At 59.3% G+C, this 460217-nt stretch carries 420 protein-coding genes, 3 tRNA genes and 1 other RNA gene (2 of these 424 cut by a window edge); 198 read left to right on the forward strand and 226 right to left on the reverse strand.

What is annotated here, in order from left to right:
* The 4 genes in view from soxG to HQN82_RS15745 are tightly spaced (at most 13 nt apart) and all read right to left on the reverse strand, a layout consistent with a single transcriptional unit that may run on beyond the window.
* A protein-coding gene (soxG, locus tag HQN82_RS15730; protein WP_022562850.1) for a sarcosine oxidase subunit gamma family protein crosses the window boundary here: on the reverse strand, positions 1–404 show its 5' portion. 151 nt of this gene lie to the left of the window's left edge; the window shows 404 of its 555 coding nt (coding positions 1–404); it begins with the start codon at positions 402–404; the stop codon falls past the left edge of the window.
* Between the two features lie 13 nt (positions 405–417).
* Positions 418–3408 carry a sarcosine oxidase subunit alpha gene (locus HQN82_RS15735; protein ID WP_064263445.1) on the reverse strand — a complete coding sequence of 997 codons (2991 nt, stop codon included), beginning with the start codon at positions 3406–3408 and terminating at the stop codon, positions 418–420.
* Entirely contained in the window at positions 3405–3725 is a 321-nt protein-coding gene (locus tag HQN82_RS15740) for a sarcosine oxidase subunit delta (protein WP_022562852.1), read from the reverse strand. The genes HQN82_RS15735 and HQN82_RS15740 overlap by 4 nt, the downstream gene beginning before the upstream one ends.
* A gap of 10 nt (positions 3726–3735) precedes the next feature.
* Positions 3736–4989 carry a sarcosine oxidase subunit beta family protein gene (locus HQN82_RS15745; RefSeq protein ID WP_022562853.1) on the reverse strand — a complete coding sequence of 418 codons (1254 nt, stop codon included), beginning with the start codon at positions 4987–4989 and terminating at the stop codon, positions 3736–3738.
* An 85-nt stretch (positions 4990–5074) separates the two neighbouring features.
* On the opposite strand from HQN82_RS15745, the gene HQN82_RS15750 reads away from it, so the two are divergent.
* Complete coding sequence (locus HQN82_RS15750; protein WP_022562854.1) at positions 5075–6121, forward strand: GlxA family transcriptional regulator; 1047 nt, start codon at positions 5075–5077, stop codon at positions 6119–6121.
* Positions 6122–6208: 87 nt separating this feature from the next.
* Here the strand turns inward: HQN82_RS15750 and HQN82_RS15755 are convergent, their stop codons facing one another.
* The 11 genes from HQN82_RS15755 to HQN82_RS15805 form a co-directional block, all read right to left on the reverse strand.
* Positions 6209–7024, reverse strand: a complete 816-nt coding sequence (locus tag HQN82_RS15755; RefSeq protein WP_064263446.1) for a DUF2189 domain-containing protein — start codon at positions 7022–7024, stop codon at positions 6209–6211.
* 185 nt (positions 7025–7209) lie between these two features.
* Positions 7210–8604 carry an FGGY family carbohydrate kinase gene (locus tag HQN82_RS15760; RefSeq protein WP_022562856.1) on the reverse strand — a complete coding sequence of 465 codons (1395 nt, stop codon included), beginning with the start codon at positions 8602–8604 and terminating at the stop codon, positions 7210–7212.
* Complete coding sequence (locus tag HQN82_RS15765; RefSeq protein WP_173615197.1) at positions 8604–9866, reverse strand: NAD(P)/FAD-dependent oxidoreductase; 1263 nt, start codon at positions 9864–9866, stop codon at positions 8604–8606. The genes HQN82_RS15760 and HQN82_RS15765 overlap by 1 nt, the downstream gene beginning before the upstream one ends.
* Positions 9863–11260 carry an NAD(P)/FAD-dependent oxidoreductase gene (locus HQN82_RS15770; RefSeq protein ID WP_064263541.1) on the reverse strand — a complete coding sequence of 466 codons (1398 nt, stop codon included), beginning with the start codon at positions 11258–11260 and terminating at the stop codon, positions 9863–9865. Before HQN82_RS15770 ends, HQN82_RS15765 begins: the two co-directional genes overlap by 4 nt.
* A gap of 145 nt (positions 11261–11405) precedes the next feature.
* Positions 11406–12200 (reverse strand): ABC transporter permease, encoded by a 795-nt coding sequence (locus tag HQN82_RS15775; RefSeq protein ID WP_037091359.1) that lies wholly within the window; start codon positions 12198–12200, stop codon positions 11406–11408.
* Positions 12201–12212: 12 nt separating this feature from the next.
* Positions 12213–13091, reverse strand: coding sequence for an ABC transporter permease (locus tag HQN82_RS15780; RefSeq protein ID WP_064263449.1), 879 nt, complete (start codon positions 13089–13091; stop codon positions 12213–12215).
* Positions 13088–14161 (reverse strand): ABC transporter ATP-binding protein, encoded by a 1074-nt coding sequence (locus HQN82_RS15785; RefSeq protein ID WP_064263543.1) that lies wholly within the window; start codon positions 14159–14161, stop codon positions 13088–13090. Before HQN82_RS15785 ends, HQN82_RS15780 begins: the two co-directional genes overlap by 4 nt.
* Before the next feature lie 214 nt (positions 14162–14375).
* The gene (locus HQN82_RS15790) at positions 14376–15416 is read right to left on the reverse strand and encodes an ABC transporter substrate-binding protein (RefSeq protein WP_064263450.1); all 1041 of its coding nucleotides are present in this window, start codon (positions 15414–15416) and stop codon (positions 14376–14378) included.
* A 62-nt stretch (positions 15417–15478) separates the two neighbouring features.
* Positions 15479–16144 carry an RraA family protein gene (locus HQN82_RS15795; protein WP_006698407.1) on the reverse strand — a complete coding sequence of 222 codons (666 nt, stop codon included), beginning with the start codon at positions 16142–16144 and terminating at the stop codon, positions 15479–15481.
* Positions 16145–16159: 15 nt separating this feature from the next.
* A complete protein-coding gene (locus HQN82_RS15800; protein ID WP_006698408.1) occupies positions 16160–16942 on the reverse strand; it encodes a carbon-nitrogen hydrolase family protein in 783 nt (260 codons plus the stop codon).
* 147 nt (positions 16943–17089) lie between these two features.
* Positions 17090–17998, reverse strand: a complete 909-nt coding sequence (locus HQN82_RS15805; protein WP_004445429.1) for a LysR family transcriptional regulator — start codon at positions 17996–17998, stop codon at positions 17090–17092.
* 314 nt (positions 17999–18312) lie between these two features.
* Here HQN82_RS15805 and HQN82_RS15810 point away from each other — a divergent pair, with 314 nt between their 5' ends.
* The 4 genes from HQN82_RS15810 to HQN82_RS15825 all read left to right on the forward strand — a co-directional run bounded on the left by HQN82_RS15810 (position 18313) and on the right by HQN82_RS15825 (position 20968).
* Complete coding sequence (locus HQN82_RS15810; RefSeq protein ID WP_044459216.1) at positions 18313–19812, forward strand: helix-turn-helix transcriptional regulator; 1500 nt, start codon at positions 18313–18315, stop codon at positions 19810–19812.
* Between the two features lie 118 nt (positions 19813–19930).
* Positions 19931–20110 (forward strand): CsbD family protein, encoded by a 180-nt coding sequence (locus HQN82_RS15815; protein ID WP_004445431.1) that lies wholly within the window; start codon positions 19931–19933, stop codon positions 20108–20110.
* 7 nt (positions 20111–20117) lie between these two features.
* Positions 20118–20465 carry a BON domain-containing protein gene (locus HQN82_RS15820; RefSeq protein WP_006698410.1) on the forward strand — a complete coding sequence of 116 codons (348 nt, stop codon included), beginning with the start codon at positions 20118–20120 and terminating at the stop codon, positions 20463–20465.
* Positions 20462–20968, forward strand: coding sequence for a DUF992 domain-containing protein (locus tag HQN82_RS15825; RefSeq protein ID WP_037091350.1), 507 nt, complete (start codon positions 20462–20464; stop codon positions 20966–20968). Before HQN82_RS15820 ends, HQN82_RS15825 begins: the two co-directional genes overlap by 4 nt.
* A gap of 64 nt (positions 20969–21032) precedes the next feature.
* Here HQN82_RS15825 and HQN82_RS15830 read toward each other — a convergent pair whose 3' ends face one another.
* The gene (locus HQN82_RS15830) at positions 21033–22307 is read right to left on the reverse strand and encodes an NAD(P)/FAD-dependent oxidoreductase (protein WP_064263451.1); all 1275 of its coding nucleotides are present in this window, start codon (positions 22305–22307) and stop codon (positions 21033–21035) included.
* Positions 22308–22322: 15 nt separating this feature from the next.
* Positions 22323–22991 (reverse strand): haloacid dehalogenase type II, encoded by a 669-nt coding sequence (locus tag HQN82_RS15835; protein ID WP_035206927.1) that lies wholly within the window; start codon positions 22989–22991, stop codon positions 22323–22325.
* 324 nt (positions 22992–23315) lie between these two features.
* On the opposite strand from HQN82_RS15835, the gene HQN82_RS15840 reads away from it, so the two are divergent.
* From HQN82_RS15840 to HQN82_RS15870, 7 genes are all read left to right on the forward strand, one after another.
* Positions 23316–24152, forward strand: a complete 837-nt coding sequence (locus HQN82_RS15840) for a GNAT family N-acetyltransferase (protein WP_064263545.1) — start codon at positions 23316–23318, stop codon at positions 24150–24152.
* A gap of 15 nt (positions 24153–24167) precedes the next feature.
* Positions 24168–25541, forward strand: a complete 1374-nt coding sequence (locus tag HQN82_RS15845) for an aspartate aminotransferase family protein (protein WP_064263452.1) — start codon at positions 24168–24170, stop codon at positions 25539–25541.
* Between the two features lie 259 nt (positions 25542–25800).
* A complete protein-coding gene (locus tag HQN82_RS15850) occupies positions 25801–26514 on the forward strand; it encodes an HAD-IA family hydrolase (protein ID WP_173615198.1) in 714 nt (237 codons plus the stop codon).
* Between the two features lie 93 nt (positions 26515–26607).
* On the forward strand, positions 26608–28218 hold the full coding sequence (locus HQN82_RS15855) for an ABC transporter substrate-binding protein (RefSeq protein WP_006698417.1): 1611 nt from the start codon (positions 26608–26610) through the stop codon (positions 28216–28218).
* A 93-nt stretch (positions 28219–28311) separates the two neighbouring features.
* Positions 28312–29262 (forward strand): ABC transporter permease, encoded by a 951-nt coding sequence (locus HQN82_RS15860; RefSeq protein WP_004445443.1) that lies wholly within the window; start codon positions 28312–28314, stop codon positions 29260–29262.
* Positions 29262–30116, forward strand: coding sequence for an ABC transporter permease (locus HQN82_RS15865; protein ID WP_004445444.1), 855 nt, complete (start codon positions 29262–29264; stop codon positions 30114–30116). The genes HQN82_RS15860 and HQN82_RS15865 overlap by 1 nt, the downstream gene beginning before the upstream one ends.
* Positions 30113–31768 (forward strand): ABC transporter ATP-binding protein, encoded by a 1656-nt coding sequence (locus HQN82_RS15870; RefSeq protein WP_064263455.1) that lies wholly within the window; start codon positions 30113–30115, stop codon positions 31766–31768. Before HQN82_RS15865 ends, HQN82_RS15870 begins: the two co-directional genes overlap by 4 nt.
* Positions 31769–32016: 248 nt before the next feature.
* On the opposite strand, the gene HQN82_RS15875 is transcribed toward HQN82_RS15870, so the two are convergent.
* Complete coding sequence (locus HQN82_RS15875) at positions 32017–32493, reverse strand: Lrp/AsnC family transcriptional regulator (protein ID WP_004445447.1); 477 nt, start codon at positions 32491–32493, stop codon at positions 32017–32019.
* A gap of 229 nt (positions 32494–32722) precedes the next feature.
* On the opposite strand from HQN82_RS15875, the gene HQN82_RS15880 reads away from it, so the two are divergent.
* Positions 32723–34048, forward strand: coding sequence for an NAD(P)/FAD-dependent oxidoreductase (locus tag HQN82_RS15880; RefSeq protein WP_064263456.1), 1326 nt, complete (start codon positions 32723–32725; stop codon positions 34046–34048).
* Positions 34049–34110: 62 nt separating this feature from the next.
* Here HQN82_RS15880 and HQN82_RS15885 read toward each other — a convergent pair whose 3' ends face one another.
* From HQN82_RS15885 to HQN82_RS15915, 7 genes are all read right to left on the reverse strand, one after another.
* Positions 34111–35046 (reverse strand): ABC transporter substrate-binding protein, encoded by a 936-nt coding sequence (locus HQN82_RS15885; RefSeq protein ID WP_004445449.1) that lies wholly within the window; start codon positions 35044–35046, stop codon positions 34111–34113.
* A gap of 128 nt (positions 35047–35174) precedes the next feature.
* Positions 35175–36113 carry an ABC transporter substrate-binding protein gene (locus HQN82_RS15890; RefSeq protein ID WP_004445450.1) on the reverse strand — a complete coding sequence of 313 codons (939 nt, stop codon included), beginning with the start codon at positions 36111–36113 and terminating at the stop codon, positions 35175–35177.
* 22 nt (positions 36114–36135) lie between these two features.
* Positions 36136–37941: an amino acid ABC transporter permease/ATP-binding protein gene (locus tag HQN82_RS25675; protein ID WP_077985899.1), complete on the reverse strand. Its 1806-nt coding sequence runs from the start codon at positions 37939–37941 to the stop codon at positions 36136–36138.
* A gap of 13 nt (positions 37942–37954) precedes the next feature.
* Positions 37955–38509, reverse strand: a complete 555-nt coding sequence (locus HQN82_RS15900; protein WP_064263457.1) for a GNAT family N-acetyltransferase — start codon at positions 38507–38509, stop codon at positions 37955–37957.
* 21 nt (positions 38510–38530) lie between these two features.
* Complete coding sequence (locus HQN82_RS15905) at positions 38531–39718, reverse strand: M20 aminoacylase family protein (RefSeq protein ID WP_064263459.1); 1188 nt, start codon at positions 39716–39718, stop codon at positions 38531–38533.
* A gap of 78 nt (positions 39719–39796) precedes the next feature.
* Positions 39797–41137 (reverse strand): LLM class flavin-dependent oxidoreductase, encoded by a 1341-nt coding sequence (locus tag HQN82_RS15910; protein ID WP_004445454.1) that lies wholly within the window; start codon positions 41135–41137, stop codon positions 39797–39799.
* Between the two features lie 23 nt (positions 41138–41160).
* Complete coding sequence (locus HQN82_RS15915; RefSeq protein WP_035206909.1) at positions 41161–42165, reverse strand: LLM class flavin-dependent oxidoreductase; 1005 nt, start codon at positions 42163–42165, stop codon at positions 41161–41163.
* A 302-nt stretch (positions 42166–42467) separates the two neighbouring features.
* On the opposite strand from HQN82_RS15915, the gene HQN82_RS15920 reads away from it, so the two are divergent.
* Complete coding sequence (locus tag HQN82_RS15920) at positions 42468–42917, forward strand: RrF2 family transcriptional regulator (protein WP_004445456.1); 450 nt, start codon at positions 42468–42470, stop codon at positions 42915–42917.
* A gap of 30 nt (positions 42918–42947) precedes the next feature.
* Here HQN82_RS15920 and HQN82_RS15925 read toward each other — a convergent pair whose 3' ends face one another.
* The 5 genes from HQN82_RS15925 to HQN82_RS15945 form a co-directional block, all read right to left on the reverse strand.
* Positions 42948–43892, reverse strand: a complete 945-nt coding sequence (locus HQN82_RS15925) for an acyl-CoA dehydrogenase family protein (protein ID WP_064263461.1) — start codon at positions 43890–43892, stop codon at positions 42948–42950.
* A gap of 48 nt (positions 43893–43940) precedes the next feature.
* On the reverse strand, positions 43941–44486 hold the full coding sequence (locus tag HQN82_RS15930) for a flavin reductase family protein (RefSeq protein WP_004445459.1): 546 nt from the start codon (positions 44484–44486) through the stop codon (positions 43941–43943).
* Positions 44487–44666: 180 nt separating this feature from the next.
* Positions 44667–45836 carry an FMNH2-dependent alkanesulfonate monooxygenase gene (ssuD, locus tag HQN82_RS15935; RefSeq protein ID WP_006698427.1) on the reverse strand — a complete coding sequence of 390 codons (1170 nt, stop codon included), beginning with the start codon at positions 45834–45836 and terminating at the stop codon, positions 44667–44669.
* Between the two features lie 168 nt (positions 45837–46004).
* The gene (locus HQN82_RS15940) at positions 46005–46202 is read right to left on the reverse strand and encodes a hypothetical protein (RefSeq protein ID WP_064263463.1); all 198 of its coding nucleotides are present in this window, start codon (positions 46200–46202) and stop codon (positions 46005–46007) included.
* A 188-nt stretch (positions 46203–46390) separates the two neighbouring features.
* Positions 46391–46993 (reverse strand): alpha/beta hydrolase, encoded by a 603-nt coding sequence (locus HQN82_RS15945; protein WP_064263464.1) that lies wholly within the window; start codon positions 46991–46993, stop codon positions 46391–46393.
* 396 nt (positions 46994–47389) lie between these two features.
* Between HQN82_RS15945 and HQN82_RS15950 the strand changes: the two genes are divergently transcribed.
* Complete coding sequence (locus HQN82_RS15950) at positions 47390–48460, forward strand: LLM class flavin-dependent oxidoreductase (RefSeq protein ID WP_060942336.1); 1071 nt, start codon at positions 47390–47392, stop codon at positions 48458–48460.
* A 57-nt stretch (positions 48461–48517) separates the two neighbouring features.
* Here HQN82_RS15950 and HQN82_RS15955 read toward each other — a convergent pair whose 3' ends face one another.
* The 3 genes from HQN82_RS15955 to HQN82_RS15965 form a co-directional block, all read right to left on the reverse strand.
* The gene (locus HQN82_RS15955; protein ID WP_064263465.1) at positions 48518–49696 is read right to left on the reverse strand and encodes an acyl-CoA dehydrogenase family protein; all 1179 of its coding nucleotides are present in this window, start codon (positions 49694–49696) and stop codon (positions 48518–48520) included.
* Complete coding sequence (locus tag HQN82_RS15960) at positions 49693–50724, reverse strand: ABC transporter substrate-binding protein (protein WP_064263466.1); 1032 nt, start codon at positions 50722–50724, stop codon at positions 49693–49695. Before HQN82_RS15960 ends, HQN82_RS15955 begins: the two co-directional genes overlap by 4 nt.
* A 109-nt stretch (positions 50725–50833) precedes the next feature.
* On the reverse strand, positions 50834–52441 hold the full coding sequence (locus HQN82_RS15965; protein WP_037091315.1) for an ABC transporter substrate-binding protein: 1608 nt from the start codon (positions 52439–52441) through the stop codon (positions 50834–50836).
* A 269-nt stretch (positions 52442–52710) separates the two neighbouring features.
* Here HQN82_RS15965 and HQN82_RS15970 point away from each other — a divergent pair, with 269 nt between their 5' ends.
* The 7 genes from HQN82_RS15970 to HQN82_RS16000 all read left to right on the forward strand — a co-directional run bounded on the left by HQN82_RS15970 (position 52711) and on the right by HQN82_RS16000 (position 59990).
* Positions 52711–53700 (forward strand): ABC transporter permease, encoded by a 990-nt coding sequence (locus tag HQN82_RS15970; RefSeq protein WP_004445474.1) that lies wholly within the window; start codon positions 52711–52713, stop codon positions 53698–53700.
* Complete coding sequence (locus HQN82_RS15975; RefSeq protein ID WP_004445477.1) at positions 53697–54692, forward strand: ABC transporter permease; 996 nt, start codon at positions 53697–53699, stop codon at positions 54690–54692. Before HQN82_RS15970 ends, HQN82_RS15975 begins: the two co-directional genes overlap by 4 nt.
* The gene (locus HQN82_RS15980; RefSeq protein ID WP_006698434.1) at positions 54689–55687 is read left to right on the forward strand and encodes an ABC transporter ATP-binding protein; all 999 of its coding nucleotides are present in this window, start codon (positions 54689–54691) and stop codon (positions 55685–55687) included. Before HQN82_RS15975 ends, HQN82_RS15980 begins: the two co-directional genes overlap by 4 nt.
* Positions 55665–56600 carry an ABC transporter ATP-binding protein gene (locus HQN82_RS15985; RefSeq protein ID WP_173615199.1) on the forward strand — a complete coding sequence of 312 codons (936 nt, stop codon included), beginning with the start codon at positions 55665–55667 and terminating at the stop codon, positions 56598–56600. Before HQN82_RS15980 ends, HQN82_RS15985 begins: the two co-directional genes overlap by 23 nt.
* Positions 56601–56618: 18 nt before the next feature.
* Positions 56619–57674 carry an aldo/keto reductase gene (locus HQN82_RS15990; protein WP_173615200.1) on the forward strand — a complete coding sequence of 352 codons (1056 nt, stop codon included), beginning with the start codon at positions 56619–56621 and terminating at the stop codon, positions 57672–57674.
* 68 nt (positions 57675–57742) lie between these two features.
* Positions 57743–58981: an acyl-CoA dehydrogenase family protein gene (locus tag HQN82_RS15995; protein WP_173615201.1), complete on the forward strand. Its 1239-nt coding sequence runs from the start codon at positions 57743–57745 to the stop codon at positions 58979–58981.
* Between the two features lie 37 nt (positions 58982–59018).
* The gene (locus HQN82_RS16000; RefSeq protein ID WP_173615202.1) at positions 59019–59990 is read left to right on the forward strand and encodes a LysR substrate-binding domain-containing protein; all 972 of its coding nucleotides are present in this window, start codon (positions 59019–59021) and stop codon (positions 59988–59990) included.
* Between the two features lie 16 nt (positions 59991–60006).
* Here HQN82_RS16000 and HQN82_RS16005 read toward each other — a convergent pair whose 3' ends face one another.
* From HQN82_RS16005 to HQN82_RS16015, 3 genes are read right to left on the reverse strand one after another with little or no spacing between them, the layout of a single operon-like run.
* Positions 60007–61359: an LLM class flavin-dependent oxidoreductase gene (locus HQN82_RS16005; protein ID WP_173615203.1), complete on the reverse strand. Its 1353-nt coding sequence runs from the start codon at positions 61357–61359 to the stop codon at positions 60007–60009.
* 39 nt (positions 61360–61398) lie between these two features.
* Positions 61399–62994, reverse strand: coding sequence for an ABC transporter substrate-binding protein (locus tag HQN82_RS16010; RefSeq protein ID WP_173615204.1), 1596 nt, complete (start codon positions 62992–62994; stop codon positions 61399–61401).
* Positions 62995–63033: 39 nt separating this feature from the next.
* On the reverse strand, positions 63034–63372 hold the full coding sequence (locus HQN82_RS16015; protein ID WP_173615205.1) for a DUF3088 domain-containing protein: 339 nt from the start codon (positions 63370–63372) through the stop codon (positions 63034–63036).
* 139 nt (positions 63373–63511) lie between these two features.
* Between HQN82_RS16015 and HQN82_RS16020 the strand changes: the two genes are divergently transcribed.
* On the forward strand, positions 63512–63670 hold the full coding sequence (locus tag HQN82_RS16020; RefSeq protein ID WP_173615206.1) for a hypothetical protein: 159 nt from the start codon (positions 63512–63514) through the stop codon (positions 63668–63670).
* A gap of 159 nt (positions 63671–63829) precedes the next feature.
* Here the strand turns inward: HQN82_RS16020 and HQN82_RS16025 are convergent, their stop codons facing one another.
* The 5 genes from HQN82_RS16025 to HQN82_RS16045 all read right to left on the reverse strand — a co-directional run bounded on the left by HQN82_RS16025 (position 63830) and on the right by HQN82_RS16045 (position 69887).
* Positions 63830–65419, reverse strand: coding sequence for an ABC transporter substrate-binding protein (locus HQN82_RS16025; RefSeq protein WP_035206882.1), 1590 nt, complete (start codon positions 65417–65419; stop codon positions 63830–63832).
* 34 nt (positions 65420–65453) lie between these two features.
* The gene (locus HQN82_RS16030) at positions 65454–66653 is read right to left on the reverse strand and encodes a M20 aminoacylase family protein (RefSeq protein WP_173615207.1); all 1200 of its coding nucleotides are present in this window, start codon (positions 66651–66653) and stop codon (positions 65454–65456) included.
* Positions 66654–66743: 90 nt separating this feature from the next.
* Positions 66744–67928, reverse strand: a complete 1185-nt coding sequence (locus HQN82_RS16035; RefSeq protein WP_173615208.1) for an LLM class flavin-dependent oxidoreductase — start codon at positions 67926–67928, stop codon at positions 66744–66746.
* A complete protein-coding gene (locus HQN82_RS16040) occupies positions 67919–68812 on the reverse strand; it encodes an NmrA family NAD(P)-binding protein (RefSeq protein ID WP_173615209.1) in 894 nt (297 codons plus the stop codon). Before HQN82_RS16040 ends, HQN82_RS16035 begins: the two co-directional genes overlap by 10 nt.
* A 7-nt stretch (positions 68813–68819) precedes the next feature.
* Positions 68820–69887, reverse strand: a complete 1068-nt coding sequence (locus tag HQN82_RS16045) for an ABC transporter substrate-binding protein (protein ID WP_173615210.1) — start codon at positions 69885–69887, stop codon at positions 68820–68822.
* 347 nt (positions 69888–70234) lie between these two features.
* On the opposite strand from HQN82_RS16045, the gene HQN82_RS16050 reads away from it, so the two are divergent.
* Positions 70235–71542, forward strand: coding sequence for an NtaA/DmoA family FMN-dependent monooxygenase (locus HQN82_RS16050; RefSeq protein ID WP_173615211.1), 1308 nt, complete (start codon positions 70235–70237; stop codon positions 71540–71542).
* Between the two features lie 77 nt (positions 71543–71619).
* On the opposite strand, the gene HQN82_RS16055 is transcribed toward HQN82_RS16050, so the two are convergent.
* The gene (locus HQN82_RS16055) at positions 71620–72648 is read right to left on the reverse strand and encodes an LLM class flavin-dependent oxidoreductase (protein ID WP_173615212.1); all 1029 of its coding nucleotides are present in this window, start codon (positions 72646–72648) and stop codon (positions 71620–71622) included.
* Between the two features lie 424 nt (positions 72649–73072).
* On the opposite strand from HQN82_RS16055, the gene HQN82_RS16060 reads away from it, so the two are divergent.
* From HQN82_RS16060 to HQN82_RS16070, 3 genes are all read left to right on the forward strand, one after another.
* Entirely contained in the window at positions 73073–74221 is a 1149-nt protein-coding gene (locus tag HQN82_RS16060; RefSeq protein ID WP_173615213.1) for a mandelate racemase family protein, read from the forward strand.
* A gap of 6 nt (positions 74222–74227) precedes the next feature.
* On the forward strand, positions 74228–74857 hold the full coding sequence (locus HQN82_RS16065) for an SGNH/GDSL hydrolase family protein (RefSeq protein WP_173615214.1): 630 nt from the start codon (positions 74228–74230) through the stop codon (positions 74855–74857).
* 80 nt (positions 74858–74937) lie between these two features.
* Positions 74938–76536 carry an ABC transporter substrate-binding protein gene (locus tag HQN82_RS16070; protein WP_004445506.1) on the forward strand — a complete coding sequence of 533 codons (1599 nt, stop codon included), beginning with the start codon at positions 74938–74940 and terminating at the stop codon, positions 76534–76536.
* Positions 76537–76923: 387 nt separating this feature from the next.
* Here HQN82_RS16070 and HQN82_RS16075 read toward each other — a convergent pair whose 3' ends face one another.
* Genes HQN82_RS16075 through HQN82_RS16090 form a run of 4 tightly spaced genes read right to left on the reverse strand, consistent with a single transcriptional unit; the run spans position 76924 to position 80432 of the window.
* The gene (locus HQN82_RS16075; RefSeq protein ID WP_006698450.1) at positions 76924–77682 is read right to left on the reverse strand and encodes an ABC transporter ATP-binding protein; all 759 of its coding nucleotides are present in this window, start codon (positions 77680–77682) and stop codon (positions 76924–76926) included.
* Positions 77682–78518: an ABC transporter ATP-binding protein gene (locus HQN82_RS16080; RefSeq protein ID WP_173615215.1), complete on the reverse strand. Its 837-nt coding sequence runs from the start codon at positions 78516–78518 to the stop codon at positions 77682–77684. Before HQN82_RS16080 ends, HQN82_RS16075 begins: the two co-directional genes overlap by 1 nt.
* Before the next feature lie 4 nt (positions 78519–78522).
* On the reverse strand, positions 78523–79410 hold the full coding sequence (locus HQN82_RS16085) for an ABC transporter permease (RefSeq protein WP_173615216.1): 888 nt from the start codon (positions 79408–79410) through the stop codon (positions 78523–78525).
* Positions 79410–80432, reverse strand: a complete 1023-nt coding sequence (locus HQN82_RS16090; RefSeq protein WP_004445514.1) for an ABC transporter permease — start codon at positions 80430–80432, stop codon at positions 79410–79412. Before HQN82_RS16090 ends, HQN82_RS16085 begins: the two co-directional genes overlap by 1 nt.
* A 296-nt stretch (positions 80433–80728) precedes the next feature.
* On the opposite strand from HQN82_RS16090, the gene HQN82_RS16095 reads away from it, so the two are divergent.
* A complete protein-coding gene (locus HQN82_RS16095; protein WP_173615217.1) occupies positions 80729–81364 on the forward strand; it encodes a LysE family translocator in 636 nt (211 codons plus the stop codon).
* 27 nt (positions 81365–81391) lie between these two features.
* On the opposite strand, the gene HQN82_RS16100 is transcribed toward HQN82_RS16095, so the two are convergent.
* A complete protein-coding gene (locus HQN82_RS16100; RefSeq protein WP_004445516.1) occupies positions 81392–82120 on the reverse strand; it encodes a FadR/GntR family transcriptional regulator in 729 nt (242 codons plus the stop codon).
* 91 nt (positions 82121–82211) lie between these two features.
* The gene (locus tag HQN82_RS16105) at positions 82212–83198 is read right to left on the reverse strand and encodes a GlxA family transcriptional regulator (RefSeq protein ID WP_173615218.1); all 987 of its coding nucleotides are present in this window, start codon (positions 83196–83198) and stop codon (positions 82212–82214) included.
* A 128-nt stretch (positions 83199–83326) separates the two neighbouring features.
* On the opposite strand from HQN82_RS16105, the gene HQN82_RS16110 reads away from it, so the two are divergent.
* From HQN82_RS16110 to HQN82_RS16140, 7 genes are all read left to right on the forward strand, one after another.
* Positions 83327–84154, forward strand: coding sequence for an alpha/beta fold hydrolase (locus HQN82_RS16110; protein ID WP_173615219.1), 828 nt, complete (start codon positions 83327–83329; stop codon positions 84152–84154).
* 26 nt (positions 84155–84180) lie between these two features.
* A complete protein-coding gene (locus HQN82_RS16115; protein ID WP_173615220.1) occupies positions 84181–84972 on the forward strand; it encodes an SDR family NAD(P)-dependent oxidoreductase in 792 nt (263 codons plus the stop codon).
* Positions 84973–84985: 13 nt separating this feature from the next.
* Positions 84986–85471, forward strand: coding sequence for a hypothetical protein (locus HQN82_RS16120; protein WP_173615221.1), 486 nt, complete (start codon positions 84986–84988; stop codon positions 85469–85471).
* 181 nt (positions 85472–85652) lie between these two features.
* On the forward strand, positions 85653–86948 hold the full coding sequence (blh, locus tag HQN82_RS16125; protein WP_135855605.1) for a bifunctional sulfur transferase/dioxygenase Blh: 1296 nt from the start codon (positions 85653–85655) through the stop codon (positions 86946–86948).
* 53 nt (positions 86949–87001) lie between these two features.
* Positions 87002–87298, forward strand: a complete 297-nt coding sequence (gene bigR, locus HQN82_RS16130) for a sulfite-sensing transcriptional repressor BigR (RefSeq protein ID WP_045531466.1) — start codon at positions 87002–87004, stop codon at positions 87296–87298.
* Entirely contained in the window at positions 87295–87702 is a 408-nt protein-coding gene (locus HQN82_RS16135) for a YeeE/YedE family protein (protein ID WP_035206858.1), read from the forward strand. The genes bigR and HQN82_RS16135 overlap by 4 nt, the downstream gene beginning before the upstream one ends.
* Entirely contained in the window at positions 87699–88136 is a 438-nt protein-coding gene (locus HQN82_RS16140) for a YeeE/YedE family protein (protein WP_035206857.1), read from the forward strand. The genes HQN82_RS16135 and HQN82_RS16140 overlap by 4 nt, the downstream gene beginning before the upstream one ends.
* 73 nt (positions 88137–88209) lie before the next feature.
* On the opposite strand, the gene gpmI is transcribed toward HQN82_RS16140, so the two are convergent.
* From gpmI to HQN82_RS16165, 5 genes are all read right to left on the reverse strand, one after another.
* Positions 88210–89727 carry a 2,3-bisphosphoglycerate-independent phosphoglycerate mutase gene (gene gpmI / locus HQN82_RS16145; protein WP_004445529.1) on the reverse strand — a complete coding sequence of 506 codons (1518 nt, stop codon included), beginning with the start codon at positions 89725–89727 and terminating at the stop codon, positions 88210–88212.
* A 344-nt stretch (positions 89728–90071) separates the two neighbouring features.
* On the reverse strand, positions 90072–91349 hold the full coding sequence (locus HQN82_RS16150) for a dihydrolipoamide acetyltransferase family protein (protein WP_173615222.1): 1278 nt from the start codon (positions 91347–91349) through the stop codon (positions 90072–90074).
* A gap of 2 nt (positions 91350–91351) precedes the next feature.
* Positions 91352–92365 carry an alpha-ketoacid dehydrogenase subunit beta gene (locus HQN82_RS16155; RefSeq protein ID WP_006698463.1) on the reverse strand — a complete coding sequence of 338 codons (1014 nt, stop codon included), beginning with the start codon at positions 92363–92365 and terminating at the stop codon, positions 91352–91354.
* A 3-nt stretch (positions 92366–92368) separates the two neighbouring features.
* Positions 92369–93607 (reverse strand): 3-methyl-2-oxobutanoate dehydrogenase (2-methylpropanoyl-transferring) subunit alpha, encoded by a 1239-nt coding sequence (locus HQN82_RS16160; RefSeq protein ID WP_173615223.1) that lies wholly within the window; start codon positions 93605–93607, stop codon positions 92369–92371.
* A 44-nt stretch (positions 93608–93651) separates the two neighbouring features.
* Positions 93652–94779, reverse strand: coding sequence for an acyl-CoA dehydrogenase family protein (locus HQN82_RS16165; protein ID WP_173615224.1), 1128 nt, complete (start codon positions 94777–94779; stop codon positions 93652–93654).
* Between the two features lie 302 nt (positions 94780–95081).
* Between HQN82_RS16165 and HQN82_RS16170 the strand changes: the two genes are divergently transcribed.
* The 8 genes from HQN82_RS16170 (at position 95082) to panB (ending at position 103963) form a co-directional block, all read left to right on the forward strand.
* Positions 95082–95555 carry an Lrp/AsnC family transcriptional regulator gene (locus HQN82_RS16170; protein WP_004445535.1) on the forward strand — a complete coding sequence of 158 codons (474 nt, stop codon included), beginning with the start codon at positions 95082–95084 and terminating at the stop codon, positions 95553–95555.
* Positions 95556–95630: 75 nt separating this feature from the next.
* Positions 95631–96803, forward strand: coding sequence for an isovaleryl-CoA dehydrogenase (locus HQN82_RS16175; RefSeq protein ID WP_173615225.1), 1173 nt, complete (start codon positions 95631–95633; stop codon positions 96801–96803).
* A 9-nt stretch (positions 96804–96812) separates the two neighbouring features.
* A complete protein-coding gene (locus HQN82_RS16180; protein ID WP_173615226.1) occupies positions 96813–98414 on the forward strand; it encodes a carboxyl transferase domain-containing protein in 1602 nt (533 codons plus the stop codon).
* Positions 98415–98421: 7 nt separating this feature from the next.
* Positions 98422–100413, forward strand: a complete 1992-nt coding sequence (locus HQN82_RS16185; RefSeq protein ID WP_173615227.1) for an acetyl/propionyl/methylcrotonyl-CoA carboxylase subunit alpha — start codon at positions 98422–98424, stop codon at positions 100411–100413.
* Between the two features lies 1 nt (position 100414).
* On the forward strand, positions 100415–101344 hold the full coding sequence (locus tag HQN82_RS16190; RefSeq protein WP_173615228.1) for a hydroxymethylglutaryl-CoA lyase: 930 nt from the start codon (positions 100415–100417) through the stop codon (positions 101342–101344).
* Complete coding sequence (locus HQN82_RS16195) at positions 101334–102110, forward strand: enoyl-CoA hydratase-related protein (RefSeq protein ID WP_173615229.1); 777 nt, start codon at positions 101334–101336, stop codon at positions 102108–102110. Before HQN82_RS16190 ends, HQN82_RS16195 begins: the two co-directional genes overlap by 11 nt.
* A 138-nt stretch (positions 102111–102248) precedes the next feature.
* Complete coding sequence (panC, locus tag HQN82_RS16200) at positions 102249–103127, forward strand: pantoate--beta-alanine ligase (protein WP_153775854.1); 879 nt, start codon at positions 102249–102251, stop codon at positions 103125–103127.
* Complete coding sequence (gene panB / locus HQN82_RS16205) at positions 103124–103963, forward strand: 3-methyl-2-oxobutanoate hydroxymethyltransferase (protein ID WP_173615230.1); 840 nt, start codon at positions 103124–103126, stop codon at positions 103961–103963. The genes panC and panB overlap by 4 nt, the downstream gene beginning before the upstream one ends.
* A gap of 197 nt (positions 103964–104160) precedes the next feature.
* On the opposite strand, the gene rhaI is transcribed toward panB, so the two are convergent.
* Positions 104161–105453, reverse strand: a complete 1293-nt coding sequence (rhaI, locus tag HQN82_RS16210; RefSeq protein ID WP_173615231.1) for an L-rhamnose catabolism isomerase — start codon at positions 105451–105453, stop codon at positions 104161–104163.
* 105 nt (positions 105454–105558) lie between these two features.
* Positions 105559–107655 (reverse strand): bifunctional rhamnulose-1-phosphate aldolase/short-chain dehydrogenase, encoded by a 2097-nt coding sequence (locus HQN82_RS16215; RefSeq protein WP_173615232.1) that lies wholly within the window; start codon positions 107653–107655, stop codon positions 105559–105561.
* A 197-nt stretch (positions 107656–107852) separates the two neighbouring features.
* Between HQN82_RS16215 and HQN82_RS16220 the strand changes: the two genes are divergently transcribed.
* From HQN82_RS16220 to HQN82_RS16250, 7 genes are all read left to right on the forward strand, one after another.
* A complete protein-coding gene (locus HQN82_RS16220) occupies positions 107853–108683 on the forward strand; it encodes a DeoR/GlpR family DNA-binding transcription regulator (RefSeq protein ID WP_173615233.1) in 831 nt (276 codons plus the stop codon).
* Between the two features lie 50 nt (positions 108684–108733).
* Entirely contained in the window at positions 108734–109744 is a 1011-nt protein-coding gene (gene rhaS / locus HQN82_RS16225; RefSeq protein ID WP_173615234.1) for a rhamnose ABC transporter substrate-binding protein, read from the forward strand.
* Positions 109745–109968: 224 nt separating this feature from the next.
* The gene (locus HQN82_RS16230; protein WP_173615235.1) at positions 109969–111504 is read left to right on the forward strand and encodes a sugar ABC transporter ATP-binding protein; all 1536 of its coding nucleotides are present in this window, start codon (positions 109969–109971) and stop codon (positions 111502–111504) included.
* A gap of 11 nt (positions 111505–111515) precedes the next feature.
* Entirely contained in the window at positions 111516–112517 is a 1002-nt protein-coding gene (locus HQN82_RS16235) for an ABC transporter permease (RefSeq protein ID WP_006698475.1), read from the forward strand.
* Positions 112514–113524, forward strand: coding sequence for an ABC transporter permease (locus HQN82_RS16240; RefSeq protein ID WP_173615236.1), 1011 nt, complete (start codon positions 112514–112516; stop codon positions 113522–113524). Before HQN82_RS16235 ends, HQN82_RS16240 begins: the two co-directional genes overlap by 4 nt.
* A gap of 3 nt (positions 113525–113527) precedes the next feature.
* Complete coding sequence (rhaM, locus tag HQN82_RS16245) at positions 113528–113851, forward strand: L-rhamnose mutarotase (protein WP_173615237.1); 324 nt, start codon at positions 113528–113530, stop codon at positions 113849–113851.
* Positions 113848–115230 carry an FGGY-family carbohydrate kinase gene (locus HQN82_RS16250; protein WP_173615238.1) on the forward strand — a complete coding sequence of 461 codons (1383 nt, stop codon included), beginning with the start codon at positions 113848–113850 and terminating at the stop codon, positions 115228–115230. Before rhaM ends, HQN82_RS16250 begins: the two co-directional genes overlap by 4 nt.
* Positions 115231–115285: 55 nt before the next feature.
* Here the strand turns inward: HQN82_RS16250 and HQN82_RS16255 are convergent, their stop codons facing one another.
* The 4 genes from HQN82_RS16255 to HQN82_RS16270 all read right to left on the reverse strand — a co-directional run bounded on the left by HQN82_RS16255 (position 115286) and on the right by HQN82_RS16270 (position 119674).
* Entirely contained in the window at positions 115286–116122 is an 837-nt protein-coding gene (locus HQN82_RS16255; RefSeq protein WP_173615239.1) for an alpha/beta fold hydrolase, read from the reverse strand.
* Positions 116123–116372: 250 nt separating this feature from the next.
* Positions 116373–117068 carry an FkbM family methyltransferase gene (locus HQN82_RS16260; RefSeq protein WP_173615240.1) on the reverse strand — a complete coding sequence of 232 codons (696 nt, stop codon included), beginning with the start codon at positions 117066–117068 and terminating at the stop codon, positions 116373–116375.
* 155 nt (positions 117069–117223) lie between these two features.
* Positions 117224–119146: a putative bifunctional diguanylate cyclase/phosphodiesterase gene (locus tag HQN82_RS16265; RefSeq protein WP_234904906.1), complete on the reverse strand. Its 1923-nt coding sequence runs from the start codon at positions 119144–119146 to the stop codon at positions 117224–117226.
* Positions 119147–119167: 21 nt separating this feature from the next.
* On the reverse strand, positions 119168–119674 hold the full coding sequence (locus tag HQN82_RS16270) for a putative pterin-binding protein (protein ID WP_003585660.1): 507 nt from the start codon (positions 119672–119674) through the stop codon (positions 119168–119170).
* A gap of 603 nt (positions 119675–120277) precedes the next feature.
* Here HQN82_RS16270 and HQN82_RS16275 point away from each other — a divergent pair.
* Both HQN82_RS16275 and HQN82_RS16280 read left to right on the forward strand, forming a co-directional pair.
* Positions 120278–121714 carry an NAD-dependent succinate-semialdehyde dehydrogenase gene (locus HQN82_RS16275; RefSeq protein ID WP_173615992.1) on the forward strand — a complete coding sequence of 479 codons (1437 nt, stop codon included), beginning with the start codon at positions 120278–120280 and terminating at the stop codon, positions 121712–121714.
* A gap of 245 nt (positions 121715–121959) precedes the next feature.
* The gene (locus HQN82_RS16280; RefSeq protein ID WP_173615242.1) at positions 121960–123057 is read left to right on the forward strand and encodes a DNA alkylation repair protein; all 1098 of its coding nucleotides are present in this window, start codon (positions 121960–121962) and stop codon (positions 123055–123057) included.
* A gap of 21 nt (positions 123058–123078) precedes the next feature.
* Here HQN82_RS16280 and HQN82_RS16285 read toward each other — a convergent pair whose 3' ends face one another.
* The 5 genes from HQN82_RS16285 to HQN82_RS16305 form a co-directional block, all read right to left on the reverse strand.
* Positions 123079–124104 carry a sulfate/molybdate ABC transporter ATP-binding protein gene (locus HQN82_RS16285; protein WP_037093249.1) on the reverse strand — a complete coding sequence of 342 codons (1026 nt, stop codon included), beginning with the start codon at positions 124102–124104 and terminating at the stop codon, positions 123079–123081.
* 5 nt (positions 124105–124109) lie between these two features.
* On the reverse strand, positions 124110–124997 hold the full coding sequence (gene cysW, locus HQN82_RS16290) for a sulfate ABC transporter permease subunit CysW (protein WP_173615243.1): 888 nt from the start codon (positions 124995–124997) through the stop codon (positions 124110–124112).
* A 4-nt stretch (positions 124998–125001) separates the two neighbouring features.
* Entirely contained in the window at positions 125002–125823 is an 822-nt protein-coding gene (cysT, locus tag HQN82_RS16295) for a sulfate ABC transporter permease subunit CysT (protein WP_003585655.1), read from the reverse strand.
* 73 nt (positions 125824–125896) lie between these two features.
* A complete protein-coding gene (gene cysP, locus HQN82_RS16300) occupies positions 125897–126883 on the reverse strand; it encodes a thiosulfate ABC transporter substrate-binding protein CysP (RefSeq protein WP_006698488.1) in 987 nt (328 codons plus the stop codon).
* A gap of 169 nt (positions 126884–127052) precedes the next feature.
* On the reverse strand, positions 127053–128111 hold the full coding sequence (locus HQN82_RS16305; protein ID WP_427832750.1) for an enoyl-CoA hydratase/isomerase family protein: 1059 nt from the start codon (positions 128109–128111) through the stop codon (positions 127053–127055).
* Between the two features lie 296 nt (positions 128112–128407).
* Between HQN82_RS16305 and HQN82_RS16310 the strand changes: the two genes are divergently transcribed.
* Positions 128408–128665, forward strand: coding sequence for a DUF2934 domain-containing protein (locus HQN82_RS16310; protein ID WP_173615245.1), 258 nt, complete (start codon positions 128408–128410; stop codon positions 128663–128665).
* A gap of 175 nt (positions 128666–128840) precedes the next feature.
* Here the strand turns inward: HQN82_RS16310 and HQN82_RS16315 are convergent, their stop codons facing one another.
* A complete protein-coding gene (locus HQN82_RS16315) occupies positions 128841–129686 on the reverse strand; it encodes an SH3 domain-containing protein (RefSeq protein WP_173615246.1) in 846 nt (281 codons plus the stop codon).
* 256 nt (positions 129687–129942) lie between these two features.
* Between HQN82_RS16315 and ubiG the strand changes: the two genes are divergently transcribed.
* Entirely contained in the window at positions 129943–130695 is a 753-nt protein-coding gene (ubiG, locus tag HQN82_RS16320) for a bifunctional 2-polyprenyl-6-hydroxyphenol methylase/3-demethylubiquinol 3-O-methyltransferase UbiG (RefSeq protein WP_173615247.1), read from the forward strand.
* Between the two features lie 33 nt (positions 130696–130728).
* Here the strand turns inward: ubiG and HQN82_RS16325 are convergent, their stop codons facing one another.
* From HQN82_RS16325 to HQN82_RS16340, 4 genes are read right to left on the reverse strand one after another with little or no spacing between them, the layout of a single operon-like run.
* Positions 130729–131157, reverse strand: coding sequence for a DUF1178 family protein (locus tag HQN82_RS16325; RefSeq protein WP_173615248.1), 429 nt, complete (start codon positions 131155–131157; stop codon positions 130729–130731).
* Positions 131154–132014 (reverse strand): carbon-nitrogen hydrolase family protein, encoded by an 861-nt coding sequence (locus tag HQN82_RS16330; protein WP_173615249.1) that lies wholly within the window; start codon positions 132012–132014, stop codon positions 131154–131156. Before HQN82_RS16330 ends, HQN82_RS16325 begins: the two co-directional genes overlap by 4 nt.
* Before the next feature lie 24 nt (positions 132015–132038).
* Positions 132039–132293: a glutaredoxin 3 gene (gene grxC, locus HQN82_RS16335; protein WP_003585640.1), complete on the reverse strand. Its 255-nt coding sequence runs from the start codon at positions 132291–132293 to the stop codon at positions 132039–132041.
* A 59-nt stretch (positions 132294–132352) separates the two neighbouring features.
* On the reverse strand, positions 132353–133144 hold the full coding sequence (locus tag HQN82_RS16340; protein ID WP_173615250.1) for a ComF family protein: 792 nt from the start codon (positions 133142–133144) through the stop codon (positions 132353–132355).
* A 140-nt stretch (positions 133145–133284) separates the two neighbouring features.
* Here HQN82_RS16340 and HQN82_RS16345 point away from each other — a divergent pair, with 140 nt between their 5' ends.
* Positions 133285–134166, forward strand: a complete 882-nt coding sequence (locus HQN82_RS16345; RefSeq protein WP_107339655.1) for a methyltransferase domain-containing protein — start codon at positions 133285–133287, stop codon at positions 134164–134166.
* A gap of 17 nt (positions 134167–134183) precedes the next feature.
* Here the strand turns inward: HQN82_RS16345 and HQN82_RS16350 are convergent, their stop codons facing one another.
* The 6 genes from HQN82_RS16350 to HQN82_RS16375 form a co-directional block, all read right to left on the reverse strand.
* On the reverse strand, positions 134184–134354 hold the full coding sequence (locus HQN82_RS16350; protein WP_077985725.1) for a Flp family type IVb pilin: 171 nt from the start codon (positions 134352–134354) through the stop codon (positions 134184–134186).
* Between the two features lie 98 nt (positions 134355–134452).
* Positions 134453–134767, reverse strand: coding sequence for a hypothetical protein (locus tag HQN82_RS16355; RefSeq protein WP_003585635.1), 315 nt, complete (start codon positions 134765–134767; stop codon positions 134453–134455).
* A gap of 171 nt (positions 134768–134938) precedes the next feature.
* Complete coding sequence (gene mutT / locus HQN82_RS16360) at positions 134939–135352, reverse strand: 8-oxo-dGTP diphosphatase MutT (RefSeq protein ID WP_003585633.1); 414 nt, start codon at positions 135350–135352, stop codon at positions 134939–134941.
* Positions 135349–136125, reverse strand: coding sequence for a GNAT family N-acetyltransferase (locus HQN82_RS16365; RefSeq protein ID WP_173615251.1), 777 nt, complete (start codon positions 136123–136125; stop codon positions 135349–135351). The genes mutT and HQN82_RS16365 overlap by 4 nt, the downstream gene beginning before the upstream one ends.
* An 18-nt stretch (positions 136126–136143) precedes the next feature.
* Positions 136144–137385 carry a bifunctional glutamate N-acetyltransferase/amino-acid acetyltransferase ArgJ gene (gene argJ / locus HQN82_RS16370; RefSeq protein WP_173615252.1) on the reverse strand — a complete coding sequence of 414 codons (1242 nt, stop codon included), beginning with the start codon at positions 137383–137385 and terminating at the stop codon, positions 136144–136146.
* Between the two features lie 88 nt (positions 137386–137473).
* Positions 137474–138337: a peptidylprolyl isomerase gene (locus tag HQN82_RS16375; protein ID WP_173615253.1), complete on the reverse strand. Its 864-nt coding sequence runs from the start codon at positions 138335–138337 to the stop codon at positions 137474–137476.
* 242 nt (positions 138338–138579) lie between these two features.
* On the opposite strand from HQN82_RS16375, the gene secA reads away from it, so the two are divergent.
* The 5 genes from secA to HQN82_RS16400 all read left to right on the forward strand — a co-directional run bounded on the left by secA (position 138580) and on the right by HQN82_RS16400 (position 146363).
* A complete protein-coding gene (gene secA / locus HQN82_RS16380; RefSeq protein ID WP_173615254.1) occupies positions 138580–141297 on the forward strand; it encodes a preprotein translocase subunit SecA in 2718 nt (905 codons plus the stop codon).
* A gap of 135 nt (positions 141298–141432) precedes the next feature.
* Positions 141433–142326, forward strand: a complete 894-nt coding sequence (locus tag HQN82_RS16385; protein WP_003585624.1) for a DMT family transporter — start codon at positions 141433–141435, stop codon at positions 142324–142326.
* Between the two features lie 81 nt (positions 142327–142407).
* Positions 142408–143610 carry an acyltransferase family protein gene (locus tag HQN82_RS16390; RefSeq protein WP_173615255.1) on the forward strand — a complete coding sequence of 401 codons (1203 nt, stop codon included), beginning with the start codon at positions 142408–142410 and terminating at the stop codon, positions 143608–143610.
* A 57-nt stretch (positions 143611–143667) separates the two neighbouring features.
* Positions 143668–145083: a Wzx-type polysaccharide biosynthesis protein UppV gene (gene uppV, locus HQN82_RS16395; protein ID WP_173615256.1), complete on the forward strand. Its 1416-nt coding sequence runs from the start codon at positions 143668–143670 to the stop codon at positions 145081–145083.
* Positions 145084–145091: 8 nt separating this feature from the next.
* On the forward strand, positions 145092–146363 hold the full coding sequence (locus HQN82_RS16400; protein ID WP_173615257.1) for a GNAT family N-acetyltransferase: 1272 nt from the start codon (positions 145092–145094) through the stop codon (positions 146361–146363).
* Between the two features lie 46 nt (positions 146364–146409).
* On the opposite strand, the gene uppQ is transcribed toward HQN82_RS16400, so the two are convergent.
* Both uppQ and HQN82_RS16410 read right to left on the reverse strand, forming a co-directional pair.
* Positions 146410–147069 (reverse strand): polysaccharide biosynthesis GNAT family N-acetyltransferase UppQ, encoded by a 660-nt coding sequence (gene uppQ, locus HQN82_RS16405; RefSeq protein WP_003585617.1) that lies wholly within the window; start codon positions 147067–147069, stop codon positions 146410–146412.
* A 184-nt stretch (positions 147070–147253) separates the two neighbouring features.
* Positions 147254–147958: a glutathione S-transferase family protein gene (locus HQN82_RS16410; protein ID WP_173615258.1), complete on the reverse strand. Its 705-nt coding sequence runs from the start codon at positions 147956–147958 to the stop codon at positions 147254–147256.
* Positions 147959–148059: 101 nt separating this feature from the next.
* Between HQN82_RS16410 and HQN82_RS16415 the strand changes: the two genes are divergently transcribed.
* From HQN82_RS16415 to HQN82_RS16425, 3 genes are all read left to right on the forward strand, one after another.
* Positions 148060–148434 carry a winged helix-turn-helix transcriptional regulator gene (locus HQN82_RS16415; protein ID WP_173615259.1) on the forward strand — a complete coding sequence of 125 codons (375 nt, stop codon included), beginning with the start codon at positions 148060–148062 and terminating at the stop codon, positions 148432–148434.
* Positions 148435–148567: 133 nt separating this feature from the next.
* Positions 148568–148652, forward strand: a tRNA-Leu gene (locus tag HQN82_RS16420).
* Positions 148653–148915: 263 nt separating this feature from the next.
* Positions 148916–149431: a disulfide bond formation protein B gene (locus HQN82_RS16425; RefSeq protein ID WP_003585612.1), complete on the forward strand. Its 516-nt coding sequence runs from the start codon at positions 148916–148918 to the stop codon at positions 149429–149431.
* A gap of 29 nt (positions 149432–149460) precedes the next feature.
* Here HQN82_RS16425 and HQN82_RS16430 read toward each other — a convergent pair whose 3' ends face one another.
* Positions 149461–150018: an HNH endonuclease gene (locus tag HQN82_RS16430; RefSeq protein WP_003585610.1), complete on the reverse strand. Its 558-nt coding sequence runs from the start codon at positions 150016–150018 to the stop codon at positions 149461–149463.
* A 312-nt stretch (positions 150019–150330) separates the two neighbouring features.
* On the opposite strand from HQN82_RS16430, the gene HQN82_RS16435 reads away from it, so the two are divergent.
* From HQN82_RS16435 to HQN82_RS16450, 4 genes are all read left to right on the forward strand, one after another.
* Positions 150331–150624: a hypothetical protein gene (locus HQN82_RS16435; protein ID WP_173615260.1), complete on the forward strand. Its 294-nt coding sequence runs from the start codon at positions 150331–150333 to the stop codon at positions 150622–150624.
* 120 nt (positions 150625–150744) lie between these two features.
* A complete protein-coding gene (locus HQN82_RS16440; RefSeq protein ID WP_173615261.1) occupies positions 150745–151350 on the forward strand; it encodes a transglutaminase-like cysteine peptidase in 606 nt (201 codons plus the stop codon).
* 209 nt (positions 151351–151559) lie between these two features.
* Complete coding sequence (locus tag HQN82_RS16445) at positions 151560–152351, forward strand: metallophosphoesterase family protein (protein ID WP_034497135.1); 792 nt, start codon at positions 151560–151562, stop codon at positions 152349–152351.
* 325 nt (positions 152352–152676) lie between these two features.
* Positions 152677–153639: a glycosyltransferase family 2 protein gene (locus HQN82_RS16450; RefSeq protein WP_173615262.1), complete on the forward strand. Its 963-nt coding sequence runs from the start codon at positions 152677–152679 to the stop codon at positions 153637–153639.
* 37 nt (positions 153640–153676) lie between these two features.
* Here HQN82_RS16450 and HQN82_RS16455 read toward each other — a convergent pair whose 3' ends face one another.
* Positions 153677–155149, reverse strand: coding sequence for a lipopolysaccharide biosynthesis protein (locus tag HQN82_RS16455; protein WP_137069498.1), 1473 nt, complete (start codon positions 155147–155149; stop codon positions 153677–153679).
* A gap of 73 nt (positions 155150–155222) precedes the next feature.
* Complete coding sequence (locus HQN82_RS16460) at positions 155223–156446, reverse strand: glycosyltransferase family 4 protein (RefSeq protein ID WP_003585598.1); 1224 nt, start codon at positions 156444–156446, stop codon at positions 155223–155225.
* Positions 156447–156762: 316 nt separating this feature from the next.
* On the opposite strand from HQN82_RS16460, the gene HQN82_RS16465 reads away from it, so the two are divergent.
* The 8 genes from HQN82_RS16465 to HQN82_RS16500 all read left to right on the forward strand — a co-directional run bounded on the left by HQN82_RS16465 (position 156763) and on the right by HQN82_RS16500 (position 167404).
* Entirely contained in the window at positions 156763–157884 is a 1122-nt protein-coding gene (locus HQN82_RS16465; RefSeq protein WP_173615263.1) for an acyltransferase family protein, read from the forward strand.
* Positions 157885–157930: 46 nt separating this feature from the next.
* A complete protein-coding gene (locus tag HQN82_RS16470) occupies positions 157931–159259 on the forward strand; it encodes a hypothetical protein (protein ID WP_173615264.1) in 1329 nt (442 codons plus the stop codon).
* Between the two features lie 182 nt (positions 159260–159441).
* The gene (locus tag HQN82_RS16475; protein WP_234904924.1) at positions 159442–160491 is read left to right on the forward strand and encodes an acyltransferase family protein; all 1050 of its coding nucleotides are present in this window, start codon (positions 159442–159444) and stop codon (positions 160489–160491) included.
* A 183-nt stretch (positions 160492–160674) separates the two neighbouring features.
* Positions 160675–161532 (forward strand): hypothetical protein, encoded by an 858-nt coding sequence (locus HQN82_RS16480; RefSeq protein ID WP_034497146.1) that lies wholly within the window; start codon positions 160675–160677, stop codon positions 161530–161532.
* 132 nt (positions 161533–161664) lie between these two features.
* Positions 161665–163923 carry a polysaccharide biosynthesis tyrosine autokinase gene (locus HQN82_RS16485; protein WP_173615266.1) on the forward strand — a complete coding sequence of 753 codons (2259 nt, stop codon included), beginning with the start codon at positions 161665–161667 and terminating at the stop codon, positions 163921–163923.
* On the forward strand, positions 163916–164593 hold the full coding sequence (locus HQN82_RS16490; RefSeq protein WP_173615267.1) for a hypothetical protein: 678 nt from the start codon (positions 163916–163918) through the stop codon (positions 164591–164593). Before HQN82_RS16485 ends, HQN82_RS16490 begins: the two co-directional genes overlap by 8 nt.
* Positions 164594–164666: 73 nt before the next feature.
* Positions 164667–166196 (forward strand): O-antigen ligase family protein, encoded by a 1530-nt coding sequence (locus HQN82_RS16495; protein ID WP_173615268.1) that lies wholly within the window; start codon positions 164667–164669, stop codon positions 166194–166196.
* A gap of 2 nt (positions 166197–166198) precedes the next feature.
* The gene (locus HQN82_RS16500) at positions 166199–167404 is read left to right on the forward strand and encodes a glycosyltransferase family 4 protein (RefSeq protein ID WP_173615269.1); all 1206 of its coding nucleotides are present in this window, start codon (positions 166199–166201) and stop codon (positions 167402–167404) included.
* On the opposite strand, the gene HQN82_RS16505 is transcribed toward HQN82_RS16500, so the two are convergent.
* Positions 167405–168499 carry a glycosyltransferase family 4 protein gene (locus HQN82_RS16505; RefSeq protein ID WP_173615270.1) on the reverse strand — a complete coding sequence of 365 codons (1095 nt, stop codon included), beginning with the start codon at positions 168497–168499 and terminating at the stop codon, positions 167405–167407. It abuts the gene before it with no gap.
* Between the two features lie 55 nt (positions 168500–168554).
* On the reverse strand, positions 168555–169703 hold the full coding sequence (locus HQN82_RS16510; RefSeq protein ID WP_173615271.1) for a glycosyltransferase family 4 protein: 1149 nt from the start codon (positions 169701–169703) through the stop codon (positions 168555–168557).
* Positions 169704–170119: 416 nt separating this feature from the next.
* Here HQN82_RS16510 and HQN82_RS16515 point away from each other — a divergent pair, with 416 nt between their 5' ends.
* Both HQN82_RS16515 and HQN82_RS16520 read left to right on the forward strand, forming a co-directional pair.
* A complete protein-coding gene (locus HQN82_RS16515; RefSeq protein WP_173615993.1) occupies positions 170120–171457 on the forward strand; it encodes an SGNH/GDSL hydrolase family protein in 1338 nt (445 codons plus the stop codon).
* Between the two features lie 126 nt (positions 171458–171583).
* Positions 171584–172969 (forward strand): O-antigen ligase family protein, encoded by a 1386-nt coding sequence (locus tag HQN82_RS16520; protein ID WP_173615272.1) that lies wholly within the window; start codon positions 171584–171586, stop codon positions 172967–172969.
* A gap of 29 nt (positions 172970–172998) precedes the next feature.
* Here HQN82_RS16520 and greA read toward each other — a convergent pair whose 3' ends face one another.
* Complete coding sequence (gene greA, locus HQN82_RS16525; protein WP_153775883.1) at positions 172999–173481, reverse strand: transcription elongation factor GreA; 483 nt, start codon at positions 173479–173481, stop codon at positions 172999–173001.
* Between the two features lie 272 nt (positions 173482–173753).
* Between greA and eglC the strand changes: the two genes are divergently transcribed.
* Positions 173754–175151: an endo-1,3-1,4-beta-glycanase EglC gene (eglC, locus tag HQN82_RS16530; protein WP_173615273.1), complete on the forward strand. Its 1398-nt coding sequence runs from the start codon at positions 173754–173756 to the stop codon at positions 175149–175151.
* A gap of 79 nt (positions 175152–175230) precedes the next feature.
* Here the strand turns inward: eglC and HQN82_RS16535 are convergent, their stop codons facing one another.
* The 3 genes from HQN82_RS16535 to HQN82_RS16545 all read right to left on the reverse strand — a co-directional run bounded on the left by HQN82_RS16535 (position 175231) and on the right by HQN82_RS16545 (position 177508).
* Entirely contained in the window at positions 175231–176145 is a 915-nt protein-coding gene (locus tag HQN82_RS16535) for a TIM barrel protein (RefSeq protein WP_072493435.1), read from the reverse strand.
* Positions 176146–176544: 399 nt separating this feature from the next.
* A complete protein-coding gene (locus tag HQN82_RS16540) occupies positions 176545–176919 on the reverse strand; it encodes a hypothetical protein (RefSeq protein ID WP_234904907.1) in 375 nt (124 codons plus the stop codon).
* Positions 176920–177016: 97 nt separating this feature from the next.
* On the reverse strand, positions 177017–177508 hold the full coding sequence (locus tag HQN82_RS16545; protein WP_004445587.1) for a hypothetical protein: 492 nt from the start codon (positions 177506–177508) through the stop codon (positions 177017–177019).
* A 132-nt stretch (positions 177509–177640) separates the two neighbouring features.
* On the opposite strand from HQN82_RS16545, the gene HQN82_RS16550 reads away from it, so the two are divergent.
* From HQN82_RS16550 to HQN82_RS16580, 7 genes are all read left to right on the forward strand, one after another.
* The gene (locus HQN82_RS16550) at positions 177641–179623 is read left to right on the forward strand and encodes an AfsR/SARP family transcriptional regulator (protein WP_173615274.1); all 1983 of its coding nucleotides are present in this window, start codon (positions 177641–177643) and stop codon (positions 179621–179623) included.
* An 8-nt stretch (positions 179624–179631) separates the two neighbouring features.
* Positions 179632–180060, forward strand: a complete 429-nt coding sequence (locus tag HQN82_RS16555) for a hypothetical protein (RefSeq protein WP_173615275.1) — start codon at positions 179632–179634, stop codon at positions 180058–180060.
* A 37-nt stretch (positions 180061–180097) separates the two neighbouring features.
* Positions 180098–181297, forward strand: a complete 1200-nt coding sequence (locus tag HQN82_RS16560; protein WP_173615276.1) for a YcaO-like family protein — start codon at positions 180098–180100, stop codon at positions 181295–181297.
* Positions 181294–182010, forward strand: coding sequence for a TfuA-like protein (locus HQN82_RS16565; protein ID WP_173615277.1), 717 nt, complete (start codon positions 181294–181296; stop codon positions 182008–182010). The genes HQN82_RS16560 and HQN82_RS16565 overlap by 4 nt, the downstream gene beginning before the upstream one ends.
* 16 nt (positions 182011–182026) lie before the next feature.
* On the forward strand, positions 182027–183136 hold the full coding sequence (locus tag HQN82_RS16570; RefSeq protein ID WP_173615278.1) for a hypothetical protein: 1110 nt from the start codon (positions 182027–182029) through the stop codon (positions 183134–183136).
* A 139-nt stretch (positions 183137–183275) separates the two neighbouring features.
* Entirely contained in the window at positions 183276–183713 is a 438-nt protein-coding gene (locus tag HQN82_RS16575; protein WP_006697702.1) for a helix-turn-helix domain-containing protein, read from the forward strand.
* Positions 183714–183806: 93 nt separating this feature from the next.
* Positions 183807–184040 carry a hypothetical protein gene (locus HQN82_RS16580; RefSeq protein WP_173615279.1) on the forward strand — a complete coding sequence of 78 codons (234 nt, stop codon included), beginning with the start codon at positions 183807–183809 and terminating at the stop codon, positions 184038–184040.
* A gap of 242 nt (positions 184041–184282) precedes the next feature.
* Here HQN82_RS16580 and HQN82_RS16585 read toward each other — a convergent pair whose 3' ends face one another.
* The 3 genes from HQN82_RS16585 to xylF all read right to left on the reverse strand — a co-directional run bounded on the left by HQN82_RS16585 (position 184283) and on the right by xylF (position 187517).
* On the reverse strand, positions 184283–185065 hold the full coding sequence (locus tag HQN82_RS16585) for an ATP-binding cassette domain-containing protein (protein WP_004445595.1): 783 nt from the start codon (positions 185063–185065) through the stop codon (positions 184283–184285).
* A gap of 18 nt (positions 185066–185083) precedes the next feature.
* Positions 185084–186397: a sugar ABC transporter permease gene (locus tag HQN82_RS16590; RefSeq protein ID WP_004445596.1), complete on the reverse strand. Its 1314-nt coding sequence runs from the start codon at positions 186395–186397 to the stop codon at positions 185084–185086.
* A 79-nt stretch (positions 186398–186476) separates the two neighbouring features.
* Entirely contained in the window at positions 186477–187517 is a 1041-nt protein-coding gene (gene xylF / locus HQN82_RS16595; protein WP_004445598.1) for a D-xylose ABC transporter substrate-binding protein, read from the reverse strand.
* Between the two features lie 241 nt (positions 187518–187758).
* Between xylF and HQN82_RS16600 the strand changes: the two genes are divergently transcribed.
* Complete coding sequence (locus HQN82_RS16600) at positions 187759–188991, forward strand: ROK family transcriptional regulator (RefSeq protein WP_035209109.1); 1233 nt, start codon at positions 187759–187761, stop codon at positions 188989–188991.
* A gap of 16 nt (positions 188992–189007) precedes the next feature.
* On the opposite strand, the gene HQN82_RS16605 is transcribed toward HQN82_RS16600, so the two are convergent.
* The 7 genes from HQN82_RS16605 to HQN82_RS16635 form a co-directional block, all read right to left on the reverse strand.
* Positions 189008–190552 (reverse strand): glycerol-3-phosphate dehydrogenase, encoded by a 1545-nt coding sequence (locus tag HQN82_RS16605; RefSeq protein ID WP_173615280.1) that lies wholly within the window; start codon positions 190550–190552, stop codon positions 189008–189010.
* 166 nt (positions 190553–190718) lie between these two features.
* A complete protein-coding gene (mce, locus tag HQN82_RS16610) occupies positions 190719–191135 on the reverse strand; it encodes a methylmalonyl-CoA epimerase (RefSeq protein WP_107340910.1) in 417 nt (138 codons plus the stop codon).
* Between the two features lie 12 nt (positions 191136–191147).
* Complete coding sequence (scpA, locus tag HQN82_RS16615) at positions 191148–193289, reverse strand: methylmalonyl-CoA mutase (protein WP_173615281.1); 2142 nt, start codon at positions 193287–193289, stop codon at positions 191148–191150.
* 134 nt (positions 193290–193423) lie between these two features.
* Positions 193424–195427: an acetyl-CoA carboxylase biotin carboxylase subunit gene (locus HQN82_RS16620; RefSeq protein WP_173615282.1), complete on the reverse strand. Its 2004-nt coding sequence runs from the start codon at positions 195425–195427 to the stop codon at positions 193424–193426.
* 43 nt (positions 195428–195470) lie between these two features.
* A complete protein-coding gene (locus tag HQN82_RS16625; RefSeq protein WP_004445608.1) occupies positions 195471–195848 on the reverse strand; it encodes a hypothetical protein in 378 nt (125 codons plus the stop codon).
* 21 nt (positions 195849–195869) lie between these two features.
* Complete coding sequence (gene yghU, locus HQN82_RS16630; RefSeq protein WP_173615283.1) at positions 195870–196766, reverse strand: glutathione-dependent disulfide-bond oxidoreductase; 897 nt, start codon at positions 196764–196766, stop codon at positions 195870–195872.
* Between the two features lie 102 nt (positions 196767–196868).
* Complete coding sequence (locus HQN82_RS16635; RefSeq protein WP_173615284.1) at positions 196869–198401, reverse strand: acyl-CoA carboxylase subunit beta; 1533 nt, start codon at positions 198399–198401, stop codon at positions 196869–196871.
* Between the two features lie 118 nt (positions 198402–198519).
* On the opposite strand from HQN82_RS16635, the gene HQN82_RS16640 reads away from it, so the two are divergent.
* Entirely contained in the window at positions 198520–199938 is a 1419-nt protein-coding gene (locus HQN82_RS16640; protein WP_173615285.1) for a helix-turn-helix domain-containing protein, read from the forward strand.
* Between the two features lie 6 nt (positions 199939–199944).
* On the opposite strand, the gene HQN82_RS16645 is transcribed toward HQN82_RS16640, so the two are convergent.
* A complete protein-coding gene (locus tag HQN82_RS16645) occupies positions 199945–200601 on the reverse strand; it encodes a DNA-3-methyladenine glycosylase family protein (protein ID WP_173615286.1) in 657 nt (218 codons plus the stop codon).
* Between the two features lie 39 nt (positions 200602–200640).
* Between HQN82_RS16645 and gluQRS the strand changes: the two genes are divergently transcribed.
* Positions 200641–201540, forward strand: a complete 900-nt coding sequence (gluQRS, locus tag HQN82_RS16650) for a tRNA glutamyl-Q(34) synthetase GluQRS (RefSeq protein ID WP_173615287.1) — start codon at positions 200641–200643, stop codon at positions 201538–201540.
* Here the strand turns inward: gluQRS and HQN82_RS16655 are convergent.
* On the reverse strand, positions 201508–202425 hold the full coding sequence (locus HQN82_RS16655) for a YihY/virulence factor BrkB family protein (protein WP_173615288.1): 918 nt from the start codon (positions 202423–202425) through the stop codon (positions 201508–201510). The genes gluQRS and HQN82_RS16655 overlap by 33 nt on opposite strands.
* A 176-nt stretch (positions 202426–202601) precedes the next feature.
* Between HQN82_RS16655 and HQN82_RS16660 the strand changes: the two genes are divergently transcribed.
* From HQN82_RS16660 to HQN82_RS16690, 7 genes are all read left to right on the forward strand, one after another.
* Positions 202602–203435 (forward strand): SDR family oxidoreductase, encoded by an 834-nt coding sequence (locus tag HQN82_RS16660; protein WP_173615289.1) that lies wholly within the window; start codon positions 202602–202604, stop codon positions 203433–203435.
* 16 nt (positions 203436–203451) lie between these two features.
* On the forward strand, positions 203452–203649 hold the full coding sequence (locus tag HQN82_RS16665) for a twin transmembrane helix small protein (RefSeq protein WP_004445622.1): 198 nt from the start codon (positions 203452–203454) through the stop codon (positions 203647–203649).
* Between the two features lies 1 nt (position 203650).
* Positions 203651–204229 (forward strand): cob(I)yrinic acid a,c-diamide adenosyltransferase, encoded by a 579-nt coding sequence (locus HQN82_RS16670; protein ID WP_035209117.1) that lies wholly within the window; start codon positions 203651–203653, stop codon positions 204227–204229.
* 32 nt (positions 204230–204261) lie between these two features.
* Positions 204262–205035: a rhomboid family intramembrane serine protease gene (locus HQN82_RS16675; RefSeq protein ID WP_004445626.1), complete on the forward strand. Its 774-nt coding sequence runs from the start codon at positions 204262–204264 to the stop codon at positions 205033–205035.
* A 176-nt stretch (positions 205036–205211) separates the two neighbouring features.
* Entirely contained in the window at positions 205212–205958 is a 747-nt protein-coding gene (locus tag HQN82_RS16680) for an electron transfer flavoprotein subunit beta/FixA family protein (RefSeq protein ID WP_022563006.1), read from the forward strand.
* A gap of 25 nt (positions 205959–205983) precedes the next feature.
* Positions 205984–206913 carry an electron transfer flavoprotein subunit alpha/FixB family protein gene (locus HQN82_RS16685; RefSeq protein ID WP_173615290.1) on the forward strand — a complete coding sequence of 310 codons (930 nt, stop codon included), beginning with the start codon at positions 205984–205986 and terminating at the stop codon, positions 206911–206913.
* Between the two features lie 114 nt (positions 206914–207027).
* Positions 207028–207909 carry a 3-hydroxybutyryl-CoA dehydrogenase gene (locus HQN82_RS16690; RefSeq protein ID WP_004445632.1) on the forward strand — a complete coding sequence of 294 codons (882 nt, stop codon included), beginning with the start codon at positions 207028–207030 and terminating at the stop codon, positions 207907–207909.
* A gap of 53 nt (positions 207910–207962) precedes the next feature.
* On the opposite strand, the gene tlpA is transcribed toward HQN82_RS16690, so the two are convergent.
* Positions 207963–208631, reverse strand: a complete 669-nt coding sequence (gene tlpA / locus HQN82_RS16695; protein ID WP_173615291.1) for a thiol:disulfide interchange protein TlpA — start codon at positions 208629–208631, stop codon at positions 207963–207965.
* A 22-nt stretch (positions 208632–208653) separates the two neighbouring features.
* On the opposite strand from tlpA, the gene argH reads away from it, so the two are divergent.
* The 4 genes from argH (at position 208654) to HQN82_RS16715 (ending at position 214497) form a co-directional block, all read left to right on the forward strand.
* Entirely contained in the window at positions 208654–210054 is a 1401-nt protein-coding gene (gene argH, locus HQN82_RS16700) for an argininosuccinate lyase (protein ID WP_173615292.1), read from the forward strand.
* Positions 210055–210148: 94 nt separating this feature from the next.
* Positions 210149–210352: an LPS translocon maturation chaperone LptM gene (gene lptM, locus HQN82_RS16705; protein ID WP_004445637.1), complete on the forward strand. Its 204-nt coding sequence runs from the start codon at positions 210149–210151 to the stop codon at positions 210350–210352.
* Positions 210353–210365: 13 nt separating this feature from the next.
* On the forward strand, positions 210366–211634 hold the full coding sequence (gene lysA / locus HQN82_RS16710; protein ID WP_035209120.1) for a diaminopimelate decarboxylase: 1269 nt from the start codon (positions 210366–210368) through the stop codon (positions 211632–211634).
* A 166-nt stretch (positions 211635–211800) separates the two neighbouring features.
* Positions 211801–214497, forward strand: coding sequence for a TIGR02302 family protein (locus HQN82_RS16715; protein WP_173615293.1), 2697 nt, complete (start codon positions 211801–211803; stop codon positions 214495–214497).
* A gap of 257 nt (positions 214498–214754) precedes the next feature.
* Here the strand turns inward: HQN82_RS16715 and HQN82_RS16720 are convergent, their stop codons facing one another.
* From HQN82_RS16720 to HQN82_RS16730, 3 genes are all read right to left on the reverse strand, one after another.
* Entirely contained in the window at positions 214755–215114 is a 360-nt protein-coding gene (locus HQN82_RS16720) for a response regulator (RefSeq protein WP_004445642.1), read from the reverse strand.
* A gap of 142 nt (positions 215115–215256) precedes the next feature.
* Positions 215257–215799, reverse strand: coding sequence for a hypoxanthine phosphoribosyltransferase (hpt, locus tag HQN82_RS16725; protein WP_173615294.1), 543 nt, complete (start codon positions 215797–215799; stop codon positions 215257–215259).
* Positions 215800–215867: 68 nt separating this feature from the next.
* Positions 215868–216539, reverse strand: coding sequence for a DUF3426 domain-containing protein (locus HQN82_RS16730; RefSeq protein ID WP_173615295.1), 672 nt, complete (start codon positions 216537–216539; stop codon positions 215868–215870).
* A 197-nt stretch (positions 216540–216736) separates the two neighbouring features.
* Between HQN82_RS16730 and ftsE the strand changes: the two genes are divergently transcribed.
* From ftsE to HQN82_RS16750, 4 genes are all read left to right on the forward strand, one after another.
* A complete protein-coding gene (ftsE, locus tag HQN82_RS16735) occupies positions 216737–217396 on the forward strand; it encodes a cell division ATP-binding protein FtsE (protein WP_173615296.1) in 660 nt (219 codons plus the stop codon).
* The gene (locus HQN82_RS16740) at positions 217389–218396 is read left to right on the forward strand and encodes a cell division protein FtsX (RefSeq protein WP_004445649.1); all 1008 of its coding nucleotides are present in this window, start codon (positions 217389–217391) and stop codon (positions 218394–218396) included. The genes ftsE and HQN82_RS16740 overlap by 8 nt, the downstream gene beginning before the upstream one ends.
* A 111-nt stretch (positions 218397–218507) precedes the next feature.
* Complete coding sequence (locus HQN82_RS16745; protein ID WP_035209126.1) at positions 218508–219239, forward strand: YdcF family protein; 732 nt, start codon at positions 218508–218510, stop codon at positions 219237–219239.
* A gap of 114 nt (positions 219240–219353) precedes the next feature.
* Positions 219354–220151: a lysophospholipid acyltransferase family protein gene (locus HQN82_RS16750; protein ID WP_173615297.1), complete on the forward strand. Its 798-nt coding sequence runs from the start codon at positions 219354–219356 to the stop codon at positions 220149–220151.
* Here the strand turns inward: HQN82_RS16750 and HQN82_RS16755 are convergent.
* A complete protein-coding gene (locus tag HQN82_RS16755; RefSeq protein ID WP_173615298.1) occupies positions 220124–220675 on the reverse strand; it encodes a gamma-glutamylcyclotransferase in 552 nt (183 codons plus the stop codon). The genes HQN82_RS16750 and HQN82_RS16755 overlap by 28 nt on opposite strands.
* 49 nt (positions 220676–220724) lie before the next feature.
* Here HQN82_RS16755 and HQN82_RS16760 point away from each other — a divergent pair, with 49 nt between their 5' ends.
* Positions 220725–221726: a DUF2125 domain-containing protein gene (locus tag HQN82_RS16760; protein ID WP_173615299.1), complete on the forward strand. Its 1002-nt coding sequence runs from the start codon at positions 220725–220727 to the stop codon at positions 221724–221726.
* 177 nt (positions 221727–221903) lie between these two features.
* On the opposite strand, the gene HQN82_RS16765 is transcribed toward HQN82_RS16760, so the two are convergent.
* The 3 genes from HQN82_RS16765 to HQN82_RS16775 form a co-directional block, all read right to left on the reverse strand.
* Complete coding sequence (locus HQN82_RS16765) at positions 221904–222833, reverse strand: prephenate/arogenate dehydrogenase family protein (RefSeq protein WP_173615300.1); 930 nt, start codon at positions 222831–222833, stop codon at positions 221904–221906.
* Positions 222833–223939: a histidinol-phosphate transaminase gene (hisC, locus tag HQN82_RS16770; RefSeq protein ID WP_173615301.1), complete on the reverse strand. Its 1107-nt coding sequence runs from the start codon at positions 223937–223939 to the stop codon at positions 222833–222835. Before hisC ends, HQN82_RS16765 begins: the two co-directional genes overlap by 1 nt.
* Before the next feature lie 83 nt (positions 223940–224022).
* Positions 224023–224784, reverse strand: coding sequence for a class I SAM-dependent methyltransferase (locus HQN82_RS16775; RefSeq protein ID WP_004445660.1), 762 nt, complete (start codon positions 224782–224784; stop codon positions 224023–224025).
* Between the two features lie 119 nt (positions 224785–224903).
* Between HQN82_RS16775 and gloB the strand changes: the two genes are divergently transcribed.
* Together gloB and HQN82_RS16785 are read left to right on the forward strand one after the other, a co-directional pair.
* Positions 224904–225674, forward strand: coding sequence for a hydroxyacylglutathione hydrolase (gene gloB / locus HQN82_RS16780; RefSeq protein ID WP_173615302.1), 771 nt, complete (start codon positions 224904–224906; stop codon positions 225672–225674).
* Positions 225674–226114 carry a cupin domain-containing protein gene (locus HQN82_RS16785; protein ID WP_173615303.1) on the forward strand — a complete coding sequence of 147 codons (441 nt, stop codon included), beginning with the start codon at positions 225674–225676 and terminating at the stop codon, positions 226112–226114. The genes gloB and HQN82_RS16785 overlap by 1 nt, the downstream gene beginning before the upstream one ends.
* 205 nt (positions 226115–226319) lie before the next feature.
* Here the strand turns inward: HQN82_RS16785 and HQN82_RS16790 are convergent, their stop codons facing one another.
* Positions 226320–227093, reverse strand: a complete 774-nt coding sequence (locus HQN82_RS16790) for a DUF3108 domain-containing protein (RefSeq protein ID WP_173615304.1) — start codon at positions 227091–227093, stop codon at positions 226320–226322.
* Positions 227094–227346: 253 nt separating this feature from the next.
* Between HQN82_RS16790 and rpmB the strand changes: the two genes are divergently transcribed.
* The 3 genes from rpmB (at position 227347) to HQN82_RS16805 (ending at position 228816) form a co-directional block, all read left to right on the forward strand.
* Entirely contained in the window at positions 227347–227637 is a 291-nt protein-coding gene (rpmB, locus tag HQN82_RS16795) for a 50S ribosomal protein L28 (protein ID WP_003509888.1), read from the forward strand.
* 109 nt (positions 227638–227746) lie between these two features.
* Positions 227747–228391 (forward strand): queuosine precursor transporter, encoded by a 645-nt coding sequence (locus tag HQN82_RS16800; RefSeq protein ID WP_173615305.1) that lies wholly within the window; start codon positions 227747–227749, stop codon positions 228389–228391.
* Between the two features lie 89 nt (positions 228392–228480).
* Positions 228481–228816 carry a pentapeptide repeat-containing protein gene (locus HQN82_RS16805; protein ID WP_006697146.1) on the forward strand — a complete coding sequence of 112 codons (336 nt, stop codon included), beginning with the start codon at positions 228481–228483 and terminating at the stop codon, positions 228814–228816.
* Between the two features lie 2 nt (positions 228817–228818).
* Here the strand turns inward: HQN82_RS16805 and HQN82_RS16810 are convergent, their stop codons facing one another.
* The 4 genes from HQN82_RS16810 to HQN82_RS16825 all read right to left on the reverse strand — a co-directional run bounded on the left by HQN82_RS16810 (position 228819) and on the right by HQN82_RS16825 (position 233539).
* Positions 228819–229796: an esterase-like activity of phytase family protein gene (locus tag HQN82_RS16810; RefSeq protein WP_173615995.1), complete on the reverse strand. Its 978-nt coding sequence runs from the start codon at positions 229794–229796 to the stop codon at positions 228819–228821.
* A gap of 37 nt (positions 229797–229833) precedes the next feature.
* Complete coding sequence (gene cobT, locus HQN82_RS16815; RefSeq protein WP_173615306.1) at positions 229834–231738, reverse strand: cobaltochelatase subunit CobT; 1905 nt, start codon at positions 231736–231738, stop codon at positions 229834–229836.
* Between the two features lie 107 nt (positions 231739–231845).
* Complete coding sequence (cobS, locus tag HQN82_RS16820; protein WP_004445672.1) at positions 231846–232835, reverse strand: cobaltochelatase subunit CobS; 990 nt, start codon at positions 232833–232835, stop codon at positions 231846–231848.
* 68 nt (positions 232836–232903) lie between these two features.
* Positions 232904–233539, reverse strand: coding sequence for a J domain-containing protein (locus tag HQN82_RS16825; RefSeq protein WP_004445673.1), 636 nt, complete (start codon positions 233537–233539; stop codon positions 232904–232906).
* A gap of 115 nt (positions 233540–233654) precedes the next feature.
* Between HQN82_RS16825 and HQN82_RS16830 the strand changes: the two genes are divergently transcribed.
* On the forward strand, positions 233655–233936 hold the full coding sequence (locus HQN82_RS16830) for a BolA family protein (protein ID WP_004445674.1): 282 nt from the start codon (positions 233655–233657) through the stop codon (positions 233934–233936).
* Between the two features lie 225 nt (positions 233937–234161).
* On the opposite strand, the gene aroB is transcribed toward HQN82_RS16830, so the two are convergent.
* Together aroB and HQN82_RS16840 are read right to left on the reverse strand one after the other, a co-directional pair.
* Positions 234162–235295: a 3-dehydroquinate synthase gene (gene aroB, locus HQN82_RS16835; RefSeq protein ID WP_004445676.1), complete on the reverse strand. Its 1134-nt coding sequence runs from the start codon at positions 235293–235295 to the stop codon at positions 234162–234164.
* A 5-nt stretch (positions 235296–235300) separates the two neighbouring features.
* On the reverse strand, positions 235301–235882 hold the full coding sequence (locus HQN82_RS16840) for a shikimate kinase (RefSeq protein WP_004445677.1): 582 nt from the start codon (positions 235880–235882) through the stop codon (positions 235301–235303).
* 188 nt (positions 235883–236070) lie between these two features.
* Here HQN82_RS16840 and HQN82_RS16845 point away from each other — a divergent pair, with 188 nt between their 5' ends.
* From HQN82_RS16845 to HQN82_RS16865, 5 genes are all read left to right on the forward strand, one after another.
* The gene (locus HQN82_RS16845; RefSeq protein WP_034497628.1) at positions 236071–236244 is read left to right on the forward strand and encodes a hypothetical protein; all 174 of its coding nucleotides are present in this window, start codon (positions 236071–236073) and stop codon (positions 236242–236244) included.
* Positions 236241–237227: a site-specific tyrosine recombinase XerD gene (gene xerD, locus HQN82_RS16850; RefSeq protein WP_173615307.1), complete on the forward strand. Its 987-nt coding sequence runs from the start codon at positions 236241–236243 to the stop codon at positions 237225–237227. Before HQN82_RS16845 ends, xerD begins: the two co-directional genes overlap by 4 nt.
* Before the next feature lie 62 nt (positions 237228–237289).
* Positions 237290–238243 carry an acetyl-CoA carboxylase carboxyltransferase subunit alpha gene (locus HQN82_RS16855; RefSeq protein WP_004445681.1) on the forward strand — a complete coding sequence of 318 codons (954 nt, stop codon included), beginning with the start codon at positions 237290–237292 and terminating at the stop codon, positions 238241–238243.
* Positions 238244–238434: 191 nt separating this feature from the next.
* Entirely contained in the window at positions 238435–239730 is a 1296-nt protein-coding gene (locus tag HQN82_RS16860) for a L,D-transpeptidase family protein (RefSeq protein ID WP_006697153.1), read from the forward strand.
* A complete protein-coding gene (locus tag HQN82_RS16865) occupies positions 239727–239963 on the forward strand; it encodes a sulfurtransferase TusA family protein (RefSeq protein ID WP_173615308.1) in 237 nt (78 codons plus the stop codon). Before HQN82_RS16860 ends, HQN82_RS16865 begins: the two co-directional genes overlap by 4 nt.
* A 219-nt stretch (positions 239964–240182) precedes the next feature.
* Here the strand turns inward: HQN82_RS16865 and HQN82_RS16870 are convergent, their stop codons facing one another.
* Both HQN82_RS16870 and HQN82_RS16875 read right to left on the reverse strand, forming a co-directional pair.
* A complete protein-coding gene (locus HQN82_RS16870; protein ID WP_173615309.1) occupies positions 240183–241328 on the reverse strand; it encodes a CobW family GTP-binding protein in 1146 nt (381 codons plus the stop codon).
* A 193-nt stretch (positions 241329–241521) separates the two neighbouring features.
* Positions 241522–242640, reverse strand: a complete 1119-nt coding sequence (locus HQN82_RS16875; RefSeq protein ID WP_173615310.1) for a D-alanyl-D-alanine carboxypeptidase family protein — start codon at positions 242638–242640, stop codon at positions 241522–241524.
* A 164-nt stretch (positions 242641–242804) separates the two neighbouring features.
* Here HQN82_RS16875 and HQN82_RS16880 point away from each other — a divergent pair, with 164 nt between their 5' ends.
* Positions 242805–243968, forward strand: coding sequence for a M20 aminoacylase family protein (locus HQN82_RS16880; protein ID WP_173615311.1), 1164 nt, complete (start codon positions 242805–242807; stop codon positions 243966–243968).
* Between the two features lie 679 nt (positions 243969–244647).
* Positions 244648–244947 carry a hypothetical protein gene (locus tag HQN82_RS16885; RefSeq protein WP_004445697.1) on the forward strand — a complete coding sequence of 100 codons (300 nt, stop codon included), beginning with the start codon at positions 244648–244650 and terminating at the stop codon, positions 244945–244947.
* 117 nt (positions 244948–245064) lie between these two features.
* Here HQN82_RS16885 and pbpC read toward each other — a convergent pair whose 3' ends face one another.
* From pbpC to HQN82_RS16915, 6 genes are all read right to left on the reverse strand, one after another.
* Positions 245065–247143, reverse strand: a complete 2079-nt coding sequence (gene pbpC / locus HQN82_RS16890) for a penicillin-binding protein 1C (RefSeq protein WP_173615312.1) — start codon at positions 247141–247143, stop codon at positions 245065–245067.
* The gene (locus HQN82_RS16895; protein WP_173615313.1) at positions 247140–252596 is read right to left on the reverse strand and encodes an alpha-2-macroglobulin family protein; all 5457 of its coding nucleotides are present in this window, start codon (positions 252594–252596) and stop codon (positions 247140–247142) included. Before HQN82_RS16895 ends, pbpC begins: the two co-directional genes overlap by 4 nt.
* 119 nt (positions 252597–252715) lie before the next feature.
* Complete coding sequence (locus tag HQN82_RS16900; RefSeq protein WP_004445702.1) at positions 252716–252904, reverse strand: Trm112 family protein; 189 nt, start codon at positions 252902–252904, stop codon at positions 252716–252718.
* Between the two features lie 10 nt (positions 252905–252914).
* Complete coding sequence (locus HQN82_RS16905) at positions 252915–253586, reverse strand: LON peptidase substrate-binding domain-containing protein (RefSeq protein ID WP_162696268.1); 672 nt, start codon at positions 253584–253586, stop codon at positions 252915–252917.
* 67 nt (positions 253587–253653) lie between these two features.
* The gene (gene trxA, locus HQN82_RS16910) at positions 253654–254622 is read right to left on the reverse strand and encodes a thioredoxin (RefSeq protein ID WP_173615314.1); all 969 of its coding nucleotides are present in this window, start codon (positions 254620–254622) and stop codon (positions 253654–253656) included.
* A 53-nt stretch (positions 254623–254675) separates the two neighbouring features.
* A complete protein-coding gene (locus HQN82_RS16915; protein ID WP_173615315.1) occupies positions 254676–255185 on the reverse strand; it encodes a prolyl-tRNA synthetase associated domain-containing protein in 510 nt (169 codons plus the stop codon).
* 254 nt (positions 255186–255439) lie between these two features.
* Here HQN82_RS16915 and HQN82_RS16920 point away from each other — a divergent pair.
* A tRNA-Gly gene (locus HQN82_RS16920) sits at positions 255440–255514 on the forward strand.
* Between the two features lie 28 nt (positions 255515–255542).
* On the opposite strand, the gene HQN82_RS16925 is transcribed toward HQN82_RS16920, so the two are convergent.
* The 25 genes from HQN82_RS16925 to ruvC form a co-directional block, all read right to left on the reverse strand.
* Positions 255543–255974 carry a hypothetical protein gene (locus HQN82_RS16925; protein ID WP_173615316.1) on the reverse strand — a complete coding sequence of 144 codons (432 nt, stop codon included), beginning with the start codon at positions 255972–255974 and terminating at the stop codon, positions 255543–255545.
* 75 nt (positions 255975–256049) lie between these two features.
* Positions 256050–256126: transfer RNA gene (locus HQN82_RS16930), tRNA-Met, on the reverse strand.
* A gap of 135 nt (positions 256127–256261) precedes the next feature.
* Positions 256262–257458 (reverse strand): tRNA 2-thiouridine(34) synthase MnmA, encoded by a 1197-nt coding sequence (gene mnmA / locus HQN82_RS16935; protein WP_035209137.1) that lies wholly within the window; start codon positions 257456–257458, stop codon positions 256262–256264.
* A 206-nt stretch (positions 257459–257664) separates the two neighbouring features.
* Positions 257665–258855 carry an OpgC family protein gene (locus HQN82_RS16940; protein WP_173615317.1) on the reverse strand — a complete coding sequence of 397 codons (1191 nt, stop codon included), beginning with the start codon at positions 258853–258855 and terminating at the stop codon, positions 257665–257667.
* A gap of 448 nt (positions 258856–259303) precedes the next feature.
* The gene (locus HQN82_RS16945; protein ID WP_173615318.1) at positions 259304–260377 is read right to left on the reverse strand and encodes a Tim44 domain-containing protein; all 1074 of its coding nucleotides are present in this window, start codon (positions 260375–260377) and stop codon (positions 259304–259306) included.
* Between the two features lie 221 nt (positions 260378–260598).
* Positions 260599–262194 carry a phosphoglycerate dehydrogenase gene (gene serA, locus HQN82_RS16950; protein ID WP_173615319.1) on the reverse strand — a complete coding sequence of 532 codons (1596 nt, stop codon included), beginning with the start codon at positions 262192–262194 and terminating at the stop codon, positions 260599–260601.
* A gap of 82 nt (positions 262195–262276) precedes the next feature.
* Complete coding sequence (locus tag HQN82_RS16955; protein WP_173615320.1) at positions 262277–263455, reverse strand: phosphoserine transaminase; 1179 nt, start codon at positions 263453–263455, stop codon at positions 262277–262279.
* Positions 263456–263667: 212 nt separating this feature from the next.
* Positions 263668–264507 (reverse strand): outer membrane protein, encoded by an 840-nt coding sequence (locus HQN82_RS16960; protein ID WP_173615321.1) that lies wholly within the window; start codon positions 264505–264507, stop codon positions 263668–263670.
* 186 nt (positions 264508–264693) lie between these two features.
* A complete protein-coding gene (gene glmM, locus HQN82_RS16965; protein WP_004445721.1) occupies positions 264694–266046 on the reverse strand; it encodes a phosphoglucosamine mutase in 1353 nt (450 codons plus the stop codon).
* Between the two features lie 189 nt (positions 266047–266235).
* On the reverse strand, positions 266236–268200 hold the full coding sequence (ftsH, locus tag HQN82_RS16970; protein WP_173615322.1) for an ATP-dependent zinc metalloprotease FtsH: 1965 nt from the start codon (positions 268198–268200) through the stop codon (positions 266236–266238).
* A gap of 154 nt (positions 268201–268354) precedes the next feature.
* On the reverse strand, positions 268355–269695 hold the full coding sequence (gene tilS, locus HQN82_RS16975; RefSeq protein ID WP_173615323.1) for a tRNA lysidine(34) synthetase TilS: 1341 nt from the start codon (positions 269693–269695) through the stop codon (positions 268355–268357).
* 31 nt (positions 269696–269726) lie between these two features.
* A complete protein-coding gene (ybgF, locus tag HQN82_RS16980) occupies positions 269727–270734 on the reverse strand; it encodes a tol-pal system protein YbgF (RefSeq protein ID WP_173615324.1) in 1008 nt (335 codons plus the stop codon).
* Positions 270735–270893: 159 nt separating this feature from the next.
* Positions 270894–271427 (reverse strand): peptidoglycan-associated lipoprotein Pal, encoded by a 534-nt coding sequence (gene pal, locus HQN82_RS16985; protein ID WP_004445728.1) that lies wholly within the window; start codon positions 271425–271427, stop codon positions 270894–270896.
* Positions 271428–271636: 209 nt separating this feature from the next.
* Entirely contained in the window at positions 271637–272944 is a 1308-nt protein-coding gene (gene tolB, locus HQN82_RS16990; RefSeq protein WP_004445729.1) for a Tol-Pal system beta propeller repeat protein TolB, read from the reverse strand.
* A 20-nt stretch (positions 272945–272964) separates the two neighbouring features.
* On the reverse strand, positions 272965–274134 hold the full coding sequence (locus HQN82_RS16995; protein WP_173615325.1) for a hypothetical protein: 1170 nt from the start codon (positions 274132–274134) through the stop codon (positions 272965–272967).
* A 9-nt stretch (positions 274135–274143) separates the two neighbouring features.
* Positions 274144–274605, reverse strand: coding sequence for a protein TolR (gene tolR / locus HQN82_RS17000; protein ID WP_004445732.1), 462 nt, complete (start codon positions 274603–274605; stop codon positions 274144–274146).
* Between the two features lie 57 nt (positions 274606–274662).
* Positions 274663–275382 carry a protein TolQ gene (gene tolQ, locus HQN82_RS17005; protein WP_003523238.1) on the reverse strand — a complete coding sequence of 240 codons (720 nt, stop codon included), beginning with the start codon at positions 275380–275382 and terminating at the stop codon, positions 274663–274665.
* 261 nt (positions 275383–275643) lie between these two features.
* Complete coding sequence (ybgC, locus tag HQN82_RS17010; protein WP_004445735.1) at positions 275644–276084, reverse strand: tol-pal system-associated acyl-CoA thioesterase; 441 nt, start codon at positions 276082–276084, stop codon at positions 275644–275646.
* Positions 276081–276617: an NUDIX hydrolase gene (locus tag HQN82_RS17015; RefSeq protein ID WP_173615326.1), complete on the reverse strand. Its 537-nt coding sequence runs from the start codon at positions 276615–276617 to the stop codon at positions 276081–276083. The genes ybgC and HQN82_RS17015 overlap by 4 nt, the downstream gene beginning before the upstream one ends.
* Complete coding sequence (locus HQN82_RS17020) at positions 276614–277138, reverse strand: NUDIX hydrolase (RefSeq protein ID WP_173615327.1); 525 nt, start codon at positions 277136–277138, stop codon at positions 276614–276616. Before HQN82_RS17020 ends, HQN82_RS17015 begins: the two co-directional genes overlap by 4 nt.
* Positions 277135–277716: a DinB family protein gene (locus tag HQN82_RS17025; protein ID WP_173615328.1), complete on the reverse strand. Its 582-nt coding sequence runs from the start codon at positions 277714–277716 to the stop codon at positions 277135–277137. The genes HQN82_RS17020 and HQN82_RS17025 overlap by 4 nt, the downstream gene beginning before the upstream one ends.
* A gap of 33 nt (positions 277717–277749) precedes the next feature.
* On the reverse strand, positions 277750–277968 hold the full coding sequence (locus HQN82_RS17030; protein WP_004445742.1) for a hypervirulence associated TUDOR domain-containing protein: 219 nt from the start codon (positions 277966–277968) through the stop codon (positions 277750–277752).
* A 53-nt stretch (positions 277969–278021) separates the two neighbouring features.
* Positions 278022–279062, reverse strand: coding sequence for a Holliday junction branch migration DNA helicase RuvB (gene ruvB / locus HQN82_RS17035; RefSeq protein ID WP_004445743.1), 1041 nt, complete (start codon positions 279060–279062; stop codon positions 278022–278024).
* Between the two features lie 122 nt (positions 279063–279184).
* A complete protein-coding gene (gene ruvA, locus HQN82_RS17040; RefSeq protein WP_004445745.1) occupies positions 279185–279802 on the reverse strand; it encodes a Holliday junction branch migration protein RuvA in 618 nt (205 codons plus the stop codon).
* Between the two features lie 29 nt (positions 279803–279831).
* Positions 279832–280344, reverse strand: coding sequence for a crossover junction endodeoxyribonuclease RuvC (gene ruvC, locus HQN82_RS17045; protein ID WP_004445748.1), 513 nt, complete (start codon positions 280342–280344; stop codon positions 279832–279834).
* 224 nt (positions 280345–280568) lie between these two features.
* Between ruvC and HQN82_RS17050 the strand changes: the two genes are divergently transcribed.
* Positions 280569–281570, forward strand: coding sequence for an LLM class flavin-dependent oxidoreductase (locus tag HQN82_RS17050; protein ID WP_004445749.1), 1002 nt, complete (start codon positions 280569–280571; stop codon positions 281568–281570).
* 56 nt (positions 281571–281626) lie between these two features.
* Here the strand turns inward: HQN82_RS17050 and HQN82_RS17055 are convergent, their stop codons facing one another.
* A complete protein-coding gene (locus HQN82_RS17055; RefSeq protein WP_004445751.1) occupies positions 281627–282373 on the reverse strand; it encodes a YebC/PmpR family DNA-binding transcriptional regulator in 747 nt (248 codons plus the stop codon).
* Between the two features lie 198 nt (positions 282374–282571).
* Between HQN82_RS17055 and HQN82_RS17060 the strand changes: the two genes are divergently transcribed.
* Positions 282572–283075, forward strand: a complete 504-nt coding sequence (locus HQN82_RS17060) for a pyridoxamine 5'-phosphate oxidase family protein (protein WP_173615329.1) — start codon at positions 282572–282574, stop codon at positions 283073–283075.
* Positions 283076–283112: 37 nt separating this feature from the next.
* On the opposite strand, the gene HQN82_RS17065 is transcribed toward HQN82_RS17060, so the two are convergent.
* The 7 genes from HQN82_RS17065 to HQN82_RS17095 form a co-directional block, all read right to left on the reverse strand.
* Positions 283113–283955 carry an MBL fold metallo-hydrolase gene (locus HQN82_RS17065; protein WP_173615330.1) on the reverse strand — a complete coding sequence of 281 codons (843 nt, stop codon included), beginning with the start codon at positions 283953–283955 and terminating at the stop codon, positions 283113–283115.
* Between the two features lie 112 nt (positions 283956–284067).
* The gene (locus HQN82_RS17070) at positions 284068–284892 is read right to left on the reverse strand and encodes a TIGR00282 family metallophosphoesterase (RefSeq protein ID WP_004445757.1); all 825 of its coding nucleotides are present in this window, start codon (positions 284890–284892) and stop codon (positions 284068–284070) included.
* 72 nt (positions 284893–284964) lie between these two features.
* Complete coding sequence (locus HQN82_RS17075) at positions 284965–285582, reverse strand: 5-formyltetrahydrofolate cyclo-ligase (RefSeq protein ID WP_173615331.1); 618 nt, start codon at positions 285580–285582, stop codon at positions 284965–284967.
* The gene (locus HQN82_RS17080; RefSeq protein WP_004445761.1) at positions 285582–286844 is read right to left on the reverse strand and encodes a hemolysin family protein; all 1263 of its coding nucleotides are present in this window, start codon (positions 286842–286844) and stop codon (positions 285582–285584) included. Before HQN82_RS17080 ends, HQN82_RS17075 begins: the two co-directional genes overlap by 1 nt.
* 229 nt (positions 286845–287073) lie before the next feature.
* Positions 287074–287232, reverse strand: a non-coding RNA gene (ssrS, locus tag HQN82_RS17085) — 6S RNA.
* Between the two features lie 76 nt (positions 287233–287308).
* Entirely contained in the window at positions 287309–287686 is a 378-nt protein-coding gene (locus HQN82_RS17090; protein WP_004445763.1) for a cell division protein ZapA, read from the reverse strand.
* 10 nt (positions 287687–287696) lie between these two features.
* Positions 287697–287969, reverse strand: coding sequence for a DUF4164 domain-containing protein (locus HQN82_RS17095; RefSeq protein WP_004445765.1), 273 nt, complete (start codon positions 287967–287969; stop codon positions 287697–287699).
* Positions 287970–288293: 324 nt separating this feature from the next.
* Here HQN82_RS17095 and tkt point away from each other — a divergent pair, with 324 nt between their 5' ends.
* The 5 genes from tkt to HQN82_RS17120 all read left to right on the forward strand — a co-directional run bounded on the left by tkt (position 288294) and on the right by HQN82_RS17120 (position 296015).
* On the forward strand, positions 288294–290276 hold the full coding sequence (gene tkt, locus HQN82_RS17100) for a transketolase (RefSeq protein ID WP_004445766.1): 1983 nt from the start codon (positions 288294–288296) through the stop codon (positions 290274–290276).
* A 62-nt stretch (positions 290277–290338) separates the two neighbouring features.
* Positions 290339–291349, forward strand: coding sequence for a type I glyceraldehyde-3-phosphate dehydrogenase (gap, locus tag HQN82_RS17105; RefSeq protein WP_173615332.1), 1011 nt, complete (start codon positions 290339–290341; stop codon positions 291347–291349).
* 313 nt (positions 291350–291662) lie between these two features.
* The gene (locus HQN82_RS17110; protein ID WP_173615333.1) at positions 291663–293528 is read left to right on the forward strand and encodes a potassium/proton antiporter; all 1866 of its coding nucleotides are present in this window, start codon (positions 291663–291665) and stop codon (positions 293526–293528) included.
* A gap of 67 nt (positions 293529–293595) precedes the next feature.
* The gene (locus HQN82_RS17115) at positions 293596–294798 is read left to right on the forward strand and encodes a phosphoglycerate kinase (protein ID WP_004445771.1); all 1203 of its coding nucleotides are present in this window, start codon (positions 293596–293598) and stop codon (positions 294796–294798) included.
* Positions 294799–294989: 191 nt separating this feature from the next.
* Positions 294990–296015, forward strand: a complete 1026-nt coding sequence (locus tag HQN82_RS17120) for a class I fructose-bisphosphate aldolase (RefSeq protein ID WP_004445772.1) — start codon at positions 294990–294992, stop codon at positions 296013–296015.
* A gap of 54 nt (positions 296016–296069) precedes the next feature.
* On the opposite strand, the gene HQN82_RS17125 is transcribed toward HQN82_RS17120, so the two are convergent.
* Positions 296070–296225, reverse strand: coding sequence for a hypothetical protein (locus HQN82_RS17125; protein WP_004445774.1), 156 nt, complete (start codon positions 296223–296225; stop codon positions 296070–296072).
* A 137-nt stretch (positions 296226–296362) separates the two neighbouring features.
* Between HQN82_RS17125 and HQN82_RS17130 the strand changes: the two genes are divergently transcribed.
* The 3 genes from HQN82_RS17130 (at position 296363) to rcdA (ending at position 298757) form a co-directional block, all read left to right on the forward strand.
* Positions 296363–297652: an MFS transporter gene (locus tag HQN82_RS17130; protein WP_173615334.1), complete on the forward strand. Its 1290-nt coding sequence runs from the start codon at positions 296363–296365 to the stop codon at positions 297650–297652.
* Positions 297649–297840 carry a DUF1192 domain-containing protein gene (locus HQN82_RS17135; protein ID WP_004445779.1) on the forward strand — a complete coding sequence of 64 codons (192 nt, stop codon included), beginning with the start codon at positions 297649–297651 and terminating at the stop codon, positions 297838–297840. The genes HQN82_RS17130 and HQN82_RS17135 overlap by 4 nt, the downstream gene beginning before the upstream one ends.
* A gap of 401 nt (positions 297841–298241) precedes the next feature.
* Positions 298242–298757, forward strand: a complete 516-nt coding sequence (rcdA, locus tag HQN82_RS17140) for a protease adaptor protein RcdA (RefSeq protein ID WP_003506184.1) — start codon at positions 298242–298244, stop codon at positions 298755–298757.
* 150 nt (positions 298758–298907) lie between these two features.
* Here the strand turns inward: rcdA and rpmE are convergent, their stop codons facing one another.
* The gene (rpmE, locus tag HQN82_RS17145; RefSeq protein ID WP_003497640.1) at positions 298908–299129 is read right to left on the reverse strand and encodes a 50S ribosomal protein L31; all 222 of its coding nucleotides are present in this window, start codon (positions 299127–299129) and stop codon (positions 298908–298910) included.
* 260 nt (positions 299130–299389) lie between these two features.
* Between rpmE and HQN82_RS17150 the strand changes: the two genes are divergently transcribed.
* On the forward strand, positions 299390–301189 hold the full coding sequence (locus HQN82_RS17150; RefSeq protein ID WP_173615335.1) for an ABC transporter transmembrane domain-containing protein: 1800 nt from the start codon (positions 299390–299392) through the stop codon (positions 301187–301189).
* A 1-nt stretch (position 301190) separates the two neighbouring features.
* Here HQN82_RS17150 and HQN82_RS17155 read toward each other — a convergent pair whose 3' ends face one another.
* From HQN82_RS17155 to HQN82_RS17180, 6 genes are all read right to left on the reverse strand, one after another.
* Complete coding sequence (locus tag HQN82_RS17155; RefSeq protein ID WP_173615336.1) at positions 301191–302837, reverse strand: FAD-binding dehydrogenase; 1647 nt, start codon at positions 302835–302837, stop codon at positions 301191–301193.
* Between the two features lie 89 nt (positions 302838–302926).
* Complete coding sequence (locus tag HQN82_RS17160) at positions 302927–303958, reverse strand: peptidoglycan -binding protein (protein ID WP_173615337.1); 1032 nt, start codon at positions 303956–303958, stop codon at positions 302927–302929.
* A 2-nt stretch (positions 303959–303960) separates the two neighbouring features.
* Positions 303961–304977 (reverse strand): flagellar motor protein MotA, encoded by a 1017-nt coding sequence (locus HQN82_RS17165; protein WP_173615338.1) that lies wholly within the window; start codon positions 304975–304977, stop codon positions 303961–303963.
* Positions 304978–305179: 202 nt separating this feature from the next.
* Positions 305180–305980, reverse strand: coding sequence for an inositol monophosphatase family protein (locus tag HQN82_RS17170; protein WP_004445792.1), 801 nt, complete (start codon positions 305978–305980; stop codon positions 305180–305182).
* A gap of 164 nt (positions 305981–306144) precedes the next feature.
* Positions 306145–307245, reverse strand: coding sequence for a tetratricopeptide repeat protein (locus HQN82_RS17175; RefSeq protein WP_173615339.1), 1101 nt, complete (start codon positions 307243–307245; stop codon positions 306145–306147).
* Between the two features lie 8 nt (positions 307246–307253).
* Positions 307254–307907 carry a thiamine phosphate synthase gene (locus HQN82_RS17180; RefSeq protein WP_034497636.1) on the reverse strand — a complete coding sequence of 218 codons (654 nt, stop codon included), beginning with the start codon at positions 307905–307907 and terminating at the stop codon, positions 307254–307256.
* Positions 307908–308011: 104 nt separating this feature from the next.
* Here HQN82_RS17180 and HQN82_RS17185 point away from each other — a divergent pair, with 104 nt between their 5' ends.
* Positions 308012–308776 (forward strand): sulfite exporter TauE/SafE family protein, encoded by a 765-nt coding sequence (locus HQN82_RS17185; protein WP_173615340.1) that lies wholly within the window; start codon positions 308012–308014, stop codon positions 308774–308776.
* A 102-nt stretch (positions 308777–308878) separates the two neighbouring features.
* On the opposite strand, the gene HQN82_RS17190 is transcribed toward HQN82_RS17185, so the two are convergent.
* Positions 308879–309055 (reverse strand): YdcH family protein, encoded by a 177-nt coding sequence (locus tag HQN82_RS17190; protein ID WP_003506164.1) that lies wholly within the window; start codon positions 309053–309055, stop codon positions 308879–308881.
* Between the two features lie 234 nt (positions 309056–309289).
* Between HQN82_RS17190 and HQN82_RS17195 the strand changes: the two genes are divergently transcribed.
* The 5 genes from HQN82_RS17195 to HQN82_RS17215 all read left to right on the forward strand — a co-directional run bounded on the left by HQN82_RS17195 (position 309290) and on the right by HQN82_RS17215 (position 312090).
* Positions 309290–309493 carry a YdcH family protein gene (locus HQN82_RS17195; RefSeq protein ID WP_003497661.1) on the forward strand — a complete coding sequence of 68 codons (204 nt, stop codon included), beginning with the start codon at positions 309290–309292 and terminating at the stop codon, positions 309491–309493.
* A gap of 48 nt (positions 309494–309541) precedes the next feature.
* Positions 309542–310009, forward strand: coding sequence for a 5-(carboxyamino)imidazole ribonucleotide mutase (gene purE, locus HQN82_RS17200; RefSeq protein WP_034497641.1), 468 nt, complete (start codon positions 309542–309544; stop codon positions 310007–310009).
* An 11-nt stretch (positions 310010–310020) separates the two neighbouring features.
* Positions 310021–311097 (forward strand): 5-(carboxyamino)imidazole ribonucleotide synthase, encoded by a 1077-nt coding sequence (locus HQN82_RS17205; RefSeq protein WP_173615341.1) that lies wholly within the window; start codon positions 310021–310023, stop codon positions 311095–311097.
* A gap of 146 nt (positions 311098–311243) precedes the next feature.
* Positions 311244–311369: a type B 50S ribosomal protein L36 gene (ykgO, locus tag HQN82_RS17210; RefSeq protein WP_003497670.1), complete on the forward strand. Its 126-nt coding sequence runs from the start codon at positions 311244–311246 to the stop codon at positions 311367–311369.
* Positions 311370–311469: 100 nt separating this feature from the next.
* Positions 311470–312090 carry a tetratricopeptide repeat protein gene (locus HQN82_RS17215; RefSeq protein WP_173615342.1) on the forward strand — a complete coding sequence of 207 codons (621 nt, stop codon included), beginning with the start codon at positions 311470–311472 and terminating at the stop codon, positions 312088–312090.
* Between the two features lie 67 nt (positions 312091–312157).
* On the opposite strand, the gene HQN82_RS17220 is transcribed toward HQN82_RS17215, so the two are convergent.
* The 3 genes from HQN82_RS17220 to HQN82_RS17230 form a co-directional block, all read right to left on the reverse strand.
* The gene (locus HQN82_RS17220) at positions 312158–312415 is read right to left on the reverse strand and encodes a DUF2312 domain-containing protein (RefSeq protein ID WP_173615343.1); all 258 of its coding nucleotides are present in this window, start codon (positions 312413–312415) and stop codon (positions 312158–312160) included.
* A gap of 147 nt (positions 312416–312562) precedes the next feature.
* The gene (locus HQN82_RS17225; protein ID WP_006697181.1) at positions 312563–312868 is read right to left on the reverse strand and encodes a DUF1244 domain-containing protein; all 306 of its coding nucleotides are present in this window, start codon (positions 312866–312868) and stop codon (positions 312563–312565) included.
* 15 nt (positions 312869–312883) lie between these two features.
* The gene (locus HQN82_RS17230) at positions 312884–313672 is read right to left on the reverse strand and encodes an N-formylglutamate amidohydrolase (protein WP_173615344.1); all 789 of its coding nucleotides are present in this window, start codon (positions 313670–313672) and stop codon (positions 312884–312886) included.
* A gap of 292 nt (positions 313673–313964) precedes the next feature.
* On the opposite strand from HQN82_RS17230, the gene HQN82_RS17235 reads away from it, so the two are divergent.
* Both HQN82_RS17235 and pyk read left to right on the forward strand, forming a co-directional pair.
* Positions 313965–314351: a DUF1036 domain-containing protein gene (locus HQN82_RS17235; RefSeq protein WP_318252556.1), complete on the forward strand. Its 387-nt coding sequence runs from the start codon at positions 313965–313967 to the stop codon at positions 314349–314351.
* Complete coding sequence (gene pyk, locus HQN82_RS17240; RefSeq protein WP_004445813.1) at positions 314351–315790, forward strand: pyruvate kinase; 1440 nt, start codon at positions 314351–314353, stop codon at positions 315788–315790. Before HQN82_RS17235 ends, pyk begins: the two co-directional genes overlap by 1 nt.
* Positions 315791–315872: 82 nt before the next feature.
* Here pyk and HQN82_RS17245 read toward each other — a convergent pair whose 3' ends face one another.
* Positions 315873–317777 carry a peptidoglycan L,D-endopeptidase MepK gene (locus HQN82_RS17245; RefSeq protein WP_173615345.1) on the reverse strand — a complete coding sequence of 635 codons (1905 nt, stop codon included), beginning with the start codon at positions 317775–317777 and terminating at the stop codon, positions 315873–315875.
* 176 nt (positions 317778–317953) lie between these two features.
* Positions 317954–319498 (reverse strand): sigma-54-dependent transcriptional regulator, encoded by a 1545-nt coding sequence (locus HQN82_RS17250; RefSeq protein WP_173615346.1) that lies wholly within the window; start codon positions 319496–319498, stop codon positions 317954–317956.
* A 170-nt stretch (positions 319499–319668) separates the two neighbouring features.
* Between HQN82_RS17250 and HQN82_RS17255 the strand changes: the two genes are divergently transcribed.
* Both HQN82_RS17255 and HQN82_RS17260 read left to right on the forward strand, forming a co-directional pair.
* Complete coding sequence (locus HQN82_RS17255) at positions 319669–321519, forward strand: M3 family oligoendopeptidase (RefSeq protein WP_173615347.1); 1851 nt, start codon at positions 319669–319671, stop codon at positions 321517–321519.
* A 101-nt stretch (positions 321520–321620) separates the two neighbouring features.
* Positions 321621–322256 carry an aminotransferase class IV family protein gene (locus HQN82_RS17260; RefSeq protein ID WP_173615348.1) on the forward strand — a complete coding sequence of 212 codons (636 nt, stop codon included), beginning with the start codon at positions 321621–321623 and terminating at the stop codon, positions 322254–322256.
* On the opposite strand, the gene HQN82_RS17265 is transcribed toward HQN82_RS17260, so the two are convergent.
* The gene (locus HQN82_RS17265) at positions 322253–323161 is read right to left on the reverse strand and encodes a sensor domain-containing diguanylate cyclase (protein WP_006697187.1); all 909 of its coding nucleotides are present in this window, start codon (positions 323159–323161) and stop codon (positions 322253–322255) included. The two genes, HQN82_RS17260 and HQN82_RS17265, sit on opposite strands and share 4 nt — an antisense overlap.
* 251 nt (positions 323162–323412) lie before the next feature.
* On the opposite strand from HQN82_RS17265, the gene HQN82_RS17270 reads away from it, so the two are divergent.
* From HQN82_RS17270 to HQN82_RS17295, 6 genes are all read left to right on the forward strand, one after another.
* Positions 323413–324858: a homospermidine synthase gene (locus HQN82_RS17270; protein WP_173615349.1), complete on the forward strand. Its 1446-nt coding sequence runs from the start codon at positions 323413–323415 to the stop codon at positions 324856–324858.
* A gap of 146 nt (positions 324859–325004) precedes the next feature.
* Positions 325005–325379 (forward strand): outer membrane lipoprotein Omp10, encoded by a 375-nt coding sequence (gene omp10, locus HQN82_RS17275; protein ID WP_003506132.1) that lies wholly within the window; start codon positions 325005–325007, stop codon positions 325377–325379.
* A gap of 218 nt (positions 325380–325597) precedes the next feature.
* Positions 325598–327514 carry a 5'-nucleotidase C-terminal domain-containing protein gene (locus HQN82_RS17280; RefSeq protein ID WP_173615350.1) on the forward strand — a complete coding sequence of 639 codons (1917 nt, stop codon included), beginning with the start codon at positions 325598–325600 and terminating at the stop codon, positions 327512–327514.
* Between the two features lie 353 nt (positions 327515–327867).
* Positions 327868–328902: a ferrochelatase gene (gene hemH / locus HQN82_RS17285; RefSeq protein ID WP_173615351.1), complete on the forward strand. Its 1035-nt coding sequence runs from the start codon at positions 327868–327870 to the stop codon at positions 328900–328902.
* Between the two features lie 58 nt (positions 328903–328960).
* Positions 328961–330010: an SPFH domain-containing protein gene (locus HQN82_RS17290; protein WP_077985797.1), complete on the forward strand. Its 1050-nt coding sequence runs from the start codon at positions 328961–328963 to the stop codon at positions 330008–330010.
* A 2-nt stretch (positions 330011–330012) separates the two neighbouring features.
* Positions 330013–330477: an NfeD family protein gene (locus HQN82_RS17295; protein ID WP_004445832.1), complete on the forward strand. Its 465-nt coding sequence runs from the start codon at positions 330013–330015 to the stop codon at positions 330475–330477.
* 35 nt (positions 330478–330512) lie between these two features.
* Here the strand turns inward: HQN82_RS17295 and HQN82_RS17300 are convergent, their stop codons facing one another.
* Both HQN82_RS17300 and HQN82_RS17305 read right to left on the reverse strand, forming a co-directional pair.
* Positions 330513–331508 carry a KpsF/GutQ family sugar-phosphate isomerase gene (locus tag HQN82_RS17300; protein WP_004445833.1) on the reverse strand — a complete coding sequence of 332 codons (996 nt, stop codon included), beginning with the start codon at positions 331506–331508 and terminating at the stop codon, positions 330513–330515.
* 57 nt (positions 331509–331565) lie between these two features.
* On the reverse strand, positions 331566–331931 hold the full coding sequence (locus tag HQN82_RS17305; protein WP_173615352.1) for a PAS domain-containing protein: 366 nt from the start codon (positions 331929–331931) through the stop codon (positions 331566–331568).
* Positions 331932–332344: 413 nt separating this feature from the next.
* On the opposite strand from HQN82_RS17305, the gene uppP reads away from it, so the two are divergent.
* Complete coding sequence (gene uppP, locus HQN82_RS17310) at positions 332345–333838, forward strand: polysaccharide biosynthesis protein UppP (protein ID WP_173615353.1); 1494 nt, start codon at positions 332345–332347, stop codon at positions 333836–333838.
* A 58-nt stretch (positions 333839–333896) separates the two neighbouring features.
* Here uppP and galU read toward each other — a convergent pair whose 3' ends face one another.
* On the reverse strand, positions 333897–334784 hold the full coding sequence (galU, locus tag HQN82_RS17315) for a UTP--glucose-1-phosphate uridylyltransferase GalU (protein WP_004445838.1): 888 nt from the start codon (positions 334782–334784) through the stop codon (positions 333897–333899).
* 195 nt (positions 334785–334979) lie between these two features.
* Here galU and HQN82_RS17320 point away from each other — a divergent pair, with 195 nt between their 5' ends.
* The 4 genes from HQN82_RS17320 (at position 334980) to HQN82_RS17335 (ending at position 339777) form a co-directional block, all read left to right on the forward strand.
* Entirely contained in the window at positions 334980–336203 is a 1224-nt protein-coding gene (locus HQN82_RS17320; protein ID WP_034497647.1) for a lytic murein transglycosylase, read from the forward strand.
* 65 nt (positions 336204–336268) lie between these two features.
* Positions 336269–337504, forward strand: a complete 1236-nt coding sequence (locus HQN82_RS17325) for an SGNH/GDSL hydrolase family protein (RefSeq protein ID WP_173615354.1) — start codon at positions 336269–336271, stop codon at positions 337502–337504.
* 246 nt (positions 337505–337750) lie between these two features.
* A complete protein-coding gene (locus tag HQN82_RS17330; RefSeq protein ID WP_004445841.1) occupies positions 337751–338425 on the forward strand; it encodes a response regulator transcription factor in 675 nt (224 codons plus the stop codon).
* Entirely contained in the window at positions 338422–339777 is a 1356-nt protein-coding gene (locus HQN82_RS17335; RefSeq protein WP_173615355.1) for a sensor histidine kinase, read from the forward strand. The genes HQN82_RS17330 and HQN82_RS17335 overlap by 4 nt, the downstream gene beginning before the upstream one ends.
* Positions 339778–339861: 84 nt before the next feature.
* Here HQN82_RS17335 and HQN82_RS17340 read toward each other — a convergent pair whose 3' ends face one another.
* Together HQN82_RS17340 and gltB are read right to left on the reverse strand one after the other, a co-directional pair.
* Positions 339862–341316 carry a glutamate synthase subunit beta gene (locus HQN82_RS17340; RefSeq protein WP_173615356.1) on the reverse strand — a complete coding sequence of 485 codons (1455 nt, stop codon included), beginning with the start codon at positions 341314–341316 and terminating at the stop codon, positions 339862–339864.
* A gap of 180 nt (positions 341317–341496) precedes the next feature.
* A complete protein-coding gene (gltB, locus tag HQN82_RS17345) occupies positions 341497–346242 on the reverse strand; it encodes a glutamate synthase large subunit (RefSeq protein WP_173615357.1) in 4746 nt (1581 codons plus the stop codon).
* 369 nt (positions 346243–346611) lie between these two features.
* Between gltB and HQN82_RS17350 the strand changes: the two genes are divergently transcribed.
* Positions 346612–347664, forward strand: coding sequence for a threonine aldolase family protein (locus HQN82_RS17350; RefSeq protein ID WP_173615358.1), 1053 nt, complete (start codon positions 346612–346614; stop codon positions 347662–347664).
* A 30-nt stretch (positions 347665–347694) separates the two neighbouring features.
* On the opposite strand, the gene HQN82_RS17355 is transcribed toward HQN82_RS17350, so the two are convergent.
* From HQN82_RS17355 to HQN82_RS17395, 9 genes are all read right to left on the reverse strand, one after another.
* A complete protein-coding gene (locus tag HQN82_RS17355) occupies positions 347695–348384 on the reverse strand; it encodes a response regulator transcription factor (RefSeq protein ID WP_006697199.1) in 690 nt (229 codons plus the stop codon).
* 48 nt (positions 348385–348432) lie between these two features.
* Entirely contained in the window at positions 348433–351147 is a 2715-nt protein-coding gene (locus HQN82_RS17360) for a sensor histidine kinase (RefSeq protein ID WP_173615359.1), read from the reverse strand.
* Between the two features lie 54 nt (positions 351148–351201).
* Complete coding sequence (gene kdpC, locus HQN82_RS17365) at positions 351202–351768, reverse strand: potassium-transporting ATPase subunit KdpC (protein ID WP_173615360.1); 567 nt, start codon at positions 351766–351768, stop codon at positions 351202–351204.
* A gap of 12 nt (positions 351769–351780) precedes the next feature.
* Positions 351781–353865: a potassium-transporting ATPase subunit KdpB gene (gene kdpB / locus HQN82_RS17370; RefSeq protein WP_173615361.1), complete on the reverse strand. Its 2085-nt coding sequence runs from the start codon at positions 353863–353865 to the stop codon at positions 351781–351783.
* A gap of 43 nt (positions 353866–353908) precedes the next feature.
* Entirely contained in the window at positions 353909–354073 is a 165-nt protein-coding gene (locus HQN82_RS17375) for a hypothetical protein (protein WP_173615362.1), read from the reverse strand.
* 9 nt (positions 354074–354082) lie between these two features.
* Entirely contained in the window at positions 354083–355786 is a 1704-nt protein-coding gene (gene kdpA / locus HQN82_RS17380) for a potassium-transporting ATPase subunit KdpA (protein WP_173615363.1), read from the reverse strand.
* Between the two features lie 33 nt (positions 355787–355819).
* Positions 355820–355909, reverse strand: a complete 90-nt coding sequence (kdpF, locus tag HQN82_RS17385) for a K(+)-transporting ATPase subunit F (RefSeq protein ID WP_003506089.1) — start codon at positions 355907–355909, stop codon at positions 355820–355822.
* A 319-nt stretch (positions 355910–356228) separates the two neighbouring features.
* On the reverse strand, positions 356229–357176 hold the full coding sequence (locus tag HQN82_RS17390) for an asparaginase (RefSeq protein WP_173615364.1): 948 nt from the start codon (positions 357174–357176) through the stop codon (positions 356229–356231).
* On the reverse strand, positions 357173–358624 hold the full coding sequence (locus HQN82_RS17395) for an amino acid permease (RefSeq protein ID WP_173615365.1): 1452 nt from the start codon (positions 358622–358624) through the stop codon (positions 357173–357175). Before HQN82_RS17395 ends, HQN82_RS17390 begins: the two co-directional genes overlap by 4 nt.
* A gap of 270 nt (positions 358625–358894) precedes the next feature.
* Between HQN82_RS17395 and HQN82_RS17400 the strand changes: the two genes are divergently transcribed.
* Positions 358895–360322, forward strand: coding sequence for an aspartate ammonia-lyase (locus HQN82_RS17400; RefSeq protein ID WP_234904908.1), 1428 nt, complete (start codon positions 358895–358897; stop codon positions 360320–360322).
* Here HQN82_RS17400 and HQN82_RS17405 read toward each other — a convergent pair.
* The 4 genes from HQN82_RS17405 to HQN82_RS17420 all read right to left on the reverse strand — a co-directional run bounded on the left by HQN82_RS17405 (position 360291) and on the right by HQN82_RS17420 (position 366425).
* Positions 360291–361007, reverse strand: coding sequence for a FadR/GntR family transcriptional regulator (locus HQN82_RS17405; protein ID WP_022563084.1), 717 nt, complete (start codon positions 361005–361007; stop codon positions 360291–360293). The genes HQN82_RS17400 and HQN82_RS17405 overlap by 32 nt on opposite strands.
* Positions 361008–361195: 188 nt before the next feature.
* Positions 361196–364267, reverse strand: coding sequence for an efflux RND transporter permease subunit (locus HQN82_RS17410; RefSeq protein WP_173615367.1), 3072 nt, complete (start codon positions 364265–364267; stop codon positions 361196–361198).
* Complete coding sequence (locus HQN82_RS17415; RefSeq protein ID WP_077985806.1) at positions 364264–365349, reverse strand: efflux RND transporter periplasmic adaptor subunit; 1086 nt, start codon at positions 365347–365349, stop codon at positions 364264–364266. The genes HQN82_RS17410 and HQN82_RS17415 overlap by 4 nt, the downstream gene beginning before the upstream one ends.
* A complete protein-coding gene (locus tag HQN82_RS17420; RefSeq protein WP_173615368.1) occupies positions 365349–366425 on the reverse strand; it encodes an efflux RND transporter periplasmic adaptor subunit in 1077 nt (358 codons plus the stop codon). The genes HQN82_RS17415 and HQN82_RS17420 overlap by 1 nt, the downstream gene beginning before the upstream one ends.
* A gap of 301 nt (positions 366426–366726) precedes the next feature.
* Here HQN82_RS17420 and HQN82_RS17425 point away from each other — a divergent pair, with 301 nt between their 5' ends.
* Complete coding sequence (locus HQN82_RS17425; RefSeq protein WP_173615369.1) at positions 366727–367341, forward strand: TetR/AcrR family transcriptional regulator; 615 nt, start codon at positions 366727–366729, stop codon at positions 367339–367341.
* A gap of 53 nt (positions 367342–367394) precedes the next feature.
* Here the strand turns inward: HQN82_RS17425 and HQN82_RS17430 are convergent, their stop codons facing one another.
* The gene (locus HQN82_RS17430) at positions 367395–368429 is read right to left on the reverse strand and encodes a LacI family DNA-binding transcriptional regulator (protein ID WP_004445871.1); all 1035 of its coding nucleotides are present in this window, start codon (positions 368427–368429) and stop codon (positions 367395–367397) included.
* Between the two features lie 139 nt (positions 368430–368568).
* Here HQN82_RS17430 and HQN82_RS17435 point away from each other — a divergent pair, with 139 nt between their 5' ends.
* From HQN82_RS17435 to HQN82_RS17460, 6 genes are all read left to right on the forward strand, one after another.
* The gene (locus HQN82_RS17435) at positions 368569–369603 is read left to right on the forward strand and encodes a Gfo/Idh/MocA family protein (protein WP_173615370.1); all 1035 of its coding nucleotides are present in this window, start codon (positions 368569–368571) and stop codon (positions 369601–369603) included.
* A gap of 12 nt (positions 369604–369615) precedes the next feature.
* Complete coding sequence (locus tag HQN82_RS17440; RefSeq protein ID WP_173615371.1) at positions 369616–370518, forward strand: sugar phosphate isomerase/epimerase family protein; 903 nt, start codon at positions 369616–369618, stop codon at positions 370516–370518.
* A 61-nt stretch (positions 370519–370579) separates the two neighbouring features.
* Complete coding sequence (locus HQN82_RS17445; protein WP_113381468.1) at positions 370580–371812, forward strand: ABC transporter substrate-binding protein; 1233 nt, start codon at positions 370580–370582, stop codon at positions 371810–371812.
* 108 nt (positions 371813–371920) lie between these two features.
* A complete protein-coding gene (locus HQN82_RS17450; protein ID WP_006697215.1) occupies positions 371921–372823 on the forward strand; it encodes a carbohydrate ABC transporter permease in 903 nt (300 codons plus the stop codon).
* Positions 372820–373647, forward strand: a complete 828-nt coding sequence (locus HQN82_RS17455; RefSeq protein ID WP_004445880.1) for a carbohydrate ABC transporter permease — start codon at positions 372820–372822, stop codon at positions 373645–373647. Before HQN82_RS17450 ends, HQN82_RS17455 begins: the two co-directional genes overlap by 4 nt.
* Positions 373644–374729 carry an ABC transporter ATP-binding protein gene (locus tag HQN82_RS17460; RefSeq protein WP_173615372.1) on the forward strand — a complete coding sequence of 362 codons (1086 nt, stop codon included), beginning with the start codon at positions 373644–373646 and terminating at the stop codon, positions 374727–374729. Before HQN82_RS17455 ends, HQN82_RS17460 begins: the two co-directional genes overlap by 4 nt.
* A 173-nt stretch (positions 374730–374902) precedes the next feature.
* On the opposite strand, the gene HQN82_RS17465 is transcribed toward HQN82_RS17460, so the two are convergent.
* From HQN82_RS17465 to HQN82_RS17480, 4 genes are read right to left on the reverse strand one after another with little or no spacing between them, the layout of a single operon-like run.
* Complete coding sequence (locus HQN82_RS17465) at positions 374903–375679, reverse strand: ABC transporter permease (protein WP_004445883.1); 777 nt, start codon at positions 375677–375679, stop codon at positions 374903–374905.
* Complete coding sequence (locus tag HQN82_RS17470) at positions 375666–376487, reverse strand: ABC transporter ATP-binding protein (protein ID WP_077985811.1); 822 nt, start codon at positions 376485–376487, stop codon at positions 375666–375668. The genes HQN82_RS17465 and HQN82_RS17470 overlap by 14 nt, the downstream gene beginning before the upstream one ends.
* Positions 376488–376496: 9 nt before the next feature.
* On the reverse strand, positions 376497–377498 hold the full coding sequence (locus HQN82_RS17475) for an ABC transporter substrate-binding protein (RefSeq protein ID WP_022563095.1): 1002 nt from the start codon (positions 377496–377498) through the stop codon (positions 376497–376499).
* Between the two features lie 46 nt (positions 377499–377544).
* Complete coding sequence (locus tag HQN82_RS17480) at positions 377545–378627, reverse strand: 4-oxalomesaconate tautomerase (protein WP_173615373.1); 1083 nt, start codon at positions 378625–378627, stop codon at positions 377545–377547.
* A gap of 105 nt (positions 378628–378732) precedes the next feature.
* Here HQN82_RS17480 and HQN82_RS17485 point away from each other — a divergent pair, with 105 nt between their 5' ends.
* A complete protein-coding gene (locus HQN82_RS17485) occupies positions 378733–379629 on the forward strand; it encodes a LysR family transcriptional regulator (RefSeq protein WP_173615374.1) in 897 nt (298 codons plus the stop codon).
* 83 nt (positions 379630–379712) lie between these two features.
* Here HQN82_RS17485 and HQN82_RS17490 read toward each other — a convergent pair whose 3' ends face one another.
* Both HQN82_RS17490 and HQN82_RS17495 read right to left on the reverse strand, forming a co-directional pair.
* Positions 379713–380423 carry a DUF2161 domain-containing phosphodiesterase gene (locus tag HQN82_RS17490; protein WP_072493329.1) on the reverse strand — a complete coding sequence of 237 codons (711 nt, stop codon included), beginning with the start codon at positions 380421–380423 and terminating at the stop codon, positions 379713–379715.
* A gap of 85 nt (positions 380424–380508) precedes the next feature.
* Positions 380509–381792 (reverse strand): cystathionine gamma-synthase family protein, encoded by a 1284-nt coding sequence (locus tag HQN82_RS17495; RefSeq protein WP_004445895.1) that lies wholly within the window; start codon positions 381790–381792, stop codon positions 380509–380511.
* A gap of 123 nt (positions 381793–381915) precedes the next feature.
* On the opposite strand from HQN82_RS17495, the gene HQN82_RS17500 reads away from it, so the two are divergent.
* From HQN82_RS17500 to HQN82_RS17520, 5 genes are all read left to right on the forward strand, one after another.
* Complete coding sequence (locus tag HQN82_RS17500; protein WP_044459110.1) at positions 381916–382383, forward strand: Lrp/AsnC family transcriptional regulator; 468 nt, start codon at positions 381916–381918, stop codon at positions 382381–382383.
* Between the two features lie 159 nt (positions 382384–382542).
* Positions 382543–383508: an MYG1 family protein gene (locus HQN82_RS17505; protein WP_173615375.1), complete on the forward strand. Its 966-nt coding sequence runs from the start codon at positions 382543–382545 to the stop codon at positions 383506–383508.
* Between the two features lie 152 nt (positions 383509–383660).
* Positions 383661–384929, forward strand: a complete 1269-nt coding sequence (locus tag HQN82_RS17510) for a sugar ABC transporter substrate-binding protein (RefSeq protein ID WP_173615376.1) — start codon at positions 383661–383663, stop codon at positions 384927–384929.
* Positions 384930–384940: 11 nt separating this feature from the next.
* Positions 384941–386029: a carbohydrate ABC transporter permease gene (locus tag HQN82_RS17515; protein ID WP_034497375.1), complete on the forward strand. Its 1089-nt coding sequence runs from the start codon at positions 384941–384943 to the stop codon at positions 386027–386029.
* Positions 386026–386907, forward strand: a complete 882-nt coding sequence (locus HQN82_RS17520; RefSeq protein WP_173615377.1) for a carbohydrate ABC transporter permease — start codon at positions 386026–386028, stop codon at positions 386905–386907. Before HQN82_RS17515 ends, HQN82_RS17520 begins: the two co-directional genes overlap by 4 nt.
* An 84-nt stretch (positions 386908–386991) precedes the next feature.
* On the opposite strand, the gene HQN82_RS17525 is transcribed toward HQN82_RS17520, so the two are convergent.
* The 6 genes from HQN82_RS17525 to HQN82_RS17550 form a co-directional block, all read right to left on the reverse strand.
* Positions 386992–388293 carry a hypothetical protein gene (locus HQN82_RS17525; RefSeq protein WP_173615378.1) on the reverse strand — a complete coding sequence of 434 codons (1302 nt, stop codon included), beginning with the start codon at positions 388291–388293 and terminating at the stop codon, positions 386992–386994.
* Between the two features lie 96 nt (positions 388294–388389).
* Positions 388390–390354: a glycosyltransferase family 2 protein gene (locus HQN82_RS17530; RefSeq protein WP_173615379.1), complete on the reverse strand. Its 1965-nt coding sequence runs from the start codon at positions 390352–390354 to the stop codon at positions 388390–388392.
* 148 nt (positions 390355–390502) lie between these two features.
* Positions 390503–391957 carry an HlyD family secretion protein gene (locus HQN82_RS17535; RefSeq protein WP_173615380.1) on the reverse strand — a complete coding sequence of 485 codons (1455 nt, stop codon included), beginning with the start codon at positions 391955–391957 and terminating at the stop codon, positions 390503–390505.
* Positions 391958–392460: 503 nt separating this feature from the next.
* Positions 392461–393498: a sensor histidine kinase gene (locus HQN82_RS17540; protein WP_173615381.1), complete on the reverse strand. Its 1038-nt coding sequence runs from the start codon at positions 393496–393498 to the stop codon at positions 392461–392463.
* Positions 393499–393502: 4 nt separating this feature from the next.
* The gene (locus HQN82_RS17545; RefSeq protein ID WP_004445914.1) at positions 393503–393940 is read right to left on the reverse strand and encodes a response regulator; all 438 of its coding nucleotides are present in this window, start codon (positions 393938–393940) and stop codon (positions 393503–393505) included.
* A complete protein-coding gene (locus HQN82_RS17550) occupies positions 393937–395391 on the reverse strand; it encodes a sensor histidine kinase (protein WP_173615382.1) in 1455 nt (484 codons plus the stop codon). Before HQN82_RS17550 ends, HQN82_RS17545 begins: the two co-directional genes overlap by 4 nt.
* Before the next feature lie 210 nt (positions 395392–395601).
* Here HQN82_RS17550 and HQN82_RS17555 point away from each other — a divergent pair, with 210 nt between their 5' ends.
* Positions 395602–395976: a response regulator gene (locus HQN82_RS17555; protein WP_006699868.1), complete on the forward strand. Its 375-nt coding sequence runs from the start codon at positions 395602–395604 to the stop codon at positions 395974–395976.
* Positions 395977–396020: 44 nt separating this feature from the next.
* Here the strand turns inward: HQN82_RS17555 and HQN82_RS17560 are convergent, their stop codons facing one another.
* The 5 genes from HQN82_RS17560 to HQN82_RS17580 form a co-directional block, all read right to left on the reverse strand.
* Entirely contained in the window at positions 396021–397013 is a 993-nt protein-coding gene (locus HQN82_RS17560; RefSeq protein ID WP_173615383.1) for a sensor histidine kinase, read from the reverse strand.
* A gap of 13 nt (positions 397014–397026) precedes the next feature.
* Positions 397027–397482, reverse strand: a complete 456-nt coding sequence (locus tag HQN82_RS17565) for a response regulator (protein WP_037092067.1) — start codon at positions 397480–397482, stop codon at positions 397027–397029.
* Positions 397475–399685: an ATP-binding protein gene (locus HQN82_RS17570; RefSeq protein WP_173615384.1), complete on the reverse strand. Its 2211-nt coding sequence runs from the start codon at positions 399683–399685 to the stop codon at positions 397475–397477. Before HQN82_RS17570 ends, HQN82_RS17565 begins: the two co-directional genes overlap by 8 nt.
* 119 nt (positions 399686–399804) lie before the next feature.
* A complete protein-coding gene (locus HQN82_RS17575; RefSeq protein ID WP_173615385.1) occupies positions 399805–400845 on the reverse strand; it encodes an SAM-dependent methyltransferase in 1041 nt (346 codons plus the stop codon).
* On the reverse strand, positions 400842–401630 hold the full coding sequence (locus HQN82_RS17580; RefSeq protein WP_044459100.1) for a DUF1295 domain-containing protein: 789 nt from the start codon (positions 401628–401630) through the stop codon (positions 400842–400844). Before HQN82_RS17580 ends, HQN82_RS17575 begins: the two co-directional genes overlap by 4 nt.
* Before the next feature lie 189 nt (positions 401631–401819).
* Between HQN82_RS17580 and HQN82_RS17585 the strand changes: the two genes are divergently transcribed.
* The 7 genes from HQN82_RS17585 to HQN82_RS17615 all read left to right on the forward strand — a co-directional run bounded on the left by HQN82_RS17585 (position 401820) and on the right by HQN82_RS17615 (position 407513).
* Entirely contained in the window at positions 401820–403193 is a 1374-nt protein-coding gene (locus tag HQN82_RS17585) for an NAD(P)/FAD-dependent oxidoreductase (RefSeq protein ID WP_173615386.1), read from the forward strand.
* Positions 403190–404008 carry a DUF1365 domain-containing protein gene (locus HQN82_RS17590; RefSeq protein WP_173615387.1) on the forward strand — a complete coding sequence of 273 codons (819 nt, stop codon included), beginning with the start codon at positions 403190–403192 and terminating at the stop codon, positions 404006–404008. The genes HQN82_RS17585 and HQN82_RS17590 overlap by 4 nt, the downstream gene beginning before the upstream one ends.
* Positions 403995–405227 (forward strand): SAM-dependent methyltransferase, encoded by a 1233-nt coding sequence (locus HQN82_RS17595; protein WP_173615388.1) that lies wholly within the window; start codon positions 403995–403997, stop codon positions 405225–405227. The genes HQN82_RS17590 and HQN82_RS17595 overlap by 14 nt, the downstream gene beginning before the upstream one ends.
* A 27-nt stretch (positions 405228–405254) precedes the next feature.
* Positions 405255–405632, forward strand: coding sequence for a DUF2147 domain-containing protein (locus HQN82_RS17600; protein ID WP_173615389.1), 378 nt, complete (start codon positions 405255–405257; stop codon positions 405630–405632).
* Positions 405633–405706: 74 nt separating this feature from the next.
* Complete coding sequence (locus tag HQN82_RS17605) at positions 405707–406138, forward strand: DUF2177 family protein (protein WP_173615390.1); 432 nt, start codon at positions 405707–405709, stop codon at positions 406136–406138.
* A gap of 125 nt (positions 406139–406263) precedes the next feature.
* A complete protein-coding gene (locus HQN82_RS17610; protein WP_006699861.1) occupies positions 406264–406806 on the forward strand; it encodes a sigma-70 family RNA polymerase sigma factor in 543 nt (180 codons plus the stop codon).
* Positions 406803–407513, forward strand: a complete 711-nt coding sequence (locus HQN82_RS17615) for an anti-sigma factor (RefSeq protein ID WP_004445932.1) — start codon at positions 406803–406805, stop codon at positions 407511–407513. Before HQN82_RS17610 ends, HQN82_RS17615 begins: the two co-directional genes overlap by 4 nt.
* Before the next feature lie 157 nt (positions 407514–407670).
* Here the strand turns inward: HQN82_RS17615 and HQN82_RS17620 are convergent, their stop codons facing one another.
* On the reverse strand, positions 407671–408066 hold the full coding sequence (locus HQN82_RS17620) for a hypothetical protein (protein ID WP_173615391.1): 396 nt from the start codon (positions 408064–408066) through the stop codon (positions 407671–407673).
* A 454-nt stretch (positions 408067–408520) separates the two neighbouring features.
* On the opposite strand from HQN82_RS17620, the gene HQN82_RS17625 reads away from it, so the two are divergent.
* The gene (locus HQN82_RS17625) at positions 408521–409603 is read left to right on the forward strand and encodes an ATP synthase subunit B family protein (RefSeq protein WP_173615996.1); all 1083 of its coding nucleotides are present in this window, start codon (positions 408521–408523) and stop codon (positions 409601–409603) included.
* Positions 409604–409681: 78 nt separating this feature from the next.
* Here HQN82_RS17625 and HQN82_RS17630 read toward each other — a convergent pair whose 3' ends face one another.
* Entirely contained in the window at positions 409682–411511 is a 1830-nt protein-coding gene (locus tag HQN82_RS17630; protein ID WP_173615392.1) for a PAS domain-containing sensor histidine kinase, read from the reverse strand.
* Positions 411512–411620: 109 nt separating this feature from the next.
* On the opposite strand from HQN82_RS17630, the gene HQN82_RS17635 reads away from it, so the two are divergent.
* A complete protein-coding gene (locus HQN82_RS17635) occupies positions 411621–411800 on the forward strand; it encodes a hypothetical protein (RefSeq protein ID WP_173615393.1) in 180 nt (59 codons plus the stop codon).
* A 98-nt stretch (positions 411801–411898) separates the two neighbouring features.
* On the opposite strand, the gene HQN82_RS17640 is transcribed toward HQN82_RS17635, so the two are convergent.
* Positions 411899–412171 (reverse strand): hypothetical protein, encoded by a 273-nt coding sequence (locus HQN82_RS17640; RefSeq protein WP_173615394.1) that lies wholly within the window; start codon positions 412169–412171, stop codon positions 411899–411901.
* Positions 412172–412229: 58 nt separating this feature from the next.
* On the reverse strand, positions 412230–413003 hold the full coding sequence (locus tag HQN82_RS17645; protein ID WP_173615395.1) for an SDR family oxidoreductase: 774 nt from the start codon (positions 413001–413003) through the stop codon (positions 412230–412232).
* Between the two features lie 134 nt (positions 413004–413137).
* On the opposite strand from HQN82_RS17645, the gene HQN82_RS17650 reads away from it, so the two are divergent.
* Entirely contained in the window at positions 413138–414061 is a 924-nt protein-coding gene (locus tag HQN82_RS17650; protein WP_173615396.1) for a LysR family transcriptional regulator, read from the forward strand.
* A 362-nt stretch (positions 414062–414423) separates the two neighbouring features.
* Positions 414424–416181 (forward strand): gamma-glutamyltransferase, encoded by a 1758-nt coding sequence (gene ggt, locus HQN82_RS17655; RefSeq protein ID WP_173615397.1) that lies wholly within the window; start codon positions 414424–414426, stop codon positions 416179–416181.
* 98 nt (positions 416182–416279) lie between these two features.
* On the opposite strand, the gene HQN82_RS17660 is transcribed toward ggt, so the two are convergent.
* On the reverse strand, positions 416280–416861 hold the full coding sequence (locus tag HQN82_RS17660; RefSeq protein WP_004445942.1) for a TetR/AcrR family transcriptional regulator: 582 nt from the start codon (positions 416859–416861) through the stop codon (positions 416280–416282).
* Between the two features lie 228 nt (positions 416862–417089).
* Between HQN82_RS17660 and HQN82_RS17665 the strand changes: the two genes are divergently transcribed.
* The 5 genes from HQN82_RS17665 to HQN82_RS17685 all read left to right on the forward strand — a co-directional run bounded on the left by HQN82_RS17665 (position 417090) and on the right by HQN82_RS17685 (position 423033).
* Complete coding sequence (locus tag HQN82_RS17665) at positions 417090–418079, forward strand: XdhC family protein (protein WP_173615398.1); 990 nt, start codon at positions 417090–417092, stop codon at positions 418077–418079.
* Positions 418080–418197: 118 nt separating this feature from the next.
* Positions 418198–418731 carry a 2Fe-2S iron-sulfur cluster-binding protein gene (locus HQN82_RS17670; protein WP_113381447.1) on the forward strand — a complete coding sequence of 178 codons (534 nt, stop codon included), beginning with the start codon at positions 418198–418200 and terminating at the stop codon, positions 418729–418731.
* On the forward strand, positions 418728–419717 hold the full coding sequence (locus tag HQN82_RS17675) for an FAD binding domain-containing protein (protein ID WP_173615399.1): 990 nt from the start codon (positions 418728–418730) through the stop codon (positions 419715–419717). The genes HQN82_RS17670 and HQN82_RS17675 overlap by 4 nt, the downstream gene beginning before the upstream one ends.
* Positions 419714–422017: a xanthine dehydrogenase family protein molybdopterin-binding subunit gene (locus HQN82_RS17680; protein ID WP_173615400.1), complete on the forward strand. Its 2304-nt coding sequence runs from the start codon at positions 419714–419716 to the stop codon at positions 422015–422017. The genes HQN82_RS17675 and HQN82_RS17680 overlap by 4 nt, the downstream gene beginning before the upstream one ends.
* A gap of 359 nt (positions 422018–422376) precedes the next feature.
* Positions 422377–423033: a nucleotidyltransferase family protein gene (locus HQN82_RS17685; protein WP_173615401.1), complete on the forward strand. Its 657-nt coding sequence runs from the start codon at positions 422377–422379 to the stop codon at positions 423031–423033.
* A gap of 15 nt (positions 423034–423048) precedes the next feature.
* Here HQN82_RS17685 and HQN82_RS17690 read toward each other — a convergent pair whose 3' ends face one another.
* Positions 423049–424005 (reverse strand): LysR family transcriptional regulator, encoded by a 957-nt coding sequence (locus tag HQN82_RS17690; protein WP_173615402.1) that lies wholly within the window; start codon positions 424003–424005, stop codon positions 423049–423051.
* A 158-nt stretch (positions 424006–424163) separates the two neighbouring features.
* On the opposite strand from HQN82_RS17690, the gene HQN82_RS17695 reads away from it, so the two are divergent.
* Together HQN82_RS17695 and HQN82_RS17700 are read left to right on the forward strand one after the other, a co-directional pair.
* Positions 424164–425156: an MBL fold metallo-hydrolase gene (locus HQN82_RS17695; protein WP_173615403.1), complete on the forward strand. Its 993-nt coding sequence runs from the start codon at positions 424164–424166 to the stop codon at positions 425154–425156.
* 30 nt (positions 425157–425186) lie between these two features.
* Complete coding sequence (locus HQN82_RS17700) at positions 425187–426269, forward strand: aldo/keto reductase (protein WP_173615404.1); 1083 nt, start codon at positions 425187–425189, stop codon at positions 426267–426269.
* A 148-nt stretch (positions 426270–426417) separates the two neighbouring features.
* Here HQN82_RS17700 and HQN82_RS17705 read toward each other — a convergent pair whose 3' ends face one another.
* Positions 426418–428292, reverse strand: coding sequence for a methyl-accepting chemotaxis protein (locus tag HQN82_RS17705; protein ID WP_173615405.1), 1875 nt, complete (start codon positions 428290–428292; stop codon positions 426418–426420).
* A gap of 326 nt (positions 428293–428618) precedes the next feature.
* Positions 428619–431330, reverse strand: a complete 2712-nt coding sequence (locus HQN82_RS17710; RefSeq protein WP_173615406.1) for an autotransporter family protein — start codon at positions 431328–431330, stop codon at positions 428619–428621.
* Positions 431331–431974: 644 nt separating this feature from the next.
* On the opposite strand from HQN82_RS17710, the gene aspT reads away from it, so the two are divergent.
* The 5 genes from aspT to HQN82_RS17735 all read left to right on the forward strand — a co-directional run bounded on the left by aspT (position 431975) and on the right by HQN82_RS17735 (position 439359).
* Positions 431975–433660 (forward strand): aspartate-alanine antiporter, encoded by a 1686-nt coding sequence (gene aspT / locus HQN82_RS17715; protein ID WP_173615407.1) that lies wholly within the window; start codon positions 431975–431977, stop codon positions 433658–433660.
* Positions 433661–433678: 18 nt separating this feature from the next.
* Positions 433679–435268: a bifunctional aspartate transaminase/aspartate 4-decarboxylase gene (locus tag HQN82_RS17720; RefSeq protein WP_173615408.1), complete on the forward strand. Its 1590-nt coding sequence runs from the start codon at positions 433679–433681 to the stop codon at positions 435266–435268.
* 307 nt (positions 435269–435575) lie between these two features.
* A complete protein-coding gene (dinB, locus tag HQN82_RS17725; protein ID WP_173615409.1) occupies positions 435576–436673 on the forward strand; it encodes a DNA polymerase IV in 1098 nt (365 codons plus the stop codon).
* A 357-nt stretch (positions 436674–437030) separates the two neighbouring features.
* Positions 437031–438020 (forward strand): phosphotransferase enzyme family protein, encoded by a 990-nt coding sequence (locus HQN82_RS17730; protein ID WP_022563141.1) that lies wholly within the window; start codon positions 437031–437033, stop codon positions 438018–438020.
* A gap of 10 nt (positions 438021–438030) precedes the next feature.
* A complete protein-coding gene (locus tag HQN82_RS17735; RefSeq protein ID WP_173615410.1) occupies positions 438031–439359 on the forward strand; it encodes an aspartate aminotransferase family protein in 1329 nt (442 codons plus the stop codon).
* 57 nt (positions 439360–439416) lie between these two features.
* Here HQN82_RS17735 and fabG read toward each other — a convergent pair whose 3' ends face one another.
* Positions 439417–440190: a 3-oxoacyl-ACP reductase FabG gene (fabG, locus tag HQN82_RS17740; protein WP_173615411.1), complete on the reverse strand. Its 774-nt coding sequence runs from the start codon at positions 440188–440190 to the stop codon at positions 439417–439419.
* A 305-nt stretch (positions 440191–440495) separates the two neighbouring features.
* Here fabG and HQN82_RS17745 point away from each other — a divergent pair, with 305 nt between their 5' ends.
* From HQN82_RS17745 to HQN82_RS17775, 7 genes are all read left to right on the forward strand, one after another.
* Entirely contained in the window at positions 440496–441638 is a 1143-nt protein-coding gene (locus tag HQN82_RS17745; protein WP_173615412.1) for an ABC transporter substrate-binding protein, read from the forward strand.
* Positions 441639–441667: 29 nt separating this feature from the next.
* Positions 441668–442798, forward strand: coding sequence for an ABC transporter ATP-binding protein (locus HQN82_RS17750; protein ID WP_173615413.1), 1131 nt, complete (start codon positions 441668–441670; stop codon positions 442796–442798).
* 1 nt (position 442799) lies between these two features.
* Complete coding sequence (locus tag HQN82_RS17755) at positions 442800–443696, forward strand: ABC transporter permease (protein ID WP_173615414.1); 897 nt, start codon at positions 442800–442802, stop codon at positions 443694–443696.
* A 3-nt stretch (positions 443697–443699) separates the two neighbouring features.
* A complete protein-coding gene (locus HQN82_RS17760) occupies positions 443700–444506 on the forward strand; it encodes an ABC transporter permease (RefSeq protein WP_173615415.1) in 807 nt (268 codons plus the stop codon).
* Positions 444507–444516: 10 nt separating this feature from the next.
* On the forward strand, positions 444517–445269 hold the full coding sequence (locus HQN82_RS17765; protein ID WP_173615416.1) for a cysteine hydrolase family protein: 753 nt from the start codon (positions 444517–444519) through the stop codon (positions 445267–445269).
* 141 nt (positions 445270–445410) lie between these two features.
* On the forward strand, positions 445411–446172 hold the full coding sequence (locus tag HQN82_RS17770; RefSeq protein WP_004445980.1) for a DeoR/GlpR family DNA-binding transcription regulator: 762 nt from the start codon (positions 445411–445413) through the stop codon (positions 446170–446172).
* A 26-nt stretch (positions 446173–446198) separates the two neighbouring features.
* Positions 446199–447320, forward strand: a complete 1122-nt coding sequence (locus HQN82_RS17775; protein ID WP_173615417.1) for a DmpA family aminopeptidase — start codon at positions 446199–446201, stop codon at positions 447318–447320.
* Positions 447321–447723: 403 nt separating this feature from the next.
* Here the strand turns inward: HQN82_RS17775 and ctaD are convergent, their stop codons facing one another.
* Both ctaD and coxB read right to left on the reverse strand, forming a co-directional pair.
* Positions 447724–450222 (reverse strand): cytochrome c oxidase subunit I, encoded by a 2499-nt coding sequence (gene ctaD / locus HQN82_RS17780; RefSeq protein WP_173615418.1) that lies wholly within the window; start codon positions 450220–450222, stop codon positions 447724–447726.
* On the reverse strand, positions 450222–450866 hold the full coding sequence (gene coxB / locus HQN82_RS17785) for a cytochrome c oxidase subunit II (protein ID WP_210259564.1): 645 nt from the start codon (positions 450864–450866) through the stop codon (positions 450222–450224). The genes ctaD and coxB overlap by 1 nt, the downstream gene beginning before the upstream one ends.
* A 75-nt stretch (positions 450867–450941) precedes the next feature.
* Here coxB and HQN82_RS17790 point away from each other — a divergent pair, with 75 nt between their 5' ends.
* The gene (locus tag HQN82_RS17790) at positions 450942–451439 is read left to right on the forward strand and encodes a DUF2231 domain-containing protein (RefSeq protein ID WP_173615419.1); all 498 of its coding nucleotides are present in this window, start codon (positions 450942–450944) and stop codon (positions 451437–451439) included.
* On the opposite strand, the gene HQN82_RS17795 is transcribed toward HQN82_RS17790, so the two are convergent.
* The gene (locus HQN82_RS17795; protein WP_034497460.1) at positions 451417–451917 is read right to left on the reverse strand and encodes a CopD family protein; all 501 of its coding nucleotides are present in this window, start codon (positions 451915–451917) and stop codon (positions 451417–451419) included. The two genes, HQN82_RS17790 and HQN82_RS17795, sit on opposite strands and share 23 nt — an antisense overlap.
* Positions 451914–452663 (reverse strand): cytochrome c oxidase assembly protein, encoded by a 750-nt coding sequence (locus HQN82_RS17800; RefSeq protein WP_223215995.1) that lies wholly within the window; start codon positions 452661–452663, stop codon positions 451914–451916. The genes HQN82_RS17795 and HQN82_RS17800 overlap by 4 nt, the downstream gene beginning before the upstream one ends.
* A 164-nt stretch (positions 452664–452827) precedes the next feature.
* On the opposite strand from HQN82_RS17800, the gene HQN82_RS17805 reads away from it, so the two are divergent.
* Positions 452828–453091 carry a hypothetical protein gene (locus HQN82_RS17805; RefSeq protein ID WP_173615420.1) on the forward strand — a complete coding sequence of 88 codons (264 nt, stop codon included), beginning with the start codon at positions 452828–452830 and terminating at the stop codon, positions 453089–453091.
* A 41-nt stretch (positions 453092–453132) separates the two neighbouring features.
* Here the strand turns inward: HQN82_RS17805 and HQN82_RS17810 are convergent, their stop codons facing one another.
* The 8 genes in view from HQN82_RS17810 to HQN82_RS17845 are tightly spaced (at most 53 nt apart) and all read right to left on the reverse strand, a layout consistent with a single transcriptional unit that may run on beyond the window.
* The gene (locus HQN82_RS17810; protein ID WP_173615421.1) at positions 453133–454470 is read right to left on the reverse strand and encodes an MATE family efflux transporter; all 1338 of its coding nucleotides are present in this window, start codon (positions 454468–454470) and stop codon (positions 453133–453135) included.
* A complete protein-coding gene (locus HQN82_RS17815; RefSeq protein WP_004445999.1) occupies positions 454471–455049 on the reverse strand; it encodes a peroxidase-related enzyme in 579 nt (192 codons plus the stop codon).
* Position 455050: 1 nt separating this feature from the next.
* Positions 455051–455557, reverse strand: coding sequence for a CMD domain protein (locus HQN82_RS17820; protein WP_173615422.1), 507 nt, complete (start codon positions 455555–455557; stop codon positions 455051–455053).
* A gap of 7 nt (positions 455558–455564) precedes the next feature.
* Positions 455565–456158 (reverse strand): 2-hydroxychromene-2-carboxylate isomerase, encoded by a 594-nt coding sequence (locus tag HQN82_RS17825; RefSeq protein WP_173615423.1) that lies wholly within the window; start codon positions 456156–456158, stop codon positions 455565–455567.
* 10 nt (positions 456159–456168) lie between these two features.
* Positions 456169–457650, reverse strand: a complete 1482-nt coding sequence (locus tag HQN82_RS17830) for an NAD(P)-binding domain-containing protein (protein WP_173615424.1) — start codon at positions 457648–457650, stop codon at positions 456169–456171.
* Positions 457651–457703: 53 nt separating this feature from the next.
* Positions 457704–458774 carry an ABC transporter ATP-binding protein gene (locus tag HQN82_RS17835; RefSeq protein WP_173615425.1) on the reverse strand — a complete coding sequence of 357 codons (1071 nt, stop codon included), beginning with the start codon at positions 458772–458774 and terminating at the stop codon, positions 457704–457706.
* A gap of 3 nt (positions 458775–458777) precedes the next feature.
* Complete coding sequence (locus HQN82_RS17840) at positions 458778–459569, reverse strand: ABC transporter permease (protein WP_173615426.1); 792 nt, start codon at positions 459567–459569, stop codon at positions 458778–458780.
* Positions 459570–459578: 9 nt separating this feature from the next.
* Positions 459579–460217: the 3' portion of an ABC transporter permease gene (locus tag HQN82_RS17845; protein WP_173615427.1), read on the reverse strand. 345 nt of this gene lie beyond the right edge of the window; the window shows 639 of its 984 coding nt (coding positions 346–984); the start codon falls outside the window, past its right edge; it ends in the stop codon at positions 459579–459581.

Here is a 460217-nt window from a genome sequence, read left to right on the forward strand (position 1 = left end):
TCGCCAACGGCAATGGTGTCAATGTCCCGGGCGCAGCCCAGCGTCAGCAGTTCGGCGGCTTGCGGACCTTCGATCAACATCGTCACTTCACGGCCAGAAATGTCGACAAGGCTATGGGGATGGCCAGCATAAACGCCCGCACATGCGGCAATCGGCCGATCGATTTCGTCCATCGGCGCCACGATGGTCCACTCGTCGGGACCGAGGCGTAGAGCTTCAACGTGACCGGAAGCGGCACGGGCGCCGATCCGCTCAGGCAGGCTCAGGCCGAGGGCGGCATTGAGCGGCGCCAGATCGCCGCGCGCGCGCAGCGAAAACCGGGCTTGTGCGGCCGAGATGCTGACCCGTGCCGCTTTGCTTTCGGCAAGCACGCCGGAAACGGAGGAGGAAACGCGCATGTTCATTGTCGGCTCCGGGTCAGATTTTAAGGCGGGTGTTTTCGGGATCGACAAAGACCATCCCGGTGATTTTCGCGGCGATGGTACGGTCCAGCATCGGGATGTAGACGGTCTCGCCCATCCGCTCATGACCGCCCTCCACCAGCGCCAGCGCGATCGGCTGGCCAACGGCATCCGAATGGTAGGATGATGTAACGTGGCCGACCATTTTCATCGGGATAGGCTGTTTCGGGTCGAAGACGATCTGTGCGCCCTCTTCCAGCTTCGAGCGGTCTTCCGTCAGAAGGCCGACGAGATGGCGGCGGCCCTTGGCGACGAGATCGGGTCGCGCAAGACCCCGCTTGCCGACGAAATCGGGCTTGTTCTTGCCCACGGCCCAGCCCATTGCCGCGTCATAGGGCGTGACGGTGCCATCGGTGTCCTGACCGACGATGATGTAGCCCTTTTCCGCACGCAGCACATGCATCGTCTCGGTGCCGTAAGGCGTGATGCCATATTGCTGACCGGATTCCCACAGGATTTCCCAGAGCTTGCGACCGAGCGGTGCAGGCACATTGACCTCGAAGCCGATCTCGCCGGTGAAGCTGACCCGGAACAGCCGCGCCGGCATGCCGGCCACGGTGCATTCCGCGCAGGACATATGCGGGAAGGCCTCTTCCGTGAGCTCCACACCTTCCACCAGCGGCGCGAGCAGCTTCGCCGCATTTGGCCCGTTCAGCGCAATGGTCGACCATTGCTCCGTGGTCGAGGTCAGCCAGACATTGAGATCGGGCCATTCCGTCTGGAGGTAATCCTCCATCATGTTCAGCACCCGGGCGGCACCGCCAGTCGTGGTGGTGACGTGGAAACGGTCGTCGGTCATGCGGCCGATAACGCCATCGTCGCGGATGAAACCGTCATCGCCGAGCAGCAGGCCATAACGGCAGCGACCGGCAGCCAGCTTTGTCCAGGGATTGGTATACATGCGGTTCATGAACTCGACCGCATCGGGACCGACAACCTCGATCTTGCCGAGCGTCGAGGCATCAAAAATACCCACACTCTGGCGCACCGCCCGGCATTCGCGGCGAACGGCGGCATCCATGTCCTCGCCCGGCTTTGGAAAATACCAGGCGCGACGCCATTGCCCGACCGGCTCGTAGACCGCGCCATGGGCCTCGGACCAGCTGTCGATCTGCGTCTTGCGCGTCACTTCGAAATGCGCGCCGCGGTGATAACCGGCGAAGGCCCCAAAGGTTGTCGGCGTATAGGGCGGACGGAAGGTGGTGAGCCCCACTTCCGGCTGGCGTTTGCCCAGAGCTTCCGCAGCGATGTTGAGGCCGTTGATGTTGGACATCTTGCCTTGATCGGTGGCCATGCCATTGGTGGTGTAGCGTTTGACATGCTCGATGGAGCGCATGCCCTCGCGCACGGCAAGCCGCAGATCCTTGGCGGTCACATCATTCTGGTAATCGACGAAAGCCTTTGCCTTGCCGGCATCGCGGTCGCTCGGCAGTTCCGTGTGGGATACACCGCTGCCAATGCGGTCATGATCGACGGCATGACTGGAAACATTGGCGGTCTTGCCAAGGGCTGCAACGACTTCACGCCCCCGTTCCGCACCGTCCTTCAGTGCGGCCTCGATGCCCCAGAGCCCGCGACCGGCGCCTGCAATCACACAATCCTCATTGGTGAGCGCTGGCAGGAAGGTCGTCCGCTCGTCATCCCAGGCGATCTTACCCTGTGTGTGGGAGAAGAGATGCAGCGACGGCGTCCAGCCGCCCGACATCAGCACGGCATCGCAGGCAATGTCCTGACCTGCGCCGACCGTGGAACCATTCACCGGATTGACGTGAACCGATTTGACGCGCAACCGCCCCGACGTCGCCGTGACCGTATGTGAGAGCTTGACCGGAATGCCGAGCGCACGCGCCTCGTTTACCAGCTCCTCGCGCACCTTGGCGCGGGTATCGACGATGGCCTGAACAGGTGCGCCAGCACCGTGAAGATCGAAAGCGGCATACCAGGCGCTGTCATGGCTCGTCACCACCACTGGCCGGTTACCGACCTTGACGCCATAGCGGTTGAGATAGGTCTGGGCGGAACCTGCGAGCATCACGCCCGGCCGGTCATTGCCGTGGAAAACCAGCGGCTTTTCCAGTGCGCCCTGCGCCAGCACCACCTGCCGGGCTCTTACCCGCCAGAGGCGTTCGCGCGGCACATCCTTCGGTACGGTTTCGAGATGGTCGGTCAGCTTTTCGCAAAGGCCGATCATGTTCTGGTGGTAATAGGCAATCGCCGTGGTACGCGTCATCACCTTGACGCCCCGATCCTTCAGCGCCTCCACTTCGTCAGCAAGCCAGACCCAAGCGGGCTTGCCATCAATCTTCGCCTGCGGTTCCGAGAGCAGCGTGCCGCCGGCTTCGGCATTTTCATCGACCAGCACGACCTTGAGACCCTCGACCGCCGCCGCGCGCGCGGCTGCGAGACCGGCGGGACCGGCACCGACAATCAGCACATCGCAATGCAGGTTGCGCGAGGCATAGGTGTCAGGATCTTCTTCCGTCGGCGAAACGCCGAGACCCGCGGCCGCGCGGATGAAGGGCTCATAGACCTTGTTCCAGAAGCTCTTCGGCCACATAAAGGTCTTGTAGTAAAAACCGGCCGAAAACAGCATATAGGCCATGTCGTTGACAGCGCCGATATCGAATTTCAGGCTCGGATATTTGTTCTGCGAGGTGGTTTCCAGCCCGTCCCAGATTTCCTGCACCGTGGCGCGGGTATTCGGCTCGAACCGGCCGGCGCTACGGCGGGTGCCGATCAGCGCATTCGGCTCCTCGGAACCCGCCGCCACCGGGCCGCGCGGGCGGTGGTATTTGAACGAGCGGCCCATGAGATGCACGCCATTGGCGAGAAGCGCGGAGGCGACGGTATCGCCCTTGACGCCGCGATAGGTCTTGCCGTCGAAGGTGAAGCTGACCGAACGGGAAGCATCCACCCGGCCCCGGCCGGAAACGCGATAGGAGTTCATTTCGACACCTCGGAGCTTGCGGTCAAGCGTGTCAGGGAGGATAGTTCAGGGCGCGGCTCACCCGCACGATAGGTCGTCAGGAAACGGTCGCTCACCGTGTCGCGCACGGCGTTGAAGAAGCGGCCGCAGCCATGCAGGTGCCGCCAGCGTTCGAAATGCGGACCTTTGACGTTTTCGCGGATGAACAGGAATTCTTCCCATTGCTCATCTGTCTGCGACGACGGGTCGGCGGCGCGAACGACATGGGCCTGCCCGGCATAGGTGAATTCGGCTTCGGGCAGCGTTTCGTTGCAATAGGGGCAGCGGATCAAAAGCATCGTTATGTCCTCAGTGCGCCACGGCAGCGGCAGCGGCCTCGTCGATCAGGCGGCCGGATCGGAAGCGTTCCAGCGTGAACGGCGCGTTGATCGGGTGCGGTTCGTTTTTGGCGATGGTCCAGGCGAAGGTGTGGGCAGCACCCGGCGTGGCCTTGAACCCGCCAGTACCCCAGCCGCAATTCACATAAAGACCGGCAACGGGGGTCTTGCCGAGGATGGCCGAGCGATCCGGCGTGACATCAACGATACCGCCCCATTTGCGCAGCATCCGCATGCGGTTGAAGATCGGGAAGATTTCGACGATGGCCGCGATCGTATGCTCGATCAACGGCAGGCCACCGCGCTGCGAATAGGATGTATACTGGTCCGTGCCCGAACCGATCACCAGCTCGCCCTTGTCCGACTGGCTGATATAGGCGTGCACGGCGTTCGACATGACAACACAGGGGAAAATCGGCTTGATCGGCTCCGATACCAGCGCCTGCAGCGGATAGCTTTCGAGCGGCAGGCGGACACCGGCCGTATCCATGACGACAGAGGTGTGGCCGGCGGCCGAAACTGCAACCTTCTTCGCCTTGATGAAGCCCCTCGCCGTCTCGACACCGGCAACGGAACCGTCGGCGTTGCGGCGAATAGCGGTGACCGGGCAGTTCTGGATGATATCCACACCGCGCGCGGCAGCACCGCGCGCATAACCCCAGGCGACCGCATCGTGGCGCGCCGTGCCCGCACGCTCCTGCAATGCGCCGCCCATGACAGGGTAACGGGCGTCAGGCGAAAGGCTTAAGGGCGGGCAATATTCCTTGCATTCCTCAGGCGTGAGCCAGCGATTGTCGACACCGTTCAGGCGATTGGAATGGATATGACGCTTGAAGCTCTGCACGTCGTGCACATTATGGGCCAGCATCAGCACGCCGCGCCGCGAATACATGACGTTGTAGTTCAGTTCCTGGCTGAGATTTTCCCAGAGATCGACGGCGTGATCGTAAAGACGGGCGCTTTCGTCATAGAGATAGTTGGAGCGGATGATCGTGGTGTTACGGCCGGTATTGCCGCCGCCAAGCCAGCCCTTGTCGATAACCGCAACATTGGTGATGCCATGCTGGCTGGCCAGATAATAGGCCGCCCCAAGCCCATGGCCGCCGGCACCGACGATGATCACGTCATATTCGGCCTTCGGCTGGCTGTCGGGCCATTGTTCTTCCCAGTTTTTATTGCCCGTCAGGGCATTCTTCAAAAGACTGAAAGCATTAAAACGCGTCATGATCGGACCCGACGGTTGGAAAATCTGTTGTCGTAAAAGCTAGGATCATTTGCCATCGCCCGGCTGGACAATCGCGTCTGTTTGCATGAATATTTGCGTCATGAAATCGCACGTCGCCAAAAAACGCCTTAGCGTCGCCTTCCTGCTTGCCGACCGCTTCACGCTGTCAGCCTTTGCGAATTTCGTCGACGTGTTGCGCCTTGCCGCCGATGAGGCGGACCGCTCCCGACCCATCCTCTGCGAATGGTCGGTGCTCTCCGCAACGCTCGGCAGCGTGCAGTCGAGCTGCGGCGTGAAAGTGCAGCCGGATACGCGGCTGAGCGATGCCGGTCACTACGACTACATCGTCGTGGTCGGCGGATTGATCAGCGATCATAGCGCCCTGCCGCCGGAAGCACTGCGCTTCCTGAAAGACCGCGCAACGGCAGGCGTTCCGATTGTTGGCCTCTGCACCGGCGTCTTCATCCTCCACGAAGCGGGGCTGCTCGATGGCTATCGCTGTTGCGTAAGCTGGTTCCACCACCAGGATTTTCTCGACCGTTTCGATACGGTTCAGATGATCTCCGACCAGATCTTCGTCATCGACCGCGACCGGCTGACCTGTTCGGGCGGCCATGGTGCCGCGCATCTGGCGGCTTTCCTCGTCGAGCGCCATGTCGGCCAATCCGCCGCCATCAAGAGCCTAAACATCATGATGATCGACAGCGCGCTGAGCGGTGAGAAACCCCAGCCGGGCCAGCAGAGCACACGTAAGGCCAGCGATCCCCTTGTCAAAAAAGCGATCCTGCGGATGCAGCAGAATATCGAGGTTCCCAAGACCGTGCTGGAACTGGCAAGCGACCTCGGCCTTGGCCGCCGCAGCCTCGAGCGGCGTTTCCTCAATGATCTGAAGGCCACACCATCCAAGGTCTATCTGGAGCTCCGTCTCGACCGGGCGCTCTCGCTCCTGCGCACCACGCACGACCCCATCACCCAGATCTCGCTTGCCACCGGCTTTTGCGACGCACCCCATCTTTCCCGTACGCTTCGAACCGAGCGCGGTTTTACGCCCAGCGAATACCGCAAGACGCAGGCCGGCCACACGGCAACTGAGGAAGAATTTGCCGTTGGCGTGCTGCTTCCAAAATCCTGAATGTGGTGCGCCGATCTCACGAACCGCCGCTTTCGAAGGTTGCCCGTCATTGCCGCAAGAACGGCACGACAGGGTTACTTGATAAATTCAAGACACACGGCTGGAATAATCGGGGACGATCATTTTCCGATAAAGGTGCCAAGTAGAATGGCCGAGAACGGGCACGACAACCGCTAAACCGACGAATGCCGGGATCGTCCCGAGAACGAGCAGCGCAGCGACAATCAAGCCCCATAGCGCCACCGGAACCGGGTTGACAAGCGTGGCACGGATGCTTGCATCCACCGCCGCGACCGCGCCGACATCCCGATCAAGCAGCAGAGGAAACGTCACCACCGTTGTCGCCAGCACGATGACGGCAAAAACGAAACCAGCCAGATTGCCCCAGATGACGAGAGAGAGCCCCTGCGGCGTTATCAATACATCGGAGAGAAAGGCGGAGAGCGAAACCGGAGCGGCCGCCTCGAAATTCACGGTGTAGATGTGCTGCGCAACAATCAGCCAGACAGCGAAAAGCGCAAGCAGCATGACGGCGACCGCGATGATCGACGGCAGTGCCGGAGAGTGACGAACCTCCAGCGCGTGCCGCCACGAACTATCCAACCCCTGTTCGCGCCTTCGACTGATTTCATAGAGGCCGATCGCCGCGACTGGGCCAATCAGTGCAAAACCCGACATCAGGGGATAGATCAGCGGCAGCATATTAGCGCCGGCACTCCACATCACCATGAAAACACCGGCGATCGGATACATGAGACAGAGAAAAAAATAATGGGACGGCTTTTCCTTAAAGTCCTCCAGTCCCAGCCTTAACGCGTCGGCTATATCTGCAATACCAATCTTGCGGACTTCCGGGCGGGCAAATTCGCCACTCGCACCGGCCATGACATGGAATGCCGTCATAGCACTTCTCCTCCTGCGCCATGATCCGGCTTGCAGTATGGGAACGCCCGGCGACTTTCACCCGTGCGTCAAACAGCAACCGGCCGACTTGTAATTTATCAAATTTCGTCGCCTTTGTCGCCTGTTCAATCCACCCACTGCTCCCTCTACGCCAAGGGAAGCGTGACAGCGGTTGCCAAGGCGCCTTATCGCCCCCAGCAGCGGGCATTGTCTATGGCGCGTGCGAACCGGGCGTGATCTTCGGCGCCGACCGATCCATCGGGCGCGAATATCTCGGTCTCGCGCCGCATGGCGGCGACATCAATGCCGCACAGTTCGGCCAGCCCTAGCGCCGTCAACTCGCGCATGGCCGGCACGCAAATGGTCCGGCCGCTGGCTGCTGCCAGAAAGCGGACAAAATAGCGGCTGTTCGACAGGCCGCCATCGATGGAGATCGTGTCGCCTATGGGAGCAACAGCCGATGCAGCTTCGATCAGCCGCGCCGTCAGCAGGGCAATACCTTCCAGCACCGCGCGCACCATGTCACTCCGCTCGGTGGCGTGGTTCATACCAATGAACAGCGGCACCGCGTGTCTGTCCCAATAAGGCGCGGCAAGGCCCGAAAACGCGGGTACGAACGCGAGACCACGGCGAATGGCCGATGGCCCCTCAAACCAATCGAGTTCGGCATTTTCAGCGTAGAGGCCAATCTTTTTCGCCCATTCGACCGCCGCGCCGGCATCATAGACGCCGCCTTCAATGGCGAAAACGGCGGGCGCGCCCTGCATCTGCCAGGCAATTGTTGGCAGAAGCTCTCCCGTCGATGGGCGCCCGTTACCGGCAACGGACAACAGAAACGCCCCCGTTCCGAAAGTTATCTTGCAATCGCCTGCCGTGCGGCAGCCGTGGCCATAAAGTGCGGCCTGCTGATCAACGATGGAAACGCGGATGGGCGTTCCCTCGATCGAACCGAAACCGCCGTCGACAGGGCCGACCTTGGGCAGGCAATCCATCGTCACGCCATGCAGCGCGCAGAGCTCCGGACTCCAGTCTCCGGTTGAAAGATCCAGCAGCCCCGTGCGCGACGCCGTCGCAAGGTCGGTGCGGAAACTGCTCGTCAGCCGGTCCAGAAAGAACGCGTCGGTGGTGCCCAGCCGCAAACGCCCGGCTGCCTTCGCCTCTGCCACTGCCGGATTGTGCCTGACCAGCCAGGCCAGTTTGCTGGCCGAAAAATACGGATCAAGCGGCAGCCCGCAAATCTCTTTCGAAAGATGTGTTGCCGAGGGCGGCAGGGCGGCCAGCGTTTGGGCGGTGCGGGCATCCTGCCAGACGATGACCGGCGACAGCGCCTCACCGCTGACGGCATCCCACGCCAGACAACTTTCGCCCTGATTGGCGATGGCGATGGCGTCCACCGGCCCGGCGGCGGCGAGCACCGCGCGGATATTAACAAGCAGTTCTTCCGGATCATGCTCAACATGATTGGCGGCGGGGTAAAATTGTGTGTGACGCCGGCTGGCCACAACCTCCGCCGTGCCGCCATCGATCACCACAAGGCACCGGGTTGACGTCGTCCCCTGGTCGATCGCCGCAATGCGCATCAACTGGTCTCCTGAAAATGAAAGGAAATCTGAGCCGCTTCAAACGCCGCAGCGGGAATGGGCACAAGCACACGGCGTTCAGGGAACCACTGGCCGGTCTTGCTCCACACTTTCTTTCCATCGAGACGAAGCGAAAGCATGCCTCGAACGCGTCTGGTGAAACGAAGCTGGAAGTCGCGAAAAGCCGGTCGTTCAAGCCCGCCAGGCCGCAGCATGGCGGGGACTACCAGCTTGAGCGGTTCAGCGAACGTGACGAGAACGCCCGGCGCGCTGCAGGGTGCCCGGGCGAGATCGTCGGCCACCGCCACGCCAACCCGACGGCCTTCGCGAAACGCCCAGCCGCCCGTTTCCACGGCCCGCAAGACATTTCCGCCGGCGAAGAAGATCGGATTGGCCATTCGCCCGTCCTGGTCGATCAACGGCCCGGCACTGCCTGCCGCCACCTCCACCGGGGATGCATCGAGAAGCGCCGCCTCCGGCGTGAACCGCCCGGTGAGCAGAACACCATCGCATTGAACTGTCAGGATACGACCATCCACCAGACGGATATCCGCCTCCTCGACCCGGCCGCGTCCGCGGATATCCGTGAGTGCGGCGCCACAATGAAAGGGCACCCCAACAACCGGCGGGAAGCATCGAAAAGGCCACCGCGCGAGTGGATAAGGCTCCGGCTCGATCATCGCTACCGGCCGGGCATGATGCGTTAGGCAGGTCAAAAGCGCAGAAAAGGAAACCAGTTCCGAACCGACGATCAGCGGCCGGCGAAATGGCATGATGCCGTGAAAGGCGACATAGGCTTGCAGCGTGCCGGTAGTGAGGACGCCCACCGGCCTGTCACCGGGCAGAAGCCGCGCGGAGCGTGGTTTTTCCCGCGCGCCCGTGGCCAGCACGATACGCCGGGCCTTCAGTGTCTCGACGCCGCGTGCCGATGTCACCAGCAGCGTCCCATCCTGCCCCAGTTCGACGACGGAATGACCGGTGCGGATATCGATACCCGCTTCCTGCGCCTGCCACTGCAGGCGTTGCGCATAAGCCGGGCCGAAATAGACACGTCCGAATTCGCGCATGCCAAAGGGAGAATGCACGCAATGCCGGGTCGCGCCGCCAAGAGCGGGTTCACGGTCGAGGATCATCACGGGGGCAATACCGCGCGCTTTCAGTTCCAGCGCCGCAGCCACGCCCGCCGGACCGCCGCCGACCACGATGACATCTGCATTCTCAAGGTTTTGATGCACGCGCTGAAACGGCTCCCCGGCGCTCATAGGTCCGCTCCCTCGCGGACGGAAAGCGGCGTTGCCAGACGGTCGCCGCTCATCGCGGCCAACCGCGCGTTACAATAAAAGCCCTGACAGCGCCCCATGCCGGCGCGGGTACGCCGCCGCAAGCCTCCGAAATCGCCGGGTGGCACCGCGCTCAAAAATGTCGCCTCGATTTCCCGGCGGGTGACGAGTTCGCAATGACAGACGATTTCGCCGTGATCGGCACGCTGCCAGTCCCGCCCGCAGGTTTCGGTCAGATTGGGCATCGTCACTTCAGGGATTGAGGATGGCGGGTTAAAACGCGTACCGAAACCTTCGTGAAGCCTCAGCGCATGCTGCGCCAGTCCGAGCGCGGCACTGAGGCCCGTGGAGCGAATGCCGCCGAGCGTGATCGCCCGCCGGTCTGGCCGGGTGGAAATACGGTAGTGCTTCTTTTCAGAGGCCGGGCGCAGGCCGGCATAAACAGCGGTCACGGAAACGGAGGCCAGCGCGGGAACGATCTCCGCACCGCGTTCCAGCAGTCCTTCCAGCGTCGCCGTCTCGACCGTCGCGCGTTCGCGATCTTCCTGCTCTTCCGCCGTCGGACCGACAAGAACGTTGCCGAAGGCGGTCGGGCACACCACGATGCCCTTGGTAATTTCGGTCGGAACGGGCAGAACAATGCGCGGCACATGCCGGCGGGCAGCCTTATCAAGCACCACGAACTGCCCCTTGCGGGGCTTGATGGTGAAGTCGGGCGGAAATCCCAGACGTGCGTCGATGATATCTCCGAACAGCCCGGCGGCATTGACGACGCTGGCGGCAAATAGAGTGCCTGCCGTCGTCTCTATCTGCCACACGCCGTCGAATGCACCGGACAGGACCTCCGCGTTGCGCAGCAGCTGGGCACCCAGCGCCACCGCCTGCGTGAGATAGCCGAGCGGCGCGGACCAGGGATCGATGATATGTTCGCCCGGAACGTCAAGTGCGGCGACAAGGCGGCCGGACAGGCCCGGCATGGCTTCACGGGCCTTTTCGGCCGTGCGTAACTCAAGCCCGGCAATGCCATTGCGCCGCCCCTGTTCGGCGATCGCCTGCAGTTTTTCCGCTTCGCCCGGGTTCCAGGCGCAGACCAGTGCGCCCGTTTCGACGATGCTGAGGCCCATCCGGCCATGAATGGAGAGATATTCCGCCCGGCCTGCCTTCACCAGTTCCAGCTCCAGGCTGCCTTCCGGCGCATCGAAACCGGTATGGAGGATGGCGCTATTGGCCTTGGAGGCGCCGGACAGGATGTCGGGGCCTTTTTCGATCACCACCACCTTCGCACCGGAAAGTGCGAAACGGCGGGCGACCGCGCAACCGACGACACCGGCGCCAATGACGGCGACATCAAATTCCGTGGAGGGGGTCTCGGCCATGGGCTTACCTTTGCCTTCGTCGTTCAAAGCGAGATCAACAGGCGTGACGAGTCGCACCGATGCAGCAGCGGTGTTGATAAACGGGAATGAAATCTTCGCTTTTGCCAATCAGGGGCAGCCGGCACCGGCCGGCGACCCCGCAACTTTATTTCACAAAAGTCTTTGTCAGGCCCGCCGTGCGGTCAACGATGAAGACGACGGCAAGTGTGAGCACGATCAAGAGAACGGAAATGGCCGCAACAAGCGGATCCGCCTGGGTCTCCACATGCTGATACATGGCGACCGGAAGCGTGGTGATGCGCGGACCCGTGAGAAACAGCGAAATCACGGCTTCATCGAACGACACCAAAAAGGAAAGCGCCGCCGTCGCCACGACACCCGGCGCAATCATCGGCATGGTCACGCGGCGGAAAACCGTGAGCGGCGATGCGCCCAGGGTGGAGGCGGCCTCTTCGAAGATCAGCGGCAGGCCGGCAAGCGAGGTGGTAAGCACACGCAGCGCATAAGGCAGCACGATGATGAGATGCGCGATCACCAGACCGGTGAAGGTGCCGAGCAGACCGGCACCGGCAAAGACGATGAGGATCGCAAGGCCGAGAACGATTGTCGGCAGCAGCAGCGGCGCGGTGAAGAAGGCGAGAAGCGCGTCCGCGCCGATGACCCGCATGCGAACGATGGCATACGAGGCCGGCAGGGCGATCAGCATGGACAGCACGGTGACGATGATGGCGAGAAGGGTGCTGGTGCCCAGCGCTCCCATCATCTTCGAATTATGCATGAGATCCACATACCAGCGCAGGCTCCAGCCCGAAGGCGGGAAAGCCATGTAGCTATCGGCCGAAAACGAGATCGGCACCACGAGCACCACGGGCGCCAGCAGAAAAAGGAACATGATGAAGGCGACGATTTTCAGCGCCAGTGGAACGGGACGTTCTTCCATCTTCGATCTCCCCTAAAGAATGGCCCGCAGAAGCCGGGAATAAAGCACCAGAGCTGCACCGAAGATCACGAGAATGATCATCGACAACGTCGCAGCGAGCGGCCAGTTGAGCGTCACGATGGCCTGATCGTAAATTTCCGTCGCCAGAAGGAAGACACGCCCGCCGCCAAGCAGCTTGGGGGTGATGAACGAACTGACGGCGAGGACAAAAGAGAGCAGGCAACCGAGCGCGACACCAGGCATGGTGAGCGGCACGATGATGCGCCAGAACACCTTCCAGGGCGATGCGCCGAGTGTTTCGGCCGCCTCCTCGACACGCGGATCGAGCCTGCCAAAACCGGCAAGCAGCGCCAGGATCATATAGGGCATCAAGATTTCGGTGAGACCGATGACAACGCCGACCTTGTTGAACAGCAGCCGCACACCGCTTTCCGCACCGAATGCGAAGAGGATATTGTTGATGAGGCCGTCATCGGCAAGGATCGCGATCCAGCCATAGGTACGCACCACGGCCGAGGTCAAAAGCGGCGAGATGACCAGTACCAGCAGCAGCGTCTTCCAGCGACCCTGCGCCCGGTGAAGATAGAGCGCGATGGGATAGGAAGCGATGAGCGTGAGGACGGTGATCAAGAGGCTGGTCAGAATGCTCTCGCCGATCAGTTCGATATAAAAACCGTCGGTCAGCGTCGATGTCCAGTTGTCGAGTGTGTGGGCTTCGCCAAGACCGCCGCCGCCGATGCTTTCGCGGAAAGAAAGCAGGAGCAGGTTGAAGACCGGCATCACAAAGGCAAGGCCGTTGACCGCAATGATCGGCCCGAGAAGAAGCGTTGCGAGAAACACCATGGAGGATGTACGGCTGCCGGGAGCCGTGATCATGACCGCCGCTGTCATTGGTTTGCTCCGAAGACCAGCGTGTCCTCCACGCGCCAGACGAGGCTGACCGCGCTGCCCGCCGCCACCGGCGTTTCGCCGCCTGATGTGGCACGCTCTACGGACAGCGTCTGGCCGCCCGCGGCGATCTCGTAATGGAGGATGTCACCGGCATAATAGACATCGCGGACTTCACCGGTGATACGATTGACCGGTGCTCCCTCGAAATCGGGCGCGACGTCACCGGCCACCGTCATGGCCATGCGATGCGGCCGGACCATAAGGTCGATCTTGCCGTTGTGCGAACCGGGCGCCCGCAATACCGCATCACCGACCGTGATGTGATCGCCGACCGCGTTTCCGACCAGGCGGTTGGTGCGGCCGACGAAAGAGGCGACGAATGCCGTCGCCGGGCGCTCGTAGAGGTCGTGCGGCGTGCCGAGCTGTTCCAGACGCCCGCCATTGAGAACGGCGACCTTGTCGCACATGCTGAGCGCCTCCACCTGATCATGGGTGACGAAGATCGAAGTGATGCCGAGCTGTTTCTGGATACGGCGTATTTCAGAGCGCATCTCGTCGCGCAGCTTGGCGTCGAGATTGGAAAGAGGCTCGTCGAACAGGAGAATGGAGGGCTGGATGACGAGAGCACGTGCCAGTGCGACACGCTGCTGCTGGCCGCCGGAAAGCTGGGCCGGTCGGCGGTCCTCGCGCCCTTCCAGACGCACCATGGCGATTGCCTCACGGGCACGCCGTTCCGCTTCCGCAGCCGGCACCTTGCGCATTTCAAGACCGAACATGACGTTCTTGAGAACCGTCATATGCGGGAACAGCGCATAGCTCTGAAAAACAAGGCCAATATCACGCTTGTAGGGCGCAAGCCGGGTTACGTCCTTGCCATCGATCAGGATCGAACCCGACGTCACCGGGGCAAGCCCGGCAATCATGCGCAGCGACGTCGACTTGCCGCAGCCGGACGGACCGAGAAAGGCGACCAGTTCGCCCTTGGGTATCTCGAGATTGAGATTATCCACGGCGACCATGGTTTCATAGCGCTTGGTCAGCGAACGAATTGAGAGAAATCCTGGCTGCATGATGTCTGAAGTTCCCATTCTGGCTTTTTGCCTTTCTCCAGAGCATGTCAGACACTTGGCGTCTTGAACATGTCCTGTCCCTTGCGCGCCGACCCACCTCGGCACCGATCCGAGCGTCGATGGGGAAGATGAGCCGAAAGGTTTGGTATGCTGCTTCCGCAGCCGACAAGGGGTGCGGAAGTCTTGCCATTGCTCGCGCCAGGCGCGAAAAGCCTCAGCGGCTGAGCGGAATGACCTTGCGACGCCAGTCCTGCGTGATCTGGTCACGAACCTTCGAGAGGCCGATCCAGTCAACCGGAATGACCTTGTCCATCGCCTTGACGACCGTGCGATCGCTGACATCGGCAGCCACCGTGGCCTTGGCATTGGTCGGCGCATAATACATGGCGGCGGTGAAGGCGGCCTGGGCTTCCGGGCTCAATGCATAATCGACGAACTTGCGGGCCGCCTCGGACGAAGGGCCTCCTTTGACGAGGTTGAGCGTATTGATCTGGAGGATCGTACCTTCCTTCGGAAGAACGACCTTCATCTTACCCTTGGAACCATCGGCGTTCACCTGGCTGCGGGCGTTCCAGCCCACGCCCAGCGATACCTGGCCATTGACGACATTCGGATAGACTTCCGGTTTCGGTTCCCAGGTCTGAACGTTCGGCGCCACTTCCGCCATGGCCTTGATGCCGGCATCGATGTTCTTGATGAAATCAGTGCCGCCATTCATGTGATCCATGATGATCGTGGTGCCGATGCCGACGATGTCAGGGGCGCTCAGCATGGCGACCTTGCCCTTGAATGCGCTGTCCTTCAGGGCATTCCAGCTATCCGGGGCGGTCTTGACCGCATCGGTATTGTAGATGAGAACCAGATTGTCGAAAGTCACGCCAACACCGGCCACACCTTCGAAGCGGGCGTTCGGATAAAGGTCGGCGACATTCTTCGTCACGCTTTCATCGATCTTGTCAAACAGGCCTTCATCCGTGCCGGTTTTGGCAACAGAGACATCCATCAGCGCGATATCGGATTGTGGAGCAGCTTTCTGGGCGCGCAGCGCGCCGAGCATGGCGGCAGAACCCTGCTGCGGGAAATATTCGACCTTGATGTCAGGGTTGGCGGCCATGAAAGGCTCGATGACGGCCTTCGTGTAACGCTCCTGGAAAAGGCCGCTATAGCCGAGGAACGTCACGGTCTGCTGGGCCTGCGCCGGCAGGGCAGCCGCACCGAGCATGAGAATCCCACTCAGAAGTATCGTTTTCTTCATTGTCCTGTTCTCCTCTATTGTTATTGGGAGTGGCGAACGGATCCGCCACCCGTAAGCCTGTGTCAGGCGCTGAGCTTGGCCTGGACGAATTTGTTGGCGCCCGAAATATCCGGCAGCTTCTCGCCGTTGCGCAGGCGCTCCAGAAGCACGATCTCGGCTTCCTGCATGCCGATGGCGCGCTCCGCCATGGCGCGAGCCTGGCTCGGATGAAGGGCGACCACGCCGCTCTCATCGCACAGGATCGCATCACCCGGATTGATCACCTGGCCGCCAACGCTGATCGGAATATTGATCGCGCCTTCCAGACCGAGGATCTTCGTGGTGATCGGCGACGGGCCGCGGCACCACATGGGCATGTCCACCTTGGTGAACTCCGAAAAATCGGTCGCCGGACCATCGACGACACCGGCTTTGACACCGGCCATCTTCATGGTGTTGGTGATGACGCCGCCCCAGCAGGCGTGGCGGGTATCACCGCAACGGTCGATGAGAACGATATCGCCCGGACGCACGAGTTGCGTCAGGTAGTGCAGCATGGTCGAATCCGCATTCGGGATGCGAAGCGTGACGGCGGTGCCCGCCACGCGCTTGCCCGGAAGGACCGCCCGGATTTCAGGATCGACGAAACCGGAATGGAGCACATGGCCGATCGTGGCCACTTCGACCTTTTCAAGAAGTTCGATGATGTCGGGGCCGATCTGTTCCGGCATGGGGTTGACGATAAACATTGGGTCTTTCTCCGATCAGAGAACGTGGTGGTTCGCCACCGGCACGTTGGCGCGCACCTTGGCCGAATAGTCGAAGTCGAGAGCAGCGCCGGCTGTCCCGACAGTGTCGGAGCATTGCGCGACGATGTGACCCCACGGATCGATGACCATGGAATGTCCCCAGCAGGCTTTCTTTCCACCCGCATGGGTGCCGATCTGTCCGACGGCAAGGAAATAGGTCTGCGTCTCGACGGCGCGGGCGCGGGCCAGCACTTCCCAATGGTCCTTCCCCGTCATCAGCGTGAATGCAGCCGGCAGAACGATGACGTCCGCGCCCTTGTCCCGCAGCGCACGAAACAGTTCCGGGAAGCGGATATCGTAGCAGATGCCGCAACCGACCGTCTTGTCGCCAACCTTATAGGTTACGACCTCTTCGCCGCGGGCGACGGAATCGGATTCGCGGTAGCTGATGCCGTTCGGCGTATCGACGTCGAACAGGTGAATCTTGCGATAACGGGCGATCTGCTTGCCATCAGGGCCGAAAACGAGGGTCGAATTATAGAAGCGGTTGCCTTCCTTCTCGACGATGGAGCCGGCATGGAGCGTTATGGCATGCTTCTTCGCGAGCCCCGAAAGCAGCGTATAGATTTCACCGCCAGGAAATTCCTCGCCGCTTTCATGCATCTCCCGAGGATTATCTCCAAGAAATGCGAAGTATTCAGGAAGAACAACAAGGTCAGGATTGTCCGCCTTGACTGCCTTCTCAATCAAATCGGCAGCAACCTTCAGGTTCTCTGCCTTGTCATTCTGGGTATTCATTTGAACAAGTGAGACTTTCACGTTGCTCTCCTCTCATGTTGCGAGGAGAATTAAGAACGGGAACTGTTTTCGTGACAAACGGAAAAACTCTATCGAAACCCATAAGATAAGCTTATAGATTAATCATCTTGCAATGCAGCATAAAAATTAAGCTGCGGCGGTCATCCATTGAATCGTGGTTTCACTGACGATCTCCGTCGCCATGTCGGCGATCGCGCGGGCGAGCGCATTGTCGCCTCGCTCCTGGTAAACCGTGTGAAAGGTCAGGGGCGGCACCGATGGCGTGATGTCGAGAATACGCGCTTCGCCAGATTTGATGATGCCGTCCACCAAGACACGCGGCAGCGCACCGACGCCGACGGCCGTGGCCACGAGGCGTGTCATGATCGACAGTGAATTCGAATTATAAATGCGGCTGTCGGACAGGCCGTGCGAATCCAGAAGCGCCCGCAACGCCTGATGCGGCTGCGAGCCGGTGGAGAAGGTAAGCAACGGAAAATGCGCGATATCTTCAAGCGTCACGCCGGTTTCCGGCAGCGGCAGTTCGACCGCGCCCACCCAGCAGGATTCGAAGGTGCAAAGCGGTGAGTTATAGATGTCAGCAGCCATGATCGGCCCCATGATGAAGCCGACATCCACCTCGCCGTTCTGGATACGCTGGGAGAGTTTCAGGCTGGTATCGATTGTCAGATCCAGACTGACGCCGGGATATTGCTCGTTCATGCGGCGGATGAGAAGCGGCAGCCAGGCATACACGATCGTATCGGCAGCACCGATCCTCACCGTCCCCCTCAGCGCTTCCCGATTGCTGACGATTTGCCGGAATTCGCCGGTGAGATTGACGATCTTTTCGGCATGTTGCAGCGCCAGACGACCGGCGGGAGTCAGGTTGACGCAGCGCACATCACGCGTGAACAGGACGACGCCAAGCTCCCGCTCCAGCGCGGCGATGCGGTTTGAAACAGATGCCTGGGTCGTGTGCAAGCGTTCCGCGGCTGCCGAAAAGCTGCTCAATCGGGCAGCCCAGAGAAAGGTTTCGAGGAATCGGGTATTCATGGCTCAATCTTCTCGGATGGCTGCGCGATCCAGCTTCAAGTCTCTGGCGTCGTCTCGCCCTTGGCATCTGTGGTTCAAGAGGCAGTATGTCCGATGCGCGCGCCCATAAGCAAGTGATCACCGCCGCGTTTGCAGGGGGCGAAAATGAACCTTGAGGTGACGGGATGACGGACAGCCAACAAATCCGCACCATCCGATTCCGGCGCGCTTATCGCGGTCAAGCGGCGCGTTATCGTGTCGTCTATCCGTGCCTTGCAACACTTGGCGGAACTTGGCGTTATAAAGGCATAAAGTTTCTAGATGCCAGGGGCGACATGGACGACAGCGTGACCATTCCCAAGATCAACCGGCTCGTATTGCAAAATCTCGTAACCGGGCTGAGCGACGGGCTGATCCTTCTCGAAAACGACGGAACAATCGCCTGGGCCAACAGGGCGGCGCTTGTGATGCACCGCATAGAATCGGTATCCGAACTCGGCGACGATACCGAAAGCTACCGGCGGAATTTCACGCTTCGGTATCGCAATAATCATCTTCTAGAAGCAGGGCAGTATCCGCTTGAGCGGCTTCTTGCCGGCGAAACCTTTGAAGACGTCACGGTGGAAATATCGCCGAGTGACGATGAAACCGAATGCTGGGTGCACACCGTGCGTGGCCTTATCCTGGAAGATGCCGGCGCGAAACCGGATGTGCTGGTGCTGATCATTCGTGACGAGACGCCGCGCTACGAAGCGGAGGCACGTTTCGAGAGTGCTTTTAACGCAAATCCCGCACCTGGTCTCATCTGCAGGCTTGAAGACCAGCGCTTCATTCGTGTCAACCAGGGCTTTCTGGAAATGACCGGCTTCAGCCGGGAGGATATTATCGGCATCAGCGTCGAGGAACTCGGCCTGTTTTCCGAATGCGATACCGGCGAGGATGCGCTGAAACGCCTGCATGAAGGACGTGTCATACGCCAGCGTGAGGCGCTCATCCCCATTCCCGGCGGCGACCGGCTGGTGATCGTGGCGGGAGAAACCATCGCCGTTGCCGAAGAGCCGTGCATGCTTTTTACCTTCGCCGATCTCGACGGCCGCCGGAAAGCACAAAATGCACTTCGCCAGAGCGAGGAGCGCTTTTTCAAATCCTTCCGACTCTCGCCCGCACCGGCTGCGATTTCGAGGCTTGAAGATTTCGTGCTGACAGAAGTCAACGATGCATTTCTGACGCTGTGCGGACGCAAGGAAGCCGAGGTGGTGGGCAAGACGGCGAGCGAACTGAAATTGTGGGACGATGTGGCAGCACGGCGCGATGTCGAAAAGCGGCTGAAGGACAATATCCCGATCCGCAACGAGAACCTGCGCATGAACCTTGCCGATGGCAGCGCGGCCGAATGTATCGTTTCTGCAGAACGCGCCGAGATCAATGACCAGCTCTGTGTCATCTGGGCGATACAGGATGTGACGGAGCGACGCCGCTCCGAGAACGAACTGATCGAGGCGATCGAGAGCGTCATGGCCGATACATCATGGTTCAGTCGCACCGTGGTGGAACGGCTGGCAGGGCTCAGGCAGAATTCCCGCGGGGCGTCATCCTCCGCTTCGCTCAAGGATCTCACCGAGCGTGAAGAGCAGATATTGTCTCTGATCTGCGACGGATGCAGCGACAAGGAAATGAGCGACCGGTTGAACCTGTCCAGACATACCATCCGCAATCATATCGCGTCGCTATACGGCAAGATCGGCGTCAACCGCCGCACGGCGGCGGTCATCTGGGCTAGGGAGCGCGGTTTTGCCGGCCGCCGGGAAAAACAACATTCGCCACCCGCAAAATAGGTCAATTTGTACCAGTTGAACTAGTAGCTAATGCTCTGCAAGGAGCACTATTCCAGGGCTACCTTTCCATCATGCCGTTACCAACCGCGGCACGCTCAAACGATGGAAGGAGTTCGTCATGGACAATAACCGTATCGAAGGTATCGCCCGTCAGGCAAAGGGCACGATCAAGGAAGCAGCCGGCAAGATCACCGGCAATGACAAGCTTCAGGCTGAAGGCAAGGCCGAAAAACTGGCCGGCCAGGCGCAGGAAAAGCTGGGCCAGACGAAGGATACCGTCAAAAAAGCATTCAAGTGAACCGTCCATGTTCAAGGCAGGAGGTTTCACCATGATGCTTGCGTGCGAAGCAAACCCGGCGGCAAGCTGCCTTCCGCAGGAGGTCAGCCTCTGCGCCGCCCTGCAGGCCGTAATCGCCTATGCTGACGGACAGGAGAAAAGCTCAATCTCCGTCACGTCGGTCGAGGGCCGTATTGTGCTCTCGGGCGAGGTTGAAACGCTCTCTGCCTTCGAACGTGCGGTGATCATCGCGGAATGTTTCGCATCGCGGCCGATCATTGCGGATCTCGCGATCCGGCAGCCGCCCTATCCCTATCTGGATGCCTCTTCCCCACGCATCCGCCTCGTGAATGATAACAGGAGTGACAGACAATGAAAAAACTCGTTCTCGCAACTGCAATTGCAACGCTGGCCATTGCCCCACTCGCTTCCGCCGAGACGAAGCACAACGGCAAGCGCGCTACGGAAACCGCGCAGAAGGAGCGTGTCGGCACGCTGTCGTGTGAAATCGCCGGCGGCGTCGGCCTCGTCGTCGGATCCAGCAAGGCGGTGAACTGCGAATTCCGCCAGCGCTCAGGAAAGACTGAGCGCTACACGGGAAAGATCGGCAAGCTCGGTCTCGACATCGGCGTGACCGGCAAGACCTATATGAGCTGGATCGTGCTGAACACGGCGGCAAGCCGTGTGGGTGACGGCGCGCTGAGCGGTGATTATGTCGGCGCTTCCGCAGGAGCGTCGGTCGGGGTCGGTGTCGGCGCCAATGCGCTGATCGGCGGCAATGCCAAAAACTTTGCCCTGCAGCCGATCAGCGCCGAAGTGGGAACCGGCGTGAATGTTGCAGCGGGTGTATCCCACCTTCAACTGAAGCGCGCGGGTTGACCGTTCATCCGGGGCATTCAAGGAGTGGCCGCGCCTGGCTGGCGCGGCCACAAATTGCGGCCGGCTACTGTATCTTGTCCAGCATCTTGTAATATAAACCCACGAGCGGCAGGAACCAGGGCTTGCCGAAATGACCTGGCACCGCCGGCCACTCAAGCCCCTTTAGCGGGTTGTTGTCCGGCCGCCCCAGAATGGCGTCCGCCACCACCATGCCGAGATGTGTGGAAAGCTGCGCCCCGTGACCGGAATAGCCCATGGCATACCAGACGCCATCGTGATAGCCGGCCCGCGGATAGCGGTCCTTGGTCATGTCCACCAGTCCGCCCCAGCAATAGTCTATCGGCACATGCGAAAGCTGGGGAAAAATGCGATGGAGGCTTTCCGTCAGGATCGCTCCGCTCTTGGCGTCAGAACGCTGGTCCGACGTGGCGGAGAAGCGTGCACGGCCGCCAAAGATCAGCCGGTTATCCGGAGCCAGCCGGAAGTAGTTGCCGATGTTCATGGAATTGACATAGGTTCGATTACCCGGAACCGACGCCTTCACTTCTGCATCCGTCAGCGGCCGCGTGGCGATGATGAAACTGCCGACGGCGATAATGCGCCGGCGAAAATAACCGAAACCGGAGGGCGTGTAAGCGCCCGTCGCAACGAAAACATTGTCCGCGGTCACCTTGCCGCGCGCGGTTTCAAGTTCGTGAAGCCCGCCGTTCTGAATGTGTTTCGTCACCGACGCATTTTCGAAGATCACCGCGCCATGACGGCTGGCAGCTTCGGCGAGCCCTGCCACATAACGGCCCATATGCATCATGGCGCTCTTCTTCGAGAGCATGGCGCCATGAAAGGGCGAACCTATTTCCGTCGTAAGATCGGCGGCGGACAGAAGCGCCGTATCGGGATCGACCTCGGCGTATACAGCTTCGAAATTCCTCGCCAGCCCTTCGAAATGCTGCGGCTTCGAGGCCATTTTCAGTTTGCCCGCCCGGCGGAAATTACAGTCGATACCTTCCTCGGCGATCAGGCTCTCCAGCGTGTCGATTGACGCGTCCAGTGCTTTGTACAGCGCAATGGCTCGTTCCTTGCCAAGCTCCGCCTTGGCGGAAAGATAGGAATGGGCAAGGCCGTTATTGAGGTGCCCGCCATTGCGGCCGGAAGCACCCCAGCCGACCCGCTGCCCTTCCAGAACAACGACGCGCGCGCCCGCTTTCGCGAGCTGGCGCGCGGCACCAAGACCGGTAAAGCCGCCGCCGATGACGGCCACATCATAGTGACCCTCTACAGGACCTTCCGCCGCCCCCGCGAAAGAGGGGGCAGTATCGTGCCAGTAGGAGACGAGCTTCATGGCCTGGTCCTTTCCTTACAGTCCGACAACACCCGCGAGACCGGAAATATCGGCGATCTCGACATAACCATAATAAGGGTTTGCCGGTTCGTGCCCGCGATTGACCCAGACCTTGTTCTTGATGCCGAGATCATGGGCCGACATCAGGTCGTAACGGAATGAGGACGAGACGTGGAGAATGTCTTCCGGACCACAGCCGAGCATGTCGAACAAATATTCGAAAGCCTTGAAATGCGGTTTGTAGGCCTGCGCCTGCTCGGCCGTATAGACGGCATGGAACGGCGCACCGAGCTTTGCGACATTCGACATGATCTGCGAATCCATGGCGTTGGACAGGATGACGAGCGGAATTTCGTTTGCGACCTTCGCCAGACCAGCGGGGACATCCGCGTGCGGACCCCAGGTCGGAACGCGCTCATAGGTCATGATGGCATCGTCGTCCTTGAAGGATACGCCGTTGCGCTTGCATGTCCGTGACAGCGCGTTGTGAACGACTTCAGCGTAGGGCTTCCAGTCATGCATGACCTCGTCCAGACGATAAGCAGAGAAATTCTTGATGAATTCCTGCATCTGCGCTTCATCCAGGCGGTCGCCGTAAAGATCGCGGGCTGCCTCGGCCATCTGAAAGTTAATCAACGTACCGTAGCAATCGAAAGTGATGTATTTCGGGCGGAAGATGGTCATGTCGTCGTCATCCTTGATTGGGGATCGAGTGTGGCCGGAATAATGAGATCATAGAAAGCCTTTGTCCCGTCGGCGCACCGCAATTGCCCGTCGCGAAAGCAGATTGTTGCGTATGTAGCTGCCAGTTTGGCAGAGAGTTGCGCGCGGAGAAACCCGGATCTCCTCGCCCGGCCCGGTTTGCCGCCAGGCGCGCACGACAGGCGGCATAAGATGCGGCAACGGATAAAAGCAACAGCGAAACATATCGAACCTTCCCATTTGTCGGGACAATCTTCTTCAAACCTCAGTCTATCAATGAACCAGCAGAGCAAACGGAGTTTCGGCATGCACGCCAGCCCCATCGACATCCAGTCCTTTCAACCTGACCATCTTGACGCCGCCGTCGAACTCTCGCGCCAGGCCGGTTGGCCGCATCGCAAGGAAGACTGGGCGCTTGTCCTTTCAATCAGCAATGGCTTCGTCGCGCTCGAAAACGGCCGTGTCGTCGGAACCGCAATGGCGACGTTGCTGGGAGATGGCTGCGCCACCGTCAATATGGTGATCGTGGATGAGGCAATGCGCGGGCGCGGTCTTGGCCGCCGTCTGATGGATGCGGCGATCGGCGCCACCGAAAAGCGCGAATGCCGCCTGGTCGCCACGGCCGATGGCCTTCCCCTCTATGAAAAAATGGGCTTCGTCGCCTCGGGGGAAGTGCTCCAGCATCAGGGTGTTCCTGTTCCTGGCGAAAAGCCGGCGGGTGTCGCCTGGCTCGAGACCGTCGTTCCAGGGGAGCTTGCGGTGCTCGATGCGCAGGCGTTCGGCGCGGACCGCACCCCGCTCTTTGCAGCGCTTGTCGCGAGAGCGCGTTTTGCCGAAGTCCGGCAGGAGGGCGTCCTCAAGGGCTTTGCAGCCCTGCGCGCCTTCGGGCGCGGTGAGGTCATAGGCCCGGTCGTGGCAGAAAATGCTGAAACTGCAAAGGCCCTCATCGCTTTCGTCATTGCCGAGCGCCCCGGCATGTTCCTGCGGGTGGACACCACCGCCGATACGGGTCTCGCCCCATGGCTCGTCGAAAATGGTCTTGCCCATGTCGGCGGCGGCATCGCCATGCGCCGACCGAAGACCGACATCGCCCCCGGCAGAAAATTCAGAACATTTGCATTGACCAGCCAGGCACTCGGCTGAATCCGGAGAGAGACCATGTTAAGCAATTCCCTGATCGAACTGGACCGCGCCCATCTGGTGCACCCCGTCTCCTCCTTCCGCGGCCATGAGAAGCTGGGCGTGCGGGTGCTGAAATCGGCAAGCGGCGCCACCGTCACCGACATCACCGGCCACCAGCTCATCGATGGCTTTGCCGGTCTGTGGTGCGTGAATGCCGGTTATGGTCATGACAGCATCGTTGAGGCCGCGGCCAGACAGATGCGGGAATTGCCCTATGCCACAGCCTATTTCGACATTGGCAGCGAGCCGGCCATCCGGCTTGCGTCGGAACTCGCCGACCGAGCGCCCGGCGACCTGAACCATGTCTATTTCACGCTTGGCGGCTCCGATGCCGTGGACAGCACCATCCGTTTCATCCGCTATTACTGGCACGCCAGGGGTGAGCCGCAGCGTGACCAGTTCATCTCCATCGAACAGGGTTATCACGGCTCCACCACCGCCGGTTCGGGCCTCACCGCCCTGCCCGCGTTCCATGCTGGTTTCGGCGTGCCTTACGACTGGCAGCACAAAATCCCGTCGCACTACGCCTATCGCAACCCGGCCGGAAGCGATCCCGCCGCCATCATTGCCTCCTCCCTGCAAATTCTGAAGGACAAGATCGAGACGATCGGTCCGGAGCGCGTCGCCGCCTTTTATGCGGAGCCCATTCAGGGTTCCGGCGGGGTGCTCGTACCGCCGCCCGGCTGGATCAAGGCCATGCGGGACCTCTGCAAGTCATACGGCATCCTTTTCGTCGCCGACGAAGTCATCACCGGCTTCGGGCGTACCGGCCCGCTTTTTGCCTGCGCCGACGAAGATATCGTGCCCGACTTCATCACCGCGGCGAAGGGCCTCACGTCCGGCTACGTGCCGATGGGCGCGGTATTCATGGCTGATCATGTCTACGACACGATTGCCGATTTCGCAGGCGAAGCGGCGGTCGGCCATGGCTATACCTATTCCGCTCATCCGGTCAGCGCAGCCGTGGGTCTGGAAGTGCTGAAGCTCTACGAAGGCGGGCTGCTGGAGAATGGCCGCCGCGCCGGCGCGCGCCTCATGGCGGGGCTGGAAGGGCTGAGAAGCCATCCGCTGGTCGGCGATGTGCGCGGCCGCGGCATGCTTGCCGCCGTCGAGCTTGTGACCGACAAGGAGAAAAAAACCCCGCTTCCGGCAGCGGCCATACCGGCCCGCAGGGTTTTTGACCGCGCCTGGGAGAACGGCCTCATCGTGCGCGCCTTCGCGAGCGGCATCCTCGGCTACGCGCCGCCGCTCTGCTGTACGGATGGCGAGATCGATGCGATAATCGAACGAACGCTTAAAACCCTCGATCAGACGTTAGAGGACCCGGCCGTGCGGGCGGCCATGGCCTGAAGCGGCGACCGGCTCTTTCCCGGCACCTTCGCGAAATGTCGCCACACAGCGCATATTCGCAATATTCTGCCGAAGAGCCGATCCATTTCGGAGAATCCGGCGCGCCGGAACTGCCAAACTATCCCTAAGAAAAAGCACAAAACGCTACTAAAACAGGCGTTTTCAAAAATGGGAACGGGACAAGGATCCCGTCCGGGAACGAAATAAAATGCCGCAACCCTCCCCTAAAAAGGACGTGGCGGCAGAGCGGAGACCGACATTGCCCAAAAAACTGAGCGACTTCAAATATATGAGCTTCGACGTGGTGGGAACCCTCATCGATTTCGAACGGGGTCTGACATCGACGCTGGCCGCAATCGGTGCGGAAAACGGTGTTGAGGTCGATGGTGAAAAGGCGCTCGCGCTCTACCGTGCGGCCCGCTACTCCGACGCGACCGACCTTTTTCCCGATGATCTCGTGCGCGTCTACCTCATCATTGCCCCTGAGCTCGGCCTGCCGGTGGAGCGCGCCTATGGTGAGCGTCTGCGCGACGCGGCAAAGGACTGGAAAGGCTTTGCCGACAGCCGCGCCGCGATGGCCGAACTTTCAAAGACCCACCGCCTGATCGCCATGACCAACGCCCGACGCTGGGCCTTCGACTGTTTCTCGAAGGAACTCGGCAACCCCTTCCACGCCGCTTTCACCGCGGATGACACCGGCACTGAAAAGCCCGACCCTGCCTTCTTCGAGAAGGTCTTTTCCTTCGTGGAAAGCGAAGGAGCGTCGAAGGAGGACATTCTGCACGTGGCGCAGAGCCAGTACCACGATATCGGCATTTCCCGAAAACTCGGCATGACCAATTGCTGGATAGAGCGTCGCCATGCCCAGAAGGGATATGGCGGCACGATCGAGCCGGAAAACTTCACCGAACCGGATTATCACTTCACGTCCATGGCCGGCCTTGCCGAAGCCGCCAGACAAACGGGCGGCTGAGCCGCCCCTGCTGTCGGCGTGGCGCACACCGGTGCGCAGCCGCAGGTAATTTCTACAGACGCATTTCAAGAAATCATACAAAAGGGGAAGACCATGAGTGACAGGATTTCAAACTGGACCCGCTCCGATGATGCTGCCGTTGAACAGGCAATCCGCCGCGGCGCCACACGGCGCGAACTGCTTCACATGATGCTGGCGGGCGGCGTAGCCCTTTCCGCCGGTTCGGCGATCCTCGGCCGCGCGTCGCAAGCCGTGGCGGCTACCCCGGTTTCCGGCGGCACGCTGAAGGCGGCGGGCTGGTCGGCCTCCACTGCCGATACGCTGGATCCGGCCAAAGCCTCGCTCTCGACGGATTATGTCCGCTGCTGCGCGCTCTACAACCGCCTGAGCTTTCTCGACATTTCCGGCACGCCGCAGATGGAGCTGGCCGAATCGATCGAATCCAAGGACGCCAAGACCTGGACCGTAAAACTCCGCTCAGGAGTGACCTTCCACGACGGCAAGGCGCTGACCGCCGACGACGTGGTCTATTCGCTGAAGCGCCATCTCGATCCAGCCGTCGGCTCCAAGGTTGCCAAGATCGCGGCACAGATGACCGGCTTCAAGGCCGTCGACAAGAGCACCGTCGAGATTACGCTGGCCAGTGCCAATGCCGACCTGCCGACGATCCTTGCCATGCACCACTTCATGATCGTGGCGGACGGCACCACCGATTTCTCCAAGGGCAATGGCACCGGTGCCTTCAAGCTCGAAAAATTCGAGCCGGGGGTACGCTCGATCATGGCGAAGAATACCAATTACTGGAAATCCGGTGGACCGCACGTCGACAGCTTCGAGTTCTTCGCGATCTCGGACGATAATGCCCGTGTCAACGCGCTTCTCTCCGGTGATATCCAGCTCGCCGCCGCCATCAACCCGCGCGCGCTCCGTCTGCTCGACAAGCAGGAGGGCGTTGTCCTGTCGAAGGGAACGTCCGGCAACTACACCAATCTCAACATCCGTCTTGATCAGGCACCCGGTAACAAGGCCGATTTCATTGCCGGCATGAAGTCGATCGTCAATCGCGAGCAGATCGTCAAGGCGGCCCTGCGCGGACTTGGGGAAGTGGGGAACGACCAGCCGGTGCCGCCCATGAGCCCCTATCACAATCCGGATCTGAAGCCGAAAGCCTTCGATCCCGAGAAGGCGAAGTTCCACTTCGAAAAAGCCGGCGTCATTGGCCAGTCCATCCCGGTCATTACCTCCGACGCGGCGAACTCGGCCATCGACATGGCGATGATCATCCAGGCTTCGGCTGCGGAAATCGGCGTCAAGCTGGACGTGCAGCGCGTTCCCGCCGACGGCTACTGGAGCAATTACTGGCTGAAGGCCCCGATCCATTTCGGCAACATCAACCCGCGTCCGACGCCCGACATCCTGTTCTCGCTGCTTTATGCATCGGACGCGCCGTGGAACGAAAGCCAGTACAAGTCGGAAAAATTCGACAAGTTGATGCTGGAGGCGCGCGGCCTGCTCGACATGGAGAAGCGCAAGCAGATCTACTTCGAGATGCAGACGATGATCGCCGACGAAGCAGGCACCATCATTCCCGCCTATCTCACCAATGTGGACGCAATCTCCTCCAAGCTGAAGGGGCTGGAAGCCAATCCACTCGGCGGCATGATGGGTTACGCCTTCGCGGAATACGTCTGGCTCGAAGCCTGATAAACCATGGTGCCGGGCGTGAAACAGCGCCCGGCAAGCTTTCCGCAAGATGCGGGAAGCCTCCACCATCAGGCAGGTTGCAGGAGCATGTGAATGAACAGCCGGATATTATCCCTTGTCGCCAGGCGGCTGGTCGTCATGCTGACGACGCTGCTTATCGTCTCATTTATCGTCTTTTCAGCCACCAGCCTGTTACCCGGCGACACCGCGACGATCCTCCTCGGCCAGGCGGCGACGCCTGAAGCCGTTGCGGGCCTGCGTACCGCCATGCATCTCGACGATCCCGCCCTGCTGCGTTTCATCCGTTGGCTTTTCGGCCTGGTGCAGGGAGATCTCGGCACGTCCTATGCCAATAACATGGCGATTGCCGATCTCATCGGCCCGCGTTTCATCAACTCCATGAAGCTGGCTGGCATCACGACCATCATCGCCGTGCCGCTGGCGCTGACGCTCGGCATCAGTTCCGCAATGCTGCGCGGAACGCTTTATGACCGGGCCGTCACCGTGCTGACCATCGGCGTCATTTCGGTGCCGGAATTCATGATCGCGACGCTCGCGGTGCTGCTTTTTGCCGTTTACCTGAAATGGCTGCCGGCGCTATCGCTCGTCAGCGAAGTGCACACGCTTTTCGATGTGCTGCGTGTTTACGCCATGCCCGTCATCACCCTGACCTTCGTTGTCTCCGCCCAAATGATCCGCATGAGCCGCGCCGCCGTTATCGAGACACTCGACACGCCGTATGTCGAAATGGCGCTGCTGAAGGGTGCGCCGCGCATGCGCATCGTGCTGCGCCACGCGCTGCCAAACGCGCTTGGCCCCATTGTCAACGCGGTGGCGCTCTCGCTCTCCTATCTTGTCGGCGGTGTTATCATCGTCGAGACGATCTTCAATTATCCCGGCATCGCCAAGCTGATGGTCGATGGCGTCGCCACCCGCGACCTGCCGCTGATCCAGACCTGCGCAATGATCTTCTGCGTCGGTTATCTCCTCCTCATCACGACCGCAGACATCATCGCCATCATGTCCAATCCGAGGCTGCGCTGATGGCCGATCATGTCAAAACAACTTCGGGGACCTCGCGTTTGGGTTACAAGATCAACGCAGTCGGCGTTTTCGGCTTTCTCGTCATCTTTCTCTGGGCCATGGTTGCGATCTTCGCGCCATATCTCATTCCGCATCCGGTCGGTGAAATCGTCGATTTCGATTATTTCGGGCCGATGACATCAGAGCTCTGGCTCGGTTCGGACTATCTCGGTCGTGACGTGCTTTCCCGTATTCTCATGGGCGCACGTTTCACGGTCGGCATTTCGCTGGCAGCGGTCGCCATCGCCTGCACCTGCGGCGTTGTGCTCGGCATGTGCGCCGCCGTCATCGGCGGCTGGTTCGACGCCGCGCTCAGCCGGTTTCTCGATGCGGTGAATTCCATTCCAAGCAAGCTTTTCGGCCTCGTGGTCGTCGCCGCTGTCGGTTCGTCCATTCCGGTATTAATCGTCACGCTCTCGGTCATCTACACGCCCGGCGCCTATCGTTTTGCCCGCGCGCTTGCAGTCAATGTCAACACAATGGATTTCGTCACAGTGGCGCGTGTTCGCGGTGAGAGCCTCTTTTATCTCATCGGCTCCGAAATTCTGCCGAACATCATCCGGCCCGTGCTTGCCGATCTCGGCGTACGGTTCGTGTTTATCGTCCTGCTTCTTTCTGGCCTTTCCTTCCTTGGCCTCGGCCTGCAGCCACCCAATGCCGATTGGGGTGCGCTGGTGCGCGAAAACATCGGCGGCCTGCCTTTCGCGGCCCCCGCGGTCATTTTTCCGTCACTGGCCATTGCAAGCCTGACGATCAGCGTGAACCTGCTGATCGACAATCTGCCGCAGAAAATTCGCGACAGGAGCGAAGCATGAACAATCTCGTTGAAATCCGCGGATTGAAGGTCGAGGCAACCACCGATTCAGGCCGTCGCATCGATATCATCAAGGGCGTCGACATCGATATCGCCGATGGCGAAATCGTCGCACTGATCGGCGAAAGCGGCTCCGGCAAGACCACCATCGCCCTGACGCTGATGGGTTACGCCCGCCCCGGTTGCCGCATTTCCGGCGGCAGCGTCAAGGTGGCGGGTCAGGATATGGTGCAGCTTTCCGAAACAGAGCGCGAAAGGGTCCGCGGCACACAAGTCACTTATGTCCCGCAAAGCGCTGCTGCCGCCTTCAACCCGGCACAGAAGATCATCGATCAGGTCATCGAAGTCACCCGCATCCATCACCTCATGCCGCCGCAGGAAGCCCGTGCACGCGCGGTTGAGCTCTTCAAGGCGCTCTCATTGCCCAACCCGGAAACCATCGGTGACCGTTATCCGCATCAGGTCTCCGGCGGTCAGCTTCAGCGCCTCTCCGCGGCCATGGCGCTGATCGGCAATCCAAAGCTGGTGATCTTCGACGAACCGACCACCGCACTCGACGTCACGACCCAGATCGAGGTCCTGCGCGCCTTCAAATCGGCAATGCGTAAGGGCGGCATCGGAGGTGTCTATGTGTCACACGATCTCGCCGTCGTTGCCCAGATCGCCGACCAGATCGTGGTGCTGAAAGGCGGCGAGGTACAGGAAACCGGCACCACCAGGGATATTCTCGAAAATGCGCAGCATCCTTACACAAAGGAATTGCTGACGGCATTTCATGACAAGGTCCGCGCGGTCGCCCCGCCAACGCAGGAGCGGGCAGCACCGTTGCTGGATATTGAAAATCTGATCGCTGGATATGGCACCAAGGGCGACGACAGGATGCCGCTCGTGCGCGCCGTGGATTCCGTCAGCCTTTCGGTCTATCCCGGTCGCAATCTTGGTATCATCGGCGAATCCGGCTGCGGAAAATCGACACTGGCACGCGCCATTGCCGGCATTCTTCCGGCGGCAGGCGGCCATGTCATTTTCGAAGGCAAGGAGCTGGATGCCGATGCCCGCCATCGGACAAGCGACCAGCTGCGCCGCATGCAGATCGTTTTCCAATATGCCGATACCGCGCTCAACCCTTCGAAACCGATCGAGGATATTCTCGGCCGGCCGTTGACCTTTTATCACGGCATGAAGGGCAAGGCCCGGGATGCGCGGGTCGATCAGCTTCTCGACATGGTGAAGCTGCCGCGCTCGGTGCGCCACCGTCATCCCTCAGGCCTGTCAGGCGGGCAGAAGCAGCGCGTCAATTTCGCCCGGGCGCTGGCCGCCGAACCATCACTCATCATCTGCGACGAAATAACCTCGGCGCTGGACACCGTGGTTGCCGCCGCCATCATCGATCTTCTCGGCGAATTGCAGCGGGAGCTGAAGCTCTCTTACATCTTCATCAGCCACGATCTCTCGGTGGTGGAGACCATCTGCGACGAAATCGTGGTGATGTACGCCGGCAAGAAGGTGGAGCATCTGGAGACGGAAGCCATCAAATCGCCGACGCATCCCTATTCAAAGCTGCTCTTCTCTTCGGTACCCAAACTCGACCCGACATGGCTCGACAATCTTCAGCAGGATGCGGAGCTGGTGCGGGCGTTTTCCAAGCGGTGAGCTGCTGAAAAACAGTAAGGCGTTGCAAAAACCTGGGTGATTACCAAAGAGGATTGAGACGCTGTCCTCCGTCATGCCGAACTTGATCCGGCATCCAGCCACGGCGCGTCTGCCCCGTGAGAAGAGTCTTTTGCAATCAAGGACTTGATCGCGCTGGATCCCGGATCAAGTCCGGGGTGACGGAGTGTAAGTGCAACCCCCTGTCAAACCCATCGGTTCTGCGGACGTCTGATGTACTACCTCTCACTTCAAAGCGGAAACAGGCTGGTCAGCGGCATATGCGATTTGATAATCGGCGATTTCAGCACCACGAAGCTGAAATATTTGTCGATGCCCACGTCCATATCGGTCAGCCTTTCCATGATCGACTGATATTCGACAATGCCCGACGTGACGAATTTCAGGAGGTAGTCGTAACCGCCGGAAACGAGATGGCATTCCACCACCTGGTCGATTTTTTCAACGACCCCGAGGAAGCGGGCGAAATCGATCTGGCGATGATTCTTGAGTGTGATCTCGGTGAAGACCGTCAGCGTCTGGCCGAGTTTGTTGATGTTGATCTGCGCCGAATACCCCTCGATATAACCTTCCGACTGGAGCTTCTTCACCCGCATCAGGCAGGGGCTTGGCGAAAGATTGACAAGTTCCGCCAGCTCGACATTGGTGATGCGACCGTTTTTCTGAAGTTCATAGAGAATCTTGATATCGATCCGGTCAAGTTTCATCACGTGCGGAACCCCTTTTGTTTTTTCAGACACGCGGCATAAAATTCTGGCGCGGCAATTGAAATCTTACCACATGGACGCGCGCTGTCGACGCAACGATGTTTTTTTCATTCAGCAGAAAGAGTTGCAGAGAGGTCTGCGAACAGCAGAAAATTCCGTCAGAGAGCCCAGTCTGGCAACGTTTGCGCGTCGGCCAAGGTAAATTAGGACGACTATAAGGAGTCAGACCATGCCCGCCCCGCTGCAACAGATAACGACATCGCCGGACCTGCCGAAAGCGGCTGACGCGGTCATCATCGGCGGCGGCATCGTCGGCGTATTCGCTGCTTATTACCTCGCGCAGCGCGGCCTGAAAGTCGCCCTTGTCGAAAAAGGCCTTATCGGCGCGGAGCAATCCAGCCGGAACTGGGGCTGGTGCCGGCAGCAGAACCGCGACGCAAGGGAATTGCCGATTTCGACGCAGAGCCTTACGCTCTGGGAACGATTTGCGGCCGAAAGCGGCGAGAACACCGGCTTTCGCCGCTGCGGGCTGCTTTACCTGAGCGACAACGAGGCCGAGCTTGCTGGATGGGCGCGCTGGCGCGACTTTGCCCTTACTGCCGGCGTGACGACCCATATGTTGAGCGCAGATGAAGCGAGCGAGCGTGGGCATGCGACCGGAAAACGCTGGAGGGGGGGCGTTTTTTCACCGACCGACGGAACAGCCGATCCTTCCATGGCGGCCCCCGCCGTAGCGCGTGCCATCATGAAGCTGGGCGGCACGGTGCATCAGAACTGCGCCGCGCGGGGCCTCGAGACGGAAAATGGTCGCGTCAGCGCCGTCGTTACCGAAAAAGGAACCATCCGCACGAAAACGGCGATCATGTCCGGCGGCGCCTGGGCCTCTTCATTCTGCCGCCAGCTGGGCATCCGTTTTCCGCAGGCTTCGGTTCGGTCCTCTATTCTCGCCGTTACGCCCGGCGCGGAGGGTCTGCCGGATGCGCTGCACACTGCCGCCGTCTCGGTAACGAAGCGGAATAATGGGGGCTATACGCTCGCCATCAGCGGGCTTGGACGCATTGACCCGACGGCGCAGCAGGCGCGGTTTGCGCGTGAGTTCGTGCCGATGTTCCTCAAGCGCTGGCGCAGTCTCAGGCCAGGCGGCCTGGAAGGCGTTCGCGGTGGCCACGAGTCGCTGAAAAACTGGCGCCTCGATGCGCCGACCCCCATGGAACGGGTTCGCATTCTGGATCCGAAACCGAATGCGGCAGCGATACGCGAAACCCATGAAAGAGCTTTGCAGCTCCTGCCTGCTCTACGCAAAACGCAGGTTTCGACCACATGGGCCGGCTTTATCGACAGCACGCCGGATGGCGTACCTGCCATTGGTGAAACCAGCGAATTGCCCGGCTTCATCCTCGCCGCGGGCTTCAGCGGCCATGGTTTCGGCATAGGTCCGGGAGCGGGCCACCTCATTGCCGATATCGTCACTGGCGCCAGCCCGATCGTCGATCCCGCGCCTTATCATCCCAGCCGTTTTAACAGCTCGGCCTGGGGCAAGGTCGCGGATTTCTGACGGACAAATACCCGCGGGGATGACCCAGCGGGTATTGCAGTCCGCCGCATCTCATCTGCAGGTCAGCTTTTCGGCAGTCCGGGAGGATTGGTCCGCGATTCCGGCAGGGCCTCTTCGGAAAGTTGCCAGCGGTCGAGAATTTTTGCATAGGCACCACTCTTGATCAGATCGTTGGTGGCGAGTGTCAATGCATCGGCCAGTCCCGAACCCTTGCGGGTGGTGATTGCAACGTCGGAACGTTCCGGCCATCCGGCGGAAAGGGTCCCGACACGCTTGATTGTCTTGTCTCGCGCTGCGATGAAAACCAGCTGGGCATGCGGCTGAACGATTACATCCGCCCGCCCTGCCGAAAGGGCTACAAGCCGCGTTGCTTCATCGTCGTAATATTGCAGCTCGATCGGCTTCAAACCGGCGGCAACGTTCTCGTCGCTCCATTTCAGCAGGATACGCTCCTGATTGGTGCCGGCGCCGACGATGATACGCAGCCCCGCCGCATCCTTCGGCTCCCTGATAGCGCTTATGCCACTGTCGGACTTGACGAAGAAGCCGTGGAGACCCTGCCGGTAGGTGGAGAAGTCGAATTTTTCCTTGCGCTGCTCCGTGACACCTACATTCGAGATCACCGCATCGTATTTGCCCGACGCGAGCCCCAGCGGCCAGTCCGCCCAGGCGACCGCCACCAGTTCCAGCTCAAGCCCGAGACTGTCGGCAACGGCGAGCGCATAATCGGGATCGGCCCCTACGACAGTCTTCGCGTCGGTTGCGTAAGTGGCCAGCGGCGGGCCGCCCGGTGAAACGGCCACGGTGAATTTGCCTGGTGAGACGAACCGGAAATCCTTCGGGATGGCGGCAATGGCGCCGGCATCCTTCTCGACCCTGACACGCCCAGGCTGATCCGGCGACAGATCGAATACATCATCTGCGAAAGCAGACGCGAAGCCGGCAAAGGAAAGAAAGGCGCCGAGCGTGACGGAGGTCAGGCGAAAGGTGAAAGTCATTGGTGTTTCCCGATATTGATCGCGGGACGGAGGTAGCGCGGGCGGGAGGAGGCCCGCGCTACCGGCTGAGTGATGTCCCACCTTCAACTCAGCTTTTTCGGCAACTTGGCTGTCAGCGATATGCCTTCTCAGCTCTTGGGCAGACCGGGCGGGTTTGTGCGGGATTCGGTGATGGCCTCCGAGCCCAGATTCCAGCGGGCGAGAACCTTGCCGTAGTTGCCGTTCTTGATTTGGGCATTCAGTGCGGCAGTGATGGCTTCGGCAATACCGGCGTCCTTTTTCGAAGCGACGGCGATTTCCGCCGCTTCGGGCCAGCCGCCGGAGAAGGTGCCGACGAGCTTCGTCTTCTTCTGGCTTGCCGCCTGGAAGGCAGAGGTGGCATTGGGGCCAAGATAGGCATCCGCGCGGCCGGATTGCAGGGCGACATCAAGCACCGCCTGGTCGTCGTAATATTGTACCTCGGTGTCGGCCAGGCCCTTGGCTTTGTTGTCCTTGATCCACTTCAAGAGTATCTGCTCCTGATTGGTGGCCGCGCCGACAATCACCTTCAGCCCGGCGACATCCTCGGGCTTGCCGATTGACGTGACCTTGCTGTTGTTGCCCACGTAAAAGCCCAGCAGGTCATTGCGATAGCTGGAGAAATCGAACTTTTCCTTGCGGGCCTCCGTCACCGTTATATTAGACGTCACGGCGTCATATTTGCCTGATGTGAGACCGAGCGGCCAGTCGGCCCAGGCGATGGGGACAAGCTGAAGTTCAAGTCCAAGGCTGTCGGCGACGAGCTGGGCAATATCCGGCTCCACGCCGATCGGCGTCTTCGTGTCGCTCGCATAATCCACCAGCGGCAGCCGGAAAGGTACGGTCGCAACCGTCAGCTTTCCATCGGCAACGAACTTGTGGCCGGCAGGCAGGAGCTTGATCGCCTCCTCCACCTTTTCTGCGCGAACGCGACCCTTCTGCTCCGGCGACAGGTCAACCTCCTGCGCATGCGCTGCCGGGATGAGCGCGGCAGTGGCCGTGAAAAGACCACCGGCGAGAAGGGATAATAATTTCGATGAAAAAGCCATGTGAGTGTTTCCTTGTTGTTGATTAGAGAACTTTGGCGAGGAATTCAGCTGTGCGCGGATGCTCGGGATTATTGAACACCTTGTCAGGCGTACCCGTTTCGAGAATTCGCCCCTGCTCCATGAAGATCACCCTGTCGGAAACTTCACGGGCAAAACCGATCTCGTGCGTGACGATGATGAGGGTGACGCCGGACCGGGACAGTTCCTTGATGACGTCAAGCACCTCGTTGACGAGTTCGGGATCAAGCGCCGAGGTCGGCTCATCGAACAACAGCACCTTTGGCCGTAGGGCAAGCGCCCGCGCAATCGCCACGCGCTGCTGCTGGCCGCCTGAAAGCTGACGCGGATAGGCTCCGGACTTTTCGGCAAGACCGACGCGAGCCAGAAGATCCCTCGCCTCCGCCTCGGCCTGCTCCTTCTTGATGCCGCGAACCACGACCGGCGCTTCGGCTATATTTTCCAGTGCGGTAAGATGGGGGAAGAGGTTGAAGCTCTGAAAAACCATACCCACTTCAACGCGTCGCTTGAGGATCTCCCGCTCCTTCAGCTCGTAGAGCGTGTCGCCTTGCTGGCGATATCCGACCAGTTCGCCGTCGATGGCAATGAAGCCATCATCCACGCGTTCCAGGTGATTGATGGAGCGCAGCAGGGTGGACTTGCCGGACCCGGACTGGCCGAGAATGGTGGTGACACTGCCCGCCGGAATGGAAACGGTGACATCATCAAGGACTTTCAGCGAGCCGAAAGACTTCGAAACACCGTGAATATTGACCGAACCACCGCGATTTCCGAGCTGGAAACTACCGGTCCTGACGGCGGCCGGCCGTTCGGCTCTAGCGTCCGCAGGCGCTGGTGCCTCCACCGCTTCAGGCAAGGGCCGGCGCGGCCGGATTGTGCGGTAGAGCGTTGCAAATAGTGAGGGCGGAGGGTTGCGCAGCGCGCCACGCGAAAAGTGCCGCTCGATGTGATGCTGGACGATGGAAAGCGCGGTCAGGATCACCAGATACCAGACGGTGGCAACCATCAGCAGCGGGATCACTTCCAGATTGCGGCGATAGATGATCTGGATCGTATAGAATAGCTCGGGCAGCGCGAGGATATAGACCTGCGACGTTCCCTTTGCGAGGAGAATGATCTCGTTGAAACCATTGGGCAGAATGGTTCTCATCGCCTGCGGTAGCACGATGCGCGAAAACTGCCGGCGGCGCGGCAGGCCAAGCGAGGCCGCCGCTTCGAGCTGACCTTGTTCGACTGATAGGATGCCGCCGCGCACGATCTCCGATGAGAAAGCCGCAGCATGTAGCGTCAGTCCGAGCACCGCAGCCGCAAAGGGCGTCATGAGCTGCGTCGTGTTCCAGCTGAAGAAGTTGATACCGGTATAGGGAACGCCGATCGTGACGGTCTCGTAGAGATAACCGAGATTATTGAGGATCAGCAGCAGCACAATCAGCGGAATGGAACGGAATATCCAGATATAGGTCCAGGAGATCGCGACAAGCAGGGGAGACCCCGAAACGCGGGCAAGGGCGAGAACGGTGCCGAGCACGAAACCCAGAAAAGCCCCAAGCGCCGTCAGCAGCAGCGTCCGGCCTAGCCCCACAAGCACCGGTTCGGCGAAAAACCATTCCGCAAATACATTCCAGCCCCAGCGTGGGTTACCGAAGACGGAATGCAGGACGGCCGCGATGATGAGAACCGCAAGAACGGTGCCCGCCGTACGCAGTGGATAGCGGGCAGGAACGACGCGGAAATGCGCGTAACCGTCCCTGACCGGCTCGCCCTTGTGTTCACTCACCGAGACATTCGGAAAATCGGAAGCTATCGTCATCGGAAAAGGCCTTTCACGGATGAACTGGAGAGAGTTGCGGCCGCGCGGCCGAAAGCGATGCGCCATCCCTGATGGGCGCAGAAGCTTCAGACAGCCATTTTTCAAAAGGCAGGGACTTGATCGTCTCGGGATCGGCCGCGGTGTCGAACAGGGCGCGGTAGCCGTTGGTCAGATAAAGACCGACCGCTTCTGGCTGACGGAAGCCGGTGGTCAGATAAACGCGGGCGTAGCCCTGACGGATCGCCTGCAGCTCCAGTTCCCGCAGCACAAGTTTCGCGAGCCCCTGCCTGCGATGGGCGGAGTGTGTCCAGACGCGCTTGAATTCTGCCGTCTCGTCGTCGTAGCGCATGAAAGCCCCACCGGCGATCGCCTTGCCGTCACGCAGGAGCAGCAGGAAGTTGCCAGATGGCGGGCTGAAGGCCTCAGGCGGATATTTGTTGAGCTCCGCCTTGGCCCCTTCCGCATTGAAAAATGTGCCGTAGCGGCTGTCATATTCGAACAGCAACTCCTCAAGAAGCGGCGTCGCGAGCGGATCCTTGACCGATGTGTAGAAAAAAGTGTCGCTCATGTCCTTGTCCCAAATTTTGCGTCAGGAGAGGTAGTCTTCCGCCAGACGCACCCAGAAGCGCGCCGCAGGCGCGATGATCGTATCGTTGAAATCGTAGTGAGGGCTGTGCAGCGGCGCGCTGTCGCCATTGCCGACGAAGAGATAGGAACCAGGCCGCTCCTGCAGCATGAAGGCGAAATCCTCGCTCGCCGTTCTCGGCTGAAAGCTCTCGGCGATCTGTCCTGGCGGGAAGTGCCGTCTGGCGACATCTTGGGCGCAAGCCGTCTGCACGGCATGATTGATGACGGGCGGAAAACCCCGTGCATAAGCAACCTCGGCCTTTGCGCCAAAGCTTTCCGCCTGCGCCTTTGCCAGCGCCGGAAGCCGCTCCTCCAGCCTGTCGCGCACGACCGGCGAGAAGGCGCGCGCAGTGATCTGCAGTTCGACGCTCTCGGGAATGACATTCGAAGCCGTCCCGCCATGAATGGAGCCAACCGTCAGCACCGCCATCTCGCGCGGATCGACATTGCGTGAAACGATGCTTTGCAGCGCGGTGACGAAGCTTGCCGAGGCGAGAACCGGGTCGACCGTTTCGTGCGGCGCTGCCCCGTGTCCGCCCCTGCCGACAATCCGCACCTTCGCCTTGTCGACGGAGGCCATTGCAGGACCTTCAACGAAACCGAACTGGCCCGCCTCGACACCCGGCCAGTTATGCAGGCCAAAGACGGCGTCGACCGGAAAGCGTTCGAACAGCCGGTCCTTTATCATCGCCCTCGCGCCGGCGCCGATTTCCTCGGCGGGCTGGAAGATCAGTGTCAACGTGCCGGAAAAACTCGAGGTTTCGGCAAGATAACGGGCTGCTGCGAGCAGGATGGTCGTATGGCCGTCGTGACCGCAGGCATGCATGACACCCGGCGTGTCGCTGGCATAGGCAAGGCCGGTTTCCTCGGCAATGGGCAGCGCGTCGATATCGGCGCGAATACCGAGGCGTTTTTCGCCATGGCCGCGCTTGAGGGTCGCCACAACGCCATGGCCGCCGACGCCCTCCGTCACCTCATATCCGAAAGACAGAAGATAACGGGCGATGAGAGCGGCCGTGCGTTTCTCCTTCAGCGAGAGCTCCGGATGCCGGTGGAGATCGCGCCGGATGGCGATGCTCTCCTCGATGAAGGCAAGGATTCCCCGTTCGGCGTCGTCCTGCGGACGCGCGCCGTCAATGTGGATGTTCATGGTTCTATCTCCTGCACGACCCTTTACGCGCCGCGTCCTGAAAGTCTGCGCTGGCCGGGTCGCCCTCCGGCCGCGATCTTATGCGATGGCCTTGTCCGAACCGCTTTCGCCCCGGGTGTAGACGCTTTCCCGGAAAGGCAGCCCGAGATGGTCGCGCAGCGTCGCCCCGTCCAGATGCGGATCGAAATAACCCCGCCGCTGCAGCACAGGAATGACAAGGCGGATAAAATCATCCAGCCCTTCGGCGATCACGGGAAAACCGAGAATGAAGCCGTCCGCAGCGTCGTGCTCCACCCAGCGGATGATTTCGTCAGCCACCTTGTCCGGTGTGCCGATGAAACCCTCACGCGGGGTCGCCGCCTCCAGTGCCGCCTCGCGCAGCGTCTGGTTCTTTTCCTTGGCGCGACGCTTGATGCGGTCGGTCGTTGAACGGAAACTGTTCTTGCCGATATCGCCCAGGTCAGGGAAAGGCTCATCCAGCGGATAGACGCTGAAATCATGATGATCGAAGAAGCGGCCGAGATAGGCGAGCGCCTCCTCGATTGTGATGAGGTTGCGGATAACGTCGTATTTCGCCTCCGCTTCTTCCTGGGTCTCGCCGACAATCGGACCGATGCCTGGGAAGATCTTCACATCGGCAGCGGACCTGCCCTGCGCGACGGCACTCTGCTTGACTCGCTTCAGGAAGGTCTGGTTTTCCTCAAGTGAAGCGGAATTGGTGAAGACCGCATCAGCGTGCTTGCCCGCAAGACCGATGCCGGCATCGGATGAGCCGGCCTGAAACACTACCGGCTGCCCCTGCGGCGAACGCTGGATGTTCAAGGGGCCTTCCACCTGGAAAAAGCGGCCCTTATGGCCGAGGGTGTGAAGTTTGGTGCGGTCGAAAAATTGTCCCGTCTCACGGTTGCGCACAAAGGCATCATCGTCCCAGCTGTCCCACAGACCCTTGATGACTTCGAGATATTCGTCGGCAATCTCATAACGCAGCGCATGTTCAGGATGATTGCGGCTGTAGTTCTTCGCCGTGCCTTCGAGAGGTGTCGTCACCGCATTCCATCCGGCGCGGCCACCGCTCAGGAGATCGAGCGAAGCAAACTGGCGGGCGATGGTGAAGGGGTCGCTATAGGAGGTCGAAACGGTTCCGGCGAGACCGATCTTCGAGGTCACCGCGGCCAGCGCTGAAAGGATCGTCAGCGGCTCGAACCGGTTGAGGAAATGAGGGATCGACTTTTCGTTGATGTAAAGCCCGTCCGCCACGAAAGCGAAGGCGATACCGGCCGCCTCCGCCTTCAACGCATTCTTCCTGAAAAACTCGAAATTGACGCTGGCGTCAACTGGGCTTTTGGGATGCCGCCAAGCGTTCATATGCCCGCCGGGACCCTGAAGCATGATGCCGAAACGGATTTTCTTTCTCGTCATGTCATTTCCTCCTGAGGACTAAATCACGCCGCCCGGGAAAGGCGGTGCGTGGCCAAGAGTTCGATCGAGGCAAGCCGCTGATCGGCCCCGACATGCGGCGGCTCGATGATGAATTCCTCGATGCCGTGCTCTTCGGAAAGCGCGCGAAGCGCCTTGTGAATATCCTCCGGCCCGCCATGCAGGACATTGGGCTTGCGCTCCTCGATGCGGTAATCGGCATCGCCGGACTGGCGGGCAAATTCCTCCGCCTGTTCACGCCGGCCCAGATTGAAGGCCCTGCCATCACTGAGGAACACCCGGTAAATGCGCTGACCTTCGACCTGCCGCGCGGCATGAGCGGGGTCGCTGGCAGCAAACGCGGACAGGGCAAGGACCGGGGCAACTCCGCCGCTTTCTTCACGGAAAGCCGAAAGGCTGCGGCGGAGAACCTCCACGTCGCCATTGAGATGGCCGGCAAAAACGAAATTCCATCCGCGTGAAGCGGCAAGCCTCGCGCTTTCCGGGCTGGCGCCGAGCAGGAATCGTTCCGCAGCGACCGGCGGTACGGGAGTTGCCCGCAATCCGGCCTGCGCGTGTTCGTGCGGCGCGGCGCCGGACAGGAATGTGGTAAGCTCGCCGAAGGCCGCTTCAAAATCCGGTTTGCGGGCAGGATCATAGGCCTGCTGCAAGGCTGACGTCGCGAGCGGCAGCCCGCCCGGTGTCTTACCGATGCCGAGATCAACCCGGCCAGGCGCGAGCGACGACAAAACGTTGAAAACCTCGGCAACCTTGTAAGGGCTGTAGTGCTGCAGCATGACGCCGCCTGAGCCGACGCGGATGTGGGAGGTCTTCGCCAATATCCACGCAACCAGCGCTTCCGGCGCGGACCCGGCTAGTTCCGGCGAATTGTGATGCTCGGCCACCCAGAAACGGCGGTAGCCCAGCTCTTCGGCACGTCTGGCGAGATTGATAGTGTCGCGGAATGCACTCGCCGCGTCCTCACCCGTGGGAACAGGGCTCTTGTCCAGCAAACTGAGCGTATACATCATCACCTCGCGTGTCTTTGATGCATACTTTGTCTACGGATTTTATATACTAATAAAGGATGATCGTTCCACGTTGCGGCGCGATGAGAGAAAATATTGTTTTCAATGGTGTCGCGGAAAGCCGGCGCAGGCGGGAGCCATCCGCAACGCGGAGGGTCACCTTAAAATAACGTTGCAACTGGCCGCTTTCAGCACCAACGAAGGCGAAACGGGCTTGCGCCGAAATTCGGTAAAAACTACTTAGTAACTCAGGAATAATATGGCGAGGCGCTGTAAAACGTGCCGTTTCTCTTTCGGATCATGTGATGTTGACCAAAAAAGGCAAATACGGACTAAAAGCACTTGTCGATCTGGCGCGGTTGCCCCAGGGCGAAACCGCCTTCGTGACAGAGATTGCGAGCCGTAACAACATCCCGAAAAAATTTCTCGACACCATTCTTCTGGAACTGCGCAATAGCGGGATCCTGCGCTCTAAGAAGGGGCCCAATGGCGGTTATTCACTGTCGAAAATGCCGTCGGAAATCATGATCGGCCAAGTTATCCGCACGCTGGACGGTCCTCTGGCGCCCATCCGCTGCGCAAGTCGCACAGCCTTTGAAGCCTGTGACGACTGCGATGATCCGGAGACCTGTCAGGTCAGACTTTCGATGACGGACGTCCGTGACGCCATCGCAACGATTCTGGACAATATGACGCTTGCGCAATTCGTGGAGAAGGACGGGCAGGACGCCCACGCCATTCCGGCCGGTCAATAGATTTCGAACGGTCGGCCATTCGCGATCTACTCATTGCCTGCGCAGATCGTCCTCCAGCGAAGCGATCAATCCGTCTTCGCTGACGCCTTCGACAAGACCGAGGCGTGCCATCAGGATTTCAAGCGTGATGGCATTGTTGCGAACCGAGCGAAAGGTGACGTTTTCTGCACCAACCTGTGCCGCATCGATATTGGCCGCAAGGCCTGCTATCTGCGCCCTCAGGAGTTCGATGGCGAGAAATACTTCCCCTATGACGGGTCGCGCCGCACTCTTATCCGCCAGCCTGTCGATCAGCAGGGACGAAAGCTCACCCTGCTTTTGTCCCAACGCCACTGCGGCCCTCAAAAGTGTTGAAACGGAAGTGGCCAGATTTCCGGCGCCCTGAGCCAGGAACACAACCTGATCGGCACGCACCAGACCCTCCCACGACGTATTGGGGCGATTGCGCAAGACGATAAGCAAGGGCTGCCCGGACGTATTGACCGCTGGCACGACGATCCAGTCCGCGTCGCCCCTCACCGACCCAACAACGTCGTCGGGAAGCCGCAGGGCATAGTCGTCTTCCGTCACCGTAACCGCTTGGTCCAGATTCGCGGCAGACGTTGCCAGTCCGAATGTCTCGCCAAGATCGAGACGGGCGAAAAGCGCCCTGCGCTGCTCTTCGCTGCCCGCATTCCTGATGAACTCAAGGGCAGTGAAATGTTCAACGAGGCCCTGCGCCGCCTCGGCATCGGCTGCTGAAATAATGGCAAGCGCCTGTGACAGAATGTCATTGGTGATATCCGCTCCACCGAGCTCCGTTGGAACGGAAAGAGCGAGAAGGCCGGAACGGGCAATCCGAGCGTGGATGTGTCCTGGACTTTCAACGCCGCAGTTCGCGGCGATTGCCCGTGCGACGGTCAGCACATCAATATCCGCGCCAAGGCGTGGAGGAACGAAACGAAGTCTTTCGCCGAGAGGCGTGACGGATCCCATGCTCAACTCCCTCAAACAATGACAAAGTAACGCGCCGGCGGCCGACGCTTAACCCAGCGAATGATAACGCCCGTTCTGATAGACCAGCGAGTAGCCGGAGCCGACGCGGATCGCCTCCACCTTGCCGATCACGATGACATGGCTATGCCGTTCGATCGCTTCCTCAATGGTGCAGTCGATCGCCGCGACAGCATCCTCAAGAATAGGCGCGCCGCTCGCCAGCCGGGTCCATTCAGCACCGCGATAACGATCCGCACCCTTCAGGCCGCCGATGCCGGCGAACTGGTTGGCGATGAACTGATGGTTGGGGCCGATAATGTTCACGGCGAGATGGCCGAAACGCTGCACGACCGGCCATGTGGACGAGGAGCGATTGAGCGCGACAAGAATTCTGGGGGGATCGACCGACAGCGCCGTGGCCGAGGTTACGGTCGCACCCGTTCGGGCCTCCCCTTCCCCCGCCGTGATCACGCTGACGCCGCCGCCCAGTGTTCTCAGCGCCGCCTTGAGGCTGTCGGCATCCGGAGCCTTGCCGGCAACGGGGTCACGGAGATTGATGAATTGTTGATCCTTGGCCGCATATTGCAATGTCATCGGTGGCTCCTGAAAAAGCTGATTTGTTCAATAGCTAACAGCGGCGATGGGGTGGGAAACAGGCACCTTTTTCCATAATGACAAAATTCTATAGAAATAATGTTTTATATGCTTCTGCGCCGTTGCAGCCTGCCGCAGGATACGAGGCGTAAGAAGAATGGCCTGCCTTTCGCAGGCCATTCAGGACCCGGATACAAGTTTGACGTTGCCGCCATGGCCACCGCCGCCAAAGACCTGCTTTGTTCCGAATGACGAGCGGATCTGATCGCGCGGTCCGCCGAGCCCGATTTCCGGGAACAACAGTTCGGAAACGCGATAGGCTTCCTCGAGATGAGGATAACCGGACGCAATGACGGTATCGATGCCGAGCGCCTGATATTCCCGCAGTCTCGCCGCAACCGTCTTCGGCGAACCGACCAGCGCCGTGCCGGCGCCCGAACGGACGAGCCCGATGCCCGCCCACAGGTTCGGGGAAACCTCGAGCCGGTCGCGTCGGCCGTTGTGCAACGCCTGCATCCGCGCTTGCCCGACGGAATCCGACGCTTTGGAGAATACTTCCTGAGCAGACGCAATGGTCTCGTCGGAGAGCTTCGAAATCAGCCTGTCGGCATCGGCCCAGGCCTCCTCGTCGGTTTCACGCACGATGAAATGCAGGCGAATGCCGAAGGTTACCTCGCGGCCCTTTTTGGCGGCGGCCGCACGTACCTTGGCGATTTTTTCAGCGACCTGTGCCGGCGGCTCGCCCCAGGTGAGATATTTGTCGGTGATACCAGCCGAAAACTCGATGCCGGCATCGGAAGAGCCGCCGAAATAAAGCGGCGGGCGCGGCTCCTGTACCGGCGGCAGGCCGAGCCTTGCGTCCACCGCCTTGATATATTTGCCGTCCAGGCTCCCTTTGCCGGTTTCGATCAGTGAATTGAAAACCTGGAAGAACTCGTCGGCATGGTCGTAACGTTCGTCATGCGGCAGGAAAATGCCGTCGCCGCCCAGTTCCTGCGCGCTGCCGCCAACCACGATGTTGAGAAGCAGCCGTCCATGGGAAACACGATCAAGCGTGGAGGCCAGCCGGGCATAATAGGCGGGTGACGCAACGCCCGGACGGATGGCAACGAGGAATTTCAGCTTCTCGGTATAAGCCGCAAGATTGGCCGCGAGAATGAAGGATTCCTCGCAGGCGACGCCGGTTGGAATGAGCACGCCGGAATAACCCAGCCGATCGGCAGCCTGCGCGATTTCGCGAAAATAGCCGGGATCGGCAGGACGCGCGAGATCGTCGGAGCCCAGATAACTACCGTCGCCCGACGAGGGAATGAACCAAAGAAAATCGAGGGGTTTGTCGGCTGTGCTCATCGGCTGGTCCTTTGCAATCCGCCCTTCGGGCAATGCGTTCTGATGATAAAGGGTAGCCAATTCCCCGGCGCGTTTAAGAAATTTTGTTCCAATTTCCATTCGGCATGGAGAGTTTCTCTCCCGGATAACCCGCCCTGCGAAGCGAAACGAAGCCTTCGCCAATAGCCGTCAGAAGACCGGGTAAAGGCCGAGCATTGCAAAATTCATTTCGCAGATTTCTTCCCGCTCGAGTTCGAGATCGCTTTTTTCTCGCCTGATACGTCCGGAATGGTCCAAGGGATGAAGGCTGACCCGTTCCTCGTCATGCGGCTGACGCCGGGTCAAACCGAACAGATCGAAAGTAAACGCATGAAGTCCCTGCGGCATGTGCGCCTCCTTTGCTCTACTCGCTCCATCCTCAGGCGATCATCCAAAATCGTCAATATTTCGATAAAATTACTATTCTATAATTAGAGGATCATCGGCAAATGTGGACCAAGCTTGCGGCGTGAGGGAAAAAATCCGTTTCCGACGGCCAATGGCAGTACATGGACCGCAAACGACCACTCTTCTCTTCAAAAATACGCATCACTGAGCGCACTCAGTGTGTTCGACCTCGATCGGGTCCCCGCCTTTGCGGGTGCGTTACCCATCTTCAGCCGTTCGAGCAGAGCATAACCCTCGGGCCATCGTCCGTAGCCGCTGGCAATATTGATATGCCCGACGGCGCCGAGATTGATGAGATCGCTCCCCCACAGGCTGGCACTGCGCGAAAGCTCTTCGGCATCCATGTAGGGATCGTTCATACTGCCCACGACGAGGCTCGGAAAAGCAAGCGGCTGCTGCGGAAATGCGCCGAACCGCACAATACAGGGATGCATCGCCTCCACGCGGTCGAGATGAGCGGGTGCAACCAGAAGCGCGCCCCTGATCTTTGCGGCGGAGGGTCGAGACGCCATATTCGCCACCAACAGGCAACCGAGGCTGTGGGCGACGATATAAGCACTTTCGACGGTCGCCAGCGCTGCCTCCAGACGGTCAAGCCAGTCGTCGAGAACCGGGCATTGCCAATTGTCCTGATCGACCAGTTGGGCATCGGGATCATCCAGCAACCAATGTCGCTGCCAGTGCCCTTCATCCGAACCATTCAGGCCAGGAACAATCAAGGTGGTACACATGCCTGCTCCGTAGGTTGTGTGCGAGTGCACCAAGCATGGTGAATTTTATGATTCCAGTCGACTATCGCCTTGCTCACCTTTTGGATGCACGAGAAAAAACGATCCAGACAAATCCGATAGTTCAGAAAATACGTTCTCGGTTCCCAAGATAATGTCCGTCAGAGGAAATCATTTCCTCAAATTTTTTATATAGAAAATATGTGCAATTTAGGCTTCCCAGACGGAAAGCTTTTCCTCTGCCGGACAACAAAAGAAACGTCGCTGCTTCGCCGGGCCGTCGCCGCTTTGCCATTCTCGCACGTGGGTAGGCTTGCGCTTCCCGTAGCCCAAGTGGCAGAGGCCGGGCTTTCGCAGAGCCGCTCCGCCGCACCACAAACGAAAATTCAGGCGGATAATGTGAGCAGCACGAGCGAATTTCTCTGGTACATCCCCAATGACGTCAAACCCGGTCACCGTGGCGATGCCGTCAGCGATAATCACAACAGTCTCGACACGTTGACGGGCCATGCCAGGGCGCTTGAAACCCATGGCTGGAAAGGCGCGCTGGTCGGCACGGGTTGGGGAAGACCCGACACTTTCACGGTGGCGGCGGCGCTTACTGCGCGCACCACCACATTCGAACCGCTGATCGCCATCCGCCCCGGCTACTGGAAACCGGCCAACCTCGCATCGGCAGCCGCCACCCTCGACCAGCTTTCGGGTGGCAGGGTCAGGATCAACATCGTCTCCGGCAGGGATGAGCTTGCGGCCTATGGCGACGAAGAAGGCGATCAGGCGCAGCGTTATGCCCGCACGAAAGAATTCATGCGGCTGGTGCGGCGGCTCTGGACGGAGGAAAACGTCTCGTTCGAAGGTGAGCATTTCCGGGTGAAGAACTCCACTGTCCTGCCGCGCATCGCGCCGCGCGAAGGCAGGCCGCATCCCAAACTCTATTTCGGCGGCGCTTCCGAAGCAGCCGAGCAGGTTGCCGCAACCGAGGCCGACGTGCAGCTTTTCTGGGGAGAGCCGCTCGCCGGTGTGCGTGAGCGGATAGAACGGCTCAGGTACCTCAGTGAAACGCTCGGCCGCGATCTGCCGCCGCTGCAATTCGGCCTGCGGATCACCACGCTGGTGCGCGAAACGACCGCCGAGGCGTGGCGCGATGCGGAAGCAAAGGTTGCCGAGATGGCCGCAAACAATGGCGTGCGCTGGAACGACCATCTTCAGGCAGTCGCAGTCGGCCAGCGCCGCCTTCTGGACTTGCACCGGCAGAGCGACGTGCTGGACGACAATCTTTACACCGCTCCGGGCAAATTCGGTGGCGGCGGCGCCGGGACGACCTGGCTTGTAGGATCAGCGGAAGATGTCGCAACGTCGCTCAAGAAGTATCGTGAGTTGGGAATCACCCATTTCGTGCTGTCCGATACGCCCTATCTGAAAGAAATTGAGCGACAGGGCGACAGGCTGCTGCCGCTGCTGCGGGATTGATGCGGTGACGCTGCCGGGCGACCCTGCTGAAACAGGGCCGCCCAATGCCTTCTCCGGTCAGCCACCGGCTGCCTTGATGCTCTGGCGGCCAAGGATCGTGCGGATCATATGGCTCTGCGGCGCGTGCGCCCGTGCCGTGATGGCATCGCGGTGATGGCGCTCAAGATGGTAGTCCCGGCGCAGGCCGCGATTGCCGCCCAGTTCCAGAGCCAGATCCGTCACCGCCACCGCATTGTCAATCACGACATGGCGAACGGCCAGTGCATCGGTTCCCACTCTCTCCCCCACATCGATATCCCGGGCGACGGACGCAAGCAGGCGTCTGTTCGCCGCCAGCAATACTTCGATCTGACCGAGACCTTCCTGAATGCGGGGGATGGAGGACAGCGGTGCCCCGAGACTCGCCGGAACATGGCCATTAAGATGGCGCAGCAGATCGTCCCGCGCCGAGAGCGCGACGCCGTGATAGACGGAAGCCAGCAGCACGAAGAAATTGTAACCGTCCACTTCATCGCGCCGCAGCGGCTCATCCGCCGGTTGCTCGGCCACGATATCGGCAAGTGGCACCCTGACGTCCTCCAACACCAGATCGTGACTGGCGGTGGCGTACATGCCGGTCGCTTCCCATGCCTTTTCCTGGGTGATTCCAGTCGCGTCGAGAGGAACCAGAAGCTGGATGAGGCGCGGCGACTCTTCCGTCGTCACGGCAAGCACGATCGCCCATTTCAGGCCCGGCAGGCCAGTCACGAAGCTCTTGCGGCCGTTGACGACCCAGACATCGCCCTCAATTCGCGCCGTTGTTTCCGGCAGGCCGCCATGGGCCGGCGAACCGACACCCGGCTCTGCCTGCGCGTTGTTGAGGAGTGCCAATTCCCGGCCATTGGCGGCCAGCACCCTTGCGGCCAGTACCGCTGGCCACTTGCCGCGCCGGATCGCGGCATGGACGCTATAATGCATGGCGAGGATGAGAGCGGTCGATGGATCGCCCTTGGCGATGGTTGTGATGACGGCATGGGTCGTTTCCATGCCCTCGCCCCAGCCGCCATCCTTCTCAGCCGTGACAAGACCGAGCAGGCCTGATTTGAAAAGCGCCTCGAAATTACCCGCAGCGAATTCACCGCTTTTGTCATGGTCCGCAGCCGTCAGGCTGAAATCTTCGGCCAGCGCGGTTGCCACTGCCACGGGATCCGCTCGCTGCGCCGGCGCCTTCGGAACGGCGGAAAGTGCAACACTCATGCCACCGCCCTTTCGTTCGCCGTAACGAAACGATCATCGATCCAGGCGCCAAGATTGAAGTCGTTTTCAAGGAAGCCCCACTGGTGCAGGAAGTCCTTGTAATGGCCCACGGCACCGACAAGGTCGGCATCAAGACCAAGGCCAAGATGGCGGTGAACCTCCGCGCCGTTGGCGGCCAGAACCTGTTCCTCCGTCGCGCCAGCCTCACGCGCGATGAAACGACGCGTCTCCTCGGGGTGCTGCTCCGCCCAGAGCGAGGCTTTGCCGATGGCAGCAACCAGCCGCTCGACCAGATCGGGACGCTCATCGGCAAGCCGCCCATCCACCGTCAACACCCGGGGCGAACCGGAATTGATGCGTATCTTCGGATCGGGGTGAAAACCGAACTCCGCAACCTGCACCGCACCGATCAGGTTCGCGGCGGCAATGCCAGCCGTTCCCTTGACAAAAATCGCATCGACCTCGCCGCGCAGGAGCGCGATGACCTCCTCGCCGAAGGATTGCCGGCGCTTCAGGCCGAACAGCGACGGCCCTTCCTGCGAGGCGAGCACCGAATCCTTGATGACAATATCCTTGAGTTCGATATCCTCGACCTTCAGCCCTTCCAGCGAGAGCGCCGAAACGATGCCCTTCAGCGCCGTCGCCCGCATGAAATCGACGATGCCCTCCGGCCGGCGCGGCACGCCGAAACGGCGACCGACCAGATCGGCAAGCGAACGGATACCGGTTTCCGGCAGGGTGATGATCGCCTGAAACTCATCCGTCCACGTCACCCCGATGAGACGCGTATAACGCCCTTCCGAGCGGGCACGGATAGGCGGCACATTGCCGCCATGGCGGAACGACCATTCCAGCGTGTGGTTGAAATGGCTCTGGCGAACGGAACGGTCAGGAGAGTCGATGATGGATTTCAGCGCTATGCCGGCCTCTTTGAAGGTCTGCTCGAGATAACCCAGCTGCGCCGCGAGCCCCACTGGCGTGGGCACCGGGCAGCGTGTGTACCAGATTTCAGAAAGTGACGTGCTCATGGAATGGCCTCAATGAAACGATGGCACCGGAAAGCGAAGCTGCGGCGCCCGTCGGCTGAAGGGAGACATCCCGGCCCGCCGCAGGGGCGAGCCGGGTCTGGTGAGACGATCAGGATGCGGCGATATGCGCGAAGGCGAGGCTTCCCGCCACACCTTCGGCACCGATGGTGTGATCGGCGATACGCTTGTTGTAGATGGTGATTTCAGGTGCTGCGACGATGTCGATGGCCGGCACATCCTCGACGAGGATCTGCTGGATCTCCTTCCATTGCGCAACGCGCTTGTCGGGATCGATCTCGATGGCGGCCGCTTCAAGAAGTGCATCCACCTTGGGATTGCTGTAAGCCGCGCCATTGGAGAAAGGCACGCCCTTCTTGAAGTTCTTTGACCAATAAAGCCGCTGCACACCCACGGTCGGATCGAAGAGATTGCTCATGCCCTCATAGGCAAAATCGAAGTCGCGATCCGTGTAGATACGCTTGGTGTAGGTGGCGAAGTCCTGCGTGCGCACTGTCACATCAACGCCGACTTTCGCCAGCGCCTGGCGAATATAATCTGCGCCGCGCGGATAGGCCTCGGTGCTCGGCACGTAATCCAGATTGAGCTTGAAACGGATGCCATCGGCACCACGCTTGTATCCGGCCTCATCGAGCAGCGCTTCGGCGGCCTTCAGATCGATCGGATAGGTCTTCAGATCATCCACGAACCATTTCGTGAGCTTCGGATTGATCGGCCCGGTGATCGTCGCGCCGTAACCATAGTTGACGGTGTTGAAGATGACGTTGCGGTCGATGACATGCGCGAAAGCGCGGCGCACGCGAACGTCCTTGAAGACATCCTTTTCAAGGTTGAACTCCACGCGGCTGATCGAGTTGGTATATTGATAGCCATTGGTCTCGAAGCCGAGGCTCGGAAGCTCCTTCAAACGGTCGAGATCGCTATAGGCAACCGGGGTGCTGGGCGCGAGATCGATTTCGCCTGTTTCAATGGCAATCGCGCGGGCGGAAGCATCAGGAATGAAGCGTACGATGAGCTTGTCGAGATAAGGGCGCGGCGCATCCCAATAATCGGCATTGCGCTCGAAAACGATATGGCTGCCGCGTACCCATTCCTTGAACTTGAACGGGCCGGTGCCAACGGGTGCGAGATTGACCGGGTTTTCGGTCACTTTCGTCCCTTCATAGAGGTGTTTCGGCACGATCGGCGTTTCAGCGGCGGCGAGCGCCGTAATGAGGTAGGGCGCGGGCTTGGAAAGCACCAGCACCGCCGTCAGCTCGTCCGGCGTCTCGACGGCAGTCAGATTGAGGAATGTGTTGCGGCCGCGCGGATGCACTTCCTTGATGGCGTTGATGGAGAACGCCACATCGGCGGATGTGAAGGGCTTGCCGTCATGCCATTTAACGCCGGGTCTCAGCTTGAAGGTGTAACGCAGGCCATCCGCGCTCACATCCCATGATTTTGCCAGCAGCGGCTTGGGATTGAGATCGAAATCATAGGTCAGCAGACCCTCGGTGACCTTCGGTGATATATAGACGGAATTATAGGCCGTGTGCGCAATCGTCGTCAGCACCGGCGGTTCCGACGAGATAAGCAACGTGGCTGTTCCGCCACTGGCAGGCTCTGCCGCGCGAAGCTTCAGCCCAGGCAAAGACACCACGCCAAGGGCGACCGACGCCAGCAGAAATCCCCGCCGCGTCGTCTGGTTGAAAACAGTCATGCGATACCCTCTCCTTGATTGAACCGGCAAAAAACCGGCGAAACTGAACTCTTGCGCTTGGGAAGAAGTTTGTTCCTCGGACGAGAACGAGATTGGGATAGTGAACCAACCATTCTCAATAATGGGAATTATCTTTTCTTTATGGCGCTATTTTCCGTAAATTTCAGAAAATAATTCTATTACTCTTTGACAAATTCCATAAAATTAGTCAACTAATGTCGGTGCCTTCACCAGCGGATTTATGTTTTAACGATTGCGGACTGGAGCCGATGTCAAATTCGAAAAGGATTTTATCGCAGGCGAAACGGGTGGCCATTCAGGCCGTCCCGACGGTTCTCGGTATCGTCATTCTGAACTTCTTCCTGCTGCAGTTAGCGCCGGGCGATGCCGCAGATGTGCTGGCTGCGGAAGCGGGTTCGGCGACCGTCGAAACGATGGCGGAAATCCGCAATCGTTTCGGGCTGGACCTGCCGGTCCTGCACCAGCTGATGAATTATCTCGGCAATCTCGCCCAGTTCAGCCTCGGATTTTCGCCGCGCTACGGCATGCCGGTGGCTGATCTCATCGGTCAGCGCCTGCCGGGCACGCTTGCCTTGATGGGCGCCGCGCTCGGCATTGCGATTTTCGTCGGCGTGTTTCTCGGCTCCATCATGGCGCTTTTCTCCGGCAAGCTGCCTGATCGGATCATTTCCATCGGCTCGTTGATCTTTTATTCCGTACCGGGTTTCTGGATCGGGTTGATGCTGATCCTTACCTTTTCGGTGAAGCTCGGCTGGCTTCCCTCGGGTGGCGACAGCACCATTGGCAGCAGCCTCACCGGGTTTTCCGCCCTGCTGGACCGGCTGCGCTATATTGTCCTCCCCGCCCTGTCGCTGGCACTTTATTTTCTGGCGATCTACGCCCGCCTCACTCGCGCGGCGATGCTGGAGGTGAAGTCGCAGGACTATGTGCGCACCGCTCGTGCCAAGGGCGTTTCACCGATCAGGCTGACCACACGCCACATTCTGCGCAATGCGCTGATCCCCATCACAACCATGGCCGGCATGCATATTGGCGGCCTGCTTGGTGGTGCTGTCGTGGTCGAAACCGTATTCAGCTGGCCCGGCCTTGGCCGCCTTGCTTTCGAAGCCGTCATGGCGCGGGATTTCAGCGTTCTGCTCGGCATTCTGCTTCTCTCCTCCCTCGTCGTTATCATCGTCAATGCAGCCGTGGACCTGTTGCAGGCATGGCTTGACCCCCGCATTGGAGAAAGCCGATGAATTCCTCCCATACATCAGCGGTTCTCGACACGGCCGAACTCGGCGCTGAAGAAACCAGCCCCAAACCGAAGAAGCCCGAAGAAAAGACCTGGCCCTATATCCATGCGCCGGATGCGCTCTCGGCCCGCTCCGTTTCCGTGCCCCGGCGCGGCCTGCGGCGGGAACTGAAAATCTTCCTCACCAATCCCAACGCCATCGTAGGGCTGCTGTTTCTCGCGACCGTCATCGTTACCGCGCTGATCGCCCCCTTGATCTATCCCGGCGATCCCCTGGAAATGGTGGCCCGCCCGTTCCTGTGGCCCGGCCAGAACGCGGCCTATCCGCTTGGCACAGATTCCATGGGCCGGGATGTTCTGGCAGGCATCGTGCATGGTGCGCGCATCTCACTCACCGTCGGTGTCGTGGCGACACTGATCGGGCTCACCATCGGCATCGCGGTTGGCGCTTTCGCCGGTTATTTCGGCGGCATCATTGACGATATCCTCGTCAAGCTCATCGAAATCTTCCAGACCTTGCCGAATTTCGTGCTGCTGGTCGTGCTCGTCGCCATCGCCCAGCCTTCAGTCACCACGGTCACCTCGGCGATCGGCATCATCACCTGGCCACTGGTGGCACGCCTCACCCGCGCGGAATTCCGCGCCATCCGCGAGAAGGACTACGTGCTTGCCGCGCGCAGCCTCGGTTACGGCCATGCGCGCATCGTGTTTCAGGAAATCCTGCCCAACGCGCTGCCGCCGATCATCGTCACCTCCTCGGTCATGGTGGCGGGCGCAATCCTCATGGAAGCAGCACTTTCCTTCATGGGCCTTGGTGACCCCAACCGCGTTTCATGGGGTTCGATGATCGGGTCCGGCCGCGATGTCATCCGTACCGCCTGGTATCTGACCGCCCTTCCCGGCCTCGCCATCGTCTTCACCGTCATTTCGCTGAACCTCATCAGCGATGGCCTCAACGATGCGCTCAACCCCCGTTTTTCGGAGGAACGCCGATGAGCAAACTGATTGAAGTCCATGATCTCTCCGTCAGCTTCGGCTCTGCCCAGCCCGTCAAAGGCGTCAGTTTCGATGTCAGCCCCGGTGAAATGCTCGCGATCGTCGGAGAGAGCGGCTCGGGCAAATCCCTGACGGCGCTCGGCCTGATCGGCCTCCTGCCCTCCCACGCCAAGACGGGCGGGCGGGTTCTGCTCGAAGGGCGCGATCTGCTGCCGCTTTCGGAAAAACAATGGCGCGGCATTCGCGGTCGCGATATCGGCATGATCTTTCAGGAGCCTATGACCTCGCTGAACCCGGTTCTGACCGTTGGCGAACAGATCATCGAGGTGCTGCGCATCCATGAGAAGATCGATCGGCATCAGGCCCGCAAACGGGCCATTGAGCTCCTCGACCTCGTCAATATTCCCGATGCCAGCCGTAGAGTGGATGATTATCCGCACCAGCTGTCCGGCGGTATGCGTCAGCGCGTGATGATCGCCATCGGCGTTGCCTGCAATCCGAAACTGCTGATTGCCGACGAGGCAACGACGGCGCTCGACGTGACGATACAGGCGCAGATACTCCAGCTGCTCGACAATCTGCGCCGCGATCTCAACATGGCCGTCATCCTCATCACCCACGATCTCGGCATCGTGGCGCAATGGGCGGACCGGGTGATGGTGATGTATGCCGGACGCAAGGTGGAAGAGGGATTGCCGGAACCGGTTTTCTCCAATCCCTACCACCCCTATACGCGCGGCCTGCTTGCCGCCTCGCCGCGCGCCGAAGACGGCCAGCACTATCGCGATGGGCCGCTCATCGAGATTCCCGGCTCCATCGTTTCCGCCACGGGGGAACGCGGTTGCGCCTTCCGGCCGCGCTGTCCGAGCGCCCGCGGCTTCTGCGGGCAATATGTACCACCGCTGAGGCAGATTTCAGACGGCCGTTATGCCGCCTGCCCCTTCGTTGCTCCAACATCTCAGGAGATACCCAATGGCGCTCTTGTCGGTGCATAGTCTTTCCACCCATTACACGGGCGGACGCGGCACGGTGCGTGCCGTCGATGACGTGTCGCTCGATATCGAGGCGGGTGAAACCGTTGGCCTGGTGGGCGAATCCGGTTGCGGCAAGTCTTCGCTCGGCAAGTCCCTGATGCGACTGGTCGAACCGTCTTCCGGCAGGATCACCTTCAAGGGTGCGGATGTGACCGCAATGACATCGTCCGAACTGCGCGGTATTCGCCGCCGCATCCAGATGATCTTTCAGGACCCCTTTGCCTCGCTCAACCCGCGCCAGACGGTGCGCACCATCCTTACCGGGCCGTTGAAGGTGCATGGCATAGGAGACCGGGTGCGCCAGCGGGAGATCGTTGAAGCCATCGTCGCGCAGGTGGGGCTGCCGGCGGATTCACTCGACCGTTATCCGCATGAATTCTCGGGCGGCCAGCGCCAGCGTATCGGCATTGCCCGCGCACTTGTTCTGGAACCGGAACTGGTCGTCTGCGACGAGCCGGTCTCGGCGCTTGATCTTTCGATACAGGCGCAGATTCTCAATCTTCTGGTGGAAATGAAGAAGCGGCTTTCGCTGTCCTATCTCTTCGTCTCGCACGACCTTTCCGTGGTGCGTTATTTCTCGGATCGCGTGCTGGTCATGTATCTCGGCAAGATCGTCGAAAGCGCGCCGACCGCAGAACTCTGGGCATCCCCAAAACACCCCTATACCCGCGCGCTTCTCGCCGCCGTTCCGGACCCCGCCCGCCGCAAGCAGGCAGCGCCCATTTCCGGCGATCTGCCGAGCCCCCACAATCCGCCATCCGGCTGCCGGTTCCATACACGCTGCCCGCTCGCCACCGATCTCTGTCGCGAAAAAGCACCTGACTATACCCTTTTCGGCAAGAACCACGCCGTGGCCTGCCACCATGCCCAATAAACTGAAGGAGCAACCATAATGGTCGACTATCGCTATCTCGGACGCAGCGCGCTGAAAGTTTCACCGCTGAGCCTCGGCACAATGATGTTTGGGGGCCCGACGCCGGATGACGTGGCCTTCCGCATCATCGACAAGGCTCGCGAACAGGGCATCAACTTCGTCGACACGGCGGATGTCTATCATGACGGAAAGTCGGAAGAAGTCGTGGGCCGCGGCATCAAGGCCACGCGCGATCATTGGGTTCTGGCCACGAAATTCGTCAATTCCCATACCAAGGGCCCGAACCTTGGCGGCCATTCGCGCAAATGGGTGATCGAAACGGTCGAAAATTCGCTGCGCCGCCTCAACACCGATTACATTGACATCCTCTATTTCCACCGCGCCGTGTTCGATGCGCCGCTGGAAGAGCCGGTGCGCGCCATTGCCGACCTCATCCGCGCCGGCAAGCTGCGTTATTTCGGCGTGTCGAATTTCCGCGGCTGGCGCATCGCCGAAATTTCGCATCTGGCCGACCAGCTCGGCATCGACCGGCCGGTTGCCAGCCAGCCGCTCTATAACATCGTCAACCGTACGGCCGAAGCCGAACAGTTGCCGGCGGCCAATCATTATGGCCTCGGCGTGGTCTCCTATTCGCCGCTCGCCCGCGGCGTGCTGACGGGCAAATACCAGCCTGGCGAACAGCCCGGCGCCGATACCCGCGTCGGCCGCGGCGACAAGCGCGTTTTGGAAACCGAATGGCGTCCGGAATCGGTCGAGATCGCCCAGAAGGTCGCGGCCCATGCCGCTTCGAAGGGTGTTTCGGCGGCGGATTTTGCACTCGCCTGGGTGCTGAACAACAAGTTCGTTACAGCCGCCATCACTGGCCCGCGCACCGAAGAGCATTGGGACGGCTATATTCGCGCACTCGATGTGAAGATCGACGCGGAAGATGAAGCGCTGGTCGATAGCCTCGTCACGACAGGCCATCCCTCAACACCCGGTTTCAACGATCCGAGCCACCCCGTTGAAGGCCGTGTGCCGCGCAATCTTGAAGCCGCGCACCGCCCGGCGCTCAAGCCGCGCGCGGTCGCCTGATCGTCCAGAAGACCATGCCTGCGGCGCGCCGTGCCGCAGGCCCTCACATCCGCTCAGGGAAAACCGCAATGTCCAATCCGAAACTGCAGACAACCACCACCGACAATTCCGGCGTGCCGAGCCGGGAGCAAATTCTGGCCCGGGCCAAGGACATTGCGGCTGTTGCGGCAAAGGATGCCGCCCGCCGCGAACGCCAGCGGGAACTTCCTTTCGATATCTTCGCCCTCATCAAGGAGGCGAAGATCGGTACGTTGCGTATTCCCGAAGCCAAGGGCGGACCGGGCGGCTCGATTGCGGACTATATCGAGGTGCTGATGATCCTCGGCGAAGCCGACAGCAATATTCCGCACGCGCTTCGCAGCCATTTCAATTTTACCGAAAACCTCGCTCTCGCCCCCATCGAGCTGGAAGACCGGCGCCATCTCGAACATGTGCTTGCCGGCAAGCTTTTCGCCGGCGCCAGCACCGAACAGGGCACCAAGCGCCCCGGCGAAATCACCACGCGGCTCAGCGTCGATGGCGACCGTTATCGGCTGAACGGCCGCAAATGGTATGCAACCGGCACCGCCTTTGCCGATTTCGGCACCTTCAGCGCCATTGGCGATGACGAGCAACCGATCGGCGTGCTCATTCCGCTTGATCGCCAGGGCATCACCATCCTCGATGACTGGGACAGCATGGGCCAGCGCATGACGGCGAGCGGTGGTGTCCTGCTTGAGAATGTCGAGGTTCTGCCGCATGAATTGACGACCCGCAAGCTCGGCAGCCAGATTGGCCGGCACAGTTCGGCCATGCGGCAGCTGCACCTCGCGGCTTCGGCCGCCGGCGCCGTTCAGGGAGCGCTGAATGATGGCGTGGAGTATGTTCTACGCCAGGCGCGCACCACGCTCCACAGCACCGCCGAAACCGCCAATCAGGACCCCTTCGTGCAGAAGATGCTCGGCGAAATCAGTGCAGGCGCCTTCGCGGTCAAAACCCTTATCCGCGAAGCAGCCCGAACGCTCGACCGTACCGCGGCCGCTTTTGCCACCGGCGATGAAGAGGCGATCGAGGCGGCCTTGCTGGAAGGCTCGCTCGCCACCGCCCGCACCCAGATCATTGCCTCACAGCTGTCGCTGAGCGTTGCCACCAACCTTTATGAATTGGGTGGCGGCTCGGCGACATCCAGCGACCGGAATTTCGACCGCCACTGGCGCAATATCCGTACGGTCTACAACCACAATCCGCTTGCCCATAAGGCGCGGGTGATCGGTGATTATTACCTCAACGGCACCACGACACATCTCAGGGAAGGCCGAGTGTTCTGAGCATGTGGAAGATGCAGGCGACAAAGGAGAAGCAGCAATGAGAACGGAGTTTATCGCTCCGGCCGGGGGCCGGACGGCTTTTCGCCTGCCCACGCTTTCCCGGCTGCCGCCGCTGACGGCCTTGCGCGCCTTTGTCGTGGCTGCGCGACACGCCAGTTTCTCACGGGCAGCGGAGGAACTGCATGTCTCGACCGCTGCTATCGGACAGCAGGTGCGCATTCTCGAAACCCATCTCGGCCAGCCGCTTTTCAGCCGCCAGCGCGGTGAATTGGTGCTGACCGATGCCGGCAGCGCGCTTTATCCCGGTCTGGCGGATGCTTTCGAGACCATGATCGGCAGTCTTTCCGACCTGATGGTTTCGAATGCGCGGCCGCAGTTGAAAATTCTGGCGGAAGGTTGCTTTGCCGCCCGCTGGCTTGCGCCGCGGCTGGGAAGCATCGTTCCGGCTCTCGGAGACGTCGAGCTTTCGATCGAATCCATCGAGGGCGATACCGTCGATCTCACCCATTTTGATGCCGATTGCGCCATCGTGGCCACCGCCGCCCAAATTCCCGGCTTCATTCATGAACCGCTATTTCCCGACACCGTCAGCGCCGTCTGCACCCCGGATTTTGCAGCCCGCCATGGCCTTGCAGACGAACCGGAGCGGTTGCGTGATATCGGCTTTGCGCTGCTGCGTGGTAATGGCCTTGACCCGGCATTTGAGTGGGCGAACTGGCTTCGCGCCTGCCGCATTCCGCTCAGGCTTTCCGCAACTGGTCCGCGTTTTTCACGCCAGACCGCGCTGATAGAAGCGATCTCATCCGGGCACGGCATAGGCCTGGTGCGTCATTCGCTGATTTCGGAAGAACTGAAAAGCGGCCGCCTGATCGCTCCTTTTGGTTCGCCGCAGCCGACCGCCAGCCGCTATCACCTCCTGACCAGTCCTGACAGGCGGCGGCTGCCGGAGGTCGCATCTCTACTCGCTCTGTTGCGCGAGGATATGCGCGCTCTTGAGGCCGCCGCCTGAACACGCCCGTCCCACCTCAGGCGCGTTCCTTTTGCGGCTCTTTCGCCACGTAAATATTGTCAGGTCGTGGCAGGCCGTAGTGATCACGCAACGTGTCGCCCTCATAATCCTCACGGAAGAGGCCTCGTTGTTTGAGGATCGGCACCACCTCGTCCACGAAGAGATCAAACCCGCCATTCAGCCATGGCGGCATGATATTGAAGCCGTCGGCAGCACCCTCGCGGAACCAGGTCTCAATCCAGTCCGCCACCTGTTCCGGTGTGCCTGATATGACCTTGTGGCCACGCCCGCCGGCGAGCCGGTGCAGCAATTGCCGGATCGTCGGGTTTTCCCGATCGATCACGTCAAGAACCAGTTGATGGCGGCTGCTATTCGCCTGCGCGCGCGTCGCTTCCACGGCCTCCTGCGGCAGCGGCCGGTCGAGATCGGCCGATGACAGGTCTATGCCGGTGATGCGCTGCAATTGCCCAAGCGAAAATGCCGGCTGGATGAGATCGTTGAAGGAGGCCTCAAGGTTTCGCGCCTCCGCTTCGGTTGATGCGATGAAGGGGCTGATGCCGGGTAATATTTTCACATGGGCGGGATTGCGCCCCGTGGCCGCGACGCGCCGCTTGATGTCGGAATAAAAAGACCGCGCACTCTCCAGAGTCTGATGCGCGGTAAAGATTGCCTCAGCATAATGGGCGGCAAAGCCGCGCCCTTCTTCCGAGGAGCCTGCCTGAACATAGACTGGCCGTCCCTGCGGTGAACGAGGCACATTCAATGCGCCCCGCACCCGATAAAATTCGCCATCGTGATTGGCGGGATGGATGCGATCTGTTTCGGCAAACAGTCCGCTTTCCTTGTCGGCGACGATGGCATCATCCTCCCAGCTGTCCCAGAGCTTCGTCACCACATCGACGAACTCGATGGCCTGACGGTACCGATCGGCATGCGGCGGGTGCTTCTGAAGATTGAAGTTGCCGGCCGCGGCATCGGCCGAGGTCGTTACGATGTTCCAGCCCACACGACCGCCGCTGATGTGATCAACAGAGGCAAACAGCCGGGCGAGATTGTAAGGCTCGTAATAGGTGGTCGACGCCGTGGCGATGAAGCCGATTTTTTCGGTGACGGCGGCGAGCGCCGCCAGCATGGTAATCGGCTCCAGCCGGTGGCGGGCGGCGTAGCGGATATTGGCATCCAGCACCGGCGCATCGGCAAAGAAGATCGCATCCAGCTTCGCCGCCTCGGCCTTGCGGGCGATATCCTGATAAAGCCTGATATCGGTGACGCGGTGCGGCTCCGAATCCGGATGCCGCCAGGCCGCTTCGTGATGTCCGCCCGGATAGATGAAGGCGTTGAGAACCAGCTTTTCGGATTTTCTGCTCATGGAAATGACCTCACTGCTCTAAGAACCAACTGCGGCGGCTCACGCCTCCTTCGTCAGCCATGCCCTGGCCAGATTGCCGCCGAGACCTTCGGCCCCCGTCGCATAATCCTTGATGCGCACGCTGCCGACGACCGGCTGGATGGGTGCGACGAGATTGATGACGGGAAGATCTTTCGCGACAACGGCCTGAAACTCCTTGAAGAAGGCAGCGCGTTTCTCGATATCAGGCTCCACCGCCGCCGCTTCCAGCAGCCGGTCCACCTCCGGATTGGCGTAGTGGCTGGCATTGGAGAACGGCAGACCGATCTTGAAGTTCTTGCTCCAGTAGACGCGCTGGACGCCGGCCGTCGGATCGAAAGTGTTGGACAGGGATTCCACCGAAAGGTCCCAGGCGCGGTCAGTGTAGACCACCTTCACATAGGTGCCGAAATCGAATTTCTGGATATCGGCCTCAATCCCGATCTTCGACAGCGCCTGCGCGATGAAATCCGAATAGGTCTGCGGATTGAACGGGTTGGTGGTGACGCGGAGCTTGAAACGCTTGCCGCCATCCTTGCGCGGGAAACCGGCCTCATCCAGCAATTTTTCCGCCTGCGCGACGTCGAACTTGGCAAAACCGATATCCGGATTGTGGAACTTCGCAAGGCCGGGGCTGATCGGCGTCGGCGATGGCACGGCGTAACCGTAAAGCACGGTATCGATGAGCGCCGGAACATCGATGGCGTGGGCAATGGCCTGCCTGACCTTCAGTTCCTTCAGATATTCGTTCTCAAGATTGATGACCAGCTGGTTCTGCTGGCCGGCATAGGCATAGATGCGGTCATCCACCTTCAACGTCGGGATTGCTTTCAGCCGCTCCAGATCGGCGAGCGCCACAGGGTTGGGGCCAATATCCCCTTCCCCGGTTTCCAGCGCCGCCGCGCGGGCGCCCGCATCGTTGATGAGGCGAATGATGACGCGCTCCAGATAGGGGCGCGGCGCATCCCAGTAGTCGGCATTTTTCTCCAGCAGGATATGGCTGCCGGGCACCCATTCCTTGAGCACGAAGGGGCCGCTGCCGATGATCTGGGCAGGCTTGGGATTGTCGGTCGGTTTGAAGGTTTCGAAGATGTGCTTCGGCACGATTGGCGATTCAGACGACGCGAGCGCGGTGATCAGGCCCGGCGCCGGCTTGGAGAGCTTCACCTTCGCGACCAGCGGATCGGAAGTATCGACGCTCTCGACATTCGCAAACGTCGCCCGACCGCGCGGATGGGCCTCTTTCAGCCGCAGGATGGAAAATTCCACATCCGCCGATGTTACCGGTTTGCCGTCATGGAATTTGGCCGTGGGCTGGAGGTGGAAAACATATTCCAGCCCGTCCGCCGAAACGCTCCATTCCCTGGCAAGGCTCGGCTTGGGCGAAAGCTCATAGTCATAGGTCAGAAGTCCGTCATAAATCTTCGAGCCGATGAACTGCGGTCCGCCCGCGCTGGTATTGATGGCCACGAGTTGGGTCGGCTCAGGAAAATAGACAATCTTGAGCGTGCCGCCCGAAACCGGCTCTTCGGCCGCGGCGAAAGACCCGCCCGGAAGTGCCACGAATGCGCCGGCAGCAAGTGCGATCTTATGAAACTGGCGTCTGGAAATGGTCATGTCTGTCTCCGAAAAATCCGATATGCGGGGTGCGGCAACTCAATGCAGCTGCGGGAACCCGTGACGCTCGGCGAGGATGTGCAAAATGCGTTTGGTGTCCTGAATGAAATGCGCCTCGCCCTTGACCGTCGCGTCGGCAGGCGCGTCGCCGGCGAAGATGAACAGCGGCAGCGACTGATTTTCCTCCCCCACGGCGGCGATAACCGCCTCACGCGGGCGCTGGAACCCGACGCGGTGGACGTCGATCCCGGCGGCAAGGTCAGGAAGCGCGGCAAGCAGACCCTCGATCTGGTTACAATGCGGGCAGACGAACCGGACACCGGGGTGCTTGGGGTCCTCGAAACCGGGAGCGATCAAAAAAAGCGTATCCTTGGCCATGGCATCCATCGTGTGAGGGTGAGATTTCCAGCTCACAGTGCAGGCGGCCATAGCGCGGGTCCAGAAAGCAATTCTTGCTTGGAAACGAAGAAAAGCTTCTCGCTAAATTATTGATGAAATTGATTTTTTCGAAATTTTCGTGGATGGCATCGCTGTTTCAACCGATCTGTCTCATGCGCAAAGTTTTTCCCTGAAACGGGCGTGCCGCGCGAAGGTGCAAACAGGATGGAGGGTGGGTTTCGGCAATAAAAAAAACCCGGCAGAATTGCCGGGTTCTGGTGAGATGCTGTTGGCGTAAAACCTCTCCTTCGTCATGCTCGGGCCTGTCCCGAGCATCTGCGAGCCTACAAGGCGTAGGATGCCGTGGCAGATCCTCTGTGCAAGACCGAGGATGACGTTGAATGCGGAGAAAAGTTCGTCATAAATCTCGCGCCGCAGGGTGATCGGATTTCTGTCCTCACTCGCTTTTCCAGGCCGTCGCCAGATCGCCATAGGCAATGTCGATGGTCGTCACGAGCGATTTCAGGCTGGTGTTGCGTAGAATGACGGTCGGCAAAGCAACGATCGAGAAATTCGGCAGGTCATCGCCGACGACTTTCTGGATCTCATGGAACTGCCCGGCCCGCTTCGTTTCATCAACCTCGATGGCGGCCGCCCGGAAAAGATTGTCCACCGTAGGATTGTTATAGTGGGCGGCGTTGACATAAGGCGCGGGGTTCTTGATGCCATCGGACCAGTAAAGACGCTGCACGCCCGCCGTCGGATCGAACAACCGGCTGATGCCGTTCACCGTCAGGTCGAAACCGCGCTCGGTATAAACGCGCTTGATGAAGGTGGCGAGATCGCCTTCGACGATATCCACCTTCACGCCGAGTTTGCCGAAGGATGAGCGGAGATATTCGGACGTTTTACGGAAGACGTCGGACGGCAGAAAAGCGAGCCGCAGCGAAAAGCGGGTGCCATCCGCGCCCTTCGGGTAACCGGCCTTGTCCAGCAACTCGTTAGCCTTGGCGAGATCGAAGGGATAAGTGAAAGGCTTTTCGTCGTTATAGGCGGTGAAGACTGCCGGGATGTTGGAACCGGCAGGTTTCGCCGTCCCGAAGAAGATGGCGTCATTGATGAAATCGCGGTCGATGGCGTGGGCCAGCGCGTGACGCACCTCCTTCTTCGCCAGAATTGGGTTCTCCAGATTGAACTCGAACACGGCCGCATTGTTGAGATAAGCGTCGGTATAGACCTCCACAGCCAGTTTCGGATTTTGCCGCAGGCGCTCAAGATCGCTGTAGGAGACATCGGCGGTGTAATCCGCCTCACCCGTCTCCACGGAAATGGTGGTGGAAGCCGCATCGGCGACGAACCGTGCCACGAAACCATCAAGGTAGGGCAGATCGGCCTGCCAGTAATCCGGGTTCTTCTTCAGCTTCACATAGCTGCCGCGTTTCCATTCCTCGAACACGAAGGGGCCTGTGCCAATTGGCGCATTGCCGTTCGGGCTTTCATTGTAGTTTTCCGAAGCATAGGCATGGGCCGGCAATATGGGCGTCTCGCCGCCCGTCAGCGCGCGCAGAAGATAAGGCGCGGGTTTGGAAAGCACCACCACGGCCGTCAGCGGATCAGGCGTTTCGATATCGGCAACATTGGCGAAGGTGATGCGCCCCCGTGGCCCGACCTTCTTGAAGGCAAGCAACGAAAATTTGACGTCCTGCGACGTGAAATCCTTGCCATCATGCCATTTGACACCCTTGCGCAGCTTGAAAGTATAGCGCAGCCCGTCGGCCGATGTTTCCCAGCTTTCGGCCAGAACCGGATGCGGTTTGAACTCGCTGTCGAACCGCACCAGACCCTCGAGGATTTTCGTGGAAATGGCGCGGGTGCGCGTATTGGAATCGGAAAGCGGCACTAGCGTCGTTGGCTCGCCGAGACCTGCAAAAGTGACGATCCCGCCCTTTTTCGGCGTTTCCGCCGCCAGCGTCGGCAGGGATGGCAGCAATGTGGCTCCGGCCAGGGCGGCACTCAGAAGCAATGTCTTACGTCTTGTAATATCCATGGATGTTTCCTCTTACAGACTTGTTTTTTAAACTTCAGGCAGGTTTCAGCCGGGTTTCCACCAGCCGCGCGAACAGGGTCGCACCGACGGGCAGGATGTCGTCGTCAACGATGAAACCGGGATTGTGGGCAGGCACCGTGCCGGAATGGCCAAGGGTGAAAAACGCACCCGGTGCGTGTTTCAAAAGATCGGCGAAATCCTCGCTGCCCATGAAGCGGCCGGGCTCGGTGGAAACGCGCTCGTCTCCCAGAACCTCGCGCGCCACGCCGGCAACGATTCCCACTGACACGTCATCATTGGTGAGGACCGAGAATATGTCGCGAATATCCACCTCAGCAGTCAGGCCATAGGCAGCAGCGATGTGATCCGAGATGGTGCGGATCCGGCCCCTTATGGTTTCGCGCACGCTGTCCGAGAAGGCCCGCACCGTTCCGGCAATCGCGGCCGTTTCGGGAATGACGTTATAGGCTGATCCAGCTTCGATGCGCGTGATCGACAGCACGGCGGGATCGGTGGGCGATACGTTGCGGCTGACGATGGTCTGCAGAGCCTGGATCAGCTCACCCGTTGCCGGCACCGGGTCGCGGGAGACATCGGGATGCGCGGCGTGAGCACCGCGGCCCTTGAGCCGGATGTCAAAGAAATCCGCACCAGCCAGAATGGTGCCCGGCGAAACCTTGAGGTGATTGGGCGCGGCATGGGTGGAATTGTGCAGCCCGTAAATCTCGTCGACCGGAAAATCCTTGAACAGCCCATCGGCAATCATGGCGCGCGCGCCGCCCAGCCCCTCTTCGGCAGGCTGGAAAATGAACACCACCGTGCCGGCAAAGTCGCGGGTTTCCGCCAGATAACGGGCGGTGCCGAGCAGGATGGTGGTGTGCACATCATGCCCGCAGCCATGGAACTTTCCGGGATAGACGGACGCATAGGGCAGACCGGTTTCCTCCGGCATCGGCAGGGCATCCATATCGGCCCGGAGCCCGATGGAGCGATTGCCCGCATGACGGCCGCGCAGCACGCCAACCACGCCGGTCTTGCCATAACCGCGATGAACCTCGATGCCCCAGGACGCGAGCTTTTCAGCGACGATGCCTGACGTGCGCACCTCCTCGAAGCCGATTTCGGGATGCTGGTGCAGGTCGTGGCGGATGGAGACGAGCTCGGGAACAAAGGTCCCGATCCGGTCGATGATTTTAGGGGCGGGTGTCTTAACGGGATCGACGGCGATATTCACGGTATCTCCTCAGGACAAAAAATATCGTTTTCGCAATCGGACGATTGCGAAGGATTGGCTTCGGATAGGAAAATCAGGGCTGGAAAGGCGTCAGAGCCTCAGGCCCGCCTCCTTCATCAAGGGCAGAATACGCTCGGCGAAATAATCGAGGTCTTCGCGGAAATCGTAGAAATTCAGCTGAACGCCATCGATCCCCGCCTTCTTCAGGCCGACAAGCTGCTCGACCACCTGTTCGGGCGAGCCGATGATTTCGATATTGCCACCGAGATTGCGGCCCTGCTTGTGGCGTGCATCGCCGCGTCCGCGCCAGGCATGGGCATCACTGTCGTAATTGTTGGTGGCGAAAGCACGCGTGCCGGGCTGCGGCTTTCCGGCCTCGATGGCATCGGCATAGGCGATCGCCTCCTTCTCCGTATCGCGACTGACAATGATCGGATTGATGATCGTCTTCACCTGCCGGCCATAGGCTTTGGCGCGGTTCTTGATGGTGGCGACATGATCGGGAAGCGTTTCGAGCGCACTGTCTATATGCGCACCGCCCGGCGAAGTGACAAAAACCAGATCGGAATGACGGGCGGCGAAATCGATGCCTGCGGGAGAACCGGTCGCCGTCACCAGTGGCGGGCGACCGAAGGCGGGCTTCGGCGTGATCCAGCCATTGTTGATCGCCCACGGGTTAAGCTTGCCTTCATAAGAGAAGTTTTCGGTTTCTCCCCAAAGGCGGTGGAGCACATCGAACAATTCCCCCGCCATGTCATAACGCTTGTCATGATCGATCCGCTGCCAGCCGAACATTTCATGTTCGATGGCACGGTGGCCGGTGACAATGTTGATGCCCCAGCGCCCTTTGGCGATATGATCCAGCGTCGCGCCATATTTGGCGAGATGCAGCGGATGCAGGGGCCCGTAAAGAACGTGGATGGTGGAGATCAGCAAAATGCTCTTCGTCACCGCCGCCATGGCGCCGAGCGCAATAAAACTGTCAAGCGAGGATTCCCCGTCATAACCACCCTTCGGCAGCCATTGCGTGCGACTGAAGGCGATTTCGAAACCGAGCTCTTCGGCACGCTTCACCAGTTCGACATTGTAATCGAAGGTCCAGCTGTTGCTGGTCGGCAAGCTGGAGAAATTGATATCCTGCAGATTGAGGAACAGGCCGAGCATCAGGGGCTGCTTTATGGAGCGACTGAGCGGGCTGTCGTCGAAATCGGCCGGGCCTTTCAGCTCAAGACCCTTTAGCTCAGAATCTTCGGGCAATGGAACAGTCAGCGCCATGTCTTTTCTCCCTCGGAATGATCGCCCTGTGGGGCAGTCGTCAGCCGCGCGCGCAGATAATCTTCGACACTGCGGGGCTGGCGGCCGGTGATATGGTAGACGAAGTCGGTGATAGATGCGGCGAAACCTTCGCGGATGAGTTCTCCGAATTCACCGATCGCCGTCTGTTCGAAAGCGCCGATATGCGGCGGAAAGACGGGGGCAGCATGGTGCGAAACGCCAACGGGCCGATGCAGGATACGGGCCGCAATGCGGGCAATTTCCAGCGCCGTCAGCGCTTCGCGTCCGGTCAGCACCAATGGGCCGACGAGCGGTGCGCTTGAAGCCATAGCCTGTACAGCGACATCGGCAATATCGTCGGCATCGATGAAGGAGACCGCCGCATCGCCGAAACGGGCGGGCACGTCCTCGCCTTTGCGAAGCGCGGCGACAACAGGCTCCAGCGCAACCTGCATCCAGGCGTTCGGCCGCAACACCGTATGCGCGATGCCGCTTGCCGCCAGATATTGTTCCACCTCGCCATGCGCCGCTCCCGAAATCGAGCGTGCAGCATTTCCAATAGTCCAGTCGGAACCGGATATTTTCACGATCCGCGATATGCCGGCGGAGAGAGCGGCATCGATGACCGTCTTCTGGTCTGCCGCCAGCGTCTCCCCGATGGGCGAAAGCAGAAACACCCTGTCGGTCCCCCGCGCCGCCGCCTTCAGGCTGGCCCGATCGGAAAAATTACCCTCCGCAATCTCGACCCTGTCGCCCCACAGCTTCAGCGCGTCTTCGCGCCGGCGGGTCAGGACCCGAACCTCCGCCTGACGTTGCAAAAGACGGCTGACGACCCTTTGCCCGAGCTTGCCCGTTGCACCCGTTACAAGAATGATGGCTGCCATGACGTTATCATCTCCCAACAATATGGTGCGCGGTATCCTGCGGTGCACGGAGGGCGCGTGGATCGGCCCAGTCCTGCACATCGAAATCTTCGGGAATGAATTTCCATTGCAGCAGGAAATCCTTGAAGTGACTGAGCGCATCCAGCTCAGCCGGATCGAGATCGAGTCTCAGATTGCGATATACGTCCGGGCCATTCGCAGCGAGAACCGCCTCCTCGCTGACGCCGATCTCGCGAGCGATGAAACGCACGGCCTCCCCCGGATTGTCATTTGCCCAATCCGCAACGCGCTGAACCGTGGCCACCAGTTCCGCTACCAGATCCGGCCGCTCATCGGCAAAAGTGGCGTCCACGGTCAGGGGACGCGGCGTACCGTTATTGATGCGGATCTTCGGATCAGGGTGAAAACCCGTCGATACCACGACCTGCGCGGCGATGAGATTGGCGACAGTGACGCCTTCCGCGCCCTTGACGAAAAATGCATCGATTTGGCCCCGGTGTAATGCTGCGATTTCCTCGCCATAGGGAAGCCGCCGGCGCAGGCCGTGGAACCGTTCCTCCGTCGGGCCGAGCAGCACGGGTTCTTTGGCGGCAAGCTCGACAAGCTCGACATCTGCGATGGAAAGCCCCGAGACCGTCAACGCCGACACGATCCCCTTGAGCGACGTGGCGCGCTGGAAATCGATGATCTCGTCCGGGCGCTTCGGCAGACCGATGCGCCGCCCCTTCAGGTCGCTTCCCTTGCTTATGCCACTTGCGGGCAAGGCAATGACGGCCTGGAACTCGTCGGTTCTTGTCAGCCCCACCAGCCGTGTTTTCCGGCCACCGGATTTCGCCCAGATCGGTGGGATGTTGCCGCCCTGACGGAATGACCAGTCCAGGCGATGATCAAAATGACTCTGGCGAATGGCTGGATCGGCCGCATCGCGAATGGACGAAACGGAGATGCCGTGGTTGGCAAAACTCTGCTCAATCCAGCCCAGTTGCGTTGCGATGGAAAGCGGCGTGGGTGCCGGGCAGCGTGTATACCACACCGTTACGGGTTGGGTTCCCTGGCGAAGAGCGGCGTTGGCCATGGCGTTCGTCCTCGAAATTGCGATCTGGACGGCACGCTACACGCCATAAAACATTTTCTATAGAAAAAGTGTACTATTTCAAACGCGATTGAGGAAATTCGTTTCCATCTTACCAGCTCATGCGCCGCATGGCGGAATATCCTTTCGATAAAAGCAGGATTTCGCTGGGATTTTTGTCGGGCATCGATCAGATCGACCACGCGCGGGTGAAACTGGAGACGAAAGTTTTTCTTCTCCGCACAGCAAGGATTTTTAACTCGCGACCGGCCCCCCGGCTGTTACGCTTCCCGCAATTGCGCGGCCATACAGGCCGATAATCCAACAGACCCGAAAGAAAAAGTGGCAGCATGAGCAAGACCAAACGCCGGCTCAATCTCAACGTCGGCATCAACACGACAGGATATCTCGCCAGTGCCTGGAAATATCGGAGCGGAGACCGGCACGATATAAACGATATCGGATATTACCGACGACTGACGGAACTGGCGCATAAGGGCCGGTTCGACGCCGTTTTCCTTTCCGACCACCCGGCACTGCTGACCGACCCGGCAAGCCGGCCGTTCCACACCATTGATCCGCTCATCCTCTCGACATCGCTTGCCGCACAGGTGCCGGATATCGGCTTTGTGGCAACCGTGTCCTCCACCTACAATTCGCCCTATAATTTCGCCAGACGAACTCAATCCATCGATCTCGTCACCGGCGGCCGGCTGATCGTCAATATCGTTTCTTCCTTTAATCCCAATGTTGCCGCCAATTTTGGCAATGACCCGCTGCCGCCGCGCAGCGAACGTTATGCCAAGGCTACCGAATTTCTGGATGTCGCAAAAAAGCTCTGGTCTAGCTGGGACCCCCGCCGCGAGAGCGACGTGCCGGAGAACCGCTTCTGGGATGCGGCGACAGCCGAAACCATCGATCATGAGGGGCAATATTTCCATGTCAAAGGCCCCCTCAACGTTCCGCGCGGGCCGCAGGGGCATCCCGTTATCGCGCAGGCCGGCGCCTCCGAAGGCGGCATTGATCTCGCGGCACGCCATGGCGAGATCATCTATTGCAATATTCTGTCACGTCCCGCAGGGCAGGCCTTTGGCAAGAAGGTCCGCGACCGCGCCGTCTCCCTCGGGCGCGATCCCTCTGGCATCCGCATCGTTCCCGGCCTCGTCGTCATTCTCGGCGAAACCCGGCAGGAAGCCTTGCGTAAACACGAACTCTACAGCGGCGCCGGTTCGGAAGACGGTCTCCTGGCACGTTTCGCCAGAGAAAACGGCATAGAGCCTCGCGATTTCGACCCCGACGCAAAACTCGATGCCGAGCGTTTCATCCCCGATCAGAACCGGCAATGGGCGGTAGGCATGGGCCTTGGCCTTTCCGATCTTCTGACCCATGAAAAACTGACTGCCCGCGAGGCCGTACGCCGCTCGGAAGGGCACCACCGGCTGCTGCTCGGCACGGCGGAAGAGGTAGCGGACGGCATTATCGACCTCTGGCAGGATGGCACAGTGGACGGCTACACATTACAGCCGCCACGGGCGCCCGATGATATCGCTGAATTCGTCGAACAAGTTGTTCCGGTACTGCAGGATCGCGGGGTTTACCCGCGCGAATATGAAGCCACGACGATCCGCGACCGCTATGGCCTGCCGTACCCCGATTGAAGGACGGATGCGGCAATGTCGCTCAGTCGACCTCCCGCCGGCTTCCATTGAAAGTCGAATGGCGGGAGGTGACGACGTTATTGCCCCGTCGCCACTTTCAAAACCGGCCTTTCGCCGGAAAGCTGCGGCAGGACAGAGGCGAAATCCGCCACGATCTGGCGATAATCGTCCGGCTGGAATTCATAGGGAAGTTCGAGGCGGAATTCCGAGACAAACGGCAGAACGGGGTCGCGAGACAATCTTTCCAGAATCTCATGCGTCGTCCCGACGATATCCGGCAGGAAAAGCGTGCGGCGCGCCCCATGCGGCGAGGTCGTGCGCTTGTCCCGCTCGGCAACGAATTCCTGGTAACGGCGGCGCGTGGCGGGGCTTGCGCTATCGGTTGGCAGGATCACGCGGCCAAGAGCGACACGCGGTTCGCGCTCATGCGCCCATTCCTGCCGGAAGCGAGCAACGAGAGCCGCCTGAGCGGTCAGAAAATCATCGGTATTCTCGCCGCTGACAATATTGCCCGTCAGAAGGTTGAACCCTGCCCTGCCAGCCCAGCGCGCAGAGTTCTGCGATCCACCGCCATACCATAACCGGTCCGTCAGCCCCTTGGCGACTGGCCGAAGCCGCGGCACCTGCGCACCGGCCGCATTGCCCGCCTCCGTCTCGTTCGACAGCGGCTCCGATCGCAGCGCCCTCGCCAGCTTCTCAGCGCGCGCGTGGCTGTAGTCCGCGTCGACAACCGTATCGACATAGTCGGAAATAAGATGGGCGAAGGGCGGTGCGCCCACCGAAACCCCCACATTCAGCCGTCCGCGCGACAGGACATCCACGGTGGCCAGATCCTCCGCCAGCCTGAATGGGTTCTCGTAACCGAGTTGAATAACGGCGGTGCCTAACCCGATCCGTCTGGTTCGTTGCGAAGCCGCAGCGAGGAAAGTCGCCGCAGAGGAAACACCCCGCTCCAGATGGCGCTGGCGGACCCAGGCGCTATGATAACCCAGCGCCTCTCCTGCTTCGAAAAGCTGCAGGGTTTCTTCCAGCCCCTGTCCCGGATCATCGTCATGATAGTTGCCCGGGACAAGAAAGGCGAAATGGGAGATATGGGAAAGGGGCATGGGCGTGCATCCGGAAACGAGTTGAAACTCAGCGACGCAAACGCAGCCATCCTGGTTTGGAACGACCGCCCGATGCGACGCATGCTCACACAGCATGCATGATGACGGCGGCAACTGGCGCGGCATGTTCGTTTATAGTCCCGGCCATTGTTGAAAGATCATTGCGCGATTCAATAATACACTAAAATTGTGGACTATCCCTCCACACAGGCCGCCCTCACGCTTCCTCGGGTCTTTTTTTGGGATGAGGCAAATCCGCCAGTGGCTGTACCTCACCGTCGACCTGCGCACCGTCAAGCACAAATGACCTTGATTTCTCCCTCCAACATGTAATACAAATTATCATACATGTTGACAAATATTGCATACATGTATGACATTGCGGCGACCAACAACGCCGAGACACCTGCATGAGGGAGGAATTATGATCATTACCGACGTCGAGGTCCGTGTTTTCCGCACGACGACCCGTCGGCACTCGGACAGTGCCGGCCACGCGCATCCGGGTCCGGCGCATCAGGTGGAACAGGCCATGCTGACGATCCGGACAGAGGACGGCCACGAGGGCCATTCTTTTACCGCGCAAGAGATAGTTCGCCCGCATGTCATCGAAAAATTCGTCAAGAAAGTCCTGATCGGTGAGGACCATCGAGACCGCGAACGGCTGTGGCAGGACCTTGCCCACTGGCAGCGCGGTTCGGCCGCCCAACTGACTGACCGCACGCTGGCGGTGGTTGACTGCGCGCTATGGGACCTTGCCGGCCGCTCCCTCAATCAACCTGTATACAAGTTGATCGGCGGTTATCGCGACAAGGTACTCGCCTATGGCTCCATCATGTGCGGTGACGAACTGGAAGGCGGGCTGGCGAAACCGGACGACTACGGCCGCTTTGCCGAGGCACTGGTGAAGCGCGGCTACAAGGGCATCAAGCTGCACACGTGGATGCCGCCCGTCAGCTGGGCGCCGGATGTGAAGATGGACCTCAAGGCCTGCGCGGCCGTGCGCGAGGCGGTCGGCCCCGATATCCGCCTGATGATTGACGCCTTCCACTGGTACTCCCGCACCGATGCGCTGGCGCTGGGCCGTGGCCTCGAAAAACTCGGTTTTGACTGGATCGAGGAGCCGATGGATGAGCAGTCGCTGTCCTCCTACAGGTGGCTTTCCGACAATCTCGATATTCCGGTCGTCGGCCCGGAAAGTGCGGCCGGCAAACACTGGCACCGTGCCGAATGGATCAAGGCCGGCGCCTGCGACATTCTGCGCACCGGCGTCAACGATGTCGGGGGCATCACACCGGCGCTGAAGACCATGCATCTGGCCGAAGCCTTCGGTATGGAGTGCGAAGTGCATGGAAATACCGCCATGAACCTGCATGTGGTTGCCGCCACCAAGAATTGCCGCTGGTATGAGCGTGGCCTGCTACATCCCTTCCTCGAATATGATGACGGCCACGACTATCTGAAGTCTCTGTCCGATCCGATGGACCGGGATGGCTTTGTCCACGTTCCCGACCGGCCGGGCCTTGGCGAGGACATCGATTTTACCTTCATCGACAACAACCGGGTGAGGTAACGGGCGATGAAAACGGTGCTCGCCTTCGGAGACAGCCTCACCTGGGGCGCGGACCCGGCAACGGGCCTCAGGCACCCCGCCGCATATCGCTGGCCGGAGGTTCTGGAAATCGAGCTTGCCGGCATGGTGAAAGTTTACCCCGAAGGTCTTGGCGGACGAACCACCTGCTACGACGACCACGCCGGTCCGGCCTGCCGCAACGGCGCGCGGGCGCTGGAAATAGCGCTCTCGTGCCATATGCCGCTTGACCTCGTCATAATCATGCTCGGCACTAATGACATCAAACCGGTGCATGGCGGACGCGCGGAAGCCGCCGTTTCCGGCATGCGCCGGTTAGCGCAGATCGTCGAGACCTTCATCTACAAGCCGCGAGAAGCGGTACCGAAACTGCTGATCGTTGCCCCACCGCCCTGCGTTGCAGGCCCGGGTGGAGAACCGGCGGGAGGGCGGGATGTCGGGCAATCGCTCAGGCTTGCACCGCTTTACCAAAAACTCGCTACCGAACTCGGACATCACTTCTTCGACGCCGGTTCGGTCGCCAGTGCTTCGCCGGTGGACGGCGTGCATCTGGACGCGCCGGCGACAGCGGCGATCGGCCGGGCCCTGGCCACGCCAGTCAAAGATATTCTTGGTTGATCACACGCCGCCCGAGGAGGAACCGGGCACGTGGATCGAAACGTGGAAGGCCGTATGAAGCGGCCGTATTGGGAGGAAAGATGAAACATTTTCTAGCAACAGCAGCACTTGGCGCCCTGCTGATCGGCGCCATGCCGCTCAGCACTTTTGCCGAAACGCCAAAGGACCAGCTCATTGTCGCCACGACCATGAGCAATATCCTCACACTCGACCCCGCCGCCATCACCGGCCGCGAGACCGTGCAGGTTCTGAACAATATCTATGACACCCTGATCGTGCTTTCGCCTGAGGACCGCAGCGTCCAGCCGCGCCTTGCCGAACGCTGGGAAATAGCCGAAGACCGGAAGTCGATCCGTTTCCATCTGCGTGCCGATGCCAAGTTCGCTTCCGGCAATGCCGTGACGGCAAAGGATGTGGCATGGAGCCTCAAACGGCTGCTCGCCCGCAACCTGGCGCAATCATCCTTTCTGAAAACCCGCGGTTTCAAACTCGAAGAGGCCGACAAGCTTTTCGTTGCCGAAAGCGATCAGATCTTCGTGCTGAATATCCCCAAACCCGACGATCCCAACCTTCTGCTGATGATCCTTGCCCAGAACGGTCCCGGCTCGATCATCGACAGCCAGACCGCGCTTGAGAATGAGAAGGATGGCGATCTCGGCGGCGCATGGCTGACGCTGAATTCCGCCGGCTCCGGCCCCTTCAAGCTGACCCAGTGGAAATCCAACGAATATATCATCCTCACCCGCAACGACGATTATTGGGGTGAAAAGGCCAAGATGAAGCGCATCCTGATGCGTCATCTGCCGGAATCGCAGTCGCAGCGGCTCATGCTGGAAAAGGGCGATATCGACGTTGCCTATTCCCTGCAGGCTCCGGATCTGAAATCACTTGAGGCCGACAAGGCCGTCACCATCGAATCCACACCGGGCTCCGGTTTCTATTACCTCAGCGTTTCGATGAAGGATGAGAAATTCGCGAACAAGAAGGTGCGCGAGGCCTTGCGTTACCTGATTGATTACGATGGTCTCGACAAGGCGGTCATGCCCTATTACGGCAAGCTGCATCAGCGCTCCCTCAGCACCGGCGTCATGGGTGCGCTGCCGGATCAGGGCTACAAGCTCGATATTGAAAAAGCCAAGGCGCTTCTGGCCGAGGCCGGTTATCCTGATGGGTTCAAGACAACGCTGCGCGTGCTTTCGGAAGACCCGTTCATGAAAGCCGCAACGGCGATCCAGAACACGCTCGCCCAGGCAGGCATTCAGGCCGAGCTGATCAGCGGCTCCGGCGACCAGATCTATGGTGCGATGCGCGAGCGCAACTTCGAATTGCTGCTCGGCCGCGGTGGCGGCGGCCAGCAGCCGCACCCGGACAACAACCTGCGCTCGATTGCCTACAACCCCAATAATGCCGATGACGCCAAGCTCACCAATTACCAGAGCTGGCGCACCAGCTTCTTCGACGAAAAGCTGAACAAGATGATCGAGGAAGCGCTTGTCGAGCGCGATGCGGCAAAACAGACGAAGCTTTATGAAGACCTGCAGGGTTATATGGATGAAATCGTCATGTCCATTCAGCCCTTCTCCGAAGTGGTCGACACCGCAGCCTTCCGCAGCGACGTCAAGGGCATGATCGTCAGTCCCTGGCTCTCGAGGTTTGAAGTGGTGAGCAAGGAGCGATAATCGGCGCCATATCTGCGAGTAAGAAAAGGCGCGGCTAACCCCGCGCTTTTTTGCTGCCAACGAGGCCTTACAAAGCCGAAATATTCCCCAAAAGTGAGGCATCCGCACTCCGTCACCCCGGACTAGATCCGGGGTCCAGCCCGATCAAGTCCTTGATCGCGTAAGACTCCTCTTATGGCGCAGACACCCCGTAGCTGGATGCCGGATCTAGTCCGGCATGACGGCGGAGAGGCCCCGTTTGTCAGCAGCCCAAGGCCCGATTACCACCGGTCTTTTCTATCTTCGGCCTGCCTCCCAAAAAAAATGCCCGGCGGGGAGGCCGGGCAAGGAAGGGGGCTGTTATTATCCGTGGCGCCCCGGAGGAGGACGGTCACGTTCTTGGAGCCGTCACGCGCCTTCATATTCCAGTGAGGCGCCGATCAGTTCGCGCGCATAAGGATGCGTTGCATCGTTGCCAGCAATGGCCTCGCGCGGCAGGATTTCGGTTATTTCGCCACGCAGCATCACGGCGAAGCGATCGCACATGTGATCGACCACGGCGAGATCATGGGTCACCATGATATAGGTGAAACCGCGCTCTTCCCGCAGCCGCTGCAAGAGGTTGAGGATTTCCGCCTGGACCGAGACATCGAGCGCCGAGGTCGGCTCATCGAGCAGCAGCAGCGACGGTTCCAGGATCAGCGCCCTCGCAATCGCCACGCGCTGCCGTTGGCCGCCGGAGAGTTGGTGCGGGAAACGGTCGAGGAAAGACACCGGCAGGCCGACATCAGTGATGACCTTGCGCATGCGCTCCTCGCGGTCGCCGAGCTTGTGGATCGCAAGCGATTCACCAAGCACGGTGCGCACCGACTGGCGGGGATGCAGAGAGCCATAGGGGTCCTGAAACACCATCTGCAACATGCGGCAGCGCTCGATCAGCGGCACGTCTCGCACCGATCTGCCGTCGATGAGGATGTCGCCTGTCCAGAAATCGTTGAGCATTGAGACGCAGCGCAACACGGTGGACTTGCCCGAACCGCTTTCACCGACCAGCCCGAAACATTCGCCGGGCTCGACACGGAACGACACCGAAGGCAGCACTTTCAGTGCAGTATTGCCGCTGCCGAAAGTGATGGAAAGATCGCGGGTTTCGACAGAAACGGCCATTATGCATTCTCCTCCAGCCATTCAGGGCGGCGGTCCAGCACCGCGAGCGGTGCGCGCGCACCGCCGATACGCGGCTGTGCCGCCAGAAGGCCGCGCGTATAGGGATGCTGCGCCTGATCGAGATCGCGGGCGGCCAGCGTTTCCACCACGCGGCCTGAATACATGATCAGCACCCGGTCGCAGAAATTGCGCACAAGGTTGAGATCGTGGCTGATCATGATGAGGCCGATGCCGCGATCGCGCACCAGACCGTCGAGAATGTTCAGCACCTGCAACCGCACCGTCACATCAAGCGCCGAAGTTGGTTCGTCAGCGATGACGAGATCGGGATCGGCAAGCAGCATCATGGCGATCATCACGCGCTGACCCATGCCACCGGAGATTTCGTGCGGGTATTGCTCGTAGACACGTGAGGCATCGCGGATCTTCACCGCATCCAGCATCGCCAGCGCCTTTTCCCGTGCCTCGGCTTTTGATGCCCTGAAGTGGCGCAGATAGGTCTCCGTCACCTGATCGCCGACCCGACGGATGGGGTTGAGGGAGAATTTCGGATCCTGAAGGATCATCGACATGCGCCGGCCACGAACCTTCAGCATCTCCTTCTCATCGAGGGAGAGAAGATCGAGCCGGTCGAAAGCCAGCCTGTCAGCGGTGATCGTTGCCGAAGGCAGGAGGCGCAACAGAGCGCGTCCGACTGTGGATTTTCCCGAACCGCTTTCACCGACAATGCCGAGCCGCTCCCGACCGAGCGTGAAGGAGATGCCGCGCACCGCCTCGGTGGGTGAGCCACCATAACGGATACGGAGATTTTCAACATCAAGGATTGGTTTTTCCATGTTCCTATCTCCGGTTCATCTGCTTCGGATCGAGCGCATCCCGCAGCCCATCACCGAGGAGGTTGAAAGCGAGACTGACAGACAGGATCGCAATGCCGGGAAAGGTCACCAGCCACCAGCTATCCAGCATGTAACGTCGGCCGGTGGCGATCATCGCTCCCCATTCCGGCAGCGGCGGCTGCGCGCCGAGGCCAAGAAAGCCCAGACCTGCAGCGGTCAGAATGACGGTCGCCATGTTCAGCGTCAGTCTGATGAGAACCGAGGGGAGACACATGGGCATGATCGACTTGACGATGATGCGCAGCGGCGACGCGCCCTGAAGCCTTGCAGCGGCAATGTAATCCGCCTTGCGAAAGGTCATGGCTTCAGCGCGGGCAAGACGCGCAATCGGCGGCCATGAGGTGAGCGCAATTGCAATGATCGCGTTATTAAGGCTCGGACCCAGTGCTGCGACGAAGGCGAGCGACAGGATGAGGCTAGGGAAAGACAGGAAGATATCCGTTATGCGCATCATCACCGTATCGAACTTGCCGCCGAGATAACCGGATGCCGTACCGACCAGAAGGCCGACGGGACCGACGATGATCGATACCAGCGTGATGATGGTGAGCGTGATGCGAGCGCCCCAGAGAAGACGGCTATAGATATCGCGCCCCAGCTCATCCGTCCCGAAGACATGGCCGTTGCCCGGGGGCTGCAGCGTGTTGGCGAGATTCTGTGCGTAAGGATCATGCGTCGCGAGCCAGGGCGCAAAAATCGCCGAGATGACGAGCAGCAGCAAGATCAGCAGGCCGAAAGCCGATGTCGGGCTTTTGAGGAGGAAGATGATAATGTTCTTCAGCGCGTTCAGCGGCACCGGAAGACGGAAGGAAGTTTCAGCACGGGCCGTCATCAGCGGGTCCTCGGATCGAAAAAGCGGTAGAGAATGTCGGACAGGAGATTGAGCCCGATAAAGATGACGCCGACGATCAGTACACAGGTCATCACGGCATTCATGTCGCCGATGATAAGATTGCTGGTGAGATATTGCCCGAAACCCGGCCAGGCGAAGACGGTCTCAATGAGGACCGCTCCTTCCAGCAGCGAACCGTAAGCCAGCGCGATGATGGTGACCAGCTGCACGCGAATATTGCCAAAAGCATGCAGCCACACCGTCTGCCGCTGCGACAGGCCTTTGACACGCGCGGTCGTCACATATTCCTGCCCCAGCTGATCCAGCATGAAGCTGCGCGTCATGCGGGTGATATAGGCAGAGGAGGAATAGCCCAGCAGGGCAGCTGGCAGGATGAGGTGGTTGATGGCCGACCGGAAGACCTCCATGTCACCCGCAAGCAGGCTGTCGATCAGCAGAAAGCCCGTCCGCTCCTCCACCAGTCCGATATAGAACTGGTCCATGCGGCCACCACCGCCAACGAGGCCGAGATGGGCGTAAAAAACGATCAGCGCGATCATGCCGGTCCAGAAGATCGGCATGGAATGGCCGAACAGGCTGAGAACGCGCACAAGATGATCCTGCCAGCGGTCTTTCTTCACGGCGGCGTAAACGCCCATGGGGATGCCGAGTCCGGCACCGATCAGGATGGCGAAGGTCGCAAGCTCGATCGTCGCCGGCATCACGCTTATGATGTCCTCGATGACGGGGCGGCCCGTGCGGATCGACGTTCCGAAATTGCCGGTGAAGACATCTCCGAGATAATAGACGAACTGCTGCCACAGCGGGCGGTCAAAGCCGAGCGCGTGATAGACCTGTTCATAGGTTTCACGGGTCGCATCCTCACCGACAATGGCCCGCACTGGGTCGGCGGGCATCAGGCGGCCAATGAAAAAGGTCAGCAGCAGCAATCCAAGCAGCGTGACCGCAATACTTCCGATCTGGCCGGACAAGCCATAAAGCGAAAGGCGTCTTTTTGACATGATTCCTCCCTTGCCAGTCACCGAACGTGCAAGGAGCACATCCTGTCTGACAACTACGGTAAAGTTGTCACAGGTGTTGCAGGCTGTCAAGCATCCGACGCCAAAATCGATATCGGCAAGCGCGGGGGTATACAGGCACAGCGTTGCCCAGGCGGCGGTTGCGGCGTTCTTCTTTCCCTAAAGAAGCCCACATTGCCACAACCGCAAAACGCTGTATTCTCCCTGCCCACAGAAGGCTGACATGGAAATTCGTGGCGATTTGACCGCTCGTGTCTGCTGCCTCGGGGGAGGAAAATATGATCGACGTGACGCTCCTGGCCTTTGCCATGGTCGCCTTTATCGGCATTGCAACACCCGGCCCCACCGTCTTGCTGGCGCTTGCCAATGGTTCGAAATTCGGCGTGCGTCGCGCGATGATCGGCGTGGCTGGTGCCGTCCTTTCGGATTTCGTCCTGATCGGCGCGGTTGCACTGGGACTGGGGGCTCTTATGGCCGCCTCGGAGTTCTGGTTCGGTGTCGTCAAGTGGGCCGGGGTCTGCTACCTTGTTTACCTTGGCATCATGCTTCTGCGTTCAAGAGGGACGCTTGACGGCGCTCTCGGCTCTGCAGAGGCAAACAGGGCCGCATCGGCGCGCTCGATCTTCCTGAAGAGCTTTCTCGTCGCCGTGACCAATCCCAAGGGATACCTGTTTTTTTCGGCCTTCCTGCCGCAATTCATCGATGCCGCCGCGCCGCAGATTCAGCAATATACCGTACTTGCGCTGATCTTCGCTGGCATCGATTTCATCGTGATGTTCGCATACGCCCTGTTCGGCGCGCAGGCAGTCAGGATATTGCGCAAGTCCGGAGCATTATGGCTCGACCGCATCTGCGGCGGCGCGCTGTTGACGCTTGCTGCTTCCCTGGCCTTTTACCGACGGGCCAACGCATAATTTACTGCCATATCAGCTATTTCTGCCTTACTCAGCCACGGTGCGGGACCGCAAGAGCACCTTGTATCGCTCGAGACTGCCGCGCAGATGCGAGGCCATATATTGGCGCGCGGCATCGGCGTCTCCCTCGATAATGGCATCGACGATCTTGCCGTGCTCCTCTTGAAGGTGGAGGTTGTAATCCTTGGGGCGCGACCCCGGCGCGGCACCCTGTAATTCGCCGCGGGGAATGATACCGGACCGAATGAGTTGAAGAAACTCCGGAAACCGCCTGTTCTGCGTGGCCTGCGCGATGGCGAGATGGAATTCGAAATCGGCGTCCCGCGTTGGTAGCCCGGCGGCGAGACAGTCACCGACACGCCGATGCGCATCCACGATCGATTCCACCTGCACGGCGGAACGGCGCGAGGCCGCCAGCCCGGCGGATTCCACTTCGAACACGGTCCGCAGTTCCAGCAGTTCGATGACCGAGGAAATGCGACCCACGGCGAGATCGTTAAAAGGCAGTTCCTTTGCCGGCTTGGCTTCGACAGCAAAGACCCCTGCGCCCTTGCGTGCTTCAACGAGGCCATCGGCACGAAGAATGGCGATGGCCTCGCGCACGACCGTTCGGCTGACTGAATATTCCCGCGTCAATTCGCTTTCGCTCGGAAGCCGGTCACCCGGGCGGAATACCCCTTCCGCCAGATCCCGTCGCAAGGCCGAACTGATTTTCGCCGCAAGCGATACTTGCTTGGTGCTGCTCTCGACGTCCATTCCGGCCCACCTGTTTTAAACTTGTCTGGCATGTTAGCAAACACCGGCCACATTGCAAGTGCCGGGTACCACCACCCCCATCGGATCAACCTCAGGCAGCAACCATGGCCGAACCGCTGGAAAAGCGGCTTCTATACTCTCCCGGTGAGAGGCCGAGAATGCGGTGAAACACCCGACGAAAGGCGGCAGCATCCTCATAACCCACCGACCAAGCGATCTGGTCGACCGAACGGCGGGTGAATTCCAGCAATTCACGCGCCTTGCCGACCCGCAGGTGCTGGACATATTCGATGGGCTTCATGCCGGTCGCCACCTTGAAGCGGCGCAGGAAGGTTCGCTCCTCCAGCCCGGCATGGCCGGCCATGTCGGTAACGCTTGTCGCCCGCCCGGCACGGGCCTGCAACCAGTGCTGCACTTTGAGGATCGGCTCATCGCCATGTGTCAGCCTTGGGGCGAAACTACTATAATGACGCTGTTCCCGTCCTGACGGGTCGATCAGCAGAAACTTGCCGGTCTCGATCATCACGGAAGGGCCGAGCAGCCGGTCGACGATGCGCAGGCCAAGATCGGTCCACGCCATCAACCCGCCGGCCGTGATGATATCGCCGTCCTCGATGACGATCTTGTCTATCTCCAGCCGGACATCGGGAAATCGGTTCCGAAAACGTTCCGCAAACAACCAGTGGGTCGTCGCCGGCCGGCCAGCCAGAAGCCCGGTGGCCGCGAGCATGAACGACCCGCCGCAACTGGCAGCCAGCGTCGCGCCCTGGGCGTGCCGGTTCAGCAGCCAGCGGGCGTAAGGCTCGGCTTCCTCGATTTCAGCCGGCCCGGTCAACCGGCCGGGCACAACGAAGATATCGGGATGCCCCGGCCCGCCGGGGTCCGTGTCATAGGAGCGGGAAAATTCACCGCCTTCGCCCATGCTCCAATGGCTGACCCGCAATTTAGGCCCGCCGCGATCCTGTGAAAATACCGACGCGATGGCGAAAAGATCGGTGATGCCATGCACCATGGCGATCTGGCAGTCCCGATAGAGGACCAGCCCCACTTCCAGCGCGCTTCCCGTTACACCCGCCATGCCCAACCCCCGTTTTTGTCAGTTTCGGCTCGCTTTCTGTCAGAAGCGCCAATCCAGCCCCGGCTGCGTCAAGAGTATCTCTATTCCCACGGGACGCAAGCAAGCTCCCTGCAACAGGAGAGAGAGCCATGACAACGATCACCACCAGAGACGGAACGCACATCTTCTACAAGGACTGGGGCCCGAAAGACGGCCAGCCCATCATCTTCTCCCACGGCTGGCCGCTCAGCGCCGACGCCTGGGACGCACAGATGGTGTTCTTCGCCAATAACGGTTTCCGCACCATCGCCCATGACCGCCGCAGCCACGGCCGCTCCGATCAGGTCTGGCATGACAACACCATGGATCAATATGCCGACGATCTGGCCGAGTTGATCGAACAACTCGATCTTCACGACTTCATTCTGGTTGGCCATTCCACCGGCGGCGGCGAGGTGACACGTTATATCGGCCGCCACGGCACCGCCCGCGTTGCCAAGATCGCTCTCATCGGCGCGGTGCCGCCCCTGATGCTGAAGACGGAAAGCAACGCCATCGGTCTGCCAATCGATGTTTTCGACGGCATCCGTAAGGGCACCTATGACAATCGCAGCCAGTTCTTCAAGGATCTGACCATTCCCTTCTACGGCTACAACCGCGAAGGCGCCGTCATATCCGAAGGTATCCGTGATGAGTTCTGGCGGCAGGGCATGATGGGCGGCCTGAAAGGTCAGCTCGACAGTATCCGCGCCTTTTCGGAAAGCGATTTCCATCAGGACCTGAAAGCTTTCGACAAGCCGACGCTGGTTCTGCACGGCGATGACGACCAGATCGTGCCGGTCGGCGCTTCCGCGCTTTCCACGGTCAAGATCGTCAAACATGCGGTGCTCAAAATCTATCAGGGAGCCGATCATGGCCTGACACAGACCCATCAGGACCGGTTCAACGCCGACCTGCTCGCCTTCGTCAAGGGCTGAAACCACCGGATACAGGAGATACGGACATGACACAGAATACATTTCTCATCACCGGCGCATCCGACGGCATCGGCGCGGTTTATGCCGAACGTCTGGCAAAACGCGGCCACGATCTCATTCTGGTGGCGCGACGCGCCGAGAAGCTGAAGGCATTGGCCGCGCAGCTGGAAAAGGATCATCATATCACCGTCGAGGTTCTCTCCGCCGATCTTTCCAGGGCGGAAGATCTCGAAAAGGTCGAGGCGCGGCTGCGTGAGGACGGGCGGATCACCGGCCTCGTCAACAATGCCGGTATCGCTGGCGACGGCGCGATCACGGCGCTGGACCCGGCCTATGTGACGACGATGATCAACCTCAACGTTCTCGCCGTCACGCGGCTTGCGGCGGCCATCGCGCCGCGCCTTGCCGCCGATGGAAAGGGTACGATCATCAACATTACATCAGTTACAGCACTGATGCCGGCAGCGTTCACCGCAGTTTACCCGGCCACCAAGGCTTTCGTACTCGCTTTCACCGAGGCGCTGCAGGCACAGCTTTCACCCTCTGGCGTGCGGGTTCAGGCCGTTCTTCCAGGTATAACCCGCACGGCCATCTGGGAGGAAGAACGGCTCGATGCCATTCCGGCCGCGATGGTCATGGATGTCCATGACATGGTGGATGCTGCCCTTGCCGGTCTCGACCTTGGCGAAGCGCTGACCATTCCCTCCCTGCCGGACACTGCCGATCTTGAAAATTTCCTTGCTGCGCGTGCAGCGCTGCGGCCCAATCTCTCCCATGCACTTGCCGCCAGCCGGTATCGTGCAGCCAAACCCGAATAGAGGGACACGTATCATGATCCTCGGACTGACCATTCCCCAATTCACTGCACTGCATGTGGGCTTGAGCTTCATCGGCATTGCTACCGGACTGATCGCCCTGCCCGCTTATGCGGCAGGGCGATGGATGCCCCGCGTGATGGCGCTATTCCTCGTCACCACGCTTGCCACCACGCTCACCGGCTTCCTGTTCCCAATCGGAAATTTCACGCCGGCACTCGGTGTCGGCGTCATATCGACCCTCGTTCTGGCAATCGCACTTGTCGCGCTTTACGGATACGGTCTGAATGGCAGGGCGCGCATCATTTACACGATCACCGCCACGATGAGCCTCTATCTCAACATGTTCGTCCTGATCGTGCAGGCCTTTCTCAAGGTCGAAACGCTCAACAAGCTGGCGCCGAACGGCAATGACCCACCGTTCCTGATCGCCCAGACGGTCCTGCTTGTAGGAGCCATCTGTCTCGGCTGGAAGGCGACGCGCCGCAGGCTTGCCGTCTGAGGCCAGTGTGAATTCTAATCGATGCCGCACACATGCCTTGCGCCCTGCCACTCGGGCGCAGGGGATGTTCCGCTAACACGCCACAAGCCGCAGATAGCTGCGAAGGCACCTCGCACTCTTGCCATCGATCAATATACATTATACAATAATATATATTGATTTGTTGCCACAGGAGATGTCGATGAAAGTCGTTAAGATCAACGAGCGCTTGACCGTTGCGGGGCAGCCGATGACCGCCGATTTCCAATCGCTCTCCGCGCAGGGTTATAAAAGCGTCATCAATGCCCGGCCGGATGGCGAAGAGCCGAGCCAACCGGGCAATGAGCAGGAAAGAGGCGCCGCCGGGGCGGCAGGCATGGACTATGGCTTCATCCCGGTCAGCGGCCCTGCCATCACTGAGGCCGATATCCGCGCCTTTCAACAGAAAATGGCGGAAGCGGCAGGCCCCGTTTTTGCCCATTGCAAGGGTGGCACCCGTGCGCTCACGCTTCATGTGCTCGGGGAAGCGCTCGACGGACGCATGGAACGCGGCGACATCGAGGCGTTTGGCAAGGCGCATGGCTTTGATCTTTCCGGCGCCACCCGCTGGCTGGAGCGACGTGCGGCAGCGGTTCCGCACGTCAAGGCATTCTTTGATCCGCGCACCTGGAGCGTGCAATATGTCGTTTCCGATCCAGTGACCAAACGCTGCGCCATTATCGATCCGGTCTATGATTTCGATGAGAAATCCGGCGCAACCGGAACGATGAATGCCGACGCCATTCTGAACCATGTGGAAAGCGAAGGCCTGTCGGTGGAATGGATTCTCGATACCCATCCGCATGCCGACCATTTCTCCGCCGCCCATTACCTGAAGCAGAAGACCGGTGCGCAGACCGCCATCGGCGCGAAGATCACCGGCGTACAGCGGCTCTGGCAGGAAAAATACAATTGGCCTGACTTTGAAACCGATGGTTCGCAGTGGGACAGGCTGTTCGAGGCGGGCGACAGGTTCAATATCGGTTCGCTTGAAGCGCGCGTGCTGTTTTCGCCCGGCCACACGCTCGCTTCCGTAACCTATGTGGTGGGAGATGCCGCCTTCGTGCACGATACGCTTTTCATGCCGGATTCAGGCACAGCGCGGGCTGATTTTCCCGGTGGCAGCGCCAGAGAACTCTGGGCGTCCATTCAGGACATTCTCGCCCTTCCGGACGAAACACGGCTGTTCACCGGCCATGATTATCAGCCCGGCGGCCGCGCGCCGAAATGGGAAAGTACGGTGGGCGAACAGAAACGCAGCAATCCACATCTGGTCGGCATGACGGAGGAAAGCTTCATCCACCTCAGGGAAACGCGGGATCGGACCTTGCCGATGCCAAAGCTCATCCTCCATGCCCTGCAGGTCAATATTCGCGGCGGACGCCTGCCGGAGCCGGAGGCAAATGGCAGGCGTTACCTGAAATTCCCTCTTGATGTGCTGGAGGGAAGCACGTGGTAAAGGGAAAGACGCCCGGAAAGCCCCTTCATACTCCTGACATTCCCCTTCCCGCCATGGAGGAACGGGCCGTGGAAGTCGCGCTGCTTTTGAAGACCCTTGCCCACCCTGCGCGGCTGATGCTGGCCTGCACGCTGGCGCAGGGAGAATTCTCCGTGGGAGAGCTGGAAGCCAGGCTGGATATTCGCCAGCCTACACTCTCCCAGCAGCTGGGCGTCCTGCGGGAAGCCGGTGTGGTTGAAACCCGGCGTGACGCCAAGCAAATTTTCTACCAGCTTAGCGAAGCGAAAGCGGCGCAGCTGATCGAGGCGCTTTACACCATATTCTGCGCGCCGGAGGAGGAGACCGCGTGAGCCCCTACTGGTCTTCTCTTTTCGGCGGCATGTTGCTCGGCCTCGCCTGCGTTCTCCTGTTTGTCTTTAACGGCCGCATTGCCGGTATCAGCGGGATCATCGGCAGAACTCTTGGCAGGCAGCGGCGTCTTGCCGATCTCGCCTTCATCGCCGGCCTGCTGGCGGGACCTTATATCCATGCCGCAGCATTCGGCCGGCTGCCCGCAATCACCGTCGCTGCCCCTTGGCCCCTCATCCTGATTGCCGGTCTGCTGGTAGGTTTTGGCACACGCATGGGCTCCGGCTGCACCTCCGGCCATGGCATCATGGGGCTGGCGCGGTTTTCCCGGCGCTCGATCGCCGCAACCGCCACCTTCCTGATCGCCGGCATCTTTACTGCGACGATAGCGGGAGCCCTGTCATGAAAAATCCGGCCGTAGCGCGTATTGCACTTGCATTGCTTGCAGGAGCGTTGTTCGGATTCGGCCTTTCGCTGTCGAGCATGGTCGATCCGGCGCGTGTTTCCGGCTTTCTCGACATCGCAAGCGGCCATTGGGACCCGAGCCTGATGTTCGTTCTTGGCGGTGCCGTTATGGTCGCGGCGCCGGGCGTGCTGCTCAGCAGACGTCTCGCCAAGCCCGTTCTCGCCGACGATTTCCGCCTTCCAGCAAAGACCCGCATCGACGGGCCGCTGATAACCGGCTCGGCAATTTTCGGCATCGGTTGGGGGCTTGCCGGTTTCTGCCCCGGCCCGGCACTCTCCGCTGTCGGCCTTGGGCTGATGCCAGTCGTTCTTTTCGTCTGCGCCATGATTGCCGGCATGCTGGCGCACGACCGCCTCTACGCGAAGCAGTCATAGCTTAAAACGCTCGTTCGGAACCTGAAACAGACGGTCGCGCGGGGGTGAAATGCTGCCGCGCGACGACGTTTGATTAAAGGTCGATCAGGCTCTTGCCCGTCATTTCCGGCGGCAAGGGCACATTCATCAGCTGCAGCAGAGTGGGCGCGACATCGGCGAGAATACCGTCATGCAGCTTCGCACCTTCAGGGCCACCGAAAAGGATCACCGGAACCGGATTTGTGGTGTGCGCCGTATGCGGGCCGCCGGTCACCGGGTCGACCATGGTTTCGCAATTGCCGTGGTCGGCAATCACAAGCATTGCGCCTCCCACTTTTTCGAGTGCGGCAACCACCGCACCGAGGCCACGATCCACGGCTTCACAGGCCTTGATTGCGGCCTGCAGATCACCGGTATGGCCGACCATATCAGGGTTGGCGTAATTGGTGACGATGAGATCGTAACCCTTGCCGATCGCCTCGACAAATTTTTCCGTTACCTCGGGCGCGCTCATTTCCGGCTGCAGGTCGTAGGTCGCGACCTTCGGGGATTTCGGCATGAAGCGATCTTCACCGACTTCCGGCTCTTCCTTGCCGCCGTTCAGGAAGAACGTCACATGCGGATATTTTTCCGTTTCGGCGAGGCGGAACTGCGTAAGTCCCTGCTTCGCCACCCAGGCGCCAAGCGTGTTGACGATATCGCGCTTCGGGTAAGCCGTGGTCATGAAATCATTGTGCCGGGTAGAATATTCCACCATGCCAAGCAGCGCCGAGAGCACTGGCTTTTCGCGCGCAAAACCGTCGAAATCATCGGCACCGATGGCAAGCAGGATTTCACGCGCGCGGTCAGCACGGAAGTTCAGGCAGAACAGGCCATCGCCGGCCTTGAAGCCTTCATAACCGTCGATCACGGTCGGCAGGATGAACTCGTCCGTGACTTTATTCGCGTAGCTCTGTGCAACGGCGCTCACCGCATCCCGGGCGTGCTCGCCTTTGGCCAGGACCATCGCGTCATAGGCCTTTTCGACACGCTCCCAGCGGTTGTCGCGGTCCATCGCATAATAACGGCCGATCACGGTGCCGATGCTGGCGCCTTCCGGCAGGCTTGCCACAAGCGCAGCCACAAAATCTTCAGCGGATTGCGGCGCGACGTCACGACCATCGGTGATGGCATGCACCACGACCTTCAGGCCGTGGCTGACCATCAGCTTCACCGCCGCCTGGCCGTGGAGGATATGGCCATGAACGCCGCCATCGGAAACGACGCACATCAGATGCGCCACACCGCCTGCGGCCTTCACCTTGGCGGCGAAATCAAGCATCGCCGCATTGCGGAAAAAGCTGCCATCCTCGATTGCAAGATCGATCTGGCCGAGATCCATGGCGACGATGCGGCCCGCACCGATATTGGTATGACCGACTTCGGAATTGCCCATTTGTCCGGTAGGCAGCCCCACCTTAGGACCAAACGTGGTGAGCCTCGCATTCGGGCAGGTGGCGAAAAGCCGGTCCATGGTGGGCGTGTTCGCCAGAACAGGCGCGTTGCTGGATGTATCCTCACTCAGCCCCCAGCCATCGAGAATAGTCAGGACAACGGGTTTGGGAGTTTGCATGGGAGGACCTTTTTCGTTCTGTTGCCGGCGGAGAGCGGACCGCCGGGCACCGGAGCGCCCTCGTCCGCCACTGTGATCGTGATGAGAAAACATGCTTCTCGTTCTTCTCTTCTATACCCGAAGATGACGAACGCAAGCCTATACCGATAGCGAAACAGTTCCGTGAAGGCTGAAAACGCGGGCTAAGAAATGCGGTCATGACACCCATACGCCCTTATCCCTGTGCTCGTCACAGGAATCCAGCCGACGCGCGTCTGCGCGACGGGACGAGTCCTTTCAGCCCAAAGACTTGGGCTGGCTGGGTCCCTGTGACGAGCACAGGGAGGAGGGAGCACGGATCGCCTTCAATCGATGAAGATCAGCGCGGGCTTTTCCAGAAGCGCCTTGACGGCCTGTATGAAGACTGCCGCATCCCAGCCGTCCACGACACGATGATCGAAGCTCGAAGACAGGTTCATCAGCCTGCGCGGCACAAAGCGAATTCCGTCCCAGACCGGCCGCGTCACGATCTTGTTGACGCCGATGATCGCCACTTCGGGGTAATTGATGATGGGCGTCGAAACGATACCACCCAGCGCCCCAAGCGAGCTGATGGTGATGGTGGAGCCCATCAGTTCTTCCCGATGCGCCGTCCCGGTGCGAGCGGCTTCGGCAACGCGTGCGACCTCGTCTGCGCACTCCCAAAGGCCGAGCGCTTCCGCGTGGCGCACAACCGGAACAGTGAGGCCTGACGGTGTCTGCGTGGCAATGCCGATATGAACCGCCTCATAGTGGCTGACGACACCTTTTTCATCGTCGAAAATCGCATTCATACCAGGATGATCGGCAACGGCTTTGACAAGCGCGCGCATCAAAAATGGCAGGACCGTTAGTTTCGGCTGCCCGGAGCGGCGTTTGCCGTTCATCGTAGCGCGCAGATCTTCCAGATCGGTCACGTCGACTTCTTCGACATAGGTGATGTGGGGAATGCGGGAGGCGGAAAGCACCATCTTCTCGGCAATCTTGCGCCTGAGCCCGGTCACCTTCACCTCTTCGACAGCGCTATCGTGGAGTGCCATCGGTTCAGTGCGTTCCGGCCGCCCCCGCACGGTTAAGAACGCGTCGAGATCGGCATGGGTAATATGCCCGTCGGGACCCGTTCCCTTGACCTGTGCAAGATCGATATCGAGATCGTCAGCACGCTGGCGAACGGCCGGAGATGCCAGCGGCTTATGGTGCAGTTCGACCGCAGGCGCCGTGTTGGCCTCCCCGGCTTCGCGTGGCACCGGCTGGGTTTCAACGGGTGGCGGCGTGTCCGTCATGTCGGCGGGCGCTTCCTCTTCCGTCATGCGGGTCGGCGCCTCCCCTTCCGGCGCGCTACCATTGGCAGCGACGGCAGCGACATCGGTTTCGATGCGCAGGAGCGGTGCTTTCACCGGCACCGTATTTCCCACCGTTACCGCGAGCCAGGTGACGACGCCCGCCACCGGCGAAGGGATTTCCACCGTCGCCTTGTCGGTCATCACCGCGGCCAGCACCATGTCCTCTTGGACAAGATCGCCCGGTTTGACGTTCCATTCCACGAGTTCGGCTTCCGCCACACCTTCACCGACATCGGGCATGGTTAGAATAAATTCTGCCATGATCAGGCCTCCATGACTTCGACAAGAGCCCGCCCGACGCGGGCTGGCCCCGGAAAATAGTCCCACTCCTGCGCATGGGGATAAGGCGTATCCCAACCTGCGACGCGCACGACGGGAGCCTCAAGGTGATAAAAACAATGTTCCTGCACCAGCGACACGACTTCTGCCCCGAAGCCGGAGGTCAACGTCGCCTCATGCACCATGACGCAGCGGCCGGTCTTGGAAACCGACTTCACGACGGTATCGAGGTCGAGCGGCAGCAGGCTGCGCAGATCGATGATCTCGGCGTCCACTCCCGTCTCTTCCGCCGCTGCCAGCGCCACATGCACCATGGTGCCATAAGCGATGACCGTGACATCGGTTCCGGGGCGGCGGATTTCGGCCTTGCCGATAGGAATGGTGTAGTGCCCTTCCGGCACCTCCCCCTTCTCGTGTTTGGACCATGGCGTTACGGGTCGGTCATGGTGGCCGTCAAAGGGGCCGTTATAAAGCCGCTTCGGCTCCAGAAACATTACGGGGTCGGGATCTTCGATGGACGCTATCAGTAGTCCCTTGGCGTCATAAGGATTGGAAGGAACCACCACTTTCAGCCCGCAAACATGGGTGAAAAGCGCCTCCGGGCTCTGGCTATGCGTCTGGCCTCCGAAAATGCCGCCGCCGGTCGGCATGCGAAGAACGATCGGGCAGGTAAAATCCCCGTTTGAGCGATAACGGATACGCGCTGCCTCCTGCGTGATCTGGTCATAGGCGGGATACATGTAATCGGCGAACTGGATTTCGACACAGGGCCGCAATCCATAAGCGGCCATGCCGATGGCGGTGCCGACAATGCCGGATTCGCTGATCGGCGCATCGAAACAGCGGGTTTTACCGTATTTCTGCTGCAGCCCCTGTGTGGCGCGGAAAACGCCGCCGAAATAACCCACATCCTCACCAAAAACCACGACATCGTCGCTGCGTTCCATGGATACATCCATGGCGCTGCGGACGGCTTCAATCATCGTCATTCTTGCCATGTCTTACCATCCTGCCTTCTGGCGCTGGCGGACGAGATGCGCCGGCATCTCGGCGTAAACACCTTCGAAAATATCCTTCTTCGGCGGTTTTTTGCCCTCGTGCAGCGTGCCGTGGCTTTCCGCCTCGCGCTGGGCTTCCAGCACCTCATCGGCGATCTCCGCCTCCGCCTGCCGGTGCCGCTCTTCCGACCAGACGCCACGCAGGATGAGGTGTTTCTTCAACCTCAGGACAGGGTCGCCCAGAGGCCATGCTTCGGACTCGGTCTTCGGGCGGTAGGCGCTCGGATCGTCAGAGGTGGAATGCGCGCCGACACGATAGGTGACGTATTCGATGAGCGTCGGGCCGAGATTGCGGCGCGCCCGCTCCACGGCCCAACGGGCCACGGCATAAACGGCCAGATAATCATTACCGTCGACCCGCAGTGCGGGAATACCGAAACCCAGCCCGCGTGACGCGAAGGTCCCGGAGCCCCCGCGTGCAATGCCCTGAAAGGTGGAAATGGCCCATTGGTTGTTGACGATGTTGAGAACGACCGGCGCCTTGTAGGTCGATGCAAAAACCATCGCCGAATGAAAGTCCGACTCCGCCGTCGAGCCATCGCCAATCCAGGCGGCCGCAATCTTTGTATCACCCTTGATGGCCGACGCCATCGCCCATCCCACCGCCTGCACATATTGCGTGGCGAGATTGCCGGATACGGTGAAGAAACCGTGTTCTTTGGAAGAGTAGAGGACCGGCAGTTGCCGCCCGTGCAGCGGGTCGAGTTCGTTCGAATAGATCTGGTTCATCATGGTGACGAGCGGATAGTCGTCGGCGATCAGCAGACCTGCCTGCCGATAGGTCGGGAAGTTCATGTCGCCCTTGGAAAGCGCCTTGCGGAAGGCGCAACTCACTGCCTCCTCCCCGAGATGCTGCATATAAAAAGAGGTCTTGCCTTGCCGCTGCGCCATCAGCATGCGCGCATCGAAAGCCCGAAGCCTCATCATGTTTTTGAGGCCCACCAGCAGGTCGTCATCCGAAAGCAGCCCGGCCCAAGGTCCGACGGCCTCACCCTGATGATTAAGGACGCGAATGATCGAATAGGCGAGATCACGCATGCTCTCGGGCGCGGCATCCACCTCCGGGCGCGGCACGGAACCGGCCTTGGGTATCTTTACATTGGAGAAATCCGGCTCCCCGCCGGGCCGCACGGCGGGTTCCGGAACATGCAGGCTGAGATGTGGCGTTTCTGATATGTCCATTCTACTCCTCCCGTCGCGGTCTCCTCCAGACCGTGAAAAAACTCTCAAAGGTTTCTTGCGATCACCATCCGCTGGACATCGCTTGTCCCCTCGTAAATCTGGCAGATGCGCACATCGCGATAGATCCGCTCCACCGGATAATCCGCTATGTAGCCATAACCGCCGTGAATCTGGATGGCGTCCGAGCAAACGCGTTCGGCCATTTCCGACGCGAAGAGCTTGGCCATCGAGGCCTCCGAAAGACAGGGTTCACCCGCTTCCTTCAGCGCCGCCGCGTGCAGCACCAGCTGCCGCGCCGCCTGAATGCGTGTCGCCATATCCGCGAGACGAAACGCCACCGCCTGATGTTCGATGATCGCCTGCCCGAAGGCCTTGCGCTCACGGGCGTAATCCCGCGCCGCCTCAAACGCCGACTGCGCCATGCCCACCGCCTGCGCCGCGATGCCGATGCGGCCGCCTTCCAGATTGGCGAGCGCAATGCGGTAACCCTGCCCTTCCTCACCGAGCCGTAAATCGGCAGGAATGGCCATGTCGGTGAAAGCGATCTGGCAGGTATCGGACGAGTGAAGGCCGAGCTTTTCCTCCACCCGGATAACCTCATAGCCCGGCGTATCGGTGGGCACTATGAAGGCGCTGATACCCTTCTTGCCAGCCGCTGCATCCGTAACGGCAAAAACAATGACGACATCGCCGTTCTTACCCGAGGTGATGAACTGCTTTGCGCCATCAAGAATATAACGATCGCCATCGCGACGCGCCCTGGTCTTGAGATTTGAGGCATCGGAGCCAGCCTGTGGTTCGGTCAGCGCAAAGCCACCGATCCATTCGCCGGTGGCAAGCTTCGGCAGAAAACGCTGCTTCTGGTCCTCGGTCCCGAATTTTAGGATCGGCACGCAGCCGACCGAATTATGGACGCTCATGATGGTGGAACAGGCACCGTCCCCCGCAGCGATTTCTTCCAGCGCCAGCGCATAAGCGACAGCACCGGTTTCCGCCCCGCCATACTCTTCGGACACCAGCATGCCGAGGAAGCCGAGCTCGCCCATCGCTTTCAATTCTTCCTTGGGGAAACGGCTTTCCCGGTCACGCGACGCGGCGCCAGGGGCAAGCCTTTCCCGCGCGAAGTCGCGGGCCATATCTCTGATCTGCTGCTGGGATTCAGTGAGCACCATCGCCGCCTCCCGCCAAAAAGCAGAAGCGTATCAGGCGCGTCGCCAGCTGGAATTGGTCGCGAGGGCTGCCCTTGAAAGCACGGGCGGCCCCATCGATCACGACAGGGTCATGCACAGCCAAATTCACCTCCCTTGGCCAGCCCTGACGTGAGGAACCGGCCCGCCGCAAATCTCCTCCAGACCGCGACTGACGTGAACGCTATCACTATCTCGAATTCATTTCAAAGCTATTTTGATTGACAGTTTTTTGATTGGCGATATCTTTGATCCAACAAATAGTCATATCATAGAGCAAATGATCCATGATTGAGCTCGATAGTTTCGACCAGAAGATTCTGCATGTTCTCGGCGATGACGGGCGGGTCAGTTGGCGGGATCTTGCGGCTCGGATAGGCCTTTCCTTCACGCCAACGTTGCGCCGCGTGCGCAAGCTGGAAGAGGAAGGCATCATTCGCGGCTATACCGCCGTGTTCGATGAGAACCGGCTGCTCGGCAATATGGGTGTCTTCATCTCCGTCACGCTGGAGCGGCAGATCAAGGAAGCGCTGACGACATTCGAACATCATGTGGCCTCCATTCCCGAGGTGGTGGGTGGTTACCAGACGAGCGGCAGTTCCGATTACCTGATCCACGCCATGGTGCGGGATTTGCCGCATTACCAGCAGCTGCTGGATTTCCTGACCACCGTTCCCGGCGTGTCGCGCATCCAGTCCAACTTTGCCATCAAGACATTTGTGCGCCGTTCCGCCGCCTTCACCGGGGGTGACACGCCGTAAATAAGGGCTGCCGGCGCGGAGGAGGTGCCGGCTGCTGACAAAAGGGACGGCCTGCCGTCCGGAGGAGGAGACGCGATGAGTTTGAACCTCGCCGCCATTTTCGATGCCGAACTCGGCCCGGAAATCGCAGCATTGCGCGGCAGCGCAAGTGCATTCGCAGATGATAAAATCGCCCCGCTGGCGGCCGAGATCGACAGGGACGACCGCTTCCCGCGTCAGCTCTGGCCTGAAATGGGCGAGCTTGGCCTGCACGGCATCACCGTTTCGGAAGAATTCGGCGGTGCCGACATGGGCTATCTCGCCCATTGCGTGGCGATGGAGGAAATAAGCCGGGCTTCGGCTTCCATCGGGCTTTCCTATGGCGCCCATTCCAACCTCTGTATCAACCAGATTCACCGCTGGGGAACGCAACAGCAGAAGCAGAGATATCTCCCGAAACTCGTCTCCGGCGAACATGTCGGTTCGCTTGCCATGAGCGAGACGGAGGCCGGTTCGGATGTCGTCTCAATGCGGCTGAAGGCGGAACGCAGGGGCGACCGCTATGTGCTCAACGGCGCGAAAATGTGGATCACCAACGGCCACGAGGCCGATACGCTGGTCGTTTACGCCAAGACCGACATGTCCGCCGGCCCCCGCGGCATCACCGCCTTCCTCATTGAAAAAGGCTTCAAAGGGTTTCGTCCGGCCCAGAAACTCGACAAGCTCGGCATGCGCGGTTCCCCCACCTCGGAACTCGTGTTTCAGGATTGCGAGGTGCCGGAGGAAAACATCCTCGGGCGGTTGAATGACGGCGTGGCGGTGCTGATGAGCGGGCTGGATTACGAGCGTGCCGTGCTGGCCGCCGGCCCTGTTGGTATCATGCAGGCGGCCATCGATCTGGTGCTGCCTTATGCCCGCGAGCGCAAGCAATTCGGCAAGCCGATCGGTGAATTCCAGCTCGTGCAGGGTAAGCTCGCCGACATCTATTCGGCGATGAACGCATCGCGCGCTTATGTCTATTCCGTGGCCCGGGCCTGCGACAATGGCCGCATCACGAGGCAGGATGCAGCGGGGGCTATCCTGTTCGCCGCCGAGCGGGCGACGCAGGTGGCGCTGGATGCAATCCAGCTTCTCGGCGGCTCCGGTTACGTGAATGACAGTCCGGCCGGGCGGCTGCTGCGCGATGCCAAGCTTTACGAAATCGGCGCTGGCACCAGCGAAATCCGCCGGATGCTGATCGGCCGCGAACTGGTGAAGGGCAACGGGTGAGGACACGCAATGAAGCTACCATCCAGTCTGAACCGCGACCCCACCTTCGCCGCCAATGTCGATTTCATGTCGGGTTTGGTGGATGACCTTCGCCAACACGTCGAAAAAATCTCCAGAGGCGGCGGCGACAAGGCCCGCGAACGGCATCTCTCCCGCGGCAAATTGCTGGCGCGCGACCGCATCGAAACACTTCTCGATCCCGGCAGTCCATTCCTCGAATTCTCGCAATTTGCAGCTTACGAGGTTTATGACGAACCTGTTCCGGCCGCCGGCATTGTCACCGGCATCGGCCGGGTCTCGGGCCGCGAATGTGTGATCGTCGCCAATGATGCGACGGTAAAGGGCGGCACCTATTATCCGCTGACGGTGAAGAAACATCTGCGCGCGCAGGAGATTGCCGCCGAAAACCGCCTGCCCTGCATTTACCTCGTGGATTCCGGCGGCGCGAACCTGCCCAATCAGGACGAAGTGTTTCCCGACCGCGATCATTTCGGCCGCATCTTCTACAATCAGGCCAATATGTCAGCCGCCGGAATTGCCCAGATCGCGGTGGTGATGGGCAGCTGCACGGCGGGCGGGGCCTATGTGCCTGCCATGAGCGACCAGTCCGTGATCGTTAAAAATCAGGGCACCATCTTCCTTGGCGGCCCGCCGCTGGTGAAGGCGGCAACCGGTGAGGTGGTGAGTGCGGAAGATCTGGGCGGCGCGGACGTGCACTCCCGGCAATCCGGCGTCACCGATCATTTTGCCCATGACGACCGCCACGCGCTGGCGCTGACCCGGCGGATTGTCTCAACCCTCAACCGCCGCAAGCAGGTGGAGTTGGATATTCGCGAACCGCTGGAGCCGCTTTATCCGGCAGACGAGCTTTACGGCATCGTGCCCGCAGATACGCGCAAACCCTTCGAGATACGCGAGATCATCGCCCGTCTGGTGGACGGTTCCGAATTCGATGAATTCAAGGCGGTTTACGGCACGACGCTGGTCTGCGGTTTCGCCCATATCCATGGCTATCCCGTCGGCATCATCGCCAATAACGGCATCCTGTTTTCGGAATCGGCGCTCAAGGGCGCGCATTTCATCGAGCTCTGCTGCCAGCGTGGCATCCCGCTGGTTTTCCTGCAGAACATCACCGGCTTCATGGTCGGCAAGGCCTATGAGGCTGGCGGCATCGCCAAGGACGGCGCCAAGCTCGTCACCGCTGTTGCGTCGGCGAAAGTGCCGAAATTCACCGTCATTATCGGCGGCTCCTTCGGGGCCGGGAATTACGGCATGTGCGGCCGCGCCTATTCGCCCCGCTTCCTCTGGATGTGGCCGAATGCCCGCATTTCCGTGATGGGCGGCGAGCAGGCGGCCTCCGTTCTGGCACAAATCCGCCGCGACGGCATCGAGGCCGATGGCCGGCACTGGTCGAAGGACGGCGAAGAAGCGTTCAAGCAGCCGATCCGCGAAAAATACGAGCGGGAGGGCCATCCCTATTATGCCAGCGCGCGGCTTTGGGACGACGGTATCATCGACCCAAAGGATACCCGCCTCGTCCTCGGCCTCGGTCTGTCCGCCGCGCTCAACGCACCCATTGAACCCACCCGTTTTGGCATATTCAGGATGTGAGGCGACGATGTTTTCGAAAATACTCATCGCCAACAGGGGCGAGATCGCCTGCCGCATCATCCGTACCGCCCGCAAAATGGGCATTCGTACCGTCGCCGTTTATTCCGATGCCGATCGTGACGCCATGCATATGGCGCTTGCCGACGAAGCGATCGCCATCGGCGCTGCACCCGCGCGTGCCTCCTATCTCGATGGCGAAAAGATCATCGCCGCGGCGAAGACAAGCGGCGCGGAAGCCATTCATCCGGGTTACGGTTTTCTTTCGGAAAATGCCGGTTTCGCCGAAGCCTGTGCCGCCGCCGGGCTGGTGTTCATCGGCCCACCGGCCGCGGCGATCCGCGCCATGGGCGGCAAAAGCGAAGCAAAGGGACTGATGGCCAAGGCTGGCGTGCCCGTGGTTCCCGGTTATCACGGTAAGGACCAGGCGGAGGAACGGCTGGGGAATGAGGCGGAAGCCATGGGCTATCCCGTCCTGCTCAAGGCTTCGGCCGGCGGCGGCGGCAAGGGCATGCGCATCGTCAGGCAAAAACGTGAATTTGCGGCGGAACTTGCCGGGGCAAAACGCGAGGCGTCGGCCGCCTTCGGTGATGACCGCATGCTGATCGAAAAATATCTCGAACGGCCGCGCCATGTGGAGGTGCAGATCTTTGCCGATAGCCACGGCAATTGTTTTTCCCTTTTCGAACGTGACTGTTCGATCCAGCGCAGACATCAGAAGGTCATGGAAGAAGCCCCTGCCCCCGGCCTGCCGGATGCGCTCAGGCAACGTATGTATGAAGCGGCAACAGCCGCCGCCCGCGCGATCGACTATCGCGGTGCGGGAACCGTGGAATTCCTGCTCGATCCTTCCGGCGCATTCTATTTCATGGAAATGAATACGAGGCTTCAGGTCGAACACCCCGTGACCGAGTATATTACCGGTCTCGATCTGGTCGAATGGCAGATCCGTGTTGCGGATGGTGAAACGTTACCGCAGGACTGGGCCGATCTCAGCATGAATGGTCATGCAATCGAGTCCCGTATCTATGCCGAAGACCCGGCGCATGATTTCCTGCCGTCGGTCGGCACCATCAGCCATCTCGTTTTCCCCGATCAGGGCCCTCACGTCAGGATCGACAGCGGCATCCGCGCCGGCGACGCCATCACCGTGCATTACGATCCGATGATCGCCAAGCTTATCGTTTGGGATCGGGACCGAGCCTCAGCCGTGCGGCGTCTGTCGCTGGCGCTGGAAAAGCTGGCGATCTGGGGCGTCACTAGCAACGCCGCCTTTCTGACACGGCTTGCCGGATTGGAAGCTTTCGCCTCAGCCGACCTCGATACGGGTTTCATCACCCGCAACGAGGCTTCGCTCTTTGCTCCAGCCTCGAATGAAGGAAGTGTCATCGCCCTCGCCGCGCTTGGCCTGCTGCTCTCCCGCCGGACAAACGGAATGTCGCAATCAGAGGTGGATCCCCATAGCCCGTGGAACGCGAAGGCCGCATTCCGCCTCAACGCACCGGCGCGGGAAACGCTGAATTTCATGTTTGAGAACCAGCCGTTAAGCGTCGGTGTCACGCATGAGGGTGATGACTTCACGCTCGCAATCGAGGGGCGGACGATCCGGGCCTACGGCAGCCTTTCCGGTGACGGCCAGCTCCTTGCAACCTTGGACGGCCGGAAAAGCCAGGGCTATTTCTTCGCCGAGACCGGCACCTATGCGCTTTTCCTGCATGGCGAGACTTACCACATCAGCCAGCCAGATCCCGTCGAAATCGCGGATTCTTCCGTTCACACCGGTGGCCTGGAAGCTCCCATGCCGGGCGTGATCCGCGCGGTGCTCAGCCGGAACGGTGCTGTCGTGGAGGCCGGCGACGCGCTTGTGGTGATGGAAGCGATGAAGATGGAGCATACGATCCGTGCGCCGGCGAAGGGCATCGTCACGGCCATCAATTGCAATGAGGGCGATATGGTCGCGGCCGGCGCGGTGCTGGTGGATTTCCAGTCGGAAGGAGCATGAGATGAGCTTGCCCCGAACCGTCAGGATCGTTGAGGTCGGCGCACGCGACGGCTTGCAGAACGAGATCACCGAGGTTCCGACCGCGACAAAAATCGAGCTGATCGAGCGGCTGGCTGCAGCAGGACTGAGAACGGTGGAAGCGGGCGCTTTCGTCTCACCCAAAAAAGTGCCGCAGATGGCGGGTTCGAAAGAGGTCTTTAGAGGCCTCGAAAGGCGAGCGGGAACGGCCTATCCGGCGCTTGTTCCCAACATGAGAGGTTTCGAAGCCGCCATTGAAGCCGGTGTGACGGAAATCGCGGTTTTCGTGTCCGCCTCCGAAGGTTTCAGCCAGCACAATATCGGCTGTTCGCGCGCCGAAAGCCTCGACCGTCTGCGCGATGTCGCGGATGCCGCTGCCGTGCGAAATATCCGCATGCGCGGTTACCTTTCCTGCATTGCCGGTTGCCCCTATGACGGAGCAGTTGCGCCCGATGAAGTGGCGGCGATGGCCGATGCCCTTGTTGCGCTCGGCTGCCATGAAATCTCGCTGGGTGATACGATCGGCATCGGCACGGCGGGCCAGATCCGCAAGGTCATTGAGCGGGTGGCGACCGGCATTTCGCGTGAAAAAATCGCCATGCATTTTCATGATACCTATGGGCAGGGCGTCGCCAATGTGCTTGCCTCGCTTCAGGAAGGCATCGTCGTTTTCGACAGTTCCGTTGCCGGGCTGGGTGGCTGCCCCTTTGCGCCGGGGGCGAGCGGCAATGTCGCAACGGAAGATGTCGTTTATCTGCTGGCGGGACTTGGCATAGAGACCGGCGTCGACCTGCTGGCCGTGGCGACAACCGGTGACTGGATAAGCAGGCATCTGGGCAGGTCCAATGCAGCGCGTGCCGGCAAGGCACTTCTCGCCGCCGCGAAACAGAAGGGTGAAGCCCATGGCAAATGAGGTGTTGAGCGAGAAACGCAAGGATGTTCTGTGGCTGACGCTCAACCGACCGGAGGTGCATAATGCCCTGAATGCCGCGATGACCGATGCGCTCACCCATGCGATCCGCGCAGCCTCCGGCGACCATGGCCTGCGCGCCGTTGTGATAACGGCAGCGGGAGAACGCAGTTTCTGTTCGGGTGCAGATCTGAAGGAAAGTGCGGGCGGCATGTTCCTGTCCCGGGACGGCACGAACCCTATAGCCGACGTCATGCGCGCCATAGAAGGCTGCGACAGGCCCGTCATCGCCCGCATCAATGGCCGGGTTCTGGCGGGCGGGCTTGGCCTCGTTGCCGCCTGCGATCTCGTCTATGCAGCCGATCATGCCGAATTCGGCCTGCCGGAGGTGAAGGTCGGTGTTTTCCCCGCCATGGTCGCAGCGAAACTTCTGGCAAAAATCCCATTGGGCGGGCTTCAGGAAATGGCTTATCTCGGCCACACGGTCAGCGCCAGTGAGGCGACACGTCTCGGGCTCATAAACCGCGCCGTTCCCCTCGCCAGCCTCGACGGCCTGATCGAAGAGGTTCTTGCAACACTGCGGCACAATGCACCGGGTGCCATCGCGGCCGGAAAGGCGACGCTGCTCGCCATGCGCGACATGCCATCGGCGGAACGGCTCGTCTTCGCCGAACGCATCATCGCCGTCGTCAGCGGCAGTGATGAGGCGCAGGAGGGACGTCTGGCCTTTGCGGAAAAACGTCCCCCGCGCTGGACCGGCAAGCCCTGAGGCCAGACAGGCAGGGTGTGTCGATCGCCAACTCCGTTAATCGATATAATGGGTTTGACCGCGTTGACCCCGTTTCACAAATCGCGTTCTATCCAGCACCTTTCGCCGGAGGGTGATCGAGAAGCCGGAGGAGACCTTATGCGCCTTGTAAAAACTGTCGCCGAATTGCGCGATGCGATCGCCGTCTTTCGCCGCGCCGGCAAAACCGTCGGCTTCGTACCGACGATGGGTTTCCTCCATATCGGTCATCTCACGCTGGTTTCCAGGGCGAAGGCAGAAAACGACGTGACGGTGGTTTCCATCTTTGTCAATCCGCTGCAATTCGGCGCCAATGAGGATCTGGCCCGCTATCCGCGCGACCTCGCCCGCGACAGCGCGCTTCTGGAGGAAGCTAGCGTCGACATTCTTTTCGCGCCCGAAGTCTCGGAGATGTATCCGCGTCCAATGGCAACCGTCGTTGACGTGCCGGAACTCGGCAGCCAGCTGGAAGGCGCGGTTCGGCCGGGGCATTTCGCCGGTGTCGCAACCGTGGTGACGAAGCTTTTTAATCTCGTTCAGCCAGATTCGGCCTATTTCGGTGAGAAGGACTATCAGCAGGTAACGTTGATCCGCCGCATGGTCGAGGACCTCGCCCAGCCGGTCAGGGTCGTTCCCGTCACAACCGTGCGGGAGCCGGATGGGCTCGCCTGCTCCTCACGCAACGTCTATCTGAGCGCCGAGGAACGCGCCGCCGCCGTAATCGTCCCGCGGGCGCTGAACGAGGCGGAACGGCTTTATGACCTGGGATTGGATGACCCCGCCGCGTTCGAAGCGGCTCTCGAAACATTTATCGCCGCCGAGCCTTTGGCATGTCCCGACGTCGTTGCGGTACGCGATCCCGATACGCTGGCACCCGTTGCTTCCGTGCAGGCAGGGCCAATATTGGTGGCGCTGTTCGTGCGCCTCGGCAGCACAAGGCTTCTCGACAACCGCGTCATCGGCCGCGAGAGAACAGAGAAAAGGGAGGCCGCCCAATGAGCGCCCATGGAAAACAAAAACGGCTGACGACGGCCTCCATCCGGCAGATGAAGGGCGAGGCGCGCATCGTTTGCCTGACCGCCTATACCACACCGATCGCCCGCCTGCTTGACCCGCATTGCGACCTGCTGCTGGTAGGCGATTCCCTCGGCATGGTGCTCTACGGCATGGATACCACAGTCGGCGTGACGCTGGACATGATGATCGCCCATGGCCGCGCCGTCATGCGCGGCGTCGAACATGCCTGCGTCATCGTTGATCTGCCCTTCGGAACCTATCAGGAATCCAAGGAACAGGCCTTCCGCAACGCGGCACGGCTGATGCAGGAAACCGGCTGCGACGGCGTGAAGCTCGAGGGAGGCGAGGAAATGGCAGAAACCATCGCCTTCCTGGTAGCCCGCGGCATTCCCGTCTTCGGCCATGTCGGTCTGATGCCACAGCTTGTTCACACGGCCGGCGGCTTCCGCTCGCTGGGGCATTCTGATGCGGAAACGCAAAAGATCTGGCGTGACGCGATTGCGGTGGATCAGGCGGGCGCCTTCGCCATCGTCGTAGAAGGCACAGTCGAGCCGCTGGCACGCGAGTTGACGGAAAAACTTGCCGCGCCCACCGTCGGTATCGGCGCATCGCCAGCCTGTGACGGGCAGGTGCTGGTTTCCGACGACATGCTCGGCCTCTTCACCGACTTCAAACCAAAATTCGTCAAGCGTTTCGCCGATCTGGGCCCGACGATCTCCGAAGCGGCGGCGGCCTATGCCGATGAGGTTCGCGCAGGGGCGTTTCCCGGGCCCGAACATACGTTTCAGGTGCGCCGACAATCGCCTTCTGGGACGTAATGAAGGCGCGCAGCGGGCGGGGGCGCTTCGTGACCAACACTTCACCTTCGTCATGCTCGGGCCTCTCCCGAGCATCTATTACCGATCGATTTTATGCGACGAAGGCAGATCCTCGGCAAAAGGCCGAGGATGACGTCGAGATAGAGGCAAGGTGTGTAGTCAGCCTTGGCTCCCCCCCTGTTCCAACGACACCGAATTTACACAATCCCGCCGCTGCCGCCGACCGAAGCGGGCCGTTGCGCCGCAACCTGCTTGCGATAGCCGCTTGCCCGATAGGCCGCAATCGGATCGATCGCGCCGCCTGCCAGTTGCCGCGCCTGGGCGAGAATCGGTTCGACATCGGTGCGGTAGGCCCGCTTCAGCGCATCTGAAGCCATCAATGCATCATTGTCCTGCTGGTAGCCGTCAAGAGCCACACGATCCACCAGCAGCGCCTGCGCATAGGCGCGACGGATTTCATTGGCGCTGGAGATCAGGCTTTCGATCGGGTCCGTCACATTATGCGACTGATCGATCATGTGGGCGGGATGGAAACCCTTCACCCCGCGATGTTCGGCGTCCACAAGTTCGTTGAAAACCAGGAACAGGCGGTAAGGGTCGATTGAGCCGGCATCCAGATCGTCATCGCCATATTTGCTGTCGTTGAAGTGGAAACCGCCGAGCTTGCCGAACTGTATCAGCCGGGCGACGATCATTTCGATATTGGTGTTGGGCGCATGGTGACCAAGATCAACGAGGCAGAAGGCCTTGTCGCCGAGCGCGTTGGCGATAAGATAATTGGTGCCCCAGTCCTGCACGACGGTGGAATAAAAGGCCGGCTCATACATCTTGTGTTCGGAAAAGATGCGCCAGTCATCCGGCAACGCCTTGTAGATATCCGCCATGGCTGCGAGATAACGCTCGAAACTTCTGGTGAAATTGCTCTGGCCGGGGAAGTTGGAGCCATCACCCACCCACACCGTCAGCGCCTTGGAACCGATGGCGTTACCGATTTCGATACATTCGATATTATGCTCCACGGCCTGCCGGCGCGTCGCGGCATCCGTATGGCTGAGGGAGCCGTATTTATAGGAGTGGCCCTGGCCCGGCGCATCTGAAAACGTGTTGGAGTTCATGGCGTCGAAGCCGAGACCGAGCGCATCGGCATGGGCCTTCAATCGCTTCGGGTCTTCCTTGTCCCAAGGAATATGCAACGAGACATTCGGCGTGGCGCGCGTCAGCTGGTTGATGACGGCGCAATCATCGAGCTTGTCGAAAATGCCGCGTGGCTCGCCCGCGCCGGGAAAACGGGCAAAACGGGTTCCGCCGGTGCCGACGCCCCAGGAGGGCACGGCAACGAAAAATTCGGCGACCCTGGTTGTGACGGCCTCGATATCGATATTGCGGCGCGCGAGCTGGTTGCCCAGCGCCTCATAGTCGTCTTTCTGTGCGCCGGCGCGCTTTTCGTTTTCAGCCGCGATCACATCAGCGGCGATTTTCGTCTCGGTCATTTTTTCCTCCCGAACGATGAACACAACAGGTGCTTCGACCCGCGACACCGCCACCCCGTCATTCCGGCCTTGAGCCGGAATGACGGGGTGGGACCTGCCGGACGTCTACCGGGTAAAGCTCTGCGCATTGCCCGCATCGACATTGATGATGTTGCCGGTGGACTTTGCGGAGGCGTCGGACGCCAGGAAGTAGATCGCCTCGGCGATATCTTCCGGAAAGACATTGAGTTTTAGCATGGAGCGCTTGCGGTAATGTTCCTCCAGATCGGTCACTTCGATCTTGGAAGAGGCCGCGCGCTGCTCGCGCCATTCGCCGCTCCAGATCTTCGAACCGCGCAGCACGGCATCGGGATTGACGGTGTTGACGCGAATACCGGCCTCCGCCCCCTCAAGCGCAAGGCAACGGGCGAGATGAATTTCTGCCGCCTTCGCGGTGCAATAGGCCGAGGCATTGGGCGAAGAGGCAAGGCCGTTCTTGGAAGCGACAAAAACGACGTTGCCGCCGAGATTCTGGCGCCGCAGCAGCCGGAATGCTTCTCGCGAAACGAGGAAATAGCCTGTCGCGAGAATGTCGATATTCTTGTTCCACATGGCAAGCGTCGTCTCTTCCACCGGAGCGGAAGAAGCGATACCGGCATTGGAAACGAGGATGTCCACGCCCCCGAATTCCACACTCGCTTCCGCGAAGGCGGAAATCACTGCATTCTCCTGCGTCACGTCAAGCTTGACGGTACGCACCGCATCCGCGCTGTACCGCTTGACGAAATCGCCCTTCGCAGCCTCCAGCGCCGCTTCGTCAATATCGGCCAGCACCACACAGGCACCCTCGCCCGCCAGCCGCTCCGCCGTCGCCCGGCCGATGCCGCCGGCGCCGCCCGTAACGAAGGCCACGCGGCCCGCAAGGCTCTTCGGCTTCGGCATGCGCTGCAGCTTCGCTTCTTCCAGCAGCCAATATTCGATATCGAAGGCTTCCTGCTCGGGAAGACCCTGGTATTCCGACACGGTGGACGCGCCACGCATAACATTAATGGCGTTGACATAAAATTCGCCAGCGATGCGGGCCGTCGCCTTGTCTTTAGCGAAAGACAACATGCCGACGCCGGGGATGAGGAATATCACCGGGTTCGGATCACGCATTTTTGGCGAATTATCGTGGCGGCAAGCTTCATAATAGCGCGTGTAATCCGCGCGATAGTCCTCCAGCGCCTTGTCTAGGCTGGCCGTCAGCGCATCCACATCTGGATTTGCGGTATCGAGATCAAGGATCAGCGGACGAATTTTCGTGCGCAGGAAATGGTCAGGGCAGGATGTGCCCAGCGCACCGAGCGGTTTCAAATCCTTCGAATTGACGAATTCCAGAACGGCATCCTGATCGTCAAAATGGCCGAGCTTGCGTTCTTGACGGCCGATGCGGCCACGGATTTCCGGCATCAACCGGGCGGCGATGGCCCGACGTTCGGCAACCGGCAGGCTTTTGGTCACCGCCCCGCCGAAGATCACCTTGCCTTCGGTCTTTCCCGCAAACCATTCGATCGCCTTGTTGATGATGGCGAGCGTCAGTTCGTAACACGCCTTGGCGTCGTTATCCCAGGTGAAGAGGCCGTGGCTTTCCAGCACGACGCCCTTGGCTTTCGGATTGGCCTTGACGAAAGCTTCCAGATCGAGGCCCAGCTGAAAACCGGGGCGACGCCAGGGCAGCCAACCGATGTCGTCGCCGAAAATCTGCTGCGTCAATTCCTTCGAGTTTTTCGAGGCGGCGATAGCGATGATCGCATCGGGATGCATATGGTCGACATGATCATAAGGCACGAAACCGTGCAGCGGCGTATCGATGGAGGCCGCGCGCGGATTGAGGTTGAAGGTGCAATGCGGCAGGAAGCCGACCATGCGGTCCTCATCCTGAACACCCTTGTAAATGCCCTTCAGCGCTTCCAGCTTGTCGAGATAAAGCGTTGCAAAACCATCGAGCTTGATGGTGCCGACATCGCCGCCGGAGCCCTTCACCCACATGACGCGGACCTTCTCGCCCGTCAGGGGATCGGTTTCAAGCACCTTTGCTGATGTGTTCCCGCCGCCGTAATTGGTGATGCGCTTGTCGGCACCGAGCAGGTTGGAGCGATAAAGAAGCTTTCCCGGCTCATCGAGCGTTCTGGCATAAGCGTCGTCCCAACGGCTTTCGAGAAGGCGGGATGTTCCCGTCATATCTTCCTCCCACATGGTCTTCATTCGCGAACCGACACCGGCCCGCCTCCTTTGACGGCAGGTATCGCGCATCCAAAAGCATAATGTCAATCAAAAACGATCATAAATTTTCATTTTGCAGCGCGATATTGATTAATTTGATCGTTGTTGATTGACAACGTAAAGAGATTGCGAATAATCACGATCAGGAGGACCAAATGCACGAACGCGAACGCCATCGCATCATCTTGAGCGCCATACAGGAGAAACCTGTGGTGACGGTGCAGGACATTGCGGAATTGACGGACGCGTCGGAAGCGACCATTCGGCGGGACATTGCGTCTCTGCACGTGCAGGGCAAGTTGCGGCGCGTGCGCGGCGGTGCGGAAGCGGTGCATCCGCCGCAGCTCGGCAATCTGGCCGCGCGGCCTTTCCGCGTGTCCGAATCAGTCAATATCGATAAGAAACGCGCAATTGCGCGCAAGGCGGTCGATCTCTGCAATGACGGCGATGCGATCATCCTGAATGGCGGCACCACGACATTCCAGATGGTGCATTATATGGCGGCGCGCCGCCTGCAGGTGATGACCAATTCCTTCGCCATCGCCGAGCATCTGGTCAAGCATTCCAAATGCAATGTCAGCGTGCCGGGTGGCGCGATCTATCGTGACCAGAGCCTGATCCTGTCGCCCTTCGAGAATGACGCAATCCGCAACTTCTATGCACGTCGGATTTTTCTCGGGGCGCAGGGCGTGGGTGCGCTCGGCATCATGGAATCCGACGCGCTGGTCATACAGAGCGAGCAGAAGCTGATGCGGCAGGCGGAAGAGCTGATCGTGATGGTCGATTCCTCGAAATTCAGGAAACGGTCCAGCCTCATTCTCTGCCCGCTCGAGAACGTCTCGACCATCATCACCGATGACGGGATTTCTGACGAGGCGGCAAGGATGGTGGAAGGTGCCGGGGTAGAGCTGCTGATCGCCGGCGCAGTGGCGGAAGCGAAAACGGCCGGTCCGCCGGATGAGGAGAATTCTTCGTCGGTCGCTTGAGGAGCGCCGGCAGGGAAGTTGCAAGGTTCAAAAACGGGAGGAAAAGGGACATGAAACTTACACGCAGAACATTGACGAGCGTACTCGCGCTCGGCGCGGCACTCTCCGTCGCCGGCCTCGGCGGCGTTGCACAGGCCGCCGACGTGAAGATCGCGCTGGTGGTGAAATCGCTTGGCAACGGCTTTTTCGAAGCCGCCAACAAGGGCGCACAGGAAGCCGCAAAGGACCTCGGCGGAGTCGAGATCATCTATACCGGCCCGACCAGCACAACGGCGGAAGGCCAGATCGAAGTCATCAATTCGCTGATCGCGCAGGGCGTCGAAGCCATTGCCATTTCCGCCAACGATCCCGACGCCGTGGTTCCAGCGCTGAAAAAGGCGGCCCAGCGCGGCATCAAGGTCATCTCCTGGGATTCCGGTGTTGCGCCGGAAGGCCGCATACTCCAGCTCAACCCCTCGTCCAACGCGCTGATCGGCAAGATGTGCCTGCAGCTCGCCGCATCGCATCTGGAAGGCGGCAAGGGCGATTTCGCCATTCTTTCGGCCACCACCACGTCCACGAACCAGAACATCTGGATCGACGAGATGAAGAAGCAGCTGAAGGACTTCCCCGGCCTCAACCTTGTCACCACGGTTTACGGTGACGATCTGGCCGACAAGAGCTACCGCGAAGCGCAGGGCCTTCTCTCCTCGCAGCCGAATGTGAAGGTCATCGTCGCGCCAACCACGGTTGGCGTTCTCGCCGCTTCGCAGGCCGTGAAGGATGCCGGCAAGATCGGTCAGGTCTATGTCACCGGTCTTGGCCTGCCTTCCGAAATGGCCGGCGCCATCAAGTCGGGCGCGACCAAGGAATTCGCGATCTGGAACCCCATCGACCTCGGCTATTCCGCCACCCAGATCGCCTATCGCCTCGTGAAGGGCGAAACCGACGGCAAGCCGGGTTCGGAAATTGAAGCCGGCCGTATGGGCAAGATCAAGGTTGGCGAAAACAGCGAAGCGGCGATGGCTGATCCGTTTGTTTATGACGCGAAGAATATCGATCAGTTTTCGAAGATTTTTTGATCGGAGAAATTGCTGACGGCGGGTGGAGGGTTACCCCCCTCTGCCCTGCCGGGCATCTCCCCCACAAGGGGGGAGATCAGCCAGACTATAACACTCGCTCACTCTCAACTTTAGTGATGGCCTCAACGGTGCCGCATATCGATCTCCCCCCTTGAGGGGGAGATGCCCGGCAGGGCAGAGGGGGGTGCCCTTCACCGCTTCAATTAAACTGACCGGTAAGATGGATGATGCGTATCGAAACGAAAATTTTAGATGTCGTCGAGGCTTCAAATTCAACGCCCATTCTCGAAATGCGCGGCATCAGCCAGATATTCCCGGGCGTCAAGGCGCTGGATGGCGTCGATATTGCGCTTTACCCCGGCAAGGTCACCGCGTTGATTGGCGAAAACGGCGCGGGCAAATCCACGCTCGTCAAGATCCTCACCGGCATTTACCGCCCGAACGAGGGCGAAATCCTTCTCGACGGCCAGCCCGTCAATTTTCACGGCGCACAGGATGCCATCGATGCCGGCGTGACGGCCATTCATCAGGAAACCGTGCTGTTCGATGAGCTTTCGGTCGGTGAAAACATCTTTCTCGGCCATGCCCCGAAGGGCCGTTTCGGCCTGATCGACTGGAAGACCATCAATACGCGTGCCAGAATTCTGCTGGAACAACTCGAAAGCGCCATCGATCCGACGATCCGCCTGAAAGACCTGTCGATCGCGCAGCGCCACCTCGTCGCCATTGCCCGCGCCCTGTCGGTCGAGGCGCGCATCGTCATCATGGACGAACCGACCGCCGCCCTTTCGCGCAAGGAAATCGATGATCTCTTCCGCATCGTCGAAAACCTGAAGCGGCAGGGCAAGGCTATCCTCTTCATCAGCCACAAATTCGATGAGGTCTATGAGATTGCAGAAAACTATGCCGTGTTCCGGGACGGCAGGATGGTGGGCGCCGGCACGCTCACGACCACCCCGCAGGATGAAATCGTTCGGCTGATGGTTGGCCGTGATGTAACGAATGCCTTTCCAAAGCAAGCTGTTACGCTGGGTCCCACGGTTCTTTCAGTCCGCGATTACTCTCATCAGACCGAGTTTCGCGATATTTCGCTCGAGTTACGCAAGGGCGAAATTCTTGGCCTTTACGGGCTGATTGGCGCCGGGCGTTCGGAGCTTTGCCAGTCGCTGTTCGGCATCACCCGCCCGGCTTCGGGTGAAGTGATGTTGAACGGCCAACCCATCACAATCCGCTCGCCGGAAGATGCCATCCGCGCCGGTATCGTCTACGTCCCGGAGGAACGCGGCCGCCACGGTCTGGCGCTCGACATGCCCATCTACCAGAACATGTCGCTACCTTCACTCACACGCACCTCGCGCAAGGGCTTTCTGGCCGCCGCCAACGAATTCGCGCTGGCGCGCAAATATGCCTCGCGGCTCGATCTGCGCGCCGCCGCCCTTTCGGTGCCGGTCGGTACGCTTTCAGGCGGCAACCAGCAGAAGGTGGTGATCGGCAAATGGCTCGCCACCCAGCCAAAGGTCATCATCCTCGATGAGCCGACAAAGGGCATCGATATCGGCTCCAAGGCAGCGGTGCACGGCTTCATCAGCGAGCTCGCGGCCGAAGGCCTGTCGATCATCATGATCTCGTCCGAACTTCCCGAAATCCTCGGCATGTCCGACCGCGCCATCGTCATGCGCGAAGGCCTGATGGCGGGCCAGTTCGAACGCGCCGATTTTTCCCCGGAAAAGCTGGTGCGCGCCGCCACCGGCAATGCCTGAGAGGGGCTAACATGCAACGTCTACTCAAAAACCGCGAATGGCTGCTGGCGGGTATCATCATCGTCATGATCGCCGGTTTTGCGATGCGCGCCCCCGGCTTCGGCCGGCCCGGCAATCTCGTCAACATCTTCAACGATACCTCCATTCTCATCATTCTGGCGCTGGGCCAGATGGCGGTCATCCTTACAAAATCCATCGACCTCTCGGTCGCAGCCAATCTTGCCTTTACCGGCATGGCGGTGGCGATGACCAACGCTGCCTTTCCGGGCATTCCGCTGCCGCTTCTTATCGTCATGGCTGTCGGCATCGGCGCGTTTCTCGGCTCGCTCAACGGCGTTCTGGTCTGGTGGCTCGGCATTCCGCCCATCGTCGTCACGCTTGGTACACTCACCATCTATCGCGGCATGGCCTTCGTGCTTTCGGGCGGCGGCTGGGTGAATGCGCACCAGCTATCCCCCACTTTCCTCAACGTGCCGCGCACCATGATTCTCGGCATGCCGGTCCTTTCCTGGGTGGCGATCCTCATCATCGCCGGCGCCTGGCTGGTGCTCGGCCGGACTTCCTTCGGCCGCTCCGCTTATGCCTCGGGCGGTAATCCGAGTGCAGCCGTTTATGCGGGCATCGATGTCGGCCGCACGCGCTTCTTCGCCTTCGTGCTCTCGGGCGCGCTCGCCGGTCTCGCCAGCTATCTCTGGGTGTCGCGTTACGCGGTTGCCTATGTCGACATCGCCGCCGGCTTCGAACTGGACAGCGTGGCGGCAAATGTGATCGGCGGCATCTCGATTGCGGGCGGCATCGGTTCGGTGGCGGGTGCCGTGCTCGGCGCGCTGTTCCTCGGCGTCATCAAGAACGCGCTCCCCGTCATTGGCATCTCGCCCTTCGCGCAGATGGCGATATCAGGCGTCGTCATCGTGCTCGCCGTCGTCTTCAACGCCCGCGCCGAAGCCAGGAAAGGCCGCATCATCCTGCGGGACCGCGCCGCAGGTGATCAGCCCACGGAGGCCGCTACATGAGCACGCCATCCCATTCAACACAAAGCCCGCGCATCATTCCCGACAAGCTGGGAACACCTCTACGGCGCATCATGGGCAGCTGGGAAGTGCTGCTGCTCGGCGTCGCGATCCTGATCTTCATCGCCAATTCGCTGGCCTCGCCCTATTTCCTCAATGCCTGGAACCTGTCTGATGCGACCTTCAATTTCACGGAAAAGGCCATCATCGCATTTGCCATGGCGCTGCTGATCATCGCCGGTGAGATCGATCTCTCGGTCGCCGCCATCATCGCGCTCGCGTCCACCGCCATGGGCGCTGCGGCGCAGATGGGCGTCGGCACACCGGGCCTTGTTGCGATCGGCATCGGCACCGGGCTTTTGTGCGGCTCCTTCAACGGGTTCCTGGTCGCCGGGCTGAAACTGCCGTCCATCGTCGTCACCATCGGCACCATGAGCCTGTTTCGCGGCATTTCCTATATGGTGCTGGGTGATCAGGCCTATGGCAAATACCCCGCCGATTTCGCCTATTTCGGTCAGGGTTACGTCTTCTGGGTGATTTCGTTCGAATTCGTCCTGTTTATCGCCATGGCCATTCTCTTCGCCATTCTGCTGCATGCCACCAATTTTGGCCGGCAGGTCTATGTGATCGGCAACAACCCGTTCGCCGCCCGTTTCTCCGGCATCCCCGTCGAGCGGGTGAAGTTCATCCTCTTCCTGCTCACGGGCCTGATGAGCGGCATTGCCGCCGTCTGCCTCACCTCGCGGCTCGGTTCGACGCGGCCGTCGATTGCTCAGGGCTGGGAGCTGGAGGTCGTGACGATGGTTGTGCTGGGCGGCGTGTCGATCCTTGGCGGCTCCGGCACCATCGCAGGCGTCGTCATCGCAGCCTTCGTCATGGGCCTCGTTACCTTCGGGCTTGGTCTTTTGAATGTGCCCGGCATCGTCATGTCGATCTTCGTCGGCCTGCTGCTGATCATCACCATCGCCATCCCCATCGTTGTCCGCCGCCTTCGGTCCATGAGAAGCTGAGCCATGACGGAACTCGAAAAATACGCCTTCAAGATGAAACTCTTTCCTGGAAAAGAGGCCGAATATAAAAAGCGCCATGACGAGATATGGCCGGAACTGGCGACGCTGCTGCACGAGGCAGGGGTGAGTGACTATTCCATTCATCTCGACACGGAAACCAACATCCTTTTCGGCGTGCTGACGCGCCCGAAGACCCATCGCATGGCTGCTCTGCCAGAGCATCCCGTGATGAAAAAGTGGTGGGCCCACATGGCCGATATCATGGAGAGCAATCCCGATAATTCGCCGGTCGCAAAAGACCTGGTGACGGTGTTCCATCTGCCATGAGCAAGAGCACCAGACCGGACCGCGTCGCGGTCATCGATATCGGCAAGACCAACGCCAAGGTCGTCGTCATCGACACCGGCAGCGGCGAGGAGATTGCCAGCAAAAAACAGGCGAACCCTGTCCTCCGCGATGGAATTTATCCGCATTACGATGTGGAGATGCTCTGGCGCTTCATTCTCTCCACGCTTCAGCGTTTCGGCCAGAAGCCCGGCTTCGATGCGATTTCCATCACGACCCATGGCGCTTCGGCAGCACTTCTCGATGGGAACGGCGACCTCGCCATGCCTGTGCTCGATTATGAACACAGCTATCCCGCAGCCATTGAGGAAGCCTATCGCAACATCCGGCCCGATTTTGCCGAGACCGGTTCACCACAGCTTCCCGCCGGGCTGAACCTTGGCGCGCAAATCCATTTCCAGAAGACGGCCTTTCCGAACGATTTCGCCAGGGTGCGCAGCATTGTTACCTATCCACAATATTGGGCGGGACGTCTGACCGGCATTCGGGCCACGGAAACGACCTCGCTCGGCTGTCATACCGATCTCTGGAACCCGCGCCGGAAGAGCTTCTCCTCGCTCGTCGAGCGTCTCGGTATCGAGACGTTGATGGCGCCGGTTCGCTCCGCTTTCGATGTCCTGGGTACAATCCACCAATCACTGGCAATCGAAACCGGCCTTTCGCCGCATATGCCGGTCTATTGTGGAATCCACGATTCCAACGCCTCGCTCCTGCCGCATCTTCTGCGCCGCGACGGTGATTTTTCGGTCGTCTCCACAGGCACCTGGGTGGTGAATTTCGCCATTGGCGGCGCGGCGGGTGCGCTCGATCCCATCCGCGACACACTCCTGAATGTCGATGCTTTCGGCCGTCCCGTTCCCTCCTCCCGCTTCATGGGCGGCAGGGAATATGAAATGCTGGCACAGCAATTCGGAGAAGCGAAAGACGAAGCAATAGAAGCAGCTCTCGGCGGCGTTGTTGCCAGGGGCATGATGCTGCTGCCGAGTGTTGTCAGCGGCTCCGGCCCGTTTCCCGACAAGACGGCGCAGTGGCTCGGCGATAAAAACGCCACGGCTGCAGAGCGGCACGCGGCGACATCGCTTTACCTGGCGTTGATGACGGAATTCAGCCTTTCGCTCATCGGGCGGAAAGGTCCCATCCTTGTCGAAGGCCCCTTCGCCAGCAACGCCCTTTATCTGAAGGCGCTGGCCGGCTTTGCAGAGACGGACGTAACGGCGGTCGAAGGATCAACCGGCACCAGCGCGGGCGCGGCCCTGCTCACCGGCATCAAACCGCTTACCGGTCGAGAGCGCCATTTCACGCCGGACGACATTCCAGGTCTCACCTCTTACCGCAATGTCTGGCGAGGCCACCTCGCCTGATGCGAAACGCAAAATGCGGCCGAATGATCGGCCGCATTCTGATGTCGCAAAAGTATCAGCCCTTGATAAAGGCCAGGAGATCGGCGTTCAGCACATCGGCATTGACGGTGAGCATGCCATGCGAGAAGCCGGGATAGGTCTTCAGTGTGCCGTTTTTCAACAGCTTGACCGACTTGTGAGCGGAGTCGGCGATCGGAACGATCTGGTCGTCTTCACCGTGCAGAACAAGCGTCGGAACGCTGATATTCTTCAGGTCCTCGGTCTGGTCGGTTTCAGAGAACGCCTTGATGCCGTCGTAATGGGCCTTTGCGCTGCCCATCATGCCCTGACGCCACCAGTTCTGGATCACGCCTTCATGCACGGTCGCGCCATCGCGGTTGAAGCCATAGAACGGGCCGGCCGGTACGTCGCGGAAGAACTGCGCACGGTTTGCGGCAAGCGATGAGCGGAAGCCGTCAAAAACCTCCATCGGCAGGCCTTCCGGATTGGCTTCGGTCTTGACCATGATCGGCGGCACGGCGGAAACGAGAACCGCCTTGGCGACACGGCCGGCGGGTTCGCCATGCTTGGCGACATAACGGGCAACTTCGCCGCCGCCGGTGGAATGGCCGATATGCACGGCATTCTTCAGATCGAGCGCTTCAACGACGGCAAAGGCGTCGGCGGCGTAGTGGTCCATGTCGTGACCATCGGCAACCTGGGCGGAACGGCCATGACCACGGCGGTCATGGGCGACAACACGAAAACCCTTGGAAACGAAGAACAGCATCTGCGCATCCCAGTCATCGGACGAGAGCGGCCAGCCGTGGTGGAAAACGATCGGCTGGGCATCCTTCGGGCCCCAGTCCTTATAGAAGATTTCGGTTCCGTCTGTCGTCTTAACAAAGCCCATGATCGTTTCTCCTTTGGTTGCGTTGGCATTTCCGGCGCGTCCTGTTGTGCGCCGGTTTGATGGAGGGATGATGACGCAGGATAACGGTTGCGACAATTGCAACAATAATTGAGAATGAATTGCTGTTTATGAAATTATCCTCGACTGCATGCCGCTTCTGGCACACGCAGCGAGCCGACCCACGCCCCTCACGCCCTGGTGAGAACGAGATCAAGGGCGGCCGGTTCCGTAAATTCGACGTATACTGGCCTCAGTCTACCTCGGGATCGTATTCTCTCGGGCCGTCGTCCTTCGAAAACAGCACGCAGGGTCCGCGTGAGCCCCGGGGATCATAGGCATATCCCTTGGCGGTCAGGGCCTGTATGATATCGCGAACGCCAGCGAGACCGTAGAGGTGGTCATGCAGCTCCACGAAAATCCGCTCCACGCCGCTCAGGTCGGCCCTGCCAAGCAGATCGCGTTCCGCACCCTCGATATCCATGACGAGCGCCGTGATGCCGCGGCTCGCGATGAATTCATCGATGTTGGCGGAGGAAATTTCGATGCGTTTTTCATAGGGACCCTGATTTTCGTCCATGGACGACATCCAGAGATCCCTGCGAACATAAAAAGAATAGGAGCTCGGCTCGTCGGCGGTGAGAAGCCCCTGGGAAAACACGACGTTGCCCCGGCAATTGGCCTTGATCACCCGCTCGGCCAGCGTCGCAGTCGCGGGGTTGGCCTCGAAAGCCCATACGGAAACGTCCTTGATGCCTGCAATGATCGACGTGATGATCCCGATACCGGAACCCAGCTCCAGCACCCGATCACCGGGCTTGATGGCTTTCAGGACGCTGCGGGCCTCCTTCGCCTCGTAGCTACCGTCGGTCAGCGCCTGCCAGATGACGGGCGACACCTCATCGGAAGAAAGAGGCAGGGCAACTCCATGCACGTCCAGTATTTCCATGTCTCAAGCCTTTTCGCAAAATCCGGTCGTCTCGCCGCAACGATCCCGTATCAACCGAAAATGCTCTACAGCATCGTTGCGGTAACCGGTATCGGTTTTCGCGCGCGACAGTATCACTTGGTAAAAATTCCAATGGCCGCCAGGACAGGCGCGTCTCAGGCAGAGCTCCAGGCGACGAGTTCCTTGGCCGGCAGCGGCCTGCTGATCAGATATCCCTGAACCTGGTCGCATCCCAGACGCCTGACGCATTCATATTGCTCTTCCGTCTCGATACCTTCCGCAATCGTCGTCATTCGCAAACTGCGGCCGACGCCGACCACGAATTCCACGATCGCCAGCGCATCCCGGTCGCTGGTGATATCGCGCAGAAAGGATCGGTCGATCTTGATCTTGTCGAAGGGGACGCCGCGCAGATTGGCGAGCGATGAATAGCCGGTGCCGAAATCATCCATGGCGATCTTGATGCCGACAGCCTTCAATCGCGACAGCGTGTTGATCGTCTGATCGCTCTTGTTGAGCAGGATCGATTCGGTGATCTCAAGTTCGAGCCGGCTTGGTTCCAGTCCGCTTTTCTCAAGCGCGCCCATGACGTTTTGAATAAGGTTGGCACTGTGGAACTGAACGGGTGACAGATTGACGGCCACCTTCATGTCCTCGTCCCAGCCCATCGCCTCGCGGCAGGCGGTTTCCATCACCCACTTTCCGAGCGAATGGATGAGACCGGTTCTTTCCGCGACGGGAATGAACACGCTGGGAGGTACATCGCCGCGCACCGGATGTTTCCAGCGCAGCAAAGCCTCGAAACCGCAGAGCTTGCGCGTCTGCGTCGCCACCTGCGGCTGGTAATAAACCTCCATCTCGTCGTTCTGCAGTGCCGTCTGCAGATCGGCTTCGAAGGATTTCTTCTCGGTCAGCTGCTTCTGCATCCGAACCTTGAAAACGCTCGCACGGCCTGGACCGATGGCTTTCGCCTCGTAGAGCGCCAGATCCGCCCGCTTGAACAATTCATCCGCATCCACTGCACCGTGCGATATGGCGATGCCGATGCAGGTGCCGATTTTGACCTCCTGCTCACCCAGCTGATAGGTGCGGCTGATCTGATCGATGAGCTTGGTGGCAAGACGGCGCGCGGCGTCCTCATTCAGATCGTCGGAGACAACCGCGAACTCATCGCCTCCAAGGCGGCAAACCATGTCATAATCGCCGCCGATAGCCGAGAGGCGCTGCGCCACGGCCTGAAGCAGCGCATCGCCTGCATCGTGGCCGAGCGTGTCGTTGACATCCTTGAACCCGTCGAGATCGAGCAACAATATGGCTGTCGTACCGGTGCCCCCGAAGGATCGGCGCAGCCGCTCGATCAGTTCCTGCCGGAACAGCGCCCGGTTCGGCAGGCCCGTCAGCGCATCGTGATAGGCATCATGCTCCAGGCGGACATTCTTTGCCTGCAACTCCAGCGTCGCGGCGCGCAGATCGTCCGTCAGCCCGCGCATGCTTTTCTGCGCGCGATTCAGGAGATCGTTCTGGCGAAGCAGCAATATGACAAGCGCGATGCCACACAGGATGAGACCGCCGGCCAGCGCCGTATAGACGATGTGGAGCTTGCGGACATCCTCATGGGCGGTATCAATCAGATTCACATCATACGCAACGGAAGACGAGGCGAGCGTCGTCATCGGCGCATCCAGCGCGCTCATCGCGGCAAGAAGATCCGGCACGTCGCTCGAATTCAAGCTGTTTATCTGCTGTTCGAGACGCGCCAGAACGGCGTCAAGGCGGGTCACCAGATCCCGCCATTGCTGCTTTTCATTGATGAAAGCGCCGAGGTTGCCCTGCTTCAACAGCTCCAGGCGACTGAGCATGATATCCAGACGCAGCTGCAATTCATCCCGGTCAACCCTGCCGGGATTAAGCGCGAACACAGCGAGTTTATTCTGGAGGCGCAGATATTCGGCTACGGTCTGGCTGACGGCCCATGAGTCATTATAGCGGGCGAACTTCTGCAGAGCGGTCTGCCGCTCGGCAATGACGAAAGCGATATAGCCCGTTGCCAGGACGAAGCAACAGATGATCACCGCCACAAGTTTTCGCAAACGGCACCTTTATTCCACTATCAGTTTGGCAACTTGCCATGCGGACCGCGAATAATAAGTCTGCTTCTGCAGTTCCGGGTCGCTGTCATAGGGATAGATGACAAACAACGGGCCCTTTTCGCGTACTGTCATATAATTGCCGTCCAGTTTGATGGCGAGGATAACATTGAATTTCTTAAAGTCTTCAACTGGTATCGTGCTCACATAATCGTTGAGAGCCACCGCAGTGACACTGGTGCCCTTTGCACCGACGACATCCATCAGCTTGGCAAGCGACACACCGTCAAAGCGGACACGGCCGTCGTGCCACGGCGTCGTCGTCTCCACGGTGTCCATGCCGAGCGCTTCCAGCATGTCGCGGTCAAATTCCGCAGCTCCATCGGTATTAGTGTTGGTGATGTTGCCGGATATGGTTAATATCGGCTTGCCCTGCGGCTTGGCTATGTCTCCCGCCTCGGCACAGGAAAGCCACACGAGCGACATGAACGCACTGAGAAGTACCCGGGCGAAATTCATAATTTTTCTCCATCGATAACGTTCAGGTCGAGGGTTTTCGCCAACCCTGGAAGGTCAAGGGAACCGCCAACAGCATATATATCAGGAACCGATGTTATATCCTCACTGAGATTTTATCCGTATTTTCTCTAGGTATTGAGTAAACCCTTTGGATAATTTTTCCGTCTTATTGTACTTTTTGACGTTGCGCGCCCTGTTATGACGCAACCGGCAACGCCGCGCACCGCCCGCCCCTGATCCGTCCAGCGTGGCCACGGCCGAATTTCCACCGTTTCCTTACGGAGCAACGTGATTCGCGCCCGCCGTTGCGGCCGGAAAACGGCATCGACTTCCATGGCGGCACAAACGGCGAATGATGGTTCCGCGTCACATAAAAATCATGGCATTACCTCGGGCAAGCGGTTGAAACATACCGCCCGGAACTTAATATAAGCACTGTCGTTTCCGTTTCCGGCAGTCCACGACCTCCACCGGAAAAGCCCAGACACCTGTTCCACGCTGCGAAAGCTGCGGCGCCGGATTTCGTCCGGCCAGGAAAATTCTGTTCACCTCTCCGGGCCGGGCGGCATGCGCCGCATCGGCCGCATCATGAAGGTAGCCCCTATGCACACCTATCCCGACATCAAACTTCTCATTGGTGGCGAATGGCGCGATGCCGTTTCCGGCAAGACAATCGCCGTCTCCGATCCGGCGACGGACGAAATCATCGGCGCGATTGCGCATGCCGAGAAGGAAGACCTCGATCTGGCGCTCGCCGCCGCCGAGCGGGGTTTCAAGGTGTGGCGTGACACCTCGCCCTTTGAGCGCTCCAAGATCATGCGCAGGGCGGCCGACATATTGCGCGAGCGCAAGGACAAGATCGCCTACATCATGACCCGCGAACAGGGCAAGCCGCTGGCGCAGTCCGCCACTGAAATCATGGGTGCAGCCGACACCACCGACTGGTTCGCAGAAGAGGCGCGCCGCACCTATGGGCAGGTCATCCCGGCGCGGGCAACCGGTGTCTCACAGCTTGCCATCAAGCTGCCGGTCGGACCCGTTGCAGCGTTTACGCCATGGAATTTCCCGATCAACCAGATCGTCCGCAAGCTTTCCGCCGCGCTTGCAACCGGCTGCTCCATCATCGTCAAGGCGCCGGAAGAGACGCCGGCGTCGCCTGCCGAACTCATCCGCGCCTTTGTTGATGCCGGCGTTCCGGCGGGCGTCGTCGGCCTCGTTTATGGCGTACCGTCAGAGATTTCGGAATATCTCATTCCGCATCCGGTCATTCGCAAGATATCCTTCACAGGCTCCACGCCCGTTGGCAAGCATCTGGCTGCACTGGCCGGCAGGCACATGAAGCGCGCAACGATGGAACTGGGCGGCCATGCGCCTGTCATGATCTTCGACGACGCCGATATCGACAAGGCCATCGAAGTCACCTCGCTTGCCAAGTTCCGCAATGCCGGCCAGGTCTGTGTCGCCCCTACCCGCTTCCTTGTGCAGGACGGTGTGGCCGATCGGTTCCTTGAAGGTTTTGTGGAAGCAACCAAGGCGATCAAGGTGGGCAATGGCCTGGAAGATGGTGTCGTGATGGGCCCGCTCGCCAATGAGCGTCGCATCCCGGCGCTGGAAGGCCTCATCAACGACGCCGTTTCGCATGGCGGCGAATTGAAGACCGGCGGCCGCCGCATCGGTAACAAGGGCAATTTCTTCGAGCCGACGGTTCTCGCCAATGTGCCGACATCAGCCAAGATCATGAATGACGAGCCCTTCGGCCCGGTCGCCATTATCAACCGGTTCTCAAGCTTCGATGACGCCATCACCGAGGCGAACCGCCTGCCCTTCGGCCTTGCATCTTATGCCTTCACCGGTTCGGTCAAGACCGCGCACGCGCTTGGCCAACAGGTCGAGGCCGGGATGCTGACCATCAACCACAACGGCCTTTCTCTTCCCGAAGTCCCCTTTGGCGGCATCAAGGACTCCGGTTATGGCACGGAAGGCGGCTCCGAAGCGGTCCAGGCCTATCTGGAGACGAAGTTCGTCAGCCAGATGAGCTGATTTTCCCAGAAAATTCTTCTCCCGCCGCGGAGAAGGTGGCCCGAAGTGCCGGATGAGGGGCAAGCTCGCGACTTTTCGCTGACCTTGCCCTCTTCATCCCGCTACCGCGAACTTCTCCCCGGACGGGGAGAAGACGTTTGTGGCACGCGCTCGGTCCGTCAGCAGTATTCGAAAGCGACTCAGTCTTCCCTTGCCTCGCCTCTCCTCCTGCCCTAAAAGAACAAAGAGTGAACCTTGAGGACATTATGAGCGACACGGCGGCACCGGCACTGAAGGAAATCTTCAACCACGAGAAACTGCAGCATATCGCCGATCAGACCAGGGCCGTCCATCCGCCCTTCGACGCTTCCGCCTTCATGGCGCTCGCCACCGAAAACCTTGAAGCGCTGGGCATCATGCAGCGCATGCGGCAGGTGGCAACAAGCCTGCATGCGACGCTTCCCGGCGACTATGCCCGCAATATCGAAATCCTCACCGCCGCAGCGCCCGGCATCGGCAACGGTTTCGCTTCGATTTCGCTTCCGGAGTATGTCGCGCTTTACGGCCTTGATGATTTCGATCTTTCCATGGACGCGCTGCAATATTTCACCCGCTTCGGCTCCTCGGAATTCGCCATCCGGCATTTTCTGCAAAAGGACCTGACCGCCACCCTTGCCGTGATGGAAACCTGGTCACGGCACGAAAATGAGCATGTGCGGCGGCTTGCCAGCGAAGGCTGCCGGCCTCGCCTGCCATGGTCATTCCAGCTCAAGCCCCTGATCGATGATCCCTCGCCGGTTACCGCGATCCTCGACACCATGAAAGCAGACCAGGCGCTGTATGTGCGCAAATCCGTCGCCAACCACCTGAACGACATCACCAAGGACAATCCCGCTTTTGTGCTGGCGCTCATCGATGAATGGCCGAAGGACAACCCCCATACACGCTGGATCATGCGGCAGGCCTTGCGCACGCTGATCAAGAAGGGCGACGCCGCAGCGCTTGCCCATCTCGGGGCGCATGAGGAGGCGCAAATTACACTTGCAGCGTTCGAGGTGTTGCCGGCGAAAGTCGCTCTCGGTAATCCGGTGCGGATTTCCGCCTCTTTCAGTTCGACGGCGAAGAGCCGGCAAAAGCTGGTGATCGATTACGCCGTGCATTATGTGAAGAAGAGCGGCGATGCCTCCGCGAAGGTCTTCAAGTGGAAGGAAGTCGAGCTTCCGCCCGGCGAGACATGTACATTGTCAATCAGCCGCGCCATACGTGATTTTACGACCCGCAAACACTATCCCGGTGTCCACCGGGTCGACCTTGTGATCAACGGCAGGCTGATAGCCGAAAGCGCATTCGAACTTCTGTTTTAAGCGGGCGAAGGCCCCGGCGCCTTACGACGCCGGGAAAATCTTCGCCCGGCGAATGATGACGGAACCACGATCTCCGGCGGCGACGTCGTTTTCGGGCGGCACGTCGAATTCCAGAATATCGCCGCCGTCGGTACTGGCGATCACCCGGCGCTCGCCGGCGCGGTCAAGGACGCGCTCCACGGAGGCCGGTATGCCGTCATGCAGGTCTTCCCACTCCAGATCGCCGGGACGCGCGTAAATATCAACCGCGCCATCGCCCTGAGCATAGGAGAAGGGCAGTTCATTCTCACCCACATACACCTTTCCGCCGCGCGCCACACCGGCAACACGGTTGGCGTCTCCCAGAAAGCGCATGACGAAGGCACTGTTCGGCTGGCGGCAGACCTCCTTCGGCGTGCCCTGCTGCACGATTTCGCCCTGATTGAGAATGACGACCCGGTCGGCCAGATCGAGCGCCTCTTCCTGGTCATGCGTCACGAAAATCGTCGTGATGCCGAGCGAATCGTGGATCTCCCGCAGCCAGCGGCGCAGGTCGCGACGCACATTGGCGTCCAGCGCTCCGAAAGGTTCATCCAGCAATAGCACCTTGGGATCGACCGAAAGCGCCCGCGCCAACGCCACGCGCTGCCGTTGGCCGCCGGAAATCTGCGCGGGAAAACGGTCGCCCAGGCCATCGAGCTTCACCAGTCGCAGCAATTCTTCGACGCGCGCGGCGATAGCGGCCCTGTCCCGGTTCACCTTCGAGACCTTCATGCCGAAGGCGATGTTTTCGTTGAGCGTCATATGCGGAAACAGCGCATAATGCTGGAACACAAATCCAACACCGCGGTCACGCACCGGAATATTGGTGGCATCCTCCTCCCCGAAGAAAATCTGGCCGCCATCGCTATATTCGAGGCCGGCGACCATGCGCAAAATCGTGGTCTTGCCGGAGCCTGAAGGACCGAGCAGCGCCAGAAGCTCGCCGCTTTCGATATCAAGAGAAACATCGCGCACGGCACGGAACGTATCGAAGGTCTTCACCACATTTTCGAGGCGGATTTTCATGGGAATCAGGTCTCCGTGACGATGGCGGCATCGCCGTTGGTCTTTTTACGCCCGCGCCCTGCGCCGCGCCGTTCCAGCGCTACCTTTGCGATGATGGTGACGACGGCGAGGGTCGCGAGGATCGACGCCGCGGCGAAAGCACCAGCCGTCTGGTAATCGTGATAAAGCAGCTCGATATGCAGCGGCAGCGTATTGGTCTGACCGCGAATATTGCCTGACACGACCGATACGGCGCCAAATTCCCCCATTACGCGGGCGTTGCACAGCACGACACCGTAAAGCAGCGCCCATTTGATGTTCGGCAACGTCACCGAAAAGAAGGTTCGCCAGCCGGATGCGCCAAGCGAGGTCGCCGCCTCCTCGAGATCACGACCCTGGGCCTGCATGAGCGGAATGAGTTCACGCGCCACGAAAGGTGCAGTCACGAACATTGAGGCGATAACGATGCCGGGAAGCGCAAACAATATCTTGATATCATGCGCGTCGAGGAACGGCCCGAACAGGCCCTGCAAACCATATACGAAGAGATATGCGACACCGGCAACGATCGGTGAAATCGAGAAAGGTATCTCGATCAGCACCAGCAGGAAGCGCCGGCCTGGGAAATCGAACTTGGTGATGGACCATGCCGCTGCAACACCGAAGGCCGTATTCACCGGCACGGCGATCAGTGCGGTCAGCACCGTCAGCATGATGGCGTGACGAGTATCCGGATGGGTAATGGTGGCCGAATAGGCCTTCCAGCCCTGCGAGAACGCTTCGACACCGATGATGACGAGCGGTGCCACAACGAGAAGCGTGCCGATGATGAGCACGAAGGCGATCAGGCAACGGCGCACAAGAGGTGCATCGCCGACACGGGGCGGTTTGCGGTGTGAGGAAACGCCGCTCATCTTCTCAGCCCCTCGCCGTATATCGAAGCGCGCGCGCCTGCAGATAATTGGTCACCGCCAGCATTACGAAGGCGGTGATAAGCAACACGGAGGCGATGGCCGCTGCCGCCTGATAATCATATTCCTCGAGCCGGATGAAGATCAGCAGGGCCGTGATTTCCGTCGAGAACGGCTGATTGCCGGCGATGAAGATGATTGCCCCGAATTCACCCAGGCTGCGGGCGAAAGAGAGTGAAAGACCGGCGAGCAGAGCCGGAGTCAGGAGCGGCAGGATGATCTTGCGGAAAATTTCAAGATCGGAACCACCGAGCGACTGCGCCGCTTCTTCCAGCGCCGGATCGAGGTCTTCCAACACCGGCTGCACGGTGCGCACGATGAAGGGCAGGCTGGTAAAAGCCATCGCCACCATGATGCCAAGCGGCGTATAGGCCACCTTGATGCCGAATTGCGCCAGCACCGAGCCGAACCAGCCATTGCCGGCAAACAGCGTCGTGAGGGCGATGCCGGCGACGGCGGTGGGAAGCGCGAAGGGAAGATCGACGATCGCATCAACAAAACGCCAGCCGGGAAAGCGGTAGCGCGTCAACACCCAGGCGAGCGCAAGTCCGAAGATCACATTGAACAGGGTTGCGGCCAGTGCGCAGAGCACGGTGACACGGTAACTGGCGACGGCCCGCGGCGAGGAAATGATGGACCAATACTCGGCGGGCCCGAGGCTTGCCGCCTTGAACACAAGCGCCGAGAGCGGCAAAAGCACAATGATGGCGACGTAAGTGAGGGTAACGCCAAGGGACAATTTCAGCCCCGGCAGAACATTCCGCTTCAAACCCCGCCCCCATCAATCAAAAAGCGACCCGGCAGTTTCCCGCCGGGTCATTCAAATGTTGCTGTCGCTGTGATTAGCGGCTGCCGTAAAGCGTATCAAGCGTCGCGCCGGATGCAAAATGCTCTTTCTGGATTTTAGTCCAGCCACCGAAAACGTCATTGACGTTGACGAGGCGGATGGCCGGAAACTTGTCCTTGAACTCACCGACAACCTTTTCATTATGGACACGGTGGCCGAATTCAGCGGCGATGCGCTGCCCCTCTTCGGTATAGAGGAAGTCGAGATAGCTTTTCGCCAGATCGCGAGAGCCACGCTTGTCGACGACCTTGTCCACCACGGCAACCGGGAATTCGGCCAGCAGACTGACGGAGGGCACGACGCCTTCCACCTTCTGGGCGCCATATTGCTTGGCGATGCCGCGGGTCTCTGCTTCAAAGGTAATCAAGACGTCACCGATTTCACGCTCCACGAAAGTGGTGGTGGCAGCGCGGCCTCCGGTGTCGAAAACAGGCGTATTGTCGAAGATTTTCTTGACGAATTCCTGGACCTTCGCGTCGTCGCCCTTGAACTTTTCCTTGGCGTAGGCCGTGGCGGCGAGATAGGTGTAACGGGCGTTACCGGAGGTCTTCGGATTGGGGAAAACGACCTTCACGTCGTCGCGGACAAGATCGTCCCAGTCTTTGATTCCCTTGGGGTTGCCAGCGCGGACAAGGAAGGAGGGGAAGGAATAGAAAGGCGATGCGTCATTCGGGAAATCCTTCTGCCAGTCAGCGGAAACGAAACCCTGCTTCACCAGAAAATCGACATCGGTCACCTGGTTGAAAGTGACGACATCGGCTTCAAGACCCTCGACGATGGCACGCGCCTGTTTGGAGGTGCCGGCATGCGACTGATCGACGGTTACGCCCGGATGCTGCTTGATGAAAGCCTCGTTCTCGGCCGCGAAGACCTCGCGGGCGACATCATAGGACGCGTTGAGAATGGTAGTCGGAGACTGCGCCTGCGCCGCAACTGAAAAAAGAGCGGCGATGGCAGTTCCGATAATGAGAAGACGTTTCATCAATACCCCCGGCAATTCGAACGGTGCTCAACATAGCGGGCGGCAGCAACGCCCGCGAGAAACAACTATGCCTTGCCGGAGGACGGATTGGAAATTTCGCCCAAATAATATTCAATTGGAAGGCGAGGATTTCATATAGGCCCCGAACCCGGATTTCTTTTGCGCCTCACTAAAGGCGATGATCGGGAAACAGGTTGCCGGAATGCTTGGCGAGATAGGGCGCAAGGTCCTCCTCCCGCACCTCTTCCAGCCGCGCCGGGGACCAGCGGGGATTGCGATCCTTGTCGACGAGGGCAGCGCGCACGCCCTCATAAAAATCACGTTGGCGCAATGTCTCCGTGCCGGCAGCAAATTCCCGCTCAAGGCATTCGATGAGGCTCGCGCTTTCCCGGCCCAGGCGCAGCAGCTTCAGGGTCAGCTTCAGGCTGGTGGGAGAGCGCTTTTGCAGAACCTCGAGGGTCTCGCGTGAAAATGCATCTTGGCGCGCCGAAAGCGCGGCAAAAATCTCCTCGACCGTGTCAAAACGGAATGTCGCGTCGATGATCTCCCGATTGAGGGATAAGATACCTTCGCCGGCCTCAATGGCGTGCGCCGTGATGGCCGTCTCAACACTGTCCGTATCCGCCGATCGCGATAGATCCTGAACCAGCCTGCCAAGGCGATCCGAAGGAACAAGATAATCGGCAAAGCCCGCATAGATGGCGTCGGCGGCAGTAACGGCGTTGCCCGTCAGCCCCAGCCAGGTGCCGCATTCGCCCGGCGCCCGTGGCAAAAGCCAGGACCCGCCAACGTCAGGAAAATAGCCGATGCCCGTCTCCGGCATGGCGAGTTTTGTGCGCTCCGTGACGACACGATGGCTGCCATGGGCTGAAATGCCAACGCCGCCGCCCATGACAATGCCATCCATCAGCGCCACGTAGGGCTTGCCGAAGTGGGCGATACGATAATTCAGCGGAAATTCTTCCCGCCAGAAATCAAGGACCTGTGGGTCGCCCGCCTTGCCGAGATCGTGAATGATGCGGACATCGCCCCCGGCGCAAAGCCCCCTGTCCCCTTCTCCGGTCAACACCACGCAGGCAACGCCGGGTTCCTCCTCGAAACGCTGAAGCGCATGGAACAGGTCGCGCACCATCGGCAAGGTCAGGCTGTTGATGGCCTTCGGCCGGTTGAGGCGAATGATGCCCGCCCCTCCCTGTTTTTCGACGATGATCTGCGCATCCGTTTCCATTCTCCGCTCCAAGACCGCCTCCTCCGCTGCCCGTTCGTTCGGCCATCTTGGCGGCCTTGGCGCAATCACGCAACGTTGATCTTGCGTGGCAGGAACGTCTTTCGCTCAAACCGCTTTAGCAGGCAGAAAATGCCAGAAATCGGTTTTCGCAATGCAGCATGTTTGCTTGACGCCCGGAAAATCATGGCATGTAATGGCCTCTGGAAATGCCGGCATTGATTCCTGTCGAGCGTGTGCCGGACCAAAGCGGAATGTAGCCTTCTCATAGGCGCTGTAGACAGCAACGGGAGACGAGCATGCAGGTTTCGGAACACGAATGGATCAGTAAACGCGCATATACACTCTGGGAAAAGGAAGGCCACCCGCACGGGCGCGATGGGCACCATTGGGAACAGGCCAAACATGAATTTTCGCTGCTGAAGACGTCGGAAGCGACGAAGCCCGCAACGCGCAAGAAGGCCGCTCCCAAGGCCGCTGCGGCAGAGGCGGCACCGGATGCGCAAGCTTCCGCAAAACCCAAGGCCCGTGCCCGCAAGGCTGCCACCACGACGTAGCAAACACCTACGCATCGATCAAAAGTATGGAAGAAACCAAGTAGTGCGCGGGTGTGCAGCATCGCCAGATGCGTTTTACGGAGGCATACTGGAAGCGCTTCCCACACGTGTAATGTCCCCGGCGACAAACCGGGGACATTTTTTCACAAATCACGTATTCCCGCCAGTCCAAGCTTTATTGTCTCGACAGGCATTCCGTATCCGCCGGATCACAAGCTCGATAGCTCCGGGGTGCCTGCTCGGGCGGACGAACCTGCTCCTGTGACGGAGCGCGGCCTTCGGGACGTCGTTGTTCTTCAGGTTGAACACGACGCTCGGGGCGACGCTGACCATCATCCTGATTGAACTGACGGTCGCGGTCGCGATTTTCATCTTCCCAACGGCGGCGGTCGTCGTCGCGACGCGGCCTGTCCTGATTTCTGTCGCCCTGGTTCCAGTCGCCGTAGCGACGTTCCCAACGACCATCGTTCGGACCACCGCCCTGGCGGGGATCACGCCACTCATCGCGGCGACCATCACGCCAGTCGTCCCGGCGGCCATCGCGCCAGTCGTCACGCGGACGTGGGCGATCCCATCCACCACTCGGGGGCGGGGCGTTCCAGTAGCCGCCTGATGGCGGCGGGCGACGCCACCGGTCACGTTCGCGGTAAAAGTCGCGATCGCGATAATAACGGTCCCAATAACGGCCAGCTTCGAAGGTGATTATGGGAACGCCGAGATCGCGATAATAACGGGGCTCGACGTAGACCCGGTTTTGCCGGAATGTCGTCTGGATATAGCGGCCGGCCACCCAGCCTCGACCGTTCACGAAAGACACGTCACACCACGGCGTATCGGAAAGGCAGCCGTGTACCGTCAATGGTGCGCCGACGGGGATCACGACAACAGCCGGATAGGCCGTGCTGGGACCGGAGCGCATATTCACATTCGCGGTGGCGAATCCTCGCGTCGCAGCTTCGGCAAGGGCCGGCGCGGCGAGCATGGCCACCAGCGCAATTGCGCCAAACAGTTTTTTCTTCACTTCTTTCTCCTCAAGCAAAGGCCCGCTTTGCCCTTGTCGGCATCCATCCTGTTCGATGGACGAGTATGCGTTCCGCATACTGCCACGATCGGAAAATACGCGTTCTTCCATGAACGCAGCATGAAACAAATAAGCGGCCGCATCAGTTCCCCTGCGGCAATGAGCGCCCGATAAATCGCTGCCGGTGAAAGCCTCCGGTCTTGACTTCGGGGGGCAATCGTCCGACTTCAATGCAACAGCAATATGGAGCAGAACCATGAGCGAGACCGCACAGACGACCGTCGACCAGAGCGAAGTGGATCGCTTCTCCGCGATGGCCGCAGAGTGGTGGAGCCCGACCGGCAAGTTCCGCCCGCTGCACAAATTTAACCCGGTGCGTCTCGAATATATCCGCAACCGCATCTGCGACAATTTCGGTCGGGACCCGAAGGCGCACCGCCCATTGGAAGGGCTGCGCGTTCTCGATATCGGCTGCGGCGGCGGTCTTCTCTCCGAACCCGTCGCCCGCATGGGCGCCGATGTGGTAGGCGCGGATCCCTCGGAAAAGAACATCGGCATCGCCTCCACCCACGCCCGTGAAAGCGGGATCAGCGTCGACTACCGCGCAGTGACGGCCGAACAGCTGCAGGAAGCCGGCGAAACCTTCGACGTCATCCTCAACATGGAGGTGGTCGAACACGTGGCCAATGTCGATCTCTTCGTCACCACCTGCGCGAAAATGGTACGCCCCGGCGGCCTGATGTTCGCGGCCACCATCAACCGCACGCTGAAAGCCCGGGCATTGGCGATCTTTGCCGCCGAAAATGTTTTGCGCTGGCTGCCGCGCGGCACACATCAATATGAAAAGCTGGTTCGCCCGGAAGAGCTTGAGCGGCCGCTGGTTGCAAGCGGAATGGATATCATCCACCGGACCGGCGTCTTCTACAACGTGCTGCAGGATCGCTGGAACCTCTCGCCGGATATGGACGTCAACTACATGATGCTGGCAAAGCGCCCGGCGCAGGGGTAACGCCGGGCGCTCCGTTAGCGATGTCCCTGAAATTCAGTTGACGTCGTCAGGCAGCACCGGCAGCGGTGCGATCTCTATGCCCTCTTCCAGCAAGGCCCTGGCGTCCTGCACCGAGGCATTGCCGATGATGCCCCGCTCGTCGGCTTCGCCATAATGGATCTTGCGGGCCTCCTCGGGAAACCTGTCGCCGACATCCTCGGCATTGGCGCGAATATTGGCGACGGCCTCGCGGATTTTTGCAAGCGCCTCTTTTCTGGCGGCATCCATGGCGAGCGTCTGGCGTTCGTCCTTCTTGCGGGCGGTGGAAACCGACGGCGCCATCAAAAGCTTGGAGACCTGCACGGAATTGCAAACCGGGCAGGACAGGAAACCGCGCTGCAACTGATCATCGAAATCGTCGCTGCCGGCAAACCAGCCTTCGAACTCGTGGCCCTTTTCACAGGCTAGCGCATACCGGATCACGCTGCCTCACCTCCCACAGGTTTGAGTGGAATGACCGTATCCAGCCCGAACTCCCGGGCATTGCGCAAATTGGGAATCTTTCCACGGGCGGTCGCCACCAGCGATGTATCGATCTCGGCGAAGATGATCTCCTCGCCAGCGCCGCCGGCGACTGCCAGAACCTTGCCCCAGGGATCGATGATGATGGAATGGCCGAAGGTTTCACGCCCGTCCTCATGTACGCCAGCCTGAGCGGCGGCGATGACGAACGCGCCGTTTTCAATGGCGCGGGCGCGCAGCAGAATTTCCCAATGGGCTTCCCCGGTCTGGCGCGTGAAGGCAGCGGGAACCGTCAGAATCTCAGCGCCGGCAAGAGCTTCCGCCCGGAAAAGCTGCGGAAAACGGACGTCGTAGCAGATTGCGAAGCCGAATTTACCCAGCGGCAGTTCAACGATGCGCGCCACCTCGCCGGGCTCGTAAGCCGCGCTTTCGCGCCAGCTCTCGCCATTGTCGAGATCGACATCGAACATGTGGATCTTGTCATAGCTGCAGATGCGCGAGCCGTCCGGCGCGAAGAGGAAGCCGCGATTGGCGATCTTGCCGTCCGGGCGGGCAATAGCCGTAGAGCCCACATGGACGTGAATACCGAGCTCGCGGGCAAGGCGTGCAGCGGTCGCGACGATGATATCGCCGTCATCGTCGCGCAGCTGGGCGCGCAGCGCCTGCCTGTCTTTCTGGATTGCGCCCGTCATTTCCGGGGTCTGAACATAAACAGCCCCTTCTGCCGCGGCGGCGCGCACAAGCCGATCCATATCGGCGGCATTCCTCACCGTATCGACACCGGAGCGCATCTGAATGGCGGCAGCCTTGAAACTCATGATTTCCTCCGTCGGTCGGGCAGATCAAGCCGCCAGCATCGCGTCCAGCTTGCCGGCGCGGTCCAGCGCATGCAGATCATCGCAGCCGCCCACGTGCTGGCCATTGATAAATATCTGCGGGAAGGTCGTCCCGCCCGATTTCTCGATCATCTCCTGCCGGTATTCGGGCGTCGTCGTGGCGTTATATTCGGCATAATCCACGCCCTTGCTATCCAGCAGCGCCTTGGCGCGCGCGCAATAACCACAAAAATCCCGCGTATAGATTGTCACCGGTGCCATGTTTTCAAAGCCTCGCAAACGTGCGGTCAAGCGCACGGTTTCCTCATGTCATTACGGCTTCATATAGGACCGGAAATGGCCATTGCAAAGGTCAAAACTGTCACTTCCGCAGCACCCGCTTTTCGGAGGGCCCGGCTTGCCGCACGCACCGTCGCGCCGGTGGTGTAAACGTCATCCACCAGCACCACGTGCTTGCCTGAAACATCCGCTTCCCGACCAGGGGCGAGAGCGAAAGCGCCCCGCAAATTGTCACGCCTGGCGATTGCCGAGAGCCCAACCTGCCGCTCCGTCGATTTCACCCGCAGCAGGGTGGCGGCGAGCAAAGGCTTGTCAGCCGCCCGGGCCAGATGCCGCGCAAGCTCGGCGGACTGGTTGAAACGGCGGCGCAGGAAGCGGTAACGATGCAGAGGAACGGGCACGATGCAATCGCAGGCGCTGACCGCTCCGTCGTCTGCGCGCAGCATCCACAACGCCATCAACCGCGCAAGCTCTGTCCGGTCCTGATATTTCAGACGGTGCACCAGCTTGCGGGCGACGCCCTGATGGCTGGCGGCGGCACGCAGACGGTCAAAAGGCGGCGGGTCGGCAATGGCCTCGGCGCTGACAATGTTTTCGCCATGGTCGCGGACAAAGGGAATGCCGAGAACTTCGCAATAAGGACGCTCGATAAAAACAATGTCCCGCCAGCACTCGGGGCACAACGCTCCTTCTGCGCCGATCATGCGGGTGCAGCCGGCACAGGTCGGCGGGTAAATCATGCGGAAGACCGAACGAAACATGTCTCGTGCGACCCGCGGTACGACCGCAGATTTCGACAGCATCCCCGAAAACAGACCTTCACCAGCACCCATGAGGTTGACTTTAGCGCCGAACGGGTGCCTTTGCGAGACAGATCATTCCGGCCGGTGCCGGAAAAGCAATGCCTGAAACGGCATGACACAGAATGCGGCCCGCCGTACCCGATGGCGCCAGAGGCCGAGCAGGCAAGACGATGGACATTCTTTTTGACCAGGCCGTGATCGAACAAAACCGTCGCCGGGCGTGGAACCGGCGCGACGACAAGGCCCTTTTTCTTCTCGACATGGCGGCTGAAGAACTGGCAGACAGGCTTGCCATTGTCGAACGCCAGTTCGAGACCGCCATCGAGCTGCATGGCGGCACCGGCGTTGCCGCCCGGCGGCTGGCACAGACGGGAAAGGTGAATTCCATTCGCCGCATAGAGACGGAAAGCCGTTTCACCACGGATGAAAATATTCCGGAGGCGGCATCCATGGAGCATCTTCCACTGGAAGAGGCCTCCGCCAATCTCATCGTTTCACCGCTTGCCCTGCATTTGACCAACGACACGCCCGGCGCGCTGATCCAGATTCGGCGGGCATTAAAGCCGGACGGCCTGTTTCTCGGCGCGATTCCCGGCAGCGGGACGCTGCAGGAACTGCGCGACGTGTTGTTGACGGCAGAGGCGGAACTGACCGGCGGGGCAAGCCCGCGCGTCATTCCCTTCGCCGATGTGCGCGATGTCGGCGCGCTTCTGCAACGCGCCGGTTTTGCGCTTCCCGTCACCGACGCGGAAACCTACACGGTGCGTTACGATTCGATTTTCCCGCTGATGCGCGACCTGCGTGCGATGGGCATGGCCAATCCGCTGGCAGGCCGTAGCAGACGACCGCTCACCCGTGCCTTTTTCATGCGCGCGGCAGAGCTTTATGCCGAACGTTATGCCGACCCGGATGGGCGCATAAGGGCGACATTCTCCGTCATCTATGTCTCGGGCTGGGCGCCGCATGAGAGCCAGCAGAAACCGCTGAAGCCCGGCTCCGCCAAAGTGCGCCTGGCGGACGCCCTGAAGACCAGGGAAGTCAAGCTATCCTGAACGCAAGAATGGCCGTTTCAGACACTGGCGAAAGTGTCGGCGATGAACTGAAACAGGGCATTGATGTTGCTGCTGATGGCGCTCGCGCCGCCGACAAGGGCGACGGAAATCACGGCCACGATCAGGCCATACTCAACGGCGCTGGCGCCGTCTTCATTCCTGCAGAAATCGATAAATGAACGCAGCACAGAATATGCCCAATCCGCCAGCCGGCAATATGACCTATTGAAGTCGGCTTATTCTAGACGGGCTATGTGAGAGATCGGTTACCGACAATGGTAAACGATCAGCAACCGCTCTCATTGCTGTAGCCCGTCACCACGCAGGGCATTTCCGGCATCGGCTGTGTTATGCTACGGCGGATGGAGTATGTCTTGCCCACATCTGTCTTCTTGATGGAGCCGGTGCTGATCATGTCGTAATTGTCGGGGAACTGCGCCACACGGGTGGAAGACTTTCCGGCGAGCATGGGCGTGATGATCAACGACAGGGCGATGACGGCCGTGCCGAAAAGCAATGCGACGTTTAGAACGCCGGTGCGACTGGATTTATCGGAATAAGAGTGACGACCTTCCACCGTCTTCCAGAAATCCTCGTTCATGACCAACCTCGTAACGCGCAGTTTACCGCTTCTTTAGCTTAACAATCTGCCAGAGGGTGCTGAACGATCTCTTAACACAGACCCGTTTTGGCACGGCAAAGCGCTGGCAACCGGGCATTTTCACGAAGCTGTGACGGGATCATAAGCGAGGGACGCCGGCGATTGCCTGTTCTAAAGCAGATCCTGCAGGAAGGGGATCAGCGGCTCATCGGCCGGCGGCATGGGATAATCGCGCAACGCTTGCGGTTTTACCCATTTCAGCGCCTGTCCTTCCCGGCCATGCGCAATGCCCTCGTAACGACGGCACACGTAAAGCGGCATCAGAAGGTGGAATGTCTCATAAGTGTGGCTGGCAAATGTCAACGGCGCAAGGCAGGCGATCTTGGTTTTGATACCCAGCTCCTCGTCCAGTTCGCGCACGAGGGTTTCCTCGGGCGTCTCGCCCTGCTCCACCTTGCCGCCCGGAAACTCCCACAGGCCCGCGAGCGACTTGCCTTCCGGACGTTGCGCCAGAAGAATGCGGCCATCCTGATCGAGAAGGGCGCAGGCGGCGACCAGCAGGATTTTTTTGCCAGCCTCGCTCATTCTCCTGAACCCTTGCGCCAATAGCGATAGCGATAGGCCTCGGAGAAGCCGAATTTCTCATAAAGTGCGATTGCCGGCGCATTGGCGGCTTCAACCTGCAGCCACGCGCTTTTTGCGCCGCTGATCCTGGCCCAGCGCAGTGCGGATGCCAGGATTTGCGTACCGAGGCCCTTCTTACGCTGCGACTTTTCGACATCGAGGGAAAGGATGCCGGCAAGATCGTTGTCCTGCACGCAGATGACGGTTGCGAGCGGATTGCCTTCCACTTCCTCATTGATGAAGAGACCGAGCGTCGGCTTGATGGAACTGACGATTTCGGCAATTGCCGGGCGCAGCGCCGGATCGCCGTCGCTCACCTTGATGCTCGCCTCTACAAAACGGCCGATATCGTGGCTTGGAAGGCTGACCAGCGTTTCCGGCAACTCCATGTCGGAAAGATCGGCCGTCATGACCACAACCTCTTCGAACATCGACCAGCCGTCATTGACCAGAAATTCCACAAGCTGCGGCGGCATCAGCGTCGTTTCGCGCACCACCAGCGGCCGGCCGAAATCATCGAAACGCTTGCGCGCCTTTTCCAGCCGCACCGCGCTGTTTCCGTAATCGGACGGATCGAGCGGCACTACGCAGTTGATACGCTTGGAGGGATGCGAACCCGTGAGACGGATTTGCCAGCTGCCGTCATAAATAACCGACGAGGCTGGCCACGCCCGGAAGCTGACGGCTTCCAGACGGCGAACCAGCGGCAGATTGACGGCCTTGTTGTCCTGCATTCTCTTCGGCTCCAACGGTCAGCTCCGGTAGTCGCCGTTGATCGCAACATATTCTTTCGTCAGGTCACAGGTCCAGACGGTAGCCGTTCCCTGACCGAGGCCAATATCGACCGTTACCGTGATGTCTTCCAGTTTCATGACGGCACTGGTTTCCGCTTCGGAATAGTTCGGGTCGCGTTCGCCGTTGACGGCCACACGCACGCCGCCGAACCAGATGGCAAGACGGTCGCGGTCCGCCATTTCGCCTGATTTGCCGACCGCCATGACGACGCGGCCCCAATTCGCGTCCTCACCGGCAACCGCGGTCTTGACCAGCGGCGAATTGGCGATGGAAAGGGCAATCTTCTTGGCGGCGGCATCGTTTTCCGCGCCGGTTACAGTGACCTCCACCATCTTGCGCGCGCCTTCGCCATCACGAACCACCTGCAACGCGAGATCTTTCAGGAGATCGTTGAGCGCGGCGCGGAAGGAAGCAAGACGCTCGTCATCGGCGCTCGTCACCTTCACCTGGCCATCTTCCGCTGCTGCACCCGTGGCGAACAGCATCAGCGTATCGGACGTGGAGGTATCGCTATCAACCGTCACGGAATTGAAGGTCGGGCCAACACCGGCAGATAGCAGGGATTGCAGGGCCGCGGGCTCGATATCGGCATCCGTCACCACAAAGGAGAGCATTGTCGCCATATCGGGGGCAATCATGCCGGCGCCCTTGGAAATGCCGTTGATCGTGACCATCACGCCACCAATCTCGGCGGTGCGGGTCGCGACCTTCGGATAGGTATCGGTCGTCATGATCGCCTTGGCGGCTTCCTGCCAGAAATCGGCTTCTGCCCTGACGTTCATATCGCTGAGAACGCCGGCAAATTTCGAGGCATCCAGCGGTTCGCCGATCACGCCTGTCGATGCCAGGAAAACCTCGCCTTCGGAGCAGCCGACGGCCGCGGCAGCGGATTTCGCCGTCAGCTCGGTCGCGGCCTTGCCCTTGAGGCCCGTAAAGGCATTGGCATTGCCGGAATTGACCACTACGGCGCGCGCCGCGCCGCCGCCGAGATTGGCGCGGCAGAAATCAACGGGAGCCGAGGGGCATTTCGACTTGGTGAAAACGCCCGCCACACTGGCCGGCTTGTCGAACACCATCAGGAGAACGTCCGTGCGGTTCTTGTACTTGATGCCGGCAGCGGCCGTCGCCATGCGAACGCCGCGGAGCGCAGGCATGTCAGGATAGGATTTCGGAGCGAGCGGAGAAACGGCAACGGACATGGGAAGCGCCTGAAATTCTGGAATGGATGTCTGGAGATGGCCTGAGATGAAACGGGGCGGCCGTTAAGCCGCCCCGTAATCCGAAATTTTACTGCTGCGGCTGTGCCTGCTGTTCCTTCGTGGCTTCGTCATAGCCCTTCTTCAGCGTCTCATCCATGATTTCGATCTTCTGGTCAGCCTTGGCCTTCTCGATGAGGGCAACGTACTTGTCGCGCATGACAAGCTGACGAACCTGCGGCTCGACCTGCTCGAAAGCCGGCGGTGGCGCGATGCGCTTGTCTTCCAGCTTGATGACGTGGAAGCCGAACTGGGTCTTCACAGGCGTTTTGGTGTAGGCGCCCTTTTCGAGGCCGAAGGCGGCTTCTTCGAATTCCGGCACCATGCGGCCCTTGCCGAACCAGCCGAGATCGCCACCGTCATCCTTGTTGGAATCGGTGGATTTTTCCTTGGCGAGCGCTGCGAAATCCTTGCCCGAATCAAGCTGCTTGATGATGTCCTTGGCTTCGTCCTCGCTGGCGACGAGGATGTGAGCTGCCTTGATCTCTTCTTCCTTCGGCAGGGCTGCGACTTCCTTGTCGTAGCGGGCCTTTATTTCGTCATTGGTGACGGCGTCGACCACGTGCTTGCGGAAATACGCGTTATGCAGCTCACGGTCCTGGATGAATTCCATGCGCTTCTTGAAATCTTCAGTCTTTTCGAGACCTTCGGCGCTGGCGTTCTTCACGAGAAGCTTGACATCGATCGCGCCGGAAAGGGCTGCGACCTTCTTCTGCTCGTCGGGAAGCTGCGCGAGTTGCGGATCGAGGTTGCTCATGGCGAGGTCGAGTTCGGACTGGTGGATTTCCAGATCGCCGACCTTGGCGACGACCTTGTCTTCCTGTGCGAAAGCCGGAAGCTGGAGGCCGAGCGTGGCCACAATCACCGCAGCCGCAATTTTATTATAGCGCAACATTTTGAACCTTTCGGGGACAATGCCGGCTCCAGACATGGTTTCCGGCTCTGAAAAAACTTCCAAACACCGGAATGTGGCCATTCTGTAACGGGCAGAACCGTTGACATCATTTGCCCCCCCTCTTATCTGTCACGCAACCTCGCGTCCAGATACGTTGAAGGGCGAAGTCCGTCATTTGTGCTGAAAACAGCGTGACGGAGCAAAGCGCCCGGTAAAACGGAATTTCAGAAAGGGCCAGTAAGATGGTCAGTCTCGGCGGAATAGCCCGCAAGTTGTTCGGTTCGGCAAATGATCGCCGCGTCCGCTCTTATAAAAGCAAGATCGCAGCCATCAATGCGCTGGAAGAAGCCACCAAGGCGCTTTCCGACGAAGCGCTGGCAGCCAAGACCGCCGAGTTCCGCCAGCAGCTGGCAGACGGCAAGACACTCGACGACCTGCTGATCCCGGCCTTTGCCGTGGCCCGCGAAGCATCGCGCCGCGTTCTCGGCATGCGTCCCTTCGACGTGCAGCTGACAGGCGGCATGATCCTGCACGGCGGCGCCATCGCCGAGATGAAAACGGGTGAAGGCAAGACGCTGGTGGCCACTCTTGCGGTGTACCTCAACGCGCTCGCCGGCAAGGGCGTGCACGTCGTCACCGTCAACGACTACCTCGCCCAGCGCGACGCCGCCACGATGAGCCGGCTTTATCGCTTCCTCGGACTCACCACCGGCGTCATCGTTCATGGCCTTGACGACGACCAGCGCCGCGAGGCCTATGCCTGCGACATCACCTACGCGACGAATAACGAGCTCGGCTTCGATTACCTGCGCGACAACATGAAATATGAACGCGCCCAGATGGTTCAGCGCGGCCACAACTACGCGATCGTCGACGAAGTCGACTCGATCCTGGTCGATGAGGCGCGCACGCCGCTCATCATTTCCGGGCCGCTGGACGACCGCTCCGATCTCTACAATACCATCGACGCCTTCATTCCGCTCTTGACGCCGGAAGATTACGAAATCGATGAGAAGCAGCGCTCGGCCAACTTCTCCGAAGAAGGCACCGAGAAGCTCGAAAACCTGCTGCGGCAGGCGGGGCTGCTCAAGGGCGAATCGCTTTACGACGTCGAGAACGTCGCGATCGTCCACCACATCAACAATGCGCTGAAGGCCCACAAGCTCTTCACCCGCGACAAGGACTACATCGTCCGCAACGACGAAATCGTCATCATTGACGAATTTACCGGTCGCATGATGCCGGGCCGTCGTTATTCCGAAGGTCAGCACCAGGCTCTCGAAGCCAAGGAAAAGGTACAGATCCAGCCGGAAAACCAGACGCTGTCCTCCGTCACCTTCCAGAATTATTTCCGCATGTATGAAAAGCTGGCCGGCATGACGGGTACGGCAGCGACGGAAGCGGAAGAATTCGGCAACATCTACGGCCTCGATGTCATCGAGGTGCCGACCAACCTGCCGATCCAGCGTATCGACGAGGACGACGAGGTTTATCGCACCGGCGAAGAGAAATTCCAGGCGATCATTACCGAGATCAAGGCAGCGCATGAGCGCGGCCAGCCGGTTCTGGTGGGCACGACGTCGATTGAAAAATCCGAGCTTCTGGCACATCTCCTGCGCCAGTCCGGTTTCTCCGACTTCCAGGTCCTGAACGCCCGTTACCACGAGCAGGAAGCTTATATCGTCTCGCAGGCCGGTGTGCCGGGCGCTGTCACCATCGCCACCAACATGGCGGGCCGCGGTACCGACATCCAGCTTGGCGGCAATGTCGAGATGCGTCTGGAGCGCGAGCTGGAAGGCATGGAGCCTGGTCCGGAGCGCGATGCGAAGGAACAGGCGATTCGCGCCGAAATCAAGGTGCTCAAGGAAAAGGCGCTGGCCGCCGGCGGCCTCTACGTCATCGCTACCGAACGCCATGAAAGCCGCCGTATCGACAACCAGCTGCGTGGCCGTTCCGGCCGTCAGGGCGACCCGGGCCGCTCGAAATTCTACCTGTCGCTTCAGGATGACCTGATGCGCATCTTCGGTTCCGAGCGCATGGACTCGATGCTGCAGAAGCTGGGCCTCAAGGAAGGCGAAGCCATCGTCCATCCGTGGATCAACAAGGCGCTGGAACGCGCCCAGAAGAAGGTCGAAGCCCGCAACTTCGAGACGCGCAAGAACCTTCTGAAATATGACGACGTGCTGAACGATCAGCGCAAGGTGATCTTCGATCAGCGCCTTGAGTTGATGGAAGCCGATAATATCGGCGAAACCGCAGCCGATATGCGTCATGAAGTCATCGAAATGCTCGTCACCAAGCATATTCCCGAAAATGCCTATGCCGAACAGTGGGATATTGCAGGCCTGAAGGCGGGCATCGCCCAGTTCCTCAACCTCGACCTGCCGGTGGAAGAGTGGGCCAAGGAAGAAGGCATCGCCGAAGACGATATTCTCCAGCGCGTCACCGAAGCCGCCGACAAATACGCCGCCGAGCGTGCGGAACGTTTCGGCCCTGAGATCATGACCTATGTCGAACGCTCTGTCATCCTTCAGACGATCGACCATCTGTGGCGCGAGCATATCGTCAACCTCGATCATCTCCGCTCCGTCGTCGGTTTCCGCGGTTATGCCCAGCGCGACCCGCTGCAGGAGTACAAGGCGGAAGCCTTCGAACTCTTCCAGGCGCTGCTCGCCAATCTGCGCGAAGCCGTGACCGCCCAGCTGATGCGTGTGGAACTGGTTCAGCAGGAGCCGCAGCAGCCGGAACTGCCGGAAATGACTGCCCATCACCTTGACCCGAACACGGGCGAGGATGAAATGGCTCAAGGCTTGCAGGCGGCCCCTGCCGCCTTCGTGCCGGCCGAGGAGCGCGATCCGAACAACCCCGCCACCTGGGGCCGTATCGGCCGCAATGAAATGTGCCCCTGCGGATCCGGCAAGAAATACAAGCACTGCCACGGCGTTTACGAACAGGCCTGAACGCCGCGCATATCCGATGAAGACCATCGCCCGTAACCCAGGTTGCGGGCGATTTTCTTTGCGCAATTCATTGTTATTGACGGGCATGATCGGTTTCCAATATGGGAGCTGGATCATCCTCCGGAAAATGCAGCCATGGCCCCTCGCGATCTTGCCGCCTATGTTTTTCTCGCACTCGCATGGGGCGCGTCCTTCCTCCTGCTTCTACAGGTTGTGGATGCATTCGGCTGGATCGGCGCAGTGACGTTGCGGTCACTGGTGACCGCCACCACTCTTTTCCTGATCGCGAGAACTGCGCGACGCAAACTGGCGTTTTCGGCAAGCTGGCAAGCCTTTGCCATTGTGGGCGCAACCACCGTTGCCGGCCAGTTGATCGGGCTTTCTTATGGCACGCCGCTTGTCGGGACCGCCATGGCCGCAATATTGGTCGCGACCATCCCGCTTTTTTCCATGCTCATCTCGCAGGTCTGGGGGCTGGAGCGACTGACGAGGCAAGGTGTCGTGGGGCTGGTTTTGGGCTTTGGCGGCATTGTGCTGCTCGTGGGTTTTCCCGCCGTACCCGTCACGACCGGTTTTGTCATCGGCTGCATCGCCTGTGTCGCCGCCTGCATCTGCGCGGCCTTCGGCAGCAATTATGCCAGCCGGTATCTCAAAGGCGTGGGTTCATGGGAAATTACCATCGGCTCATTCATGACCGGCGGCATCATGACGCTGCCACTGCTGCTGGCAGTTCCGATTCCCCGCATTCCCGCGCCGATCGACTACCTATACCTGCTCATCCAGGCCATCGTCATGAGCGGCCTCACCTACATAACCTATTTCCGCCTCGTCTCCGTTATCGGCGCGACAAAGGCCATCAGTGTGGAGTTTGCGGTGACCGTTGTGGCGGTGCTTATCGGCGCCCTCGTGCTGGATGAGCCGCTGTCGCTGCCTCAGCTCTTCGGCGCGGGCATCATTATCCTCGGCTGCGCGCTGGTGCTCGATCTTCTACCCAAAAAGAAGGCTCCGCCCACACCGGCCGGCGCATGAAGGGTTTGTTAGCGTTTTCCACCAATAGTCGTGTCGGCTACAGCAGATCACGCGTGATCGCATGTGCGACGCGAGGAGAAAATGCAACCGAGCAGTTCAGATTATGAACATTACTGGGACCCGTTGCGAGCGCTTCTGATGCTGCTCGGCATTCCCTATCATGCCTCGCTGCTCTATAGCTACGCCCTGCCCTGGGACATCAAGGATTTTGAGACCAGCACGCTCCTGACCGCGCTCGGTGCCGGGCTCGTCACCTTCCGAATGCCGGCTTTTTTTCTGATAGCCGGGTACTTTTCCACTATGGTCATCGGCAAAAAAGGCAAAATGCCTTGGCTCAGACAACGTTTCCTCCGCCTCGGCGTGCCCTTCGTCGTGACGCTCGTTCTGCTCGGGCCGCTGCAGCTTTTACTGCTGCGACTGGCCGGTATCGCCAAAGGCGAGCTTTCAGCCGAAGGACTGATTGAGAGCCTGCCGGGCTTGCTGCGTCCGAGTGAACAATGGATCATGCATCTGTGGTTCCTGCCCGCTCTCATCGCCTATTCCGTGGTGATTGCCGCTCTCCTGTATCTTCTGAAACGTCCGCCATTTGCGCGCGCAGTAGACAGGCTCGACAGGCTGCGGCGGCGACATGCCGGGGTGTTTTTCGCCGCACTCTGCATCCTGCCCGTTTTATGGGAGCTGGCGATATATGGTTCCAGCCTGATTGCGGCAGAAACCGAAAGCAGCCTGCTTTCTTTCTATGAGCGCGCTTCCGACCCCTATGGGCGCTACCTGCCCTTCTTCCTTGTCGGAGCCCTGCTCCACCGAGACCGGACCCTCTTTCACCGCTTTCGCCAGACCGGTATTCTCACGGCAATCGTAGCGACGGCCGCCATTGCGGCGGCAGTGACAATCAGGCTGCAAAGCCCGTTTTCAAATTCAGCCCTGCTGGTGCTGGTGTCGGCAATTGCCGCAGTAACGGTGAGCCGCCTGCTGATCGACCTCGCCTGCCGGTATTTCGACCGGCCAAGCCGGTTTGCCAGACGGATGACGGATGCGTCCTTCACTATCTATCTGTTTCACCACCCGCTGATTTACACTCTGGGTACGCTTTTTATTCTCATCTCCCTGCCGCCACTCGTTGAATTCACCTTCATCATCGCAGCTACGACCATCACGGCTTATTCTCTGCATCAGGCGCTACGCCGCAGCCCGTTAGCTCTGTTTCTCTTCAACGGCATCCGCAAGCCGCGGGAAGCGGGTGGCATCAGGACAGGCGCAGCCGCCTCCCAAACGCTTCGTTAAGGATGAAGGGCTTACAATCGGCCTGCCCATTCAACTGGAAATAATGGCGTGTGGATCATGGCTATCCTCAGCACGGCGGAAAAAGCCTTACCCGCAGGCCTGCGCGCGAAGATTTCGCCGCTGGGCGATAAAATCGCCCTCATTGTCTCCGCGAGGGACGAGGTTGCACGGGCACAGCGCATGGCGCTCGTCGCATTCGCGGTGCGCATCGTCAGCGCCGGCATCGCCTTCATATCGCAGATCATCCTTGCCCGCCTGATGGGCGAGTTCGAATATGGCCTCTTCGCCTTCGTGTGGGTTCTGGTAATCCTGTTTGGCAATCTTTCCTGTCTCGGCTTTCACACCACCGTCATCCGCTTCCTGCCCGGCTATCGTCTGGAAGATGCCCATGACAAGATCATGGGGCTGACCTCGACGGCCCGCGTGTTCGCCATGCTGTCTGCCAGCACGCTGGCGCTTTGCGGTTTCATATTTCTGTATTTCTTTGGCGAGCGCATCGCCGCCTATTATCTCATTCCTGTCTCGCTAGCGCTTTTCACCCTGCCGATGGTGGCGCTGGGCGATGTGTTGAACGGCACGGCGAGGGCCAATGGCTGGGCCATCTCTGCCCTTAGCCCCACTTATATCGTACGTCCCGTGCTGATCCTCCTGTTCATGCTGGTGGCCATTGCCCTGGGAGCCGAAAAGACTGCGACGACGGCCATGCTGACGGCGCTTCTCGCAACTTATGTCACCACCATTTTTCACTTCGTCTTCCTGAACCGCCGGCTCAACCGACATTTCCGCAGCGCCGCCCGAAGGGTTCATTTTCGTCACTGGATCAGATTTGCCTTTCCGGTCTTTCTGATCGACGGCATCGGTTTTCTGATGACCAATTCCGATGTGGTGATCGTCGGCCTTTATCTGCCGCCGGATCAGGTCGGCATCTATTTCGCCGCGGCGAAAACCATCGTGTTGATGCAGTTCGTGTTTTTCTCCGTCCAGGCGGCGGCCGCACCACGTCTCGCGGCGCTGATTTCGGCCAATGACAGGCCGGGGCTTGCAAGCTTCGCCAGCCAGGCCGCACGTTGGGCCTTCTGGCCGTCTCTCGCCGTTGGCAGCGTGGTGCTTCTGGCCGGGCCATTCCTGCTGTCGCTGTTCGGTCCCGGCTTCGTAGAGGGTTACGAGCTGATGTTCTTCCTGTTTGCGGGGTTCCTGGCAAAAGCGCTCATCGGCCCCGGAGAGACGCTGCTGAATATGGCCGGCAAACAAAAATTGTGCGTGATGCTTTATATTATCATCTTCGGTTGCAACATTGCACTCAACATGGCGCTCATTCCGGTCTATGGTCTGACAGGCGCCGCGGTAGCGGTGGCGATAGCCATGTCCATAGAGGCTGTGCTATTGCATGTTGCCATACGCCGTACACTCGGGATCGTCCTTTTTGCCTTCAACGACCCCCGGGCGAGTCAAAACACTGGTAAGGCGGTGTAACGATAAGCATGTCCAGCGATCCAAAGAATCCGGATTTTCAGGACCCGCGCATCGCGGCGCTCATGGCGTCTGCGGAGCGTGATCGCCCGGTGGCGGACAGCAGCCGGCGTGTGGGCCGGGAAGGCCGTGAATTCTGCATCTATCCGGGCCAGCTCGGTTACGACATGCAGGAGGAACTCGACTTCCTCTCCAACCGCGTCATGGAGGCAAACGTCTTTTTCACCGGCCGGCTTCTTGCTCCGGCCATGCCGCGTATCGACGACAAGACCGTGCGCTTCGCCCTCATTCGCGATGAGAACGGCGCCCGAAGCCGCATGCGGTTTCTGATGCCTTTTACCGTTGAAAAGCCGGGTTTTTCCATCGGTCCTTCCATTATTCGCGTCTGGGCCAATCCTTTCGGGCCACTCGGGACGCCGCTGGTGGATACCGAAGGGGCGGCCGAGACCCTCGATAACCTTTTCGACGCCCTTTCCGACCGGGACATGCGGCTGCCGAATGTTCTGGTTCTGCCGGATGTGCGGCTGGAGGGGCCTTTTGCCCGCATGTTCCGAGCCATCGCGCTCAGCCGCAACCTGCCGGTGACGACGACGGGCCATTATCACCGGCCGATGCTGGAAAGCCTGCTCGATGGCCAGGCTTATCTGCAAAAAGCCCTTGCCCCGCATCATTTGCGGGAAATGCGCCGGCAGTGGCGACAGCTCGAGCGGTTGGGCGCGTTATCCTACACTGTCGCCCGCCAGCCGAAGGATATACGCTACCGCATGGAGGAGTTTCTGGCGCTGGAAGCAAGCGGCTGGAAGGGCCGCAAACGCACCGCGCTGGTCAACGACCGGTATCGCGCGGCCTTCGCCCGTGAGGCGATCACCAACCTGGCCGAAGCCGATGCCGTGCGTATCCACACCATCGATCTCAACGGAAGCGCCATTGCCTCCATGATCGTCTTCATCACCGCCGGCGAGGCCTATACGTGGAAAACCGCCTTCGACGAGAGTTACGCGCAATTCTCGCCCGGCAAGCTGCTGGTACAGAAACTGACCGACTGGCATCTGGACGACGCCAATATTCTCCGCAGTGACAGCTGCGCCGTGCCCGATCATCCTGTCATGAGCCGCTTCTGGCAGGAACGGCAGGAAATGGGCACGCTTGTCGTGGGCCTCACCCAGAACAGTGACAGGGACGTTCGACAGGTTTCCACGCAGGTGGACATGTATCGCAACACCCGTAACCTCGCCCGCAGCCTGCGGCAGAAAATCCTGTCCTTTGGTCGCAAGGGCAACTGAGGCCGGAGGACGCCAACGGCATCCTCCGGATTGTTCGGGTCCAGTTTCAGCGCGAGGCCGTCCGGATCATCTTGCACAATTGCGTCAAAGCTGCATCGTATCCGCCACCCAGAATATCGATGCAACGCCGGGCAAGCCTGATCTGCTCGGTGCGCGACATGTCGTTATAAGCCTGGATGGCATTACGCATGGCGCCAGGCGTTACCGGCCCCGATTTGCCGGGATTGTTCGGATTTCCCGGACTGCCCGGGTTTCCAGGATTGCCCGGATTACCGGGATTGCCCGTGGAACCTGAACCGCCAATGCCGAGACCGACATCAACGCCCAGGCCGCTGGATCCGCCGACATTGGCGCCGACATTGGCATTGACGCCGTTGGAGCCGCCAACGGAGGCGTTCACGCCCGCATTGACCCCGCTGGAACCGCCGACGGATGCGTTGACATCCGCATTGACCCCATTGCTGCCACCAACCGAAGCGTTGACATCCGCGCCCAATCCGCCGCCGCTTCTGCCGCCGACATCGGCACTGGCGTTGACGCCGCCGCTGCCACCAACGGAAGCATCGACACCGAGCCCACCGCTGCCATTACCACCCACGCTCGCATTAACCCCATTCTCTCCACCGATCCCTATATCCAGCGCATGGGCGTTGACCGGCAGGATCAGGCAGGCAGACAATAATAAATTGCGAGAAAAAGCCCTCATAATTTCCTCCCTATGAGTTGGCTACTCCCGCCCCGCGTGGAAACTCCACCCGGCCATTATAAATTCAATTAGCAATTGCGTACATACTAATTTATTAGAACTATCTAAAATTATCATGAAAACGCAACCGCGGATGTATCATTTCGAGACAGCGTGGGCGGTAAAATCGTCCACGCTGCCCTCGTCAGTTTCCGAACCGTTCGACAAGCGTTGCGAGATCAACATGGCCCCGGCAGCTTCCATTGCCTTTAGCCGGTTCTCCACGTTCCAGACCACTCGCATAGACAACAGCGGGATCAGCCTCGAGACGCCTGCGCAACGCGGCAAGCTTTGGCCACCGGCCCGGGTCAGCCACATCGTGAATCTCCAGCCAGCGGGCGACACCGACCAGGATTCCATCCGCGAGGCTCGGCCTGTCGCCGATTGCAAAGGGGGTCACGCCAATCATCTCCTCCAGCAGGTCGTGCCGTCTGATGACGGCGTCCGTTCCATACTGCCGAAGAGCCGATTGCAGGGCCGGGTTCGGCGGCTCCATCTCAAGCGCAACCCACAGCGGGGTGAAAGCGCCGGTGAAGCCGGTGTTGATGAACGCCATAAGCTGGTGCATCAGCTCGGCCTCCCGTGAATGGAGATCGAAACTGATACGCCGCTCGGTGTCGCGTGTTTCCAGCCATGCAGCGATCGCCATCGTCTCGGTCAGTATCTCGCCCCTGTCCGTGATAAGGACGGGCGTTTCGACGCGTCGATTGATACGCTTATAGGCTGCCTGCCGCATTTCACCGAGCATATCCACCCGACAAAGCCTGTACGGCTTGCCAAGCCACTCAAGCGCCGCGACAAGCCCCATCGAACTTCCCGCCGGGAAGCCATAAAGTAAAATCGGTTCCATTTTTCCATACTCTCAGTTTCGAGGGCGCTGCGCAGCGGGTTGAACTTAGCGCCGGGCAGCGCCAAGTAAATTACGAACCTTTTTGTAACCACGAGGCATTGATGAAGGACCTTGTATCCCGTTGCCCCATCGAGGAGGTCATGCAGGTGCTGAGCGGGCGCTGGCCGACGCTCCTGATCTACTACCTGAAGGATGGCACAAAACGCTTCAGCGATCTGCGCAGGGACAACGCGACGATCTCGCATAAGATGCTCGCACTGGAATTGCGCAAACTGGAAGACGCCGGCATCGTTCAACGGACAGAGTTTCAGGGTTATCCGTTGCGCGTCGAATACGACCTGACCCCCGCGGGCAACACGCTTGTACCGCTGATCGACTCTCTCGGCCAATGGTGGGAAACGACGAGCGCCATACCAGAAGCCAGCGGCCCGCCCGGCCACGCCCTACCTGGTGCCAAGGCACAGCGAAACGCTTAAAATTCCAGGGAATGGCAACGATGAGCTGCCATTTGAAAGGCGCGAAGTTACACGCTCAAACGCGCAAATTTCCAGCTTTTGGGGTTGCACGCAGGGTCTCGCCCGTGATAGACGCCGTGACATTACCACCGTTGCCCCAATGGCGGAATTGGTAGACGCGCCGCACTCAAAATGCGGTTCCGAAAGGAGTGCTGGTTCGATCCCGGCTTGGGGTACCATTACCTACACATCTCAATTTTCCCTGCTCCAGATGCTTTTTTCATAGCGGCTTCGATGGGTAGCGTAGAGGCTGGTGTCCTCACGAAAGCTTGCTCATCCGCCTCCGTTTCTTACCAGGCTTTCATTTGCCAGTTGCAGAGGACTGGATTAGACGAATCCCGTAACATTCATCGAGATCGGCGACTTAATTTCGCCATCACGCCCGCCTTTTTGAAAGCCCATTCGGGATATCTGCTTCTTCGCGAAGTTTGGGGAAAATTACATGGCCAATGCGACATCCGCCGATAACAGCCGCACACTCGCCGCTCTCGGCGTCACGGCGGGAATGATCTTTACCGTCGGCTCAGCCCTCGGTTTCCAGCATATTGGCGGTTACACGCCCTGCGCGCTGTGCCTGCTGCAGCGCGATCCCTATTATTACGCCATTCCGCTTGGCATCTTGGCCATTGCATCCAGCATTTTCAAATTGCCGGTTCAAATAACACGGCTGCTTCTTGCCCTTATCGGCGTGGCCATGCTGATTGGGGCCGGCCTCGGCGTCTATCATGCGGGTGTGGAATGGGGTTTCTGGGCGGGGCCGATTACCTGCGCCACCGGGGCGCCTTCCATCACGACCAATGCCGGCGACCTGTTGGGTAACCTCAACGCCATCAAGGCGCCTTCCTGCAATGATGCGGCACTTCGTGTCCTCGGCCTGTCGTTCGCCGGATGGAACGTCATCGCAAGTCTGGCACTTGCGGCAGTCGCCTTTTTCGGCGCAAGCCGTAAAAGCCGCTAAGCGGAAAACCGCGTCGCAGTCCTGAAAGCTCAGGGCTGCAGCTCGGTATCCCAGTAAAGATAGTCCATCCAGCTTTCATGCAGATAATTGGGCGGAAACAGACGCCCATTATTGTGCAGGTCCTGAACCGTCGGCTGGAAAGGCTTCTGCGCCGGGAACATGCCCGCCTGTTTGGGAAGCTTGCTGCCTTTTTTAAGGTTGCAGGGAGAGCACGCCGCCACGACATTGTGCCAGGTGGTTTCGCCGCCATGCGCGCGGGGAATCACATGGTCGAAGGTCAATTCGTCCCGTGTCCCGCAATACTGGCATTCAAACTTGTCCCGCAGGAAGACGTTGAAGCGTGTGAAAGCGGGGTTGCGGGTGGGCTGCACATAGGTCTTGAGGCTGACGACGCTCGGCAGCCGCATGGAAAAGCTGGGTGACGACACCGCATGATCATATTCTGCAATGATGTTCACACGGTCTAGAAAGACGGCCTTGATCGCGTCCTGCCAGGACCATAACGACAAGGGATAATAACTCAGCGGCCTATAGTCTGCGTTCAGAACGAGCGCCGGCAGGGCCTGTGGTGAAACTGCAATCGTCAAGGGCTTCTCCTGAGCGATTCGGCATCTGCACTTGTATATTAGGTCCGTTGTTACAGGATTGTGAAGCCTATAAATGCAGCGGAGAAGAGCTTAATTTTTCAGCGGGAAAAAGGCCCTTTTATGTTCCGGTGAGGCAGGCAGAGGCCGATGGAGCAGCCGGTCGCACGACGAGACAGCGGCGGGCGATTCCATGCGCCGGAACCGTCAAATCCTTCTCACGATAGCTGCAGCATCAATGATATGATCAGCGATACGGCGAGATGAAAACGGCGCTGCCGGCGACGACCATTCGCGCGCCCCGGAGGAAACGGAATGACCGCGCATCGGCATCCAACAGCAGCATTTCGGACGGCGAGCGGCGCATGGATCTTTGCCATTTGCCTGGCGGGTTCGGCACCCGCCCAGCAATATCAGAATTTCGAGATCGCGCCGGATGGCCGCGGCGGTGCGCAGGGAACGATAGGCGGGCGAAATTTCGAAGTGCCCCGCAGTTACGACAGGCCGCCCGCCGGCCGCGTCTCCCCGGACACGCGGCGCGACCGGAGAACCAGCGTGCCGCAGCAGACATGTATCGTCGACGCCGAAGGCCGAACACGCTGCAACTGATGGCATTGCCGCGAGAAAAATGGGATTTCACTAAAAAGCAATCTATCGACTTAAATGGCCTGCAAGAAAGCATCGCTATGTTCCCGGGCATAAGGAAAACAACTGTGCAGGGGCAAGAACATGGCGAAGAAAACAACCCGTGTGGCGGCAAGTCTGGCCATTGCCATCGGCGTGGCGGCAGGCGTGGCGACGACGGCACCGGCCGTTCAGCTCGGCGGCCTCGCGAAAAACCCGGCGGCGTCGCGGCCCGGCCTATTCATGACGACAAGCCGTCCCACGATCGCGCCGATCGCCTTTGCCAAATTCTGCGACAATGCCGCCGACCAATGCGTGCGCATTGGTGATCGTGACACGATCGAACTGACCAAACAGAAACGCGTGGAGCTTCAGCGCATCAACTCCGAGATCAACACCGCAATAACCTATGTTGGCGAACTGGAGGGCGAAGACGAATGGAAGCTGAACCCGACAAGCGGTGATTGCGATGACTATGCGGTGAGCAAGCGGCAGCGCCTGCTGCGTGCCGGCTGGCCTTCCGGCGCCCTGCGCATCGCCACCGCGCGCACCCCCAGCGGTGTCGGCCACGCGGTTCTGGTGGTCAGCACCACCCAAGGGGATTTGGTGCTGGACAATCGTACCAATGTCGTCAAACCGTGGAAGTCCGTGGATCTGAAATGGATCAAGATCCAGTCGCACGAAGACCCGCGTGTCTGGCTGAAACTCTAGGTCTGAAGCAGACATAGTCTTTGCAGGCGAAAAAGAGTATCCTGCCGCTCGCCGATCGAGGCCCCGCCGCGCAAAAACCGCTTCTGGCGAAGCCTTCCGGCAGGGGCCGGGAGCGAGATTCTGAGCGGGCACGACCTGTCTCGGGCGGGTGACGTGGCATCAGCTTCCAACGCTCTTGACCTCGTGTAAGGGAGACAGTATCGGCAGCTATGCCCAAGGTGCTCAACTGGATTCGCGGTCGTAAACAACCAGCCCCCCGCGAGGCGCGGAGACGGCGCAGAGTTGAGCTTGGCGACAGGCTGACATCCTTTCCGATCTATGCTATCGGCGATGTGCACGGCAGTCTCGACCTGCTTTTGCAGGCAGAACAAAAAATCATTGCGGATCTGGCCGGCGACCGCTCTCCCGCCCTTGTCGTGCTGCTCGGCGATTATGTCGATCGCGGACGCGATTCCTGTGGGGTTCTCGAGCATCTGCTGCGGCCGCCGCCTGCGCCACTGCGCCGCATCGCGCTGTGCGGCAATCACGAGCAGCTGTTCAGCGACTTTCTCGAAAACCCGCACGAAAACATGCATTGGCTGGATTTCGGCGGTCGCCAGACGCTTCTGTCCTATGGTGTGGATATTGATTATTTCATTGAAAAGGGCCGCCTGAGGGTTCAACCCTTCAAGGATGCCCTGCTGGGCGCCATTCCCCAGACTCACCGCCAGCTTTTGGCCAATTTGCCGATCTACGCCCGCATCGGGCCCTATATTTTTGTGCATGCCGGCCTGCGTCCGGGTCTGCCGCTCGAAGCGCAGACCGATGAGGACATGCTGTGGATCAGGGAACCTTTTCTGTCCCAGGGCGCGGGACTGGACCTCCTTGTCATCCACGGCCACACGCCGGTGACGGAACCGGAAACCGGGCCGCAACGGGTAGGCATCGATACCGGTGCTTTCACAACCGGCAGGCTGACAGTGCTGAAGATCGTGGAATCGGGTCTTTCGATTATCGTGTAACCCCGTCGCTGTCACCGCCATACAACATGTCGTTTGAATATCCGTTTATTGTTTTGACGAGAGAAATTTCACTTTATTCCTGAAGAAAATTGCCTTTAAAAAAGATGGATACTTAAAATGACTGCAGCATATTTCCGGGAAAAACCGGCCAAAATTTAAACATTCAGGACGCCCCGCCAGCGCCGATACAAACAGGAACACTTTCCCTGATCCCCGATGAAGCTCCGCGGGCGTTTCCCACAAGCCTCGCACGCGAAACCGCAGCGGCAGATAACCCGCTCGGTCGTCGCTTCAGGTCCAGGGCCAGCCAACTGCAAGAGGCTTCATGCGTTATTCCATTCTCGTTCCGGCCTTCAACTCCGAAAAAACCCTGGCGCGCGCACTAGACAGCCTCAGCCAACAGAGCTTCGGTGACTGGGAAGCCCTGATCATCGACGACGCTTCCACCGACGGTACGGCGGAGATGGCAGAAGTCCATGCTGCGCGCGACCCGCGCTTCCGGGTCTTGCGCCAGCCGAAAAATGCCGGCCCGGCCGCATCCCGCAACGCCGGCATCGAGTATGCACGGGGAGAATGGATCGCGCTTCTCGATGCCGATGACACCTACCTTCCCGATCGCCTGAAAAGGCTGGCGGAAATATCCGACCGTGTCGGCCTCGATATGATCGCTGACAATCTCCTGCTTTACGACCTCGGGGCCGATACCATCGTCGGTCCGGCCTTTGCGATGGAGAACGCGCTTTCGAAATGGACGATCCGGACCCTCTGCGAAAACGATGGCCCCGGCCGACACAGCCACGCGGGATGGCTGAAGCCTGTTTTTCGCAGGCAATTGCTTACGGAGAATAATCTTCGCTACCACGACACATTTCGCGTCGGCGAGGATTTTCTTCTTTATGCCGAATTGATTCTCACCGGCTGCAGGGCAGCCATTCTTGATGAGGCGCTCTATCTATACACCACGCCCACCGGCGCAGTATCGGGTCAGCGTTCGACATCGCAGACAATCGTCAATAATGCGCACTTACTCGCCTCGAGTGACATGCTCATCGAGCGGCTGCAGCAGGGGGACGGCGGGCGCAACGCTCTTCTTGAGCGAAAGGCGCGTCTTAATCTGTCGCAACGCCGGGAACCGGTGAAAGCCGAGATGGTAAAGCTCTATAAAAACAGGCAATTGCTGGCTCTTGCCCTAAAAACCATCCGTCACCCGGCCGCATTCCGGGATATTCTGCGCCCGCGACCCGTCTTCCCCGGTCCTGAAAAATTGCGGGCGCTGCCCTTTTCCTGATGGGAGACGACGGCGAAATAGTCTGCAATGCCCCGCTTCAGCGGCGCGACAGAATTTTGCGCAACTCTACCACCGAGGTTTTCGCGACCGCGGGCATGGCCGCGAAAATCAGCGCCGCGTAGATGCAGGCGCCCACCACGACCAGACATGCGAGAGAGATGATCGGAGGCAATCTACCCTCGATGACCTGCTCCAATCCAAATACGGACGCTCCCATGACGATCGATGCACCGAGCGGGATGGCAATGACCCTCATGATTTTCTGGAATTCTACGCCGCCGTAACGCTGGGTATAAAAAACACCCACTGGCCAGACGCCGTATACTTTCGCGACATGCGCCCAGGCGACAGGATAAAGACCGAAAGGGGCGGCAAGGAAACTCAGTCCGATACCGGCGAGCAATTGCAGGACCGAAATTTTGAGATTGAGCCCTGGCCTTTTGATCGCCGCCAGAACACCCCAGGTGAAGGATTCCACCACAAAGGGTATGGCAATGAGGCAGAGAATTTGCAGCACCGGCACCGCGGGTTTCCAGTTTTCGCCAAACAATACTGGAATGAATATAGGCGCAACCGCTGCCATGCCGGCAAAACAGGGAAATGCGAGAAGGCCCGAAAAGCGGATGAAACCGAGACAGGCCTCTTCCACCGAGCCTTTCTGTGCATGGGCCTGCGAGTAGGTCGCCATGGCCACCGAACCGAAAGGAATAACGGCGAACTGGCTGACAAGATCGATACAGCGCCAGGAAAGCCTGATGTAACCCACGGCAGCCGGCGTCAGGAACATGGCCGCGATCAGTTCCTGAAGTCTGAGGTTCATGGCGAGCAGGAAGCTGGCCGAGAAAATTCTGGACCCGAAACTCCATTGGTCAGCCGCGTAATGCCTGACGAAACGGCGGCGCGGCACCCAGCCTGATGCGAGCCAGTTCATGATCGTCGTTGCGATACTGGCCAGCAGGCGCTGGGCCACCATGGCCCATATCCCCCATCCCTGGAGGGCAAGAACTATGGCAATGGCCCCGGCGAGCATGTTGGAAAAAATCGCCCGCATTGCCAGCTTTCGAAACGCGAACGCCCGCTGCAGCCGGGCCTCATGGATACTGCCGGCACCCATGATCAGGAGCACCGCGGAAAGCGCCATCAACACGGGGCCGAGTTCCGCGAGCCCGAACAGGCCGGCGAGGAACGGTGCCGCCACGGACAGCGCAACGCATAAGGCAGCGCCCCAGCCAAGGGAGAACCAGAAGGCTGTATCCGCATAGTCTTCTTCAAGTTGAGGCCGCTGCACCACCGCCTCCGGCAATCCGCCGCGCGCGATGACGAGAATGATATCGACAAAAACCGTGGCGATGGCGACGAGGCCAAACTCATCCGGCGTCAGCAGACGCGCGAGGATAAGAAAAACTGCAAATGAGAGGAAGACATTGCCGTAACCGCCGACGGCGCTCCACAGGGCGCTCGTGACCGACCGCCTCTCAAGGCCCGGGGTATCGTCCTTCGTTTTCAACATGGCCGGCTCCAGTGCGGCCTGTTCAACCCTTCACCCACGGCATCGGGAGCAGGCTCGCGCCGTCGGCGGCCCGTCATGCCGCCGCGGCCCTGCTTTTTGCCAGGACGTCCTCATAGAGTTTCACATAATTCTCGCCTACCCGACGCGAAGTGGATTCCTCGACAATATTTCCGAAGTCGGCTTCCGTCGGCAATTGCTCGCGTGACAGTGTCAGCACCCGACGGATACGGGCAGCCAGATCGGCAGCATTGCCGGGTTCGAACAGCCAGTCATGATTGGTCTCGCCGATCAGTTCCGGAATGCCGCCGGAGGCGGCGCCGATGACCGGCACGCCCATCGCATAGGCCTCATAGATCGTGCGTGGTGAGGGTTCTGCCCAGAACGAGGGAACGATGAGAACATCGATCTGTTCGAAAAACTCCTTCGGTTTCGCCCAGCCGATGAATTCGATCGGCAGATCGCCGGCCTGCGCCTTGAAGCGCTCAATGGAATCGTCCATCGCGTGGCCCGCCACCAGACAGCGCCAGTTGCCATGACCGATTTCCCTGAAAGCATCGACCATGTTGCCGACGCCTTTCTCCGTATTGATGCGGCCTATGTAACCGAAGGTCATGGGCTGGCCGCTGCGGTCGATCTGTCGTCGCGCCACGGGGTCGCCTTCCGGTACGGTGCAGGAATAAAATATGACGCGCCGCAGGCTTTCCGGAATATGATGGAAAAGCCCGTGATTGACATGCGTCCTGAGGATTTCCGTACCGACGCTCGCGACCGCGCCGATATAACGCTGTGTGAATTTCTTTGTGAAATTCACCACCTGACAGCCCAGATGAATATGGTCGCACGGTTTGCCACCCTTGAACATGGCGGCGTTGCCGCATAGCAGGTCATATTCGCAAATCGTATGCACGATCGGAATGCGGCGCTTATGCGCCGCCCGCCACACCAGCGTGGTAACATCGAGCAACGAATGCGTGTTGAGGACATCGGGCCTGAAATCGTCAAGAACCGCCTCGAATTGCTTCTCGACGTTGAAATTCCATTGTTGCCTGATCTTCTGCATCCGCCTTTGCTGCGGCGTATATTGCGGCCAGTCTTCCAGCCAGAAATCATTGTTGTGGAACATGCGGTAGACGCTGACGCCATTGCGCACCGACTTCGCCTCGGCCTGGCGCTCTATGCAGGCGGCACCCACCGTATGCCCCATGGCAACCAGTTCCTCTGCCAGATGCTCGACCGAGCGTTCGCATCCACCGACGATATGCGGCGGGTAAAGACTGCTGAGATGGAGGATTCGCATGGGGCTACGCTCAATATCCTTTAAAATTTATATTTCCGCACCGGTACCGCTGAACCGACCAAAAGGAACGGTCGTGAAAGGGCGGCGACCAGGCCGAAGGAAGTAACAATTTAAAAATCAACATCAGAATATCGGGCTTAAAGAGCACCGAAAACACCGCCGTTTCAAGTGATTTTTTGCGGCGCCGCGGAATTCATGCCGTATTGCAAAAAAGAATCTCAGTTGCTAATTATATTCGAATATAAAACCTAACAATATGCAGCCCCGCCGCTGCACCATTGATATTATTATTTTATTTTAGAAAATTTCGATTCCCATGTCTTCTCAAAGTAGCGGAAAGCTTCCGAGAAACTATAATCTCGACATGTTGCGCGGTCTTGCCGCAGTTTGCGTTGCTTATTCTCATTTGGCCCTGAAGATGCACAATCGCGGCGATACTGATGGAGTGACCCGGGCCCTTTTCGATGTCACCAAGGTTTTTCTCGATGTCGGCAAATTCGGCGTGATCGTGCTGTTCGCGCTCGGCGGTTACTTCATTCTCTCATCGCTGCAAAATGCCGCCATGCGGTATCGGAAACCGCTTACCGCCTTTGTACTGCATCGGTTTTTCCATCTTTATCCCGCCTACTGGCTGTCACTTTTTTTCGGCGTGCTGCTGCCCTGGGATGACCCGGGCAAGATATTCCCGGCCCATGTCGTCGCCATCAACGCCACGATGCTGCAGGGCTTTTTCATGACGGAAAATGTCATGGGACTCTACTGGACCCTGCAGATCAACCTGACTTTTTACGCGCTGTGCGTGCTGCTGTTACTGATGGGACGAGCAGCCGATTTGCGGGTGGTGACGGCTGCAACAGTTGCGCTTTTTGGTTTTGCGGCAATTCTTTCCCTCGTAAGATACAAGCTCGGCATCAAGATGCCGGTTGCCCTGCCGCTGATGGTGGGTGTGTGCTTTCTGGCATCGCTGTGGAAGGCGTCAGATGCCGGGCGCAACCGTGACAGTCGATATTGTGCCTGGATTGCGGTCGGCACTTTCTACGCAACGCTTCTCCCCATCTGCCTCCTGGCCTATTCGCATGACTACGGCTTCGAGGAGACCTGGTATCGCTACGCCATCAGCTACGGCACAGGCATGACGGTTTTCCTTGTGGTTTCGGCGATGAAGAGGCCTGTCCTCAATCGGCTGGCGCCCCTCGGCGGTGCAAGCTACGCCATTTTTCTGTGTCATCCGTCCGTCTATGCGGCTCTCGACAGGATCGGGTTTACGCCAGCCAATACATCGCTGTCCCCATCCATCGTTATGGCTATTTCTGTCCTCTTGGCCATCACATGCGGCCTGGCCGCCAATCGTTTTGTTTTAGCACCCGTGCTCGCCTGGGGAGAGAATGTCGTCAATTCGGCATCACGCAGACATTTAAGTGCAACCTTGGCCCGTTAAATTGAGATAGGAACATAGTCAGCACGAATAACGGCAGGAGATGTTGATGAAAGAAAACAGGCCTGTCGGTGCTCGCTCCATGACGCGACGCACATTGCTGTCTGCAGCCTCTTTCGCCTTCGCCGCAGCCGGTGGTCTGCGTGCCGCACCGGCGCAGGTCAAAGCCGATTTTTCTGCCAATACCGAGGCATTTCTGGACAGCGTCGGAGTGTGCGGCCATTTCACCCGCACACGTGGTGTCTATCCGGAACAATTCGACCGCATCCTTCCGGAACTCAAGGCTCTCGGAGTGCGCCATTTACGCGACGAAGGCATCATCTTTCCTGAAGACCGCCGGGAAAGCGCCTCCTTTAAGCGGCTGCGCCAGATCGTTGCGTCAGGCCTGCGCCTCACCGTCATCTGTTTTGACGATCTCAACCCCTATCTGAGCACGCCATTGGACAGGCTCGTGGATTTCTACGACTGGTGCGATGGCGGCATCGAGGTTTTCGAAGGCAGCAACGAACCCGTGCTTACGTCCGATCCGCAAAATGCGCCGCGCCTTTCGGCGCAACATCAGACGGCATTGCACGACGCGATCCGCGCAAACCCCGCGCTCAGGGATCTTCCCCTCGCCGCGCCAAGCTACGTCCTCAGCAACCGTGCGCTGGCGTTTGATCTCGCCAAGGTTTGCCAATATGGCAATATTCATCCCTATGCGGGCATGGAACACCCCGAAACGACCGGGCCGGGCGCCCTCTCGAAGTCTCTTGCCGCTTCTGCGCACATAGCAGCAGGCAGGCCGACGCTCGCCACCGAAATCGGCTACCATAGCGCCCTGAAGACCCAGAGCTTTCATTTTCCTGTCACCGAAGGAATAAGGGCGCGCTACATGCCGCGCACGCTCCTGTGGTGCTTCATCAATGGTATCCGCCGGACATATATCTATGAAATGGTGTCAAGCTTCGCCCGGGATGACACCAATCCCGAGTCCTCCTTCGGCCTGCTGCGCCACGATCTGAGCCGCACCGCCGCCTATGAGGCGGTGCGCGCCCTGCTCTCGCTCCTGACGGCAAGACGCCAGACCGCGCCCACGCAATGCCAGCTCGAATTCGTCGAAAGCGCCTCCGAAAGTGTTTCCCTGAGACTGTCGCGACCGGATGGCGCGCTGCTTGTGCCGGTGTGGCTTGCAATATCGGGCTGGCAATGGCCGGCGCAGATCGAAAACCCGCCAGCCGAACGTGCAGCAAGCTTTATCGTTACCGGTCCACACAGCCAGGTGATTGCCCACCGGTTTCAGGACGACGGCTCCGTTATCCAGCGCATTATTCCGCAGGAAGGCGGGCAATATCGGCTTGCCGTCAGCGACCAGCTGACGGTGCTGGAAGTTTTTTGAACGAAAATGTTGTAACGCCGGATTTTGTGCATTGCATGAAACTGCTATTTGGCATGATAGTAGCTCCATGTTTTTTACTCTTATGAGCGTCATGTTTTTTATAAATTTGTAGAAAGATGAGAACACAAATATCTCAAACCTCTTTTGTAGGCGGATCAAGACGCCTCGATACCCTTCAGTTGATGCGCGCGGTGGCGGCCACGATGGTCGTTGCGCTGCATGCCCATGCCAACTGGAAATTTTCTCTTTTTCCGCTGCCAACGGAGAAGTTGGGCGCCGGCGTCGACTTGTTTTTCGTCATCTCCGGTTTTGTAATCGTCTATGCTTCCCAGTCCAATTTCACGAAATCAGGGGGCAGATTGGCCTTTCTGCTCCGTAGACTTATACGCATTGTCCCCCTTTACTGGTTCGCTCTTACCTTGCGCCTTGTAGCACTGGGAGCAGCGGCCATTCTCGGTATTAAGTCCTTCCCGTCACTCGAGTCTATCCTCACGTCTTATTTCTTCATTCCCTATGACAGCATGGGATATGGCGATAGGTATCCGTTCCCAATACTCGATCTTGGGTGGACACTGAACTACGAGATGTTTTTTTACGCAATATTCGCACTGTTCATCGTTCTACCAATGGAACGTGCCGTCTTATATGTGGCGGCGGCCTTGGTCAGTGGCGTCCTAGTGGGCTTGTTCTTCAATGTGGCGTTGCCGTTCAGCTTTTGGCTTCAACCCATCGTTCTCGAATTTGTTGGCGGGATGTTCCTGGCCGTCGCCTACCTTAGAGGGGTCAGGCTCAACCCGGTAATCGGCGCTGCGGTCGGCCTTTGCGGGCTGGCCGTCTGGAGCCTCATAGATCTGCGCATTTTCGAATCCTATGGTAACCCTGGTTTCTATTCCTTTCCTCGCCTTTCCGTTCTCGGCGGCGGTGCCTTTCTTTTGATGGCTGCAGCCACGTTGACACGAGAGATCGGTCTGCCTCGTTTCGCGCGGCCCATTTCGGCGCTCGGAGACTCCTCTTATGCGCTTTATTTGCTTCACCCGTTTATTTTTCTAGTTTTAAAGGGGATTCTCAACGTCGTGGAGATTCAACAGCAATGGAGTAGCGCCATCTATATTTCCGTTATCGGAATAACGGTCACCACCGCACACCTCTTTCACCTCTTCGTAGAGAAGCCTACAACAGAATGGCTCAGAAGCCAGTTTAAAACGCGGCGGGCAAAAACGGTCACGTCTTGATGGTGAACGTGGGAGTCGGTGAAGGCAGCCGTTAATTGTATTCAGAGTTACTGCGCCCATAGTATTTTAGCACTTGATCCGCCGCCTAGCCTATGCGATCTAAGAAGAACATTTTAAGTGCTGAATAACCATATCGGCATTGCGCGTAATTAAAGTCGTATTTTAAAAATTTGGAGAGTTGTGATGTCTCGCCTTCTTAATGGCTCGGCGCTCACCGGTGCGATATTGATTATCGGCACGGTTATAGTTTCCGCCTCAGCCCATGCACAGAATGTCGAACCTGCGCCAGGCGCGCCGCAGCAGCAGGCCGCGCCCGCCCAGAGCGTGGCGACAGGCGCACCGGTCAAATCCCCCGATGAAAGCACCGCCGCCTTTCTGGGGCGGGTGAACACAACCAGTCCGGACATGGTTCCCCTTGCCGCCGCTGAAGCGTTCAAGCAGTCTCCGACGTCGCCAACGGTCAGGGACCTGATCGCCGTCGCTTCCAGCACCGATGCCGCCACGGCCGAGCTGGCGGCGAAGGTGACGGGCGGATTTCCGATCATCGCCGTCTCCACCAGTGCCGCACAGTTTTCCGAGCAGATTTCCGCACTTGTACTGAGCGACTCCAGCCAGTTGCCCGCCGTCGTCGCATTGGCACAGAAGGTCGGCAACAAGGATTTCTCGGAAGTGGTGGGCGAAGGTCTGGCGCTTGCCTATTCCGCGGCGATGCAGAACAACAACACGATCCTTGCGGCCGCCATTCAGCTGCAGACGAAGGGCGCGGGCGTGCCTTCCGATCTGCTGATCGCCTTCAGCGAAAACATTGAAGGAACCGCGGCCGGCCCGGCGGCGGCAGCAGCACCCGCGGCCGCAGCAGCCGCCTCGCCGATCGGCGGCGCAGGCTCCACGCCTGCGAGCGGCAACAGCGTCGGTGGTTCGGCGGGCGGCCAGACCGGGGCGGGTACCGCGCAGTCCGGTGGAACAGGCGCGCCTGCCGGCCGTGGCAGATCGCTTTCCACCGGCAGCACCAGTACGCCGGTCAGCACCAGCCCCGTTTAACAAAGCCCGGCCTTGCCGATCCCTACGGGAGCGGCGATCGCCCGAAACGTGATGCAACCGGGACTTTGGCAGGCCCTGTGCCTGCCTAAAAAGCGAGGCTGACAGTTGTTGCAAAGGCACGATCCACTGACAATGGCCGATTTCGATAAAAACGGCTTTACGGCTGACTTTATCGATATAGATGCCGCACTTGCGACGGTTCGCCGTCAGTGGCGCATCGTGCTGGCGGCCGTCGCGGTTGCCGGGGCAATCGGCCTTGCTTTCGCAGCCACAGCCGTTCCGATCTATTCGGCTACTGCAACCCTTTTGATAGACCGCAACAACAGCCAGGTTGTCGAACAGCTTTCGACGATCGGGGGCGTGATCGAGGACGAGGCGTCCATTCTCAGCCAGGTCGAGGTGCTGCAATCGGAAACCATCGGCCTCGCCGTGGTCGACAGCCTCAACCTGACGGAAAACCAGGAATTCAGGGCGACACGCGCCTCGTTCCTAAGCTCCGTGCTGGGCACCATCCGCTCACTTGTCAACGTATCGCAATGGTTCGCGCCGGCGACAAAAGAGGCGGTAGTGGATGACGGAACCCTGAAAAGGGGTCTTTCGGACCGGTTGCTGCAGGGTCTCAGCGTCAAGCGTATCGGCCGGACCTATGCGCTGGAACTCACCTATAATTCGACGTCGCCGGTCCTTGCAGCGCAGATCGTCAACGCGGTCGCCGCAGCCTATCTGGTGGACAAGCTGAATTCCAAATATGAGGCAACGAGGCGGGCGAGCGACTGGCTGTCCGATCGCATTGCCGAACTGCGCCAGAGGGCGCTCGACACCGACCTCGCCGTCCAGAAATTCCGTGCTGAGCATAACCTGATCTCGACCGGCAATAACGGGCTGCTTTCCGACCAGCAGCTGGCGGAGTCGAACAGCGCGCTTATCCTGGCGCAATCGGAAACCGCCAGGGCGCGGGCAAGAGTGCAACGTATCGAACACATCCTCGCTACCGACGATGTCGATGCGGTCGTGACGGATATTCTCGACAGTTCGGTCGCAAATGACCTGCGGAAGAAATATCTCGAATCCTCGAAGATCGAAGCCGAGATCACCGGTCGGCTGGGCGCCAACCATGTGCAGGCGGTGCGTCTGCGCAACGAGATGCAGGAATATCGCAGGCTGATGTTCCAGGAAATCAGCCGTATCGCGCAAAGTTATAAGAGCGATCTGGAAGTTTCCGAAGCAAGGGAGAAATCCCTGGCCGAAACCGTCGCCAAGGCCACCAATATCAGCAACTCCGCCGGCGAGACGCAGGTTCAGCTTCGCGAACTGCAGCGCGAGGCGGAAACCTACAAGAACATGTATCAGACATTCCTGCAGCGTTATCAGGAGGCCATGCAGCAGCAGTCCTTCCCGGTGACGGAAGCGCGCGTGATCTCCAAGGCCGTACCGCCGAGAACGCCGAGCAAGCCGAACAAGGCGCTCATTCTGGCGCTGTTCATGATCATGGGCGCGGCCGCGGGGGGCGGCGTCGCCATGTTCCGCGAATTCCGCGATCGCTTTTTTCGCACGGGGGAGCAGGTCCGCGACGTGCTTGGCCTGGAATTTCTGGGCAATACACCGCTTGTGCCGAACAAGCTGGCCGCAGACACGGAACCGAGAGGGCAAGATGGCGGCCCAACCGTCACGCGCCCCTCCGGCGTTGCCCGTTATGCCGTAGACCACCCGCTCTCCTCCTTCGCCGAAACACTGCGCAGCACGCGGCTGGCGATCGATCTCGGCATAGCGGCAAAAAACGGCGCCAGGGTCGTCGGCGTCGTCTCCGCCCTGCCGAGTGAGGGAAAATCGACAATTTCCATCAATCTCGCGCAGCTTCTGGCCGCACAGGGCGCAAGGGTGCTGCTGCTCGATGCGGATATTCGCAACCCGGGCGCCACCCGCGCCCTTGCCCGCCACGCGACAGCAGGCCTGCTTGAAGTGCTGCTGGAAGGTCGCTCCATCCGCGAGGCGCTTGTGCATGATGAAAAGACTCGGCTTGCTTTCCTGCCCACGGTCGTCAAGCAGCGTGTCCCGCACTCCTCGGAACTCCTGACTTCCGCGCAGATGCACCGCCTGCTGGCCGAGGCAAGCGGTGCCTTCGATTACATCATCGTCGACCTGCCGCCACTTGGCCCCGTTGTTGATGCGCGGGCGATGGCCGGCCGGATCGACGGCTTCGTTTTCATCACGGAATGGGGCAAAACCGCACGGCGGGCGGTTCGCAACACCATCGAAAACGAAGTTCAAATCCGCAAGAAATGTCTGGGCGTCATTCTCAACAAGGTCGACACGGAGAAGCTCAAGCTTTACCGGGCTTACGGTTCAAGCGAATATTATCATTCCCGCTACACGCGATATTATCATGACTAGGACCGCTGGCGTGCCGAGCCTGCGCAGGGTCCTGACGGTCACGCCGGTATTGATCGTTTCGCTATTTGTGTTGTTGCTCGCGGCCCAGGCTTTTTCCGAAACACGACGGTTTTCCGATATCATCGCTTTGGCGCGCATTGCCGACGAGGACAATGGTCTCTCTCCCGATCTGCTGACGAAAACCGTCGAGGGTCTGCAGCCCGTCATTGCCGAAAAAATCTGCCGTTCGGATATCATCAAGGCCGGGATGCGGCTCGTGCTTGCCGATATCGACGCCCATGCCGGGGATGCATCGCCAGAAGCGGATGCCATGCGCCTCGGTTTTGCCGAAACCTATATGCGCCACGCCCTGTCGTGTCTTCCCGCCAATGGCGATGTCTGGCTGCGCCTCGCCATGGTTCGCTCGTTGCGCAACGCATCTGCCATGGAAATCGCCGTGCTGACGAATTTCTCCCAGCTTTATGGCCCCGCCGATGCCAATCTGATCCGCGGGCGCTTCGTCATCTGGCAACAATTTACCAAAAGCGCCCTACCGCAGGCTGAGGCGGCCCGTGAAGCCGATACCGCGATTGTCTGCGGCAGGCAGGGCGAAATATTGCGATGGTCGTTGCGGCATGTCTGCTCCCAGGAGCTTCAGACCGGCATGCAAAGCGCCAAACCACGGCCCTGAGATACACGGAAGCGCCAAGTACTTTCTTTAGTTCATCGTCACCACAACAAGCAGATCTCAAAAGCCGAACATCATGCAGATCCTCGACGCTCCACCGGAATTGCTGTCATCCTCGCCGCCCCGGCCGGCATTTGTTCTGCATCGCGCCCAGGCAATCGTCACGATCGCTTTCTGGACCATATTCCTGCTTGCCTTGCTCAATCGCGGCGCAACCGACATCGAAAGCCGGATCGTCATCACATTCGCCGCCTATCTGCTGCTCCTTGCCGCCCTGCCTCTCTTCGGCCCGCCCCAGCCCGCCATAGGGAAGGCCCTGGCAGCGGCCTGTCTTCTGCTCGGCGCACTGATGCTTCAGGTCTTGCTTCAGACATCCGCCAGGCAGGGCGTACTGCCGTCCAACCCCGCCTGGTCCGCCGCCGCGATGTTTACGCAGGTGGCGCCCGCAGCCACGATCTCGCTCACGCCGGCAGATGACTGGCTGGGCCTGCTGAGCGCCGCCTTGCCCTTTGGCGCCTTCATGACCGGGCTCGTGATCTTTAATACGGACGAGCGTGCAGCAAAAGCACTGCGATGGTTCGCAATCGCCGGCGGCTGGCTGTCGCTGGGCGCGATCCTGCAATTTCTCCTGTTTCCCGATATGCTCGGCCTTATTCAAAAGCGTTTTTATCTCAGCAGCCTGACGGGGCTCTTCGTCAACCGCAATACGGCAGCGACTTTCTTCGGGCTTATCCTGCTCACGCTTGTGGTGCTGCTGAGTAACAAGCTGGCGGCTCCGGATTGGGGAAGGGTGAGAGCGCTTGTGGCAAACCGCCTGACGGTGCCGGGCGATCAAAAACGCCTCATCCGCCACGCCGCCTTCATCGGCCTTCTGACCGGGTTCTGTTTCATCGCCCTGATGCTGACGGGATCACGCGCGGGCATCATGTCCAGTTTCGCGGCGCTGCTTTTGCTCATCCCTCTCATCGTTTTCAACTCACCCGGGCCCGGCCGGAATGTCGCGCCCTCACGGCGCAGAAGACGCGGCTCCAGACGACGCGCAGCAATCCTGCTCGCCATCGCCATCGGCCTCTTCGCCCTTTTTGCAAATCGTGTAGCGCTGCGTATGGAAACACGTCTCGAAGACGACATGCGCTTCTGCTATATGCCCGGTATTGCACGCGCGATAACGGATAACTGGCCCCTGGGCGCGGGGCTGGCCAGCTTTTCAGAAACCTACGCTCCCTATCATTCCGCGCAATGCGGCGTCGATGCCGTCGTCACCCATGCCCATAATGTGTATGCCGAGGGCTTGCTGACCCTCGGAGCCGCTTTCCCGTTTTATGCGGCATTTTTCCTGTTCGGCCAGTTGCTTATTTTCATTCGCGGGGCCCGCAGGCGCAAAACTTATCGTTATGCCTCGCATCTCGGCCTCGCCGGGCTGCTGCTGGTGGCGCTGCACTCGTCCCTCGATTTTTCACTGCAAGTGCCGGGCTTCGCCATGGCTTACGCCGTTTTCCTCGCACCCATCGTCACCCTTTGCCTGCACCCACCAGGAGCAGATCGGCGCAGACAAACTTCGGCCAATGCCGCTTCCTCCGTCTCGGCCGCCGGCACAGGAACTTAAACATGCGTATCTTGCAGGTGACATCACTGTTTTCTCCCGACCGCGTAGGAGGCGCGGAGATATTCGTCGAAGACCTTGCCCGGGGTTTGGCTGGGAAAGGACATACAATCGAGGTTGCCGCCATTTCCCGGGAGCGCCAGACCGCAGAATTGCGAGACGGTTTCGCCATTCATCGGCTTGGACATACCACGCCCTTTTTCATTGGGGATTGGGAGCGGCAATCAGAATGGAAACGCAAATATTACAAGGTCGCCGTCCAGATCGATCCCCGGCTGGTGCAGCGGCTGGCGCGCGTCATTGAGGATTTTCGCCCGGATGTGGTCAATACCCATTCCCTCTCGGAACTGACGCCGCTGATCTGGCCGATGATTGGCAGACGCGGTATTCCGCTTGTGCACTCCCTGCATGATTTCACCAGCATGTGCACCAATGGCTCCCTGTTTCACGAAGGGCATATCTGCGATGGCAGGAGCAAAAAATGCCGGGCCTTCTCCTGTCTGCACCGGCGCTGCCAAGGCGCGGTGGATGCTGTCACCGGCGTTGGCAGCGACATTCTGAAACGCCATCTGGAGGCCGGTTTTTTCACGCACGTTCCTGAAAATCGCCGCGCGATAATCTGGAACGCCATCGCACAACCAGAATCGTTGAACCCCCGCAAGGCCCGTGTTGCAGGAGAACCGCTGGTTTTCGGTTATCTCGGACGTATCGAAGAACCCAAGGGCGCCGATCTCCTTATCGGGGCCATGCGGCTCCTGCCCCCGCAAGGTTGGCGAATGACCATGGCCGGTCGAGCGCCCGGCGGCATCGAAACCTATAAGCGAAAGGCATCAGGCCTGCCCGTCGACTTTCCCGGATATGTCGAGGCCGACAGTTTTTTTGCTGGCATAGATTGCCTCGTCGTGCCGCCTTTGTGGCCGGAGGCTTTCGGCAGAACGGTAGCGGAGGCCATTTTGCGCGGCGTCCCTGTCATTGGAGCCAATCTCGCCGGAGTTGCCGAACAGATTGGCCGCGGCAGGCCGGACCGCCTTTTTGCGCCAGGTAATGCCAACGAACTTGCCGCCCGTATGATCGAGGCCATGAAAAATCCTGCCGTTCTCACAGAGTTGCCGCAAACCAGAGAGCGGATTTCTCAAGGCGTCGCGCCGGAACGGGTGATTTCCGCGTATGAAAAACTTTATGCTGATCTGCGGCGGCCGATCACGGCATAGTCAGGCCGTCTCGTGGAAAAGCTGCGCATATGTCTCCGCCGCCTTTTCCCAGGAATAAAGGCTGCGGTTTTCGTAACCCGCCTGGCGCAGCGTCTCCGCAAGCGCCGGCTCGCGAATGAGCCGCTCCAGAGTTGCGACGAGACTATCGGTGTCCGAGGGATCGAAGGTCAGCGCGCCCATACCGGCAATTTCTGGTGTCGCAGAACGATTGGAGCAGACGACCGGGCATCCCAGTTGCTGCGCCTCCAGCACCGGCAGGCAGAAGCCCTCATAAGTGGAAGGCACGCAAAGGCAGGCTGCATGACGATAAAGTTCCGCCAGTTCCCGGTCATCTATGCCTGAAAGCCGGATAAGCCGGGCCTTCAATCCCAGATCGTCAAGCGTGTTGGCGATTTCTTCCGCCTCGTCGCGGCCCACATGGACAATACGCAGGTCCGGCATCGTCGGGCCCAATCGCGCAAAAGCCTTGCCCAGGAGGGCAAAATTCTTGTTCGAGGTCGCGTTTCCAACCGCCAGTATATAACGCCCCGCAATCGGCGGCGGCGCGGCCGTGGCCCCTGCATCCAGCTTCAACGTGCTGTCGGAATGAATGGTCACGCTCTTGCGGGCAGCCCCGGGATAAAAACGCGCAAGATCCATTCGCGTCGCGTCGGATACACAGGCGATCCGGTGCGAACCGGCCAGTATGAGGCGAAAAATGAAATCGGTGGTCAAGGCCGCCCGCCAGCCGATCTGCTCAGGTATGGTCTTGAAATAGAGATCGTGAACAAGGGTGATCCGACGCCTGCCGCCCAGCGGGCTGCCAAAAGGATCGGCATTAAAAAGCACGTCAATGCCTTCCCGGCGGCAAAGCACCGGCAGCGTTATGGCCTGCCGCAGCACGTCAAGCACCATGATGTGCGGCCGAGCCGTCTCTATCAGCCGCAGGCGGCTGTCACGTAATTCCGCGGGCAATTGCACCCGCGTCCAGGGCGAGCGCAGTATATAATCATCATCAGTCTGCTCCAGAAGCCGCTCCAGCAGGCTGAAGGTTACGCGGGCAACGCCGGAAGCTTTCCCGCCATACTGGCTCGGCATGTTCACGAGAATGCGCATTCCAACCTTCCACCCGTTTGGGATTGCCGCCTGTGAGCAGTGGCAGACCGCAACGTCACGCTACTTCAGACAAAAGCGCGGAGATCGTCCTGCAGGTTTCCTCGAGCGAAAAACGCCGCATCACATCTTCCCGCCCCTTCTTCGCCAGTTTTTCAGCCAACGTCGGGTCCGCCAGGATGCGGCCCAGCGCCGCGGCCAGTGCCGGCGCATCCGCAGGCGGCACAAGCAAGCCGGTTTCACCATCACGGATGATCTCGGTGACCCCACCGCCGCGAGTGGCGACAACCGGTCTTCCGCACATCATGGCCTCCACCACCACACGACCAAACGGTTCGGCAACAACTGAGGTATGGGCAACCGCGTCCATCGCCGCCATCAACTCCGTTACATCCGGGCGAAAACCGAGAAATCGGACACGGGAATCAAGACCGAGACTGGATGCCAGCGTGCGGATGCGGGCTTCGTAAGCCTCCTGCCCGAAAAGAGCGCTGCCGACGATCACGGCCTGGACCCCCTCCATTGCAGCAATCGCCTCCAGGAAAACATGCTGCCCCTTCCATTCGCTCAACCGGCCGAACAATCCGATCAGTGGCTGTGGGCCAAGGCCGAGCTCCCTGCGCAATTGCTGAGCCCTTGCGGGGTCATAAACCGACGCTTTGGCTGGGTCGAAACCGTTATAGACGATGCGGACCTTGTCCTCCTCGCCTCCCGCCTTCACAAAAGCCCTGCCCGTCTCTTGCGAATTGACGGCAACCAGCCTTGCGAAAAGACGCGAGAATGTCAGCGAAGCGCGGCGGTTTGCAGCGCTGAAGGCGGGATCGGTGACGATATCATGCAGGATCCAGATCAACGGCCGACGACTGAGCTTCGCCGCCAACGCGCAGACAAAAAGCGCCTTTTGCGAATTGGCGCAGATCACGTCATGGTTTTTTGCCTGACGGCTGAGCTGCCAGGCAACGGCCAAAACATCGACGGCCCCTCGCAGCATCGCACCGAACGACGAATCCCGCCGGATCGACAGCATTTTTTCTCCCGCAGACAGCAGAAGAGGCGGCCTGCCGCATTCCGCCAGATCGTCTGCTGCCCCACCGCCACTGAGGAAGCAGGCTCGCCAGGAGCGCGGCCCGGCCTTGACGATATCCGCCAGAAAAAGTTCGGCACCGCCCTTTTCCCCCGTGTGGCTGACGAAAAGCGCCGATGTCATGCCTTGAGCTCCACGGCATGCAGACACCAGGGATAGCACCACTCCGTCTTGCGGGCATCACCGGGGTCGGGGTCAGAACGACCGCCCCCTCCGTCAGTGGCGGCGGGATATTCGGCGGAGACAGCAATTGAGAAATAACAATACTTGATCGCGCGGAAAAAAAGTGACATTCAAACCTTCGTGCGGATCACAAATCCGACCCAGATAAAATAAAAAATCTATTTTATTTATATGATTTAGTTGAAATCGAAGAAAATTCGTGACGTGCAGTTTTATTGCGATTCAGCGTCCGGCTCCCTGTGTTTTCCCCGGGCCTCACCGCGAGGTTATTCTCAAGGGGCAGACAAGGAGACCGAAATGATGCTGCTCGAAGACAAGATATGCATATATATGACCGGAACGGAAGAGGTGCCGGTATGATCGGCGTATCGCTCGGCATTTCCCAACAAAACCGCACGGCGATGGCGGGATCAGTCGATGCGTTCTCCCCCCTGCGGGCCCGTCTTGTTGCGGGCAAGAACGCCACGATCTTTGTGAATGGCGACAGCACCGCCCACGCGGACGACGGGCCATTCCAGCAATTCGCCATCATGCTTGGCGGCCTGCATGATATCAAGGTCGTGCTTTACCACTGGGCGGAATGGCAGACCCATGCCGCGACCGGTCCCAAGGCCTATGCCGAACCAGTTATACTGCGCGCCGGCACGGGCGCGACGCTGACTGTCTATCTTGCCACGCTGCCGGTTGGCAGGCCGGGCTACATGCTTGCCGAACAGCGCATCGCGGCGCTGCAAATTCCACGCCCCGACCTTTGCATCGTGCATCACGGATATAATATGCAGAGCTTCGAAACGCCGGGCGGCATCCGAAGCCCCGGAAGGGCTGCCCTGCTTGGGCCGCTGGGCATGACCGAATGGCATTGGCCGGGCGCTGCACAGCTCATCACCACCCAAAACCCCTGGAAGGATGGAACGGGCTACGACAAGGTCTATCACACCATACTGGACGTCGCCCGGGCGCACCCGAACCTGACGCTGGTGGACACCCATGCGGCATTTATCGCAAACGGCAAGGACGCCACGCTTTACAACGACAATATTCATCCCAGCAGCACAGGTTCGGCGCTCATCGCCAGAACCTTGTTCGCCGCCTATCTGGCGTCAGCGCCGAATAGCGGCTTCGAAACTCCATGCTGGCCAAAACTATCCGCCACCAACCTGATCGCCAACGGCGATTTCACCGAATGGTCCGGGCCCGCTCCTTCAGGCTGGTCCCTTGCAGAGTCAGCCTCCGCCACCAAAAGCACGGAGGTCACCTTCTCCCCCTCGTTCGCCTATAGCCTCGCGTTGCGAGCGAATGGCAGCGAGTTCAGCGGGCTTTTCCATTATTTCCGCAACGAAGAAGCGGCCGCGATGATCGGCAAGACTCTCTCCTTTGCGGTGCTCTATAAGAACAGCGCAGGACAACGCAGCCCGTTCGTGGAGTTGGTTGCAAAAAGTGGCGGCGACCTCAGGACAATTATTTGCGCCGCCTTGCAATTTGGAGGCTCGGGCATTCTGGACGATAGCGGATGGATGTGGGCCACAGCTAACGGAATTACGGTGGATGCCGATGTCGATCCAAACGAATACAGTCTTTATCTGCGAATCCTTCCGGCCTTTGGCTATAGTGTCCCGACGTCCAATGCACCGCTTTACCTTCAAAGGATAATTGCGGTGGAAGGAGATTTGCCGAAAGGTAATCTCACCGGCTGAAGAATAAAGGAAAGGACTTGCACGCCGACGTCATCAGGATCACTATCCAACGCCTCACCACATGGTCGCGGCGCCCAACAACCTCAGGACAATTTCATTGTCTGCAGCGAAGAATAAAGGCCGCGAATGACAAGTCATGCAAATAACGGGGCTGCTTATCGATCATCGATACCAGGTTTCGTCGTGGCGATGCCGTTTTATCCTTCCAAAATCATCGGTGTGCCTGGCGTGATCCTAGCGATCTTCGTTTTTTCCATTGGCTTTTTTATTCAATGCAACATCGTGACGAGCAATATCGGACTGCGCTTCCTGAACATTAGCGACATGCTGGTGTTGGTAACGCTTCCTGTTATCGCCATTCTCTATATTCGCTGCCTCACCCCCTCAATCATTCTTCTCTATCTCGTTCCGCTGACCGTTTTTTTTCTACTTTCTACTTTCTTCGCGGATGATCGTGGCGAAGGCGAATTTTATACGACAGCGTTGACATATTTTTACGCGATTTATTTCCTCTTTTTCGCCTATATGCTTTTCAAGGAGAACCTTCTCGAATTATTCTCTTGGGGCATGTTCATCGGTTTCATCGCGGTGACTATCCTGTTGTTCCTGGATGTCGTCATTCATGACAGGCTCGCCTCGCTTGGCCTATCCTTCATGTTCGATGAGGCGTCGGTGCTGGAGTCCGCGGCTCGAGGTGAAATAAGCCCGCTATTATTACGTTTGGAGAAGGCGGGGGGAATATGGCCGGTGGGCAATACGGCCGGGCCGGCTTTCGCTCTAGCCGGTGCGGCAGCCGCTCATCTTGCGGAGCGCTACAAGCGCCCAATGCTCTTTGCTATATTTATACTGGTATATTTGGCCAGCTTCACGCTGACGCTCAATCGATCGGGCCTATTTGCCGTAATCGCGATCGGACTCTATTTTTACTTTAGAAATTTTTCGATACGAATGCTGTTCAGCACCTATTTCGGTTTCGCTCTATCTGCGCTCGTCATCGCTGCCGTTTTGCCCTTCGGAATTCTCGATTTCGCAGAACAGGCGTTCTCGAAACGCTTTGTGGAGGACAGCCACAGTACCGACAACGTGCAGGAACGATGGACAACCATCGCAGGCGGCTTCCAAGTGATGCTCGATCACCCTTTCGGCGTCGGTTTCACGGCACGAATTCAGGAGCTTACGCAGGTCGCGGGTATCGGCACGCCGCATAACGGCTTTCTGGCTACTGCCTACGCCTCCGGCATCCCGTTTTGCCTTCTAGCTGCCTTCGCACTCGTCTATACGATCCTTAGGAAACGCAAAGTCGGTTTTTTCGCCTATTCCGCGATAGCGGTCATTATCGGTTACCAATTTGAAGAACTGAATTTTAATCCCGTCTTCATGGCGCATGTGGGACTAGCACTGGCGTACGCCTCTATCGACCTCGATTTCAGGTTTTTCCTGAAGAACGCCATGATGCGGCTGACGGCAATGGCCAGCGGTGGAGGCAGCTCGGCAGTGCCATTTTCCCGGTGATAATGTTGGTGCCAATGCCAAGGAGCCGGTCACGAAATGTCGACAATTTCAATCTCCCTGTCAGCCAGTCCGACAAAGTCTCCGACCGCTCGTCCCATCAAGGCCCGCGCCACAGGAGAAACATAGGACATCGAGCCCGTGGCGGGATTGGCCTCATCCTCGCCAACGATCCGCAACCGCTGCGTGCGGCCATCGTCGCGGCGGAAGGTTACCAGATTGCCGAATGCCACAACGGCATTTGTGGGCGGATCTGGCATCACCTGAGCCGTACGGACTCGCTCCGCAAAATAACGCATGTCTCGCAATGGGCCGGCGGAAGCGCGCCGCCTTTCATTTACATCCTCGATCGCGCCAGCGGCTTCACAGGCTTCACGGGCCAATTGTAACTGCCCTTCCAGAGCTTTCAGCCCTGTCTTGGTCACCAGATTGGGATGAGGTGAAATCACCCGATCCGGCAGAACCGTTTCGGCTGCGGTCTCCGCACTGTCTTCCTTGGTAAAGGCTACACTCAATCCTGCAACTCCATTGCGACGGAATGCTGACAACAACCCCCAATCCGGAGCGATTTTGCCACTGCCGGCAGCAACGCAGCAAGAGCACAAATCCAAGAAACGATCTTTCGATGTCGATCGAACAGGAACAAGCCATCTCTCTGCGTAATATCTCCCGTCCGTCCGGAACGGAACATACCCCTCATTTCTGGCTCTAACAGGAAGCTTTTCGCGCTGTTAGGCTGTTGTTCAGGAGGAGGAAGGAAGCGACGCGAACGGACAGGAGAAGGTTTATGGCCAGAACAGTTGTGAATGCGCTTGGAGACACACTCTATTACAGCGGCAGTTCCACCGGATTTTTCTCCGCCACGGGCTCCGGCCCGCTGCTTGCCGGCACAGCCGGCAATGATTCCATGTGGGGCGACAGCTCCGTCAATGTGACAATGGCGGGCGGCACAGGGGACGATATTTATTATCTTTATTCCAGCATCAATCGCGCCGTCGAAAATGCCGGAGAGGGTATCGATACGATCGACACCTGGATGAGCTATACACTTCCCGAAAATTTTGAGAACTTGCGGGTCACCGGCGATGGCCGTTATGCCTTCGGCAATTCGCTCGACAATATCATCACCGGCGGATCTGGCAGCCAGACGATTGACGGCGGTGCCGGCAATGATGTGCTGATTGGCGGCGGCGGTGCGGATACGTTCGTATTCACGAGCGGCAATGGCACCGATCTCATCATGGATTTCAGCGCCAATGACACGATCCGCCTCAATGGCTACGGCATTACCTCCTTCGATCAGCTTGCGAGCAATGCCACGCAGCAGGGCAATGATCTGTGGCTGAATTTCTCGAATGGCGAAGCCGTCGTTTTGGCCGGAACGACCATAGACGATATCCAGTCCGATCAGTTCGAGCTCAGCCTCGACCGGTCATCCCTGACACAAACCTTTGCAGACGAGTTCGATACGCTGTCACTGCGCAACGGCGATCAGGGAACCTGGGATGCCAAATATTGGTGGGCACCGGAGAAGGGCAGTTCCCTGACGACGAATGGTGAGGAGCAGTGGTATATAAACCCGGCATATACCGGTACGTCGGAGGTAGACCCGTTCAGCGTCAGAAACGGCGTCCTGACCATAACGGCTGCCGAGACCCCGCAATCGATCGCCCACGAGGTCGAGGGATATGATTACACCTCCGGGATGCTGAACACCTATTCCTCCTTCAGCCAGACCTATGGATATTTTGAAATTCGCGCCGATATGCCGACCGATCGCGGTGCCTGGCCGGCCTTCTGGCTTTTGCCGGAAGACGGGTCGTGGCCGCCGGAACTGGACGTCATCGAAATGCGCGGCCAAAATCCCAATACGCTCATCATGTCCACACATTCGAACGCGACCGGCGAACAGACTTCTGTCATCAACAATGTCAGCGTGCCGAGCACGGAGGGGTTTCACACATACGGCGTGTTGTGGGATGCCGAACACATCACCTGGTATTTCGATGATGTCGCCGTTGCGCAAACGGATACACCTGACGATATGCATGATCCGATGTACATGGTCGTCAATCTTGCCGTCGGCGGCATGGCGGGAACACCCTCGGCAGGTGATTTCAGCGACGGTTCGCAAATGATGATCGACTACATCAGGGCCTATTCGCTCTCCGACTGGGCAGCGTGAACAGAATGCCGGCAGCCGCGTCCGCAACTGCCGGCGTCTCCGGCGTCAGCCGATCGCGGCCGTGCGCAATTCGGTTACCTCACTCTGCTGCGAGCAGTGTCCGTTCGGCGTTAAGCGTCATCAGACGCCGCGCCGTTTCGAGGCTTGCGGGCTGCTCGGCCCGATAACGACGGCCGATTTCCATCATCAGAACGGTGTCAGGCAGGAAGGTCAGTTCAGAGAAGATGCTCTCCCATTCAATGTCGCCCCAGCCGAGCGGCATATGCAGATCGCCGATGCCGAGCGCTGTGTTTTCCTGCGGAAAATAGGGCTGGTAGAAACCCTGCGGCCGGCCGAAGGAATCGTGGACATGGAGATGGCCGGCGACCGGCGCCATCGCACGAAGCTGTTCACGGAAGTCCAGGCCACGATAAGTGGATTCGAGATATGCATGGCTGAAGTCGATCAGCGCCACGACATTGTCGTGGCCGACAGCCTTAACGGTCGCTGCCACCTCAGCCGGTGTCTGGCGGTATTGGCCGGGTTCGGTGGTGAAGATATTTTCGAGCGCAATCCGCACACCATAGGGCCGGCAGAATTCCGCGAGTTCGAAAAGCGCGTCGCGTTCACGATGATCGGCTTCTGCCCGCTCGGCGATCTGGTCAGCGCGCAGCGCGCCGCCGTGCTGGACAAGAATACCCGCGCCGATGCGGTCACAGAGAACGGCAAGCGCCTTCGCGGCATCGATCTGGTAACGGCAGGTCACCGGATCCATGAAGTTGGATGAAACCAGGCCGTGCACCGTGTAACGGAAATCAAACTGCCTTGCGAGTGACACGAGACGGTCCGCGCGCTCCTCGATGATACGGCCGCCGGCAATCACGTCGAGGCTGGTGGCGGCGATTTCGACTGTGTCGCAGCCAATATCGGCAAGGGCCCGCAAATCGTTTTCAAGCGTGGCGAACTCGCCATCGTCCGAGCCGGCGTTAAAACCGGTACCAATAAGATTGCTCACTTCGTCATCTCCAGAGCTAAGAAAGTCATGCGAATTCGCGCGACCGCGCAGCGCGTCATGCCGCATCGAAAGATCAGGCCGGCCAGCACAGACATGGTCTGTCGCGGCCGAAGCGACGTGATAAGAAAAGCCCTCGCCCGCCGGCGAGGCCAACGGGTGGACCGTGGTGATGCGTCTCCATCGAGACCGATCACTCAATTAGGTTTGTTCATTTACAGCTTTATGACATTCCGCTGTGCGAAGTCCGCAAATCGACGTGGCGGAAGCGGCGCTACAGGGCTGCGGAGGAGCCGGACTGGATGTCCACCCAGTTTCGGGGGTGCGACACTCTCCAAGTTCCGATGCCCGAATTAGTGGCGGACGATATCGGCGGTTGAAGCCCGTTTTGGGCAGGAGGAGTCAACCGAGATTACGCACCATGAAATAGATCAGCAGACAATGCCCAATCGCAAGCACTGCCCATGCCCATTTCGCGACCCTGATATCGGCGTCGACGACCATGTTGCTGATTTCCGCCCGGCGTCCCGCTTCTTCCCCCTCGCGCACTTCCAACGGGCGCGGCGGGAACGCCACCCTGGCCTCCGCCTCCTCCACGACATGAAGCCTGTCTTTATGAGCTTGCGGACGTGGTTCCCCCTCGGCGCGCTCCGTCGAAAACGCACGGCTGTCGGAAGCGCTATTCACCGCCAGAAGTTGCGATGACACTCGCCTGTTGCGCATGTTACCTTGATTGGGCATCATAATTTTCCACACAATAAAAATAAAAATATGCACCGGTATTCCCCGACCAAGCCTGAGCTCTGCCAGGTGAACTACCGAACCCCCTCTGCCCGCGCGCCGCGTTCTCCCCTGAACGCGAAGCACCCCGCAATCAGCGCGCCGCGCCCGCGGGAAAACTCCGCCCGCCCGGGTGAGGTTTCGCCTCCCGCTGGATCAGGAAAACTGATTTCTCCACCGGCAGCGGCTCCACCGTCCGGTAACGCTGAAAACGTCTGGAATATTCGAACCGGATGAGCCTGTCGTCGAATTTACCCGCCAGAACGCGATAGCCGTTGACCACCTCGTTCAGGATTTCCAGTTCCTCTCCCCACAGCCAGCCGCCATAGAAAGTGCCTTCGTTCGAACGCAGCACGATCTCGAAGAAGTGTCCGCCCGCCACGGCCGGCATGCGGAAGAGAATGTCGAGATTGTCCTCATCCTGATCATCGCACTTTTCCGCCGACAGCCTTGCATGCGCGACCTTCGCGTGAACCAGCGCCGAGACCGGATAAAACGGGCGGCCCTTGAACCACATGAATTCACTAACCGCGTATCCGACGTCATCAGCACGCTGGTAAGGCTCAATACGCGGCTCGAATGCCATGTAGCTTCCGTTGAACGCTATCACTTTCGATGATCCCCGATACCTGTCGCCTGCCGGTTCCGCCCGTCATTCACGCTTCTGTTTGCGACAATAGGCAGGCGGCGTCACACCAGCGTCAAATCGAATGCTATGATGACTTTCAATTTCCCGGGCACGTTGTTAGATGGTGATTCAAGGGGGACGAAAGTGGCTGGGAACGATGAACTGATAGCGATCCGGCTTTTTGGCACCCCGCGCTGTGAAGCGGTGCGGGAGGCATTTTTTCCGTCCAAGGGTTTTGCCCTCACGGCCGCCCTGATCCTTGCTCCCAACCAGTCCCTGTCGCGCCAGCACCTCGCATCGCTGCTGTGGGAAGATGTCGAGCAAAAAAGGGCGCTGGGCAATTTGCGGCAGCTCATTCTGCGCCTTCAGAAACTCTTCAGCAACGACGAGGCCATTCTGCTGACGGAAGGGAATGATCTGAAGGCCGGAAAGCTGGCGCAGCGCACGGACCTGGCGCTTTTTCTCGCCGATGCGAGAGCCGAAGACCCGATGCGGCGGCTGAAGGCCCTTCTGGAGTTCGGCGGCGACCTTCTGGAGGGACTGGATGCCGGCCAGGACCATCTCTACCTTTGGCTGCTTTCAGAGCGTCGCCGTCTCAAGGACCTGTTTTTTTCGAGCTACACGCAGCTTCTGGAGGAGCTGACCCGCTTCGGTCGCGCCAGCTCGAATGATATCGCCAGACTTTCCGAGCGCGCGCGCAATATTGAGCCGGAGCGCGAAGAAACCTATCGTGCCGCCATGGCCTCCTATGCGCGGATCGGCAATATCAGCGGTTGCGAGAGCATGTACCAGCTGTTGCTGGAACAGCTCCGCCAGGAGGGACGCCCGCCGGAAGCCGAAACCGTCGCGCTGAGGCGGCGAATACAAAGCCTTACCGCGACAATCGCGACCCCCGCCGAGCCGGAGGAAAGCAGTCGCCGGCAATCGCTGGCAAAACCGCGCGTGGCTTTCGGCCGGCCGGCGCGGGTGGACGGGCTATCCGTTTCACCGGTGATGCAGGCCTTTGTCGAAGACGTCGCAAACAGCCTTGTGCGGTATCGGACCTTCACCGTCCTTTCACCACACAGTACCTTTGCGCTCTCGCATGACCGGGCGGATGACGGATATGCCATGTTGCGGGCCGATTATCGCATCATGTCGACAGTTTTTGACGATGCCCGCATGTCCGTGGCGCTGATTGAGGAAACGACCGGTGAAATCGTCTGGTCGCTGGAGGCGGTGCTGACCGAAAGGCACATCCACGCGGCCTTCCGGCTGCTGTCCAAACAGGTGGCTGCTGCGCTTGCGCGGGAGATCGAGCGGCTTCAGGTGGAACCGGATCGCAACCACAGTGGCGAGGCTTACCGACAATTGCTGGAGGGCCAGCAGCTTCTGCGCGGCAAATGCGACCTGCCGCTCCTGCGCAGGGCCCGCTCGATGTTCCGCAAGGCTGTCGATCTCGATCACGGAATGGCCGTCGCCCGCGCCCGCGTTGCGCAAAGTCTGCAACTGGAGTGGCTCATGCTGGGCGGTAATGACCCTCACCTGCTGCACCGCGCCAAGGCCGAGGCTGACGCCTCTGTGGAGATTGATCCGGCCCTCGGCGTCGGCCACTGGATGTGCGCGGTGGTGGCGCTTTATCAGCGGGACTTCGACATGTCCGCCGAGAAATTCTTCGAGGCGGAAGCGCTCGCCCCAAACTCAGCCGACCTGCTTCTCCAGCATGCCGATGCGCTCGCCCATTTCGGTGAGGCGGAAGTCGCGTGGGAAAAATTTCAGCAGGCTATCGACCTCAACCCGCTCGCTCCCGATATTTACTGGTGGGCTGGCGCCAGCATCGCATTCAAGCGCGAGGATTATGGGGCCGCGGTGGAACTCTGCGGTCGCATGGAAAACGATGAGCCCGCGCTGCGTGTTCTGACCGCAAGTCACGCGCTCCACGGTGATCTGGCCGCCGCCCGGGAAGCCGGCAGCAGGCTACAGGAAAACTATCCGGGCATGACGGCAAGGGAGATCAGCAGCCTGTCTCCGGACCGCGACCCGGTAGCAAACGAGAAATTTTATCAAGCGCTTCGTTTAGCCGGGATCAAATAGGAGAGAATATGTCGTCGCATTTCTTTATCGTCGGGAAAAAGGGTTTTGGCGTTCTGTTCATTCGCACCACGCCGCTCAGGGTTGCTTCGGTATCGCACGAAACGATCAACGCCTATGAGGCGAGCCACCCCGGTGTGGATGGTTACGCCCGCGTGGCTGCAGCAGCCAAGGCCATGCTTGTCCGCCAGGACGGCCAACCTGAAGCCGAGCTGGACCAGGTCCAGATTCAAGGAATCGAGGCGCTAGTCTCAGGCGGCGCCGTCGTGTCCGAAGCCGATTTCGCCTTCATCGGTGAAGTGATCGATGCCGGCTGGGATTTCAACCGCATGGTGCTGACGCCGATCGAAGCGGCACTGAAGGCAGTCGGGCCCGCGGGTTCGATCACCGGCGAATTGTTCGACGCGATCCTTGCCGACGACCCGAACGCCGCGCCCTGACGGCGATTGTGAAGCCTTGACCGCTCAAGGTCCTTCCATGTCAGCGACAACGGCCAAAGGTGATGCAGACGCTTCCATCTTCGATCCCGAGCTGCTCCGGCGGTTCGGGATTACCCGTGTCGGCGACGTGACCGGCCTCGATATTGTCGGCATACCCGTCTGGTTTGCGGTTCGCCCCAATTCGCGCGGTTTATCGGTGTCACAGGGCAAGGGACTGGTTCCGGCGCAGGCGAGGCTCTCTGCCGTGATGGAGGCGATCGAAGGCGCGGTTGCCGAGGATACCCGCAGACACACGGCCGCTTTCGGCTCAATCCAGGATATGCGCGACAGGGGTTTTCCCATAATCCCCTTCGAGAGCGTTGGCAGGGTCGATATGGACATGCTCAACCCCCAGCGTGAACGCGCGTGGGTGAAGGGAACATCGGTTCGTCGGCAGCAGGAGATCTACGCTCCCTATGAGCTGATCGGCATGGATTTTCGAGCGGATTTCCCCTGGGACCGGCAAGCCTTCCTCATGAGTTCGCAGGGCCTCGCAGCCGGTTTCAATCATGACCACGCCGTCCTCCATGCACTGCAGGAATTGATCGAAAACGACGCCTCCTTTCTCGTGGACGCTTTCGAAACCCGCGCCGTCAGCCCCAGACCTATCCTGTTCGCGACAGGCGTCGAAACATCATTCGACAGGCTTGTCCGGCATCTTTCGGACATCGGTCTGCCGCCCTCCTTCTTTGACATGACAAATGCGCTCGGCGTGCCGGTGGTGATGGCAAGCCTGCCGCGGTCGCTTCATGCGCAGGATGGACCGGCGACCCGCAGTGCTGCCGGCGCGGCCTGCCGTCCCGACGTTTACGACGCCGCGCTTGCTGCGCTACTGGAGGCGGTCCAGTCGCGGTTGACGGATATAAGCGGCGCCCGCGACGATCTCTCCCCGCTTCGTTATCGGCGTGACGGGGTTGCTTCCAGGCCCGTGGCCCACGCAGCAAATCAGGCAGAACAGGCACCGGGCAGTCTCGACTTATCGCGTTTCGAAACCTCTTTGCCGCCATGGCGCCAGCTTGCGGAACACCTTTTTGCGCGTGACATCGACGATATTCATGTTTTTACGCTGGAAACGGGCCTCTCCGGGCTGCACGTCGTGCGCGTCCTGGCAAGCGGGCTGGCCCCGCTCAGCCGCGGAGTGCAACGCCTATCGCAACGAACGCTCGAGGGTTTTCTGAAGGCCGGGGGAACGACATGAAACCGGTGGTTTTCGCGGGCCCATCCATCCACGGCATTGCCGGCCAGTTCGCCGGCCTCGATCTTCGCGGTCCGGCGGCATGCGGCGATATTCTCGATGCGGTCCGTCAAGGCATCAAGGCCATTGGGCTGATCGATGGGCTTTATGGCGATTGCGCCGCCGTCTGGCACAAGGAAATCCTTTACGCGCTTTCATCAGGCGTCACGGTTTTCGGTGCTGCCAGCATGGGCGCGCTGCGCGCGGCGGAATGCGCCGCCTTTGGCATGATCGGCATTGGTCACGTCTTCGAAGACTATCTGGATGGACGGCGTTTTTCCGATGCCGATGTGGCCGTGAACCACGCCCCAAGAGAGCTCGGTTACAGCCCGCTCACTGTCGCGCTGGTTGACGCCGAAGCAACGCTCGCGGCGTGCGGAACCTCTTTCGAGCCCGCAGAGCGGAACGCCCTGCTGCATGCCGCCCGCTCTCTGCATTTCACCCGCAGGACCTGGCGCTCCGTCACCACGGAGGCCGGTCTCGAAGCCGAAGCGACAATTCTTCTCGCCGCTCATGCTGTTTCCGTCAAACGGAACGACGCCGCCCTGCTTCTGGCCATGCTGAACGGCAGCGCGTTACCGACCCCGCCACCGCCAGGCTGGAAATTCCAGAATACTCTCTTCTTCCAACAATTGACGACCGGACGGACCGCGGGAGGACCACGCGGTGACCACTGATCGGCCTTCGCCTCTGATGGCCGATTGTGGTGGCCTCATTGAGACGATCGCGCTCTCGCTGCCCGCCGCTTGGTTTGCCGACGCCGGGATGGGCTTTACCGTTTCACCTCTTGTTCCCATCGGTAACCTGCTTTTGACCCTGCCGCGAGATGTCGCGGTTTCTCTGCTGGTTGATCGTCCGTGCCTCGCAGCCGCGCGGTGCTGGCTCGATCGTCTCGCTGTCACGTGCCAGGTGGACTTGGTGACGCTTGATGAACCCGCCACCGTTCCGCACCCGTGGATACAGGATATGTTCCATGTCCGGCTGCGCACAGACGCCCTGACACCGGAATTGGTCTCAAGCGAGGAGAGCGCTATAAGCCAGGCGCTTGCAGCTCGTTTAGGGTTCGCGACCGCAATCTCCGATGTCATCTTGCCCGGCGGCAACCAACTTGTCGGCCCGGATTACCGGCTGGTCGGCCACGCCAGCCTGCGGGGCGGCGCAGAAAGCGCGCGAAGCGCGCCGGCCACCCTTTCACGTCGTTGGCTGCAAATCGAGGCTCTTGACCCACGGGCCGTCTTCAGCTTCGGCTATAGGCCAGAAGACCTCGGCGAAACAGTCCAACCCGACCTTTCGCAGACGGGGTCCGGACCGGCAATGGCCGCCCGGAACATCCACCAGTGCGGTTTCCACGTTGATCAGTTCGTTTCGATAACCGGACTTCGGCGCGACGGGCGGCCGCTTCTGCTCGTCGCCGATCCGGAAGCCGGTGACATGCGCTACCCCCGTGCGGCCGAGGAGCTGAAACGGAAGCTGGACGCGTCTGCTCTTTCACTCGCGCGCCAGGGTTTCGCCATCCTGCGAAATCCCGTGCCGGTTTTGCCTACCATGGACACCAACAAATGCCTGCCGAGGCTCTACAACAACGTCCTCCTTGAAAACGTGACGCGCAACGGCGAGACCCAGCCGTTGGTCTGGGTTCCGCATTTTGACGATCTGGAACTGCTCGCGGACTTCGATGCGGAAAATCGGCGGATATGGGAAAGCCTTGGCTTTCGTGCGATCGGTGTTTCGGGTTTCAGTCATCTTGCAAGCCGCAACGGGGCGTTGCGGTGCGCTACAAAGGTTATAATGCGGGGCCTCTGACAATCGATTCCAGATGAAATACCCTGTTCTTTTGGCAATAAAGGTTCATAATACCCGTGGAAATTGTGTTGAATGTATACCTTCGACAATATTAATTGACGATCATCGAATTTAGCCCTCACAGCCGGAGGAATTTGTAATGCAAGCGAAACTACCCAGCCCGATCGATGTGCATGTGGGCGCGCAAATCAGAATGCGCCGCAAGTCGCTCGGCATGAGCCAGAGCGCGCTGGCCGGGCGATTGGGCATCACCTTTCAGCAGGTGCAGAAATACGAAAAAGGCGCCAATCGCGTCGGCGCATCACGCCTGCAGGCCATAGCATCCATCCTCGGTGTAGAGGTCAGTTCGCTATTCGCCAATGCCACGCCCGACGGCGGAGAAGCCAATCCGGCCCTCGGCTCGATCAACGCCATGCAGACATTTGTCGCCTCCAACGAAGGTTTTTCGCTCAACCAGGCCTTTTCGCGCATCAGGAGCGCCGCCGTGCGCAAGAGTATTGTTGCCCTCGTCACATCATTGGCAGCTTCCGAAGCCATTGAAAATGCTGGCACCGCGGAAACCAAAAACGACGATTGACGCAGGTGTGACGCTCGCGTGACGCTCGATGTGGTCGAAAATGAACAACGCGGTTTCACGCGTTCTCATACTGTCGACTGTCGAGAGGGAATCATGGTCACGCCTACCACAGCAGTACTTGAACAGGACGATGCAGACGAGATTCTGGCGCTTGGGCGGATGGTTTCCTACTTATGCCAGCGGTCGAAATCTCTGGAACTCGGCATGTCGACCTATTTCCTGGAAATGGCCTTGTTATCGCTCGCCCAGGACATCGATCAGCACGGCCTGCCGCTCACAGCCGCCGAGGCGAATGGGGGTGGTTTCGCTCCGGCCGACCTGCATTGAACAGGCGGCTGGCGTAATCTGCAGGATTGAGCGCCTCCATCTCGATCTCCGGTCACGAGACGTCGGTCCGCTTTTTTCCTGCTGCTCCGGCGCGGCCGGTCCGTCGGTAGCGCTTCCGGTTTTCTGCAAATCCAATGACAAAGGCCCGGCTTACCACCGGGCCTTTGTCATCAACAAGCGCTGCGAAAGGAAGCCCGAAGCCGCTTCGGATTTTGCGCGTCTTCGGCCGGAATATTCGACAGTCAGGATACGACCGCGCCGGGGCCTGCCACGGCACCCGCAGGCACCTTGCCCAGAATGATCATCCCGAGCACTTCGTCCTTGGTCACATCCTGGGTGCGGGCATGGCCCACCACCTTGCCGTTTTTCATCACGAACACACGATCGGCGAGATCGAAAACGTCGTGAATATCGTGGCTGATGAGAAAGATGCCGATGCCCTGCCGTTTCAGCTCCTTGACGAGATCGCCGACCTGCGCGGTCTCCTGCGGACCGAGCGCCGCCGTCGGTTCGTCCATGATAAGGATGCGGGCGTCAAAGAGAATGGCACGGGCAATGGCAACGGACTGCCGCTGGCCGCCGGACAGCGCCTTTACCGGCTCCTTGAACCGCCGAAAATTCGGGTTGAGACGCCCCATGACCTCACGCGCGGAGGCTTCCATGGCGACATCGTCCAGCGTGCCCCATTTCGTCTTCAGCTCGCGGCCGAGATAAAGATTGGCTGCCGCATCGACATTGTCGGCCACGGCAAGCGTCTGGTAGATGGTCTCGATGCCATATTTCTTGGCGTCACGGGGATTGCGGATATCCGCCTCTTCCCCATTGATGAGGATATCGCCGCTATCGCGCCGATAGGCGCCTGAGAGTATCTTGATCAGGGTCGATTTGCCTGCGCCGTTATGGCCGAGAAGGGCGACAACCTCGCCGGGGAAAAGATCGACAGAGGCGTTTTCCACCGCGTGGATGCCGCCGAAGGAAATGGAAATATTGCGCATTTCCACGAGGGGCGTGACTTGGTCCGTCATAGGAGTTCTCCTCGGTTCTTACTTGGCGCGGGCGCGGTAGATGGTGTCGAGCCAGACGGCGACGACCAGAACCACACCGACGACGATGCGCTGGAAGGGCGTATCGATGCCCACCAGCACCATGCCGGATTGCAGCGACTGCATGACGAGCGCGCCGAGCATCGCACCCGCTATGGTTCCGACGCCGCCGGCAAGCGAGGTGCCGCCGATGACGGCTGCCGCGATGGTGTAGAGCTCATCGAGCTCACCCTGGGCATTGGTAGCCGCATTGAGGCGAGCGGTTGAAATCGCCGCGGCGATGGCGCACAGAACCCCCATCAGCGTGAAGATCTTCACCGTGACCCAGCGGGTCTTGATGCCGGCAAGTTCGGCAGCTTCCGGGTTGCCGCCGATGGCGAAGACATACCGTCCGAAACGAAGCCGTGTAGCGATGAAGGTCATGACCGCACCGACGGCAAGCGCCATCAAAACAGGAATGGCGATGCCGTGCGGAATGAACAGGCCGCCATCCGGCCACGCGATGCCGTTGGCATCGGCATAGTTGCGGGCAATGTTGACCGGCCATGGGTAGCTGTTGACGACGGCCACGAAACCGATGACGACAAGGCATCCGAGCGCAGCCAGAAAATACTCCGCCCAGACGGGCCGTAGCGGAAAGCCGAAACGTCGGCGCTGATGACGTGAATTCAGGATTGCCGCCACAATGGCGACACAGGCGACGGCCGCGGCTATCCAGCTCCATGTCGCACCAATCGATCCGCTGGTGCCGCCCCCCATCAGGCGGAAGGTGGAATCCATCGGCGCCACCGTGCGGCCGCTGGTGATGAACCACGTGCCGCCGCGCCAGACGAGAAGGCCACCCAGCGTGACGATGAAGGAGGGTACGTTGAGGAAGGCGATGATGGAGCCCTGCAACATGCCGATCGCGCCGCCGACGAGAATGCCGACCGCAAGCGTGACAATCCATGTGGCCCAATGTTCGAAGCCAAGGATCTGCGGCAGGATTTCCGCCTGCATGACACCCATGATCATACCCGAAAAACCGAGGATGGAACCCACCGAGAGATCGATGTTGCGGGTGACGATGACGAGGACCATGCCGGTTGCCATAACGGCCACGGACGCGGTCTGCACGGAAAGGTTCCAGAGGTTTCGCGGAGTCAGGAACAGGCCGCCGGACAGGATATGAAATCCGATCCAGATCAGAAGAAGTGCGCCGACCATACCGAGCAGGCGGGTATCGAGTTCCGTGGCGCTGATGAAGCGCGCAATCGAGCCGGTCTTTTCCGTCTTGGCGGACGCTGTGGAATTGGATTGGGTCATATCGGCCATGAACTGCCGGTGCTCCTCACATCTTAAAGGGCGCCGCGCCATGAACCATGGCGCGGCGCCCGAACCGGGACATATTCGATCAGTCGCAGGCCTTGACGGACCCGGCCTTCACACCCTGGCAGGCGGTTTCCTTCTTGATCCAGCCCGCATCGATAACGACGTTCAGATTGTCCTTGGTGATGGCGATCGGCTTGAGGAACACCGACTGCATCGTCACCTTCTTCGGACCTCCGTCAAAAGCGGTGACGCCCTTGATCTCCGTCATCTTCTTGCCACCGGCCAGTTCCAGCGCGATGCCGGCTGCTTCCTTGCCGAGTTCGCGGCTGTCCTTCCAGACTGAGACGGTCTGTGTGCCGAGCGCGACGCGGTTCAGCGCGGCGAAATCGGCATCCTGCCCGGAAACCGGGACCGACCCCGCCAAGCCCTGCGCGGCGAGCGCGGCGATTGCGCCACCGGCCGTGCCGTCATTCGAGGCGACGACCGCATCGACCTTGTTGTTGTTCTTGGTCAGGAACTGTTCCATGTTCTTTTGGGCATTTTCCGGCTTCCAGCCATCGGTATAGGCTTCGCCGACATTCTTGATCTTGCCGCCGTCGATGGCCGCCTTCAGCACTTCCTGCTGGCCCGCAAAGAGGAAATCCGCGTTCGGATCGGAAGATGAGCCCTTGATGAAAACATAGTTGCCTTCTGGCTTCACCTTGAAGACTTCGGCTGCCTGCAGACGACCGACTTCCTTGTTGTCGAAGGTGATGTAGAAGGCGTTCTTGTTTTCGATCAGGCGGTCATAACCGACAACCGGAATACCCTCGGCAACTGCCTTTTCAACAGCCGGGCCGATGGCGTCGCTGTCCTGCGCCAGGATGATCAGCGCGTTGGCGCCCTGGGAAATCAACGATTCCACATCAGTCAGCTGCTTGGCCGCGGATGACTGCGCATCGGCGGAGATATACTTTGCGCCTGCCTTGTCGAGGGCTGCCTTGATGGCCGCCTCATCGGTCTTCCAGCGCTCTTCCTGGAAATTCGACCAGGATACGCCGACGACGAGGTCAGCCGCAATAGCGGCCGTATGCAGGGAAACGAGTACGGCTGTACCCGCCAGAAGCTTGGCAAATGAATTCATGATGTCCTCCCGGTAAGAGCGCTGCCCCACACCTCCATGCGGGGAAAACGCCTGAAAAAGCTGCCGGTCGCTGTGGTTTCACAATTTTCTCGACAGTCGAGAAAATTAATGTCAGAGATTCCCCATGCTGTCAACAACGGCTGCGGGCAGCATCCGGGTGCCTTGATCTTGTCCAGCACATGCGCCATGGACAGGTCTAGCACGACAGGAAAAAGGCCGTTCAGGGAGCATGCCCCAGCCCATGTCCGCCATTGCAAGCACGGAACTGGTGCGCCAGAAAAACAGCCTGTCGGTGATGGCCGCACTGCGCCTGCACGGCAGTCTCTCCCATACGGACATGTCGACTTTCACCGGGCTTGCTTCAGCAACCGTTTCCGCCATCACCACCGAGCTTGAGCGGGCGGGCCTCATATTACGGAAAGAACAGCTCGCAACCGCCGGTCGGGGCCGGCCGCGCATTCTCTTCGGGCCACGCGGGGCTTTCTGTCACGTCGCCATCGTCATCATTTCTTCCGATAGCGTGCAATATTCGCTGGTCGATTATGCCGGCAAGCTGGTGGACCGCTTCACCGAACAGAGGATCGCCGCTGAAAAAGGCACGTTCGGCGGCGCGATCCTTGGCGGCCTTGCACGGCTTGCCGACCGCTCACGCATCGACAGTCATGATATTCTCCAGGTCTCGATCAGCAGCAAGGGGCTGGTGGATGCGGGTGCGGCAACGCTTCTCTGGTCTCCGGTTCTCGGCGACGAAAAGATAGATTTCCAGCAGCTTGTTTCGCAAGACGGGCGCACCCGCGTGACGTTGAACAACGAGACGCTGCTGGCCGCAAAAGCCATCTGGATGGGAGAGCATGCGAAGGGCAATCCCGCGCCGGATGCCCTCGTTACCCTGTCGCTCGGCCATAGTATTGGCCTTGGCGTCGCCCGCGCAACGGGCGGCACGATCGAGGTCAGCGCCCCCAACTTCGGACATATGCTGCATCTGGCCGACGGCGCCTTGTGCCGCTGCGGCACCAAGGGCTGCATCGAGGCTTATTCCGGCTTCTACGCCATCCTGCGCTCGGCTTTCGAGGCCCCACCTCAGGCAGAACCTGCGAAGTTCGTGCCGATAGCCGAGGTTGACAAGATCGCCGCTTCAGCCCGCGCCGGGGGACGCATGGCGCGGTTTGCGTTCCGCACTGCTGGGCTGGCGCTCGGCAACGGCCTTTCACGCCTCTTCAGCCTGCATGGCCATATGCCGGTTTTCATCACCGGCCCCGGCACACGTTATTTCGACCTCCTGGAAAGCGGCCTGCGCGACGGGCTGGCGCAATCGCAAGCGGTGCGTTTCGGCGGCATGCCGGAAATTGCGATAGCACCGAACGAACCGGAACTGGTGTTCGAAGGGCATATGGAACACGCCCTTTCCGCCGCCGATGACTATATATTGAGTGCAGAAAGCTTTCCGAAACCGGCGAGGAACTCCACAGCCTGACACTAGCGGAAGACGTTCAGGCTCGCTCCACCGCAGCTTCAGCCTTTTCCCTTCCGCCCGTCAGCTTGGATACGAAGTCATCCAGCTCGGCGGCCTCGGCCTTGCTCAGGCGAAGGCCCTGTTTCGTGCGCCGCCAGAGAATGTCCTCGGCCGTGCAGGCCCATTCCTGCTCAACCAGCCAGCGCACCTCGCATTCATAGAGCGTGCCGCCGAAATGCCGGCCGAGCCCGGCGGCATCGGTAACGCTGCCCAACAATTCCGCAGCCTTCGTACCGTAGTTTCTGACGAGCCGCTCGGCATGGTGTCCATCGAGGAAAGGATATCGGGAGACAAGCGCCCGCACCTGCGTCTCATATCTCTCCGCGCCGAAATCTCCGCCCGGCAGGTGTGAGCCCGCCGTCCATGGCTTGCCCTTTTCGCCGATCGCCGCGCCGATCTTTTCCAGCGCATGTTCCGCCAGCCGTCGATAGGTGGTGAGCTTGCCGCCGAAAATATTGAGGAGTGGAGCTTGCCCGTTGCCCTCCTCAACCTTCAGCACGTAATCGCGTGTGGCTTCCTGCGCTTTCGAAGCACCATCATCAAAGAGCGGCCGCACGCCGGAATAGGTCCAGACGATGTCTTCCGGCCGAACCGGCTCGCTGAAATAGTCGCTGGCGGCGTTGCAGAGATAGGAAATCTCTTCTTCGGAAATGCGAACCTTGGCCGGATCGCCCTTGTAGTCGCGGTCCGTGGTGCCGATCAGCGTGAAATCCCGCTCATAGGGAATGGCGAAGATGATGCGGTTGTCAGGGTTCTGGAAGAAATAGGCGCGCGGATCGGAAAACTTCCGGCGCACGATAACATGGCTGCCCTGCACGAGCCGGACATTGTGGACGTCGTTGCGCCCGAAGACGCCGGAAAGCACCGTATCCACCCAGGGACCAGCGGCGTTCACCAGCATACGTGCCTTGTGCACGCCCGCACGGCCGGTTTTTTTGTCCAGAGTTTCGATGAGCCAGAGCCCACCTTCGCGTCGTGCGGAAACGACCCGCGTGCGGTTCATGATCATCGCGCCGCGATTAGCGGCATCGCGCGCATTGAGAACCACGAAACGGGCATCATCCACCCAACCGTCGGAATATTCGAACGCCCTGGCAAAAGCCGGCTTCAGAGGCTTTCCAGCCGGGTCCTTCCGCAGATCGAGCGTTCGGGTGGCTGGCAAAAGTTTCCGGCCGCCGAGATTGTCATAAAGAAACAGGCCAAGCCGGACCATCCAGGCCGGGCGCACCCCGCCCTTCTGAATGGGCAGGACGAAACGCATGGGCCAGATGACATGCGGTGCCATGACCCAGAGAATTTCCCGCTCCATCAGCGCTTCGCGCACCAGACGAAACTCGTAATGTTCGAGATACCGCAGGCCGCCATGGATGAGCTTTGTGGCGGCGGAAGACGTGCCGGAAGCGAAATCGCCTTTTTCCGCAAGCGCCACGGAATAACCCCTGCCCACCGCATCACGGGCAATGCCGCAGCCATTGATGCCGCCGCCGATGACAAAAAGATCAAAAATGTTTTCGCTGGACATGAAGCCTCCGCGTCAATGCAAGGGAGAAACCCTTCATGGAAAGACAATTACATAAAAACGAAAACAAAACGAATGTCAAAAGAAAACAAACGAACCACGAAAGCACGTGTGAAAGCGCCGCCGTGAGCATTGCCTCACAGGGTCAGCCTCCTAGGAGATTTATGTTTCAGCCGTGTGTCTGAGAAACCTGCTCGAGCTCGTAAAGCACCCCGCCCATATCCTTCGGATGCAGGAAAAGAACGGGATTGCCGTGCGCGCCGATCTTTGGCGTGCCATCGCCGAGAATACGGACGCCTTTTTGAATGAGGTCGTCGCGCGCCGCCAGTATATCCGGCACCTCGAAGCAGAGATGATGTGTGCCGCCGCCCGGATTGCGTTCAAGAAAAGTGGCAATCGGCGAGTTTTCCCCGAGCGGGTGAAGAAGTTCGATCTTGGTGTTATCAGCCTGAATGAAAACAACCGTCACGCCATGTTCAGGCAGGGCTTGTGGTTCCGAAACCGCCGCGCCAAGCGCCCTGTAACGGGCAATGGCGGCATCGAGGTCGGGTACCGCGATGGCGACGTGATTCAATCTTCCGAACATGGCCGCCTTCCCTCACACGTTCCGCCTGATGCCTTCGAGCAGGTCGAGCACCTTGTTGGCCGCATCCATGACATTGGTACCGGGGCCGAAGATGGCCGATACTCCGTGGTCGAGCAGGAACTGATAATCCTGGCGCGGAATGACCCCACCGACAACAACGATGACGTCTTGCGCGCCTTTCTGTTTCAGCGCCTCGACCAGCTGCGGCGCAAGCGTCTTGTGCCCTGCGGCGAGCGACGACATGCCGACCACATGCACCTTGTTCTCAACGGCAAGCTCGGCCGCCTCCGCCGGTGTCTGGAACAGGGGACCGGCCAACACGTCGAAACCAATATCGCCGAAGGCAGACGCAATAACCTTTGCGCCACGATCATGCCCATCCTGCCCCAGCTTGGCGACCATGATTCGCGGTTTTGTGCCGATCCGTTCAGCCACACCTGAAAGGCGGGCGGCAAGCGTAGCGAGTTCCGGCTCATCCTTATAAGCCTCGCCGTAGATATCGCTCACCACCTCGGGCACCGCAGCGTGGTCTCCGAAGGCCGCGCGCAGCGCATCGGAAATCTCTCCCACCGTGGCGCGTGCACGGGCCGCGACGACGGCGGCTTCGAGAATATTGCCCCTGCCGCTGCGGGCCACCTCCGAGAGCGCCTGCAAAGCGGCGGTCACGTCCTTGCCATCGCGGCGCCGGCGCGTGTCTTCGATGCGGCGGATTTGCGCGGCCCGCACGGCGGCGTTATCGATATCGAGAACATCGATATCCTCTTCATTCTCGAGACGATAGCGGTTGACGCCGACGATCACCTCCTCGCCCTTGTCCACCGCCGCCTGCCGGCGTGTCGCGGCCTCCTCAATCAGCCGTTTCGGCAGGCCTTCCGCCACGGCCTTTGTCATGCCGCCAAGCGCCTCGACCTCCTCGATCAGCGCCCAGGCCTTCTCGGCCAGCTCATTCGTCAGGCTTTCGACATAATAGGAACCGGCCAGCGGATCGACGACCCTGGTGACGCCGGTCTCATGCTGGAGGATCAGCTGGGTATTGCGGGCAATGCGGGCGGAGAATTCCGTCGGCAGCGCAATCGCCTCATCGAAGGAATTGGTGTGCAGTGATTGCGTGCCGCCGAGCACGGCGGACATGGCCTCGAAGGCAGTGCGGACGATGTTGTTATAGGGGTCCTGCTCCTGGAGCGACACGCCCGATGTCTGGCAATGGGTGCGCAGCATCAGCGACGACGCCTTTTGCGGCTTGAATTCCTCCATGATGCGTGACCAGAGCAGGCGCGCGGCGCGCAGCTTGGCCGCCTCCATGAAGAAATTCATGCCGATGGCGAAAAAGAAAGACAGGCGGCCGGCAAAATCGTCAACATTCAGCCCCTTGGCCAGCGCTGCCCGCACATATTCACGGCCATCCGCGAGTGTGAAGGCAAGTTCCTGCACCAGCGTCGCCCCGGCCTCCTGCATGTGATAGCCGGAAATGGAGATGGAGTTGAATTTCGGCATCTCTCTCGCCGTATATTCGATGATGTCGGCGATGATCCGCATCGAGGGTTCGGGCGGATAGATATAGGTGTTGCGGACCATGAACTCCTTGAGGATGTCGTTCTGGATGGTGCCTGAAAGCGCTGCACGCGGAACACCCTGTTCCTCCCCCGCGACGATGAAACTGGCAAGGACGGGGATGACCGCGCCATTCATCGTCATGGACACCGAGACCTTGTCGAGCGGGATGCCGTCGAACAGGATTTTCATGTCCTCGACGCTATCGATCGCCACACCCGCCTTGCCGACATCGCCCTCCACGCGCGGATGGTCGCTGTCATAACCGCGATGGGTAGCGAGATCGAAAGCCACGGAAACGCCCTGCTGACCGGCGGCCAGCGCCTTACGGTAAAAGGCATTCGAGGCTTCCGCGGTGGAGAAACCGGCATATTGGCGGATGGTCCAGGGCCGTCCCGCATACATGGTGGCGCGCGGGCCGCGGGTGAAAGGCGCAAATCCCGGCAGGCTGTTCAGATGGGAAACATGTTGCAGGTCGTCGGCCGTATAGAGCGGCTTGACCTCGATACCCTCGGGCGTGTGCCAGACGAGTGTGTCCGGTGAGCGCTTCAGCTCCTTTTCAGCAAGGTGAAGCCAATCCCGCACCGTTTTTTCACCCGACATGCATCTCTCCCCGTTTGCATTTCGCTCTAGCATTCTGGCGGGAGATCAAGGCAAGATTCGCCCGGCCCGCCCGCAGGTCCGACCCCGTAAACCGCCCCGGCCGGTATCCGTTCCGGAAAAACCGGCAGCGACCTTCACTCGAACTCGAGAATAACCTCATCCACAGCGAGACTATCGCCGGGTTTCGCCGCCACTCTCGCAACACGACCGCGTTTTTCGGCACGCAGGATGTTTTCCATCTTCATGGCTTCCACCGTCGCCAGTGCCTGCCCGGCCTCTACCTCGTCACCCTCACCCACCGAAATACCGGTGATGACCCCCGGCATGGGGCAGAGCAGCAGTTTCGACGTATCCGGCGGCAGTTTTTCCGGCATCAGCAGCGCCAGTTCCGCCACGCGCGGGCTGCGCACGCGGGCGAGAACATCCATGCCACCCCAGCGCAGACGAGCCGCTGCGCCTGCAAGATCGACCTTGACGGCAATGACCTCGCCCGCCACCGTAAACAGGCCAAGGCTTTGACCGGGAAGCCAGCCGGTATCGATGGTGAGCGCTGTCCCGTCTTCAAAACGGACCGCCGCGCCATCCGCACCGGTTTCAATGCTGAGCCGGTGGCGAAACGCACCAAACGAAACCATCCAGTCTTGCCCGATAATGCGGCGATGATTGCCGATGGTACCGGAAATTTCCACCGCTCGGTTCTGCACACGCTGATTGACGATAGCGGCAATGGCAGAAAGCTTGCGTGCTGCGGCTTCATCCGGCTCGACGCCGGAGAAGCCTTCCGGAAACTCTTCCGCGATGAAGCCCGTCGTGAGCCTGCCAGAGCGAAAGCGCTCATGCTGCATGACGGCGGAGAGAAACGGCAGATTGTGGCCAATGCCTTCAACCTCAAAACGATCCAATGCCTCTCCCATGGCATGGATGGCGGTCGTCCGATCCTTGCCCCAGCTGCACAGCTTGGCGATCATCGGATCGTAATACATCGAAATTTCGCCGCCTTCGAAAACACCGGTATCGTTGCGGATGACCGTTCCGTTCTCCTGCGCACCTTCCTGCGGCAGACGATAACGCGTCAGCCGGCCAATGGAGGGCAGGAAGTTGCGATAGGGGTCTTCGGCATAAAGCCGGCTTTCGATCGCCCAACCGTTGAGCTTCACATCCGCCTGTCCGAAGGACAGTTTTTCACCCGAGGCCACACGGATCATCTGTTCCACCAGATCGATGCCCGTGACCAGTTCCGTCACCGGATGTTCCACCTGCAAACGGGTGTTCATTTCAAGGAAATAGAAGTTACGATCGCCATCGACGATGAATTCCACCGTGCCAGCTGAATGGTAACCGACGGCTCTCGCCAGCGCCACGGCCTGCTCGCCCATGGCATGCCGAGTCGCTTCATCCAGAAAGGGCGACGGCGCTTCCTCGATGACCTTCTGGTTGCGCCGCTGGATCGAGCATTCGCGCTCCCCGAGATAAAGGATATTGCCGTGCTTGTCGCCTAGCACCTGAATTTCGATATGCCGCGGCTGGGTGACGAATTTTTCGATGAAGATGCGATCGTCACCAAAGGAGGATTTCGCCTCGTTTTTCGAGGACTGGAAACCCTCGCGCGCTTCGGCATCGTTGAAGGCGATGCGCATGCCCTTGCCACCGCCGCCGGCAGACGCCTTGATCATGACGGGATAACCGATCTGGGACGCGATCTTCACCGCCTCATCCGCATCCTCGATCAGCCCCATATGGCCGGGAACGGTGGAAACGCCGGCTTTCGCAGCCAGTTTCTTCGACGTGATCTTGTCACCCATGGCCTCTATCGCGCCGACGGGCGGACCGATAAAAACGACACCCGCCTTTTCCAGCGCCTGCGCAAAGGCGGCGTTTTCCGACAGGAATCCGTAGCCCGGATGGACAGCATCCGCTCCGGTCTTCTTGATCGCCTCAAGGATCCTGTCGATGACGATATAGGACTGTGACGAGGGTGCCGGGCCGATATGAACGGCTTCATCTGCCTGTCTCACATGCAGCGCATTGGCATCGGCGTCCGAATAAACCGCAACGGTGGCGATGCCCATCTTCTTCGCCGTCTTGATGACCCGGCAGGCAATCTCGCCGCGATTGGCGATAAGGATTTTCTTGATCATGCGGTTGTTGCCCTCTCCCTCAGCACAAACCCTTAAACAGCCCTCAAATCTCGAAAAAATTCTCGAAGGATTCCGGGAAATTCTGCCGGGCGACGCGTTCGTCTATGACGAGCATTGCCTGATAGGAAACAGGGTCGAAATTTTTCTCCGCAGGTACGACCTCGCGGCCGAAAAGCAGGTTGAGGCGGGCGGCGTCGAGATTGCCGCGCTCGAAGGGCTCGGCACCGAAATGGTGCCAGAGCGAGTGCAGAAAGGCGGCATCGATGCGATGCTCCTTGGTGTCGTTGCGCGCCCGGCGGGGTATCATCTTGATCGGTGTTACCCCTTTGGGATTGGCGCGGCGGATGGTGAACTGGACGCCCGTGCTCGGCATACCGGAGGGAAATCCCTTGTGTTTGGTCATTTCGGGCAGGTTCGCCATCTTTAGTCCTTCTCGTATCTGTTACGCCTTGCCGATCTTGTCCTGCGTCTTCGTGTCGAAGTCGGAGGCATCGTGGCGTTCATGCAATTGTTCGGACGGATCGCCGGAGGTCTTGTTGACGATCACGCCGCGTTTTACAGCAGGGCGTTCGCCGATTTCCAGCGTCCAGCGCATGACGTTCTTATAACCGTCTGCTTCAAGGAAAGCACCCGCATCGCCATATGCCTGGCCAAGCGCGATCTTGCCATACCACGGCCACACCGCCATGTCGGCAATCGTGTATTCCGAACCGGCGAGATAACGGTTTTCGGCGAGATGGCGATCCAGCACGTCGAGCTGGCGTTTGACTTCCATGGCGTAACGATCGATGGCGTATTTGATCTTGATCGGCGCATAGGCATAAAAATGGCCGAAACCGCCGCCGAGGAAGGGTGCGGAGCCCATCTGCCAGAACAGCCAGTTCAGCGCCTGCGTGCGGGCATTGCCCTCCTTCGGCAGGAAAGCGCCGAATTTTTCCGCGAGATAAACGAGAATGGAGCCGCTTTCAAAGACCCGCGTTGGTTCTGGGGTCGAGCGATCCAACAACGCCGGAATCTTGGAGTTCGGATTGACCTCGACAAAACCGGAACCGAACTGGTCGCCCTCGCCGATCTTAATCAGCCAGGCATCGTATTCGGCGCCCTTGTGGCCGGCAGCCAGCAATTCTTCCAGCATGATGGTGACCTTCTGGCCATTCGGCGTCGCCAGCGAATAAAGCTGCAGCGGATGCTTGCCGACGGGAAGTTCCTTTTCGTGGGTCGGGCCGGCGATAGGCCGGTTGATATTGGCGAACTGGCCGCCATTGCCCTTTTCCCAGGTCCAGACCTTAGGTGGCTCATACCCGGCGGGGAAATTATCTGCTGAGGATTTTTCGGCCATGAAAATGTGTCCTTGTGCGTTTCGGGAGGACATCCGGACATCCGGGCGCCTGAACATCCATATAGTAAGGTGGCCAAAGCATTTTTCCAGCCCTTCAGCAGATCAGAGCGGAATGGTGTCGTGTTTCTTCCAGCGGGTTTCCACGTTCTTGTTGCGCAGCGACGCAAACGCGCGGGCGATGCGGCGGCGCGAGGAATGCGGCATGATGACCTCGTCGATAAATCCGCGCTCCGCCGCGACGAAGGGATTGGCGAAACGCTCCTCATATTCTCTTGTGCGCGCAGCGATCTTTTCTGGATCGGAAAGCTCCGAGCGATAGAGGATTTCCGCCGCGCCCTTGGCACCCATCACGGCAATTTCGGCCGTTGGCCAAGCGTAGTTGACGTCCGCCCCGATATGTTTGGAGGCCATCACGTCGTAAGCCCCGCCATAGGCCTTGCGGGTAATCAGCGTCACCATCGGCACGGTTGCCTCCGAATAGGCGAAGAGAAGTTTCGCGCCGTGCTTGATGACGCCGCCATATTCCTGGGCCGTGCCGGGCAGGAAACCTGGCACGTCCACCAGCGTCAGCAGCGGAATATTGAAGGCGTCACAGAAGCGCACGAAACGTGCCGCCTTGCGCGAACTGTCGATATCGAGGCAGCCGGCGAGCACCATCGGCTGGTTGGCGACGACGCCGACCGTCTGGCCTTCGAGACGGATGAAGCCGGTGATGATGTTTCGGGCAAAGGCCTCCTGCAACTCGAAGAAATCGCCCTCGTCGGCCAGCGCGTGGATCAGCTCCTTCATGTCATAGGGCTTGTTGGAACTGTCAGGGATCAGCGTATCGAGCCGCGACTCCAGCCGCGCCGGGTCGTCGTGAAACGGCCGCACCGGCGGCTTTTCGCGATTGTTGAGCGGCAGGAAATCGAACAGCAGCCGCACATGTTCCAGCGTCTCGATGTCGTTTTCGTAAGCGCCATCGGCGACGGAAGATTTTTTGGTATGGGTCGAGGCCCCGCCCAGTTCTTCGGCCGTGACGATCTCGTTCGTCACCGTCTTCACTACATCCGGCCCTGTCACGAACATGTAGGAGGTGTCACGCACCATGAAGATGAAATCGGTCATGGCCGGCGAATAAACCGCACCACCCGCACATGGCCCCATGATGACGGAGATTTGCGGCACGACGCCGGAGGCGACGACATTGCGCTTGAAGACATCGGCATAACCGCCAAGCGAGGCCACGCCCTCCTGAATGCGCGCGCCGCCGCTGTCGTTGAGGCCGATAACAGGCGCGCCGTTACGCACCGCCATATCCATGATCTTGCAGATTTTCTGCGCGTGGGTTTCCGAGAGCGAGCCGCCTAGAACGGTAAAATCCTGCGAAAACACATAGACCTGCCGGCCATTGATGGTGCCCCAGCCGGTCACGACGCCGTCGCCCGCCACCTTCTGCTCCGCCATGCCGAAATCCACCGCCCGGTGGGTGACATACATGTCGTATTCTTCGAAAGAACCTTCATCCAGGAGCACGTCGATGCGCTCGCGCGCCGTCAGCTTGCCCTTTGCGTGCTGCGCCTCGATGCGCTTGACGCCGCCACCGAGCCGAGCCTCTTCCCGCCGCGTTTCCAACTGCTCCAGAATGCCGGGCATGTATCCTCCATGCGTTATGCCACGATCAATAACCCAGAAAATACTCTGCCAGAAGCCTTGATCGTGCGCGTATGCATGCCATAAATATTTGCAATATTTAATTTTGCAAAGTTGCAACATGGCGACGGAAAAACTCTTTATCGGCCGCAAGGTGCGCGGCCTTCGCGAAAATGCCCGCGCCACGCAGGCGCAATTTGCCGAACGGCTGGGCATCTCCGCGAGTTACCTGAACCAGATCGAAAACAACCAGCGCCCCGTTTCGGCCAGCGTTCTGGTGACGCTGGTGGAAAAATTCCAGCTCGACATGGCGGAACTGGCGACAGGCGAAAGCGACCGGCTGGTTTCCGCCGTGCGCGAGGCGCTGAAGGACCCGCTGTTCATGAATTATGAACCGGGGCTTCAGGAGTTGAAGCTGATTGCCCAGAACGCACCTGGTTTTGCCCATGCGCTGCTGCGGGCCCATCAGGCCTATCGCCAGAACAGCGAACAGCTGGTGCAACTGGATGACCGGCTGGGTCGCGGCACCGCGCAGGTGGAAAGAACCCCCTATGAGGAGGTGCGAGACTTCTTCCACTTCGTCGACAACTATGTTGCCGAGATCGATCTTCTGGCCGAGGAGCTGGCGCAGGAGCTGGAGATCGAGGGAGGCGAGACCGACGGCATTCTGTCAGCGCATCTCAGGAACCGTTACGGCATCCATATCACAAGAACCGCGTCGGCAGGCGGGCTGATCCGGCATTTCGATCCTGTGAGCAAAACACTCGCCCTCAGTTCCTACATGGCCGCATCCACCCGTTGTTTTCAGCTTGCGTTGCAGATCGCCCAGCTTCACGCCGGCCCGACGGTGGACAGGGTGCTGGCCGGCGCCGGTTTCCGCAACACGGAAGCGGCCGAAATCTGTCGTATCGGACTGCACAATTATTTTGCCGCAGCGCTCATCCTGCCCTATGGGCAATTTCACCGGGCGGCACAGGAACTGCGCCATGATCTCGAACTTCTCGCCGTGCGTTTTGGCGCGAGCCTTGAGCAGGTGGCCCACCGGCTGAGCACCCTGCAGCGGCCGGGTATGAAGGGCGTGCCGATCTTTTTCGCCAAGATCGACCGCGCCGGCAACATCACCAAACGCCACAGCGCCACGCGGCTGCAATTTGCCCGGTTTGGCGCGGCCTGTCCGCTGTGGAATATCCATCAGGCTTTCGAAAGCTCCGACAGGATCGTGCGGCAGCTGGCGGAAACACCTGACGGCGTGCGCTATCTTTCCATCGCCACCCAGATCGAAAAGGCCGGCGCCGGATTCAATACGGAAAGACCGCGTTACGCCATCGCACTCGGCTGCGAAATTTCCCATGCGCAGAATTTCGTCTATGCCGACACGCTCGATCTCGGCAATGCGGCGTCCTTCAAGCCGATCGGTATTTCCTGTCGGGTTTGCGAAAGAGTGGATTGCGTGCAGCGCGCCGTACCGCCGCTGAAACGCAAGCTGCATTTCGATCATCTTTCACGCGGCGCCCTGCCCTATCGGATTGCCGATTTTTGACCCCGCTCAGGGCAGTGGCACCATCGCGCGCCGCATGATGTTGGCATAATAACCCCAGAAAAGCCGGGCGGCGACGGAGCGCCATGGCGACCAGAGTGTCGCGCGTTCCGCGAGCCATTTCGCTTCCGGCCTTATCGCCAGATCGAGCGCATGTGCCACCGCTGATCTCAGCGCCACATCGCCAACGGGAAAAATATCCGGATGCCCGCCGCAGAACATCAGATAGACCTCGGCCGTCCATGGGCCTATGCCACGAAGCGCCACCAGTTCAGAAAGGGCTGCACTCCCCTCCTTGCGCACCACGCCGTCAAGGTCGATCTGCCCTTCGGTAACGGCGCGAGCCAGTCCTTCCAGCGTCGTCGCCTTGGCGCGCGAAAGGCCGAAAGTAGCCCGCAATTCCTCCGGTGCGCCGAGATAATTTTCCGCCGTGACCGCGCCGCCGGTGCCGGTGAGAATACGCGCCCAGATGGCATTGGCACTGGCGCGCGACACCATCTGCGAGACGACGATATGAGCAAGGCCGGCAAAGCCCGGCTCGTGGATGCGCAGTTCCAGCGGACCGGCTATTTCAATGACAGGGGCAAGTGCGGGGTCGAGGCGGGCGAGATGCTCCAGCCCTTCGCTGATGTCATCCGTCCCGGTGATGATTTTCATGTCGGTCATTCCATATGCCGCCAGCCCGCTGGCGGGGTGCATTAAAACATGGCAGAAGAAACCATGCCTTCATCCATCCGTCAAAAACCGGTTTACCGTTTCGCGCCAAGCCCCAACGGCCCGCTGCATCTCGGCCATGCGCTTTCCGCATTCCTGAACTATGACATGGCGCTGGACAATGGCGGCCGCTTTCTGCTGCGTATAGAGGATATAGACCAGACGCGCTGCACGCCGCAGCTGGAGCAGGCGATCTATGATGATCTCGGCTGGCTGGAACTCTCTTGGGAAGAGCCAGTGCGGCGACAATCGGAGCATTTCGATGAGTACCGGATGGCGCTGCACAGGCTGATCGAGGCGGATCTTGCCTATCCCGCCTTTCTCAGCCGTGGCGAAACCAGGGCCATTGTCGGTGCCTTCGAAGCGGAAGGCGGGATATGGCCGCGCGATCCTGACGGAGCGCCGCTCTATCCGTCCGTCGACCATAAGAGGCCGAAGGCGGAACGGGCGGCCCTGCTCGCGTCCGGCCGGCAACACGCGTGGCGGCTCGACATGGACAAGGCGATCCGCGCCGCCCGCACCCCCCTGTTCTGGCAAGAGAGCGGCGACGGGGCAACGGGGCAGATCGAGGCCCTGCCCGCGCTCTGGGGCGATGTGGTGCTGTCGCGTTCCGACGCACCTTCGAGCTATCATCTTTCCGTTGTGGTTGACGATGCACTGCAGGGGATCACCCATGTGGTGCGCGGCATGGATCTCTTCCATGCCACCGCCATCCACCGGCTGCTGCAGCAGCTGCTGGACCTGCCGCAGCCCGTCTATCATCATCACCGGCTGATTTTGGGCACGGACGGGCGCAAGCTTTCGAAAAGCGAAGGCAGTACCGGGCTTTCCGCCCTTCGCGCCGAAGGAGCGACGCCCTCAGATATCCGCCGGCTTGTCGGCCTCCTCTAGAGCCTGCCCGCGGCGCGTGCCATTGCCGCCGATGTTGCGGCGGATGATCTGCCGGACCTTGTATTTCATCAACGCGGCATTCACCTCCGCGCCGAGCATGAAGATGACTCCGACCATATAAAGGAACACCAGAACCACCATGACGGAGGCGAGACCGGCATAGGTGGCTGCATAATTGGCGAATGTGGAGAGATAATAGGCGAAGATTGCCGCGCCGATGACCCAGAATATCATCGTCAGCAAAATACCCGGCCAGACATCCCAGATGCGGCGCTTGCCTGCGGGTAACCACAGATGCGCCGCCACCAGCCCCGCCGTCAGCACCACGATGGTGCCATAAAGGCCGAGGCTGGAGACAGTGTTCAATATATCGGTCAACCACGGAAAGCGCTGCTCGGCAAAGGAAGTAGCGACCGGCACTGCAACCAGCACAATGCTGATGCCGGTGAAGACCACCACCGCAATCAGCACATAAAGCAGGCTCAGCAGACGGGTGACATACCACCAGCGCGTTTCGGTGACACGATAGGCGCGGTTCAGCGAAATGCGCAGCGCCTCGACGCCATTCGAGGCGAAGTATGCGGCCGCCAGCACCGAAATCGTCAGCAGGCCGCCGCGGGGGATGGTGAGAACCTGCTGCACCTGCGCTGCCAGCGGCCCAGCAATCGCCGCTGGCCAGGTGTCGAAAATCAGATGCACCGCCGTTTCTGAGAACTGGTCGGCGCCCAGAAAACCGGCCAGCGCCGTGCCAAAGATCAGGAACGGAAACAGCGCCAGCAGGATGGACAGCGCCATATGGCTCGCCATCGCCCAGCCGTCATCCTCGGCGAAATGGGAATAGGCATCGAAGGCAACCTTGCCTGCCAGGCGCACTGCGGCAACCATGTCGCCTCCATTCATCGGCATTTCATTTGTAACTTCGCCCCGAATATGGGAAATCAGCTTCGCTTTGTACAGCGCGCAAAGCCGGCTTTCGGTTCCATGACCGAAAAGGATTTCGCGCAATTTAATTTTGTGAATCTGAGTGCACCTTGGCGCAAAGACCATTGGCGGGGCGGAACATGTCTGAAAGACCGGTCATCATCATCACCGGCTGCTCCTCGGGCATCGGCGCCTATTGCGCCGGCGCTCTCCATCGGGACGGCTGGCGGGTCTTCGCCACCGTGCGGCGCATCGCTGACATGGCAGCCCTCGAAAATCAGGGCATAGAAACCCTGATCATGGATTACACAAAGCCCGAAACCATCGCCGCGCTGGTGGACACCGTCGCCGCCCGCACCGGCGGCCGCATCGATGCGCTTTTCAACAATGGCGCCTATGGCCAGCCGGGCGCGGTGGAGGACCTGCCGGTCGAAGCGCTGAGAGCCCAGTTCGAAACCAATGTCTTCGGCTGGCACGATCTGACGCGGCGGGTCATTCCCTTTATGCGGGCGCGTGGTGCGGGCCGCATCGTGCATTGCTCGTCCATTCTCGGGCTCGTGCCCTATCGCTATCGCGGTGCCTACACCGCTTCGAAATTCGCGCTTGAGGGGCTGGGGGTCACCCTGCGCATGGAGCTTCAGGACAGCGGTATCCATGTCAGCCTGATCGAACCCGGCCCGATCACGTCCAAATTCACCGCGACGGCGCTTGCTCATATCAATGAGCATATCGATCTCGAAAACTCGGCCCATGCGGCAGAATATAAACGCCAGCTGGCGCGTATGGATGGTTCCGGCCCCGTCAACCGTCACAAGCTCGGCCCGGATGCCGTTTATGCCGTGCTGAAACACGCCCTGACGGCTGCAAGGCCGAAACCACATTATCCCGTTACGGTTCCGGCCAAACAGGGGCTTATGCTGAAACGGCTCTTGCCTGCCAGACTTTTCTATCGTCTGCTGCGCAGATTCGATTGAGGAGGAGTAATACCGCATGTCCGGCTTCACCACTGTTCTGGCCCTTATCGTCATGGGGCTTGTCGTCATCGTGTTGATACGCGGCCTCTTCAACATGCTGAAGGGACAGGACGCCAACCGGTCCAACAAGCTGATGCAGCTTCGCCTGCTTCTGCAGGCCATTGCCATCGCTCTGATCATGCTCACCCTCTGGCTCACCGGAGGCGGCCGCTGACATGGTGAAACTGAACAAGATCTACACCCGCACCGGCGACAAGGGCACGACGGCGCTGGTTTCCGGTCCGCGCCGACCGAAGCACGATCTGCGCGTCGAAGCCTATGGCACGGTGGACGAGACCAATTCGGCCATCGGTGTCGCGCGGCTTCACACGGCTGGGCTGGAAAAGCTGGATGCCATGCTTTTCCGCATCCAGAACGATCTTTTCGACCTCGGCGCCGATCTTGCCACGCCTGACGATGGCGAACCGCTGCCTTACGAACCGTTGCGTATAGTCGAAAGCCAGGTCACACGGCTGGAAAGCGAAATCGACGACCTCAACGCCACCCTCGAACCGTTGACGTCCTTCGTGCTGCCGGGAGGCAGCGCCGCGGCGGCGAATCTGCATTTGGCACGCACGGTTTGCCGGCGCGCAGAAAGGCTGATGGTGGAGCTTTCCGTCACCGGGAATGAGATCGTCAGCCCGGCCGCCATCAAATATGCCAATCGCCTCTCCGACTTCCTGTTTGTCGCGGCCCGTTTCGCCAATGATGCCGGCAAGGCCGACATATTGTGGGTTCCGGGCAAGAACCGCTAAGGCGTTTCAACGACGCAACCAAAGGGCGTTCGATGTTCATACCGCTGCACGATGCGAATTCCCTCAAGCATATCCGGCTGCAATATGTCACCATCGGCCTGATCGTGGTCAACGTGCTGGTCTGGCTATTTACCGGCGTGCTGGCCAGCGACACCGAAGCCAATGCCGCTGCCCTCGGCCTCGGCTTCATTCCCGCCGTGGTGTTCGATTACGCCTATCTGGAACCCGCCCTGCAGGTCGTGCCTGATGACCTCACCGCCATCACCTATGCCTTTCTTCATCTCGATTTCTGGCATCTGGCCGGCAACATGCTGTTTCTCTGGGTCTTCGGCGACAATGTCGAGGATGCGCTCGGCCATTTTCGTTTCCTGATCTTCTATCTCGCCTGTGCCATCGCCGGCGCGCTGTTTCACGGTTTCGTCGCACCCACCTCGGAAGGACCGCTGATCGGTGCCTCGGGTGCGGTTTCCGGCGTCGTCGCGGCCTATTTCCTGCTGCATCCGAAAGTGCGCGTCTGGGTGCTTGTCCTCATGCGCATTCCGCTTCCCCTGCCCGCCTTCATTCCCCTGGCGCTGTGGATCGGCCAGCAGTTCCTGATGCTGGCGCTCGGGCTGGAAGAGAATGTCTCCTGGGGCGCGCATGTCGGTGGCATCTTGGCGGGCGCCATCATGGTAATTTTCATGCGCAGACGGGGCGTTCCCCTGTTTGATCGCACCATTGTCCCGCCGAGGGCGGCGCAGTTCAAAAATACGTCGCAAACGGCGGGGTTGTCGCAAATCGAACGCGGCTATGACGGGGGTAGATGAGACGTCACGTCAGAGATAGACTATTTACGTTAACGTCAACGTAAGATATGCCTTGTGTGCATGCGATAATGAAGATTGCTCCGTTGTAATTGCGGGAAAAATGCTTATCCATGTCGCCAACCTGTTTTTGGAGGTCCGCTCGGCATTGCCAAGCGGACATTTGAGGAAAGCCGCCGATGAAAATCCTTGTCCCCGTTAAACGAGTCGTCGATTACAACGTGAAGATCCGCGTGAAGGCGGATGGTTCTGGCGTTGAGCTTGCCAATGTGAAGATGTCGATGAACCCGTTCGACGAAATCTCGGTGGAAGAGGCCCTTCGCCTGAAGGAAGCTGGCAAGGCTGAAGAAGTCGTCGTCGTCTCCATCGGACCTGCCAAGGCGGAAGAAACGCTGCGCACCGCGCTTGCGATGGGTGCCGATCGCGCCATCCTGATCGAGACCGATGAAACGGTCGAGCCGCTCGCTGTCGCCAAGCTCCTGAAGGGCGTGGCCGAGGCTGAGCAGCCCGGTCTCGTCATTGTCGGCAAGCAGGCGATCGACGACGATTCGAACCAGACCGGCCAGATGCTGGCAGCCCTCCTCGGCTGGGGCCAGGGCACCTTCGCCTCGAAGGTCGTGCCTGCCGACGGCAAGGTTGCGGTGACCCGCGAAGTCGATGGCGGCCTGCAGACGGTGGAACTGAAGCTTCCCGCTGTCGTCACCACCGATCTTCGTTTGAACGAGCCGCGTTATGCCTCGCTGCCGAACATCATGAAGGCGAAAAAGAAGCCGCTCGACAAGAAGGCTCCGGCCGATTTCGGCGTCGATGTTTCGCCGCGCCTGAAGGTGTTGAAGACTGAAGAGCCCGCGGGCCGCAAGGCCGGCATCAAGGTTGGCTCAGTCGCCGAGCTGGTCGAAAAGCTCAAAGCCGACGGCGTCCTCTAAGGTTTCGGAAAAGGGAGATATTCTCATGGCCATTCTTCTTCTGGCAGAACACGACAACGCAACCCTTTCCGACCTGACGGCAAAGACCCTGACGGCGGCAACCCAGATTGGCGGCGACGTCCATGTGCTGGTCGCCGGCTCCGGCGCCAGGGGCGCTGCCGACGCCGCAGCAAAACTCTCCGGCGTTTCCAAGGTGCTGCTTGCCGACGACGCATCCTATGCAAACCAGCTGGCGGAACCGCTGGCGGCGTTGATCGTTTCGCTTGCCCCGTCCTATGACGTCATCATCGCTCCTGCGACCGCCTCGGCAAAGAACGTCACGCCGCGTGTTGCTGCGCTTCTCGACGTGGCTCAGGTCTCGGAAATCATCGAAGTTGTCAGCCCGGATACCTTCAAGCGCCCGATCTATGCCGGCAATGCCATCCAGACCGTTCAGGCAACCGATGGCAAGAAGGTCATCACCGTGCGCCCGACCGCCTTTGCGGCAGCGGCAGAAGGCGGTTCGGCTGCGGTCGAGACGATCACGGCCGCTGAAAACCCCGGCGTCTCCTCTTTCGTTTCCGATGCGCTTGCCTCGTCCGACCGTCCGGAACTGACCTCCGCCAAGATCATCATCTCGGGTGGCCGTGCTCTCGGTTCTTCAGAAAAATTCAAGGAAGTCATCCTTCCTGTTGCTGACAAGCTGGGTGCGGCCGTTGGTGCATCGCGCGCTGCCGTCGATGCCGGCTATGCGCCGAATGACTGGCAGGTGGGCCAGACCGGCAAGGTCGTTGCCCCACAGCTTTACATCGCGGCGGGAATTTCCGGTGCCATCCAGCATCTGGCCGGCATGAAGGACAGCAAGGTTATCGTCGCCATCAACAAGGACGAAGAAGCGCCGATCTTCCAGGTTGCCGATTACGGCCTTGTGGCGGACCTCTTCGAGGCCTTGCCGGAACTGCAAAAGGCCCTCTGATTTCAAATAGATGATGAAGGCGGCGCGTTTTTTGAACGCGCCGCCTTCTCTTTTTCGGCGATATGCGTAACATCGCCAGCGAATTTGCACATGCAGCACATGGGAGAACAGCATATGACCGCCCCCTTTAAGAACATCGGTGTCATCGGAGCCGGTCAGATGGGGTGCGGCATCGCACATGTCTCTGCGGTTGCCGGCTACAGGGTTCATATCTACGATCTTTCCAAAGACGGCATCGAGGCCGGCCTTGCCACCATCAACGGCAATCTCGCGCGCCAGGTCACCAACGGCAAGCTTTCCGACGAGGCCCGCAAGCAGGCCCTGGCGCTCATCAGCGGTTCGACCGATGTCAACGATCTCGCACCCATGGACCTCGTCATCGAGGCTGCCACCGAGAACGAAGAGATCAAGCGCAAGATCTATGCGCAGATCTGCCCGGTCCTGAAGCCGGAGGCACTTCTCGCCACCAACACGTCTTCACTTTCCATCACCCGGCTTGCCTCTGCCACCGACCGTCCGGAACAGTTCATGGGCATCCACTTCATGAACCCGGTGCCGGTCATGAAACTGGTGGAACTGGTGCGCGGCATCGCCACCAATGAAAAGACCTTCGATGCGGCCAAGGACTATGTGCGGACGCTCGAAAAGGCGATCACCGTCGCCGAAGATTTCCCGGCCTTCATCGTCAACCGCATCCTGTTGCCGATGATCAACGAAGCGATCTATACGCTTTACGAGGGCGTCGGCTCCGTGGAAGCCATCGACACCGCCATGCGCCTCGGCGCGAACCACCCGATGGGTCCGCTGCAGCTCGCCGATTTCATCGGCCTCGATACCTGTTTGTCGATCATGCAGGTGCTGCATGACGGCCTGTCCGACAGCAAATACCGCCCCTGCCCGCTGCTGGTCAAATATGTCGAAGCCGGCTGGCTCGGCCGCAAGTCCGGCCGCGGTTTTTATGATTATCGGGGTGAGACGCCGGTTCCGACGCGATAAAGGTCGACTTCGTGCTGAGGGAGAGTATCTCTCCCCAAGCCGGAAGCTCAAAACTACCTGGATGTTGCGGCCGATATCAGCGCCTTCGCATCTTCGCTATCCCACGCCGCCGGGCCGTTCATGGCGCCGAGCAGGCAACCGTTTTCGTCCAGCAGCAGGGTTGCCGGCAGGCCAAAGGCGAGGCCTTCCTTTTTGAGAACGTTGAAAACGCCCATGGAACTGTCGCGATAGTGCTTCAGGGAATCGATCTTGTATTCGTCCATGAAGGCTTTCGGCTTGTCATCCCCGCCCGTATCGATGTTAACAGCCACGACTTCAAAGCCGTTACCGCCCTTTTCCTTCTCCAGCGCGTTGAGCGCCGGCATTTCTTCCCGGCAGGGCACGCACCACGTCGCCCAGAGATTGAGCAGCACCGCTTTACCCTTGAGATCGGCAAGGCTCATATCTTTCCCCTCCGGCCCTTTGAAGGAGAGCGGAATAACGCGCGGGGTGTCTGCCGCCGACATAGCCGCCACCTGGCCCTTCAGAAAGGGTTTCAGCGTCGCAATGCGGTTCGCCGCACCTTCACATAAACCGGCGTCGGCCACCGCTGCCCCTTGAACCGGGCTCTCAGACCCAATATGCCTGAACCAGACCGCGCCTGCACCGGCGAGCACACCGGCAACGGCAGCAATTGCAACCAATTTGGCGGAAGGAAGCCTGAACGGCCTTTTCTCTGTCATCGAATACTCCAGGGCATCACACATGGCTGACGGCACAGATCAGAAATCCTCCAACCAGATGTGGGGCGGGCGTTTCGCTTCCGGGCCATCTGCCATCATGGAAGAGATAAATGCCTCCATCGGCTTCGACAAGAAACTTTACGCCCAGGATATCCGCGGCTCTATGGCGCATGCCGCCATGCTGGCATCTAAAGGCATTATTTCGCCTGAAGATAAAGACAAGATCACCGAAGGCCTGAACACGATCCTGTCAGAGATCGAATCCGGCAGCTTCGAATTCTCCCGCAAGCTCGAAGATATTCACATGAATATCGAGGCGCGGCTTGCCACCCTCATCGGCCCGGCCGCCGGCCGTCTGCACACCGCCCGCTCGCGCAACGACCAGGTGGCGCTCGATTTCCGCCTGTGGGTCAAGGAAGAATTGCAGAAGACCGAAGGCATGCTGACGGCACTCATCGCTGCCTTCCTCGACCGCGCCGAGGAAAACGCCGATACGGTCATGCCCGGCTTCACGCATTTGCAGACGGCGCAGCCTGTCACCTTCGGCCATCATTGCATGGCCTATGTGGAAATGTTCGGCCGTGACCGCGCCCGCGTACGCCACGCCATCGAGCACATGGACGAAAGCCCGATTGGTGCGGCTGCCCTTGCCGGCACCGGCTATCCGATCGATCGCCACATGACGGCCAAGGCGCTCGGTTTCCGCGAGCCGACCCGCAACTCCATCGACACCGTGTCCGACCGCGATTTCGCACTGGAGTTCCTGTCGATCGCCTCCATCTGCGCCACGCATCTGTCGCGTCTTGCCGAAGAGATCGTCATCTGGTCGACGCCGCAATTTGGTTTCATCCGGCTGTCGGACGCCTTTTCCACAGGCTCGTCGATCATGCCGCAGAAGAAGAACCCTGATGCCGCTGAGCTGGTGCGCGCCAAGACCGGCCGCATCAACGGCTCGCTGATCGCTCTCCTCACCGTGATGAAGGGTCTGCCGCTCGCCTATTCCAAGGACATGCAGGAAGACAAGGAACAGGTTTTCGACTCCGCCGAAAGCCTGGAACTGGCTATCGCCGCCATGACCGGCATGATCCGCGACCTCGAAGTACGCAAGGACCGCATGCGCGCAGCGGCGGGTTCAGGTTATTCCACCGCGACAGATCTTGCCGACTGGCTGGTGCGCGAAGCGGGACTGCCCTTCCGCGATGCTCACCATGTGACCGGCAATGCCGTGGCGCTGGCGGAAAAGAAGGGCTGCGATCTCGCCGATCTTTCGCTGGAGGAATTGCAGGCCATCCACCGCGGCATCACCGATAGCGTTTTCGATGTTCTTTCGGTGGAAGCATCGGTCGCTAGTCGCACAAGCTTCGGCGGCACGGCTCCTTCGGAGGTACGCAAGCAGATCGCCTGGTGGCGCGGACGCAACTGATAAATCTGCGTTAAGCCGCGATCACAAGAAACAGGGTGCACAAGCGCCCTGTTTTTCGTTATCAGAGAAGCAAATATTTCCTTTGGACAGGCCCATGCTTTCAAAATCCGTGCGCAAACTCATCGTTCCCATCGGCATGACGCTTGCCGTAAGCCTCGCTCTCAGCGCCTGCGGGCGCAAGGGCGACATCGATCCGCCGAGCACGCCGGTCGAAATGCGCAACAAGCGCGCCGCCGATGGCAGTGAGCCGAAGCCGGCAACGGCGGAACGGCCCTTCATTCTCGACAAGCTTCTCTGACGGGTAAAAAGCCGTGAACCATTTTGGCTATATCGACGGCGTGCTGCACGCCGAAAACGTGCCCGTGCCCGAGATCGCCAAGGCGGTCGGCACGCCCTTCTACGTCTATTCGACCGCAACCCTGGAACGCCACTACAAGGTGTTCTCAGGTGCGTTTGCCGATGTGGACGCCATGGTCTGTTATGCCATGAAGGCCAATTCCAACCAGGCCGTGCTGAAGACGCTGGCAAAGCTCGGCGCTGGCATCGACGTCGTCTCCGGCGGTGAATTGCGTCGCGCTCTGGCTGCTGGCGTGCCGGCAAACCGCATCATGTTCTCCGGCGTCGGCAAGACGGTTGCGGAAATGGATTATGCGCTGGATGTGGGCATTTATTGTTTCAACATCGAATCCGAGCCGGAGCTGGAAGTCCTCAATCTGCGCGCCATCAAGGCGGGCAAGCGGGCGCATGTCTCCTTTCGCATCAACCCTGATGTGGATGCGCGCACCCACGCCAAGATTTCCACCGGCAAGAAAGAAAACAAGTTCGGCATTTCCTATGAGCGGGCGCGCGCCGTCTATGCCCATGCTGCAACCCTGCCCGGCATCGAAGTCACGGGCATCGACATGCATATCGGCAGCCAGATCACCGAGTTGCAGCCTTTCGAGGACGCCTTCCGGCTGCTGCGCGAACTGGTGGAAGCGCTTCGCGGCGATGGCCATGCGATCAGCCACGTCGATATCGGCGGCGGCCTCGGCATTCCCTACCGCGACGACAACAATCCGCCGCCGCTGCCGGATGCCTATGCGCATATCGTCAAGAACGAGTTGAAAAGCCTCGACTGCAAGATCGTCACCGAGCCCGGCCGTCTGATCGTCGGTAATGCCGGCATTCTGGTAACGGAAGTCATCTATGTGAAGGATGGCGGCGAAAAGACCTTTGTAATCGTTGACGGCGCGATGAACGACCTCATCCGTCCGACACTGTATGAGGCCTATCACGGCATCCGCCCGGTGGTGCAACCGGCAGAGGATACGCCGCGCATCAAGGCCGATATCGTCGGCCCGGTCTGCGAAACCGGCGATTATCTGGCGCTGGACCGTGAGATGGCCGCACCGCAACCGGGCGACCTCATCGCCGTCAGTTCCGCTGGCGCCTATGGTGCGGTGCAGGCAGGAACCTATAATTCCCGCCTGCTGGTGCCGGAAGTGCTGGTCAAGGGTGACAAATTCCACGTCATCCGCCCCCGCGGCACTTATGAAGAGCTGATCGCCCTCGATTCCGTGCCCGCCTGGCTCGACTGATCCGCTTGCAGCCGATCACAATTGAGCGAAGCTGCCTAAAAAATGGGGGTGAGGGCTTGGCTGCCCTCGTCTTCGCCACAAAGAATGTTATCCTTGCCTCTGTGATATGGAGAACTCGCCGTTCCGGGAATGGCGTTGACGTGGCCAGAACCGGGAGAACGGATTGATGACCACAGCCGGAGAGGACAGGACAGGCAGAAAGCGCTCCACTGGCGCATTCGTGCAGCGGCCGGACCTTGCCCGCCGGGTTGCCGCCAAGCGTTTCTTCGCAAAAATCGTTCTGCTTTCGGAGAAGATCGCCCCTAAAACGCTATGGCCGCTCTCTATTGCCGCTCTGTTTCTGGCGCTTGCCTGGTTCGGCCTTTACCGGCACATGCCGGATTTTCTGCGGCTCGGCGTCGTTTTCGTGCTCGTGTTCGCCTTCATTGCCACTCTCCTGCCGATCGCGCGGCTGAAATGGCCGACTGACAACGACGCTTCCCGCCTGCTCGAAGATCGCAACGGTCTTGCACACCAACCTGTTGGAGTACAGGAAGACGAACCGGCCTTCGACACGCCTTTTTCCAGAACGCTCTGGAAGGAACACCAGATCCGCATGGCGGAGCGTATCGCCGCACTGAATGCCGGTCTGCCGAAGCCCGATATCGCCCGTTATGACCGTCTCGCCCTACGCGCCGTTCCCGCCCTTCTTCTGGCCGCTGCCTTCGGTTTTTCCTTTTCCAACGGCGCAGGCACGATTGCCGATGCCTTCCGCAGCCAACCGACCGTGGGTCCGCTCAATCCCGATATTCGACTGGATGCCTGGGTTACGCCGCCCTCTTATACCGGCCGCGCACCGATTTTCCTGACTGGGCGTGACGCGACCAACCGCGACGCGGTTTCCGTGCCGCAGTCCTCCAGGCTGACGATCCGCATGACCGGTGGTGATGGCGGCGAAGAAGTGACCTTCGAACCGGAAATGGCGGGCGCCCTGCAAAAGCTCGCTCCCGAGACAACCCGGGCCGACAGCGCGAGCGGTGATGTCGCGGTTCCGGCGCAGGCTCCTTTGGCGGATCAGCCCTTGGCACCGCGCACCTTCGCGATGGATGTCACCGAAAGCGGCATGATAACCGCCAATGGTGAGCAATGGTTGTTCAATGTCATCCCGGACCAGCCGCCCAGCATCGCCTTCGACAACATGCCGCGCCGCGCCGTCAACGGCGCGCTGGAAATCGGCTTCACCGCCAAGGATGATTACGGGTTGAAGGAAGCTCACGCAATTATTGAGCCTATCGGCGTTGCCGAAGGCGCGACAGCGCTTTACCCGTCACCGGAATTCAAGCTCGATCTGCCGCGGCAGAACAATCGCGAGATCAAGGGGCTGACCAGCCGCAACCTGACTGAACATCCGATGGCCGGGAAACGCGTGCGTATTACACTGGTGGCGACTGACGGTGCAGGCCAGACCGGCCGCAGCCCTCCGCATGAAATGGTGCTGCCGGGCCGCAATTTCTCCGAACCGCTGGCTGCTTCCATTGCCGAACAGCGGCAGATTTTTTCGCTCGACACACGCCAGATGCCGAAGGCGATCGCCTATAACGAGGCGGTTGGAATGCGTCCGGAAGAGACCATTCCCAACACGACGCATTATCTCCTGCTGCAATCGGCGCAGACCCGCATGCGGCTCGCCTATAATGAGGAAATGCTGAAGGACACGGCGGATTACCTCTGGGAGATCGCACTGGGCATCGAGGATGGTGATCTTTCGCAGGCGGAAAGGCGCCTGCGCGATGCACAGACCGCCCTTTCCGAGGCGCTTCAGCGCAATGCCTCCGATGAAGAAGTGGCCAAGCTCATGCAGGAGCTGCGCGAGGCGATGCAGCAGTTCATGAGCGAGCTTGCGCAACGCATGCAGAATGCGCCGCAAGCCAACATGAACCAACAGGCACAGAACGTGCTGCGCCAACGCGATCTGGAAAACATGATGAACCAGATCGAGAATCTCGCCCGTTCCGGAAACCGCGATGCCGCGCAGGAAATGCTCTCGCAATTGCAGCGCATGATGAACAATCTGCAAGCCGGCCGACCGCAGCGTCAGGGGCAGCAAGGCCAGCAGCAGAGCAGCAAGATGCGCCAGCAGATCGACAAGCTTGGCGAAATCCTGCAGCAGCAACAGAAGCTGATGGACGAAACCTTCAAGCTGGATCAGGCATTGCGCGACCGGATGCAGCGCGGTGATCCGCAGCAGGGCGGCGAAAGCGACGACCAGCAGATGGGCGAAAACGGCCAGCAACCGCCTCAGGGCCAGCAAGGCCAACAGGGTGAGAATGGCCAACAGGGCGGACAGCAGCAGACTGACCAGATGACCGCCGAGCAATTGCGCGAAGCGCTGAAAAACCTGCGAGCCCAGCAGGATGCCCTCGGCAAGCAGCTCGGCGAATTGCAGCAGGGACTTCGCGATCTCGGCATGGAGCCGGGCGAAAATTTCGGCAAGGCGCAGCAGGAAATGCAGGGCGCCGGTGAGGCGTTGGGCAAGAGCCAGGGTGAACAGGCTGTCGAGGGCCAGGGCAATGCGCTGAATGCGCTGCGCCAGGGCGCACAGGACATGATGGGCCAGATCATGCAGGCCATGCGCCAGCAGGGCCAGCAGCCTGGTCAGGGGCAGGAGGGCATGGCCGGTCAAGGCGGCCAGAACGGCCGCGATCCGCTCGGCCGTCCGCGCAGCACCACCGGCCCTGACTTTGGCGATCAGGTGAAGGTGCCTGACGAAATAGACGTGCAACGCGCCCGCGAGATTCTTGACGCCATCCGCGAAAAGCTCGGCAACAATCCGCCGGGTGAGGTGGAACGGCGTTATCTCGAGCGGTTGCTGGATATCAGGTGAGGGTCCGCACAGGTAATGGTGCGCCTCGTTACATCCTTTTTCAGAAGCTAAAGTTTCCGTCATGCCGGACTTGATCCGGCATCCAGTTGACGCGCGTCTGCGCGGCGGAAAGAGTTCTTTCAGCCCAAGGACTTGGGCTGGCTGGATTCCGGCTCAAGGCCGGAATGACGGAGGTAGGGAACTGCGCTGAGCCAGGGGGCTGACCAACAAAAAAGGCGGCCCGACGGCCGCCCTTTAAATCTCTGCGCCCTTACCACTCAGGCCGCAAGCGCCCGTGCCACAGCCTTGCGAATATCCGGAAGTGCAAAGGGTTTGGAAACCACGTCCACGATCTTTGTCGCCAGATCATCCGCCCGTTCGCGCTGCTCGGCGTAACCGGTCATCAACAAAATACGCATGGCCGGGAAGCTTTCGGCGGCGCGGTGCGCCAGCTCGATGCCATCCATGACCGGCATGCGGATATCCGAAAGAAGAAGATCGAAACTGGTTTCCTGAAGCTTTTCTAGGCCCTGCTCGCCGTCTGCCGCCTCATGGGTCTCGTGACCGTCGAGACGGAGCGCCCGCGCCACGAAAGAACGCAGCGCATCCTCGTCTTCGGTAATCAGAATCTTCGCCATTACTCATTGCTCCTGGGCATCATTTCCAGCCGTGAGCAACATCGCAGGCTCCTCTTTTCAATAGGTAAACACCCAGGCTTTGGCTGGGTGAATGGTTAATGAGGCGTCTCTTCGCTGTGCCGTTCCGGCACGGGAAAACTGCTCAGGCGTCGCCGGTGACGACGCCGACGAAGGGCAGCTCGCGGAAGGCATAGGCCACATCCATACCGTAACCCACAACGAAATAGTCAGGGCATTCGAAACCGACATAATCGGCTTCCAGATCTTCCTTGCGCTTGACTTTCTTGTCGAGAAGCACGGCGATGGTGACGTTGCGAGCGCCACGTTCGTAAAGCAGTTCCTTGGCGAAGCGCAGCGTGCGGCCAGATTCGAGAATGTCGTCAATCAGCAGGACGTCGCGGTCTTTAACATCGCTGTCGATATCCTTGACGATCCTCACGCCCTGCGAAACCGTGCCGGTGCCATAGCTCGACAACGTAATGAATTCGACTTCGGGGGCAAGACCACTGTCATGCAGCGCGCGGATAAGGTCGGCCGCGAAAATGAACGATCCCTTGAGCACGGCAATGACGAGCAGATCCTTGGTCGGGCCGCTGGCAATGTGCTTGGCCATGTCGCGATTGCGATCTGCAATCTGCTCGGCGGTATAAAGCGGCTCGATATTTTTTCCACGGACGACGGGCATTCTTACTCCTGTGCTGCGCCTTGCCGATTTTACCTTTCAGTAAAAATAGAAGACAGGCGTTAGCACAGTCAGCGTCCGGACGCACCCGCCTCAACGAAGGAAAGCTTGATCTCGGGCGTTTTTCCACCGGGATGGCGCAGTTTTGCCGAAAAACCGTGGCTGAAACCGGGCTGCATCTGTTTAACTGGCGGTTCAATGACCATGCTGGCCACCAGTTGTCCCTGGGCGGCAAAAAGGTCGGCGCGAAGGGCCGGCACCTCTTCAAGCTTGCCGCCGTTGTTCTCCACGATGCCATTGATAAGCAGGATATCCATACCGCCCGCCTCCTGCGGCGTCACGGTGACATGGGAAATGGCGAGGGGACTGACCGACGCTGCTACAGCGGTCTTTTCCGGAACCACCACCGAGAGGCCGCCTGAACAGACAAAAACAAGAATGGCGAGCCCCGCCACCAGCGCGGAATAAGCGTCCGCCGAAAGGAGGGATAATCTGCGATCCAGCCAGCCGATGAAGGCGAGGCCGAGCACACCGATGGTGACAGGTGGCTTTGCACCGTCCAGGGGCCTCGCGCCGCGATTGTCGTTTCCGGGCTGGCGCGGACGGTTTTCCTTGATGGTGACAAATTCCGCGTCTACCACGTCAACTGTCGGGTTTGCCCCCCGCGCCGTGCGGCGCAGCGGCGTCTCCGGCATCAGGAGGTCAAAATCGAATGCCGCTTGCCGGCGAGATGAACGGAACATAGCCATAGAATTCCTTGGGTGAGGTTTTCCGGCCCGCAAAACTGGGCATTGCAACGAATCCTGCCAAGTTTTAAATTTAAATGGTTAATGCTTCGCAAAAACCGCTCGCCGGGCGTCCCGAACCGGGGTAGACCGCGCCCTCCGGCTTCATCCCAGCGGCTTGCGAACCACCACGAAACGAAGAGACTGGAAGTCCGTTGATCCATTTCGAAAATGTCGGGTTGCGTTACGGCATGGGACCCGAAATCCTGAGGGACATGACCTTCGATATTCCCAAAGGGTCGTTCCAGTTTCTGACCGGCCCCTCGGGTGCCGGCAAGACGACGCTGTTGCGCCTGCTACTGATGTCGCTGCAGCCGACCCGCGGCAATATCCGCATGTTCAATCGCGATGTGTCACGCATTCCGCGCGGCGAGCTGCCGATGTTGCGCCGACGCGTCGGCATCGTGTTTCAAGATTTCCGGCTGCTTGATCATCTGACGACCTATGAGAATGTCGCCCTGCCGCTGCGCGTGCGTGGCAAGGAGGAAAGCGCCTATCGCAATGACGTGATCGAGCTTCTGAAATGGGTTGGGCTCGGCGAGCGCGTCAACGTGCTGCCAGCGATCCTTTCCGGCGGCGAGAAGCAGCGCGCCGCCATTGCCCGCGCGCTGATGGACCAGCCGGAAATATTGCTGGCCGACGAGCCGACCGGCAATGTTGATCCGCCGATGGCCAAGCGCCTTCTCAACCTGTTTCTGGAACTCAACCGGCTGGGCACCGCCGTCGTTATTGCCACCCATGACTTCGGCCTGATGGACCAGATCGATGCGCGCCGGATGATCCTGACCGAAGGGCGGCTTGACATCTATGAATGAGATCACCCGCAAACCGTTGAAGCCGGAAGCGGCGCAGCCGAAGCGTCCGCCCATGCGCATCCGCCCGATGGCACCCATTCTGCCGCCGTCAAACATTCAGGGCAATGCGCTGATGGTGGTCATCGCCATCATGGCTTTTCTCGCCTGCCTCACGCTCGGCGCCGTTTCCATGGTGCGCGCCACCGCCGCCACGTGGCAGAGCCAGATTTCCCGTGAGATCACCATCCAGATCAAACCCGAGGACGGGCTGGACATGAATGCAGCGCTGAACAAGGCGCGCAATCTGGCGCTCACCTTCGTCGGCACCCGCGATGGCACCATTCTTGACGATGCGGCGACATCGCGCCTGCTGGAGCCGTGGCTCGGCAGCGGGCTCGATCTCTCCGAACTTCCCATACCGCGTCTCGTCGTCATCACCATCGACGAAAACAATCCGCCCGATTTCCAGGCGATGCGGGACATGCTGAAGGCCGAGATTCCACAGGCATTTCTGGACGACCATCGCACCTGGGTCGACCGGCTCGTTTCCATGGCAAGAACCACTGTCATGATCGGCGTTGGCGTCCTCATTCTCGTGTTCACCGCTATGGTACTGACCGTCGTATTTGCCACCCGCGGCGCGCTTTCCGGCAACCGGCACATTGTTGAGGTGCTGCATTTTGTCGGCGCGGAGAGCAGCTTCGTGGCGCGGGAATTCCAGAAACACTTCCTGAAGATCAGCCTCAAGGGCGCGGCGGCGGGCAGTGCGCTGGCGGCCGCCGTGTTCCTCGTCGCCGGTTTCTGGCAGTCGAGCACGGTCGCCACCCCCCAGAGCGACCAGGCAAGTGCGCTTTTTGGCTCCTTTTCCGTCGGCCTTGGCGGTTATTTCGGCATTGCGATGACGATGATCATCATCGCACTTCTCACCACCATCACCGCACGCGTCACCGTCATCCGTACCATCGACGATATCGATCGTGTCCGGTCCGATCCGTCGAAAAGCGACGGCCTGGCGTCGTGATGATACGATGAATCTAGCGGAAAAACTGAAACCGTCACGAACGGGATGTAACCTGCGGACGGTGGACAAAAATGCCTGTTCCTTGCCTTAATCGGCGAGTAATCAGGAGGAATGTTTGTGAGTCGGACGGACCAGGATCAGGCAGCGACGCGACCGGCCCGAAAGGGGCTTTTGGCGCGGCGTGGTCCCTTGCGCCGTTTTATCCGCGGCCTCATCCTGCTCTGCGTCATCGCGCTCGGCGCATTTTCCGGTGGTTTCCTGTGGTTTGCCGATTCTGTCGCCTCGATGCGCCCGCCCGAGGGTGCCAGAGGTGATGCCATCATCGTGCTCACTGGCGGTTATCAGCGCATCGAACAGGCGGTCGGTCTTCTGAGAGACGGCGTGGGCAAACGGCTTTTGATTTCAGGCGTCAACCCCGCCACAACCCGCTCGCAGATACGCAAGATGACGCAAGGGTCGTCCGACATGTTCACCTGCTGCGTGGACATGGGCTACAAGGCGATAGATACGATCGGTAACGCCAATGAGGCGGCGAGCTGGATACGCGATCACAACTACTCGTCCATCGTGGTCGTCACAAATAATTATCACATGCATCGCAGCCTTCATGAATTGCGCAGCGCCAGCCCACACACGCAATTCATCGCCTATCCCGTCATCAGCGCCGATCTTGCCCGCACGAACTGGTTCGTGGAACCGGATGTGGTGAGAACCATGCTTTATGAATATCTGAAATTCGTGGCGGCGGCCGGGCGTGACCTGACGGGCTTCGGCAAGGGCGATGGCCTGCGCAAGGCCACTGCCGATCACACTGCACCTAAAGTCACTGCAGCTTCCTCATAAGCATCCAGAAACACGCTTGCTGCCGCCCCTTGTTTTCGTGTAGGCGTCTGACATCGGCATCCGGCATCGAAACGCTAAAGACTTCGAAACGGCTGCGTCCCGGGAAGGCTGTTGATGCTCAAGCTGCGCTCTTTTCTTTTCAATACGCTGTTTTATCTCAACCTGATTGTCCGCATGATCGTGCTGACGCCGATTTATTTTATCCTGCCACGCAAGATCGCCTACGAAATCCCGAAGAACTGGGCGCGCTCCAATCACTGGCTGATGAAAACCATCGTCGGCACCACCTTCGAGATCGAAGGGCTGGAAAACATTCCAGAGACTGGCTGCATCTTCGCGCCGAAGCACCAGTCCTTCTGGGACACCTATGCGCTGCTGCCCAACCTTCCGGATCCGGTCTATATTCTCAAGCGCGAACTTTTGTGGATCCCGCTGTTCGGCTGGTACGCGATGAAACAGAGGATGATCCCGGTCAACCGCGCCGCACGCGGCAAGGTGATGCTGAAGGTGATGGAGCGCGCGAAAGAGGAGATGGCCGCGGGCCGCGAACTCATCATCTATCCCGAAGGGACACGCCGGCCGCCGGGTGCGGAGCCTGAATATCGTTACGGCATCGCGAGGCTGTACCGTGACCTTCAGGTTCCGGTCATTCCCGTCGCCATGCATCCGGGCCTGTTCTGGCCGCGCCGTTCCACCATGCGTTATCCCGGCCATTTCAAGGTGCGTATCCTGCCCGCCATCGAACCGGGGCTCGACCCCGATGTGTTCTTCAAACGCCTGATCGATGTCACGGAAAACGCGAGCGACGAATTGCTGCTGGAAACCGTGCGCAACAATCCGCATTTGCCCTTGCCGCCGACTGCGGTGAAGCGGATTGCCGAACTTCAGGGCAAGGAATCAACGGCTGGCTGAGCGACAAGCGCGCCGACATTGGCAGCGATGCTCTCCAGCAAGGAATCGCGTATGCCCATGTCCTGCAGATGCTGCACGGTGTTGAAGACGTAATCCGTGTTCGGACCGGAGCGTCCCGTTGCAGCCGCAATGATGGTGGCCGATTCAGCGACACCGAGACCGCCGATATATTGCTCATGTGCGGGATCTGCCACGTAGGTCACGGCGCTGCCGCGCCGGCCGTCGGAAAGCGCGATCGAAACCACGCGCTCCTTGTAGACGTTCGTCACCAGTTCGCGCTCGCGCAGATAGGCCATGACGGGATCATGATCCTTGCCCCGCACGCGAAAAGCGACGCCATGACATGAGCCACCACGTTCCAGCCCGAGAACGAGGCCGGGCTTTTCTTCCGTGCCTCTGTAAAAATTGGAGCTGATGCAGAGCGAGCGCCGATAACCGTGCAATCGTGCCTGCTGCCTCTCTTCAAAGGCGAAGCCAGGGTTCCACATCAACGAACCGTAGCCAAAGACCCAAAAATCGTCCATATCCCAAGCCAAATCAAAATTCCCTGAAGTCTGTTCATCGGAGATCAATATGGCAGCGTCAAGCCAATCCGGCACGGCCAAAAAATTCCTCTGGCTCGCCATCGCCATCCTCGTGGTTATCGGACTTTATACCGCCGGGTGGTTTTACGCCGCCGACAGGCTGAAGCAGACTGTCCTGAACGTAATTTCCCCCTCGCAGGCCCGCAGCGTCAGCGGCGAATGCAGCGATATCGCCTTCAAGGGTTATCCCTTCCGCATCGGCCTCTTCTGCTCGAAGGTGACGGTGGATGACAGCCAGAACGGCGTCTCCGCCTCCTTTGGCGAATTGCGCTCGGCGGCACAGGTCTACAATCCCGGCCATATCGTCTGGGAACTCGATTCGCCTGCGGAAATCCGCTCGGCCCACGGCCTGACCATTTCGGCAGAATGGAAGAACATGCAGTCCAGCATCGTCACCAGGCTGAAGGGCATTGACCGCAGCTCACTCATCATCGACGGGCTGAAGGCGCAGGCGGTTTCCTCGGTCACCGGCCAGACCATCGACTTCGATGCCGTCAAGACGGAGATGCACCTGCGCCAGAACGGCGCCGACCTCGATGGCGCGATCACGCTCACGGACTCCACGACCGTCATCAAGGACTGGCCGCAGATTCTTCCACGCCTCAACGCCATTGCCGATGTCACGCTCGCCGGCAAAGCGGGCATGGTGGATGGCAGCGATACAGCTGGCCTTTATGGCGCAAGCGGCGAGCTTCGCCGGCTGGTCGCCGATATCGGTGAAGGCCGTGTCATGCGCATCAGCGGCCCCTTCTCCTTCGATAACGAGGGTTATCTCTCCGGCAAGTTCAAGCTGGAGATCGAAAAGCTCGGCGCGTGGTCTGACAATGCCAAGCAGGCGTTTCCACAGCTGCAATCCACCATCGACACGGCGCGCAAGCTGCTCGGCGCACTCGCCGGCGGTGGTGACAGGGCCTCCGTCGATCTCGTAGTGGACCGCGGCCGCGCCACGATCAGCGGCTTTATCCCGCTGGGCAAGATTCCGCCGATCTGAGGGTTAGCCCGTAATCGACGTCACCCTCGGCTTGTCCCGAGGGTCTGCAACCGATCGATTGTGTTGATGTGCTGAGATCCTTGGACAAGCCCAAGGATGACGAAAGCAAGGCTTTGACACTTTACCAGCGGTTTGACGGCCGGATCAAATCCGGCCTAGACTATCGCCAGCGGCGCCCTACTTCTTCTGATCCAGCGCGTGACGACCGAAGTCGGGCGCATCGACGTCCTGACCTGCCTGCACGATGGAGCGACGAATAGCGCGGGTGCGCGAGAACAGCTCGAACAGCTTGTCGCCCTCTCCCCAGCGAATCGCCCTTTGCAGGGAGGCGAGGTCCTCGGAAAACCGGGCCAGCATCTCAAGGATGGCGTCCTTGTTGTGCAGGCAGACGTCGCGCCACATGGTAGGATCGGAGGCGGCCAGACGTGTGAAGTCGCGGAAGCCGGAGGCAGAATATTTGATGACTTCCGATTCGGTCACCGTCTCCAGATCATCCGCCGTGCCGACGATGTTATAGGCGATGATGTGGGGCAGATGCGAAACAATGGCCAGAACCTTGTCGTGGTGCTCGGCATCCATTTCATCCACGCGCGAACCGAGCGCCCGCCAGAAATCCTTCAGCTTCTCCAGCGCTGCCGCGTCCGTGCCCGGCAGCGGCGTGAAGATGCACCAGCGGTCGCGGAAGAGGCCGGCAAAACCCGCATCCGGGCCGGATTTTTCCGTACCTGCCAGCGGGTGGCCGGGAATGAAATGCACGTTGTCAGGCATATGCGGCGCCATCTGTGCGATGACCGAAGCCTTGGTGGAACCCACATCGGTAACGATGGCGCCCGGCCTCAGATACGGTGCGATCTGCCGCGCCACGCTTTCAGACGCGCCGACAGGCACGGAAACGATGACGAGATCGGCATCCTTCACCGCTTCCGCCGCCGAGACGGTATAATCCGTGCCAAGCGCCAGTTCTTCCGCCCGTTTCAGCGTATCTTCGCTGCGGGTGGAAATAGTCACATGGCGGGCAAGCCCCAGTTCTTTGATATCACGGGCAATTGACGAGCCGATCAGGCCGATGCCGATCAGCGCGATGCGTTCAAACATGATCTCAGTCATCACGCCTGCCCCATGAACTCGGTGAGAGCAGCGATGACGCCAAGATTGGCCTCTTCCGAACCGATGGTCATTCTGAGCGCATTGGGGAAACCGTAACCACGTACCGCACGCAGAATGTAGCCGCGGCGGCTCAGGAACTCGTCCGCATCCGTTGCCCGCTTGCCGTCCTGATCCGGGAAATGGATGAGGATGAAGTTGGTGACTGACGGCGTGACGGTGAGGCCGAGGCCGGTAAAGGTCGTGACCAGCTTTTCCATCCACACCGCGTTGTGCGCCACGGCCTTTTCGACGAAAGCCTGATCACGGATGGCAGCGGCACCCGCTGCGATGGCCGGCGCGCTCATGTTGAACGGCCCGCGCACACGGTTCAGCGCGTCGACGATGGCGGCCGGACCATACATCCAGCCAACCCGCAGAGCAGCGAGGCCATAGACCTTCGAGAAGGTGCGGGTCATCACCACGTTGCGGTTGCCGGAAACCAGCTCCAGCCCGGCCTCGTAGTCGTTCTTGCGCACATATTCGGCATAGGCCGCATCCAGCACCAGCAGAACATGTTTCGGCAGGGCGGCCTGCAGGCGGCGAATTTCCGCAACCGGAACATAGGTGCCGGTGGGATTGCCGGGATTGGCGATGAACACCATCTTCGTCTTCAGCGTCACGGCGGCGAGGATCGCATCCACATCGACAGCGCAATCCTTTTCCTTCACCGTCACCGGTGTCGCGCCCGCGCCCATGATCTGGATCTTGTAGACGAGAAAACCGTGTTCAGTGATGATCGCCTCATCGCCCGCACCCAGATAGACGTGGCAAAGCAGGCCGAGAAGCTCGTCCGAGCCATTGCCGCACAGGATATTTGCGATGTTAAGGCCATGTACGTCGGCAATGGCCTGCCGCAGCGCAATCGCCTGCCCGTCCGGATAGATTTCCAGATGGCTGGCCGCCGTACCGAAAGCCTCGATGGCTTTCGGGCTCGGCCCAAGCGGCGTTTCATTGGAGGAGAGCTTATAAACCTTCGCAACGCCATCCACATGTTCCTTGCCCGGAACATAAGCGGCGATATCCAGAATACCCGGACGCGGAACAGGTTGGCTAAGCTCTGCACTCATTTGATCGACCTTTGGAAAGCGCCGGAGAACCCGGCAACAGCAATGCCGGAGGCATTAGACCGGAATGGCCGCTTTGTCGAGGGTCAGCGCGGCTTTCCCTGGCTTGCGGCCGCGCGGGTGGTGGGCACACCCTGTGGCGCGAGTACCGGAACGAAAACCCGGCGCGAGGCACGTTGGGTTACCGGCAACCCTTGATAGAGGCGCTTCTGCGCTTCCACCACGATGACGCCGGAAAACAGCGGCCAAAGACGACGACCGGTATGTTCGAGGTAACGGCGGAATTTTAGCACCGGCCGGCTTGTAGTGGGCGGAAAGAACAGCGCCTCGGCGGTGGCGCCCGGCGTGAAATTGGTTTCGCGCAACAGCGCCGTCAGCTGCCCGCGCGAATAGGGCCGGCCGGAACCGAAAGGCGTGTGTTCCATGCGCGCCCAGACGCCGCGGCGGTTCGGCACCACGATGACCAGGCGGCCGCCTGGCGCCAGTACCCGCCATAGTTCCTTGAGGCTTTCCCGCGGATTTTCGGCAAATTCCAGCGCATGCACCATGAGAACCCGGTCTATCGACGAATCGGGCAGCGGCAATTCCTCATCGAACACCAGCGCGGTGGAGGAAAGCTCTCCCGCCGGCCAGTTCACCGCCCCCTGCCCGGCCGGCATGAAGGCGAAGGTGCGCTCCGTATCGCGGCGGAACCGGTCCAGAAACGGCACGGCATAACCGAGGCCCACCAGCCGCTCTTCCGGCAAGGGAGGCCACAGCGTCGAAAGCGCCATGGTGATCGCCTGCTCGGCCGAGCGGCCAAGCGGAGAATGATAGAATTCGCGCAGATCGACGATATCGGTATTCATGGGTGAGAATGTAGCATCAGGCGGTTGGACTTCAAGGCGTCTGCCCTTACATTGGAAGTCAGTTGGGAAAGTCAGGCAGGCGAATGCGCCGGTTTGGGCCGGCAAATGGAGAGGATACGATGAAACCTTTGGAAATAGACGTCTTTCTTTGCCGCAGCGACAATTTCGGGGTTCTGTTGCACGACCCCGAAAGCGGGGCGACTGCCGCCATCGACGCGCCGGAAGAAGGCCCTATCCTGCACGCTCTCGACGGCCACGGCTGGAAGCTCACCCATATTTTCACCACGCATCACCATCAGGACCATGTGGAAGCCAATCTTGCGCTGAAAGACAAGTTTCAGTGCGAAATTTACGGCCCTTACGATGAGGCCGTGGCCATACCGGGGCTCGACCGCTCGCAGGCCGACGGTGACGAATTCGAATTCGCCGGCCGCCGCGTTCAGATCATCGCCACACCCGGCCATACGGCGGGGCATATCTGTTATTATATGCCGGATGACGGGCTGCTGTTTGCCGCTGATACGCTTTTTGCCATGGGCTGCGGCCGCCTTTTCGAACGCCCGGCGGCGGATATGTGGCATTCCTTCCAGAAGCTGATGGCTTTGCCGGATGAGACCAAGGTCTATTTCGGCCATGAATACACGCTGAGCAATGCCCGCTTTGCCCTCACCGTCGACCCCGACAATGCCGCGCTGCGTGACCGCGCGGAAAAGGTGGAAAAGGCACGGCAGGCGAATGAATTCACCATTCCCACCACCATCGGGCTCGAAAAACAGACCAACCCTTATATGCGGGTGGCGGATACCGGCATTCGCAAAAATCTTGGTCTAGAAAGCGCCACCGATGCCGACGTCTTCGCGGAAATCCGCGCGCGCAAGGATAATTTCTGATGGGAACGGATATATCTGCGCAGGCGATCATTCGTGAACTGGGGCTGGAGCCGCATCCCGAGGGCGGTTTTTACCACCAGACTTTCCGTGACAAGGCCGGCGGCGATCGCGGTCATTCGACGGCCATCTATTATCTCCTGGAAAAAGGCGATCGCTCGCACTGGCATCGGGTAACCGATGCGGTGGAAGTCTGGCACCATTATGCCGGCGCGCCGATCGCGCTGCATCTTTCGCAGGATGGTCGGGAAGTGCAGACCTTCACGCTCGGCCCTGCCATTCTGGAAGGCGAGCGACCGCAGGTCATCGTTCCCGCCAATTGCTGGCAGTCGGCCGAAAGCCTGGGTGATTATACCCTCGTCGGCTGCACCGTCTCGCCGGGCTTTGCCTTTTCGAGCTTCGTTATGGCAGACCCCGGCTGGTCGCCGGGTGATGCGCCGTAACTCCCTGAGTTATGTCGGTGGGGTGAGCGGATGCCACTTGTTTCTTCTCCCCGCCGGGGAGAAGTCCGCGGCAGCGGGATGAGGGGGCAAGTTCTCCGCATATTACTGGCATTGCCCCCTCATCCGACCCTTCGGGCCACCTTCTCCGGCGGGGAGAAGAAATACGCCGCAACTTCTGCTTTTCTTACACTACCATCGGCCTTAGTCAGCCGCCGTATTTCGTGGCGGTGATGTAGACCTGTCCCACCCGCGTCGGGATGATCGCATAAACAGGCGCATAGACATCCATGTTGTTCGACTTGGCGAACCAGATCTCCATCGAAATGGATTTCAGATATTCGATATCCTTGCGCCCCTGCCGGTAACCCGACTTCGGCACATAACGCGCCTTGCAGACGATGGCATCGCCATTAAAACCATTGGTCTTGAACGGCTTGGTGCCGCTGGAGCTCAAAACCAGATCGAGTCGCGACTCGCCATCATAGATTGGCAGACGAGTCGGGCAGATGCGGCCGCCCGCGGGAATGATGAGACCGGAAATCGGATCGAGAACCGAGCGCAGGTCGCGGTCCTTCACATCCACCCAGTTGTCCGGCCGGGCTTTCGGCTCAGGCTTCACCGTCGTCGATGTGACATTACCGTTGCGATAGACAACGTCATAGGTGCGCACGCGTTTGCCGTCCTTATAGACCAGCGAATACTCGTTGGCCTGCAGCCGGTGGCCACGTCGGGCGCCGGAAACGGTCGTCTTGCCGGAAATATCCTTGAGAATGCTGGCAAGACCGGCTGCACTGAAGGACCCGGAGATCGAATAATTTGGTCCATCCATGCGAGTCGAAAAACTCGCTTTGGCAATCGGCAAAATGCCGAGATTGATGCTGTATTCGCTTGTGTGGCGCGCTTCGGCAGCCAGCGAGGGGGAGACGCCCGCTAACGCCATTGTCGCGGCCATGAAAATGCTTTTTCCTCTGGCAATCATTTCGATATCACCTTAAAAGAGGCGCGGAAGCGGCCTTATCGGGCGATGATATACGCCGACTTGTGGCAATAAAAAAGCGGATGCCGGTTGAAAACACCGGAATTTCCTTTCATTTGCTCGCGAGCGGCTTGACTGTTAAGTCTCGTCTGACTATAGAACCGCAACTTTCCAATCATGGCCAGTTGGATTGCCACCCCGGTTTTTGCCGGTGGCGAGCCAGTGGTGAAACAGACGAAACGAAATAGGTGTACCCATGTCCCGTGTATGCGAATTGACCGGCAAGGGCGTCCAGACGGGCAACAACGTCAGCCACGCCAACAACAAGACCAAGCGCCGGTTCCTTCCGAACCTTTGCCAGGTCACGTTGATCTCCGATGCTCTCGGCCAGCGTTTCCGCCTGCGTGTTTCCGCAGCCGCTCTGCGCTCGGTTGAACACCGTGGCGGCCTCGATGCCTTCCTTCTGAAGTCCGGCGAAAACGAACTGAGCATGCGCGCTCGTCTCCTGCGCCGCCAGATCGCCAAGAAGACGGCTGAAGCTGCTTAATAGCGGTTTCAACATCATCGGCATTCGGAAGGCTTGACTGGCTTTGGCCGCTCAAGCCTTTTGCTTGTTTAATCCGGTTCCAACTGGTGGCATCACCCAGGATAAAAAAATGCTCTACCTGCGCTATACGCTTATCTACGTCGTGCTGATGACCCTCGTGGTCGTTGCGTCCAATATTCTGGTGCAATATCCGCTTTCCGGTTCGCTGTTCGGCATCAATCTCGGCGACCTACTGACCTGGGGTGCCTTCACCTATCCAATCGCCTTCCTTGTCACGGACCTGACGAACCGACAGTTTGGCCCATCCATCGCGCGCCGCGTCGTGCTTGCTGGCTTCGTCGTCGGGGTCACGCTGTCTTTCTGGACGTCCATTCCACGCATTGCGGTCGCTTCCGGCACCGCCTATCTGATTGGCCAGCTGCTGGATATTTCCGTGTTCAACCGCCTGCGCCGCCAGCGCTGGTGGCATGCGCCGCTGGCCGGCTCCATGCTGGGTTCGGTGCTGGATACGGCCCTCTTCTTCTCCATCGCCTTTGCGGCAAGCTTCTCCTTCCTTGGCCCCAACGATGCCTTCGCCATCGAAAACGCTCCCATCCTCGGTGTCTTCGCCGTGGAAGCGCCCCGTTGGATTTCCTGGGCACTGGGTGATCTTTCGGTGAAGGTTCTCGTCGGCCTTGTCATGCTCCTGCCTTACGGCGCGCTGATGAACACGCTGAAGCCCATGCCGGGCGCCGTCAAAACCGGCCGCGTTTAAGAACGTCAAGCGCGGATCAAATCGCGCTTGCAAGCCAGCCATCAGCATTGCAGTCTGTCGTCCGTGGCACAGCGCGGAGGCAGCTAGACATGCAGATCAAGGACGTTATCGACATTGTAGAGGCTGCCAGCGCTACGCTTTCGGGCTCAACCTTCAATGACGTCAATCTATCCGGCACGGTCTTCGACAACGTCAATCTTTCCGGTGCGAGCTTCAACAATATTAATTTGTCAGGTGCGTCGTTCACGGATAACAACATGTCCGGCTGGTCGATCGATGACGTCAATTTTTCCGGTCTGAAACTGAGCAACTCCAACCTGTCCGGTGCGCAGATAACGTCATGCCGGATGACCGGCATGAAGATCGACGGCATTCCCGTCGAGGATCTGATGGCTGCCTACAAGGCGGCACAACAGCAGACTTGATTTTACTCCACTAGTCTGAATTCCAGCATCAGGTTGCGCTGGAGGAACGAGTGATTGTCATCGGAAACGATGACGAGCCGCGTCGAACCATCCGGCCCCTTCACTACATCCATGCCTTCCATATTGTCGATCTGGTAGGCCATGCCGGCTTCCATGAGGATTTCACCATCCACCACCGCGCCCGGCCGGATATCAGCACCATGTATGCGGCGGATGCGCATGCCGACGCCTTCGGCAAAATTGAAGCGGCGCTCGAGCAGCAACAGGTCGCCATTGGGCAGGAATGCGCCATCAGTCACGTCGAACGAGGGATGGTGGGTAACCGCAAATGTGCCTTTCAGCGGCCCCTCAAGGATCGCGGCGAGAAGATTGCCGTCCGCATCAATGCTTTTCTCCGCAACGACGACGAGAGCACCGGCGAGCGGCGAATCGGCTGGCGAGACCGCGAGCGCCTCCATGCCGCCATTGTGGCGCAGCTCATTATTGGGAATGAGATGCGGCAGACGGCCAAGTGGCTTTGAGGTGGCAAAGCCCGGATCGGGATAGACACCGATCCTGTGGCGTTGCTCGTAACTGACGTAAACCCTGCCGCCGCGCAGCGACAGCCCTTCCGCATCCATCTCCATCTTACGCGGCGGTTCGAGGCCGTTCATGTCCAGCATCGGGGTAATACGGACTTCAGCAAGACCAGACAGCGCCCCGACAGCGTCACGTGTGACCCTACCGGTCAGCCAGTGGCCGGTATCCAGCACCGCAACGAAGTCTTCCCCGTTGGGGCGGAACCGAATGGAGGAGATAGCGCCGAACAACTTTTCCGGCGCACTCATCACCATGCCGCCAATGAATTCCAGCTTGCCGAAACGTTTTTCGCTGGTGCCGACCTCGAAACCGGAGAGCTGACGGACGCTGACCGGCACATCGATGGCGGACGCGCCAATGGAAACCGGACAAAGCGATACGGCCGCCAGAATGGCGGCCATCAAGAGCGTTTTGCGGGCGGAGGACGCCCCGCCCTGCTTATCCCGCACGACGGACCCTGCGGGACGAACCGGCAGCGCCGCTCGTATCTTCAAAGAGCGCCGCGAGCTGTTCGGTCATTGCGCCAGCCAGCTCGTCCGCATCCACAATGGTGACCGCGCGGCGGTAATAACGTGTCACGTCATGACCGATACCGATTGCCAGCAGCTCCACCGGCGAACGCGTTTCGATCTGCTCGATAACGGCGCGCAGGTGCCGCTCCAGATAGTTGCCCGGATTGACCGACAGGGTTGAATCGTCCACCGGCGCACCATCAGAGATCATCATCATGATCTTGCGCTGCTCGGGGCGGCCGATCAGGCGATTATGCGCCCACATCAGCGCCTCGCCGTCGATGTTTTCCTTGAGCAAGCCTTCGCGCATCATCAGGCCGAGATTGCGGCGTGCGCGCCGCCACGGCGCATCCGCCGACTTGTAGATGATATGGCGCAGATCGTTAAGGCGGCCCGGCGAAGCCGGCTTGCCGCTGGCGAGCCATTGCTCACGCGATTGCCCGCCCTTCCATGCCTTGGTGGTGAAGCCCAGAATTTCCACCTTTACACCGGAGCGCTCCAGGGTACGCGCCAGAATATCGGCGCAGGTGGCGGCAACCGTGATCGGACGGCCGCGCATCGAACCGGAATTGTCGATGACCAGCGAAACCACGGTATCGCGGAATTTGGTGTCGCGTTCCTTCTTGAAGGAGAGCGGCTGCATGGGATCGATGATGAGCCTGACGAGGCGGGCCGGATCGAGATAACCCTCTTCCAGATCGAAATCCCAGGAACGGTTCTGCTGCGCCATCAGGCGGCGCTGCAGACGGTTCGCCAAGCGCCCCACAGCGCCCTGCAGATGAGCAAGCTGCTTGTCGAGGAAGGCGCGCAGACGGTCAAGCTCGGCCTCGTCGCACAGTTCCTCGGCGTGGATTTCCTCGTCGAATTCCTGCGTGAAGATGCGGTAATCGACTTTCTCGTTGAAATCATCGAAGGGGCTGTTGGGACGGCGGGTCTCGCCGGGCGTTTCGGAATCCTCGTCGAGATCGTCGGACATTTCCTCGTCCGACATCTCGGCGCCGTCCATCTCGCCTTCTTCCATTTCCTCCTGCGAGGCCTCGTTCTCATCGGCGGGCGTCGCGTCGGAGCCGGCCTCTTCCTCGACCTGCTCTTCTTCGGTCTCGTTGGTGCGCGGCTGGTCCTCGTTGGATTCCGCTTCCTGACTTTCCGGCTCGTTATCCTCGTCGCCGAAATCCTCCGCCATCTGCATGGAGGTCAGCATCTTGCGCACCAGACGCGAAAACGCCTTCTGGTCGCCGATCACCTTGGAAAGATCGTTCAGGTCGCCGGCAGCCTTGTCCTCGATGAAGTCGCGCCAGAGGTCGAGAACCTTGCCGGCACTTTCCGGCGGCTTTTCGCCTGTCAGCTTCTCGCGCACCAACAGCGAAACGGCTTCGGCAAGAGGAGCATCATCCTGTTTTGTAATACCGGCAAAATTCGCCTTGGCGTATTTTTCCGTGTTCATGGCATGGATATTGGAAGCCATGCCCGGCATGCGCAGCGCACCGATCGATTCAACGCGCGCCTGCTCCACCGCATCGAAGATCAACCGCGCTTCAGCGCCCTGCGGAGACATCACCGCATGGGTATCCGCATCGTGACAGGCGAGACGCAGCGCCATGGAATCGCCGAGGCCGCGGGTTATCGCGATTTCCTGCGCGGTGGGCTTCTTGGAAATTTCCGGCAGGCGCATGCGCTCGCCGGCAAGACCCGGCCGTTCATTGGCGAAAACGACTTCGACTTCGGCATCGCCAGCGACGGATCGCACGCATCCGGCAATCGCCTGACGCAACGGTTCCGTATCGACCGCCGTACCCGATTTCGCTCTGGAATTGTCGCCGCGCGCTGCCATTGTCTTTCCTGTCGATTGTCGACGCCTACGGCCCACGCATCTCTGGATGCGCGATCCGCCGGCGTCCTCAAGTCATGGATGATCTTTTCCGGGCAAGCCGGGAACGATCAGGCGCTGAGAACGATGTTCGCAGCGCTTTCCTTCAGCTCGACACCAAAGGCCCGCTGATACTGTTCGGCCACCAGCGTGCGCTCCAGCTCGTCGCACTTGTTGAGGAAGGTCACGCGGAAGGCAAAGGCGAGATCGCCGAAGATTTCCGCATTTTCCGCCCAGGTGATGACGGTACGCGGGCTCATGACGGTGGAGAGATCGCCATTGATGAAAGCCGAACGGGTAAGATCCGCCACGCGCACCATCTTCGAGACGGTTTCGCGTCCCTTCGGATTGTCGAAGCTCTTCACCTTGGCGGCGATGATGTTCACTTCCTGCTCATGCGGCAGATAGTTCAGCGTGGTGACGATGGACCAGCGGTCCATCTGCGCCTGGTTGATCTGCTGCGTGCCGTGGTAAAGCCCCGTCGTATCACCAAGGCCGATGGTGTTGGCGGTCGCGAAAATGCGGAAGGCCGGATGAGGACGGATAACGCGGCTCTGGTCGAGCAGGGTCAGGCGGCCAGACGATTCCAGCACGCGCTGGATCACGAACATCACATCCGGGCGACCGGCATCATATTCATCGAAGACAAGCGCGACATTGTGCTGGTAGGCCCAGGGCAGGATGCCGTCCTTGAATTCGGTAACCTGTTTGCCGTCTTTGAGCACGATAGCGTCCTTGCCGACGAGATCGATACGGCTGACATGGCTGTCGAGGTTGACGCGCACGCAGGGCCAGTTGAGACGGGCAGCCACCTGCTCGATATGGGTGGATTTACCCGTGCCGTGGAAACCGGAGACCATGACACGTCGGTTGTGAGCAAAACCGGCAAGGATCGCGAGCGTCGTGTCGCGGTCGAAAAGATAGTCGGGATCGAGATCAGGCACATAGGCGTCGCCCTGGGAATAGGCGGGAACCCGCAGATCCGTATCAATGCCGAAAACCTCCCGCACGGACACCGTCGTGTCGGGCAGGTTGGAAATATCAAGGTCGATTTTGCTCATCACGTCTCCAAGGCGGGCGGCAGCCACCCGGCCACATCATCAATCAGGCGGTAAACACAGAAGTTGGCTTAGCAGAAACCTGACTGCTTTAACAATTGATATGCTTGAACAACAGCCCGAAAACGTTCTTCCGAACCACGATCGCCACCATTAGCATCAGGATGGTGCTTTTTGACAAGCTCCTTATAGCGCCTTTTTATGTCTTCCTGCTTTGCACTGGAAGAAAGTCCGAGCGTATCGAAGGCTTTTGCCTCCAGCGTCTTCAATTTTCGGTCCTGCTGCATGCGGGTGCCGCCTGCCTTCGAGCCACCCGCGAAACCGCCGGCAAAGCCGAAAGGATCACGGATACGGGCATTGCCGCTCGCCGTGCCGGAGCGCAGCGTGGAATGCAGCGGGCTGTCGCGGGCGGTCTTGTTGACGCCAACCGTCCAGGTGGGGCGATGGCCGGTGATCGCTTCCTTCTGGTAACGGGCGATCTCGCTGTCGGACAGGCCGGAAAAATAATTATAGCCTTTATTATATTCCTTCACGTGCTCAAAACAGAACAGGAAGAATTGCCCCTCGGCATTGCGGCCGACGGGTGCCCGGTGAATGCCCGGCTTGTCGCATCCGTCCCACTGGCAGGTTGGGGCCTGAACCTCAGGTTCCCGCTCCCTTTTCCGGCGCGTGCGGATGCGGTCGAAATATTTCGAATCCAGTTTCATGATGCCCTGATTATGGGGTGCGAAAAGCCGCACAACAAGAATTGACAAAGCGGAATGTTACAGGCTTTTAGGGAGCCCCCTTCAAAGACCGGCAAACAGAATTGGAGCCCTTCGAATGTCTCTGCGAGAGCGCATAGAAACCAAGCTTCGGGAAAGCTTTTCACCGGAGCGCCTGAGGGTCGTCGATGAAAGCCAGATGCATGCGGGCCACCAGCCGGATATCACAGGTACCGGCGAAACGCATATGCGTGTTCAGATAGTGTCGGAGAGCTTTTCCGGCAAGTCCCGCATCGAACGGCACCGGGCAATCAACGCGCTTTTGAAGCCCGAACTCGATGCCGGGCTGCATGCTCTGGCGATAGAGGCCGCGGCACCGGGGGAAGCGGTGCGGTTTTAAGTAAAGGTTGTCATCAGAACCGAGAGCAAGCCCCCTTACCCGGCCCTTCGGCTACCTTCTCACCGGCGGAGAGAAGAAACCGGGCGGCAACGCCTTGCTCAACGCGCCAGCAACTTTTCCCCGTAGAGCATTGCCAAAACAGCTTGTTCTTTTCCCCGCCGGGGAGAAGTGCCGGAGCGAAGCGAGGCGATGAGAGGGCCCCTCACCGTACCTCTCAGCGCCAGTTCACCCCGGATGCTTCTCCGACAGGAAGGACTGCACCTCGGATGCCGCAACGTCATCCGCCACGAAGGACTGGCCAATGCCGTGGGTGAGGATGAAGGTGAGCTTGCCGCCCTTGACTTTCTTGTCCTGCGCAATTGCCGTCATCAGCGTTTCGACGGGCGGCAATTCTCCAGGAATATCTTTCATCGTGGTCGGCAGGCCGACTGCCTTCAGGTGCGCTTCGACGCGCGCGGCATCGTCAGGACTTGCGAGGTTCAGGCGGGCAGAGAACTGGTGCGCCAGCACCATGCCGATGGCGACACCTTCACCATGCACCAGCCGCTTGCTGTCGTAATTGGTCGCCGCCTCCAGTGCGTGACCGAAGGTGTGGCCGAGGTTCAAAAGGGCGCGTACGCCGTTTTCCTTCTCGTCCGCCACCACCACGTCTGCCTTGGCCTGGCAGCTGGTCGCAATCGCCTGGATGCGGGCAGGGCCGCCGGTGCGGATGTCGTCCCAGTTCTTTTCCAGCCAGAAGAAAAAATCCGGCTTGTCGATCAGGCCGTATTTCACCACTTCGGCGTAGCCGGCGCGGAACTCGCGCGGACTGAGCGTATCGAGCACTGCCGTATCCGCCAGCACCAGATCAGGCTGGTGGAAGACGCCAATGAGGTTCTTGCCGTGGCGGGTGTTGATGCCGGTCTTGCCGCCGACGGAGGAATCGACCTGCGCCAGAAGCGAGGTCGGTATCTGCACGAAACGGACGCCGCGGCGGACAATACCGGCTGCAAAACCGGCGAGATCGCCGATCACGCCGCCGCCAAGCGCGATCACCGCATCATTGCGCTCCACCCTTGCGGCTAGAACCGCATCGCAGACAGTGACGAGATGCTCGAAGCTCTTGGTCTTTTCACCGGCCGGCAGGGTCAGGGAAACAGCCTCGATGCCGTCCGTCTGCAGTCCATCCATCAAGCCTTCAAGGTAGAGCGGCGCGACATGCTCATCAGTAATGATCGCCGCACGCCGGCCCCTCAGCCGCGCCGAGATTTCGCCGCCAGCCCGGCCGATGAGGCCAGGCCCGATCAGAATGTCATAGGCGCGCTCACCGAGCGGCACATGGACGAGACGTTCATCGGCGTGGATTTCAGAAGGCGTCATGGGAATCAGTCTTTCTGTTCGATGCCGGCAATGGCGGCCAGCACTTCGGTCACGATGATTTCCTTGCGGACATCACGGGATTCGATGGTGAGATCTGCTTCCGAATAGATCGGATAGCGCTTCTCCATCAGGGCCGCCAGCGTGGCCCTGGGGTTTTCGGTCTTGAGAAGCGGGCGGTGATCACGCTTGTTCACCCTCTCCCACAACACCTCCAGATCCGCCTTCAGCCACAGCGAAATCCCACCACGGCTGATGTGCCGGCGCGTATTGTCGTTTATGAAGGCGCCGCCGCCAGTTGAGATGACCTTGGGCCCGCCGCGCAGCAGCCGCTTGATGACCCGCGTTTCCAGCGCCCGGAATTCTTCTTCACCATAGGTGGCAAAAAGTTCTGATATCGTCATGCGCGAAACCCGTTCGATTTCGACATCCGTATCGATGAAGGGAACCCTGAGCTGCTGGGCAACCATGCGGCCTATTGCCGACTTTCCGGCGCCCATCAGTCCGACAAAGACGATATTGCGCCGTCCGAGCTTTGCCCGCGCTTGCTCCCCGAGTGTGGCCGGGACGGATAAATTCGTTTCACTCATAAATTTGAAAGCCCGTTTGGCATGGATATCTGCAAATGTTTACGAAGCGTCAAGCCAAATTGCTGACTGAATTGCGGTGAATCACAATGATCGCCGCATGCGGCGGTGACAGTGGCAGGCTTTTTCAGCTTGCCGCCGGTTTCGCCGCACCGCATATACGTTTCGACCGCCACCTTCACGGAGCCGCCATGCCCACCCTCTTCCGCTTCACGATGATACTGGCGACCATCGCGGGGCTGGTCTATGGCGGCATGGTGCTGCTTGTCATGGTCGTTCAGCCCCGCGACCGCGAAGTAACGGTGCGCATTCCCTCGGAAAGGCTGAACCCACCGGGGGCAGAACCGGCAAGGCGCACCCCATGAGCGGTCAACCGGCGGCGGGGCGCGATAGCGCGCGGCTGGAGAGTTTTCTGGAGATGATGAGCGCCGAGCGGGGTGCAGCCGCCAACACGCTCGCATCTTACGAGCGTGATCTGACGGATCTGCGCGAATTCCTTGGGAGCCGCGGCCAGTCTCTGACAGAAGCCGCAACATCGGACCTTTCCGCCTATCTGACCCATCTTTCCGCGCAAGGCTTCGCTGCGACCTCGCAGGCGAGACGCCTCTCATCCATGCGGCAGTTTTATCGCTTTCTTTATTCGGAAGGCCTGCGCAGTGACGACCCGACCGGCATCATCGATGCGCCCAAGAAGGGCCTTGCCCTGCCGAAAACGATGAGCGTCGCCGATGTAAACCGTCTCCTTGGGCTCGCGGCGCAGGAAGCGGCAACCGAAGGTCCCGGCCAGCTCGCGCGCATGCGCATGCATCTGCTGCTCGAGCTTCTTTATGCCACCGGCATGCGTGTCAGCGAACTCGTCTCGCTTCCGGTCAAAGTGCTGCGTCAGGAAGGACGTTTCCTGATGATCCGCGGCAAGGGTAACAAGGACCGGATGGTTCTCCTTTCCCGAGCGGCCATCGAGGCCATGGAAAAATATGAAGCCGCCCGAAAGGCGCTTGTCTCAGAAAAAGGCAAGGCAGCGAAAAAGGCCGAAACGACGGATAGCCCGTGGCTGTTCCCATCCAACAGCAAGGAAGGCTATCTGCCCCGTCAGGTCTTCGCCCGTGACCTCAAGGACATCGCCATTCGGGCCGGGCTGCACCCATCGGCAGTGTCACCGCATGTGCTGCGCCATGCCTTTGCCAGCCACCTCTTGCAGAACGGTGCGGATTTGCGCGCGGTGCAGGAACTGCTCGGCCACTCCGACATTTCCACGACACAAATCTATACACATGTGCTGGAAGAACGCTTGCAAGAGCTGGTACAAACACATCACCCCCTTGCCAAACAGGGCAAAAACCTTGATTAGAGCGACCGGAACCGCCGGATAATCCGGTCAAACCTTGCGCAAAACGATCGGAAACGGATCTCATGCACAATTATCTCGACTTCGAAAAACCTATCTCGGACCTTGAGGGCAAGATCATCGAGCTGAAGAAGCTTGCCGATGAAGACGAGAGCATAGACACCTCGGAGGAGATCAACCGCCTGGAATCGCGCGTCAACGATGCGATGCAGGACATCTATTCCAAGCTGAACGCCTGGCAGAAAACGCAGGTCGCGCGTCATCCGCAGCGTCCGCATTTCGTCGATTACGCCAAGGCGCTGTTTACGGATTTCACGCCGCTTGCCGGCGACCGCAAGTTCTCCGAAGACGCCGCCATTCAGGCCGGCCTTGCCCGTTTCAACGGACAGCCCGTCGCAATTATCGGCCAGGAAAAGGGCAACGACACCAAGAGCCGCCTGAAGCACAATTTCGGCAGCCCGCGCCCGGAAGGTTATCGCAAGGCTATCCGCGTGCTGGAATTGGCCGACCGCTTCTCGCTGCCGGTCGTCACCCTGATCGACACCGCAGGTGCCTACCCCGGCGTCGGTGCGGAAGAGCGCGGCCAGGCCGAGGCCATCGCCCGCTCGACGGAAATGTGCCTGAACGTGAAGGTGCCGATCGTCTCCGTCGTCATCGGCGAAGGCGGCTCGGGCGGAGCCATCGCGATTGCCACCGGCAACCGCGTCTACATGCTGGAACATGCAATCTACTCTGTAATCTCGCCGGAAGGTGCGGCCTCCATTCTCTGGCGCGATTCGACCCGCGCCAAGGAAGCCGCGACCAACATGAAGATCACCTCGGAAGACCTGAAGTCGCTCGGCGTCATCGATGGTATCATTCCCGAGCCGATCGGTGGCGCGCATCGCGCCCCGGAAACCGTGATCAGCGCGACAGGCGACGTTATCGCCAAGGCGCTGGCCGATCTTTCCCAGCGCTCGGGCACGCAGCTTAGGGCCGAACGCCGCCAGAAGTTCCTGGATATCGGCCGTAATCTCTGAGGCGGCCTTAATTTCCGCCGCTATCGCCCCAACTCGGCCATAGTCCGGTCACATCAAAAGATGGATCGGCGGCCGCGGGGGCGGATCCGATTTGAGTTAAGAAGATGTAAACGGTTAATACCGTATTTAAATTGCACACGGAACGGTATAGAACTGCCGCCACCTCGTGCCATCGTCTTTCGGATCAGATCATGCGTTTGACACATTTTGCACTTCTTGCCTGTACCGCGCTCGTTCTCGCCGGTTGTAACGATACACTCGAAACCGTCGAACGTGATGTGTCGCACATCAAGAACAAGGTTGATTACCCGCTGTCTCCGTCCATTCTGGCCGAGATCGACAAGAAGGGCATGGACCGCACGTCGCCGATCATGATCCGTATCTTCAAGGAAGAAGGTGCGCTGGAAATCTGGAAGGCCAAGCGTGATAACCGTTTCGACAAGATTGCCGAATATCAAATCTGCGCATGGTCGGGAAAACTCGGCCCCAAGGTCAAGGAAGGCGACCGGCAGGCGCCGGAAGGTTTCTACAACCTGACGCCAGCCCATCTCAATCCGAATTCGAAATATTACCTCGCCATCAATACCGGCTTCCCGAACCGCTACGATGCTGCCAATGGCCGCAACGGCACCAACCTGATGATCCATGGCGCCTGCTCATCATCAGGCTGTTACTCGATGACGGATGCGCAGATTCTTGAAATCTACGGTTTTGCCCGCGATGCCTTCAAGGGCGGCCAGAAGACAGTTCAGCTGCAGGCATTTCCTTTCCGCATGACGGCGGAAAACATGGCCCGTCATCGCAAGAGCGAGCACCTCGAATTCTGGAAGATGCTGAAGGTTGGTTACGACAATTTCGAAGTCACCAAACGTCCGCCGGAAGTGAATGTCTGCGAGAAGAAATATGTCTTCAACCAGCAGGCGGAAGGCGGCAGCTTCAACGCGTCGGCTCAGTGCCCGCCCATGAGCACGCCGCCTGCACTCGTCAGCGCGCTTTCGAGCTATGAGAAGACCTACGATCTCGCCTATGAAAAGGCGATGAAGAAATATGAAGGCATGGCCTGGTACGACCCGAGCGAAGCCGAGCGCAAGGCGCTGGTGGCCGAAAAGCGCAAGGGCCGCGAACCCGCCTATGCCCCGACGGGCTCGGCGCTGAAGGCCGGCAAGCTGATGAAGGAAACGGAATATGCCGCGCTGATGGAGAAGAAGGCGCAGCAGGTGACATCGTCTTCGCCAGCGACCACCGCAACCGCCTCGGCGCTGCGTGGCCCTCGCCCTTCGGCTAACCAGCCGGCCACGGCGCCGCAATCGAACCCGGCACCAGCTGCCCCGACAATGGTTGCCTCGGCTACGCCTGCAGCAGGCCAGACTGGCGCTGCTGCCCAGAGCGTTCCGGTGCCAGCCATGAACCCGCTTGCCTATTCCGCAGCCCCGGCGCCGGAAGCACCGGAGAAGAAGCCATTCTGGAAGTTCTGGGCCAAGGAATGACCGCAACAAGCGATATCGTCTATGATTTGAGGGGGCTTAAATGCCCCCTTCCGGTTTTGAGAAGCCGCAAGAAACTTGCAACGCTGAAGACGGGGGCTGTTCTCACCGTCGAGACGACCGATCCTTTGGCGGTGATCGATATTGCACATATGTGCAATGAGGATGGGCATCGTCTGGTGGAGACGACGGCGCTGGATAAGGGCCATCGGTTTCGGATTGTGAAGGGCGGGTAAGAGCGACTCGCAATGACGTTGCCCGTGGTTTACCCCCTCTGCCCTGCCGGGCATATCCCCCTCAAGGGGGAGATCGGCGAGAAGGTCTCCCGTCGCTTCGTTCTCAAATGTTGAGATGGCCGAAACCTCGCCTCGATTCAATCTCCCCCCTTGAGGGGGAGATGCCTGGCAGGGCAGAGGGGGTCACTCCAAGCGCCGATCTCAACGGCGTCGCGCGACCTAAAACCGCAACCCAGAAACCGCCAAAGGATTATCCGTCAGCGCCTGCCGGTCAGGTCGATCGATACCCGGCGCGCTGGTGAAGGCAGCGAAGAGGTCCTTCACGAAAGCCTCCGGCAAATCCTTCGTAATCAGCACCATGCGCGTGCGCTGATCCGCCGGGTCCGGCCAGGCCGAGAGGCGTTCGGGCCGGTGGAAAATGCTCTGTACCCCATGCAGCACCAAAGGCCGGCCCGGATTATCCGACAGCTTGACGATGGCCTTCATGCGAAGAAGCTTTTCACCATGCGCCGAGCGCAGCAAATCCACAAACATGTCGATGGCCATTGGGCTTATCGGCTCGTCGTGTATGATCGAAAAGGAACGAATGGATGCATCGTGGCGGTTCACGTCGTGGTCATGATGGTGGTGGTGGTGATCATCGTGGTCGCCATGATGGTGATCATGTGCATGATCATGGTGGTGGTGATCGTGCAGCGCCTCTTCGCCTAACCAACGGCTGACATCGGCAGTTTTATTGCCGGCATCGTAAAGGCCGTTATTGAGAAGCCCCGCAGCACTCCAGTCGGTTTTGTCACCGTCTTCGATGATCGCGCGCGGATTGAGCGCCTCTAGGCGGGCAGTCAATGCCGCAATCGTGGCGTCATCGGCGAGCGCTCGTTTCGTCACCACAAGACGATCGGCCACAGCCACCTGTTTCACAGCTTCCTGATGATTGTCGAGTGTGGAGAGGCCGTTCACGGCATCCACCACAGTGACCATGCCAACCAGCACGAAATTCTGCGCAATGACGGGGTTACCCATGACCGACTGCATGACGGGAGCGGGATCGGCAAGGCCGGTCGTTTCGATGACCACGCGCTTCACCGGCTTCAGCTTGCCGGTCTGGATACCGTCCATCAGTTCCGCCAGCGTGTCCACCAGTTCGCCGCGCACGGTGCAGCAAAGGCACCCTTCCGCCAGTTCTATAATGCCCTCGCCCGCGCTTTCGACCAGCATGTGATCGATGCTGACATCGCCGAATTCATTGATGATGATCGCCGCGTCGCTCATGTCAGGATCCTTGAGGAGCCGATTGAGCAGAGTCGATTTTCCGGCGCCGAGAAATCCGGTGATAATGGAAACCGGGATACGATCGCGAGACATGTCTGGCCTGTATGTTGATTGCCGCTTTGGGGAAGTCAGTTCAGGACGTAAAACCCGCAACGGCATGAAGCTAAAACAAATCGCCCGAGGCTGGAAGCCGCGAGCGACATTGTAATATCATAACATGATCGATCTGCGAATAGCCAAATGGCAGGGCGGCCGGGAGACCTGTCCCAGCACCTTCGCCTGTCCGTCAGAATGTGGGGCGCGGGATCGGGATCGGCACATTCGCCAATTGGCCCTTTGCGGCTGCGCCCTTGGGCGCATTAACCGCGACCGTCTCGCTGCCCGGTATAAGACCGGCGAAGGAATATTCCGGCGGACGGGTCATTTCCTGCACATAGGGCGAATGGATGACCATGCGGCCGGCATCGTCGCGTCCCTCACTGCGGATTTTCGCCGCCTTCGGGTTGCATATTTCGGCGCTGATATCGTTGACCTCTGCGGTATCGCCATAAGGGGCAAGCGAGGCGAGCGAGACACCCTGACCGGAAGGAGACGTCAGGCCCATCTGCAGAAGATCGGCCGACTGGTCGGTTCGACCCGCGAGACTATCGGCACCCAGCACCACAGTGATGATCGAGCGGCCATTGCGCACGGCCGATGCCACCTGGTTGAACCCGGAAGCGCAGATAAAGCCGGTCTTCATGCCATCCGCGCCATCGAAGCGGCCAACCAGCATATTGAAATTGGCGTAATTCTTTTTGCCCGTGGTGACGCCCTCAAGCGAGAAATAATGCGCATATTCGGGAAATTCCCGCTTGATGATCAGCGCCAGCAGCGCGAGGTCGCGGGCCGTCGTGTATTGGCCCTTCCCCGGCAGACCGTTGGGGTTCACGTAGTGCGTGGAATTCATGCCGAGGCGCTGCGCCTGCGCATTCATCTGCGCCACGAAATTATCCGTGGTGCCGCCGATGGTCTCCGCAATCGCGACTGCAATATCGTTGGCGGACTTGATCAGCAGCAGCTTCAGCGCGCTGTCCATCGTCAGTTTCTGGCCGGGCTTGAAATACATCTTGGAGGCGGGCTGGTCGGCGGCCTTCTTGCTCATCACCACTTCGGTCTGCGGGCTGATCTTGCCAGCCTTCATCTGCGAAAAGGCGATATAGGCGGTCATCAGCTTGGTCAGCGAGGCCGGATACCATTTGCGGAAGGCTTCCTGGTGCGAGATCACCTTGCCGGTTTTGACATCGACCACCATTTTCGGATTGGCATTGGCCACCGGGGCCGCGGCGACGACACCTGCGGTGATGATGGCAATGGCTGCGGAAAGCCGGCGGGCGGCGTTTGGCGATTTGAAAGTCTGTGGCAAGGCTAGTCCTCGAATTCCCGTCTTCAGTCGGGGAATGGCAATATTCACCATATATGTCCTAGCAATGGCAAAGTACATTGATTACGTCAATTATGCGGCGCACTATCCACCACGGAGGATGGAGTTTTACGACACGCCGTACCGATGAACCCAGGAATGAACGAATGCCGATTTTGAACAGAGCCGCCGAACTCCAGCAGGAAGTCAGCGAATGGCGGCATCACCTGCATGAAAATCCAGAGATTTTGTATGATGTCGACAACACCGCGGCCTTCGTCGCGGAGAAGCTGAAAACTTTCGGCGTTGACGAAATCGTGACCGGTCTCGGCCGCACCGGCGTCGTCGGCATCATCAGGGGCAATCTTCCAGGCAATCGCACCATCGGCTTCCGCGCGGATATGGACGCGCTGCCCATAGTCGAGGAAACCGGCAAAGCCTGGGCATCGAAAACGCCCGGCGCCATGCACGCCTGCGGCCATGACGGCCACACCGCGATGCTTCTCGGCGCGGCGAAGTACCTCACCGAGACCCGAAATTTCGCGGGCTCGATCGCTGTCATTTTCCAGCCAGCGGAAGAAGGCGGCGCCGGCGCGCTCGCCATGGTCGAAGACGGCCTGATGGAGCGTTTCGGCATCGACGAAGTTTACGGAATGCACAATATGCCGGGCATTCCGCTTGGCGCCTTCGCCATCCGCAAGGGCGGCATCATGGCGGCACCGGACAAGTTCTCAATCACGGTCAAGGGCCGAGGCGGCCATGCGGCCCAGCCGCATCGCACGATCGACCCCATCACCATCGGCGCGCAGATCGTTGGCAACCTGCAGATGATCGCCTCACGCAATGCCGATCCGATCCGCTCCGTTGTCGTCTCGGTCACGCGCTTTCATGCGGGTTCCAGTCACAACATCATTCCCAACGAGGCGCTGATCGCCGGCACCGTGCGCAGCCTCGATGAGACGGTGCGCGATCTCGCCCAGGAACGCATCAAGCAGATGGCGGAAGGCATTGCGCTTGCCAATGGCGCGGAAGCCGAAGTCGTCTATGAGCGCTATTGCCCGGTGACCTTCAACCACGCCGCTGAAACCGACCACGCTATCCGTGTGGCCCGCGATGTGGTTGGCGAACCGAATGTAGACCCCGATGTCGATCCCTCCATGGCAGGAGAGGATTTCTCCTTCATGCTGAAGGAAAGGCCCGGCTGCTTCATCTTCATTGGCAATGGCGATTCGGCCGGGCTCCACAATCCTGGTTATGACTTCAACGACGAAGCCATCGCCTACGGCATCTCCTATTGGGTGAAACTTGCAGAACAGCGCCTAACGAGCTGATGTCAGGCCAACGCGAAGAAAGCGGAGGACGAGATCAACCGCTATGAAGAACGCGGTTGATCCGCCGGCTGGGTCAGGTTAAAGAGCAATTCAGTGTCCACGTAGCTCAGCAGGATAGAGCACAGGATTCCTAAGACAAATTGGGGGTTGCGCCCGGAAACGACGCAATCGATCTGCTCAAAGTCGGGGAAAGCTTCGCTGGTCTTCCAGCATGCCAATCCCGAGCCAAGCTCCGGAGAAATCCGGTGAAGGTGTAGAGACTGGATGGGCAGCACCTAAAGGCCTCACGGCCCATGGTGAAGGGACAGTCCAGACCACGAACGCCCTTCCCGACAAGGCAGGGCGGCGGCGAAAGCCGAAGCGGTATGAATCCTGGGGTCGGAGGTTCGAATCCTCTCGTGGACACCATTTCCTGAAAATTATTTAAAATCAATGACATAATCGGATAACGACCAGCAGACAGCTGGTCCGGGCGCGAGAAGTGGTGCGTATTCTTTGCCAGCCTGGCCGCCTGCAATTGGCAAATATCAGATCGACCGACATAATAGCGTTTCCTCCTAGAACACAGAAAGTTCAAAGCTTCGTAAGGGAACGTTGAAAGCCCGCGATCGCTTCCTATTTCCTATCAGTGACGATGAGGCGCCTGTCGAAGTGGGTCGCGCGAGACGAGGGAGATTTGATGATCGACGAATATGGTCCATATGTGCAGATGTCCACGCTTGGAGAACAGATGGCTGCCTGCTACCAGACGGATGCAAATCTCGCGCTGGAACCGCATCTGGCGCATTACATGGACGAGGTGGAGGTGAATATAGCCGCCGACAGCTTCAACCATGTTGGCTTCCTGAACAGGATCAGCAGCCGGTTGCAGGTGACGCTGGCGGCAACGACCAATCAAAGACGCCGGGAGTTTCTGCAAGCGGTTGTGGCTTCGCTTCAGGAGCGGATCGACCGCCATTCGTTCGATGTGGCTCAATAGGATTGGACTGGTCATCTCCCCGCGGTTGACCGGCTTGCCGCACTTGGTTGACGAGACGGTCACAAGGCCTGTCTTACAGGAGCCCTCGGCAGCGTTGTTGACTTGGACGCGCCGTCGTCATTCGACGAAAATCCGGACACTCGACGCACGGCCATCGGCGTCAATCACCGTGAGTGTGGAAAACCCCTGTCCTTCCGGGCGCCATTCACTGCTGCGACGGTGGGATGCATCCGGCAGAGGCAAACCGTTGGCGAGCCAGCGGAAGGGTGCGCGCCCGCCCTGAAGCTTCAGCACCAGTGGCGAGATGCCCGACTGGCCGGAAAGCTCCACCCGCGCGCCCTCGGGCGGATAAACGATGCGCGGGGCGCTTTCACGTCTTGAAGCCGAAAGCAGGCCGTTTGCGGTCGTCGTAAAACGCCGCTGGTTTGCCGGAAGGTCGGCCACGCTCACGCGCGCCACGCCGGAGGGTGCTGCCGGCATTGGCGTGATCGCTACGCCCGATTTTTCAAAGGCGTCGAAGAGGATGGGAGCCGCCGTCGCGTAACCGGCAATACCCGGCACGGCGCCGTTATCGGCGCGGCCGACCCAGACGCCGACCACGTGCCGCCCGTCATACCCGATCGACCAGGCGTCGCGGTAACCGTAGCTGGTGCCGGTCTTGTAGGCGATGCCGCGCTGTTTCATGCCGAGTGGCGGCAGCACGCCGGACAGGATGTCCGAAACGTTCCAGATTGCGGCATCGGAAAACAATCGGTCGCCTTCCAGCCGTTCCGGGGCGGAGCGGACGCCATCACCGAGGCGTACGGGACCGTCGCCACCTGTTAGCCCGGCATAAAGCTGGACAAGATCGACAAGCGAAATACCGGCGCCTCCGAGAGCAATGGCGAGCCCGGGTGCTTCGTTGGCGGGCAACGCGAGTGTGACACCAGACCGCCGGAACCGCACCATCAACGCCGATGGGCTCACCGCGTCGAGCAATTTCACGGCGGGCACGTTGAGCGACAGTTGCAGCGCCTGCCTGATGCTGACATCGCCCTGATAATGCATGTCGAAATTGCGCGGCCGGTAACCGGAAAAATCAGCCGGGCGATCCTCGATGATGGTCTCCTGGCCGATCAGGCCATCCTCAAAGGCGAGGCCATAAATCAATGGCTTGAGGGTCGATCCGGGCGAGCGCACCGCGCGGCTCATCTCCACGAAACCCCTCCTCGCGGTATCGAGATAATCCGCCGAGCCGACCTCCGCCAGAATACCCCCGCTCTCTGCATCGGCCATGACGATGGCGACGGATACCTTATCGCCGATTTTTCCTGCTGCATGGCGCGCCACGCCTTCCAGTTCCCGCTGGATCGACAGCTTCAGCGTCGAGCGTATTTCTACAGCATTGGGGAATTTCGCACGCGCGGCAGCAGCCATGTGCGGTGCTAACGCCGGCAGATCGCGCCGGCTGGTCGGAACGCCCGCAAGCGTTGCCCGTTCCGCTTCGCCCTCACCCACGACACGTTCGACGGCAAGCCTCTGCAAGACCCGTTCCCTTGCCTGTCTCGCCGCCTCGGGATACCTGTCCGGGCGACGCCTTTCTGGCAATTGCGGCAGGGCGACCAGAAGGGCCGCCTCGGCCGTGTCGAGCCTTCCCGGCTCCTTGCCGAACCAGGCAAGGCTGGCCGCGCGTATTCCTTCGAGATTGCCGCCATAGGGCGCGATATTCAGATAAAGATCGAGGATATCCGCCTTGCTGAGCCGCCGTTCGATTTGAATAGCCCGCAGAGCCTGAAGAAGCTTTGCCGAGAAGGAGCGATCGGCGCGCGGCTCGACCAGCCTCGCCACCTGCATGGAAAGCGTCGAGGCGCCGGATACGATCCGGCCGTTGCTCACCAGTTGCCACGCGGAACGCAGCAAGGCCCAGGGATCGATACCGTGATGGTCGTAAAAGCGTTGGTCCTCATAGGCGACCAGCATCCGCAGGAACTGCGGATCGACCTCGGCCGCCCTGGTGTCGAGCCGCCAGCGGCCATCCGCTGTTGCGAAGGCACGCAGCAACTTGCCGTCGCGGTCCAACACCTCGAAGGATCGCTGCCGCGCTGTCTCGAGCGGCGGCGGGTAGGCCTTGTCCAGCGCATCCAGACCGAAGGCCGCACCGCTGATAAGCAATGCGGCCATAACGAAGCCGACGATGACAGCTTTTTTCCGCCTCATGGGGTCGCCGAACGCACCTCCATGCGGCCGGTTGCGGTGCGGGCGGCAAATTGCGGCCGGTACATATCCTCAACAGACGCCGCCGGATGATCATAAGTACCGGGAGTGACCGCGCGGACGACATAGGCCAGCGCAATTTCCGAACTGTCCCCTGCCGAGCGATCGAAGGCCGCGACAAAACGGTCGTAGCGAAATTCGGTATGCGCAGCCTCCGTTTCCGGCAACCAGTCGAAATTCGACAGTTCGGCCGAATTGACGAGGCTCGGATTGTCGATCTCGAAACCGGAAGGCAGTAGATCCGTCACCAGAATGCGCGACTGCCAGTTATTCTGCGGCACCACGTTCAGAACCACGACATAACGTTCGTTCTGTGTGACGTCGCTCGGGTTCACCTCTTCACCGTCCATGGAGTAATAGGTGCGGGTGATGGTGAAGCCTTCGCCGCCGGCAGCGAGCGGCTGAGCCGGCGGGGCCACCGTAGTGACAACGGCCGTGACCGGATCAGCCGAGGCATTGGCGATCTTCAGCGGTGCGGCCAGCAACTCGTCGCCGCTCATCCGCTTCCCGAAACCGCCGGTCTGCAGATCACCGTTCACATCGAGACGGATATCCTTGTCCTCGCCTTTCACGGCCCGGGCGGCCAGCAGCATCCATGCCTGCTCCTGTGTGCTGGTATAGGGCTTCTTTTCCCATTCCTTTGCCACGGCACCGGCAAGCTGCGGCACGACGGCCGGAACCGGACGGCTTTCCGCCGCCAGCGCCAGCGCCGCCGCGCCATCGCGAAGGGCGGAGCCGTAATCGGCGCGGGCGAAGCTGACATTGGTGGCGCGGCTGGCCATGTCGAGCGAGGCACCGAACACGGTCTTCGAACGGGTTTGGTCGCCGTAAAGCGAAAGGGCTGCGGCAACCTGCGCCTTGGCAAGCGGCGTCGGGAAATCGGCAAGCGCAGTATCGGCGTAATAACGCAGATCGTTGATCGCCGCCTTGCGGTTGCGCGCCAGCACATAAAGCGAATAGGCGATCTCGTTTCCGCGATCCTTGACATTGCTGTCATAGGACAGGCCGTTCTGCAGGTTGTTCAACGCCTGCACCATGGCCGCTTCGGGGACATCGTACTTCTGCTCGCGCGCGCGGGTCAGGAAGTCGGTAATATAGGCATCGAGCCACAGATCGCCGTAACCCGGCGACCAGAGGCCGAAGCTGCCGGAACTCGACTGGAAGGACAGCACGCGGTAGACCGCTTCCTGAACCCTCTTACGGGTGTCGGGATCTTCAGCCATGCCGCTGTCCTTCGTCAGTTCCGAGACGTAAAGCAGCGGCAGCGCGCGGCTCGTCGTCTGTTCGGCGCAGCCGTAAGGATATTTGTCCAGCATCATCACCAGCGCCGGGATATCGAAAGCGGGCGAGCGCGTGACATTAACGGCGACGGAGGAGCCGAGGAGCATGCTATCGGCCAGAAGATCGCCATTGATCGTCAGGCTGCTGTTCGGCGCAATCTTAATTTCGCGCCGCGTCGTGACTGGAAGAACGGCCGGGCGAACCGGAACATTCAGAACCTGCTCAAGCGAGACACCTGCCGCATTGGAGACCTTGATTGTGATCGCCCCATTGCCGGGCTGTTCGCCCGTCAGCGGAACGGTCAAAGACGACTTGCCGCCCTTTTGCAGCGCAAGTGTCTGCGACACTTCACCCTGATCGACCGTCAGAGCCGTATTGCTAGTCACATCCAGCCGGTAATCGCCGGCGTCGCCATCCGTATTGGCGATATCAAGCCGCAATTGCGAGATATCGCCGGGGGCGAGGAATTTCGGCGCGCTGGCCGTTACCACGACGGGATCGCGAATGATGGCATCGGAAACCGCATGTCCCACGCCGGTCTTCGTCCAGGCAACCGCCATGATGCGGGCCGTCCCGTTGAACTGCGGAATCTCGAAGCTCACCGTCGCCTTGCCGTTAGCGTCAAGTTCGACCGGACCGGCAAAGAAGGCCACAAGCTTTTCCGTGGGCGGGCTGCCCTGAAGGGCCGCCCCGCCGCCATCACCACCGGTGCGCAGCCGGCCGGTGGCGCCAAGCGAGCCGTCAATCAGGCGGCCATAGAGGTCGCGGATTTCCAGTCCCAGCCGGCGCTGGCCGAAATACCATTCATCCGGCTTCGGCGGCTCATAGCGGGTGAGGTTCAAGATGCCGACATCGACCGCCGCAACGATGGCGTAGGCCTTTTCGCCCACACCAGCCCCCGCAACCGTGATCGGAATTTCGAGCGGCTGGCGCGGCAGCGTCTTCTGCGGCGCGCCGAGTGTGACGGCAAGCTTGCGCTCGGCCGGATCGACGGCAAGCCACTTGATGCCGATGGCGCGCATCGGCATACGGCTTTCCTGCGCGTCGCCGGGGCGGAACAGCGTCGCCGTCACATAAGCGCCAGCGCCCCATTCCTCGGTGACCGGAATGTCGATCTCGCCGCCCTCTTCGCCGATCTCGGCATTCTGTACCGCAATCAGCTTTTCCGAACCGGACGTTATCAGCAATTCACCGGCGAAACGTGAGGAGACCTTGAGTTTGGCCGTATCGCCGATCTTGTAGCTCTGTTTGTCCAGCGCGATTTCCAGCGCATCCGGCGTTTCCGTCGAGCTTGCCTCGACATAGAAACCGGCATCGAATTCGACACTGGAAACCGGTGCGCCATTACCCGCACCCTCCACTTCAAGCCGGTAGCGGCCCCAGGTGACCGGCACGGAAATTTCGCCGCCATTGGCGTCGACCGAAAGCGTGCCGGTTTCCTGCTGCTTGGTGTATTCCACGGGCTCATAACGCCAGGAATTACCCTGGCGATACCATTGATAGTTACGCTCTACCTTGATGAGCTTCCAGGTCAGGCCATTCATCGCCTGTTTGGCACCATCGGCACTGACACCGATGATATGGAAACGTCCAACGGAGTTCTGGGCGAGATCGCCGGAAAACTGCGGCTTGATGCCAATGACGGATGCTTCCGCCTTGATGGGCAGCGCCAGCGAGCGTTCCACGGCGCGGCCGCCGGCTTCGCGCATGCGCACGGTGATGTTGGCGGAGAGAAGCTGCGTTGTGGATGGCAGATCGGTGAGATCAACGTTGAATCTCGCTTTGCCCTCTTCATCCAGGACCGGCAGATCGGCAAGCGTCGTGCGGTTTTCCTCTTCGCTTTCCTCATCGGCCAGGCCGAAGAAATAACCTTCGAAATCGGCGCTGGTGCGCGTCGGCTTGATCGCGACCTCTCCTTCCAGCGTCAGGCCGGCAGCGGGCGCGCCATAGAGATAACGGCCATCAACGTCGATTGCCGTTTCTGCGCCCGGATCGATCTGTTTTGCCTTGCTCGAGAGGTCAAACTCGGTGCGGTCAGGCACAAAATCATCGACAAGGAAGCTCTTTTCGCTGATCGCAGCCGTTTTCGGGTCGGTATGGATGCGCAATGTCCAGGTGCCGCGCATGGCATTTGCCTGCAACGGCAGATCCACCGCATGACCGCCAAGCGCCTTGCCGTCGCTGACAAAGCGCCGGTCTTCCACCCCGTCAGGGCGTGAGAAAATGAAAGTGAGCGGCAGGTCCTCGATTGCCTTGCCGTCAACGTCACGGGCCAGGGCTGCGGCATGCACGGTCTCGCCGGCACGGTAGATGCCACGTTCGGTCCAGCTGAACACGTCGATAGCACCGGGTGCTGCACGTCCCGTCACGCCGCGATCCGAGAGATCGAAGCCTGCACGGGTCATATCGAGGAACACGTAATCCTCATCGCCGTTGCGCGCGGTCAGGATGGCAGGCGCCTGAGCCGCCGTGCCGCGCATCAGGCCGGCAGAGAACACCGCGCGTCCGTCCGCATCGGTTTTCGCGGTGCCCAGCACCTCGTTGTTCTTGGCCAGGAGCTGCAGATCCACGTCCGCAAGCGGTTTGGCGCTGCCGAGTGCACGGACAAATACATTCAAACCGTCCGTTCCGGCATAGGTGGTGATGCCGGTATCCGACACGAGGAACCATTGGGTGGCGCGCGAATCCCAAGTTTCCGGCGCTGTGCCCGGCGGCACGGCAGTCAGCACATAGATGCCCGGCTTGCGCTCCGGCAAGGCCTCATCCACTGGAAAACTCGTCACCACGTCCTTGTTGAGATCGGGCTGGATATCAATCGAGCCCTGCCAGACAAGCTCGCCGATTTCGTTTTCGATACGCTCGGCATTGTAACCGTCCATCTGCGTCAGAAACTGCGAATTTGCGAGCAGCGCGGTGATATTGCGGTCACCGACGCGATAAAGCTTCAGGTCGGCCTTGTCGGCATTCACAGAGACAATTGGAATGCCACGGCGCGCACTGCCCGGCAGCACGAAATTCTCGCCGGTGAAGCGCACGCTGGCCGTGCGGTCACGCACGTAAATATCGAGATTGACCTGTTTTTCCAGCGGCTCTTCCACGGAAGACGGCAGGCCGGCGCGCAGTGCGATCTTGTAGCGCTGGCCATGGGTCAGGCCTTCGACGCAAATTTCGCTGCCCTTCGCCTCGATGGCCTTGGGAGCTGCCCCATCCAGCGTGATGAAGGAAGAATAATCGACGCCATTCTTCACCAGCGGTTCGGAAAACTGCACGCAGGCGCGCGGGCTTACGCTGTCCGTATCCACCGTATTGTTGATGACGCGAAAACCCTGGCGCGTGCGCAGGTCGGCATAGGCCGCCTTTGTCTGTGCATCGTCGGTAAGCGCAAGGCTTTCTTTATAGGCATTGAGGGCTGCGCGATAATTCTGAGTTCTTTCAAATGCCTTCGCCAGCCGGTTCAAGGCTTCGGTGCGGGCGCTGACTGTTCGGCTCAGCTGATAGGCATTGATGGCGGCAGACGCCGCTTGCCCTGCGATCGAATAATTATCGGTGACCTGCGCCGCCTTTTCGGAAAGCTCCGCCCAGAGCGCGCCGTCGTCTGGCGTGATCGCAAGGGCCTGCTTATAGGTCGTAACCGCATCGGGAACATTGCCCGCGGCCGCCTGCTGCCGCGCCATCTGTACGAGGGCTTCCACGCCTTGCCCGCCCTCACCGTCATTCGCCGCAAGGCCGGATTTCATTCGGCGCGCTTCCTGCTGCAGACTGTCAGTGACGAAGGACAGGCGCTGCGGCGCGCCGATATCGGCTTCCGTCGCCACTTCGACAATCTTGCCGGCAACCGCACCGGGGAAGGCGTTCAGCTGATTGAAATCAGATTTGAGGAAGCACCATTTCACCTTTGGATTGTAGGTAAAGGCCTTGCAGGATGTGTCCCCGGCGCAAATCTCGCCACATTGCTCCAACGAGACGTTTTGCTCCGTCCTGAGATCGAAGCCGAAATAATCGCCATTTTGGGTGGTCACGACCTTGCGGGAGGGTTCCGCCGCCATGGCTGGCGCAAAAATCATGGCGGCTGAGACCGCAACCAGCGAAATCCGGACGAGCGCGCGCAACGACATCAGTTTTCTCCCCGCAACAGACATGTCGGGCGGGACTCTGGTCAAATCCACGCATGGTTGTCAACGCATCTTCGTCAATTCGCCTCATGACAATCTGTGGAGAGGAAAAGAAGCTGCGTTTAGTCCTCTATTTTACGCGCTTCCGAGATGAGCATGATCGGCACACCGTCACGAATTGGATAAGCAAGCCGCGCATTTTCGGAGATGAGTTCATTGCGGGCGCGGTCATAGGAAAGGCGGCCCTTCGTCAAAGGGCAGACAAGCAATTCGAGAAGCTTCGGATCGACGTTGTTCATCCTGTCGTCCATGGCGGCGATCCTACTGCAGCACGTTGCCGCCCTCACCCGATCCCTGGGCAAGAACGATCTCGGTGATTGCGATCAATGTTTCGGCCCGCGTCTTGAGATCGGGCGCTTCCAGCAGCGCCTGTTTTTCGGCGGGTCCAAAGGGAGACATCATGGAAAGCGAATTGACCAGAACACGGTTGCCGGCCCTTTCCACACTCTCCCAATCCGCTTCCAGCTGGTTGGCCTCCAGAAACGAGCGGAACACCCGCAGCAGGTTTTCACGGTCCACGGCCTCCTCATCGTATTCGCCGGAGAGATCGGCGATGAAGGGCGCGTGACGGAAACTGCGATAGGGCTTGCCGGCCTCCACCTCCTCCAGCAGACGGAAACGGCACACACCGGTGAGCGAGATGATGTAACGGCCATCGCCGGTTTCGGAAAAGGAGGTGATGCGGCCAAGGCACCCAACCGCACTCAACGGCCCGCCTTCCAGGCCCGATTCAATGACATGAAGGGCTGGCTGCACCATGCCGATGAGACGGTGACCCGCCAACGCCGTGTCGATCATGGCAAGATATCTTGGCTCGAAGATATTGAGTGGAAGATGGCCTTCCGGCAACAGAAGAGCACCGGGAAGGGGAAAAACCGGCACGGTTTCCGGCAGGTCGTCGCTCTTCACATATCTTGCATTTCCGACATGCATGGGAATCAAGCCCCCTGTTCACTGCTGCCGGCCGGCGGATCAACCGCCTGGCCGGGATATGCCCGCATCACGAAAACAGTATCGACGAAAGCTTCCGGCGGCCGGCGACGGTCGCCGGATCCTTAAAGCCCCAGGCCTCGAAAAATTCGAGAAGCTGGCGGCGCGCGCCGTCGTCATCGAAGGTCCGATCCTTACGCATAACGTAGAGCAGATGATCCGCCGCCTCGTCGCGCCGACCCTGCGCATTCAGCACCTTTGCAAGCTTAACCCGTGCCTCGTGTCGATCCGGGTCGGCTGCCAGTTCGCTTTCCAGCGCCACTGGATCGCCGATCTTGCGGGCTTCCTCATATTGAGCGATCTTTTTCGAAACGAGCTGAATGCCCGCATCCTCATTGAGTTCCGCCGGCAGTGACGACAGCAATTCACTGGCCCGCTCATATTGTCCGGCGGCGATCATGCATTCGGCAATGCCGGCAATCGCTGCGGGGTTTTCCGGATCCGCCTGCATGACAGCGCCAAAGAGCTGTGCTGCGCCGTTAAAATCGCCATCGGCCAGAAGCTGTTTCGCTTCGGTCAGAACGGCCTCGATCTCCGCCCTGGGATCGCCCGCATCAGGGCCGGCAATCTTTTCGATGAATTGCTTGATCTGGCTTTCCGGCACCGCACCCATGAAGCCGTCGACCGGCCGGCCATCCGCAAAAGCCACGATTGCCGGAATGGACTGGATGCCGAGCTGGCCGGGAATGGACGGGTGGTCGTCAATGTTCAGCTTCACGAGCTTCACGCGGCCATTCGCTTCGTTGACGACTTTCTCGAGCACGGGCGTCAGCTGTTTGCACGGGCCGCACCAGGGTGCCCAGAAATCCACGAGAACTGGCTGACGACGTGACTCTTCGAGAACGTCCTTGGAGAAACCAGCCGTCGTTGTGTCCTTGATGTGTCCGGAGGACGCACCATTCAGCTCGCCACTATAGTGCGCGCTTGCGGACATCTGCCCGCCGTAGGAACCGCCGTAAGGATTATTCGTGTCGCTCATGCCGGTCTCCCGTAACCTCTGTCATATGTCTTGATTGAAGCAAAGATCGTATCTCACTCGCTGACTTTCAAGACAAGCGGCGTATGTCCGGTCGCCTCGAGAAAGCGAATGAGATCCGCGGATGCGATTGTCGTCGTCTGCTCGTTGGAGAGCGGGTGGCCATTGACAAGTTCGTTTTCCAGAAGCGCGCTATCCAACACAAAAGTGACCTGCCGGTCCGTGTCGTTGATTGCGCCGAACACCGTGACCGAACCCGGCACCACACCCAGATATTCGAGCATTTTTTCCGGCCGGCCGAAGGACACGCGGCTTGCCGCACCGATGGTCTTATGGACGCTTTTCAGATCCACGACCGCGTTTTCTTCCACGGTCAGAACGAAGTACTGGTCCTTCTTGTCCTTTACAAAGAGGTTCTTTGTGTGGCCGCCGGGGATGAGGTCGCGCAATGACTGCGATTCCGCGACGGTAAAGACAGGCTCGTGCTGTTTCGTGGTGTGCGAAATTCCGAGCCCATCGAGAAATTCGAACAGCTCCGCTGCCGTCTTGCGAGAATTCTCCGCCATATGCTGCCGCCTGCCTCTGCCGATTCCATTGTCGTTGCCTCATGATTAAGGGGGCAGCCGCCGATTGGCAACGCGGGAAAAATCGGCTGCAGGAAAAATTATCAATCTTTTCCGCCGCTTGTCGCATTTCTCAAAGAAATTTTCGCGTTTTCGTCATTTCCCTGTTGCATTCCAAAATCGATTGAGCGATATAGCGCCCGTCGCCGCTTCGGCGGCCCACGGTTCAGCATACTACCCCGGACCGGTGGATTTGAGCGGGTGTAGCTCAGGGGTAGAGCACAACCTTGCCAAGGTTGGGGTCGAGGGTTCAAATCCCTTCGCCCGCTCCAGTTTCCCAAGTCATGATCTTCCGGATGTTTATTTTTTCGCAGCGGCGGTTTTCGTTCCGGCGTCATCGGCTTCATATTGTCTGTGTGCGAGCGGTACAAAAATTGTCCCCCGGGCGGAACCTATATCGAGGATGGCCGTTTGAACGCTGAGGCTCCTAACCTCAGTTCCCTCTGACTGCCCGCTGCCAGCGGGCATTTTTTTACCCTCTTTAAAGTCGCCTCCTGCGCCCGCCCCTTTAAAACTACGGGTGAGAGCTCCGTCATACGCGGCTGAATGGCAGAACAACCCTGTCAGCAGCAACAATATGATGCCTTGATCTTGCCATATTTCATTCAGTGTGCTTTTGTGCAGCCGCCCTTGTGGGAGGGGGTAGAGGTCGAGGCCCGCTGGCTGCATTTTAGCAGTAAGCGGGTTTCCCTTTTTTTGGGCGAAACTCGCCGGCAACGCCGCCTTATCCATTGCTATTTTCCGCTGAGACAAGCAACGAACTCCCGCGCTACACGGTAAGGTATGGTTTTTTCGTATGAAGGAAAGTGGTAGCGGGAGAGGGACTTGAACCCCCGACACGCGGATTATGATTCCGCTGCTCTAACCACCTGAGCTACCCCGCCACAGGGGAAACGTGACAGTCATGTGACCGGCCGTTCCATCAGGATGAGCGGCTTATAAGGTGCCGCTCCCCAAAGTGTCAAGCGCAAGATGCGCAAAAAATTCGCTTTCCGCATCGCTGCAAAAAGCGAGTGGTTTCAGGCGGCAACCGGCTTTTCCAAGAGCGCCTTGAGCGACGCCTCGGCCTCCGCCGAGCGCTCGGACCGTTCAATGAAACCACCACCGTACACGCGGGCATCCGCGCCCGGCGCGGAATAAAGCACGCAGGCCTGACCGGGCGCGACACCCGCTTCTCCGGTCATCAGGTCCACATAGATGCCATTCTCATCCGCATGCAGCACTGCCTCCGTCGGAGGACGGGTGGAACGCACCTTGGCGAAGCAGGCGAAGCCCTGCCCGGCGTCGACGGCCAAGTCGCCATCACCCAACCAGTTCATGTCACGCAGATAGACGCGGCGGGTTTCCAGCGCCTCACGTGGGCCAACGATGACCCGGCGGCCACGCGCATCGAGATGCACGACGTAAAGCGGCTCGCCCGTCGCAACGCCGATACCGCGGCGCTGGCCGATCGTATAATGCACGATGCCATCGTGGCGGCCGAGCACACGCCCGTCGAGATGCACGATATCACCCGCCAGAGCCGCATTCGGCTTCAGCTTGTTGATGATATCGGTATATTTTCCCTGCGGTACGAAACAGATATCCTGGCTGTCGGCCTTCTTGGCAACGACAAGCCCCATTTCTTCCGCCAAAGCCCGCGTTTCGGCCTTGGAGAGGCCACCGAGTGGAAAGCGCAGATAATCGATCTGTTCCTGCGTGGTTGCGAACAGGAACCAGCTCTGGTCGCGGTCGCTGTCGATCGGCCGATAGAGCGCGCGGCGGCCCGGCTGGCCGGGAACGGGGTTGGGCCGCGAACGGATGTAGTGGCCCGTGGCCAGCGCATCGGCACCCAGTTCCTGCGCAGTCGCTAGAAGATCGGCGAATTTTACCGTCTGGTTGCAGGCAACACAGGGAATGGGCGTCTCACCCATCGCATAAGCTTCCGCAAAGGGGTTGATGACGGTTTCACGGAAACGCGCTTCATAATCCAGCACGTAATGGGGGATACCCAGCGTTTCGCAGACCCGGCGCGCATCGTCGATATCCTGGCCGGCGCAACAGGAGCCGGCGCGGTGCACGGCGGCGCCATGGTCATACAGCTGGAGGGTGATGCCGAGGACATCATAGCCCTCGCGCTTGAGGATACCGGCCACAACAGAAGAATCGACGCCACCGGACATGGCGACAACGATCCGGGTATCTTCCGGCCTCTTGTCAAAATCGAGCGTATTCACGTTTTTTCCCATCGTCAGTCATAACGGGGGTAAAGGCCCCGCCGCCTGTCGGTCATCCGCCGCGAGAAACCCTGCCCACAAAACGGGGCCGTCCTGTCTCGCATACTGCGGATTTAAGGGCTGCATATAGAAAGGAATGGCTTCACACGCAAGTACGGGGCGGAAAACCGCCCCGTAAAGCCGTCTGATTCCCTCTGTGGAGGACTTCAGGCGCCAGCTGTCTTCTGGCCGCTGCTGCCGAACCACTTGTCGCGCTCCCGCCACAGGGCGGGCATGGCCAGCAATCCGATGGCCGTGAAGGCGATCAGCGTCTTGTTCAGCTGCGACAGTTCCGCCGTGCGGCCATCGAGATAATAAACGCCGTAGACGATCGCCACGTGCCAGACATAGACCTGCAGCGAGTGGCGGCCGAGCAATTGCAGGAACTTCAGCGACAGCACCCAGATAACGCCTTCGGCGATGGAGCGCACGAGCGGGCGGTGGTGATGCGGTCCAGCAATCACGAGCCAGGTGAGGCCAACGCCGACGGCGAGGAAGTTGATGAGATAGACCGGGCCGAAATCGGCGCGGATTTCCATCGTCGAAAACTTGCCCATCATGAATTCCGGCATCAGACCCCACGCGGTAGCGATGCGGAGCGGCATGAAGAACAGGCAGATAACAAGCGCGGCCTTCGGCAGCCAAGTGTGCTCCGGGGAGAAAATCTTCTTCCACGGAATGCGGTTCTGCGCCGTCATAGCACCCATCACCAGCGCCGAGTAGAACACCAGCTGCCAGCCGAGCAGGTTGAAGCTAACGCGAATACCCTGTTCGTCCGCGCCCTTCACAAGTTCATTGAGAGGCGTCGTCAAGATCTGCTGTAGGCCAAGCTGTCCCGCCATCCACAACAGCAGCGAGCCGGCCATGACATAGGCCCACTTGCCATCGAGGCAGAGCTTCACCAGGACAGGCGCAAAAATCATGTAGACAATATATTGCGGCAGAATGTCCATGAAGGTCGGCTGGAAGAGAAATGTCGCAATTGCCGCCAGACGCAGCGGATCGTCGAAAGACGTCATGCCGAGCCAATTGTACCAGATATAGGGCGCATGCGGGATGATCATACGGAAGAACAAAACGGCAATGACGAGACCCATCGCATAACGATAGAGTTCCAGCGCGCGGTTCCAGATCATCTGTTTACCGGCGTCATAGCCATATTTCATCATCTTGCGCGCGTATACCATGCCGATCAGCAGGCCGGACAGGAATACGAAGCCCTGCGCGTCCTCGACAAAAGCGAACTGGCGATGATTGATTTCCACCAGCCAGAAGCCGCCGGCAAACACCAGATGGTTGATCAGCATGAAGACGAGGAAGTAACCACGCATCCCGTCGATCAGGTCAAAGCGTTTCATTTCGATAGCTCTCCGTTCTCGCGGGCCGTGCATTGCCCGGCCACCCAGCCCGGCCTGCGAGATGCCGGGAATTGGATTGTCAACGCGTTTTTGCGGCTGAGGTTCCGCTCCCAAAGCGGTTTAGAACCGGCACGAAAAGTCACATTGACGTGTACGCCCTGTGGTTAGGACGCGGGGACTGAATGACGGATGAATGAAAAAAGGCAATTCCGTGAAGCGGATGAGCCATGCGCCCGGGACATACCGAGGCAAACAAGCCTCAAGGCCTTGCATGGCAGGGGAAAGCCGAATCCGCCGCGCGTGGTTGGCGGATATATCACCCGTAAGATCTCCCAATCTTTTTTGGCGGCATCCCGCCATGCTTTTTAGGAAGCTTATCGAACGAAACGGATAAGGCCCGGCGGTGAAGCGACCGCCGGGCCTTATCCGTTTAAGAGGCTCTGATTCGTCAGGCGGCGGCCTGGATGGCGGCGACCTGCCAGTTGTCGTTGCCGGGGCGGCGGACAAAGGTCCACATTTCCACCGACTCGGACGGATGTTGCTCGTCACCTTCGATCACCTTGCCGGAGGTGCGGTCGCGCATCACGTCGATGGCAGAGTAACGCATTGCGACTGTCGCGTAGTCCTGCCCTTCTTCGTGCCATGCTTCGGCGACATCGCCCTGCAGCAGCGTCACCTCGCGCACGTCGTTTTTCACGCCGCTTGTCGCGTTATCGCTGAGTTCTTCAGCGAGATAAGACATGGCTTCTGGCGTCGTCAGTTTGCGCAATGTGCCATAATCTTCGGCGGCGTAGGCAGCCTGCACGTCTTCCAGCATTTTCTGGAACGTCTCGAGGTCGCCCTGCGTGATGCCGATTTCGTCGCCTTCCGAGATGGCGTTGGCGTGGGCTGTGGGCTTTGCCGTTGCGGCAGCAGCAGCCGCTCCGCCCGCAGCGCCGGCCATCGCGCCGATCTTCGGGATCTTGAACGAGGATGCGGCCGGACCCGCCTGCGAACCGCTATTATAGGAGGAGCCGGAGTGATCCGTGCGGGGCGAGCCGTTGGCCGATCCATAAGCGGGCTGGCCCTGACGGCGCGACGCGAAGAAACGCATGGCCAGCATGACCAGAAGGCCGATCAGCGCAACCTGCAGCAACATGCCGAAGAAACCGGCCATGCCGCCGAAACCACCACCCAGAAGCATGCCGAACAGACCGCCCATCAGCAGCCCGCCCATCAGACCGCCCATCATGCCGCCAAACAGACCGCGATTCTGCTGCGGCGCCTGCGCGCCGGGACGAGCTGGCTGAGCAGCGCTCGGCGCTGCCTGATTGGTGTTGGGCGTCATGCTGCGGTTAATCGGCGCGGTCTGGCCGGGCGCAGTGCTGGTCGAAGGGGGAGCGGAGTAAGTCCGCGTGCCACGGCTGCCAAAACCGCCGCTGGCGCGACGTGCTTCTGCCATATCAACCGCCACAAAAGACACCGCGATACCAAGCGCGGCGACTGCGAACAAACCCTTGAAGCGCCGAAAGGCAGCAAACATCGTTATCTCCTGTTGGCCGCCCTCCCATGAGCGGCATCTCAACAGGCGATATAGCAACTCATGATCATCATTTTTAGACCGCTCGGCTTAAATTTTTTGTGATATGCAACCAAGGCGTGAGGCGCGTGAAATCTGCCGCAATTCGAAAGCTGGAAAAACAAAAACCGGCACAGGGTTTCCCCTGCACCGGTTCCTATTGTCCCCTTGGGAGGAACGATAGATCAGTCGACGTTGAACGTCAGCGGCTTGACGTGGCGGATGGCCGGGTTGGCGCGCAGCTTGTCCAGCACCTCTTCGGAAACCGGACCGTCGACATAAAGCAGGGCGATGGCGTCGCCGCCTTCCTTTTCACGTCCAAGCTGGAAGTTGGCGATGTTGACGCCAGCCTCGCCGAGCGTGGTGCCCATGAAGCCGATCATGCCGGGAACGTCGGTATTGGTGATGTAGATCATGTGCGATCCGACATCGGCATCCATGTTGATGTTCTTGATCTGGATGAAACGTGGCTTGCCATCCGAGAACACCGTGCCGGCAACCGAGCGGATCTGGTTTTCCGTCTTCACCGTCAGCTTGATGTAACCGTCGTAAACGCCGGTCTTGTCGCGCTTGACCTCGGAAAGGATGATGCCTTTCTCCTTGATCATGACGGGGGCCGAAACCATGTTCACGTCGGCAACCTGACTGCGGATGAGGCCAGCCAGCAATGCACTGGTCAACGCCTTCGTGTTCATGTTGGCGGTTGCACCGTCGTAAAGGATTTCGATTTCTTTCGTGGCGCTTTCCTGGACCTGACCAACGAAAGAACCGAGAACATCCGCCAGACGAATGAAGGGCTTCAGGCGCGGTGCTTCATCAGCCGTGATCGACGGCATGTTGATGGCGTTGGAGACGGCACCCTTGACGAGATAATCCGACATCTGCTCGGCAACCTGCAGGGCAACGTTTTCCTGTGCTTCCGTGGTCGAAGCGCCAAGATGCGGCGTGCAGACGACGTTCGGAAGGCCGAAAAGCGGGCTCTCGGTGGCGGGCTCGACTTCGAACACGTCAAAACCGGCACCGGCGACGTGGCCGGACTTGATGGCTTCCGCAAGGGCAGCTTCATCCACAAGACCACCACGGGCGCAGTTGACGATACGCACGCCCTTCTTGGTCTTGGCAAGGTTCTCGGCGTTCAGGATGCCGCGCGTCTTGTCGGTCATCGGAACATGCAGGGTGATGAAATCGGCCTGGGCTAGCAACTCGTCCAGTTCAACCTTAGTGACGCCCATTTCCTGCGCGCGCTCCGGCGACAGGAAGGGGTCATAGGCGAGAACGTGCATCTTGAGGCCAAGTGCACGCGAGCAGACGATGGAGCCGATGTTACCCGCACCGATGACGCCGAGCGTCTTGCCGGTGATCTCGACACCCATGAACTTGGATTTTTCCCACTTGCCGGCCTGCGTGGAGCTATCGGCTGCCGGAAGCTGGCGGGCGACGGCAAACATCAGCGCAATCGCGTGTTCCGCCGTTGTGATGGAGTTGCCGAAAGGCGTGTTCATGACGATGATACCGCGGCGCGAGGCGGCCGGGATGTCAACATTGTCGACGCCAATGCCGGCGCGGCCGATGACCTTGAGGTTGGTCGCGGCTTCGATCAGCTTTTCGGTTGCCTTGGTGGCAGAGCGGATAGCCAGGCCATCGTAATTGCCGATGATTTCGGCAAGCTTGTCCTTGTCCTTGCCGAGCTTCGGCTGGAAATCAACTTCGACGCCACGATCACGGAAAATCTGGACGGCGGTTTCCGACAGTTCGTCGGATACGAGTACGCGAGGTGCCATGGTTCACGGGCTCCTTGAAAAACGGTGCAGTTTTGAAAGCGGGAACTATGCGGCCCTGCATCAGCGCAGGGCCGGTATCAAATCAGGCGGCAGCCTTGGAAAGTGCTGCCTTCTGCGTCTGGTAAGCCCAGATGAGCCAGGGCATGACGGCTTCCATATCGGCCGTCTCAATGGTGGCGCCGGCCCAGATGCGCAGACCGGACGGGGCGTCACGGTAAGCGCCGATATCGAGGGCGACATTTTCCTTTTCGAGCAGGGCGACGACGCCTTTGGCGAAATCGGCCTGTGCCGCGGCATCCAGCGCCTGGACCTCGGGATCGACGATCTTGAGGCAAACAGACGTGTTGGAGCGGGTTTCCGGCTTCACGGCTAGGTTGGCGATCCAGTCGTTCTTCTCGATGAAATCGTAAATCACCTTGGCATTGGCATCAGCGCGGCCGATCAGCGCCTTCAGGCCACCGAGGTTCTTTGCCCAGAGCAGCGCGTCGATATAATCTTCAACGCAGAGCATGGACGGCGTGTTGATGGTTTCACCGCTGAAGATGCCTTCGATCAGCTTGCCGCCGGAAACCATGCGGAAGATTTTTGGCAGCGGCCATGCCGGTGCGTAGCTCAAGAGACGCTCAACGGCGCGCGGCGACAGGATGATGACGCCATGGCCGCCCTCGCCGCCCAGAACCTTCTGCCAGGAGAAGGTGACGACGTCGAGTTTCGTAAAGTCCATATCCTGCGCGAAAGCCGCCGAGGTGGCGTCGCAGATGGTCAGGCCCTTGCGGTCGGCGGGAATGAAATCGGCATTGGGAACGCGAACGCCGGAGGTCGTGCCGTTCCAGGTGAAGACCACGTCGCGGTCGAAATCGACTTCGGCAAAGTTCGGCAGCAGACCGTAATCGGCCTCGAACTTGCGAACGTCCTTCAGCTTCAGCTGCTTGACGACGTCGGTGACCCAGCCGGCGCCGAAGCTTTCCCAGGCGAGCATATCGACGCCACGTTCGCCGAGCAGCGACCAGAGCGCCATTTCAACGGCGCCGGTGTCGGATGCGGGAACGATACCGATGCGATAATCGGCAGGAACATCAAGAACTTCACGGGTGAGATCGATTGCCTGCTTCAGCTTGGCTTTGCCAACCTTGGCGCGATGCGAGCGACCGAGCGACGCATCGGAGAGAGCATCTAGCGACCAACCGGGACGCTTCGAGCAGGGACCAGAGGAAAAATGCGTATTGCCCGGACGGACGTCCGGCTTCACGATATCTGTCATTTGACTACCCTTCCAGATAGGCGCTCCACGTTAGGGTGGAGTGTCCTGACGCCGTTGCTATTCCTGTCGCCGATCCCAGTCAAGCGGAATATGTCGCTACGCAGAAGATTCTTGGTCCATATGCGTCATGTCCCTTGCCACATGCCGATAAAACAAAACCGCCCGCACCCGGAGGATGCGGACGGCCCGAAACTATCAGGTTGGCGTGACGTTTATTTATAAACGGCAGGCTGCAGAGGAATATCGGCGGGCGGCATGTATTGTGCGGTATCGCAGCCGTTGAAGACATAACGGCCACCGACGCGCACTTCATGCGAATAGAGGCCCTTGTCACGGCCGGGGCCGCCGCCATTCTCATAAGCGAACATGTCGCCCTTGTTGATGTGACGGAAACGGTAACCGATATCGGCCTTCAGATTACAGGTGACATCAATGGATGCGCCGGCCATAAGGGCGTAAGCGAAACGCCACTTGCCCCTGCCGCCGTGTTCGGTGGTCGGGTCGCAGCCAAGACCATTGACACTGCAGGATGTGTTACGCAGCTTGTCCCACTTGACGTAGGAGCCGCCGATACCACCGCCGACATACGGTGTCACGCGTCCGTAAGTGCCGAGATCGACGTAGGCATTTGCCATCAGAGTATAGGCGCGAACCGAGCTAAGGTCCTCCGAGACGCAGCGGCCGGGAACGGAACCGCAGAAACCGCTCGTGGAGCCACGAAAATCCGACTTACCCATATAGTCAAAGGTCACGTCACTGCGGAAATAGTTGTTGAACTGATAACCGACGCCGGCGCCAATGACATAGCTATCGTCGATCTTCGCAGTATCGAAATCAGCGAGATAGCCACCAGGGCCACCCTGATAATAATTGGCACCACGCAGCTTATTGAAAGAATAACCGACGTCGCCACGCAGATACCAGCCGCTTGCCTGGGTGATCTCCACTTCGGGAGCATAGGTCGGCGCAGGCTCAGCTTGATAAAGATCGGCGGCAATGGTGCTGGTGCCGGTCAGCAGGACGGCCAGAAATCCGGCCAGGGCGTTTTTCATGACTTCCACTCCAGAAGAGGCACGTGCGTTTGCGGCAGCAGATGCCAGTGAACTGTTCAGTCATGGAGATTGACGTAAAATGGTTAAGTCCCGATTAACCACGCTCATTCACTATATTTATTAGTAAATACTCAAAGAAAAAGCCGGCGGAAGGCCGGCTTTTTGCTGATTTATTGTTGCTATGCCTCACGCGGCAGAGCGTGCATTCGCGATGATGCCGACAAGATCATTGACGATACGCTCCACCTTCGCGCTATCGTCGCCTTCCGCCATCACGCGGATCAGCGGTTCGGTGCCGGAAGGGCGGATGACGAGACGGCCATTATCGGCAAGCGCACTTTCCGCATCCGCAATTGCCTGTTGCACGACCGGGTTTTCCAGCGGTTTGCCACCGGAGATACGGACATTCTTCAAAAGCTGCGGCACGGGCTCGAACTTGCGGCAAACCTCGCTCACCGTGCGGCCGGAGCGCTTGACCTTGGCGAGAACCTGCAATGCCGCAACGAGGCCATCCCCCGTCGTGCCGTAATCCGACAGCACGATATGGCCGGACTGCTCACCGCCAACATTGAAATTGTGGTTGCGCATGTGTTCGACCACATAGCGGTCGCCCACCTTGGTGCGGGCAAGGGTGAGGCCCTTGTCACCAAGAAAACGCTCAAGACCGAGATTGGACATGACAGTTGCGACGATGCCACCGCCGCGGAGCGTGTTGTCTTCGGCCCAGCTGTCGGCGATGACGGCCATCAGCTGGTCGCCATCGACGATCTCACCGCGTTCATCAACGATGATGACGCGGTCCGCATCACCATCCAGCGCAATGCCGATATCGGCTCGCACCTCGTGGACCTTTTTCTGAAGGGCTTCGGGGTGCGTGGAACCACATTCGAGGTTAATGTTGATGCCGTTCGGCTCGTTGCCGATGGTGACGACTTCCGCGCCCAGTTCCCAGAGCGCCGCGGGCGCCACCTTATAAGCCGCGCCATTGGCACAGTCGATGGCGATTCGCAGGCCGCTCAATGTCACGTCGCGCGGCAGGGTGCGCTTCACGAACTCGATATAACGATAGATGTCGCCATCGACGCGCTTCGCCCGGCCGATTTCGGCAGGTTTCGCCAGTTGGGCGTAGATATCCTTGTCGAGGAGGTCTTCGATCTCCAGCTCCAGCTCATCGGAAAGCTTGTAACCGTCAGGCCCGAAAAGCTTGATGCCGTTGTCGGAGAAGGGATTGTGCGAGGCCGAGATCATCACGCCGATATCGGCGCGCAGCGAGCGGGTCAGCATGGCGACGGCCGGCGTCGGGATCGGGCCAAGCAGGAAGACGTCGAGACCGGCGGCGGTGAAGCCGGCAACCAGGGCGTTTTCCAGCATATAGCCGGAAAGGCGCGTATCCTTGCCGATGACGACACGATGGCGATGATGGCCACGGCGGAAGATCGTCCCGACGGCAATGCCCACCCGCATCGCCAGATCAGGCGTCATGGGGAAGACGTTCGATTGTCCGCGGATACCATCGGTTCCGAAATAACGGCGTGCCATTTGAACTCCAAATCTTTTCCAGCATTCCGGCATAAACTGAAAACAGCCGGAAGCGTTTTTGGCTAGATGCCACAAACCACGATAAACAGCACGTAAATTACCGCAAAAATGGCTTATATCTTGTTACCAAAATGAAAAGGCCACCCGGAACCCGGATGGCCTTTTACAATTTCTAACAGGCGCGGTCGATCAATGTGGCTGCGGCTCCATGCCGCCTTCGGCCTCGCCGTCGCCCTTTGCTTCGCCGTCACCCTTCACTTCGCTAGGGCCGTCCTTCTTGGTGCCGGCTTTTGGCACTGCGGAACCACGGCTGCCCGGAGAATCGTCTCCCAGGTCGCGGGCGGGTTTTTCGCCCTTCAGCAGGGCCTTGATCTCGTCACCCGTCAGGGTTTCGTATTCGAGCAGACCTTCGGCAATCGCAACGAAACCATCGTGATTTTCCGTCAGAATGCGGCGGGCCTCGGCATAAGCCTCGTCGATCAGGCGGCGAACTTCCGTGTCGATCGTCTGGGCTGTGGCTTCGGAGACGTTCTTCGATTGCGAGACTGAATGGCCGAGGAACACTTCCTGCTGGTTTTCACCATAGGAGACCTGGCCGAGCGCATCGGAAAAGCCCCATTGCGTCACCATGGCGCGGGCAAGCTTGGTTGCCTGCTCGATATCTGAGGAAGCGCCCGAGGTAATGTTTTCCTTACCGAAGGTCAGTTCTTCGGCAACGCGGCCACCCATCATGATGACGAGGCGCGACACCATCCACTTGTAGCTCATGGAATAGCGGTCGCCTTCCGGCAGCTGCATGACCATGCCAAGTGCGCGGCCGCGCGGGATGATCGTTGCCTTGTGCAACGGATCGGCCACGGCAACCTTCAGAGCGGTGATGGCATGACCGGCTTCGTGATAGGCGGTCAGCTTCTTTTCGGCCTCGGTCATGGCGGAAGAGCGGCGCTCCGCACCCATCATGATCTTGTCCTTGGCGTCTTCGAATTCCTGCATGGTGACCACACGCTTGTTGCGGCGGGCGGCCATGAGGGCGGCTTCGTTGACGAGGTTCATCAGGTCCGCACCCGAAAAACCGGGGGTGCCGCGGGCGAGAACCTTGAGATCGACATTCGGAGCCAGCGGCACGTTGCGGATATGCACCTTGAGGATACGCTCGCGGCCGACAATGTCCGGGTTCGGCACAACGACCTGACGGTCGAAACGGCCGGGACGCAGAAGTGCTGGGTCGAGAACGTCGGGACGGTTGGTGGCGGCGATAAGGATGATGCCTTCATTCGCCTCGAAACCGTCCATTTCGACCAGGAGCTGGTTCAGCGTCTGCTCGCGCTCGTCGTTACCGCCGCCGAGGCCGGCGCCACGATGACGACCGACGGCATCGATTTCATCGATGAAGATGATGCAAGGCGCATTCTTCTTCGCCTGCTCAAACATGTCACGCACACGGCTGGCACCGACGCCAACGAACATTTCCACGAAATCCGAACCGGAAATCGTGAAGAACGGCACGTTTGCCTCACCTGCGACGGAACGCGCAAGAAGCGTCTTACCGGTGCCCGGAGGACCAACAAGCAGAACGCCGCGCGGAATCTTGCCGCCGAGGCGCTGGAACTTCTGCGGGTCACGCAGGAATTCCACGATTTCCTCAAGATCCTGCTTGGCTTCGTCCACACCGGCAACGTCGTCAAACGTTACGCGGCCATGCGCTTCCGTCAGAAGCTTGGCCTTGGACTTGCCAAAGCCCATCGCGCCACGCGAACCACCCTGCATCTGCCGCATGAAGAACAGCCAGACGCCAAGAATGAGAAACATCGGCAGAAGCGTGCCGAGATAGCTCAGGAAACCGGAGGATCCATCGCTTTCGGGACGCGCCACGATGGTGACGTTCTTGCTCTGCAAGCGCTCCATCAAGCTGTCGTCGATAACGGGGGAATAGGTCTGAAAGGCCGTGCCGTTTTCGGTATAGGTTCCAAGAACCCGGTTACCGGTGACGGTCACGTCGCGAACTCGCCCGGAATCCACGTCGCGAATAAACTGGGAATACGGAATCTCCCGCGAACCCGTTTGCGTCGGCGACGTCTGGAACATGCTGAACAGCGCGATCAGCAAGAGGGCGATCACGGCCCACAAGGCGAAATTTCTGAAATTTGGGTTCATCGAACTCCCCGAACTCACACGGGCACAACTACTGCCCGCTATTACGTGCCCTTAACATAAGGACGACATCTGCCCTTGCCAAGGCAAAGCGCATTATCTGATGCGTTTTGGTGTAAAAACTGTTCCAAGGCAATTCACGAAAATGAGGCCCGATTTAAACCGGGGGCTGTGGGTAAGCGGCGCGCAGGAGGCGCGTGGCAATCACATTGGCCAACTCAAGGTCGAAACGCGGCAGAAAAAGATCATAAGGCGCAAGCAGCGGGCGGATCGCCGCCACGCCTGACCCCGGAAATGCGAGATCGTGATTTTCGCGCACGAAGACGGGCATCGTCTGTTTGGAGCGCTTCAATATCCCCGGAGGAATGAAACCGGAAGGCTTGATAGGAATACCCGTTGGGTCTCCGGCGCCAAAAGCGCGGACGACTATCTCTGCATCGGAATGGTTGAACACCTCGAAGCGCTCGTCCCAAACCATCCTCGCGCCCGGCGGCATTTGCAGTGATGGAATGTTTCTGTTTTCCCGCATCAGGTAGAGGGCATCCTTGCGGTAATCAAACACGACGCGATTCGCCGTTGTCCTCCCCGGTTCGCGCTTCGCGACAAGCGCCATCACTCTGTCCATCGTGTCGGAAGCCATTGGATATCGTCGACCGCCGACAACGCCTGATAGCGCCGACAGCGCATACCGGATGATGGTAGGGTCTTCGCCAAGGCTCTCAGCATTGATCCTGATTAAACCAAGGAGAAAGAAGTGAGAGTTAAGCTGTATAAACCGCGCTGCGCGTGCGGATAATTTCGACCTTATGTCGGATGTCACATTCTGAAAAAGACATGGCGTATCCGCCAGCGCCTGCCGCACCCGCACCCGCTCATTTTTGCGATTTTCGTTGCTTGGATCATCGATCCAGCCTTGCGCCCTTTCGAGAAGATAATCGCGAATGGCTTGGCGGTCGCAGTGAAGAAATGGCCGCACGACCCAGTGACGCCCACCATAGAGCACGGCGTCTGCCATACCTGATAAGCCGAGATTATCAGCCCGATTGCCGCGGGCGGCGCGCATCGCAACCGTTTCCCGTTGGTCCCCCTTTGTATGTCCTGTCACGATGACATCTGCGCCGATCGTATCCGCGACATCTGCGATCAGCCGGTAACGCGCCTGCCGCGAGGCATCGGACAAACCAGATGCTGGTTTTGGATCATCCCAACGGCGGATTGCGTGAGAGACTCCAAGCCCGGCACACAACGAGGCGACTTTGTTTGCCTCGTGGGATGACTCGGGCCTAAGCGCATGATCGACCGTGACGGCCGACAATCGCACTTCATCCCTTGAACACATGGAGGCTTCTTGCAATGCGAGCAACAAACCGGTGGAATCGCTGCCGCCGGAAATTGCCACGAGAATATGCGCGGGCTTGTGCAATTTTGCGACGAATAGTCGCGCAGCCTCAAGCGGGACAAGCCCGGTTTCGTCTGGAATGCTGGTCGTGGCAGGCATGGACAGACCGCACCATCAACGAGAAAAGGGATCAGCAGCTCAGCCGCTTCTGCTCACTGGCGACTTTGTTCAGCACGGTCTTCGAAGCATTGGGGTAACGCTTCGGCACCTCGCGCAGCGTGGCGCAGGCCGTTTCGGTATTATCGAGAGCGGCAAGGGACATGCCAAGCTTCATCAGCATTTCCGGAGCCTTCGGAGACTTGCCATAGGCCTGGTGGCCGTTGAGAAAGGTCTTCGCGGCTTCGTTGAACTTGCCTTGGGAATATTGCGCTTCACCCAGCCAGAAGCTCGCATCCGCGGCTTTCGTGCCCTTGGGGTAACCCTGCAGATATTGCTGGAACCCCTGCTCCGCCAGCTTGTAATCACCGGAAAGGACATGACCGTAAGCGGCCTGATAGATATCGCCTTCGCTGGTCAGCGCCGCTGTATTGACGGGATCGGTCTTGCGCGTGCTGTTGCCTGTCGTCACGCCGGGAAGGCTGCCTGAAGAATTGTTGGCGCCTGAATTGAGCGTGCCGCCAATAGGCATCCCCTTGGAATCAAGTTCGATCGAACCGAGCGTGGTCTCACCCGGCGCGCCTGTCGGAGCACTGGAGGGAGCAGACGGTGAAACGGAAGCGCCACCCTCGGGTGGCGTTTCGATGATCGTTGCAACGTCGTCGGTCGGGAGCGTCGCCGGACTGACCGGACTTGCCTCCGCCTTCTTTTTCGGCGTTGCTGCAGGACTTCCGCCCTTTCCGCCTTCCAGTTCCTGGAAGCGGAACTCATTGTCTTCCTGCGCCTTGCGGATCGTTTCCTGCATCTGCAAAAGCTGGAAGCTCATTTCCTCGATACGGCCGTTGAGTTGCCGGATCTGTTCTTCAAGCTGCTGAACCCGATAGGCTTCATTGGCCTGAACCCGGACGACCGGGGGCTGCTGCTGAGAATTGATCGTGCCGAAGCTACCCCCCGCACCGAACAGCGGACCCGAAACGGCTGTGCCGCTCAAGCCGGTGCAGGCTGCAAGCCCCAGCATTCCCGCCACGACAAGTTTCTTCATCTCATTCGTCCTGCCTTAACTGATTTGCACCGGAATAGTGCAAGCCGGAATTTTTTCCATATCGACCGAAAAAGCAACTTAACTTCGGCCAAACTATGAAAAAAACAAAAGGCGGCCCGAAGACCGCCCTTTATTTACGTTCACAAAAACGTCAGGCGATTACATGCCTGCGCCGCCGAGAACCGTGACCGCGCGACGGTTCTGCGACCAGCAGGAAATGTCGTCGCAAACCGCGACCGGACGTTCCTTGCCGTAGGAGATCGTCTTCATGCGGCTTGCCGGAACACCCTGGGAGGCCAGGAAGTCGCGGGTTGCTGCCGCACGGCGGGCGCCGAGCGCCAGGTTGTATTCACGCGTGCCGCGCTCGTCGGCATGGCCTTCGACCGTGATGGCGTAGTTCGGGTAACGGGCAAGCCACTGTGCCTGGCGCTGCAGGGTCTGCTGGGCGTCGGCGCGGATCGAGGTGGAGTCCGTGTCGAAGAAGATGCGGTCGCCGACATTGACCGTGAAGTCCTGCTGGGAGCCCGGCGTTGCAGAGCCTGCGCCACCAAGGCCGAGTTCACCGGCGCTGTTCGGCATGTTCTTCTTGTTCGCGCAGCCTGCGAGAGCAAGCGCGAGCGTCATGGCGATGACAGCCGGGTTACGGGCCAGTTTCTGCATGGGGCTGAGTGCCGAAATATGTGTACGGCTCATCGCCGGTCTCTCCTTAGGATTTCAATAACGTTGCCGGACACTAACTGATCGCGGTTAATAGCCGGCAAACGCTTATGGTTAACAGAAAGGAAATGTCCCGGTTTTTTGCTCCCACACAACACTTTGCGGCAAGAAAGAGGCACATTTCCCTGTGGTATGCGTAAAACATCACGGCACCGGTTTAAGCCGGCGCCGTGATGGCAGTCATATCAGTCCAGAAGCGGCGACCAGGCCGGGTCTGAAGCGAAGGTCGGTGTCTTGATGAGCTGTTCATTGTAGCCCGTCAGATCGATCGAATAGAGCTGCGGACCGCCGGCACCCGCGTTCTGGCGGAAGAACATCAGTACGCGGCCATTCGGTGCCCAGGTTGGCCCTTCATTGTGGAAGCCGCTGGTCAGGATGCGTTCGCCCGAACCATCCGTCTTCATCACACCGATCGAGAACTTGCCGCCGGACTGCTTGGTGAAGGCAATCAGATCGCCGCGCGGGGACCAGACCGGCGTGGAATACGAACCATCGCCGAAGGAAATGCGCTGCTGGCCGGAACCATCGGCATTCATGACGTAGATCTGCTGGCGGCCGCCACGGTCACTTTCAAAGGCAACACGCTGACCGTCAGGCGAATAGGAAGGGGCCGTATCGATCGCCGACGTGTTGGTCAGGCGTGTCGTGGTACGAGAGCGCAGATCCATGGTGTAGATATTGGCGTTGCCATCCTGCTGAAGGCTCATGATGACCTTCTGCCCGTCAGGCGAAAAGCGCGGCGAGAACGTCATGCCTGGGAAGTTGCCGACGACTTCACGCTGTCCGGTTTCCAGCTGCAGCAGATAAACGCGTGGCTGCTGACCTTCAAACGACATGTAGGTGACTTCCTGGCGGCTCGGCGAAAAACGCGGTGTCAGGACGATGTCGTTCGAGTTGGTGAGGTTTCGGACGTTGAAACCGTCCTGGTCCATGATCGACAGCTGGCGCTTGCGGGCGGTCTTCGGGCCGCTCTCGGAGACGAAAACGACGCGGGTATCGAAGTAGCCCTTTTCACCGGTGACGCGCTCGTAGATGGCATCCGCAATGATGTGAGCGACACGGCGCCAGTTTTCAGGCTGGGTGAAGAACTGCTGGCCCGTCATCTGCTGATTGGCGAACGTATCCCACAGGCGGAATTCGGCGCGCAGGCGGCCGTCGCTTTCGCGCGTCACGCGACCGGTAACGAGCGCCTGCGCGTTGATGACCTTCCAGTCTTCGAAACGCGGCTGCTGATCCGGATTGCTGATCTTTTCGATGAAGGCGTTCTTGTTGACCGGCGCAAAAAGACCGGACCGCTGCAGGTCGGCGGCGATGACCGCGGAGACCTGCGCGCCGATGCCGTCGCTCGACATGAAGTCGGTGATGGCAATCGGCAGCGGCTCGACATTACCCTTGTTGATATTGATTTCCACCCGTGCAAAAGCCGGTGCGGAGAAAACCGACATGAGGGCCGCGACAGCGAGCACCAGCCGGATCGGCGAAAATATCTTCATGTTGCCAGGCCTTTCAGCATTCATAGCAATTCACTGGGATCGAAGTTCACGACGACTTCGTTCCATGCATCGTATTTGTCGGCAGGAAGGTTCGTGAACGGAGCAGAACGCATGATGGCGCGATAAGCTCCGCCGGAAAGGGCACGGCGCGTCCCTTCGGAACCGCCCGTCGCCTCGATCTCGGGCCGACCGATGATGGAGCCATCACGGTCGAGCTTCATGGTCACCCGGACGCGAACGTCCGAGGCATCCGCCATGCCGGGAATGATCTGCCAGTTCTTCTGGATCGCGCCGCGTAGCGCATCCATTTCCGTCTGGCTGAGCGTCGAGCCGCCCGTTGATTTCTTGCCGCCAAGGGCTGCCGTCTGCGTCGAGCGCTTTGCGCCGCCGCCGGAAGGCGCCTGCTTGTTCAACAGCGCGGCAATATCGTCGGCGTTGAAATCGCTTTCCTTCGAGGAAGCGGACTTCGCAGTCTCCTGCTTCTTCTCGCCGGGCTTCTTATCGGAAGGCTTGTCCGTCGACTTTGCCTGATCCGGCTTTTTCTCAGCTGGCTTTTCGGCCGGTTTCTGCTCCGCTGGCTTTGTCTCGGCCTGTTTCGGCTCTTCCGGCTTCGGCGGCTCGGGCCTCGAATTCGGACGGGGAACGTTCTGCGGCACCGGTATTTCTGCCGGCTCCTGCGTGGCAGGCGGCGGTTCTTCCGCCTTGGTTTCCTGCGGCGGCGGCTCGGTCTTGGGCTGCGGTGCGACGTCAGGCTTGGTCTGCGGCAAGGCGGCCATTTCCTGCGGCTTGGGAGCCGAGGTTTCCTCCTTGACGATTTCCTTCACCTCGTTCGCTTTGGTATCAACGACGGGCTGCGGCTTCTCCTGCTTTGGCGGTGCGGCCGCGGCGATATTGTCGTTTGGCTTGGCGGTCGGCGTCGGCGGCGCCTCGATATCCGCGGTGTTATTGCCAATATTCTGCGCGTTCTCGATGATATCGGGACGGGTTGTCGGAACCGGCGCGGATTTTTCCGCCTTGGGCGCATTTTTATCGCCCTGCTGTATCTGGGTCAGTTCCTCGATGGGCACCAGCTCCACCGGCAGTGCCTCAGCCTGAGACACGTCGAGCGGTTCCGGCGAGCCCAGGGAGACAAGGGCGAAAGCCAGAAGCGACGCATGCACGATCGCGGATGTGGTAAGGCTGCCCTTCATCGCTTTACGTCAATTGTCCTGTTTCTGCTGGGTCACAAGGCCGATATTTTTGAAACCGGCCGCCTGGATACGCGCCATCACATCCGCAACGACACCATAGGCGGCAACGGAATCCGCGCGCACGAAAATGCGTTCGTTATAGCCGGTCGTGGCGATTGCCTGCAGCTTGTCCGCCACTTCAGCCGCCTGGATTTCCGTTTCCTGCAAATGGATCTGGCCATTGGCATTGACGGAAATGGTGATCGGTTGCGTGTCCGAATTCAACGCGTTGGCGGAGGTCTGCGGCAGGTCGATCGGCACGCCGACAGTCATCATCGGCGCTGCCACCATGAAGATGATGAGCAGCACGAGCATGACGTCGACCAGCGGCGTCACGTTGATTTCGCTGATCGCGCCGCCTCTGCGCCGTCCGCCGCGTCCACCCCGGCGTCCGCCGGAACCGCCGCCGCTGCCACCTGCTGACATACCCATATCATCTACTCCGTTTTGCCTTGCGGCAAATCACTCGACGGCATTGCAGTCGGCCGCTTACTGGGCGGCCTGCCGTGTCTGAAGTTTTTCATCGATCTGTCGCGACAGGATTGCCGAAAATTCGTCGGCGAAACCTTCCATTCGGGCGGAAAGCTTGTGCGCGTCAGCCGTGAACTTGTTGTAGGCGATAACCGCGGGAATAGCCGCGACAAGGCCGATCGCGGTTGCAAGAAGCGCTTCCGCGATACCGGGAGCCACGACCGCGAGGTTGGTGGACTTCGAACCGGCAATCGCCTGGAACGAGGTCATGATACCGACAACCGTGCCGAAGAGACCGATAAAGGGGCCGGCCGAACCGATGGTGGCAAGCGAGCCGAGGCGCGCCTCATATTGTTCGCTTTCCCGCGCCATGGTCACGTCCATTGCGCGGTCGATACGCATCTGCAGGCCGATCGGCGAACGTGCGCCGCGCTCGAAGGATTTTTTCCATTCGCGCATGGCGGAAACAAAAATTGCGGCCAGACCGCCATTCTGGCGCTCCGCCAGCGTGCGATAGAGCTCTTCAAGAGACTGGCCCGACCAGAACACCTGTTCGAACTGGTCGAACTGGCGCCTCGCCTTGCCGAAGCTCACATATTTGTCGAAGACGATTGCCCACGTCCAGACCGAGGCGGCGATAAGCCCGATCATCACGAGCTTAACGATGAGGCCCGCCTGCATAAACAGCGCCCAGAGACTTACATCATGCGTCGCCGCTGCCAAACCTGCCTGTTCCATAAATATCCAATCCCCGAATCCAAACGCCCGGCACGGGACCGGGCGATTCAAACGCGTGTTAACGCTCGAAGTCCTGCGGCAACAGCCGCCAACCCCTTAGCCATACCCCGATACTTGCCAGTAAGCCTTACTTGCCAATAAATTTGGTGAAAGGAAGGCGTGCGCTGCACAAATGCCAGTTGCTAAAGTAAGACACCATTATGGTTAAAGGAGTGTTACGACCCGGCCACGCCCGGCGGATTTACTGATCCGGCCCGTCAATTACTTCAGAAATTTTTCCGCCACCGTCTCGGGAAGACGCCTTGGCCGGCCATTGGCATTGATGACGGCTATGATGACCTTGGCGGCGACGAGCAGCGTTTCACCGCGCCTGATTTCCTGATTGAGCACCATTTTTGCGCCCCCGGCCTTCTCGGTGATGGTGGTCACCGTCAGCACGTCGTCCATCCGGGCGGGGCTTTTAAAATCGATCTCCATGCGATGCACGACGAAGACCAGACCTTCTTCATCAGCGGTCAGAAGCGCACTTTGTTCGCAGCCGAGGCAACGCAGGTAATCGGTACGGCCGCGCTCAAGAAAATGCAGGTACCGCGCATGATAAACCAGGCCGGAAAAATCGGTGTCCTCGTAATAGACGCGTTGCATCAGGCGGTGACCGTGTTCGATCAGTTCACCCGACAGCGAAACCAAAAGCTCGCTCATAATGTCTCCTTGGGATTTTCAGTAGCGTCGGAGCGGCCCTCGCGGACAATCAGATGCTCGTGCCGCAGGGGCAACGCCTCGATGCGCTCTGCGATGAAGCGCGGGCGCAGATCGTTCCTGATCAGCGCGGAAGTTCGTGAAGGCAGCCAGCGGAATTCGACCTCGATGCCATCCATCACCCTGTGGACGATGTGGTTTTCATGGAATGGCAGGGGATGGCCCAGCGAAACGAGATAATAAAATCCCAATTCATGGGCCGAATAACCGTCATAGGCGAAAAAGTTTTCGGCCGACCATAAAAGGCGCTCCACCGAACACGTCCGATCAAACTCCTCACCGATCTCCCGAACAATGGTCTGCTCGGAGCTTTCACCGATTTCAGCCCGACCGCCAGGCAAGGCCCAGTAGTCATCCCCTGCGCCACGCTGCACCAGAAGATGATCACTCTGAAAAATGAGGGCTGCCACGCGCATGCTGAAAAGCTGCGGTCTGCGATCCAACCGGATCATGTGACGTTGGGGCGGAGAGGTCATTTATCGTCCAGATCGCCGTCGTGCCAGACAAGGTGTCGCGTGGCCCTGGGCAGGTTCTCTATTTCGTCGGCGATGAAATAGGGGGGAATATCGAGCTCCGTCAATGCCTGCCGGGTTGCCGCGACCCAGCGAAACTCAAGCTCGTTATCGCCATCCTGAACACGGTGAATAATGTCGGTGGGATGAAAGGCAAGCGTTTGCGGCAGGTCCATCAGGTAATAAAAGCCGAGCTCGTGCCAGTCCTTGCCTTCGTAATGGAAGAAATTCTCGACCGCCCAGAGAAGCCGCCCGATCTTGGCTTCCACACCGAGCTCCTCGACCATTTCCCGCGCCAGCGTTTCTTCTGAGCGCTCACCCATTTCGGCACGCCCGCCTGGAAAGGTCCAGAATTTTTCATGCGTTGCCCGGTGCACCAGGACGTGGCCATCGCGGAAGGCCAGCCCCGCGACCCGCATCTGGAAAATGCGCTTCGGCTTGAACTTGATGCGGATGCGGGTGTCCTGCTTGGTATCGTCTGTCATTGGGCGGGCCTGTGGGCTGGAAACATCAAATCGGTTTCCGTCCACCCTAATGCATCCATCTCGTCTTTTCTCGCCTTTGCATCATCTCCCACAATGAATTCATCCAGTTGCGGCGGCTTGACCGGGGTCCCGGACAGCATCGCATGCGCCTGCCCGCGATGATGCGTCTGGTGCTGGAAGAGATGCGACAGAACGTCGTCGCAGCGATCCTGCTGGGCACGCCTGCCACGGTGGATATTGACAGTAGCGGCGAGGCGATCTTCATCGAGCCCCTCGACAAGAGCGATCAACACCTCGTCAAGCTCTGCCTGGGCGCCTTGCAACGCCGGCATGTTGGCAAAGGGTTCCTCTACTGCAAAGGCGGCCAGTCCCAGTGTGCCGCCCTGCAACGCATCGATATAAAAGCGGTCGACAGTGTAGATATGATTGAGCGTCGCACGCAGCGTCGGGAAGAAACTGATGCGGCGGGCAACGAATGCCTCCTGCGAAAGCTGGAGACAGGCTTGATGCAGCCGGTAATTGGCGAGCCGGTTGTTGCGCGCAAGTTTGCGGAAAACCCGCAGCGGATCACAAGGCATCGGCATCCCTCCCGTAAAACCTAACGGCGTCGTTCAATCGGTGCGTTCGAGCTCTGATCTGCTTTTCAGAACCTTGCCGCCATCTTCCTGTTCGATGAGATAAGCGGGTTCGTCTTTGCTGGCCTTACGCTTTATCGTGGAACCGGAAATCGTTCTTTCGACATCTTCGGTGAAGACTTCAAGGATTTTCCCTTCACCTGTACCCGTGCCCCAGTTCCAGCGGACCTTCGTACCCTTGCGATATCCAGACATGACCATCTCCGTGCCAAAGACGATCAAAGCCGGCAAAGGCGGGTTTGTTCCCCTCAATCGTCCTCAAGCGTGAGCCGGAACTGTGCTGCCTCGAGATCCTTCGGCGGCTGCATGCCCAGATGTTTCCAGGCCGTGGCGGTCAGGATACGCCCGCGCGGCGTGCGCTGGATGAAACCCTGCTGGATCATATAGGGCTCGATGATATCCTCGATCGCGTCGCGCGGCTCCGACAGTCCGGCGGCAATGGTCTCGATGCCGACCGGGCCTCCGCCAAAATTGACGGCGATCATGGTCAGATACCGCATGTCCAGCTGGTCAAGACCCATATTGTCGACCAGGAGCCGCGTCAAAGCCTCGTCGGCGATATCCCGGGTAACGGCTTCCGCCCGCGCCACCTCGGCAAAGTCGCGCACCCGGCGCAGAAGCCGTCCGGCAATGCGGGGCGTGCCACGCGCCCGCCTCGCCACTTCACGGGCACCCTCATCCGTCATGTTGAGACCCATCAACCGCGCACCGCGACGGACTATAAGTTCCAGTTCATCAACCGTATAAAAGGACAAACGCACGGGAATGCCGAAACGGTCGCGCAGCGGTGTCGTCAAGAGGCCGAGGCGGGTGGTGGCGGCGACAAGCGTGAATTTGGAAAGATCGATCTTCACCGAACGCGCCGCCGGGCCTTCCCCGATGATCAGATCGAGCTGGAAATCCTCCATCGCCGGATAGAGGATTTCTTCCACGGCCGGGTTAAGGCGATGAATTTCATCGATGAAGAGAACATCGCGCTCTTCAAGATTGGTCAGGAGCGCGGCGAGATCGCCCGCCTTGGCGATCACCGGCCCTGAGGTGGACTTGAAGTTCACTCCAAGCTCCTTGGCCATGATCTGCGCCAGTGTGGTCTTGCCGAGTCCGGGCGGACCGACGAACAACACGTGATCCAACGCCTCGCCACGATTCTTGGCGGCCTCGATGAAGACCTTGAGATTGGCGCGCGCCTCCGCCTGCCCGGTAAAGTCGTCCAGCGACTGCGGGCGCAGGGTGGTGTCGATGTCCTCACCGCGCTTTTCCGGGGTGATCAGTCTGTCCGCATCGCTCATTCAGGGCATTCCATTATTTCTAGAATTCATGAGGTCGTCATCGCCGCTATAACATGGCTGTCGCGCCAGGGCGCGTCACGAAATTCAACACCGCATCCGGACGCTTGTGTAACGCGCTCACCTTACCGTGAAAGCTCCTTCAGCCCCAGCCGGATCAGCTTGGCGCTATCCGCGCCCTCACCGCCATTTTTCAGCGCCGCGGCGACCGCATTGGCGGCCTGGTCACGCGAATAGCCGAGATTGGTGAGTGCAGATACGGCGTCCGCCACCGGCGCAGAGGCTACACCCTCCCCGAGTTCCTGCTTCAGTCCGATAGCCCCGGACGCCTCGCCCGCGAAAGCCGGGGCCTTGTTGCGCAATTCGGTCACGAGGCGCACGGCCACTTTGGGCCCAACCCCCGGCGCACGCGATATCGACGCCTTGTCCTGCAGCGCTATGGCATTCGCAAGCTCGGTGGGCGACAGGGTGGAAAGCACCGCAAGAGCGACTTTCGATCCGACACCCTGCACGCTCTGCAAAAGGTTGAACCATTCCCGCTCCAGCGCCGAAAGAAAGCCGAAAAGCTTGAGCTGGTCCTCTCGTACATAGGTTTCGATGAAGAGGATCACGGCCTCTCCGACGGAGCCAATTTTTGACAGCGTGCGCGCCGAACAATAGGCGACGTAACAGACGCCATGCACATCCACCAACACGTAATCCGTGCCGATTTCCTCGATGCTGCCCTTCAGTTTTCCGATCATGATCGCGCCCGCTGCAATGAGACTTAAAATTAACCGGCCGCCAGCAGCCGACGCATCCTGTCACCGCCGCGATTATGGGCGTGGCAGATTGCGATCGCGAGGGCGTCCGCCGCATCGTTACCCTTGAACTCGGCCTTCGGCATCAGGATTTTCAGCATCATGTGAATTTGCTGCTTTTCACCATGCCCCACGCCGATGACAGCTTTTTTCACCGCGTTCGGCGCATATTCAAACACCGGCAAACCGGCACGCGCCGGAACAAGCATGGCAATGCCGCGCGCCTGTCCGAGTTTCAGCGTGGCCACCGCGTCCTTGTTGACGAAAGTCTGCTCCACAGCCGCCTCATCGGGCTGATGGCTGTGCACGATTTCCGCCAGGCCGTCATGAAGCTGGCAAAGCCGGGAGGCGAGATCCATGTCGCCATCTGAAGTCACCGTGCCGGAAGCGACGAAACGCAGGCTGTTTCCCAATGTGTCGATCACGCCCCAGCCGGTGCGCCGCAGTCCGGGGTCGATGCCGATGATCCGAATCGTCTTTTGCATGAGGTACCTTATCTTTCCGGCCGCGAGACTGCCAGCGATAAGTGAACAAAACGACAACATTCCCGGGTGCAGACGTTAAATAGGGGCCAAAGTCGTGGTCAGTGTCGACCTTTGGCAGAGACCAATTTTTTTGATCCATCCTTCAATTCTGCGCGACTTGTCTGGTAAATCCGGAGACGCGCCTTACATCCGCTGCAAAGACCCAGATTACGCAGGAGCGTCGGATGATCCCCTTTTCCCTTCTCGATCTTTCGCCCATCGGCGAGGGCGAGAGCGTCAGCGCGGCGCTCGAAAACTCCCGCCGGATGGCAATCAAGGCTGAAGAACAAGGTTATAACCGCATATGGCTGGCCGAACATCACGGCATGCCGGGCATCGCAAGCGCCGCGACGTCGCTCGTTATCGCCCATGTGGGTGCGGCTACGAAACATATCCGCGTCGGCTCCGGCGGTATCATGCTTCCCAACCACTCCCCGCTCGTCATTGCCGAACAGTTCGGGACGCTTGCAGCACTTCTGCCCGGCCGGGTCGATCTTGGCCTGGGCCGCGCGCCCGGAACGGATATGCGCACCGCACGGGCGCTGCGCCGTAATCTCGACGCCGGTGCGGAGAATTTCCCGCACGACATCGTCGAATTGCAAAGATATCTCGGCCCGCCCCAGCAGGATCAGGCGATCCTCGCCGTACCCGGCATGAATTCGAACGTGCCTCTCTGGCTGCTCGGTTCCAGCACCTATAGTGCCCATCTGGCCGCAGCCCTTGGCCTGCCCTATTCCTTCGCATCCCATTTTGCCCCTGACATGCTGATGGAAGCGATCCATATCTATCGCGAGCGCTTCCAGCCCTCCGAGGTGCTGGACAAGCCCTATGTGATGGTGGGCGTGATGGGTGTCGGCGCCGATACCGACGAGGAGGCGCAGCATCTCTTTACCTCGTCACAGCAGCAATTCGTCAATCTGCGGCGCAATGTGCGGACGCAGTTCCCGAAGCCCGTGCACAGCATGGAAGGCTACTGGAACGAGATGGAGCGCTTCTCCGTGGAGCACACGTTGCGTTTTGCCGCCGTTGGCGCGCCTGAAACGATCCAGCGTCATCTCGACGGTTTTCTGGCTGAAACACAGGCGGATGAATTGATTGTCTCGATGCCGATCCACGACATCGAAAAGCGGCTGCGATCGGTCGAGATTTTCGCCGACGTGCGGACATCCATCAAAAAGGCCGCCTAAACAAAAAGCCCCGGAGCGGATCGCTGCCGGGGCTTTTTTTTAAGAACGTGAAAATATCAGGCGGAAAGCTTGGCGAGAATTTCTTCCGACACTTCGAAGTTCGAATAGACGTTCTGCACGTCGTCATCGTCTTCGAGGTTGTCGATGAGTTTCATCAGCGACTGTGCCTTTTCTTCATCTACCGGTACCGTGTTCTGCGGCTTCCAGATGGCCTTGACGCTTTCGGCTTCGCCCAGCACGCCTTCCAGCGCCTTGGACACCTCGTTCATCGCTTCGAAACCGCAGATGATGATGTGGCCGTCTTCGGAAGATTCAACATCGTCCGCACCGGCCTCGATGGCCGCTTCCATCACCTTGTCTGCATCGCCGACTTCCGCCTTGTAGGAAATCTCGCCGACACGGTCGAAGGAGAAGGAGACCGATCCGGTTTCACCCAGCGCACCACCAGCCTTGGTAAAGATGGATCGTACATTGGAGGCAGTGCGGTTACGGTTGTCGGTAAGCGCCTCGACGATGACGGCGACGCCGCCAGGGCCGTAGCCTTCGTAGCGGACCTCATCATAGTTCTCGCCTTCGGCACCCGCAGCCTTCTTGATGGCACGCTCGATATTGTCTTTCGGCATGGACTGGGCCTTGGCGTTCTGGATGGCCAGACGCAGGCGCGGGTTCATGTTCGGGTCGGGCATGCCCGTCTTGGCCGCAACGGTGATTTCGCGCGCAAGCTTGGAAAACATTTTGGACCGCACGGAGTCCTGCTTGCCCTTGCGGTGCATGATGTTCTTGAACTGTGAATGACCAGCCATGGAAAACCTGATTTATCGTAATTTGGAGATTGCGGGCCTTATAAGTGCGATAGGCTCATCGTTCAAGCCCACAGGCGCTTTCTCTTGCCGCAACAACAGAAGGAACTGATTTATCCGCTCTTCGTTCTGATCATGAACGCGACGGAGAAGGCCATCTTTTCCACTCCGCCGCAGCCCCAAACCGGAAGGAGAAGACATATGGTCAGCCTGACTGAAGCAAGAGAAGCCCCGGCCCGCCAGCTCTGGGACGAGATCAATTCCGTCCATGCCGGCATGCTCGGCCTTGAGGGCCTGCACAGTCACATGCAGCCTATGGCGCCCCACGCTGACCCCAAGACCAACACGATCTGGTTTTTTTCCAAAAAAGACACGGATCTGGTAAAATCGCTCAAATCCGGATCCCGCGCGCATTTTTGCCTCGTGGGCAAGGATCATGATTATCACGCCTGCCTTTCGGGCGTCCTCGAAGCGCGCGATGACAAATCAAAGATCGACGAATACTGGAATTCAGTCACCGCCGCCTGGTACGAGCACGGCAAGAGCGATCCGCAACTGACCATGCTGGCGTTGCATATCGATGATGCCGATATCTGGGCTTCAACGGACAGTACGCTGAAATTCGGCTGGGAAATCGCCAAGGCAAACATGTCGGATGACAAGACGCCCGACGTCGGCGTTCGCCAGCACCTCACTTTCGCCTGAGAACCCGCTCCCCGAGCCTTTCCCCGCCCGTCGCCATTTACATGCCTTTCGGCACCAGTATCTGGGGCTGGCGGGAAAGGTTTCTCATCGACACCCGGATGACCGGATCGCTCGCATAGGCAATAGCGAAATTTTCGCCAAACATGGTCAGAAACTGCTCCAGCGGCGGGCCGGTGCGATGCATCGGCAGGATCAGCGCAGAGCGCAGGCGCTTGACCACCCTGCTCATGCTGTCGGCCCCCATGGTCAAACCACCATCGACAGGCACCATCAACACATCCAGGCGGCCGATCTCGGCGTAATGCGTGTCCGTCAACTCATGATGCAGATGGCCGAGATGGCCGATACACAGCCCGGCAACCTCGAAGATGAAGATGGAATTGCCGTTTTCCTGAAAAGACTCATAATCTCCCCAGCGGTTGCGGATGTCGGTTGAGACATTGCGGATGTAAACGTCGCCCACGAGCACATTGTGCTCGGCTTTTTCTCCCGGCGTATCGCTCCAGCCATGCAGCACATGTTGAATGGCCGGGTCCGGATTGAGGGTGAAATGTGTTGAATGCGCCCGGTTCATGGTCACCACCGTTGGCATGACCGGAGGGCGATAGACGCCGTTATAATCCGTGGCAATCGTTACCCCGCCGGGACTTTCGATCAGATAGGTGGAGTGGCCAATGAAGCTGATTTTCACCTCTTCCTTCGCCGTGGCCTGAGCCAGCTGAACACTGCGCGCATCGAAGCGCGCGAACATCACGCCCGGAATGGCGCTGGCGATCGCCTGGCACTGGCTGACGGGAGGACGGCTCGCCGACTGGGAGAGGGCCGCTCCCGAACAGGCGATCAGTCCTGTTATTGCAAGCATTAGCACGCGCAGCATCATGCCACTCCCCTGAACTTGCGAAGCTGAGAGGATGGGACAGGTTTTGCCGAGCGTCCAGTTACATCAGCAACTGAAGGCTGGCACTCTCGTCATTGTGAACGCTTCGGCGGGATCAAACCCAGAAGGAAGGCAGCGTTTCCGAAAGTCGCGGCCCAATGCGCAGTGGCGCAATTTTTTCCGCAAGCCCAGTCCGGTCGGAAATCTCCACCCCGACACCGCAGATCGTGGCAGGCCCGCTCGCTGCCTCAAAGCGGCCCTTCGGCATCTTGGAGATAAAGCGGTTAATCGGCTCTTCCTTGTCCATTCCGAGGGAACTGTCATAGTCGCCGCACATGCCGGCATCCGACATGTAGGCGGTTCCGCCGTTCAATATCTGTGCGTCAGCTGTCGGAACATGGGTGTGGGTGCCGACGACGAAGCTTGCACGGCCATCCACGAAATGTCCGAAGCACTGTTTCTCGCTGGTCGCCTCGGCGTGAAAATCGAAGATGATGGCATCCGCCTGTTCCTTCAGCGGGCAGGCCGCAAGAATGCTTTCCGCCGACTTGAAGGGGTCGTCCAACTCCGGATGCATGAAGACCCGTCCCATGATATTGGCGACCAATATGCGTGCGCCGTTGCGGGCATAAAAAATGCCCGAGCCCTTGCCCGGCGTACCCTCGGGGTAATTGGCGGGCCGCAGGAACTGGTCATGGCGCTCGCAGAAGGAAACCGCCTCTTTCTGATCCCAGACGTGATTGCCGGTGGTGACAACATCGGCACCGGCATTGATGGTCTCGAGATAGATATCCTCGGTGATACCGAAACCACCAGCAGCATTCTCACCGTTGACGATGACGAAATCCAGCTTCAGATCGGAAATCAGCCCCGGCAATCGCTCCCAGACAGCCGTGCGTCCGGTCTTGCCAACCATGTCTCCGAGAAAAAGAAGCCTCATTCACCCGCCCCGATCTTGCGCATGTTTCGATATTTCGTCCCCTCTAACGGGTAATCCATCTTTTAAAAAGTGCTAAAGCGCCTTTTGCCCACTATCGGAGATCGACAACGGGGCGGAAAACCAGCGCAGACCGCTTTCCGTCAGAATGGCGTGAAGCGAGACATCGTGCGGCTCCGCGGGGATGTCTGCCACTTCCTGGCAGTCAAAGGCGACACCGATGAGAACGGGCTGTTTGCCCTTGGCGTGCAACCGCGCGATGGCGCGGTCATAATGGCCTGCGCCATAACCAACCCGTTGCCCGTGTCCGTCGAAGACGGACAGAGGTACGAGCATTATATCGGGATCGAGAAGCTCCGCATCCTCACCCGGACCGGTCGTGCCGAAGCCGGTCTTCACCAGCGGCGTGTCCCTCTCGAAAGCCCGGAAGACAATGGTTTCACGATCCAGCACAACGGGCAGGACGATACGTCCACCCCTTGCCCGCAACGCTTCCATCAGAGGACGGGTATCCGCCTCCGAGCGGATCGGCATGAAGCCGGAGATGACGGTCCCCGGCACAAGGGGAATATCCGCGACACCGTGGGCGGTAATGAACTGGCTCTTCTCGTGCCGTTCCGCCAGTGTCAGCGCATCGCGCGCGGCGAGCCGTTCGCCGCGCAACCTTGCTTTTTCGGCAACGTCACCGGGCATCAGGCGGCCCGGCTCACGAGAACCTTGTCGATGCGGTGACCATCAAGGTCGATGACCTCGAAACGCCAGCCGTTGCGGGTTACATGTTCACCCAGTTCCGGCAGGCGACGGAACTCGTCCAGGACAAGTCCGGCGACGGTCTCGAACTCGGCGTCCTCATTGATCTGGAAGCCCATGCGATAAGCGAACTCATCGGCAGGCATCCAGCCGGCAACGAGGAACGAACCGTCCTCGCGCTCGACCATGGCCGGCTCTTCGTCGTCATCTTCCTGAAAGGCACCGGTAATGGCCTCCAACACGTCGCCGGAGCTGATGATACCTTCGAAATGGCCGTACTCGTCATAAACAAGGACCATGTGCACGGTGGAGCGGCGCAGCGACTGGATAACGTCGACGGCGCTCGTCAGGTCGGACACGACGGGCACCTCGCGCAGAAGCTCACGAATGTTGAGCTCCTTGCCGGAGGCCAGCGCATCGAAGGCGTCCTTGGCGAAAAGCACGCCTAGAATTTCGTCGGACGCGCCGTTGCGCACCGGCAGACGCGAACGCTGCGTCCCGCGAAGCTGCTCGCGGATTTCCTCGGCGCTGTCTTCGATATCGACCACTTCCACGTCGCGACGCGGCGTCATCAGGCCGCGCGCGTTGCGGTCAGCAAGGCGCATGACGCTGGTGATCATCGCCGATTCCTCGGTCTCGATCACGCCGGCGCTATGGGCTTCGGCCAGGACGGTGCGAATTTCATCGTCGGTGACCGACGCGTTGGACTCGCCACTATGGCCGAGAAGCGCCAGAATGGCCTTACCCGATCGGTCGAGCAGCCACACCAGCGGCGCGCCGACCTTGGACAGAAGCATCATGGTAGGCGCAACACGCGCGGCAATCTTTTCAGGATCGCGCAACGCAATCTGCTTTGGCACCAGTTCGCCGACGATCAGTGACAAATAGGTAATGGCGACGACGACCGAGCCGACGCCAATTGCATCGGCCGCACGGTCAGGAACACCCTGCTCCAGAAGCCACGCCGTAAAGCGGGCACCGAGCGTGGCGCCGGAAAATGCGCCCGAGAGGACGCCGACCAGCGTGATGCCGATCTGCACTGTAGAAAGAAAGCGTCCGGGGTTTTCGGAAAGGCTGAGCGCCTGTGTGGCGCCCTTGCTGCCTTGCGTGGCAAGCACCTTTAGCCTCGCCGGTCTGGAGGAGACAACGGCAAGCTCGGACATGGCAAGCACACCGTTCAATACGGTGAGCAGGACCACGATCATAATTTCAGTAAACAAGTTTAGCTCTTTGGGCTGTTGAACGGCACGTCGCGGTTTTGGCCGCAGCGCCCCTTTTTAAAGGGCATGACAGACATACCAATCCGGATAATAGGGAATTGTTCCGCCATTGCAATGACAGGAATATAAAAAAGCCGTGCCCGGCAGTTATGAAAAATGACTGTCGACTATATCGAGGGTACAGGGAAGCATCGGAATTGACCCGAAACTTCAAGCGCGTTCCACGGCGACCGATGGAGATTTACGATCCTGGGTGCCTACAAAAGTAGGTGGGCACCGTGTGTCCAGCCCCACGGGACTGGCCAGGGACAGCTCCCTTTGGATCGAGTATGGCCCCAGGGATTGTGGTTCCTGTCGAGAAGCGCAGAACGCATTCAAGATATAGGACGGATCGGGAAAAACCGCCAGAGGCGCAGAGCGAAATTTTATCGCTTCGCAATTCCGGATGATCAGTGTGCCGCCGGTTTTGGGCGGTCCAGCAATTTTTCCGTAATGCCGTTCAGCCGGTCGGCCAGATCGCCGATGGCAAGCGCCACCATCTCATCCGACTTCGCCTTGTGCTCGGCCATGCCGTCGCGATTGCGGGAGAGGGATGCGACCTCACCTTCTAGCTTCTCGATCTTGCGGTTGAGCTCGGAAAGCTCGTCCATCACCATGATACCGGCCATCACCGTTAGCCTCAGGTCGCCGATTTCTCCGAACTGGCTCTTGAGATGCCCGACATACCGGTCGAAACGGGTGGCGAGGTCGGTCAGGTGGTCTTCCTGGCCTGCCTCGCACGCCATGCGATAGGCCTTTCCATCGATCATAACAGTAACTTGCGCCATGATACCGCTCCTATCGATCCAGCACCGCGCGGATCGTCTCCATGGCCGTCACCAGCCGGCGCGAAACCTCGCGATTGACTTCTTCAAGACGGTTAGCGCGAAACTCGGCCTGGTCCAGTTCCTGCGCCAGTCTGGCGCGGTCGACATGGACGCGCTTCACCTCGTTATCGATCTCGCCGGTCTCTCTCTGCCGCTCGATACGCATATCGATGGCATTTTCGAGATTTGTGATGGCAGCATTCAGCTCCGTCAGCGCAGATTGTAAGGTCTTCTCAGCCGACATCGTTTTTTCCAACTCGCACGCCACCGGCCGAATCGTCCGGTTTCAGGCCATTTAAACGCTCACGAGGTTATTACCCGATTTACCATCCCGTCAATCAAACCAGTGCATTGTGGCGTTTTGCTCTGTGGATGAACGAAGAAACCGGGCCGGGCGGGACACGAAATCCGTTTCAGCCCCCGCTTTGCGAAACGATTTTTATCGACCGCAGAACCGCAATTGGCCGTCGATTTATTGACTTGCCTGCCTCACCTGCTATGGATCAACCCGCTTTTTGGATAGTTGCGTAAAACTATCTCCTTTCACCCGGAAACAGACGGAAAAGCCATGATTTCTCGCGACAAACACAACCGGATGGCAAATGCGATCCGCTTTCTTGCCATGGATGCAGTGGAGAAGGCCAATTCAGGCCATCCCGGTCTGCCGATGGGCGCCGCTGATGTCGCCACCGTTCTCTTCACCCGTTATCTGAAATTCGATCCCAAGGCGCCGCTCTGGCCGGATCGCGACCGTTTCGTGCTGTCGGCAGGTCATGGTTCGATGCTTCTTTACTCGCTGCTCTATCTGACGGGTTACGAGGACATGACGATCGACGAGATCAAGCGTTTCCGTCAATTCGGTTCCAAGACCGCCGGCCATCCTGAATATGGCCACGCCACCGGCATCGAAACGACCACCGGTCCGCTCGGCCAGGGCATCGCCAACGCCGTGGGCATGGCAATCGCCGAACGCAAGCTGGAAGAGGAGTTCGGCTCCGACCTGCAGAGCCACTTCACCTATGTACTGTGCGGCGACGGCTGCCTCATGGAAGGCATCAGCCACGAAGCCATCGCGCTTGCCGGCCATTTGAAGCTTAACAAGCTCGTTCTATTCTGGGATGACAACAACATCACCATCGACGGCGAAGTTGGCCTCTCCGACAGCACCGATCAGATTGCCCGTTTCCAGGCGGTTCACTGGAACACCATCCGTGTTGACGGCCATGATCCGGATGCGATCGCCGCTGCCATCGAAGCCGCGCAGAAATCGGACCGCCCGACCTTCATCGCCTGCAAGACCGTCATCGGTTTCGGCGCGCCCAACAAGCAGGGCACCCATAAGGTTCACGGCAACCCGCTCGGCGCAGAAGAAATCGCTGCGGCCCGCAAGAGCCTGAACTGGGAAGCCGAAGCTTTCGTCATTCCGGAAGACGTGCTGGATGCATGGCGTCTTGCCGGTCTGCGCTCCACCAAGACGCGTCAGGACTGGGAAGCCCGCCTCGAAGCCGCTGAGGCCGGCAAGAAAGCCGAGTTCAAGCGCCGCTTCGCCGGCGACCTGACGGGCAATTTCGATAGCTCGATCGATGCTTTCAAGAAGAAGATCATCGAGAACAACCCGACCGTTGCGACCCGCAAGGCCTCGGAAGACTCGCTCGAAGTCATCAACGGCGTGCTGCCGGAAATGATCGGCGGTTCTGCCGACCTGACGCCGTCCAACAACACCAAGACCAGCCAGATGAAGTCCATCACCCCGACGGACTTCTCCGGCCGTTACCTGCACTACGGCATCCGCGAGCACGGCATGGCTGCTGCCATGAACGGCATCGCACTGCATGGCGGTCTCATTCCCTATGCCGGCGGCTTCCTGATCTTCTCGGACTACTGCCGTCCGTCGATCCGTCTTGCCGCGCTCATGGGCATCCGTGTCGTCCACGTTCTGACGCATGATTCCATCGGCGTTGGTGAAGACGGCCCGACCCACCAGCCGGTGGAGCAGATCGCTGCCCTTCGCGCCATTCCGAACCTGCTCGTCTTCCGCCCGGCGGATGAGACGGAGACGGCGGAATGCTGGCAGCTGGCGCTGGAACAGAAGCATCGTCCGTCTGCCCTGGCCCTCACCCGCCAGAATCTCGCTCCTTCGCGCAAGGAATATGAAGAGAAGAACCTGTCTGCTTATGGCGCCTACGAACTCGTCTCCGCCAGCGACGCCAAGGTTTCGATCTTCGCTTCCGGTTCGGAAGTCGAAGTGGCTCTGAAAGCGGCCGCAACGCTGAAGGACAAGGGCGTATCCGCCCGCGTCGTTTCCGTTCCCTGCTTCGAACTCTTCAAGGAACAGCCGGAAACCTATCGCAACGCCATCATCGGCAAGGCTCCGGTCAAGATCGCGGTGGAAGCCGCCATCCGCCAGGGCTGGGATTATTTCATCGGTAACGATGGCGCTTTCGTCGGCATGCACTCCTTTGGAGCGTCCGCCCCGGCGAAGGATCTCTTCAAGCACTTCGGTATCACGGCAGAAGCTGTCGTCGCCGCAGTCGAGGCAAAACTTGCGTAAGGGCTTCCCAAGCCCTCACCATTCAGCAAAGACCACGCCCATTTTTGTTCGGGAGACTGTAAATGACTGTTAAAGTTGCCATTAACGGCTTCGGCCGCATCGGCCGCAATGTTTTGCGCGCCATCGTCGAATCCGGCCGCACCGATATCGAAGTCGTCGCCATCAACGACCTCGGCCCGGTTGAAACCAACGCTCACCTGCTGCGCTACGATTCGATCCACGGCAAGTTCCCGGCCGACGTCAAGGTCGAAGGCGACACCATCATCGTTGGTGGTGGCAAGCCAATCAAGGTGACGGCCGTTCGCGACCCGGCAACGCTGCCGCACAAGGAACTGGGCGTCGATATCGCGCTCGAGTGCACCGGCATCTTCACGGCCCGCGACAAGGCTGCTGCCCATCTGACGGCTGGCGCAAAGCGCGTCATCGTTTCGGCCCCCGCTGACGGCGCCGACCTCACCGTCGTCTTCGGTGTCAACCATGACCAGCTGACGAAGGATCACCTCGTCATCTCCAACGCATCCTGCACCACCAACTGCCTCGTGCCGGTCGTGAAGGTTCTCGATGACGCCGTTGGCATCGATCATGGCTTCATGACCACGATCCACTCCTACACCGGCGACCAGCCGACGCTGGACACCATGCACAAGGATCTGTACCGCGCCCGCGCCGCAGCCCTGTCCATGATCCCGACCTCGACAGGCGCCGCAAAGGCTGTTGGCCTCGTCCTGCCACACCTCAAGGGCAAGCTTGACGGCACGTCGATCCGCGTTCCGACCCCGAACGTATCGGTCGTCGACTTCAAGTTCGTGGCCAAGAAGAGCACGACGGCTGCCGAAATCAACGCAGCCATCAAGGCGGCTTCCGACGGCCAGCTGAAGGGCATACTCGGCTATACCGACGAGCCGCTGGTTTCCCGCGATTTCAACCACGACAGCCACTCGTCGATCTTCGCCAATGACCAGACCAAGGTCATGGAAGGCAACTTCGTGCGCGTCCTGTCCTGGTACGACAACGAGTGGGGCTTCTCCAACCGCATGTCGGATACGGCTGTCGCCTTCGCGAAGACCATCTAACGAATACTCATCAGTCGATGCATTCCGGCGGGAGCGATCCCGCCGGATTTTTTATTCCCGGTTTCCTCTACAGTGCCGCCATGTTTTCAATTTCCTGCCTTTGTCTGGTCCATTTTGAAACGGACAAGGGACGCAGGGATAACGGTCGTGCGCAATGCACTTCGGCCCTGCCGTATCTTTCGATACACCCCGCCTTGCGTTACCTTTCAACGCCGCCGACCGAGCGTGACAGACCGCAACCCGTGGCGCATTGACTGCGAACGTGCAGAGCAATCATTGCGGTGGCCAGCGCGGCGTGAAAGAGGCGGTGGACGTGGAATCATTTTATCTGTTGTTGCTGGTGGCAACTGTTCTTGTCCTCGTCGCCGCCTTCTCGAGCCTCATCGCCTACCGATTCGGCGCGCCGCTGCTGCTGCTTTTCCTTGTGATTGGACTTGCGGCGGGTGTGGACGGACTCGGTATCGAATTCACCAACAACCCTCTCGCCTATATGCTCGGTTCGCTGGTACTTGCTGTCATCCTGTTCGACTCCGGGTTTGGCACGTCGATCCAGTCTTTCCGGCTTTCCGCGGCACCGGCAATGGCGCTTGCCACGGTCGGCGTTATTCTCACATCCGTCTTTTTCGCGGGCGCAGCCGCCCTCCTGCTCGGGCTCTCCTGGCTAGAGGGCCTGCTGCTCGGTGCCATTGTCGCCTCCACCGATGCGGCAGCGGTGTTTTTCCTGCTGCGCATCGGCGGCATCCACATCCGCGATCAGGTGCGCTCCACGCTGGAGGTCGAATCAGGCACCAACGATCCAATGGCCATCTTCCTCACAGTCGCCCTGGTCGAGATCATCGCCAAAGGACAGGGCCTGGCCGGTATCGACAGCGGTTTTCTGCTGCTTTTTGTTGAGGAAATGGGCCTCGGTGTGATCGTCGGCGTGCTGGGCGGTCTCATGATCGCCGCCGTGGTTAACCGTTTTGCCGCCGATCGCGGGCTGGCGCCGATCTTTGTGCTTGCGCTGGCGCTGCTCGTGTTTTCCTTCACCGGCACGATTGGCGGCAGCGGCTTTCTGGCGGTCTATGTCGCCGGCATTGTTGCCGGCAATCGCAGGATCTTCGCCAAGGAAACGATCCGTCGCTTCCACGAAGGGCTGACGTGGCTGGCACAGATCATCATGTTCCTGATGCTCGGCCTGCTTGCCACGCCGTCACAGTTTCCTGCAATCGCAATTCCAGCCATCCTGCTGGCGCTGTTCCTGATCTTCGTCGCCCGTCCGCTCGCGGTCTGGCTCAGCCTCATGCCGTTTAACTACACCCAACAGGAAACCTCTTTCGTCGCCTGGGTGGGCCTGCGCGGCGCCGTCTCCATCCTGCTTGCCATCATGCCCATCCTCGGCGGACTTGATGACGCCCAGATCTATTTCAATGCCGCCTTCATCATCGTGCTGGTATCGCTCCTCGTGCAGGGCTGGACCATCAAACCGGTGGCAACAAGGCTGGGGCTGATCGTGCCGCCACGCATGGGCGAGGTGGACAAGCTGGAGGTTGACCTTCCCGGCACGGCCAATCACGAACTGATTTCCTACCGCGTGGCAAAGGGCAGCGCCATCCTGCAGGGCGAGCGCATTCCCCGCTGGGCGATGCCTTCGCTGGTGGTGCGTGACGGTAAATCGATTCGCTACCAATATGCCGGGCGACTGCGTGAAAATGATCTTGTCTATCTCTTCATCGCCCCCGGTTATTCCCGCCTGATCGACCGGCTCTTCGCGAGCGCCCTGCCCGTCGCCGATGACGACGCCGATTTCTTCGGCACCTTCGCGATCTCTCCCGCCCGGCCGGCGAAGGAGCTTGATGCCGCCTATGGTCCCGGCCTGCTTGCGCCAGCAGAACAGGCAATGAGCATCGCAGAACTCATCGAGACACGTCTTGCCGGACGGGCCGATTATGCCGACCGCGTGCGCCTCGGCTCCATCGTCCTGATCGTGCGAACTTTGGACGAACATGAGGCGATAGCTGGTGTCGGAATTTCGCTGGAGCCGGTCGAACCGGCTACCACCCTGCCGATCTTCATCAGCTTCTCGGAAATTTTCAAACGGGTGCGCGACTATCTGGCGCAGCGGCGTCAGTCGCGTTCCACCGCTACCGCACAAGACATGGTCGCACCTTCAAACACCGTGAGAGAAAATGAAGCCTGACCGGCTTGCGTCGGCAATCAGGCATAGTATGGTCCCTGCCGAACTCGCAACAAATCAGGATCGACCTATGCCCGCTTTCAAGACCATCGATGACCTCAACGACATTGCCGGAAAGCGCGTTCTCGTCCGCGTTGATCTCAACGTGCCGGTCGCGGATGGCAAAGTTACGGACAAGACCCGTATCGAGCGGGTCGCGCCGACCATTCTGGAACTTTCCAAGAAGGGCGCAAAGGTTATTCTGCTTGCCCATTTTGGCCGTCCGAAGGGCGAACCCGTGGCTGACATGTCGCTTTCCCAGATCGTACCAGCAGTTGAGGAGGTGCTGGACCATGCCGTCTCCTTCGCGTCCGACTGCATCGGCGCGCCGGCGGCGGAGGCCGTTGCGAAACTGAATGACGGCGACATCCTGCTTCTGGAAAACACACGGTTCCACAAGGGCGAAGAAAAGAACGATCCCACCTTCGTCGAGGCTCTGGCGGCCAATGGCGATATCTATGTCAACGACGCCTTCTCCGCCGCGCATCGCGCCCACGCCTCCACCGAGGGCCTCGCCCGCCACCTGCCCGCCTATGCCGGGCGCACCATGCAGGCCGAACTTGAGGCGCTGGAAAAGGGCCTCGGCCAGCCGGTGCGTCCCGTCGTCGCCATCGTTGGCGGCGCGAAGGTTTCAAGCAAGATCGATCTTCTGATGAACCTCGTTAAGAAGGTCGATGCCCTCGTCATTGGCGGCGGCATGGCCAACACCTTCCTCGCCGCCCGTGGCGCCCAGGTTGGAAAATCGCTCTGCGAGCATGATCTGGCCGAGACCGCAAAGCAGATCATGATCGAGGCCGCGACTTCCGGCTGTGCCATCGTGCTGCCGGAAGACGGCGTCGTTGCCCGCGAATTCAAGGCCGGTGCGGCCAGTGAAACGGTCGACATCAATGCCATTCCCGCTGACGCCATGGTGCTCGATGTCGGCCCGAAATCGGTTGAAAGCATCAAGGCCTGGATTTCACGCGCGGAGACGCTGGTCTGGAACGGGCCGCTCGGCGCCTTCGAAATCGAACCCTTCGATGCAGCCACCGTGGCTGCCGCAAAACATGCCGCGGAATGCACAAAGGCCGGCAAGCTCGTCTCCGTCGCAGGCGGCGGCGATACCGTGGCCGCGCTCAACCATGCCGGCGTTTCCGAGGATTTCTCCTATGTTTCGACCGCCGGCGGCGCCTTCCTTGAATGGATGGAAGGCAAGGAACTGCCGGGCGTTGCCATCCTGACCGCCGCCAAGTAAACTTATCTCACTTGCCTGACACAAGGCCGGACAAGCGATGCTTGTCCGGCCTTGTCTTTTGGTAAGTGCACGCGGGAGGAAAAGTTTCAAACGATTGAAATCATTTCAATCGTTTCAATGAGTTAGCGTGCCATTTCCCTGCCCTGGAACTTCTGTTATCGGAAATTTATTGTGCCTTGGGAGAATAGCAAATGACCGAACGTCTCGAAGACATCGCAATCAAAATGGTCGCCGACGGCAAGGGCCTGCTCGCCGCCGACGAATCCACGGGAACGATCAAAAAGCGTTTCGACAGCATCAATCTGGAGTCCACCGAGACCGCCCGCCGCGACTATCGCGAGATGCTGTTCCGTTCCGACGACGCCATGAAGAAATATATCTCCGGCGTCATTCTCTATGAAGAGACCCTGTTCCAGAAGGCTGCCGACGGCACACCTTTCGTTGATATCATCAAGGCGGCTGGCAGCCTGCCGGGCATCAAGGTGGATATCGGCGCCAAGCCGATGGCCTTCCACCCGCATGAATTCATTACCGAAGGCCTCGACGGTCTTTATGAGCGCCTGCGCAAGTACCACGAAGCCGGTGCGCGCTTCGCCAAGTGGCGTGGCGTCATCACCATCGGTGAACAGCGCCCGAGCTGGGGTTCGATCAAGGCAAATTCCCAGTCGCTCGCCCGCTATGCCGCTCTCTGCCAGCAGGCGGATATCGTGCCGATCGTTGAGCCTGAAGTCCTGATGGACGGCGAGCCGGGCACGCATGACATCGACCGCTGCGCGGAAGTCACGCAATGGGTTCTGCAGACCGTCTTCGCGGACCTGTTCGACGCCCGCGTGAACCTCGAAGGCATGATCCTCAAGCCGAACATGATCATCGACGGCAAGAAGGCCCGCAAGGCTTCCGTCGAGGAAGTGGCGGAAAAGACCGTGAAGGTCCTGAAGGCGACCGTACCTTCCGCCGTTCCGGGCATTGCCTTCCTTTCCGGCGGCCAGTCCTCCGAAGAAGCAACGGCACATCTCTCAGCCATGAATTCCGGCTATGACCTGCCCTGGTCTCTCACCTACTCCTACGGCCGCGCGCTTCAGGATACGGCCCTCAAGACCTGGGGCGGCAAGCAGGAGAATGTCGCTGCCGGCCAGCGCGCCTTCACGCACCGCGCCGCCATGAACAGTCTGGCGGCCAAGGGTAACTGGAAGCAGGAACTCGAAAAGGCAGCCTGAGGCTTCGCTCCAGAGCTTTAGTGAATGAAAGCCGCCTCCCGGGGCGGCTTTTTCTTATGGGCGCAGAAGCAGCGTTACCGACCAGATGACAAAGGCGGCAACCGCTATCTTCCAGCAATCGCCCCGTTTCTTCAGCCCCGGCAGGCCGAGCGGCCGGATAATCTGGACGGCCATGGCCAGCAGTAAAAAAAGGCCGATCGCCTTCGTCATTTATTGAGCCTTTTCTTTATTTCTGCATCGTCACAGGCTGGACATTTTTACCGTTCACCAGAAGAGTGCAACTCATTCGGGTAACTCCCGTTGTATGACCTGTCCGACCGTCCGTCCGAACGCATGAGAGTGTTGTCATGAGCAGAAATCTTCTACCCGTATTCGCTCTTTTATCCAGCACTCTGTTTCTCTTTCTCGGCAACGGTCTTCAGGGCCTCGTGCTGCCAGTGCGCGGCTCGGCGGAAGGTTACTCCAACGAGATCCTCGGTTTCCTTGGCACCTCCTGGGCTGCGGGCTTCGTTGTCGGTTGTTTTGTCGCGCCGGCCATCGTGCGCCGTGCCGGCCATGTGCGGGCTTTTGCGTCTTTCGTCGCACTGGTATGCCTGACCGTGCTCATGACCGGTCTCATCGTTGATGACGTCTGGTGGATTACGCTACGTGCGCTTACCGGCTTCTGCACTGCCGGCACCTCAATGATCATCGAAAGCTGGCTGAACGAGCGTGCCACGAACGAAAGCCGCGGCATGATCTTTTCACTCTATATCGCCATCACGCTTCTGGGCGTCGTGGCGGGACAGATGATCGTGCCGATGGGAGATATCAGCAATACCTCGCTGTTCATGATCTGCGGCATCATTTATTGCATCGCCATTCTGCCGGCAACGCTTTCAAAGGCGGCCAGTCCACAGCCCTTGCAGAAGGTGAAACTGGATTTGCCGGCGCTCTATCGCAACTCTCCGGTCTCATTCGTCGGCATTTTGATGATCGGCATCGCCAACGGTGCTTACGGTACGCTCGGCGCCGTCTTCGGTGCCCGAGCAGGCCTGGATCCGACCATGATCGCCATCATGGTGTCCGTCACAATTTTCGTCGGCGCATTGGCGCAGTTCCCGGCGGGTCGCCTTTCGGACAGGATAGACCGTCGTTACGTGCTGGCCGGCCTCGCGGGGCTTGGCGCCATCGCGGGACTTGCGGTCGCAGCCGTGCAGCCGCATCACGTCTACGTTCTGATTCCGATGATCGCCGTTTACGGTGCAGCCGCCAATGCGCTCTATCCCATCGCCGTGGCGCACGCCAACGACTTTGCGGCGTCCGAGGATTTCGTCAAGGTTTCAGGCGGGTTGCTGTTGCTTTACGGCGTCGGCACCATTATCGGACCGACGCTCGGCGGCGCTGTCATGACCTATTCCGGGCCCTATGCACTGTTTCTGGTCACAGCCGTCGCCCATATTTTGATTACTGCCTATGCCATTATCAGAAGCCGCAGGCGCGCCGCGCTTTCAACCGACGAGAAGGACAATTTCTCGACGATGATGCCGACGACGCCTTCGCCGCTGGTGACACCGGAGAGTATTGCGCTTGACCCGCGCGCGCCGCAATATCCCGGCGAGGATGGGGACTACGTGGAAAAAGGAGCAGGCATATGAGCCTCTTTGACGACGACCGCCCGCAAAAACCCGCTGCACACCAGATTGGCAGCGATCTCAGCCTCCTCTCCGTGGACGAACTGGACAGCCGGATCGAGCTTCTCCAGGCCGAAATCACCCGACTCGAAGAGGAAAGAAAGCGGAAGTCCGCGGGAAGACAGGCGGCGGAGAATCTTTTCCGATCCTGATGCGCGGTGACCAATAAACCCGGCCCGCACGTGCCTAACGGCAGAATCGGTTCAACGTGCGTTCCAAAATAGGAGGTTTTGGGTCAGTCTTTCGTTTACCATTAACCAAAAATTAAGCTTTCTGAGAGATTACTATACATGTCCAGTTCTTCTGGATTTCAGGCATCTTCTCCATTCGGCGAATTGGTCTGATTTTTCTCCCTGTTTTACCTTGAGAGCCGCTTTCGCGGCTCTTTTTTTGCCGCCGCCGGCTTCGGTAAAACTGTGGGTATTAACCCTTCTTTAATAATTGCCTTGCGCATTTCAGGTAAAGATACCATCCTGAAAACACTAAAGGCCGGAACAAAATATCCGGATCGTCGTTGCCTGACAGTGTGGTGCGTGAGCAGGGATTTAAAGAAATGTCGGAACAGGTTTTAAATACCATAAGCTTTGCGGGGCGCGCGGCTGCTTCCAACCAGTTCAAGACCCTCTATACCGAAGGCATGACCCTGGTCGAGGAAACCGCAAGCTATCTCGACGGCGCCGGCCGCGCTGCCTCGAAAGTTTTGCCGCGCATGGCCTCAGTGCTTTATGCCGCGGAATCGATGCGCCTCACGACTCGCCTGATGCAGATGGCCTCCTGGCTGCTGCTCCAGCGCGCCGTCAACAACGGTGAAATGACCCGCGATCAGGTTTTGAGCGAGAAGAATAAGGTTCGCCTCGACAGCTTTAACGTCGACCGCAACGCGCCCGGCTGGAACGACCTGCCGGAGTCCTTCCGCGATCTTATCGAGCGGTCGCTCCGTCTCCAGAACCGCATCGCCCTGCTCGACCGCGAAATCTATCGCCCTTCCGAAGCTGCGAAGGTGCCAGACAATGAGAACAGCGTCCAGGCGCAGCTCAACCTTCTGCGCACGGCTTTCTCGATCAACTGAGAAAGACCACATTGACAGGACAAATTGAAAGCAGGCCCACCGGCCTGCTTTTTTGTTTCAGCGGTCATGCGGGTAGATGCCGTCGCCAAAACAGCGCAACAAAAAAGCCCGGCAAAACCGGGCTTTTTTAACAATCCGTCCGCAAGGGAATTAGAGGCCGAGGCCGCCAAAACGCTTGTTGAACTTGGAAACGCGACCACCGCGGTCCATAAGCTGCTGGTTGCCGCCCGTCCATGCCGGATGGGACTTGGGGTCGATTTCAAGGTTCATGACGGCGCCTTCCGAACCCCAGGTAGAGCGGGTTTCGTATTCGGTGCCATCGGTCATGACCACCTTGATCGTGTGATAATCGGGATGGATATCAGCCTTCATGACAATCTTCCTGGTTAAGTGACGTGCGGTCCATTTGCCGCAATTGCGTCAACTGAGCCAATTCAATAAATGAAGCCATAGTCCAGATGGGCTATGGCTTCCCAATTCGATGCGGAGCCTATACATGAAGGTCGCCGAGATAACAAGAGCCTGCTATCCCCTTGTGAAGGGAGATGGCTGCCGGGCAGGAATTTTACCGCAGACCGGAAATTCGCCCGCAAAAGGCCGAAAAATGGCGAAGAACGAGGAGCATAGAGGACGTGGCAGACATCGAACAGCATAAAGCGGTGAAACAGAGAAGCCTGAAACCGCTTCTTGGCCTGTTTCCTTATCTCAGGCGTTATCGTGGCTTGATGGCTGCGGCTCTTTTTGCACTTGTTCTGTCTTCTGCCACGACTCTCGCCTTGCCGCTCGCCGTTCGCCGCATCATCGATCACGGTTTCCAGACGCCTGATGGCGGCATGATCAACAGCTACTTCGCCATGCTTTTGGCCATTGCGGTTGTTCTCGCACTCGCCAGCGCCATGCGTTATTATTATGTCATGACAATCGGCGAGAGGGTCGTTGCCGATCTGCGCCGCGATGTGTTCGCCCACCTCACCACGCTGTCACAGCAATTCTTCGATGCCAACCGCTCAGGCGAGCTCACCTCGCGACTGACGGCCGACACGGTGCAGATCCGCTCTGCATTCGGCTCATCTGCGTCGGTGGCGTTGCGCAACATCATCATGTGCTGCGGCGCCGTGGCGATGATGATCTATACCAGCCCCGGTCTTTCCGGCCTCGCGCTGCTGGCCATTCCCTTTATCGTTTTTCCCCTGATTGCCTTCGGGCGCTCGGTTCGCGCCCGCTCCCGTACGACACAAGACACATTGGCCAATTCCGCCGCTTATGCTTCCGAGACGATTGCGGCGAGCCGCACCGTACAGTCCTTCAATACCGAGACGCTGGCGAATGCCCGTTATGGCGCTTCGGTGGAAGCGGCCTATCAGGGCGCACGCGCCGCCATCGGCGCACGCTCCATCCTCACCGCCGTCGCCATCACGCTCGTCTTTGGCAGCGTTGTCGGCATTCTCTGGTATGGGGCGCAAAGCGTCCTGTCCGGTAGCATGACCGCGGGAACGCTCGGTCAGTTCGTGCTTTATTCGGTCATCGCGGCCAGCGGCCTTGGTCAGCTCTCGGAAGTCTGGGGAGAACTGGCGCAGGCCGGCGGCGCGGCAGAACGGCTGTCCGAACTGCTGGACGAGCGCTCGCCGGTTCTCGATCCCGCCGCGCCCGTCACTCTGCCCCAGCCACCGCGTGGCGAAGCCGCATTCGAGAATGTCGATTTTGTCTACCCGCTCGCGGCAGGACGGCCGATCGTCTCCGGCCTCTCCTTCAAAGTCAGTGCCGGCGAAACCGTCGCCATCGTCGGACCCTCCGGTGCGGGCAAGAGCACGGTCTTTTCGCTGCTGATGCGCTTTTACGATCCGCAGCAGGGCCGTATCACCATTGACGGCGCTGATATCCGCGACGTCAAGCTCGCCGATCTGCGGGCGCGCCTGTCCATCGTCCCGCAGGATGTGGCGATATTCGCCTCCTCCATCCATGACAATATCGCCTTTGGACGGCCTGACGCGACACGGGAAGAAGTGCGCGCCGCCGCCATCGCCGCGCAGGCCGACAGCTTCATCGAACGCCTTCCCGACGGATATGACACCCAGGTGGGAGAGCGCGGCGTGACGCTTTCCGGCGGGCAGCGCCAGCGCGTCGCCATTGCCCGCGCCATCCTGCGCAACGCACCTATCCTGCTTTTGGACGAGGCCACCTCGGCGCTCGACGCGGAAAGCGAGACACTGGTACAGAAGGCGCTCGATGAGCTCATGAGCAGCCGCACCACGATTGTCATCGCCCACCGCCTTGCCACCGTTCTCAAAGCCGACCGCATTCTGGTGATGGATGAAGGCCGCATCATCGAGGATGGCACGCATCAGAGTCTCATTCGCCAGAACGGTCTCTATGCCCGGCTCGCCCGCCTGCAATTCCAGACCGGGCCCGAAGAACTGCGCGCACAGGCCTGAGTTACGTCAGCACGCAGCGCCCCGCAACGCGCCCGGAAAACAGGCATCCTCCAAGGAAAGTGCCTTCAAGCGCGTTATATCCATGCATGCCGCCCCCGCCGAAACCGGCCACCTCGCCAGCGGCATAAAGCCCCGGCACCGGCTCGCCGCCGGCGTCCAGCACCCTCGCCTCAAGGTCGGTGTGCAGGCCACCCAGGGTCTTGCGCGTCAGCAGATGCAGACGCACGGCAATCAACGGCCCCATGGCGGGATCGAGCAGGCGATGCGGTTTTGCCGTTCTCATCAGCCGGTCACCGAGGTAACGGCGCGCACCGTGGATGGCCGTTACCTGCGTATCCTTGCTAAAGCCGTTTTCAATCTCGCGGTCGCGCGCTTCGATCTGCCGGCGGATGTGATTGCTGTCCAGACGATCATTTCCGGCGATGGCGTTCATCGCAGGCACCAATTCTTCCAGCGTATCACGAACGGCGAAATCCTCGCCCCGTTCCATGAAAGCCCGCACCGGTCCAGGCGGCTCCTTTCCCAACCTTTTCAGCAACAGGCGCATATTCTTGCCCGTCAGATCAGGATTCTGCTCCGAACCTGAAAGCGCGAACTCCTTCTTGATGATCGCTTTGGTCAGAATGAACCAGCTGTAACCGCTGCCACGTTCACCCAGCATCTTCAGTGTGCCAAGCGTATCAAAGCCAGGCATGGCCGGCGCATGAAGCCGGTCACCATTTGCGTCGCACCAGAAGGACGAAGGACCGGGCAGAATGCGGATGCCGTGGCCTGGCCAGATCGGGTCGTGGTTTTTGACACCCTCGGTGTAATGCCACATGCGGTCACGGTTGATGACCCCGCCACCCGCCGCCTCGGTGATGGCGATCATGCGGCCGTCCACATGCGCCGGCACGCCGCAAACCATGTTTTGCGGCGGCTGGCCCAGCCGTTCCACGGGCCAGTTGCGCCGCACCAGCTCCTGATTACCGCCGATGCCGCCGGAACTGACAATGACCGCAGCAGCGGAAAGACCGAATTCGCCCTGCTCTTCCCGGCTGCTCTCCTCTCCGCGTTGCACCGGATCGCTTGCAAGAACCGCACCGGAAACGCCGGTCACCCGGCCATCGGCGATATCCAGTCGATCGACCCGGTGGCGGAAGCGGAAGGATAGCCGCCCATCTGCCGCGATTAGCTTTGCCTTTTTAACGAAGGGAGAAAGCACTCCGGGGCCTGTGCCCCAGGTGACGTGGAAGCGTGGAACAGAATTGCCATGACCATCAGCCAAACCGCCGCCACGCTCGGCCCAGCCGACCACGGGAAACCAGCGCATACCCATGCGGTGCAGCCATTCCCGCTTCTCACCGGCAGCAAAATCGAGATAGGCCTCTGCCCAGCGACGCGGCCAGTGATCTTCCGGGCGATCAAAACCGGCCGAACCGAACCAGTCCTGCCTCGCAAGGTCGAGACTGTCTCGCACGCGCATCCGACGTTGTTCTGGACTATCGATGAAAAACAGGCCGCCAAGCGACCAGAAGGCCTGCCCGCCCAGGTTCTGCTCACCCTCCTGGTCAAGCACGCAGACGCTGAGACCTCGCTCGGCAGCCTCCGTCGCCGCAACCAGCCCGGCAAGCCCCGCCCCGACAACGATCACATCATAGCGTTCCATCAGCCCCTCCCAGATATGACGGAATTACTTTTACGCGAACGTAAGTTTACTTTCGTCGGAAGGCAACCGCCCAGATGCGGTCCGCGATTTCAGCGCTCGGTCAGCTTGAGTTCGATACGGCGGTTCTGCTGCCGTGCCTCCGGTGAGTCACCTTCTGCAATCGGCTGATATTCTCCAAAGCCGGCGGCGACCAGACGGTTTGCCGGCACGCCCTTGGAGATCAGGAACTTCACAACCGAAGTGGCACGGGCCGAGGAGAGTTCCCAATTGTCCCGGTAGCGTCCGGAGCCGGACAGCTGGACATTATCCGTATGGCCATCGACGCGCAGGACCCAGTTGATCTCCGCCGGGATTTCCTTTGCGAGATCAAGCAGCGCAGTTGCGAGCTTCGCCATTTCCGCTTGCCCTTCCGGATTGAGTTCATTGCCGCCGGAAGGGAAGAGCACTTCGGATTGGAAGACAAAGCGGTCGCCGACGATACGGATGTTTTCACGATCGGACAGAATTTCGCGCAACCGCCCGAAGAAGTCGGATCGATAGCGGTTCAGTTCCTGCACCCGCTGCGCCAGCGCGACATTGAGGCGGCGGCCGAGATCGGCGATCTTGACCTGAGAAGAGGCATCCTTGGCTTCGGAGGCCTGCAGCGCGGCTTCGACCGAGGCAATCTGCGCCCTCAGCGCCGCAATCTGCTGGTTGAGCAACTCGATCTGCGCGGAGGCGCGGGAATTGGCCTGCCGCTGCTCGTCCAGTTCACCAGTGAGACTGCCGATACGGGCGTTGGCGTTGGCATTGTTGCCCGAGCCGGCGTCGAGCAGTGCCTGCAGCCGCGACCGTTCATTCTCAGACGCGGCAAGAGTGGATTGCAGGCTCGCCAAGGCGTCCTCAACATCCTGCTTGTTGCCCTTTTCCATGGCCAGAAGTTCGGTCAATTCGGCAATCTGGCTGTTGAGACGCGTCAGCACCTCGTCCTTGCCGGTAATCTCACGCGACAGCACAAATTGCGCGAGCACGAAGACCGTCAGCAGAAACATGATGGCCATCAGCAGCGTCGACAGAGCATCGACGAAGCCCGGCCAATAATCCACACCCCTGTCGCGGCGGCGGTTGCGCGCAAGCGCCATGGCTATTCGCTCCCGTTATCGTGCCGGGTGCGTCCGGAAGACTTCGTATCGCTGTCAATTCGCGCCGAAAGCCGGTCGAGCGTGCGGCGGAGCGATTTGGATTCCTCCTGCTGCGCCTCGATCCAGTCGCGCAACATCTGCTGTTCGCTGCGCATGTTCTTGACCAGACCCTGAATGCCTTCGGCAAGACTGGTCATGGCCGCCAGCGAACGCTCGGTGCTCACCACGGCCCCTGCTTCGCCCATGGACTCCCTTGGGGCGTCCGTCGTATCCGTTACCGAGGACAGCCAGTTTTCAAGCTGGGTGTAAAAACGGTTCTGGGCGCGGCCGGCCTGAAGATCGAGAAAACCGAGAATCAGCGAACCGGAAAGACCAAGCAGTGACGAGGAAAAGGCCGTTCCCATACCCGCCAGCGGCGCGGTGAGACCGGCCTTGAGCGAACCGAGAATATCATTGCTGTCACCGGCGCTTGGGTCGAGAGACTGGATGACGTTGCTGATGGCGCCAATGGTGCCGATAAGGCCCCAGAAGGTGCCGAGCAGGCCAAGAAATACCAGTAAGCCGACGAGATAACGTGATGTGTCACGCGTCTCGTCGAGGCGCGTTGCGATGGAATCGAGGATCGTGCGTTGCGTAACGGCAGAAAGGCGGACTTCACCACGCTTGCCGATCAGCGTGCTCATCGGCGCAAGCAGTTTGGGCGCGCGACCGACCTTTTCGACGCTGCCGGCGGCACGAAAGGCGTTGAACCAGCGGACTTCCGAACGCAGGCTCATCGTCTGCGTAAACACCAGAATGATGCCGATGGCGAGCACGCCGAGAATGAAGCCGTTGAGCCCCGGATTGGTCATGAAGGCGGTGTGCGCCTGCCGATAGAGAATCGCTGCCAGAAAGCCGACGAGGATCAGAAACAGAACCATCGTCCAGAGAAACGGTGTGGGGCTGGACAGCTTGTGGCTGTATTGCCGTGTGGTCACCGGTTTCTCGACGCCAAGATCGAGCAGCTCCGAATCCGCCATAACGTTCGCATTCCCTTTGGTCAGCTATCCAGCGGAAGCTATTTGAAAATTGCGACGATTTGAAGCGAAAAGCCGGTCTTTCGTCACAGGCCTTTCACGAAAAAAGGCACGGAGCCGGGCGAGGGAAAACAAAAATGCCCGGCGAACATTCGCCGGGCATCGAAAACTTGTGAAAAACGGCAGGTTTTCTGCTGAAAACCAATCAGCGGCCCGGAATAGGGCGGTTGGCCACCTCAACGAGCGCCTTGTGGATATATTCGTTGCCTGCAGCAACGGAACTGCTGCCGAAGATATCCGTGCCGCCCTTGATGTCGGAGGCGAAACCACCGGCTTCCCGAATCAGCACGAGGCCGGCCGCCATGTCCCATGGCGAAAGATCGGCTTCCCAGTAACCGTCGAGACGGCCAGCGGCGACATAGGCGAGATCGAGCGACGCCGCACCCATGCGACGGATGCCTGCAGCCTCCCCCATGACGTGACGGAGCTCGACCAGGAACTTGCCGTGGTTGCCGCGGCCGAGATGCGGCACGCCGCAGCCGATGACGCAATCCGTCAGCGCCTTGCGCGCGGCAACGCGGATGCGGCGGTCGTTGAGGAACGCGCCGCCGCCACGCTCGGCGGTGTAGAGTTCGTCGGTGGCAGGATTGAAGATCACACCGGCGACGACTTCGCCGTTACGCTCAAGCGCGATGGAAACCGCAAAATGCGGAATGCCGTGCAGGAAGTTGGTTGTGCCATCAAGCGGATCGACGATCCAGCGATGAGCACCATCGGTTCCCTTTTCCTCGCCGCCTTCTTCACCCAGGAAATCATAGGTCGGGCGCGCCTTCATCAGCTCCTCGCGCACGATCTTCTCGGCCTTCAGATCCGCCTGCGAAACGAAGTCGCTCGGTCCCTTGACCGAGACCTGCAGGTTCTGCACTTCACCGAAGTCACGCGACAAAGACTTACCCGCCTTGATGGCGGCCTGAACCATGACATTGAGAAGGGCTGAACGGGCCATCGATGTTTTTTCCTGGAAAGCTTGCGAACCGCCCGGAAGCTCACCGGGCAGGCACGTCATTATTTTCTTGAATTGAAAGTTTGCGGTTCAAGACCACAAAACGCGCGGAAATTCAAGGTAAAAAGCCCATGGGTCAACCCCGGTCAGGGAACGCAACCCTTCCATCAGGTCGGACGGAAACGATTTGCGGCCTCGATCGCCTTCTTCTGCTGCTCGTCATTGATGCCGAGATAGAAGTCCTCGAGAGACGGATCCTTCAATCCGGCTCGGCGGGAAAGCACGTACCATTTGGCTGCCTCAACCGGATCAGGCCGGGTACCGAGTGCCTGAATATAGAGATGTGCAACCTTGTTCTGCGCCACGACATTACCGCGCTGTGCTGCGCCATAGAGCCAGCGGAAGCCTTCGTCGAGATTACGCTCGCCACCAAATCCGTTGATCAGCCAGATACCGAGATCGACCTGTGCAGTGTCGTAGCCGGCCTTTGCAGCGCGCATCAACCAGTCGCGCGCCTTTGCCTTTTTCTCGGCCGGCACATCCTTCACCGACCAGTAAATTTGCGATACCGCATATTGCGCATCGGCAATGCCCTGTTCGGCGGATTTTTCATAGAAGGGTAAAGCCATCAGCAGACCCTTGGCGCCCGGATTTTCCGAAACCAATATCTGGCCCCAGTTGAACTGGGCAGAGGCGTTGCCGGCTTCCGCTGCACGACGCATGAAATCATCGGCCTTCGCCTTGTCGCGCGTAACGAATTTCCCTTCCATCAGGATAAGGGCAAATTTGAACATGGCGACGGGATCGCCGCCCTGTGCGGCCTGCTGATACCAGAACGCGGCTGTTTTCTCGTCACGCGCAATGCCAAGTCCGCGCGACATCATTTCCGCCACCAGCGTCTGGGCGGGTGCATCACCGTTCTGCGCGCGGTTCAGCGCCTTATCAAGCGCCTGCACGTACTCGCCGCGCTGGAAATGGCCATAGGCCTCATCCACCCGGCCCTTGAATTCCTTCTCAGGCGGCAGTGCCGGCAGATCCGCACCCATGCGCTGATAGACGTTCACGCCGGCTGAAGGCTGCAAGTCCTTCTGCTCTTCGGATTGCACTCTGCCCTGACGGGTCGGCTGAGCCTCATTTTCCAGCTGTCGGGAAAGCGCATTGTTTTCACTTTGCGGCCCGGATTGAGCAAGAGCGACACCCGCTGGCGCGCCGAAAGCAAACGCCAGCAGCGAAACAGAGAGGCCGAAATGAAGCGAGCGCATGATCATCGCCTGTATCAACCGTCAAACCGTGGCGCTTTTTCGTCAAGCAAAGCGTTGATTTCAGAAACGGCCTGGGCGGCGCCACCGACATTGTCGAAAACGCCGCTGCGCATAGCCACGAACTCCACGCCCGTCTCCGCCACGGCAACCACGGACGAGAGGTCCGTGCCGCCCATGACGATGGCGGGGATTTCGATCATCGACGCCCACCACTCACCGAGCGCCAGGTTCTTGGGATGCGCCTCGGGCTTGATGTCGCCTTCGAGCTTCCCGAAAAACACGTAATCCGGGTTGGCCTCGCCCTGCTCCAGAGCCTTGTGGCGGTCATCGGCATTTCCGCCGCCGACGATCAGTTTCGGGGTGAATTTTTCCACAGCCTCCGAAAGCGCCTCGGCGTTACCGACCACATGCAGCCCGTCCGCCTTCACCCGGCCGGCAACACGGCTGTCACCGGCAATGAGCGCCGCGGCACCCGACGCCTGGACGAGGGGTACGATCAGTTCGGCGCGTTTCTGGAAAGCGGCGTCATCCAGACCGTATTGCGGAATGATGACCGAAGCGACATCGCCTCCCCGCAGCGCGGCTTCCACATCTGCGGCCTGCTTTTGCGCATCGTCCGATTGCGGGACGATCAGGACAAGGCGGCAACGGTCTTCAACAATGCTCATCGTTTCGTCCATTTCAGGCAGACGACGCTTCCGACGCGATCTGCACTCGTTTTCATATGACAAATCCGATAAACCGGACCGGCGAAAGGATCAACCATACATCCATGCTGACCGATTTTCATTTTTATCTCGCCGCCATTCCCGCAGTGGTTCTCGTCGGCCTTTCCAAAGGGGGACTGGGCGGCGCGCTGGCGCTGATGGGCGTGCCACTGATGGCGCTTGCCGTATCGCCCGTGCAGGCGGCAGCGATATTCCTGCCGATCCTGATCGTCATGGATATTGTCGCGCTTTTCGCCTGGCGGCACTACAACCATCGCCAGACGCTCCTTGTCATGCTGCCAGGGGCAATCGCCGGCATTGCGCTCGGCTGGGCAACTTCGAGCATGATCTCCGCAGATGCCATGCGTCTCGTCGTCGCCTCGGTCACGATCCTGTTCGTGTTGCGTTACTTTTATGAGAGTTTCAAAAGCCGCAACGGTCAGGAAATTCCGGCAAAACCGCAAAGGCCGGCCGCGGCCACGCTCTGGTCCAGCCTGTCCGGTTATGCGAGTTTCGTGGCCCATGCGGGTGGACCGCCCTTCCAGATCTACGTTCTGCCGCTGAAACTCGACCCGAAGACCTATACCGGCATGAGCGTGCGCTTCTTCGCCATCATGAATGCGATCAAGCTCATACCCTATTTCGCGCTTGGCGCGCTCGACGCCACCAACCTCAAGACATCGGCAAGTCTGCTGCCCGTCGCGATGCTGGCGACGCTGGCCGGTGCAAGAGTAGTGAAATACCTTAAACCATCCGTGTTTTACCCGCTGATGTATGCGATGGCGCTGATTGCGGCACTGAAACTGCTGTGGGACGGACTACCGTTCTAAATACGGCAATAAAAAAGCTCTGGCAGCAGGTTTCGCCGCCAGAGCTCGAAAGGGTCAGACCGCCGGCCCCTCATTCATCGAGGGCCAGCGATCTGCCATAAATCAATGTCTTGTGGAGGCCTTGAGCCTCTGGAGTTCATCCTTCAGGCGCAGTTTACGACGTTTAAGGTCCGCGATCTCTCTATCGTCAGACGACGGGGAAGCAAGAATACTTTCGAGCTCCTCCTCCAGAGCACCGTGTTTCTTTTCGAGCGATGCAATATGAGCCTGAATGGTCATGCGGCACGTCCTTCCTTTTTGAACCTACCTCCAGCTCTCCATCGCTGGAGTTTCAGGTTTGCGACGACAATGTGACACGGATCGATCGGCTTGTCGAAGGCGAAATGAAGGCAATAAGTGGGCAATTTGGTCGCAAGGGATAACTTCCCGTTACTGCGATTTGATGATAGAGGCTCGTGAACGATCACATACGCGCCGGAGGCTATCCGGCTGGCATAAAATGGGGATGACAAGATGCCCGATCAGGACCAGGCGGACATCAGGCTCACGCTGGCGCGGCTGCGCCAGGAGCATGAGGATTATGACGCGGCGATCAATGCGATGATCCAGACCAGCTGCGACGCGCTGCGGATACAACGCATGAAAAAGAAGAAGCTGGCCGTCAAGGACAAGATGACCCAGCTGGAAGATCAGGTCATTCCCGATATCATCGCCTGAGCCCGGAGACATTACGTGACAGCAGAAACGCCCCCCGTCGCCATCATCATGGGCAGCCAGTCCGACTGGGAGACCATGAAGAACGCCGCCGACACGCTGGATGCGCTCGACATCGAATACGAAGCCCGCATCATTTCCGCCCATCGCACTCCTGACCGGCTTTACGATTTCGCCAATGGCGCGAAAGACGAAGGCTTCAAGGTCATTATTGCGGGCGCCGGCGGCGCTGCCCATCTGCCGGGCATGACAGCTGCCATGACGCCGCTTCCGGTCTTCGGCGTTCCGGTCCAATCGAAGACCATGTCCGGTCAGGACAGCCTCTATTCCATCGTGCAGATGCCCGCCGGCATCCCTGTCGGCACGCTCGCTATCGGCAAGGCCGGCGCGATCAATGCGGCCCTTCTCGCGGCCGCGGTGCTGGCGCTTGGCGATGAAGACCTTGCCGATCGCCTGGACGCCTGGCGTGCGCGCCAGTCGGCGGCTGTCGCGGAATACCCCATGGACAGCGCCCAGTGACGACACACGACATGGAAAAGACAACCAACCTCACCATCGGTATCATCGGTGGCGGGCAACTCGGCCGCATGCTGGCGATGGCCGCGGCGCGTCTCAACCACCGTACCATCGTGCTGGAGCCGCAGGCGGATTGTCCCGCGGCACAGGCCTGCAACGACCAGATTGTGGCAGCATATGATGACGAAAAAGCACTTGCGCAACTCGCAAGCCGCTGTGATGTCGTGACCTACGAATTCGAGAACGTGCCCGTCGCCGCGGCAGAAAAACTCAGCGCCTCGGTTCCCGTTTACCCGCCGGCACAGGCGCTCAGCGCCTCACAGGATCGCTTGACGGAAAAACGCTTCCTCAACGATTGCGGCATTCCAACCGCCGATTTCCGCGCCGTGGATAGCCAGGAAGAGCTGGAAGCCGCGCTGGCCGCCTTTGGCGGCAAAGGTGTGCTGAAAACCCGTCGCATGGGTTATGACGGCAAGGGCCAGCGCCTCTTCCGGGGTGGCGAAGACCTCGCGGGCGCGTTTGCAGCGCTTGGCGGCGTGCCGCTGATTCTTGAAAGCTTCATCGCCTTCGAACGCGAAATTTCGATCATCGCCGCCCGTTTCCGGGACGGGACCGTGACCTGTTACGATCCGGCCGAGAACGTTCATCTGAACGGCATCCTGCACACATCCACCGTGCCGGCCGCACTTTCGGATGCCGCCAGGGGTATTGCCGTGCAATCGGCGGAAAAACTCCTGGCCGCTCTGGATTACGTCGGCGTTATCGGCATCGAGTTTTTCGTCCTGCCGGATGGATCGCTGGTCGCCAATGAAATGGCGCCCCGCGTGCACAATACTGGCCACTGGACGGAGGCGGCCTGTGTGATCTCGCAATTCGAACAGCATATCCGTGCCGTATCGGGCCTTAACCCTGGCAACACGAATCGCCATTCCGACTGCATCATGACCAATCTGATCGGCGATGACATCAACGACGTACCGGCATGGCTGTCGAAAAAGGATAGTCTCGTACACCTCTACGGCAAGACGGAAGCACGGCCGGGCCGCAAGATGGGCCACGTGACGCAGCTTCTGCACACAGGAAAAGCCTAGTCTTTTAAGGCAAAGACGCGGGCAAGTGTTGACAGGCAGGGCTCAAACAGGTATCTGCCTGCCAACCGAAAAGAGCGCGCCCCGTTGCGCGCTTTTGATTGTTTGAATAGCACGGCACAAACCGTGCAAAACTGCGGACCAGTAAAATGAAGATCAAGAATTCGCTTAAAGCGCTTAAGGCCCGTCATCGCGATAACCGCCTGGTTCGCCGCAAGGGCCGCGTCTACATCATCAACAAGCAGAACCCGCGCTTCAAGGCTCGTCAGGGCTGATTGACTGCGACTGCGGTTCGCGATCAGATCGCGGATCACTTTGTTGACAGACCAGAAGTTTGCATTTGATATTGGGCGCAGTCGGGTTAAGCTTTAACCCATGCGCCCAAATCGTTTTTGCACCGCTCTCATTATTGCTCAGGGCTTCATGGTCTCAAGCCTCGCGTTTGCGGGAACGGCTGCTGTTGCCCAAGCGGCAGACGGAAAGCCAGCTGTTGCTGTCGAATCGGCGCCATCACCCGCCAAGACAATCGACACGCTTTTCGCTTCGCTGAAAAAGGAACGGAATGCGGTCAAGGCGCGCAGCATCGCCAACCAGATCGCCTCCGAATGGAATGATTCCGGCAGCGCAACGATCAATCTCCTGATGCAATGGGCAGGCGAAGCTGCCGACGAAAAGCGCAACGCCGCCGCTTACGATTTTCTCGACCAGGTTGTTTTGCTCGATCCCGACTATGTGCAGGCGCCCTATCGCCGCGCCATGGTCCATTTCGCCGATGGCGACACCCGCAAGGCAATGGCAGACATCAACCTGACGCTGGAAATAGAGCCGCGCTATTTCCCTGCCCTCGCAAGCCTGGCCAACATCCTCGAAGCCTCCGGCCGCGACGAGCTGGCGCTGAAAGCCTGGGAGCGTTATCTGGCGCTTTATCCTGCAGACAAGGACGCCCGCAAGGAAGCCATCGACCTTTCAGAAAAGCTGGCTGGCACGCGCGGCTGATGTCGAGGGCAGTCAAACAAAAATCGCCGCAGAAGCGGCGATTTTTCATTGAGGCATTTTCAGCCGATCATTCCATGCCGAGCGCGGCCATATAAGTCTGAAGAATCGTTTCTTCCTCGATGCGTTCGTTGGCATCCTTCTTGCGCAGGCGGATGATGGTACGGATCGCCTTGGTATCGTACCCACGCCCCTTCGCTTCGCCCATGACATCCTTGATATCACCCTGAATAGCAGCCTTTTCTTCTTCGAGGCGCTCGACGCGCTCGATGAACTGACGCAGTTCGGCGGCGGCGACGGTTTCGGTGGTGCTGCTTTCGTCCATCATATCATCCTTCATTGGCGGCCCGCATGTGGGCCTTGTTCATTCAAACTGGCAAGGCGTTCGCCGGTCGCTGCCAGCAGGCAGCAAAATTCAGGCCTGTGAACTGCCCACTGAAAGGCGTCCCGTCAAGTCGATTCCGTCGGTGAAGACTTATTCCTTGGGCCGGTTCTGCTCGAAAGCGGCTTTCTGGTCGCCACTCGCTTCGCCCTGGTATTTCTCTTTCCAATCCTCATAGGGCATGCCGTAGACAATTTCCCGGGATTTTTCCTTGCTGAGCGGAACACCCGCTTCCTCGGCCGCTTCACGGTACCAGTTGGAAAGGCAGTTGCGGCAGAAGCCCGCGAGATTCATCAGGTCGATGTTCTGCACATCATGGCGTTCACGAAGATGTTTGACGAGACGCCGGAATGCGGCCGCCTCAAACTCGATCTGCCCGTTGTCGTTCTCATTTGTCATGGCGAAACTCCAGGCTCAATAGGGGCCGGTGCGGGAAGCGAACAGCTGATATTCATGTAGAACCGGATCGTCATTCATTGCGGCGAAAATGGGAGCGAGCCGGTCCGACCATTCGGCGATCCCCTCCTCGTTGCCGATCAGATCCTGCCTGACCTCCAGAAGTGCGTGCGGTATACCCTTCGCCATACAATGGCGATACATGGTATCGCCCTTGAGTGCTCCATCATAGGGTTCGTTGTCGCCGACGAGAATGTCGCCGGTGGCGCGCAAATGCGCCAGCAGCGGATCGACCGCACGATGATCCGTATCCCACAGAACCGCCGCATGCCATGGCCTCGGCGTTTCCTTCCAGAACGGGGTATAGGAATGCAGTGACAGGACGAGCGGCGCTTCTTCCGAGGCCTCGGCCACACGGGTCAGCACGCTGTCCACGGCATTGTGATAAGGCCGGTGAAAAGTCTCGATCCGCCTTTGCCATTCCTCGTCGGAAATCGGATAGTTTCCAGGGATGATCGCTCCGTCCGAGATTTTCATGATGAGAGTTGGATCGTCCTCACCACGATTCGGATCGATCAGCAGCCGCGAGAAACGCCCGAGCACCGCCGGCACGTCAAGGCGCGCAGCCAGCGAGCGCGTTAGCCCCTCTATACCGATATCAAATGCGATGTGGCGGTGAAAAGCGGTTTGCGGAAGACCAAGATTGCCGTAGTGTGCCGGCAGAAGGTTCATGGCGTGGTCTGCCAGCAGAACCATGCCTTTGTCATAATCGCCTTCTATGATTTCATAGGGTATGAAGTCGTTCATCGATGATTTTTCTGGGGCAGCATTGAGGAGAGAAACTTGATGGCATGGCTTGAGGCCGGGCGCAAGTTACGGCGGAAGAACAGCCATCTACCTTATCGCACTCACGATCCCACGAACAATATAATCGATTAAACTCGCGTTGACTTTCTTGGGCGGCCACGCCAAGAAGTGTGTTCATTATAACCATGGAATCCGGATGGAAGCCGTGACTCAGTCATCTCTCGCTCGTCCCCGCCACATCAGGCACCTCGCCCGTCTTTTTTCCATAGCGGCATTGTTTCTGACCCCTTTCATGATCGCGGCGCCCGCGTATGCGGATTTTCGCGTCTGCAATAGCACGCAGAATCTCGTGGGGGTCGCAATTGGCTATCGGGCACAGGAGGGCTGGGTCAGCGAAGGCTGGTGGCAGGTCCCCGCCTCGACCTGCGCGACGCTGATCGAAGGTGAACTGCAGTCACGTTATTATTATCTCTATGCCGAGGATGCCGCTCATGGCGGCCGCTGGACCGGTGACGTCAACATGTGCGTGGCGGAAAACGAGTTCAAGATCACCGGTGTGGATGATTGTTATGCCCGCAGCTTCCAGAGAATGGGTTTCAAGGAATATGACACGGGCAGACAGGGCAGCTGGATGGTCCAGCTTTCCGATACGCCAGGCACACAGGGAAATCAAAACTGATGAAGCGTAACCGCAAAGTCAAAATTCTTGCAACTCTCGGCCCTGCCTCCTCTGATGAGGCCATGATCGAAAAGCTGCATCTCGCCGGCGCGGATCTTTTCCGGATCAACATGAGCCATGCGAGCCACGACCTGATGCGGACGCTCATTCAGCGCATCCGTTCGGTCGAGAGCCGCAACGGCCGCCCCATCGGCATTCTGGCCGACCTGCAGGGTCCCAAGCTGCGCGTCGGAAAATTTGCGGAAGGCAAGGTCGAGCTCGTACCTGGCCAGACCTTCACCCTTGATAACAACGACGCACCCGGCGACAACACCCGCGTTTTCCTGCCGCACCCCGAAATTCTCGAGGCGGTCAAACCGGGCCATCGCCTGCTGATCGATGACGGCAAGCTGCATCTGCGCGCTGAAAAGAGCGACGGCAAGAGCATCGTCACCACGGTCATTTCCGGCACGCGCATTTCCGACCGCAAGGGTATCAGCCTGCCCGACACTCTGCTCGGCGTCGGCGTTCTCACCGACAAGGACCGCGTCGACCTCGATGCCGTGCTGGAAACCAACGAGGTAGACTGGGTCGCGCTTTCCTTCGTCCAGCGTCCTGAGGACCTGGCTGAAGTGCGCAAGATCGCACGCGGCCGCGTCGGCCTTATGTCCAAGATCGAAAAGCCGCAGGCGGTCGAGCGCATCGAAGAAATCATCGAGCTTTCTGACGCCCTGATGGTTGCCCGTGGCGACCTTGGCGTCGAAATGCCGCTGGAAGCCGTTCCGGGCATTCAGAAGCAGCTGACGCGCGCCTGCCGCCGCGCAGGCAAGCCGGTCGTGGTTGCCACGCAGATGCTCGAATCGATGATAACAGCGCCTGTACCGACCCGCGCTGAAGTGTCCGACGTCGCCACCGCCGTCTTCGAAGGCGCTGACGCGATCATGCTCTCTGCCGAGTCTGCCTCTGGCGATTATCCGGTAGAAGCCGTTTCCACCATGGCCTCCATCGCAAGCACCGTGGAACAGGATCCGCATTATTCCAACATCATCTACGCGCAGCGCGCCCAGCCGGAACCGACAGGCGCCGATGCGATTTCGCTGGCCGCCCGCCAGATTGCCGAAACCCTGAAGCTTGCGGCAATCGTCACCTACACATCTTCGGGCACGACAGGTCTGCGCGCGTCGCGTGAGCGGCCGCAGGTTCCGATCATCGCCCTCTCGCCGATCATCCAGACCGCACGCCGACTGTCGGTTGTCTGGGGTCTGCACTGCGTCGTCACCGGCGACGCCAGCGATCTGGACGACATGGTGAACCGCGCGTGTCGCATCGTCGTTTCCGAAGGCTTCGGCAAACCGGGTGACCGTATCATCATCTCCGCCGGCGTTCCGCTCGGCACACCCGGCGCGACCAACATGGTGCGTATTGCCTATATCGGCTCGGACGGCCAGAGCGGCGTCTGACGGACAGATGTCAGGAACAAAAAAACCCGCCGTCACCGGCGGGTTTTTTATTGGCCTCTCGGGCCGCATTGGCAATGAAGGCTCAGTGCATCTTGACCGGCGTGCTGAAGCGGCTCGATTCGATGGCGACCGCGCCCGGCTTGAAGCTTGCCGACGTCGCGGAAGCCGACATATCGTGGCTCAGCATGCGGTTGGCGACAACCCGCGGCGCCTTGACCGAGCGCCCGGTCGTGCCCTTGTTCTGATTGAGCGCCCAATCCGAAATCAGGTCCTGTGTCAGACGCCCGCCGCCGACCATAGCCTGGTGGGAAACCGCAGCATCCTGCTTGCTCGGGCGTGCACCCTTGGTCGGCAGGCCGGCAGTGAGACCACTATTGATGGCAGGTTTCAGATCGAAAGCGTCACCGAAGCCGGGCTGTGGTTCTGCCTTGGCCGTTTCAGCAGGTGCAACCGTGACCTTGTGATTGACGGCGGCCGGGAACGGAGCGGCTGTCGGCGTGACGGCTGACTGAACCTGCGACCGGGCAGCCTGACCGCTCTGTTCCAGAGCTGCGACCACCGTTGGTGAAAGCGTATCCTGTTGCGTCTCGGCGAGGTCGTCTTCACCCTCCGGATCGGCATTCGCGGCCGCCAGCAGGGCTTCCGCAACAGCCGGACGGTTGGCGGGGACCGGGACAGAGGCCAGTTCGCCCGCTGCTGCGGGCGTTGCGCCGTCAGCGGAAGCGGTGAGAACAGAACCCTCGGCATCCCCCTTCATGGCGCGCGGGCCGAGAAGCGTCGGCACCGGAACTGAAACCTCGGCGAGATCGGCAAATTGCTGACGCTCGGCAGGCGCGGATGTGGGTGTTGGTGTGGTCGCTGCCTGCAGCGCATCCTGGGCTGCGTTACGCGCCGGCGAATAAAGCGCGGTGGCAAGGCCGGTATTGGCAGGCGGCTGGTTGCCGAATGCGGGACGGGCCGTGGGCAGCGGAGCATCGGTCACACCCGGAAGTGCCTGGGCCGAAGCAACGGCGATTGTCGGTTCGGGCTCAGGAGCCGCCTGCTGCGGAGCTGCCGGGCGAGCAACCGCCGGGCGTTCGGCGGGCTCGGGCGCTGCGATGCTATCGGGATCTTCATCCTCGTCACCGCCGCCAAACAGGGCCTGCAACAGGGTCTTGCGCTTGCCGCCGCCCGAAGAGGCCGGGCCGGCACCGGCACTGGAAGCAACCTGAATGGAAGAGGAACTGACGCGCTTCTTGTAATCGGCAAGCGCCTGCTCATAACCGGGAAGCGGCTTGCCATCGGAAGGAAGATGCAGCGTATTGCCATTAGGGAAGATGCGGACGAGTTCCTGGCGGCTCATGCGCGGCCAGGCACGAACGCCGCCGACATCCATATGGACGAAAGGAGATCCCGATGTCGGATAGAAACCGACGCCGCCGATCTGCATCTGCATGCCGATCTCGCGAAGACGGGAAAGTTTCACGCCGGGGATATAAAAGTCCATGGCCTTGCCCAGCATGTGCTGGCTCTTTTCTGCGACACCCTTGGTGCGCGTGCGCAGAAGACCATTGGTTTCAGGCGAGCGGAAAGCCGACACGACGTTGATATAATCGGTGGCGCCGCTGCGGCGATAGACTTCCCAGACGAGATCGAAAAGGCGCGGGTCCATGCGCGTCGGCTGGTTGCGACGCCAGTCGCGCAGGAATCGGTTCAGCTCCTGCAGACCCTTCTGGTCATATTTTCCATTGCGCTTGAAGGTGATGACCGCCTTCTCGCGTGTGTGGATATAATACAGCTTGAGACTGCGCGTTTCGGCGGCGGCTTCCGTCGCCGAAACACCAACGAAAGGCATTGCGGCGAGCATCAGGCAGGCAAAGGTGACAGCGCGTGCCGACAGCTTCGTGCATATATCCTTGATCAAGCCGCGCGCCATCTTGCCTGAAAGCGCGTTATTCCGATGCAGATATGGCAATTCGATCCCCGCCTGGAAGACAATTTCTGTCACATTGCCTCAAATGAACGTCAAATACGGTGACACGATGGCAAAATTGCCACACACATACAACCTTCCTCTATATAGTGAATCAGCCACTAACAAGAGGTTTATAGACGGTAAGCGGATATCCTTGCTCAGAAGTTAACGAATTTTGCGATCTGCCCTCGAATAAGTGCCTTGCGCGATCATGCGACGTCTCGAAGCGGATCATCGGGATCGATGCCGTAATCCTTCAGCTTGCGATAAAGTGTCGAGCGGCCGATGCCGAGCTTTCTGGCGACCTGACTCATCTGCCCGCGATAGAAACGCAGGGCGAAACGAATAAGCTCCTCTTCGATCTCCGCCAGCTTTCGGATGTTGCCTGTCTCATCCGTGCTGGAGATCAGGCTTCCTCCCCTGTAGATGGTGGTGGAAACGTCCGCCGGTTCATCCGTGACGACATGGCTTTCGACGGCTGTTGCCGGTGGCGAATAGGCTGCGAGCTTCAGTGACGATCCGGATGGCGAGCGTATGACATCCTCTGCGTCATCGCCTGTCGAGAATTCCGGCAGTTGCAGCGCGATCTGCGGAAAATCGGAATCCGACAGTTCCCCGCCCTGCGACAGCACAACGGCGCGGAAGACGGCATTTTCAAGCTGGCGAATATTGCCGGGCCAGTCATAGGCGGTCAGCAGCGCCAGCGCGCTGGCATCCAGGCCGACGGGATTGGGCAGCTTTTGCTCCGCGGAAAACCGTTCGGCAAACACCCGTGCGAGGTGGGGGATATCTTCCTTCCGGCGACGCAAGGCGGGGATGGTAATCGGAAAGACGTTGAGGCGATAATAAAGATCCTCGCGGAAGCGGCCTTCCTTGACCTCCTCGATGAGATTCTTGTTGGTGGCCGAGATCAGCCGCACATTTACTTTCTGCACCCGAGCGGAACCGACGGTTTCTATTTCGCCTTGCTGGACGGCGCGCAGCAGCTTGACCTGCACGTCCAGCGGCAGATCGCCGATCTCGTCCAGGAACAGCGTGCCACCATCCGCTTCCATGAATTTGCCGACGTGCTTTTCCGTCGCGCCGGTGAAGGCGCCCTTCTCGTGACCGAACAGAATGCTTTCCACCAGATTATGGGGAATAGCGCCGCAATTGACTGTAATAAAGGGCTTGTTCGCCCGGTCGCCGGCGGACTGGATGGCCCGGGCGACCATTTCCTTGCCCACGCCCGACTCACCCTCAAGCACCACGGGAATGCTGGACTGCGCGGCGCGCTGCGCCAGTTCGATCACCCTCAGCATTGCGGGGCTTGCGGAAACGATATCGGTAAAATTCACTGCATTGCTCCGTCCGCGCCTGCCCGTGCGGGCCTTTGCCTCTCTTCTGTCGAGCTTGAGCGCATTGGAGATGGCGGCGCCGATCCTTTCCGGTGAGACCGGCTTGACGACGAAATCGAAGGCGCCGGCGCGCATTGCCTGCACCACCGTGTCGATGCCGCCCTGCCCCGTCTGGACGATGACCGGAACGTCGACGCCCAGTTCACCGACGGCTTTCAGAAAACCGAGACCATCCATCTCCGGCATCATGAGATCGAGGACGACGACATTTATTTCACCGCTATATTGCTTGAGGAGCTCCAGGCCGGCCTTGCCGTTCTCGGCAAGCAGGGCCAAGTGCCCATAACGTTCCACCGCATTTTTGAGCAGGCGGCGCTGGACGGGATCGTCGTCTATCACAAGAACATGCGCGGTCATTTTTAGCTCCGGTTTCCGGTTTATGGACCTGCGTCATGCGGTCCCTTGTGCCGCACTCTGGCACGGGAGACTTGAACATCCAGTTTTGAGAATTGCTTGCATTTTATCCATTGCCGCGGGAAACAAAGGCCCCATATGCTGCGCAAAGCATAATCAGAAGGACATATCCGATGACCCTCAACCAACCCGTTCCGCAGCCTGTCTTCGCCCTCGCCGAAACAGCCGCCCCACTGCTCGGCGACCTGCCCGGCTGGAAGCTTTCGGACCTCTATCCGTCGGGAGATTCGGCCGAATACAGGGGTGACCTGGAGAAAGCGGCGTCGATGGCGGCTGCTTTCGAGCAGAAATGGAAGGGCAAGCTTGAGGCCGCCGCAAAGGCGACAGGCGAAAAGGGCATTGGCGCGGCGCTGAAGGAATATGAAGCGCTGGACGATCTTATCGGCCGCATCGGCTCTTTTGCCGGGCTCACCTATTTTTCCGACACATCCAATCCGGCAAACGGCAAACTCTACGGCGACGCCCAGGCGGAACTGACGGATATTTCCTCCCACCTCCTGTTCTTCACGCTCGAACTCAACCGCATCGACGACGCCACGATGGACGCCTGCATGGCGAATGATGCAGCTGCAGGGCATTACCGCCCCTGGCTCGTGGATTTGCGCAAGGACAAGCCGCACCAGCTCGATGATCAGCTCGAACAGCTTTTCCTTGAAAAATCGATGACCAGCGCGGCGGCGTTCAACCGCCTCTTCGACGAGACGATGGCAGATCTGCGTTTCGACATAGACGGCGCAAGCCTGCCGCTGGAAGTGACGCTCAACATGCTTCAGGAGCCGGAACCGGAAACCCGAAAGAAGGCGGCGGAAGCGCTGAGCGCCACCTTCAAGGCCAATCTGCGGGTCTTCACGCTCATCACCAACACGCTCGCCAAGGACAAGGATATTTCCGACCGCTGGCGCAAATTCGAGGATATTGCCGATAGCCGCCACCTGGCGAACCGCGTCGAGCGCGAGGTTGTCGATGCGCTGGCGGCGGCAGTCAAAAAAGCCTATCCGCGCCTTTCACATCGCTATTACGCCATGAAGGCGAAGTGGCTGGGCATGGAGCAGATGAATTATTGGGACCGTAACGCGCCCCTTCCCGATACGTCGAACACGATCATTTCGTGGGATGAGGCAAAGGATACCGTACTTTCCGCCTATGGCGACTTCGCGCCGGAAATGGCCGATATTGCCCGCCGCTTCTTCGATGAAGAATGGATCGACGCCCCTGCCCGCCCCGGCAAGGCGCCGGGTGCCTTTGCACATCCCACCGTGCCCTCGGCCCATCCCTATGTGCTGGTCAACTATCTCGGCAAACCACGCGACGTGATGACGCTTGCCCATGAGCTTGGCCATGGTGTGCATCAGGTTCTGGCCGGCGAACAGGGCGCCCTGATGTGCGCGACGCCTCTCACTCTGGCTGAAACGGCCTCGGTGTTCGGGGAAATGCTGACCTTCCGCAAACTGCTCGATGACACGAAGGATGTTCGGGAACGCAAGGCCATGCTCGCCCGCAAGGTCGAGGACATGATCAACACGGTCGTGCGCCAGATTGCTTTTTATGAATTCGAGCGCAAGCTGCACACTGCGCGCAAGCAGGGTGAACTGACCTCCGAGCAGATCGGCGACCTGTGGCTTTCCGTTCAGGCAGAGAGCCTGGGTCCGGCGATACGGATTTCCGAAGGCTATGAGACGTGGTGGACCTACATCCCCCATTTCATCCACTCGCCCTTTTATGTGTACGCCTATGCCTTTGGCGACTGCCTGGTAAACTCGCTTTATGCGGTTTACCAGAAGGCCGAGTCAGGCTTTCAGGAGAAGTATTTCGAGCTTCTGAGGGCGGGCGGCACCAAGCACCATTCGGAACTCCTGAAGCCCTTCGGCCTTGATGCGACCGATCCCTCCTTTTGGGACAAGGGGCTTTCGATGATCGAGAGGCTGATCGACGAGCTGGAAGCGCTGGATAACAGGCAGGCTTAATCTCATCCACCGGCAGAGCTATCCTGTTTCGGGCAAGCTTTGCCGGTTGATGGTGCCGGCACAGGATGCCGGTCATCAATTTAGGGCGACGAGCACAGGCCATGAAACGCAAACCCGCCGATCTGACCTTGAGGGAAACGCTGCGCTGGGAGCCACAGACCGGCTTTCAGCGCATTGACCAGCATATCCGCCGGCTGCTGCGCTCTGCCGACGCGCTCGGTTTCCGTGCCCCGGCCAATGCGGTTCAGGCGCTGGAAAAGGCGGTGGGCGGCGACAAGCCGCTCTGCGTCAGGCTGGTGATGAACTACAAGGGGGAACTGCACATCGAGACCACCGAGTTCGAGCCCCTGCGACAGGATACGGTCTGGCGGGTTCGTATCGCCCGGAACGTCACACTCGATTCCACTGATACCTTCTATCGCCACAAGTCCTCGCGCCGCGAACCCTATGACGCCGCCCGTGCTGAATTTTCAGCCGGAGAGGCCGACGAGGTGCTGCTGCTCAACGAACGCGGTGAATTGTGCGAGGGATCATCGACCAGCATTTTCGTGGAAATGCCAGATGGGCAATTGCTGACGCCACCGCTCGACAGCGGCATTCTGCCGGGCGTGCTGCGCGCCGATCTGATCCGCGAACGCAAGGCGCGTGGACAGGCGCTGAAGCCGGAAGACATTGCCGGCCGCAGGCTCTTCGTCGGCAATTCGCTGCATGGGCTGGTTGCGGCGGAACTCATCTAAACCGTTACCGCCAGAAGCCGGTCGCGGCCCTTCTCCTTAGCCGCATAAAGGGCCTGATCGGCACGCGTGAAAATATCGTCCGCGCTTTCCGCCGTCCGATAGGCCGTCATGCCGGCCGAGCAGCTGTAGGAGAAATCCGGAAAATCCGCGAGAGGTCGCGAAAGCCGAACTCGCTGCAGCAGCCGCTCGACAATGTCCCGCCCCTCGGCAAGAGACGTTCTCGGCAGGACGAGCATGAATTCTTCACCACCGATCCTTCCGAAGCAATCGACCCTGCGGATGACGGAATGGGCGACGCCGACAAAATCGCGCAGCACCGCGTCACCGCACTTATGACCGAAACGATCATTGATCTGCTTGAAAAAATCGATGTCGAGCGTGCAAAGGCAAAAAGAGGCCTCCAGCCCCTTTGAGACCTGCTCTACCTGCAACGCCAGCTTGGCGAAGACGAAGCGGCGGTTCGCCGTTCCCGTGAGTTCGTCCGTCTGGGAGGCGCGTACGGCCAGATCCCTGTCCTGCCTCAGCGTTCTGTAACCCTGGCGCAATTCGGTGACATCGCTTGCAACGCACAGCATCCAGCCATCCTGTTGCACCGTTTCCGTCATCCAGAACCAGCGACCGTCATACATGTCCATCTCAAAGGCGCGGTAAGGCAGCTTGCCGCGACGGGACTGCGCCGACAGCAGCCATCCTTCGAAATCATTGTTGCGAATGACGACACCGGTCCGCAGCCGGTGGTTCAGCCGCATGATATCCGCCCAGGTCGGAAAATCATCTTCGGCAAGCCTGAAGCTCTCCCGAAACGACGGATTGGCATGCCGCAACCGATCGTCGGAATCATAGAGGGCGATCAAAACGGGGGTGGCACTCTGAAGCGCTGTTACACGCGCGAAAAGATCACTCAACAGGCAACTCCTGTGATGGAGAAATCCCTCCCCCATCATCCCGTCAAGCCCCCCCGAGCCTTGGTCGATGGCGAAAAGAAGAGTTCAATTATAAACGCGCCCTCCAAAATGCGAAGAGGCAGAATGAAGGGAAGAGAAGCTGAACCGACCTTGCGGGCAGCACCGTCATATGTCCGTCATCTGCCTGCCCTTTATTGTGGCACGCTTTTGTGATCTAGCTTACTTATTGGCTGAAAAAGGAAAATTGACGAATGACGGACGCAAACCACCCGATTTATGGCGATATCGATGGCCTAATCATCATGATCGGCTTCGGCTCCATCGGGCGCGGCACTCTTCCGTTGATCGATCGTCATTTCAATTTCGACCGGACCCGCCTCGTGGTCATCGATCCGCGCGCAGACATCGCCCCATTTCTGGCCGAGAAGGGCATCCGTCATATCCAGACACACCTGACAAAGGAGAACTATAAGGAGGTTCTCAAGCCGCTTCTTAAAGGCGTGCGGGGTCAAGGTTTTTGCGTCAACCTTTCCGTGGACGCCGCATCCGTCGACCTCATGCGGATCTGTCGTAAACACGGCATGCTCTACATCGACACCGTCGTGGAGCCATGGCCCGGCTTTTATTTCGATGCCGATGCCGACAATGCCGCGAGAACGAATTATTCGCTGCGCGAGACCATGCTCAAGGAAAAGGCGCGCAGACCCGGCGGCACGACGGCCGTTTCGACCTGCGGCGCCAATCCGGGCATGGTCTCGTGGTTCGTGAAACAGGCACTCGTCAATCTCGCAAAGGATATCGGCGTCGACATCGAGGAGCCGCAGTCCCATGACCGGGAAGGCTGGGCGAAACTGATGGAGCGGCTTGGCGTCAAGGGTGTTCACGTGGCTGAACGCGACACCCAGCGGGCGAAAGAACCCAAGCCCTTCGGCGCTTTCTGGAACACGTGGTCCGTCGAAGGTTTTATCGCGGAAGGTTTTCAGCCGGCCGAGCTCGGCTGGGGAACGCATGAGAACTGGATGCCGAAAAACGCAAAAAAACAGAAGAAGGGCAGCAAGGCAGCGATCTATCTCGATCAGCCGGGCGCCAACACAAGAGTACGCACATGGTGCCCGGGCCTTGGGCCGCAATATGGATTTCTCGTCACGCACAATGAGGCGATTTCGATTTCGGATTATTTCACCGTCCGCAACGAAAGTGGCGACGTGACATACCGACCCACCTGTCATTATGCCTACCATCCCTGCAACGACGCGATTCTCTCCCTGCATGAACTCTTCGGCAATGGCGGCATTCCCCAGCCGGTTCAGCATGTGCTGGGCGAAGACGAGCTTGTCGATGGCGCCGACGAGCTGGGCGTCCTGCTCTATGGTCACGAAAAAAACGCCTATTGGTATGGCTCCCGGCTCAGCCTGCAAGAGGCGCGGTCGCTTGCCCCGAACCAGAACGCGACCGGACTGCAGGTCAGTTCGGCGGTGCTGGCCGGCATGGTCTGGGCGCTCGAAAATCCTCAGGTCGGCATCGTCGAAGCCGACGAGATGGACTATCGCCGCTGCCTTGAAGTGCAGCGCCCCTATCTCGGCCCGGTCGAGGGCCATTATACCGACTGGACACCGCTTGACGGTCGTCCCGGCCTGTTCCCCGAAAATCTCGACAAGTCCGATCCCTGGCAGTTCCGCAACATCCTCGTGCGCTGATGGAAGAGTCTCATATTTGCCACGCCGGGACTTTCCTGAACGACCTCAGGAACCGGGGAGAGCGAACAACGTTGCCTTGAAATAAAGAACGCTTCACGGCATGGTCGAAGCAAGAAGCTTTTATCGAATCGCAGGAGAACAGGCTCATGAACTTCAAGACAAGCGCGGCTTTGCTTTCAGCCGCCATCGCGGTGTCTTCATGCGTCGCGCCGGGTCCATCGCAGCAAACCTCGATGGCGCCGTCCCTGTCCCGCGGGCCGGCTGTCGACGGCCGCTGGATCGACCGCAACGGCATCGTATCGACCTTCCAGAACGGCGCCTTCTCCACCCGGTCGACCGACACCAACACGCTGCTGGCCTCCGGCACCTATGTCACCATTTCGCCGACGCTTTACGAAATCAATATGACGTCGCTGGTGCGCAACACGCAGTCGCGCGTCAACTGCGCCCTCGTCTCCCCGTCACAATTGAACTGCACGACGGACACAAACAGCCAGTTCTCGCTCACGCGTCAGGGCTGATAATATCACCTATTCAATAAGATAACCCCTTCAGACGCACGCCCTTTGGCGTGCGTTTTTCTTTATTGCCTACCTGTCATAATTTCGCTTGCGGCGACTGCCGCTAAATGGAAACATCCGGTTTTCGAAAGACTGACATGTTTTCGGACTAAAGAATGAGCGCGGTCGGAGAATGATCAACCGGCCAGGGCTTCCGCTTTGAACAGGAGAGAGGGACCATGAAGAAAATTTTGGGACTGGGCATGCTGAGCGTTTCGGCGATAACGCTTTCCGCCGGCGCGGCTCTGGCCGATTACGAGCTCAACATTCTTCACATCAACGATTTTCACTCCCGTATCGAATCGATCAACAAATTCGACTCGACCTGCTCTGCGGAAGAGGAAGGAAAAAATGAATGCTTCGGCGGTGCTGCGCGCCTGCTGACAGCGATAAACCAGACAAGGGATGCCCTGAAGGCCGAGGGAAAAAACGTCCTGCTGCTCAATGCCGGCGATAATTTCCAGGGCTCGCTGTTCTACACCACCTACAAGGGCACGGTGGAAGCGGAAATGCTGAACGCCATGAAGTTCGACGCGATGACCGTCGGCAACCATGAATTCGACGATAGCGAGGACGGGCTCGCCGGCTTCCTCGACAAGGTTCAATTCCCCGTCGTGACCGCCAACGTGGTGGCCACCGCCGCCTCTAAAATCGGCGACCGGGTAAAGCCGTCCATCGTGCTCGAGGTCGGCGGACAGAAAATCGGTATCGTCGGCGCCGTTGCCAACGATACGGCCGAACTGGCAACACCTGGTCCCAACATCACCATTGCCGAAGATGTCGCCAAAATCAGCGAACAGGTACAGAAGCTGAAGCAGGACGGCGTCGATAAGATCATCGCGCTCACCCATGTCGGCTACCCGCGCGATCTGGAATTCATCGCCAAAATTCCCGATGTCGATGTTGTGGTTGGCGGCCATTCGCATACGCTGCTGTCGAACACCGACCAGAAAGCCGAAGGCCCTTATCCGACGCTCGTTGACAATCCCGGCGGCTACAAGGTTCCTGTCGTGCAGGCCGGCCAGTACAGCAAATATCTTGGCGACCTCAAAGTGGTCTTCGATGACAACGGCGTCGTGAAGGAGAGCAAGGGCGACCCGATCCTCATCGATTCCTCCTTCAAGCCCGATGAAGCCACGCTGAAGCGTATCGATGAACTGAAGGCGCCGATCGAAGCCCTGAAAGCCAAGGTGGTCGGCACTTCTGAGGGCCCGATCGAGGGCGACCGCAAGATTTGCCGCGTGAAGGAATGCTCGATGGGCAATCTGGTGGCCGACGCAACGCTGGCCCGCGTCAAGGATCAGGGCGTCACCATCGCTTTTGCAAATAGCGGCGGCCTGCGTTCCTCCATCGATGGCGGCGATGTCTCCATGGGTGAAGTACTGACGGTTCTGCCGTTCCAGAACACCGTCGCAACCTTCCAGCTCAAGGGCGAGGATATTCGTGCCGCCCTCGAAAACGGCGTTAGCCAGATTGATGACGGTGCGGGCCGCTTCATGCAGGTTTCCGGCATGAAATATTCCTTCGACCGCTCGAAGCCGGCCGGCAGCCGCGTCGTTTCCGTCGAAGTCAAGGAAGGAGATGCCTTCGTGCCTCTCGATCCCGCCAAGACCTATATCGTTGCGGCCAATAACTACGTGCGGACCGGGGGTGACGGCTTCAAGGTTTTTGCGACCAAAGCCATCAACGCTTATGATTTCGGCCCCAATCTCGAGGAGGCCGTCGCGGCCTATATTACCGCCAACAGCCCCTATAAGCCCTATACGGATGGCCGCATCGCCGAAGTGACGCCCGCAGGTTACGTCGCCCCGGCGAAGCCCGCAGCACCCGCGCCGGCAGCGACGACAGCCGCTCCGGCCGCCACACCGGCACCCGCGCCTGCAGCCCCTGCCACCCCCGCACCTCCCACAACGACGCCTGCTGCAGCTGCTGCAGCCGCCAGCAAATATGTGGTGGAAAAAGGCGATTCGCTCTGGAAAATTGCTGCGGAGAAATATGGCGACGGCGCGCTCTGGCAGAGAATTGCCAAGGCAAACACGCTGAAGCATCCGAACCACATCGAAATCGGCGAGGAGCTGGAACTGCCGGCTCAATAAGCGGGGCTACAGCAGACAGGGCAATATGCCGCAGACACGAAGCCGGCCCTCGGATTTCTGGGCCGGCTTCTTTTTTCTAATGAAAAACAGATACTTACGAGAATAATTTTGCCGCCTGAAGGCATGTGCCTGCCGGAATGGCGGAAATAGCCGGTGGCGGTGGTTTAATCCTGAAGAATTTCGTCTAGAACACGATGAACAAAGTAACGCCACGGGCGTATAGCTCGGGCACGTCCAGCCAAACTTCATTGCTGTTTGCGTTGGGGTCAATAAACAGACGATGGAGCGTTTCCAGCCTTTATCCGAGGCGGAGCGTCCCTCGCACAACCAGTTCGAGTTTCAGGGTATCATTCATGGTGACAGAACTATCCGCACTCCCCGCGAACCATCCCCGTGTCGCATTTGGCAAGGTGGGCGTGCTGCTCGTCAATCTCGGCACGCCCGATGGTACGGATTATTGGCCGATGCGCCGTTATCTGGCGGAGTTCCTGAGCGACAAGCGCGTGATCGAATGGTCGCGCCTCTACTGGTATCCGATCCTTTACGGCATCGTCCTCAACAAGCGCCCACAGAAGGTTGGCAAGGCCTACGAGGAAATCTGGAACCGCGAGCGCAACGAAAGCTACCTGCGAACATATACGCGCAGCCAGGGCGAGTTGATGGCGCAGGCATTGAAGGATTTGCCCAACGTGGTTGTGGACTGGGCAATGCGTTACGGGCAGCCTTCCATCGCCTCGAAGATCGACGCGCTTAAAGAACAGGGCTGCGAAAAAATCCTGCTTTTTCCGCTTTATCCGCAATATGCCGCGTCCACCACGGCGACCGTGAACGACAAGGCGTTTGAACATCTGATGAAACTGCGCTGGCAGCCGGCGATCCGCACCGTGCCGCCCTATCATGACGATCCCGCCTATATCGAGGCGCTCGCCGCCTCCGTCAAAAACCATCTGGCGACGCTGGACTGGGAGCCGGAGATGCTGATCACCTCATTCCACGGCATTCCGCAATCCTATTTCAAAAAGGGCGACCCCTATTACTGCCATTGCCAGAAAACCGCCCGTTTGCTGCGGGAGGCTCTGGGCTTGACGGAAAAGAACTTCATGATCACGTTTCAGTCCCGTTTCGGACCGGAAGAGTGGCTCCAGCCCTATACCGACAAGACCGTGGAAAAACTCGCCTCGGAAGGCGTCAAACGTATAGCCGTGATGAATCCCGGCTTCGTATCGGATTGTCTTGAGACCCTGGAGGAAATTGCCGGTGAAGCCGGAGAAATCTTCCTGCACAATGGCGGCGAGAAATTCGCCCACATCCCATGCCTGAATGACAGTGCCGAGGGCATGACCGTTCTCGAAAAGGTTGTGCGGCGGGAGTTGCAAGGCTGGGTGTAATCTTGCCATAACGATACGGGGGTAAAACCCTGATCATGATGTGCTGGAGGGTAAAGTGATGATCGCATTGGGCGGTTTCGACATCGTCGTCTTGGCAGCCGTGGTTCTGGTCATTCTGGTGCTGTTTGCCGGCATCAAGACCGTGCCGCAGGGATACCGCTATACGGTGGAACGTTTCGGGCGCTATACGCGCACGCTCGAGCCGGGCCTGAACCTCATCGTACCCTTCTTCGAGCGCATCGGCGCCCGCATGAACGTGATGGAGCAGGTGCTCGACATCGCCACCCAGGAAGTCATCACCCGCGACAATGCCAGCGTTTCCGCCGATGCGGTGGCGTTTTATCAGGTTCTGAATGCGGCGCAGGCTGCCTATCAGATCGCCAATCTGGAAAACGCCATCCAGAACCTCACCATGACCAATATCCGTTCGGTCATGGGTTCGATGGACCTCGATGAATTGCTGTCGAACCGCGACGCCATCAACGACCGCCTTCTGCGCGTGGTGGATGAGGCCGTGGGACCTTGGGGCATCAAGGTCACCCGCATTGAAATCAAGGATATCGCGCCGCCGAAGGATCTCGTCGATTCCATGGCGCGGCAGATGAAGGCGGAGCGCGAAAAACGCGCGCAGGTGCTGGAGGCGGAAGGCGCCCGCAATGCCCAGATTTTGCGCGCGGAAGGCGCAAAACAATCCGCTATTCTGGAAGCGGAAGGCCAGCGCGAAGCAGCGTTCCGCGACGCCGAAGCGCGCGAACGTCTGGCCGAGGCCGAAGCCAACGCCACCCGGATGGTGTCGGAAGCCATTGCCGCCGGCAATGTCCATGCCATCAACTATTTCGTTGCTCAGAAATACACCGAAGCACTTGCAGAGATTGGCACGGCCAAAAACGCCAAGATAGTGCTGATGCCGATGGAGGCCTCGGCGCTGATCGGCTCTCTCGGCGGTATCGGCACGATTGCGAAAGAGGTCTTCGGCAACAACGGAGACGCGCCCACTGCTCCCGCCGCGCCCGCATCCTCCCGCTCCGTGCCGCCGACACGGGCTTCGGGCCAGACGATTAACGTCACGGCTCCCGGCAATCCCTTCGGTTCTTCCTCGGAGAAGTGACAATGCTGCAAGGGCTTGCCACGGAACTTGGACCATGGAGCTGGTGGATCGTCGCTTTCGTGCTGCTCGCTGCCGAACTCATCGCCCCCGGCGTCTTTCTGATCTGGATCGGCCTTGCCGCACTGGTCATCGGTGCGCTCTCCCTGCTCCTTTGGCAAACAGCTTTTTGGGCGTGGCAATTGCAGTTAGTGATGTTTGCCGCGCTCTCCGTCGTTTTCGCTCTGCTCGGCCGGAAATACTTCGGCAGAAACCGGGCGACAAGCGACGAGCCCTTCCTCAACCAGCGAGAGGCAAGCCTTGTCGGCCGCACGGCGACGCTTCAGGAACCGATTGTCGAAGGGCGGGGCCGTATCAGGCTGGACGATACCTGGTGGCCGGTCAACGGTGAAGACCTGCCGGCGGGAACCCGGGTGAAGATCGCTTCCGCCCGGGGACGAACGCTGACAGTCGAGCCGTTAGAGCGATAGGTTTTCAGGATCAGCCTTCTCAGGATCGGTGGGCCTCAGGCCACGCCGATTCTCAGCAGATCGTGGAAATGCACCAGCCCTATCGGCCGGTTATCGTCATCAACCACAATCAATGCGCCGATGTGGAACTTTTCGAGCGTTGCCAGCGCACCCGTTGCCAGGACCGATTTTTTGACCGTCTTGGGCGTCCGGGTCATGATATCGTCCACGGTCAATTCGGCAAGATTGCGCGACAGGTTGCGCGCCATGTCCCCCTCGGTGACGATGCCGCACAGACGCCCGTCCTCATCGAGAACGCCGACGCAGCCGAAATGCTTGCGGGAGAGAACACCCACGGCTTCCGGCATGGCCGTTCCCCTGTTGACCAGCGGCACACGATCGCCGGTATGCATTATGTCGCTGACCAGCGTGAGACTGGCGCCCAGCTTGCCGCCGGGGTGAAATACCTTGAAATCGCCCGCCGTAAAATTGCGCGCTTCCAGCAGCGCAACAGCAAGGGCATCACCAAGTGCAAGCTGCATCAATGTGGAGGTTGTGGGCGCAAGGCCAAGCGGGCAGGCTTCCTGCTCATTGGGAACCAGCAATACGATATCGGAAGCCTTCGCCAGCGATGATGTCTCGGAACAGGTGAGCGCGATCAGCGGAATGGAAAAGCGGCGCGAATAATTGATAATGCTGCGCAATTCGGCACTTTCCCCACCCTTGGAGATGGCCAGAACCACGTCGTCACCGCCGATCATGCCCAGATCGCCGTGATTGGCCTCCGCCGCATGGACAAAAAATGCCGGCGTTCCAGTGGACGCAAAGGTGGCCGCCAGCTTCGCACCTATATGCCCGCTTTTGCCCACGCCGGTTATGATGAGACGGCCGTTCGACTGGCCGATTGTTTCAATCGCCTTGCAGAATGGGACCGAGAGACCGTCTCGCAGAGCCGTCTCGAGGGCGGCAAGGCCCGCCCGCTCCATCGAAATCGTCCGTACGGCGGATTCGATGGCATTGTCTTCGACCAAGTTGACGGCGCGCGTAATCATGGGGGACTGTTACTCTTTCAGCCGGAATAAGTCCACTCCCTGCCGGAGCCGCCTGCTTCAGTGGCGCAAATCCGGCGGAGAAATTTCCTCCATGGTTCCCAGCCGCTTAAAGGGAATGTTTTCTTCATCGACGAGATATCGGCCAGCGGTCCTCACCCAGGAAACCGAACCGTCGGTGCGGCGCACGGCATATTCCTGACTGTAGAAGCTCGCATCCCTCAGGGTGTTCAAGGCGGTCTCTATCACCCGATTCCGATGATCCATATCCACTTTTTCGAGTATCTGGAAAATACTGATGCCCTGCATTGCCTGTCTTAGTGGAATTCCGAATAGTTCAGCGCACACTTCATCCAAATAGAAGCGGTCATTGGTAATATCCCAACAATAGAAACCGACCTGTTTGATATTCAAAACGGCTTTCATGAAACGACACTGTCACACAAAATAAAATTCAATACGATTTGCCGGGCAATGGAAGGTCAACTTTCGTTAATCATAGGGCGATTCCGTACCAAATTGAAACGTTTTAATCTTTTCATATTAGGAATATTTTGCATTTGCGAACAGCCCCGCTGCCGCCAGCTCTGACCGGTGCGCGCAGGTAACGGGAGTGGACGGCACTCCAGGACGCTTCCCCGTGACATCAGGAAATTCCGGCGATCTTTATCAACTGTTAACCATAAAAAACCTATTGTTAAAGCGATGTTAAAACTTGCGTCGACTGTTTGGTCCCTGGTTTGTCCATGTCGTTTCGTCGGCCTTTCTGACTGGGGCCTGCGGCAATGTATTGGCGGACTGTCGGTCCGGCATTCGGCCCATTCGCCGGGTGAAAAGGAATGACTGTGAAGGGCACCGCCACACGTCTGCCGACGTCGCGGAAAGCAGCAACCCTGCTGCTCGCCTGCACGCTTTTTTACCCCCACGAAGATGCTTCCGCACAGACGGCGACTGCCGCCCCGGCAATGCCGGGCGCTGCTGCCACGGCCGATGGCATTGGCTCCGCCGCTCCCGCACCGACCCCCGGGACAATGGCGGGTACGGCCCAGGCCACAACGGCACCTGTCCCCACGCCCCAACTCTGGCGCCCCTCAAATAATCCCGGTGACGCGATTTCCGAGCAGCAGGACGAAGCGGGGCAGCCCTATGCCGAGGCAGACAACCCCTATGAGCCGACCGTGGACGGGGGCGAAAACCCACGCGTTGTTACCGAACCCGGACAGACTCCGGGAATTCGGGTGGGCACCCTTCTGCTCCGGCCTTCGATCAGTCAGACCATCAACACGGAAAAACAGAGGAATACGGGTGGTCCCTCGCGACGAAACTATCTGACGACGGGCATACGCGGAACGCTCACCAGCGACTGGTCCCGCCATGCTTTGACCGTCACCGGAGACGGCGCGTGGGAGAAAAACTTCGGTGATAAGGACGGAGAAGAACCAAGGGCGCGGATAGAGGCCGATCTGCGTCTTGACCTCGGATCAGAAACAACCGCAAACCTCAAGGCCGGTTACGAATTTAGCCGTGAAGACACGACCGATCCCAATGCCTTGACCGGCGCCGCCGTGCAGGGTGGCGAACACCGTTTCAGCGCCGGGGCATCGATAGAGCGGGATTTCGGCAAGCTGCGAGGTCTGGCCGCGCTTGACCTGTCCCGTACGGTGTATACCGACGCGAAGGGTATCGATGGCCGGCCGATCAGCCTCAGTGACCGTGACCAGGATGGTGCGAATCTGCGCGGACGCCTCGGCTATGAGCTGTCACCAGCGCTGATCCCCTTCCTCGAACTGAACGCCGGCACAACGAAATATGACAGCCGCCTCGACAATTCCGGTTATGCCCGTTCATCCAATGCCTATGGGGCGAAGATTGGGGCAGAGGTCGATCTCGGTGAAAAGACCCGTGGCGAAGCCGCCATCGGTTATCTGCGCAAACAATATGACGATGATCGCCTTGCGTCGATCGGCGCGTTGACGCTGGACGGCGAACTTAACTGGTCTCCCCAGCGCGGCACGAATGTCAATCTTGGCCTGCGCACGACAATAGAGGATTTCGCCGGCGGTCCGCAGGGCGGATGGGTTTCCTATCGCCTGGATGCCGGGCTGACCCACGAATTGCGCAGCAATCTGGTAGCGCGATTGACCGGCCAAATCGTGCATCGCACATTCCCCTCCTCCGACACGGAGGACGCCGTGGAATATACGGCGGGTGCCGGCCTGACCTGGGGTCTCAACCGTTATCTCGATCTGACTGCCGATGTCAGCTACCAGTGGACACCGGTTTATGACAGCAGCGAACTTCGCGTCGGTGCAGGGCTTGTCCTGAAGCGATAAGCGCCAAATAAAAATCCCGGCGCGAAGGCCGGGATTTTGTCATCTATTCTCTGGTCTCTCACTTCAGCCCGTCGATCAGGGCCTTGATCGGCTCTTCGATTGCCGGACGGATATCGCCGCGCTCGAGAGCGAAAGCGACGTTGGCCAGAATGAAGCCATCCTTGGCACCGCAATCGAAGGTCTGACCGCGGAAATGATAGCCTGCGAACTCCTGCGACTTGGCAAGCGTCAGCATGCCGTCTGTCAACTGGATTTCATTACCGGCGCCACGCTCCTGATTTTCGAGAATATCGAAAATCTCGGGCTGAAGAATATAGCGGCCGTTAATGTAGAAATTCGAAGGCGCTGTACCCTTTGCAGGCTTTTCAACCATTTCGGTGATCTTGAAACCCTCACCCACGGTCTCGCCCACGCCGACGATGCCATATTTATGCGTCTGGTCGGGAGCGCATTCCTGCACGGCGATGACGTTGCCCTGGGTCTGGTCGTAAAGTTCGACCATGCCCTTCAGGCAGCTTTTCTGTGAATGCATGATCATGTCAGGCAACAGCACGGCGAAGGGCTCGTCGCCGACGATATCACGGGCGCACCAGACCGCATGGCCCAGGCCGAGCGGCACCTGCTGGCGCGTGAAGCTTGCGGTACCTGCCTTGGGCAGAAGGCCGGCCAGCAGTGTCAGCTCGGCATTCTTGTTGCGCTCGCGCAGCATCTGTTCAAGTTCAAATTGAATATCAAAATAATCTTCGATCACCGCCTTGCCACGGCCGGTGACAAATACAAAATGCTCGATACCCGCTTCTGCCGCTTCATCAACGACGTACTGAATAACCGGCTTATCTACGACGGTGAGCATTTCCTTCGGAACTGCCTTGGTTGCGGGCAGAAAGCGCGTGCCGAGACCTGCGACGGGAAATACGGCCTTCCGAATTTTCTTATGTTCTACCACATATTCCTCCTGAGAGATAACACTTGATCACAATCCCCGCACGCTGTTGTTATTTCAAAAACAACAACGTTTTGTAAAGGGTGACGCTACCATCTATTAATGGTAAAGAATTTGTTGACGTTCTTTTGTTATCCATGATGACGCCCGATGCGTTTTCGCAATCGAAATGACATTCGAGAGAACGAAAGACAGACGATGACAAAGATGATCCTTTCAGATGTCCGCAAATTCGGCTGCATGGTGGCTGCTGGCCTGGTAATCTCGCTGGCGCCGGTTTCGGCCCGCGCCGATGCCGGATTCCGTCAGTGGATCAACCAGTTCTATGCAACAGCCGCGAAAGAAGGCATTAGCAAGGCGACCTATCAGAAAGCCTTTGCCGGCGTTAGCGAGCCGGATCCCGACGCGTTGCGCAAGGCCACTTTCCAACCGGAATTCACAACGCAAATCTGGGATTATCTAGACTCCCGCGTCAATCCGTACACGGTGCGGATTGGCCGCGAAATGAAGATGAAACACGCGACGACCCTTAACTGGATCGAGCGCAACTTCAACGTCGACAAGCACATCATTCTCGCCATCTGGTCGATGGAATCGAATTACGGCGCGGTTCTCGAAAAGCCGGAGCGGCTGCACAACATCCCGCAGGCGCTGGCAACGCTCGCCTATTCCGATCCCAAGCGCGCCAAATTCGCGCGTACGCAATTGATTGCCGCGCTCAAGATCCTTCAGGCGGGTGACGTTACCCCCAAACAGCTGACGGGCTCCTGGGCCGGCGCGATGGGCCATACCCAGTTCATCCCGACAAGCTACCTGCTTTATGCGGTAGATGCGGATGGCAATGGCAAACGGGACATCTGGCATTCCGTCCCGGACGCTCTCGCAACTGCCGCCAATCTTCTCGCGAAAAACGGCTGGGAGCCCGGCCGGACATGGGGTTACGAAACCGCCGTTCCGCGTGGTGGCGCGCGGTATGAAGGCCAGACGAAGACCATCGCGGAATGGGCAAAGCTTGGCTTCACCCGTCCAAACGGCAAGAATTTCACCCGTGGTTCCGACCGCGCGATGCTGAAACTGCAGGGTGGGGCAAATGGCCCGGGTTTCCTGATGATGAAGAACTTCTTCACCATCAAGAAATACAACGCCTCCGACAGCTATGCGCTCGCCGTCGGACTGCTCGCGGATGAAATCGCCGGTTACGGCGGCATGCAGCAGAAGTGGCCGCGCCCCGACGGTACGCTGGATATTCGCGAAAAATTCGAACTTCAGACCCGCATGAAGGAACTCGGCTATTATGACGGTGAAGTCGACGGCAACTTCGGCTCCGGTTCCAAGGCCGCCATCAGTGCCATCCAGTCACGCATGGGGATGGACGCGGACGGTCAGCCGTCGCAGCGGTTGCTGAGAGCCCTTCGCAACTGATAATATGCCGGCGAGTTCGGCGGCAGTTACGAAACGCCGCCGAAATATCCGGAAGGGCCGATGTCATGAGTACGAAACCTGCGGAAAAAACTGGAAGAACCGGCTGGCGTTTCTGCGCTGTCCTTCTTTCCGCTGTTCTTGCCATGCCGCTCGCTCCCTCCGAGAGCTTGGCACAGGAACAGCGGCGTACCCTGTTTGAAATGCTGTTCGGCAGGCCGGTAGGCCGCGATGGCGGATCAGGCCGCGAATACCAGCCCCGCAACCGGCGCGATTTCCCATCCGCGCCGCGCGAAAGATCGGTCACCCGCCCGCAACCTGCAAGGAAAGCGCCTTCGGTGGTCCAGATGCGAACCGCTAAGCCGGAGCCTGCCGCCAAGCTTGAAAATGCCAGGCGCGTCCTCGTTATCGGTGATTTCCTCGCCGGCGGCATGGGGGAAGAGCTGGTCAATGCATTTGCCAGCTCGCCGGCAATTGCGGTCGATGTGCGTGCCAACGGCTCTTCCGGCCTGGTGCGCACCGATTATTACGACTGGTTCAAAAACCTGCCGCAATTCATAAGCGAGACCAACCCCGCCACCATCGTCATCATGATGGGCTCGAACGATCGCCAGCAGATGCAGATCGGCGATATCAAGGAAAAATTCGGCACGGAGGTCTGGCTCAAGGAATATGAGAGACGGATCGATGAGCTTCTCACCCTCGCCGGCCGCCCGAAAGTGCCACTATTATGGGTGGGTCTGCCCGCCTTCCAGTCTCCCTCGCTTTCTGCGGATCTCGTTGGGTTCAACCGGCTTTACCGCAGCCATGTGGAAAAATTCGGCGGCGAGTTCGTAGATGTCTGGGACGGTTTTGTCGACGAAGCCGGCAAATTCGTCATCACCGGTTACGACATGAATGGTCAGCAGGCCCGCCTGCGTGAGGCCGACGGTATCGGCATGACGCAGGCCGGAAAGCGCAAGCTTGCCTTTTACGTCGAGAAATTCGTCCGCCGGCACCTCGACGGCGCCGGACCGGACCTTGTGAAACTGGACGGCAGCAATCTGCCGGCACTCACCTCCCTGCCGGCACTTGGCATCGATGCGGGACAGGTGCGCACCCAGCCGATCAGCCTTACCGATCCTGCTCTCGATGGCGGCGACAAACTGCTCGGGGATGTCCCTCTTTCGGCCGCGCCAACACGCGTCTCCGTCGTGGAATCCCCGCGCGAAAGGCTGACCAAGCGCGGCGAAATGGCCGATGCGCCGGCGGGCCGCATCGATGACTATCGGATGACGCCTGATACCATACAGGCAAAGCAATAGAAGCTTGCCCGCCGTCTGCCGCCCAGTCGGTCGGCGTAATGTTCAGGCAATCCCACGATGACAGGATAGCTGCAGCTTTGCAGGAATGCGGAGATCGGTCACAAACCTCCTCCGCTCCACCGATTTCGCACGGCGATATGTATTCGACGGCGACGTGTCGCTTGCCTTGGGCGTCAACGGCACCGTCGTTTTTGACTTCATGTGTACGCTTCACCCTAAGCGTGCCGACAATGCCGAGACGAATTTATGCGCCTGCTGCTTGTTGAAGACGAGCGTGAGATGGCAGCGGCCCTGTCTGCCGCGCTCCATCGGTTCGATATTATCGTGGATACGGTCGGAACGCTGGATCTCGCCCGACACGCCATCATGGATGGTGTCCATGACCTCGTTGTGCTGGACCGGCAACTGCCCGATGGTGACGGCATCGAATTGATAGAAAATCTGCGTCTGCTGCCGGTCACCCCACCCGTCATAGTGTTGACGGCCCAGGGTGGGCTCGTGGATCGGGTGAAGGGCCTGAACCTCGGTGCAGATGACTATATGGCCAAGCCTTTCGCTGTCGAGGAGCTACTTGCCCGCATTCGCGCCCTGATGCGCCGACCCGCCGGAACCGTGGCGATGACGGCAAAACTCGGCAGGCTGGAGTTTTGTTTCGAGACGCGCGAAGTGCGTATCAACGGCGCGTTTCTTCCGCTGACGAGAAGGGAGTTGCTGATTCTCGAAGCCTTGCTGCGACGCCAGGGCAGAACAGTGTTGCGCTCGCTGCTCGAGGAGGCCGTCTACAACTTTGACGATGAAATCCAGTCCAATGCGCTCGATTCCCACATTTCCCGCTTGCGGCGCAAATTGCAGGCCGCGGACGCCGCCGTGGAGGTGCATGGCATTCGCGGCGTGGGATATCTTTTGAGGGCGACGGGATGAGATTGTCCAAGAGAAAGTCACTGAAGCGGCGATTGACCATTCAACTGCTCCTCTTCCAGGTCGGCAGTCTCTTGATCGTGAGCGTCGCGTTCTTTGCTTATCTGTTGAGCGACGGCGTCGGCAGCGCTCTTCTTAGCTCGGAGGCGGCGCAGATAACAGCAAACGCCTTGATCCGCGACACGGATGGGAAGCTTACGCTGAAAGAGACGGCCGAATATGCCAAACTCCGGGAAAAAATGCCCGATTTCTGGTTTGTTGCGCTCAGCGACAAGGATGAGCTCATCCAGGGTGGCCCTGTGCCCGAGGCCTACAGCAACATGGAGAATGAGTTAAACGACATCAAGATTTCGAACATTCGCGAAGCCGGGATGTCCTACTCCTATTTTGCCGTTCTTTACCTTGCGGTTGTTCGCCGTGCATCCGGGCCAGCCGGAGAGTTTGTGATGGTCGGAAAAGGCGATGTTTTCAGCATGACGCTCCCAGTTCTGCTGTTTTCCAACATCATGATTTTCCCGGTCCTCGTCCTCATCTCCATTGCGACCACGATAGCAATTCCCTTGATCATCCGCAGGGAATTTCGTGCACTCTCGACGATTGCCAGAACCGCGGAAGCGATCGATATCGACAGACGCGGATATCGCTTGCCCGACAATGATATTCCACGGGAAGTGCAGCCGCTGGTGCACGCCGTCAATGGTGCACTCAAGCGCCTGGACGATGGCTATGAACGGCACAAGCGCTTCATTCTCGACGCCGCGCACGAATTGCGCACGCCGGTCGCCATTCTACAAACGCGTGTCGAAACTCTGCTGGAGGGGCCTGCGCGCAGCCGGATTTTGGCGGATGCCAGCCGTATCGGCGTGCTGGCCGAACAATTGCTCGATCTGCAGCGTCTCGACGGCCAGAAGGCGCCATTGGTGCCGCTCGATCTGGTCAATCTCTGCAGATCGGTTGTTGCTGATATGGCACCGCTTGCCATCTCACAGGGTTATGAGCTTTCATTTGAACCGGAGGAAGAACCGATCCTTGCACTTGCGGACGACCCTTCCCTGCGGCGAGCCCTGATGAAGATCGTGCAAAACGCCATAGAACACGGCGGCAACCGCGGAACCATAACAATGACAGTGGCGGCCAATCGGGTGATAGAGATCGCCGACGAAGGCAATGGCATTCCCGAAAACGAACGGGAACTCGTCTTTGATGCCTTTCATCGCCTGCAACCTAGAGACCGGGGCACAGGCCTCGGGCTTAATCTCGTGCAGGAAATCGTGCGGTATCACGGCGGAGATATTACTATCGGCGATTCATCCAGCGGTGGCGCCTGCTTCCGGATTACGCTTCCCTATTGCTGAAAAAGAAGCGCTCGTTTTCTGACATCAAAAGAAAAGGCCTGTTGCGGGTGCGACAGGCCTTTCCATTTATATCCATTTGCCGGCTTAGCGCGGAAGAACGGTCGCGCCCATCAGCGCTTCGTCAATCGCACGCGCCGCCTGACGGCCTTCGCGGATCGCCCAGACCACCAGCGACTGGCCACGGCGCACATCGCCCGCCGCCCAGAGCTTGTCGACAGAGGTCCTGTAATCCGTCTCGTTGGCGACGACATTTGTGGAGCCACGGCGGTCCGTGTTGAGTGTCAGCTTTCCGTCCATTTCCTTCAGAACACTGTCCGTGAAGGGACCGGAAAAGCCGATGGCGATGAAGGCGAGATCGGCCTTGATGATGAACTCCGTGCCGGCAATCGGCTTGCGTCGGTCATCCACCTGGCAGCACTTCACACCTGTCAGCACGCCGTCTTCGCCAACGAATTCGAGGGTCGCCACCTGAAACTCGCGGACGGCGCCTTCGGCCTGCGAAGACGAGGTGCGCATTTTGGTTGCCCAGAAAGGCCAAACCGCCAGCTTGTCTTCCTTTTCCGGCGGCATCGGGCGTATGTCGAGCTGGGTGACTTTAACAGCACCCTGGCGGAACGCCGTGCCAACGCAGTCGGATGCAGTATCGCCACCGCCCACAACGACGACATGCTTGCCGCCGGCGAGGATCGGATCGGCCGGCCAGCCAACGCTGTCAATGTTTTCACGACCGACGCGCCGGTTCTGCTGTACTAGATAGGGCATGGCATCATAAACGCCATGCAGATCCGCACCGCCGATGCCGGCCGGGCGCGGGGTTTCCGAGCCGCCGCAATAAAGCACGGCATCGTGGTCGGCGAGAAGCGCCTCCACCGTCACATCGACGCCGACATTGACGCCGCAATGGAAGGTAACACCTTCGCCCTTGATCTGCTCGACACGGCGGTCGATGAAGTTCTTCTCCATCTTGAAATCGGGGATGCCGTAACGCAGCAGGCCGCCGGGCTTGGATTCGCGCTCATAGACGTGAACCTCGTGGCCGGCGCGGCCAAGCTGTTGCGCCGCCGCCATGCCCGAGGGACCGGAACCGATGATGGCGACCTTCTTGCCGGTGTGGATCGTCGCCGGCTTCGGCACGATGAAGCCCAGCTCATAGGCCTTGTCGGCAATCGCCTGTTCGACGGTCTTGATCGCGACCGGCGCATCCTCAAGATTCAGCGTGCAGGCCTCCTCGCAAGGGGCGGGACAGACGCGACCGGTGAATTCCGGGAAGTTGTTGGTGGAATGGAGGTTGCGGATCGCCTCCTCCCAGTTGTTATTGTAGACCAGATCGTTCCAGTCGGGGATCTGGTTGTGCACGGGACAGCCTGTCGGGCCGTGGCAATAGGGAATGCCGCAATCCATGCAGCGCGCCGCCTGCTTCTGCACCTCGGCATCCGACATCGGAATGGTGAATTCGCGGAAGTGGCGGATACGATCCGATGCGGGCTGATACTTGCCCACCTGCCGGTCGATCTCCAGAAAACCTGTAACCTTGCCCACGTTTATGTCCTCACATCAAAGCGGAGCGCCTGTCGGGCCCCAGTACCAGGTGGCGAAACCCAAAGCCGCCCCCAGCACGATGAACTCAAATCCGCTCTCGCCGCCCGTCCAGGTGGTCGCCACGAATGGCGACCACTGTTATCAGCGAGATCAGGTGGTGTAGTGTCCTCACGCGGCGGATTACTCCGCCGCCACGCCCATGCGCATGCGCTCCATTTCCTCAAGCGCACGACGGTATTCCACCGGCATGACCTTGCGGAACTTCGGACGGAACTCGCTCCAGCGATCGAGTATATCCTTGGCACGCGACGAGTTCGTGTAATGGAAGTGGTTGGAGATCAGCTGATAAAGGCGCTCCTCGTCGTGGCGCGTCATGTCTTCGGAAACGTCGACACGTCCCTTGTGCATGAGGTCGCCGCCGTGATGGTGCAGCTTTTCCAGCATGTCGTCTTCTTCCGGAACTGGCTCCAGCTCAACCATGGCCATGTTGCAACGCGTGGCGAAATCGCCCTTCTCGTCAAGAACATAAGCCACACCGCCGGACATGCCGGCCGCGAAGTTGCGGCCGGTCTCGCCAAGAACGACCACGATGCCGCCGGTCATATATTCGCAACCGTGGTCGCCGACACCTTCGACAACCGCAACCGCGCCGGAGTTACGCACCGCGAACCGCTCGCCAGCCACGCCACGGAAATAGCACTCGCCGGTTATGGCGCCGTACAGCACGGTGTTGCCGACGATGATCGAGTTTTCCGCGACGATACGGGCGTTTTCCGGCGGGCGCACAATGATGCGGCCACCCGAAAGACCCTTGCCGACATAGTCGTTACCGTCACCCACCAGATCGAAGGTGATGCCTCGAGCGAGGAACGCCCCGAAGGACTGGCCCGCCGTACCGCGCAGCGTCACATGGATCGTGTCATCCTTCAGACCCTTATGGCCCCAGCGCTTGGCGAGCGCGCCGGAGAGCATCGCACCGGCGGAGCGGTCAACGTTTCTGATCGGCACTTCGAAGACCACGGGTTCGCGGTTTTCCAGCGACGGCAGGGACTTTTCGATCAGCTTGCGGTCGAGAATGTCGTCGATCGGATGCTTCTGGCGTTCGGTCCAGAACGTCGCTTCCTTGGGTGCCTCGACCTTATGGAAGATGCGGCTGAAATCCAGACCCTTCGCCTTCCAATGCGCCAGCATCTCGTCCTTCTCGAGCAGTTCGGAAGCGCCGATGATCTCGTCCAGCCTGGTCACGCCAAGCGAGGCAAGGATTTCGCGCACTTCTTCGGCCACGAAGAAGAAGTAGTTGATGACGTGTTCCGGTGCACCCTTGAAACGCTTGCGCAGAACCGGGTCCTGCGTGGCAACGCCGACAGGGCAGGTGTTGAGATGGCACTTGCGCATCATGATACAGCCGGCCGCAATCAGCGGCGCGGTGGCGAAGCCGAATTCATCCGCGCCGAGCAGCGCGCCGATGATGACGTCGCGGCCGGTCTTCAGACCACCATCCACCTGCAGTGCGACGCGCGAGCGGAGTCCATTCAGCACCAGCGTCTGCTGGGTTTCGGCAAGGCCGATTTCCCAGGGCGAACCCGCGTGCTTGAGCGACGTGAGTGGTGACGCGCCCGTGCCGCCATCGAAACCGGCGACGGTGATATGGTCGGCACGCGCCTTGGCGACACCGGCCGCAACCGTGCCGACGCCGACTTCCGACACCAGCTTCACCGACACATCGGCTTCCGGATTGACGTTTTTCAGGTCGTAGATCAGCTGCGCCAGATCTTCGATGGAATAGATATCATGATGCGGCGGCGGCGAAATCAGGCCGACGCCCGGGGTGGAGTGACGGGTCTTTGCAACCGTCGCATCCACCTTGTGGCCGGGCAGCTGGCCGCCCTCGCCGGGCTTTGCGCCCTGCGCCACCTTGATCTGCAGCATGTCGGCATTGACCAGGTATTCCGTCGTCACACCGAAGCGACCGGATGCGATCTGCTTGATGGCGGAGCGTTCCGGGTTCGGCTGGCCGTTCAACAGCGGCATGTAGCGGTCGGATTCTTCCCCGCCCTCACCCGTGTTGGACTTGCCGCCGATGCGGTTCATGGCAATCGCGAGCGTCGTATGCGCCTCGCGGCTGATCGAGCCGAAGGACATCGCCCCGGTCGAGAAACGCTTGACGATATCGGCTGCCGGCTCGACCTCATCGATGGAGACCGGCTTGCGACCGAGTGCTTCCGCCGACTTGACCTTGAACAGGCCGCGAATGGTGTTCATGCGCAGCGCCGTTTCGTTCACCATGCCGGCGAATTCGCGGTAGCGATCCTGGCTGTTGCCACGCACAGCGTGTTGCAGCGAGGCGACGGCGTCCGGCGTCCAGGCATGGCTTTCGCCGCGCATGCGATAGGCGTATTCGCCGCCGATATCGAGCGTGTTGGCAAGGATCGGGTCCTTGCCAAAAGCCGCTGTATGGCGCGCCACGGTTTCTTCGGCGATTTCGGTCAGGCCGACACCTTCGATGGAGGTGGCGGTGCCGAAGAAATATTTCTCGACGAATTCCGAAGACAGGCCGATGGCGTCGAAAATCTGCGCGCCGCAATAGGACTGGTAGGTGGAGATGCCCATCTTGGACATGACCTTGAGGATGCCCTTACCGACCGCCTTGATGTAGCGATAAACGACTTCATCGTCAGACACTTCCTTCGGGAAGGCGCCGTGCTTGTGCATGTCGAGCAGGGTATCGAAAGCGAGGTACGGGTTGATCGCCTCCGCACCATAACCGGCCAAAAGGCAGAAATGGTGGATTTCGCGCGGCTCACCGGTTTCGACGACGAGACCGACCGACGTACGGAGACCCTTGCGGATCAGGTGGTGGTGCACGGCGGCCGTCGCCAGAAGTGCGGGGATCGCGATGCGATCCGGGCCAAGCTGGCGGTCGGACAGAACGATGATGTTGTAACCGCCGCGGACAGCGGATTCGGCCCGCTCGCAGAGGCGGTCGAGCATTTCGGGCATGCCTTCGGCACCGCGCTCCACATCATAGGTGAAGTCGAGCGTCTTGGTGTCGAAACGGTCTTCCGTGTGACCGATGGAGCGAATCTTCTCCAGATCGCCATTGGTCAGGATCGGCTGACGCACTTCCAGACGCTTGGCGCGGGCGGCACCTTCATGGTCGAGAATATTCGGACGCGGGCCGATGAACGACACGAGGCTCATGACGAGCTCTTCGCGGATCGGATCGATCGGCGGGTTCGTGACCTGCGCGAAATTCTGCTTGAAATAGGTGTAGAGCAGCTTCGACTTGTCCGACATGGCCGAAATCGGCGTATCCGTGCCCATGGAGCCGATGGCTTCCTGGCCCGTCGTCGCCATCGGCGACATCAGGAGCTTGGTGTCTTCGCTGGTGTAACCAAAGGCCTGCTGACGGTCGAGCAGCGACACGTCGCGGCGCAGGGCGCGTGGTTCGACCGGCTTCAGCTCTTCGAGGATGAGCTGCGTGCGATCAAGCCAGCTGCGATAGGGGTGCTTGGCGGCAAGCTCGTGCTTCACTTCCTCGTCGGAAATGATCGCGCCCTTTTCCATGTCGATCAGCAGCATCTTGCCAGGCTGCAGACGCCACTTCTTGACGATGCGCTCTTCCGGCACCGGCAGCGTGCCGGCCTCAGAAGCCATGATGATGCGGTCGTCATCAGTGACGAGGTAACGGGCCGGGCGCAGGCCGTTGCGGTCGAGCGTCGCGCCAATCTGCTTGCCGTCGGTGAAGGCAACGGCGGCGGGACCGTCCCAGGGCTCCATCAGGGCTGCGTGATATTCGTAGAATGCCTTGCGTTCGGCAGACATGGACTGGTTACCGGCCCATGCTTCCGGGATCAGCATCATCACCGCGTGGGCCATGGAATAGCCGCCGCGGACGAGGAACTCGAGCGCGTTGTCGAAACAGGCCGTGTCCGACTGGCCTTCGTAGGAAATCGGCCAGAGCTTGGAGATGTCGTCGCCGAAAAGCGCGGACGAAACCGATGCCTGACGCGCCGCCATCCAGTTGACATTACCGCGCAGGGTGTTGATTTCGCCGTTATGGGCGACCATGCGATAGGGGTGCGCCAGCTTCCAAGACGGGAAGGTGTTGGTGGAGAAACGCTGATGCACGAGCGCGACAGCCGATTCGAAACGCGGGTCCGAAAGGTCCTTGTAATATGCGCCCACCTGATAGGCGAGGAACATGCCCTTATAGACGATGGTCGAGGAAGAAAGGGAAACGGGATAGAAATCCTGCGTTTCCTTGCCGCCGCCTTCGTCATAGATGCGGTTGGAGAGAACCTTGCGGATGAGGAACAGCTTGCGCTCGAAATCGGCATTGCTCGCGGCATCGCGGCCGGCGCCGATGAAGACCTGCACATGGTGCGGCTCGGTCGCAGCGATATCCGGCGCCTTGGAAAGCGAGGAGTTGTCGACCGGGACATCACGGAAGCCAAGGAACTGCTGGCCCTCTTCGCCGATGACGTCGACGATGACCTTCTTGTAGTGCTCGATGCGGGAGGGATCGCGCGGCATGAAGATATGGCCGACGGCGTATTCGCCAGCCTTCGGCAATGTCACGCCCTGCGCAGCCATTTCCTCGCGGAAGAAGCGGTCGGGAATCTGCACGAGAATGCCCGCACCATCGCCCATCAGCGGATCTGCGCCGACGGCGCCGCGATGGGTCAGGTTTTCAAGGATGAACAGGCCGTCCTTGACGATCTGGTGCGACTTGACGCCTTTCATATGGGCGACAAAGCCGACGCCACAGGCATCATGTTCATTGGCGGGATCGTAGAGACCCTGCCTTTCCGGCAAGCCACCCGCGAAACGCGCTTTCGCAGAAACGGGTGCAGCCGCAGCCGCGGTGGGACAGTCAGTGGTCAGGGTTGCGGCGGCCATGTCCGCCTGCGGCTTGTTCGTCATTTTTGTCCCTCCTGCAAATTACTTGCACGGTTTCATGCGAAGGTCCGGCGCGACGCAATTTCGCTCTTTGGCAAAATCCGCGTTCTCGCCGGCTGGATCAAATTTAGGACAGCAAGACTGTCTCAATTCCCGAGGATTTTGGCAGAAACCGGCGGATTTGGCAAGGGCGCGAATCCAATTAGTGAGACCGTCGTTTTATAGCGAAGTTTCGATACTGACCTATTGCGCGAAACTTTCTGTCGCAAATGCCGCGTTCCCATTGCTTTCATTGCCGGATTTGCCAATCGCGTAGTTAGGTCATAGAACTTTGCCAGTCGTCGCTCCATGCATTTCCCAATCAGAACCCCAGCTATCGGAAAGCCTTCAGAGATGTTTTTTGCTTCAGACAATTGGGCTGGCGCCCATCCGGCCGTCAATGAACGGCTTTCGCGGGAATCCACCCGGTTTGCCTCCGCCTATGGCACCAGCGAACTCGATCTCTCCATCGAGAAGCGCTTCAATGAGATATTCGAGCGCGAGGTTGCGGTGTTTTTCGTCGCCACCGGCACGGCGGCCAATTCGCTTTCGCTGGCCAGCATCGCGCGCGCCGGCGGCCTCACCTTCTGCCATTCGGAAGCCCATGTGATCGAGGACGAATGCGGCGCGCCGGATTTCTTTTCCGGAATGCGCATGGTCGCAGTCGAAGGGCCGAACGGCAAGATGGCGCCGGAAAACCTGATCGAGCGCATTGCCCGCTATCCGCAGGATGCCGTTCACCACGGCCGTGCCGCCGCCATCACCATGACGCAGGCGACCGAAGCCGGCACCGTCTACACCCTCGACGAAATTGAAGCCGTCTCCAAAATCGCCAAGGAAAACGGCCTGCCGCTGCATATGGACGGCGCGCGTTTTGCCAATGCGCTGGCCGCCCTTGACACCACGCCGGCTGAAATGACCTGGAAACGCGGCGTTGACGTGCTGTCTTTCGGCGGCACGAAAAATGGCTGCTGGTGCGCGGAAGCGATCGTTTTCTTCGATCCTTCGCTCGCTCGGGATTTCTCGTTCCTGCGCAAACGCACAGCGCAACTGTTTTCGAAGTCGCGTTTCATCGCAGCGCAGTTTGAAGCCTATCTGCAGGATGATCTTTGGCTCGGCCTCGCCAGCCATGCCAATGCCATGGCCAACCGGCTGCGCGCGGGCTTCGGCTCGCTGAACAGCGCGCGCCTCGCCTGGCCGACCCAGGCCAACGAAGTTTTCGCCATTTTGCCAAAGGCAGCCGCGCAAGCAGCGACGGAAAAAGGCGCGAGGTTCTATGACTGGCTGGAGCCGCGCGACATGCCGGAAAAAGTCGGCAAGGACGAAGTACTTATCCGCATGGTCACCAGCTTTGCGACGACCGAGGCCGATGTAGATGAATTCCTGTCCATCTGCGCTGCCGTCTGAGATATCGGAGGGCGTTGCCTTGCGGCGCCCTCAAACCTCCTGCAACCGGTAACCCACCCCGGTTTCTGTCAGGATGTAACGGGGCTGATCGGGGATTTTTTCGATCTTCTGGCGCAGTTGGCGCACATAGACCCGCAAATATTGCACGTCGGTCAGTTCATCCCATACGTGCTCCAGCAGGAAGCGGTGCGTCAGCACCTTGCCTGCGTGCTGAACCAGCACCCGCAGAATATCGTATTCCTTCGGGGAGAGCTTCACCTCCCGGTCCTCGACCCTGACGATACGCCGGACAAGATCGACCGAAAGATCGCCGGTCTGAAAGACAGGCCTTTCACCCTGGCTCTGGAGCCGGTGGCGCAGCGCGACCCGTATGCGGGCGACGAGTTCGTTCATGCCGAAGGGCTTTGTAATGTAGTCGTCGGCTCCCAGTTCGAGTGCCTTGACGATACCTGCTTCATCGGTTCGGCTGGACAGGATGATGACCGGCAACGCCACCCCCTCGCTGCGCCATTTCGCCAGAAGATCGTGTCCCGACATATCCGGCAGGCCGAGATCGAGAATGACGAGATCGGGCTTGTCCTGCTCGACCAGCTCCATCGCCACCTTCGCATTCATCGCCTCGCTTACCGTATAATCCTGCGTCGACAACCCCACCCGCAAAAGCTTGCGGATCGGCGGTTCATCGTCAACGATCAGAATGTTAACGGCGGAATTGGTCATTCCAGGGTCTCCTTTGGCGGCGTAGTGGGAGGGGGTCGCCATTTCGGCTCAGGCGGCGCCCTTGTCATGATCTAGCACAGGCGCGTTGGCGGGAACGGGCAAAGTTACCGTGAATTGCGCACCTCCCCGACCCTTTCTGTTCTCCGCACGAATCGAACCACCCATGGCCTCGATGAAACCCTTGCAGATGGATAGCCCCAGTCCGGTTCCCGCCTGCACCTGATCGGTCTTGCGCACGCGGTAGAAGCTGTCGAACACCCGCTCCGCATCTTCGGGAGGAAAGCCCGGGCCGTCATCGGCCACGGACAGGAAGACGTGCCTTCCCTGCTGCCAGCCACGGAGTTCGATGACCGTCTGTTCGGGAGCATATTTGGCCGCGTTGTCTATGAGGTTGAACAGGACCTGTTCGAACAGCACGGGATCGACCCTAAGCATCGGCAGATCAGGCGGAATATCCAGGACAACCTCATGCCGCACAATGATTTTTGCGGCACGCGAAAGCGCTGTCCCGACCATGTCGCCAAGGAAATGCAGCCCGTAATTCGGCTCCATTGCACCCGATCCGATCCGCGTCATATCGAGAAGATTGGAGATGAAGCGGTTCAGCCGTTCGGATTCCTCAACGATCGTCGAAAGCAGATCGGCGCGCGCATCGGGCGGGATGTCCTCGGCAAAGTCCTTCAGCGTTCCGGCCGAACCCAGAATAGCCGCGAGCGGGGTTTTGAGGTCGTGGGAAATGGAGGTGAGGAGTGCTGTGCGCAGTCGGTCGGTTTCCGCGGCCAGCCTTGCCTTGTCGACATCCGAGGCAAGCTGGATACGTTCGATCGCGAGTGCAGCCTGGTCGGCCAGCGCATCAAACAGGCGCTGTTGTTCAGGTGTCAAAAGCGGCCCGCTTCGGTCATCATCCAAGCCGACGACGCCAACGGCACCGCTGCCGGTGCGGAGCGGCAGATAAAGCCGCCGGGCGCCCGGCAATGTGTCTGCACCGCGACCAGCCGCCTTGTCGTGTTCCCATGCCCATTGCGCGGCCGCGATATCGGCATCCACCAGCGTGTCATCGGGCGGATAACCGGCCTTGACGGCGATGGCGTTGTTCTCCGGCAGGAGCAGCACCACCCTCACCTTCAACATCGAAGCCATCTGGTAAGCGGTAGCCCACAACACATCATCCAGCGTCGCCGTTCCGGCAAGCTTTTTGGAAAACAGGTAGAGATCTTCTGTCGTGCGCGCCCTTACCCGCGCCGAGGCCGCCTGCCGTTGCACCGCAACCGTGAGGTTGGAGGCAACAAGCGCCACTCCGAGATAAAAAAGCAACGCCAGAACGCTGTCCGGCGCGCTGACCGTCAGCGTGTATCGGGGTTCCAGAAAGAAAAAATTAAATGCGACGGCGCCAAGCAGCGAGGCATATAACGCAGGTCCAAGTCCTCCGCGAACAGCCGCCGCCAGCACGGCCATGAGAAAAACGAGCGCCAGATTCTGAACGTCGAGCGTCCGGTCAAGCACGATGCCGACAACGATGGCGAGCGCTACGAACAGCGTGCTGTTGAGATAGGAGCCTATCGACCAGCGCGAGCGGGACGGCGCGGCCTTCACGGATTGCGCCGGCTTCTCTTCATTCTTGTCGCCGGAAATGACGTGCACACTGATATCGCCGGCATGGTCGATCAGGTCATGCGTCAGCGAGCGCTGAAAAATTCGCTGCCACCAGGATTTTCGCGGGCGACCGATGATGATGTGGGTGAAATTGTTTGTATTGGCGTAGGAGATGATCTCCCGCGTCAGGTCAAGCGCCGGCAGGGTTACCGTCTCGCCGCCAAGCTGCTGGGCAAGCCGCATGGTGCCGGCCAGCCGGTCCTTCTCCGCCTCCGACAATTGCTGCGACCGCGGCGTGTCGAGATGCAGTGCGGTCCATGGTGCGCGCAGCCTGTCCGCCTGCCTTCGGGCATAACGCACAAGACCGGGGCCGTTGCCGCCATGATCAAGACAGACCAGAACCCTGTCTCCCGCCGCCCATGGCCCGGAAATGGCATGGGACTGCATATGGTTGAGCAATTGCTCATCCACCCGCTGCGCGGTGCGCCGGAGCGCCAGCTCGCGCAATGCCGTCAGGTTACCGCGCGAAAAATAATTCTCGATGGCGCGCCGTGCCGTACGGGGCAGGTAAACCTTGCCATCCTGCAGCCGCTTGATGAGGTCGTCAGGCGTAATATCGATGATTTCGACATCATCGGCCCGGTCGATGATGCTGTCGGGCACGGTTTCACGAACACGGATACGGGTGATCTGCGCCACCACATCATTCAGGCTTTCGACATGCTGGATGTTCAGCGTTGTGTAGACGTCGATGCCCTGCGCGAGGATTTCCTGAACATCCATATAGCGCTTGGGGTGGCGGCTGCCTGCAGCATTGGTGTGAGCAAGTTCATCGACCAGAACCAGGGCGGGGCGACGCGCGAGGATCGCGTCGATATCCATCTCCTCCAGCATCTGGCCGCGATAATCGATACGTTTGCGAGGGACGACCTCCAGCCCCTCGACCAATGCCTCGGTCTCCCTGCGGCCATGCGTTTCCACGACGCCGATAATGGTGTCGACGCCATCCGCAAGCTTCGCCCGGCCTGACATCAACATTTCATAGGTCTTGCCGACACCGGGTGCGGCGCCCAAAAAAATCTTCAACCGGCCCCGCGCCTCGCGCCTGGCGTTTTCCAGAAGCGCATCGGGCGACGGCCGGCCGGGCATATTGCTGATATCGTCAGGCATTTAACCACCAGTGGTCGAGGCTATGGCTTGCGAACAAGCCATAGCCATTTCAATTCATGAGCCGGCCGCGTCAAGAGCCATGTTGAGCGCAAGAACGTTTACAACGGGCTCGCCCATGAAGCCGAGTTCCGGAGCTTCGACATGACGCTCAACGATGGCGCGCAATGCCGCTTCATCCATGCCCCTCGCTTTGGCGACACGCGGAACCTGGAAATAGGCGGCCTCCGGCGAAACATGCGGATCGAGGCCGCTGCCCGAGGCCGTCACCAGATCGGCCGGCACCGCCGAGCCCGGATTTTCAGCTTTCGCGGCCTCGTAATCCTGTTTTACCCGGTCGATAAGCTTGGCGCTCGTCGGCCCTAGATTGGAGCCGGAGGACGAGGCCGCATTATAGCCATCGCCGGCAGCGGAAGGGCGGCCATGAAAATAAGTCTCGCCAGTGAAGGCCTGCCCGATCAATTGCGATCCGACCACCGTGCCATTTTTTTCGATCAGGCTGCCATTGGCCTGCGCGGGAAAAAGCGCCTGCGCAAGGCCCGTCATGCCGAGCGGATAGGCAAGGCCGGTGATGGCCGTGGTGGCGAGGATCAGCACCAGTGCGGGACGAAGCTGTCTAAACATTGTCTTTACTCCTCAGGCGAGACCGAGCGCCGTGATGGCGAGGTCGATGGCCTTGATGCCGATAAAGGGAACGATGATGCCGCCGAAGCCATAGATGACCAGATTGCGCGATAGCAGCGCACCTGCACCGATCGGGCGATATTTGACGCCCTTCAGCGAGAGCGGGATCAGCGCGATGATGATAAGCGCGTTGAATATGATGGCCGAGAGGATGGCGCTCTGCGGCGTCGAAAGTCCCATGACATTCAGGACGCCAAGCTGCGGATAGAGCGCCAGGAACATTGCCGGAATGATGGCAAAATATTTGGCGATGTCGTTGGCAATCGAGAATGTGGTCAGTGCACCGCGCGTCATCAGCAACTGCTTGCCGATTTCGACGATCTCGATGAGCTTGGTCGGATCGCTGTCGAGATCCACCATGTTGCCCGCCTCGCGGGCGGCCACGGTACCGGTGTTCATGGCAACGCCGACATCGGCCTGCGCCAGCGCGGGAGCATCATTGGTGCCGTCACCGCACATGGCGACGAGCTTGCCCTTCGCCTGCTCCTCACGGATAAGCTCCAGCTTGTTTTCCGGTGTCGCCTGGGCGAGGAAATCATCGACACCCGCTTCCGCAGCAATTGCGGCGGCGGTCATCGGATTGTCGCCAGTGATCATGACAGTGCGGATGCCCATGCGGCGAAGCTCCGCAAAACGCTCGCGAATGCCGCCCTTGACGATATCCTTCAGCTGCACGACGCCGAGAAGCTTGCCATCCCGAACAACGGCGAGCGGCGTGCCCCCGGTCTTGGCAATTTCTTCGGCAATTGTCCTTATGCCGCGCATGGCATCTGTTTCGGTTTTGACGGCAAGCGCCACATTGCCCTGTTGCGAAGCGCCGCCGTCAACATAGGAAAGAACGGCGTCGACCGCCCCCTTGCGAATGGAGGAGCCTTCGAAATCGACACCGCTCATGCGGGTCTGGGCGGTGAAGGGGACGAAATTGGCATGCAGCTTCTGCATGTCACGGGCGCGGATGCCATATTTCTCCTTCGCCAGAACCACAATGGAGCGACCTTCAGGTGTTTCGTCAGCAAGGGACGCAAGCTGGGCCGCATCGGCCAGTTCCTGCTCGGAAACGCCGGCGACGGGGCGGAACTCGGTCGCCTGCCGGTTCCCGAGCGTGATCGTGCCGGTCTTGTCGAGCAACAGCGTGTCCACGTCGCCAGCGGCCTCGACGGCGCGGCCGGACATGGCAAGCACGTTGAAACGCACCAGCCTGTCCATGCCGGCGATGCCGATGGCCGACAGAAGCGCGCCGATGGTGGTGGGGATGAGCGTGACGAACAGCGCCACCAGCACGATGATCGGGATTGAACCGCCGGCATAGGCCGCGAAACTCGGTATGGTCGCGGTGGCCAGAACGAAAATCAGTGTCATGCCTGCGAGCAGAATGTTGAGCGCGATCTCGTTCGGCGTTTTCTGGCGTTCAGCACCTTCGACCAGCGAAATCATCCGGTCGAGGAAGGTGGAGCCGGCAGCAGCGGTGATGCGGACCCTTATCCAGTCCGACAGCACCTGCGTGCCGCCGGTGACGGCAGAGCGGTCGCCACCGGATTCGCGGATGACGGGGGCGGATTCGCCTGTTATCGCCGCCTCGTTGACCGAAGCAACACCTTCGATAACCTCACCATCGGAAGGGATGATATCGCCTGCCTCTACAAGAACGACATCGTTCACCTTCAGGCTGGTGCCCGCCACCATACTGTATTGGCTGCGGTCATCGCCGGTGAGCAGTTTCGCCTGGGTTTCTGTGCGGGTCCGGCGCAGCGAATCCGCCTGCGCCTTGCCGCGCCCTTCGGCGACGGCTTCGGCGAAATTGGCGAACAGGACGGTGAACCAAAGCCAGAGATTGATCTGGAAGGAGAAGCCCAGATTGGCGCCGCCCGTGATGAGATCGCGGATGAACAGCACCGTGGTCAGCACTGACACCGTCGCAACAACGAACATGACCGGATTGCGCGCAAGCGTGCGCGGGTTGAGCTTTTTGAATGCGGCGGCGATGGCCGGCACGAGAATGCGAGAATCGAGGATGCTCGCTTGTTTGGACTGGCTCATGAAGAGGCTCCAGCGTTTGAACAGGGCGACCGACGAGAGTCGATCAGCCCGTGATAACTTCGAGAGCGACAACGGCGGCGAACAGAGCCGCCATCATCGCGAGAATGAGATTGGAGGCGCACCAGCCGCCGGGCGTGGCGCTGCCTCTGACGGGAGCGCCGTTGCGGGCGGGAACGATGCGGTGACGTACAGATTTGCCTTCGTTCATGACATCACCTCAAAAAAGCTGACCTGCCGCCATGACGAGATGTTCGGCAACCGGGCCGAGCGCCAGCGCAGGCAGGAAGGTAAGGCCGCCGACGATCAGGATCGTGCCGACCAGCAGGCCAACGAAAAGCGGGCCATCCGTCGGGAAGGTGCCTGCAGAGGCCGGAACGGTCTTCTTGGTGACAAGCGAACCCGCAATGGCGAGTGCGGGAATGATGACCAGAAAGCGACCCATCAACATGCCGAGACCAAGCGTGATGTTGTACCAGGTCGTGTTCCCCGTCAGGCCGCCGAAAGCCGAACCGTTATTGGCGGCCGCCGAGGTGTAGGCATAGAGGATTTCGGAAAAGCCGTGCGGGCCCGCCGTGCCAATCGATGCCACAGCCGAGGGCAGGATGGTGGCCGTGGCGGTGAAGACCAGCATGGCGAGCGGCAGGCAGAGAATGGCCAGAACCGCCATCTTCATTTCCTTCGCCTCGATCTTCTTGCCGAGATATTCCGGCGTGCGCCCGACCATCAGCCCTGCCACGAAGATGGCGATGACGATGAAGAGCAGAATGCCGTAAAAGCCCGCGCCGACCCCGCCGACGATCACCTCGCCCAGCTGCATGTTGATGAGCGGGATGAGACCACCCAAGGCCGTGAAACTGCCGTGCATGGCATTGACCGCGCCGCAGGACGCAGCCGTGGTGATGACCGCGAAGAGCGACGAGAGCGCCACGCCGAAACGGACTTCCTTGCCTTCCATATTGCCGCCTGCAAGACCGAAACTGTGCATCAGCGGGTTTCCGGCTGCTTCCGCCCAGTAGGTGACGGCAACGCCGGCGATGAACAGCACGCCCATGGCCGCAAGGATAGCCCAGCCCTGGCGCTGGTTGCCGACCATGCGACCGAAGACATTGGTGAAAGCTGCGCCGATGGCGAAGATCGATACCATCTGGATCATGTTGGAAATGGCATCGGGGTTTTCGAAGGGATGCGCCGAATTGGCGTTGAAGAAGCCGCCGCCATTGGTGCCCAGCATCTTGATCGCGAGCTGCGATGCGACGGGGCCGACGGCAATCGTCTGCTGCGCGCCTTCCAGCGTCTGCGCGTTCACATAGGCGCCGAGCGTCTGCGGCACGCCGAGCCAGACGTAGACGAGCGTCAGCACGATGCAGAGGGGTAATAGCACGTAGAGCGTGGAGCGGACCATATCCACCCAGAAGTTGCCGATCGCCTTGCCGGAAGCGCGCGAGAATGCGCGGATCAGGCCGATGGCGATTGCCATGCCGGTTGCGGCGGAAACGAAGTTCTGCACGGTGAGACCGGCCATCTGGGTCAGATAGGAAAGCGTGCTTTCGCCGCCATAATTCTGCCAGTTGGTGTTGGTGACGAAGCTGACGGCCGTATTGAAGGACAATTCTGGTCCGACGGCCGCCATTCCCTGCGGATTATAGGGTAGCACGGCCTGAAAGCGCATCAGGGCATAGAGCAGGGCGAAACCGAGAAGATTGAAGAGAAGCATGGAGACCGCATAGGTCGTCCAGTGCTGCTCCTCCCGCTCACTCGTCCCTGCAAGGGCGTAAAGTCCGCGCTCGACCGGCACAAGAACCGGCGACAGCAGCGTGCGCTCGCCATTGAAGACACGCGCCATATAGAAGCCAAGCGGCTTCACCAGCGCAAAAATGATCCCGCAGAAAAGCAGGACCTGGAACCATCCATTGAGGGTCATGGTATCAAACTTTCAACAGCCGCCGCTTCCCGATCAGAAACGTTCGGGGCGAATGAGAGCATAGGTGAGATAGGCAGCGATAAAGACCGTGACGGCGCCGCTCAGGATATAATCAAACGTCATCGCAGCCTCCGTCTAAAGCCGGTCGCAGGCGCGCGTGTAGGCAAAGCAGAGGGCGAAGAACGCCGTGGCTGCGCCAATCAGAACAATATCCATCATTGATGGGACTCCTTTTTAATCGAGGAGCCGGACAGGAAGAAAAGCGCCGTCATGTGGGACGTCGCTTTTCATTCTTTCTGGCTGGGAAGAAACACCATCCCTTCCCGCACAGAAGAATGCACCCGAACCGCATAAAGGTTCGAGACGGCCACAGGGGCAATAAAATAGGAATCCTATAGGAATTTCGACGCCCGCTGACCGGACATCGCTGCCGCCAGTCAAGTCAGCTGTTGTCACCGAAAGCGGAAACGATGGTTTCCGCCGGACTTTTGTCCGCCAGCAGCGCGGCCAGCAAAATGCGCGCCTGGCCCGGACGAAGTGTGGCTGAATGCACGGCGCCCGCTGCGACGAGATCATGTCCACCGCCGCCGCCGCCGTAACTCGCCACGAGCCGCCCTTCCGGCACGCGGCTGGAGACGACGACCGGAACGCCGCGTTCGGCGCAGCGCTTCACGGCTTCGGCGATACGCGGATTGGCATTCCCGGAACCAAGTCCTGCAAGAACAATGCCTTTCGCGCCCGCCTGAAGGCTTGCATCGATATGGGTGGCATCACAGCCAGGATGAATGGCAACGATATCGACGCGCTGATCGGCCACCGGGGCGGCAACCAACAGTGTTGGGGCGGCAGCCAGTGGCCGGGTCGAGCGGAATGCGTCTGCCTCGTCCGCGCTCAGCTTGTAGAGCCCCCAGGCCGAGAGACAGCGACCGCCGAAGGAGAGAAGCACACCCTTAGCAGCATTCGCCTGATCGAGCGCTGTTTCTATGGCTCGAGCCAGATTTGCCGGTCCGTCTGCGTCCTTATGGTCTGCCGTAAACTGTGCGCCGGTGAAGACCACCGGCTTCGTGATGGCGTGCTGCAAATGGACGAGTAGCGAGGATTCCTCCATTGCATCGGTTCCGTGCAGAACCACGATACCCGCCACTTCGGAATCGTCGAGTTCGATACGAACGGCATCGCTGATGGTCTGCATGTCGGCAAGCGTCAGGCTGGACGAATCTTTCGCCATGAGGTCCACCGGCTTCAGCCGGGCGCCGATTTCCGGTACCAGCGCAAGCAGATCTTCACCGGAAAGGCTGGGCGTGCTGGCACCATCGGCACCGCGCCGACTGGCGATGGTGCCGCCGGTGGCGATGACCGCCACCAGAGGTATCGCGCCCTGCCCGCTCAATGCGATGCTCCCGCGCGTTCAGCCGCAAGGCGATAGATGCGGTCACGCAGCAGATACCAGCCGATGACGAGCGCCGGGATGATAATCAGCAGCGAAGCGATGGTCCAGGAGCCGACGGGATAGTCGAAGGCCATCAGCACCAGCACGCCGAACAGAAAAACGAGCGTGAGGATGCCGGTATAGGGCGCGCCGAACATGCGGAAATCCGGACGCACCAGTTCACCGCGCTGCGAAAGCTGCCAGAGTTTGAGCTGGCAGAGCACGATGACGGCCCAGGCGCAGATGATGCCAAGCGCTGACAGGTTGAGCGCGATTTCGAACGCGGCGGCGGGGACAACGGCGTTGAGTGCGACGCCGAACACGGTAACGACGGCAGTGACCGCGATGCCACCATAAGGCACGCCATTCTTGTTCATCTTCGCCAGCGCTGCCGGGGCCGAGCCGGAGACAGCCATGGAGTGAAGGATGCGGCCGGTGGAATAGAGCCCGGCATTGAGCGAGGACAGGACGGCGGTCAGAACAACAAGATTCATAATGACATCGGCACCCTGCACGCCGATCGAGCCGAAGAAGGTAACGAAAGGGCTCTCACCGGCCTTGTAGGCCGTGTAGGGCAGGAGCAGCGTGAACAACAGCACCGAGCCGACGTAAAACACGACGAGACGCAGGACGACGGCGCGGATGGCGCGCGGCATAACCTTGCGCGGGTCCTCGGTTTCGCCTGCCGCCGTACCGATCAACTCGATCGAGGCATAGGCGAATACCACGCCCTGAATGATGACGAAGGCTGGAAGAATGCCATTCGGGAAGAAGCCGCCATTGTCAGTAATGAGGCTGAAGCCGGTAACGTGGCCTTCGATGGGCGTGCCGAAAATGACGAAATAAACGCCGACGACGAGGAAGATCGCGAGCGCCAGCACCTTGATCAGGCTGAACCAGAACTCCAGTTCGCCGAACACCTTCACCGACAGCATGTTCATCGCCAGCACGACCACCAGCGCCGTCATCGCGAATACCCACTGATCGATGCCCGCAAGCCACGGTACGTATTGCTTGAAGAAATTCATATAAAGCGCAACGGCGGTGACATCGGCCACCGAGGTCATGGCCCAGTTGAGCCAATACGTCCAGCCGGCCGCAAAGGCCATCTTCTCCCCGTAGAACTCGCGGGCATAGGACACGAAGGAACCGGAGCTGGGGCGATGCATGATCAACTCGCCGAGCGCACGCAGCACCAGAAACGCGAAGAAGCCGCAGAGTGCATAAACGAAAACCAGAGCCGGACCGGCCTGTGCGAGACGCCCGCCGGCACCCAGAAAGAGACCCGTGCCGATGGCGCCGCCGATGGCAATCATCTGAATCTGGCGCGGCTTCAGGGCTTTATGGTAGCCGAGATCCTCTTCAGCGAAGACCTCACGTTCGGCGGGTGCCGTTTTTCCAGAATGCATGGATTTATCCTCCCGATAAAACGCTTGTAATCGGCAATTAGCCGGAAATCAAAGTGGAACTGGCGTCGTCCCCAAGGCTGGAAATATGGCCAGCGAATGCGCTCATGCTGTAAAGCTGCATGACAGATTTTTGCCGTCATAAGTCCAGACAATGGCATTCGTCAAGAGCTGTTCGCCAATATTGACCTTCCCTCGCCACAAGAATATGGTCATTAAATCTGTAAGACAGCTTTACAGATTTTGCAGCATTTGAAGCCAGTGGAGGAAGAAGTGAGCGTGACGCGCAGTGAGCATGATTTGCTCGGGTCGAAGGAAATTCCGGCGAATGTCTATTGGGGCGTGCACACCGCGCGCGCGGTGGAAAACTTCAAGATCACCGGGGTGACCATTGGCCATAACCCCTACCTGTTAAGGGGTTTGGCCTATGTGAAAGAGGCGGCCGCACGTGCAAATCACGAACTTGGCCTGCTCGACAAGGATCGGATGGAGGCGATTGCGGAAGCCTGCCGCGAAATCCGCGCCGGCGCTCTTCATGAGCAGTTCGTTGTGGATGAAATCCAGGGCGGAGCCGGCACATCCACCAACATGAACGCCAATGAGGTCATCGCCAACCGCGCGCTGGAACTGCTTGGGCACGAAAAGGGCGATTATGCCCGGCTTCATCCGAACGATCACGTCAATCTCAGCCAGTCGACCAACGATGCTTATCCAACCGCGGTGAACGTTGGCCTGATCGAAGCGATTGACGACCTGGCCGCCTCGATGGGCGTTCTGAAGGACGCCTTCGACCGCAAGGCGCAGGAATTTGCCGGCTTCATCAAGATCGGGCGCACGCAATTGCAGGATGCGGTACCGATGACGCTCGGCCAGGAGTTCCGCACGTTCGTTGTGATGCTGGGTGAAGATCAGGCGCGTCTGATCGAATCCGCCGCTCTGCTGCATGAGATCAATCTGGGCGCCACCGCCATCGGCACCGGGCTCAACGCACCGCGGGGTTATGCCGAGCTTGCCTGCCGGCATCTGGCGGAACTGACCGGCCGGCCGCTGATGACGGCGGCGGACCTTATCGAAGCCACACAGGACCCCGGCGCATTCGTGCACCTCTCCGGCGTGCTGAAACGCGTCGCCGTAAAGCTGTCGAAGACTTGCAACGACCTTCGCCTGCTCTCGTCAGGCCCGCGCGCCGGGATTGGCGAAATCACCCTTCCCTCCGTTCAGGCGGGCTCCAGCATTATGCCGGGCAAGATCAATCCGGTCATTCCCGAAGTGGTTAACCAGGTGGCCTATGCGGTGATCGGCAACGACATCACCATCACCATGGCAGCCGAAGCCGGGCAGCTGCAGTTGAACGCCTTCGAGCCGATCATCGTGCGTGCGCTCTCCCAGAGCATCAGCCAGCTAAGCGCCGCCTGCCGCACACTGGCAGAGCGATGCGTGGAGGGCATCGTAGCCAATCCGGCCATCATGGCGCAGCGCGTGGAAGAATCAATCGGTCTCGCCACGGCGCTTAACCCGCTGATCGGTTATTATGCGGCGACGGAAGTCGCCAAGGAAGCGCTTGCCAGCGGGCGTACCGTGCCGCAGGTGGTTCTTGAACGTGGTTACATGACAGAGGCCGAACTGCAGCAAGCGCTCAGTCCACGGCACCTTGCCAATCTGCCTGCGGTCACGGCTGGCGAAGCCGATCTTCGCCAATGATCGTCGTCACCACCTGCTTCACCTGCCCAAGGTGAAGCTCCATCGCCTCACGCGCCTCAGGCGCTGAACCGCGCCGGATCGCCTCGACGATCCGGCGATGCTCGAAATTGGAAGCGACGCGGCGACCGGCCATAAGGTTAACCATCTCTGATTGCTGGGCGACGGCCTCGCGGGCGTCCGCCACCACCTTGGCAAAGAGGCGGTTGGCGGAGGCCTCCGCGATGGCGCAATGAAACTGGCCATCCAGCAATACCCAGGGATGCGGCCTTTCCTCGGTTTCCATGCGATTACAGAGATCGAGCAAAACCTGCAGTTGGGCGTCCGTGCGACGCAAGGCGGCCCACCCTGCAGCCGGCACTTCGATGAAGGGGCGGGCCTCGATCAGGTCGCGTGCGGAATAGGCACCGTAATTCAGTTCCGATGGCGGCGTCGGGGTCATCACATACGTGCCGCTGCCTGTGCGCGTCTGCGTCAGGCCGAGCGTCTGGAGAGACCGCAGCGCCTCGCGAATAATCGGCCGGCTGACGCCGTAACGCGTTGCGAGATGTGCTTCCGAAGGGAGCCGGGTACCGACCGCAAGCTGGCCTGTCGTGATGGCGGAACGGATATCATCGAACACCGCTTCCGCGGCATTCTTGCGATTGATCGGCTGTCCATCCGCAAGCCAATCCGACAAACCGCCCATCTTTAAATCCTCCGCACTCTCAATATGTCCGCGATATCGACGCAACCGCCCAAATACAAAAAGACGGCTGCCGCTCTCGCGGCTAAGCCGACCTTCCTAACATCATCCTGCACGCGGGAACAACGACGGTAGATATTTTTATTGGAGCGAGGAGGCAGTGCAGCCACCACCTCGCCCCGCATCCGATATCACGCCTTGATTTCTGCGCCCTCCGGCTTCTCATCCTCGCGCGGAATACGAAACCAGGCAACGTAAAGCGCCGGCAGAAAAAGCAGGGTAAGCGCCGTGCCGACCACAATGCCACCCATCATCGCATAGGCCATCGGCCCCCAGAAGATTTCCCGGGATATGGGGATGAGGGCAAGCGTTGCCGCCGCCGCCGTCAGCATGATCGGCCGCATGCGGTGTTCGGTCGCCTCAATGACGGCACGCCAGGCCGAGACACCCTCGCTTCGCAGATGCTCGATCTGCACGACGAGGATGACCGAGTTCCGGATCAGGATGCCGATCAGCGCCAGCACACCGAGAATGGCAACGAAGCCCATTGGCGCATTGGAGAAGAGCAGTGCCACCACCACGCCAATCAGGGCCGTGGGCGCCACGGCGAAGACCAGGAACAACCGGCTGAAGCTCTGCAGCTGAACCATCAGGATCGTCGCCATTGCAAACAACATCAGCGGCACCACGGCGACGATCGGCGCTTGCGAATCCGCGCTGGATTCCACCGAACCGCCCGTCTCCACCTTGTAACCCACAGGAAGCGTTTTCTCGAAAGCCTCTATTTTCGGCTTCAGCTGCGTCACGATCGTTGCGGGCTGCGTCGGGCCGATGATGGCAGCCTTGACGGTGACCGTCGGTATCCGGTCGCGACGCCAGATGGTCGGTTGCTCCAGCTCGTAGCGGAAATTGGCAATGGCCGAAAGCGGCACGGCCTTGCCGTTGGTCGCCGGCAATTGCAGATTCTGCAAGGTTTCGATGGACCCGCGCTCCGACAACTGCGCCCGCGCCACCACATTCACGAGGTAGATGTCGTCCCTGACCTGGGTGACCGTAGATCCCTCGACAATGCTGTTCATGGCGTTGGCGATATCTTCCGAGGAGACGCCGAGCTGGCGGGCCTTGTCCTGCAGCACATCCACCTTCACCACACGTGTCGGTTCGTTCCAGTCCATGACCATGTTGGACAACAGCTGGTGCTCGCCGACAATGCCCGACAATTGCTGCCCGAGCTCACGGACCTTCTGGATATCCGGGCCGCTGAGGCGATATTGCACCGGCTTACCGACCGGCGGGCCGATATCGAGCAGTTTCACGAAGGCGTCAGTGCCGACGAATGTCCGGTCCAGATATTCCTGCAATTCAGCGCGCACCTTGTCCCGCACGTCCAGCCCCTTGGTGACGATGACGGTCTGGCCGAAGGTGACATCAGGGGTCTGCACGTCGAAAGAGAGGATGAAGCGCGGCGCGCCTTCACCGACATAGGTCGTCCAGTGGTCGATATCCGGATTCTTGGCGAGCATTTCCTGCTCGAACTGCGCCATCTGCCGGTTGGTTTCGGCAATCGAGCTGTTCTGCGGCAGGTTCCAGTCAACGATGAGCTCCACACGGTCCGAGGACGGGAAGAACTGCTGCTGCACGAGGCTCATGCCACCCACGGACAGGCCGAACAGGGTTATGGTGAGGATGATCGTCACCCAGCGCCAGCGCAGCGCCCGGCCGAGAAGCCAGGAAAAGGCCGAGGCGAACCGGCCCTTCTTCTCGTGGTGAGATTTCATTGTCTTCGGCAGAATCGTCACGCCGAGCAGGGGCGTGAACAAAACCGCGACGATCCATGACACGATCAGCGAAACCGCAATCACCACGAAGAGTGTGAACGTAAACTCACCCGCTGCGCTGTTGTTGAGGCCGACAGGAATAAAGCCGGCAACGGTGACCAGCGTACCGGTCAGCATCGGGAAGGCGGTGGAGGTGTAGACATAGGTCGCCGCTTTTCTGAGATCGTCTCCGACCTCAAGCCGCGCGACCATCATTTCGACGGCGATCATCGCATCATCCACGAGAAGCCCGAGCGCGATGATGAGAGCACCGAGCGAAATGCGTTGCAGCGAAATGCCTGTGTATTCCATGTAGACGAAGGTTATCGCCAGCACGAGCGGAATGGAAACCGCCACCACCATGCCGGCCCTGAGGCCAAGGCTGATGAAGCTGATGACAAGGACGATGGCGATGGCTTCGAACAGCGCCGACGTGAAGCCCGAGACCGCCTCATCGACGACGGCAGGCTGATCGGACACCCGGTGCACATCGACGCCAACTGGCAGATCCGCCACCACGCGTTTCATCTGCGCATCCAGCGCCTCGCCGAAATGCAGCAGGTTCGCGCCGGTTTTCATGCCGATTGCAAGGCCGATGGCCGGCTGGCCGTTGAAACGGAACAGCGAGGACGGCGGATCGACATAACCGCGCCGGATCGTCGCTACCTCCGTCAACGGGAAGAAGCGGTTGTTGACGCGCAGGTTGATCGCCCGCAGACTGTCTTCAGAGGTGAACTGGCCGCTGACGCGCAGCGCCACGCGCTCAGGTCCTGCATTGACGAAGCCGGACTGGGTGACGGCATTCTGCGATTGCAACGTCTTGATGATGGACTGCTGATCAATGCCGAGCGCGGCGATCTGTCGGGTGGAAAATTCCAGATAGATCGTCTCGTCCTGTGCGCCGATGACATCGACCTTGCCGATATTGTCGACGGTCAAGACCTTGGCGCGGGCATCTTCCACCAGGTCACGCAATTGCCGCTGGCTGAGACCGTCGCTGGTGAAGGCGTAGATATTGCCATAAACGTCGCCGAAACGGTCATTGAAGAAGGGGCCAACCACGCCGGATGGAAATTCGCCCTTGATGTCGCCGATCATGTTGCGCACCCGCACCCAGGTCGGCTCGACATTGCGCGCCTTGGTTTCCGGCACCAGCTCCACAAAGATCGTCGTGCGGCCCGCCACCGTCTGGCTGCGCAGATGATCGAGATTATCGAGTTCCTCGAGCTTCTTCTCGATCCTGTCGGTCACCTGCCGCGCCACTTCCTCCGCCGAGGCGCCGGGCCACTGGGCACTGATCACCATGGTCTTGATGGTGAAGTTCGGGTCTTCCTCGCGACCGAGGTTCAGATAGGAAAAAACGCCGGCGAGAACGAAAACCAGCATGAAATACCAGACAAGCGAACGGTGTTCGAGCGCCCAGTCTGAAAGATTGAATTTCTTCACTGACGGACCTCCTGATCGATCCTGATGGCCTGTCCATCCTTAAGCTTGTGAACGCCGGCGCTGGCAACGCGCTCGCCGGGTTTGACGCCGCCGGTGATGCGCACACTGCCGCCTTCGGCAGGTTCACCCTCTATCGTGACCGGGCGCGCGGTGACGGTCGCTGTGTCGGCATTAACGATCCAGACGGACCAGCCGCCCTCCGTTTTCAGCAGGGCCGATGCCGGCAGCATGATCCGCGGTTCGGAAGCAGCAAGCACGGAAGCCGTGACGACAGAACCGAGGCGGAATGCCGCCGGCGCATCCTGCAGACTGATCTTCGTCCGCCGTGTGCGCGTTGCCGTTTCGGCTGCCGGGGCGATTTCCCGCACCACGCCGGTGGTTCGGATTTTCGGATCGAGCTGCAGGGCGATCTCGAAGGTCGAGCCGATATCCAGACGCTGCGCCGCAAATTGCGGAACATCCACCACTACATCGCGCACTTCCGGGCGGGCGATGGTGACGACCGTCTGGCCGGCGGAAACAACCTGGCCGATTTCACCCGACGTGGCCGTGACAACACCGTCGAATTCCGCATGGAGCTGCGCGTAACCCAGCTGTTCTTCCGCCTTGTCCAGGTTTGCACGGGCCTTGGCGACGGAGGCGTTGGCGGTGCGCGTCGCCTGTTGGGCTTCCTCCAGCGCCGCCTCGGTGCCGCTGCGCGCCTCCGCCAGCACACGCTGGCGCTGTTCGGTGGTCACGGCATTGGCGAGCTGCGCTTCGGCATTGGAAAGATCCGACTGCGCGCTCTTCACCGACAGTTCAAGCGCGAGCGGATCGATCGAGGCCACCACATCCCCCTTCTTGACCAGATCGGCGACATCGACGTTCCGCGCTATGATCCGCCCGAGGACGCGAAAACCGAGATCCGTCTGAATCCGCGATTCCACGGTGCCGGTAAGCTGCAGCGCATCCGCCGACTTTTCCTCGACCACCACCGAGAGCACCGGTCGCGGCGCCTCGGCGGCGGCCTCCTGCTTTTCCTGACAGGACGAGAGCGCCATCGCGGGCAGCAGCAAAAACAAGCTTCTGTTTATCCTGAACATTATTGTGCCTGCCCCTTTTCATAGGCGACCTTTTCACCGGTCCGGAGGAATTTGGTCCCGCCCGTGACCACGAGATCGCCGGGGTTCAGCCCCGCCGAGACGACGAATTGACTGGTCTCATAATCCGCAACCTCGATCGGCCGCATGGAGACTTCGGAGGATTGCGGATCCACCACCCAGACGGCGGGTCGGCCTTTTTGCGACGTCATCGCCGACCATGGAAGCTCGATGGCATCCACCTGCCTGAAGCGGAAATGGCCCGATACCGGCGCACCAAGCGGCATGGTCAGATCGCCGTTAAGACCGACCTTCACCCTTATCGTACCATTGTCCGGATCGATCGTCGGGGAGATTTCCCGCACGGGGGCCGCCACGGCGCGGGCGGGATCAGAAAGGCGGCTGACATTGACGAGATTGTCGATGTCGCGCTCCAGGAAAAGAGATTCGTAGACATCAAACACGGCGTCGCGCGGCCCGTCATGCGCCAGCGTGAACACGAGCTGGGCAGCCTGCGCCACCTGGCCCACTTCGACATTTCGCGCCGTGATCACGCCATCCGCATCGGCCCTGAGTTCCGTATACGACAGCGCGTCGCGCGCCGTATCGAGCTGCGCCTGGGCCGATCTGACCGCGCCCTGCGTGGTAAGCAGCGTTTCCTGGGCCTTGTCGACGGCCGAGCGCGAGGTGACCTGCGTCCGGAAAAGACTTTGCTGGCGATCGAATGCCAATTGTGCCTGCGTCTGTTGTGCTTCGGCCGATTGCAGATTGGCAAGGGCAACATCGATGTCGGCCTTCTGCTCCTCCGGATCGATGCGGGCGAGCAGTTGCCCTGTCGTCACCCGCGCGCCCACATCCACCAACCTCTCGGTGATCTTGCCGCTGACGCGAAACGACAGGTCCGTCTGAACCCTCGCCCTCACTTCGCCGGTGATGATGCTGCCGCGGTCGATCGGCTGCTTCTCCGCCTTGACCACATCGACAGTTCGCAGCGGCTTTTCGGCCGGCGGCTCTTCATTGCTGCAGGATGACAGGGCAAAAACGCCGCCCACCGCCCATGCGATAAGAATGGTTCTCATGCTGACCTCTTGATCTTCGCCCTCTTCCATAATATTTGACTGACTGTATAGTCAATGAAATTCTTATGCCGTCGCTCTGGGAGCTGTTCGGGGTATCGCTCCCCCCCTAGAAAAGAATCATTGCAGACTGCCCGACGCATTCGCTGGCAAGCAAAGGCATATGTTGACATACCGAGCATCAAACCACCTGCAGAAATCGGTTCCGGTTTTTGCACTGGTGCGATAGGCAGACCACCTGTTATTTCCGCCGATCACGACGGGTAGAAGGGCACGCGCCGACAATATGTAAGGATCCGGGGTAATGGCGAAAACGAAACTCTCACGTGCAGAACAGAAGATACAACGTCCGCTGCAAATTCTCGACGCCGCATTTGAGGAATTCACCAAAAGGGGATTTACGGCAACGCGGGTCGAAGACATTGCCGACCGGGTGGGAGTGACGAAAGGCACGGTCTATGTCTATTTCGAAACCAAGGAAGCCCTTTTTGCCGCGATGATCGAGCAAGTCGGCAGACCGTTCCAAGAGGCATTCGAAGCCTACGAACGCACCTCCGACGATCCCGTCGAGGAGCTTCGCCTGCTTCTCGAATTCCTGTTCGAAACGCTGGTGGATGACCGGCGTATGCGGGAACTCTTTCGTTTCGTCGTGGCCGAGGGAGCCAAGTTTCCGGATCTGATAGACCACCACCATGATATTCTGATGGCGCCGGTGCTCGCCCGCATCAATGCTATCCTGGACAAAGGTGTCGCGAAAAAGAGATTCAGGGCCAACGCACCCGAACTTGCGCATGTCGTCATGTCACCAATGGTCGGAACATTGGTTTTCAGGCTGATTTTCGACGACCGGCGCAGCCTGGACAAGGAGGCCGTCATCAAGGTTCACCTCGACGTGCTCATGAACGGCCTGCTCGCCTGAGCAGCCACAACATCCTGCCCGCGGCGGGCTGGATGGACCCCCACCTGGCTGACCTACGATACCGGACCCGGATCGCTCTCCCCCGCCACGAGGACCATCGGCCATATGCAATGGCGGGCTTGGGCGGGATAAAATGGCGCATAGGCCGGCATTGTCGACAAAAGAGTCTGCGCCACCGTAACGCCGAGATCATGCAGCGACATGCGGAAGCTTGTCAGGCGCGGTTCGAGAAACTGGCCGCGCGGGCCGTCACGAAATCCGATGACGGCGAGATCCCGCCCCGGTTCGAGCCCCGCCTCCGCAAGACGACGATAAAGACCGACGGCCATCAGCTCATAGATCAGCACAATCGCCGTCGGCCGGGGCCGCATCTGCAGCCATTCGCTGGCGGCGTGATAACCGCCCTGCTCGCTCGATTTCGCCCGGATGACCAAAGAGGAATCATAAGCGATGCCATTATCGTCCAGCGCACGCCTGTACCCATCAAGGAACACATGGCCGAGATTGATATCGCTGTCGGGCGCGGCTACCGCGATCGAACGATGCCCGGAGGCCACGAGGCGATCGATCGCGCTTTTCGCGACGCCCTCGAAATCGAGATCCACCCAGGCATGATCCGTGCTGGAGGCGGTTCGCCCGAGCGCCACGAAAGGAAGCCGATTCTGCTTGAGAAAATCGACACGCCTGTCGATTCGACGGGTGGCGGAAATGATCATCGCATCGACCATGCGGCGCGCCACCATACGCTTGAGATATTCGTCGGGGTCCTCTTCTCCCGGGCAAGGCAGAACGATGAGATCGAGGTTGTGACCGGAAAACACGCTTTGCAGGCCATCCGTCAAGCCAAGGAAGAAGTTGTCGGCATTCTCCACCGTCTGCGCGTCGCTGCCCGTCATCAGGCCAATGACATTGGTCGTTCCCTGCCGCAGGCTGCGGCCTGACTGGTTGGCGACGTAACCCAGTTTTTCCGCAGCCTCGAGAACGCGGCGCCGCGTCTCTTCGTTCACGTCGGGCTTGCCGTTCAGCGCACGGGAAACAGTGCCGATCGATATCTCGAGGTAATCGGCAAGCTGGCGAATTCCTTTCATGCGCTCCCCTCCAAATCCCGGCCCGCAATCTGCGCGCCACTTGATGGTCTTGACATATCTAACATCATCGGCATAGTCTCGTAAACGTTTACGACGCTTTGCGCAAAGAGGAGTTTGCGAAAGAGTCCGGGGAGATGAGATGACTTTTAATGCCGTTTTATGCGGGTGCGGAGCCATGGCCAAAGGCTGGCTGCGTGCCATCCAGTCCTCGCCGGAAATCGCCGGCGAAATCAGGATCGCAGGTCTGGTGGACCTGAACGAGGGCACGGCCCGCGCGCTTGCCGAGGAATTCGCCCTCAATGGAGCGGTTATCGGCACAGATCTTCGCGCGGTTCTCGCCGAAACGAAAGCCGACATTCTTTTTGACATCGTCATCCCGCAGGCGCGTTTCGCCGTAGTCGAGGCCGGTCTCGCAGCTGGATGCCATGTGCTGAGCGAAAAGCCGCTTGCAGCCTCGATGGGGGAAGCCGCAACGCTGGTGGAACTGGCGAAAAAAGCCGGCAAAATTCACGCCGTGGTGCAAAACCGTCGGTTCGTGGCCGGCATCAGACGTCTACGCCGCGCATTGGAGGACGGCGTCATCGGTGATCTGACCGCCATCCATTGCGATTTCTTCCTGGGGCCGCATTTCGGGGGGTTCCGCGAGGAGATGAAAAACGTCCTGCTTCTCGATATGGCAATTCACACCTTCGACGCGGCCCGTTTCGTCGCCAATGAAAAGCCACTCTCCGTCTTCTGTGTGGAGAAGAACCCGGCGGGCTCATGGTATGCGCATGGGGCGAGCGCCAACGCGATTTTCGAGTTCTCCAACGATGTCGTCTTCACCTATCGCGGCTCGTGGTGCGCTGAAGGCGAGCGGACGAGTTGGGAAGCACGCTGGCGGCTGATCGGCTCCAAAGGCATGATTCTCTGGGATGGCGAAGACGGTTTTTCCGCCTCGGTGGCTGGCAACGAACAGGGTCTTCTGCGTGGCTTCAAGACCGTAAACGTTTCCGATGTCGTGTCAGACAAGGACACGCGCGGCCATGCCAGCGTCATTTTATCATTTCTCGAATCCATGCGTACCGGCGAGATGCCGGAAACAGCCTCCTTCGACAATATCAACAGCCTCGCAATGGTGATGGGCGCGATCGAAAGCGCGCGCCTTGGCCAGCGCGTTTCCATTGCAGCATAAGGACCGACAGACGTGAGCAATCCGGCAACATCCATCCGCATCGGCACCATGGTCAGCGCCACCAAGGGTCAGGCGGCCGAACGTATCGGGCAGATCGCCGATCTCGGCTTTGAAAGCTTCGAGCCCTTCTTCTGGCAGACGACCAACGGTCAGGACCTCGCCGAACTCGGCAAGCGCTGCCTTGACGCCATTGGCGACCGCGATATCACCATCAGTACGCTCGGCATGTTCGGCAATCCGCTGGAAGAAACCGATATCGACCTTCAGACATTGCAGGGCTGGAAGGATTGCATCGACAACGCCCATCATTTCGGTGCGAATTGCGTGGCAGGTTTCACCGGCCGCCTGCGCGGCAGGCCGCTGCCGGAGAGCCTGCCCAGATATAAGGAAATCTGGAGCGAGCTTGCCAGGCGTGCCGCCGACAAGGGCATAAAGATCGCTTTTGAAAACTGCGCCATGGACGGCAACTGGCAGACGGGCGACTGGAACATTGCCCATAATCCCGATGCCTGGGAACTGATTTTCAACGAAACGCCAGACGAGAATATCGGCATCGAGTGGGAACCCTGCCACCAGATGGTTTATCTGATCGATCCGCTACCGCAGATCCGCAAATGGGCGAAGAAGATTTTCCATGTGCATGGCAAGGACGCGACCATCCGCTGGGACGTCATCCGCGAGCACGGCATTTTCGGCAAGGAGAAGTTCGTCTTCATGCGCACGCCAGGTTTCGGCGACAGCAACTGGACCGATATTATTTCCGAACTGCGCCTCGCCGGCTGGTCAGGCTCGATCGATATCGAAGGCTGGCATGACCCGGTCTATCGCGATGCGCTGGAAATGACCGGACAGGTGCATGGCCTGAACTATCTGAAAAAATGCCGAGGCGGCGATTTCGTCGTCGATCCGACATAACGGAAACCTTTTGGGAGAAGGTTCCCGAGATTGCAGAGACGATAACCAAGAGGAGGAGATTATGGGTATCGCAAAATGCATGATGGCCGGCGCGTTTCTGTTGGCGGGCGTGTCCGCCGGCGCGATTGCGGCACAGGCAGAGGACGTGACTTTGACCTTGTGGTCGCTGGACCGGGATATCCAGCCGGCTCCAAACCTCATCAAGGAGTTCAACGCGCTCAATAACGGCATCAAGATCGAATACCGGCAACTGCAGTTCGATGACGTGGTGAGCGAATCCATGCGCGCCTATTCGACCGGCAATGCGCCCGACATCATCGCCATCGACAACCCCAACCACGCCATGTTCGCCGCACGCGGAGCCTTCCTCGATGTGACCGACATGATAGCCAAGTCCGATGTCATCAAGACGGAGAATTATTTCCCCGGCCCGCTGAAATCGGTGATGTGGGATGGAAAATATTTCGGCGTCCCGAAGGCGACCAACACGATCGCTCTTTATTACAACAAGGATCTGTTCAAGGCCGCCGGGCTGGATGTGGCAAAGCCGCCGCAAACCTGGGATGAGCTGGTTGACGCGGCACGCAAGCTGACCAACCCTTCCAAGAACGTCTATGGCATCAGCTTCAGCGCCAAGGCGAATGAGGAGGGCACATTCCAGTTCCTGCCCTGGGCGCAGATGGCTGGCGCCACCTACAAGAACATCAATACCGAGGGAGCCGTGAAAGCGCTCGAGACGTGGAAGCTGATGCTGGACGAAAAACTGGCTTCGCCCGATACGCTGACACGCAGCCAGTGGGATTCTACCGCGACCTTCAACGCCGGCAACGCCGCCATGGTCATTTCGGGCCCATGGGAAATCGACCGCATGCTGAAGGACGCAAAGTTCGACTGGGGCGTCACGCTGCTGCCGGTTCCGGCGCCCGATGCGCCGCGCTCATCGGCCATGGGGGACTATAACTGGGCGATCTTCTCGAAGACCAAACATCCTGAAGAGGCCTTCAAGGCGATCGAGTTCTTTGTCTCGCAGGACAAGGACATGTTCAAGAATTTCGGCCAATTGCCGGCGCGTTCGGACATTCCCGTACCGCCCACCGGCAATGCGCTGAAGGATGAAGCGCTCAAGACCTTCGTCGAGCAGCTCAAATATGCACAGCCGCGTGGCCCCTCGCCCGAATGGCCGAAAATCTCGAAGGCCATTCAGGATGCCATTCAGGCCGCGCTCACGGGACAGATGTCTCCGAAGGACGCACTCGACCAGGCTGCACAAAAAATCAAGCTCGTCGATGGCTGATCAGGGAGGCGGCCGGCATGTCCGGCTCCATCCGTAGGGTTCCTCCCGGTGGGGTCGCTTGCCGTGATAAGCGGCGGCGGCCCCGAGCGGAGCTTGCGAGGATTTCTTATGAAAAAGCTGCTTTCCAGCATCAGCGATGGTCGCGGTTTCGATATCGCCCTTGTCGCCTTTCCTTTGGCTTTCCTCTTCGTGATGGCGGGGTTACCCCTGCTTTACAACATCGTCATGAGCTTTCAGGAAGTCGACATGTTCAGCCTGGGCACCTTCGTGCGCCCGTTCGTCGGTTTCAAGAACTATGTCGATCTGTTCCGGCAGCCGGAAACCTGGCCCATCCTGATGAATACGGTAACCTTTGTCGTCGCTTCCATAGCGGGGCAATTTGTCATCGGCTTCGGTCTGGCTCTGTTTTTCTGGGTCAATTTCCCCGGCGCCACCTGGCTGCGGGGCCTGTTCCTCGTTTCATGGGTCATGCCCGGCCTCGTTGTCGGTGCCATCTGGAACTGGATTTTGTCCGGCGACTTCGGGGTTCTGAACTTCTTCCTGCGCGAAAGCGGACTGATATCAGGCAATATTTTCTGGCGTTCGGATGCGAATTTTTCGCTCTGGGCGGTTGTGATCGCCAATATCTGGCTCGGCACCTCCTTCAACATGATCCTCCTTTCCGTCGGCCTCGCCTCCATTCCCGGCGATCTTTACGAAGCCGCCGAGCTTGATGGCGCCAACGCCTGGCAGCGCTTCTACACCATCACGCTGCCCATGATGCGCTCCACCATCGGCGCGATCATCTCGCTCGGGCTGATCTTCACCTTGCAGCAATTCGATCTATTTGCCGCCATTACCGATGGCGGACCCAACAACAGTTCCAATGTGGCGCAATACTGGGCCTGGGATCTGTCCTTCCGGCAATATGACTTCGGCAAGGGCGCGACGATTTCAGTCATCATGATCGTTTTTGTCATGCTGGCCTCCATCGTTTATGTGCGCTCCACACGGCATGAGGTACGCGGATGAGCATCAACAACCGTAACCGCCTGATGCTGGCAATCGCCATCATTCTTGCCATCATCTACCTCTTCCCGCTCTACTGGATGTATCTGACCTCGCTCAAAAGCGGCTCGGAGATGTTCGCCAATCCACCCTCCTTCTGGCCTGGTGAACCACAATGGCAGACCTATGCCTATGTCTGGAACAGCCGCAACATGGGCCGTTACCTGTGGAATTCGGTGCTGATCGCTTCGAGTGCGGTGTTTTTGATCACCATCCTCGGCGTCGGCTGCGCTTATGTACTGGCGCGTTATCGCAATGTCTGGGTGGATATCGGCCTCTTCCTCATCCTGATGCTGCAAGTCCTTCCAGCTTCATTGATGATCACGCCGATCTTCGTCGGTTTCTCGCAATTCGGGCTTCTGGATTATCCACGCCTGTCCGTCATCCTCGCCATTGCGGCGAAAAGCATGCCCTTCTTCGTTGTGCTGGTGCGCGCCACCTTCATGGCCGTGCCGCAGGAACTGGAGGAGGCAGCGCTCGTAGATGGCAATTCCAGGGTCGGCGCGTTTTTCAATATCGTTCTGCCGCTTGCCAGAAACGGCATCCTCGTTAGCGCCATTCTCATCTTCATGCAGGCCTTCGGTGAATTCGTTTACTCCAAATCGATGATCCAGGCGGCGGAACTGCAGCCCGCCAGCGTCGGTCTCAATTCCTTCATGGGGCCCAACACCAGCGAATGGAACAACATCATGGCCTATGCGACCATGTATGTGACGCCCATTCTCGCCCTCTTCATTCTCTTGCAGCGCCGCATCGTATCCGGCCTGACATCAGGAGCGCTCAAATGACCCTTCAGATCGAATTATCAGGCGTCAATAAATATTACGGCGCTTTCCATGCCCTGAAGAACATCAACCTTTCCATCAAGAAGGGCACCTTTATTGCCCTTGTGGGACCATCCGGCTGCGGCAAGTCCACGCTTCTGCGCTCGCTTGCCGGGCTTGAGAGCATCTCGGCCGGTGACATGCGCATTGCCGGCACGCTGATGAACGGTGTGCCGCCGCGCAAGCGCGATGTGGCGATGGTATTCCAGTCCTATGCGCTCTACCCGCATATGACGGTCGAGGAAAACCTCACCTATTCGCTGCGTATGCGTGGTGTCGCCAAGGCGGAAGCCCGCAAGGCCGCGGAAGAGGTTGCCGCCACGACGGGGCTTTCCAAGCTCATGAAGCGTTATCCCCGAGAACTCTCTGGCGGGCAGCGCCAGCGTGTCGCCATGAGCCGGGCGATTATCCGTAATCCGCAGGCCTTCCTGTTCGATGAGCCGCTCTCCAACCTCGATGCGGCCTTGCGGGTTCACATGCGCAAGGAAATCCGCGCCCTCCACGACCGCCTGCATGCCACCTCGGTCTATGTCACCCATGACCAGATCGAGGCGATGACTATGGCCGATCATGTCGTCGTGATGCGTGACGGGGTAATCGAGCAGCAGGGGACACCGCTGGAGCTCTATGACCATCCCGTCAACCGCTTCGTTGCAGGCTTTATCGGCTCCCCAGCCATGAACTTCATCCCGGCGACCGTGAGTCCGGATGGCGCATCGCTCCAGCTGCGGTTCGGCGACGGTCAACCCCCGCAGTCGATCAGAAGCCCCGCCCCCCTGCAGCCGGGCAAACATCTCATCGTCGGCATCAGGCCCGAACATATCAGCCCTGCTACTGTAACGGGAGCGGCGTTGACACTGCCCGTCTCCGCTGTGGAGACAACGGGCGCGGCAACTTTCCTGACACTCGGCACATCCACGGAACTGGTGATTGCGATACAGGGCCGCAGCCCCGTCAAAGCCGGCGAGGTCATCGGCCTCGACGTTGACCCGTCCGATATGCATCTCTTCGATGAAGAGACAGGCGCTAGGCTTGTAAACCGGTGAACCGCAGCGAAGCGGGACGCCGATCACCTTCGGTTGACGATCCCCGATCGTCCAGCCCCGGAACTCGAAGCTCTGCCGAGTAATGTCGAAAGGCCGCGGCCCAAGCCGCCGCGACGGTTCAAAAAAACGGGGCAGCCAAATGGCTGCCCCGCTGGATTTCAGCTACCTCGGCCTTATGCAGGCCGCTCTTCGCCTGCGTTGGGCCTCCACGTGATCAGCCTTTTCTCTGCGACATCGAGAATGAGGTCGATGATGAGGACGAAGACCGCAAGGATGATGATGCCTGCGAAAACGCCGACCGCATCGAAATTGCCTTCCGACCGGGCAATGAGGTAGCCGAGGCCTGCAGAAGCCCCAAGATACTCTCCGATGATCGCGCCAACCACCGCAAAGCCGACGGAGGTGCGCAGCGACGACAAAATCCAGCTCGCTGCAGCGGGAAAATAGACATGACGCAGCAGATCCGTGCGCCGCGCCCCGAGGATGCGGGTATTTGACAGCACGACCGGATTTACTTCGCGCACACCCTGCATGGCGTTGAAGAAGGTGACGAAAAAGACGAGCGTAACCGCGAGGGCAACTTTCGACCACAGGCCGAGGCCAAGCCAGAGAACGAATATCGGAGCCAGGACGACACGGGGAATGGCGTTTACCGCCTTGATGAACGGATCAAGAACGCGGGCGACGAAGGGGCTGAGGCCCAGCCAGACGCCAGCGCCTACCCCGAGACCGGTGCCGATGAGATAACCAAGCACGGTTTCGCTGAGGGTAATGCCGACATGCTTATAGAAGCCGGCATCCGCAACCCAGTCGATCACCTGCCTGACGATATCGTAAGGTGCGGGAAAGAAGAAGCGATCAATGGCGCCGGAGGACACACCGAGTTGCCATCCGCCAAGAAGCACGACCAGGAGAACGACCTGGATGATACGAACATTAACGGCTTGCATAGCTTTTCTCCACTTCGCCGCGCAGGGACGCCCAGATATCGCGATAGAGCGTCATGAATTTCGGATCGAGTTTGATTTCAGCGACGTTGCGGGGTCGTTCGAGATCGACGGGAAAGCTCTCGATGACACGGCTCTTCGGACCCGCAGCCAGAACGACGACCCGATCTCCGAGCGCAATAGCCTCCTCCAGATCATGGGTAATCATGACCACCGCCCGGCGATCCTCCTGCCACAGGCGCAGCAATTCGTTCTGCATGAGATGGCGGGTGTGGATATCCAGTGCCGAGAAAGGCTCGTCCATCAGGATGACCTTCGGCTCGGTAATCAGCGCCTGCGCCATCTGTACGCGTTTACGCTGCCCGCCGGAAAGCTGATGCGGAAAACGATCGCCAAAACCCTTGAGGCCGACTTTTTCAAGCCATGCCATGACCTTGGCACGCCGCTCGTCCTCGGCAACGCCCCGGAACATCAGACCAAGCTCGACATTTTGAAATGCGGTCTTCCAGGGAAGGAGGGCGTCCTGCTGAAACAGATATCCGATATTGTTCTGCACACCCTGGACCGCTGAACCGTCGATGGAAACCGTGCCCTGCGCGGGCTTCAGCAAGCCAGCAATGGCATTGAGGATGGTCGATTTTCCGCACCCGGTCGGTCCGACAATGGAAAGAAACTCGCCATCGCCGACCTTGAGGTTAACGTCCTGGACTGCAACAAACGCACCGAATGCCATGGTGACGTTCTCGATCGCGACCATGGGCTGTGGTTTGAAGTCCGCCACTGGCTCTAGCTTTCTGACTGGGGATGACATGGCGGCCTCTCAGTTTGCAGCCTTCGAAGCAGCGGCTTCGACGAACTTGTTGGTATAGGTGGTGTTGAGGTCGATCGACGCCTTTGCCACGGCCTCGTTGAAGGTCTTGAGAACGGCAAGCGGCGTTTCGAGATCGCCGGGCTCGAACTTGCCGTCTTCGGAGAAGATCGCCTTCGCGGCTTCGACGGCCTTGATGTAGGTTTTCTTGTCCCCGGACACGAAGTCGTCAGGAAGCTTCTCGACGATTTCTTCCGCCGAATGCTGCTTCATCCAGTGCAGCGCCCGTACCGTGGCATTGGTGACCTTCTGGATCACTTCGGGATTTGCGTCGATATATTCCTGGGTCGCATAAAGCACGGAGGTCGGATAGATGCCGCCATAAACATCCTTTGCGCCCTGATCGCTGCGTGCATCGATGAGGATTTTGCCCAGCCCGCGTTCGACGACAATCGTGGCCGCCGGGTCATAATTGACGAGCAGATCGATCTTGCCCTGCTGCAGGGCTGCAACGGCGGCAGCACCCGAGCCGACGCCGATGATGGAGATATCGTTGTCGCTTAAATTGTGCTGCTTCATATAGTAGCGAATGAAGAAGTCCGAGGAAGAGCCCGGCGAGGTGATGCCGACCTTCTTGCCCTTGATCGTCTCAGGCTTTGCGGGATCGAAGTCAGTATCGTTCTTGCCTGCAAGAACCAGACCCGAGTTGCGGGCGAGCTGAACGAAGCCCACGACGTGCTTGTTCTGGGACTGCATCTGAATGGTGTGGTCATAAAAACCGACGGCAACGTCCGTGGAGCCGGCGACGAGCGCCTGTAGCACCTTCGAGCCTCCCTGCGCAAAGTTCTCGGTCGTCACATCGAGCCCCTCTTCCTTATAAAAGCCGAGGCTGGCCGCAACGGGGAAAGGCAGGTTGTTGAGGTTGTATGAGCCGACGCTCATTCTGACAGATTCGGCATTGGCGGTTGCCGCCAGCGCACAGAGCGCAGCCGTTGCAAGCAGGTATTTACGCATGAGGGTCTCCTCCCGTTTCGCGATATTTTAGCCACTATGGCCTTGTCTATGCTGCGTCTTCAATCGCAGCCATCGGCTTGGCGAAGGCAAAGCCTTCGAACAGCCTGCGCGCCGTCCTTACAAGTCCGGCTGTTATGGCACCGTTTCGCATTTCCAGCTGTACATCCAGACGGCCTGCGGGATGTTCGATGCGGATCTGGGTCGGCACGGAAAGCCCTCCTGCCGCATTATAGGCGACGGTGCCTTCCGTTACGGCCGCCGTCGCGATGCCGACAGCGCCGGTTGTCGCGAGGGCAGGGTGGCACTCGTTCGGCATGAAATACCTGACCGAAAACGTTCCACCCCGCCGCGCCGGCGCAATGAGCACCGGCTTTGGAATGACCATATCCCGAACGTCTCCCATCCCCATCATCTTTCCAGCCTCGATGCGTATGCGGGTCATCCGTTCAATCAGGTCTCGATTGGCGGAGAGCGATTGCGGATCTTCGTAGCCGGTGACGCCGAGATCGGCTGCCCGCATGAGAACCATCGGAATGGCGCAATCTATCGCCGTTACATCCACCCCGTCGATCACATCGACGGGTTTTCCGGTCGGCAACAGCCTGCCGGTTTTCGCGCCGGCTGCATCCATGAATGTCAATGCGATGGGTGCCGCAAGACCCGGAACACCGTCGATCGATGCGTCACCAAGATAAATTACCTCGCGGCCCCGCGTCGGCACCTTCGCCTCGATCAGTTTGCCGGTATTCACGTTGTGGATCCTGACAAGCGTATCGTTACCCTGCGCCGGCACGAGCCCCGCCTCAATCGCGAAGGGACCGACGGCGGCCAGCATATTTCCGCAATTGGGTGAATAATCGACATGCTGCCTGTCGGTGCGCACCTGTGCGAACAGATAATCAATATCGGCGCCGGCGACCGTGGAAGGTCCGATGATCGCCACCTTCGACGTAACCGGATTGCCCCCGCCGATACCGTCGATCTGCAGCGGATGGCCTGAGCCCATGATGGACAGCAAAGCCGCATCCCTTGCCGCCGGATCTCGGGGCAAATCGGAAGCCAGAAAGAACGGTCCGCGAGACGTTCCGCCGCGCATCAGCACACAGGGTATCTTCATCAGATCGTTCATGATTAGCCTCAATCTTGCATTTTGCGGATCAATGCGCCGCGTTGTTGCAATATGGGCAAAAGAGTCTAATCTGTTAAATGCAATGTTTTGGAGGTTTATTGCGAAATGAGCATCAATTGCGAAATACTGGATTTGCGCGCATTTCAATCCGTAGTTGAGCTCGAGAGCTTTCACAGGGCAGCGGAGGCGCTGCATATCTCCCAGCCGGCGCTCACCCGCCGCATCCAGAAGCTGGAGCAGGCCATCGGCGCACCGCTTCTGGAGAGAACGACTCGACATGTCGCTCCCACCGCCATGGGCCAGGAGGTGATGCCGCTTGTCCGGCGTATGCTGGAAGAATTCGATGGGTCGCTGTTCGCCATGAAAGATGGCGCGCAACGGCGCGGCCTCATCACGATGGCCTGCGTTCCCACCGCCGCTTTCTACTTTCTTCCCACGGTCATCAAGGCTTTCAGTCAGCAATATCCAAACATCAGGCTACGCATCAGGGATCTGACGGCAAATGAGGGGCTGCAGGCGGTTGCGAGAGGCGAGGTGGAATTCGGCATCAACCTGATGGGCAATTCCGATCCCGAACTGTCATTCGAACCGCTCATCGATGACCCGTTCGTGCTGGCGATGAGGAAAGATCACCCGTTGGCGAATTTCGAAACGATTGAATGGAATCAACTGGAAGCCTATCCGCTCGTCGTCGTGGACCGTTCGAGCGGCAACCGGACGCTTCTAGACGGCGCGCTTGCGAGACACAATCTAAAGCTGAACTGGTTTTATGAGGTGACTCATCTCAATACGTCTCTCGGGCTGGTCGAAGCCGGGCTGGGGATTTCCGTTCTGCCGCGGCTGGCCACGCCGCAGGACGAACATCCATTTCTCATCACCAGGCCGATCGTCAATCCCGTCGTCTCCCGTACGATTGGCATTGTACAAAGGCGAAGCAGTGCCCTTTCGCCCGCCGCGGAAAAATTCGTCCGGCTGCTGCTGGAGACCTGGAAGACACAGTAGTCACCTGATGGGTCGGGGATGCCCGGGAGGGCCCCTGACCCCGCAATCCTGATCTCCTGAAGTCTTGGAAAGGTTTTTCGCCGTCAGGTTTCTTCGAAGCCGACCGTGCCTCGCACAATCCCGTCGACAGCCTTTGCCGGCACGTCCTGCTGTGGCCACCGCTGCAAAGCTTCGTGTCCGGCCTCTGTCAGACCGTAGACTCCCCGGTCGAGTCGTTCGAACCAGCCATAAACATTCGAAAGCAGTATCTTCCCGGCATCGGGTATATTGGACCTGACCTCACGCACGCGCATCGGACCCGACGCCAGCGCCACGGCGCAGCCAAGCGCCTGCTGGCGATACGCTGTCATTATTGGCATGCGCGTGCTCCCACCCGCCGTGGGATCGCCCCGCCGCCTCTGGTGTTCCCGCATGAGCCGCGACCGCCGTTTCGGATTGGTTCGCGGCATCGGCGAAACGGCGCCGACGATGATGCTGACGTCACCGGCATCGGAGATTCCCAGCATACCGATCCCGAGCCTGCGGCAAAGATCGCGGTAACGCCTGTCAGCCTCGCGGCCCTTACCCCTGGCAGAGACCCGGGCGGCGATCCACACCTCATCTGCGATAGCTGCGCGATCGACAGCCTGCAAAATGAGCTCCAGATTGAAGCTCAGCTTTAGCTCGCAGATGACGACGACGGGGGGATCGTTATCGCTCAAGCCAACAAGATCACAGCCGCCGACTTCGCCCTTGACGGTATAACCCGCCTCTTCGAGGAAATCTTTCACGGGCAGATAAAGCGAAGTTTCCATATGCCTGAAGGTTCACGTGATTATACTACCCCCAGATATATCGATCCGCCTGCACAGGACAACCTCTTGGTCGGCACGTGGAGCGTCAGACCTGATCCAGTGAAAGGGTCAGGTCGGCGATAAGATCGTCGGGGTGTTCTATGCCGATTGACAGCCGGATCGTGGAATCAAGCACACCGATACGCTGACGGACATCGGCAGGAACGCCCGAATGCGTCATCGTTGCGGGATGAGAAGCAAGGGACTCCGTGCCGCCAAGGCTTACCGCAAGTTTGAATATGTTGAGCGCATTGAGAAATTTGAAAGATGCGGCCTGCCCGCCGACAATGTCGAACGAGAAGGTGGATCCCGCCCCGGAACATTGGGCGGCAAACACCTTGCCAACCGCGGATGCCGGATCGCTGAATGGCAGGTAGTGGATTTTTTCGACCTTGGGATGGGCATTCAGGAATTCAGCCACAAGCCTGGCGTTGCTGTCCGCCCGCTCCATCCTGATTTGCAGCGTCTCCAGAGAACGTCCGAGCATCCAGCACGAGTGCGGATCGAGCTGTGTGCCGATCGCCCCGCGCAGGGCCTTCACCTGCTTCATCACATCCTTGCGCCCCAGCGCCGCCCCGGCGATAAGATCGGAATGCCCGCCAACATATTTTGTCAGCGAATAGAGCGAAATATCGGCGCCATGTTCTATGGGCCGCTGGAATACAGGACCAAGAAGCGTGTTATCGCAGGCGATGATCGGCCTGTGCCCCTGCCTTTTGCCAATCACCTCGGCGACCCGGCCTATCATGGCGATGTCGACAATGCTGTTCGTCGGATTGGCGGGGGTCTCGATCAGGATAACGGACACCCTGCCTTTCGCCATCGCCTCCTCTGCCGCCGCCATGACCGAGGTTTCGCTGACACCATCGGCGAAACCCACTGCCGACACGCCGAAATTATGAAAGGTCTTCGCCAGAAGCGTTTCCGTGCCGCCGTAAAGGGGCTGGGAATGGAGCACCGTATCGCCGGGCCGCACGAAGGCGAAAAGCGTCGTCGAAATCGCGGACATGCCCGAGGAGAAGAGCGCACAGCTCTCCGTCCGTTCATAAACTGCTAGACGATCCTCGACGATCTCGCTGTTTGGATGGTTGAAACGCGAATAGACGAGACCTGCGCCTCTGCCCTCCGGCGGCTCCTTGCGCCCGGAGACATAATCGAAGAAGTCGCGGCCATCTTCTGCCGACTTGAAAACGAAGGTGGATGTCAAGAACACCGGAGGCTTCACGGCGCCCTCCGACAACTCCGGATCATACCCGTAATTGAGCATCTGGGTTTCGGGATGAAGGGCATGGTTGCCGATATGGGTTTTGGACGGATGCGGCGCAGTCATTTCCGATGATCCCTCAGCTGGCGTTGAACTTCCTGCAGGTTACACGCAATGAAGTCAAAATGCCTTGCATTTTGGAGCGTTTATATGCCCCATGGAGCAATATATTGCGGAGAATTGTAATTTATGTCGCAGAAAATTGCAGACCCGATCGATCGGCGGATACTTCGGGAATTGTCCGCCGATGCACGGATCACGAATAACGAACTCGCCGAGCGCGTGGGGCTATCGGCATCCGCATGTCTACGCCGGCTTCGACGCCTGGAAGAAATGGGTGCCATCAAGGGATATTCCGCCATCATCGACCCGGCGATCGAGGGATGGACCATGACCGCTCTCGCATCCATTCGCCTCAGCCGCCAGCATGATGATGAAATCCGGATGTTCGAAGCAGCGGTTCTTGAGTGGGACGAGGTTCTCGAATGTCATCTCGTCACGGGCACGAAGGACTACATGCTGAAGGTCATGTGCGGCGGGCTGGAGGATTACGAGCGTTTCATCAAGGACAAGATCGCGAAGCTGAAATGCGTGGACACCATCGAGACCAGCTTCGTCATGAACACGATCAAGACGCGGCGCATCTGGTCGGCGTAACGCGCGGACAATGTCGCGCTGGCTGCATGCTGTCCGGACTTTCCGGCGGAAATTTTGATCCGAATAAGCGTCGTGGCGGGTTGAGATGATGTACGGCAAAGGGTATCAGGTGCCCCATTCTCGGGCGGCCCTTCCACAAGCAACAAGGCACATCCTGACATGAACCCGGACTTCCTCGTCACCCATTCCGGTGGCTTCCATGCCGATGAACTTCTGTCGAGCGTTGTGCTGACACGGCTTTTCCCGCAGGCCCGCCTCATCCGCAGCAGGGCACCGGAATGGCTCGCTGCCGGTGCGGACCGCATCATCTACGACGTGGGCGGCGCCTACGACGCAGCAAGAGGAATGTTCGACCACCACCAGCGCGGCGCGCCGTTACGCGATGACGGACAACCCTACAGTTCGTTTGGGCTGATCTGGAAGCATTTCGGCCGCGATTATCTTTCTGCCTTCGGCGTTCCAGAAGACCACATCGAAACCATTCACGCTTCTTTCGATGCCGGTTTTGTGTTGCCTGTTGACCTGGTTGACAATGGGGCGCTCAGCCCCTCGACGGCCGGACCGCTCGCCGGGCTGACCCTGCCCGTCCTGCTCGAAACTCTGAAACCCGTTTTTGATGACGCCGATCCCGAAGCGGACAATCGCAATTTCCACGCGGCGCTGGGCATTGCCCGCAGCTTCGTTGAGGCAAAAATAACCAACAGTGCCGCAAAGTTGCGCGCCGAAGCGCTAGTAAACCAGGCTATCATGGATGCTGGCGAAGGGCATATTCTCGAGTTGCCGATGGGAATGCCGTTCCGGCCCGCCATCGTGAAGGCAGGCGCCGATCATCTGCTCTTCGTCGTTCATCCGCGTAACAACGACTGGTGCCTGACCGGTATCCGGCGCGCCGACGAGGGCTTCGAGTTGCGGGCGGATCTGCCGGCGGCCTGGGCAGGCCTGACTGACAAGGATCTGGAAGAGGTTTGTGGTGTGGAAGGCGCAAGCTTCTGCCATAACGGCCGGTTTGTCGCAGCTGCAAAGACCCGCGACGCCGCGTTGGCCATGGCAGAACTGGCGGTAAAAGAGGCTCTCTCCTTCAGCAAAAATGCACCGGCGACAGAGCCGTCAAATGGCGGGACCTGAACGCCTGGCTGCTGATGCGGTTCGGGCGGGGCAAATCCGCGATCCTGTCTGCATTTTTTAAAATGCGGTTCTCCGCGTAGCGTCTGGACGCAAATTTCTGCGGAACAATCTGTAGATGTTGAAGTTACCCTTCGTGAGGAGGAGGACCATCTATGACCAGCAGAGCCATTTTTGCGGGGGCAGCAACTGCCCTGTCGATGCTTTTTTCCACCGCCGCACTGGCCCAGACCGACCTGACGATGTGGTATCACGGCGCAGGCAATCTTGAAGAACGCAAGATTCTGGCCGGCATCATTGAGGACTTCAACTCGTCCCAGTCGGACTGGCGGGTCTCGCTTCAGGAATTCCCCCAGAATGCATATAATGAATCGGTCACCGCTGCCGCGCTTTCCAACAAGCTGCCGGACATTTTGGATGTCGACGGTCCGAACATGCCCAACTGGGCGTGGTCCGGATATTTGCAACCACTGAAGATCGACGAGGCAAAGCTTGCGAATTTCCTGCCCGGTGCCGTGGGCCGGTGGGGAGACAAGCTCTATTCGGTCGGTCTGTGGGACGCTGCCGTGGCGGTTTTCGCCCGCAAATCGGTGCTCGATGAAAACGGTATCCGCATTCCAACTCTTGAACAGCCGTGGACCGGCGAGGAATTCAACGCAGCCCTTGAGAAGCTCGCTGCCAGCGGCAAGTTCGAATATGCCATCGATCTCGGCATGGCCGATAAAACCGAATGGTACAGCTATGCCTTCAGTCCCTTTCTGGAAAGTTTCGGCGGCAGCCTGATCGACAAGGCGAATTATCGAACCGCCGAGGACTTCCTCAATGGAGACAATGCCATCAAGTTCGGGGAGTGGTGGCAATACCTGTTCGCCAGGAAGCTCGCACCGGGGACATCGCAATCACCCGCCGACCACGAAACCGGATTTCTGGAAGGTCGCCACGCCTTGCAATGGATGGGCAACTGGGTTGCGGTGAAGGCTCTGGAAAAATACGGAGACGATCTGCTTTTCCTGCCTGCGCCTGATTTCGGGCAGGGTCCGAAAATCGGCGCGGGGTCATGGCAGTTTGGTGTTTCGGCCACCAGCAAGCATCCCGAAGGCGCTTCCGCCTTCATCGAATTCGCCATCCAGGACAAATATCTCGCGCAGTTTTCGGATGCGATCGGTCTTATCCCTGCAACGTCCTCGGCAGCCCAGATGACGAAGAATTACAAGAAGGGCGGCCCGCTTGAAGTTTTCTTCGAACTATCCAGACGCCAGGGTACGTTGCGTCCTGTCACTCCGGCCTACGCCTTCATCTCGCCGGTCTTCTCCAAGGCTCTTTCCGACATTTCCAACGGTGCGGATGTGGCCGATACCCTCGATAATGCAACGGACGAGATAAACAACAATCTGGAACGCAATTCCGGTTACCAACCCAAATAGGGGCGTGATCGATGGCGCTCTTTTCTTCACAGGGAAAACCGGCCCGGGACAGCTTCACGGGCTGGTTCATGGCCGCACCGGCGGTGGTGCTGATCGGGCTCTTCCTGATCACACCATTTCTGCTGGGGCTGGGTTTTTCCTTCACCAACCAGCGGCTCACATCTCCCAACCCGACGGAGTTCGTCGGCTTTGAAAACTACAGCCGGCTGCTGGGCGTGGGTGTGCTGACGCTCAAGCCGGAAAGGCAGGCCGATGGAAGCATCAGCCGGGATGCGGATGGCTCCATCTCCTATCCGAGAATTCGTAATTTCACCCGCAACAACCCCGACTATCCTCATCTGGACGGAATGCGGGAATATAAGAACTTCAGCTGGGGCGAGAACCGGATCGTCATTCTCGCACGCGATGTCGTATTTCTGACCGCCGTCGTAAACACCCTTTCTTTCGTGGTCGTGGTCGCGCCGGTTCAGGCGGCGCTGGCGCTGTTTCTTGCCCTGTTGGTGAACCAGAAAATCCCCGGCGTCACGATTTTTCGTGCGATCTATTTTATGCCGGTGGTCTTGTCGGTGGTGGTGGTAGCGCTTCTCTGGCGGTTTATTTATGCCGCCGATAATGGGCTCTTGAACAGCCTTCTGAGCTATATGAGTTTTGGGCTCTTCCAGCCTGTCGACTGGCTGGGCAGAACCGATACCGCCTTATGGGCCATTCTGGTGATGTCAGTCTGGCAGGGCGTCGGTTTCCATATGGTCATCTGGCTTTCCGGCCTTCAGACCATCTCGCCCGATCTTTACGAGGCAGCGGATATTGAAGGCGCGAGCCGCTGGCAGAAGTTCCGCATGATAACCTGGCCGCTGCTGCGCAACACGGCCGTACTCGTTATCATCGTCATCACCATGCAGGCTTTTGCGCTTTTTGCGCAGATCGATGTGATGACCAAAGGCGGGCCTCGCGACTCTACGCAGAGCATCGTCTATCAGGCGGTCGAGCGAGGATACCGCCAGCAGGACATAGCCGCGGGCTCCGCAATTTCTGTCGTCCTTTTCCTGCTTGTCCTGTGCATTTCGCTAACGCAGCGCTACCTGACAAGGGAGAAGCAATGATGCAGGCCGGACGACGTAAAAGTTCCGTTTTTCTCATCGGCAATTACGCGCTCATGCTCGCCTTCGCGACGATCTTCATCCTGCCCCTGTTGTTCATGGGGTTCTCATCGCTAAAACCGAACGACCAGCTGTTGAGCGATGCGACTTCGATACGAGCCTTCCTGCCGGTGGGAGATCTTTCGCTCGAAAACTATACTGCGGCTTTCGCCCGGGCGCCGATTGCGACCTTCATATTCAATTCCGTTGTGGTGACTGGGGTCACCGTATTTCTCGCCCTGCTGCTTGGCTCGCTTGCCGCCTTCGCTTTTACGTTTTTGAACTGGCGCGGCAAGGACGTTCTCTTCTCAATCATTCTCGCCACACTCATTATTCCGTTTGAGACGATTGCCGTGCCGCTGCTGCTGGAGGTTAACAATCTGCCATGGATCGGCAGCGGCGGGTTTACCTGGGGTTGGCTCAATTCCTGGCATGTGCAGATCATTCCATGGATCGCGGACGGGCTGACGATTTTTCTCTTCGTCCAATATTTCAAGGATCTGCCGAAGGAATTGCTGGAGGCGGCACGCATCGACGGAGCCAGCTGGCTGCGTATCTACGCACAGGTGGTAATGCCGCTCAGCGGGCCGGTGGTCGCAACAGCTGCGATCTTGAAGTTTCTCGTCATGTACAGCCAGCAGTATCTATGGCCGCTTCTGGTCACGCAGTCCGAGGCTTACCGGCCGGTGATGGTGGGGCTGCAGTATTTCTTCCAGCTTAACACGCCCTGGGGTGAAGTCATGGCCTATCTCACCATTATTACCCTGCCCGTGCTGATATTTTACCTGTGTCTGCAGAGGCTTTTCATCTCCAGCATCGCAGCAAGCGGGATAAAGGGATAGCGTTTTGAAGGCTGCCCGGCATCTTAAACCACCAGGCCCGCCGCCATCCGGTCTGGTTGCGATCTCACGACAATAACATCCTCCTTACCCCCTGCCGGGACGGGCATAATTCCGACAGGGACGTGTGCAACTGCTTTCTCTCAAAAACGGGTTCCAGTCTTTCGCCGCCAGGATTGCCCAGGCGGTAGCGCCGACATGCGGCAGTCTGAAATATTTGAAATCGGCAGAGGTCGAGGCAGGCCCGATCATCAGCCCCGTCGTCAACTCCGGCCCGACAGTGGCATAGACCAGACCATCGGGCGATACCTCAGCATCAATGGTGGCAAGCAGGGCTTCGGCCCGCCCGGCGTGGCCTGCATGCTGAAACGCAAGCGCTGCCTGCGCCGTGCCTTCCAGCCAAATGCCGTCCCGGTCATCGTTGAAATCGAAGCCGTCCCCAACCGCATAGCGCCGGTCGACCCATTCCAGCACGCGCTCGGCGCGGCCGCGGAATTCCGGAACGGCGAGGATGGGCCAGAGTTCGGAATCTATTCCCGACTGGGTTAAATTGGGTCGATCGCTGCCGGGCAGGCTACCAACATAAAAACGACCCTGCTGCTCATTCCACATGGCGTCGAGGAACTTGCCTGCACTGTTCTGCATCGTCCGCCAGGTTTTATCGTCCCCACTCTTGGTGAGCCAGCTGGCAACGGCGTAAACGTCAAGATTGTGCTCCGTCGATTTCCAGTCGAGTTTAACCGGAGACGGTTCGTGGCCGAATGTGCCGCCCGTGTAACCGATGTCGCTGTCACCCTTGGTATATGCATCGATCCAGCGCATGATTTTTGCCGCGGCCTGCAAATAGGCTGGATTGTCGGAGCGTTCAGAGGCGGTAAGCAGGGCAAGGGCCGCCCAGGCGAGATTGCCTGTCGCACTGCCGACCTGATAGCCGTCTTCGACCCAGGCATTGCTGGCGGCATTCCAGAAACCGGGCAGGAGCATAACCTCCGTTTTGCTTACGACCGGGCCGGAGCGATAGGCGTTGCGCAGGCGGCCATCACTGTAACGGCGGTCACGGTTCACGGCCAGTAGCAGCGCATCGGCAACCCTTGTTGCTTCGGCGTCTTTCCCACATGCAAAAAGAGCGATGGATGCCAGCGCATTGTCATAGGTAAAACCCGTATTCGAAAGCGCCGGATCGAGCGCCTTGCCATCGGGCGCGGGCTCGAAGCTGCGGAACACGAAGGGTGCGGGAGAATCATCCATCTTCCCGGCAAGACCCGCGCATAAGCGTGAAGCGAGCATATCGCGGACGGATCCGGATGCAGCGCGTCCGTCACCTCCGGCCAACACTGTCATGATGACACAGGACATCAGGATCGCAGGGATGATCGATCTGAGAGGCATGAGCGGAATTCCCGTATGATCGAAACCTTTCAAGGCGGCAGCCGGCCATTGGGACCGTGTGTGTGTCCGGCAAAGCCCTGTTCATTGCCCCCCTGATTAACTGAAGGCCCTTGCGAGCAACATCTGCATGGATTTTATCAGGTCGCCCTGTTCCGCCACATTTTCCGGTGCAGTGCGGAAAAGCAGCCGCAGGATAGCCCGATGCTGCTCGGCGGTTGCGGCAAGGCAGAATTTTCCGGGTATTTGCTGGTCTTTTGTTGCATCGATCTGCAACCAGCCCACCTCCGGCACGAATATGGCCTGCGCTTCTGTAGAAGAAGTGACACCCGCAAGCGTCACGGTTTCAGTCGACAGCGCCACGATCTTCACCCCTGTCACCGCATTGCCCTGACGTAATTGTCCGCCAAGGTTTACGCTGATCGGCTCCTCCCTGTCGAAACGCGGCAATTCGATGCAGCAGATAAGGCTGATGAAGGCAATCACCATGGCGACGGCCGACCAGATAAGGTTGAGACAATCGCGCGCCGAAAATTCCACGGGTGCGTCCCATCCATAAACGGCAATCAGCACGGAGATGGCCGAAGTGAGGGTTACAAGGGCAAAAAATAGCGCCGTCGGGCCGTGAACGCGCACCTGTGACCTGTCTCCGCCCTTTTCCGTGACCTTGAAGGGGCGTCCGAAAGGTTTTCGCATGGCCTGAAAAAGCGTGATCGTGATCGGAACGGCGGTCAGTGCGTGTGTCACCTCGGTGAAAAGCGGCAGTGTGCGCTTTCCCGATATCCAGGTGGAATAGGCCCAGAACAGCGCGAGCGATGACAGGCCGAGTTGCATGAACATCAACTCATCGGCCTGGAGCGCGGAAACGCCGGTCAGCCAATAGATGGAAGGCGCGAGCAGCAGGCAAAGGATGAAGGGTTTCGACAGCCAGCAGAACAGGCCGTGCAGATAATGCAGCCGTTGCGTCAGGGTAAAATTGCCGCGCCACAGCGGCCCGGTGCGCAAAAGTCCAATCTGGATGGTGCCGAGACACCAGCGCGTGCGCTGCGTGATATACTCCGGCAGGCCTTCGGCTGATAATCCGACGCTGAGCTTTTCATTGAGCCAGCGTGTCACATACCCCCGTTCCATCAGCCGGTAGGTCAGCAGCATGTCTTCCGAAAGTGCATCATGCGGGAAACCTCCGAGTTCGTTCACCGCTGCCCGCCGCAGAACGAAACTCGTTCCGACACAGAACGCACAACCGACCGCGTCCTTTGCAGGCTGGAATACGTCAAAGAATACCCGTTGATCATCCACAAAGGAATTGCGGATACCGAGATTATGCTGGATGGGGTCGCTGTTGAAATAGAATTGCGGTGTCTGCACCACGGCCACTTTGGGATCGGCAAAAAGTCCGGTCACACGTGACAGGAAATTGGCCTGCGGCGCAAAATCAGCATCGAGAACCATGATGAAATCTGAAACTTCCGACAGCGCATTGGTGTGGACAAGCGCATTGTTCAGGTTCCCCGCCTTTGCGTGCTTATTGTCCGGCCGCGTCACGTAATTGACGCCGACTGTTTCGCAATAGTCCCGCACCTCGGACCTGCGTGTATCGTCGCAGACGAAAACGCGCAACCGCGGATATTGCATTGCCTGAGCCGCGACAATCGATTTTTCAAGCACGTTCAAAGGTTCATTGTAGGTGCATATGAACACATCGACCAGTGGCGCATTGGGATCGCCCGTAATCCCGGCTTCGGCTTCGTCTGCGATGGAAGACCAGTCCGTTCGTCTTGTCAGGATCAGGATCGACCCCATCGCATAAAGCACGGAGATCAGTTCGAAGGTGAAGTAGATGTAATTCCAGGCGGTTTCCAGCGAAAGCTCGAAGGGAGGCAGCGTATCGGTGGCACGCCACAAAATATAGACGCTGAGCGAGAGCAGCATGATGGCGCTGAACGCCAGCCGGTCCAGCGTTCGCCGCGGGTCGGCAAGCATGGTAAACAGGATCGCGCAGAGGGCGATGATGAGATTGACATAAAGGACGGACTGAACATCGCCCTCTGAAGTGAAATACATCGCTTGTCCTCATGATTGACCGGATACGTCACGATAGCCGCGCCCGATAGCGTGCGCGAATGAGGCTGCTTCGACTGTGTGAAACAGGTGGGTCGCCCTGCGGGCGTCGTGGACGCGCCCGCAGGGGCTTGCCCAATCCATGCGGGTGTCAGGATTGGGTGCGCGGTGCTTTCGCGGTGGCATCTGCACCGCTGATCGCATGCTGCGTGATGATATCAGGCTTTGTGGTGGGCGCCGCTATTCCCGGCGGCTGTTGCTGCTGCCCGCCCATGCCCATCTGCTCGAATATTTTCTCTCGGGATGTCTCGATGAGCGTCCAGGCGGCCTGCCTCACATCGGGCATTTCGCTGGCGGATGCCTGCGCAAACTGGAAAAGGCTTGCCGATGCCTCGTGCACATATTCCCGGGTCTTGCCAAGCCATTCGCGCGGCAGACTTACACTCACCCAGGTGCCGACCGAACAGACGCCGTTTTTCATAAACTGGCTCTCGGATGTCCCGGCCATGCGGATATAAGCGTAAAGCTCCCGCCGCTCCGTAGGGGGAAACGGTACGGCATAATCGAGGTCGACGCGTTCGGTGGTTCGGGGCACCAGCCGCTCTACCACCCCGTCCGCTTCCTGCGCCCAGGCATCGGCATTTACCTTTACCCTTGAACCCACGGAAAGGGCCTGCGCCTGACGTTCGGAAAAAATTGCCACGACAAAAGCGTTGCGACAGTCGAGCGCCTCCGCCAAGGTGTCGCCGGCCACCACTTCACGCCCCGTCACGGCAACCGGCTTATAGAGCGTCGTACCCGGCGGAATGGCGAGATCAGCGCGGGTCAGTCTGTCGATACGCGCAGCCTCCGCGGAGGCAAGCGCTTCGAGTTCGCTTTTCCGCGTCTGCATGGTCGTCATCTGCATCTGGATTTGCAGCAGATCGGCGGACCTTGTGCGGATTTCCTGCTGAAGATTTTGCAGGGATTGCAGGTCGGAACCGATATAGATGCCCTGGCGTGCGAAGCTCATTTCCTTGTTCAGCTTGTCGACGGCAACTTTCGCGGCCTGCAGTTTTGTATCTTCAAGTTGTATCGTATCGGCGATGTCGTCGCCAATTCCGAAATAAACACCCTTGGCAACCAGCTTCTGTTTGCGAACCGCTTCTGCTTTCGCGATGCGGGTCGAATAGGTCACCATCTGCAAAGCAGCCTTTGCCGCTTCAAGGTCGGATTCCGTCCTTTGCAGTAAAGCCGCTTGCTGGCTGAGAAGATCATTGTTCAGATTGTCAATGCGGCTAGCATAATCACCGATAATCGCGTTTTTCTGGCGAAGTTCATTGTCGAGCGCCGCCAGTTGCACTTTCAGGCCGATCAGAGTGGTATTGTCGACCTTGTCGTTTTCAACAGCCGCCCTGCCGTTACCGGATATTTTCACCACGCCACTGATGGGGGTCGTCAGCGGAATGACGGGAGCATTGATCAAGGCGCGGTTTGTCTGCGAAGTGAAGACCGGTGGAAACACGGAGGAGGAAAACACTGTGGCGACAACACCGAGAACAGTATATGAGGCCAGCCTGACCGAGGCGCCTTGAGGTTTTTCTTTATCTTTATTGCGGAACAGCATGGCACGAACTCCTGTTTTGTTGAACAGCATTTCCTCCCGCAGTATTAAAATAGTCCATCAAGTTTTTTTGCAGCGCAACATCGTTAAGATTGCATTAAGAGATTTTCCGACCCTGCTGAAATACTATGCATCTGCTGGCTTTATGGACGCAAAATTTCACCCATAAAAACTTCCTGGATCAAATTTCAGTCGTTCCATATTAGCTGTGCCTTTATAGCGGCATCCGGCACCCGCCTTGTGCACTTTGCTCGACCGGGGTCGCACAACCTGAGAATGTACCGTGTTTCCACTATGGCAGAGAGAAAAATTTTAAAGAATCGCTTTGGCGGCAGGTCGCTCTGCTCTGAGCGCCGAAAAGGCGCTACACTCTTCCGTGCTTCGGGCAAAATATTTTGACGATTCGTGCGCGCTGAAGGGCTATGGGGACGGCCAAGAGGTCCGATCACTCCCCGCTAGACAGCCGTTATATCCAGATATAATCGCGAGGCAGGGCGGCCATGCCGTCACCGTTCATTCCATATCATCGAGAAACGGGTGCCTTTTTTGAGTTCCGGGTGCGTGTGCGTCTGCTCGACCCGGGCGCCAATATTCTGCGCCATCGCCATGATAAGCTTGGTGCCGAGACCGGTGCCGCGAGGGGCTGAATCCGGTTTCACACCGACGCCGTCATCCTCCACAACAAGAATGAACCGGCCGTCCTGGGCGGACAGGTTAATGCGCACTGTGCCTTCCTGATCGGGATAGGCATATTTGAGCGCGTTTGTCAGAAGTTCAGTGACGATGACACCGAGCGCAACGGCATGGTCGGCGTTAAGATCAACCTCACAGAGTGACGTTTCGACCGTGATGGTGGAAGAGCCCGGGACAGCTTGGAACAGGTCGCTTATGATCGAGGTGAGGTAGGAATTCAGGGATACGAGCCCCACATTCGCGGTATTGTAGAGACTGCGATGAACGCCGGCGATCGCAGAAATCCGGCTCTGCGTTTCCAGCAACGCCGTTTCTGCTTCCTGAGACTTCAGCGTATTGATCTGCAGCCGGATCATGGCGGAAACCAGTGAGAGACTATTCGCGATGCGATGGTTCATCTCTTTCACCATCATTTCCGCATGCTCTTTGGCCTTTATCAGCAGACGGTCAGCTTCCTCTTTTCTCTGGCGCAGGCGATGGTTTTCAAGCGCCTGGTTGATGGCTGCCAGCAACAGCGGAAAAAAGTCGTCTCCAACATTCTTGATGACGTAATCGGCCGCACCTGCCTTGAGCGCGTCTATGGCGATCTGGGCCTCGTTGGACCCCGTTACGTAAAGAACGGGAACCCGGGCCGGTACCGTCTCGATAGCCGCTAGAAACTCCATTCCCGTCGCCGTCTGAAAATAGTGATCGAGAACGACGACATCGAACTGCCCGTTTTGGAAAAGCTCAAGCCCGGAAGCAACGGACGCGGCATGGACCACCTCCATTCCTTGGCGACCAAGGACGCGGCTCGCAAGCCGCGCCAGAGCCGGGTCGTCATCGACATACAAAACGCGCAGAGCCATCATGCCTTCAGGGTATCTGTATTACGGAAAAGAAAAGGCCGAGATTTTTGATGGCATTCGCGAAGCCTTCATAGTCGACCGGCTTTGTTATATAAACATTCGCACCGAGATCATAGCATTTCTGAATTTCGGTCTCGTCATCAGTGGTCGTCAAAACCACGACAGGCAGACGGCGGGTATATTCATTGCTTTTGATCTGTTCGAGAATGCTGATGCCGGACATGTCGGGGAGATTGAGGTCGAGCAAAACGAGCAGATAGCGATCCTTGCTGACGAGCCCGTCCCGGCTCTGGCCCAGGATGTAATCCAGCGCCTTTGCACCGAGTGTGAACGGCACGATCTCGTTGTTGACACCTGCTCTGCGCACATTTTTCTCGATCAGACGGGCATGTCCCTCGTCGTCTTCGATCATCACGATCGTTACTTCCTGACCGGTCGCTTTCATTTGTCGCCTTCCTTTGTTACTCTTCTGAGGTCACTCGGAAGCAGCAAGATAAATGTGCTGCCCTCGCCGAGTCGCGACTCCACCCTAATGTCACCTCCTAAATTTCTGATTAGCGAACGGACATGTGCGAGGCCTATTCCCTCACCGGGCTGGTCCTGTTCGCCCGCCCGACGAAACAGTTCGAAGACACGCTCAAGATCCTGCTCACCGATACCGCGCCCGTTGTCGCCAATTTCAATGGAGATCGCGCCGCGCCCGGCCGGATAGGCGCGTGCCGTTAACCTCAGAGGGCGCCCAGGCATCTGATATTTCACCGCGTTATCGAGAAGATTACCGAGAATCTGGTCGAGAGATATGCGGTCCGTCACGACTGTCAGCTTGGGCGTGTCGACATGAATCTCGCCTCCATTGGCCGTGATCTGATGGCGCACGGTCTCTGAAAGCGAGGAGAGCAAAGTTTCGATATCGACTTTCTCCGGCTGAAGCTTGCGCTGGCCGTCACGGGATATCTTCAGAATGGCGTTGATCAGCTGGTCCATCTTGCGGGTCGATGAACGGATAAACCCGATGGCTTCGGGTATGTCTTCCTCAACCGCCAGCCGCGCCTCTCGGATCACATCCTGCGTCAGCGTTTTTCCATCTGCGAGGACATAGTTGGTGACCGGCTTCAGCGACGTATCGAATTCGGAAAGGAAACCCATGATGTTGACAAGCGGCGCCCTCAGATCATGCGTAACGATATAAGCGAAGCGCTGAATTTCCTGGTTGGCCCGGCGCAGATCGCGTGTTCTTTCCTCGACACGCTCCTCAAGATGGCGATTAAGTTCGTCCACATCGTCCCGCGACCTGTTTAGCGCGCGAATATAAGTAAAGACGAGCAGTATCGACCCGCCGACCACGATGAGAATTGCAAGGGCACCGCCAATCGTTACCCAACGAAGCGTATTGGCGGCGCCCAGTTGATCCGCAACGATGACGCGCAGGCGATCGTCCGTATCCGACTGAAGGTCCGACAGAACACTCCTGATCTCATTCATGAAGCGTTTGCCGTCGTTATTTCGAACGACCTCGGCTGCCTCGGTAATGCGACCCGCGCGCTGCAAATCGATTGTTTCGCGTGTCTCGGAGAGCTTCGCGTCGATCGCCTGCTTCAAGCCAGCGAGAGATTGCTTATATCGCTCTTCCCCTTTCAGAAGATCGAGAAGTCGCGCCTGGCGTTCGGGCAAGCCCTGAAGGGCCTCTTCGTAAGGTCCCAGATATTCGCGATTGTTGGTGAGCAGATATCCCCGCTGGCCGGTTTCGACGTCCTGCATCGTCGTCAGCACATCCAGAATTGCGGCACGGACACGGCGCAGTTCAGCCGTTTCCTGGGAATAGCGATTATTCACCTGCACCAGCCACAAAGATGTGGAGACCATGCCAATCAAAATTGCAACGCCAACAGCAAGCATCAAAAGGCTTCGCTGGGCAAACGGTGAAAAACCAGTCACAGCAGTAACATTCCCGGTAGGCAGTTAGTTCGCGGCACAAACTAGAGTACGCAAGCGACGGATGCGAATGATTTCTTTTTACACGAGGGTGGAACCACGTCGATCTTCAGGCGTTCAGCGCTGTTGGTAAAATGTCCGGGCGCGCCTGCGACCATGTGAATGCGGTAAGCTATGCAATATGATTTTCAGGGAAAGCATATTCTCGTTCTGGAAGACGACGCCCTTCTGGCGATGGATATGGAGGACTTTCTGTCCGACCTCGGTGTCGACGTCATCGGGCCGGTTTCCGATATAGCCGCAGCGCTGGAGAAAATAAGCGCAACCGATCTGGATGGAGCGGTCATCGACCTCAATCTCAAGGGCGAATTATCCTTCCCCGTGATCGAACGACTGAGGGCCGAGAGCATACCTTTCGTCATCTGCAGCGGATATGCCGAGATACCCGGTATTCGCACGCAATTGACAGGGCTGACAATCATTTCCAAGCCGTGCGATTTTGATAATCTCCCCAATGTTCTGGCGACCGAGTTCGCGCACACCGGCTAGCGGGAAGATACCCGCAACGTCCGGTAACGTTGATACGCGACACTTCAGTCCAGAGGGAAAATCACCTGATATTTCAGGCCGTCGCGATCATAGCGGATTTCACTGTCGCCTTGCAGCTCGTACTGGGCTCCCCGTGTAACGAGGGTCGTTCCGAAACCGGTCTCCACCGGAGCTGAAATGGGCGGGCCACCGCTTTCATGCCAGCGCAGCTCGATAAGGTCCCGGCCTTCATCGTTACGAAGCCTTTTCCAGCAGACCTGCACCTTCCCGGTCGCTTCTGAAAGCGAACCATATTTCTGCGCATTCGTCACCAGTTCATGCAAAATCATGCCAAGCGCCAATGCGGATTTAGGCGATACGCTAACCCCGTCCGGACCTTCGAGCTCGACGCGGCTGGCAAAAGTGTTATGGGGTTCAATTGCCCGCTTCACGACATCCTTGAGATCGGTTTGTCCCCAGTTGCTCTGGAAAAGCAGGGCATGACTCTCGGCGAGCGCACTTACGCGGGCCACGAGCCTCTCCTGATAATCCTCTACGGAAGAACTGCCTTTTGCAGTGCGACGAATGATAGAAATGACCATCGCCATTGTGTTCTTGACACGATGGCTGAGTTCGCGGACGAGCAGCTCCTTGTGCATTTCCGCCCGTCTCCGCTCCTCCTTTTCCCGTGCTTCCGCGAGAGCGCGACCGACTGCGGAGGGCAGCCTCGCCAGCCGCTGCTTCAGGACATAATCAGTTGCGCCGCGCCTGAAGGCATCGATCGCCGCGTCTTCGCCGAGAACACCGGAAACGAAAATGAAGGGCGTGTCGGGTCTCGTTTGCATGACGACATCAAGCGCAGCCATGCCGTCAAAGTCCGGCAGGGAAAAATCTGCGAGAATGATATCGAACTGCTGATTTTCCAGCGCCTCGATGAAGGACGTTTTCCCCACCGCCCTGGTTACGACAGGGGGCGGAGAGATCCGCGAAAGCTGATCCTCGATCAGTTCGGCATCAACCGAGCTGTCTTCGAGAAGAAGAAGCTTGCTTTGCTCCATCTGCGGCATCGCCTCACGCACCATTGCGGCGCGCGCCCGGCGGCGGTTCGTTCAGCAGGGCCCAGAACACGCCAAGATCCTGTATCGCCTTAAAAAACTGATTGAACTCCACCGGCTTCACCACGAAGGCGTTCACGCCGAGTTCGTAGCTCTTTACGAGATCCTGTTCTTCACGGGAGGAGGTCAGCATGACGACCGGAATATGCTTGAGGTGATCGCTGCCCTTAACGGTCTGGAGGACCTCGAGCCCATCAACCTTCGGCAGCTTGAGATCAAGAAGAACCACGGTCGGATCACCGGCAGGCCGGTTGTGGAAGCTACCCGAGGCATTGAGATAATCAAGCGCTTCGGCACCATCACGCGCAATGACGACCTCGTTCGCCAATTGACATTTTTCCAGCGCAGTTAGCGTCAATTCCAGATCGCGTGGATTATCCTCCACGAGGAGAATAGGTCTGAGTTCAGGCAATTTTTTCCTCTTCAACTTTCGTAACCGGCAATGTGAAGGAGAACGTGGCTCCCTCTCCGACAGTTCCCTTTGCGCTGACCGAACCGTGGTGGCGTTCAACAATTCGTCTTACCAGCGCAAGTCCAATTCCCGTTCCCTCAAAATCCTCTACCCGCTGCAATCTCTGGAATACACCAAAAAGCTTGCTGTAATAGGCCATGTCAAAGCCAACACCGTTATCCTCGACCGAGTAGGTGACGCCACCTTCGGTTTCTGCCGCGGAAATGGTGATAATCGAAACGGGTTTCTGGCGGGAATATTTGATCGCGTTGTCAACGAGATTGTACCACACCTGCCGAAGCAGGGTCGGATCTCCGAGCGACACGGGCAGATTGCCGATCTGCCATTCGATCTGCCGATCAGCGATGGAATGAGCGAGGGAGCGGCGAACCTCGTTCACGACTTTCTCCATGTCAACCGGCACCATTGTGATTTGGGTGCGGCCGAGCTGCGAGAAATTCAGGAGATCATCCACGAGCCTGCCCGCACCGAGTGCCGCTTCGGAGATCATCTGCAGATAGTGGAGCGATTTTTCATCCAGGGTGTTGCTGCGTTCGCGCAAGAGCTGGGCGAAACCGACAATATGACGGAAGGGCGCACGGAGATCATGCGAAACCGAGTAGGAAAATGCCTCCAGCTCCTTGTTGGTCCTCTGCAATTCTTTCGTCAGATCCGCCATTTCCTCCGCCTTGCGCAGTACTATGCCGATGATGGCGCCACGCAACTCCCGCGCCGCTGCAAGCTCGGGCGCTGACCACGGTGAGGCTGTGTTTCGCACCTGCTCTTTCCAGGTTTCGAACGATTTGCGCGGATGAATGCGCCCGCTCTCATGCACTGTCTTGTGCGGATCCCCGCCCCAGCGCACCGTCTTTACGACTTCCGGCCGAAACCAGATCAGCCAGCTTCCGTGCAATTCCGAAACCCGCATCGCGATGATCCCGCTCGCCACGGACGCAAATGCCGCAGCAGCGGGATAATCGCCGGCAAGATTGTCTGTGGCAAATAGGTCTGCGACCTCGCGTTCGCCGAGCCAGCGGATCAATCCTTCGACCTGCTCCTGCGAGGGGGTCTTGCCCACGAGATGATATTCATCGCCAAAAAGCAGTGCCGCTCCCTCAGCCCCCACCTGCTCCAGCAGATCCGCCTTTTCGCTCTCCCCGCCCAGGAGGCCATCAACCCATCTTTGTGCCGCCGCCATCCGCTTGAGCAGGCGAGCCTGGACATGACCAAGTTCCAGCCGGCGCGAAGCATCCTGAGAACTTTGCTCCATTGCGATCCGCATCGAAAGGAGCTGGGCGGCGAAATCGCAGGCTTCCCGCACGGCGAGCGAGACGGAGTGGGGGGCGGCGTGATGGCATGCGATCAGCCCCCACAACTTGCCATTGACGATGATTGACACCGACATCGAGGCCGCCGTTGCCATGTTGCGCATGTATTCCAGATGAACGGGCGAAACGCTGCGAAGCTGTGAAAGGCTCATATCGAGCACTGCGCCCGTTTCCGAGTTGACCTGCGGCATGACAGGCACGGGCCTATAATCGACGTCCGGGATCATACGCAGACGGTTGACCGTATAAAGCTTGCGCGCCTGCGGCGGGATGTCGTCCGCCGGGAAGCGAAGCCCGATATATGAAGGCAACGCCCCGCCTCCAGCTTCCGCCACGACATGACCGCTCCAGTCGGGACCGAAGTCATAAATGAGGGTCCGGTCGTAACCGCTGATCGAGGAAACAAGCTGTGCAACTCGAGACAGTGCGTCACTCAGCGACGGCGTGCTGTTGAGATATTGAGCGAGGCCTGTCAACTCGCTCATCAGCGCTTCGGCGGAGTCGCCCGGGCCTGTTCTCTCAAGCTCGACGATGATCACGCTTCCCGACCGATGCGCCGAGACATCGAGTTTTTTTTCGGCCCAGACATATCTGAAGCTGCTGTCGTCACCGGAATACCAGGCCGGTAATGCCTCGAAGAACGGCAATGTTTCCCGGTCTGGAATCACGCCTATCGGTAGAGGCGCATCAAGAAAGTCCTGCAGGTTATCGCTCGCCTGCACGACCGCCAACTGACGCGCGGACAGCACGAAGAGTGCGCCATGTTGCTGGATAGCGCCGGGAATGTGGATGGGCTCGGCGCCGCAACTATCCAGCTTCGGCGTGACTGAACTCATGACTTTCTCCAGCCGCTCTGTGATCGACGGCGTGCTCAAAACGCGGCCAGCCTAGCCATTATTCTACGGATGTAAACGTTTGCTTACGCGAAATTGTTTCGCCGTCGGCCACGCCCACCTCAGGTTTCGGCAACAACAGCGGGCTTCATGAGATAATGACCCACACCCCAGACGTTACCGTCCTCGTGACCAAACAGCCCGGCCGTTGCGAGAAAAAACAGGCGCCAGCGGCGTTCCCATAACCGCGCGTCAGCACCATAAACCTGCTGCAGGATCGGCCTGATGTGGCCGATTTCCCGATCGAAATTCTCAAGCCAGGCGAGAGCCGTGCGGCGGTAATGCGATCCCGGCCAGTGCCATTCCCTTTCGACGGTAAGAACCTCGCTGAAGCGATGGGGAAGATCAAAAGCGGGCATGATGCCGCCGGTGAAAAAATGCCGGGCAATCCAGTCCGCGGGGTTGTTGTGGTCGAAACGATAGGATCGGCTGCGGTGGTTGAAGACATGGAGGAAAAACTTGCCTTCAGGTTTCAGCCAGGCACGAACGCGTTCGAAGAGCACCTGCCAATTCGACATATGTTCGAACATTTCGACCGATACGATGCGATCAAAGTGATCGCCGGTCGCAAAATCGTTCATGTCTGCGGTCACCACGGAAAGATTGGACAGCCCGCGCTCACGCGCGCGGCCAAGAATGGATTCCCGTTGCGATGCGGAATTGGAGACAGACGTGATCCGCGCGTTGGGAAAACGCGCTGCCATATAAAGCGACAGCGAACCCCAGCCGCAGCCAAGTTCGAGAATGTCCATGCCGTCCTCCAACTCGGCATGGTCTACCGTCTCGGCGAGAGCAGCTGTCTCCGCTTCATCGAGGCTTGTCTGGTTATCGGGATAATAGCAGCAGGAATATTTCCGCTGGGCTCCGAGAACCAATGCGAAAAACTCAGCGGGGACTTCATAGTGTTGCCTGTTCGCCTCGTCGGTATGGCTGGCGACGGGGAATTTCGCCATATCCGCCGCAAAAGCCGCCTCGGCATCTGGCGGTATTTTTGCGAGCCGCCGTTTCGTTCTTGCGCAGAGCATATCTATTCCGGCGAGTGTAACACCGTCGTTGAGCGCCGCGCGTTCTGCGGCATTGATGGCAAAGGCGAGCATATTCATGGCGTTTCCTCGTTTTTGCGCGGCCCCGGAAAGAAGGCGTTGACGCGGCGTTGCAGGGCACGGAATTTTTCTCCGCGCGATTTCAGCATGTGCTCTTCAAGCGGCGGAATGCCGGAGACATGGACGAGCAGCCAGTACATCATGACGGGCGCGGCAAGCGACGCCCAGGACAAGCCGTGCGCCTGAAGGGCCAGCAGCGGCAAGCTGCACCAGAAAAGCCATTCGAAGAAATAATTGGGATGGCGTGAATAACGCCAGAGACCGGTTTCACATATCCCGGTTTTCGCTTCGGGGGTTTTCCTGAATTTCGACAGCTGGGCGTCCGAGAGCGCTTCACCTGCCAGTGCAACAAGCGCAACCATGGTGGCGAGAAGATCTATGGTGCGCGGGAAAATCCGGTCGTTGCTGGCGGCCAGATAAACAGCCAAAACAAGCACGAAGGCGGCAACCGCCTGTATTTGCAGGAAGAAGAAAAGCCGCCGGGGGCCGGTTTCGCCCCATTGCTCCATGAGTTTTGCATAACGCGGATCTTCCCCGCCGCCCCGCGTGCGCAGGCCAATGTGTCCGGCAAGCCGCAGGGACCATACGACAACGAGACAGAATACGATACTGCGCCGCCCGCCATCGCCCTCCGCCAGCAACACAGCCAAGATGCCGCCGAGCCCGACGCTTGCCGACCAAACGGTGTCGATCCAGCCGCTTGAACCGGTCGCTCTCTGTAATGCCCAGGCTCCTGCCATCAGCAGCGACATCAGAATGGCAAGCGTCAGGATCACGGAAAACATCACTACTTCGCTCACCACTTTGAATCGATCGAGGCCGGGTTTCGTGATGGCAAATACGGCCTAACCAGCAAAAGAGTTTCAGGGTTCGAAAAAAAATTCGAAAAAACGCCTGCCGTTGAAACTTATCAGACGGCTGCCTCGTATCTGCGCTGTCCAAAGACAATTTCTACAATGCGATAGCGAGGATCGATGACCGACACCGAAACAATGCGACGAGACAACCGGCGCCGCATCGCGATAGTGGGAACGGGAATTTCCGGTCTGTCAGCAGCCTGGCTCTTGTCGCAAAGGCACGACGTCACGGTCTTCGAGGCGGCAGACCGCGTCGGAGGCCACAGCAACACGGTGACAGTCGATACGAAGAATGGCCCGATCCATGTCGATACGGGTTTCATTGTCTATAACGACTGGACATACCCCAATCTGACCGCGCTTTTTCGAAAGCTGAACGTGCCGACCGCAGCCTCGAACATGTCGTTCGCTGTTTCCCTTGATAATGGCGGCTTTGAATATTCCGGCGGAAACGGGTTTGGCCTGCTCGCACAGAAGAGAAATGCTCTAAAACCCCGCTTCTGGTCGATGCTTGCGGACCTCCTGCGATTTTATCGCAACGCTCCGCGTGACCTGCACTCGATGGCTGACATGTCCCTCGACGATTATCTGACGCGTAATCGCTATGGCGCTGCGTTCCGCAACGATCATCTCTACCCGATGGCTGCGGCCATATGGTCCACACCGGCCATGGAAGTGGGCCGTTATCCGGCGGCGCATTTCATCAAGTTCTGCCGCAATCACGGTTTGCTGTTGCTGCGCAACCGGCCGGTCTGGCGCACCGTCGTTGGTGGCTCGCGCGAATATGTAAAACGCCTCACGGCACCGTTTGCAGACAGAATTCGCCTGTCAACGCCAGTGACGCGTATTCGCCGCCTCCCGCACGGCGTCGAAATTACAACTGCGCAGGGCGAAATTGCCCGCTTCGATGACGTGGTCATCGCGACGCATGCGGATCAGGCGCTGGACTTGCTGGCCGATTCGACACGTGTCGAAAAGCGCATTCTCGGTGCCTTTGGCTATACGCGAAACCGGGCCGTGCTTCACACTGACAACACCTTCATGCCGCGCCGCCGCGCCGCCTGGTCAAGCTGGAATTATGTGGCCGACACGCGCACCGAGGCGGGCCAGCCCAGCATCACATACTGGATGAACCGGCTCCAGCCGCTCGGCGAAGCCGAGGATATTTTCGTGACCTTGAACCCGGTGCGGGAACCGCATCAAGGAAAGATCATCGCCGAAGAAACCTATCACCACCCCGTCTTTGACGCCGGAACCGAACAGATGCGTCAGGAACTATGGGCCTTGCAGGGCTTGCGAAACACCTGGTTCTGCGGCGCCTATTTCGGTTCCGGTTTTCATGAAGACGGCCTCCAGGCCGGGCTTGCCGTCGCTGAAGATCTCGGTGGCCTGTCCCGCCCATGGAAGGTGGCGGATCACAGCGGCCGGATCATCCGCCTCGATTTGGAGACTATCGCCAGGGACACGCGATCCATGGAGGCGATGGCATGAAGCCTCCCCTCGTCTCTGCGCTTTTCCCGGGCCATGTCACCCACGCCCGGTTCAAGCCGAAAACCCACAGACTGGACTATCGGATCTATTCGCTGTTTCTCGATCTCGATGAGTTGGAGACGCTGGACCGGAAATTGCGGTTTTTCTCGGTGGACCGGTTCAACCTGTTTTCATTTCATCGCAGGGACCGAGGCAACGGCAGCGTGCTCGGGCTGCGCCAGCAGATAGATGCGGCAATGACGGCGGCGGGCATAACAGCGGATGGAGGGCCGGTGCGCCTGCTTACCATGCCGCGTTTGCTTGGCTGGTCCTTTAATCCGCTCAGCGTGTTCTTCTGCCATGGCCGCGACATGGAACTCAAAGCCATCCTCTGGGAAGTGGACAACACTTTCGGCCAACGGCATTCCTATCTGATCCCCGTAGAGGCCGGCATGGGCGCGGAGATCGTACAGCGCTGTGACAAGGCTTTTTATGTCTCGCCCTTCATGGACATGGACCTTCACTATGTTTTCCGCATCATCCCGCCTGGGGAGAGGCTGAAGATCGTCATTGAAACATTCGACGAAGATGGCGCCGTCCTGACCGCCCGGCATCTTGCCCGAAGGATCGAACTGACCGATCGAGCCTTGCTGAGAGCCTTTGTCACCATTCCTTTCCTGACCCTGAAAGTCGTTCTCGGCATTCACTGGGAAGCGCTGAAAATCTGGCTGAAAGGGGTGGGACTGAGAAAGCGCCCGCCGCCACCCGCACAGCCAATATCCTTCGTTCACCCTTCATCGTCGCAAATCGAGGCCAGAATTCATGACCCCGTTTGACAATCTCTCGGAACTACCGGTGCAGAACACCCGCGTCAGCGGCCGTATGGGCCTCGGCACTTGGCTCATCACCCGGCTGCTGAACAATATTCACCGCGGCCGGCTGCGCATCACCCTTCCCGGCGGCGGAACCATCGAAAAATCGGGGACATCGGAAGGCATTGACGCCATTCTCGTTCTGCATAACTGGCGGGCAATCCGCCGTCTGTTCGTCAATGGTGATATTGGCTTTGCGGAAGGCTTCATTGAGAACGACTGGTCCACACCGGACCTGACCGCGCTTATCCGTTTCGCCGCGCAAAATCGTGATGCTTTTACGAAATCAATGCGCGGCAGCCTGCCCATGCGCCTCATCAACCGGCTTGCGCACGGGCTGAACGCCAATACCAGACGTGGCAGCCGCCGCAACATCGAGGCGCACTACGATCTCGGCAACGAGTTTTACCGGCAATGGCTCGATCCCTCGATGCTTTACTCCTCGGCAATTTTCGACCTGACGACACCAACCCTCGAGGCAGCGCAGCAGAAGAAGCTCGAGCGTATTGCGGAAAAGTTGCAGTTGACCGGCAACAAGGATGTGCTGGAAATCGGCTGCGGCTGGGGCGCGCTCGCCATTCACCTCGCCACGCAGCACAATGCCAACGTGACCGGCATCACCCTGTCGCCCTCCCAGTTGCGCTGGGCGGAAAATGCTGCGGAAAAAGCAGACAGGGCTGACCGGATCAAACTGAAGCTGCAGGACTACCGCGACGTCAAAGGTCAATTCGACAACATCGTCTCCGTGGAAATGTTTGAAGCTGTCGGCGAAGCCTATTGGCCAAGCTATTTCGGGACGCTGAAGCGCTGCCTGAAACCCGGCGGTCGGGCGGTGCTGCAAATCATATCCATTGAAGAAAACCGCTTCGATACCTATCGGCGCAAGGCCGATTTCATTCAGAAATACGTCTTTCCTGGCGGTTTCCTGCCCTCCGATTCAGCTCTGGAAAAAGCCGTGGCGGAAGCCGGCCTCAAACTCACGGAAAAGGAGCTTTTCGGCCAGTCCTATGCGCTCACACTGGCGGAATGGCGCCAGCGTTTCCATGCGCGGTGGCAGACTATTTCCCTGCTCGGCTTCGACGAGCGCTTTCGGCGGATGTGGGACTATTACCTCTGCTATTGCGAAGCAGGTTTTGCCGAGGGAACCATTAATGTCGGCCTGTACACAATAGAACACGGATGAGGCGGGACTAAAAAACGGAGAACCACGATGAAGATCCTTGGATTGGCAATTGCATCCGCCCTGTTTCCGGTGCTGGTGGGAACGAGTGCGACCGCAGCCGATATCAACGGTAACTGGGCGCGGGGCGACGGCAAGGCGAAAGTGCTGATCGCTCCCTGCGGCGAGAAAATATGTGCGACAAACACATGGATCAAACCCGGCACGCAGAAAGAAAAGACCGGCGACCGCCTGATCATGGACATCAGGCCGGGCGAGACGGGCAATTACACCGGCACGGCCTTCGACCCGCAGCGGGATAAATCCTACAAGATAACGGTGACGGTGGCAGGCAACAACATGACTACGAAAGGCTGCATCATCGCCGGTCTGCTGTGCAAGGGCATAAGCTGGACCAGGATCGACTAGCCACGTCCCGAGATCCTCCCTCTCTCGTCAACCAGACCAAAAAGTCGCCTGATCAATGGCAAAGGAAAAAATCGATGAAGACATATCTTGCCGCCTATTTCTTCACCCTGGTTGCCTTTCTGGTGATCGATTTCATCTGGTTGAGCACCATGGCGTCACGACTTTATCGACCGGCCATCGGCGATCTTCTGGCGGAAAATTTCCGTCTCGCTCCGGCAATCATCTTTTATCTCATCTACGCCGCCGGCCTCACTTTTCTCGCCGTGCGTCCGGCACTTATTTCGGGACAATGGAGCACGGCGCTGCTTTACGGCGCTGCCGTCGGCTTCATGGCTTACGCCACATACGATCTGACCAATCAGGCGACGCTGAAAAGCTGGTCGACAACCCTGACCATCGCCGATCTTCTGTGGGGCACCTTCGTCTCCGCGGCAGCGGCCGTCATCGGCTTTCTTGTCACGGTACGCATCATTGGCCCGTTGGAAAACTCGGCGGGCTGGCCATGATGACCGTCACCTCCTGCTGCCTACGCCCGATGATCACAGGGTGTGTCCGGAACGAACTTCCCAAGCATCTCTTGTCTTCCTTCGAAAGACGATCTTATAAAGGAAGAATAGCAAGGAAGGTTCGAATGCAGGGCACAGAGATCGCAAGCCTTATCCACCGCGTCGGCATGGGTGATCGTTCAGCATTCGTCTCGCTTTACCAGGCAACAAGCCCGAAGCTTTTTGCGATCTGCCTGAAAATCCTGCGGGACAGAACGGACGCCGAGGAGGCGCTGCAGGAAATTTATATCAAGGTGTGGCAGCGCGCCCGCACATTTGCCGCTAGTGCCGGCAAACCGGCGACATGGCTCGCCACCATCGCGCGCAACCACGCCATAGACACGATTCGCGCCCGCAGACCTGCTGGCGATGACATTGACGAGGCATATGACCTCGTCGACGAAAGCGTTCGCGATCCTGAACAGCATGTTGTTCTGGCGGATGAAGGTCGCAGGATCGACGACTGCATGCGGGAACTTGAAACTGTGCACGCACAGGCAATACGCCGGGCCTATGTCGAGGGTCTGAGCTATCTCGAACTCGCCGACGAATTACGGGTGCCACTGAATACGGTTAGAACCTGGCTGCGGCGCAGTCTTATCAAACTCAGAGAGTGCATGCAGCGATGACGACGGGCGACCACAGCGGCGGAATGCACTCGCGCGATGAAATACTCGCAGGCGAATATGTGCTCGGTGTCCTGCCGCTTGAAAAGCGCCGCGAAGTGGAACAGCGTATCCAGGAGGACAGGGTCTTCGCGCAACTGGTGCAGCGCTGGGAGACCGAGTTTTCAGACTTTAACGCCGATTACCAGGAAGAGACGCCCAGCGCCGCTATTCTTGCCCGTATTCAAGAGCGTCTGTTCGGCAGCAGAGCGGTCAACACGAATGGCACCTTGTGGAACTCCGCATCTTTCTGGCGCTGGATATCCGTGGCCACCAGCGCAACCGCCGTGGCTGCCGTCGTTTATGCCGCGTTCCCGGAACAACGGGACGGCACAAGCCCGCTTGTGGCCGAGCTTGCGACAACCGACAGTCAGGTCAATCTCCTCGCGTCCTACGACGCGGAATCGGGCCGAATGCGTATCGTTCCCGTGGCGACCGGAAAGACGGACGAAAAGTCACTGGAACTGTGGCTCGTCATGGACGGCGGCAAGACCCGCTCGCTCGGCGTTTTCCAGCCCGGCACGAATGGCGACCTCGTCATTCCCGCCGACATGCGTGGCAATATAAAGGAAGGTACGACTTTCGCGATCAGTGTCGAACCATTCGGTGGTTCACCGACCGGTCAGGCAACCGGTCCGGTCATTGCTGTCGGCACCGCCCGGTGGGGTTGATGCCCCAGTGGGCCGTCTCCAGCCATGGTATTGTCATGCTGCCGCTGGAAAAGAAAGACGCAATTCCGTGTCCAGCATGGCTGCAGAATCCAGGACTGGCAAGGGTGATCCGCCGTATCTGAAGCGAAACGCCGCGCTGCTGCGGCCGTTCTCGATTTTACCGCCACCGCCATCCGTCTTTTCGCAACGTGCTGCAGCCCAACACGTAACCCACACCCGCGGCCAGGCAAAGTGAAGCCCAAGGACTTCTGCCGATCGCGCGGCGTGCGGCGCGGCGATTGATCCGGGCAACCGCATTTACAGACACCAAAGCCCGTGAAGCGTTTTCGCCAGCACGGACTTTCAAACTGTCGATCTCGGCGCGCAGTGCGTTTATCTCATCGCTCAATTGCGCTGCAAGGCTGTCATCGCGCTCCGCTACCTCTGCAAGCGCCGCGTCAACGAGGGGAGCGTCGGAGATTTGCGGCTGGACACCCGCGGGGTTCGGCTGTCCGTTGCCCTCTGATGCCGCGGGAACAGAACTGCCATGTTGTTGAAAGGTATTTTGGTTCATCGAAGCCTCCTTGATCAGCATCTAACCCGCGCCTCTCTCGGATGTTCCAGCAAGAATGATTGCTTTGCGTCGCGTAAAGCCCTGGCCGGTGGGTCTTGCGAACACTTGCTTCAGCTATCGCACAACACCGGGACCGCGCCTCGTCAGACGCCGCCGTCAATGGGTCTAACTGTCGAAGGTTCTTTAGAGGCCGGCGACGCGAGATAAGACACATCGCAGACAGGGAATCCGTCTTGAATCCGGTTTTGCCGGCGACGGCGATCGGGGGTGAAACTTTTTTGAGCGCGACGAGTTTGGTTCACGAGCAATGAAGCTCGCATTTCCCACAGCATGCAGTCATCCGCCATGCGGAGAATCTGCCCCCTTTCGGAGGAGATACCGTGAACTCTATCATTTACCTAGTCGGGCTGGTCGTGGTCGTCCTGTTCATTCTCTCACTGTTGGGGTTACGCTAATGATTGATCCAATCGTTACTGACGCCAATCGGAGCTACGTCGACTGGCCTGCCATTTTTGCCGGAGCGTTTATTGCCTCCGGGGCAATGGCGGTTCTCACCGCGTTTGCCAGCGGATTGGGACTGAGTTCAATCTCGGCCGACAATGGCGGTGAGATCAGTTCAGTCTGGCTGATCATAACCGGCCTCTTCGTAGTCATTTCCATGGTCGGCTCTTACATGCTGGGCGGTTACATCACCGGCCGGATGCGCAGACCCGCAGGGCAGGCGGACCGAAACGAATTGACCGTTCGTGACGGCCTGAATGGGCTGGTGGTTTGGGGGATTGGAACGGTCGTCTCGGCATTCCTGGCCCTGGGCGTTATTTCAGGTGGTGCAAGAGCTGTTGGAAGCGCCGCCCAGACAGCAATTGAGGCAACCGGAACGGCGGTTGGTGGAGCGGCGCAAGGCGTCGGACAGGTCGCCGGGGGAATCGTTTCGGGAGCCGGCAGTGCCGCTGGCGGTATCGCGCAAGGGGCCGGGCAGGCAGCAGCGCCCAGCATCGAGCAGATGCTTCCGCAGGGCCTCAGGGCCAATCCGCTCGATTATTTTACTGATACGCTGTTGCGAACGGATGGACAGGCAGCGTCGCCGCAGGCCGATCAAACCGTCGGTGACTACCAACGGCAAATAAGCGGCATCCTGGGAAATCTGCTGTCGACAGGCGAAATTTCCGACGCTGACAGAAACTGGCTCACGACACAGATTGCTACGCGTACCGGCATCAGCCAGACCGATGCCCAGAACAGGGTCAATCAGACGGTGGAGCGGGTGCAGGCCGTACGGACGGAAGCGCAGCAAAAAGTCGATGAGGCCCAAAAGCGCGTCGACGAAATGAAGGCGCAGGCAGAGAAAGCGCTGGAGGATGCCAAGAGGCAGGCGGCTGACGTTGCGGAGAAAGCACGAATCACCGGCATTCTGACCGCGTTTTTATTGGCGGCTTCAGCAATCGTGTCCTCTGCAGCAGCTTACATCGGCGCTGTTCACGGTGGTCGACATAGGGATGAAGGAAGAATCTGGGGCGGACTCGCCTACAGGAGATAGCCCTTCATATCTGCAGAGGAGTCCCGCCCGTCTCGGGCGGGGCCCCGATCATAAGCCAATCCGCGCTCTTCGGCCTCATTACGCCGTGCCACCATCATCCTTCGACATTTCCGCCTCAATGACGCAGATCACACCGCTCTTCTCGTAGACGAATTTCGTCTCGCCCTTCAATTCGGCGGACAGAAGCCGCTCGATGAGGGTCGAACCGAAACCCCTGCGCCGGGGCGGAGCAACCTCCGGCCCCCCTCGCTCCTCCCACACAATCCGCAGGCGGTTGTCTGCAAGAGGCTCGAATTGCCACGAGATGGATACCTGGCCGCCAGGCGCGGACAGTGCACCGTATTTTGCCGCGTTGGTCGCCAGTTCGTGAAGAGCAAGGGAAAGTGACACGACCGCTCTCGGCGGCAAGGGAACGCTAGGCCCGCCAATCTGAAAGGCGTCGACGGGATAAGGTGACAAGGCCTGCTGCATGACGGCCTTGAGATCTGCGTGCTGCCAATCGGCGTGCACCAGCAGGTCCTGCGCTCTGCTCAGCGACGCCAATCTGCTGGTGAAGGCTTCCACCTCCTCGTGGTTTGCCTTGTCGCGACCAAGCGTTTGTCTCGCAATTGCCGTCACAGTCGCAAGGACGTTCTTGACGCGATGATGGAGTTCATTGACGAGAATGGATTTCAGGCGCTCTGCATCCTTGCGGGCGGTGATGTCATGCGCCGTCTTGGAGGCGCCTATAACACGTCCGTTGGCGTCGCGGATCGGCGACACGCTGAGAAGCACCTCGACAAGCCGCCCGTCCTTTCGACGACGCTGCGTCTCGTAGGGTTCAACGAAACGGCCTGCCTTGACCTCCGTGAGGATCCTCGGCTCCTCTTCCTGCCTCCCATCCGGAACCAACATCAGCACCGACCGGCCGACGACTTCATCTTGCGAATAACCATAGAGCTTTTCCGCAGCTGCGTTCCAGCTGGTGATCTTCATATCGAGATCGATGCCCATAATCGCGTCGTTGGAAGAGGCGATCATCGACGCGAGGTGTTTCTCGATCTCCTGCGCGTGTCGTCTCTCGCCGATATCGACCGAAATGGCGACAGCTTGCGACATGTTTCCCCCGTCATCGCGGATTGCGGAGACCGAGTTCGCGACCCATACCAGATTTCCGTCACCCCGGACGTAGCGCTTTTCTATCTCAAAGCTTTCGCCGGTCTGAACCATGTGCTGGAACAGGCGCTGGTTTTCGGGAAGATCGTCGGCAAACGTAATCTCCTGCATGCGTATGCCGATCAGCTCGTCCCTCGGCCGACCGACGATCCGACAGAAATGATCGTTCACGCTGAGGAGTTTTCCGGTCAGATCGCCGAGGGCTATGCCAGCGGCCGACTGCGCGAAGATGGCCCTTAGACGCTCCTCGCTCTCTCGCAAAGCCGCGTCCGCCTTCACCCGCTCGGTCGTTTCGTTGACGATGCAGAACACACCACGCACGGTGCCATCCTGATCCGCCACCGGAGAATACGAAATGTCGAAGTACACCGTTTCGGGGTAGCCGTGTCTTTCGATATAAAATGGCCTGTCTTTTGCGGCGACCGTTTCTCCCTTTCCGAGGACGCGCTTCAGCAGCGGCTCGAGGTCATCCCAGAGTTCGTTCCAGTATTCTCGGGCGGGTCTGCCGAATGCGTGTGGGTGTTTGTTGCCTATGGTTGGCGCGTAGGCGTCGTTGTAGAACGCGACAAACTCCGGTCCCCAGAACATCACGATCTGCGCCTGTGAGGGAAGCATGATGCCGATGGCGGCATGCAGACAGGCAGGCCATTCCGATTTCGGGCCAAGTGGCCCTGATGCCCAGTCCACTGTGTCGAGGAGGCTGGATACGGGAACTGCGAGCGTGTTAACCTTGTCCAGGGCGACGATCTCCACCTGAGGATCAATAGACGCAGCCTATCGAACTTTCTCGTGAGAGCAAAGAGTCTGTCGCACTTCCGGCGTGTTTCCTGTGTCCGACCGTCGATATCAGCCGAAAGTCATCATGGCTGATTGTACCTCAATCATGGACCGACATATCTCCATCCAAGCGACCGATCCCGATCGCCTGCGCCGGCCTGTCACCCAGTTTGCCGTACCCTACCGATGGTCCAATGCGGCGCCCGTATCTCCAAACAACGCGATCCTCGCCTTCGGGCTGCTGTCCGGGTCGCGCTCGGGCTGAATTCGTACTTAACAAAATGAACGGGCCTCGTTGCCCCGCACCAGCCATTCGCAAGATAGGAATCATGCGCGGAACCGGCCGTCATGTACCGCCGCGTGTCAGGCCCCCCTTGCGATTTGCCATACAGCGATCGCAGCTATTGCAGCCGGTATTGTGACGACAATCATGAAGATGGGCAGTTCCTGCATCACCGTGTAACCCGCTTTGGTCACGCCCACCCACAGGTTGACCAGCGCCATCGCAAGCCAGAGGGGAATGAAAGCTTTCGCGGCGACAGCCACACTTGCCGAGTCCTCGCCCCACAGCCAGCCGAACAGGCAGAATACACCGAACAGGGCAATGCCGCCCAGAATCACCAACATCATATGCATGATGCCAACCTTTCATGCCCCGCAGGGGAACGGGCCCTGAAGCCCGTTCCCCCAGCCGTTACTTGGTCGTATAGCCGCCGTTGACGAGAATGGTCTGACCCGTCATCCACCAACCATCCGAGACCATAAACCGGATGTAGGGGACGATATCCTCGATGTCGGTAAGTCCCGTCTTGGAGAAACCTGAGAGCGCCGCCGCGGTCTTGTGGTAGGCGACGGCATCCGCTCCCTCGGCGGGATAGAAGAACGGGGTGTCCATCGGGCCGGGCCCGATCGCCGTGACTGAGATGCCGCGCTCACCGAACTCCTTCGAGGCTGCGCGGGTGAAATGCTCGACCGGCGCCTTGGTGCCGGCATAGCTCGCATAGAAAGGTGTGAAAGCGCCGAGCAATGAGGTCACCAGCGTTACCAGCTTGCCGTTGTCATTAAGGTGCCTGCCGGCTTCCTTGATGAAGAAGAATGCGGTTTTCGCGTTGACGGCACTCATTTCATCATATTCGGCTTCAGATATCTCCAGGATTGGCTTCTTAAGGACCTTACCCACCGTGTTGATTGCAATGTCAGGGCGGCCGATGGCAGCGACAGCCTCGCCGAACAGCTTTTCGACGGCGCCCGCCGTTGTCAGGTCGGCTTGCAATGCCACTGCCTCGGCACCGGCCGCCTTGACTGCGGCCACTGTTGCATCCGCCTCCCCTTTGGTGGCAGCGCTGTTATAATGGATCGCGATTGCTTTTGCGCCGTGTGAGGCGAGATCGCGTGCTATCAGCCCGCCCAAATTCTTGGCGCCCCCGGCGATGATGACGCTTTTACCCTTGATGCTGTGATCGGTCATGGATGGCCTCCTTTTGCAGATGGGCAGCCGCATCTGCGCCCGCCGTCGCCAACCAGAGTATCGTCTGGATTTTCGTGATAAAGTCATCCATTCTGGTTTCACTTGTTTGAAAACCCGCACAATCTGAGGCTCTTGTGGATCGCATCGACCTCTTTCGTGTGTTCACCCGCGTTGTGGAGTGCTCAAGCTTTACACGTGCAGCAGACACACTCGGCCTGCCACGGTCTACGGTTTCGGCTGCCGTTCTGGAACTGGAGGCGCGGGTCGGCGCCCGCCTGCTGCACCGGACCACCCGCAAGGTTTCAGCAACGCAGGATGGGTTGGCTTTTTACGAGAGGTGCCAGCGGATTGTCTCGGATGTCGAGGACACCGAGAACATCTTCCGACAAACCATCTCACGGCCATCGGGCAGGCTGAGGATCGACGTTCCGGGCCGGATCGGCCGGTTGATAATCGCGCCGGCCTTGCCGGATTTCCTTCGTCGATTCCCTTTGATCGATATCGAGCTGGGGGTTACCGACCGCGCAGTCAATCTCATTGAAGAGAGTGTGGATTGCGTTTTGCGGGTCGGTGCCTTGACCGACTCCGGTTTGATCGCGCGACAGATAGGCAGGCTGCCACTCATCAACGTCGGCAGCCCAGCCTATTTTGCCGTGCATGGCAAACCTTTCGCCCCGGGCGATCTGTCGCAACATTGGGCTATTAACTATGCATCTCCTTCCACGGGGAGAATTGAAAGCTGGGAATGGCTGGAAAACGACACCGTTCGCTCGATGTCCATGCGTGCCCGCGTGACGGTCAACAGCGCAGAAGCCTATATTGCATGTTGTCTGGCAGGAATGGGTCTTATCCAGATACCCGCCTACGACGTCCGAGATCACTTGCAAAACGGCGCCCTTGTCGAGGTGATGCCGGATTACAGGGCTCAATCCCTGCCCTTGGCGCTGCTCTATCCACACAGGCAGCACCTCTCCCATCGTTTGCAGGTCTTCATAGACTGGTTGGAGGCATTGCTTAAACGGGAGCTCCTGAGCGACGCCATTCTTCTCGAGGATTGACCTGGGACCGAGATGAAAATGAGATTGTCCGGCAGCGGACCGACCACGCAAGACAACTGACAACCAGGCAAATCACCACCGCGATAATGCTGGCGGCGGAGGCTCCATGACGCGCCCTCAACGGATGTGTCACCTTCCGGCATGATGGACACAGGCCGAAACAGTCATCATAGTGCAGGAATAGAGCGGCGCCACGGTTCGTCACTGAATGGCGTCACGGGCAGAGGCCGGCTCTTTCCGAGAGCGAAGAGAAAGTCCGGACAACCATCCCTGCCTCGGCCGTTAAGGGATTCACCGGCCTGCCAGCTCAGCTGGATGCCCTTCTCATGTTAACGCGGTGCGCCGCTCTGGAGGACAAGCGAATGAAAACGAGATTTCTTGGTGGAACTGTCCTCGCCTTGGTGCTTTCCACCGCAATTGCCTCCGCGCAGCAGGCCTCTGACACTGTCGCGCCCGAAAAAGCGACGGGAGCTGCAACTGCCAGACGTGTCGAGTCAAAGAGCTTCATGGTCGCCGCGGCCAATCCGCTGGCGGCTGAGGCGGGACGCGACGTGATCGCCGCGGGCGGAAACGCCATAGATGCGATGGTGGCGGTGCAGACCGTGCTGGGCCTTGTCGAACCGCAGAGCTCCGGTCTCGGAGGCGGTGCCTTCCTGGTTTATTACGATGCAAAAAGCGGCAAGTTGACGACGTTGGACGGCCGCGAGACGGCGCCCCGGGAAGCTACGCCGAAGCTCTTTCTGGATGATAAAGGTCAGCCGCTTAAATTCCTGGACGCAGTCATTGGCGGCCGTTCCGTTGGCACGCCGGGAACGGTGCGACTTCTGGAGGAAGCCCATAAACGGTATGGAAAAGCGGAATGGGCGAGCCTTCTGAAGCCCGCCGAAAAGCTGGCGACCGAGGGGTTCAAGGTATCACCGCGTCTTGCCTCCCTCATCGCTTCGGAGGGCGACCGGCTGAAGAAATATGCAGAAGCCCGGTCATATTTCTTCGACGCCTCAGGGGCCGCCCTGCAAACCGGTGCCGTGTTGACGAATCCGGCCTATGCGGAAACGCTTGCCGTGCTTGCCAAAGGCGGTGCCGACGCTTTTTACAAGGGGACAATCGCCGAGGCGATCGTCAAGACGGTGCGCGAAGCCGCCGACAATCCGGGCGTCTTGTCGCTGACCGACCTGTCCAACTATCGTGTGATCGAGCGCACACCGGTCTGCTTCAATTATCGCGCTCTTGATGTGTGCGGGATGGGACCGCCGTCTTCGGGTGCCGTCGCCGTCGGTCAAATACTCGGCCTGTCGGAGAATTTCGACCTGAAGAGCCTGGGGCCGAAGAATGTCGAAAGCTGGCGCATTATCGGCGATGCGCAACGCCTCGCCTTTGCCGACCGCGAGCGTTATGTCGCTGACGCGGATTTCGTCCCCCTGCCGATCAAGGGCCTGCTGGACAAGAGCTACCTAAGCGAAAGGGCAAAGCTGCTCGATGGCGACAAGGCGTTGGCCAAGGATGCCGTCAAGGCCGGCGAGCCTGAATGGGACCACGCGCTCCTTTTGGGCCGGGATGCCGCGCTCGAGTTGCCCTCCACGAGCCATTTTGTCATTGCCGACAAGGACGGCAATGTGGTCTCGATGACGACGACAATCGAAAACGGCTTTGGCTCGCGTCTGATGACGAATGGTTTCCTGCTCAATAACGAGTTGACAGACTTCTCGTTCAAGACTCACGACGGCGGCCTGCCGGTCGCCAACCGCGTTGAGCCCGGTAAACGGCCGCGCTCGTCGATGGCCCCGACTATCGTGATGAAGGATGGAAGACCCCTGCTCGCCATTGGTTCACCCGGCGGAAGCCAGATCATCGGCTATGTGGCACAGGCGCTGATCGCCTACATTGACTGGGGCATGCCTGTTGAGGCGATCGTCGCCCAGCCACATCTCATCAACCGGTTCGGCACATACGATGTCGAGGCCGGCACCAGCGCAGAAGATCTGGTGGGATCGCTCAAGGCGCTGGGTTACGAGGTAAAACCGGGTGAAATGAATTCCGGTTTGCATGCCATTGAGATGACCCCCAAGGGGTTGGCCGGCAGCGCCGATCCCCGGCGCGAGGGAGCCGTTGTCGGAGAGTGAATGCGTCACGGCCACGAGCACCCGAACAGCGTGGAGGGTGTCTATCCGCCAAGATTGCAGGCACGAGGCGACACTTCCTGTATGATCTGGATACCTGACTAACGCCGCAGCCCATCCATGACCAGCCGGACGATCCTGTGCGCGCGGTCACGCCAATCCGGCCCTTCCGGTATGGAATAGATGCCAAAGAGCGCGTTCAGGACATCCGCACCCGCGATGTCTCCCTTCACGGCATCAGCCTTGACCGCATTGTCGAGTAACTCCTCGAACGCCGTATGCAACAGCTTCGAGCCCTCTGCAAAAAGGGCGGAGTTGGAGGTGAACAGGAGTTTCAGACTGTTGGCCATGCCCCTTTTTGCCGCCATGTAGCTAACAAACCGGTTCATCCATTCTTCAACGGCTTTCGCGGGCTCTTCTTCCCGGATCAGGTCGCGCGCGGCCGTCGCAAGAATTTCCAGCTCGCGCCGATAGACGCTCTCCACCAGATGTTCGCGCGTCGGGAAGTGCCGGTACAGCGTCCCTATGCCAACGCCTGCACGCCTGGCAATATCTTCCAGCGAAGCCGCCGCGCCCTGCTCTGAAAATGCCAGCGCCGCGACTTCAATCAGCTTTTCCCGATTTCGCCGGGCGTCTGCACGCAAAGGGGCCGGTTCAACCGGAGGCGTTTGCTCCTTGGGCACGTGAAAGGCCGCTCCATTAAAAAATAGCTTGACGGACAACTGCAAGCCACTAAGTTAAACGGAGGCGCCTCCGTTTATGGGTGCGCCATTCGCTTCTTTAAATCAGATATGAGGCGGATGTCATGCCGAAATCAACGATTGGCGCTGATGAGCTCCCGACAACTCCGGAGTTCCTGAGGAACTTAACCGTCTGTCGCTCATTCTGATGTCACAATGCAGGAGGCACTTATGACACGATCGGCCGATAGCATCAGACATAACGATAATCCCGCAGATTGGTTGCGTCGCAGTGCCGATGCCTCAATCTTGTCAACACCGCAGCAGGCTTTTTCCACTGACAGGGCCTACGACGTCCTGAACTTTGCCATCGAGACCATGGAGGCAGGGCTTGAGGTGGCGCTGTGCACCTTGGTGGAAATACGCGGAGGCTCGTCGCGGCCGCTTGGCGCGCATATGGCGGTCGCTGAGGATGGCAGGTACTGCGGATATGTTTCTGGCGGATGCACGGAAGCGGCTATCGCCGCCGAAGCCTTGCAAGCGATGAAGAGCGGCCATGATCGCTTCGTCATGCTGGGCGAAGGCTCGCCGTTCTTCGATATCGTGCTGCCCTGCGGAGGCGGCATTACGGTTGCGATTCATCTAGTCAAGAACGTTGAACCGCTCTGTTCCACCAACATGCAGGTCGATTGCCGGCGATGCGCATCGCTTTGTTATTCACCGGGTCTCGAGCAACTTTCGCCCGGCCTCCAGAGCAAGCCGACCGGCTGGGATGGCGATGTCTTCGTCACCCACTACCGGCCAAAAGTACGGACGGTTTTTTCCGGGCGCTCGCTCGAAGTGGAAAACGCCGTCAGCGTCGCGAGAGCTGCGGGATACGACGTTGTTCTCCTTGAGGATTCGCCGGGAACCAACATCGATGCATCGTTGATTGATCCCGACACGGCCGTCGCAGTTCTCCAGCATGACCTGGATCGGGAAATCCCGATACTTGAGGCCGCTCTGCGCGCATCGCCTTTTTTCATTGGCGCACTCGGCAGTTCCCGCACTCATGAGAAACGCGTCGAGCGATTGCGCCAGAGGGGTCATTCGGATGAGTCAATCGCCCGGATCAAGGCTCCGATCGGCGTTTTCGGGCGGGCAAGAGACGCTCAGTCACTGGCGCTGTCGGTCATCGCCGACATCGCAGCGTCGCGACAGTTCAACGTAACAAACAGCTAGAGCAGAAGACCGTCGCATCAACAAGCCGACGGCTGGTCACAGGCAAACCATTACCGTGAGTTCCATGGGTGCCGCGAGAGAGCCTCCAGCGCGGGCCTTCAGACGAGGGAGATGTCCAATGCGATTTAACATCAACGGAACGGCAGTGGAGGTCGAGGCAGACATCCGCACTTCGCTGCTTGATCTCATGCGCAACTATCTGGGATTTACCGGCACCAAGAAAGGGTGTGATCAAGGCGCATGCGGCGCATGCACCGTTCTGGTGGATGGCGAGCGCATCAATTCCTGTCTCGCGCTCGCGGTCCAGTATCAGGGCCGTAACATCACGACTGTCGAGGGCCTCGCCGCAAACGGCAACCTTCATCCCCTGCAAAAAGCCTTCATAGAGCATGACGGCTTTCAATGCGGCTATTGCACACCCGGCCAACTCTGTTCCGCCGTGGGCATGGCGGGAGAAATTGAACGAAACATTCCGAGCGTCGTGACTGCCGATCTTTCGAGCGACAGCATCGCCGTCGACGACACCGAGATTCGCGAACGCATGAGCGGCAATCTCTGTCGCTGCGGAGCCTATAACGGCATCGTTGAAGCCATATCTGAAACGCTGGTGCAGCAGACGGCGGTCCCAACCGATGAGAGGGCACGGGCATGAATATCTTTTCGTATCACCAGGCATCTGATGCTGGGTCGGCGATCGCACTCAAACAGGCCGGGCCGGCGGCGAAATATCTGGGCGGCGGCACCAATCTTGTCGATCTCATGCGCGAGACGGTCGAAAGACCGGAAACGCTGATCGATGTCACGAGGCTATCGAGCAGCATCGAACAGCGGACCGATGGCAGCCTGCTGATCGGAGCGGGGGTGAAGAACACGGCGCTCGCGGCCCATGGCACGGTGCGGACCCAATTCCCGGCTCTCTCCCGGGCCATCCTGGCAGGAGCAAGCGCGCAGATTCGAAACGTCGCGACGGTCGGAGGCAATATCCTCCAACGCACCCGGTGTCGGTATTTCTATGACAATGCCGCCCATTGCAACAAGCGTGAACCGGGTTCGGGCTGCGACGCGCTGGAAGGTTTCAACCGCTATCACGCAATCCTTGGGGCATCTCAAAGCTGCATCGCGACCCATCCTTCCGACATGTGCGTTGCGCTCGTCGCACTGGATGCAATGGTGCACCTTGAGGGGCCATCCGGCACGCGCAGCCTGCCGCTGCGCGATCTTCACCGTTTGCCGGACGACACACCCCAGATAGAAACGGTACTTCATCCGGACGAGCTCATCACGGCCGTCGAAATCCCAGCGCTGCCTTTTGCAAAAAGATCCGCTTACCGAAAGGTCAGGGACCGTGCGAGTTACGCCTTCGCTCTCGTTTCCGTCGCCGCGGCGCTTGATGTCGATAGCGCAGGTAACGTGAACGACGTGAGGCTGGCGCTCGGCGGCGTCGCGCACAAGCCGTGGCGCGCTCTCACGGCTGAATCGCATCTTAAAGGCCAGCCGGCAAACGCGAAGAGTTTCCGCGCTGCGGCGGAGGCCGAACTCGCGGACGCTGTCGGTCTGCGAGACAATGCTTTCAAGATCGAACTGGCAAAACGCACTATTGTCGCCGTTCTGGAAGAACTGAAGGGAGAAAACGCATGAGCGCTGATACCCACACGCTGCCGGAAGCGGGCAGACAAGGTCGCTGGCAACCTGCCGTCACGAAAGATCCGCTGCTGCGCAAACATGGCGCCCTCGGGCAATCCATATCGCGCATCGAAGGTCCCATGAAGGTTCAGGGCAGGACGCGATTTGCGGCGGAGTTTCCCTATGACAACATCAGCTATGCGGCGCTCGCTTTCAGCACCATTGCCCGCGGTCGCATCTCCGAGCTGAATGTGAGTGCAGCGGAGGCCGCGCCCGGCGTCATTCTTGTCATGACCTACAGAAACGCACCGAGGATGAAGGCGCCGTCGCTGATGATGTCGTCTCCGACAGCCGCCGGGGCGAGCAATCTTCCCGTCATGCAAAACGACGAAATCCACTGGAACGGTCAGCCGATCGCTCTGGTTCTGGCCGAAACGCAGGAACAGGCGGATTACGCTGCATCGTTGGTCACGGCAAAGTATGAACTGCTGCCGGCGGTCACGTCCTTCGATGAAGCCAAGAAATCGCCCAGGCAGCTCGAAAACCTGCTTGGTCAGCCTCCATTTGTTGAAATCGGTGACGCGGAAGCCGCGCTTGCAAATTCGGAGGTGAAGGTCGATCTCATCTACAGAACACCACGCCACAATCACAATGCCATAGAACTGCATGCAGCAACGATCGTCTGGAACGATGATGAGCTGCGCGTTCATGACGCGAGCCAGCTGCTAGACCTCACCACAGGCCAGCTCGCGGATATATTCGGGCTCGATATCAGCAAGGTCCATGTAACCTCGCCCTATGTCGGCGGTGGCTTTGGTGGGAAATGTTTCTGGGATCATCAGATCCTGGCTTGCGCGGCAGCCAAACTTGCGGGGCGCCCCGTGCGCATCATGCTGTCGCGGGAGGGTGTCTTCAGGATCATCGGCGGTCGCACCGTAACCGAACAGCGCGTGGCCTTGGGTGCCAGGACCGATGGAACACTTAATGCGTTGATCCACACCGGAACCGCGGCGATGACGACGCACAATTCCTGTCCGGAACAATTCACCTTTCCAGCCCGCCATCTCTATGGCGCCAGAACGTTCCGCATCGGTCAGGATGTCGCCGATCTGGACATGCTGGCAAATACGTTCATGCGTGCCCCGGGCGAGTCCGTCGGGACTTTCGCACTTGAATGTGCACTGGATGAACTCGCGGAGAAATTGGAACTGGATCCCATCGAGCTGCGCCGGCGGATCGAGCCGGAAAAGGACCCGACGACCGGCAAGCCTTTCTCGTCGCGCTATCTCATCGAAGCTTACGACAAGGGAGCAGAGCAATTCGGCTGGGATAAAAGGAGCCGGACACCACGTCAAAGACGTGAAGGCGAGTGGCTTATCGGCATGGGATGCGCCACCGCGACCTATCCTTACCACCGCTTTCCCGGCGGTGCGGCACGGATCAAGCTGACAGCAGACGGCCATGTTACCGTGTCGACGGCCGTTCATGACATGGGTATGGGCACCGCCACGGCTCAGGTGCAGCACCTGGCGGCAAGACTGGGCCTGCCGCTCGAGCATGTCACGTTCGAGTATGGCGACAGCAGACTGCCGAGAGGCGTGATCGCCGGAGGCTCCACTCAGACCGCCTCCATAGGCGGGGCAATCATTGCCGCAACCGAGGTCTTCATGGAAGAGCTGATCAAGCTTGCCGGGAATGACTCTCCCCTTGCGGGGCTGTCGCTTCCTGAAGTCGAGGCGAGAGATGGTGGGCTATCGCATGTGAGCGATAGCAGCCGGTTTGAGAGCTACCAATCCATCCTCCAGAGGGCGGGTCGAGAAGAACTCGTCTGCGAGGCAGAGGCACCAGCGCCAGCCGAAATGGAAGCTTTTTCAATGCACTCCTATGGCGCGCAGTTCTGCGAGGTGCGCGTCAGCGCACTCACCGGCGAGACGCGCATCTCCCGCTTCCTGGGTTCCTTCGACGCCGGGCAGATCCTCAATCCCAAAATGGCGACCAGCCAGTTCAAAGGCGGCATCATAATGGGCATCGGGCTTGCCCTGACCGAAGAAACCTATTTCGATGAGAGGACTGGACGCATCGTGAACGCCTCCCTGGCGGATTATCATGTGCCGGTGCAGATGGACGTACCGCCTATTGAAATCCTCTACACCAACAAGCCCGACCCGCAGGCGCCTATGGGCGCTCGCGGCATCGGTGAAATCGGTATAACAGGGGTTGGCGCAGCCGTTGCAAACGCAGTCTATAACGCAACGGGTATTCGTGTTCGCGATCTGCCCGTCACCCTGGACAAGCTGATGGCCGGTCTCGACTGACGCGTTCGACAACATCAACGCCCTCAGCGTTTCCGCCCAGGTCCAAACCGCTCGCCGCCGACACGGAGCGCCAAAAGTCGAGGTCCAGCTTGGACCTCGACCCCGCCTGTAAAGCGACAGCAATGTCGGTAACCGGTCCGCAAAATCTGTCTAGCCTGGATGGGCAGTAAGCCCTGCCCATCGGAAAACAGCGCAGAGACCATCCGGCCTGCTTAACCACAGCCGCTGAGCGACGAGATGCACGACTTCCCACTCCCCGCTGAATCCAGCCATTGATCACGTCCATAGGATATCGCAGGGTCCAGCAGCGCCTCGTGACAGAGGCTCATGGAAAGCCCACAAACCATGGGAGGAAAACTGTGTTTAACAGAGACGACAATGATCCGTCGCCCAAAGAACACCCCGTCGGGCCCCGTGTTTTCGTTATCCTGCTTGCCGCAGGACGTTCCAGTCGCATGGGAGAGACAGGTGCATCCAAGTTGCTTGCGGAATTTGACGGCGTTGCTCTCGTACGACGTTCTGCGCAGGTGGCGCTCGGGTCGTCTGCCGACAGTGTGGTCGTGGTAACGGGGCACCGCCGGCTTGAAATCGAAGCTGCGCTTGATGGCCTGGGAGTCGAGTGTCTCGAAAACCCGCTATACGGCCGCGGCATGGCGACGTCGATTGCGACGGGGGTCTCATACTGCCATGCTCGAGGAGCGGATGCAGTTCTGGTCCAGCTTGCCGACATGCCGCGCTTGGCAAGCGGCGATCTCGATCGGCTTATTGCGGCTTTTCGAACGACCGATGGTGAGGCGGTTGTACGTGCGACGGGAAACGGGAAGCCGGGGAATCCCGTAATACTTCCTAAATCGTTGTTCGAGGCCGTCACCCACCTCGAAGGAGATGTTGGGGCTCGTCGGATCATAGAAACATCCGGCCTACCCATCATTTATGTGGAGGTCGGAGAAGGTGCGTTGCTCGACCTAGACACGCCGGATGCGATACACGCCGCGGGCGGAACGCTGAAAGGTTAGTCCCAGCGCGATTGGTCAGCGTAGCAAGACCCGTCGCTCGTTCTTCATCAGTGCAATGTCAGGGACCCTTACGAAGCCCTCCCATTTATAGTTCTTCATATAGTCGAGGAACGCACGCATGGCCGCGCTCGGAAGGCGGCGGCTGGGATAATACAGGAACCAGTGCGGCAGGGTCGGGCTCCAGTGGGGGAGTAACTCCACCAGTCGACCATCCTGAAGGTAGGGCTTGGCGTAGTCATCAAAGACATGGGCGATACCTCTTCCCGCAAGTGCTGCCTGTAGTTCATTGTGCGCCGAACTGACCGTCAGGCGGCCCGTCGGAGTGACTTCAATCTCCTCGTCGCCCTCGGCAAATCGCCAGGTGACCAGCGTGCCGCCGGGAAAGCGGCGTTTGACACAGTCATGACTGACAAGTTCGTGCGGCGTCTGTGGTTGTCCGCACCTCTTGATGTAATCAGGAGAAGCAACGATTGCATAACGAAGTGCAGGACCAAGCGGCAGAGCGATCATATCCTGCGCCAGTTGCTTGCCGAACCTGACACCGGCATCGAAACCCTGTTCCACGATGTCTATGACGGCCGCGTCGCTGATAATTTCGATCTTCACCTCGCGGTATACCTCCATAAAATCGAAGACCAGTGGGCAGAGGAAGTGATCGACTGCAGGCGCAGGCGCGTTGATCCTGAGGGTCCCCGACGGGCTATCACGTAATTCATCGACCTCTGCGATGGCGAGCCTGATGTCGCTCAACGCAGGCGCAAGACGCTCGAGAAGACGCTGCCCTGCCTCGGTCGGAGACACGCTCCTCGTTGTTCGATTAAGAAGCCGGATGCCCAGAGCTTCCTCCAGACCATTCATCGTTTGGCTCAAGGCCGATGAAGAAACCCCCCGTTCAAATGCCGCGGCGCGGAAGCCGCCGCAGCGCACGATGGCGACGAACACGTCGAAGCTGTCTAGCCGAACAGGGTCCATTGCTAAGTTTTTCTAATCAAGTTGATAAAGTTAATGCAGGTTATCAGATCAATGACGCCATGTCATGGTTCCCTGAGTTAAGGCCTGCGCTCTGGTGCACCTCTGCCCCATTTGAGGGGCAAACCGAGGCAGTGCGCTCAATGAAAGAGGAAAGAAAGATGAACGCCTTCACTCTGAACAGACGTGCCATCATGCTGTCCGCGGTTGCAGGCGCGTCGAGCATGATCCTCCCAAGACTGGGCGGCCTGGGCAACGCCCATGCCCAGATGGCTTCAGCGGCAGCCGGCAATGCCGGTTATTATCGCTTTCGGGTGGGAGAGATCAGCGCAACCGTCTTGAGCGATGGGGTGATTGGTGGTCCGCCACGTATTTACGCCAGCGATGCCCCGGAGGCCGAGCTTCAGGATGTGCTGCGACAGGCATTTCTGCCGACCGACCACATGACACTCAATCTCAACACGCTGCTGATCGAAACCGGTGGCCGGCGGATTCTGATCGAAGCCGGCGCTGGCAAGACCATGGGTCCGAACGGTGGCCGCATCTTCGACAACCTCGCGGCAATCGGTCTCGATGCCGCTGACATTGATGTGATCGTCATCTCGCATACCCACCCCGACCATGTCGGCAACTTAAGAGCTGCAGACGGTGGCAAGGCCTTCCCTCGTGCCACAGTCTTTGTCCCGAGAGCGGACTGGGACTTCTTTGTCCGCACCGATCCAGACCTCTCCTACATGCCTGTCCCGGAGGATTTCCGGACACGATTTGCGGCAAACATCAAGAACAGCCTCGAACCCTTCAGGAACGATGTTGAACTATACGAGGCCGGCGCCGAGATTGCGCCAGGTCTGGCGACGATCGTCGCGTCTGGCCACACGCCCGGCATGGCGACCTTCCTCGTTCATTCCGGAAATGACCAGCTGCTGCTGACGGCAGACCTTGCCTACCACCCTGTCGTCAACGTCGACAGGCCTTGGATGCCAGGCCCCGACCGCGATAAGGAAACGGCCCTTTCCTCCCGTCGTCGCATATTTGACAGGACGGCCGCCGAACGTATGCCGGTTCTTGGCTTTCATTATCCTTTCCCCGGTCTTGGCCGGATCCTGAAGACCGATGGCGGCTATGCCTGGGTCCCCGCCAACTGGCAGTTTTGACGTCAACAACAATCGAGCAGGAAATCTCCCATGGATCAGTCAAAGATCAATCGTCGCGGCTTTCTCGGCACGGTGGGTGCGGCGGCAAGCGGACTTTTACTCGCCAGCAGCACCACCGCGCAGGCTCAAGGCACGAACGTGTCGTCGGCCGCAACTGCCTCGAACCCGGAGGTGCTGACCCGAACCTTGCCTCGCACCGGGGAACGGGTCACAGCCCTCGGTCTCGGCACCTTTCTGACATTTGATCTAAAGCCCGGGGATCGCCGCGATGCCCTGCGACAGGTCTTTGAGCGATACGTCGCCGCAGGCGGTCGCGTGGTCGACACATCGCCTCTCTACGGCTCGGCGGAGGTCAGCGTCGGTCAGTTCATGGGCGAATTTGAGGGATCGGATGAGATGTTCCTCGCCAACAAGGTCTGGTCGACAGGAGAATATCTCGGAGACGAAAGCCATGCCGTTGAAAGCTTCCGGCAGTCACGCATGCGGACATGGCGTGACACGATCAACCTGATGCAATGCCACAGCATCACCAATGCGCCGGTCGTTATCCCGCTGATGAAGGCATGGAAGAAGGAAGGTCTTATACGGCATGTCGGCGTGACCCATCACGAGTCGGCGGCACAGGACCAGCTGCTGGCGATTGTTCAACGCGACGATGTCGATTTCATTCAGACGAACTACTCGATCTTCAACCGCGACGCGGAGCGCCGTCTTCTTCCAGCCGCCGCCGACAAGGGGGTGGGCGTCCTGATCAATTTGCCGCTTGAAAAGGCTCGGTTGATGAGGGTCGTCGAGGGGCAACCGCTTCCCGGATTCGCAACCGAGTTTGGAGCGACCAGCTGGGCGCAGTTGGTTCTGAAATGGGTCATGGCGCACCCCGCCGTTACGAGCGTGCTCTGCGGTACGTCAAACCCTGACCATATGAGTGATAATGTCCAGGCGATGACAGGCCCACTTCCGGACGAGCGCATGCGTGCCCGGATGGTCGCGCATATGGAAACAATTTCCGGGTTCGGCTCCATCGGCACGATGCCATGGTACCCGGGCAAGGAGAATATGTATTCCGGCCTCATCCGCGAGGCGCAGGCCAATGCGGCGCAGCGCCTGCGGTAAAATACGCGGCCAGCTCGCTTTAGAGCATTTCGCCTCACCCTGTATTTTCGAGATAGTTTTTGGCATTCGGCGGGCCGGATGGTTTCGACCAGCCTGCCGATATATCGCTTGCGCTTGAGTCAGGATGCCCCAAAAGACCGTAAAAGAGTCACCTAACGGCTGCCACGACGGGCACAACGCGAGCTGCTGGCTCTGCCATGGCGCGGGCGGTTTGTCGAAGCGCGGCAGAGGTAACGGAGCCGGCCGCCTCCAGATGGAACTGCGAGACGAGCTCCCGCAGCTTTCTCGCCTCGGTCGCGAGAGCGGCGGATGCCGCCGTTGACTGCTCGACCATCGCCGCGTTCTGCTGCGTCGTCTGGTCCATCGTATTGACCGCCCCATTGACTTCGGAAAGACCGGTCGACTGTTCCCGGGCCGCCGTCGCGATGGCTTCCATATGCCGGTTGATGCCGGAGATGCGCTCACCGATTTCCTTGAGCGCCACACCAGTCTCGCGCACAAGCTTCACGCCGCTGTCGACCTCGGCGGTGGAGGTATTGATCAATGTCTTGATCTCCTTTGCCGCCGTCGCGGAACGTTGCGCCAGCTCGCGCACCTCCTGTGCAACGACCGCAAAACCCTTGCCGGCGTCGCCGGCCCGGGCAGCTTCCACGCCGGCATTGAGCGCAAGGAGATTCGTCTGGAAGGCGATCTCATCAATTACGCCGATGATATTGGAAATCTGCTGCGCGGAATTCTCGATCCGCTGCATGGCTTCCTCAGCCTGGCTGACCACTGCAGCCGAGCGGGAAGCGCTCTGATCGGCCTCCGTCGCCGCCCCGCGTGCCTCCTCTGTCCGTCTGCTGGCATTGGTCACATTGGCGGTGATCTCATCAAGGGCAGCAGCAGTTTCCTCCAGCGACGCAGCCTGCTGCTCCGTCCGACGCGAGAGGTCGCTGGCACCGGATGCGATCTCCCGCGTGCCGTTGTCGATGACCGTAATGCTTTCGGAAATCGCGCTCAGCGTCCTACCCAGTTGCTTCAGTGACGTGTTGAAGTCATGCCTGAGGGCTTCGAAATCCGGAGCGAAAGGCTCATCGAGCTGGAAGGAAAGGTCACCAGAGGACAGTCTTTTGAGACCATTGGCAAGACCGGATACCGCCACCTGCAGCCGTTCCGCGGCATCGGCCTCAGCCTGCTGCTGCGCCTCGAGCCTGTCAGCTTCGGCTTGCCCGCGTGCACGCTCGGCATCCTCCTCCAGCTGCCTGTTGACGATTGCCGCCTTGCGGAAGACCTCGACAGCCGCCGCCATCGTCCCGATCTCGTCTTTCCGTCCGGTGCCCGCGCAGGTGATGTTGGTATCACCCTCAGCCAGCCTTGTCATGTCGGTAGAGAGCGCGAGGATGGGTTTGCTCACGGTGCGGCGGAACAAGACAAAGAGCAAGATCGAAAACAATCCTGCCAGGCCGAGAAGAGCTTGCAGCACATCTTGCATGGCAGCGGCTGTCTGGGCGCTTTCGGCGGAGATAGATTCCGACACTTGCTCTATCTGGTCGCCCGTCTCCTCCATGGCGGTTTCCAAGGCTGAGAACTGCTTCATAAAATCGGGCAATGCCGCCAGGGCGACGATCGGATCCTTTTCTGCCGTCCCGACGATCTTGGTCGCACTGTCAATGTAGGCGAGCAAGGGTTTCTCGACCCCGGCCAGTACCGTCTGGGTGGCCGCATCCGTTGCAAGCGCTTTGTTGGCGGCAATCATTTTGAGAAATGACGCAACGTGTTCTGAAAGATCGGCCTTGACGCTGTCGAATGCGACGCCGGCCGCTGGATTGGAAGCAAGGAGAGACGCAAACACATCTGCGCGCAGGGCGTCATGCATCATGTCCGCCTGCATATGGTTGCGAAGGATCTGAGCCGATCGCGTTACGTTTTCAGAGTTGTGCGTCAGCGTCGATGCCGACCATATCCCCACCCCGGCGGTGCCCCCGGCTATTGCAAAAATTGCCACGCCCGCAAAGATGATCTTCTGCTGAATGGATGCCATGACAATGTTCCCGAGGTTCGGCCTTGGAAAATAATACGCTGTTATTCTTAATTATCTGTCACAACAACTATCTACGGTGTCTCGAGAAGTCTAAAGTCTCGGATGGAACAATAACGTTCGCGCTGTCCGATCCTTAATTGCAATCCAGTGGATGCCGCCTTCTGGTAAATTTCCAATCCAGAGGTAAGGCAGCAAAGCGTTCGGCGCGCAGAGATCGCTAAGCCGTTCGTTAAGATAGATGTCATGATGCACTCGAGATCTATATGATCGGGATCTTCATGGGCAATCTATCGGCCGCAGCCGAGTCATTAGAACTGGTCCATGAACTACCAGACGATACGTGCCCCTATCCGTCCCGAGAATGCACGGAAGTCTTCACCTCCCAGATTAAATTCGTATGACGCATTGGCGTAAACGGACGTGTTTTCTGATATTTTCGACGTAAAGCCGAGGCCGAGTTCCAGGCTTGTTTCTTCCCAGGATGGGCGAAGCGTCGTCTCATTGAACAGGATCGTGTCGGTTGCCTTGAACTGGTGCCAGACATTCGCCAGCAGGAAAGGGTTGAAGGGGCGCTCGTTAACCGTGTAGTCGCCCTCGAAGCGCATGCCGATCCGGCCCGTCCAAGAACTGTTATTGTCATAGGCGATACGGCCACCCGGATCGTTGGCGTCGTTGAAGTTTTGGTATTGCCAGTAAATTTGCGCTTGCGGTTCGATCACCCAGTTTTCCGAAATGCCGAGCTTCTTGCCGGCCTCCAGCGACGCTGTCCATTCCCGCCCGTGGAAATTGGCGCTGTAGCCCGCCACGGATTTCGTATCGATGTTCAACCAAGAGTGCATCAGGACGGCATCGACATAGGACTCGTCTTCCCAGGTATGCGTCCAGTAGGCACCCAGATTATAGGAATCGACATCGATATCACCGATTTCGATCACGCGATTGTAGATATTGCGCGCGCGCATGTCGCCCCATCCGCGCGCATAACCAGCCATAAGGCCAACTGTGTCCAGCTGCCCATCCTCGTGCTCGGCGCGGTAGACTGGGACGCCAAACTGCAGGCCCCACTGTTTTCCATTGTAGCGCTGATCGGGAAATGAACTGAGGTCCTGACGGTAATGGTCGCCGAAAAACCGGGTCCACACGATGTTCCCGTCTGCCTCGTCGCCGAACCAGGACTGTTCGCCATGGCGTTCATGGAAAGTGCCGAGCGCAACACGCAAGAGACCACGAACGACCGTTGGCGTCGCGCCCAAGATTGGCACTTCGGGCCGGATCAAAGTGATGCTGCCGTCGTCTCCGTCACCATCGCCACCATCACTGCCGCCGCCTGTGCCACCACTGCCGCCGCCTGTGCCACCGCCGCCGCCACCTGTGCCACCGCCGCCGCCTTCTTCACTGTTTTCGTCGCCGCCCCCGGGCAACAACCATTCCGGAAGATCCGGGTTGCTTGCGTCGATGCCCAGGAAATTGTTTCGCAGATACCAGTTATTATCGGTTCCGGCTGTCACGCCGCCTCGGACCAGCTGGTATTCGTAAATGCCGGCCGAAACGCGCCTGGCGAGATTGAAGGTATCTGCGCCGGTTGTTCCGCCATTTATCGCCTCGACGACGAGGATACCGTTTTGATTGGTTTCGGCACCTCCCCCACCGACATTGGTGACGACAAGGCCCGTGGCTCCGCTTGTCGTTCCGCTCGAAATCACCAGCTTGTCGGAGGGTGCATTATCGCTCGCCAGCACCGTATTGATCCAGAGCTGGCCGCCGAAGCCGCGATAGTTGCCGACGATGGAAAGACTGTCCGAGGTCGAATTCGAGCCACTTGTCAGATCGATGATACCGAAGTTCTGGACCTGTGCCAGGTTGCCGCTGACAGCCGGCGATATGTTCCAGGTCCCGCTGCCGGCCCTCAGATAGCTTGAGCCATCGATGACCAAGCCACCCGCCAGCGTTCCCGTGTCGCCCAATGTCAGATTGTTGTTCATCGTCAGTTCGGATCCGTTCGTCAGCTCGATCCTTTCCCAGTTGATCAAACGCCCGGGGTTGCTGCCCACAGTGTTGAACCAGATCAGGACATCGTTACCAAGGCTGCCGTCAATCTGGATGCCCCTGAGATTGGTATCCGTAAGCCCGGTAAAATATGCTGTGTCGTTATCGGCTCCCATGTCAATGCCACCGATCAGGCCGCCACTCCAGTACATGCTGTCAGTACCGGAACCTGCCACCAGTGATCCCGTCACCTCGCCGCCGTAGAGTAGGAAACGGTCATTGCCGTCATCCTGATTGACGGTTGCGCTCACACGGCCGCCACGCATGTCGAAAACATCGTCGCCGAAGCCTTGCGACACGCTGCCATTGATCTGACCTGGATCGTAATTGATGATGGTGTCGTCACCTGTTCCCAGCGCAATAGTGCTTTGGATCGTGCCGTAATTCTGGACGTAAGTCTGACTTGCGCCTGTCACAAAGATACCGCTGTTGAGGGATGCGCCCACATTATTGGTGACAGTGGTTCGCCCGTCGCCGTTCACGGTGATGCCATTGTTCAGCGTGCCGTCATTGGTGACGATATTGACACTGTTACCGGTGAAGCTGAAAGTGGAGTTGATGAAGGAGTTGGCGAAATTATGGACGGTGTAATTACCGCTGCCATTCACCACCAGTCCGCCATTGATGGTGCCACGATTGTCGAACATAAGGCTGTTTGCATCGGTAATGGCGACGCTTTGCAGATTGCCTGAGGAGTTTACCGCTAACGCGCCCATGGAATTGGCGATGAATGGCCCGTTGAGGTTGGTACCCTGCTCGATCTGAACATTCAGCGCGCCGAGCCCGGTCGTTGTGAAACCGGCGGGGTTCCCGTTGCAGACAACGGTATCGCCGGACGAAGGCAAGAGCGGCGAGCAATCGGCAAACGCCGTATCCGTGAAAGGCAAGGCCAGAGCCAGGGCGGTCAGCCAAAAGTATAGCTTCGATGCGAGATAGCGAATAGTTTTAAGCGATGCCAAGTTCCCAGTACCGCCTTCTCTGGTATCACGCATCAACGCCCCCGCGCACGATTTTCAAATGTCTCGAATCGCTTTCGTTCTTTTGTTCAGTTCTCGATGACACCAACTGACGTTCAAATACACAGGCCTCTGCATCGCTTGCCACCAGAGAGGAACCGAAGTTTCGAGCGAAGCGGGCGTAAAAATGTTCCGGAGGGCCCCAATCGACATCATTACTGCCTCTTGTGAAAAAAACGTCCTGCCGTCTAATTTTTGTATTTTCGAATGTAATTGATCGCCCATGAAACGCAACCATCAGGCGTGCCGACTTGTTCCGGGTTACTTTTGAGGGTCCTGATTGCTTCGTGCCGCATCTTAAAAAACGACTGCCGCTTTAAGAGGCTCACCCCATCTCAAGTCAGTTTCCCTGCTGGTCATCAGTCGACGATTTCGGTTGATCGGTTGCTGAAACGAACAAGCCATGGAACTTTTGGTTGCTAAAATACTTACTGATACGTTTTCCTGTGCCTTGATCGCTGCATTTGGTCGCGCAGACCGCTTAGCCGTCATGTTTTGGTAACCACGATCTTCCTGAAGGGGATTTTTGCAGGGCATTCCCTAGACAATTTGCTCGTCATGCGCGTAGCTCTAGCCCGGCCGGTTTATACGCTTGATTACACATCTTGAGAGGATGTCGAATGTCGTTCGTTGCCGAAATTTTCCGCCAATCCCCTGAAATCGCGCTCTTTTTATCCCTGGCTTTTGGCTATTGGATCGGAAAGATCCAGTTCGGCAGGTTTCAGCTCGGAGGCGTCGCGGGCTCCCTTCTTGTAGCAGTCGTGATAAGCCAGGTGGGAGTTCAAATCGACAATGGGATCAAATCCGTTCTCTTTGCCCTCTTCATCTACGCGGTGGGTTTTGAAAGCGGGCCGCAGTTTTTCCGCTCCCTGGGAAAACAATCTATACGAGAGATCGTCTTGGCTGCGGTTCTTGCGATCAGCGGTCTTGCCACCGTGGTCGTGCTCGCAAAATTGACAGGTCTTGATAAGGGCATCGCCGCGGGGATTGCGGCCGGAGGACTGACACAATCCGCCATTATCGGAACGGCGAGCTCCGCCATTGAAAAACTTGGACTTGCCGTCGATGAGACGCAGAGGCTCCAGGCGAACGTCGCGATCGGTTACGCGGTCACCTATATATTTGGTTCTTTTGGAGCGATCATCGTCTGCGTGAATATTCTTCCCTGGTTCATGAAACGGGGGATACGGGATGACGCCGTGAAGGCGGAAGCAGAGATGCTCAAGGGCGCTCGAGTATATGGCGTCGGTGAAGCACCTGCCCTTCCGGACCTCGTCGGACGGATATTCAGGGTCGAGGGTGCGGCTGGGAAAAGCATAGCCGAATTGGAAGCACTGTCGACAAAAGGGCCCATCACGATCGAACGCGTGAAACGCGGCAGCGCTCTGGTAGGCGTTGAACCCGAGCTTCGTCTGCAGAACGGTGATCTCTTGCTGATAGTCGGACGTCGTGCAGGCGTCGTCGGTCTTGAAAACCTGATCGGCAGGGAGGTGGCCGCGGCGGAAGGTCTGGAACTCGTGGTCACAACGCGCGACATCGTCGTAAAAGACAGGGACTTCGCCGACCAAACCGTCGCCCGGATATTGGAGCGAAGCAAAGACCTGCGCCATGGGATCTACGTGATCCAGGTAACTCGGGCCGGTGTGAAACTGGAATTGACCAACGATACTGTTATACGTGCCGGCGACATAGTGACCGTGCACGGAGTACAGGAGGATTTACAGCGCCTCTCGAACAAAGTTGGCAACGTCATAACTCCCAGTGACAAGACGGACTTCGTATACCACGGGTTTGGTGTGGCCATCGGCCTGCTGGTTGGTCTTCTCGTGTTGAGGATCGGTTCGGTCCCGCTAACGCTTGGCGCAGGCGGCGGAGCTTTGCTCGCCGGTCTCGTATTTGGCTGGTATCGCAGCCGTAATATGACGCTTGGCAACATGCCGACACCCGCATCAACTCTCCTGAGAGATCTCGGTTTGGCAGGGTTCGTGGCCGTGGTCGGCCTCCAGTCAGGCCAACAAGCGGTACACACCGTCGCCGAAAGTGGTCTTTCGATATTTGCAATAGGCGTCGTCGTCACGGTGCTCCCGCTGTTGATAACAATGCTCGTCGGTCGCTACCTCCTAAAGTACGACAACGTCGCGGTTTTCGCTGGTGCTCTGAGCGGATCGCGAAGCGCCAATCCCGCCTTCGGAGAAATCCTCGATAAAGCCGGAAACTCCATTCCCACGACCCCTTTTGCCATAACGTACGCACTCGCCAACGTTTTCCTGACGTTGCTGGGCCCACTCGTGGTGGCACTCGTTTAACAGACAGGAGAGAGAAGTATGAACGATTACAGTCAGTTCGCAAAACTCAGCCCCTTCGAACTCAAAGACGAGCTCATCAAACTGGCGTCCACGAAAAAAGAAAAACAAATGCTGAACGCGGGACGCGGCAACCCGAATTTTCTGGCAACCCTGCCCCGGCGAGGCTTTTTCAGGCTCGGCCTATTCGCTGTTGCGGAATCAGAGCTCTCATATTCCTACATGGAGCAGCACCTAGGTGGCTTACCGCGCATAGAAGGCATCGAAGCGCGATTCGAACGCTTCGTCTCAGACAATCGAGACCAGGAAGGCGTCGTGTTTCTTGGTCGCGCCATAAGTTACGTGCGTGACCAGCTCGGACTTTCCGCTTCCGATTTCCTCCACGAGATGGTGGAAGGCATATTGGGCTGCAACTATCCTGTTCCGCCGCGCATGCTGCGTGTCAGTGAACAGATCGTCCGTCAGTATTTGGCGAAAGAGATGATTGGCGGACAAATATCGCCCCAGGATATAGACGTTTTTGCCACTGAGGGCGGAACGGCAGCAATGACGTATGTTTTCGACACGCTGCAGAAAAACCGTCTGATCAAAAAATCGGACAAGGTTGCTATCGGTATGCCTGCGTTCACGCCGTATATCGAGATTCCACAACTGGACGCATACGGGCTTGAAGAGGTTTCGATCAGCGCGGACCCAGAGGCTGGCTGGCAATATCCGGACTCCGAACTCGAAAAACTTAAAGACCCCTCGATCAAGATCTTTTTCTGCATCAACCCAAGCAACCCTCCATCGGTAAAACTCGATCAACGGAGCCTGGAAAAGATTGCCGACATCGTCGACAATCATCGGCCAGACCTGATGATACTAACCGACGACGTCTACGGGACTTTCGCAGACGATTTCAAATCGCTGTTCTCCGTCTGCCCAAAAAACACGATCCTGGTCTACTCGTACTCGAAATACTTCGGAGCTACGGGTTGGCGGCTGGGAACCGTCGCATTAAGACGGGACAACGTGATCGATCAAGCGATCGGGAACTTGCCGGAGGAAGACAAAGCGTCGCTCGACAGGCGGTATTCATCGATTGTCACGGACGTTTCGGCATTGAGGTTTATCGATCGCTTGGTTGCTGACAGCCGTACCGTGGCGCTCAATCACACCGCAGGGCTCTCAACGCCTCAGCAGGTCCAAACGGTGCTGTTTTCGTTATTCGCGCTTATGGACGAAAACGACAACTACAAGAAAACACTGAAGCGACTTATCCGGCGTAGACAGGCGGCCCTTTACGCTGAGCTCGGCCTGGACACTCCCGACGACGAAAATTCGGTCGATTATTATACCTTGCTGGATCTTGAGAAGATTTCCCGCCGGCTTTTTGGCGACGAGTTCGCAGCATGGGTCAGACACGAATTTTCGCCGAACGAGTTGCTGTTCAGAATTGCCGATGAGACCGGAATCGTTCTGCTGCCTGGACGCGGCTTTGGCACCCAGCACCCCTCTGGTCGGGCGTCGCTTGCCAATCTCAACGAGTACGAGTACGCGGCAATTGGCCGATCGCTCCGTAAGATGGCTGACGAGTACTACGCGAAATACCAGCAAACGCATCGATAACGCGCTTCCTGCCATCGTCCAGATGGCGGGACGCCTCTGTCGCCGCCCACCGTGGCGATCAAGAGAATGTAAGAGTGCTCTCGCAGATCCTCATCGTGGCACACGATCCTCGCAGATTTGTCCGCGCCTCCTGGGATGCCGCCCTGACCGATTTCGGCAATGTAGGGGTTCTGAAACCCGGCGTAACCAGACGAGGTCGCTTCCGTTCCGGCAACACCATTATGACCCGAACTGCGAATGGTGACTTGGATGTCACGGCGCAAGCTGCTATGTTCTTGTTTCGTTTCTCCCGGCGAACTTGGTTGCAATGGACCTCACCACCGCCTCAGCCGTCAGGAAAATCATCCATGTCGACATGGATGCCTTCTACGCTTCGGTTGAGCAGCGCGACAATCCTGAACTGCGTGGCAAACCCCTCGCTGTTGGCGGAGCGGCTGCCCGTGGCGTCGTTGCAGCAGCAAGTTACGAGGCACGCGAGTTTGGGGTCCGCTCGGCCATGCCGTCGGTCACGGCGGCTCGAAAATGCCCGGATTTGATTTTCGTGAAACCACGATTTGAAGTCTACCGCGCTGTCTCACAGCAGATAAGGGAGATTTTTGCGGAATATACGCCGGTCATCGAACCTCTGTCGCTCGACGAGGCCTATCTCGACGTCACCGAAAATCTCAAGGATATGCCAATTGCCACTGAAATCGCTCTGGAAATCCGCGCCCGGATCAAGGCGGTGACCGGGCTGAACGCTTCGGCTGGCATCTCCTATAACAAGTTCCTGGCCAAAATGGCGTCCGATCTGAACAAGCCGAACGGTCAGGCGGTGATTACGCCGAAGAACGGTCCGGCCTTTGTCGAACAGCTCGCAGTCAAGAAATTCCATGGCGTCGGCCCGGCTACGGCGGAAAAGATGCACCGGCTTGGTATCGAGACCGGAGCGGATTTAAAAGCAAAATCCCTGCCGTTTCTGGTTGAGCATTTCGGAAAGTCAGGTCCGTACTTCTATGGCATTGCCCGTGGCATCGATGAGCGGCAGGTCAGGCCGGACCGGGTGCGTAAGTCGGTCGGCGCGGAAGATACATTTACCGCGGACATCGATGACCTCAAGCTCGCAACCAGGGAACTCCGGCCACTTGCCGAAAAGGTTTGGTCCTATTGCGAGGCCAAGGGTTTCAGCGGCAAGACGGTGACCGTGAAAATCAAATATTCCGACTTCACCCAGTCGACGCGGAGCAGGACAACTGCCATCCCCTATTCGAACGCCGAAGACATTCTAGACGCGGCCAATACCCTGCTGGCCGGTGTCTATCCATTCAAACGGCCGGTCCGGCTCCTTGGGGTAACGCTGTCGTCGCTCACCAATGACAAAGAGGCTGAAGACGAGGACCAATCGCAGCTCGGCCTGGGTTTTTGATCAGAAGAATGTGCTTCGGGGCCTGAGTTGATTTAGGCGACGGGCGCGTCAGCTGGGTCGGCTTGATCGCGTCGCTGCCTCCGCAGGCGAAGCGAGGAAAGAGCAGTATCCGAGGGTCCTCGAAGCGGCGACCCTGATCGATCGCCTCCGGAGCGCCGAGGCGGCCGCTGATGGCGACCGAACGCCGGGCGGTCGTCATCACGCCATGATGTTCATCAGCCTTCCGATGATGTCGCGAACGTCGCGACGAGCAGCCGCTTTAATCATCCAAAAACATCAATGGGCTTGGATTAAATGTTGCAATTCCAACATTAATATTGTTGGATTTGCCAACCATGATCAAAACGGGCGCGATAAATGTTGTATCACACAGATTTTCTTTCCAGGTTGGGACAAGGCCTCAAGGACCTCTCGCCAGTATGGGGCGTCTCGCCGGATGCAACCCTGACGCTCCTGACGATCTCCGAGAACGCGACCTTCCGTATCGCTGACGAGACCACTGGAAGCGATCTGATCGTGCGTGTGCATCGCCCTGACTACCATACTGAAGCGGAGATACTGTCCGAGCTCGCATGGATTGATGCGCTACGGCAAGATGGGGTGGTTGTTACGCCGCGGCCGGTCACGGCAAACGACGGCAGCCTCCTTCAAGTCTTCTCAGACGGCGAAACCATGCGCCACGCTGTCGCCTTCGAATATATGGCGGGCAAGGAGCCAGATGCTGAGTCCGACCTCGTCCACTGGTACAGGACACTCGGGGAAATCAATGCGAAACTGCACGCCCACAGCCGCAGATGGACGCGACCGGAGAACTTCGTCCGCAAGACATGGAGCTTCAACCGGATTCTGGGGGACGGTGCCTATTGGGGTGACTGGCGTGACGCCCTCGGACTGACGCTCGGCGGCAAGTCCGTGTTAGAAAGAACGCACAAGCTGCTCGAAGCCCAGACCTCCGCCTACGGCTATGGTGAGGACCGCTTCGGCCTCGTTCATTGCGACATGCGGGCCGCCAACCTTCTGGTCGATAATGGCAGGCTGGGAGTGATCGATTTCGATGATTGCGGTCTGTCCTGGTACGCCTACGATTTTGCAGCCTCGATCAGCTTCATGGAACATGAGCCTTTCATCCCCGACCTCAAAGCCGCCTGGCTCGAAGGCTATCGGCGCGTCACCGCTCTTGATGAGCAACATGAGGCGGCCCTGCCGATGTTCATCATGCTTCGCCGCATGCAGCTCACCGCGTGGATCGCTTCCCATGCTGAAACGCCGACGGCCCAATCCATGGGCACAGGCTATACCGATGGTACCGTGGCGCTCGCGGAGCGCTATCTGGCCGAACACCGTTGAGGAGAGCCCGATGAGCGTCGCCACCAAGGAAATTCTAGATCTCAACCGTTTTGATGCGAGCCGTGCCGAGGGCTTCCCGGCTGAACTTGCGCAGCGCGTCGCCAAGCGCCAGGCAACTTTTGGAGCGTCATCCGTGCTCTTTTACGAGCAGCCGATCGAGATGGTACGTGCACAGGGCGCCTACCTGTATGACGCCGGCGGACGCAGATATCTCGACGTCTACAACAATGTACCGTCTGTCGGCCACTGCCATCCACGGGTGGTCGAGGCCGTTGCGCGCCAGATTGGCGAACTCAACATCCACACGCGCTACCTCAGCCGCGTCGTCGAGTCCTACAGCGAAGAGCTTCTGTCAAAATTCCCGACGGCGCTCAGCAATGTGGTTCTGACCTGCACCGGCAGCGAAAGCAATGATCTTGCCATGCGCATCGCCCGCATCGGAACTGGCGCCGAAGGTTTCGTCGTCACCGAAGCAGCCTATCACGGAAATACTGCGCTGGTGACCGAGATTTCCCCCTCGTCCCTACGCAAGCGCAAGCCCGCACCCTTTGTAGCGGTCATTCCGGCGCCGGCGCCCCGTGACGGCATGAGCGTTGCTGCAAGCTTTGCCGCATCTGTGGAACAGGCGATTAACGAACTCAAATCGCGCGGCATCAAGTTCGCCGCCTTGATTGTTGATACAATCTTCTCAAGCGACGGTATCTACGCCGATCCTGCCGGCTTTCTCAGGGAGGCGACAGATGTGGTGCACCGTGCTGGCGGCCTGTTGATCGCCGATGAGGTCCAACCGGGTTTTGGCCGGACGGGAGGCAGTCTTTGGGGCTTCGAGCGCCACGGCGTCACACCCGATATCGTGACGATGGGAAAGCCAATGGGGAACGGTTTCCCGATGGGTGGTGTCGTCACGCGACCTGACTTACTCCAGAGATTTTGCGAGGAAACCGGATACTTCAATACTTTCGGCGGCAATCCCGTGGCGGCCGCCGCTGGCCATGCCGTACTCAGGGTGATCGAGGAGGAAAATCTGATCGAACGTTCGGCCGCTGTCGGTGGTCATTTCCAACAATCGCTCCAGGCTTTACAAACCCGACATCCAGTCATCGGCGGCGTGCGGGGGGCCGGCCTTTTTATCGGCCTCGACTTTGTCGACCCCGCCACGGGGGAACCGGACACGGCGTTCGCAACGACAGTGATCAATAAATTAAAACAAAACGGTATCCTGATCGGGGCAGCAGGCAAGTATGGCGCAACGCTGAAGATCCGCCCGCCACTGTGTTTTTCGAATGAGGATGCTGACCTCTTCTCCGCTACGCTGGACAGCATCCTGAACGCGCGTTGAGCCGCTTGAACACCTTTGGCATACCGGGCGACGATGTCGCCCGGACTTCTTCCGGTTTCAGCCCATCGCGTCGAGCGCTCCGAGCGATTCCGGAAGGGTTTGGCCGCCATCGACAACAATTGACTGGCCGGTGATATAGGCAGCCTCTTCAGATGCGAAGAACAGAGCGGCGTTCGCAATATCCGCCGGCGCGCCAAGACGACGCAACGGAACAGAGGCCGCCATCGCGGCGATATAGTCTGGGCCGTTGTCCTCAAGCCCCTCGGTCATGATATTGCCTGGCATGACCGCATTGATCGTGATGTTCTTCGGCGCCAGTTCGATCGCAGCCGTGCGCATGAAACCGAGCTGGCCCGCCTTGCTCGCCCCATAATGCGACCAGCCCGGATATCCAGTAATCGGGCCGGTGATCGATGAGGTTATGATGATACGGCCTGAGCCAGCCTTCGTCATTGCTGGCAAAACGGCGGAAACGCTGAGAAAGGTGCTTTTGAGATTCGTCGAAATCACCTGGTCGAAGTCGTTCACCGTCATTTCGCCCAGCCTGGCTGCCGGGAAGATGCCGGCATTTGCACAAAGAACTTCAACTCCGCCATAGCGGGTTACGGCCGCATCAACCATCGCCTTGCAGCCTTCCTCGGTGCTGACATCCGCCGCGAATCCCAAGCTATTGCCTCCGATTTCGGACGCCACCCTGTCGGCATCGACCTGGCTGCGCGAGACAACGAGGACGTTCAGGCCGGCCTCCCCGAAACGCAATGCTATGCCCTTGCCAATCCCCCGGCTTGCGCCGGTGACAATGACCGTTTTCCCTTGCAGTGACTTCAACATGTTCCACTCACTTTTTTGTTGTAATTTCCACAAATTCACGTGCCGCTACTGCTTTAATTTGAGGCGTCAGATTAAAACATCGGCACACGACCGGCGCTGCCTGCACAAAACAAATGCACAGTAATATTAGGCCTTTAGCATTCCATTTTTGCAGAAGTTACGTTCGCCTCCAGGTGCTACCGCTCCAATCACGCTACGCACCATGAAGCAGAAAATAGATGTTGTAAATCACACATTTTTACGACAAGGTTCCAACATAAGCGATCCACGAGCCACGAAAGCGGCCAAGAAAAAGGGGAACAATTATGATGAAAATCTCCAGACGCAACATGATGCAGATGATGGGTGCGGCCGCCGCTTTTACCGGCCCAATGGCAAGCGCGACCCGCGCTTTTGCGGGTCGCGAAAAAGAGCTCAATATCCTGTGCTGGGAAGGCTACAATTCCGCACAGGTCCTGGATCCGTTCCGATCCAGCCAGTCAGCAACCGTCAAGGCTGAAAGCCTGACCAACGACCCGACCATGATCAACCGCCTGCGCGCGGGCGAGACCAAAATCTGGGACCTGATCAACGTCAACAATCCCTGGGCCCGCAAGGTGATGGGCCCCGCCGGGCTGATCAAGCCGCTGCCCCGCGCCGAGTTCGAGCCCTATTTCGAGACCATGCTCCCCAACTTCAAGGCGCCTTATCGCTGGGCAATGAGCGACGACGGCAAGGACCTGCTCGGTATGGCGCAGCGCTTCGGGCCCTACAGCTTTGTTGTCAACACCGACAAGGTCAGCAAAGCAACGGCGGAGGAACAGGGCTGGGACCTGTTCAACGACGCCTCGATCGCCGGCAAGTACGGCATACAGGAATCCGACGACTGGAACGTCTTCAACATCTTCCTCATCGCCGGAATTGACCCCTTCAGGGAGCATACGGAGGAGGAGTTCAAGGCCTTTGCCGAAACCGCAGAAAAAGTTTTCAAGGGCGCCAAGATGGTCGGGGACATGGCGTCACTCAATCAGGCTCTCGTCTCGGGCGAGATCGACCTTTATATGACCGGTGGCACTTATTCCGTCTCTCCGGCGCGTGCCGACGGCTATACGAACTTGCGCGCCATTACGCCACTCAAGGGCCCGATGGATGGCAAGGGCGGTATTTCCTGGATCGAGATCACCTCGACGGTCAACAATCCCGAACTTTCGCCACTCGCCCTGGAATTTCTGAAATACGTCCAGGATCCGCACGTCGCCCACACCGTCGCCTTTGCTGAAGGCACATTCAACCCGGTCAGCCAGATGGGCAACCCGAAGTGCTACGAACTCTTCACCAAGGACGAGATGGAAGCCATCCAATGGGACAGCCTCGAGGAGGATATGGCGCGCTCGGCGCAATACGACATCGTGCCTGACTATGACAAGGCACTGGAACTGATGACCGCCGCCAGGCGCCTGCGCGGCTGAGCAAAGCCTGTCCCGACGGAGAACAGAACATGAGCCTTGCGATGATCTCGCCCACCCTATCCGACGTCTTGCCGAAAATCGAGGATCCGATCCATCCAACGCCGAAACCGGTGCTGCAACTTGTCGACGTTCGAAAGATTTTCGGCGATTTTGCCGCGGTAGATGGCATAAGTGTCGATATCAGAGAAGGCGAATTCGTCACCATTGTCGGGCCCTCCGGGTCCGGCAAGACCACACTTCTGCGCATGCTGGCCGGCATGGAATCACCATCAGGAGGCTATATCACGCTCCGCGGCGAAACGATCAATAACGTGCCGTCCGACAAGCGTCCGACATGTCTCGTCTTCCAGTCGCTTGCGCTTTTCCCGCACAAGAGCGTCGGCGAGAACATCGAGTTCCCGCTAAAAGTTCGCAAAATGCCGGCCGCCGAACGCAAAGCGCGCGCTCTCGAACTCATGCGCATGGTGCGCCTGCCGGAGAGCTACTACTCCAAAAACGTGATGCGTTGCTCGGGCGGCGAAAAACAGCGTGTGGCGCTTGCCCGCGCGTTTGCCTATGACCCCGACGTTCTGTTTTTTGACGAGCCGCTGTCAGCGCTGGACTACAAACTGAAGAAAGTTCTGGAAAAGGAGCTGAAGGACCTGCACCGCGAAAGCGGGAAGACCTTTGTCTACATTACCCATTCGCTCGAGGAAGCCATGGTCATGTCTGATCGTGTCGGGGTAATGAGCCATGGCCACCTCGTTCAGATTGGCACACCTGAGGAAATCTACACCAAGCCGGCAACGCGCTTCGTCGCGGAATTTTTTGGTGAGGTGAACAGTTTTGAAGTCAGGCGCGACCACCAAGGCGTTTGGACGCTCGCCGACGGCAGGCCGATCACTGTAGCCCCGGTAGCACAATCGATTGGCGAGACGGCAACTGTCATCGTTCGGCCCGAAACCATGCGCTTCGTCACCGGCTCCTCGAGCGCCGACAACCTGATCTCCGGCACGATCTACAACGAATATTCTCTCGGCTCGCGCATGCAGTATCAGATTCATTCCGGCGACCGAATCTATCTGGTCGAGGCCGCACGCGCCGCCGCGACCGGTATCACGTCGGGCGACACGGTCACTATCGGCTGGGACGCCCGCGACGCGATCGTGGTGGGAGACTGATATGGCAACCATGACCCATGCTGAAGCGGCCGTTGAACAAAGGCATTTTCCGTCTATCCCTGCAGGACTGCGCGCGGCCGCTCCTGTCACGATCCTGCTGCTGCTCGGCTTTCTGGCACCGCTTCTTACGGTAGCTGCCTATGCCTTCGCCACGCCCAAGAGCTTCGACGTGTTTCGCTCGTTTACCCTCGCCAACTTCACGGTGATCCTTGATCCTTCCAATACCGTTTGGATGTCGTTTGCCTGGTCGATCGCTTATGCCTTTGCGACAGTCATATTGCTTGCGATGATCGCCTATCCCATCGCCTATGGTCTCAATCGCATGTTCGGCAAATGGTCTGGCCTGGTTGGCGTGCTGTTCGTCTTTCCGCTGTTCGTCTCGGAAAACGTACGCCTCTACGGTTGGGTGCTGTTCTTTATCAAGAACGGGGTGCTCGATGGCGGCCTGAAGTGGCTCGGCTTCTCGGGCGGACCCGAGATACTTTACACACCCGGCGCCATCCTCTTCGGCATGACATATGTCTATCTGCCTTTCATGCTGTTCCCGATGTCGCTTGGCATTGCCATGATTCCCCGGGACCTTGTTGATGCGGCCCGCGACCTCGGGGCTAACAGGCTGATGATCTGGCGCGAGATCGAGTTGCCACTCGCCATGCCGGGTATCCTGATCGGCATGTTGCTCACCTTCGTGCTCGGCGCCGGCGCGATCGCCGAATCCAAGATTCTCGGGGGCCAATCGGTCATCACCATCGCGCAGGATATCGAGGTTGCTTTCACGTATGCGCAGAACTGGCCGCTTGGCTCGGCGCTCGCCCTCCTGCTCGTCGCCATCGTCAGCGGGCTTGCCCTCTACGTTTTATCCAAGCTCGATCTCGACCGCATTCTGGGAAAGAAGTGAGACATGGAAACCCGCTCGCAAATCCGCGCCCGAGCCTTCGTCAAGGTCTGGACATCCTTTGTCGTCCTTGTCGTTTACCTTCCTATCCTCTGCGGAGCGATGGCCGGCCTGTCCAGGGGACGCTATTTCGGCTTCCCGATTAACGCCTTTTCGACCGAATGGTGGGGCAAGACCCTTGCCTCGCTTGAGATTCAGGCTCTCGTGCAGAACTCCCTCCTGATCGCTTTCATCGTCACGCTTGTCTCCGTGATATTCGCCTTCTTCGGCGCGCTCGCCTTCGCCCGCTACGACTGGAAGGGACGCAAGCTTTTCCAGAAGGCGATCCTTCTGCCAGTCTTCTTTCCGCAGCCGGTGCTGGGGCTCGCTCTTCTCCTGTGGTTCAACGCGCTTGGTATCAATCCGAGCTGGCAGACGGCCGTTATTGCGCATCTCGTCTGGATCGTTCCGGTGGTGACGCTCGTCATTGCGATCCAGGTCTATTCCTTTGATCCAACACTGGAAGAGGCTGCGCGTGACCTCGGAGCGGGCCGCTGGTTCATTCTGCGCGAGGTGACCCTGCCTATTCTGTGGCCGGGTATCTGGTCCGGCGCGCTCTTCGCGTTCCTGCTTTCCTGGGGCAATTTTCCGTTGTCGCTTTATACAGCCGGTGTCGACTCTACGATCCCGAAATGGCTCTATTCGAAGATGGTCGCCGGGTATTCGCCAATGGTGCCGGCGCTCGGCACGATGAGCACTGTATCGGCTGCCATATTGTTGCTGGCTGGCGGTCTCGCCATCATGCTGGTCCGCCGTCGTCAGGCGGATACATGAGGACGCCTCGATGAACTGGAAAACCGACCGCCGTTCATTCTACTATCAAAGCGCTCCGGAACCCGACGATCCGACGCTTGAAAAGGGCAAGGTGGCGCTTCTCGTCATCGACATGCAGAACACGTATCTCGATCGCCCAGCTCCCGACACGCTGTCTGGTGATGATCTTGTCCGCTATCACGCCTGGACGCCGTTTCACGAGCGCATGCATGACACCGTCATCCCCAATACCCGGCGTCTCATGGAACGGTTTCGCGCACTCGGCCTCGACGTGTTTTTCGCGCGAATCGCTTGTCTGCGCACCGATGGCCGGGATCGTTCGCTCAGCCAGAAGAAGCCGGGATGGAACAATCTTTTGCTTCCGAAAGATGAGCAAGCTTCGCAGATACTTTCGCAGGTTGCCCCCCAGGACGGTGAGATCGTTGTCACCAAAACCACCGACAGCGCGCTGACGGGCACGAATCTCAGGCTTTTGCTGACCAATATGGGCATCACCCACGTTGTTTGCGCCGGGATTTTTACCGACCAGTGTGTATCTTCCACCGTCCGCAGCCTCGCTGACGAAAGCTTCGACGTCATCGTCGTCGATGACGCGTGTGCAGCAGGCTCCATGGAACTCCACGTCAGTGAACTGACCAGACTGCACATGATCTATGCCAACGTGATGACCACGGAAGAGTTGGTCGGCTATCTGCCGCAGCCAAAGCATGAAACAATCGGGGACGAAAGTCGCCCCGGGCTTGTTCGCCCAGAGTGTTCCTGACACAACTTGGTCGATGAAAGCACTCGAAGCCCTTTATGCCGACAAGAATTCCTCTGTCTCTTCTGCAGCTGAACACGGCGCACTGAGATGTTCCTCACGCGGCCGAGTTTTGCGCTGGAAAGCCATTGGGAGTGAGGCGCGATGAAAAAACCAAAAAGCGTGCGCCAGTCGCGCATCCTGACTGAACTTAACCAGGCACCGAGCCTGCGCGTTGCTGAACTTGCCCGGCGCCTAGACGTCTCGACAGAGACAATCCGGCGCGATCTGGACGAGATGACCGAACAGGGTCTGCTCAACCGCACCTATGGCGGCGCCGTGCGTTCGCTTTCCACCGAGCCTTCGGTGACCGAGCGCCATGCGCTCTTTGTCGGCGAGCGCGAAAGGATCGCCAAGGCGGCCGTCCAGATACTTAAGGGCGCTCAGGTGCTTATGATCGGCTCGGGCTCGACGACAGTGCACACCGCGCGGCGCGTAGCAGTCGAGATGAAGAACATCACTGTACTCACTCATTCCTTTGGTGTGGCGACCGTGCTTGCCATCAACCCGACAATCAAGGTGGTCATGCTCCCCGGCGACTACCACGCCACCGAGGGCGCGACGGTCGGTGCCTACGCCGTGTCATTCCTCAATTCCTTCTACGCCGATTTCGCCATTCTTGGCGCAAGCGGTCTGGGTCCAGACGGCCCTTCGGACGCCCTCTTGGAGTGTGGCGCGGTCTACAGCGCGATGGTTTCGCGCGCAGCGCGCACCGTCGTGGTCGCCGATCATTCCAAGCACGACCGCCTCTTCCCCGCGCGCTATGCCGCTTGGCGGGACATCACGCACGTCGTTACCGATAAGGCGCTGGGCGAAGATTTGACAGAAAGCCTGGACAACAACGACGTGAAACTGACCATTTGTTGAACGCTGCCTGAAAATCGGAGGGACCAATGATCAGCGAGACGACCTCAGCAGGCAAAAACCGCTCGCGTGACTTCGGTATTGCCTTCGACGGCACGCCCGGCCCGCTCAACGCCATCACCGACATCGCCGGTATCCATGTCGGCTTTTCGACGATCCGTGAAGAGACACCCCGCCCCGGTCGCAAGTTGCCGGTGCGTACCGGCGTGACGGCGATACTGCCGCACGCCGCAGCGGGCGAACCAGTACCGGTATTCGCTGGCATTCATCGTTTCAATGGCAATGGTGAGATGACGGGATCTCACTGGATCGAGGACGGCGGCTACTTTGTCGGGCCTGTCCTGATTACCAACACGCACAGCGTAGGTATCGCCCATCAAAGCGCCGTGCGATGGATGATTGACCGATTTGCATCGACCTACGAGGGAGACGACCACTTGTGGATCATGCCTGTGGTGGCAGAAACCTATGACGGCATGCTCAACGACATCAACGGCCAACACGTCGCGGTCGAGCACGTCCTGGAGGCGTTGAACGCTGCCAGAAGCGGTCCGGTCGCTGAGGGTAATGTCGGCGGCGGCACGGGCATGATTGCTTACGGTTTCAAGGGCGGCACCGGTACGGCGTCGCGCCTGATCGCCATTGACGACAAGGAGTTCACCGTCGCGGCGTTGGTGCAGGCCAATCACGGCCAGCGGGACTGGCTGACAATTGGCGGCCTCCCCGTTGGCAAACTGCTGCAACAAGAAAACCCGGGGCTGTCCGAACGAGGCTCGATCATCGTTGTGATTGCCACGGACCTGCCACTTGCGCCGCACCAGCTGCGGAAGTTGGCGCGGCGCGGCGCGATAGGCATCGGCCGCAATGGCACAGTCGGCGGCAATAGTTCCGGCGACATTTTTCTCGCTTTTTCGACGGCCAATCCACACCCGATGCGCCATAAGGCCGGACCGCTGTTGAGCATCGACATGGTCAATGACGATGTGCTTGATCCGGTCTATCAGGCCGTGGTGCAGAGCGTGGAAGAGGCGGTGATCAATGCGATGGTCGCCGCGGAAACAACAGGTGGCACACCGCACGATCGATACCGCATCGAGGCAATAGACGCCGACGCGGTTGCCAGACTTCTGGCTCAGCGAATCCCCCGCTGACCCCATCGGCGCCGCTTCCGTCCCGCCCGCGGGAAGCGCAGATGCAGCTTTGAACATGCGGCGACGGATGTTATCGCCTTAACACAGGCTAAGCCAAAACACGCCGGGAAAAACCAAAGCGGTGGAAGCAAACGCCGCGAGCGCTGCCGCATGAGAGATTACCGAAAGGATATCGCTCCCCGACTTTTGATTGCTCCGCAATTTCCTCATCCACAGCACAAGCAGGAAAAGCGATAAGCCGAACAGAGCAAGCAGTATGGATCGAAGGATCGAAACGCCGGCCCAGGAGCGCGTATCCCACCCCCAGGCACAGCCGACGAATTGCACAGCATACAATGTGAGAAAGCACAGGGCCCAGGTGATGAAGGGCCCAGCAAGACTGAAGGCTGTTCGGTAGCGCATCTCAGCCTCCCTCCGTTAATGACCGTAGTGTCTGCAGGAATAGAAACGATATGCCTGTCGCGAAAAGCAAGTGAACATGCCAGAGGGTGCCTATGCGAAGGTCGTTTCGGCGACGGTCCGAGACGTAGCCATTCGACAGACGCCAACAGCCGAATGCCCCAAGGATCAGGCCGACAAATCCGTGCAAAAGGAGATAAACGTTGACCGCAACCGAAACGCCGTGGATTGCATGGCTTACCGCCGCATATTCCTCCCGCAGCACCATTGCACCAAAGACGATCGCCGCCACGTAGGCAATCGTGCTGATGATCGACATCGTCACAGCCGTTCTCAGATGCCTCGCCAGTGCGCCAAAGATGGCGGCTACAGCGGCGCTCAACAGGAAAACCGTCTGCAGTGATATCGACTGCGGCCAGACGATCTTTTCGCCACCGGCGGAAATCCAGAGGAAAAGCCCGCCGAAAAGCAATGAGGAAAAAAGCGTCGTGTCCGCAATCAGGGCAAGTTTCACCGCCATGACGGACGGAGCATCGGCGCATTCGTAATGAAGCGGAAAACGCTCTTCTCCACGCGCGACGACGGGTCCGCGTTCCTGTCTGGCATCATCGTTCGGCGTCCACGCAAGGAAGAGCAAAGCAATAATGACGAGAGCGAAAACCGCCACCGGATACGCCTTGAGAAGCAATGCGATGAAAAAGGCGGCCGTGGACATGGCAGTCAGCAAGGGAAGAAAGCTTGGCCCTGGCAACACGACGATCTGCAGCGGCGCACCGGTTACGGCATCCGTCCCCATGGTCTCCATTTTCCTGGATCTCACAAAGCCGAGGTACCCTTTACCCGCGGCGAGCATCGCCGCGATCTGGTTGATCGGCAGGCTGTCCGCTCTAGCAGTCACTTCCGGCTGTGACGCAAAGGCATAGGCCGCTGGCGGGGTCGGCATGGCCCATTCAAGGGTACCGGCATCCCACGGATTGCGCCTGAAGGCGCGCCCGTAGCGAAACAACAGCGCGAAGTCCAGCACCACCAGCATGAGGCCCGCGGCCATTATGAAGCTGCCAATTGAGGAGAGAAGATTGAGCCACTCCCAGGGGGAAGCCTCTGGATAGGAAAAAACACGCCTCGGCATGCCCAGCAGCCCGGTCAGGTGCATCATGAAGAATGTGAGATTGAAGCCGATGAAGATCATCCAGAACGCGGCCCAGGAAAGGTGCTGGACGGGCTGGCGCCCGCTGATATGCGGCACCCAGTAATAAAGCCCGGCGAGCATGGGAAAGAGAAATCCCCCGACCAGGACATAATGAAGATGCGCCACCACAAAATGTGTATCATGCGCCTGCTGATCGAAGGGTACCATGGCCAGCATGACGCCGGTCAGACCGCCGATAACGAATACGCAGAAAAACCCGAGGATATGGAGCATGGGAACGCTCATCGTCGGCTTGCCGCTTGCGATGGTTCCAAGCCAGGCGAATATCTGGATCGCTGTCGGGATGGTGACAAGCGCGCTCGCGGCAGAAAAAAACGACAGCGCCACATGGGGGATGCCCACCGTGTACATGTGGTGCACCCACAGTCCGAAGGACAGGAAAGCCATGGCGATCAACGCCGCAACGATGATGTTGTAACCGATCAGGCGCGTTCCTGCCAGAACGGGGATAATTGTCGACAAGGCTCCGGCCGCCGGCAGAAAGATGATGTAGACCTCGGGGTGGCCGAACAGCCAAAAGAGGTGTTGCCACAGAAGCGGGCTACCGCCGCGTTGCGGATCGAAAAACGGGATATCGAAGGCCCGTTCAGCCTCCAGCAATATCGAACCGAGGATCAGCGGCGGAAAACCGATCAGCATCATCGCGGCGACAACGAGCATGTACCAGGCGAAGACCGGCATCCTGTCGAGGGACATGCCGGGTGCACGCAGCCTCAGGATCGTCACGATGATTTCGATCGCCGCGCTGATAGCGGAAATCTCCACGAAGGTAATGCCGAGAAGCCAGATGTCGGCATTGACCCCGGGACTGTATTGCGATGACGACAGCGGCGTGTACATGAACCAGCCCCCCGCAGGGGCGGCCCCGCCAATAAGGGCGAAAATCAGCATTCCGCCGCCGAAGAGGTAACACCAGTAGCCATAGGCCGACAGGCGGGGAAAAGCGAGGTCCCTGGCGCCGATGAGCTTCGGCAGGACGTAGATCGAAAGCCCCTCAAAAAAAGGAATTGCGAACAGAAACATCATGATCGTGCCGTGCATCGTGAAGACCTGCGCATATTGCTCGGCATCCATGAAGGCGTTTGATGACGTGGCCAGTTGTGTCCGGATGAGCATGCCCAGGAACCCGCCGATGGCGAAGAAAACAAGCGCGGTCACCATGAAGCGTTTGCCTATGACGGTGTGGTTGACCGCTGCGAGACGCCGAAACCCGGTGCCCGAACTCCAGACCTCATTGAGTTCGCGGTGAAGCCTTAACGACGAGTGTTTCTTCGGTGTGCGCACATCGTTCATCAGCGTTGTCCCAAGCCCCCGATCACCTTTGAAAACTTGCTCTCCGTGTGAGCAACAACACGGAAACTCATGCCGGCATGGCCGGTACCGCAATATTCCGCGCAGATGCCGCCGAAGGTGCCGGTCTGATCCGCTCTGAGGGCAATCTTGTTGGAAAGTCCGGGAATGGCATCGATCTTTCCGCCAAGCCTTGGAACCCAGAAGCTGTGAATGACATCGTCACTGGTGACCTCTACAATGACGTCACGGCCAACCGGCATATGCATCACGTCGGAAATGCGGACTTCTCCGGTCGGTGTTTCGTAAGCAAACTCCCATTTCCACATGCGCGAAACCGCATGTATGCGAAGCGGATCGCTCCCCGACTGTGGCAGCAGGGATTCTCCTTGCATGAATGAAAAAGCCACCAGGGCCGTCAGGACCGGTATGGGGAACCCGATGCCGCCGCCGATCAGCCAATGGTGCGTTTTCACCCGAGCAAGGGAAGCCGGGTTGGAAAAGACCAACGCCAACAGAACGGCAATCAGCAGGAAGATTGCGCAGGCACCGCCCAACATTACCCACCACAGCAGCGCGACCTTGCGACTGGCCGGGCCTGCCGGCGCCAGTGCCGAGAGATCACCGGAGCAAGCGGAAACCAGCAAAAGCAGAGGAATGAACGCTATGAAACGGAACCCCGCGCTTCTCCCGCGGGTTAGCGGTCGAAAAGGAACTATCAGATGGAAAAAAGCGACGCACCCAACCCGGTCATCTCCAAGGTGGAGGAGAAGACGACCGACTCCGCAATCGCCGTTGCCGGCCATCCACTGCACGCAATGACCGTTCATTTCCCTATTGCCCTTGTCATCACGACATTGGCTTGCGACCTCCTTTATTGGTGGTCCGCAGACGAGTTCTGGGTTCGCGCCGGTGTCTGGGCATCGGGAGGCGCTTTTTTCAGCGGCGTCGCAGCCGGCATCATCGGCACCGCGGAACTGCTTCTCGTCGCGGGAATTCGCGCCCGGGTTGCCAGCTGGGCGCATGGTGTGGCCGCAATCGCGCTGATCTCCGTGGCAGGCGCCAATTGGGGAGCGCGGACATTCGGCATGATCGAGATTTTGCCGCATGGGCTCGGCCTGTCCCTCCTTGCTTCGGTCCTTACTGCGCTCGCGGGCTGGCACGGCGGAAAGCTGATATTCGATCACGGCATCGGCCTCATGGTGTCTCCCAAGGAATGAGGGGGGCGATGTTACGCTTTAGTGCCCCAGGCTCATGGAACCAGTCAGGCAGCAGCGCGGGTATCTCCGGTTTTGCGAGCGCCAGATAGACGATGCCAAGGGCTATGATGCTGGTGAACGCCGTGACGACAATGAAACGCCACACAGGATAGATCTCGCCGTCGTTAAAGAGACGGAGAATGACCAGCCCCGTAAGCACGTGTAGAAACACGAGAATAGCCACAAGGGCCAGCTTTGCGCTGAACCATGATAAATATGTGGATTGCAGGAAAATAAGCGTGGTTCCGGACGCGACTGCAAAAAAAGCGGCTGGCGACAATACCTTTACATAGGAAAACCGCACGATCTTTTGCAGGCGGAAACGATCATCATCGTTTTGGACATGCGCACGTTGCACATAGAGACCGGGAAGACTGACAAGGCCGGCGATCCAGACAGAGATCGCTAAAAAATGGACAAACTTGAAGAGCGCGATCATTCCACCCCCCGCCATGCAGTCATGTGCAGCAAGGTCCGGGCGGAGGAAAGCGCAACGACGAGATAGGGGACAAGCCCGAATGTCCACATGATGAGGCCCGAAAGCTGCTGATCTTCGAGCGCTGTCATCCCATACGACTCGGTCGTGAGCAGATGCTCTGCGAAAAGCGGATAAGGAGCAAATGTCAGGATGGCTGCGAGGAAGCCCATCTGCGCCATCGTTGCAAGTGCGAGCGCAATTCTCCTTCCCGGTCCGGCAGAGACGAGCATCGTCCTCCATAGCCAGACAGCGGTTACAATCAACGCGAGCTGCATGCCCCAGTAAGCAAGGGAGTTTGAAAGCGCGAATGAATAACCCGGCGGCAGATGCCAGGCCCAATAGACGATGGTATGCGCGAGAAACGGAATTTCCGGAAGGGCTGGGAGCCGCCAGGGTAAGCGCGGCAGGCGTCCTTCAAGGTTTAGCGCCAGCAGTGGCGCAAGGACGGCAATCAATATGAAATGATGGAAAACCCGCGCGGAGAAAAGGGCCGTCGTCAACGCACAAAGCGGCGATACGAATGCAACGACAAGAATGCAGATTATGGCGGCACGCTGCAAGAAGGAACCCTGTCGGGTCGCTGTCCCAAACAGCAGAACGGTTGCGAGCGTTATCATAGCGATGAGAACCGGATCGAGGTTCCATGCATATGCAAGGTCGGTGAAATCAGGTGCTGGTCCGCAGTACGGAACAGTTGTTTCGCTCAAAGTCTCGAGCCCCCATGTCAATTCTACCCCTCACCCAACTCCGCTTCCGGAGATGCGTTCCCCTCTTTGCTCACGATCGGGACAACAACCCGTGATCAATGTGAAGGAACGATGAGGCACGCCCGTGGTTCACCATCAGCCGGGACGCGAGAAAGGAGGAAACAATGCCAATCGTTACGGGACTTTTTGAAGATGAAGAAGGCGCCAAGCGCGCCGTCCAATATCTGGAGAACATTGGCGTGGATCGCCGCATCATTAAGGTCAAAACCTACGATCAGGGATCGGAGGAAAACGCCGGCCATACCCCTGAAAATGTTGACAAAGGCGGAATTGAGCAGGGCTTGATTGTCCGCGCTGACGTTTCACAGAAGCATCTGGTGAGGGCGTCGGAAGCCTTCCTCAATCTGGCAAGGAAGAAACAGCCGTGATGTCCTCGGTGACATTGGGTAACGCTCCGTTTGTCCCATCTTTACCGGAACGTTGCCGCCGCAAGTTTCGGAAGCATGAACCGGAAGGCGATGCTACGGGCGCCCTGAAACAAGAGAAGGGAAATCCATAGGCCATCGTTGCCGTAAAGAGGCTGCAGGACCGCCCAGGCGGCGAAATAGATGATCAGGGACGCCACCATGAGGTTGCGCATTTGCCGAGACCACGTGGAACCGATATAGACGCCGTCCATCTGAAACGCGATGATGCCGACAACAGGCAAAACCACCACGTAAATCAGGTAGGTATCGGCCAGTCTCGCAACGGCGTCGGTGGGCGCCGTCAGCGCAATCACCCAATCCCCGCCAGCCAGGAATGCTACGGAAACCAGCGCCGCGAATATGACACCCCAGAGCGTCGTCAGTTTGATCGTGCGATCGAAGGCGGGTCGATAACGTGCGCCGACGGCGCGGCCGGCAAGTTGTTCTGCCGCTGTAGCGACACCATCGAGGAAGGCGACGCCGAAGAAATAGAACCGCAAGAGAATGGTGTTGGCGGCAAGCACCTCGATCCCGAGAAAGCCGCTCTGGCGCGTGAAAAAGGACAGGCCGATCAGCAATGCGAATGAGCGGATCATCATGTCGCCGTTGACCGCGAAGGATCGTCTGATCGCCGGTATATCAGGAAGCCGCCAGGAGGAGCGATCGGTCTTGGCCAGGATCAAAGCTGCGCCTGCCACAGCGGTCACGGCTTCTGCAACCAGCGTGGCGATCGCGACACCTTCCACGCCCCAGCCGAGCCCTATGACCCAGTGAACGCTGAGGGCGGCATTCAGGCCATTCAGCAGCGTCTGGAGGATCATGCTCCACATGGCCTCACCGCGGCCAATGAGCCAGCCGAAGGCGACAAAATTGAAGAGAACGAAGGGGGCCGACCAGATTCGCCAGTGGAAATAGGTCGAGGCGGCTTCAGCGACAATCCCTTCTGCGCCCATGACGCTCATGCCGAGCGCACCGATCGGGCCCTGGAGCAGCAGCAACAACAGACCGGCCACCATTGCGATGATAAGGCCGCTCAGCAACATGCGCTGTTCCGCCACCCGGTCGCCCGCGCCCATCGCCTGCGCCGTAAAGCCGGTCGTGGCGCCGCGCAGAAAATTGAAGGTCACGAAGATGACGTCGAAGATAACCGAGGCCAGCGCGACACCGCCCACGAGTGCCTCGTTTCGCATATGCGCGATGACACCCGTCGCCACCAGACCGACGAGCGGCGTCGACAGATACGCGATCATCATCGGTATCGCGATTTTGAGGACATCGCGGTGCGCGACGCTGAACGGGCGGACAGCTGCCTCGGTCCCCGTAATTGCCGTTGCCTTCACTTATTCTTTCCGATGCGGTTCACCCAACGTATGCATCAGCCGGTTCGCCCAGCCGAAGATGGCGATGGAATGGATGAGGTCGAGAATTTCAAGATCATCCAGGCCGATTTCCCGCAAGTGATAAAATTGGTAGACCCCCACATTGTCTGGATGGGCGGTCAGATCGACACCGAAATTGAACAGCGCCTGCTCGAAATCCGGAAGGTCCGCATCCAGCCCGTTCTTGTATATCTCGTCCACGACCTCGGGCCGTTTCTCCAGCTGGATATAGCGGTTGGCGTGAACCGCAGCGCAGTAGATACAGTGATTGACGAAGGATGCCGCCAGCGCGCCGATCTCGCGCCCACCGCGTGATAATCCGCCTTCACTATACATGATATCGTTGAAGAGCGGGGTGCGCTCGTTCAGCGCCTCCGCCTCGTTAGCGAGCACCAGGACATAGGCGGATACCTTGGTATTGGAAGGGGTGACCTTCAGGGCCGACAATTGCTCGGGGGTCGCGTTTGCAAGGTCCACAGGCTGGACGTAAGGATGCCAGTCAAGCGCATCGAGGGTGAATTCATGCACGGGCTGTGACATATCAATTGTCCCTCATCATCTTGAGGCCGGCGACGACCAGCACCTGATAATTCACATAGGCAATCAGGCCGGCGAGCGTGACGATATCGCGGTCGTCGAGACCAACCGCATAGAGTTTCTCGATGTTTTCCCGGGTCGCGTCCTTCGGCGTAAGGGTCACGAGATCGACGTGGTTCAGGATGGCTTGCAGGCGGGAATCCGCGTGCTGAAGGACCGATGACGGATCAGCGACCGACGCGTGGTCGGAGCTTCCCTCCTCCTCGGCAAGCCGCTCGATGTAGTGCGCATGGAGTTCTTTCGCCTTCCACAAAGCGGACATACGCGCGGCAAGTGCCGCCCGCAGGGCGTAGGAAAAGTTGCGTGGCTCTGCCGGCCGCAAAGCCGCAAGATAGCTGGTCTGCGTCAGTTGTTTGAGCTTCGAACGTCGCTCGCGGAGTTTCAGCAGATCGGAGCTTTCATCAAGGCCGAGGACGCGGTCGATCACGTCTTCTGGAGGTGTAGCTGTCATTGTTTTTTCAATCCTCGGAAAGAGCGTCATCCAGAAAGGTCAGGCGGTCCTGCCCCCAATAGAGCGTGTCGCGGTAAATCCAGGTGGGGGTTCCAAAGACACCACGCGCCTGTGCTTCGGCGTGGCTGTCATGCCAGGCCGCCATGATCTCGGGCGTGTCTTCGAGCGCACGCAGCGCACGACCATCGAGACCCAGGCTGTTTGCCACGGCAATGCGAACGTCCGGATCAGTAACGTCCTTCTCCTCCGCCCATAGGGCTCGCAGAAGCGCATGACTGAGTTCCAGTGCGGGCAAACCCTGCCTGTCGGCCGCAATCACCATGCGCGCGGAAAACTCGTTGTTGGTCGGATAATATCTGGGCTTCAGCACCAACGGCATGCCCAGACGTTTGCGCCAGCGGTCCAGTTCGACGGCGTGGTAGTCCTGCCGCGGCTGGGGTCTGGAACGAAGTGGAACACCACCGTTTTCGGTGACGATGCGGGTGGGGCGGACGACGACATCAAGATCGTGCTTTTCGATCAGCGCCTTGAACTGTGGCCAGCCCAGATAGGCCCAGGGCGAACTGAGCGCGTGGTAATAATAAACGGTTTTTTTGCTCATCGCCTTAACCTCAGGCTGTCTTCTGCATGGAAGAGTCGGCATCCGCATCGGTCCATTCGGACCCATCGAGTTCAGGCTTTTCGTAAGCCTTCAGCGCCTCCCAGTGATGATCGATGTCGGCGATGAACAGCGAAGCGGCGATACCCCGCGCGAGCCAGAGCGCACCTTCGCTGATGGCCGGAATATCGCCGCTGACTTTGCCCAGACTGACCGATGAACCGTAATTGAAACAATGGATGTGCTGCAGCCAAGGGGCGGCGCCCGGCTCTTTCTCGGTGAAAGAGAAGTCGTCTTGCAGCCAAGGGAATCGCCCAAGCCCAGGGTTTTCCTCACCTGTTGGCGGCGTGTAGCGGTCGTCCCAGCAGGCGATCTGCCCGTTGAACATTTCGAGTTCGGGACGACTGACGGGGTCGATTGAGAATCCCGTTCCCAAAATCACGAAATCGGTCCGAAAAACGCGGCCGTTGATTGTGGTGATGACGACTTCGCCGCCCTCTTCCTTCATCGATTGGATACCGCAGTCGAAATGGAAATGGGCGTTGGGATGTCGGCTCACCCTCAGCGTTGAATTGTGTGGCGCGGGGGTCTGCTGCTTGACGGAATAATCCATGAGACGCCAGCGCCACTCAGGGTCAATTTTCGCGAAGCCGGCGGTGACACCGTATGATCCGATGCCCATCAACTTGTTGATCGTCGGCATCGTCTTGCGTCTGGCAAGGAGACGCACTTCACCGGCCCCCTGCTCGAGCGCTTCCGCTGCATTGTCCACGGCGGACGCCCCTACCCCGATGACAACGACGCGTTTCCCTTTCAGACGCTGAAAATCAATCATGTCGGCGGAATGCGCCCAGCTGACGTGGCGCTGCATGCCCTTCACAAAATCCGGGATCGTCGGTTCTCCAAGGCCATCGCGCCCCGTTGCCATCACCAGTTTCCGGGTGACGATGGGGTCAGCCTTCCCACCCTCGATCTCCAGCTCCAGAAGCCCATCGGGCCGCGGGATGACGCGGGTGACGTGGATGTTGTTTTCAACCGGGATTTCCATCACCTGCCGGTACCAGCTCAGATATTCCATCCACATGGGACGCGGAATGCGGAAGAGTTCTTCCCAGGCCTCTTCTCCAAAGCGGGCGGTGAACCAAGCCCTGAAGGTGAGCGACGCCATGCCAAGCGCCGGTCCCAGAAGGTTCTTGGGCGAGCGCAGGGTTTCCATGCGCGCGTAAGTCACCCAGGGCCCCTCCTCGCCTTTTGCGGCCCGGTCCACAATCCGGATATTGGCGATTCCTGCCCGTGTCAGGGCATGCCAGGCAACGAGGCCGCACATGCCGCCGCCGATGATCACGACGTCACTGGCGCGCTGGCCCTCTGAGGTCGAGACAGGTTTCGACCAGTTTGCTGCGGGATAGTTGAGGTAGGACAGATCCTGCCTCACCCGGGCGTTGAGCGCAGCTAGTCTCTGCTGCTCGGTCCGGTCTTGCTGTTCCAAAGTCATCAGGTGATCTCCTGAAATTTATTGTTGCCCATCGGCACCGACGGGCACGAGGATTAATCGGCGAGCACCACGGCGTCGCGATCGCGCCAACCCACCCAGACCGTCTCGCCATCAAGATGCGAGAGCGCCACCGGATCGAGCTGGGCCGACAGGAGTGCGCCGCTATCGAGGCGGATCGTCAACGTCGTATGCGCGCCTTTGAATACGCGCCGCTCGATCTGGCCCTTGAGGGCAAAACGATCACTCGGCTGCTCCGGCAGACAGAACAGAGCCTCTGGACGCAGCGCAATCGTAACGTGGCTGCCAATGGCGTGATGATGGCCGTTAAGATCGGCCCGGATCAAGCTGCCCTGCCAGTCGACCGTAGCGACCCCGCCCTCGGCAGAGACTAATCGGCCTTCGAGAAAGTTGCTCTGACCAATGAAGTCGGCGACGAACCGGCTGCGGGGGCGTGCATAGAGATCATCAGGCGCTCCCATCTGCTCGATCCGCCCCTTGTTCATCACCACCACGACGTCGGACATCGTCAGCGCCTCTTCCTGGTCATGGGTGACGAAGATGAAGGTTTTGCCGGTCGTCTGCTGGATCGACTTCAACTCGATCTGCATCTCATGACGCAGCTTGGCGTCGAGGGCCGATAGCGGCTCGTCGAGCAGCAAGACATTCGGGTCCGGCGCCAGCGCCCGCATGAGGGCCACACGCTGGCGCTGACCGCCCGACAATTGCTCAGGCATGCGCCCGGCAAAATCCTGCAGCTTGACAAGACCGAGGAGTTCCATGACCCGGCGGTGGATGGACGCCGAATCCAGCCCCTTCAGTTCAAGTCCGAAGGCGATGTTACGCTGGACCGAAAGGTGCGGAAACAGGGCATAGTCCTGAAAGACGATATTGACGTTGCGCCTGTTGGGCGGCAGATGCGAAATCGGCTGCCCGTCGAGGTAGATCTCACCGGAAGACGGCGTTTCGAACCCGCCCAGCATTCTCAGCGTCGTGGATTTGCCGCAACCGGAGGGGCCAAGCAGGGTAACGAATTGGCCCGGCGCGACCGCCAGGTCCAGATCGTCGACAGCAAGAGAAGCGCCGTAAGACTTGTTGACGTTTTTAAAATGAACAACCGGCTGCATAACTCAGCTCCTCGAACGGCGGGTGAAGTGCTCGGCATAAAGGCCGATGGCGGCGGTGACGATGAGGACGATGGTCGCCATCGCATTGATCTCGGGTGACATGCCGCCCTGGACCTTGGCGAAAATGAGCATCGGTAGCGTCGGCTTGTATCCGCCCAGGAAGAAGGTGCGCACGAAATCGTCGATACTGGTCAGAACGCAGAAGATCATGCCGCCGATCAGCGCCGGCAGAATGTAGGGAACCGTGACGCGCATGAAGGCGATAAATGCGTCCGCACCGAGGTCTCTTGCAGCATCGACGAGATTGGCAGGCATGGAACGAAGGCGCGTCAGCACCATGATTACGACAAACGGCACCGCGTGTACGGTGTGGGACAGAATGATTGCGAAGGTGCCCGTGGGGATATCGACCATCCGGATGAATATCCGCATCGAGATGGCGTTGATGAGACCGGGAACGACGGCAGGCAGACAGGCGAGCGCAAAGAGGATGGCCTTGCCGCGGATGCCTTCGGCTGAAATCAGCAGGGCAATCCACACACCGATGACGGTCGCACCAATCGTGGTAGCAAGCGCAATGCCGGCCGAATACACCGACGCTTCGATGAACTGCTTGTCCTGCAGCACTTTGCCGTACCAGTCCAGAGTCCAGTTACTGATCGGAAAAGCGATGAAGTTTGCATCCTTGAAGCTCATCGCCATCATCAGGGCCAGCGGCAAAAGCAGATAGATAACGAAAATAGCGTAACAGGCGCCAAGTGCCGTCTTCGGCAGGTCGTTAAAGGGGGATCGCATCATCATCTCCTACATCAGCCGGACGGAACGACCGCCAACGACGCGCATGAAGAGACCCACCGTCGTCAGTGACACGGCAAGCATCAGCATGGCGAAGGCAGCGCCTTCAGGCCATTTGTCGTTGGAGGAGTGGAAGAGCGTTGCGATCACCTCCGGAAAGATGACGGCGTTCGGCCCACCGAGCAGCAGCGGAGCGGCGAACACGCCGACAGCGGTAAGGTAGACCAGGCTGCAGCCGGACACGATACCGTCTTTCGACAGCGGCAGGATAACGCGGCGGAAGCGTTGGAAAGGACTTGCGCCAAGATCGGCAGCGGCATGCACCAGCTGTACCGGGATCTTTTCTATGGCTGAATAGAGCGGGAGCAGCATGTAGAGCGCGAGGAGGTAGATGACGCCGAAGCTCAGCGAAAAGGACGTGTAAAGCATCGGGATGGGCCGATCGATGAGGCCGATCTCGCGCAACAGGACGTTAACGGCTCCCCGATTGGCCACAAGCATGATGACCGAAAAGGTACGGATCAGTTCTCCGGCCCAGAACGGGATGAGCAGGAGCAGCAGCGCGCGCATACGCTGCTTCGGCTGGAGCACCTTCGCCACGTAATAGGCAACGGGGTAAACGATCACCAGGGTCGACACGCTAACGAC

The organism is Agrobacterium pusense (genome assembly GCF_013285525.1).
Taxonomy (GTDB): domain Bacteria; phylum Pseudomonadota; class Alphaproteobacteria; order Rhizobiales; family Rhizobiaceae; genus Agrobacterium; species Agrobacterium pusense.

Excerpts from the sequence above, each read along its gene's own strand:
- HQN82_RS15735 (WP_064263445.1), bottom strand. The coding sequence starts at position 3,408 with ATGAACTCCTATCGCGTTTCCGGCCGGGGCCGGGTGGATGCTTCCCGT.
- HQN82_RS15740 (WP_022562852.1), bottom strand. The coding sequence starts at position 3,725 with ATGCTTTTGATCCGCTGCCCCTATTGCAACGAAACGCTGCCCGAAGCC.
- HQN82_RS15745 (WP_022562853.1), bottom strand. The coding sequence starts at position 4,989 with ATGACGCGTTTTAATGCTTTCAGTCTTTTGAAGAATGCCCTGACGGGC.
- HQN82_RS15750 (WP_022562854.1), top strand. The coding sequence starts at position 5,075 with ATGAATATTTGCGTCATGAAATCGCACGTCGCCAAAAAACGCCTTAGC.
- HQN82_RS15755 (WP_064263446.1), bottom strand. The coding sequence starts at position 7,024 with ATGACGGCATTCCATGTCATGGCCGGTGCGAGTGGCGAATTTGCCCGC.
- HQN82_RS15760 (WP_022562856.1), bottom strand. The coding sequence starts at position 8,604 with ATGCGCATTGCGGCGATCGACCAGGGGACGACGTCAACCCGGTGCCTT.
- HQN82_RS15765 (WP_173615197.1), bottom strand. The coding sequence starts at position 9,866 with ATGAGCGCCGGGGAGCCGTTTCAGCGCGTGCATCAAAACCTTGAGAAT.
- HQN82_RS15770 (WP_064263541.1), bottom strand. The coding sequence starts at position 11,260 with ATGGCCGAGACCCCCTCCACGGAATTTGATGTCGCCGTCATTGGCGCC.
- HQN82_RS15775 (WP_037091359.1), bottom strand. The coding sequence starts at position 12,200 with ATGGAAGAACGTCCCGTTCCACTGGCGCTGAAAATCGTCGCCTTCATC.
- HQN82_RS15780 (WP_064263449.1), bottom strand. The coding sequence starts at position 13,091 with ATGACAGCGGCGGTCATGATCACGGCTCCCGGCAGCCGTACATCCTCC.
- HQN82_RS15785 (WP_064263543.1), bottom strand. The coding sequence starts at position 14,161 with ATGCAGCCAGGATTTCTCTCAATTCGTTCGCTGACCAAGCGCTATGAA.
- HQN82_RS15790 (WP_064263450.1), bottom strand. The coding sequence starts at position 15,416 with ATGAAGAAAACGATACTTCTGAGTGGGATTCTCATGCTCGGTGCGGCT.
- HQN82_RS15795 (WP_006698407.1), bottom strand. The coding sequence starts at position 16,144 with ATGTTTATCGTCAACCCCATGCCGGAACAGATCGGCCCCGACATCATC.
- HQN82_RS15800 (WP_006698408.1), bottom strand. The coding sequence starts at position 16,942 with ATGAATACCCAGAATGACAAGGCAGAGAACCTGAAGGTTGCTGCCGAT.
- HQN82_RS15805 (WP_004445429.1), bottom strand. The coding sequence starts at position 17,998 with ATGAATACCCGATTCCTCGAAACCTTTCTCTGGGCTGCCCGATTGAGC.
- HQN82_RS15810 (WP_044459216.1), top strand. The coding sequence starts at position 18,313 with ATGGACGACAGCGTGACCATTCCCAAGATCAACCGGCTCGTATTGCAA.
- HQN82_RS15815 (WP_004445431.1), top strand. The coding sequence starts at position 19,931 with ATGGACAATAACCGTATCGAAGGTATCGCCCGTCAGGCAAAGGGCACG.
- HQN82_RS15820 (WP_006698410.1), top strand. The coding sequence starts at position 20,118 with ATGTTCAAGGCAGGAGGTTTCACCATGATGCTTGCGTGCGAAGCAAAC.
- HQN82_RS15825 (WP_037091350.1), top strand. The coding sequence starts at position 20,462 with ATGAAAAAACTCGTTCTCGCAACTGCAATTGCAACGCTGGCCATTGCC.
- HQN82_RS15830 (WP_064263451.1), bottom strand. The coding sequence starts at position 22,307 with ATGAAGCTCGTCTCCTACTGGCACGATACTGCCCCCTCTTTCGCGGGG.
- HQN82_RS15835 (WP_035206927.1), bottom strand. The coding sequence starts at position 22,991 with ATGACCATCTTCCGCCCGAAATACATCACTTTCGATTGCTACGGTACG.
- HQN82_RS15840 (WP_064263545.1), top strand. The coding sequence starts at position 23,316 with ATGCACGCCAGCCCCATCGACATCCAGTCCTTTCAACCTGACCATCTT.
- HQN82_RS15845 (WP_064263452.1), top strand. The coding sequence starts at position 24,168 with ATGTTAAGCAATTCCCTGATCGAACTGGACCGCGCCCATCTGGTGCAC.
- HQN82_RS15855 (WP_006698417.1), top strand. The coding sequence starts at position 26,608 with ATGAGTGACAGGATTTCAAACTGGACCCGCTCCGATGATGCTGCCGTT.
- HQN82_RS15860 (WP_004445443.1), top strand. The coding sequence starts at position 28,312 with ATGAACAGCCGGATATTATCCCTTGTCGCCAGGCGGCTGGTCGTCATG.
- HQN82_RS15865 (WP_004445444.1), top strand. The coding sequence starts at position 29,262 with ATGGCCGATCATGTCAAAACAACTTCGGGGACCTCGCGTTTGGGTTAC.
- HQN82_RS15870 (WP_064263455.1), top strand. The coding sequence starts at position 30,113 with ATGAACAATCTCGTTGAAATCCGCGGATTGAAGGTCGAGGCAACCACC.
- HQN82_RS15875 (WP_004445447.1), bottom strand. The coding sequence starts at position 32,493 with ATGAAACTTGACCGGATCGATATCAAGATTCTCTATGAACTTCAGAAA.
- HQN82_RS15880 (WP_064263456.1), top strand. The coding sequence starts at position 32,723 with ATGCCCGCCCCGCTGCAACAGATAACGACATCGCCGGACCTGCCGAAA.
- HQN82_RS15885 (WP_004445449.1), bottom strand. The coding sequence starts at position 35,046 with ATGACTTTCACCTTTCGCCTGACCTCCGTCACGCTCGGCGCCTTTCTT.
- HQN82_RS15890 (WP_004445450.1), bottom strand. The coding sequence starts at position 36,113 with ATGGCTTTTTCATCGAAATTATTATCCCTTCTCGCCGGTGGTCTTTTC.
- HQN82_RS25675 (WP_077985899.1), bottom strand. The coding sequence starts at position 37,941 with ATGACGATAGCTTCCGATTTTCCGAATGTCTCGGTGAGTGAACACAAG.
- HQN82_RS15900 (WP_064263457.1), bottom strand. The coding sequence starts at position 38,509 with ATGAGCGACACTTTTTTCTACACATCGGTCAAGGATCCGCTCGCGACG.
- HQN82_RS15905 (WP_064263459.1), bottom strand. The coding sequence starts at position 39,718 with ATGAACATCCACATTGACGGCGCGCGTCCGCAGGACGACGCCGAACGG.
- HQN82_RS15910 (WP_004445454.1), bottom strand. The coding sequence starts at position 41,137 with ATGACGAGAAAGAAAATCCGTTTCGGCATCATGCTTCAGGGTCCCGGC.
- HQN82_RS15915 (WP_035206909.1), bottom strand. The coding sequence starts at position 42,165 with ATGATGTATACGCTCAGTTTGCTGGACAAGAGCCCTGTTCCCACGGGT.
- HQN82_RS15920 (WP_004445456.1), top strand. The coding sequence starts at position 42,468 with ATGTTGACCAAAAAAGGCAAATACGGACTAAAAGCACTTGTCGATCTG.
- HQN82_RS15925 (WP_064263461.1), bottom strand. The coding sequence starts at position 43,892 with ATGGGATCCGTCACGCCTCTCGGCGAAAGACTTCGTTTCGTTCCTCCA.
- HQN82_RS15930 (WP_004445459.1), bottom strand. The coding sequence starts at position 44,486 with ATGACATTGCAATATGCGGCCAAGGATCAACAATTCATCAATCTCCGT.
- ssuD (WP_006698427.1), bottom strand. The coding sequence starts at position 45,836 with ATGAGCACAGCCGACAAACCCCTCGATTTTCTTTGGTTCATTCCCTCG.
- HQN82_RS15940 (WP_064263463.1), bottom strand. The coding sequence starts at position 46,202 with ATGCCGCAGGGACTTCATGCGTTTACTTTCGATCTGTTCGGTTTGACC.
- HQN82_RS15945 (WP_064263464.1), bottom strand. The coding sequence starts at position 46,993 with ATGTGTACCACCTTGATTGTTCCTGGCCTGAATGGTTCGGATGAAGGG.
- HQN82_RS15955 (WP_064263465.1), bottom strand. The coding sequence starts at position 49,696 with ATGAGTGTTGCACTTTCCGCCGTTCCGAAGGCGCCGGCGCAGCGAGCG.
- HQN82_RS15960 (WP_064263466.1), bottom strand. The coding sequence starts at position 50,724 with ATGAGCACGTCACTTTCTGAAATCTGGTACACACGCTGCCCGGTGCCC.
- HQN82_RS15965 (WP_037091315.1), bottom strand. The coding sequence starts at position 52,441 with ATGACTGTTTTCAACCAGACGACGCGGCGGGGATTTCTGCTGGCGTCG.
- HQN82_RS15970 (WP_004445474.1), top strand. The coding sequence starts at position 52,711 with ATGTCAAATTCGAAAAGGATTTTATCGCAGGCGAAACGGGTGGCCATT.
- HQN82_RS15975 (WP_004445477.1), top strand. The coding sequence starts at position 53,697 with ATGAATTCCTCCCATACATCAGCGGTTCTCGACACGGCCGAACTCGGC.
- HQN82_RS15980 (WP_006698434.1), top strand. The coding sequence starts at position 54,689 with ATGAGCAAACTGATTGAAGTCCATGATCTCTCCGTCAGCTTCGGCTCT.
- HQN82_RS15985 (WP_173615199.1), top strand. The coding sequence starts at position 55,665 with ATGGCGCTCTTGTCGGTGCATAGTCTTTCCACCCATTACACGGGCGGA.
- HQN82_RS15990 (WP_173615200.1), top strand. The coding sequence starts at position 56,619 with ATGGTCGACTATCGCTATCTCGGACGCAGCGCGCTGAAAGTTTCACCG.
- HQN82_RS15995 (WP_173615201.1), top strand. The coding sequence starts at position 57,743 with ATGTCCAATCCGAAACTGCAGACAACCACCACCGACAATTCCGGCGTG.
- HQN82_RS16000 (WP_173615202.1), top strand. The coding sequence starts at position 59,019 with ATGAGAACGGAGTTTATCGCTCCGGCCGGGGGCCGGACGGCTTTTCGC.
- HQN82_RS16005 (WP_173615203.1), bottom strand. The coding sequence starts at position 61,359 with ATGAGCAGAAAATCCGAAAAGCTGGTTCTCAACGCCTTCATCTATCCG.
- HQN82_RS16010 (WP_173615204.1), bottom strand. The coding sequence starts at position 62,994 with ATGACCATTTCCAGACGCCAGTTTCATAAGATCGCACTTGCTGCCGGC.
- HQN82_RS16015 (WP_173615205.1), bottom strand. The coding sequence starts at position 63,372 with ATGGCCAAGGATACGCTTTTTTTGATCGCTCCCGGTTTCGAGGACCCC.
- HQN82_RS16025 (WP_035206882.1), bottom strand. The coding sequence starts at position 65,419 with ATGGATATTACAAGACGTAAGACATTGCTTCTGAGTGCCGCCCTGGCC.
- HQN82_RS16035 (WP_173615208.1), bottom strand. The coding sequence starts at position 67,928 with ATGGCGCTGACTGTTCCATTGCCCGAAGATTCTGAGCTAAAGGGTCTT.
- HQN82_RS16040 (WP_173615209.1), bottom strand. The coding sequence starts at position 68,812 with ATGGCAGCCATCATTCTTGTAACGGGTGCAACGGGCAAGCTCGGGCAA.
- HQN82_RS16045 (WP_173615210.1), bottom strand. The coding sequence starts at position 69,887 with ATGGCCAACGCCGCTCTTCGCCAGGGAACCCAACCCGTAACGGTGTGG.
- HQN82_RS16050 (WP_173615211.1), top strand. The coding sequence starts at position 70,235 with ATGAGCAAGACCAAACGCCGGCTCAATCTCAACGTCGGCATCAACACG.
- HQN82_RS16055 (WP_173615212.1), bottom strand. The coding sequence starts at position 72,648 with ATGCCCCTTTCCCATATCTCCCATTTCGCCTTTCTTGTCCCGGGCAAC.
- HQN82_RS16060 (WP_173615213.1), top strand. The coding sequence starts at position 73,073 with ATGATCATTACCGACGTCGAGGTCCGTGTTTTCCGCACGACGACCCGT.
- HQN82_RS16065 (WP_173615214.1), top strand. The coding sequence starts at position 74,228 with ATGAAAACGGTGCTCGCCTTCGGAGACAGCCTCACCTGGGGCGCGGAC.
- HQN82_RS16070 (WP_004445506.1), top strand. The coding sequence starts at position 74,938 with ATGAAACATTTTCTAGCAACAGCAGCACTTGGCGCCCTGCTGATCGGC.
- HQN82_RS16075 (WP_006698450.1), bottom strand. The coding sequence starts at position 77,682 with ATGGCCGTTTCTGTCGAAACCCGCGATCTTTCCATCACTTTCGGCAGC.
- HQN82_RS16080 (WP_173615215.1), bottom strand. The coding sequence starts at position 78,518 with ATGGAAAAACCAATCCTTGATGTTGAAAATCTCCGTATCCGTTATGGT.
- HQN82_RS16085 (WP_173615216.1), bottom strand. The coding sequence starts at position 79,410 with ATGACGGCCCGTGCTGAAACTTCCTTCCGTCTTCCGGTGCCGCTGAAC.
- HQN82_RS16090 (WP_004445514.1), bottom strand. The coding sequence starts at position 80,432 with ATGTCAAAAAGACGCCTTTCGCTTTATGGCTTGTCCGGCCAGATCGGA.
- HQN82_RS16095 (WP_173615217.1), top strand. The coding sequence starts at position 80,729 with ATGATCGACGTGACGCTCCTGGCCTTTGCCATGGTCGCCTTTATCGGC.
- HQN82_RS16100 (WP_004445516.1), bottom strand. The coding sequence starts at position 82,120 with ATGGACGTCGAGAGCAGCACCAAGCAAGTATCGCTTGCGGCGAAAATC.
- HQN82_RS16105 (WP_173615218.1), bottom strand. The coding sequence starts at position 83,198 with ATGGCGGGTGTAACGGGAAGCGCGCTGGAAGTGGGGCTGGTCCTCTAT.
- HQN82_RS16110 (WP_173615219.1), top strand. The coding sequence starts at position 83,327 with ATGACAACGATCACCACCAGAGACGGAACGCACATCTTCTACAAGGAC.
- HQN82_RS16115 (WP_173615220.1), top strand. The coding sequence starts at position 84,181 with ATGACACAGAATACATTTCTCATCACCGGCGCATCCGACGGCATCGGC.
- HQN82_RS16120 (WP_173615221.1), top strand. The coding sequence starts at position 84,986 with ATGATCCTCGGACTGACCATTCCCCAATTCACTGCACTGCATGTGGGC.
- blh (WP_135855605.1), top strand. The coding sequence starts at position 85,653 with ATGAAAGTCGTTAAGATCAACGAGCGCTTGACCGTTGCGGGGCAGCCG.
- bigR (WP_045531466.1), top strand. The coding sequence starts at position 87,002 with ATGGAGGAACGGGCCGTGGAAGTCGCGCTGCTTTTGAAGACCCTTGCC.
- HQN82_RS16140 (WP_035206857.1), top strand. The coding sequence starts at position 87,699 with ATGAAAAATCCGGCCGTAGCGCGTATTGCACTTGCATTGCTTGCAGGA.
- gpmI (WP_004445529.1), bottom strand. The coding sequence starts at position 89,727 with ATGCAAACTCCCAAACCCGTTGTCCTGACTATTCTCGATGGCTGGGGG.
- HQN82_RS16150 (WP_173615222.1), bottom strand. The coding sequence starts at position 91,349 with ATGGCAGAATTTATTCTAACCATGCCCGATGTCGGTGAAGGTGTGGCG.
- HQN82_RS16155 (WP_006698463.1), bottom strand. The coding sequence starts at position 92,365 with ATGGCAAGAATGACGATGATTGAAGCCGTCCGCAGCGCCATGGATGTA.
- HQN82_RS16160 (WP_173615223.1), bottom strand. The coding sequence starts at position 93,607 with ATGGACATATCAGAAACGCCACATCTCAGCCTGCATGTTCCGGAACCC.
- HQN82_RS16165 (WP_173615224.1), bottom strand. The coding sequence starts at position 94,779 with ATGGTGCTCACTGAATCCCAGCAGCAGATCAGAGATATGGCCCGCGAC.
- HQN82_RS16170 (WP_004445535.1), top strand. The coding sequence starts at position 95,082 with ATGATTGAGCTCGATAGTTTCGACCAGAAGATTCTGCATGTTCTCGGC.
- HQN82_RS16175 (WP_173615225.1), top strand. The coding sequence starts at position 95,631 with ATGAGTTTGAACCTCGCCGCCATTTTCGATGCCGAACTCGGCCCGGAA.
- HQN82_RS16180 (WP_173615226.1), top strand. The coding sequence starts at position 96,813 with ATGAAGCTACCATCCAGTCTGAACCGCGACCCCACCTTCGCCGCCAAT.
- HQN82_RS16185 (WP_173615227.1), top strand. The coding sequence starts at position 98,422 with ATGTTTTCGAAAATACTCATCGCCAACAGGGGCGAGATCGCCTGCCGC.
- HQN82_RS16190 (WP_173615228.1), top strand. The coding sequence starts at position 100,415 with ATGAGCTTGCCCCGAACCGTCAGGATCGTTGAGGTCGGCGCACGCGAC.
- HQN82_RS16195 (WP_173615229.1), top strand. The coding sequence starts at position 101,334 with ATGGCAAATGAGGTGTTGAGCGAGAAACGCAAGGATGTTCTGTGGCTG.
- panC (WP_153775854.1), top strand. The coding sequence starts at position 102,249 with ATGCGCCTTGTAAAAACTGTCGCCGAATTGCGCGATGCGATCGCCGTC.
- panB (WP_173615230.1), top strand. The coding sequence starts at position 103,124 with ATGAGCGCCCATGGAAAACAAAAACGGCTGACGACGGCCTCCATCCGG.
- rhaI (WP_173615231.1), bottom strand. The coding sequence starts at position 105,453 with ATGACCGAGACGAAAATCGCCGCTGATGTGATCGCGGCTGAAAACGAA.
- HQN82_RS16215 (WP_173615232.1), bottom strand. The coding sequence starts at position 107,655 with ATGACGGGAACATCCCGCCTTCTCGAAAGCCGTTGGGACGACGCTTAT.
- HQN82_RS16220 (WP_173615233.1), top strand. The coding sequence starts at position 107,853 with ATGCACGAACGCGAACGCCATCGCATCATCTTGAGCGCCATACAGGAG.
- rhaS (WP_173615234.1), top strand. The coding sequence starts at position 108,734 with ATGAAACTTACACGCAGAACATTGACGAGCGTACTCGCGCTCGGCGCG.
- HQN82_RS16230 (WP_173615235.1), top strand. The coding sequence starts at position 109,969 with ATGATGCGTATCGAAACGAAAATTTTAGATGTCGTCGAGGCTTCAAAT.
- HQN82_RS16235 (WP_006698475.1), top strand. The coding sequence starts at position 111,516 with ATGCAACGTCTACTCAAAAACCGCGAATGGCTGCTGGCGGGTATCATC.
- HQN82_RS16240 (WP_173615236.1), top strand. The coding sequence starts at position 112,514 with ATGAGCACGCCATCCCATTCAACACAAAGCCCGCGCATCATTCCCGAC.
- rhaM (WP_173615237.1), top strand. The coding sequence starts at position 113,528 with ATGACGGAACTCGAAAAATACGCCTTCAAGATGAAACTCTTTCCTGGA.
- HQN82_RS16250 (WP_173615238.1), top strand. The coding sequence starts at position 113,848 with ATGAGCAAGAGCACCAGACCGGACCGCGTCGCGGTCATCGATATCGGC.
- HQN82_RS16255 (WP_173615239.1), bottom strand. The coding sequence starts at position 116,122 with ATGGGCTTTGTTAAGACGACAGACGGAACCGAAATCTTCTATAAGGAC.
- HQN82_RS16260 (WP_173615240.1), bottom strand. The coding sequence starts at position 117,068 with ATGGAAATACTGGACGTGCATGGAGTTGCCCTGCCTCTTTCTTCCGAT.
- HQN82_RS16270 (WP_003585660.1), bottom strand. The coding sequence starts at position 119,674 with ATGAATTTCGCCCGGGTACTTCTCAGTGCGTTCATGTCGCTCGTGTGG.
- HQN82_RS16275 (WP_173615992.1), top strand. The coding sequence starts at position 120,278 with ATGCACACCTATCCCGACATCAAACTTCTCATTGGTGGCGAATGGCGC.
- HQN82_RS16280 (WP_173615242.1), top strand. The coding sequence starts at position 121,960 with ATGAGCGACACGGCGGCACCGGCACTGAAGGAAATCTTCAACCACGAG.
- HQN82_RS16285 (WP_037093249.1), bottom strand. The coding sequence starts at position 124,104 with ATGAAAATCCGCCTCGAAAATGTGGTGAAGACCTTCGATACGTTCCGT.
- cysW (WP_173615243.1), bottom strand. The coding sequence starts at position 124,997 with ATGAGCGGCGTTTCCTCACACCGCAAACCGCCCCGTGTCGGCGATGCA.
- cysP (WP_006698488.1), bottom strand. The coding sequence starts at position 126,883 with ATGAAACGTCTTCTCATTATCGGAACTGCCATCGCCGCTCTTTTTTCA.
- HQN82_RS16305 (WP_427832750.1), bottom strand. The coding sequence starts at position 128,111 with ATGGAAACGGATGCGCAGATCATCGTCGAAAAACAGGGAGGGGCGGGC.
- HQN82_RS16310 (WP_173615245.1), top strand. The coding sequence starts at position 128,408 with ATGCAGGTTTCGGAACACGAATGGATCAGTAAACGCGCATATACACTC.
- ubiG (WP_173615247.1), top strand. The coding sequence starts at position 129,943 with ATGAGCGAGACCGCACAGACGACCGTCGACCAGAGCGAAGTGGATCGC.
- HQN82_RS16330 (WP_173615249.1), bottom strand. The coding sequence starts at position 132,014 with ATGAGTTTCAAGGCTGCCGCCATTCAGATGCGCTCCGGTGTCGATACG.
- grxC (WP_003585640.1), bottom strand. The coding sequence starts at position 132,293 with ATGGCACCGGTGACAATCTATACGCGGGATTTTTGTGGTTATTGCGCG.
- HQN82_RS16340 (WP_173615250.1), bottom strand. The coding sequence starts at position 133,144 with ATGGGTGCTGGTGAAGGTCTGTTTTCGGGGATGCTGTCGAAATCTGCG.
- HQN82_RS16345 (WP_107339655.1), top strand. The coding sequence starts at position 133,285 with ATGGACATTCTTTTTGACCAGGCCGTGATCGAACAAAACCGTCGCCGG.
- HQN82_RS16355 (WP_003585635.1), bottom strand. The coding sequence starts at position 134,767 with ATGAACGAGGATTTCTGGAAGACGGTGGAAGGTCGTCACTCTTATTCC.
- mutT (WP_003585633.1), bottom strand. The coding sequence starts at position 135,352 with ATGAGCGAGGCTGGCAAAAAAATCCTGCTGGTCGCCGCCTGCGCCCTT.
- HQN82_RS16365 (WP_173615251.1), bottom strand. The coding sequence starts at position 136,125 with ATGCAGGACAACAAGGCCGTCAATCTGCCGCTGGTTCGCCGTCTGGAA.
- argJ (WP_173615252.1), bottom strand. The coding sequence starts at position 137,385 with ATGTCCGTTGCCGTTTCTCCGCTCGCTCCGAAATCCTATCCTGACATG.
- HQN82_RS16375 (WP_173615253.1), bottom strand. The coding sequence starts at position 138,337 with ATGTTGCGCTATAATAAAATTGCGGCTGCGGTGATTGTGGCCACGCTC.
- secA (WP_173615254.1), top strand. The coding sequence starts at position 138,580 with ATGGTCAGTCTCGGCGGAATAGCCCGCAAGTTGTTCGGTTCGGCAAAT.
- HQN82_RS16385 (WP_003585624.1), top strand. The coding sequence starts at position 141,433 with ATGGCCCCTCGCGATCTTGCCGCCTATGTTTTTCTCGCACTCGCATGG.
- HQN82_RS16390 (WP_173615255.1), top strand. The coding sequence starts at position 142,408 with ATGCAACCGAGCAGTTCAGATTATGAACATTACTGGGACCCGTTGCGA.
- uppV (WP_173615256.1), top strand. The coding sequence starts at position 143,668 with ATGGCTATCCTCAGCACGGCGGAAAAAGCCTTACCCGCAGGCCTGCGC.
- HQN82_RS16400 (WP_173615257.1), top strand. The coding sequence starts at position 145,092 with ATGTCCAGCGATCCAAAGAATCCGGATTTTCAGGACCCGCGCATCGCG.
- uppQ (WP_003585617.1), bottom strand. The coding sequence starts at position 147,069 with ATGAGGGCTTTTTCTCGCAATTTATTATTGTCTGCCTGCCTGATCCTG.
- HQN82_RS16410 (WP_173615258.1), bottom strand. The coding sequence starts at position 147,958 with ATGGAACCGATTTTACTTTATGGCTTCCCGGCGGGAAGTTCGATGGGG.
- HQN82_RS16415 (WP_173615259.1), top strand. The coding sequence starts at position 148,060 with ATGAAGGACCTTGTATCCCGTTGCCCCATCGAGGAGGTCATGCAGGTG.
- HQN82_RS16425 (WP_003585612.1), top strand. The coding sequence starts at position 148,916 with ATGGCCAATGCGACATCCGCCGATAACAGCCGCACACTCGCCGCTCTC.
- HQN82_RS16435 (WP_173615260.1), top strand. The coding sequence starts at position 150,331 with ATGACCGCGCATCGGCATCCAACAGCAGCATTTCGGACGGCGAGCGGC.
- HQN82_RS16440 (WP_173615261.1), top strand. The coding sequence starts at position 150,745 with ATGGCGAAGAAAACAACCCGTGTGGCGGCAAGTCTGGCCATTGCCATC.
- HQN82_RS16445 (WP_034497135.1), top strand. The coding sequence starts at position 151,560 with ATGCCCAAGGTGCTCAACTGGATTCGCGGTCGTAAACAACCAGCCCCC.
- HQN82_RS16450 (WP_173615262.1), top strand. The coding sequence starts at position 152,677 with ATGCGTTATTCCATTCTCGTTCCGGCCTTCAACTCCGAAAAAACCCTG.
- HQN82_RS16455 (WP_137069498.1), bottom strand. The coding sequence starts at position 155,149 with ATGTTGAAAACGAAGGACGATACCCCGGGCCTTGAGAGGCGGTCGGTC.
- HQN82_RS16460 (WP_003585598.1), bottom strand. The coding sequence starts at position 156,446 with ATGCGAATCCTCCATCTCAGCAGTCTTTACCCGCCGCATATCGTCGGT.
- HQN82_RS16465 (WP_173615263.1), top strand. The coding sequence starts at position 156,763 with ATGTCTTCTCAAAGTAGCGGAAAGCTTCCGAGAAACTATAATCTCGAC.
- HQN82_RS16470 (WP_173615264.1), top strand. The coding sequence starts at position 157,931 with ATGAAAGAAAACAGGCCTGTCGGTGCTCGCTCCATGACGCGACGCACA.
- HQN82_RS16475 (WP_234904924.1), top strand. The coding sequence starts at position 159,442 with ATGCGCGCGGTGGCGGCCACGATGGTCGTTGCGCTGCATGCCCATGCC.
- HQN82_RS16480 (WP_034497146.1), top strand. The coding sequence starts at position 160,675 with ATGTCTCGCCTTCTTAATGGCTCGGCGCTCACCGGTGCGATATTGATT.
- HQN82_RS16485 (WP_173615266.1), top strand. The coding sequence starts at position 161,665 with ATGGCCGATTTCGATAAAAACGGCTTTACGGCTGACTTTATCGATATA.
- HQN82_RS16490 (WP_173615267.1), top strand. The coding sequence starts at position 163,916 with ATGACTAGGACCGCTGGCGTGCCGAGCCTGCGCAGGGTCCTGACGGTC.
- HQN82_RS16495 (WP_173615268.1), top strand. The coding sequence starts at position 164,667 with ATGCAGATCCTCGACGCTCCACCGGAATTGCTGTCATCCTCGCCGCCC.
- HQN82_RS16500 (WP_173615269.1), top strand. The coding sequence starts at position 166,199 with ATGCGTATCTTGCAGGTGACATCACTGTTTTCTCCCGACCGCGTAGGA.
- HQN82_RS16505 (WP_173615270.1), bottom strand. The coding sequence starts at position 168,499 with ATGCGCATTCTCGTGAACATGCCGAGCCAGTATGGCGGGAAAGCTTCC.
- HQN82_RS16510 (WP_173615271.1), bottom strand. The coding sequence starts at position 169,703 with ATGACATCGGCGCTTTTCGTCAGCCACACGGGGGAAAAGGGCGGTGCC.
- HQN82_RS16515 (WP_173615993.1), top strand. The coding sequence starts at position 170,120 with ATGATCGGCGTATCGCTCGGCATTTCCCAACAAAACCGCACGGCGATG.
- HQN82_RS16520 (WP_173615272.1), top strand. The coding sequence starts at position 171,584 with ATGACAAGTCATGCAAATAACGGGGCTGCTTATCGATCATCGATACCA.
- eglC (WP_173615273.1), top strand. The coding sequence starts at position 173,754 with ATGGCCAGAACAGTTGTGAATGCGCTTGGAGACACACTCTATTACAGC.
- HQN82_RS16545 (WP_004445587.1), bottom strand. The coding sequence starts at position 177,508 with ATGGCATTCGAGCCGCGTATTGAGCCTTACCAGCGTGCTGATGACGTC.
- HQN82_RS16550 (WP_173615274.1), top strand. The coding sequence starts at position 177,641 with ATGACTTTCAATTTCCCGGGCACGTTGTTAGATGGTGATTCAAGGGGG.
- HQN82_RS16555 (WP_173615275.1), top strand. The coding sequence starts at position 179,632 with ATGTCGTCGCATTTCTTTATCGTCGGGAAAAAGGGTTTTGGCGTTCTG.
- HQN82_RS16560 (WP_173615276.1), top strand. The coding sequence starts at position 180,098 with ATGTCAGCGACAACGGCCAAAGGTGATGCAGACGCTTCCATCTTCGAT.
- HQN82_RS16565 (WP_173615277.1), top strand. The coding sequence starts at position 181,294 with ATGAAACCGGTGGTTTTCGCGGGCCCATCCATCCACGGCATTGCCGGC.
- HQN82_RS16570 (WP_173615278.1), top strand. The coding sequence starts at position 182,027 with ATGGCCGATTGTGGTGGCCTCATTGAGACGATCGCGCTCTCGCTGCCC.
- HQN82_RS16575 (WP_006697702.1), top strand. The coding sequence starts at position 183,276 with ATGCAAGCGAAACTACCCAGCCCGATCGATGTGCATGTGGGCGCGCAA.
- HQN82_RS16580 (WP_173615279.1), top strand. The coding sequence starts at position 183,807 with ATGGTCACGCCTACCACAGCAGTACTTGAACAGGACGATGCAGACGAG.
- HQN82_RS16585 (WP_004445595.1), bottom strand. The coding sequence starts at position 185,065 with ATGACGGACCAAGTCACGCCCCTCGTGGAAATGCGCAATATTTCCATT.
- HQN82_RS16590 (WP_004445596.1), bottom strand. The coding sequence starts at position 186,397 with ATGGCCGATATGACCCAATCCAATTCCACAGCGTCCGCCAAGACGGAA.
- xylF (WP_004445598.1), bottom strand. The coding sequence starts at position 187,517 with ATGAATTCATTTGCCAAGCTTCTGGCGGGTACAGCCGTACTCGTTTCC.
- HQN82_RS16600 (WP_035209109.1), top strand. The coding sequence starts at position 187,759 with ATGTCCGCCATTGCAAGCACGGAACTGGTGCGCCAGAAAAACAGCCTG.
- HQN82_RS16605 (WP_173615280.1), bottom strand. The coding sequence starts at position 190,552 with ATGTCCAGCGAAAACATTTTTGATCTTTTTGTCATCGGCGGCGGCATC.
- mce (WP_107340910.1), bottom strand. The coding sequence starts at position 191,135 with ATGTTCGGAAGATTGAATCACGTCGCCATCGCGGTACCCGACCTCGAT.
- scpA (WP_173615281.1), bottom strand. The coding sequence starts at position 193,289 with ATGTCGGGTGAAAAAACGGTGCGGGATTGGCTTCACCTTGCTGAAAAG.
- HQN82_RS16620 (WP_173615282.1), bottom strand. The coding sequence starts at position 195,427 with ATGATCAAGAAAATCCTTATCGCCAATCGCGGCGAGATTGCCTGCCGG.
- HQN82_RS16625 (WP_004445608.1), bottom strand. The coding sequence starts at position 195,848 with ATGGCGAACCTGCCCGAAATGACCAAACACAAGGGATTTCCCTCCGGT.
- yghU (WP_173615283.1), bottom strand. The coding sequence starts at position 196,766 with ATGGCCGAAAAATCCTCAGCAGATAATTTCCCCGCCGGGTATGAGCCA.
- HQN82_RS16635 (WP_173615284.1), bottom strand. The coding sequence starts at position 198,401 with ATGCCCGGCATTCTGGAGCAGTTGGAAACGCGGCGGGAAGAGGCTCGG.
- HQN82_RS16640 (WP_173615285.1), top strand. The coding sequence starts at position 198,520 with ATGGCGACGGAAAAACTCTTTATCGGCCGCAAGGTGCGCGGCCTTCGC.
- HQN82_RS16645 (WP_173615286.1), bottom strand. The coding sequence starts at position 200,601 with ATGACCGACATGAAAATCATCACCGGGACGGATGACATCAGCGAAGGG.
- gluQRS (WP_173615287.1), top strand. The coding sequence starts at position 200,641 with ATGGCAGAAGAAACCATGCCTTCATCCATCCGTCAAAAACCGGTTTAC.
- HQN82_RS16655 (WP_173615288.1), bottom strand. The coding sequence starts at position 202,425 with ATGGTTGCCGCAGTGCGCCTGGCAGGCAAGGTTGCCTTCGATGCCTAT.
- HQN82_RS16660 (WP_173615289.1), top strand. The coding sequence starts at position 202,602 with ATGTCTGAAAGACCGGTCATCATCATCACCGGCTGCTCCTCGGGCATC.
- HQN82_RS16665 (WP_004445622.1), top strand. The coding sequence starts at position 203,452 with ATGTCCGGCTTCACCACTGTTCTGGCCCTTATCGTCATGGGGCTTGTC.
- HQN82_RS16670 (WP_035209117.1), top strand. The coding sequence starts at position 203,651 with ATGGTGAAACTGAACAAGATCTACACCCGCACCGGCGACAAGGGCACG.
- HQN82_RS16675 (WP_004445626.1), top strand. The coding sequence starts at position 204,262 with ATGTTCATACCGCTGCACGATGCGAATTCCCTCAAGCATATCCGGCTG.
- HQN82_RS16680 (WP_022563006.1), top strand. The coding sequence starts at position 205,212 with ATGAAAATCCTTGTCCCCGTTAAACGAGTCGTCGATTACAACGTGAAG.
- HQN82_RS16685 (WP_173615290.1), top strand. The coding sequence starts at position 205,984 with ATGGCCATTCTTCTTCTGGCAGAACACGACAACGCAACCCTTTCCGAC.
- HQN82_RS16690 (WP_004445632.1), top strand. The coding sequence starts at position 207,028 with ATGACCGCCCCCTTTAAGAACATCGGTGTCATCGGAGCCGGTCAGATG.
- tlpA (WP_173615291.1), bottom strand. The coding sequence starts at position 208,631 with ATGACAGAGAAAAGGCCGTTCAGGCTTCCTTCCGCCAAATTGGTTGCA.
- argH (WP_173615292.1), top strand. The coding sequence starts at position 208,654 with ATGGCTGACGGCACAGATCAGAAATCCTCCAACCAGATGTGGGGCGGG.
- lptM (WP_004445637.1), top strand. The coding sequence starts at position 210,149 with ATGCTTTCAAAATCCGTGCGCAAACTCATCGTTCCCATCGGCATGACG.
- HQN82_RS16715 (WP_173615293.1), top strand. The coding sequence starts at position 211,801 with ATGACCACAGCCGGAGAGGACAGGACAGGCAGAAAGCGCTCCACTGGC.
- HQN82_RS16720 (WP_004445642.1), bottom strand. The coding sequence starts at position 215,114 with ATGGCGAAGATTCTGATTACCGAAGACGAGGATGCGCTGCGTTCTTTC.
- hpt (WP_173615294.1), bottom strand. The coding sequence starts at position 215,799 with ATGCCCGTCGTCCGTGGAAAAAATATCGAGCCGCTTTATACCGCCGAG.
- HQN82_RS16730 (WP_173615295.1), bottom strand. The coding sequence starts at position 216,539 with ATGTTCCGTTCATCTCGCCGGCAAGCGGCATTCGATTTTGACCTCCTG.
- HQN82_RS16740 (WP_004445649.1), top strand. The coding sequence starts at position 217,389 with ATGAATGAGATCACCCGCAAACCGTTGAAGCCGGAAGCGGCGCAGCCG.
- HQN82_RS16745 (WP_035209126.1), top strand. The coding sequence starts at position 218,508 with ATGTTTGTGAGTCGGACGGACCAGGATCAGGCAGCGACGCGACCGGCC.
- HQN82_RS16750 (WP_173615297.1), top strand. The coding sequence starts at position 219,354 with ATGCTCAAGCTGCGCTCTTTTCTTTTCAATACGCTGTTTTATCTCAAC.
- HQN82_RS16755 (WP_173615298.1), bottom strand. The coding sequence starts at position 220,675 with ATGGACGATTTTTGGGTCTTTGGCTACGGTTCGTTGATGTGGAACCCT.
- HQN82_RS16760 (WP_173615299.1), top strand. The coding sequence starts at position 220,725 with ATGGCAGCGTCAAGCCAATCCGGCACGGCCAAAAAATTCCTCTGGCTC.
- HQN82_RS16765 (WP_173615300.1), bottom strand. The coding sequence starts at position 222,833 with ATGACTGAGATCATGTTTGAACGCATCGCGCTGATCGGCATCGGCCTG.
- hisC (WP_173615301.1), bottom strand. The coding sequence starts at position 223,939 with ATGAGTGCAGAGCTTAGCCAACCTGTTCCGCGTCCGGGTATTCTGGAT.
- HQN82_RS16775 (WP_004445660.1), bottom strand. The coding sequence starts at position 224,784 with ATGAATACCGATATCGTCGATCTGCGCGAATTCTATCATTCTCCGCTT.
- gloB (WP_173615302.1), top strand. The coding sequence starts at position 224,904 with ATGAAACCTTTGGAAATAGACGTCTTTCTTTGCCGCAGCGACAATTTC.
- HQN82_RS16785 (WP_173615303.1), top strand. The coding sequence starts at position 225,674 with ATGGGAACGGATATATCTGCGCAGGCGATCATTCGTGAACTGGGGCTG.
- HQN82_RS16790 (WP_173615304.1), bottom strand. The coding sequence starts at position 227,093 with ATGATTGCCAGAGGAAAAAGCATTTTCATGGCCGCGACAATGGCGTTA.
- rpmB (WP_003509888.1), top strand. The coding sequence starts at position 227,347 with ATGTCCCGTGTATGCGAATTGACCGGCAAGGGCGTCCAGACGGGCAAC.
- HQN82_RS16800 (WP_173615305.1), top strand. The coding sequence starts at position 227,747 with ATGCTCTACCTGCGCTATACGCTTATCTACGTCGTGCTGATGACCCTC.
- HQN82_RS16805 (WP_006697146.1), top strand. The coding sequence starts at position 228,481 with ATGCAGATCAAGGACGTTATCGACATTGTAGAGGCTGCCAGCGCTACG.
- HQN82_RS16810 (WP_173615995.1), bottom strand. The coding sequence starts at position 229,796 with ATGGCCGCCATTCTGGCGGCCGTATCGCTTTGTCCGGTTTCCATTGGC.
- cobT (WP_173615306.1), bottom strand. The coding sequence starts at position 231,738 with ATGGCAGCGCGCGGCGACAATTCCAGAGCGAAATCGGGTACGGCGGTC.
- cobS (WP_004445672.1), bottom strand. The coding sequence starts at position 232,835 with ATGAGCAAAATCGACCTTGATATTTCCAACCTGCCCGACACGACGGTG.
- HQN82_RS16825 (WP_004445673.1), bottom strand. The coding sequence starts at position 233,539 with ATGAAACTGGATTCGAAATATTTCGACCGCATCCGCACGCGCCGGAAA.
- HQN82_RS16830 (WP_004445674.1), top strand. The coding sequence starts at position 233,655 with ATGTCTCTGCGAGAGCGCATAGAAACCAAGCTTCGGGAAAGCTTTTCA.
- aroB (WP_004445676.1), bottom strand. The coding sequence starts at position 235,295 with ATGACGCCTTCTGAAATCCACGCCGATGAACGTCTCGTCCATGTGCCG.
- HQN82_RS16840 (WP_004445677.1), bottom strand. The coding sequence starts at position 235,882 with ATGAGTGAAACGAATTTATCCGTCCCGGCCACACTCGGGGAGCAAGCG.
- HQN82_RS16845 (WP_034497628.1), top strand. The coding sequence starts at position 236,071 with ATGCCCACCCTCTTCCGCTTCACGATGATACTGGCGACCATCGCGGGG.
- xerD (WP_173615307.1), top strand. The coding sequence starts at position 236,241 with ATGAGCGGTCAACCGGCGGCGGGGCGCGATAGCGCGCGGCTGGAGAGT.
- HQN82_RS16855 (WP_004445681.1), top strand. The coding sequence starts at position 237,290 with ATGCACAATTATCTCGACTTCGAAAAACCTATCTCGGACCTTGAGGGC.
- HQN82_RS16860 (WP_006697153.1), top strand. The coding sequence starts at position 238,435 with ATGCGTTTGACACATTTTGCACTTCTTGCCTGTACCGCGCTCGTTCTC.
- HQN82_RS16865 (WP_173615308.1), top strand. The coding sequence starts at position 239,727 with ATGACCGCAACAAGCGATATCGTCTATGATTTGAGGGGGCTTAAATGC.
- HQN82_RS16870 (WP_173615309.1), bottom strand. The coding sequence starts at position 241,328 with ATGTCTCGCGATCGTATCCCGGTTTCCATTATCACCGGATTTCTCGGC.
- HQN82_RS16880 (WP_173615311.1), top strand. The coding sequence starts at position 242,805 with ATGCCGATTTTGAACAGAGCCGCCGAACTCCAGCAGGAAGTCAGCGAA.
- HQN82_RS16885 (WP_004445697.1), top strand. The coding sequence starts at position 244,648 with ATGATCGACGAATATGGTCCATATGTGCAGATGTCCACGCTTGGAGAA.
- pbpC (WP_173615312.1), bottom strand. The coding sequence starts at position 247,143 with ATGAGGCGGAAAAAAGCTGTCATCGTCGGCTTCGTTATGGCCGCATTG.
- HQN82_RS16895 (WP_173615313.1), bottom strand. The coding sequence starts at position 252,596 with ATGTCGTTGCGCGCGCTCGTCCGGATTTCGCTGGTTGCGGTCTCAGCC.
- HQN82_RS16900 (WP_004445702.1), bottom strand. The coding sequence starts at position 252,904 with ATGGACGACAGGATGAACAACGTCGATCCGAAGCTTCTCGAATTGCTT.
- HQN82_RS16905 (WP_162696268.1), bottom strand. The coding sequence starts at position 253,586 with ATGCATGTCGGAAATGCAAGATATGTGAAGAGCGACGACCTGCCGGAA.
- trxA (WP_173615314.1), bottom strand. The coding sequence starts at position 254,622 with ATGAGCGACACGAATAATCCTTACGGCGGTTCCTACGGCGGGCAGATG.
- HQN82_RS16915 (WP_173615315.1), bottom strand. The coding sequence starts at position 255,185 with ATGGCGGAGAATTCTCGCAAGACGGCAGCGGAGCTGTTCGAATTTCTC.
- HQN82_RS16925 (WP_173615316.1), bottom strand. The coding sequence starts at position 255,974 with ATGGATAAGGCGGCGTTGCCGGCGAGTTTCGCCCAAAAAAAGGGAAAC.
- HQN82_RS16940 (WP_173615317.1), bottom strand. The coding sequence starts at position 258,855 with ATGAAACGCTTTGACCTGATCGACGGGATGCGTGGTTACTTCCTCGTC.
- HQN82_RS16945 (WP_173615318.1), bottom strand. The coding sequence starts at position 260,377 with ATGTTTGCTGCCTTTCGGCGCTTCAAGGGTTTGTTCGCAGTCGCCGCG.
- serA (WP_173615319.1), bottom strand. The coding sequence starts at position 262,194 with ATGGCACCTCGCGTACTCGTATCCGACGAACTGTCGGAAACCGCCGTC.
- HQN82_RS16955 (WP_173615320.1), bottom strand. The coding sequence starts at position 263,455 with ATGACAGATATCGTGAAGCCGGACGTCCGTCCGGGCAATACGCATTTT.
- HQN82_RS16960 (WP_173615321.1), bottom strand. The coding sequence starts at position 264,507 with ATGAAAAACGCCCTGGCCGGATTTCTGGCCGTCCTGCTGACCGGCACC.
- glmM (WP_004445721.1), bottom strand. The coding sequence starts at position 266,046 with ATGGCACGCCGTTATTTCGGAACCGATGGTATCCGCGGACAATCGAAC.
- ftsH (WP_173615322.1), bottom strand. The coding sequence starts at position 268,200 with ATGAACCCAAATTTCAGAAATTTCGCCTTGTGGGCCGTGATCGCCCTC.
- tilS (WP_173615323.1), bottom strand. The coding sequence starts at position 269,695 with ATGCCTGCCACGACCAGCATTCCAGACGAAACCGGGCTTGTCCCGCTT.
- ybgF (WP_173615324.1), bottom strand. The coding sequence starts at position 270,734 with ATGAAGAAACTTGTCGTGGCGGGAATGCTGGGGCTTGCAGCCTGCACC.
- pal (WP_004445728.1), bottom strand. The coding sequence starts at position 271,427 with ATGAGCCGTACACATATTTCGGCACTCAGCCCCATGCAGAAACTGGCC.
- tolB (WP_004445729.1), bottom strand. The coding sequence starts at position 272,944 with ATGAAGATATTTTCGCCGATCCGGCTGGTGCTCGCTGTCGCGGCCCTC.
- HQN82_RS16995 (WP_173615325.1), bottom strand. The coding sequence starts at position 274,134 with ATGAAGGGCAGCCTTACCACATCCGCGATCGTGCATGCGTCGCTTCTG.
- tolR (WP_004445732.1), bottom strand. The coding sequence starts at position 274,605 with ATGGGTATGTCAGCAGGTGGCAGCGGCGGCGGTTCCGGCGGACGCCGG.
- tolQ (WP_003523238.1), bottom strand. The coding sequence starts at position 275,382 with ATGGAACAGGCAGGTTTGGCAGCGGCGACGCATGATGTAAGTCTCTGG.
- ybgC (WP_004445735.1), bottom strand. The coding sequence starts at position 276,084 with ATGAGCGAGCTTTTGGTTTCGCTGTCGGGTGAACTGATCGAACACGGT.
- HQN82_RS17015 (WP_173615326.1), bottom strand. The coding sequence starts at position 276,617 with ATGACCTCTCCGCCCCAACGTCACATGATCCGGTTGGATCGCAGACCG.
- HQN82_RS17020 (WP_173615327.1), bottom strand. The coding sequence starts at position 277,138 with ATGACAGACGATACCAAGCAGGACACCCGCATCCGCATCAAGTTCAAG.
- HQN82_RS17025 (WP_173615328.1), bottom strand. The coding sequence starts at position 277,716 with ATGCCTTGTGATCCGCTGCGGGTTTTCCGCAAACTTGCGCGCAACAAC.
- HQN82_RS17030 (WP_004445742.1), bottom strand. The coding sequence starts at position 277,968 with ATGTCTGGATATCGCAAGGGTACGAAGGTCCGCTGGAACTGGGGCACG.
- ruvB (WP_004445743.1), bottom strand. The coding sequence starts at position 279,062 with ATGAGCGATGCGGACAGACTGATCACCCCGGAAAAGCGCGGTGAGGAC.
- ruvA (WP_004445745.1), bottom strand. The coding sequence starts at position 279,802 with ATGATCGGAAAACTGAAGGGCAGCATCGAGGAAATCGGCACGGATTAC.
- ruvC (WP_004445748.1), bottom strand. The coding sequence starts at position 280,344 with ATGCAAAAGACGATTCGGATCATCGGCATCGACCCCGGACTGCGGCGC.
- HQN82_RS17050 (WP_004445749.1), top strand. The coding sequence starts at position 280,569 with ATGATCCCCTTTTCCCTTCTCGATCTTTCGCCCATCGGCGAGGGCGAG.
- HQN82_RS17055 (WP_004445751.1), bottom strand. The coding sequence starts at position 282,373 with ATGGCTGGTCATTCACAGTTCAAGAACATCATGCACCGCAAGGGCAAG.
- HQN82_RS17060 (WP_173615329.1), top strand. The coding sequence starts at position 282,572 with ATGGTCAGCCTGACTGAAGCAAGAGAAGCCCCGGCCCGCCAGCTCTGG.
- HQN82_RS17065 (WP_173615330.1), bottom strand. The coding sequence starts at position 283,955 with ATGATGCTGCGCGTGCTAATGCTTGCAATAACAGGACTGATCGCCTGT.
- HQN82_RS17070 (WP_004445757.1), bottom strand. The coding sequence starts at position 284,892 with ATGAGGCTTCTTTTTCTCGGAGACATGGTTGGCAAGACCGGACGCACG.
- HQN82_RS17075 (WP_173615331.1), bottom strand. The coding sequence starts at position 285,582 with ATGCCCGGTGACGTTGCCGAAAAAGCAAGGTTGCGCGGCGAACGGCTC.
- HQN82_RS17080 (WP_004445761.1), bottom strand. The coding sequence starts at position 286,844 with ATGATCGTGGTCCTGCTCACCGTATTGAACGGTGTGCTTGCCATGTCC.
- HQN82_RS17090 (WP_004445763.1), bottom strand. The coding sequence starts at position 287,686 with ATGGCGCAAGTTACTGTTATGATCGATGGAAAGGCCTATCGCATGGCG.
- HQN82_RS17095 (WP_004445765.1), bottom strand. The coding sequence starts at position 287,969 with ATGTCGGCTGAGAAGACCTTACAATCTGCGCTGACGGAGCTGAATGCT.
- tkt (WP_004445766.1), top strand. The coding sequence starts at position 288,294 with ATGATTTCTCGCGACAAACACAACCGGATGGCAAATGCGATCCGCTTT.
- gap (WP_173615332.1), top strand. The coding sequence starts at position 290,339 with ATGACTGTTAAAGTTGCCATTAACGGCTTCGGCCGCATCGGCCGCAAT.
- HQN82_RS17115 (WP_004445771.1), top strand. The coding sequence starts at position 293,596 with ATGCCCGCTTTCAAGACCATCGATGACCTCAACGACATTGCCGGAAAG.
- HQN82_RS17120 (WP_004445772.1), top strand. The coding sequence starts at position 294,990 with ATGACCGAACGTCTCGAAGACATCGCAATCAAAATGGTCGCCGACGGC.
- HQN82_RS17125 (WP_004445774.1), bottom strand. The coding sequence starts at position 296,225 with ATGACGAAGGCGATCGGCCTTTTTTTACTGCTGGCCATGGCCGTCCAG.
- HQN82_RS17130 (WP_173615334.1), top strand. The coding sequence starts at position 296,363 with ATGAGCAGAAATCTTCTACCCGTATTCGCTCTTTTATCCAGCACTCTG.
- HQN82_RS17135 (WP_004445779.1), top strand. The coding sequence starts at position 297,649 with ATGAGCCTCTTTGACGACGACCGCCCGCAAAAACCCGCTGCACACCAG.
- rcdA (WP_003506184.1), top strand. The coding sequence starts at position 298,242 with ATGTCGGAACAGGTTTTAAATACCATAAGCTTTGCGGGGCGCGCGGCT.
- rpmE (WP_003497640.1), bottom strand. The coding sequence starts at position 299,129 with ATGAAGGCTGATATCCATCCCGATTATCACACGATCAAGGTGGTCATG.
- HQN82_RS17155 (WP_173615336.1), bottom strand. The coding sequence starts at position 302,837 with ATGGAACGCTATGATGTGATCGTTGTCGGGGCGGGGCTTGCCGGGCTG.
- HQN82_RS17160 (WP_173615337.1), bottom strand. The coding sequence starts at position 303,958 with ATGGCGCTTGCGCGCAACCGCCGCCGCGACAGGGGTGTGGATTATTGG.
- HQN82_RS17165 (WP_173615338.1), bottom strand. The coding sequence starts at position 304,977 with ATGGCGGATTCGGAGCTGCTCGATCTTGGCGTCGAGAAACCGGTGACC.
- HQN82_RS17170 (WP_004445792.1), bottom strand. The coding sequence starts at position 305,980 with ATGGCCCGTTCAGCCCTTCTCAATGTCATGGTTCAGGCCGCCATCAAG.
- HQN82_RS17175 (WP_173615339.1), bottom strand. The coding sequence starts at position 307,245 with ATGATCATGCGCTCGCTTCATTTCGGCCTCTCTGTTTCGCTGCTGGCG.
- HQN82_RS17180 (WP_034497636.1), bottom strand. The coding sequence starts at position 307,907 with ATGAGCATTGTTGAAGACCGTTGCCGCCTTGTCCTGATCGTCCCGCAA.
- HQN82_RS17185 (WP_173615340.1), top strand. The coding sequence starts at position 308,012 with ATGCTGACCGATTTTCATTTTTATCTCGCCGCCATTCCCGCAGTGGTT.
- HQN82_RS17190 (WP_003506164.1), bottom strand. The coding sequence starts at position 309,055 with ATGACCATTCAGGCTCATATTGCATCGCTCGAAAAGAAACACGGTGCT.
- HQN82_RS17195 (WP_003497661.1), top strand. The coding sequence starts at position 309,290 with ATGCCCGATCAGGACCAGGCGGACATCAGGCTCACGCTGGCGCGGCTG.
- purE (WP_034497641.1), top strand. The coding sequence starts at position 309,542 with ATGGGCAGCCAGTCCGACTGGGAGACCATGAAGAACGCCGCCGACACG.
- HQN82_RS17205 (WP_173615341.1), top strand. The coding sequence starts at position 310,021 with ATGGAAAAGACAACCAACCTCACCATCGGTATCATCGGTGGCGGGCAA.
- ykgO (WP_003497670.1), top strand. The coding sequence starts at position 311,244 with ATGAAGATCAAGAATTCGCTTAAAGCGCTTAAGGCCCGTCATCGCGAT.
- HQN82_RS17215 (WP_173615342.1), top strand. The coding sequence starts at position 311,470 with ATGCGCCCAAATCGTTTTTGCACCGCTCTCATTATTGCTCAGGGCTTC.
- HQN82_RS17220 (WP_173615343.1), bottom strand. The coding sequence starts at position 312,415 with ATGATGGACGAAAGCAGCACCACCGAAACCGTCGCCGCCGCCGAACTG.
- HQN82_RS17225 (WP_006697181.1), bottom strand. The coding sequence starts at position 312,868 with ATGACAAATGAGAACGACAACGGGCAGATCGAGTTTGAGGCGGCCGCA.
- HQN82_RS17230 (WP_173615344.1), bottom strand. The coding sequence starts at position 313,672 with ATGAACGACTTCATACCCTATGAAATCATAGAAGGCGATTATGACAAA.
- HQN82_RS17235 (WP_318252556.1), top strand. The coding sequence starts at position 313,965 with ATGATCGCGGCGCCCGCGTATGCGGATTTTCGCGTCTGCAATAGCACG.
- pyk (WP_004445813.1), top strand. The coding sequence starts at position 314,351 with ATGAAGCGTAACCGCAAAGTCAAAATTCTTGCAACTCTCGGCCCTGCC.
- HQN82_RS17250 (WP_173615346.1), bottom strand. The coding sequence starts at position 319,498 with ATGACCGCGCATGTTCTTGTGATAGACGACGATCCCGTCCAGCGCCGC.
- HQN82_RS17255 (WP_173615347.1), top strand. The coding sequence starts at position 319,669 with ATGACCCTCAACCAACCCGTTCCGCAGCCTGTCTTCGCCCTCGCCGAA.
- HQN82_RS17260 (WP_173615348.1), top strand. The coding sequence starts at position 321,621 with ATGAAACGCAAACCCGCCGATCTGACCTTGAGGGAAACGCTGCGCTGG.
- HQN82_RS17270 (WP_173615349.1), top strand. The coding sequence starts at position 323,413 with ATGACGGACGCAAACCACCCGATTTATGGCGATATCGATGGCCTAATC.
- omp10 (WP_003506132.1), top strand. The coding sequence starts at position 325,005 with ATGAACTTCAAGACAAGCGCGGCTTTGCTTTCAGCCGCCATCGCGGTG.
- HQN82_RS17280 (WP_173615350.1), top strand. The coding sequence starts at position 325,598 with ATGAAGAAAATTTTGGGACTGGGCATGCTGAGCGTTTCGGCGATAACG.
- hemH (WP_173615351.1), top strand. The coding sequence starts at position 327,868 with ATGGTGACAGAACTATCCGCACTCCCCGCGAACCATCCCCGTGTCGCA.
- HQN82_RS17290 (WP_077985797.1), top strand. The coding sequence starts at position 328,961 with ATGATCGCATTGGGCGGTTTCGACATCGTCGTCTTGGCAGCCGTGGTT.
- HQN82_RS17295 (WP_004445832.1), top strand. The coding sequence starts at position 330,013 with ATGCTGCAAGGGCTTGCCACGGAACTTGGACCATGGAGCTGGTGGATC.
- HQN82_RS17300 (WP_004445833.1), bottom strand. The coding sequence starts at position 331,508 with ATGATTACGCGCGCCGTCAACTTGGTCGAAGACAATGCCATCGAATCC.
- HQN82_RS17305 (WP_173615352.1), bottom strand. The coding sequence starts at position 331,931 with ATGAAAGCCGTTTTGAATATCAAACAGGTCGGTTTCTATTGTTGGGAT.
- uppP (WP_173615353.1), top strand. The coding sequence starts at position 332,345 with ATGACTGTGAAGGGCACCGCCACACGTCTGCCGACGTCGCGGAAAGCA.
- HQN82_RS17320 (WP_034497647.1), top strand. The coding sequence starts at position 334,980 with ATGACAAAGATGATCCTTTCAGATGTCCGCAAATTCGGCTGCATGGTG.
- HQN82_RS17325 (WP_173615354.1), top strand. The coding sequence starts at position 336,269 with ATGAGTACGAAACCTGCGGAAAAAACTGGAAGAACCGGCTGGCGTTTC.
- HQN82_RS17330 (WP_004445841.1), top strand. The coding sequence starts at position 337,751 with ATGCGCCTGCTGCTTGTTGAAGACGAGCGTGAGATGGCAGCGGCCCTG.
- HQN82_RS17335 (WP_173615355.1), top strand. The coding sequence starts at position 338,422 with ATGAGATTGTCCAAGAGAAAGTCACTGAAGCGGCGATTGACCATTCAA.
- gltB (WP_173615357.1), bottom strand. The coding sequence starts at position 346,242 with ATGACGAACAAGCCGCAGGCGGACATGGCCGCCGCAACCCTGACCACT.
- HQN82_RS17350 (WP_173615358.1), top strand. The coding sequence starts at position 346,612 with ATGTTTTTTGCTTCAGACAATTGGGCTGGCGCCCATCCGGCCGTCAAT.
- HQN82_RS17355 (WP_006697199.1), bottom strand. The coding sequence starts at position 348,384 with ATGACCAATTCCGCCGTTAACATTCTGATCGTTGACGATGAACCGCCG.
- HQN82_RS17360 (WP_173615359.1), bottom strand. The coding sequence starts at position 351,147 with ATGCCTGACGATATCAGCAATATGCCCGGCCGGCCGTCGCCCGATGCG.
- kdpC (WP_173615360.1), bottom strand. The coding sequence starts at position 351,768 with ATGTTTAGACAGCTTCGTCCCGCACTGGTGCTGATCCTCGCCACCACG.
- kdpB (WP_173615361.1), bottom strand. The coding sequence starts at position 353,865 with ATGAGCCAGTCCAAACAAGCGAGCATCCTCGATTCTCGCATTCTCGTG.
- HQN82_RS17375 (WP_173615362.1), bottom strand. The coding sequence starts at position 354,073 with ATGAACGAAGGCAAATCTGTACGTCACCGCATCGTTCCCGCCCGCAAC.
- kdpA (WP_173615363.1), bottom strand. The coding sequence starts at position 355,786 with ATGACCCTCAATGGATGGTTCCAGGTCCTGCTTTTCTGCGGGATCATT.
- kdpF (WP_003506089.1), bottom strand. The coding sequence starts at position 355,909 with ATGACGTTTGATTATATCCTGAGCGGCGCCGTCACGGTCTTTATCGCT.
- HQN82_RS17395 (WP_173615365.1), bottom strand. The coding sequence starts at position 358,624 with ATGCATTCTGGAAAAACGGCACCCGCCGAACGTGAGGTCTTCGCTGAA.
- HQN82_RS17405 (WP_022563084.1), bottom strand. The coding sequence starts at position 361,007 with ATGGGCGGTTTGTCGGATTGGCTTGCGGATGGACAGCCGATCAATCGC.
- HQN82_RS17415 (WP_077985806.1), bottom strand. The coding sequence starts at position 365,349 with ATGTTCAGGATAAACAGAAGCTTGTTTTTGCTGCTGCCCGCGATGGCG.
- HQN82_RS17420 (WP_173615368.1), bottom strand. The coding sequence starts at position 366,425 with ATGAGAACCATTCTTATCGCATGGGCGGTGGGCGGCGTTTTTGCCCTG.
- HQN82_RS17425 (WP_173615369.1), top strand. The coding sequence starts at position 366,727 with ATGGCGAAAACGAAACTCTCACGTGCAGAACAGAAGATACAACGTCCG.
- HQN82_RS17430 (WP_004445871.1), bottom strand. The coding sequence starts at position 368,429 with ATGAAAGGAATTCGCCAGCTTGCCGATTACCTCGAGATATCGATCGGC.
- HQN82_RS17435 (WP_173615370.1), top strand. The coding sequence starts at position 368,569 with ATGACTTTTAATGCCGTTTTATGCGGGTGCGGAGCCATGGCCAAAGGC.
- HQN82_RS17445 (WP_113381468.1), top strand. The coding sequence starts at position 370,580 with ATGGGTATCGCAAAATGCATGATGGCCGGCGCGTTTCTGTTGGCGGGC.
- HQN82_RS17450 (WP_006697215.1), top strand. The coding sequence starts at position 371,921 with ATGAAAAAGCTGCTTTCCAGCATCAGCGATGGTCGCGGTTTCGATATC.
- HQN82_RS17455 (WP_004445880.1), top strand. The coding sequence starts at position 372,820 with ATGAGCATCAACAACCGTAACCGCCTGATGCTGGCAATCGCCATCATT.
- HQN82_RS17460 (WP_173615372.1), top strand. The coding sequence starts at position 373,644 with ATGACCCTTCAGATCGAATTATCAGGCGTCAATAAATATTACGGCGCT.
- HQN82_RS17465 (WP_004445883.1), bottom strand. The coding sequence starts at position 375,679 with ATGCAAGCCGTTAATGTTCGTATCATCCAGGTCGTTCTCCTGGTCGTG.
- HQN82_RS17470 (WP_077985811.1), bottom strand. The coding sequence starts at position 376,487 with ATGTCATCCCCAGTCAGAAAGCTAGAGCCAGTGGCGGACTTCAAACCA.
- HQN82_RS17475 (WP_022563095.1), bottom strand. The coding sequence starts at position 377,498 with ATGCGTAAATACCTGCTTGCAACGGCTGCGCTCTGTGCGCTGGCGGCA.
- HQN82_RS17480 (WP_173615373.1), bottom strand. The coding sequence starts at position 378,627 with ATGAACGATCTGATGAAGATACCCTGTGTGCTGATGCGCGGCGGAACG.
- HQN82_RS17485 (WP_173615374.1), top strand. The coding sequence starts at position 378,733 with ATGAGCATCAATTGCGAAATACTGGATTTGCGCGCATTTCAATCCGTA.
- HQN82_RS17490 (WP_072493329.1), bottom strand. The coding sequence starts at position 380,423 with ATGGAAACTTCGCTTTATCTGCCCGTGAAAGATTTCCTCGAAGAGGCG.
- HQN82_RS17495 (WP_004445895.1), bottom strand. The coding sequence starts at position 381,792 with ATGACTGCGCCGCATCCGTCCAAAACCCATATCGGCAACCATGCCCTT.
- HQN82_RS17500 (WP_044459110.1), top strand. The coding sequence starts at position 381,916 with ATGTCGCAGAAAATTGCAGACCCGATCGATCGGCGGATACTTCGGGAA.
- HQN82_RS17505 (WP_173615375.1), top strand. The coding sequence starts at position 382,543 with ATGAACCCGGACTTCCTCGTCACCCATTCCGGTGGCTTCCATGCCGAT.
- HQN82_RS17510 (WP_173615376.1), top strand. The coding sequence starts at position 383,661 with ATGACCAGCAGAGCCATTTTTGCGGGGGCAGCAACTGCCCTGTCGATG.
- HQN82_RS17515 (WP_034497375.1), top strand. The coding sequence starts at position 384,941 with ATGGCGCTCTTTTCTTCACAGGGAAAACCGGCCCGGGACAGCTTCACG.
- HQN82_RS17520 (WP_173615377.1), top strand. The coding sequence starts at position 386,026 with ATGATGCAGGCCGGACGACGTAAAAGTTCCGTTTTTCTCATCGGCAAT.
- HQN82_RS17525 (WP_173615378.1), bottom strand. The coding sequence starts at position 388,293 with ATGCCTCTCAGATCGATCATCCCTGCGATCCTGATGTCCTGTGTCATC.
- HQN82_RS17530 (WP_173615379.1), bottom strand. The coding sequence starts at position 390,354 with ATGTATTTCACTTCAGAGGGCGATGTTCAGTCCGTCCTTTATGTCAAT.
- HQN82_RS17535 (WP_173615380.1), bottom strand. The coding sequence starts at position 391,957 with ATGCTGTTCCGCAATAAAGATAAAGAAAAACCTCAAGGCGCCTCGGTC.
- HQN82_RS17540 (WP_173615381.1), bottom strand. The coding sequence starts at position 393,498 with ATGATGGCTCTGCGCGTTTTGTATGTCGATGACGACCCGGCTCTGGCG.
- HQN82_RS17545 (WP_004445914.1), bottom strand. The coding sequence starts at position 393,940 with ATGAAAGCGACCGGTCAGGAAGTAACGATCGTGATGATCGAAGACGAC.
- HQN82_RS17550 (WP_173615382.1), bottom strand. The coding sequence starts at position 395,391 with ATGCTTGCTGTTGGCGTTGCAATTTTGATTGGCATGGTCTCCACATCT.
- HQN82_RS17555 (WP_006699868.1), top strand. The coding sequence starts at position 395,602 with ATGCAATATGATTTTCAGGGAAAGCATATTCTCGTTCTGGAAGACGAC.
- HQN82_RS17560 (WP_173615383.1), bottom strand. The coding sequence starts at position 397,013 with ATGGAGCAAAGCAAGCTTCTTCTTCTCGAAGACAGCTCGGTTGATGCC.
- HQN82_RS17570 (WP_173615384.1), bottom strand. The coding sequence starts at position 399,685 with ATGAGTTCAGTCACGCCGAAGCTGGATAGTTGCGGCGCCGAGCCCATC.
- HQN82_RS17575 (WP_173615385.1), bottom strand. The coding sequence starts at position 400,845 with ATGAATATGCTCGCCTTTGCCATCAATGCCGCAGAACGCGCGGCGCTC.
- HQN82_RS17580 (WP_044459100.1), bottom strand. The coding sequence starts at position 401,630 with ATGTTTTCCGTGATCCTGACGCTTGCCATTCTGATGTCGCTGCTGATG.
- HQN82_RS17585 (WP_173615386.1), top strand. The coding sequence starts at position 401,820 with ATGACCGACACCGAAACAATGCGACGAGACAACCGGCGCCGCATCGCG.
- HQN82_RS17590 (WP_173615387.1), top strand. The coding sequence starts at position 403,190 with ATGAAGCCTCCCCTCGTCTCTGCGCTTTTCCCGGGCCATGTCACCCAC.
- HQN82_RS17595 (WP_173615388.1), top strand. The coding sequence starts at position 403,995 with ATGACCCCGTTTGACAATCTCTCGGAACTACCGGTGCAGAACACCCGC.
- HQN82_RS17600 (WP_173615389.1), top strand. The coding sequence starts at position 405,255 with ATGAAGATCCTTGGATTGGCAATTGCATCCGCCCTGTTTCCGGTGCTG.
- HQN82_RS17605 (WP_173615390.1), top strand. The coding sequence starts at position 405,707 with ATGAAGACATATCTTGCCGCCTATTTCTTCACCCTGGTTGCCTTTCTG.
- HQN82_RS17610 (WP_006699861.1), top strand. The coding sequence starts at position 406,264 with ATGCAGGGCACAGAGATCGCAAGCCTTATCCACCGCGTCGGCATGGGT.
- HQN82_RS17615 (WP_004445932.1), top strand. The coding sequence starts at position 406,803 with ATGACGACGGGCGACCACAGCGGCGGAATGCACTCGCGCGATGAAATA.
- HQN82_RS17620 (WP_173615391.1), bottom strand. The coding sequence starts at position 408,066 with ATGAACCAAAATACCTTTCAACAACATGGCAGTTCTGTTCCCGCGGCA.
- HQN82_RS17625 (WP_173615996.1), top strand. The coding sequence starts at position 408,521 with ATGATTGATCCAATCGTTACTGACGCCAATCGGAGCTACGTCGACTGG.
- HQN82_RS17635 (WP_173615393.1), top strand. The coding sequence starts at position 411,621 with ATGGCTGATTGTACCTCAATCATGGACCGACATATCTCCATCCAAGCG.
- HQN82_RS17640 (WP_173615394.1), bottom strand. The coding sequence starts at position 412,171 with ATGCATATGATGTTGGTGATTCTGGGCGGCATTGCCCTGTTCGGTGTA.
- HQN82_RS17645 (WP_173615395.1), bottom strand. The coding sequence starts at position 413,003 with ATGACCGATCACAGCATCAAGGGTAAAAGCGTCATCATCGCCGGGGGC.
- ggt (WP_173615397.1), top strand. The coding sequence starts at position 414,424 with ATGAAAACGAGATTTCTTGGTGGAACTGTCCTCGCCTTGGTGCTTTCC.
- HQN82_RS17665 (WP_173615398.1), top strand. The coding sequence starts at position 417,090 with ATGACACGATCGGCCGATAGCATCAGACATAACGATAATCCCGCAGAT.
- HQN82_RS17670 (WP_113381447.1), top strand. The coding sequence starts at position 418,198 with ATGCGATTTAACATCAACGGAACGGCAGTGGAGGTCGAGGCAGACATC.
- HQN82_RS17675 (WP_173615399.1), top strand. The coding sequence starts at position 418,728 with ATGAATATCTTTTCGTATCACCAGGCATCTGATGCTGGGTCGGCGATC.
- HQN82_RS17680 (WP_173615400.1), top strand. The coding sequence starts at position 419,714 with ATGAGCGCTGATACCCACACGCTGCCGGAAGCGGGCAGACAAGGTCGC.
- HQN82_RS17690 (WP_173615402.1), bottom strand. The coding sequence starts at position 424,005 with ATGGACCCTGTTCGGCTAGACAGCTTCGACGTGTTCGTCGCCATCGTG.
- HQN82_RS17695 (WP_173615403.1), top strand. The coding sequence starts at position 424,164 with ATGAACGCCTTCACTCTGAACAGACGTGCCATCATGCTGTCCGCGGTT.
- HQN82_RS17700 (WP_173615404.1), top strand. The coding sequence starts at position 425,187 with ATGGATCAGTCAAAGATCAATCGTCGCGGCTTTCTCGGCACGGTGGGT.
- HQN82_RS17705 (WP_173615405.1), bottom strand. The coding sequence starts at position 428,292 with ATGGCATCCATTCAGCAGAAGATCATCTTTGCGGGCGTGGCAATTTTT.
- HQN82_RS17710 (WP_173615406.1), bottom strand. The coding sequence starts at position 431,330 with ATGCGTGATACCAGAGAAGGCGGTACTGGGAACTTGGCATCGCTTAAA.
- aspT (WP_173615407.1), top strand. The coding sequence starts at position 431,975 with ATGTCGTTCGTTGCCGAAATTTTCCGCCAATCCCCTGAAATCGCGCTC.
- HQN82_RS17720 (WP_173615408.1), top strand. The coding sequence starts at position 433,679 with ATGAACGATTACAGTCAGTTCGCAAAACTCAGCCCCTTCGAACTCAAA.
- dinB (WP_173615409.1), top strand. The coding sequence starts at position 435,576 with ATGGACCTCACCACCGCCTCAGCCGTCAGGAAAATCATCCATGTCGAC.
- HQN82_RS17730 (WP_022563141.1), top strand. The coding sequence starts at position 437,031 with ATGTTGTATCACACAGATTTTCTTTCCAGGTTGGGACAAGGCCTCAAG.
- HQN82_RS17735 (WP_173615410.1), top strand. The coding sequence starts at position 438,031 with ATGAGCGTCGCCACCAAGGAAATTCTAGATCTCAACCGTTTTGATGCG.
- fabG (WP_173615411.1), bottom strand. The coding sequence starts at position 440,190 with ATGTTGAAGTCACTGCAAGGGAAAACGGTCATTGTCACCGGCGCAAGC.
- HQN82_RS17745 (WP_173615412.1), top strand. The coding sequence starts at position 440,496 with ATGATGAAAATCTCCAGACGCAACATGATGCAGATGATGGGTGCGGCC.
- HQN82_RS17750 (WP_173615413.1), top strand. The coding sequence starts at position 441,668 with ATGAGCCTTGCGATGATCTCGCCCACCCTATCCGACGTCTTGCCGAAA.
- HQN82_RS17755 (WP_173615414.1), top strand. The coding sequence starts at position 442,800 with ATGGCAACCATGACCCATGCTGAAGCGGCCGTTGAACAAAGGCATTTT.
- HQN82_RS17760 (WP_173615415.1), top strand. The coding sequence starts at position 443,700 with ATGGAAACCCGCTCGCAAATCCGCGCCCGAGCCTTCGTCAAGGTCTGG.
- HQN82_RS17765 (WP_173615416.1), top strand. The coding sequence starts at position 444,517 with ATGAACTGGAAAACCGACCGCCGTTCATTCTACTATCAAAGCGCTCCG.
- HQN82_RS17770 (WP_004445980.1), top strand. The coding sequence starts at position 445,411 with ATGAAAAAACCAAAAAGCGTGCGCCAGTCGCGCATCCTGACTGAACTT.
- HQN82_RS17775 (WP_173615417.1), top strand. The coding sequence starts at position 446,199 with ATGATCAGCGAGACGACCTCAGCAGGCAAAAACCGCTCGCGTGACTTC.
- ctaD (WP_173615418.1), bottom strand. The coding sequence starts at position 450,222 with ATGAACGATGTGCGCACACCGAAGAAACACTCGTCGTTAAGGCTTCAC.
- HQN82_RS17790 (WP_173615419.1), top strand. The coding sequence starts at position 450,942 with ATGGAAAAAAGCGACGCACCCAACCCGGTCATCTCCAAGGTGGAGGAG.
- HQN82_RS17795 (WP_034497460.1), bottom strand. The coding sequence starts at position 451,917 with ATGATCGCGCTCTTCAAGTTTGTCCATTTTTTAGCGATCTCTGTCTGG.
- HQN82_RS17805 (WP_173615420.1), top strand. The coding sequence starts at position 452,828 with ATGCCAATCGTTACGGGACTTTTTGAAGATGAAGAAGGCGCCAAGCGC.
- HQN82_RS17815 (WP_004445999.1), bottom strand. The coding sequence starts at position 455,049 with ATGTCACAGCCCGTGCATGAATTCACCCTCGATGCGCTTGACTGGCAT.
- HQN82_RS17820 (WP_173615422.1), bottom strand. The coding sequence starts at position 455,557 with ATGACAGCTACACCTCCAGAAGACGTGATCGACCGCGTCCTCGGCCTT.
- HQN82_RS17825 (WP_173615423.1), bottom strand. The coding sequence starts at position 456,158 with ATGAGCAAAAAAACCGTTTATTATTACCACGCGCTCAGTTCGCCCTGG.
- HQN82_RS17830 (WP_173615424.1), bottom strand. The coding sequence starts at position 457,650 with ATGACTTTGGAACAGCAAGACCGGACCGAGCAGCAGAGACTAGCTGCG.
- HQN82_RS17835 (WP_173615425.1), bottom strand. The coding sequence starts at position 458,774 with ATGCAGCCGGTTGTTCATTTTAAAAACGTCAACAAGTCTTACGGCGCT.
- HQN82_RS17840 (WP_173615426.1), bottom strand. The coding sequence starts at position 459,569 with ATGCGATCCCCCTTTAACGACCTGCCGAAGACGGCACTTGGCGCCTGT.